The 444341-nt window shown below is 57.8% G+C and carries 431 protein-coding genes, 2 tRNA genes, 1 other RNA gene and 2 riboswitches; of the genes, 176 read left to right on the top strand and 258 right to left on the bottom strand.

The features are described 5' to 3' along the window. Window positions 1-212: 212 nt before the first annotated feature. Entirely contained in the window at window positions 213-1112 is a 900-nt protein-coding gene (locus tag GOV87_RS07270; protein ID WP_170464538.1) for a sterol desaturase family protein, read from the bottom strand. A 482-nt stretch (window positions 1113-1594) separates the two neighbouring features. Here GOV87_RS07270 and GOV87_RS07265 point away from each other — a divergent pair, with 482 nt between their 5' ends. The 3 genes from GOV87_RS07265 to GOV87_RS07255 are packed head-to-tail and all read left to right on the top strand — an operon-like array spanning window position 1595 to window position 6815. Beyond that, window positions 1595-5179, top strand: a complete 3585-nt coding sequence (locus tag GOV87_RS07265; RefSeq protein WP_171211307.1) for a PAS-domain containing protein — start codon at window positions 1595-1597, stop codon at window positions 5177-5179. Beyond that, window positions 5176-5562: a response regulator gene (locus tag GOV87_RS07260; protein ID WP_170385089.1), complete on the top strand. Its 387-nt coding sequence runs from the start codon at window positions 5176-5178 to the stop codon at window positions 5560-5562. Before GOV87_RS07265 ends, GOV87_RS07260 begins: the two co-directional genes overlap by 4 nt. Beyond that, window positions 5559-6815, top strand: coding sequence for a response regulator (locus GOV87_RS07255; RefSeq protein WP_171211306.1), 1257 nt, complete (start codon window positions 5559-5561; stop codon window positions 6813-6815). Before GOV87_RS07260 ends, GOV87_RS07255 begins: the two co-directional genes overlap by 4 nt. A gap of 423 nt (window positions 6816-7238) precedes the next feature. Here GOV87_RS07255 and GOV87_RS07250 read toward each other — a convergent pair whose 3' ends face one another. From GOV87_RS07250 to GOV87_RS07220, 7 genes are all read right to left on the bottom strand, one after another. Further along, window positions 7239-8798 carry an acetolactate synthase large subunit gene (locus GOV87_RS07250; protein ID WP_171211305.1) on the bottom strand — a complete coding sequence of 520 codons (1560 nt, stop codon included), beginning with the start codon at window positions 8796-8798 and terminating at the stop codon, window positions 7239-7241. Between the two features lie 778 nt (window positions 8799-9576). Further along, on the bottom strand, window positions 9577-11343 hold the full coding sequence (locus GOV87_RS07245) for an adenylate/guanylate cyclase domain-containing protein (RefSeq protein ID WP_171211304.1): 1767 nt from the start codon (window positions 11341-11343) through the stop codon (window positions 9577-9579). A gap of 386 nt (window positions 11344-11729) precedes the next feature. After that, window positions 11730-13343: a recombinase family protein gene (locus tag GOV87_RS07240; RefSeq protein WP_171211303.1), complete on the bottom strand. Its 1614-nt coding sequence runs from the start codon at window positions 13341-13343 to the stop codon at window positions 11730-11732. A gap of 274 nt (window positions 13344-13617) precedes the next feature. After that, entirely contained in the window at window positions 13618-14052 is a 435-nt protein-coding gene (locus tag GOV87_RS07235; RefSeq protein WP_170620594.1) for a hypothetical protein, read from the bottom strand. Then, entirely contained in the window at window positions 14045-14584 is a 540-nt protein-coding gene (locus tag GOV87_RS07230; RefSeq protein WP_171211302.1) for a hypothetical protein, read from the bottom strand. Before GOV87_RS07230 ends, GOV87_RS07235 begins: the two co-directional genes overlap by 8 nt. A gap of 165 nt (window positions 14585-14749) precedes the next feature. Continuing rightward, a complete protein-coding gene (locus tag GOV87_RS07225; RefSeq protein ID WP_170620592.1) occupies window positions 14750-16198 on the bottom strand; it encodes a hypothetical protein in 1449 nt (482 codons plus the stop codon). Between the two features lie 157 nt (window positions 16199-16355). Further along, window positions 16356-17579, bottom strand: a complete 1224-nt coding sequence (locus GOV87_RS07220; protein WP_171211301.1) for a MobA/MobL family protein — start codon at window positions 17577-17579, stop codon at window positions 16356-16358. Window positions 17580-17794: 215 nt separating this feature from the next. Here GOV87_RS07220 and GOV87_RS07215 point away from each other — a divergent pair, with 215 nt between their 5' ends. Then, on the top strand, window positions 17795-18022 hold the full coding sequence (locus tag GOV87_RS07215) for a hypothetical protein (RefSeq protein WP_170558884.1): 228 nt from the start codon (window positions 17795-17797) through the stop codon (window positions 18020-18022). Window positions 18023-18125: 103 nt separating this feature from the next. On the opposite strand, the gene GOV87_RS07210 is transcribed toward GOV87_RS07215, so the two are convergent. The 13 genes from GOV87_RS07210 to GOV87_RS07150 form a co-directional block, all read right to left on the bottom strand. Further along, window positions 18126-19907 carry a thiamine pyrophosphate-binding protein gene (locus GOV87_RS07210; RefSeq protein ID WP_170602883.1) on the bottom strand — a complete coding sequence of 594 codons (1782 nt, stop codon included), beginning with the start codon at window positions 19905-19907 and terminating at the stop codon, window positions 18126-18128. Further along, the gene (locus GOV87_RS07205; protein ID WP_170602882.1) at window positions 19907-21316 is read right to left on the bottom strand and encodes an aldehyde dehydrogenase family protein; all 1410 of its coding nucleotides are present in this window, start codon (window positions 21314-21316) and stop codon (window positions 19907-19909) included. The genes GOV87_RS07210 and GOV87_RS07205 overlap by 1 nt, the downstream gene beginning before the upstream one ends. Continuing rightward, entirely contained in the window at window positions 21297-22211 is a 915-nt protein-coding gene (locus GOV87_RS07200; protein ID WP_171211300.1) for a sugar phosphate isomerase/epimerase, read from the bottom strand. The genes GOV87_RS07205 and GOV87_RS07200 overlap by 20 nt, the downstream gene beginning before the upstream one ends. A 154-nt stretch (window positions 22212-22365) precedes the next feature. After that, window positions 22366-23556 (bottom strand): Gfo/Idh/MocA family protein, encoded by a 1191-nt coding sequence (locus GOV87_RS07195; protein WP_170602881.1) that lies wholly within the window; start codon window positions 23554-23556, stop codon window positions 22366-22368. Beyond that, the gene (locus GOV87_RS07190; protein WP_171211299.1) at window positions 23549-24223 is read right to left on the bottom strand and encodes a hypothetical protein; all 675 of its coding nucleotides are present in this window, start codon (window positions 24221-24223) and stop codon (window positions 23549-23551) included. The genes GOV87_RS07195 and GOV87_RS07190 overlap by 8 nt, the downstream gene beginning before the upstream one ends. Then, window positions 24213-25400 (bottom strand): Gfo/Idh/MocA family protein, encoded by a 1188-nt coding sequence (locus tag GOV87_RS07185; protein WP_254447327.1) that lies wholly within the window; start codon window positions 25398-25400, stop codon window positions 24213-24215. Before GOV87_RS07185 ends, GOV87_RS07190 begins: the two co-directional genes overlap by 11 nt. Next, window positions 25390-26205 carry a citryl-CoA lyase gene (locus GOV87_RS07180; RefSeq protein ID WP_170620591.1) on the bottom strand — a complete coding sequence of 272 codons (816 nt, stop codon included), beginning with the start codon at window positions 26203-26205 and terminating at the stop codon, window positions 25390-25392. Before GOV87_RS07180 ends, GOV87_RS07185 begins: the two co-directional genes overlap by 11 nt. Continuing rightward, entirely contained in the window at window positions 26202-27074 is an 873-nt protein-coding gene (locus tag GOV87_RS07175) for a shikimate dehydrogenase (protein WP_171211298.1), read from the bottom strand. Before GOV87_RS07175 ends, GOV87_RS07180 begins: the two co-directional genes overlap by 4 nt. A 1-nt stretch (window position 27075) precedes the next feature. Further along, window positions 27076-28962, bottom strand: a complete 1887-nt coding sequence (locus GOV87_RS07170; RefSeq protein WP_171211297.1) for a bifunctional sugar phosphate isomerase/epimerase/4-hydroxyphenylpyruvate dioxygenase family protein — start codon at window positions 28960-28962, stop codon at window positions 27076-27078. Beyond that, window positions 28962-30257, bottom strand: coding sequence for a TRAP transporter large permease (locus GOV87_RS07165; RefSeq protein ID WP_171211296.1), 1296 nt, complete (start codon window positions 30255-30257; stop codon window positions 28962-28964). The genes GOV87_RS07170 and GOV87_RS07165 overlap by 1 nt, the downstream gene beginning before the upstream one ends. After that, on the bottom strand, window positions 30254-30829 hold the full coding sequence (locus tag GOV87_RS07160) for a TRAP transporter small permease (protein WP_170429693.1): 576 nt from the start codon (window positions 30827-30829) through the stop codon (window positions 30254-30256). Before GOV87_RS07160 ends, GOV87_RS07165 begins: the two co-directional genes overlap by 4 nt. A gap of 30 nt (window positions 30830-30859) precedes the next feature. Then, window positions 30860-31870: a TRAP transporter substrate-binding protein DctP gene (gene dctP / locus GOV87_RS07155; RefSeq protein WP_170429695.1), complete on the bottom strand. Its 1011-nt coding sequence runs from the start codon at window positions 31868-31870 to the stop codon at window positions 30860-30862. Window positions 31871-31970: 100 nt separating this feature from the next. Further along, window positions 31971-33263: a Gfo/Idh/MocA family protein gene (locus tag GOV87_RS07150; RefSeq protein WP_254447326.1), complete on the bottom strand. Its 1293-nt coding sequence runs from the start codon at window positions 33261-33263 to the stop codon at window positions 31971-31973. Here GOV87_RS07150 and GOV87_RS07145 point away from each other — a divergent pair. Then, window positions 33262-33915, top strand: a complete 654-nt coding sequence (locus GOV87_RS07145) for a GntR family transcriptional regulator (RefSeq protein ID WP_170558863.1) — start codon at window positions 33262-33264, stop codon at window positions 33913-33915. The two genes, GOV87_RS07150 and GOV87_RS07145, sit on opposite strands and share 2 nt — an antisense overlap. Window positions 33916-34297: 382 nt before the next feature. Here the strand turns inward: GOV87_RS07145 and GOV87_RS07140 are convergent, their stop codons facing one another. Next, on the bottom strand, window positions 34298-34705 hold the full coding sequence (locus GOV87_RS07140; RefSeq protein ID WP_171211295.1) for an ectoine synthase: 408 nt from the start codon (window positions 34703-34705) through the stop codon (window positions 34298-34300). Between the two features lie 17 nt (window positions 34706-34722). Further along, the gene (locus GOV87_RS07135) at window positions 34723-35472 is read right to left on the bottom strand and encodes an SDR family oxidoreductase (RefSeq protein WP_171211294.1); all 750 of its coding nucleotides are present in this window, start codon (window positions 35470-35472) and stop codon (window positions 34723-34725) included. 118 nt (window positions 35473-35590) lie between these two features. On the opposite strand from GOV87_RS07135, the gene GOV87_RS07130 reads away from it, so the two are divergent. From GOV87_RS07130 to GOV87_RS07100, 9 genes are all read left to right on the top strand, one after another. Continuing rightward, on the top strand, window positions 35591-36469 hold the full coding sequence (locus tag GOV87_RS07130) for a LysR substrate-binding domain-containing protein (protein WP_171211293.1): 879 nt from the start codon (window positions 35591-35593) through the stop codon (window positions 36467-36469). Window positions 36470-36563: 94 nt separating this feature from the next. Next, window positions 36564-40136 carry an AAA family ATPase gene (locus GOV87_RS07125; protein ID WP_171211292.1) on the top strand — a complete coding sequence of 1191 codons (3573 nt, stop codon included), beginning with the start codon at window positions 36564-36566 and terminating at the stop codon, window positions 40134-40136. Window positions 40137-40163: 27 nt separating this feature from the next. Continuing rightward, complete coding sequence (locus GOV87_RS07120; protein WP_171211291.1) at window positions 40164-40421, top strand: DUF4242 domain-containing protein; 258 nt, start codon at window positions 40164-40166, stop codon at window positions 40419-40421. Window positions 40422-40535: 114 nt separating this feature from the next. Further along, window positions 40536-41951 (top strand): FAD-binding oxidoreductase, encoded by a 1416-nt coding sequence (locus GOV87_RS07115; RefSeq protein ID WP_171123677.1) that lies wholly within the window; start codon window positions 40536-40538, stop codon window positions 41949-41951. 185 nt (window positions 41952-42136) lie between these two features. Further along, window positions 42137-42859: an amidohydrolase family protein gene (locus GOV87_RS20425; RefSeq protein WP_254447325.1), complete on the top strand. Its 723-nt coding sequence runs from the start codon at window positions 42137-42139 to the stop codon at window positions 42857-42859. Window positions 42860-42886: 27 nt separating this feature from the next. Next, entirely contained in the window at window positions 42887-43516 is a 630-nt protein-coding gene (locus GOV87_RS20420; RefSeq protein WP_254447324.1) for a hypothetical protein, read from the top strand. A 3-nt stretch (window positions 43517-43519) separates the two neighbouring features. After that, the gene (locus tag GOV87_RS20415) at window positions 43520-43993 is read left to right on the top strand and encodes a hypothetical protein (RefSeq protein ID WP_254447323.1); all 474 of its coding nucleotides are present in this window, start codon (window positions 43520-43522) and stop codon (window positions 43991-43993) included. Between the two features lie 65 nt (window positions 43994-44058). Continuing rightward, the gene (locus tag GOV87_RS20645; RefSeq protein WP_371813473.1) at window positions 44059-44730 is read left to right on the top strand and encodes a carbohydrate porin; all 672 of its coding nucleotides are present in this window, start codon (window positions 44059-44061) and stop codon (window positions 44728-44730) included. A 28-nt stretch (window positions 44731-44758) separates the two neighbouring features. Beyond that, a complete protein-coding gene (locus GOV87_RS07100) occupies window positions 44759-46000 on the top strand; it encodes a dipeptidase (protein WP_171211290.1) in 1242 nt (413 codons plus the stop codon). Between the two features lie 8 nt (window positions 46001-46008). On the opposite strand, the gene GOV87_RS07095 is transcribed toward GOV87_RS07100, so the two are convergent. Then, window positions 46009-46554 (bottom strand): DUF2796 domain-containing protein, encoded by a 546-nt coding sequence (locus GOV87_RS07095; RefSeq protein ID WP_171211289.1) that lies wholly within the window; start codon window positions 46552-46554, stop codon window positions 46009-46011. 234 nt (window positions 46555-46788) lie between these two features. Between GOV87_RS07095 and GOV87_RS07090 the strand changes: the two genes are divergently transcribed. The 10 genes from GOV87_RS07090 to speB all read left to right on the top strand — a co-directional run bounded on the left by GOV87_RS07090 (window position 46789) and on the right by speB (window position 57827). Next, window positions 46789-48060, top strand: a complete 1272-nt coding sequence (locus GOV87_RS07090) for an imelysin family protein (protein WP_171211288.1) — start codon at window positions 46789-46791, stop codon at window positions 48058-48060. Between the two features lie 133 nt (window positions 48061-48193). Continuing rightward, window positions 48194-48487 (top strand): bacterioferritin-associated ferredoxin, encoded by a 294-nt coding sequence (locus tag GOV87_RS07085; protein ID WP_171126224.1) that lies wholly within the window; start codon window positions 48194-48196, stop codon window positions 48485-48487. Continuing rightward, window positions 48435-48920: a bacterioferritin gene (gene bfr / locus GOV87_RS07080; RefSeq protein ID WP_171211287.1), complete on the top strand. Its 486-nt coding sequence runs from the start codon at window positions 48435-48437 to the stop codon at window positions 48918-48920. Before GOV87_RS07085 ends, bfr begins: the two co-directional genes overlap by 53 nt. Further along, window positions 48907-50421 (top strand): di-heme oxidoredictase family protein, encoded by a 1515-nt coding sequence (locus tag GOV87_RS07075; protein ID WP_171211318.1) that lies wholly within the window; start codon window positions 48907-48909, stop codon window positions 50419-50421. Before bfr ends, GOV87_RS07075 begins: the two co-directional genes overlap by 14 nt. Continuing rightward, window positions 50421-51431, top strand: a complete 1011-nt coding sequence (locus tag GOV87_RS07070) for an imelysin family protein (protein WP_171211286.1) — start codon at window positions 50421-50423, stop codon at window positions 51429-51431. The genes GOV87_RS07075 and GOV87_RS07070 overlap by 1 nt, the downstream gene beginning before the upstream one ends. Window positions 51432-51434: 3 nt before the next feature. After that, window positions 51435-52517: a DUF1513 domain-containing protein gene (locus tag GOV87_RS07065; RefSeq protein WP_171211285.1), complete on the top strand. Its 1083-nt coding sequence runs from the start codon at window positions 51435-51437 to the stop codon at window positions 52515-52517. Window positions 52518-52619: 102 nt separating this feature from the next. Next, a complete protein-coding gene (gene speA / locus GOV87_RS07060) occupies window positions 52620-54509 on the top strand; it encodes a biosynthetic arginine decarboxylase (protein WP_171211284.1) in 1890 nt (629 codons plus the stop codon). A 14-nt stretch (window positions 54510-54523) separates the two neighbouring features. Beyond that, window positions 54524-55735 carry a saccharopine dehydrogenase family protein gene (locus GOV87_RS07055; RefSeq protein ID WP_171211283.1) on the top strand — a complete coding sequence of 404 codons (1212 nt, stop codon included), beginning with the start codon at window positions 54524-54526 and terminating at the stop codon, window positions 55733-55735. Between the two features lie 83 nt (window positions 55736-55818). Then, a complete protein-coding gene (gene nspC, locus GOV87_RS07050; protein WP_171211282.1) occupies window positions 55819-56988 on the top strand; it encodes a carboxynorspermidine decarboxylase in 1170 nt (389 codons plus the stop codon). Next, window positions 56985-57827, top strand: coding sequence for an agmatinase (speB, locus tag GOV87_RS07045; protein WP_171211281.1), 843 nt, complete (start codon window positions 56985-56987; stop codon window positions 57825-57827). Before nspC ends, speB begins: the two co-directional genes overlap by 4 nt. Here the strand turns inward: speB and GOV87_RS07040 are convergent. After that, window positions 57824-58414, bottom strand: a complete 591-nt coding sequence (locus GOV87_RS07040) for an HD domain-containing protein (RefSeq protein ID WP_171211280.1) — start codon at window positions 58412-58414, stop codon at window positions 57824-57826. The genes speB and GOV87_RS07040 overlap by 4 nt on opposite strands. A 100-nt stretch (window positions 58415-58514) precedes the next feature. Here GOV87_RS07040 and GOV87_RS07035 point away from each other — a divergent pair, with 100 nt between their 5' ends. Continuing rightward, window positions 58515-59345, top strand: a complete 831-nt coding sequence (locus GOV87_RS07035; protein ID WP_171123705.1) for a LysR family transcriptional regulator — start codon at window positions 58515-58517, stop codon at window positions 59343-59345. On the opposite strand, the gene lptF is transcribed toward GOV87_RS07035, so the two are convergent. From lptF to GOV87_RS07020, 3 genes are all read right to left on the bottom strand, one after another. Then, window positions 59342-60481, bottom strand: coding sequence for an LPS export ABC transporter permease LptF (gene lptF, locus GOV87_RS07030; RefSeq protein WP_171123707.1), 1140 nt, complete (start codon window positions 60479-60481; stop codon window positions 59342-59344). The two genes, GOV87_RS07035 and lptF, sit on opposite strands and share 4 nt — an antisense overlap. A 91-nt stretch (window positions 60482-60572) precedes the next feature. Then, the gene (locus GOV87_RS07025) at window positions 60573-61016 is read right to left on the bottom strand and encodes a hypothetical protein (RefSeq protein WP_171211279.1); all 444 of its coding nucleotides are present in this window, start codon (window positions 61014-61016) and stop codon (window positions 60573-60575) included. A 131-nt stretch (window positions 61017-61147) separates the two neighbouring features. Next, window positions 61148-61223 (bottom strand) — tRNA-Trp (locus GOV87_RS07020). A 142-nt stretch (window positions 61224-61365) separates the two neighbouring features. Between GOV87_RS07020 and GOV87_RS07015 the strand changes: the two genes are divergently transcribed. After that, window positions 61366-62070 (top strand): DUF374 domain-containing protein, encoded by a 705-nt coding sequence (locus GOV87_RS07015; protein WP_171211278.1) that lies wholly within the window; start codon window positions 61366-61368, stop codon window positions 62068-62070. Here GOV87_RS07015 and GOV87_RS07010 read toward each other — a convergent pair. The 5 genes from GOV87_RS07010 to GOV87_RS06990 all read right to left on the bottom strand — a co-directional run bounded on the left by GOV87_RS07010 (window position 62067) and on the right by GOV87_RS06990 (window position 69244). Continuing rightward, window positions 62067-62312: a MoaD/ThiS family protein gene (locus GOV87_RS07010; protein WP_170385336.1), complete on the bottom strand. Its 246-nt coding sequence runs from the start codon at window positions 62310-62312 to the stop codon at window positions 62067-62069. The genes GOV87_RS07015 and GOV87_RS07010 overlap by 4 nt on opposite strands. Then, entirely contained in the window at window positions 62305-64560 is a 2256-nt protein-coding gene (locus GOV87_RS07005; RefSeq protein WP_171211277.1) for a xanthine dehydrogenase family protein molybdopterin-binding subunit, read from the bottom strand. Before GOV87_RS07005 ends, GOV87_RS07010 begins: the two co-directional genes overlap by 8 nt. Further along, window positions 64560-65039, bottom strand: a complete 480-nt coding sequence (locus GOV87_RS07000; RefSeq protein ID WP_171126237.1) for a (2Fe-2S)-binding protein — start codon at window positions 65037-65039, stop codon at window positions 64560-64562. The genes GOV87_RS07005 and GOV87_RS07000 overlap by 1 nt, the downstream gene beginning before the upstream one ends. Beyond that, window positions 65036-65902: a xanthine dehydrogenase family protein subunit M gene (locus tag GOV87_RS06995; protein ID WP_171211276.1), complete on the bottom strand. Its 867-nt coding sequence runs from the start codon at window positions 65900-65902 to the stop codon at window positions 65036-65038. The genes GOV87_RS07000 and GOV87_RS06995 overlap by 4 nt, the downstream gene beginning before the upstream one ends. 129 nt (window positions 65903-66031) lie before the next feature. Then, the gene (locus GOV87_RS06990) at window positions 66032-69244 is read right to left on the bottom strand and encodes a 2Fe-2S iron-sulfur cluster-binding protein (RefSeq protein ID WP_171211275.1); all 3213 of its coding nucleotides are present in this window, start codon (window positions 69242-69244) and stop codon (window positions 66032-66034) included. Between the two features lie 76 nt (window positions 69245-69320). Here GOV87_RS06990 and GOV87_RS06985 point away from each other — a divergent pair, with 76 nt between their 5' ends. Further along, window positions 69321-70223, top strand: a complete 903-nt coding sequence (locus tag GOV87_RS06985; RefSeq protein ID WP_171211274.1) for a LysR family transcriptional regulator — start codon at window positions 69321-69323, stop codon at window positions 70221-70223. On the opposite strand, the gene GOV87_RS06980 is transcribed toward GOV87_RS06985, so the two are convergent. Further along, window positions 70214-71065, bottom strand: coding sequence for a LysR substrate-binding domain-containing protein (locus GOV87_RS06980; RefSeq protein WP_171211273.1), 852 nt, complete (start codon window positions 71063-71065; stop codon window positions 70214-70216). The two genes, GOV87_RS06985 and GOV87_RS06980, sit on opposite strands and share 10 nt — an antisense overlap. A 103-nt stretch (window positions 71066-71168) precedes the next feature. Here GOV87_RS06980 and GOV87_RS06975 point away from each other — a divergent pair, with 103 nt between their 5' ends. Further along, complete coding sequence (locus GOV87_RS06975) at window positions 71169-71870, top strand: SDR family oxidoreductase (RefSeq protein WP_171126242.1); 702 nt, start codon at window positions 71169-71171, stop codon at window positions 71868-71870. Between the two features lie 2 nt (window positions 71871-71872). Here the strand turns inward: GOV87_RS06975 and GOV87_RS06970 are convergent, their stop codons facing one another. The 3 genes from GOV87_RS06970 to GOV87_RS06960 are packed head-to-tail and all read right to left on the bottom strand — an operon-like array spanning window position 71873 to window position 76408. After that, window positions 71873-73144 carry an NAD(P)/FAD-dependent oxidoreductase gene (locus GOV87_RS06970; protein WP_371813472.1) on the bottom strand — a complete coding sequence of 424 codons (1272 nt, stop codon included), beginning with the start codon at window positions 73142-73144 and terminating at the stop codon, window positions 71873-71875. A 40-nt stretch (window positions 73145-73184) separates the two neighbouring features. After that, window positions 73185-74219, bottom strand: coding sequence for an ACP S-malonyltransferase (locus tag GOV87_RS06965; protein WP_171211271.1), 1035 nt, complete (start codon window positions 74217-74219; stop codon window positions 73185-73187). Beyond that, the gene (locus GOV87_RS06960; RefSeq protein ID WP_171211270.1) at window positions 74216-76408 is read right to left on the bottom strand and encodes a dehydrogenase E1 component subunit alpha/beta; all 2193 of its coding nucleotides are present in this window, start codon (window positions 76406-76408) and stop codon (window positions 74216-74218) included. The genes GOV87_RS06965 and GOV87_RS06960 overlap by 4 nt, the downstream gene beginning before the upstream one ends. 237 nt (window positions 76409-76645) lie before the next feature. Here GOV87_RS06960 and GOV87_RS06955 point away from each other — a divergent pair, with 237 nt between their 5' ends. Then, entirely contained in the window at window positions 76646-77560 is a 915-nt protein-coding gene (locus GOV87_RS06955; RefSeq protein WP_171126245.1) for a LysR substrate-binding domain-containing protein, read from the top strand. Between the two features lie 105 nt (window positions 77561-77665). On the opposite strand, the gene GOV87_RS06950 is transcribed toward GOV87_RS06955, so the two are convergent. After that, window positions 77666-78823, bottom strand: a complete 1158-nt coding sequence (locus GOV87_RS06950) for an acyl-CoA dehydrogenase family protein (RefSeq protein WP_171211269.1) — start codon at window positions 78821-78823, stop codon at window positions 77666-77668. A 113-nt stretch (window positions 78824-78936) separates the two neighbouring features. Beyond that, window positions 78937-79503: a TetR/AcrR family transcriptional regulator gene (locus GOV87_RS06945; protein ID WP_171211268.1), complete on the bottom strand. Its 567-nt coding sequence runs from the start codon at window positions 79501-79503 to the stop codon at window positions 78937-78939. A gap of 305 nt (window positions 79504-79808) precedes the next feature. On the opposite strand from GOV87_RS06945, the gene GOV87_RS06940 reads away from it, so the two are divergent. The 6 genes from GOV87_RS06940 to GOV87_RS06915 all read left to right on the top strand — a co-directional run bounded on the left by GOV87_RS06940 (window position 79809) and on the right by GOV87_RS06915 (window position 88216). Continuing rightward, complete coding sequence (locus tag GOV87_RS06940) at window positions 79809-80273, top strand: nuclear transport factor 2 family protein (RefSeq protein WP_171211267.1); 465 nt, start codon at window positions 79809-79811, stop codon at window positions 80271-80273. A 12-nt stretch (window positions 80274-80285) separates the two neighbouring features. Continuing rightward, window positions 80286-80906 carry a pyridoxamine 5'-phosphate oxidase family protein gene (locus GOV87_RS06935; protein WP_171211266.1) on the top strand — a complete coding sequence of 207 codons (621 nt, stop codon included), beginning with the start codon at window positions 80286-80288 and terminating at the stop codon, window positions 80904-80906. A 327-nt stretch (window positions 80907-81233) separates the two neighbouring features. Next, complete coding sequence (locus GOV87_RS06930; RefSeq protein WP_171211265.1) at window positions 81234-83708, top strand: heavy metal translocating P-type ATPase; 2475 nt, start codon at window positions 81234-81236, stop codon at window positions 83706-83708. Further along, a complete protein-coding gene (gene cueR, locus GOV87_RS06925) occupies window positions 83705-84094 on the top strand; it encodes a Cu(I)-responsive transcriptional regulator (protein ID WP_171123737.1) in 390 nt (129 codons plus the stop codon). The genes GOV87_RS06930 and cueR overlap by 4 nt, the downstream gene beginning before the upstream one ends. Before the next feature lie 77 nt (window positions 84095-84171). Continuing rightward, on the top strand, window positions 84172-85044 hold the full coding sequence (locus tag GOV87_RS06920; RefSeq protein WP_171211264.1) for an NAD(P)-dependent oxidoreductase: 873 nt from the start codon (window positions 84172-84174) through the stop codon (window positions 85042-85044). A gap of 106 nt (window positions 85045-85150) precedes the next feature. After that, the gene (locus GOV87_RS06915) at window positions 85151-88216 is read left to right on the top strand and encodes an aminotransferase class III-fold pyridoxal phosphate-dependent enzyme (RefSeq protein WP_171211263.1); all 3066 of its coding nucleotides are present in this window, start codon (window positions 85151-85153) and stop codon (window positions 88214-88216) included. A gap of 52 nt (window positions 88217-88268) precedes the next feature. On the opposite strand, the gene GOV87_RS06910 is transcribed toward GOV87_RS06915, so the two are convergent. Together GOV87_RS06910 and hemP are read right to left on the bottom strand one after the other, a co-directional pair. Further along, window positions 88269-88745 carry a hypothetical protein gene (locus tag GOV87_RS06910; RefSeq protein ID WP_171211262.1) on the bottom strand — a complete coding sequence of 159 codons (477 nt, stop codon included), beginning with the start codon at window positions 88743-88745 and terminating at the stop codon, window positions 88269-88271. Beyond that, the gene (gene hemP / locus GOV87_RS06905) at window positions 88742-88909 is read right to left on the bottom strand and encodes a hemin uptake protein HemP (RefSeq protein WP_171126255.1); all 168 of its coding nucleotides are present in this window, start codon (window positions 88907-88909) and stop codon (window positions 88742-88744) included. The genes GOV87_RS06910 and hemP overlap by 4 nt, the downstream gene beginning before the upstream one ends. A gap of 220 nt (window positions 88910-89129) precedes the next feature. Between hemP and gph the strand changes: the two genes are divergently transcribed. After that, window positions 89130-89807: a phosphoglycolate phosphatase gene (gene gph, locus GOV87_RS06900; RefSeq protein WP_171211261.1), complete on the top strand. Its 678-nt coding sequence runs from the start codon at window positions 89130-89132 to the stop codon at window positions 89805-89807. 269 nt (window positions 89808-90076) lie between these two features. Here gph and GOV87_RS06895 read toward each other — a convergent pair whose 3' ends face one another. From GOV87_RS06895 to GOV87_RS06875, 5 genes are all read right to left on the bottom strand, one after another. Continuing rightward, window positions 90077-90832, bottom strand: a complete 756-nt coding sequence (locus GOV87_RS06895) for an ABC transporter ATP-binding protein (RefSeq protein ID WP_171123749.1) — start codon at window positions 90830-90832, stop codon at window positions 90077-90079. A 9-nt stretch (window positions 90833-90841) separates the two neighbouring features. Continuing rightward, entirely contained in the window at window positions 90842-91597 is a 756-nt protein-coding gene (locus GOV87_RS06890; protein ID WP_171123751.1) for an ABC transporter ATP-binding protein, read from the bottom strand. A gap of 12 nt (window positions 91598-91609) precedes the next feature. Next, complete coding sequence (locus GOV87_RS06885) at window positions 91610-92815, bottom strand: branched-chain amino acid ABC transporter permease (protein ID WP_171123753.1); 1206 nt, start codon at window positions 92813-92815, stop codon at window positions 91610-91612. A 3-nt stretch (window positions 92816-92818) separates the two neighbouring features. Beyond that, the gene (locus GOV87_RS06880) at window positions 92819-93850 is read right to left on the bottom strand and encodes a branched-chain amino acid ABC transporter permease (RefSeq protein WP_171123755.1); all 1032 of its coding nucleotides are present in this window, start codon (window positions 93848-93850) and stop codon (window positions 92819-92821) included. A 106-nt stretch (window positions 93851-93956) separates the two neighbouring features. Continuing rightward, window positions 93957-95303: a substrate-binding protein gene (locus GOV87_RS06875; protein ID WP_171123757.1), complete on the bottom strand. Its 1347-nt coding sequence runs from the start codon at window positions 95301-95303 to the stop codon at window positions 93957-93959. A gap of 669 nt (window positions 95304-95972) precedes the next feature. On the opposite strand from GOV87_RS06875, the gene GOV87_RS06870 reads away from it, so the two are divergent. Next, a complete protein-coding gene (locus GOV87_RS06870) occupies window positions 95973-96818 on the top strand; it encodes a LuxR family transcriptional regulator (protein WP_171211260.1) in 846 nt (281 codons plus the stop codon). Further along, window positions 96818-97309 carry a prepilin peptidase gene (locus GOV87_RS06865; RefSeq protein ID WP_171211259.1) on the top strand — a complete coding sequence of 164 codons (492 nt, stop codon included), beginning with the start codon at window positions 96818-96820 and terminating at the stop codon, window positions 97307-97309. The genes GOV87_RS06870 and GOV87_RS06865 overlap by 1 nt, the downstream gene beginning before the upstream one ends. Before the next feature lie 3 nt (window positions 97310-97312). On the opposite strand, the gene GOV87_RS06860 is transcribed toward GOV87_RS06865, so the two are convergent. From GOV87_RS06860 to urtA, 15 genes are all read right to left on the bottom strand, one after another. Further along, on the bottom strand, window positions 97313-98296 hold the full coding sequence (locus tag GOV87_RS06860) for a type II secretion system F family protein (protein ID WP_171211258.1): 984 nt from the start codon (window positions 98294-98296) through the stop codon (window positions 97313-97315). A gap of 12 nt (window positions 98297-98308) precedes the next feature. Further along, the gene (locus GOV87_RS06855; RefSeq protein WP_171211257.1) at window positions 98309-99337 is read right to left on the bottom strand and encodes a type II secretion system F family protein; all 1029 of its coding nucleotides are present in this window, start codon (window positions 99335-99337) and stop codon (window positions 98309-98311) included. An 11-nt stretch (window positions 99338-99348) separates the two neighbouring features. Beyond that, complete coding sequence (locus GOV87_RS06850; RefSeq protein WP_171126260.1) at window positions 99349-100746, bottom strand: CpaF family protein; 1398 nt, start codon at window positions 100744-100746, stop codon at window positions 99349-99351. A gap of 49 nt (window positions 100747-100795) precedes the next feature. Continuing rightward, on the bottom strand, window positions 100796-101998 hold the full coding sequence (locus GOV87_RS06845; protein WP_171123769.1) for an AAA family ATPase: 1203 nt from the start codon (window positions 101996-101998) through the stop codon (window positions 100796-100798). A gap of 11 nt (window positions 101999-102009) precedes the next feature. Beyond that, the gene (locus tag GOV87_RS06840) at window positions 102010-102648 is read right to left on the bottom strand and encodes a TadE/TadG family type IV pilus assembly protein (RefSeq protein WP_171123771.1); all 639 of its coding nucleotides are present in this window, start codon (window positions 102646-102648) and stop codon (window positions 102010-102012) included. Continuing rightward, entirely contained in the window at window positions 102645-103136 is a 492-nt protein-coding gene (locus GOV87_RS06835) for a TadE/TadG family type IV pilus assembly protein (protein ID WP_171211256.1), read from the bottom strand. Before GOV87_RS06835 ends, GOV87_RS06840 begins: the two co-directional genes overlap by 4 nt. After that, window positions 103133-104692, bottom strand: coding sequence for a Tad domain-containing protein (locus GOV87_RS06830; protein WP_171211255.1), 1560 nt, complete (start codon window positions 104690-104692; stop codon window positions 103133-103135). Before GOV87_RS06830 ends, GOV87_RS06835 begins: the two co-directional genes overlap by 4 nt. Before the next feature lie 27 nt (window positions 104693-104719). Then, window positions 104720-105571, bottom strand: coding sequence for a Flp pilus assembly protein CpaB (gene cpaB, locus GOV87_RS06825; RefSeq protein ID WP_171123777.1), 852 nt, complete (start codon window positions 105569-105571; stop codon window positions 104720-104722). Between the two features lie 165 nt (window positions 105572-105736). Further along, window positions 105737-105919, bottom strand: a complete 183-nt coding sequence (locus tag GOV87_RS06820; RefSeq protein ID WP_217360796.1) for a Flp family type IVb pilin — start codon at window positions 105917-105919, stop codon at window positions 105737-105739. Window positions 105920-105973: 54 nt separating this feature from the next. Further along, window positions 105974-106156 (bottom strand): Flp family type IVb pilin, encoded by a 183-nt coding sequence (locus tag GOV87_RS06815; RefSeq protein WP_174825836.1) that lies wholly within the window; start codon window positions 106154-106156, stop codon window positions 105974-105976. 283 nt (window positions 106157-106439) lie between these two features. Next, a complete protein-coding gene (gene urtE / locus GOV87_RS06810; protein WP_171211254.1) occupies window positions 106440-107135 on the bottom strand; it encodes an urea ABC transporter ATP-binding subunit UrtE in 696 nt (231 codons plus the stop codon). 3 nt (window positions 107136-107138) lie between these two features. Beyond that, the gene (gene urtD, locus GOV87_RS06805; protein WP_171123781.1) at window positions 107139-107879 is read right to left on the bottom strand and encodes an urea ABC transporter ATP-binding protein UrtD; all 741 of its coding nucleotides are present in this window, start codon (window positions 107877-107879) and stop codon (window positions 107139-107141) included. Then, complete coding sequence (urtC, locus tag GOV87_RS06800; protein WP_171211253.1) at window positions 107876-109105, bottom strand: urea ABC transporter permease subunit UrtC; 1230 nt, start codon at window positions 109103-109105, stop codon at window positions 107876-107878. The genes urtD and urtC overlap by 4 nt, the downstream gene beginning before the upstream one ends. A gap of 3 nt (window positions 109106-109108) precedes the next feature. Beyond that, the gene (urtB, locus tag GOV87_RS06795; RefSeq protein ID WP_171211252.1) at window positions 109109-111061 is read right to left on the bottom strand and encodes an urea ABC transporter permease subunit UrtB; all 1953 of its coding nucleotides are present in this window, start codon (window positions 111059-111061) and stop codon (window positions 109109-109111) included. A gap of 61 nt (window positions 111062-111122) precedes the next feature. Then, the gene (gene urtA, locus GOV87_RS06790; RefSeq protein WP_171211251.1) at window positions 111123-112403 is read right to left on the bottom strand and encodes an urea ABC transporter substrate-binding protein; all 1281 of its coding nucleotides are present in this window, start codon (window positions 112401-112403) and stop codon (window positions 111123-111125) included. A 416-nt stretch (window positions 112404-112819) separates the two neighbouring features. Here urtA and GOV87_RS06785 point away from each other — a divergent pair, with 416 nt between their 5' ends. The 9 genes from GOV87_RS06785 to ureG all read left to right on the top strand — a co-directional run bounded on the left by GOV87_RS06785 (window position 112820) and on the right by ureG (window position 118259). Continuing rightward, window positions 112820-113617 carry an urease accessory protein UreD gene (locus GOV87_RS06785; RefSeq protein WP_171211250.1) on the top strand — a complete coding sequence of 266 codons (798 nt, stop codon included), beginning with the start codon at window positions 112820-112822 and terminating at the stop codon, window positions 113615-113617. Window position 113618: 1 nt separating this feature from the next. Continuing rightward, a complete protein-coding gene (locus tag GOV87_RS06780; protein ID WP_152460019.1) occupies window positions 113619-113921 on the top strand; it encodes an urease subunit gamma in 303 nt (100 codons plus the stop codon). A gap of 15 nt (window positions 113922-113936) precedes the next feature. Continuing rightward, window positions 113937-114098 (top strand): peptidase M23, encoded by a 162-nt coding sequence (locus GOV87_RS06775; RefSeq protein ID WP_171211249.1) that lies wholly within the window; start codon window positions 113937-113939, stop codon window positions 114096-114098. Continuing rightward, window positions 114095-114400, top strand: coding sequence for an urease subunit beta (locus GOV87_RS06770; RefSeq protein ID WP_171123794.1), 306 nt, complete (start codon window positions 114095-114097; stop codon window positions 114398-114400). The genes GOV87_RS06775 and GOV87_RS06770 overlap by 4 nt, the downstream gene beginning before the upstream one ends. Beyond that, window positions 114400-116160, top strand: coding sequence for an urease subunit alpha (gene ureC / locus GOV87_RS06765; protein WP_171211248.1), 1761 nt, complete (start codon window positions 114400-114402; stop codon window positions 116158-116160). Before GOV87_RS06770 ends, ureC begins: the two co-directional genes overlap by 1 nt. Window positions 116161-116275: 115 nt before the next feature. Beyond that, a complete protein-coding gene (locus GOV87_RS06760) occupies window positions 116276-116500 on the top strand; it encodes a hypothetical protein (RefSeq protein ID WP_171123798.1) in 225 nt (74 codons plus the stop codon). A gap of 28 nt (window positions 116501-116528) precedes the next feature. Beyond that, complete coding sequence (locus GOV87_RS06755) at window positions 116529-116981, top strand: urease accessory protein UreE (RefSeq protein ID WP_171123801.1); 453 nt, start codon at window positions 116529-116531, stop codon at window positions 116979-116981. Beyond that, the gene (locus tag GOV87_RS06750) at window positions 116947-117618 is read left to right on the top strand and encodes an urease accessory protein UreF (protein WP_254447321.1); all 672 of its coding nucleotides are present in this window, start codon (window positions 116947-116949) and stop codon (window positions 117616-117618) included. Before GOV87_RS06755 ends, GOV87_RS06750 begins: the two co-directional genes overlap by 35 nt. Beyond that, window positions 117615-118259, top strand: a complete 645-nt coding sequence (ureG, locus tag GOV87_RS06745) for an urease accessory protein UreG (RefSeq protein WP_171211247.1) — start codon at window positions 117615-117617, stop codon at window positions 118257-118259. The genes GOV87_RS06750 and ureG overlap by 4 nt, the downstream gene beginning before the upstream one ends. Before the next feature lie 74 nt (window positions 118260-118333). Here the strand turns inward: ureG and GOV87_RS06740 are convergent, their stop codons facing one another. The 7 genes from GOV87_RS06740 to GOV87_RS06710 all read right to left on the bottom strand — a co-directional run bounded on the left by GOV87_RS06740 (window position 118334) and on the right by GOV87_RS06710 (window position 123898). Continuing rightward, window positions 118334-119347: an iron ABC transporter permease gene (locus GOV87_RS06740; RefSeq protein ID WP_171211246.1), complete on the bottom strand. Its 1014-nt coding sequence runs from the start codon at window positions 119345-119347 to the stop codon at window positions 118334-118336. Between the two features lies 1 nt (window position 119348). Further along, entirely contained in the window at window positions 119349-120296 is a 948-nt protein-coding gene (locus GOV87_RS06735; protein ID WP_171211245.1) for an ABC transporter substrate-binding protein, read from the bottom strand. A gap of 12 nt (window positions 120297-120308) precedes the next feature. Continuing rightward, the gene (locus tag GOV87_RS06730) at window positions 120309-121100 is read right to left on the bottom strand and encodes an ABC transporter ATP-binding protein (protein WP_171211244.1); all 792 of its coding nucleotides are present in this window, start codon (window positions 121098-121100) and stop codon (window positions 120309-120311) included. After that, window positions 121097-121453 (bottom strand): DUF1636 family protein, encoded by a 357-nt coding sequence (locus tag GOV87_RS06725; RefSeq protein WP_171211243.1) that lies wholly within the window; start codon window positions 121451-121453, stop codon window positions 121097-121099. The genes GOV87_RS06730 and GOV87_RS06725 overlap by 4 nt, the downstream gene beginning before the upstream one ends. Window positions 121454-121553: 100 nt before the next feature. Beyond that, window positions 121554-121760, bottom strand: a riboswitch (cobalamin riboswitch). A gap of 94 nt (window positions 121761-121854) precedes the next feature. Further along, the gene (locus GOV87_RS06720) at window positions 121855-122652 is read right to left on the bottom strand and encodes an iron chelate uptake ABC transporter family permease subunit (protein ID WP_171123813.1); all 798 of its coding nucleotides are present in this window, start codon (window positions 122650-122652) and stop codon (window positions 121855-121857) included. After that, window positions 122652-123383 (bottom strand): metal ABC transporter ATP-binding protein, encoded by a 732-nt coding sequence (locus tag GOV87_RS06715; RefSeq protein WP_171211242.1) that lies wholly within the window; start codon window positions 123381-123383, stop codon window positions 122652-122654. The genes GOV87_RS06720 and GOV87_RS06715 overlap by 1 nt, the downstream gene beginning before the upstream one ends. Window positions 123384-123385: 2 nt before the next feature. Beyond that, window positions 123386-123898, bottom strand: coding sequence for a Fur family transcriptional regulator (locus GOV87_RS06710; protein ID WP_171211241.1), 513 nt, complete (start codon window positions 123896-123898; stop codon window positions 123386-123388). Between the two features lie 56 nt (window positions 123899-123954). Between GOV87_RS06710 and GOV87_RS06705 the strand changes: the two genes are divergently transcribed. From GOV87_RS06705 to GOV87_RS06685, 5 genes are all read left to right on the top strand, one after another. Further along, on the top strand, window positions 123955-124962 hold the full coding sequence (locus GOV87_RS06705) for a zinc ABC transporter substrate-binding protein (RefSeq protein ID WP_171211240.1): 1008 nt from the start codon (window positions 123955-123957) through the stop codon (window positions 124960-124962). Window positions 124963-125264: 302 nt separating this feature from the next. Continuing rightward, complete coding sequence (locus GOV87_RS06700; protein WP_171211239.1) at window positions 125265-126479, top strand: GTP-binding protein; 1215 nt, start codon at window positions 125265-125267, stop codon at window positions 126477-126479. After that, entirely contained in the window at window positions 126476-127111 is a 636-nt protein-coding gene (locus tag GOV87_RS06695; RefSeq protein WP_171211238.1) for a DUF1826 domain-containing protein, read from the top strand. The genes GOV87_RS06700 and GOV87_RS06695 overlap by 4 nt, the downstream gene beginning before the upstream one ends. Next, window positions 127111-127368 (top strand): DUF6525 family protein, encoded by a 258-nt coding sequence (locus tag GOV87_RS06690; RefSeq protein WP_171211237.1) that lies wholly within the window; start codon window positions 127111-127113, stop codon window positions 127366-127368. Before GOV87_RS06695 ends, GOV87_RS06690 begins: the two co-directional genes overlap by 1 nt. Window positions 127369-127572: 204 nt before the next feature. Then, a complete protein-coding gene (locus GOV87_RS06685) occupies window positions 127573-128421 on the top strand; it encodes a 1-acyl-sn-glycerol-3-phosphate acyltransferase (protein ID WP_171126279.1) in 849 nt (282 codons plus the stop codon). A 22-nt stretch (window positions 128422-128443) separates the two neighbouring features. Here GOV87_RS06685 and GOV87_RS06680 read toward each other — a convergent pair whose 3' ends face one another. After that, a complete protein-coding gene (locus tag GOV87_RS06680) occupies window positions 128444-129124 on the bottom strand; it encodes a GntR family transcriptional regulator (RefSeq protein WP_171211236.1) in 681 nt (226 codons plus the stop codon). Between the two features lie 110 nt (window positions 129125-129234). Between GOV87_RS06680 and GOV87_RS06675 the strand changes: the two genes are divergently transcribed. From GOV87_RS06675 to GOV87_RS06655, 5 genes are all read left to right on the top strand, one after another. Next, the gene (locus GOV87_RS06675; protein WP_171211316.1) at window positions 129235-130272 is read left to right on the top strand and encodes an AbrB family transcriptional regulator; all 1038 of its coding nucleotides are present in this window, start codon (window positions 129235-129237) and stop codon (window positions 130270-130272) included. Between the two features lie 211 nt (window positions 130273-130483). Continuing rightward, on the top strand, window positions 130484-131884 hold the full coding sequence (locus GOV87_RS06670; RefSeq protein WP_171211235.1) for a selenium-binding protein SBP56-related protein: 1401 nt from the start codon (window positions 130484-130486) through the stop codon (window positions 131882-131884). A gap of 3 nt (window positions 131885-131887) precedes the next feature. Further along, window positions 131888-132547 carry a hypothetical protein gene (locus GOV87_RS06665; RefSeq protein WP_171211234.1) on the top strand — a complete coding sequence of 220 codons (660 nt, stop codon included), beginning with the start codon at window positions 131888-131890 and terminating at the stop codon, window positions 132545-132547. 324 nt (window positions 132548-132871) lie between these two features. Next, entirely contained in the window at window positions 132872-133177 is a 306-nt protein-coding gene (locus GOV87_RS06660; RefSeq protein ID WP_171211233.1) for a hypothetical protein, read from the top strand. A 359-nt stretch (window positions 133178-133536) separates the two neighbouring features. Beyond that, window positions 133537-133710 (top strand): hypothetical protein, encoded by a 174-nt coding sequence (locus GOV87_RS06655; RefSeq protein WP_171127132.1) that lies wholly within the window; start codon window positions 133537-133539, stop codon window positions 133708-133710. Window positions 133711-133767: 57 nt separating this feature from the next. On the opposite strand, the gene GOV87_RS06650 is transcribed toward GOV87_RS06655, so the two are convergent. The 6 genes from GOV87_RS06650 to GOV87_RS06625 form a co-directional block, all read right to left on the bottom strand. Further along, window positions 133768-135075 carry a TRAP transporter large permease gene (locus GOV87_RS06650; RefSeq protein WP_171211232.1) on the bottom strand — a complete coding sequence of 436 codons (1308 nt, stop codon included), beginning with the start codon at window positions 135073-135075 and terminating at the stop codon, window positions 133768-133770. Beyond that, window positions 135075-135572: a TRAP transporter small permease gene (locus GOV87_RS06645; RefSeq protein ID WP_371808254.1), complete on the bottom strand. Its 498-nt coding sequence runs from the start codon at window positions 135570-135572 to the stop codon at window positions 135075-135077. The genes GOV87_RS06650 and GOV87_RS06645 overlap by 1 nt, the downstream gene beginning before the upstream one ends. Window positions 135573-135638: 66 nt before the next feature. Continuing rightward, on the bottom strand, window positions 135639-136646 hold the full coding sequence (dctP, locus tag GOV87_RS06640; RefSeq protein ID WP_171127138.1) for a TRAP transporter substrate-binding protein DctP: 1008 nt from the start codon (window positions 136644-136646) through the stop codon (window positions 135639-135641). Between the two features lie 98 nt (window positions 136647-136744). Beyond that, complete coding sequence (leuD, locus tag GOV87_RS06635) at window positions 136745-137356, bottom strand: 3-isopropylmalate dehydratase small subunit (protein WP_171211230.1); 612 nt, start codon at window positions 137354-137356, stop codon at window positions 136745-136747. Then, window positions 137356-138762: a 3-isopropylmalate dehydratase large subunit gene (leuC, locus tag GOV87_RS06630; protein WP_171211229.1), complete on the bottom strand. Its 1407-nt coding sequence runs from the start codon at window positions 138760-138762 to the stop codon at window positions 137356-137358. The genes leuD and leuC overlap by 1 nt, the downstream gene beginning before the upstream one ends. After that, a complete protein-coding gene (locus GOV87_RS06625; protein WP_171123847.1) occupies window positions 138759-139562 on the bottom strand; it encodes a GntR family transcriptional regulator in 804 nt (267 codons plus the stop codon). Before GOV87_RS06625 ends, leuC begins: the two co-directional genes overlap by 4 nt. 146 nt (window positions 139563-139708) lie before the next feature. Between GOV87_RS06625 and GOV87_RS06620 the strand changes: the two genes are divergently transcribed. The 12 genes from GOV87_RS06620 to GOV87_RS06565 all read left to right on the top strand — a co-directional run bounded on the left by GOV87_RS06620 (window position 139709) and on the right by GOV87_RS06565 (window position 154093). After that, window positions 139709-140275 carry a tautomerase family protein gene (locus tag GOV87_RS06620; RefSeq protein WP_171211228.1) on the top strand — a complete coding sequence of 189 codons (567 nt, stop codon included), beginning with the start codon at window positions 139709-139711 and terminating at the stop codon, window positions 140273-140275. Continuing rightward, window positions 140272-141966: a hydantoinase B/oxoprolinase family protein gene (locus tag GOV87_RS06615; RefSeq protein WP_171211227.1), complete on the top strand. Its 1695-nt coding sequence runs from the start codon at window positions 140272-140274 to the stop codon at window positions 141964-141966. The genes GOV87_RS06620 and GOV87_RS06615 overlap by 4 nt, the downstream gene beginning before the upstream one ends. Further along, window positions 141963-144023 (top strand): hydantoinase/oxoprolinase family protein, encoded by a 2061-nt coding sequence (locus GOV87_RS06610; protein ID WP_171211226.1) that lies wholly within the window; start codon window positions 141963-141965, stop codon window positions 144021-144023. Before GOV87_RS06615 ends, GOV87_RS06610 begins: the two co-directional genes overlap by 4 nt. Then, window positions 144024-144644 carry a cysteine hydrolase family protein gene (locus GOV87_RS06605; protein WP_171211225.1) on the top strand — a complete coding sequence of 207 codons (621 nt, stop codon included), beginning with the start codon at window positions 144024-144026 and terminating at the stop codon, window positions 144642-144644. Continuing rightward, complete coding sequence (locus GOV87_RS06600) at window positions 144641-145507, top strand: oxaloacetate decarboxylase (RefSeq protein ID WP_171211224.1); 867 nt, start codon at window positions 144641-144643, stop codon at window positions 145505-145507. The genes GOV87_RS06605 and GOV87_RS06600 overlap by 4 nt, the downstream gene beginning before the upstream one ends. Next, window positions 145488-146858 carry an FAD-dependent oxidoreductase gene (locus GOV87_RS06595; protein ID WP_171211223.1) on the top strand — a complete coding sequence of 457 codons (1371 nt, stop codon included), beginning with the start codon at window positions 145488-145490 and terminating at the stop codon, window positions 146856-146858. Before GOV87_RS06600 ends, GOV87_RS06595 begins: the two co-directional genes overlap by 20 nt. Before the next feature lie 292 nt (window positions 146859-147150). Further along, window positions 147151-148851 carry an aspartate-alanine antiporter gene (gene aspT, locus GOV87_RS06590; protein ID WP_171211222.1) on the top strand — a complete coding sequence of 567 codons (1701 nt, stop codon included), beginning with the start codon at window positions 147151-147153 and terminating at the stop codon, window positions 148849-148851. Between the two features lie 463 nt (window positions 148852-149314). Next, the gene (locus GOV87_RS06585) at window positions 149315-150673 is read left to right on the top strand and encodes a site-specific integrase (RefSeq protein ID WP_171211221.1); all 1359 of its coding nucleotides are present in this window, start codon (window positions 149315-149317) and stop codon (window positions 150671-150673) included. Then, window positions 150670-151341 (top strand): hypothetical protein, encoded by a 672-nt coding sequence (locus GOV87_RS06580; protein ID WP_171211220.1) that lies wholly within the window; start codon window positions 150670-150672, stop codon window positions 151339-151341. Before GOV87_RS06585 ends, GOV87_RS06580 begins: the two co-directional genes overlap by 4 nt. 123 nt (window positions 151342-151464) lie before the next feature. After that, the gene (locus GOV87_RS06575; protein WP_171211219.1) at window positions 151465-151677 is read left to right on the top strand and encodes an AlpA family transcriptional regulator; all 213 of its coding nucleotides are present in this window, start codon (window positions 151465-151467) and stop codon (window positions 151675-151677) included. Between the two features lie 334 nt (window positions 151678-152011). Then, window positions 152012-153064, top strand: a complete 1053-nt coding sequence (locus tag GOV87_RS06570) for a hypothetical protein (RefSeq protein ID WP_171211218.1) — start codon at window positions 152012-152014, stop codon at window positions 153062-153064. Between the two features lie 108 nt (window positions 153065-153172). Further along, the gene (locus GOV87_RS06565) at window positions 153173-154093 is read left to right on the top strand and encodes a VapE domain-containing protein (protein WP_371813475.1); all 921 of its coding nucleotides are present in this window, start codon (window positions 153173-153175) and stop codon (window positions 154091-154093) included. Between the two features lie 490 nt (window positions 154094-154583). Here GOV87_RS06565 and GOV87_RS06560 read toward each other — a convergent pair whose 3' ends face one another. From GOV87_RS06560 to iadA, 6 genes are all read right to left on the bottom strand, one after another. After that, window positions 154584-154760: a hypothetical protein gene (locus GOV87_RS06560; protein ID WP_170586705.1), complete on the bottom strand. Its 177-nt coding sequence runs from the start codon at window positions 154758-154760 to the stop codon at window positions 154584-154586. Between the two features lie 237 nt (window positions 154761-154997). Next, the gene (locus tag GOV87_RS06555; protein ID WP_170623321.1) at window positions 154998-155819 is read right to left on the bottom strand and encodes an ankyrin repeat domain-containing protein; all 822 of its coding nucleotides are present in this window, start codon (window positions 155817-155819) and stop codon (window positions 154998-155000) included. 486 nt (window positions 155820-156305) lie between these two features. After that, window positions 156306-158042 (bottom strand): Mur ligase family protein, encoded by a 1737-nt coding sequence (locus tag GOV87_RS06550; RefSeq protein WP_171211216.1) that lies wholly within the window; start codon window positions 158040-158042, stop codon window positions 156306-156308. A gap of 14 nt (window positions 158043-158056) precedes the next feature. After that, window positions 158057-160858: a cyanophycin synthetase gene (gene cphA / locus GOV87_RS06545; protein ID WP_171211215.1), complete on the bottom strand. Its 2802-nt coding sequence runs from the start codon at window positions 160856-160858 to the stop codon at window positions 158057-158059. Window positions 160859-160878: 20 nt separating this feature from the next. Beyond that, complete coding sequence (locus GOV87_RS06540; RefSeq protein WP_170387166.1) at window positions 160879-161769, bottom strand: cyanophycinase; 891 nt, start codon at window positions 161767-161769, stop codon at window positions 160879-160881. A 55-nt stretch (window positions 161770-161824) separates the two neighbouring features. After that, window positions 161825-162991 carry a beta-aspartyl-peptidase gene (gene iadA / locus GOV87_RS06535; RefSeq protein ID WP_170387164.1) on the bottom strand — a complete coding sequence of 389 codons (1167 nt, stop codon included), beginning with the start codon at window positions 162989-162991 and terminating at the stop codon, window positions 161825-161827. A 520-nt stretch (window positions 162992-163511) separates the two neighbouring features. On the opposite strand from iadA, the gene GOV87_RS06530 reads away from it, so the two are divergent. Beyond that, window positions 163512-164063, top strand: a complete 552-nt coding sequence (locus tag GOV87_RS06530) for a 2OG-Fe(II) oxygenase (protein WP_170387162.1) — start codon at window positions 163512-163514, stop codon at window positions 164061-164063. A gap of 205 nt (window positions 164064-164268) precedes the next feature. On the opposite strand, the gene GOV87_RS06525 is transcribed toward GOV87_RS06530, so the two are convergent. From GOV87_RS06525 to GOV87_RS06490, 8 genes are all read right to left on the bottom strand, one after another. Then, the gene (locus tag GOV87_RS06525; protein WP_170387160.1) at window positions 164269-165579 is read right to left on the bottom strand and encodes an MFS transporter; all 1311 of its coding nucleotides are present in this window, start codon (window positions 165577-165579) and stop codon (window positions 164269-164271) included. A 400-nt stretch (window positions 165580-165979) separates the two neighbouring features. Continuing rightward, the gene (locus tag GOV87_RS06520) at window positions 165980-167365 is read right to left on the bottom strand and encodes a M20 family metallopeptidase (RefSeq protein WP_170555235.1); all 1386 of its coding nucleotides are present in this window, start codon (window positions 167363-167365) and stop codon (window positions 165980-165982) included. 12 nt (window positions 167366-167377) lie between these two features. Then, on the bottom strand, window positions 167378-168784 hold the full coding sequence (locus GOV87_RS06515) for an amidohydrolase (protein ID WP_170387156.1): 1407 nt from the start codon (window positions 168782-168784) through the stop codon (window positions 167378-167380). 20 nt (window positions 168785-168804) lie between these two features. Beyond that, entirely contained in the window at window positions 168805-169809 is a 1005-nt protein-coding gene (locus GOV87_RS06510; RefSeq protein WP_170387154.1) for an ABC transporter ATP-binding protein, read from the bottom strand. Then, window positions 169806-170783: an ABC transporter ATP-binding protein gene (locus GOV87_RS06505; RefSeq protein WP_170387152.1), complete on the bottom strand. Its 978-nt coding sequence runs from the start codon at window positions 170781-170783 to the stop codon at window positions 169806-169808. Before GOV87_RS06505 ends, GOV87_RS06510 begins: the two co-directional genes overlap by 4 nt. Continuing rightward, window positions 170780-171703: an ABC transporter permease gene (locus GOV87_RS06500; RefSeq protein WP_171211214.1), complete on the bottom strand. Its 924-nt coding sequence runs from the start codon at window positions 171701-171703 to the stop codon at window positions 170780-170782. The genes GOV87_RS06505 and GOV87_RS06500 overlap by 4 nt, the downstream gene beginning before the upstream one ends. Then, window positions 171700-172677, bottom strand: a complete 978-nt coding sequence (locus GOV87_RS06495; RefSeq protein ID WP_170482633.1) for an ABC transporter permease — start codon at window positions 172675-172677, stop codon at window positions 171700-171702. Before GOV87_RS06495 ends, GOV87_RS06500 begins: the two co-directional genes overlap by 4 nt. 60 nt (window positions 172678-172737) lie before the next feature. After that, window positions 172738-174318 (bottom strand): ABC transporter substrate-binding protein, encoded by a 1581-nt coding sequence (locus tag GOV87_RS06490; RefSeq protein ID WP_171211213.1) that lies wholly within the window; start codon window positions 174316-174318, stop codon window positions 172738-172740. Window positions 174319-174499: 181 nt separating this feature from the next. Between GOV87_RS06490 and GOV87_RS06485 the strand changes: the two genes are divergently transcribed. Further along, window positions 174500-175411: a LysR family transcriptional regulator gene (locus tag GOV87_RS06485; RefSeq protein WP_170387145.1), complete on the top strand. Its 912-nt coding sequence runs from the start codon at window positions 174500-174502 to the stop codon at window positions 175409-175411. Here GOV87_RS06485 and GOV87_RS06480 read toward each other — a convergent pair. Continuing rightward, entirely contained in the window at window positions 175408-176949 is a 1542-nt protein-coding gene (locus tag GOV87_RS06480; RefSeq protein ID WP_170387143.1) for a M81 family metallopeptidase, read from the bottom strand. The genes GOV87_RS06485 and GOV87_RS06480 overlap by 4 nt on opposite strands. Window positions 176950-177016: 67 nt before the next feature. Between GOV87_RS06480 and GOV87_RS06475 the strand changes: the two genes are divergently transcribed. Together GOV87_RS06475 and GOV87_RS06470 are read left to right on the top strand one after the other, a co-directional pair. Continuing rightward, window positions 177017-177601: an RES family NAD+ phosphorylase gene (locus tag GOV87_RS06475; protein ID WP_170387141.1), complete on the top strand. Its 585-nt coding sequence runs from the start codon at window positions 177017-177019 to the stop codon at window positions 177599-177601. Window positions 177602-178036: 435 nt separating this feature from the next. Further along, window positions 178037-178414, top strand: a complete 378-nt coding sequence (locus tag GOV87_RS06470; protein ID WP_174828516.1) for a hypothetical protein — start codon at window positions 178037-178039, stop codon at window positions 178412-178414. Window positions 178415-178460: 46 nt separating this feature from the next. Here GOV87_RS06470 and GOV87_RS06465 read toward each other — a convergent pair. The 4 genes from GOV87_RS06465 to GOV87_RS06450 all read right to left on the bottom strand — a co-directional run bounded on the left by GOV87_RS06465 (window position 178461) and on the right by GOV87_RS06450 (window position 182157). Then, window positions 178461-178537 (bottom strand) — tRNA-Arg (locus GOV87_RS06465). Between the two features lie 64 nt (window positions 178538-178601). Then, the gene (locus GOV87_RS06460) at window positions 178602-179984 is read right to left on the bottom strand and encodes a HAMP domain-containing sensor histidine kinase (protein ID WP_254428856.1); all 1383 of its coding nucleotides are present in this window, start codon (window positions 179982-179984) and stop codon (window positions 178602-178604) included. 18 nt (window positions 179985-180002) lie between these two features. Further along, a complete protein-coding gene (locus GOV87_RS06455; RefSeq protein ID WP_171211212.1) occupies window positions 180003-181421 on the bottom strand; it encodes an NAD(P)/FAD-dependent oxidoreductase in 1419 nt (472 codons plus the stop codon). A 4-nt stretch (window positions 181422-181425) separates the two neighbouring features. Continuing rightward, entirely contained in the window at window positions 181426-182157 is a 732-nt protein-coding gene (locus tag GOV87_RS06450) for a TVP38/TMEM64 family protein (RefSeq protein ID WP_171211211.1), read from the bottom strand. 297 nt (window positions 182158-182454) lie between these two features. On the opposite strand from GOV87_RS06450, the gene rpmH reads away from it, so the two are divergent. From rpmH to GOV87_RS06390, 12 genes are all read left to right on the top strand, one after another. Beyond that, window positions 182455-182589, top strand: a complete 135-nt coding sequence (rpmH, locus tag GOV87_RS06445) for a 50S ribosomal protein L34 (protein WP_005980833.1) — start codon at window positions 182455-182457, stop codon at window positions 182587-182589. A 25-nt stretch (window positions 182590-182614) separates the two neighbouring features. Next, on the top strand, window positions 182615-183040 hold the full coding sequence (rnpA, locus tag GOV87_RS06440) for a ribonuclease P protein component (RefSeq protein ID WP_171126074.1): 426 nt from the start codon (window positions 182615-182617) through the stop codon (window positions 183038-183040). Next, window positions 183037-183294 (top strand): membrane protein insertion efficiency factor YidD, encoded by a 258-nt coding sequence (yidD, locus tag GOV87_RS06435; RefSeq protein ID WP_371808580.1) that lies wholly within the window; start codon window positions 183037-183039, stop codon window positions 183292-183294. The genes rnpA and yidD overlap by 4 nt, the downstream gene beginning before the upstream one ends. 56 nt (window positions 183295-183350) lie before the next feature. Further along, complete coding sequence (locus GOV87_RS06430; RefSeq protein WP_171211210.1) at window positions 183351-184967, top strand: acyl-CoA dehydrogenase family protein; 1617 nt, start codon at window positions 183351-183353, stop codon at window positions 184965-184967. Window positions 184968-185011: 44 nt separating this feature from the next. Next, window positions 185012-185905: a tRNA 2-thiocytidine(32) synthetase TtcA gene (gene ttcA / locus GOV87_RS06425; RefSeq protein WP_171127085.1), complete on the top strand. Its 894-nt coding sequence runs from the start codon at window positions 185012-185014 to the stop codon at window positions 185903-185905. 70 nt (window positions 185906-185975) lie between these two features. Further along, window positions 185976-187520 carry a bifunctional diguanylate cyclase/phosphodiesterase gene (locus GOV87_RS06420; protein WP_171211315.1) on the top strand — a complete coding sequence of 515 codons (1545 nt, stop codon included), beginning with the start codon at window positions 185976-185978 and terminating at the stop codon, window positions 187518-187520. 123 nt (window positions 187521-187643) lie between these two features. Then, window positions 187644-189473, top strand: coding sequence for a membrane protein insertase YidC (yidC, locus tag GOV87_RS06415; protein WP_171211209.1), 1830 nt, complete (start codon window positions 187644-187646; stop codon window positions 189471-189473). Next, complete coding sequence (locus tag GOV87_RS06410) at window positions 189470-190207, top strand: MOSC domain-containing protein (protein WP_171211208.1); 738 nt, start codon at window positions 189470-189472, stop codon at window positions 190205-190207. Before yidC ends, GOV87_RS06410 begins: the two co-directional genes overlap by 4 nt. Continuing rightward, entirely contained in the window at window positions 190204-190857 is a 654-nt protein-coding gene (gene yihA, locus GOV87_RS06405) for a ribosome biogenesis GTP-binding protein YihA/YsxC (protein ID WP_171211207.1), read from the top strand. Before GOV87_RS06410 ends, yihA begins: the two co-directional genes overlap by 4 nt. Window positions 190858-191158: 301 nt before the next feature. Continuing rightward, window positions 191159-192022, top strand: a complete 864-nt coding sequence (argB, locus tag GOV87_RS06400; RefSeq protein ID WP_171126063.1) for an acetylglutamate kinase — start codon at window positions 191159-191161, stop codon at window positions 192020-192022. A gap of 18 nt (window positions 192023-192040) precedes the next feature. Beyond that, on the top strand, window positions 192041-192727 hold the full coding sequence (locus GOV87_RS06395) for a ferredoxin (protein WP_171211206.1): 687 nt from the start codon (window positions 192041-192043) through the stop codon (window positions 192725-192727). Continuing rightward, window positions 192724-193221 (top strand): histidine phosphatase family protein, encoded by a 498-nt coding sequence (locus tag GOV87_RS06390; protein WP_171211205.1) that lies wholly within the window; start codon window positions 192724-192726, stop codon window positions 193219-193221. The genes GOV87_RS06395 and GOV87_RS06390 overlap by 4 nt, the downstream gene beginning before the upstream one ends. A 46-nt stretch (window positions 193222-193267) precedes the next feature. Here GOV87_RS06390 and GOV87_RS06385 read toward each other — a convergent pair whose 3' ends face one another. The 20 genes from GOV87_RS06385 to GOV87_RS06290 form a co-directional block, all read right to left on the bottom strand. Next, a complete protein-coding gene (locus GOV87_RS06385) occupies window positions 193268-194059 on the bottom strand; it encodes an amino acid ABC transporter ATP-binding protein (protein ID WP_269149813.1) in 792 nt (263 codons plus the stop codon). A gap of 12 nt (window positions 194060-194071) precedes the next feature. Next, window positions 194072-195370: an amino acid ABC transporter permease gene (locus tag GOV87_RS06380; RefSeq protein WP_171126058.1), complete on the bottom strand. Its 1299-nt coding sequence runs from the start codon at window positions 195368-195370 to the stop codon at window positions 194072-194074. A gap of 3 nt (window positions 195371-195373) precedes the next feature. Further along, on the bottom strand, window positions 195374-196606 hold the full coding sequence (locus GOV87_RS06375) for an amino acid ABC transporter permease (RefSeq protein ID WP_171126056.1): 1233 nt from the start codon (window positions 196604-196606) through the stop codon (window positions 195374-195376). Window positions 196607-196731: 125 nt separating this feature from the next. Beyond that, window positions 196732-197748: an amino acid ABC transporter substrate-binding protein gene (locus GOV87_RS06370; RefSeq protein ID WP_171126054.1), complete on the bottom strand. Its 1017-nt coding sequence runs from the start codon at window positions 197746-197748 to the stop codon at window positions 196732-196734. A 207-nt stretch (window positions 197749-197955) separates the two neighbouring features. Further along, complete coding sequence (locus GOV87_RS06365) at window positions 197956-198663, bottom strand: ATP12 family chaperone protein (protein ID WP_171211204.1); 708 nt, start codon at window positions 198661-198663, stop codon at window positions 197956-197958. A 4-nt stretch (window positions 198664-198667) separates the two neighbouring features. Beyond that, window positions 198668-199339, bottom strand: coding sequence for an HAD-IA family hydrolase (locus tag GOV87_RS06360; protein ID WP_171211203.1), 672 nt, complete (start codon window positions 199337-199339; stop codon window positions 198668-198670). Beyond that, window positions 199336-200379 carry an RluA family pseudouridine synthase gene (locus GOV87_RS06355; protein ID WP_171126048.1) on the bottom strand — a complete coding sequence of 348 codons (1044 nt, stop codon included), beginning with the start codon at window positions 200377-200379 and terminating at the stop codon, window positions 199336-199338. Before GOV87_RS06355 ends, GOV87_RS06360 begins: the two co-directional genes overlap by 4 nt. Before the next feature lie 109 nt (window positions 200380-200488). After that, the gene (locus tag GOV87_RS06350; protein WP_171211202.1) at window positions 200489-201802 is read right to left on the bottom strand and encodes a replication-associated recombination protein A; all 1314 of its coding nucleotides are present in this window, start codon (window positions 201800-201802) and stop codon (window positions 200489-200491) included. A 4-nt stretch (window positions 201803-201806) separates the two neighbouring features. Beyond that, window positions 201807-203192, bottom strand: a complete 1386-nt coding sequence (locus GOV87_RS06345; protein WP_171211201.1) for a trypsin-like peptidase domain-containing protein — start codon at window positions 203190-203192, stop codon at window positions 201807-201809. Window positions 203193-203329: 137 nt separating this feature from the next. Continuing rightward, window positions 203330-204220: a DUF2950 family protein gene (locus GOV87_RS06340; protein WP_171211200.1), complete on the bottom strand. Its 891-nt coding sequence runs from the start codon at window positions 204218-204220 to the stop codon at window positions 203330-203332. Window position 204221: 1 nt separating this feature from the next. Next, window positions 204222-205535: a DUF3300 domain-containing protein gene (locus GOV87_RS06335; protein WP_171211199.1), complete on the bottom strand. Its 1314-nt coding sequence runs from the start codon at window positions 205533-205535 to the stop codon at window positions 204222-204224. 132 nt (window positions 205536-205667) lie between these two features. Then, window positions 205668-206090, bottom strand: coding sequence for a 50S ribosomal protein L17 (rplQ, locus tag GOV87_RS06330; RefSeq protein WP_039538314.1), 423 nt, complete (start codon window positions 206088-206090; stop codon window positions 205668-205670). Window positions 206091-206207: 117 nt separating this feature from the next. Then, a complete protein-coding gene (locus GOV87_RS06325) occupies window positions 206208-207224 on the bottom strand; it encodes a DNA-directed RNA polymerase subunit alpha (protein ID WP_058276312.1) in 1017 nt (338 codons plus the stop codon). A gap of 115 nt (window positions 207225-207339) precedes the next feature. Further along, entirely contained in the window at window positions 207340-207729 is a 390-nt protein-coding gene (gene rpsK / locus GOV87_RS06320) for a 30S ribosomal protein S11 (RefSeq protein WP_008757289.1), read from the bottom strand. A 15-nt stretch (window positions 207730-207744) separates the two neighbouring features. Then, window positions 207745-208113 carry a 30S ribosomal protein S13 gene (gene rpsM / locus GOV87_RS06315; RefSeq protein ID WP_171126038.1) on the bottom strand — a complete coding sequence of 123 codons (369 nt, stop codon included), beginning with the start codon at window positions 208111-208113 and terminating at the stop codon, window positions 207745-207747. Window positions 208114-208321: 208 nt separating this feature from the next. Further along, window positions 208322-209335: a DUF1214 domain-containing protein gene (locus GOV87_RS06310; protein WP_217360795.1), complete on the bottom strand. Its 1014-nt coding sequence runs from the start codon at window positions 209333-209335 to the stop codon at window positions 208322-208324. 81 nt (window positions 209336-209416) lie between these two features. After that, a complete protein-coding gene (locus GOV87_RS06305) occupies window positions 209417-210061 on the bottom strand; it encodes an adenylate kinase (RefSeq protein WP_171126036.1) in 645 nt (214 codons plus the stop codon). Beyond that, window positions 210058-211422, bottom strand: a complete 1365-nt coding sequence (gene secY / locus GOV87_RS06300; RefSeq protein ID WP_171126034.1) for a preprotein translocase subunit SecY — start codon at window positions 211420-211422, stop codon at window positions 210058-210060. The genes GOV87_RS06305 and secY overlap by 4 nt, the downstream gene beginning before the upstream one ends. Before the next feature lie 109 nt (window positions 211423-211531). After that, complete coding sequence (gene rplO / locus GOV87_RS06295; protein WP_171211198.1) at window positions 211532-212005, bottom strand: 50S ribosomal protein L15; 474 nt, start codon at window positions 212003-212005, stop codon at window positions 211532-211534. Between the two features lie 240 nt (window positions 212006-212245). Then, window positions 212246-212458, bottom strand: a complete 213-nt coding sequence (locus GOV87_RS06290) for a DUF1127 domain-containing protein (RefSeq protein ID WP_171126031.1) — start codon at window positions 212456-212458, stop codon at window positions 212246-212248. A 445-nt stretch (window positions 212459-212903) separates the two neighbouring features. Between GOV87_RS06290 and GOV87_RS06285 the strand changes: the two genes are divergently transcribed. Beyond that, window positions 212904-214178 (top strand): adenylate/guanylate cyclase domain-containing protein, encoded by a 1275-nt coding sequence (locus tag GOV87_RS06285; protein ID WP_171211197.1) that lies wholly within the window; start codon window positions 212904-212906, stop codon window positions 214176-214178. Between the two features lie 157 nt (window positions 214179-214335). On the opposite strand, the gene rpmD is transcribed toward GOV87_RS06285, so the two are convergent. From rpmD to rpsL, 29 genes are all read right to left on the bottom strand, one after another. Beyond that, window positions 214336-214524 (bottom strand): 50S ribosomal protein L30, encoded by a 189-nt coding sequence (gene rpmD / locus GOV87_RS06280; RefSeq protein WP_074736195.1) that lies wholly within the window; start codon window positions 214522-214524, stop codon window positions 214336-214338. A 13-nt stretch (window positions 214525-214537) separates the two neighbouring features. Next, on the bottom strand, window positions 214538-215101 hold the full coding sequence (gene rpsE, locus GOV87_RS06275; protein ID WP_170356677.1) for a 30S ribosomal protein S5: 564 nt from the start codon (window positions 215099-215101) through the stop codon (window positions 214538-214540). A 172-nt stretch (window positions 215102-215273) separates the two neighbouring features. After that, window positions 215274-215633, bottom strand: a complete 360-nt coding sequence (gene rplR / locus GOV87_RS06270) for a 50S ribosomal protein L18 (protein WP_170356678.1) — start codon at window positions 215631-215633, stop codon at window positions 215274-215276. Window positions 215634-215644: 11 nt separating this feature from the next. Then, complete coding sequence (rplF, locus tag GOV87_RS06265) at window positions 215645-216178, bottom strand: 50S ribosomal protein L6 (protein WP_170373361.1); 534 nt, start codon at window positions 216176-216178, stop codon at window positions 215645-215647. A gap of 11 nt (window positions 216179-216189) precedes the next feature. Next, window positions 216190-216582, bottom strand: a complete 393-nt coding sequence (gene rpsH / locus GOV87_RS06260) for a 30S ribosomal protein S8 (RefSeq protein ID WP_155148687.1) — start codon at window positions 216580-216582, stop codon at window positions 216190-216192. A gap of 13 nt (window positions 216583-216595) precedes the next feature. Further along, window positions 216596-216901: a 30S ribosomal protein S14 gene (gene rpsN / locus GOV87_RS06255; RefSeq protein ID WP_010437098.1), complete on the bottom strand. Its 306-nt coding sequence runs from the start codon at window positions 216899-216901 to the stop codon at window positions 216596-216598. 19 nt (window positions 216902-216920) lie between these two features. Further along, on the bottom strand, window positions 216921-217481 hold the full coding sequence (rplE, locus tag GOV87_RS06250) for a 50S ribosomal protein L5 (protein ID WP_171126026.1): 561 nt from the start codon (window positions 217479-217481) through the stop codon (window positions 216921-216923). Next, window positions 217474-217785, bottom strand: a complete 312-nt coding sequence (rplX, locus tag GOV87_RS06245; RefSeq protein ID WP_170356681.1) for a 50S ribosomal protein L24 — start codon at window positions 217783-217785, stop codon at window positions 217474-217476. The genes rplE and rplX overlap by 8 nt, the downstream gene beginning before the upstream one ends. 2 nt (window positions 217786-217787) lie before the next feature. Next, window positions 217788-218156 carry a 50S ribosomal protein L14 gene (rplN, locus tag GOV87_RS06240; RefSeq protein ID WP_008757934.1) on the bottom strand — a complete coding sequence of 123 codons (369 nt, stop codon included), beginning with the start codon at window positions 218154-218156 and terminating at the stop codon, window positions 217788-217790. 76 nt (window positions 218157-218232) lie between these two features. Next, window positions 218233-218463, bottom strand: coding sequence for a 30S ribosomal protein S17 (gene rpsQ / locus GOV87_RS06235; protein WP_068340771.1), 231 nt, complete (start codon window positions 218461-218463; stop codon window positions 218233-218235). Between the two features lie 4 nt (window positions 218464-218467). Beyond that, window positions 218468-218674, bottom strand: a complete 207-nt coding sequence (rpmC, locus tag GOV87_RS06230; protein WP_010437082.1) for a 50S ribosomal protein L29 — start codon at window positions 218672-218674, stop codon at window positions 218468-218470. A gap of 428 nt (window positions 218675-219102) precedes the next feature. Continuing rightward, window positions 219103-219723 (bottom strand): 2OG-Fe(II) oxygenase family protein, encoded by a 621-nt coding sequence (locus tag GOV87_RS06225; protein WP_171126024.1) that lies wholly within the window; start codon window positions 219721-219723, stop codon window positions 219103-219105. Window positions 219724-219794: 71 nt separating this feature from the next. Beyond that, window positions 219795-221162, bottom strand: coding sequence for a sodium:proton antiporter (locus tag GOV87_RS06220; protein ID WP_217360794.1), 1368 nt, complete (start codon window positions 221160-221162; stop codon window positions 219795-219797). Between the two features lie 23 nt (window positions 221163-221185). Further along, window positions 221186-221650: an HPP family protein gene (locus GOV87_RS06215; RefSeq protein WP_171211196.1), complete on the bottom strand. Its 465-nt coding sequence runs from the start codon at window positions 221648-221650 to the stop codon at window positions 221186-221188. A 304-nt stretch (window positions 221651-221954) separates the two neighbouring features. Beyond that, complete coding sequence (gene rplP, locus GOV87_RS06210; protein ID WP_058283513.1) at window positions 221955-222368, bottom strand: 50S ribosomal protein L16; 414 nt, start codon at window positions 222366-222368, stop codon at window positions 221955-221957. Window positions 222369-222380: 12 nt separating this feature from the next. After that, window positions 222381-223091, bottom strand: coding sequence for a 30S ribosomal protein S3 (gene rpsC / locus GOV87_RS06205; protein WP_171211195.1), 711 nt, complete (start codon window positions 223089-223091; stop codon window positions 222381-222383). After that, window positions 223091-223471 (bottom strand): 50S ribosomal protein L22, encoded by a 381-nt coding sequence (rplV, locus tag GOV87_RS06200; protein ID WP_039538267.1) that lies wholly within the window; start codon window positions 223469-223471, stop codon window positions 223091-223093. Before rplV ends, rpsC begins: the two co-directional genes overlap by 1 nt. 3 nt (window positions 223472-223474) lie before the next feature. Beyond that, entirely contained in the window at window positions 223475-223753 is a 279-nt protein-coding gene (gene rpsS / locus GOV87_RS06195) for a 30S ribosomal protein S19 (protein ID WP_005980699.1), read from the bottom strand. Between the two features lie 3 nt (window positions 223754-223756). Further along, entirely contained in the window at window positions 223757-224599 is an 843-nt protein-coding gene (gene rplB / locus GOV87_RS06190) for a 50S ribosomal protein L2 (protein WP_171211194.1), read from the bottom strand. Between the two features lie 213 nt (window positions 224600-224812). After that, entirely contained in the window at window positions 224813-225901 is a 1089-nt protein-coding gene (locus GOV87_RS06185; RefSeq protein ID WP_171211193.1) for a hypothetical protein, read from the bottom strand. A 117-nt stretch (window positions 225902-226018) separates the two neighbouring features. Continuing rightward, entirely contained in the window at window positions 226019-226315 is a 297-nt protein-coding gene (locus GOV87_RS06180) for a 50S ribosomal protein L23 (RefSeq protein WP_008757532.1), read from the bottom strand. Beyond that, window positions 226312-226929 carry a 50S ribosomal protein L4 gene (gene rplD, locus GOV87_RS06175; RefSeq protein ID WP_170694153.1) on the bottom strand — a complete coding sequence of 206 codons (618 nt, stop codon included), beginning with the start codon at window positions 226927-226929 and terminating at the stop codon, window positions 226312-226314. Before rplD ends, GOV87_RS06180 begins: the two co-directional genes overlap by 4 nt. Beyond that, window positions 226926-227651 (bottom strand): 50S ribosomal protein L3, encoded by a 726-nt coding sequence (gene rplC, locus GOV87_RS06170; RefSeq protein WP_171126011.1) that lies wholly within the window; start codon window positions 227649-227651, stop codon window positions 226926-226928. Before rplC ends, rplD begins: the two co-directional genes overlap by 4 nt. A gap of 18 nt (window positions 227652-227669) precedes the next feature. Next, window positions 227670-227984 (bottom strand): 30S ribosomal protein S10, encoded by a 315-nt coding sequence (rpsJ, locus tag GOV87_RS06165; protein WP_008756422.1) that lies wholly within the window; start codon window positions 227982-227984, stop codon window positions 227670-227672. 174 nt (window positions 227985-228158) lie between these two features. Further along, a complete protein-coding gene (locus tag GOV87_RS06160; RefSeq protein ID WP_371813467.1) occupies window positions 228159-229886 on the bottom strand; it encodes an amidohydrolase in 1728 nt (575 codons plus the stop codon). A 259-nt stretch (window positions 229887-230145) separates the two neighbouring features. After that, window positions 230146-231321, bottom strand: coding sequence for an elongation factor Tu (gene tuf / locus GOV87_RS06155; RefSeq protein WP_170337277.1), 1176 nt, complete (start codon window positions 231319-231321; stop codon window positions 230146-230148). An 84-nt stretch (window positions 231322-231405) separates the two neighbouring features. Then, on the bottom strand, window positions 231406-233523 hold the full coding sequence (gene fusA, locus GOV87_RS06150) for an elongation factor G (protein WP_171124295.1): 2118 nt from the start codon (window positions 233521-233523) through the stop codon (window positions 231406-231408). Window positions 233524-233541: 18 nt separating this feature from the next. Beyond that, complete coding sequence (rpsG, locus tag GOV87_RS06145; protein WP_010441203.1) at window positions 233542-234012, bottom strand: 30S ribosomal protein S7; 471 nt, start codon at window positions 234010-234012, stop codon at window positions 233542-233544. A 15-nt stretch (window positions 234013-234027) separates the two neighbouring features. Then, on the bottom strand, window positions 234028-234399 hold the full coding sequence (gene rpsL / locus GOV87_RS06140) for a 30S ribosomal protein S12 (protein WP_005621086.1): 372 nt from the start codon (window positions 234397-234399) through the stop codon (window positions 234028-234030). Between the two features lie 398 nt (window positions 234400-234797). Between rpsL and GOV87_RS06135 the strand changes: the two genes are divergently transcribed. Beyond that, window positions 234798-235604, top strand: a complete 807-nt coding sequence (locus tag GOV87_RS06135; protein ID WP_171211191.1) for a putative rhamnosyl transferase — start codon at window positions 234798-234800, stop codon at window positions 235602-235604. Here GOV87_RS06135 and GOV87_RS06130 read toward each other — a convergent pair. The 5 genes from GOV87_RS06130 to rplJ form a co-directional block, all read right to left on the bottom strand. Continuing rightward, entirely contained in the window at window positions 235546-236433 is an 888-nt protein-coding gene (locus GOV87_RS06130; RefSeq protein WP_171211190.1) for a DMT family transporter, read from the bottom strand. The two genes, GOV87_RS06135 and GOV87_RS06130, sit on opposite strands and share 59 nt — an antisense overlap. 358 nt (window positions 236434-236791) lie before the next feature. Further along, a complete protein-coding gene (gene rpoC / locus GOV87_RS06125) occupies window positions 236792-241033 on the bottom strand; it encodes a DNA-directed RNA polymerase subunit beta' (protein ID WP_171211189.1) in 4242 nt (1413 codons plus the stop codon). Between the two features lie 50 nt (window positions 241034-241083). After that, complete coding sequence (gene rpoB / locus GOV87_RS06120) at window positions 241084-245220, bottom strand: DNA-directed RNA polymerase subunit beta (RefSeq protein ID WP_171211188.1); 4137 nt, start codon at window positions 245218-245220, stop codon at window positions 241084-241086. Window positions 245221-245468: 248 nt separating this feature from the next. Further along, a complete protein-coding gene (rplL, locus tag GOV87_RS06115) occupies window positions 245469-245846 on the bottom strand; it encodes a 50S ribosomal protein L7/L12 (RefSeq protein ID WP_170485701.1) in 378 nt (125 codons plus the stop codon). A gap of 80 nt (window positions 245847-245926) precedes the next feature. Next, window positions 245927-246445, bottom strand: coding sequence for a 50S ribosomal protein L10 (gene rplJ, locus GOV87_RS06110; protein WP_170355300.1), 519 nt, complete (start codon window positions 246443-246445; stop codon window positions 245927-245929). Between the two features lie 452 nt (window positions 246446-246897). Here rplJ and GOV87_RS06105 point away from each other — a divergent pair, with 452 nt between their 5' ends. After that, window positions 246898-247875, top strand: a complete 978-nt coding sequence (locus GOV87_RS06105; protein ID WP_171211187.1) for a phosphotransferase — start codon at window positions 246898-246900, stop codon at window positions 247873-247875. 69 nt (window positions 247876-247944) lie between these two features. Here the strand turns inward: GOV87_RS06105 and rplA are convergent, their stop codons facing one another. Then, window positions 247945-248643 carry a 50S ribosomal protein L1 gene (gene rplA, locus GOV87_RS06100; RefSeq protein ID WP_171124308.1) on the bottom strand — a complete coding sequence of 233 codons (699 nt, stop codon included), beginning with the start codon at window positions 248641-248643 and terminating at the stop codon, window positions 247945-247947. A 1-nt stretch (window position 248644) separates the two neighbouring features. Further along, on the bottom strand, window positions 248645-249094 hold the full coding sequence (gene rplK / locus GOV87_RS06095) for a 50S ribosomal protein L11 (protein WP_113791694.1): 450 nt from the start codon (window positions 249092-249094) through the stop codon (window positions 248645-248647). 333 nt (window positions 249095-249427) lie between these two features. On the opposite strand from rplK, the gene gntH reads away from it, so the two are divergent. Next, window positions 249428-250684, top strand: coding sequence for a guanitoxin biosynthesis MBL fold metallo-hydrolase GntH (gene gntH / locus GOV87_RS06090; RefSeq protein ID WP_171126300.1), 1257 nt, complete (start codon window positions 249428-249430; stop codon window positions 250682-250684). 128 nt (window positions 250685-250812) lie between these two features. On the opposite strand, the gene nusG is transcribed toward gntH, so the two are convergent. The 11 genes from nusG to ccoN all read right to left on the bottom strand — a co-directional run bounded on the left by nusG (window position 250813) and on the right by ccoN (window position 260839). Continuing rightward, the gene (gene nusG, locus GOV87_RS06085; RefSeq protein ID WP_171124312.1) at window positions 250813-251346 is read right to left on the bottom strand and encodes a transcription termination/antitermination protein NusG; all 534 of its coding nucleotides are present in this window, start codon (window positions 251344-251346) and stop codon (window positions 250813-250815) included. 199 nt (window positions 251347-251545) lie between these two features. Beyond that, a complete protein-coding gene (gene secE / locus GOV87_RS06080; protein WP_171211186.1) occupies window positions 251546-251743 on the bottom strand; it encodes a preprotein translocase subunit SecE in 198 nt (65 codons plus the stop codon). A gap of 68 nt (window positions 251744-251811) precedes the next feature. Next, window positions 251812-251970: a cbb3-type cytochrome oxidase assembly protein CcoS gene (ccoS, locus tag GOV87_RS06075; RefSeq protein WP_171124316.1), complete on the bottom strand. Its 159-nt coding sequence runs from the start codon at window positions 251968-251970 to the stop codon at window positions 251812-251814. A 4-nt stretch (window positions 251971-251974) separates the two neighbouring features. Further along, a complete protein-coding gene (locus GOV87_RS06070) occupies window positions 251975-254152 on the bottom strand; it encodes a heavy metal translocating P-type ATPase (RefSeq protein ID WP_171211185.1) in 2178 nt (725 codons plus the stop codon). A gap of 3 nt (window positions 254153-254155) precedes the next feature. Next, window positions 254156-254614 (bottom strand): FixH family protein, encoded by a 459-nt coding sequence (locus GOV87_RS06065; protein WP_171124320.1) that lies wholly within the window; start codon window positions 254612-254614, stop codon window positions 254156-254158. Window positions 254615-254616: 2 nt separating this feature from the next. Beyond that, on the bottom strand, window positions 254617-256044 hold the full coding sequence (gene ccoG / locus GOV87_RS06060) for a cytochrome c oxidase accessory protein CcoG (protein WP_171211184.1): 1428 nt from the start codon (window positions 256042-256044) through the stop codon (window positions 254617-254619). A 101-nt stretch (window positions 256045-256145) separates the two neighbouring features. Next, window positions 256146-257021, bottom strand: a complete 876-nt coding sequence (locus tag GOV87_RS06055; protein WP_171211183.1) for a LysR family transcriptional regulator — start codon at window positions 257019-257021, stop codon at window positions 256146-256148. A 383-nt stretch (window positions 257022-257404) separates the two neighbouring features. Beyond that, on the bottom strand, window positions 257405-258268 hold the full coding sequence (gene ccoP / locus GOV87_RS06050; RefSeq protein ID WP_171124325.1) for a cytochrome-c oxidase, cbb3-type subunit III: 864 nt from the start codon (window positions 258266-258268) through the stop codon (window positions 257405-257407). After that, entirely contained in the window at window positions 258265-258477 is a 213-nt protein-coding gene (locus GOV87_RS06045) for a cbb3-type cytochrome c oxidase subunit 3 (RefSeq protein WP_171124326.1), read from the bottom strand. Before GOV87_RS06045 ends, ccoP begins: the two co-directional genes overlap by 4 nt. Window positions 258478-258488: 11 nt before the next feature. After that, entirely contained in the window at window positions 258489-259217 is a 729-nt protein-coding gene (ccoO, locus tag GOV87_RS06040) for a cytochrome-c oxidase, cbb3-type subunit II (RefSeq protein WP_171124328.1), read from the bottom strand. 14 nt (window positions 259218-259231) lie between these two features. After that, the gene (ccoN, locus tag GOV87_RS06035) at window positions 259232-260839 is read right to left on the bottom strand and encodes a cytochrome-c oxidase, cbb3-type subunit I (protein ID WP_171124330.1); all 1608 of its coding nucleotides are present in this window, start codon (window positions 260837-260839) and stop codon (window positions 259232-259234) included. A 196-nt stretch (window positions 260840-261035) separates the two neighbouring features. Between ccoN and GOV87_RS06030 the strand changes: the two genes are divergently transcribed. Beyond that, window positions 261036-261875: a universal stress protein gene (locus GOV87_RS06030; protein ID WP_171211182.1), complete on the top strand. Its 840-nt coding sequence runs from the start codon at window positions 261036-261038 to the stop codon at window positions 261873-261875. A gap of 42 nt (window positions 261876-261917) precedes the next feature. On the opposite strand, the gene GOV87_RS06025 is transcribed toward GOV87_RS06030, so the two are convergent. Further along, entirely contained in the window at window positions 261918-262172 is a 255-nt protein-coding gene (locus GOV87_RS06025; protein WP_171124335.1) for a GlsB/YeaQ/YmgE family stress response membrane protein, read from the bottom strand. A 61-nt stretch (window positions 262173-262233) separates the two neighbouring features. Continuing rightward, complete coding sequence (gene fnrL / locus GOV87_RS06020; protein ID WP_171126306.1) at window positions 262234-262977, bottom strand: transcriptional regulator FnrL; 744 nt, start codon at window positions 262975-262977, stop codon at window positions 262234-262236. A gap of 61 nt (window positions 262978-263038) precedes the next feature. Here fnrL and hemN point away from each other — a divergent pair, with 61 nt between their 5' ends. Both hemN and GOV87_RS06010 read left to right on the top strand, forming a co-directional pair. Further along, window positions 263039-264394 (top strand): oxygen-independent coproporphyrinogen III oxidase, encoded by a 1356-nt coding sequence (gene hemN, locus GOV87_RS06015; RefSeq protein ID WP_171211181.1) that lies wholly within the window; start codon window positions 263039-263041, stop codon window positions 264392-264394. 205 nt (window positions 264395-264599) lie between these two features. Continuing rightward, on the top strand, window positions 264600-266528 hold the full coding sequence (locus GOV87_RS06010; RefSeq protein WP_171211180.1) for an elongation factor G: 1929 nt from the start codon (window positions 264600-264602) through the stop codon (window positions 266526-266528). 19 nt (window positions 266529-266547) lie between these two features. On the opposite strand, the gene GOV87_RS06005 is transcribed toward GOV87_RS06010, so the two are convergent. The 5 genes from GOV87_RS06005 to GOV87_RS05985 form a co-directional block, all read right to left on the bottom strand. Further along, complete coding sequence (locus tag GOV87_RS06005) at window positions 266548-268125, bottom strand: ABC transporter ATP-binding protein (protein WP_171211179.1); 1578 nt, start codon at window positions 268123-268125, stop codon at window positions 266548-266550. Beyond that, a complete protein-coding gene (locus GOV87_RS06000; RefSeq protein WP_170386007.1) occupies window positions 268122-269228 on the bottom strand; it encodes an ABC transporter permease in 1107 nt (368 codons plus the stop codon). The genes GOV87_RS06005 and GOV87_RS06000 overlap by 4 nt, the downstream gene beginning before the upstream one ends. Next, a complete protein-coding gene (locus GOV87_RS05995) occupies window positions 269229-270323 on the bottom strand; it encodes a microcin C ABC transporter permease YejB (protein WP_170386010.1) in 1095 nt (364 codons plus the stop codon). Window position 270324: 1 nt separating this feature from the next. Then, window positions 270325-272235, bottom strand: coding sequence for an extracellular solute-binding protein (locus GOV87_RS05990; protein ID WP_171126311.1), 1911 nt, complete (start codon window positions 272233-272235; stop codon window positions 270325-270327). A 173-nt stretch (window positions 272236-272408) separates the two neighbouring features. Next, window positions 272409-272918, bottom strand: a complete 510-nt coding sequence (locus tag GOV87_RS05985; protein ID WP_171126447.1) for a cytochrome c family protein — start codon at window positions 272916-272918, stop codon at window positions 272409-272411. 119 nt (window positions 272919-273037) lie between these two features. On the opposite strand from GOV87_RS05985, the gene GOV87_RS05980 reads away from it, so the two are divergent. Next, window positions 273038-273871 (top strand): prephenate dehydratase, encoded by an 834-nt coding sequence (locus GOV87_RS05980; protein WP_171211178.1) that lies wholly within the window; start codon window positions 273038-273040, stop codon window positions 273869-273871. Here GOV87_RS05980 and GOV87_RS05975 read toward each other — a convergent pair. Beyond that, window positions 273868-274371: an SRPBCC family protein gene (locus GOV87_RS05975; protein ID WP_171211177.1), complete on the bottom strand. Its 504-nt coding sequence runs from the start codon at window positions 274369-274371 to the stop codon at window positions 273868-273870. The two genes, GOV87_RS05980 and GOV87_RS05975, sit on opposite strands and share 4 nt — an antisense overlap. Window positions 274372-274411: 40 nt before the next feature. Beyond that, window positions 274412-275392 (bottom strand): NAD(+) diphosphatase, encoded by a 981-nt coding sequence (gene nudC, locus GOV87_RS05970; RefSeq protein ID WP_171211176.1) that lies wholly within the window; start codon window positions 275390-275392, stop codon window positions 274412-274414. A gap of 242 nt (window positions 275393-275634) precedes the next feature. Between nudC and GOV87_RS20640 the strand changes: the two genes are divergently transcribed. The 4 genes from GOV87_RS20640 (at window position 275635) to GOV87_RS05955 (ending at window position 278409) form a co-directional block, all read left to right on the top strand. Further along, on the top strand, window positions 275635-276891 hold the full coding sequence (locus GOV87_RS20640; RefSeq protein ID WP_371813466.1) for a hypothetical protein: 1257 nt from the start codon (window positions 275635-275637) through the stop codon (window positions 276889-276891). After that, window positions 276812-277438, top strand: a complete 627-nt coding sequence (locus GOV87_RS20400; RefSeq protein ID WP_371813474.1) for a 5'-nucleotidase C-terminal domain-containing protein — start codon at window positions 276812-276814, stop codon at window positions 277436-277438. The genes GOV87_RS20640 and GOV87_RS20400 overlap by 80 nt, the downstream gene beginning before the upstream one ends. A 39-nt stretch (window positions 277439-277477) precedes the next feature. Next, an RNA gene (gene ffs, locus GOV87_RS05960) (signal recognition particle sRNA small type) lies at window positions 277478-277576 on the top strand. A 119-nt stretch (window positions 277577-277695) separates the two neighbouring features. After that, window positions 277696-277919: riboswitch (cobalamin riboswitch) on the top strand. 175 nt (window positions 277920-278094) lie between these two features. Continuing rightward, window positions 278095-278409, top strand: coding sequence for a hypothetical protein (locus GOV87_RS05955; protein WP_254447319.1), 315 nt, complete (start codon window positions 278095-278097; stop codon window positions 278407-278409). 2 nt (window positions 278410-278411) lie between these two features. Here the strand turns inward: GOV87_RS05955 and GOV87_RS05950 are convergent, their stop codons facing one another. Next, entirely contained in the window at window positions 278412-278909 is a 498-nt protein-coding gene (locus GOV87_RS05950; RefSeq protein WP_254447318.1) for a dual specificity protein phosphatase family protein, read from the bottom strand. A gap of 169 nt (window positions 278910-279078) precedes the next feature. Here GOV87_RS05950 and GOV87_RS05945 point away from each other — a divergent pair, with 169 nt between their 5' ends. From GOV87_RS05945 to recR, 3 genes are all read left to right on the top strand, one after another. After that, entirely contained in the window at window positions 279079-280839 is a 1761-nt protein-coding gene (locus GOV87_RS05945) for a DNA polymerase III subunit gamma/tau (RefSeq protein WP_171126315.1), read from the top strand. A gap of 233 nt (window positions 280840-281072) precedes the next feature. After that, on the top strand, window positions 281073-281417 hold the full coding sequence (locus GOV87_RS05940; protein ID WP_170386032.1) for a YbaB/EbfC family nucleoid-associated protein: 345 nt from the start codon (window positions 281073-281075) through the stop codon (window positions 281415-281417). Window positions 281418-281481: 64 nt separating this feature from the next. Further along, complete coding sequence (gene recR, locus GOV87_RS05935) at window positions 281482-282075, top strand: recombination mediator RecR (RefSeq protein WP_171211174.1); 594 nt, start codon at window positions 281482-281484, stop codon at window positions 282073-282075. A gap of 34 nt (window positions 282076-282109) precedes the next feature. Here the strand turns inward: recR and GOV87_RS05930 are convergent, their stop codons facing one another. Further along, window positions 282110-282583, bottom strand: coding sequence for a hypothetical protein (locus tag GOV87_RS05930; RefSeq protein WP_171211173.1), 474 nt, complete (start codon window positions 282581-282583; stop codon window positions 282110-282112). Window positions 282584-282731: 148 nt separating this feature from the next. Between GOV87_RS05930 and GOV87_RS05925 the strand changes: the two genes are divergently transcribed. Next, window positions 282732-283220: a hypothetical protein gene (locus GOV87_RS05925; protein WP_171124367.1), complete on the top strand. Its 489-nt coding sequence runs from the start codon at window positions 282732-282734 to the stop codon at window positions 283218-283220. Here the strand turns inward: GOV87_RS05925 and GOV87_RS05920 are convergent. Continuing rightward, complete coding sequence (locus GOV87_RS05920; RefSeq protein ID WP_171126318.1) at window positions 283217-283858, bottom strand: ribonuclease T2; 642 nt, start codon at window positions 283856-283858, stop codon at window positions 283217-283219. The genes GOV87_RS05925 and GOV87_RS05920 overlap by 4 nt on opposite strands. A 130-nt stretch (window positions 283859-283988) precedes the next feature. Between GOV87_RS05920 and GOV87_RS05915 the strand changes: the two genes are divergently transcribed. Both GOV87_RS05915 and GOV87_RS05910 read left to right on the top strand, forming a co-directional pair. Further along, window positions 283989-284750, top strand: coding sequence for a DUF1013 domain-containing protein (locus tag GOV87_RS05915; RefSeq protein ID WP_171211172.1), 762 nt, complete (start codon window positions 283989-283991; stop codon window positions 284748-284750). Between the two features lie 52 nt (window positions 284751-284802). Then, entirely contained in the window at window positions 284803-285192 is a 390-nt protein-coding gene (locus tag GOV87_RS05910) for a hypothetical protein (RefSeq protein WP_171126319.1), read from the top strand. Window positions 285193-285274: 82 nt separating this feature from the next. On the opposite strand, the gene GOV87_RS05905 is transcribed toward GOV87_RS05910, so the two are convergent. Continuing rightward, window positions 285275-286306: a permease gene (locus GOV87_RS05905; protein ID WP_171211171.1), complete on the bottom strand. Its 1032-nt coding sequence runs from the start codon at window positions 286304-286306 to the stop codon at window positions 285275-285277. Next, entirely contained in the window at window positions 286299-286607 is a 309-nt protein-coding gene (locus GOV87_RS05900; RefSeq protein WP_171126321.1) for a helix-turn-helix transcriptional regulator, read from the bottom strand. The genes GOV87_RS05905 and GOV87_RS05900 overlap by 8 nt, the downstream gene beginning before the upstream one ends. 124 nt (window positions 286608-286731) lie before the next feature. Here GOV87_RS05900 and GOV87_RS05895 point away from each other — a divergent pair, with 124 nt between their 5' ends. The 6 genes from GOV87_RS05895 to GOV87_RS05870 all read left to right on the top strand — a co-directional run bounded on the left by GOV87_RS05895 (window position 286732) and on the right by GOV87_RS05870 (window position 295731). Next, complete coding sequence (locus GOV87_RS05895; protein ID WP_171211170.1) at window positions 286732-288192, top strand: PLP-dependent aminotransferase family protein; 1461 nt, start codon at window positions 286732-286734, stop codon at window positions 288190-288192. Between the two features lie 125 nt (window positions 288193-288317). Continuing rightward, entirely contained in the window at window positions 288318-290096 is a 1779-nt protein-coding gene (gene xsc, locus GOV87_RS05890; RefSeq protein ID WP_171211169.1) for a sulfoacetaldehyde acetyltransferase, read from the top strand. A 5-nt stretch (window positions 290097-290101) separates the two neighbouring features. After that, entirely contained in the window at window positions 290102-291115 is a 1014-nt protein-coding gene (gene pta, locus GOV87_RS05885; RefSeq protein WP_171211168.1) for a phosphate acetyltransferase, read from the top strand. A gap of 50 nt (window positions 291116-291165) precedes the next feature. Continuing rightward, window positions 291166-294018 carry a molybdopterin oxidoreductase family protein gene (locus tag GOV87_RS05880; protein ID WP_171211167.1) on the top strand — a complete coding sequence of 951 codons (2853 nt, stop codon included), beginning with the start codon at window positions 291166-291168 and terminating at the stop codon, window positions 294016-294018. 91 nt (window positions 294019-294109) lie between these two features. After that, entirely contained in the window at window positions 294110-294859 is a 750-nt protein-coding gene (locus GOV87_RS05875) for a 4Fe-4S dicluster domain-containing protein (RefSeq protein WP_171211166.1), read from the top strand. After that, entirely contained in the window at window positions 294859-295731 is an 873-nt protein-coding gene (locus GOV87_RS05870) for a DmsC/YnfH family molybdoenzyme membrane anchor subunit (protein ID WP_171211165.1), read from the top strand. Before GOV87_RS05875 ends, GOV87_RS05870 begins: the two co-directional genes overlap by 1 nt. A 98-nt stretch (window positions 295732-295829) precedes the next feature. Here the strand turns inward: GOV87_RS05870 and dapA are convergent, their stop codons facing one another. Next, window positions 295830-296702: a 4-hydroxy-tetrahydrodipicolinate synthase gene (dapA, locus tag GOV87_RS05865; RefSeq protein ID WP_171211164.1), complete on the bottom strand. Its 873-nt coding sequence runs from the start codon at window positions 296700-296702 to the stop codon at window positions 295830-295832. A gap of 133 nt (window positions 296703-296835) precedes the next feature. On the opposite strand from dapA, the gene GOV87_RS05860 reads away from it, so the two are divergent. Continuing rightward, window positions 296836-298800 (top strand): lytic transglycosylase domain-containing protein, encoded by a 1965-nt coding sequence (locus GOV87_RS05860; protein WP_171211163.1) that lies wholly within the window; start codon window positions 296836-296838, stop codon window positions 298798-298800. Here GOV87_RS05860 and GOV87_RS05855 read toward each other — a convergent pair. Beyond that, window positions 298774-299643 (bottom strand): DMT family transporter, encoded by an 870-nt coding sequence (locus GOV87_RS05855; RefSeq protein ID WP_171211162.1) that lies wholly within the window; start codon window positions 299641-299643, stop codon window positions 298774-298776. The two genes, GOV87_RS05860 and GOV87_RS05855, sit on opposite strands and share 27 nt — an antisense overlap. Next, window positions 299640-300305: a tRNA (5-methylaminomethyl-2-thiouridine)(34)-methyltransferase MnmD gene (mnmD, locus tag GOV87_RS05850; protein WP_171126331.1), complete on the bottom strand. Its 666-nt coding sequence runs from the start codon at window positions 300303-300305 to the stop codon at window positions 299640-299642. The genes GOV87_RS05855 and mnmD overlap by 4 nt, the downstream gene beginning before the upstream one ends. A gap of 55 nt (window positions 300306-300360) precedes the next feature. Here mnmD and GOV87_RS05845 point away from each other — a divergent pair, with 55 nt between their 5' ends. Further along, the gene (locus GOV87_RS05845; protein ID WP_171211161.1) at window positions 300361-301395 is read left to right on the top strand and encodes an FAD-binding oxidoreductase; all 1035 of its coding nucleotides are present in this window, start codon (window positions 300361-300363) and stop codon (window positions 301393-301395) included. Here GOV87_RS05845 and GOV87_RS05840 read toward each other — a convergent pair. The 4 genes from GOV87_RS05840 to GOV87_RS05825 all read right to left on the bottom strand — a co-directional run bounded on the left by GOV87_RS05840 (window position 301387) and on the right by GOV87_RS05825 (window position 304378). Next, window positions 301387-302187, bottom strand: coding sequence for an acyl dehydratase (locus GOV87_RS05840; RefSeq protein WP_171211160.1), 801 nt, complete (start codon window positions 302185-302187; stop codon window positions 301387-301389). The genes GOV87_RS05845 and GOV87_RS05840 overlap by 9 nt on opposite strands. Before the next feature lie 46 nt (window positions 302188-302233). Continuing rightward, entirely contained in the window at window positions 302234-302779 is a 546-nt protein-coding gene (locus tag GOV87_RS05835) for an NADPH-dependent FMN reductase (protein WP_171126334.1), read from the bottom strand. A gap of 119 nt (window positions 302780-302898) precedes the next feature. Then, the gene (locus tag GOV87_RS05830; RefSeq protein WP_171211159.1) at window positions 302899-303570 is read right to left on the bottom strand and encodes an OmpA family protein; all 672 of its coding nucleotides are present in this window, start codon (window positions 303568-303570) and stop codon (window positions 302899-302901) included. A gap of 118 nt (window positions 303571-303688) precedes the next feature. Beyond that, window positions 303689-304378, bottom strand: coding sequence for a YafY family protein (locus GOV87_RS05825; RefSeq protein ID WP_171211158.1), 690 nt, complete (start codon window positions 304376-304378; stop codon window positions 303689-303691). 103 nt (window positions 304379-304481) lie between these two features. Between GOV87_RS05825 and GOV87_RS05820 the strand changes: the two genes are divergently transcribed. After that, the gene (locus tag GOV87_RS05820) at window positions 304482-304667 is read left to right on the top strand and encodes a hypothetical protein (RefSeq protein ID WP_171211157.1); all 186 of its coding nucleotides are present in this window, start codon (window positions 304482-304484) and stop codon (window positions 304665-304667) included. A gap of 2 nt (window positions 304668-304669) precedes the next feature. Here GOV87_RS05820 and GOV87_RS05815 read toward each other — a convergent pair whose 3' ends face one another. After that, window positions 304670-305317: an RluA family pseudouridine synthase gene (locus tag GOV87_RS05815; RefSeq protein ID WP_171211156.1), complete on the bottom strand. Its 648-nt coding sequence runs from the start codon at window positions 305315-305317 to the stop codon at window positions 304670-304672. 96 nt (window positions 305318-305413) lie between these two features. On the opposite strand from GOV87_RS05815, the gene GOV87_RS05810 reads away from it, so the two are divergent. Both GOV87_RS05810 and GOV87_RS05805 read left to right on the top strand, forming a co-directional pair. After that, the gene (locus GOV87_RS05810) at window positions 305414-305824 is read left to right on the top strand and encodes a nuclear transport factor 2 family protein (RefSeq protein ID WP_171124409.1); all 411 of its coding nucleotides are present in this window, start codon (window positions 305414-305416) and stop codon (window positions 305822-305824) included. Continuing rightward, window positions 305824-306531, top strand: a complete 708-nt coding sequence (locus GOV87_RS05805) for an SGNH/GDSL hydrolase family protein (protein ID WP_254447317.1) — start codon at window positions 305824-305826, stop codon at window positions 306529-306531. The genes GOV87_RS05810 and GOV87_RS05805 overlap by 1 nt, the downstream gene beginning before the upstream one ends. Here the strand turns inward: GOV87_RS05805 and rarD are convergent. From rarD to GOV87_RS05760, 9 genes are all read right to left on the bottom strand, one after another. Beyond that, window positions 306522-307427 carry an EamA family transporter RarD gene (rarD, locus tag GOV87_RS05800; protein ID WP_171211155.1) on the bottom strand — a complete coding sequence of 302 codons (906 nt, stop codon included), beginning with the start codon at window positions 307425-307427 and terminating at the stop codon, window positions 306522-306524. The genes GOV87_RS05805 and rarD overlap by 10 nt on opposite strands. 253 nt (window positions 307428-307680) lie before the next feature. Next, window positions 307681-310134, bottom strand: a complete 2454-nt coding sequence (locus GOV87_RS05795) for an FAD-dependent oxidoreductase (protein ID WP_171211154.1) — start codon at window positions 310132-310134, stop codon at window positions 307681-307683. A gap of 89 nt (window positions 310135-310223) precedes the next feature. Further along, complete coding sequence (locus GOV87_RS05790) at window positions 310224-311168, bottom strand: GlxA family transcriptional regulator (RefSeq protein ID WP_171124414.1); 945 nt, start codon at window positions 311166-311168, stop codon at window positions 310224-310226. Between the two features lie 4 nt (window positions 311169-311172). Next, window positions 311173-312066, bottom strand: a complete 894-nt coding sequence (locus GOV87_RS05785) for a homocysteine S-methyltransferase family protein (RefSeq protein WP_171211153.1) — start codon at window positions 312064-312066, stop codon at window positions 311173-311175. A 14-nt stretch (window positions 312067-312080) separates the two neighbouring features. After that, window positions 312081-313133, bottom strand: coding sequence for a zinc-binding dehydrogenase (locus tag GOV87_RS05780; protein WP_171211310.1), 1053 nt, complete (start codon window positions 313131-313133; stop codon window positions 312081-312083). Then, entirely contained in the window at window positions 313133-315580 is a 2448-nt protein-coding gene (locus GOV87_RS05775; protein WP_171211152.1) for an FAD-dependent oxidoreductase, read from the bottom strand. Before GOV87_RS05775 ends, GOV87_RS05780 begins: the two co-directional genes overlap by 1 nt. 15 nt (window positions 315581-315595) lie before the next feature. Further along, window positions 315596-315976, bottom strand: coding sequence for a GFA family protein (locus GOV87_RS05770; RefSeq protein ID WP_171211151.1), 381 nt, complete (start codon window positions 315974-315976; stop codon window positions 315596-315598). Window positions 315977-315980: 4 nt separating this feature from the next. Next, window positions 315981-316604, bottom strand: coding sequence for a LysE family translocator (locus GOV87_RS05765; protein ID WP_171124422.1), 624 nt, complete (start codon window positions 316602-316604; stop codon window positions 315981-315983). After that, complete coding sequence (locus GOV87_RS05760; protein ID WP_171211150.1) at window positions 316605-317174, bottom strand: XRE family transcriptional regulator; 570 nt, start codon at window positions 317172-317174, stop codon at window positions 316605-316607. 57 nt (window positions 317175-317231) lie between these two features. Here GOV87_RS05760 and GOV87_RS05755 point away from each other — a divergent pair, with 57 nt between their 5' ends. Both GOV87_RS05755 and GOV87_RS05750 read left to right on the top strand, forming a co-directional pair. Continuing rightward, window positions 317232-317564, top strand: a complete 333-nt coding sequence (locus GOV87_RS05755; RefSeq protein WP_371813465.1) for a DUF1294 domain-containing protein — start codon at window positions 317232-317234, stop codon at window positions 317562-317564. 116 nt (window positions 317565-317680) lie between these two features. Then, on the top strand, window positions 317681-318070 hold the full coding sequence (locus tag GOV87_RS05750) for an SHOCT domain-containing protein (RefSeq protein ID WP_171124683.1): 390 nt from the start codon (window positions 317681-317683) through the stop codon (window positions 318068-318070). A 36-nt stretch (window positions 318071-318106) separates the two neighbouring features. Here GOV87_RS05750 and GOV87_RS05745 read toward each other — a convergent pair whose 3' ends face one another. Then, window positions 318107-318559 carry a GAF domain-containing protein gene (locus GOV87_RS05745; protein WP_171211149.1) on the bottom strand — a complete coding sequence of 151 codons (453 nt, stop codon included), beginning with the start codon at window positions 318557-318559 and terminating at the stop codon, window positions 318107-318109. Window positions 318560-318618: 59 nt separating this feature from the next. Continuing rightward, the gene (locus tag GOV87_RS05740) at window positions 318619-319791 is read right to left on the bottom strand and encodes an acetyl-CoA C-acyltransferase (RefSeq protein ID WP_171211148.1); all 1173 of its coding nucleotides are present in this window, start codon (window positions 319789-319791) and stop codon (window positions 318619-318621) included. A 102-nt stretch (window positions 319792-319893) separates the two neighbouring features. Between GOV87_RS05740 and GOV87_RS05735 the strand changes: the two genes are divergently transcribed. The 3 genes from GOV87_RS05735 (at window position 319894) to ggt (ending at window position 322480) form a co-directional block, all read left to right on the top strand. Continuing rightward, on the top strand, window positions 319894-320232 hold the full coding sequence (locus GOV87_RS05735; RefSeq protein WP_171126348.1) for an STAS domain-containing protein: 339 nt from the start codon (window positions 319894-319896) through the stop codon (window positions 320230-320232). A gap of 31 nt (window positions 320233-320263) precedes the next feature. Next, window positions 320264-320704 carry an ATP-binding protein gene (locus tag GOV87_RS05730; protein ID WP_171211147.1) on the top strand — a complete coding sequence of 147 codons (441 nt, stop codon included), beginning with the start codon at window positions 320264-320266 and terminating at the stop codon, window positions 320702-320704. A gap of 198 nt (window positions 320705-320902) precedes the next feature. Then, on the top strand, window positions 320903-322480 hold the full coding sequence (gene ggt, locus GOV87_RS05725; protein ID WP_171211146.1) for a gamma-glutamyltransferase: 1578 nt from the start codon (window positions 320903-320905) through the stop codon (window positions 322478-322480). A gap of 24 nt (window positions 322481-322504) precedes the next feature. On the opposite strand, the gene hspQ is transcribed toward ggt, so the two are convergent. Continuing rightward, entirely contained in the window at window positions 322505-322831 is a 327-nt protein-coding gene (gene hspQ, locus GOV87_RS05720) for a heat shock protein HspQ (RefSeq protein ID WP_171124435.1), read from the bottom strand. Window positions 322832-322911: 80 nt separating this feature from the next. Here hspQ and GOV87_RS05715 point away from each other — a divergent pair, with 80 nt between their 5' ends. Then, the gene (locus GOV87_RS05715; RefSeq protein ID WP_171211145.1) at window positions 322912-323793 is read left to right on the top strand and encodes an AEC family transporter; all 882 of its coding nucleotides are present in this window, start codon (window positions 322912-322914) and stop codon (window positions 323791-323793) included. Between the two features lie 60 nt (window positions 323794-323853). Continuing rightward, window positions 323854-324435 (top strand): lytic transglycosylase, encoded by a 582-nt coding sequence (locus GOV87_RS05710; RefSeq protein WP_171124439.1) that lies wholly within the window; start codon window positions 323854-323856, stop codon window positions 324433-324435. 14 nt (window positions 324436-324449) lie between these two features. Here GOV87_RS05710 and GOV87_RS05705 read toward each other — a convergent pair whose 3' ends face one another. The 4 genes from GOV87_RS05705 to GOV87_RS05690 form a co-directional block, all read right to left on the bottom strand. Further along, a complete protein-coding gene (locus GOV87_RS05705) occupies window positions 324450-325046 on the bottom strand; it encodes an outer membrane lipoprotein carrier protein LolA (protein ID WP_171211144.1) in 597 nt (198 codons plus the stop codon). A 139-nt stretch (window positions 325047-325185) separates the two neighbouring features. After that, a complete protein-coding gene (locus GOV87_RS05700) occupies window positions 325186-328080 on the bottom strand; it encodes a DNA translocase FtsK (RefSeq protein WP_171211143.1) in 2895 nt (964 codons plus the stop codon). 14 nt (window positions 328081-328094) lie between these two features. Further along, complete coding sequence (locus tag GOV87_RS05695; protein WP_171211142.1) at window positions 328095-329276, bottom strand: aminotransferase class I/II-fold pyridoxal phosphate-dependent enzyme; 1182 nt, start codon at window positions 329274-329276, stop codon at window positions 328095-328097. 108 nt (window positions 329277-329384) lie between these two features. Next, on the bottom strand, window positions 329385-330713 hold the full coding sequence (locus tag GOV87_RS05690; protein ID WP_171211141.1) for an amidase: 1329 nt from the start codon (window positions 330711-330713) through the stop codon (window positions 329385-329387). Between the two features lie 53 nt (window positions 330714-330766). Here GOV87_RS05690 and GOV87_RS05685 point away from each other — a divergent pair, with 53 nt between their 5' ends. After that, window positions 330767-332029 (top strand): FAD-dependent monooxygenase, encoded by a 1263-nt coding sequence (locus GOV87_RS05685; protein WP_254428818.1) that lies wholly within the window; start codon window positions 330767-330769, stop codon window positions 332027-332029. Here the strand turns inward: GOV87_RS05685 and GOV87_RS05680 are convergent. The 4 genes from GOV87_RS05680 to GOV87_RS05665 all read right to left on the bottom strand — a co-directional run bounded on the left by GOV87_RS05680 (window position 332026) and on the right by GOV87_RS05665 (window position 334659). Continuing rightward, window positions 332026-332211, bottom strand: a complete 186-nt coding sequence (locus tag GOV87_RS05680; RefSeq protein ID WP_171124448.1) for a Trm112 family protein — start codon at window positions 332209-332211, stop codon at window positions 332026-332028. The two genes, GOV87_RS05685 and GOV87_RS05680, sit on opposite strands and share 4 nt — an antisense overlap. Further along, window positions 332208-332849: an LON peptidase substrate-binding domain-containing protein gene (locus GOV87_RS05675; RefSeq protein ID WP_171211140.1), complete on the bottom strand. Its 642-nt coding sequence runs from the start codon at window positions 332847-332849 to the stop codon at window positions 332208-332210. The genes GOV87_RS05680 and GOV87_RS05675 overlap by 4 nt, the downstream gene beginning before the upstream one ends. A 27-nt stretch (window positions 332850-332876) precedes the next feature. Then, window positions 332877-333794: a co-chaperone YbbN gene (locus GOV87_RS05670; protein ID WP_171211139.1), complete on the bottom strand. Its 918-nt coding sequence runs from the start codon at window positions 333792-333794 to the stop codon at window positions 332877-332879. Window positions 333795-333870: 76 nt separating this feature from the next. After that, on the bottom strand, window positions 333871-334659 hold the full coding sequence (locus GOV87_RS05665) for an exodeoxyribonuclease III (protein ID WP_171211138.1): 789 nt from the start codon (window positions 334657-334659) through the stop codon (window positions 333871-333873). A gap of 940 nt (window positions 334660-335599) precedes the next feature. Here GOV87_RS05665 and GOV87_RS05660 point away from each other — a divergent pair. Then, a complete protein-coding gene (locus GOV87_RS05660; RefSeq protein WP_171124455.1) occupies window positions 335600-335857 on the top strand; it encodes a hypothetical protein in 258 nt (85 codons plus the stop codon). Between the two features lie 279 nt (window positions 335858-336136). Here GOV87_RS05660 and GOV87_RS05655 read toward each other — a convergent pair whose 3' ends face one another. Next, complete coding sequence (locus GOV87_RS05655) at window positions 336137-336823, bottom strand: response regulator transcription factor (RefSeq protein WP_170415695.1); 687 nt, start codon at window positions 336821-336823, stop codon at window positions 336137-336139. A 161-nt stretch (window positions 336824-336984) separates the two neighbouring features. Here GOV87_RS05655 and ribA point away from each other — a divergent pair, with 161 nt between their 5' ends. Next, a complete protein-coding gene (gene ribA, locus GOV87_RS05650; RefSeq protein WP_171124457.1) occupies window positions 336985-338079 on the top strand; it encodes a GTP cyclohydrolase II in 1095 nt (364 codons plus the stop codon). Next, window positions 338076-338576 (top strand): L,D-transpeptidase, encoded by a 501-nt coding sequence (locus GOV87_RS05645; protein ID WP_171211137.1) that lies wholly within the window; start codon window positions 338076-338078, stop codon window positions 338574-338576. The genes ribA and GOV87_RS05645 overlap by 4 nt, the downstream gene beginning before the upstream one ends. Here the strand turns inward: GOV87_RS05645 and GOV87_RS05640 are convergent. Then, a complete protein-coding gene (locus tag GOV87_RS05640) occupies window positions 338560-339219 on the bottom strand; it encodes a YggS family pyridoxal phosphate-dependent enzyme (protein ID WP_171211136.1) in 660 nt (219 codons plus the stop codon). The genes GOV87_RS05645 and GOV87_RS05640 overlap by 17 nt on opposite strands. 100 nt (window positions 339220-339319) lie before the next feature. Then, a complete protein-coding gene (locus GOV87_RS05635; RefSeq protein ID WP_171211135.1) occupies window positions 339320-340366 on the bottom strand; it encodes a porin in 1047 nt (348 codons plus the stop codon). Between the two features lie 282 nt (window positions 340367-340648). Here GOV87_RS05635 and GOV87_RS05630 point away from each other — a divergent pair, with 282 nt between their 5' ends. From GOV87_RS05630 to holA, 4 genes are all read left to right on the top strand, one after another. After that, on the top strand, window positions 340649-341137 hold the full coding sequence (locus GOV87_RS05630) for a DUF3576 domain-containing protein (RefSeq protein ID WP_171124687.1): 489 nt from the start codon (window positions 340649-340651) through the stop codon (window positions 341135-341137). Between the two features lie 72 nt (window positions 341138-341209). Then, the gene (leuS, locus tag GOV87_RS05625; RefSeq protein ID WP_171124464.1) at window positions 341210-343744 is read left to right on the top strand and encodes a leucine--tRNA ligase; all 2535 of its coding nucleotides are present in this window, start codon (window positions 341210-341212) and stop codon (window positions 343742-343744) included. Further along, complete coding sequence (gene lptE, locus GOV87_RS05620; protein ID WP_171126363.1) at window positions 343731-344222, top strand: LPS assembly lipoprotein LptE; 492 nt, start codon at window positions 343731-343733, stop codon at window positions 344220-344222. Before leuS ends, lptE begins: the two co-directional genes overlap by 14 nt. Next, the gene (gene holA / locus GOV87_RS05615) at window positions 344219-345247 is read left to right on the top strand and encodes a DNA polymerase III subunit delta (protein WP_171211134.1); all 1029 of its coding nucleotides are present in this window, start codon (window positions 344219-344221) and stop codon (window positions 345245-345247) included. Before lptE ends, holA begins: the two co-directional genes overlap by 4 nt. Here the strand turns inward: holA and GOV87_RS05610 are convergent. Continuing rightward, complete coding sequence (locus tag GOV87_RS05610; RefSeq protein WP_171211133.1) at window positions 345244-346428, bottom strand: TIGR03862 family flavoprotein; 1185 nt, start codon at window positions 346426-346428, stop codon at window positions 345244-345246. The two genes, holA and GOV87_RS05610, sit on opposite strands and share 4 nt — an antisense overlap. Window positions 346429-346476: 48 nt before the next feature. Between GOV87_RS05610 and GOV87_RS20395 the strand changes: the two genes are divergently transcribed. Further along, the gene (locus GOV87_RS20395; protein ID WP_254428817.1) at window positions 346477-346773 is read left to right on the top strand and encodes an HNH endonuclease; all 297 of its coding nucleotides are present in this window, start codon (window positions 346477-346479) and stop codon (window positions 346771-346773) included. Here GOV87_RS20395 and GOV87_RS05605 read toward each other — a convergent pair whose 3' ends face one another. The 3 genes from GOV87_RS05605 to GOV87_RS05595 are packed head-to-tail and all read right to left on the bottom strand — an operon-like array spanning window position 346774 to window position 348856. Continuing rightward, complete coding sequence (locus GOV87_RS05605; RefSeq protein ID WP_171211132.1) at window positions 346774-347511, bottom strand: VOC family protein; 738 nt, start codon at window positions 347509-347511, stop codon at window positions 346774-346776. Next, entirely contained in the window at window positions 347508-348116 is a 609-nt protein-coding gene (locus GOV87_RS05600; protein WP_171211131.1) for an enoyl-CoA hydratase/isomerase family protein, read from the bottom strand. The genes GOV87_RS05605 and GOV87_RS05600 overlap by 4 nt, the downstream gene beginning before the upstream one ends. Beyond that, entirely contained in the window at window positions 348113-348856 is a 744-nt protein-coding gene (locus GOV87_RS05595; RefSeq protein WP_171211130.1) for an SDR family oxidoreductase, read from the bottom strand. Before GOV87_RS05595 ends, GOV87_RS05600 begins: the two co-directional genes overlap by 4 nt. Before the next feature lie 132 nt (window positions 348857-348988). Here GOV87_RS05595 and GOV87_RS05590 point away from each other — a divergent pair, with 132 nt between their 5' ends. The 5 genes from GOV87_RS05590 to lpxK all read left to right on the top strand — a co-directional run bounded on the left by GOV87_RS05590 (window position 348989) and on the right by lpxK (window position 355138). Then, on the top strand, window positions 348989-350512 hold the full coding sequence (locus tag GOV87_RS05590; protein WP_171211129.1) for a DUF2125 domain-containing protein: 1524 nt from the start codon (window positions 348989-348991) through the stop codon (window positions 350510-350512). Between the two features lie 275 nt (window positions 350513-350787). Continuing rightward, window positions 350788-352134 (top strand): TldD/PmbA family protein, encoded by a 1347-nt coding sequence (locus GOV87_RS05585; protein WP_171211128.1) that lies wholly within the window; start codon window positions 350788-350790, stop codon window positions 352132-352134. Next, window positions 352121-352921: a 3'(2'),5'-bisphosphate nucleotidase CysQ gene (locus GOV87_RS05580; RefSeq protein ID WP_171211127.1), complete on the top strand. Its 801-nt coding sequence runs from the start codon at window positions 352121-352123 to the stop codon at window positions 352919-352921. Before GOV87_RS05585 ends, GOV87_RS05580 begins: the two co-directional genes overlap by 14 nt. Beyond that, entirely contained in the window at window positions 352918-354135 is a 1218-nt protein-coding gene (locus GOV87_RS05575) for a 3-deoxy-D-manno-octulosonic acid transferase (protein ID WP_171211126.1), read from the top strand. Before GOV87_RS05580 ends, GOV87_RS05575 begins: the two co-directional genes overlap by 4 nt. A 4-nt stretch (window positions 354136-354139) precedes the next feature. Further along, the gene (gene lpxK / locus GOV87_RS05570) at window positions 354140-355138 is read left to right on the top strand and encodes a tetraacyldisaccharide 4'-kinase (RefSeq protein WP_171211125.1); all 999 of its coding nucleotides are present in this window, start codon (window positions 354140-354142) and stop codon (window positions 355136-355138) included. A gap of 35 nt (window positions 355139-355173) precedes the next feature. Here lpxK and GOV87_RS05565 read toward each other — a convergent pair whose 3' ends face one another. Both GOV87_RS05565 and GOV87_RS05560 read right to left on the bottom strand, forming a co-directional pair. Continuing rightward, window positions 355174-355836 (bottom strand): DsbA family protein, encoded by a 663-nt coding sequence (locus GOV87_RS05565; RefSeq protein WP_171124488.1) that lies wholly within the window; start codon window positions 355834-355836, stop codon window positions 355174-355176. 14 nt (window positions 355837-355850) lie between these two features. Then, window positions 355851-356357, bottom strand: coding sequence for a DUF721 domain-containing protein (locus GOV87_RS05560; RefSeq protein ID WP_171211124.1), 507 nt, complete (start codon window positions 356355-356357; stop codon window positions 355851-355853). A gap of 81 nt (window positions 356358-356438) precedes the next feature. Between GOV87_RS05560 and mutY the strand changes: the two genes are divergently transcribed. Together mutY and GOV87_RS05550 are read left to right on the top strand one after the other, a co-directional pair. Further along, entirely contained in the window at window positions 356439-357494 is a 1056-nt protein-coding gene (gene mutY, locus GOV87_RS05555; RefSeq protein ID WP_171211123.1) for an A/G-specific adenine glycosylase, read from the top strand. A 59-nt stretch (window positions 357495-357553) separates the two neighbouring features. Next, on the top strand, window positions 357554-358690 hold the full coding sequence (locus tag GOV87_RS05550; protein ID WP_171211122.1) for an alkane 1-monooxygenase: 1137 nt from the start codon (window positions 357554-357556) through the stop codon (window positions 358688-358690). Window positions 358691-358772: 82 nt separating this feature from the next. On the opposite strand, the gene GOV87_RS05545 is transcribed toward GOV87_RS05550, so the two are convergent. The 4 genes from GOV87_RS05545 to GOV87_RS05530 all read right to left on the bottom strand — a co-directional run bounded on the left by GOV87_RS05545 (window position 358773) and on the right by GOV87_RS05530 (window position 362706). After that, window positions 358773-360155: an adenylate/guanylate cyclase domain-containing protein gene (locus GOV87_RS05545; protein ID WP_171211121.1), complete on the bottom strand. Its 1383-nt coding sequence runs from the start codon at window positions 360153-360155 to the stop codon at window positions 358773-358775. Between the two features lie 143 nt (window positions 360156-360298). Next, entirely contained in the window at window positions 360299-361402 is a 1104-nt protein-coding gene (locus GOV87_RS05540; protein ID WP_171124496.1) for a site-specific DNA-methyltransferase, read from the bottom strand. Window positions 361403-361509: 107 nt separating this feature from the next. Continuing rightward, window positions 361510-362127, bottom strand: coding sequence for a ribonuclease HII (locus GOV87_RS05535; RefSeq protein WP_171211120.1), 618 nt, complete (start codon window positions 362125-362127; stop codon window positions 361510-361512). 111 nt (window positions 362128-362238) lie between these two features. After that, window positions 362239-362706, bottom strand: a complete 468-nt coding sequence (locus GOV87_RS05530; RefSeq protein ID WP_171211119.1) for a hypothetical protein — start codon at window positions 362704-362706, stop codon at window positions 362239-362241. Between the two features lie 177 nt (window positions 362707-362883). Here GOV87_RS05530 and GOV87_RS05525 point away from each other — a divergent pair, with 177 nt between their 5' ends. From GOV87_RS05525 to GOV87_RS05515, 3 genes are all read left to right on the top strand, one after another. Beyond that, entirely contained in the window at window positions 362884-363171 is a 288-nt protein-coding gene (locus GOV87_RS05525; RefSeq protein WP_171126380.1) for a hypothetical protein, read from the top strand. Next, on the top strand, window positions 363143-363844 hold the full coding sequence (locus GOV87_RS05520; RefSeq protein WP_171126381.1) for a helix-turn-helix domain-containing protein: 702 nt from the start codon (window positions 363143-363145) through the stop codon (window positions 363842-363844). Before GOV87_RS05525 ends, GOV87_RS05520 begins: the two co-directional genes overlap by 29 nt. 105 nt (window positions 363845-363949) lie before the next feature. Next, window positions 363950-365521, top strand: coding sequence for a DUF427 domain-containing protein (locus tag GOV87_RS05515; protein WP_171211118.1), 1572 nt, complete (start codon window positions 363950-363952; stop codon window positions 365519-365521). 88 nt (window positions 365522-365609) lie between these two features. On the opposite strand, the gene GOV87_RS05510 is transcribed toward GOV87_RS05515, so the two are convergent. The 6 genes from GOV87_RS05510 to GOV87_RS05485 all read right to left on the bottom strand — a co-directional run bounded on the left by GOV87_RS05510 (window position 365610) and on the right by GOV87_RS05485 (window position 369294). After that, a complete protein-coding gene (locus tag GOV87_RS05510; protein ID WP_171211117.1) occupies window positions 365610-366401 on the bottom strand; it encodes a DUF1217 domain-containing protein in 792 nt (263 codons plus the stop codon). Further along, the gene (gene flbT / locus GOV87_RS05505) at window positions 366398-366799 is read right to left on the bottom strand and encodes a flagellar biosynthesis repressor FlbT (protein ID WP_171211116.1); all 402 of its coding nucleotides are present in this window, start codon (window positions 366797-366799) and stop codon (window positions 366398-366400) included. Before flbT ends, GOV87_RS05510 begins: the two co-directional genes overlap by 4 nt. Beyond that, window positions 366799-367173: a flagellar biosynthesis regulator FlaF gene (gene flaF / locus GOV87_RS05500; protein WP_171124508.1), complete on the bottom strand. Its 375-nt coding sequence runs from the start codon at window positions 367171-367173 to the stop codon at window positions 366799-366801. Before flaF ends, flbT begins: the two co-directional genes overlap by 1 nt. A 78-nt stretch (window positions 367174-367251) precedes the next feature. After that, complete coding sequence (locus GOV87_RS05495) at window positions 367252-368460, bottom strand: flagellin (RefSeq protein ID WP_171211115.1); 1209 nt, start codon at window positions 368458-368460, stop codon at window positions 367252-367254. 209 nt (window positions 368461-368669) lie between these two features. After that, on the bottom strand, window positions 368670-369029 hold the full coding sequence (locus GOV87_RS05490) for a flagellar export chaperone FlgN (protein ID WP_171124510.1): 360 nt from the start codon (window positions 369027-369029) through the stop codon (window positions 368670-368672). Further along, window positions 369019-369294 carry a rod-binding protein gene (locus GOV87_RS05485; RefSeq protein ID WP_254447316.1) on the bottom strand — a complete coding sequence of 92 codons (276 nt, stop codon included), beginning with the start codon at window positions 369292-369294 and terminating at the stop codon, window positions 369019-369021. The genes GOV87_RS05490 and GOV87_RS05485 overlap by 11 nt, the downstream gene beginning before the upstream one ends. 111 nt (window positions 369295-369405) lie before the next feature. On the opposite strand from GOV87_RS05485, the gene GOV87_RS05480 reads away from it, so the two are divergent. Genes GOV87_RS05480 through GOV87_RS05470 form a run of 3 tightly spaced genes read left to right on the top strand, consistent with a single transcriptional unit; the run spans window position 369406 to window position 372200 of the window. Then, on the top strand, window positions 369406-370611 hold the full coding sequence (locus GOV87_RS05480) for a flagellar hook-length control protein FliK (protein WP_171211113.1): 1206 nt from the start codon (window positions 369406-369408) through the stop codon (window positions 370609-370611). A gap of 1 nt (window position 370612) precedes the next feature. Continuing rightward, on the top strand, window positions 370613-371275 hold the full coding sequence (locus tag GOV87_RS05475) for a flagellar hook capping FlgD N-terminal domain-containing protein (RefSeq protein ID WP_171211112.1): 663 nt from the start codon (window positions 370613-370615) through the stop codon (window positions 371273-371275). Further along, window positions 371253-372200 (top strand): phosphotransferase family protein, encoded by a 948-nt coding sequence (locus GOV87_RS05470; RefSeq protein ID WP_371813464.1) that lies wholly within the window; start codon window positions 371253-371255, stop codon window positions 372198-372200. The genes GOV87_RS05475 and GOV87_RS05470 overlap by 23 nt, the downstream gene beginning before the upstream one ends. Before the next feature lie 2 nt (window positions 372201-372202). Here GOV87_RS05470 and GOV87_RS05465 read toward each other — a convergent pair whose 3' ends face one another. The 5 genes from GOV87_RS05465 to GOV87_RS05445 all read right to left on the bottom strand — a co-directional run bounded on the left by GOV87_RS05465 (window position 372203) and on the right by GOV87_RS05445 (window position 377487). After that, complete coding sequence (locus GOV87_RS05465; protein ID WP_171211111.1) at window positions 372203-373504, bottom strand: FAD-binding oxidoreductase; 1302 nt, start codon at window positions 373502-373504, stop codon at window positions 372203-372205. Beyond that, complete coding sequence (locus tag GOV87_RS05460) at window positions 373501-374319, bottom strand: ABC transporter permease (protein ID WP_171124520.1); 819 nt, start codon at window positions 374317-374319, stop codon at window positions 373501-373503. The genes GOV87_RS05465 and GOV87_RS05460 overlap by 4 nt, the downstream gene beginning before the upstream one ends. Next, complete coding sequence (locus tag GOV87_RS05455; protein ID WP_171124522.1) at window positions 374316-375206, bottom strand: ABC transporter permease subunit; 891 nt, start codon at window positions 375204-375206, stop codon at window positions 374316-374318. The genes GOV87_RS05460 and GOV87_RS05455 overlap by 4 nt, the downstream gene beginning before the upstream one ends. After that, on the bottom strand, window positions 375206-376333 hold the full coding sequence (locus GOV87_RS05450) for an ABC transporter ATP-binding protein (RefSeq protein ID WP_171211110.1): 1128 nt from the start codon (window positions 376331-376333) through the stop codon (window positions 375206-375208). Before GOV87_RS05450 ends, GOV87_RS05455 begins: the two co-directional genes overlap by 1 nt. A 68-nt stretch (window positions 376334-376401) precedes the next feature. Then, complete coding sequence (locus tag GOV87_RS05445) at window positions 376402-377487, bottom strand: polyamine ABC transporter substrate-binding protein (protein WP_171124526.1); 1086 nt, start codon at window positions 377485-377487, stop codon at window positions 376402-376404. A gap of 140 nt (window positions 377488-377627) precedes the next feature. On the opposite strand from GOV87_RS05445, the gene GOV87_RS05440 reads away from it, so the two are divergent. Both GOV87_RS05440 and GOV87_RS05435 read left to right on the top strand, forming a co-directional pair. After that, window positions 377628-378311 carry a GntR family transcriptional regulator gene (locus GOV87_RS05440; protein ID WP_171124528.1) on the top strand — a complete coding sequence of 228 codons (684 nt, stop codon included), beginning with the start codon at window positions 377628-377630 and terminating at the stop codon, window positions 378309-378311. A 75-nt stretch (window positions 378312-378386) separates the two neighbouring features. Then, the gene (locus GOV87_RS05435; protein WP_171211109.1) at window positions 378387-379784 is read left to right on the top strand and encodes an aspartate aminotransferase family protein; all 1398 of its coding nucleotides are present in this window, start codon (window positions 378387-378389) and stop codon (window positions 379782-379784) included. 57 nt (window positions 379785-379841) lie between these two features. Here the strand turns inward: GOV87_RS05435 and GOV87_RS05430 are convergent, their stop codons facing one another. Together GOV87_RS05430 and GOV87_RS05425 are read right to left on the bottom strand one after the other, a co-directional pair. Then, on the bottom strand, window positions 379842-381116 hold the full coding sequence (locus tag GOV87_RS05430) for a lytic murein transglycosylase (RefSeq protein WP_171211108.1): 1275 nt from the start codon (window positions 381114-381116) through the stop codon (window positions 379842-379844). An 87-nt stretch (window positions 381117-381203) separates the two neighbouring features. Next, window positions 381204-381917 (bottom strand): YafY family protein, encoded by a 714-nt coding sequence (locus GOV87_RS05425; RefSeq protein WP_171211107.1) that lies wholly within the window; start codon window positions 381915-381917, stop codon window positions 381204-381206. 82 nt (window positions 381918-381999) lie between these two features. On the opposite strand from GOV87_RS05425, the gene GOV87_RS05420 reads away from it, so the two are divergent. Together GOV87_RS05420 and GOV87_RS05415 are read left to right on the top strand one after the other, a co-directional pair. Further along, a complete protein-coding gene (locus tag GOV87_RS05420; protein WP_171211106.1) occupies window positions 382000-382695 on the top strand; it encodes a glutathione S-transferase family protein in 696 nt (231 codons plus the stop codon). Next, on the top strand, window positions 382692-383093 hold the full coding sequence (locus GOV87_RS05415) for a DUF1801 domain-containing protein (RefSeq protein WP_171126395.1): 402 nt from the start codon (window positions 382692-382694) through the stop codon (window positions 383091-383093). The genes GOV87_RS05420 and GOV87_RS05415 overlap by 4 nt, the downstream gene beginning before the upstream one ends. 77 nt (window positions 383094-383170) lie before the next feature. Here GOV87_RS05415 and rnr read toward each other — a convergent pair whose 3' ends face one another. From rnr to dapE, 3 genes are read right to left on the bottom strand one after another with little or no spacing between them, the layout of a single operon-like run. Continuing rightward, window positions 383171-385429 (bottom strand): ribonuclease R, encoded by a 2259-nt coding sequence (gene rnr / locus GOV87_RS05410; RefSeq protein ID WP_171211105.1) that lies wholly within the window; start codon window positions 385427-385429, stop codon window positions 383171-383173. Window positions 385430-385477: 48 nt separating this feature from the next. Further along, complete coding sequence (locus GOV87_RS05405) at window positions 385478-386053, bottom strand: TIGR04282 family arsenosugar biosynthesis glycosyltransferase (protein WP_171211104.1); 576 nt, start codon at window positions 386051-386053, stop codon at window positions 385478-385480. A 1-nt stretch (window position 386054) separates the two neighbouring features. Further along, entirely contained in the window at window positions 386055-387194 is a 1140-nt protein-coding gene (dapE, locus tag GOV87_RS05400) for a succinyl-diaminopimelate desuccinylase (RefSeq protein ID WP_171211103.1), read from the bottom strand. Window positions 387195-387402: 208 nt separating this feature from the next. Here dapE and GOV87_RS05395 point away from each other — a divergent pair, with 208 nt between their 5' ends. After that, a complete protein-coding gene (locus GOV87_RS05395; protein ID WP_171211102.1) occupies window positions 387403-388461 on the top strand; it encodes a transporter substrate-binding domain-containing protein in 1059 nt (352 codons plus the stop codon). Window positions 388462-388467: 6 nt separating this feature from the next. On the opposite strand, the gene GOV87_RS05390 is transcribed toward GOV87_RS05395, so the two are convergent. Next, a complete protein-coding gene (locus GOV87_RS05390; RefSeq protein ID WP_170388822.1) occupies window positions 388468-388812 on the bottom strand; it encodes a hypothetical protein in 345 nt (114 codons plus the stop codon). 97 nt (window positions 388813-388909) lie between these two features. Here GOV87_RS05390 and GOV87_RS05385 point away from each other — a divergent pair, with 97 nt between their 5' ends. Then, on the top strand, window positions 388910-389245 hold the full coding sequence (locus GOV87_RS05385; protein WP_171211101.1) for a cupin domain-containing protein: 336 nt from the start codon (window positions 388910-388912) through the stop codon (window positions 389243-389245). A gap of 50 nt (window positions 389246-389295) precedes the next feature. Here GOV87_RS05385 and dapD read toward each other — a convergent pair whose 3' ends face one another. Next, complete coding sequence (gene dapD / locus GOV87_RS05380; protein ID WP_171211100.1) at window positions 389296-390123, bottom strand: 2,3,4,5-tetrahydropyridine-2,6-dicarboxylate N-succinyltransferase; 828 nt, start codon at window positions 390121-390123, stop codon at window positions 389296-389298. Between the two features lie 107 nt (window positions 390124-390230). Next, entirely contained in the window at window positions 390231-391148 is a 918-nt protein-coding gene (locus tag GOV87_RS05375) for a threonine/serine dehydratase (RefSeq protein WP_171211099.1), read from the bottom strand. Window positions 391149-391227: 79 nt separating this feature from the next. On the opposite strand from GOV87_RS05375, the gene GOV87_RS05370 reads away from it, so the two are divergent. Together GOV87_RS05370 and GOV87_RS05365 are read left to right on the top strand one after the other, a co-directional pair. Beyond that, window positions 391228-392070 carry a TIGR00730 family Rossman fold protein gene (locus tag GOV87_RS05370; protein ID WP_171124554.1) on the top strand — a complete coding sequence of 281 codons (843 nt, stop codon included), beginning with the start codon at window positions 391228-391230 and terminating at the stop codon, window positions 392068-392070. Between the two features lie 3 nt (window positions 392071-392073). After that, the gene (locus GOV87_RS05365; RefSeq protein ID WP_171211098.1) at window positions 392074-393171 is read left to right on the top strand and encodes a cystathionine gamma-lyase; all 1098 of its coding nucleotides are present in this window, start codon (window positions 392074-392076) and stop codon (window positions 393169-393171) included. Here the strand turns inward: GOV87_RS05365 and GOV87_RS05360 are convergent, their stop codons facing one another. After that, window positions 393172-393558, bottom strand: a complete 387-nt coding sequence (locus tag GOV87_RS05360; RefSeq protein WP_171124558.1) for a hypothetical protein — start codon at window positions 393556-393558, stop codon at window positions 393172-393174. It lies immediately after the preceding gene. 154 nt (window positions 393559-393712) lie between these two features. Between GOV87_RS05360 and GOV87_RS05355 the strand changes: the two genes are divergently transcribed. Both GOV87_RS05355 and GOV87_RS05350 read left to right on the top strand, forming a co-directional pair. After that, entirely contained in the window at window positions 393713-394630 is a 918-nt protein-coding gene (locus tag GOV87_RS05355) for a DnaJ C-terminal domain-containing protein (protein WP_171211097.1), read from the top strand. Further along, on the top strand, window positions 394627-394971 hold the full coding sequence (locus GOV87_RS05350) for a hypothetical protein (protein ID WP_171211096.1): 345 nt from the start codon (window positions 394627-394629) through the stop codon (window positions 394969-394971). Before GOV87_RS05355 ends, GOV87_RS05350 begins: the two co-directional genes overlap by 4 nt. 4 nt (window positions 394972-394975) lie before the next feature. Here the strand turns inward: GOV87_RS05350 and GOV87_RS05345 are convergent, their stop codons facing one another. The 5 genes from GOV87_RS05345 to GOV87_RS05325 form a co-directional block, all read right to left on the bottom strand. After that, on the bottom strand, window positions 394976-395602 hold the full coding sequence (locus GOV87_RS05345) for a cytochrome P460 family protein (RefSeq protein ID WP_171126404.1): 627 nt from the start codon (window positions 395600-395602) through the stop codon (window positions 394976-394978). Between the two features lie 228 nt (window positions 395603-395830). Further along, window positions 395831-397021 carry a 23S rRNA (adenine(2503)-C(2))-methyltransferase RlmN gene (rlmN, locus tag GOV87_RS05340; RefSeq protein WP_171211095.1) on the bottom strand — a complete coding sequence of 397 codons (1191 nt, stop codon included), beginning with the start codon at window positions 397019-397021 and terminating at the stop codon, window positions 395831-395833. 78 nt (window positions 397022-397099) lie between these two features. Then, window positions 397100-397477, bottom strand: a complete 378-nt coding sequence (locus GOV87_RS05335; protein ID WP_171126406.1) for a lysozyme inhibitor LprI family protein — start codon at window positions 397475-397477, stop codon at window positions 397100-397102. A gap of 148 nt (window positions 397478-397625) precedes the next feature. Then, complete coding sequence (locus GOV87_RS05330) at window positions 397626-397793, bottom strand: hypothetical protein (RefSeq protein ID WP_171124569.1); 168 nt, start codon at window positions 397791-397793, stop codon at window positions 397626-397628. A gap of 135 nt (window positions 397794-397928) precedes the next feature. Continuing rightward, the gene (locus GOV87_RS05325) at window positions 397929-398465 is read right to left on the bottom strand and encodes an invasion associated locus B family protein (RefSeq protein WP_171124571.1); all 537 of its coding nucleotides are present in this window, start codon (window positions 398463-398465) and stop codon (window positions 397929-397931) included. Between the two features lie 178 nt (window positions 398466-398643). Here GOV87_RS05325 and GOV87_RS05320 point away from each other — a divergent pair, with 178 nt between their 5' ends. Further along, window positions 398644-399642 (top strand): asparaginase, encoded by a 999-nt coding sequence (locus tag GOV87_RS05320; protein ID WP_171211094.1) that lies wholly within the window; start codon window positions 398644-398646, stop codon window positions 399640-399642. 3 nt (window positions 399643-399645) lie between these two features. Here the strand turns inward: GOV87_RS05320 and GOV87_RS05315 are convergent, their stop codons facing one another. The 8 genes from GOV87_RS05315 to hutI form a co-directional block, all read right to left on the bottom strand. After that, window positions 399646-399966, bottom strand: coding sequence for a YciI family protein (locus GOV87_RS05315; protein ID WP_170388837.1), 321 nt, complete (start codon window positions 399964-399966; stop codon window positions 399646-399648). 20 nt (window positions 399967-399986) lie between these two features. Then, on the bottom strand, window positions 399987-400415 hold the full coding sequence (locus tag GOV87_RS05310; RefSeq protein WP_171211093.1) for an SRPBCC domain-containing protein: 429 nt from the start codon (window positions 400413-400415) through the stop codon (window positions 399987-399989). Further along, on the bottom strand, window positions 400403-400732 hold the full coding sequence (locus tag GOV87_RS05305) for a helix-turn-helix transcriptional regulator (RefSeq protein ID WP_170388839.1): 330 nt from the start codon (window positions 400730-400732) through the stop codon (window positions 400403-400405). The genes GOV87_RS05310 and GOV87_RS05305 overlap by 13 nt, the downstream gene beginning before the upstream one ends. A 44-nt stretch (window positions 400733-400776) precedes the next feature. Further along, window positions 400777-401655 carry a phosphoserine phosphatase SerB gene (gene serB, locus GOV87_RS05300; protein ID WP_171211092.1) on the bottom strand — a complete coding sequence of 293 codons (879 nt, stop codon included), beginning with the start codon at window positions 401653-401655 and terminating at the stop codon, window positions 400777-400779. A 72-nt stretch (window positions 401656-401727) separates the two neighbouring features. Continuing rightward, window positions 401728-403410, bottom strand: a complete 1683-nt coding sequence (gene hutU / locus GOV87_RS05295; RefSeq protein ID WP_171211091.1) for a urocanate hydratase — start codon at window positions 403408-403410, stop codon at window positions 401728-401730. After that, entirely contained in the window at window positions 403407-404225 is an 819-nt protein-coding gene (hutG, locus tag GOV87_RS05290) for an N-formylglutamate deformylase (RefSeq protein WP_171211090.1), read from the bottom strand. Before hutG ends, hutU begins: the two co-directional genes overlap by 4 nt. Beyond that, the gene (gene hutH, locus GOV87_RS05285) at window positions 404225-405754 is read right to left on the bottom strand and encodes a histidine ammonia-lyase (RefSeq protein WP_171211089.1); all 1530 of its coding nucleotides are present in this window, start codon (window positions 405752-405754) and stop codon (window positions 404225-404227) included. The genes hutG and hutH overlap by 1 nt, the downstream gene beginning before the upstream one ends. Beyond that, window positions 405751-406959, bottom strand: a complete 1209-nt coding sequence (gene hutI / locus GOV87_RS05280) for an imidazolonepropionase (protein WP_171211088.1) — start codon at window positions 406957-406959, stop codon at window positions 405751-405753. The genes hutH and hutI overlap by 4 nt, the downstream gene beginning before the upstream one ends. An 81-nt stretch (window positions 406960-407040) precedes the next feature. Here hutI and GOV87_RS05275 point away from each other — a divergent pair, with 81 nt between their 5' ends. From GOV87_RS05275 to GOV87_RS05265, 3 genes are all read left to right on the top strand, one after another. Next, complete coding sequence (locus GOV87_RS05275) at window positions 407041-408396, top strand: formimidoylglutamate deiminase (RefSeq protein WP_171211087.1); 1356 nt, start codon at window positions 407041-407043, stop codon at window positions 408394-408396. Window positions 408397-408421: 25 nt separating this feature from the next. After that, window positions 408422-409126 (top strand): GntR family transcriptional regulator, encoded by a 705-nt coding sequence (locus tag GOV87_RS05270; RefSeq protein WP_171211086.1) that lies wholly within the window; start codon window positions 408422-408424, stop codon window positions 409124-409126. Window positions 409127-409217: 91 nt separating this feature from the next. After that, on the top strand, window positions 409218-410735 hold the full coding sequence (locus tag GOV87_RS05265; RefSeq protein ID WP_171211085.1) for a malonyl-CoA synthase: 1518 nt from the start codon (window positions 409218-409220) through the stop codon (window positions 410733-410735). On the opposite strand, the gene GOV87_RS05260 is transcribed toward GOV87_RS05265, so the two are convergent. From GOV87_RS05260 to GOV87_RS05250, 3 genes are all read right to left on the bottom strand, one after another. Further along, a complete protein-coding gene (locus tag GOV87_RS05260; RefSeq protein ID WP_171211084.1) occupies window positions 410722-411453 on the bottom strand; it encodes a metallophosphoesterase family protein in 732 nt (243 codons plus the stop codon). The genes GOV87_RS05265 and GOV87_RS05260 overlap by 14 nt on opposite strands. A gap of 110 nt (window positions 411454-411563) precedes the next feature. Further along, window positions 411564-413159, bottom strand: coding sequence for a phosphoglycerate dehydrogenase (serA, locus tag GOV87_RS05255; protein WP_171126419.1), 1596 nt, complete (start codon window positions 413157-413159; stop codon window positions 411564-411566). Between the two features lie 97 nt (window positions 413160-413256). Further along, window positions 413257-414411: a phosphoserine transaminase gene (locus GOV87_RS05250; protein WP_171211083.1), complete on the bottom strand. Its 1155-nt coding sequence runs from the start codon at window positions 414409-414411 to the stop codon at window positions 413257-413259. Window positions 414412-414696: 285 nt separating this feature from the next. Here GOV87_RS05250 and GOV87_RS05245 point away from each other — a divergent pair, with 285 nt between their 5' ends. The 8 genes from GOV87_RS05245 to GOV87_RS05210 all read left to right on the top strand — a co-directional run bounded on the left by GOV87_RS05245 (window position 414697) and on the right by GOV87_RS05210 (window position 426351). Next, on the top strand, window positions 414697-415281 hold the full coding sequence (locus GOV87_RS05245; RefSeq protein ID WP_171124599.1) for an ANTAR domain-containing response regulator: 585 nt from the start codon (window positions 414697-414699) through the stop codon (window positions 415279-415281). Continuing rightward, window positions 415278-416450 carry an ABC transporter substrate-binding protein gene (locus tag GOV87_RS05240; RefSeq protein ID WP_171211082.1) on the top strand — a complete coding sequence of 391 codons (1173 nt, stop codon included), beginning with the start codon at window positions 415278-415280 and terminating at the stop codon, window positions 416448-416450. Before GOV87_RS05245 ends, GOV87_RS05240 begins: the two co-directional genes overlap by 4 nt. 272 nt (window positions 416451-416722) lie before the next feature. After that, window positions 416723-418090 carry a CmpA/NrtA family ABC transporter substrate-binding protein gene (locus tag GOV87_RS05235; protein ID WP_171124603.1) on the top strand — a complete coding sequence of 456 codons (1368 nt, stop codon included), beginning with the start codon at window positions 416723-416725 and terminating at the stop codon, window positions 418088-418090. Between the two features lie 96 nt (window positions 418091-418186). Beyond that, complete coding sequence (locus tag GOV87_RS05230; RefSeq protein WP_171211081.1) at window positions 418187-419272, top strand: ABC transporter permease; 1086 nt, start codon at window positions 418187-418189, stop codon at window positions 419270-419272. A 5-nt stretch (window positions 419273-419277) separates the two neighbouring features. Continuing rightward, window positions 419278-420963, top strand: coding sequence for an ABC transporter ATP-binding protein (locus GOV87_RS05225; protein WP_171211080.1), 1686 nt, complete (start codon window positions 419278-419280; stop codon window positions 420961-420963). Between the two features lie 5 nt (window positions 420964-420968). Then, window positions 420969-423401 (top strand): nitrite reductase large subunit NirB, encoded by a 2433-nt coding sequence (gene nirB / locus GOV87_RS05220; RefSeq protein ID WP_171211079.1) that lies wholly within the window; start codon window positions 420969-420971, stop codon window positions 423399-423401. After that, window positions 423398-423730: a nitrite reductase small subunit NirD gene (gene nirD, locus GOV87_RS05215; protein ID WP_171211078.1), complete on the top strand. Its 333-nt coding sequence runs from the start codon at window positions 423398-423400 to the stop codon at window positions 423728-423730. Before nirB ends, nirD begins: the two co-directional genes overlap by 4 nt. Further along, window positions 423727-426351: a nitrate reductase gene (locus tag GOV87_RS05210; RefSeq protein WP_171211077.1), complete on the top strand. Its 2625-nt coding sequence runs from the start codon at window positions 423727-423729 to the stop codon at window positions 426349-426351. Before nirD ends, GOV87_RS05210 begins: the two co-directional genes overlap by 4 nt. Before the next feature lie 2 nt (window positions 426352-426353). On the opposite strand, the gene GOV87_RS05205 is transcribed toward GOV87_RS05210, so the two are convergent. Next, entirely contained in the window at window positions 426354-427445 is a 1092-nt protein-coding gene (locus GOV87_RS05205) for a Gfo/Idh/MocA family protein (protein WP_171211076.1), read from the bottom strand. A gap of 12 nt (window positions 427446-427457) precedes the next feature. Next, window positions 427458-428168, bottom strand: a complete 711-nt coding sequence (locus tag GOV87_RS05200; RefSeq protein ID WP_171124618.1) for a GntR family transcriptional regulator — start codon at window positions 428166-428168, stop codon at window positions 427458-427460. 107 nt (window positions 428169-428275) lie between these two features. Between GOV87_RS05200 and GOV87_RS05195 the strand changes: the two genes are divergently transcribed. The 6 genes from GOV87_RS05195 to dctP (GOV87_RS05170) are packed head-to-tail and all read left to right on the top strand — an operon-like array spanning window position 428276 to window position 433853. Further along, complete coding sequence (locus tag GOV87_RS05195) at window positions 428276-429430, top strand: LLM class flavin-dependent oxidoreductase (RefSeq protein ID WP_171124620.1); 1155 nt, start codon at window positions 428276-428278, stop codon at window positions 429428-429430. Continuing rightward, window positions 429430-430320, top strand: a complete 891-nt coding sequence (locus tag GOV87_RS05190; protein ID WP_171211075.1) for an aldo/keto reductase family oxidoreductase — start codon at window positions 429430-429432, stop codon at window positions 430318-430320. The genes GOV87_RS05195 and GOV87_RS05190 overlap by 1 nt, the downstream gene beginning before the upstream one ends. Further along, entirely contained in the window at window positions 430320-430835 is a 516-nt protein-coding gene (locus tag GOV87_RS05185) for a flavin reductase family protein (protein WP_171126455.1), read from the top strand. The genes GOV87_RS05190 and GOV87_RS05185 overlap by 1 nt, the downstream gene beginning before the upstream one ends. 53 nt (window positions 430836-430888) lie before the next feature. Next, a complete protein-coding gene (locus GOV87_RS05180) occupies window positions 430889-431476 on the top strand; it encodes a TRAP transporter small permease (RefSeq protein WP_171124624.1) in 588 nt (195 codons plus the stop codon). Further along, the gene (locus tag GOV87_RS05175; protein ID WP_171124626.1) at window positions 431477-432766 is read left to right on the top strand and encodes a TRAP transporter large permease; all 1290 of its coding nucleotides are present in this window, start codon (window positions 431477-431479) and stop codon (window positions 432764-432766) included. It abuts the gene before it with no gap. A gap of 25 nt (window positions 432767-432791) precedes the next feature. Beyond that, window positions 432792-433853, top strand: coding sequence for a TRAP transporter substrate-binding protein DctP (dctP, locus tag GOV87_RS05170; protein ID WP_171211074.1), 1062 nt, complete (start codon window positions 432792-432794; stop codon window positions 433851-433853). A 31-nt stretch (window positions 433854-433884) separates the two neighbouring features. On the opposite strand, the gene GOV87_RS05165 is transcribed toward dctP (GOV87_RS05170), so the two are convergent. Beyond that, entirely contained in the window at window positions 433885-434355 is a 471-nt protein-coding gene (locus tag GOV87_RS05165; protein ID WP_170485844.1) for a tetratricopeptide repeat protein, read from the bottom strand. 42 nt (window positions 434356-434397) lie between these two features. On the opposite strand from GOV87_RS05165, the gene GOV87_RS05160 reads away from it, so the two are divergent. Next, window positions 434398-435639: a cytochrome-c peroxidase gene (locus GOV87_RS05160; protein WP_171211073.1), complete on the top strand. Its 1242-nt coding sequence runs from the start codon at window positions 434398-434400 to the stop codon at window positions 435637-435639. A 29-nt stretch (window positions 435640-435668) separates the two neighbouring features. Here GOV87_RS05160 and gcvP read toward each other — a convergent pair whose 3' ends face one another. From gcvP to gcvT, 3 genes are all read right to left on the bottom strand, one after another. Beyond that, the gene (gcvP, locus tag GOV87_RS05155; RefSeq protein ID WP_171211072.1) at window positions 435669-438524 is read right to left on the bottom strand and encodes an aminomethyl-transferring glycine dehydrogenase; all 2856 of its coding nucleotides are present in this window, start codon (window positions 438522-438524) and stop codon (window positions 435669-435671) included. A 110-nt stretch (window positions 438525-438634) separates the two neighbouring features. Further along, on the bottom strand, window positions 438635-439000 hold the full coding sequence (gene gcvH, locus GOV87_RS05150) for a glycine cleavage system protein GcvH (RefSeq protein ID WP_171124633.1): 366 nt from the start codon (window positions 438998-439000) through the stop codon (window positions 438635-438637). An 18-nt stretch (window positions 439001-439018) separates the two neighbouring features. Beyond that, the gene (gene gcvT, locus GOV87_RS05145; RefSeq protein ID WP_171211071.1) at window positions 439019-440116 is read right to left on the bottom strand and encodes a glycine cleavage system aminomethyltransferase GcvT; all 1098 of its coding nucleotides are present in this window, start codon (window positions 440114-440116) and stop codon (window positions 439019-439021) included. 269 nt (window positions 440117-440385) lie between these two features. Between gcvT and GOV87_RS05140 the strand changes: the two genes are divergently transcribed. From GOV87_RS05140 to GOV87_RS05125, 4 genes are read left to right on the top strand one after another with little or no spacing between them, the layout of a single operon-like run. Beyond that, window positions 440386-441036 carry a histidine phosphatase family protein gene (locus tag GOV87_RS05140; RefSeq protein WP_171211070.1) on the top strand — a complete coding sequence of 217 codons (651 nt, stop codon included), beginning with the start codon at window positions 440386-440388 and terminating at the stop codon, window positions 441034-441036. A 12-nt stretch (window positions 441037-441048) separates the two neighbouring features. Continuing rightward, window positions 441049-441663 carry a glutathione S-transferase family protein gene (locus GOV87_RS05135; RefSeq protein ID WP_171124639.1) on the top strand — a complete coding sequence of 205 codons (615 nt, stop codon included), beginning with the start codon at window positions 441049-441051 and terminating at the stop codon, window positions 441661-441663. Window positions 441664-441677: 14 nt separating this feature from the next. After that, window positions 441678-442730 carry a saccharopine dehydrogenase gene (locus GOV87_RS05130; RefSeq protein ID WP_171211069.1) on the top strand — a complete coding sequence of 351 codons (1053 nt, stop codon included), beginning with the start codon at window positions 441678-441680 and terminating at the stop codon, window positions 442728-442730. Window positions 442731-442733: 3 nt separating this feature from the next. Beyond that, window positions 442734-443888 carry a saccharopine dehydrogenase family protein gene (locus tag GOV87_RS05125; RefSeq protein ID WP_171211068.1) on the top strand — a complete coding sequence of 385 codons (1155 nt, stop codon included), beginning with the start codon at window positions 442734-442736 and terminating at the stop codon, window positions 443886-443888. Window positions 443889-444341 lie beyond the last annotated feature (453 nt).

Genomic DNA, 444341 nt, shown 5'->3' with positions numbered 1-444341 from the left:
TTGAATCAGCAGTTCATGCGTCGATCAAGGAAGAGTTTTTCAACAAAATAAGCCCATTGAGGAGGATGCTGCGCCAAGAAGCAAGGTCCAGTTGGGCTCGAAGCAGTCATTCGCTGCAATTAAGTCGAACGACTGCCATGCGGACTTTTCTGCCGATGCTGAACGCCTTGCGAAGGACACTCAAGCGCGGCAAAGCAGTCTTTGGTTCAACGCTATTGGTCTATTTGGTCAGTGCCAAGCTTGGTTCGCCCGGACGAGACAGATGAAGATCGCCTCCGTTGGCTCGGGGCGTCGAGGGCACCTCCGCTCGCCGGGCCGCGCAGCGGCTGAAGCAGCATTCGGTCGAGCCAGAGGTCTCGGCGTGTGCGAAACTGCTCGATGCCGATTTCCATGCCTTTATGCCCCTTCTCGGGTTGCGCAATGTAAGTACCTAGAAGGCGGTCCCACCACGGTAGGTTAAAGCCAAAGTTCGAGTTGGTCTCGCTTGGATCGACGGAGTGGTGGACTCGGTGCATGTCTGGAGTGACAACGAGCCATCTGAGAATTCGATCCACCGGACGCGGCAAATCGATGTTTGCGTGATTGAAAAGCGCGGTAGCGTTCAGGATCACCTCGAACAGGAGTACGGCGACAGCGGGCGGCCCTAAGGCTGCTACAACCGACAGCTTGATCCCCATCGAGATCAGGATTTCTACCGGATGGAAACGCAAGCCAGTGGTCGCGTCAAAATCGAGGTCGGCGTGATGCATCCGGTGTAGACGCCAAAGCCCAGGTACGGCGTGGAACATCACATGCTGAAGGTAGATTGCGAGATCGAGAAGCAGCATGGAGACCAAGATGGCAACCCAAACCGGCGCCTCGATGTTGTTGAAGAGCCCCCATCCGCGATCCTCGGCCATGGCTGCGAGACCGACTGCGAGGATTGGAAAGGTCAGCCGCAGAATGGCGGTGTCGAGCACCACGAGCGCAAGGTTGTTTGTCCATCGGATAACGCGCGGAATATCCCGTCTTCGCCGGGGTGCGGCCACTTCCCAAAGTGCCATCGCGGCCAGGACGGAAAGGAAGGCAATAAGGCGGATAGTTGGTTCAGCAACAAGGATTGTGTCGGACATGGACTTCCACCATTCGGGTTTCCGTCGCGATAGAATTGCAAGCTGTTCTAGGCGACGACCGCTCCAATGTAACGCAGACATGCAAGCGATACCATCTGAGAGCGGCTTGGTCCGCTTAGCGGAACTTCCAATGGTTTTCGGGAATGACCGTTTTCGGCAGAAGCAGACATTTAAGTCGAAAAAACGAGTCGATATTGCGCGATATCTGCTTTCACCGAGACCGGGCATTCAGCAAATTAGGCTTTATGTCCGAGTTGCGGACCAAGCGGACCTTACGGGGATGCCGTAACTAACGCACGTGACCTAAAGGCTGGTGGAACGGGTTGGTCGGCTTGGTAAGCTCTGGAGCGGCAAGCTACGTCACCCTTTGAATTGCAAGAACTTTCTACAATAGCTCGTGTTCTCTAAAACCAAGCTTCTACGGTTGATTTTTTGACTCAACTCTTTGACTCAGTCATTCTTCTCCAGGGGGGGAACGCGATATGAATGGCGCTGACCAGAAAAGCCAAGCAGACAGGTACGAAGAAGGTATAGCGCTTCTGGATGTTGGTGTCGGCATATTCGATGACGCACTCCGACTGGTTTACTGCAACCCCGCATTTCGCGAGATGCGACGCTACCCACAAGAGCTCTGCCGCCGTGGTGTTAGTCTAGAAGATTTGCTGCATTTCAACGCCGAACGCGGAGATTTTGGCGCGGGCAAAACTGATCGGCTAGTGGCCGATCGAATGAATGAGATTGGTGCCTCTGGTGAGCGCGCGCTCGAGCATGAGATGGCAGACGGGCAGATTCTAGCGATCAGCTATCGCAGAACGGCCTCTGGAGGAACGATGGTCACCTATCAGGACCGCACCGCCGAACGAAAAGCAGAAAGAGCATTGCGAGAAAGTGAGGAGCGCTACGCGCTTGTTTCAGACGCTGCGGAAGAGGCAATCTACGATTGGCACATTACCGACGACCAGTTTTATGCGTCCCCACGACTTGAGACTTTCCTAGGGCTTGAGACCGGTCCTAAGGGAGAGAGAACGTGGGTATGGCAAGACATTATTCATCCCGACGATTTGCCCTCTTACTTGTCAGCGTTGGAGGCGCATATATCCGGCAAGAAGAAACGATGGGAATGTGAGTACCGACTCAAAGTAGCCAGCGGAAAGTGGCGCTGGGTATCGGATCACGGCACCTCGATTCGCGATACTAACGGCTACGCGACGCGTATGGTGGCCGCAATTCGGGACATTACACCCAAGATTGAACGGGATGCAGCCCTTGCCGCAAGTGAGGAAAGATACCAGTTGGTCACTCAAGCTACCAGCGATGGAATTTATGATTGGGACGTGACCAATGATGTTCTGTTTGTCTCTGCTGACCTGAACGATCTACTCAGTTTGGACGAGGCCAATTCGTCTTCGACACGATGGGCCGAGCAGATCCACCCGGATGATTACGACGCTTATGTCAAGGCAATCGTTAACCATTTCAAGGGCGGAACTGATGCCGTTGAATGTGACTACCGGCAGAGGGCGCGTGATGGCGGTTACCGTTGGGTTCACGACCGAGGCGTTGGTGTGCGAAACGCCGAAGGCCGGGTCGTTCGACTTGTCGGTGCCGTGCGCGACATAACTGAAATCCGGGATGCACGGGAACGAATTGCCCGAATTGAAGGTCGGCTACTCGGAGCAATTGAAACGATCGCCGATGGTTTGCTTTTGGTGGGACCTGAAAATCGCGTCGAGTTATTCAACGACCGCTACGTCCAGATCTTCAGCGACGCCGCTGGCGGCGCCGATTTGAGCAACCTAATTTATGAGGGCCGCGAATTCTTCGACATGATCCGCAACGGCTATGAGCTTGGGATGTTTACCGAACATCCAGACGGCGTTGACGGTTGGATCGCTGCCCGCCGCGTCGCTTGGGAGAAGCCAAAGGCGAACTGGGAACTAGAGTTGGGCAACGGTGTGTGGATCATGCTCAACGAACGTCGCCTGCCTGATGGTGGCCGCATCATGGTTTACAACGACATAACCGAATTCAAACGCAGGGAGGCAGATGCGCAGGCCGCACGGCAGCGGTTTGAAGACGCAATTGAAGCGATTTCGTCTGGTTTTGCATTGTGGGATGCCGAGGATCGGCTGGTTGTATGTAATGAGCGCTACCGCACCTACATGAGCGAACTCGCCGACAAGGTCGTACCCGGCGTGAAATTCGAAGAGATCATCGGTGCCGGCATCAAGCGCGGCCTATTTCCACTTTCCGAAGGAGAAGTAGAAGGGTATCTTGAGAGAATTGCCGAAAAACGCAAGAAAGCCTCGGGCGAACCACGCGAACAGCTAGTCGCCGGGTACTGGCTGCAGATTACGGATCACCGCACTTCGGATGGTGGCATCGTCTCGATCTATACCGACATTACCGAACTGAAGACCAAACAGCTGGAGATCGAACAACAATCAGCGATCCTCGAGTTAACAATGGAGAACATGGGCCAGGGGATTACGCTGGTGGATAAAGAGCTGCGCACAATTGCGTTGAATTCGAAATTCCTCGACCTCATGGAGTTTCCTCGCGAACGCTTTCGCCCCGGATTCACAATGGAAGAGGCATTTCGGTTCAATGCTGAACGAGGGGAATATGGGCCGGGCGACATTGATACCCAAGTGCGCGAGCGGGTGGAACTGGCCGCAAAATTCTTACCGCACAAATTTGAGCGTATTCGTCCTGATGGTACGGTGATTGAGATTATCGGCAACCCTATCCAAGGTGGCGGCCTAGTTGCAACTTACACTGACATTACGGACCGCAAACTCGCTGACGAAGCACTGAAAGCGGCACTGGCAGAATTTAACGCGGTCATCGATCACGTCGACTATGGAATTCTGTTCATGGGACCGGATTTACGTGCGCGTATAATAAATCGGGCATTTGCGCGAATTTGGAACATCGATCAGAAATTCATCGACCAGCGCCCAACAATGCAGGAACTGATAGAGTACAACAAGGGCACAGGAGTCTATGATGTTGCGCCGAAGGACTGGGATGACTGGCTGTCCATGCGGGTCGAGGCAATACGGGCAGGAAACATGCCACCGGGCGAGTTGTGTCGGGCTGATGGCATGACGTTGAGTTTCCAATGTGTGGACCTGCCGGATGGCGGTCGCATGCTGACCTATTTCGATATCACCGAACTAAAACGGCGTGAAGCAGAGATTTCCAACGCGCGTGATGCGGCTGAACAAGCCCTCAACGATCTGCGGCAAGCCCAAGAACGGCTCATCCAGTCCGAGAAGATGGCCAGCCTAGGTCAACTTACTGCCGGCATTGCCCACGAGATCAAGAACCCGCTGAATTTCGTCAACAACTTTGCCAAATTGTCTGGCGAGTTGTTGGAAGAGTTGCACGAGATATTAGAAGACCCGATCGCGGCTCTGGAGGAAGAGGATCGCGAGGAAGCTAAGGACCTATGGCAGACAGTACGCGGCAACTTAGGCAAGATAAACCAACACGGTCAACGTGCTGACAGCATCGTTAAAAACATGCTTCTGCATTCCCGTGAGGGGCCAAGCGAGTTGCAACGTGTTGCACTAAACCCAATCGCAGAAGAAGCGCTGAACCTTGCCTATCACGGTGCTCGGGCGGAGGATTCCAGTTTCAATGTCGAAATACGAGCCGACATTGATCCCGACGTTGGCCAAATCGATTGCTATCCGCAGGATTTGATGCGTGTTTTTCTTAACCTCATCAGCAACGGCATGTATGCGGCCAACAAACGTAAAGACGCGGAAGAAAGTGACTTTTCACCGACGATCTGGCTATCGACGCGAGCCAATGGTGACCGCGTCAACGTCACTATTCGCGATAATGGTACGGGCATTCCAGAAGAAATGAGGGAGAAAATTTTTCTACCATTTTACACCACAAAACCCGCGGGTGAAGGCACAGGACTCGGCCTTTCGTTGAGCTATGATACCATCGTCAAGCAGCATGGTGGAACTTTGACTGTGGACAGTAAGCCAGGGGATTACACAATTTTTGTCGTTTCGGTCCCGGTCCATTCTCAGGGGGACCTAGCATGACAGGACAAATTCTGATGGTAGATGACGAACCCGACGCACAGGACCTGATTCGACAAAATTTTCGGCGGGAGATACGAAAAGGAGTCTACAGTTTTGGGTTTGCCGGGTCTGGCGAGTCCGCCTTGGACGCAATAAGTCATTCGAAAGAAGAAGTAATGTTGGTGCTTTCGGACATCAACATGCCCGGCATGTCAGGAATCGAGCTTTTGCAGGAACTGCGCGCTCGCTGGCCTGAATTACCGGTTATGATGATCACCGCCTATGGTGATGCAGCGACCGAGGCGAAAGTCCGGGAACTAGGAGCGGAACAGTTCCTGACCAAGCCCGTCGATTTTGTTGAACTGAAAGAGCGGCTCTCACGATTTGTCGGAGATGCAACGTGACGCCGCCATGCATTCTTGTTGTCGATGACGAGCCCGACCTTGAAGCGTTGATTTCGCAAAAGTTTCGGCGTCGCGTACGCGAAGGGGAACTCGATCTATTGTTTGCTCATGACGGCAAACACGCCCTCGAAGTTCTCGAAGAGAACCCTAAAATAGATATCGTCCTTTCGGACATAAACATGCCCAGGATGGATGGTCTCACTTTGCTTGAGCGGTTGAGCGAGATGGAAACTGATCTGCAAACTGTTATGGTTTCGGCCTACGGCGACATGAACAATATTCGCGCGGCTATGAACCGCGGGGCTTTCGATTTCGTGACCAAACCGATCGAGTTCGAAGATCTCGACCGGACCATTGCCAAGACGCTGGAACACCTTGAGTTGCTCCGCCAATTGCGCACGGCCCGTGATAAAGCCGAGCAAGCGAGATTGACGCTGTCACGGTATTTCTCTCCTACGGTGGTTGAGACGTTGTCGCGTGATCCAGAGGCAATAGAGGCCAAGGGCGAGCGCCGCGTAGCAACCTTTTTATTTACTGATCTGGCTGATTTCACTCAGCTGGTAGAAAGCTCGGATTCCGATCTGATCGTCGAAATTCTCAACGAATACCTAGATGGCATGACCCGAACAATCTTTTCGCACGGCGGAACAGTCATGAAAATCATAGGCGACGCCATCCAAGTGATATTCGGTGCGCCAGTTGACGACCCGGAACATGCCGCGCACGCGGTGGCCTGCGCCTTGGCGCTCGACGAATTTGCGCAAGGTTTTCAGAAGAAACTACTGGATCGCGGCATCGCGTTGGGAGACACGCGCATAGGTGTGAACAGCGGCGGTGCGATCATTGGCAATTTCGGCGGCAAGAGCTATTTCGACTATACAGCGTATGGCGATGCTGTGAACACTGCGGCAAGGCTGGAACAGGCCAACAAGACGATAGGGACGCGCATCTGCACTTCGGAAAGTGTTGCCAAGGGCATCGACAATTTCTCTGGACGCCCAATTGGAAGACTCTTGCTGAAAGGCAAAGCGCAAGCGGTGACCTGCTATGAACCCTTGTCAGAGGCGCTTGTCCACAGCGATCAAGTGAGAGGTTACAAGGCGGCGTATGAGCTGCTAGAGGCGAGTGACCCCAAAGCGCGCCAATCCTTTGCGGCGCTTTTGGCCGAGTGCGAAGACGACCCCTTGATCTTGTTTCACCTTAGTCGATTGCTGGCCGGCGAAACTGGCGCAGAAATTGAAGCAGTGGGTTGATCGCCAGACCTGTCCCAACGTCATTGCCGCTAAACAACCATGATAAGGCTGCCCAACACTCGCCGCGAGCCGGTCGACCCCGACCCAACAATAACAAAAGGGTTGCCTATATCGGCGTCAAGAACTGCGATTATGCGACGTTTCATAGACGAGCAATACCACACAGCTTACTAAACAGCGCATGTCCACTTCGCGCTCTTAACAGTCTTTCGCTGCGGAGCTTCACGCACAATTCTAATTAACGACCACTTTGGGCTCGTTCCAGTCGTTCGCAGTGCGGTGTGTGAATGCCTGCTTTGTGTACAAAGCGGCAATTCGGCCGCCGTTTGGTCCATCGCAAAGTCATTTCACAGTATCAAACAAAATTGATCCGCAATTTGTACCCCTAGTCTCATCTGCTTTTCAGGTTCCGTGTCACAATACTCATGCGGGCGGTGGACACACAACTTCGATCAGCGATGGCCCTTCGCTGGAGAGACCGGCGGAGAGCGCCTTTGCGAAGCTGTCCATGTCATCTGCGCGTGTACCCGCAACACCATGGCCTTTCGCCAGAGAAACCCAGTCCAACGTCGGGTTCACCACGTCAAACATAGCCTGAGCATTCTGACCATAGCTCGCCACGCCGACGTTTGTGAGTTCATCGCGCAGGATTTGATAACCGCGGTTCGCAAACACAACGATTGTCACGTCCAGATTTTCGCGGGCCATGGTCCACAATGATTGAAGAGTATACATGGCGGACCCGTCGCCGGTTAGGGCGATGACTTTTCGATCCGGGCAGGCGGTAGCCGCACCTGTTGCGCAAGGCAAACACAGCCCAATCGCGCCGCCAGTGCCAGCGAGTAGGTCATGCGGGCGAGCAGTGGCCGTCGGTGGAATGACGTGAAACCCTGATGTCACGGATTCATTGCAGATGATAGCGTTTTCCGGGATCAGCGCGGCCAACGTCAAACCAACTTTTTCGAGGGTCAACTGTCCGATGGGAATGTCTGGCAGGTCGTGCGGATGGGTTTCTGCCAACGTTTTGCTTGTGACCCCGACCGCGTCGGCGAGCGCTTGCAGCGTCCACTCGATATCATCTGTGGGCTTGCACAAGTCCGAAATGGGGCAATGCGGAGGTTCGGGCACGCTCGGTTTCCCGGGATAAGCAAAAAAGGCGACTGGCCTATCTGCGCCAAGCAGAGTGATCGAAGAGGTTGCTTCAAGCTGAGCGATCTTGGGCGATATCGGATAGACTAGTTGGTCTAGCCTTGCTGTTCCTGCGCCTTTGGAAATGCGCGGTATCAGAGTATCAGCCAACAAACGGCACCCCGTCGCGGCAGCGATCTTTCCAGCCAATTCACGCTGGGGTCCAAACAGAGCTGATCCTCCAATCATCAGCGCGGCGTTCGGCGTCACAAGACGGGCTGCTGCGGCCTCTATGTCGCCTATTGAAGGTCGATGGAGGCTTTCGCTGATTTCCAAACGGTTTGTCGCTGCGTTCGCTTCGTTCCAAGCTGTGTCGGCAGGCAGGACCAGCGTTGCGATCTGACCGTTGCGCGCGCGGGCCGCCTGAACCGCAGCCGCTCCGTCCGTAGCTACGTCGGTGGCATTGGACGACACACGTGTCCAATGACTGACCGCCTGGCTGATACCGAGGATGTCTCCTTTCAAAGGGCTTTCATAACGGAGGTGATGCGTTGCGTGATCGCCCACTACATTCACGATTCCGGAGCCCGCTTTTCGGGCATTGTGCAGATTGGCAAAGGCGTTGCCAAAGCCGGGTGCAAGATGCAGGAGCGTGCCCGCAACATCTCGTTTCATGCGAAAATACCCGTCTGCAGCACCGGTCGTGCCGCCTTCGAACAGGCAAAGACAGCAATTCATCTCCGGGTGCTCATCCAAGGCAGCGACAAAGTGCATTTCCGAGGTGCCGGGATTTGCGAAGACCGTATCCACACCATTGTTCAAAAGGGTTTTTACGAGTGATTGAGCGCCGTTCATTTTATTCCTAGCCTGATTTCAAGCGATCGTTTGATGACAATGCTCGCACGAAAAGGCCTTCTTTCTAAACATATTTTCCTCCCGACACGATCACTTGCGACGCATGGTACCGCAACCGCTCGCGACGTGGAGCAGTCACCGGACTTAAGACCGTACCTTTTGGCGGGGCCAGAACTTGGAGCGAAAGCATTCATACACTTGGTGAGATAGACACCGCGCGAGCACGCCCGCTTTGGGCTCAATGCAGTCATTCGCTGCGATGTATATCAATTTCCGTTTACCAGCAGATCAGGTGCAAAAGCGCTTTTCAAGACCACAGGATCTTTCGTTTCACATTCCCAGATTTCTAAAACTGCCCCGCCTCAACCCAAGTTCTTCTGGCAAGATCGAAAAAGCTTCTGGCAGAATATAGCAAGCTGTTTTGAAGTGCGCCCTCCATATCCAAGCGTTAGATTGGAATGGAGATAGACGGATGCCGAATATCGAAAGACTAATTCAAGAACCAACTTTGGACCTGCTGAACAAAACCGTGACCAAGTTGGAAACAAAGGGTTGGAAGGCCATCGGTCCACCTGAAAAATCCAATACGGGCTTTTCGCAACTCATCCAGAGAAACTGTTGTTTATGTTGATAGCGCGGCCGCAGAAGACCAAACCCATAGCATCGTTGGCAGGCTAAGGGTTCATTGAAAAATGATCCAACCATCGACCTACAAAGCTGAGGAATGTTATGAAGTTAGGTTCCTAGCTGCTACAATCCTATCAGCACCAAAGGTTCGTCACACGACCGCGCGCAATAGACCTTCGTTCATATACCCTAGTACCTGGGACATCTCTTCGCGGAGTTGTTCATTGCGCCGACTGTCCTGGAAGCGCTCAATAGAAAGGAACCCTTCTAAATCGAATTCTGGATCTATCGTGGCCAGTCTTCGAATAGCCCGGTTCAACCGCTCTGGATCATCCAAATGCAAAGCGGCGGCGGCTCTGTACGCGGCGGCGCGACGGGTAAGTCGCGGGAATGCCGTTGCCGCCTGGAAACAAGCTTCCCAATCTCTTAGTGTGTAATGTGCAATTACTCCAACTTCTCGGCAGTACTCCGGAAGGTACGGATCAAGTGCTTCGGCACGCCTTTGAAAAACAAGCCCCTTTTCCCCGTCGCCTAAGTAGTTGTGAACATTTCCCGCGTGGGCGACGATATATGCATGGTTTGGCGTTATTTCGAGCGCGCGCGAGTAATGATAAAGCGCATTGTCAAAGTCTTCCTTGTACAGAGACAGTGACCCCATGATCCTGTGGACTTCAGCATCATTGCTATCTAACTCTAACGCCCGACGCCCCATTTCCCAGTAAAGATCGTCATCTTTTATCCCAAGCCATTCGTCCCGAGTTGCGACGGCGCAAGCCAGCCAAGCTTGAGCTCTGCCGAACGTCGGGTCCTTTTCCAATGCCTTTTTCAACCACTTCATTGCGGTTTCAGCATTCTCGCGCGTGACACCGCCAATGCGGTGATGATGAAGCCCACGTTTCAAGCAATCGTAAGCGGCCATGTCACTGGTCGGTTTTTCCCTGGCAGATTTTTCTGCTTGTTGTTCGACACGTCCTGCGACGGCGGCTGAGATTTTGGCAACCATATCGTCCTGAACATCAAACAGTTCGTCCACTTCGCAGTCATAATTCTCAGACCAAACTTGAGCACCGCTAAACCCATCAAAAAGACGCGCTGAGACCCTGACGCGTTCGCCCAAAACACGTACGCCACCCTCGACGGCGTAACGAACTCCCGTTTCTCCGCAAATCGTATCGGGCGAACAATCGCGCTCTTCCAAAGAGAAGCTAGCGTTTCGTGAAATCACGAATAACTCGGTGAATCGCGAGAGCTCTGTGATCACATCTTCTGTGAAACCTTCCGCAAAGTATTGTTGCTCTGGATCTGTACTGCGGTTTTGGAACGGAAGAACGATTACACCATTGTCGCGTTGCTGAGGTTTAGTAGCCTGTGTTTGAGGCAACCCCTTTGTGAGCATACAACTATGCAATCCGAGATCGCCCTCGACTGCATAAAGCTCGACTGCTTCGTCGATGTTTTTGAAACGCCGGTGACCAATTGGCTTGAATCGAACTTGCGCGCCGCGTTTAGCCTGTTCGAAAACGGCGTGCGAGACCAAAACCCCGCCCGGCTCAGCCTCTGCTTCGATTCGCGCAGCAATGTTCACGCCGTCTCCAAGCAGATCTTTTCCATCAACAATCACGTCGGCAAGATGTATGCCGATCCGCAATTGGAGACCGATTTCCTGAGCATTATGCGGGGCGGAAAGCTCGCGCTGCAATTCAAATGCGCCTCGTACCGCTGAAACCGGGCTGGCGAACTCTGCCAATGCTCCATCACCGGCCCAACTAATGACCCGAGCACCATGACGTTCTGCTAGTTCGCTGACTATATTCCGCAACCGTTTTAGTCGTGAAATTGTATCTGCTTCAGAGCGTTGCATCAAAGCGGAGTATCCGACAACGTCTGTCGCAAGCACCGTGGCAAGACGTCGTTCCATGCTGGTCTCCCGGTTAACAAACTATAACAGTATAGCAGTTCGGAGCACTTTAATCGATTGCGCGAAATTGAGAGCGGACAGTAAGGCTGAAAGCAAGCCCACAGAATATAGGACCTGAATTAAAGCATTCCAGAAATATTCTGCAAACGCCCGTTTGGTATCGCACACAGGCACGAGCAAGATATACGCCGCGGATTGCATAAACGTCCTCACAGGTTGGAGACAATGCGCTTGGGTAGCGTATGGGTGACACATACCTCTGTGGTTGAATGTGGCGGCGTGTGGTCCGATGTGGCGGCCTGCACACCTTAATCCTAACAAAGCCAAATAGTTAATGTGGTTGGCTGGGGCAGCTTGTGGCGTGGTGTGGGGCAAGCCGGACTGAATCATAATCCGCGTGTCGGGGGTTCAAGTCCCTCCTCCGCTACCACCAAACCCCCCACCTTTTTGGAACGGTTTGAAACCAAGGCGCTAAGGCGGCCCTTCACCTCGACAGGCACGCCGTCTTCCTCGGTCGGAGACACAACGATCTCCGAAATCAAGCCGCGCACCGCATCACGTGCTTTTGGATTCGGATTGCCGTTATGCGCCTGCATAGAAGAGATCATTTCATCCAGTGCCGTGACATACTTGGAAGCTGTCGCTGGATTGAACTCGAACGCCCGCTCCTTCTCGTCAAAGCTGGCCAACACATCCATGGCAACCGAAGCGCGTTCTTTGGCCTCAGTCAACTTTGCCTCTCCTTCGACTCCTTCAAGAATACCCATCTCGAAAAGTTCGATACGACGCGATAGCAGCTTGTTGGCTTCTGCTACCTTGCGTTCAAGTTTCTTCCTGTCTGGTTTGCCGGCTGCGTTGAGTTCGCGACGTTCTTCATTGTAGGCACGGATGAATTCATTGATGTAGGTTGGCGTCGACAGCTCTTTTCTTAGTTCGGCCAGCAGGGCGCTTTCGATCTTGTCGAGGCGAACCTTCCCATTATTGTTGCATGAGCCACTCTCTTTAGCCGCAGAGCAACGAATCCGGATAGCACTGCCCTTTCGGTCATGAATAGACATGCCACCACCGCAGCAACCGCACCTAAGCAGGCCCGAGAAATGACGCAAGGGTTTGCGAGTCGACTTTCCGGAGCGCTTATTTTCGGACTGCTTGGCCAACCGTTTCTGAACCGCATCCCACAGTTCCTCATCGATTAAACGTAGATGCGGAACCTCTGCATACTTCCAGTCTTCGGCCGGCTTTTCGCGGCTGACTCTTTTTCCCGTTGTCGGATCGCGCACCATCTTGACGCGATCCCAGACGAGGATGCCCGCGTAGAGTGAGTTGCGTAGGATTCCATAAGCGCGCTTCTTATTGCCGTTCAGCGTGGAAGCGTTCCACTTTGGCCCACGTGGCGGCAACTCACCCTGAGCGTTGAGATCATGAGCAATATCTCGCGGGGAGGCTCCTTTAGAGTAGGCCAAAAAAATTCGGCGTATAACTTTCGCTTCGTGTGCTTCGATCTGAAGCTCACCGGGTTTCCCCGATATGGGTGAGTAGCCATAAGCCTTGCCGCCGGCACTCAAACCCTTGGCAATGTTGCCTGACATTCCGCGATGAACTTTTTCACGGAGGTCCTTAAGGAACATCGTACCATAAAGGCCGCGGAAACCGATTTGAAGCTCGGACTGAACCCCTTCACTGGCAGAGATGATATCGACGCCTGCGAAGCTAAGCTGCTTTTGCACATACTGAAGATCTCCGATATCTCGGCTAATTCGGTCGACGCATTCGACAACCAATGCATCAATTTCGCCAGCTCTCGCTGCTTCGAGAAGATTGGCAAGGCCAACTCGCCCGACCAGGGTCGCGGATGACATGGCCTTGTCTTCAAAAACTTGGACTAATCGGTATTTCTCGCGTCTCAGGTAGCTTCGGCAAAGCTCCACCTGATCTTCAATGGAGCGCTCCGATTGGAGCGTGGTCGAATAGCGGGCGTAGATCGCAGCGCGGCGTTGCATTCTCTCGAGTTCCTCGCGTCTTGTTGTGCTGCCGCCCGGGCCAATTCCCGGACGAGCTCAAGCAAACCAACATCTGGCGTCGGGTTTTGCTTTGCTGCTGGGGACTTGGTGATCTCTTCACAAATCGAAAAATCGGTTTGGATCGGTTTTTGAACTGTCATGGTGCTCGCTTTATGTTTCAACGAGCGTGAGATCGGTCTCCTTTGGAAAATTTAGAAACGCAGTTTAATCCGAACGGTTCGGAGAGCGAGAAACGCTCTCCGAAGGCTGCAGGCTAAGTCTGCGTTTCAGCGATCACTCGACGTGTTATTCGGTCGGCTCGACGCAGGTTCTGGATGAGTTGAAGACATCTTTGAAGCGCCACCAAAGGTTCAACGCTCCGGTTCAATTCGGCTGCTCGATTTGTCAGCCGCTTGTTGATCCAAGCACCGCCCGGGCAATGCTCGTCCGCAATCACCTCGCTCACCCATCCGGCTTCTATCTCAGCCAAGACAGGTTGGAGCAGGGATTCGAGATCATTGAGATCGCGATCACCGAACATTTCACCCGCACGGAGGCGTGAGCCAAAACGATAAGCAATGCGCGCGCCACTGGGCGCCAGATTGTCGATTAGCGTGTCGAGTGCCTTCGACGCTGAGGGCACCATGTTGAGCGCATCGAGGATCGCTGCCTCGATGGGCAAAAGCTGCTGTGCGATGCTATCATACATAGCGCACCTCCCGCGTATCCGGCCGTCCCTTGCGCCGCGTTTCAACCGTGACGGCGCGTATCTTTCGACCCGAGCCTCTGCTGCCGAACCTACGGGAGCGCCGGATATCGCGTTCTGCATGTATTCGAGCGCGAACGCGATGAAGTCGATCCAGCGCTGCGTCGGCGAGTTCACCCAATACGGGCGTTCCATCGGAGTTTCTGTCGAAGCCGCTGTTGTTGACAGATACGGAAACACGTGGAGCCGCATTGAAGCGTGTTGGCGCCCTCAAAGAAGCCTGTTCCCGCTCCTCTTCCGAACGCACATCGACGCAATAGGCCTGCTTGCGTGGACAGGGGTTCGTTGTGCCGTAAGCCAGAACCGCAAAGCGCTCACCGGCCATTTCCTCGACATCAATAACCAGCGACGGCCGAACTTTGGGATCATCCTCTCCCATCGTTTCATGGGGGAAGCGAAACGCGACAACATCGCCAACTTTCAAACGGGATTTCCAGTTCTCGGAGGGCAGCGCGATTTCAGTTTGAAGTGTCATGAGACATCCTTCATCGAAGTTGAAAAGAGCCGCGTCTTCCACCGTGTTTGGGCTGGTTCCCACTTTCGGCTGCGCGACATCCGGACTGCGCAGTCGAAGGTGGGCGACCTGCCTTTTCCGCTGTTTCGGTTCTCGTCCGTGCGCTGTTGTCTGGTCTGTTGCAGCTTACCGATCTGTCGCCAGAGTGTTCGAAGTGTTTCCAATGGGTCGGTTGACGGGTGTTTCCGACTGCTGTGCCTCTGTTGGAGGGCCACAGAGTTCTCTGTGTCCAGAATGGTTCCCCTGTAGTGGACATGGACCTGTCCGGTCCGGAGCAACTGATAGCTCGGGGAGTGTTCCTGCCTTCTTGCGCGCGTAATACTGGGACCTACCAAGACCATAGTTCCGCCAGGGCTTGTTTCTCGATGCGCTGTTTTCGAGCAGGTATTGATCTCGCGAGGTACTCCCCTGAACAGCACGCCGTGCTCGTTCCCGTTCAGCTTTTCTGCGGTGGCGCTCTTCCGCTGGCATCACCTGACGCATGCTCAACTGACGCGCCATATCGGCTGATACGTCGAGACGCTCCGCAACAGTCGAGCCGCGGTAACAATATCTCTCGCTCTCGCTTGCATTGTCGCAAGCTTGCAGCTTTGACTTCGCAAGAGCCTGCTTGATGATTGCGTTTGTTTCGACCTGGCATAGCCCGGGCGTTGCCGTGTCTGCCGCTCGTTGAATGTGACCTTCGATGGCCTGGGTATCTGACTGATGGGTCAGGCAGGTGGCATAGAAATGCAGCCATGTGTTTCGGTACCCCACCGGGATCACCCCACCATGGTGAATCCGGTAAGCCTCAAGATCTTTGCGTATCTGTTCAAAACGCTCAGCTTGCGTCAAACCTCTGGGCATTGTCGGGGCGCCCGATGCCCGTTCCTGACGCTGCTTGCGGCGCTCTGCGAGTTCGGAACGAGTGGGCCGCCCGACGGCGGCAAAAATCTGATCGGCAAGGACATCGAAATCCTGGCGTTGGCAATTCCCACCAGACACCTGAACGACCCGGCCCGATTTCTCGTTTCGAGTGCCGGGAATGCGAAAGACGCGAGCTGGGTCATTGCAAGAACGATCCGAACCAAAGGGAGCAAGCAGATCCATCAATGCCCTGATTGCCGCCTGCCAGCGGGATAGCGCAGCAGGTGGCATCGAATGGATCAACCAGATTGCGGCCAGTCCTCGTCCCGTTCGCAAATAGAATGATGGCTCAGAGACACCGCGCATCAGAAGATGGCCCGCGACGGCTGCCTGAACGTCTTCTTCACCCTCAGCGCGCCAGCCGGGATCATTGTGATAGTCCAGATCGACATATAGCGAATTCAGGCTGACCAATCCTGAATTGCAGCGTGTGCCCTTAAACCGGTTCAGCGAGATAAACGATGTCCGATCCAGCAGCGCATGAAGACACGCTACAATCCCATCCGGAGAGCGTGTGAATTGTTGGCTTGGCTTCTCGGAATTCTTAATCAGAACGGCAGGATTCCCAATCACTCCTTGCGGATGGAGGAGTTGAACGTATTCCTCTGGTGAAACGGTGTGGGTGTCATCTGAATGCGGGGCAAAGTCGCGCGGATCGGTGTGCTTCATCCGCGGGAATTGGCTCTGCGGTCTTCGACACAGAAAAATCCAAGCAAACAAAGGTGTGGCCCGGGTGACGCCCTATTCCTGTCAACCGATCAACGGCACGAGTCCAAATAATGTAGATCGCATCCAGTGTTGTGCCCTGCAAAAACTGGCTTCGGTGTCATCGCGTACGCTGACGCGGCTTGCGTGTTCTTACACGCCGTATGTTGGAATCCCGATCATTCTGCTGGAGCTGAGGTGGGCGATACGCCTCAAGGTCGACGTCAGAGGAGAATTCCTCATCGAGGATGTCTAATGGATCGATGTTTATGCCTTCTGTCGCCCATCGAACCGCTTTCTGGTATGCTGTCTCAGTTCTTAGACATTCTATTTGCGACGAAGCTTCCAGCGCTGCTTTCACTTCGCGCTCGGATCTCGCCTCCAACATTCGACGTTTCTCATCGCTGACCGTTTTCTTGCGGGCAGCCTCTCTCACCCGCGCGATACGCTCCGCTTCGAGGTCGTCTCTCTGACGCTCCAGGGCGCGCAGCTGCAACCAAGAGTGCCAGAGTGTTGAATTGTGTTCTTGGACAGCCTGACGCCGCACTCCGGCAACTGTGTCGTCGCTTCCGCTTTCTTGCAGTCTGCGGCGCGACCTTGCAGATCTGCGTGGCCCGACATGATCTTGTCTTGCCATGCCATGCGGTGCATCGCCCGTCTTGGCCATTTCGGCATACGAACGAAGATCAACCCGCGCTGGAGAGCCAATCCTGCGCAGGGCCGCGTTGGTCCGCTTTTCCCATTCTCCACGGATAAGCTTGATTTCTCTTGGGCCTGAGGTTCTGTCGTCAAGAACACGCGTTTTCTCACCAAAATCGCCCGTGATCCTATCAACCTTCCGCGTCGTCATCAGGATGTGGGCGTGGAAATTCAGGTTGGTCTTCGATGGATTGAAGAGCCTCTGCTCGTAGTCTTCTCGCGTCAGTTCGAGTTTGCCCGCACTGTGTTGTTTCTCTTCCTCAGGGCACAGGAAACGCGGCGCGTGAATGTCGGCTTGAACGGCAACGCCGTATTCATCGCGAAGCCAGAGGCAGAAGCCGCGGACAAGACGGACCTGCTCGGGAAGCGGTAGCTCGCGTGGCAGGGATGGGCGCAGTTCGCGGATGACTCTTGCATTCTTTCGGCGTTCAGAACGCTCGGCTGCGTTCCAGAGCTCCTCGGCGTTTCCTGTCCAGTTGATCAATTCATGCGACAGGAGGCCACCCTTTCTGCCCGGCGAAAACCGTCGTCCAACCCGCGCATCCCGGAATGTGGTGCGCGCGGTGTAGGCGGCGGATTTGACGGCGGAGCGACCGTCGGCACGAGAATGCAGGATGACTTCGAGTCTGCTGGCGGGGTGTATCATGTAAAGGACATCGGGCTCCAACCCGAACTCTGCACAAAAAAGCCCGCGGCAGGCGCGCAGGCAAACCCCAAGTTTGCGTAACTGCGCGCATTGCCCAACGGGCATGCGGACGGCCGCTCACAAGGCGGCCTGGCGGAGTCACGTTTTCACGCAGGGGGAGCGAAGCCGGGATCCAGGCCGCATTTCCTGTTCGACCACTGAAAAGGGAGAACGAAATGGCGGACCTGGATCAACAAATCGAACAGGCGCGCGAGAGACTCAAGGACCTTCAGGCCAGGGCGAGCAAACAACGACGACGTAATGAAACGCGCAAAAAGGTTATCTATGGCGCTGCTGTTTTGAAGCTTCTCGAGGAAATTGAGAGAGACAAAGCTGATCGGTTGCTCAAGCTTCTGCACGAACGAATCTCACGCGACTCAGATCGAGAGCTGTTAGGGCTATAAACCCAGTTAGATCTTCTTGGGGCACTATAGGCTCTCAGAAGGGTTGGCTGACTTGGGCCTATTGAAAGTAAAAGACTGGCGCGGCTTACCGCGCTCAGTATCGTCAGGTCGCGACGTGAGAAACATCTTTGTCCGGCGAATAAATGTCCAGGATGTTCCAATGACCGGTCGTTGGTGTCGGGTTGTTGATCATTGGCACATCCAGCACGGTTGGCTTGCCACTGGCGATTGCCGCTTCCAATGCGGGCAACAGTTCGTCGGCAGCGCTAAGTCTGTGCCCTTCTGCGCCGTAGGCTCGCGCTATGTCGGCATAGCCCGGTCCGTTTGCGGGTGCGGCGGCTGATCCGGGGAACGTGGTTCCATAGGTCAATCCGTAATGCGCCTTTTGAAGGCCCGCGATAGTGCCGAAGGCGTTGTTGTTCATAACCAGCCAGATGATGCCCAGATCAAGCTCGACCGCGGTTGCCAGCATCGACGGATTCTGACCGAACCCCCCATCGCCAACAAGACTTATCACCACACGGTCAGGGGTTGCCAGTTTTGCGCCGATCGCTCCCGGAGGGCCAAAGCCCATCGTCGCGAACCCGCCCGGAGTCAGGATCGAACCAGGTGTCAGGATATCGAACTGTTGCCCAACACCGTTCTTGTTCCAGCCAACGTCCGTGGTGATGATGGCATCCTCAGGCAGTGCCTTGCGGGTATCCGCCAGAATACGCTCGGGCATCATCGGAAAGGCCGATGAGGTCGCCATTTCCTCGTTGCGCGCTTTGAAGTCCGTCCGGAAGCCAGCGATCTTCTGCTCCAGCGTGGGGCGCTTGAAGCCGTCCGGATACATCTCGCGGGCGACCCGGTTGAGGACACGCAATGCGGCCTTGGCGTCAGCAACGGCTCCGATCTCAGTGGGATAGTTCCGACCGATCTCCTGCGGCTCAATGTCGATATGAATGACCTTCGATCCGGGAATATTGAACGTGTAGCCAGGGTACCAACTTGAACAATCAGCCTCTTTGAACCGAGTGCCCACGGCAAAGATGTAGTCCGCATTCAAGCAGGACTGGTTGACCAACTCCGTGCCCCAAAACCCGGTCATTCCCAGCACAAGCGGGTGGTCGTCTCGCAACGCGCCTTTACCCATCAGGGAATGCGCGACGGGCAGGCCCATATGCTCAACAAATTCTCGCAACTCCTCGCTGGCCTGTGCCAGAAGAATACCGCCTCCGACATAAGCGACTGGGCTTTCGGCTTTAGCCAACGCTTCGACAATCTCGCCCGCTGTCTCGTCGTCAATCGACGGTTTCTTGAGAGCGCGCGTGTTGTCGCGAATACGGTCGAAACTGTCCGAGGGGATCACCTCTGAAAAGATGTCCATGGGAACATTGACCAGTACCGGCCCGGGCTGGCCGCTTTCAGCCAGATGGAACGCCTTTTCAAGAATCTCGGCCATTAAATCTGCACGGTCGACCCGCCAAGCGCGCTTCACGAAGGGTCGGTAAATCTCCCATTGGGCTGCGTCTGCATGCAGGTTCACTTCCTGATGCGGATGTTTACCGTAGTAATGCGTGGGAATGTCACCCGCGATCACGACCATCGGGATACAGTCCAGTGCGGCGTTGGCGACCCCGGTGGCGCAATTGGTCAGCCCTGGGGAGAGATGGGACAGCACCACCGAGGCCTTGCCCGTCACGCGGGCATAAGCGTCCGCCGCGTGGCTGGCTATTTGTTCGTGCCGTACGGTGACGAAATCGATGGGGCTTTCCGCCAGCGCGGCCAGAACCGCTATATTCGTGTGACCGCATAGACCGAACACATGTTTGACCTCACGACGCTCAAGGAAATCGACGATGTGCTCAGCAACGGTTTTGCCTTCCAATTTAGCCCCGTCCATCACGCGACCTCCTGTCCGTAGAACTCACCGAACAAGTCCGGCTCCGAGGGGCGATCCTCGGGGATGGGACGACTGACCCAAGTGTAGTTCATCATGTGTTTCATGGTGACGTTTTCGTTGGTGATGTTGCCCCCCCAAATGCCGCAGCCCAGGCTGCTGGTCATAGGCATGCCATTTGTCCAGGCACCCGCATTGGCCTTGGATTGAGGCTGTCGCACCATCATACGGCTGACCGGAGCCAGACGCGCCAACCGGTCGATGTGATCGTCATTGTGGCTGTAGATGCCGCAGGAATGGCCCTTGCCCCCGGTGTTGTAGATCTGGCTGACCGTTTCCAGCGCGTCATCGAACGTTTCGAAGTGATAAAGCGCCATCAGAGTGGTCAGCTTTTCCTTGGAGAACTTGTGCTGCGGGCCGATTTGCCCCTGGTTTTCAACCATCAGAAACTTTCGATCTTCGGGGATGCTAAAACCGGCGACCTTGGCCGTTTGCTGAGGCGGACAGGCGATGGTCGGAAACGTACGGCTTCCCTTTTCATCCCACATTGCCGCTTCGAGCATGGCCTTCTCTTCGTCCGAACACAGGTACCCGCCTTCGGCCTCCAGCGCCTTGATCATCTCGTCATAAACCGAGCGCTGGATGATGATGTTACCGTCGGCCGAGCAGCCCGACCCAAAGTCGGAGGTCTTTGAAATGCGAGTGTTCTGCGCGGCGATGTCCAGATCGGCGGTTTCATCAATGACAATGGATGAATTGCCTGCGCCAACACCATAGGCTGGACGCCCTGAACTGTACGCCGCTTTGACCATGGGTTTGCCGCCCGTCGCCAAAGTCAAGTCGCAGATCTCCATCAGATGTTGCGTCAATGGGATCGAGGGTTTGCGAATGGATTGAAACAAGTCCTCGGGGGCACCGGCGGCACGGCAGGCTGCGCGCATGACCTCGACCATCTCAAAGGTGGTGTGGGCGGTTCGCGGGTGCGGGCTGAAGATCACCGCATTCCGGGCGTTGGCGGCGGATACGCCGGTCACCGGTGGCGTCATCGCAGGGTTGGTCATTGGGATCAGGGATGCAATGACGCCAGCAGGTTTGGCATATTTCACAAGACCTTTTTCCTCATCAACCTCGACGATGCCGGTCGAGGGTGTGCGCAAGACATCTCGCAGCACCATGTGAATCTTGAAGCGCTTCGCTGGGCGGCCTTCGCGATCTCCGATACCGCTCTCGTCCACGCCTTGCTGGGCCAGCCGGGTGAAAGTTTTCTCGTTCCCTGCGTACCACGCAATGGCCTGAGACAGGCGGTCCAGCCTGTCCTGATCCCAATCCTCGATCTCGGCCATGGCAGCGCGGGCGCGTGCCAGCATATCTGCCGCCATGTTGCGGTCGTTTTCAGTGAGCTCTTTGCCCATGATGATCCTCTTGGTGTTTTGGAATTGCAGCATCAGGCGTGCGGCGCTGTGACCGCGCCTCGCCAAATGTTCGCTTGGCGTGGCTGAGACAGCGACGCGCGTGTTCTTCATATCCCAACTCGGCAACGCGGCTTTGGTTGGGCAGTTCGATGGAATAGTCGACGGGCGGCATCCGTTCGATGATGCCGGTGAAGTCAATCCAGCCTTCGCCGGGATAGAGCCGCGCATCGCGCGCCAGCTGGATCATGCCCTCGCGCGTATCGGCGATGCCGGGCAGGCAATCAGAGATATGCAGGAAGTGAAACAGGTCCGAGGGGACGTGTAGCAACTCTCCCAGATCAACGCGACTGAGGTGCAGATAAAGCGTATCGACCAGAATACCGCCATTCGGTTGATCAGAGGCGCGGACAATATCCAGGGCCTCATCCAGAGTGCGCAAGCGAGAGAAGCTTGGGAACTCCAGGTCCACTGTTAGCCCGTAGGGCGCCGCCAGTTCGCAGGTTTCAGAATAGACGTCGATCAGGAAGTCACGATCATCGCGGGTATTGGTCCAAGCGCTCATGATCATGCGTTTAGCGCCCAATTCCCCACCGATCTCAAGAGAAGGTTCAAAACTGCGCGGATCGACGTCTTCCGTGATGCGCGCAAGTTCGACATCGAGGACTTTCAAGCCAGTGGTAGAGAGAGCAGTTTTGGTGGCCTGCACCTGTGCCCTGTCGATTGGGGATTGAGTGAATTCACCGGGCACATGCATCGGAATGAATCGGGGGCTGACGGCATCGTAACCGGCCCGTGCGGCGATATAGACCAGCTCGGGCGGCGTACAGCCAATCAGCGTCAGATGCGCCAAGGAATAGAGAGAGGGGCTTGTGCCAGCCTCTTCGGGTTTCGCCATGAATGACAGCTCCGGGTGTCTGCGAATCTTATTTTCATCACACGTAGTAAAAAATATCTGATATTTTTTAAAATATCAACTTTTAATACTGAGCGGAAAATAGAAACGCCCGAGCAATAGCCCGGGCGTGTTTAACCTTTATGCTGGCAGAGCCTTAGAGAGTGACCCAGTCACCTCCGGACTGGTGAGAGCGCACGGAGGCATCAATAAACCGGACGCCATCTGCACCTTGTTCGACACTGGGATAAGTAAGCCAATCGGCCGGAACGGTGACGCCATCCCGGCGCGCGGCTACGGCCATGGCAAATTCCATATAGAGGTTGGCCCAGGCTTCGATAATCCCCTCAGGGAAGCCGCGCGCGGTACGGATAAGACGTTCTGCGCCGGGGCCGATGCCATGCCCGTGACCTCGGCTTATGATATTATCCGGTTCACCAAACCGATTGAACTTCAGCTGCTCCGAATTCTCTAAATCCCACTCGAGGCCGCCTTCGCTCCCAAATATCCGCAACCTCAACCCACCCCGATTTCCCGGGGCAAGTCGTGTTGCCATCAAGGTTCCCGGAATTTCATTTTGGTAGCGGGTGAACATGAACACCGTGTCTTCTAAAGGCTTTGGCGCGCCGCAAACATGGAACTCGGCCCTCAGGTCGGTCAAGGGCAGACCCGAGACAAAGCTGGCGAGATGCGCGGCATGGGTGCCGATATCGCCGACACAGCTGGTTGGACCAGAAATCTTTGGGTCCAGCCGCCATTTGACGTGGGGCGCATCAGCAACATCATCGGGCGTCATCCAGTCTTGCATGAACTCGACGTGGATTTGGTTGATTTTACCGATGCCGCCTTCCGCCACGATTTGTTTGGCCTGACGGATTACTGGAAAACACGACATCGCATAGCCGACAGCAAAGATGTGTCCCGTGCGCGCGGTAATCTCCTCAAGCCCCTCGGCCTCGTCGACTTCGTTGGTCAGCGGCTTGTCGCACAGCACGTCAATACCCGCCTCCAGAAACGCTTTGGCCGCTTCGAAATGAACGTGGTTCGGGGTAGTGATCATTACGGCATCCACGCCATCCAGGCGCGCCGCCTCGGCCTTTGCCATCTCGGCGAATGACGCATAGCACCGGTCGGCCGACAGAAACCACTCGACCCCACGCGCCTTGCTGCGCGCAGCGTCAGAACTGAGCGCGCCAGCGACGACCTCCCACAGGTCGGTCATCCGCGCAGCCGTTGCTTGCGTGACGGAGATCCGTCCTCCGCCAACAACACCCAGCCGCAAACGGCGAGACAACCGAGGGAAAGGGCCGTCGAAGTTCAGGTCTTGGGGTAAAAGTCTCTCAGCCATTCTGAATCTCCATTTCCGAGACCCGTACGCCTTTCGGCAGCATTTCCACCGCCATGAAAATGCTGGGGGTAATCGTCTCGTATTGATGCCAAGGATAGTTGCCTTCGGCGTCATACATCGGTTTGTGCGTCGTGCCAGGGGCCATGAATTCTTCGAGGTAAAGGGTTTCAACATCCCGCTCACGGCATTGCTGCATTTTGCCAAAGCCTACGATTTGCGTATGCACTTCGCGAAACCCCGGTACCGGGCAGAACGGATGATCCTTGTGCAATCCGACATTCAATGGGACCGAACCTGAATGGTACATGGTCAGTCCAACGTTACCCACGAAGACCTTTGGCGACATGTAGTGGCTGACACCGCGCAGACGCTCCTCTTGGCGAACATCAAATGCAGATGGCCATGTATCTTTCACCCATGCGAACAACTCGCTCTCATCGGCATGGGCGTCGAACCCGTGGACAATTACTGCGCGTTCCACACCTTTGAGTGAGCTATCTTGCACGATAACAGACGAAAGCGGTGCAACGGCCTGATCCTCGACAGAGAGATTTCGCCGCCCAAGGTTAAGGACGATGGCGCGACCCTCGACAGAAATTCTGTCTTCACTGGTGATGTGCTGGACGCGAAAGAATGGCTGGGCAAAGTCGAGTGTCTCAATCGGCATGAACCAACTCCTTCCTCTCATTCAATAGGAAATCGACCGGCAGAGGCTCCGGAGCCGCGCAACGGCTTTCTATGGTCTGATAGGCACCAAATTTCGGCGCCCGCTCGATCGCGTCCATGACCTCGAAAACGTGGTAGGCAAGCGCTCCACTTGCACGGGGTTGGCGTCCTTCTTGCGCCGCCAGGGCCAGATCCATAAGGCCGAGACCACGGCTGTCCTCATTGAACCCATGTTTGTTGTCGACCACCTGCCAGCCTTCGCGACCGGTTGGGCGCGGCTGATGAGACCAGCGCGAGGTCTCCCGCGTTTTCAGCCAGACATCCCCTTGAAAGATATTGGCACCATGAACCGGGTCAGGGTCTGGGATGCTAATGGTGCCGTTTTCACCGTAGATCTCGAACCGCGGCGTTTCGCTGTCCCAGACGTCGAAGCTCATGGTCATCGACCCTATAGCTCCGGAAGAGAACTGCAGCAGGCTTAGGGAATGCGTGTCGACCTCGACATCCATCCATTCTCCGTTGCGAGGGCCATTTTCGATCATCCTTTTGTCGAACGTGCGCCGAGCCATTCCGGCGACGCGGTCAATTTGCCCAAGGCAAAAAATCATGGCGGTCAGGTAGTACGGCCCAAGGTCCAGCAATGGCCCACCACCCGCCTTATAGTAGAAATCCGGATTGGGATGGTGGCGCTCCGTCCCGTGGGTCCCGACATGGGCAAAAACCCCTGTCGGCTTGCCAATGGCACCCTCGTCGATCAAGCGCCGAACGGTCTGCCAGCGACCGCCCAGAAATGTGTCGGGGGCGCAACCGACCAGTAACCCCTTTTCAGAGGCCATGTGCAGGATCGCCTTTCCATCCGTTCGATCCATAACCAGCGGCTTTTCTGAATAGACGTGTTTGCCCGCCTCCAGAGCGCGCAGGCTGATTTCGGCATGGGCCGCCGGAATTGTCAGATTCAAAACGCAGTCAATTGTCGGATCGTAAAACACTTCATCTGGTGTGTAAGCCTTGGCGATGCCGTATTTATCCGCCTTCGCGCGGCTTTCCAAAGGATCGAGGCTTGCGCAAGCCACGACCTCTATGTTCGAGAATTTGGATAGTGTTTTTAGATAGATATCGCTGATACGACCACAGCCAATAAGGCCGACCCGGAAGGATTTCGATGTCTCACGTGTCATCATTCCTGTCTTCGTAGAGGGGCAAGTAATTTGGGGGCATCGGCCCTTTATTTCGGCCACCCTGGTTCATCTGTTCCCAAGCGTGGGCGAGTATTCCGACCGAGCGGGACAGGCAGAACAGCCCTCGCGACAAGGGCGCAGGAAAGCCAAGTTCGCAGAAGATCACGGCCGTCGCTCCGTCAATATTCATGGCAATTGGCCGACCGCCTCGTTGACGACCGAGTTCGGCTTGAACCTCTTCTCCGATATCGGCAAACCGGCCAGAAACTGTGCCTTCTGCCGCCGCATCACGAACAAGTTGCATCAAACGTGGTGCGCGTGGGTCGACAGGCTTGTGAAACCTGTGACCAAAGCCCGATACGATCTTGCCGTAGGTCTCGCGCCAACTGTCCAAGCCATCCCGAACAGCGTCATTCAGCGAACCTCCTGCATCCATGCGGGCGGCGATATCATAATACAGCTCAGCACATTGCTCTCCTGCACCTCCATGCACGTCGCCCAGCATGTTCACCGCAGTCGCCATCGCATTATTGAGACCTACCCCGCAGGTGGCAGCCATACGCGCAGCCGCGATCGAGGGGGCCTGCGGACCGTGATCCACGCCTGCGACCAAAGCAGCCTCGAACAGGCGCGCCTGTGCGTCGCTCGGCAGATCGCCCCGCACCATTAGCCAGATCATCTGCGGGAAAGATACGTTCCCGATCAGGTCCTCTATGGCGTTGCCACGAAAAGCGATCTGACCGGGCTTCATGTCGATGATGGAGGTACGCCACCATTGGCGGATAGCTTGCTCGTCGTTTGTCATACCGTTGCACCTCTAAACTCGCGCATGCGCTGCTGACGAAGTGAATCGAAAACGCTTTGAAGACGACTGATTGAGGCGGTGCAGCCGGTGAAGATCTCAAAAGACGCTGCAGCCTGATGAACTGCCATTCCAGCACCATTCATCACTTTTAACCCGGTTGTGCGGGCGCTGTTCAGAAGGTGTGTCTCGAGCGGGCAATATACTATATCTGCCACCCAAGCATCCGGCCGCAACAATGATGGATCAATTACCGACCCTGGGTACTTATCCATCCCGAGCGGTGTCGCGTTGACCACTCCGTCCACAAATTTGACCCGATCCAACGAAATCGAGGGGGAACCCTGAAGCTTTGCATAAGGGCGCAAGACCTTTAGTCGACTGACCAGCGCTTGCGCTCGGTGGAAGTCAGGATCGATAATCTCCAGATCTCGAACACCTGAATCAAGCAAAGCCAAAGAGACTGCACTGCCGGCGCCACCAGCACCAAACATGAGAACCGTTTCAGTCTTCGATGATCCCAAAAAATCTCCGAAGGCACTGTAGAAACCTATGTAGTCGGTGTTGTGGCCAACCATTCGGTCGTCACGAAAAACCACCGCGTTGACAGCTTGAAGCTCCTCGGCAGTCTTGGAAAGCTCATCAAGATGATCAATCACCGACGCTTTGTAGGGGTGTGTCACGTTGACCGCCGCACAGCCTAATTCAACGGAATAATGCAGTAAATCAGCGACCGACATTCCACGAAATGGCTCTTTTGCCGTGTCGATCCTACCGTAGCTCAGATCGATACCCTGCGCCCGGCCCTCCGCCTCGTGCATCTCAGGCGTCATGGAGCCAGAAATCCCTTGCCCGATTAGTGCGGCCTTCATTTTAGGTTGTTCCTTCCGCCATGTGGTTTCGCGTTTGCGCCGCTAATCGAAACGCAGCATTACGCGCGCCATAGCCGGCGTAGCCAGTTCGGCGCTCAACAATTTCAAAGAAAAAGCCGTTAAAGATGGGGCGACTGAAGATCTGAAAATACTCGGCACCCCCCGCCTGGTCGTAGAGTATGTTATCCCTGCGCATTTGGGCGATCAGGTCTTCACTTAACCCGAATGTCGCTTGCAGATCAGCGTAGTAGTTTTCTGGGATGGACAGACTGGGAAAGCCGGACTTCCGCAATTGGGCCGAGGTTTCAAATATGTCGTCCGACTGGAAGGCGATGTGCTGAACACCGGCGCCAAAACCGTCTTCAACGAATGAAGCCGCCAGTGTTCGACGCCCAACTGCTCCATTCAGGTTTAATCGCACTTCGCCCTCGGGGCTTTCGATGGCTTGGCTTTGCACAACACCCGACGGGTCGGCAACGTTCACGATCGGGGATTTTGCCATCTCAAAAGTCGAAATGTAATAGAGCAGCCAGCTTTGCATCTCATCGTTACGCATCGTCTGCGCCAGATGGTCAATGCGGCGCAGACCGGCGGGCTGGATCGCTTTGGTCTTGGCGACTGGCTCGAACTCGATGTCCCAAACCCGATGCAGATCGGATTTCTCATCTATGAAATGGACAACATTGCCACCAACACCTCGGATGGCCGGGATGTCCAGTTCCCCGGTCCCTACCGGCTGTGAGAAATTCGGCGCGCCCAACGCGGTCGCTCGCTGAACCGTCTGATCCGCATCTTTGACACGCAACCCCATATCACAAACGGACGGGCCGTGACCCAGAAACGCCGAATGGGCAAATCCTTCCTTTTCGGTATTCACGACGATGTTTATCGCGCCCTGCCGCCATAGCTCGACGGACTTGCTTACGTGTTTTCGCTCCATTCGAAAACACATTGCTGACAGCATTTCTGCCAGCTGCGCACCGCTTGTTTCGTCGGCTGTGAATTCGACGAATTCGAAGCCTGACGCATAGACGCGTTCCGGCAGGTCCGGGGTGCCGAAATCGGTTCCCGGCTCGGTCCGTGATACCTCATCCAAGAGGTTCACCAGCGACCTGTAGCTGTCTCGGGCCAGTGTTCGGCCACCGGGTTGAGGAGCTGCTTCGTTGACGCGCGCAATGGACCAAGGCCCCTTGTACCCGGCGCGGGACAACACGCGTACAAAGCCCGCAAGGTTCAGCGACCCAAGCCCCGGCAAAAGCCCAAAGTGCCGTTTGAGCCGACGTATATCCATCTCGAACCGGGGTGCATCGGACAGTTGTACATGGAACAGCCGATCGCCGGGAATGTCCCGAAGGCGGGCTGGTTTGGACCCGTCGGCAAGCGAGAAGAAGGAATTCATGGCCAACCCAAAATGAGGGCTGTCAATTGCTTCGACGACGCGTAACGCCTGCTCATCCGAGTGAATAAGATCCGACCATGGCAAGCCCATATAGGCCAGACGCATCCCCATTTCTTTAGCGATTTGGGCCGCCTCGCCAAGATCTGCGATTACCTGTTCTTCGGTCGCGGCGACATCGACCTCGAAGGCAGATCCGATAAGCAGCAATTCCGTTCCCAACTCGCTCATCAGGTCGAGTTTGCGCTTCAGTCGATCAAAGGCGCGCTCACGTCCGGCATCGGGCTGGCCTTCAAGGTTATGGAAGGGTTGTAGCAGGCAAATCTTCAGGCCGAAGTCCGATGCAATTTCGCGGACTTGCGATGGCGATCCGTCAAAAGCGGTCAAATCCGGTTCGTGTAATTCGACACCCCCGAATCCCGCGTCAGCGATAGCACTCAGCTTTTCAGCCAGATCACCGGGGATCGACGTTGTCGAAACCGAGAGGCACATTATCCCTGATATCCAAACACACGCGGCAACCACAGGACCAGATCCGGCATCAGCATCATGATCACCAAGGCGAAGATGAGAACCGCGAGGAAGGCCCAGATTTCCGAGATGATTTCGCGCAGCGGAATGTCCGTCACAGCGTTGATCACAAAGAGTAGAATGCCATAGGGAGGCGTGATCAGACCGATCATCGAGTTCACGACGACCAGAACTCCGAAATGCACAAGATCAATCCCGAGCGCTTCGCAGGTCGGAATGAAAAGGGGAACAATCACCAGGATTATCGTTGTTGCGTCTAAAACGCATCCCAGCGCGAGGATCAGCAGGTTTACGAGGATCAGGAACACAATCGGGCTGACATCAGAACCCTCCAGCAGCGCCGAGATAGACTGCGGTATTTGCTCCTGAATAACGATGAAGTTCAGAATGAACGCGCCCCCAATGACCACCCCGACGGCTGCGGAAGAGCGCGCGCTGTCGACGAACACTTGATAAAGGCCACGGAAGGTCAGCGCGCGGTAGAACAACGCTGCCAGAAGCAGGGCGTAGAATGCAGCCACTGCTGCGGCCTCAGTTGGAGTGGTGACGCCGCCATATATGCCGTATAGCAGGATTGCGGGCATCAGCAGTGCCGGAAACGCGTTTGCGGTTTTAGCCGGCAATTCGCGCAGTGGAACAGGTTCTTCCAATGCAAAGTTCCGCTTTCCGGCCAGATAATAGTTCATCGCCATGAGGACGACGCCCATGATCAGGCCCGGAAGAATACCGGCCAGGAACAGCGACCCGATAGAGGCCTTGGAAACGAGCGCGTACAAAACCATCGGGATCGAGGGCGGAATGATCGGTCCAATCGTCGCCGACGCCGCCGTGATCGCGGCTGCGTAACCTCGGCTGTAGCGGCCATCTTTAGTCATCATTTCAATGATAATCTTGCCGATCCCCGCGGCATCCGCGACAGCCGAGCCGGACATACCGGAAAAGATCAGAGACGCTACCACGTTTACGTGCCCGAGGCCGCCCTTGAAACGACCGACAGCTGCAACGCAGAAGTTCAGCAGACGGTCCGTGATCGAACCAGCGTTCATGATATTCGCGGCGACGATGAACAAAGGCACGGCAAGCAGGATCGTGCTTTTGTAGAAGCCTTGCAGGATCTTCTCGCCTGCGAGTGCTACGTCCAGTCCGGCTGTGCCCAGATACACCAATGAGGCCAAGAGGATGGAATAGCCGATAGGTGTCCCGATGCCTGCCAGAAGAAAGAGAGTGAGCAGGCAGGAAAGAAGTTCAAAACTCATTTCTTAACTTCCTCGTCCTCTTCGACGTCGACACGGGGATGGTCGTCAACCACGTTGTATCCAACAACCAGTTCCAACTCTGTCTTTGGGGGGCCATTGCGCATGACGTCGAAGAATAGCCACGCGTAGCGCGCTGCGACGACCAGCATGAATACCGCGTAAATCGAGAATACTGTGCGCAAAGGTATCTTCTCGCCGGAAAACGGATTGCGGACAGTCGATGTCTTGCGGATTTTCATCCAATCGATGTAGTCCCACGTCGGAAGGAAGCTGTAGAGCATACCGACCACGATCGCTGCAGCCGCCAGCATCGCAAAGACCTGCCGCACGCGCATCGGTACGGAAAGGTAGATGATGTCGAACTTCACGTGATCCCGTTCTCGCACTATGAAAGCGCAACTGAAGAAGATCACCCAGACCCACAGAATGCCGATGAGTTCAAGCGTCCATCCGGCGGGGGTAAAGAAGTAGCGCAAGAGTATTTGCAATAGGAAGATCAGGAAGATTGCCGCCAGCATCCCGCCGGCAATCGCTTCGGTCAGTCGGGAGAACCCCTTCATAAAGGCTTTCATTATGGTTCTCCCTCCCTTGTCTTGCTGGGCTCAGTTGCCCAGAGCGTTTATCTGATCCAGAACGCCTTCGGGCCATGAACCTGCGAACTCGCTGTCCAGATACATAGACTGTACCTGATCGCGGAACGCCGCGAGATCGGGTTCATAGATCTCCATGCCTTGCTCTTTCAGGAAGCTGACAAGATCTTCTTCTTTCTGAAGCTGCTTCTGACGGCCTGATTCAGCTGCTGCGTCCGCAGCTTCCTGAACCTTGGCTTGCTGTTCCGGTGTCAGCCCGTCCCAAACCTCTTTGCCGATAGCGATATAGTTCAAGTCGACCAAGTGCGATGTCAGTATGATCTGATTGGTCACTTCGTAGAATTTGGCATCAACAACGGTTGGCAATGGGTTGTCCTGACCGTCAACGGCACCGGTCGACAGAGCTGTGTAAACCTCTGAGAACGCCATTGGTGTCGGGGCAGCACCCAGCGCTTTGCCAAGGAACTGCCACGCATCTGTGCCCGGCATCCGCAGGTTCACACCCTCCAGATCAGCCGGGGTGCTGACGGTCAGTTCATCCTTGGGTTGGCGCAGGTTCACCTGACGACGGCCCAGATACATGACCGACAGCAGTTTGACGCCCAGTTCTTCTTCGGCCTTTTGCTTAAAGGCATCCATCAAGGGATCGTTGAAGACAGCCACCTGATGCGCGGCGTCCTGGTGGACATAGCCTGCTGTAAAGATCGAAAACTCGGGGAAGAACTGTGCCAGTTCCTGCGCCGAGGTGATCGACATTTCCAGGTTACCCCGACTGATGGCGTCCAATTCGGTGCCTTGAGCGAAGATGGTTCCGTTATAGCTGGGCTCGTAGCTTGCGAAATCAGCGACCATGGGTGCGAAAACCTCGGCCATGGCGACCGAGCGCTGATCGGTCTCCGATCCTGATGTTGCGAGGCGAAGTTGCACTTTGTCTTCCGCCAGCGCACCACTTGTTGCGCTAAACAGAACACCGGTTGCGACCAGGGCCGATACAGCAGCCCGGCGGGTAAGTTTGGTAATCACTTTGCTCCTCCCTGAGACATCATGATGCTTCTTTTTTGCGATTCAGAGTTTTGACCTATTTTGGACATTTTGCAAGATTTTTTACAAAATATCTGATATTTTAGACTGCCGTCATACCTACCATTGGTGTTTTTTGTAAGTTTTTGATCCTGACCGTATCACCTGTTCTGCAGGAATTCTGAATAGCTTCAATAACTTGAAGTGTTCTGAAACCTTCCCATCCAGACACAATCGGTTCTGCTTCGTGCCGAGCTACTTCAACAAAGTGCCTAAGCTGATTGACCAGTGGGTCAGACGCACCCTTCTTCAGCGCGGTTGATGAGATTGGCGTCCACCAGTCCCTTTGCTCACCCTGGTAACTCCACAATCGAAGATCGGGAACGGACAACGAACCATGAGAGCCACCTATCATGTAGCTACTCTCAGTGGTCGACGGATAGATTGGATATTCCTGAGACGTCATCTCCCAGCTCCATGGAGCAACGATGCTGTCGGACACACTTATGGTCCCGATCGCCCCGCTTTCAAACGTCAACAGCGCGCCGGCGACATCTTCGTTGTCGTAACCCCGCTGCGATGAAGCCGACTGAGCCTGAACGGTCACGACTTCTCCGGCCAGGTACCGCAGCAGATCCACATCGTGGACAAGATTGACCGAGATGGGCCCTGCACCGGGTTTCTTTCTCCAGGGCGCAGCATCAAAATACTCGTCTGGCTTATAGAACCAGCAATTCGCATGGACAGCGCGCACATCTCCAATCTTCCCATCGACAATGGCTTCCTTAGCCGACCGGATCAGAGGATTGTGCCGACGATGATGTCCCACCATCAGTGGCACATTAGCCTTCTCCGCTGCTTGAACAAGCGCAAGCGCAGCAGTGGCTTCCACGGCGATCGGTTTTTCGACGAGAACGGGACAACCATGTCGAATACACGTGAGGCCTTGCTCAACATGAAGCGTGGTCGGGGTCGCAAGAACAGCTCCGTCCGGCGTCTGATTTGCAAACACTTCTTTAAGGGTCTCGTAGCATGCGACCCCGTGCTCAACGGCGTAAGCACGACCTTCATCGCTGGGGTCGACCACCGCGACGAGATCAACATGGCGCAACGCTCGGATCGCGTCCGCGTGGCGGCGTCCAACAAGACCAATGCCGACAATGGCAATGCGAAAATTCTTAGACACTTTGCTTCCTTCCGGAGGGTCTGGAAAATCCCGAAACCGATGATTGCGATCGGGCTGCTTTGCCCAACTTGGCCACGACCGTATTGGGGTTTTCGCGATTCCGCAATAATGTATGATATTTTTATTTTTACCATACATCAGTTTGGATTGCTGATGTCTCTGAAAAATGCTAATTGAACGAGGAAACTGATAATATCGGGTGAAACGCATGGCGAAACAGCCGTCTACGATAGGTGCAAGCACCTATCAGCGCATCAAGCGGGACATCATCTTCGGGGAGCTGCAGCCCGGCTCCAAACTGAAGCTGGACGCCTTGAAGGAACGCTACTCGGCAAGCCTTTCGACACTTCGTGAAACGCTGAACAGGCTCGCCAGCGACGGATTTGTCGAAGCCCCAGAGCAACGGGGTTTCCTGGTCACGCCAGTTTCACGAGAAGACCTGACCGAGATATCAGAGCTGCGTGTCCTGTTGGAATGCCACGCGTTGGAGTTATCCATCGAGAATGGTGACACGGATTGGGAGGGGAACCTCGTCGCCGCGCATCATAAGCTGCATTTGATGGAGCAACGGCTTCTCAAAGGAGATGACTCTGAGAAAGAAACCTGGAAGAGGTACGACTCGGAGTTTCATCAAGCAATGATAGCAGCCTGCAACTCCAAGAATCTTCTATCCCTTCACTCAATCATCTATGACAAATATCTTCGTTACCAGATGCTCGTACTGACCTATCGAGGTGAGGTAGCAGCCAAAGAACACAAACACATGTTCGATGCCGCATTGGCCAGAGACGCGAATATGGCCAAGAAGTTGTTGGAAGATCACATCCGAAATGGCCTCGCCCACACGTTGGAGGCTATGTAGGCCATTCCGCCGTGCCGCAATTGCGGCGGCCTCCAACTCGGAGCAACGCGGTGAAGTCCAATATCTTTTGATCGAATTCGCCAGTCAGGTTACCGCTACGACAATTGACCTTTCAGCTTACCCCTCGAAGGTCGCGGCACACGTATTTTACAGAGTGTTAATGTGTGGGGTTTGTGTCCAAGACGGACCTCCGCTACCATTATCCCCCTCATTTTCCGTTAGGTACGTGAACTTCTCGCCGTTGGTTTTGCGTGGAATGTGCACTGGGTGACAATCCGGATAACAGCAGATGAAAATTCACCTGCGAAAGGTGTTGGGATTCGCTGCACGGGCGTTGCATGAGTTGAAACTGCGCCGCACATCGCATTCTTAGTTGGGCTGTTCAGACCTCGCCGCCATCATCGTGATCCAAGGGCGCATAGCTTCCATCCTTGCGATGCACTTCCCGTCCACTTAGCGGCGGATTGAAAACGCAGACTAGCCGCAGGTCCGTGTCTGTCGCACGCACCACATGCCGGTCGTGTAGATCCAGCGCATACAGGGTGAATGGCTCAAGGGTGTGCCATGTGTCATCGTCAAACGCCTTGATCTGCCCTTTACCTTCGATACAATAGCACGCCTCGAAATGATGTTTATATTCAAGCTCAAGCACAGCGCCCTTTTTGATGATCGTGTCCGTCAGCGAAAACCCCAATCCGTCAGAGGCAAGCAGCAACCTTCGGCTGCTCCACCCCGGACCAGAGACGTCCCGATCTGTCTCAAGGATATCTGCAAGTGCTGTAACAATCATCTTTCTCCGCCTTTTTGCTATCGCACCGCCCGGTTCATTCCACCGTCGGACAGTATACTCTGACCATTGATATACCGCGCGGCGTCGCTGGCAAGAAACACGCAGGCCTGCCCGATTTCCTCAAAGGTAGCGGGCCGTTGGGCGGGGATTTCCCGACGGGCCCGATCGGACAGGTTCACATTCTCGCAGAATCCGGGCAGCAGGTTGTTCATGCGAATGTTGTGCCGGGCGTAACGATCACCATACAGCTTCGAGAAACTGTGCAAGGCACCGCGCAGCATGCTCATGGGGTAAGGCGCACGCGGCTCTACAGCGTTCATGGATGAGATATTGACGAATGCACCGCCGCCCTGCTCGATCAATATGGGCGTGAGGATGCGGGCAATTTTGACAACGTTCAGCACGTACATGTCCAAACTTTCGTGCCAAAGCGCGTCGCTGAGCTCCAGCAGCGGCCCGTCAAAATCCGGATCGAATCCGACGGTTTTGATGGCTTCGGGCACCGTCCCACCGTGGCCCATGTTGCTGACGATCGCATCAATCCGTCCGTACTTGCTTATGGTGTCGCCGATCATTGCTTGCAGATCATCGACATCCAGCACGGACCCCCTGCGTCCAATACCGCCAAGTTCCTCTGCCAGTTCAACCGAACGGTTAGATGGGGACATCAGCGAGACCTTGTAGCCGGCTTTCGCCATTTCCATGGCGCATCCCCGGCCGATACCTTGTCCGGTTCCCGTCATCAGGGCGACCTTAAGTTCGGGCATGATCTTTCCTTTCTTCAGGCAGACTACTTATGAGATTTACTCAATCGAAATCAGCCTAATTGCTATAAATGAAAGAGAGCTATCGAGTTTTTGACATCCTAATGTTAGATTTTCTCACATGTTGGAAAATCTCAGACACCTACGGGCCCTCCAAGCGTTTGATGAAACGGCGACCCATTCCAGCCTGACAAAGGCAGCGGATGTGCTGAACGTCACCCACGGGGCGATCAGCCGTCAAATCAAGCTACTGGAACTGCATCTTGGCGTGGTGCTTTTTCATCGTCGTCCCAATGGAGTCGAACTGACCAAGGCCGGGGAACGCCTATACCAATCGACACGCGGGGCGTTTTCCGCATTGCAACTAGGCGTGTCAGAGGTAAAGCGGATTCGTCATCGCCAGTCGATTACAGTGTCGTTGTCCACATCTCTGGCGCTCAAATGGCTTGTCCCATTGCTCAGTTCGTTTCAACAGGAGCATCCGGGTATCGCCCTGCTGCTGGACACAAATGACGCCTATGCGGACTTCGACAGGTCCGAGGTCGACATAGCCCTGCGTTTCGGCAAGCCCAGCTGGGGCGAGCTGTATCATGAGCAAATAAAGCAAGAAGAGTTGATTGTCGTCGCCGCGCCATCGCTTGTTGAAAAACAACGACGACCAATGCACGCCGAGGAGGTTGCTGACCTCCCGCTCTTGCACGACGCCTTCAATGTTGGATGGGAAAGTTGGGCTGCGCAGGTTGGGCTAAGCCCCGAGCAGATCAAGTCACAGAGTGTCAAATACGTGGACAGCGCCGTTTTGTTGGAGGCCGCTATTGACGGACAGGGCGTGGCATTGGCAAGAAACCTGCTGGCCGCCAGAGACTTGGAACTTGGCCGACTAATCCGCCTGGATGACAGCAGCGTCCCACTGGACCGTGGGCTGTATTTCGTCTGTCGCCCCGGCGATCAGGAGCGGGTCACGGTGAGAATTTTCAAGAAATGGCTCATGTCGATTTGAGGATTTGCCTGTTGTACCGAAGTCAGCATCACCACCTATGGGGTTCAGACTCGACGTTCTTGATTAGTATTCAACAACTCAGCATGATCCAAAGATGGGAGTTGGGATCGAAAATTGGCTGAACGGTCTTGGTCTGGACCAGTATGTTGACGCTTTTGTCCAGAATGACGTTGACGCGCGGGTCTTGCCACTTTTGACCGCGGAAGACCTGAAGGAATTAGGCGTCAGCCTCGGTCATCGCAAAATTTTGTTGGCGGCGATCTCTGATCTGACACCCGATGACGCCCCCGCGCCCAAGGCTGTGGACACGGACCCCATCGACCGGCCCACCCGACCACCCCCCGTGCCAGAAACATCGGACAGCGCAAGCCCAGTCGCCGAGCGACGCCACCTGACGGTTATGTTCGCTGACCTTGTTGGGTCGACCGAATTGACGAACCGGCTGGACCCAGAGGACATGCGGATCTTATTGCTGAACTATCAGGACGCAGTCGCAGGGGCCGTCAGTCGATATGGCGGGTACGTGGCGAAATATCTGGGCGACGGGCTTCTTGTATTCTTCGGCTGGCCGCGCGCCTACGAAGATCACGCCATTCGCGCGGTCAAGGCCGGGTTGGATGCGATCAACCGCGTCAGAGAGCTTAGAACACCTGATGGGGACCAACTGTCGGCACGGCTGGGCATCGCAAGCGGCGATGTCGTGGTCGGGGACACCGTCACCGAAAACACTTATGAGGAAGGCGCCATGACCGGCCCGATCCTCAATCTGGCGGCACGGATTCAGGAACATGCAAAACCAAATACGGTTGTCGTTCCCGAAGAAGAAACCGAAGCTGCCCTGCATCGTATCTTTGAGTTTGAAACGCTCGGGGAAGTGGATCTGAAAGGGTTCAAAGACCCCCGAACCTTGTTAGAGGTGGTGGCCGAACGCAGTGCCGAAAGCCGGTTCAAGGCCTCCCACGGGGACGAAAGCACCAGCGCCCTTATTGGGCGGGATTACGAAAAGGGCATCCTTCTACAATCGTGGCAAAGGGCCCGTAACGGACAGGGCGAGGTGGTTCTTCTTTCGGGCGAACCGGGCATTGGCAAATCCCGTCTGACAGAAGAGTTCCTGGCTGACTGCACGACGGATGATCAGGCAGACGTTATCCGGCTGAACTGTTCTCCATACCTGACCAGCAGTCCCTTCCATCCGGTCACGGAACGAATTTCCCAAGACGCAGGTGTCGAGCCCGATTTCGACGACAATCAAATTTTGGAACATGTGCGCGACATGCTCAGTTCGCGCCCCGGGCTGAATCTGGAAAAGGTTCTGCCGGTTTTCGCCGCTCTGGTTGCCCCGCGCAGTGCGCTGGCCCGACAGATTCTTGAATTGTCACCACAAGAACAACGCGACCTTACGATCCAAACTCTGATCAAGACGGTCAAGATACGGTCGAACGCACGACCCGTGATCCTGTGCGTGGAAGATGCGCATTGGATCGACCCGTCGACTCAGGCCCTGTTAGAGCGGTTCAAAACGATCTGTGCCGACCTACGCCTGATGATCCTGATTACCCACAGACCAGAATGGGAGTTGGGCAAGAGCGAAGGCGAAGCGCATGTTCAAACACTGAAATTGCGGCGCTTCGATTCCGCTCACGTCGCAAATTTAATCCGCAATATCTCGGGGGCAGAGCCTGATCAGAAGATGATCAATCTGATCATCGAAAAAACCGACGGCGTGCCGCTGTTTGTCGAGGAACTGACGCGCGCAATCCTAGAGGCCGGAGGTCAGGACAACGTCGCCATTCCCTCCTCGCTCAAGGGTGCTTTGATGGCCCGTCTGGACGCCGTTTCTCAAACCGCAAAGCGGGTTGCGCTGACGGGGTCGGTCATTGGCCGTGAATTCGACCCGGTCTTGCTGGGCGCTGCCATGGGAGAAGACAAGTCAAGCGTTCAGACAAGTCTGGATGAGTTGTCCCGTACTGGCCTGATTTTCGAAAGCGGGCATAACCGTGGGCATTTTGTCTTTCGCCATGCCCTGATCCGCGACACGGCCTATCAATCCATGCTTGGCTCTACACGGCGGCAGCAACATGCGGATGTCGCACAGGCCCTGAAAACGCTACGATCCGCCGAAATTGCACGCCGGCCCGAACTGGTCGCCCGCCATTTATCCGAGGCCGAGGACTGGACCGCTGCTTTCGACAAGTGGTGCACAGCAACCGAAATGGCCCTTGCCCGGTCCGCCAGCCAAGAGGCAATGTCCAATGCGCGCGAGGCGCTTATGGCGGCCCACAATATGGGCGCTGGGGTTAGCGTGGAAACGATTGTCGGGCAGATTCTTGTTGGCAGAAGCTATGACAGCCTTGGCGAGTTGCCGGAAGGGATTGCGGTTCTCAAAAAGGCGTCAGACGCCGCCTGTCAGATTGGCGATATCGGATTGGCGGCGGATGCCGCCAACCATTTTGCGGATTCCTGCATGATGTCCAGCGAACGACACGCCGAAGCCATAGAGCTTTGCAGAGACGCTCTGGACGCCCTGCCGGAAGAAGATGAAACCCGCCGCTGCCGCCTGATAAGCCAGCTTGCACGGGCCTATATCTTTGTCGGCCAATTAGCCGAGGGTTCCCGATATGGACAGCTTGCCATGGAGCTTTCAGCGAAACTTGGGGATCACAAGTCCCAGTTTTCGGTCATGATGATGCATTATGGCGCGCCCTTTGTCGCCAGAAAGGAAAGCGAAGCACGTAACTGGCGCGAGAACCTAGAAGCAATGCACAAAGTTGCCGAAAAGCTTGGCAGCATTGATCAGGGTCGCGACAGAACCCTAAGCCTGTTTGTGGGTGCGGAAATGGCAGATCGCCAGCTCATGGAGCACTCGCTTGAGTTGTTGACCGAAATATCCAGAAAGGACAATCACCTACAGCTTTACTGGGTGCAAAAACATGCGCGCGCAATGGTTGCCATAATGGATGGAGACTTTGAGGCGGCGGAGAAACACGCGACAGAAGCCGTCAAAATTGGCCGAAAGACGCATGGTGAGCATGTCGAAGGCGTCTATGGCGTTCAGATGTTCACGATCCGTCGCGAACAGAACCGATTGCACGAAGTGGCGCCAGTCATCAAGAAGCTGATGTCGGAAAGCCCCGGCGATGTCGCTTGGAAACCGGGGTTCGGGCTGATCGCAGCCGAGCTTGGGTACAAGGAACCGGCCGAACGTATTCTTAACGAAATGGCTGAAAACAATTTCGTTTTGCCGCCCGACGCGATGTATACGACGACCTTGTCCTACCTTTCTGACATCAGCGTCGCCGTCGAACACAAGCGGCACGCGGAAGCGCTTTTTGAAATTCTCAAACCCTACGAAGAGCTGACGATTACAGCAGGCGCAACCACGGTGTGTGCCGGTGCCGCAGCGCGGCGTCTGGGCAGCCTTGCCGCTTTGCTGGCGGATTGGGAGGCGGCCGAGCGCCTTTTCGAAAAGGCAATCGAGATCGACACGCGGATGGCCTCGGTCCCCTGGATTGCGCATAGCAAGGCGGCTTTTGCCTCGGCGCTGCGGCGTCGAGGGCGCGCGACCGACATACGCCGGGCATTTCAACTGGAAGCGGAAGCGTTGGCAACGGCACAAAAATTAAGTATGGTTTCCCTTAGGTCAAAGCTTGAAGGAACTGCCGTTTGACCCCTTAAAAATGCTTGGGGGAGCATGATGCCAAGATACATTATCGAAAGAAATTTTGCAGAACAGCTTGATGTAACAAACGACGACAAGATCAAGATTAAAGAAATCAACGACGAAGAAGGGATCGAGTGGATTTTCTCGTTCCTCAGCGCGGATAAGCGAAAAACCTACTGCCTGTACGAAGCCCCGGACGAAGAAAGTTTGCGCAAGGCGGCCAAAAGGCTGAATATCCCAGCCGACGTCATTACGCCGGTCGACCGGATCGACCCCGGAATTTTTGCCTGAAGCCCAACCGTTCTCCTACGGATCAAAAATCACATCAATACCGGGAACAGGTGGATCTTCGATTACTGGGGCAGTAGCGCAAGAAACCTTTTATGCAAATGAAAGGTTATCCCAATGTTTGATTTGAAGTCGCTGCACGGCGATATGGTAACGGTTGATCAAGACGCGCTCGATGCCCTTAGCGCATCGCTCAGGGGGGGCGTTTATCTTCGCGGCAGCCCCGAATACGACGAAGCCAGAACAACCTGGAACAGTATGGTCGAGCGATACCCCGGTTTCGTGATCCGGGCCTTGGGCGCCAGCGATGTTCAGAAGGCGGTCAATTTCGTGAGAGATGCCGGGTTGGTGATGTCTGTCAGATCTGGCGGCCACCAGATTGCAGGTCACGCGGTTGCGGACGAAACAGTCATGCTGGACCTGTCGCATATGCGATCCGTCCACGTTGACCCGATTGCAAAATCTGCGCGGGTCGCTCCGGGTGCCCTGCTTGGCGATGTGGACCGCGAGACACAGGCCCACGGTCTTGTCGTTCCGACCGGTATCAACTCGACCACAGGGATAGCCGGACTTACGCTTGGCGGTGGCTTCGGCTGGACCACGCGGAAGTTCGGCATGACAATCGACAATCTGGTATCGGCTGAGGTTGTTACGGCAGAGGGCGAAATTGTCACCGCATCCGCCAGCAGTCACCCCGAGCTGTTCTGGGCGATCCGTGGGGGCGGCGGAAACTTTGGCGTCGTGACGTCCTTTGAGTTTCAATTGCATGACTTGGGGCCAGAGGTCCTGTCAGGCTTGATTGTGCATCCCATTGAAAACGCCCCTGCGCTGTTGGCAGAATATGCCAAAATCGCGGACACATCACCGGACGAGCTGACCGTCTGGAGCGTCATGCGAAAGGCCCCGCCATTACCCTTCCTGCCGGAAGAATGGCACGGACGAGAAATCCTGATCTTTGCCGCCTGCTATGCCGGTGCAATGGAGGATGGCGAAAAGGCCGTCGCCGGGTTGCGCGCGTTGGGTGATCCGATTGTCGATGTTATCTCGCCGCATTCCTTCGTGGATTGGCAGGCTGCTTTCGATGCTCTTCTGACACCCGGCGCTCGAAATTATTGGAAAAGCCACGATTTCGAAACGTTGTCTTCGGATGCGATAACGGGATTGCTGGACGGCATTGCCACGCTTCCGGATCCGGCGTGCGAGGTGTTCATTGCCCATGTCGGGGGTGCGATGGCACGGGTTGGAGCAGATTCAACGGCCTATCCACAACGGTCGGCGCATTTCATCATGAATGTGCACACACGTTGGGAAGATCCCGCCAAGGACGCCGAATGCATCGACTGGGCGCGTACTCTGTATGACAGAATGCAGCCGCACGCGACCGGCAGCGCCTATGTGAACTTCATGCCCGAGGATGAGGCCGACCATATGGCTGGAGCCTACGGCGCGAACGGCAGCAAGCTGTCCAAAATCAAGGGTAAGTACGACCCCGGCAACCTGTTTAGGGTCAATCATAATATCCTGCCGACCTGAACGGCACAGGGTTATGCCATCCGACGGCGGCCCAAACACGGGTCGCCGTTAAGGGTGATCGAACCGTGACGCTCATTGTTCGACATACGCGAATGCGCCCTTTTCAAATCGTTGACACCGCGCGGGCATCCCCGTCATATTCAAAAATATGATAGTTTAAGAACCAACTTGATCAGGAGGGATGGATGCGGCTTTCCAAGATTAACCTGCTCATAGCACTCGTTTTTTCGGGCGCTGCTTTTGCGCAGGACGCCACGCCCAAGCAAGCGCTTTTCACCAACGTGCATGTCTTCGACGGCGTGAATGAACAACGGGTCGAAAACGCAAACGTTCTGGTCGAAGGGAACCTGATCAAAGCTGTCTCGACCTCACAGATAGACGCGCCCAATGCCACTGTGATCGACGGTGAAGGCCGCACCCTGACGCCGGGGTTTATCGAAACGCACGCGCATCTGATGCTGATGGGGCCAAGCATTCCCGCGATGGAAGCCAATGCCACGTGGGAGGATTTCGGCATCCACGGCACGCGTATGGCCGAGATGTACCTGATGCAGGGCTTTACAACGGTACGGGATGCCGGAGGCGCGAATGGAGGGCTGCGCCGGGCCATTGATTCAGGGCAAATACTTGGTCCGCGTTACTATCCTTCAGGTGCGTTTCTCGGCACGCGGGGCGGACATGCGGATTTCGCTAGCTTTACCTCTCCACCCGGCGCGTCGACGAATTTCAGCCGCCTGAACATGGCACAGGAAGTTGACAGCGTTGCAGACGTTCAGAAATTTGGCCGGAACAACTTTCGGATGGGCGCGACGCAGTTGAAATATATGCAGTCGGGCGGCGTGGTGTCTGCCTTTGACCCGTGGCAACTGCTGGCCGGATCCCCCGAAGAAATTGAGGCCGCCGTGTAGGTTGCCAGTGAATACGGCAGTTACGTCATGGCACATTCCTACCGGAAAGAGGCCATCATGAATGCGCTCAACGCGGGCGTCAAAAGCATCGAACACGGGTTTTCCTTTGATTGCGAAATCGCCGCTCTGATGAACGACAAAGGTGCCTACATCACGACCAACCTGACCGCATTCGACCCCGGCCTGTTGGAAATTCCCGCCGTTGCCAGCGTGCCGTCCAGCCTCGCCAAGGCCAAGTCTGCGTCCGAGACCTTTGCTGGCTATATCGACAACATGAAGGAATGTCCTGTCAAACGCGGGTTTCAGACCGACTGCGTCGGCTCGGTCGAAGCCTGTAATATCCAGATTGCCTACGAGAAGAAGCTCAACAACGATTTCTTCGGCCCCTTCGTGTCCATGACAACGCTGACCTCGACAGGTGGTGAGATCGTTGCCCTGTCCGGCGATTTCATGAACCCCTACCCTGCGGGCAAATTGGGTGTGATCGAAGAAGGCGCCTATGCCGACATCCTGCTGATCGACGGCAACCCGCTCGAGGATTTTTCCGTCGTTGGCACCGGTGATCAGTGGTTCGGCGCTGATCCGCGTCCCGATAGCCCCGAGACCATTCGCCTGATCATGAAAGACGGGGTGATCTACAAGAATACGCTGGAGTAACGCTTGCCTATTCACTGGCCCGAGGGGTTCGGGACGATCAAAATGCTCGGCGCGTCACTGGCGTTCATGTCTTGCGGCACTGCAGCTCTGGCGCAGGGTTTGTCCGGGCCATCATCTGTCGGCGCAGAGCTTGAGCCCGGTGACGGGTTGACCGACCCGCAATACCGATCAGACTTTCCCCGCAATATCGCGCCGAACTGGTTTGCGTGGAAAGATCGCCTTGCCGAGAATGGCTTTCGGTTCAACATCGACTATCTCGCACTTGGACAGACAACGAATGCTGATCTGGGCGAAGCCGAAGCCGCCGGAGGTATCGCGCGGTTCTATGGGAACTGGCAAGCAAGCGACCTTGGCTCGCTGACCTTCAAGATCGAAGATCGCCGCAGCTATACCGATGTCGCGCCGCAGTTTCTGGGACTAGACGGGGGGCGCTGTCGATCACCGGCACCGCATTCAACGATAGCGGGCTTCTGCTGACCAATCTGTTCTGGACCCAGCGCGCCCAGAACGGTGCATGGACCCTGCAGGTCGGGCAAATCGACGTGACGGATTTCGTTGATATCTACGGGCTGGTCAGCCCCTATGGCGGCTTTCAAAACCTCGCCTTCAACACAAACCCCACGATCAACACCCCCAATCAGGGGCTGGGGATCGCCGGGGGGCTTAAACTCAACAACAACCTATACGCGGTGGCCAGCATCGCCGACGCCAACGCGGATCCGTCCGACGCGAATTTCAACGTGTTCAGCGACGGCAACCTCTTTAAGTCGTTAGAACTGGGCTATACCTCTTCCTTTGATCGTATCTACTTCGACAATGTCCACCTGACCCTTTGGCATGCAGACGCCGCAGAAGACGGCAGCCGCGCCGAAGACTACGGTGCCGCCTTTTCCGCAGCGTGGTTCGTTGGCAACACGTGGATGCCGTTCCTTCGCGCAGGTGCCTCTAAGGGAACGGCAGCTTTGTACGACCGATCCGTCTCGACCGGTATCGGGTATTATGGGCGCAATACGGACCTTGCCGGTCTGGGCCTGAACTGGGCCGAGGCGCGCGGCGTGGACGGGGATCAGATCACGCTCGAAGCGTTTTATCGGTTGTCGATTGCGCCGGGGCTGCAGATCACGCCGTCTGCCCAATTCATTTCCAACCCGCTGCTTAATCCCGATCAGGACAGCATCGCTTTGTTCAGCCTTCGCACGCGCATCGTCTTCTAACATCCGCCTATCCCAAAGGAGTATCCTTATGAACAAATTGATCGCCGCCAGTATTTTGGCTCTGTCTTTGGGTACCCCGATCCTTGCCAGCGAGGAAAGCAAAACCTGGGACGCCTCTGATGAGGCCAAGCAATTTGTTCAGGACACGATTGTTCTGGGTATGCTGGCCAGTCCCTATGGCACAGGTTGGACGGAATACGACCAGCTTCACACCTATTTCGAACGCGCCCGAGACAACGGTATAACCGGGCACGAAATGACGCTTGCGGCGGCGGGCATGTCTTTTGAAGCGCTGCTTGAACAGCACTATCACTTTCGGGCGGCGATGGCCCAGCAGCCAGAGAACTACCTGATCGTGAACGAAACACGCGACATCGAAGCAGCCCATGCCCAAGGTAAGACGGCTGTGATCTGGAACAGTCAGACAGCCACGGTTCTGGACGGCGACCTGACGAAAATGGCGCTACTCAAGGACATGGGGATCAAAAGCATGATCCTTGCCTATAACGACATTTTCAGAACCGGTTCGGGGCAACTGGCGGCGTATAGCGGGCGTGACATTGGCCTGACGCCGTGGGGCAAGTCCGTCATCGACGAAATGGTGCGGTTTGGGATCTTACTGGACCTTAGCCATACCGGGTCAAAAACCGCCAATGATGCTATGGATTACATGGACGAGACCTATCCCGGCGTCCCGTATGTCTATACCCATTCGGTTCCTGCCGGGCTGTACAAAAACGCGCCAGAAGCCACCGCGCGCGGGTGCTATCGCGCGATCCCCGACGATGAAGCCCTGCGTGCCGCCAAGTCGGGCGGCTATGTCTCGCTCACATTTACGGAATGGATGATGGACGGCATCTGGCCCGAGGATATCTCACCCCAGCAAGCTGCGGACATGATCGACTATTACGTGCAACTGGTGGGCGTTGATCACGTGGGGATCGCAACGGACGACATGTTCTCACTCGAACTTGTGGTGCAATTCGCGACGGCCAATGCCAGCATGTATGACGACGGTGGTTACATGATTGACGCCTTCAACAAAGGCGCAACCGGCAACGGAGAGCTTGCCAAGATTTTGGCCGCCGTTACAGACGACCTGTGGGCGCGCGGTTACAGCAACGAGGACTTGGCGAAGATTTACGGCGGCAACAAGATGCGGGTCTATGCGCAGGTTTGGGAAGGCAAACCTCCGCAACAGTTCCTGCAGGAATACCCCGAACGCCTGCGCATGCGGCAGGAATTTCGGGATCTTTTCCATTCTCGCTGAACCGAAAGTCAGCGCGCGGGGGCTACGCTTAAAACCGGCGTTGTGCGGGTTACCTGCTGTGTGCTGATTCCTTCGGCTTCGGTGATTTTCACCGCCAATGTCTTGGCGCTTGGGAAACGATCAAAATACCGGAACTCGATTTCCCTTAACGCGTCCATGTTCTGACACCTGATCTCATAATCGGCGTGAAACTCAGAATTTTTGACCTGATCTCTTTCTCCGCCCTTGTCGGAAATCACGCCGAAGCGTTTTCCCGGCAATGTGACATTGGCCGAGGTTGCAAAGCACCTTGCACTGTCAGCCATGCGAAACAATTCCAGCGGGTCAGACAGGCGCGAGACTGCAATCGCCACACGTGTTTGGCTGTCTTGTTCGACACCCAATTGATCCATGATTTCCGAACCGGTGGTAGACAATGACAAAGTGATCTGCCCATCCGAAATTGCGATATTCAGGCGGCCTGACCCGACCTGCCCATACGCTTTGGACTGCGTGGATGGCACGGAGATTGTGGTAATCAAGGCCAAAACTAAAACAAAAAACTTCTTTAACACGGCAACACCCAACCTGAGCTCTGCGCCTCAAAAATAAATCTGTATTACACCCGGTACAACCACAACACGAGCCCCCAAGACCCCACCAAATATGGGGAGTGCGCGGGCTTCGACGAGGAAAGTATCCGACAATCAAAGTCAGGTTGACATTGTTGACTGTTTCACTCAGTTACCAATTAGCAAGCGTCGTGATGCCCGCCAAATACCGTTTCAGCAATGGAAGACCCTACCCCGATGATAAAGTTATTTGCCGCCACCAGCGTCCTGACCCTTACCGCAGCAACCGCGTTTGCCGCGGGCGATACTCATTCGAAATCCGATGTCCTGACCACTTATGCCGACATTGCCGAGGCGAAATACGAAGACAGCCTGATTGCGGCAAAGTCCCTGCAGAAGGCCGTGAACGCGCTGATCGCACAACCGTCAGATGCAACACTGAACGCTGCCCGGGCTGCATGGATCGCAGCGCGCGTGCCGTATCAGCAGACCGAAGTTTATCGCTTTGGAAATGCCATTGTCGACGATTGGGAAGGCAAGGTTAACGCGTGGCCGCTGGACGAAGGGCTGATCGACTATGTCGATGCCTCCTATGGTGGCCCGAGCGACGAAAACGAATTCGCAACTCTGAACGTGATCGCCAATCCCAGCTTCGACCTTTCAGGCGAAACAATTGACGCCACCGAGATCACCCCAGCCCTTCTAAGTGATACTCTGCATGAAGCGGATGGGATCGAGGCCAATGTCGCGACCGGCTATCACGCCATTGAATTCCTGCTATGGGGTCAGGACCTTAACGGCCACGGTTCTGGCGCAGGAAACCGTCCTTTCACGGACTACGTGCAGGGCAATGCATGCACAGGCGGCAATTGCGACCGCCGCGCGCTGTACCTGAGTGCGGCCACCGACCTGCTGGTCAGCGATCTGGCTTGGATGGCCGATCAATGGAAAGAAGGCGGCGAAGCGCGGGCCGCTCTGGCCGTGGACGAAACCGCCGGTGTGTCTGCCATTCTGACCGGAATGGGTTCGCTGTCTTACGGTGAACAGGCAGGTGAGCGGATGCGCCTTGGCCTGATGCTGAACGACCCCGAGGAAGAGCATGATTGCTTTTCTGACAACACGCACAACAGCCATTACTATGACGGGCTTGGTATCCAGAATGTCTATCTGGGCAGCTACACCCGCATAGACGGCACCCCGGTCAGCGGTTCATCTCTGTCTGATCTGGTGTCGTCAAGCAATCCGGAACTGGACGCCGAGATGAAGATCAAGCTGGCAAACACAATGCAGGCACTGGGGCGCTTGAAATCCACGGCTGAGGCCGGGTTTGCTTATGACCAGATGCTCGAGCGTGGCAACGAAGGCGGTGAACAACTGATCATGGGCGGCGTTAACAGTCTGGTCGATCAGACGAAGACGATCGAGCGGATCGTCACAGCTCTGGAACTGGACCAGATCGAGTTTGAAGGCTCGGACAGTCTGGACAACCCAAACGCTGTTTTCCAGTAACTCATGCATTGCCGGAGGCGCGTCTTTTGCCACGCCTTCGGCATCCTTGATCCCGCAGACCCACCAGTTGACTCTGGACCAAGGTCAAATAACTTACTAATTAAGTAAGAAATATATCGAGCACCGAGTCGGTATGATCGTATGCCACTGCACAAATATAACGGATCACGACATCCAAACCGCGATTGACTGGATGCGCTCGGCTGATCCCTTTGCGGTCATCACGCCCGGAAAGATCTACCATGCCCTTGGAAAGTCTGCGGATTGTGGCGGTTGCATGCCGCTTTTCTTAGACACGATGCGGTCCAGCGACAAACTGGAAGTCCCAATGCAGCTTCGTGCGTTGCGCACCGATGCATCACAGGAGAATACGAATGAAGGGCGACCCAAAGGTCATAGAATATCTAAACAAGTCTCTGCGGCATGAGTTGACGGCCGTCAGCCGGTACTGGCTTCACTATCGTCTGCAGGAAGACTGGGGTCTTGGTCACATGGCCAAGAAAAGCCGCGAGGAAAGCATCGAAGAGATGGGGCACGCGGACAAGCTGGTCGAGCGGATCATCTTTCTTGGCGGCCATCCAAACCTTCAGAAACTGGACCCTTTACGCATCGGGCAAACCCCAAAGGAAACACTCGAATGCGACCTGGCGGCAGAGATCGACGCCAGGGCCCTCTACAAGGAAGCGCGCGAATGTTGTCAGAGCGCCGGAGACTACGTCACCATGTCTCTGTTTGAAGGATTACTGGCCGATGAAGAAGGGCATATTGATTTTCTTGAAACGCAGCTTGATCTGTTTGAAAGGATCGGCGAGGCCAATTATGCAGACCTCAACGCATCGAAAATGGATGAAGGCGAGTAAACTTTCGTTTGCGGTGGCGGCCGTTTGTGCGACGACCCCATGCCTGTCGGCCGAATTACAGGACCTGCACTTAAACGTCATCCCCAGAACCGAAGACGAAAAATCCCGGATTGCGGCTGTCACGGCTACTCCGTTGGATTTCGACGCCCCACAACGGTTTGAAGAACTACCTGCGGGTGCAGCAACCGTGCGCCTGCGCACCGACGCGGATGCGTTTTCCCAACCGTCCGGCAATCTGGAATTCGCCCAGGAACTTGACTTCAAAGTCGGCAATGGGCTGTTCAAGAAAATCTGGGTCTCATCGCCGTCCTCCACTCTGGCTTCGGACGGGTTGGGGCCGCTATACAACGCGCGCTCGTGTCAACGCTGCCACCTCAAGGACGGTCGGGGGCACACGCCGAATGGGCCGGATGACAACGCCATTTCGATGTTTCTGCGTGTGTCGATTCCCGGCGGGGATTCGATACAGGAGATCAAAGACTACATCGCCACACAGCCCGAGCCGAACTACGGCGGACAGATGCAGGACCTGTCCCTACCCGGTCACCCGGCGGAATACAGGTTGGACATCACTTACGAGGACGTGCCCATAAAGCTTTCGGGCGATGAAACTGTCGTCTTGCGCAAACCAACTTATAAGGCCGCTGATCTGGGCTATGGCCCTCTGCACCCCGATGCGATGCTCAGCCCGCGTGTCGCACCGCAGATGATCGGGTTGGGACTGCTTGAGGCGATCCCCGTCGATGACTTGCTCGCCAAGGCTGACGCCGACGATGCAGATGGCGATGGTATTTCGGGCCGACCAAATATCGTCTGGTCGATCGAATATGGCGCGCCGATGATGGGCCGCTTTGGGCATAAGGCTGGTATGCCGACGATTGCGCAGCAATCCGCTGCGGCCTTTGCCGGGGACATCGGAATTTCAAGTCCCCTGTACCCGGCAGCGTATGGGGACTGCACTGAATTGCAGGCAGAGTGTGTAAGCGCCCCGCACGGAGACGGTGACGATCGCACGTTTGAAATAGACCAGCAGGGCATGGATCTGGTCGTTTTCTACAGCCGCAATCTGGGTGTGCCAGAGCGTCGTGACGTGGACGATGCCGAAGTTTTGCGCGGCAAGCGCGTGTTTCACGACAGCGGGTGCGCCGCGTGCCACACGCCATCACACGTCACGCACCGGCTGGAAGATCGGCCCGAGCATAGTTTCCAATTGATCTGGCCCTATACCGACCTGTTACTGCACGACATGGGCGAGGGTCTTGCCGACAACCGTCCCGAGTCCCGCGCGACAGGCCGCGAGTGGCGTACACCGCCGTTGTGGGGAATTGGCCTGACGGAGCAGGTTTCGGGGCATACCCAGTTCCTGCACGACGGTCGCGCGCAATCGCTGCTGGAAGCTATCCTGTGGCATGGCGGCGAAGCTCAGGTGGCACGCGACAAGGTTGTCACGCTGCCCAAGGCGGACCGTGCGGCCCTCATCCGGTTTTTGGAGAGCCTGTAGTGCGTGCCGTTCTGCTCGCTTTCGCTCTGATGACTCCTTTGCCCGCAACAGCTCAGGACCGGGGGCCGATCCTGACGGACGTGGTCGAAGGGCACATCCTGCCCGGCTATGCGCGTTTGTCCAAGGCAACCGGCGCACTTAGCAGCGTGGCGCAAGGGGATTGCGCAGCCACATCCCCCGAATTTCGCGCGGCCTATCATGCTGCTTTTGATCGCTGGATTACAGTAAGTCATTTGCGGTTCGGTCCCTCCGAGACCGACAACCGGGCATTTGCGCTGGCGTTCTGGCCCGATACCAAAGGGTTCACACCCAAGGCGCTGTCAGGTCTGATCGCAGTTCGGGATTCCGCCGTCGAAACGCCCGAAGGATTTGCCGAGACGTCAGTCGCCGGGCGCGGTTTCTTTGCGCTGGAGATGATGCTGTACGACCCCGCCTTCATGGAAACCGAAGACGAGCCGTACCGATGCGCCCTTGTTCAAGCAATCGCAGTCGACATCAATCACAACGCCAATTCGATTGATGCGGATTGGGTGTCATACGCAATTCAAATCACCAAACCCGGAGGCCAAAGCGCATTCCGCTCGGACAGTGAAGCCGTGCAAGAGCTGTACAAGGCGCTTGTCACGGGGTTGGAATTCACGGCCAACACCCGCCTCGGGCGGCCATTAGGAGCGTTAGACCGCCCCCGGCCCAAGCGTGCCGAGGCGCGGCGATCTGAACGCTCGTTGCGCCATGTCGAACTGTCCCTGATCGCATTGCGGGATCTTGCGGCGCGATTGTCGGCAGATCACCCCGAGATTGACACCGATCTGGCCAAAGCGTTCGAAAAGGCCATCGACCGCACGCAGCGTTTGGATGATCCGGGGCTTGCGGGCATCGCGACACCTCAGGGGCGATTGCGGGTTGAAGCTCTGCAACAGTCGATCAACGACATCCGGTCGGTTGCCACTACTGAGCTTGGCCCGACATTGGGTATCAACGCCGGGTTCAACGCATTAGATGGGGATTAAGGTATGACCAGCCGCCGCCGATTTCTGGCAGGACTGGCTGCGGCTAGCCTTGCCCCCACCCAAGGATGGGCGGCCGTCGGTGCGCCCGACTATCTGGCCGCCGCCCTGTTTCCTGATGGATCACACCGTTTGGTCGGTTTGTTGGCGGATGGAAGTATTCTGTTCTCACTGATCTTGCCCGCCCGAGGCCACGCCGCCGCCGCGCACCCCCATCGCCCGCAAGCTGTTGCCTTCGCGCGGCGACCGGGGACCTTTGCCGTGATCATCGACTGCACAACAGGTGCGCAAACCGCGGCGTTAAACGCGCCTGACGGCAGACACTTCTACGGTCACGGCGCATTTTCACAGGATGGCACCCGACTATTCACAACAGAAAATGACTACGAAGCCGGAGAAGGCGTGATCGGTGTCTGGGAGACTGCACAATATACTCGGTTGGGCGAGTTTCCGTCAGGGGGAACCGGCCCTCATGACATTCGCCTTATGGCCGATGGGAAAACACTGGTCATCGCCAACGGAGGAATTGAAACGCACCCCGACACCGGCCGCACCAAGCTGAACCTGCCGGTCATGCAACCGAAGCTCACCTATCTGGACCTCGACGGCTCCATGCTTGAACAGGCCGAATTGCCGCCGGGGCTGCGCCAGAACTCGATCCGTCATCTGGCGGTCCGGCCTGACGGGCTGATTGGGTTTGCGACCCAATGGCAGGGTCAAACCATTGAACACCCGCCGCTGCTTGGCCTGCACAGACCGGGCGACGAAATCCGCTTATTATCCGCCCCGAATGCGTATCAAAGCAGGTTGCAAGGCTATGCCGGCAGCATCGCTTTTTCCGGCGATGGTGCATCGGTCGCGATCACCTGTCCCCGCGGAAACGCTTTGCACCAGTTTCGTGTCGAAGACGGTCAATTGATAGGTGTTTTCAAACTGGATGACGTCTGCGGACTTGCCTCCAGCGCAGACAGGCTTGTTTACACCACAGGCACCGGCGCGGTTGGAACGCTGGGAACAACAGTCAAAACGTCGGCCCGGCAGGACTGCCAATGGGACAACCACCTGATCCCCGTGGGACGTCCCGCGTAATTTGGGCAAACACCCCCCCTTAGATTACACTTGGAAGAATCAAGCAGCTACCGTATTGGCGGGCGAAACACCGGCTCCCCTCTGAGTTAAGGACTGACTCGATTGAAACAGACGCCCGACGCACCACATTCCATCTACGGGGTTGATAAATGGGGCAAAGACCTGATCGAGGTGACGAAGCGGGGTGAAATCGGTCTGCGCAATCCGCTTGCGCCCGACGCTGCCGCGATCAGCCTGCCCGGAATTCTGGCCGATCTGGATGACCGGGGGATCAAGGCGCCAATGCTGCTGCGGGTTTCCTCTTATCTGGAACATGAAATTGCGCATCTGAACGAAAGCTTCCGCGACGCCATTGCGCGCGTAGGCTACAAAGGCTCCTATCGCGGCGTCTTTCCGATCAAGGTGAACCAGCAAGCGCAAGTTGTCGACCGCATCGTCGAGTTCGGTAAGAAATACAACTACGGGCTTGAGGCCGGATCAAAACCCGAACTTGTCGTGGCGCTGGCGCATCGCCTTGCGCCCGAGGCGCTGATCGTCTGCAACGGCGTCAAAGATGCCGAGTTCATCCAACTGGCCATCCTTAGCCGCAAGATCGGCTTTAATACCGTGATCGTTCTGGAAAGCCCGAAAGAGGCCGACACAGTGATCAAGGTCTACAACGAACTGGGTATCGAACCCCTGATCGGCGTGCGGGTGAAGCTGACCAACCAGATCAGCGGCAAATGGGAAGAAAGCTCGGGCGACCGCTCGGCCTTTGGCATGAACACTGACCAACTTGTCGCAGCGGTGGACAAACTGCGCGACGCGGGGCTGTTGCATTGCTTGAAACTGCAACACTCGCATCTGGGCAGTCAGGTACAGGACGTCAACGACGTGCGCCGTGCTGTGGGCGAAGCGTGTCGCTACTACACCGAACTCACGCGCGAAGGCGTGCCGATGACCCATCTGGACCTCGGCGGCGGCATGGGCGTGGATTACACGGGCGAGAAGAAAGCCGCCGAGAACTCGATCAACTACACGGTCGAGGAATACTGCGCCAACGTGGTCGAAACCGTGGCTTATGCCATGGATGAGGCCGAGATCGCCCACCCAACGCTTGTCACCGAAAGCGGGCGGGCCGTGGTGGCTACATCCTCGATGCTGGTGTTCAATGTGTTGGAAAGCACGCTCTACGACGCCCCAACCGGCCCCGAGGTTGAACCCGACGATCATCACATGGTCGCTGACCTTGCAGCCGTTCACGGATACCTCAGCAAAACCCGCCTACAGGAATGCTGGAACGACGCCACATTCTATCGCAACGAACTGCGCGCGCTGTTCAGACGCGGCTATGTCGACCTGCGCCAGATGGCCCGCGCCGAGCGTATCTACCTATCCCTGATGGCCCGCCTCAAGGCGCTGGCGGCCAGTGATGATCTGGAAACAGATGTGGATGACCAGCTTGAGAAAGTGGCCGATATCTACCACTGCAACTTCTCTCTGTTCCAATCCCTGCCCGATGTCTGGGCCATTGACCAACTGCACCCGATCGTCCCACTGCAAGGTCTGAACGAAACCCCCGACCGGCGCGCCGTCCTGTCCGACATCACCTGCGACAGCGATGGCAAGATCGACCAGTTCATTCTGGCCGACGGTGTCTCACCCAGCCTGCCGGTGCATTCGCTGCCGGATGAGGGCGAGTACTTCATGGGCGTCTTTTTCGTCGGCGCCTATCAGGAAACGCTTGGCGATCTGCACAACCTCTTTGGCGACACCAACGTCGTCACCATCGACCTGCGCGCCGATGGCGGCTTCGACCTGCTGCATGAACAAGAGGGCGACACGATCAGCCAGGTCCTGTCCTATGTCGAATTCGACCCGCAAGACTGCGTCGCCGCTTTCCGCAAAATGGTGGACGAGGCGATCTCGACCGGTACTCTGCAAGCCAAGGACCGCAAAACCCTGATGAGCGCCTATCGCGACTCGATTAACGGCTACACCTATTACGAATAAGAAGGAGACAGACCATGGGCAAAACACTGGTTGTCGGCGCCGGCGGCGTATCCCACGCAGCCGTGCACAAAATGGCGATGAATTCAGATATATTCACCGAAATCACGCTGGCCAGCCGCACGAAATCGAAATGCGATGCCATCGCAGCGGCCGTCAAGGATCGCGTTGGCGTGGATATCAAGACCGCCGAACTGGACGCCTACAAGGTCGAAGATACGGTCAAACTGATCAAGGAAACCGGTGCTGAAATCCTTGTGAACCTCGCCCTGCCCTATCAGGATCTGGTGCTGATGGATGCGTGCCTCGAGGCCGGAATCCACTATCTCGATACCGCGAACTACGAGCCCGAGGATGAGGCCAAGTTCGAATACCACTGGCAATGGGCCTATCAGGAGCGGTTCAAAGCGGCGGGCCTGACCGCCATCCTCGGCTCGGGCTTTGATCCGGGCGTGACATCCGTGTTCGCCAAATGGCTGAAGAAACACAAGCTGGAGACAATCCGCCAGATCGACGTTCTGGATGCCAATGGCGGCAGCAACGATCAGGAATTCGCCACCAACTTCAACCCCGAAATCAACCTGCGCGAAGTGCTGGCCGAGGTCCGCCACTGGGAAGGTGGCGCGTGGCAACACTCCCCCGCCATGACCCACAAGGTCGAGTTCGACTTCCCCGCCATCGGCCCCAAAAACATGTACCTGATGTATCACGAGGAACTGGAGTCACTCAGCACCCACTTCCCCGAAATCGAGCGCGCCCGATTCTGGATGACCTTCGGCGACGCCTATATCATGCACGCCAAGGTACTGGAAAATGTCGGCATGACCCGCATCGACCCGGTGATGCATGACGGCAAGGAAATCATACCTATCCAGTTCCTGAAAACCCTTCTGCCCGATCCCGGCGATCTGGGCGCGGAAACCAAGGGCAAAGCCTGCATCGGCGACATCGCCACAGGTCAGGCCAAGGATGGCTCGGGCGAGAAGACCTTTTACATCTACAACATCTGCGACCATGAGGAATGCTACGCTGAGGTCGGCTCCCAGGCCGTCAGCTACACCACTGGCGTCCCCGCCATGATCGGCGCGGCACAAGTGCTGAAAGGCAACTGGCGCGAACCCGGCGTGTGGAACATGGAACAACTCGACCCGGATGACTTCATGGACATGCTGAACAATCACGGCCTCCCGTGGCAAGTCCACGAACTCGACGGCCCAGTCGAGTTCTAGATCCGGAACTTCATCTGGCCAAAAATATCCCGGGGGGTCCGGGGGGCTGGCCCCCGGCCTCTCCACAATCGGAGACGCCCGATATGTCTGACATGATGACCACCCAAGCCGGCGACGCCGGTGCCTTCCGTAATTTCGATCTTAACCGCGTCCCCACCCCTTGCTTCGTGGTCGACGAAAAAGCCGTCGAACGAAACCTGACCATCCTCTCAGACATCGGCACCCGGTCAGGCGCGCATGTTCTCAGCGCGCTCAAGGCGTTTTCGATGTTCTCTCTGGCCCCGCTGGTGCGCCAGCACCTTGGTGGCACCTGCGCCAGCGGCATCTACGAAGCGCGTCTGGGCCGCGAGGAATATGGTGGCGAGGTCGCAACCTTCTGCGCCGGGTACAAGGACGCGGATATCGACGAGATCCTGTCGCTGTCGGACCACATCATCTTCAACTCTCCAGCGCAAAAGGATCGGTTTCTGAGCAAGGCCGAAAGCGCCAAAGTTCAGGTCGGCCTGCGCATCAACCCAGAACATTCCGAAGGCGAGATACCCAAATACGACCCCTGCGCGCCCTGCTCGCGCCTTGGCACACCGGTCAGTCAACTGACCGCCGAAACCTTGAACGGGGTTGATGGCCTGCACATGCACACGCTCTGCGAACAGGGGTTCGAACCGCTGCAACGCACGTGGGCGGCAATCGAACATAAGCTCAAACCCTTCCTCAGCCAACTCAAATGGCTGAACTTCGGCGGCGGGCACCATATTACCCGCAACGATTACGACCGCGGCGGGCTGGTGGGTTTCATCAAAGCCATCCGCACCGAATACAATATCGACATCTACCTCGAGCCCGGCGAGGCCGTCGCCTTGGACGCGGGTATTCTGGTCGGAGAGATCCTCGACCTGCCGACCAATGGCATGAGTCTTGCGATCACCGATATCTCCGCCACCTGTCACATGCCCGACGTGATCGAGGCCCCCTATCGCCCCGCCCTGATGGACGAGGCCGCAACAGGCCATACCTACCGTCTGGGTGGCCCCTCATGCCTCGCGGGCGACGTGATCGGCGACTACACGTGGGACAAGCCGCTGGAAATCGGCCAGCGTTTTGCCTTCCTCGATCAAGCGCATTATTCGATGGTCAAGACCAACACGTTCAACGGCGTTCCCCTGCCCACCATCGCCCTGTGGAATAGCGATACGGACGACCTGAAAATCATCCGGCAGTTCGGCTATGACGACTTCAAAGAGAGACTCTCATGAGCATCTTCCTCGACAGCGAACTTACCGCCGTGGAACGCAGCGAATCCGCCCGCTTTCGCGTGATCCCCGTGCCGCTCGAACGCACCGTGTCTTATGGCGCGGGCACGGCCAAGGGCCCCGGTGCCATCATCGAAGCCAGCAATGAGTTGGAGCGCATTACCGGCCATGCCGAACCCTGCGTCGAGGGGATCTTTACCGAACCCCCGCTGGACTGCGACGGCCCGCTGCCCGAGGTGATGGAACGGCTGGCCCAACGCACCGAGGCCGCCATTCGCGCAGGCAAGGTGCCGGTCACGCTGGGCGGAGAGCATTCGCTCAGTTACGGCGCGGTAATGGGCGTGGCACGGGCGCTTAACCAACCCATAGGGATCGTGCAGATCGACGCCCACGCCGATTTGCGCAACGCGTATCAGGGCGAGAAACACTCTCACGCGTCGGTTATGCACCTGCTGGCCGAGCAAGGCGTCAAACTGGCCCAATTCGGCGTCCGCGCCTTTTCCACCGAAGAAGCCCAAAGCCGTCTGAAAAACCACGTCTTCCACGTGGATGCCGAGGAGTTGGTCACCGGCAATATCCACGCGGTCGACCTGCCCGAGGATTTTCCCGAACTGGTCTATGTCAGCTTTGACGTGGACGGTTTGGACCCATCGCTGATGCCCGCCACCGGCACCCCGGTTCCGGGCGGGCTTGGATATTACCAAGCCCTGCGCCTGGTCGAACACGCCCTGAAGGGCCGCAAATGCGTAGGCTTCGACGTGGTCGAGCTGGCCCCCGACGGCAATGCAGCGTGGGACTTTACCGCGGCACAAATCGTCTATCGACTGATGGCAGCCTGTTAACCCTCGGACGTTTCATTCAGTTCCATGTGCCCTTCACCCTTGCTCAGGACGCGGCGCAACATAGGCTCAAAGAACTCCAACGGTTTGGTCGGATAGTCCGGGTCAAACGCCTTCTGATCGTATTCGTGGCAGAAATAGCGGCAGTCCTCCCAGTACGGGCTGTCGCGGTACTTGTCGCGGGCATTACGATCTCCGCCCCAATGATGATTGTAGTAATACCCTTGAAAGACACAGTGATGTTTCAAAATCCAATAGGTCTTTTCGCTGACATAAGGCTTCATCATTGCGGCTGATAACTCACCATGATTGTAGGGGGACAGAATATCGCCAGTGTCATGGATCAAGGCCGCTACGACCAATTCCTCATCCGCGCCATCCTCATAGGCGCGGGTCGCGGCCTGAAGACTGTGCTGGTAGCGATTCACCGGATAAGGCGTCCAATCTTCGTCCAGCGAGCGGATCGCATCCAGAATTCGCTCGGGCAGAGCGGCGTTATAGGCCTCTTCATATTCGATGACGGCATCCCAGTCGGCTTTGGTCGCCTCCTCGAAACTGGTCCAGGTGGGTTTGTTGCTTTTGTCCAGCATCGCGCGGTCCTTTGGCTGATTTGTTCAGCGAGGATAGCGCAAACTGCTTGCCCAAAAAAATGAATTGATTTTATCACATCAATCAAAAAATACTTTCAATATGCAAACCAAAGCCCTTGAGACCTTTCTATGCGTTGCCGAGTCAGGAGGCTTTCACGCGGCGGCCCGCAAGCTGAACATCACCCAGACGGCTGTCAGCGCCCGTATCCGATTGATCGAAGAAGAAACCGGAAAGCCCCTATTCACACGCGGTGCCGGGGGTACAAGGCTGACAGAATTCGGACGCCAATTCCGACCCTATGCGGAACAGATGCTGTCGCTTTGGTCCTTTGCATCCCGCGATCTGCCTGCACAAACACAGAACCGGATCGCTTTGCGGTTAGGTGCGCAACTCAGCATTTGGGACCCCTTGCTGGTCGACCTCGCGGTGCGCTTTGAACAGCGTCTTGGGCAAATTCTGCTGACGCTGAATTATGATCACGATCTGAACATGGTCGACGCCGTGGCGACCCATGTACTTGACGCTGCGCTGACACATGAAAAACCAACAGATGCGCGGGTTGAGTGTAAGGAACTTGTCCCAGAACGGTTGATATTGGTTCAGGCAACAACCAACCTGCACGATCCCGTCTTCGTTAATCTGGAATTGGGCGAGGTCTATCAGGATCACATTCGGTCAATCGCGCGACAGGCGTCGACTCAATCGGTCTTTCTGGGAAACTGCATGATGGCCCTGCGCTATATCCTCAAGAGGGGCGGAACCGGCTATTTCCCCGAATATCTCGTTGCTGAGTATTTACACGCTGGCGATCTATGCCGCGTGATCGGTTCGCGCGACCTTTTGCTGCCTGTTTACCTGATCGCCCGGAAGAACAGCCCAGCCCTGGAAAGTGTTCTGGGGTGCGTGACAGACCTTAGAGGAGCAAGCTAGGCCGCAGTCGGCATTGGTGTCGCATTTCGTCGTCTGGTCCGCAAAAGCGGGCGTCCTGCGATCAACAGAAACACGCACGAAATCAAGATGCCCAAAATCGCTGGTAGATAAAGCAATATCCACAGATCCGGATCGTCGATCACGACAGGTGACACAAATCCCCGAACGCCCTCGAGCAGAACCAGAATCGTAAACGCCCCGAAAATCTGCGGCCACAGCCCAAACCTTGAGAAACTTCCCAACATCAAAGTGGCATATCCGGCCATCGCGACTGCCACGCATATGGCAATCCACGAAAACCTCTGATGCAGTTCGTCGATCAACTCACCTTCGCTGAACTCCCCTGCCGCGATAATCTTGTCCCGGCTTTGCAAAAGCTCGAGGGTGGGAATGGCTTCGAGACTGCGATTATTTATCCGGTTGGTGTTTGTCATCCCAGAGATGTCATAAGACGCGTCCTCAAACAGTGTCGAAGACAGCGTTCGCCCATCTTTGGTCAACCGCAAAGCGACCCCGTCCACCATCACAAGGTGTATCCCCTCGCCACTATTGACCAGATAGGCGGTTTTACTTGAGTAGCTGACCGGATTATCCTCATCCCGACGGTCAGAGACGAACACCTCGTACAGCGTCCCGTCCAGGTCAATCCGCCCGATATAAACCGTCACACCAACCGCGGGGTGCATAAACTCACCCTCATTCAATAGCTGGGCGGTGACATCGCCTGCGACCTCGGCCTGACGTCGTTCAAGCTGATCAACGGACGCGGGGCGCAGGAACACACTGATCGCAGCCATCATCAGCCCGGTTATCAGCCCAAACAGAAACACGGCGCGCGCCAACCGCCACGGGCTGGACCCGGTGGCCAACATGACCGTAAGTTCGCTTTCCCGGCTCAGACGATTGGTGGCATAGACGGCGGCGGCGAACACCGCCATCGGCATCACGGTTCGTATCAGGGTGGGAAGGGTCAGGGCGGTGAACTCCAGAAACACCATAGCCGACTGCCCGCCGCTGATCACACGGTCAAACAGGCTGACCGAGCGGGTGATCCAGAAAACACCCACCAGAACCAGGGTGAAAAAGCCGAACAGAATCAGCAGTTGCCGCAGGAAATAGCCATCGAAGCGCGACATGAGACTCCATCCGTCTGATCAAGTTCCCGCCGACAGTATTGTATTCGGAAAGCCGTGGAAACCGCGTTTGGACACTCGGCTGAATTTTACCTCAATCCGGCAGCAGGTGAATTGTCAGATAGCACAAAAGCTGAAAACCACCCTGAACCATATGGTTTTCTTCCAGATCGAATTTCATGACCGTCTGATCAGACAGAAAGAACGCAAGCCACAGGCCAATTGACACAACAAAGGCCGTATCCACGCGTTTGATCCAAAGCTTCCTGTTCTGATAAGGCGTTGCAACTGCTATCAAAAACAGCAAGGCCGCAATCAAAGCCCAAGCGATGATACCGATAAACAAGGCGATATCCACGGCCGGAGTCGCTCCGAACTGCTCAAGTGTTTTTTGCAGGAACGGATAGTTGTGCCCATCGAACCACGGCGTAGACGTGTACCCAAGCAGCTCCAGACCACCGACAAAGTCGGTGAGGAACGCAAAGGCCCACCATACGAACCAGAACGCAACAAGGCTTTGTTTAAAGAAAATACGCATGGATTGCCCCCAAGACAGCAAAAACTCATCAAGAACGCGACCAACACTACTTGATTTGCTGAAAATTTAGAAATTCCGGTCAGAATGCTACGGTGCCGACGGCACAGGCTCGCCTGAGATTTTGAGGGAAATGGCAGGGGCAGCAGGGTTCGAACCCGCGACCTACGGTTTTGGAGACCGTCGCTCTACCAACTGAGCTATACCCCTAAGGTGCGCCTCAGATATGCCAGCCGCGCGGCGGACTCAAGAGGCTTTTTGAGATTCAGCCACAGTTATGTATTTCACAAACAAGTTGCGCGCGGCGTTGAGTTCTATAAGACACATTTTCGCCAACAGAAGGACGCCTGACGTGAACCTCCGCAAGAAAATTGCCGACAGCGAAGCCGTTCTGAACTGGGCGGCCCGGCGGATCGCAAGCTATATCCGGATGGTCAACCGCAATACCAAGTGGCAACGTATCGGGTACGAAGAACTTGACCAACTGGCCGATCAAGGCGAACCGGTCATCGTTGTTCTGTGGCATCAGCGACTGGCGCAGTCGCCCTATTTCTTTCCATTGGACAAGGGTCGCATCTGTTCGATCACCTCGTCGGCACGTGCAGGCAGCATGGTAGGCCGGGTGCAGAAACTGTTCGGCATGGACACGATTGCCATGTCCAGCCACAAGCGCCACGTCGCCTTGTCGCGCGAGGTTCTTGGAAAGATGAAACAGGGTATCTCGATCGGGATCGCCGCCGATGGTCCGCGTGGGCCTGAACGCGTATCTTCAACCGTGCCCCTGATCTGGGCGCGCACGTCGGGCAAACGGGTCTTTGGCATCACATTCTCAGCCAAATACGGAAGCGAGGCTGGAACCTGGGATCGCCTACTGATGCCGCGCCCGTGGCGGAACGAAGGCGTCTTTTTGTGCCGCGAATGGACGGATCCCGTTCCGCGCAAAGCGACCGAAGACCAGATCGAAGCGCTGCGCCTCAGCCTTGAAAAACATATGAACGACATCACCGCCGAGGCTGACCGGATGGTTGGGCGCGAGCCGTGGTCGCCGAAGGGCTAACCGCCCCTCAGCCTTTGCATCAGATAGATTTCGCTGCCTTCAGGGATCGGCTCGGTCAGACCGCTGGCTACAACGCGCCCGTCAATCGCGATGGACACGCCGGCATCTATCGGCCCTTGAAGCTGAGGATGTAGCCGCACCAGTTCCTGTAGCAGCTCACCCGTGGTCTTGGCATCGACCTCCACCACCTGCTGGCCCCCGGTCAAAGACCGAAGACCAGACCAGAGGTGAACCTCAACCATTGTCCCTAAGCGCGGCCAGAATGCGCGGCGGGGACATGGGCAGTTGCTTCATTCGAACGCCCGCCGCTTGCGATACCGCATTTGCGATAGCGGCCAGAGGCGGCACGATTCCTGTTTCGCCCACTCCGCGCACGCCGAACGGGTGGCCGGGGTTGGGGACTTCGACAATCACCGTGTCGATCATGGGCAGGTCGCTGGCGACGGGGATGCGATAGTCAAGGAAGATCGAGTTTTGCAGCCGACCATCCTCGCCATAGATATATTCCTCGTTCAGCGCCCAACCGATTCCTTGTGCAGCGCCGCCCTGGTACTGGCCTTCCACATAGGTCGGGTGGATGGCCTTGCCCGCGTCCTGAATGACCGTATAGCGCGTGATGCTGGTCTTACCCGTTTCCGGATCAACTTCGGCATCCACAATATGCGTACCAAAGGACACACCTGCACCTTCGGGCGTCGCCTCGAAATGGCCCGAGATCGGCCCCCCGGTGCTGCCCATATTGGCCGTGATATCAGCCAGTGGCATCGGATCGAAATCTCCGGCATTGGGGCCAGACGGGACAGCGCAACCGTTTTCCCATTTTACCGCGTCCACGGGGATGCCCCACTTGGCCGCCGCGCGTTCGCTCAGTTTCTCAACCGCATGGCGCGCCGCTTTGATGGTCGCCAGACCGCTGGCATAGGTCACGCGTGAACCGTGGCTGACATCGTTATAGCCCAGCGTCGCCGTATCCGCGATTGTCACACGGATGTTTTCATAAGGGATACCAAGCACTTCGGCCGCCATCAGCGCCATCGACGCGCGCGAGCCGCCAATATCCGGCGTCCCCACCATCAACTGCGCCGAGCCGTCCTCGGACAGGGCCAGCGACACGCTTGTCTCGCCGCCGTGGTTGAACCAGAACCCGCAGGAAATCCCGCGCCCCTGCCCTGGCTTCAGTGGGGCCGAATAATGCGGATGCGCCTTGGCCGCTTCCAGCGTTTCAACCAGACCGATCCGCTGATAGCGCGGGCCATAGCTGGCCTTGGTCCCTTCATGGGCCGCGTTTTTCAGGCGTACATCGACCGGGTCCAGACCCAGTTTCTTGCACAGCTCGTCAATCACCGACTCGACGGCAAACGCGCCCATTGGCGCACCCGGCGCACGGTAGGCGGCCTGTTTCGGACGGTTGGCCATGACGTCATAGCCGATCTGCTTGACGTTAGTCAGGTTATAAGGCGCAAAAGCGCACATGGCGGTCATGTCGCCAGGCGCGCCCGGGAATGCCCCACCCTGCAAGCGGAATACACCCTGCGCGGCGGAAATAGTTCCGTCCTTCTTCATCCCGATTTTGATATCCATCGACGCCGAAGCTGTCGGACCGGTCGCCCGGAACACCTCGGGTCGAGTCATCACAACTTTAACGGGCCGGTTGGCCTTGCGGCTGAGTGCCAGCGCGACAGGTTCGATGAATACCGTTGTCTTGCCACCGAAACCGCCTCCGATCTCGGAGGCGGTGACGCGCAATTGCGAGGTTTCGATGCCCAAAAGCGCCGCACAGGTTTTTTGCGCGATCCAGTGGCCTTGAGTGGTACACCACAGCTCACCCTTGCCGTCAGTGCCCAGCATCCCCAGACAGGCATGCGGTTCGATATAGCCCTGATGGGTGGCTTCGGTGACGAAACTGTCTTCGATCACCAGATCTGCCTCGGCGAACCCGGCCTCGACATCGCCATGGCCGCTTTCGTGATAACGCACAACGTTGGGATGCATCCCCTCGGGCACGGAATAATCCGCAGCCCCTTCGCGGATGACCGGCGCATCCGGGGCCATCGCCTTGTCCACGTCAGTGACGTGGGGCAGAACCTCGTACTCGACCTCGATCAGTTTCAGCGCGTCGCGCGCGGCCAGAGCCGATGTCGCCGCAACGGCCGCAACTGCGTGCCCGTCATACAGCGCCTTTTCCCCCGCCATGACGTTTTCCAGCACATTCCAGAACTCACCTTCCAGGCCGGGCATGAACGGCACTTCGGCGAAATCGGCGCGGGTGACGACGGCTTTGACGTCCTTCAACGCCTCAGCTTTGGACGCGTCGATCTTCACAATCCGCGCATGGGCATGGGGCGAGCGCAGGATCGCACCGTGCAGCATCCCCGGGGCTGACATGTCCGCGCCAAACTTGGCCCGGCCCGTGACCTTGTCCAACCCGTCTGGGCGGTTCGGGCGAGTGCCGACAAAGGTAAATTCTGTCTTACGATCGTCCAGAGCCATTACGACGCCTCCCGCAATTCTTCTGCCGTTTCCATCACGGCGCGAATGATCTTGTCATAACCGGTGCAGCGGCAAAGGTTGCCTGCAAGCCAGTACCTGGTTTCTTCCTCGGTCGGGTTGGGGTTCTTTTCCAGCAGCGACTTGGCCGCCACCAGAATGCCCGGTGTGCAGATGCCACATTGCAGGGCGGCATGGTCGATGAACTTCTGCTGTAACGGGTGCAGCACGTCACCATCCGCGATACCTTCGACGGTTTCGATCTGCTTACCCTCGGCCTCGGCACCCAACATCAGGCACGAACAGACCAAACGGCCATCGACGGTGACGGAACACGCGCCGCAGTCGCCGGTTCCGCAGCCCTCTTTCGCGCCGGTCAGGTTCAGCTTGTCGCGCAGACAGTCCAACAAGGTTTCACGGGGGTCGCACAGAAAATCGACCTCATCCCCGTTCACGGTGGTGGATACGTGGAGCTTACTCATGCTTTTTCTCCCTTCGCGCGGGCATAGGCGATTTTCGCGGCACGTTTGGCCAGAACGCCAGCGACCTCGGTGCGGAATGCGATCGTGCCGCGTTTATCGTCAATCGGGTTGCAGGCTGCAGAGGCCGCTGCCGCCAGCGCATCCAGCGCCGCGTCGTCCAGCGTGCTGCCGATGATGGCTTTGGCGCAATCTTCAACCAACAGCACTGTTGGCGCGACCGCGCCCAGCGACACACGCGCCTCGACCACAGTATCGCCATCCAGACGCAGGCTGACACCTACGCCGACCACGGCGATATCCATCTCGGTGCGCGGAATGAACCGCAGATAGGCGTCGCCCGCGTTGTCCCCGCGCACAGGGATATTCACGGCTGAGACAACCTCGCCCTTGGCCAGCGACGTTTTGCCGGGGCCGGTGGGGATGTCTTCGACCGCCACCTCGCGCTCACCTTTGGGGCCGGTGACCGTCACAGTCACGCCTGCCGCGACCATCGCAGGCACCGAATCCGCCGCCGGAGAACCATTGCACAAGTTGCCGGTCAGCGTTGCGCGGCCCTGCACCTGCGTGGATCCGATCAAATCCATCGCCTCAACCACGCCGGGCCAGTCGCGGCCAAGCTCGGGGTGTTCGCTCATCTCGGCGCCGGTGGCGGCAACGCCCAGCGTCCAGCTTCCATCAGCGTTGCGGGTTATGTCGCTGACACCGTCGATTTTCTTGATGTCGATCAGTGTGTCGGGCGTGACCAATTCCGAGCGCAACTGCACTAGAACATCCGTTCCGCCAGCCAGAAAGCGGGTGACGCCCGTTGCGTTTGCAGCCAGAGCCGACGCCTCGGCGAAACTGGCGGGGCTGTGATAATCCATGAAAATACCTCGCACCTGTTGATCAGGATTCACTGGGGTTCGCAGGGGACGTTAGTGCAGCACCGCCCCGGCGTCCATGGCTGGAACGACCAAATTTTGCGATTCAAAATGTCGTTTCTAAACTTCCGATCAGAGGTCGATCTCGATCACGCCATCTTTTTGCGCAGCTCGGCTTTGGCAAAGGATGATCGCCCCCTCGCGCTGCTTGTTGGACAAAACGAAATCACGGTGTTCGACCTCACCCGAGACCACGCCGCATTTACAGACCCCGCAGATGCCGTCAGCGCATTTCACATCCACATGTATACCCGCCTCATTCAACACCTGCGCGGCGTCCTTGTCTGCGGGCACGGTCAGATCGCGGCCCGACTTGGCCAGCCGCAAGGTGAATTCGTGATTCTCGTATTCGGGTTGTTCGGGGACCGAGAAATACTCCAGATGCCGCGCCTCATCGGGAAAGTCCTGACGCTCAGCCGCCTGCATCACCCCGTCCATGAACCGATCCGGTCCGCAGGTATAGACATGCCAACCGTCCTGATAGCCTTTCAAGATCACATCCAGGTCGGCGCGCGTGCCTTCGTCCGATAAATGATAATGCACATGATCCGCCCAAGGCATCCCCGCCAAGTCTTCCAGATACCCGGCCCCGGCGCGGGTGCTGGCGGAATAATGCAGTTCGAACGGTTTGCCCAAGGCGTGCAACCGATGGGCGAAGGCTATCATCGGCGTTATTCCGATCCCGCCGCCCATCAGAAAACTCTTGGTCGCGCCTTCGTCCAGTTCAAAATGGTTGATGGGTTTCGAGATGAAGACCTTGCGCCCCTCGTTGAAAATCCGGTGCAGCAGGGCCGAGCCGCCGCGCCCGTCATCCTCGCGCAGCACACCGATCTGATAGGTCATGCGGTCGGACGGGTCGCCGGACATAGAATACTGCCGCAGGAATTCCGGCGCGACCAGAACGTCCAGATGCGCGCCAGCGGTCCATTCCGGCAAAGGCGAGCCGTCCAGAGTAGAGAATTCGTACTTGGTCACATCTGCCGTCATCTTACCGACCTTCGTCAGTTCAACCCGCATCACCGGAGCATCGCCAGCAATCGCGTAGCGGTGAATCACGGACATATCACCCGCAGCTTTGCGGGCCTTGTATTCATCTGCGGTCACCATTGCCTGATACGCGGCGATCCCGGCCTCGCGGTCCATTCCAAAAGGATAGGGCCAGGGATGCGGCGCAAGATAGGCGGGGTAGACCGCAAGCGTCTGGTCTTCGTATTTCAGATCAAGATCGGTTTGCAGGTCTCGTCGGTTCAACGGATGCTCGGTCGGGCGGTAAGCGCCGTCCGATTGCACTTCGATGTCCCACCACCATTTCTTGATGTCGTTCAGGCCGCCATTGCCGACAGTGTCATCCAGTTTCGCCAACGCTGGCGCGGCCTGAGGGATGTTCATCGCGGCCCATCGGAACGGACGCTCTTTGAAAATCCCCTCAAGGTTCCACGGGCAGGTCTTCATGCACCGCCCGCACATTGCACCGCCCGGCGTGGTCACGCGGTAGGTGGCGCATTTCTGGCTGTCGGATTTCCAGATTTCATAGCCGTTGAACATCAGCTTTGGCCCGGCGGTGATCGCGCCCGAGGGACATTCGCGGGCGCATTTGTTGCAAGACTCGCAAAAGGTTTGGAGGCCGAAATCAATCGGCTTGTCATGGGCTATCGGCATATCCGTGGTCACCGCACCGGACTTCAGGCGCGGCCCGAGGTAGGGATTCAAGATCACCTCTCCGATCCGGCTGACCTCACCCAACCCGGACAACAACAGGAGGGGCGGTTGCAGCACCTCACCATCCATTACCGTATGCGCGCGGGCCTTGCACCCGAGGTTACGGATCTGCTGCGCGATCACCCCACCCAGAAGCGAGAACCGCAGATAGGCGCGCATCGACTGCGCGACGCTGATCCAGTCATCGCCGCTGGCGCCCTCCATCGTTTCATAGCCTTGGTCGATGATCATGCTGATGGCTTGGTCGTGGGGAGGTGTAATCTCTTCCCCCGTCGCATCATGAGAATACCATGCCCATTCGGGACACCGGCTGAGGCCCACCGCATCAACTCCCAGAAAATACGTGGCCGCCTTGATATTCGCGGCATTGCGTGCGGTATCGGTTGGTGGAGGCGTGTCCGCGCTTTCTCCATCCTGCAACAACACAAATGCGCCCAGCGCGCGGCGTTGCGCGAAACTGGGGGCCGCTTTGCGAACGTAATAACCGCCTTTCGCCGCGTCCTGCAGGTTTTTCCCCATGTCGCCGAATTGTGCCCGCGCGAACATGTCAGCGCGCTTGGGGACGCGGGCGACGTTTTCTTCGTCAATATACGTGGTGGGCGCGTCGACCCGCTTGAGTTTTTCAAACGGATGCGCCCCATCCACATAGCGCCGTTTGGCATAAGCGTCGCGATTCAGCGCGTTCTTGGCAAACCCCGTACCCAGCCACCAAGCGGGGCCTTGGGTGTGAAACCACGGCTGCCGGGCCATCGGCGCCAATGGCAGATCATGCGCGATCTCCATCTCGGTCGTCACGGCAGCCAGCCCGAACCGTTTGCCCAGCCATGGGGCAACTACCTCTCCGTCCTCGACCGAACACAGGCCCGCCGCGACGGCGAGCTTTCCCAGATCAACCTCGGACGACATGACCGTGTGCGCCCGCGCGTCAAACCCCAGAATGCGGATGTAATTGGCGATGACCACCGCGTTCTCGGTGGCCAGCAGACATGCGCGGTGGTCCTGCGCGTTCATGATCCAGTCGGACCCGGGTTCTTCCGGATTTGGGTCGCGGTTGTATTCGTACAGAAAGACAATCGCATGACGATGACGGTCCATGGGGCGCGGCTCGGCCTCCATGCTTTCCTTCAAATCGGCCATGATCAGGTCGATGCCGGACGCCAGCGTCTTGGTCTGGCGCGTCTTCAACGCATGGGCCAGACGGTCAATATCGGGGTTGCGGCGGGGTTCGGACAGCAATGCCTCAGCGGGAAGCGGACCGCAGCCCATCATGGATGCATCGTTGAAATATCCAAACGCCTTCAGGTGGTTGGCACGCTCTGTCGGATCTGTGGGTATCTCGGACGGCACCGGGTTCACGAACCCGTCGCGGATCGCATCCATCATCGCCTGAAACTCACCCATCGCATTCACGATACTTTCGGGCTGATTAGGGCGCTGGAAACTGAGAACCGGCATTTGACGGGCCCCAGACATATCTGGCATCGCGGTCTGCCGAGCCAGCCGTTCCAAAGGGTACGACCCCATATGTACCGGCCTGTTCCTGTCCGAGAAAAAGCGGATCCCCATCGCGTGCCTCCTGTTTGCTCAAAGTCATCTAAATCGTCATGGACCGCCAATCCATTCATGAATTATCATAGACGGCATGAGCAAAATTGATTTCACTGACCTTGATGGCAAAGTTCTGCGCGTCTTTTTGACGATACTCGAGGAGAACTCGGTCTCAAAGGCTGCGGACCGAATGGGCGTTACGCAATCGGCGATCAGCCATACGCTGGCCAAGCTGAGGCAGGTTCTGGGAGACCCTTTGTTTGTTCGTTCAGGTCAAGGCCTGATACCGACCGAACGCGCCCTGTCCCTGAAAGAACCGGTGCAAGGCGTGCTTGATGGATTGCGGGCGCTGACCGACGATCGCCCGTTCGATCCGCTATCCGAGGAATTGCACGTTCAAATCGCCACAAACGACATGCCGCGAGAGTTGATCTTCCCCAAACTGCTCCGCTTGGTCCGTTCCGAAGGTATCAGACTGCGGCTTGGCTTTATTCCCTCGGGCGTACCGGATCCGGACCTGCTGCGCAGCGACCGGTGTCAGTTGATGCTGTCCCCATTGCCACCGGATGGGCCAGACATCTTTCAAAAGCGTGTCCTCAGCAGCCCGCTGATGATCTATTACGACGGAACCCGCCGCCAGCCGCCAACCGATTGGAAAACATATTGCGAAACCGAACATGTCGAGGTGCGGTTCACGGACGGGCGCAGTTCGCGCGCGGTCATGCGGGGTGTGGACCAAAACCAGATCAGGCCCGCCACGGTCACCTTACCCCATTTCAACGCCATCCCATCCTTTGTGAAAGGAAGCGACCTGATTTCAACCGACACGGCCCTGATGAGGCACGGTCCCCTCGCCGCGTTGGATTGCGCACCGTTACCGTTTCACTGTGAACCGGTCTCGATCTACATGGTCTGGCATCAGAGGTTTGCCAATGACCCCGCGCATCGCTGGTTGCGGGGACGAATAGAAAACATAGCGGCCACGCTTCACGATTGAGACAGCAGCCAGTTCTTCATCAACGCAACCAATTCGGGCTGCCGCGGTTTTGCCGGGCTGACAACATGGAACCCAAGGTCTTCGATCAGAACATCCGACAAGGGCCGTTCAAGCCGTCCCGATGCAAGTTCCGTCGCGACCAGAGGTTCATGTGCCAGTGCAATCCCCTGCCCCGAGGCAGCGGCGTCAATGGTCAGACTCGTCTGGCTGAAACTCATAACCCGAGGCTTGCCAACCAGCCCAAGGCGTTCAAGGAACAGCGGCCACAACCCATGCGTATCGTTCAGAAGAACGTGGTCCAAAAGGTCCGCTGGTCGCGTGATCTCCCCTGCCAATTCGGGGCTGCAGACCGGAACGAACGCATTTGAAAACAAAGGGGTTGATGTCAGGCCCGCCCCAAACGGCGCTCGTCCCTGCCGCACGGCGATGTCCACGCCGTCACCCTTGAAATCCGCCAGCCGTTCCCGCGCATCAATTTTCACCGAGATGTCGGGATGCTTGTCTGTCAGATCTGGCAAACGCGGCACCAGCCACTTCGAAGCGAAGCTTGGTGTCACTGAAACAACAACCTGCTGATCGCTGGACAATTCATCCACGGCGTCTTCAATCAACCTGAACGCCCGGCGCAGTGGCGCATGAAAACGACGACCCGCCTCGGTCAGCGCCAAACCGTGCGGCAGACGTTCAAACAGCTTTTCCGCCAGTCGCGCCTCAAGCCCACGGACCTGCTGCGCCACGGCACCCTGAGTGACGCCAAGCTCCTCTGCAGCAAGCCGGAAATTCAAATGCCGGGCCGCAACTTCAAAGGCGCGGAGCGCGTTCAATGGGGGCAAGGCTGCCATCTGCCTATCCTGTAGTTTTTCTACAGCATAAAGACAGAAGAACTGATTGGTCAAACCGCCAGTCAGAGCGCATCCTTAGGGCACCAGACATCGGAGGCTTGAGATGACGAAAGTAGCGCTAATTACAGCAGGCGGCAGCGGCATGGGGGCAGATTCTGCCCGCCGCTTGGCCGCCGACGGGTTCAAGGTGGGCATCCTGTCCTCGTCGGGCAAAGGCGAGGCATTGGCGCATGAACTGGGCGGGGTCGGCGTGACCGGGTCGAACCAGTCGACAGACGACCTGCAAAAACTGGTCGATGCAGCGATGGCCCATTGGGGACGCATAGATGTGCTTGTGAATTCCGCGGGGCACGGGCCGCGCGCGCCCATTCTGGATCTGACCGATGAAGACTGGCACACGGGAATGGATGTGTATTTCATGAACGCCGTCCGGCCAACGCGGCTGGTGACGCCGATCATGCAGGCGCAAGGCGGTGGCTCGATCATCAACATATCGACTTTTGCTGCGTTCGAGCCTGACCCCGTGTTTCCAACCTCGGGCGTGTTCCGCGCTGGCCTTGCCGCCTTCACCAAGCTGTATTCAGACAAATACGCCGCTGACAATATCCGCATGAACAACGTCCTGCCCGGCTTTATCGACAGCCTGCCCGAGAACGAGGATTTCCGCGCCCGCATTCCTATGGGCCGATATGGGCGCAGCTATGATGAGATCGCCTCGGTCGTTGCATTGCTTGCGTCAGAAGGCGGGGGTTACATCACGGGCCAAAACATACGCGTTGACGGCGGCATTACCCGGTCGGTCTGAATTCAGAACCGCGCTTTGACAAAATGAGTCAACGCCGCGCCGGCCTCAAAATAGGCGCGGCGCAGGCCGGTCCAGCTTTCGCAGTATTCCGACACCATCGGGACGGGCAAGAGATCGGGATCTTCGCGCAACAGGCTTTCGGCCACCAACCGGCCAAACACGGTTCCCGGCCCGATGCCTCGCCCGGAATACCCATGGACAGAAAGCGCGTTTGGGCCAATCTCGGTGATCTTCGGGATATGATCCGAGGTCATCGCGATCCGCCCATGCCAGCCCTCAGTCAACGGCTGGTCGGACAGTTGCGGGAACAGTTCGGACAATTTGCGCCGAATCCAACGCCTGTGCGCTCCACTCCCCGCGTGTGAAAGATCGCCCATCGCACCGATAATGAACCGACCATCCTGATCGACGCGGAATGAGGTCATGATCAACCCAGTATCCCAACACCCTTCTCCGCCCGGCAAAATGCTGGCCCGCAGGTTGTCCGACAAGGGGGCGGTGGAAAACTGGAAATAGTAGACGGGGACATAAGCCGGTGCCGACGCCGCAAGGCTTTGATGATAGGCGTTTGTGGCCTGAATCACGGCTTTGGCTCGCACTGAGCCTCGTTCCGTTTCAAGCACCCAGATATCCCCGCTACGGGTCAACGATTGAACCGGGCTGCGCGTGAAAAACTGCGCCCCGGCCTCGGACGCAGCCCGTGCAAGCCCGCGCACATAGCCCAGCGGTTGAATGGTTCCGGCCCGCGGGTCAAACAGTGATCCGTGGAAAGCCGCGCTGCCTGTGCGTTGGCGCGTCTGATCGGTGGATAACAACTCAACCGGCGCACCCACTGCGCGTTGCTGCGCGTAGCGGTTTTGCAGATCTTTCAAACCCGCACCGGAATGGGCGCAATGCAGGGTTCCGTTGCGCACAGGTTCGCAATCAATCGTGTGCCGCTCGATCAGTTCAAAGACGTCGGCAGGTGCGACAGCAAGCAGGTTGATCAGGCGATCCCCTGACGCTGCCCCCAGATGTGCCCGGATATCCTCGGGTGGCAGCCACAATCCGGCATTTGCAAGACCCACATTGCGGCCTGACCCGCCATGCCCGATCTCTTGCGCCTCAAGCAAACAAACCGACGCCCCGGCACGCGCAGCGGTCAACGCCGCCGCGCAGCCGGTATACCCCCCGCCGATCACCGCAAGATCGACGGTCAGAGTATTTGTCAGCACAGTGCTTTCGACCCGTTCGCGGCAGGTCTGTTGCCAAAGGGACTGGTCGTGGTCGCGCACGGGCTGCTCCTTGAAAATTGTTCGGATCATCCGGCTTGCATCAGCCGGTTGCAAGGGCCCTTTGATCCTCGCGCCCCATGGCAAGAAGAATTGGCTGCGTGTCCTGCTGTTCCTGAAAAGCGGCCTTGTCCTGCATCCCACGCCAATTCGCCTGCACCAGTGATTGCGCAACAGCACCGCTCAGCGTTGCGCCGGGACCGGTGACTATGAAAAGGTCAGGTGCGAATTCGCGGGCCGCCGTCTGTACGGAACGGGTGAAGTCGTAGGCCTCCGTCACCTGATGCCCCAGCGTATAATCCCAAAGTTCCTGCGTATCCGTAGCGCCCGGCCACCAAACCTTGCCCCGCCCGTCGATAAGGGGCCGGGTCGGTTGGCTGAAAAGTTCAACCCCTAGGCGCGCCCGCCCCTCAGCGGCGACTGGCGCTTGCAGGGGTGTATGGAATGCGGCGTGGTTCGCCAGTCGCATTGGGAACTGATTTTGGACAACAGGCTGAGAGGTTTCAAAGGCCTTCAGCCCCACCTCATTGCCCGCCAGCACGAGCATACCCCCCAAGTCGATCGACAATGCCAGATTATGACCGTCGATCGCATTGATCCGCGCGACATCGGCCAGCAACTCCGCCTTGCGGACCGGATCGTTTTTCCATGTCTCATCCGTAAAGGGATAGACAAGCTGCCCGCCGATCAGGTGATCCTGCATCAGCGTCCCCATGGTGTTCACGACGCGGAACCCGTTCTCGGGCGAGAACGCGCCCGCCACGGCCAGGGCGATATACCACCCCATCGAGTTCCCGGTGACAGCGACCACCTCGATATCTTCAGCCAGATCCCAGGCATCCGATAAGGATGCCGCATAGATCAAAGGCGAGGCGACATCCCCCCGCGAATATTTGCTGACCGAAAAGCGCCCCGCGCCGTCCAGATCAGTTACCCGCTCTTGTCCGGCTTCAGCGCGAAGATCGTCAAACCGGCGGAGCATGTCCATGCGGTCTGCGTGGTGGCGATGCAAATATCCCAGCTCAGGCTTATTATAAGTGCCCCGCCCGGGGCAGATGACAACAGCGGTGCGGGTCATGATCGGCCTCCGGTCAGCTTGAGCGCAGCTTCAACAATGCTTTCTTCTGACGGTAAAGGCGCGGCATAGGCGGGGCCGGTCGCGATAAAGCAGTCCTCAGCCACGACCCGTGCGACAGGGGTATCGGCGCTGTTTTCGGCAAAAAAGGCCATCAACGCCTCGGACTGGCTTCCGGTCCGGCGGCATTCATCCATGATCAGGATATGTTTGCATCCCTTGGTCGCCGCGCGCAGCGCTTCTGCCGGTAGTGGCGCAAGCCAGCGCATATCAATGACACGAGGCTTTAGCCCAGCCGCCCGCAAAGCAGGCAGCGCCTTTTGCGACAGGTAGTGCCCGTTGCCATAGGTGACGATCGCCAGATCGGTCCCGTCACCGTGCACCCCGACCTCTCCTATCGCGATGCGTTGATCCGGCGAGGGATAGGTCGTCATCCACCCGGCATCCTGAGCTTCGTGCAGATCGCGCATGGGATACAGCGCGATAGGTTCCAGAAACACCACAACACGTTGTTCTTCCCGCGCCAGCCGCACGCATTCACGCAGCATCTGCGCAGCGTCCGATCCTGTCGAAGGGCAGGCGATAATCACCCCGGGAATATCGCGCAATACGGCCAGAGAGTTGTCGTTGTGGAAATGCCCCCCGAACCCTTTCTGATACCCCAGACCCGCAATCCGCAGAACCATCGGGTTCGAGAACTGGCCGTTCGAGAAAAACGGTAGGGTTGCCGCCTCGCCCCTGATCTGGTCTTCGGCATTGTGAAGATAGGCGAGGAACTGGATTTCGGGGATCGGGATGAACCCGTTATGCCCCATGCCGATTGCCAGCCCCAGAATTGATTGCTCGTCCAACAGCGTATCAATAACCCGATCCGGCCCGAACCGTTGTTGCAGCTTTTGCGTCACGCCATAGACGCCGCCCTTGCGACCGACATCTTCGCCCATACAGACAATCTCGCCATGCTCCAGCATCAAATCGGTCAGTGCCCAGTTAATCAGTCGGCTCATGGGTTGGGGATCGTCCATCGCGCGTAGATCGCTTCCAAACGCGCGCGTGCGTGCCTCGGCGCTTGGGCCATTGGCGGGCTTGCAGGCACGTGTTGGGGGAATCAGGCTTGCCATGACCTCAGCCGCGTCGGCCAGGTGCGGGCGCGAAGCGGCCTCGGCTGCGATACGCGCAGTTCGGGCGCAGGTGTCATTGTAAATCTTCAGCGCCTGATCGGGCGTCAGCGCGCCTGCCTGACCCAACAGTCGCACCGAATGCAGTAGAGGATCATTCGCCTCATCCGCTTCAACTTCGGACTTTGTCAAATAGGTCGTGGGCACGTCCGCCCCGGCATGACCATAAAGGCGCACAGTGCGCAGATGCAGAAACACTGGCTTGCGCCGGGTTCGGACGTAGTCAGCAGCTTCTTTAGCCACGGCAAAAGTTTCAAAAATGTCCAAACCGTTGGCTTGGAAGTACTTTATCCCCGGTCGGTGCTGCATGGACGCCTGAATCCAACCTGTGGGCGTCTTCACCGAAATGCCGATCCCGTTATCCTCGCACACAAACAAAAGAGGCAACGGCGTTGACTGAACACTGGTCCAACCCGCCGTATTGATCGCGCCCTGAGCTGTCGAATGGTTGGCCGACGCATCACCAAAGGAACACATCGCTATTCCATCTTCAGGCAGTTCCCGGTGTTCGGGATCGTGACGCCGTGCCGCGCCCAATGAATAGGCCGCGCCAACCGCCTTGGGCAGGTGGCTGGCAATCGTAGACGTCTGCGGCGGGATCATCAGCGCCTTGGACCCCAAGACCTTATGCCGCCCTCCCGATGTCGGCTCTTCTTTCGAGCAGGCAAAGCTTAGCAACATGTCCCACGCTATCTGCTGACCCGGCACTTGCTCGGACCGCGCAATTTGAAACGCCGCATCGCGGTAATGCAGGAACGCGATATCGGTCGGGCGCAATGCATGAGCCACCGCAGCCATCCCTTCGTGCCCCGAGGAGCCGATGGTATAGAACCCCTGCCCCGCCTTCTGCATCGCACGGCTGGTCCGGTCCAACGCCCGACTAAGCACTTGCGACCGAAACAGGGAAACCGCGTCTGTCTTGTTCAACCCCGGGCAAGGCAATGGGCCGTCTGGCAGATCCCCCTGTGCGACCCGGGTCAGAAAATTGTCGTGAACGATCTGAGCGCGATCCATCAGCGGCCTCATTCAAAAACTGTTTCGCAGCAGCATCCACGATGGGATACTCTCTTTGTCACAGGCTTCACACGGTTTTGGCAACGGAAAGTCGCCGTTGCACCTTGCACCGCCAACACATCCCATCCGGCCCGGCCCCAAGGCACCTTCGCCACAAGTGAACCCAGATCTCTGTATCGGACTGGCGCACACGAAAGGCCAGTGATATTCCATTCAAAAGGTATGAGGAAATATCATATGATTGCGCCTCGTCGGTTTCTGCCCTCGATCCCCTCGCTGCTGGCGCTTGAGGCCGTGGATCGTTTGGGAAGCGCCTCGGCCGCTGCCGAAGAACTGTCCCTGACCCAAAGCGCAATCAGTCGGCAGCTCAAGACTTTGGAAGAACAGTTGGGCGTCGACCTCATCCAACGCAGTCATATGCGGCTTCACTTGACGCCTGCGGCACAGGAATATGTTCAGGTGGCCCGCGCGACCTTGCATCAGTTGGCGCAGGCTTCGTTGAAACTAAAGGCCAACCCGACCGGCGGATCCCTGAACCTTTCGATACTGCCCGCGTTCGGAATGCACTGGTTGGCGCCACGCCTTCAGGACTTTGCCCGCAAGCACCCCGAGGTCACGGTGAACCTGAATACACGCCTGCGCCCCTTTGATTTTGACAGGGAACGCTTTGACGCCGCAATCCATTTCGGCCGCAAAGACTGGACCGGCGTCAACTACCTTCCCATCATGCGAGAAGACGTCCTGCCGGTCTGCGCGCCCGCGCTGCTACCCGACCAGAACGGCAACATCGAGTGGTTGCTGAAAGCGCCCCTTCTGCAATTGGAAACGCGCCCCGACGCGTGGGAGAAATGGTTCGCCGTTCAAGGGCACGAGGTTTCGGGCATTCAGGGAATGCTGTTTGACCAGTTCTCGACAATGTGCCAGGCAACCATTCATGGGCTGGGCGTTGCATTGCTGCCCAGCTATTTGGTTGATGATGACCTAAAGTCTGGACGACTGGCCCTTGCCTGGGACGGTCCGGGTTTCAGTCTGGGCGATTTCTACCTTGTTTGGCCGCAATCCAGAGCAGAGCCTGAGCCGCTCAAGTCATTCCGGCTCTGGCTGCAAGATCAGGTTGCGGCTTCAGATACCGACAGCTCTGACGCGGACTAAGCCAGCGCCGCCTTCAACTTAACTGCCAGTTGGCACCTGCCATGCCCAACGGGAGGAGGTGTTTCGACAGAAACATCGACGACGGGCGGGAGAGCCTCTTTCGATCTAGGTATCCAGCGAACGGGCGATCAATTCCTTCATAATCTCGTTGGTGCCACCGTAAATCATCTGAACCCGCGCGTCCGTGTAAAGGCGGGCAATGGGATACTCCATCATGAACCCGTAACCACCGAAAAGCTGAAGGCATTCATGCATGACTTCGTTTTGCGCCTCGGACCCCCAATATTTGGCCATGGACGCCGTCGCAGCGTCCAAAGTTCCTGCCTCCAGCTTGGCAATACAATCGCTCACAAAGCTGCGCAGAATTTCGGCCTTGGTCTTGCACTCGGCTAGCTTGAAGCGGGTGTTCTGGAAATCCATGACACGCTGCCCAAAGGCTTTGCGTTCCTGCGTGTATTTCACCGTTTCGGCGATTGCGTAATCAATAGACCCCAGCGCGATGATAGCGATCGTCAGGCGTTCCCACGGCAGTTGTTTCATCATCTGGTAGAAACCCTGCCCTTCTTCGGGCCCGATCAGGTTCGTCATCGGAACCTTCACGTCTTCAAAGAACAGCTCGGCCGTATCGTTGCCTTTCATACCCAGTTTTTTCAGGTTGCGCCCTTTGCGAAACCCTTCGGCGCCGTCTGTTTCGACGGCGACCAGTGAAACTCCCTTGGAGCCCTCGGACTTGTCGGTTTTCGCCGCAACCAGAATAAGGTCGGCAGATTGCCCATTGGTGATGAAAATCTTAGAGCCATTCAGGCGATAGCAGTTCCCGTCCTTTTCTGCGATCGTACGGATGGACTGAACGTCAGATCCCGTCCCCGGTTCGGTCATCGCCAATGCGCCAACCATTTCGCCAGAGGCCAGCTTGGGCAGCCACTTTTGTTTCTGCTCATCGCTTCCGTAGGCAGTAACATAGTGGGTCACGATGGACTGAATTCCATACCCCCAACCTGCGTCCCCATGTGAGGTTTGCGCATACATCGTGATCGCGTCAAACCCAATGTCGCCGCCAACGCCGCCGTATTCCTCGGGGATGGCACCCGCCATCAGCCCCATATCCCCCGCCTTGCGCCAGAATTCCCGGTCAACAACACCGTTGTCGTTCCACCGTTCGATATTCGGCACCAGTTCATCTGCCATAAATCGGCTCGCCATTTCAGCGAACATCTTGTGTTCTTCTGTCGCCCAAGCGGATGTAGCAGAAAACAGAGACATAGAGCGTCCTCCCAAAAACAAATTTTGCGCACCGTAATCTGCACCGACAGCCGATCCAATGCGCGCAAAGACCCGCAACGCAACGTCATTTCAGGAATTCGAACGGGCCGAACCTAATTCAGCAACGCCGCTTCCAAAAGAATCTTTGCGGCGGCCTTGGCTTCGCGGGCCGGGTCGCAGGATTTGAGCAGAACCGCCGTTACGATGGCCCCTTCTTTCAGCAATAGAATCTGACAGGCAAGTGCCTCAGGGGCAGACGCGCCTGCCCTGCGTGCAAGATCGGTGAAATACTCCAACAGCAGGCGTTTATGTTCGGCCGCCTGAACATGGATCGGATGCGTCTTGTCCTGAAACTCTGCACCAGCCTTGATGAACATGCAGCCGCGAAATCCATCCTCTTCGAACCATTCACCCAAGGCGTCGAAACTGGCGATCAACTGATCAGCCGGCGTGTCGGCAAGTTCTTCTATGCGACGCAGAAACCAGTTTCTAAAGTTCTCGTCCCGCAAACGCAGCGCAGCAAGGATCAATTCCTCTTTGGTTCGGAAATGCTTGTACATCGAGGTCTTGGACACACCAGTTTCCACCACCAGCTTATCCATACCCGTGGCGTGAAATCCGTCTTGGTAAAAGACCTGCAGGGCCTTGCGGACCAGTTCATCTCGTTTGTTTGGGCGCATTTAGTAGCTCAATCCTTGACTGATCTGTACATATTATTTTGATCTGAAAACTACAACCTCTTTCCAAATCTGCGGGGAATATCTCAAGTAACACAAGCACCTTACAATACAGCCCCGAGAAAAATATCGACGTGACACTTGACAAACATTACCGATCTGTACACTTTCAATCACAACATGTACCGATCAGTAAACCTTTGGAGCTTCCAGATGAGACGCCGTGCCAGCCCCTTCTCACCTCAGTATGTCCCCATTCTTCTGACCATCGCATTGCTTGCGGCCTCATTGACCTGAAAGGAACCAGAATGACACGCCCCCCTCTTCCCCCGTTCACGCAGGAAACCGCCATTCAAAAGATTCGGATGGCTGAAAACGGCTGGAACAGCCGCGATCCGGATGTCGTCACACCCGCCTACACCGAAGACAGTCAATGGCGTAATCGCGCCGAGTTCATTACCGGCCATGCAGAAATCCACGCCTTTCTGACGCGAAAGTGGCGGAAGGAACTGGATTACCGATTGATCAAAGAACTTTGGGCACATTCAGACAACCGGATTGCCGTGCGCTATGCGTATGAATGGCACGATGACAGCGGTCAGTGGTTCCGCTCATACGGGAACGAGAACTGGGAATTTGCTACTGATGGCCGGATGGCTAAACGTCATGCGTCATTGAATGATGTGCCGATTTCGGAAGAAGACCGGCTGTTTCACTGGCCCAGCGGCCCCCGGCCTGATGATCACCCCGGCCTGTCAGATCTCGGCCTGTAGAAAGGACAGCCCATGCCCCGTGCATTTTCAGAACTGATGTTCACGCCTGCCGTTCGCGCCCATCAGGAACGTATGGGTTCTGCCAAGACCTATGCCAAGTTCCTTGAGGGCGGCCCCCAGCAAGGTCATGAGATTGGCCCCGCAGAAAAAGCGTTTATCGAAGCCCGGGATGGGTTCTATCAATCCACGGTGTCCGAGACCGGCTGGCCTTATGTTCAGTATCGCGGTGGGCCTGCCGGATTTCTGAAAGTGCTTGGCCCGACAACGATTGGATACGCCGACTTTTCCGGCAACAAGCAGTATATTTCTCGTGGGAATCTGGACGGCAACGACCGGGTGGCCATGATCCTGATGGATTATGCAAACCAGCGCCGATTGAAGATTCTGGGGCGGGTCGTGTTCACCGAAGGCGAAGCCGCCGCAGCCAGCCTGTTTCCCGATGAAGCCGATGCTGTGGCGGAACGCGCCGTCATTGTTCGGGTCGAGGGGCTGGATTGGAATTGCGCGCGCCACATCACACCACGTTTTACCGAGGCGGAACTGCGCCCCCACCTGAACACGCTTGGTCAACAACTGGCGCAGCTTCAGGCCGAAAACGAGAAACTGAAACAGCAACTGGCAAGCCGATCCTGAAACGGCTTGCCGGAAGTCCTGATTATGTTCTGTAAGCAAGGAAGCAGTTCATGCCGCGTTCCACGTTGAATTTCGCTTTTATTTGCCTGATTGGCTGTACCCTGTCGACCGGAGTTCTGATGCTAGGCTTTTTTGCATCTCCCGAAGCGGTGCGTTCTTCTCCTCCGGCTACCTACAACTCTTTGTTGCTGGAGCATCTCGCGAAGCGATAAGGCAGATGGGGCTTAATTCTTCTTCAAAATACACATATATCCACTCGCACCCCCTTGACCTTCCCGTGACTGGAACCCTCATTTAGAGGGTGAAAAGCACTTCGGGATGAGCCGGATGACTACACCGCAGAAAATTCAATTGAAAATCACCGGAATGGGGTGTGCGTCCTGCGTTGGTCGCGTTGAGGCTGCTCTGGATGACGTTCCGGGCGTTACATCGGCCGCGGTCAATTTTGCTACCGAAACCGCACAGGTCTCATTTTCCGGGCCAGTTGAGTCGCTGACACACGCGCTGGATCAGGCGGGCTATCCCACTGCTATTGCTCATACGACGCTGAATGTTTCCGGCATGAGCTGCGCCTCATGCGTGCGCAAGATCGAAGGGCTTTTGTCAGGTGATCCAGCCGTCGTTGAAGCGCAGGTCAATCTTGCGACTGAAACTGCGACGGTGACGTATGTGGACGGGGCAACCACCGCACAGGCGCTGGCGGACCTCTGTACCAAAGCGGGTTATCCAGCCCGTGTCGCGCAAGAGGACGGTGAAGCAGACCACAGCAAGGCGCAGGAAGCCAATTCGCTGACTCGCGCCACACTGTTTGCCGCAATGCTGGCGCTGCCCGTTTTTGTGCTGGAAATGGGCGGGCACATGATCCCAGCCTTTCATCATTGGGTTCACGCCACGATTGGAACTCAGACAAGCCACCTTATTCAGTTTGGCCTGACCACTCTTCTTCTGCTTGGACCGGGTCGGGTCTTTTACGCGAAAGGCATCCCTTCTTTGCTGCGCAGGTCCCCGGACATGAACGCGCTGGTCGCCATGGGAACCGGGGCGGCCTATTTGTATTCGGTGGTCGCGACTTTTGCGCCGGGTGCCTTGCCGGAAGGCAGCGCCAATGTCTATTTCGAAGCGGCATCCGTCATCGTCGTCCTGATCCTTCTGGGGCGCGCGATGGAGGCACGCGCAAAGGGGCGCACTGGTGCTGCGATCCAGAAGCTGATCGGCCTGCAACCCAAATCGGCCAGGGTGGAACGGGACGGCACAATGATCGACCGCCCGATCTCAGAGATTGTGGTGGGCGATATCCTTCAGATCAGACCAGGTGAGCGTGTTCCGGTGGACGCCGAAGTTCTGGAAGGCACGTCCTTCGTGGATGAAAGCATGATTACGGGTGAGCCGATCCCTGTTGGAAAATCCAAGGCGGATCAGGTCGTGGCTGGCACCATCAACGGCACTGGGGCGCTGCGGGTAAGGGCAGCGCGCGTTGGTGCCGATACTGTTCTAGCACAAGTCATTCGGATGGTTGAACAGGCGCAAGGTGCAAAATTACCTATACAGGGGCTGGTCGACCGTATCACCGCGTGGTTCGTGCCAGCGGTTATCGGTGTTGCAGCACTAACGATTGCGGCTTGGTTGCTGTTTGGGCCTGCGCCCGCCTTGCCGATGGCCTTGGTCGCAGGAGTTTCGGTTCTGATCATTGCGTGCCCCTGCGCCATGGGGCTGGCAACACCGACGTCGATCATGGTGGGCACGGGCCGCGCAGCCGAATTGGGGGTTCTCTTTCGCAAAGGCGACGCCCTGCAACAGCTTCAGCAAGCCAAGGTCGTGGCGCTGGACAAGACCGGGACACTGACACAGGGACGTCCTGAACTTGAAACTATCGTGACGGCCAACGGGTTCGACAACGATCAAGCCCTACGGCTTGCGGCATCGGTTGAATCCCGATCCGAACACCCGATTGCAACTGCGATCACGCGCGCAGGGCCTGCGGTGCCGCCCGATGCGTCGGACTTCCAGTCACTGACAGGCTTGGGAGCTCGGGCCTTGGTTGACGGGCAAGAGATTATCATCGGGTCGCTCAGGCTAATGCGGCAGTACAACGTGGATGTGTCAGAGTTGAAACAGGACGCCGACCAGCGCGCGGCCGAGGGCGCAACCCCCTTGTTCCTGGCTGTCGATAGCAAGGCCGCCGCAATGATTGCAGTTTCAGACCCGCTCAAACCCGGCACTGCCGAGGCCCTTGGCAGGCTACATGCGATGGGGCTGACTCTGGCGATGGTCACCGGGGACAATAGCGGCACGGCGCAGTCGCTTGCCCGGAAACTTGGTATTGATCACGTGACGTCCGAGGTATTGCCGGACGGCAAACTGGCCGCGATCAATGACCTGCGCGACCAGTTTGGATCGCTGGCTTTTGTCGGGGATGGCATCAATGACGCCCCGGCGCTTGCAGCAGCGGATATTGGTATTGCGATTGGTACTGGAACCGACGTGGCCATTGAAACGGCGGATGTGGTGCTCATGTCAGGTGATCTGCGCGGTGTGGCGAGCGCGATGGATATCAGCCGCCGCACCATGCGGAACATCCGGCAGAACCTGGGCTGGGCGTTTGGATATAACGTCTTGCTGATACCGGTTGCGGCAGGCGTGCTTTTTCCCTTTGGCGGGCCATTGCTGTCCCCAGCCTTGGCCGCCGGAGCAATGGCGCTTTCCAGTGTTTTCGTAGTCACAAATGCGCTGCGCCTACGCCGGGTCCGGGCCACTTTGCCTGAAAGAGAGCACACAGAAACTCAGCAAACGGTGGCACCATGAATATCGGTGATGTTTCGACCCAGACCGGGTTACCCGCAAAGACGATCCGCTATTACGAAGACATCGGACTGGTCAAACCCCTGCGCGATGACAACGGGTACCGCCGGTTCCGCAGTCAGGACATACACAAGCTGAATTTTCTGGGCCGCGCCCGTGCATTGGGCTTTACGATCGAAGACTGCCGCACATTGATGGCCCTATACGAAGACGACACCCGCGCCAGTTCCGACGTCAAGAAGGTCGCGCGCGCGCATCTGGCCCAGGTCGAGGCCAAGATCGCTGACCTGAACGCCATGCGCGATACGTTGGGACACCTGATTGACGCATGTGCGGGTGATGATCGGCCCGACTGTCCAATCCTGCAAGATTTGGGAGGCAAAGCATAACACGGGGTTGCCCTTTGCACGCAGCTTTGGTTTGTCTCTGCTGAACGACCCAACCGGGCATGAGAAAGGATCACCAAATGGCAAAAGTCGCATTCCTTGGATTGGGTGTCATGGGCTACCCAATGGCCGGCCATCTGCAGGCCGCAGGTCACGACGTCACCGTCTACAACCGAACGCAAGCCAAGGCCGAAGCATGGGTTGCCCAGCATGGCGGCGCAATGGCCGCGACACCGCGTGAGGCAGCCGAAGGTGCCGAGTTCGTCATGTCCTGCGTCGGAAATGATGACGACTTGCGCATGGTGTGCACCGGCGAAGATGGCGCGTTTCACGGGATGTCTGACGGCGCGATTTTTGTCGATCACACAACTGTTTCTGCCAAGGTGACGCGCGAGTTGTACGAGGCGGGTAGAACCCGTGGGATCGCCTTTGTCGATGCCCCGATCTCGGGCGGACAGGCGGGGGCCGAAAACGGGGTCCTGTCAATCATGTGCGGCGGCGACCAGCCGGCCTATGACACGGCAGAGCCGGTCATGCTGGTCTATTCCAAAATCTGCCGCCGGATCGGCGACAGCGGCGCGGGGCAGATGACGAAGATGTGCAACCAAATCGCCATCGCTGGTTTGGTTCAGGGCCTTAGTGAAGCGTTGCATTTTGCCGAAAAAGCCGGGCTGGACGGCCGGTCGGTGGTTGAGGTGATCAGCCAGGGCGCGGCAGGAAGCTGGCAGATGGCGAACAGGTACGAGACCATGCTGGACGACCATTTCGATCACGGCTTCGCCGTTGACTGGATGCGCAAGGATTTGGGCATCTGCCTGAGCACCGCAGATGAAACAGGTGCGTCCCTGCCTGTGACGGCTCTGGTTGATCAGTTCTACAAAGATGTGCAGAAACTGGGCGGTGGTCGCTGGGACACCTCGTCCCTGATTAAGCGTTTGCGCGCGTTGGGATGAAGCAAGGGGGCTGTCTGCCCCCTCTTGGGCCGCTGGCCCAATTCACCCCCGAGGATATTTAGGGCCAGATGAAAAGGATCCCGCTGAACGCGGGGCAGGAATTCGAATGAGCGACTTGATTGGTTTCTGGACAGGCGCTTTGCGCCAGCATTGGGGTCTGGATGCGCGACTGACCCGTTTGGATGGCGAATACGACCTGAATTTTCTGGTGCAGGCGACGAATGGCCAGGACTATGTGCTCAAGGTCATGCGGGCCGGGTGCGAGCAGGAATTCGTGGACCTTCAGGTTAAGGCTTTGGATCACATTGCGCGCGCAGCGCCGGGCTTGCCCTTTCCGAAGGTGATACAAGATCTTGAAGGTGTGGTACTGCCACAAATTGAAGATCAGGAAGGTGCGCCGCGTCTGGCGTGGCTGCCGGAACGCCTTCCGGGGCAGTGTTACGCCAAGGCCGCGCCTAAATCCGAAGACCTGATACTCAGGCTGGGGCGCGTATTGGGGGCAACAGATCGCGCATTGGAAGGGTTTTCGCATAGCGGGTTGAACCGGGCCGACTTCAAATGGGACCTGACGCAGGCCGACTGGATCTTGGAAAAGTTGGACGCGATTACGGACACCGCGCAGCGGGTGCTTTTGACAGAGATTTGCGCCGAATTTACAGCGACCTCAGCTGTGCTTGCCACGTTGCCGAAACAGGCGATCCACAACGACGCCAATGATTACAACATTCTGGTCGAAGGCGATCTGGGTCAGCGCCAAAGCGTATCCGGGCTGATAGATTTGGGCGACATGTGTGCCGCCCCCCGCGTGTGCGATCTGGCGATTGCCGGGGCGTATATCGTTCTGGATCACCCCAGACCAGAACATGCGCTGGCCGCTTTGGTGCGCGGGTATCACGCGGCCAATCGTTTGCGTCCGGAAGAGGTTGACCTGATCTGGCCTTTGTTACGGATGCGGCTGGCGGTATCGGTTGTGAACTCGACCTTGATGGCGGCTGAAAACCCTGATGATCCGTATGTTACGATCAGTCAGGCCCCGGCGTGGCGGTTCCTGGAGAACAAGGCGGTGAATGGTGGCCTGATGTCTGCGCGGTTGCGTGTGGCCTGCGGGCTGCCTGTCACCGACGGCGCCGAGCATGTCCTTACCTATCTGCATGAGCATCGCGGACAGTTTGCCCCAATGTTCAGGCAAGACTTGACCGATGTGCCGATGGGGTCTTTGTCGGTGGAAAACTGTGTCTGGCCGCAGAATCCTTTCGACATGCCTTTGGCCGAGGCCGCGCGCGTGGGCGAGGAGTATGGTGAGGGCCCGTGGCTGGGTTACTACAACGAACCGCGCCTGATCTATGCCGAGCCGGGGTTCCGCAAGGGGCCGTGGAAAGCGTCAGATCGGCGGACGGTACATCTGGCCGTGGATGTGTTTGCCCCGGTGGGCACCTTGCTACACGCACCGTTAAGCGGACGTGTTGAGGCGGTCGAGAACCGTGACGCCCATCTGGACTATGGCGGTGTGGTGATCCTGCATCATGAAACGCCCGAGGGGGATGCGTTCTATACGCTCTATGGTCATCTGGACCCCGAGGTGTGCGAGCGACTGAAACCTGGTGATCCCGTAGCTCAGGGCGCGGCATTCGCGCGTCTGGGGGATGCCAGCCAGAACGGAGGCTGGGCCCCACATGTGCATTTCCAACTGGCGATGACCACGGACGGAATGCAGAATGATTGGCCAGGTGTTGGTGATCCCGATGAGATGGAGCTGTGGCACGCGGTTTGCCCGAACCCCGCAGCCCTGTTGAACCTGCCCGATGACAAGGTGTTCTATCGCCCGACAGACAAACAGGCGATCCTGAAGGGGCGGCACGAGCACTTTGGCGGCAATCTCAGCCTGACGTATGACGACCCGGTGATGCTGGTGCGCGGGTGGAAACACCACCTGTTCGATGAATGGGGGCGCCCTTACCTGGACGCCTATAACAACGTCCCCCATGTGGGCCACGCACATCCGCGAATTCAGGCGGTGGCGGCGGATCAGTTGCGGAGGATGAACTCGAACACCCGCTATCTGCACCCGGCACAGACCGCTTTTGCAGACAAGGTGCTGTCGAAACTGCCCGATCACTTTGAGGTCTGTTTTTTCGTCAATTCCGGCACCGAGGCCAATGAACTGGCCCTGCGGCTGGCGCGCGCGCATACCGGGGCCAAGGGGATCGTGACGCCGGATCACGGTTATCACGGCAATACGAATGCGGCGGTTGCGATCTCGGCCTACAAGTTCAACAAGCCCGGCGGCGTGGGTCAGGCGGATTGGGTCGAACTGGTCGAAGTGGCCGACGATTATCGCGGATCATTCAAGCGCGACGATCCCGACCGCGCCACAAAATTCGCGAATTTTGTAGACCCTGCGATTGCCGCTTTGCAGGACAAAGGGCACGGCGTCGCAGGTTTCATCGCCGAGACTTTCCCCTCGGTCGGAGGTCAGATCATCCCGCCCAAGGGTTATCTGCCCGCAGTCTATGAAAAAATCCGCGCCGCCGGAGGGGTGTGTATCGCCGATGAGGTGCAGACTGGGCTGGGCCGTCTGGGTGAGTATTACTTTGGCTTCGAGCATCAGGGCGCGCTGCCCGATATCGTGGTCATGGGCAAACCCATCGGCAACGGGCACCCTCTGGGTGTGTTGGTCACGACCAGGGAAATCGCGCAAAGCTTTGACAACGGGATCGAGTTCTTCTCGACCTTCGGTGGATCAACCTTGTCCTGCCGGATCGGGAAAGAGGTGTTGGACATCGTCGATGACGAGGGGTTGCAGGAAAATGCCCGCGTGATGGGCGCGCGCCTGATGGACGGGCTGCGCGGGATTGAGGGTGATTTCGCCTGTGTTGGCGACGTGCGGGGCATGGGCCTGTTTCTGGGGGTCGAGTTGATCAACCCCGACGGATCCGAGGGCACCGAGATTTGCAAATACGTCAAGAACCGGATGCGTGATCACCGCATCCTGATCGGCAGCGAAGGGCCCAAGGACAATATCCTGAAAATCCGCCCGCCCCTGACGATCGAGGCGGATGACGTCGACATGATCCTGTGGGCGCTGCACGATGTGCTGACCGAGGTCGGCGACTATGCCCCTGCCCCAGCCTGCGATCATGATCACCATCACGCTGGTTGCGGCTGCTGCTGAAACAGAAAAACCCCGGCGCGAGGAGCGTGCCGGGGTCTAACGCGCCCGCTGCTTAATGCAACACGGCAGCTGGGGTTTGGTGGCCAGTCGTCGGCATGGGGACCGCTGACGTCATACGTCGCAGCGCCAGCCCCAGTTCTTCGGATAGCGAAGCCAAAGCCGGGGCAAAATCCGCCCGCACAATTAGCGATGCCATCATCATGGCGTCCTCGCGCGCCCCTTCGGAGGCCGAGGCGATCATCTGGGCAAAACAGTTTTCATCCGCACCCAGGCACGAGCATCCCAACCCATGCCGGATCAGGGGCTGACGTCCATGATGGGCGCATAGGGAACACAACCTGTCCAATGTCATCATGGCCGCGTGTCCCACATCCGCGCCCAACGCGATCTGAAAATCACTGGCCGCATCCGCACGTGACTGGCCGCCATCGCTCCATAAACGCAGGTACATTACGGCACCGGCCTCGATCGGGCTTAAATCCGACAGGCGACCGACGGGTGCCCCGCCGCGCGACGTTTGACTGCTCATTTTGTCAGGATCAACTTACCGGCGCGAGTGATGCGCAACGTATAGAGCTGATCACCCAGCTCGATATGCGCAAGATTGCCACCCTTGGTCAGGTCTTCGGCCTTGTGCGAAGGCAACATGGACACAGCGTAGGACTGAGCGGGGTTTGGGGTCTGCATATTCATTAGGGCAACTCCAGAATATCTTGGCGCTTGGCCGATTGTGTTCGCAATTCAAGTTTCTGGCTGGCCCGGTTCCGGGTTTGCTGACTGACTTGCCGATAATCTGATAAATTTACTCAGGTATGTCAAGAGGCATAATCGGATGCTTAATCGACCTTCCTCAATTGCAAGGCGCTCTGGTTGGAGATAGGTGTCTCGCGACGATCAAATGGGGGATTTTTCGATGACCGCAACAATCATGTTCGACCTTGACGGCACGCTTGTCGACAGCATCCCCGACATCGCTGCCGCGGCGAACAAGATGCTGCAGGACACCGACACAGCGCCCTTGCCACAGGACACGATCAAACAGTTTGTCGGTAACGGCCTTCCGAAACTGGTCGAACGGGTGATCCTGCACTGCGGTCTTCCCTTAGCGCACCACGCGGACCTGACGCAAAAAACGCTGGCATACTACAATGCGGCCTCCAGCGACCGGACCGTTCCTTATCCCGGCGTTGCCGAAGCCCTGGCAGAACTGCAAGAAATGGGGTGCGTCCTTGGCATATGCACCAACAAACCCGAGGCCCCTGCCCGACACATTCTAAGCGCACTTAAGCTGGATCATCATTTTGACACCGTGTTCGGAGGAGATACGCTGCTGGTCCGCAAGCCGGACCCTGCCCATTTGAACGCAAGCTTTGATGCTGTTACATCCGCTGGCCCGCGCCTCTATGTCGGCGACAGTGAAGTTGACGCCGAAACAGCGCAGCGGGCAAAGGTGCCGTTCCTGTTGTTTACGGAAGGGTATCGAAAAACACCAATTTCGGAAATTCCACATTCGCGCGCCTACGACCACGCCAGTGAATTGGCCGCGCTTGTAGTTGACGTGCTGGACGAGATGGGCCAACCGACCTCGTGAAAGCGAGGGGCCAGCATAGGGGGTAAGTCGCCAGCCCCTCAGGGGAAAAGTGGTAATGTCCGCGGTTATTCCTTGGATAAGCCCGTGTTAACCACTTACGCTGGGGCAAGATATAGGGGGTTTCCCGTAGTCCCCTTTAACCTCCTGTTAGTTCAAAGCTTTTAAACGAAAATTTCGTAGGAAGCAGCCGTTTCGCCAAAAGAAAAATGGCGGAATGGAAAACCCATCCCGCCATAACAGAACTGAACAATTTTGCCGTTCGGCCTGTGTCAGATGGCCAGATACTCTTCGCGCAGTTGGGAGTTCTCAAGCACCTCGCTGGCGGTGCCGTCAAAAACGATGCTGCCCGTATCCAGAATGATAGCTCGATCCGCCAGTTCCAACGCTCGCACGGCGTTCTGTTCGACGATGATCGTTGTCATGCCTTGCTGTTTGACGTGGACCAGCGTCTTTTCGATCTCATCCACGATCACCGGAGCCAATCCCTCGTAAGGCTCGTCCAGCAACAGTACCTTGATGTCGCGGGCCAGGGCCCGCGCGATCGACAGCATCTGCTGCTCACCACCCGACAGGGTCACGCCCTCTTGCTTGCGGCGCTCACCCAGACGGGGGAACAACTCGTAAAGCCGCTCTAGTGACCATCCGATCGGAGGCGCGATCTGGGCCAATTGCAGATTTTCCTCGACCGTGAGGCCGGGGATGATCCGCCGGTCCTCGGGCACCAGACCCAGCCCCGCGGCCGCCGCTTCGTAGCTGGTCATGTTGTGCAGCGGTTGATGATCCAGCCAGATTTCGCCATGGCGCACGTCAGGCTCACCCACCCGCGCAATCGAGCGCAGGGTCGAGGTCTTGCCCGCCCCGTTCCGGCCGAGCAGAGCCAAAATCTCGCCCTCATGCACGTTAAAGCTGACACCTTGCACGATGTAGCTTTCGCCATAGTAGGAATGCATGTCCCACACCGACAGGAAGGCAGGCGCGGTGGTGGCCATATTCGCGTTTTTTGAAAAGTCAGGTTTCTCGTTCATAGCTTTTCCTTACGCAGCCTCGCCCAGATAGGCTTCGCGGACCTTGGGGTTACCGCGAATATTCTCCGGAGTGTCCTCGACCAGTGGCGTCCCCTGCGCCAGAACGGTGATCCGCTCGGCCAGACTGAAGACCACATGCATATCGTGTTCGATGATGGCGATGGTGATATCGCGTTCATCCTTGATCTGTTTCAGCAGGTCGATCGTGTTGTTCGTATCGGCCCGCGCCATGCCCGCCGTGGGTTCATCCAGCAGCAGCAGACGCGGGTTCTGGCTGAGGCACATGCCGATCTCAAGCCGCCGTTTATCTCCGCGTGACAAGGATGCGGCGTGCATCTCGCGTTTGTCGGCCATGTTCATCTCTTCCAGCATGGCTTCGGCCTGTTCGACGATGTCCTTCTCATTGGCAATCGTTTCATAGGCGTGCATCCGAAACGCACCATCCCGCATGGCAAAGATCGGGATCAGCATGTTCTCCATCACCGTCAATTCGCCAAAGATCTCGGGCGTCTGGAAAACGCGACTGATACCCATCTGATTGATCTGGTACGGTTCAAGCCCCAGAACCGAGTTGTTGTCGAACAGAACCGACCCGGTATCCGGCATCAGCTTGCCCACCAGACAGTTCAGCAGCGTCGACTTGCCCGCACCGTTTGGCCCGATGATGGCGTGAACCGAGTTTTCCTCGACGTTCAGGTTCACATCCGTCAGCGCCTTGAGGCCACCAAAGCGTTTACTGACGTCTTTTACTCGCAGAATTGCCATGATCGCCCTCCTTTATTCCGCCGGCTCAGTCTTGCCCGACGGTGCATCGTCGGTGCCTGATTTTTTGCGCTTAAACCATTTCATCAGGCGCTGCCCACCTTCTACAAGGCCACCCGGCAGATAGATAACGACAAGCATGAACAGGATACCCAGGGTCAGGTGCCAGCCTTTTCCGATGAACGGGTGGATTAGGAACACAACGGCGTCTTCCAGACCGTCAGGCAGGAAAGCGAACCAACTGTGCAAGACGTTGTCGTTGATCTTCGAGAAGATGTTCTCGAAATACTTGATGAAGCCCGCGCCCAGAACCGGGCCGATCAGCGTACCGGTACCACCAAGGATGGTCATCAGAACAACCTCGCCCGAGGCTGTCCACTGCATCCGTTCCGCCCCGGCCAGCGGGTCCATCGCAGCCATCAGACCACCGGCCAGACCAGCATACATGCCCGAGATCACAAAGGCCGCCAATGTATATGGCTTGGAGTTCAGACCGGTATAGTTCATCCGCTGCTGGTTTGACTTTACCGCCCGCAGCATCATGCCAAAGGGCGAACGGAAGATGCGGATTGCCAGATAGAACACCACCATCATGACAATTGCACACAGGTAGTAACCTGCGTTGAAGTCAAAGCTCCAGGCGCCCACATCCAGCGTATAGGTCGCCCGCATGGGCAGGCCGAACAAATGCGGCAGGTCCGGCGCATTGGCGCCCTGCAGAATTTGCGGATCATCCGCATAGACCTGAAGGCCGGTTTCACCATTGGTCAGGTTGAACTTGGGGTTCGACAGCACCGAATAGGCCAGAGCAAAGCTCATCTGTGCAAAGGCCAACGTCAGGATCGAGAAGTAGATACCCGAACGCCGCAGGCTGACAAAGCCAATCAGAAGCGAGAACAACCCGGCGACGACGACACTCAGCGCGATGGCCGGAATGACATTATAGCTGAGCAGTTTGAACATCCAAACGGCCGAATAGGATCCCACGCCCAGAAAGGCCGCGTGGCCAAAGGACAGATACCCGGTCAGGCCAAACAGGATGTTGAAGCCAATGGCAAAAATGCCAAAGATCACAAAACGCTGCATCAGGTCAGGGTAGCCCGCGTTGAACTGCGCCATGGCGCTGTCCGACGGGAATGGGTTCAGGATGAAGGGGGCCAGCAGCGTCAGGATGCCGACGATGATCAGCAGGCTGGTGTCTTTTTTGTTCAGTCCCAACATTGATTATTCCTCCATCACGCCTTTGCGCCCCATCAGACCGCGCGGTCGCGTCAGCAGCACGATAATGGCGACAAGGTAGATGATGATCTGGTTGATGCCCGGTATCGTGGTCGTGGCCCAAGTAGTCGAGGCAAAGCTTTCAAGAATGCCCAACAGGAACCCGGCCAGCACCGCTCCGGGCAGCGATCCCATGCCGCCCACAACAACCACAACGAAGCTGAGCACAAGGAAATCCATACCCATGTGATAATTCGGCGGGTTAAGCGGCCCGTACATCACACCAGCCAACCCTGCCACCGCGGCGGCGATGCCGAACATGATGGTAAAGCGACGGTCAATATTGATGCCCAGCAAACCCACGGTTTCGCGATCCGCCATGCCCGCCCGAACGACCATACCAAAGGTCGTGAATTGCAGGAATGAGAACACAGCGCCAATGATGGCTACGGCAAATCCGAAATAGACCAGACGCCAGATCGGGTAGATGATCGCGTTCGGATCGAAGCCGATCATGGTGCCCAGATCAACCGAACCGCTCAGCGCGTCAGGTGGCGGGGTCTGGATCGGGTTGGCACCGAAGAAATACTTGACGATCTCTTGCAGAACGATGGCAAGGCCAAAGGTCACCAGGATCTGGTCTGCATGAGGGCGCTTGTAGAAATGTTTGATCAGACCACGCTCCATCACGTATCCGACCAACAGCATGATCGGGATCGCAAACAGGATCGCCAGGGGAACGGACCAGTCGATGATGGTCGCTCCGACCTCGGGCCCGAACCACGCCTGAACATAGGGGGTTTCCACTTTCAGCGGATTACCCAGAAAATCGGTCTGGGTTTCGTCAAGGGTTACGAAGCTCAGGTTCATGAGCTTTTGCAGGGTAACGGCGCAGAAAGCCCCGATCATGAACAGCGCCCCGTGCGCAAAGTTCACAACCCCTAGCGTTCCGAAAATCAGCGTCAGCCCCAGCGCGATAAGCGCATAGGCCGACCCTTTGTCCAGACCGTTCAGAATTTGCAATAGGATGGCGTCCATTGGCCCCACCTCGAGATTGGTCAGCGTAGATTGAGTGGCTTAGCAGGCCATCATGCCTGCCGAAAATGTCTGGCCGCCGTCAGGCAGCCAGACCATTACCTCAGGTTTATGCGCCCGGGTTGCACTGACCCAGTTCGCCACCGGCGAACATTGGGTGCTCGGGATCGTATTCGACCTGCGCACGCGGCGTGATCTCAACGATTTCCAGCGTGTCATACGCGTTGGTCGGGTTTTCGTTACCCCGCACAACCAGCACGTCCTTGAAGCACTGGTGGTCGGCACCGCGATACCAGGTCGGGCCGTTGCCCAAGCCGTCGAACTCGAAATCTTCCAGAGCTTCGACAACACCGCAGGGATTGAAGGTCCCCGCACGCTCACAGGCATCCGCATAAAGCAGGGTCTGCGCATAGCAAGTCTGGGCCGAGTTTGATGGCGGTTTGCCATACTTCTCGCCAAAGGACTTCACGAAGGCCTTGGTGCCTTCATCCTGCAACTGCCAGTTCCAGTTCATCGAACCCAGAACGCCCTTGATGTTCTCGCCCGCACCGGCGGCCATCAGTTCGGAATACAGCGGCACGACGATCTTGAAGTCCTTGCCGTTGGCAACCTTGTCGAGCAGGCCGAACTGGATCGCGTTGGTCAGCGAGTTCACCATGTTGCCGCCGTAGTGGTTCAGAACCAGCACGTCCGCGCCCGAGTTCAGAACCGGAGCGATATAGGACGAGAAGTCTGTCGACGCGAGTGGTGTTTTCACCGTGTTGACCGTTTCCCATCCCAGAGCTTCGGTCGAAGCGACGATCGACTCTTCCTGGGTCCAGCCCCAGTTGTAGTCAGCCGTCAGGTGATAGGCGCGGCGCTCGTTGCCCATCTCAGCCGCCAGCACCGGTGCAAGGGCTGCACCTGACATATAGGCGTTGAAGAAGTGGCGGAAGCCGTTGGCCTTCTTGTCCTTGCCGGTGGTGTCATTGGCATGGGTCAGACCCGCCATAAAGATCACGCCCGCTTCTTGGCACAAGCCCTGAACCGCAACGGCCACGCCCGAGGACGAACCGCCATTGATCATCACCGCGCCGTCTTTTTCGATCATCGACTTGGCCGATGCGCGTGCGGCGTCCGACTTGGTCTGCGTATCGCCGGTGACGAACTCGACCTTCTTGCCAAGGATACCGTTCCCCTTCAGGGCCTTGGACGAAAACGTGTTCAGACAGCCTCCGTCGCCTTCGCCGTTCAGATGCTCAACCGCCAGTTGCTGCGCGAGCAACTCGTCATTGCCTTCTTCGGCGTAAGGACCTGTTTGTGGGACGTTGAATCCCAAAGTGACAGAGGACCCTGTCGGTTCGTTGGTGTAGGCAGCAGCCGACGAAGCGGTAAAGATCGTAGGCAGGGCCAGACCGGTTCCCGCAACGGCACCGGACTTCAGCACGCCGCGGCGTGTGACAGATTTATTGGTCATTAATTCCTCCCATTTCCCATTTTCCGCCCTCTGGCTCCTCTTCCATCGGACGAAATCGCATTTCTGCGTGCAGTAAGTATGGAGGCGCTTCTGAAAAATTCACAACAACCCATTAATTTCGAAGGAATCTTATGTAAACAAATACACAGAAACGAGAATGTTTTGTAACTGTTTTGACACCAGAGATCGTTAGGCTCTATTTTCATTCAATTAAATAGTAAAAATGCTCACCCTCGACATTCAGGCCCATCCCGATATTTCTGCAAACCATGAGTCCATACTTACTGTAATACCCCTCCACGAAGTACCAGTTTGAAACTTACAGGCGGAATGCCTCGCATAAACCCACACGCGTAACATCGCTCTGATATGGCAGTCGACGGCCATCAACCCGACTCAAAGACTCTTCTGACACCAGCACAAAACGGCTGGAATTGCCTCTGCTTTCCGGCCCAATCCCAGACACAGTGAAAGTTGAAACGACGCATTGTCGTCGCAACGGCGACTAATTAGTCACAACTTCCAAGCGATACCTTCGAATTAGTTAAAAATTAATTTTCGGTTCATTTTCAAGTGATATTTCTGGTGGGCCGAGTAGAATCGGTAAAAGTGAAAAGACTTTATAAATCATTAACCTGTAATTTTTTACGAGTAACGGAACGGTGTGACATGAATGGGGGGAATGCTCATCGCGGAGTGTGGCTGCCTAACACGCTTCACGCAAGAGCCATCATAAATTTCATTCACTGGAGCCAGGGTGGTCTGGTATTGGACGCCGCGCTGAAAGGCATTGTTGAAGCCTTCGGTGCAGATTGCGGCGTGATTAGCCGGCTCTGGCTCAACAAGGGGGCGCATCGCGTTGCCGCCCGTGCGGACACGCGTGATCCGGCCGTCAGCCGCCCGCTGTTCTTGTCCTTTGCCAACGATGCATTGGGCCCTTTCCGCAACATGCCGAAACGGGCATCTGTTTTCAGCTTGCGTGAGGATGGTGAAGATCCCAGCGATTTGTCACCCGTCCTTGTCGATTGGGTAACTCATCGCAAGATTAAGGACATTCTGTTTGTCTGCCTGGATCACCAAGGGGGCGAGATCGACTTTCTGGAGCTGCATTTCGGGCAAACCCCCGAACCCGGTTTCAAGGAAGCCATTGAACAGATCGCTCCGCAGCTTTCAGAAACCTACCAAAGCCGTCGACCGGGTTTGGTCACCGAAGCTTTGTCGCGCCAAACAGTGTCGACAATTCGGAAAAGCACAACGGACACTCCAATCCTAAGCACAGGAAACCCGGCTGGGTTGACCCGCGCTGAATGGCGCGTATGCGCGCTGGTTTCGCGCGGCATTTCTCCGCAAGGGATCGGCACAGAACTTGGAATTGGGCCAGCAACTGTTAGAACGCATCTGAAGCATATCTATTCGAAAACAGGTCTGGATAACTTTCACATGCTGGCAAGACGTTTGGTTTCAGTCGAAGAACGCGAAGCACTGCACGGAAAGCAGCATCAGGCAAGGGCTTGATGCCAGACACCGACTGGCAAAATTGGCTGGCATTGTGGCTGTTCGCACCGCTGTTCGTCGCAATGGCCTGGACGGATTTTACCCAGCTCAGAATTCCAAATACCTACTGCATTGTGGGCCTGATCCTGTTTGTGGCTGCCGCACCCTTTCTGGCATGGAACGAGCTTCTTTTGCGCTTGCTGATCGCGGGGGCGTGCTTTGTGATCTGTTTCGGTCTGTTTGCCATCAACTGGCTTGGCGGGGGGGACGCCAAGATGCTACCCATCGTCTTTCTTGCTGTTCCTTCGACCCAGATACCGAACTACCTGTTCTTGTTTGCGGCCGCGATGGCGGTCGGTCTGGTTGGTATGGCCTTGTTCCGCCGTCTTGCGCGCGATACTTCCCCTCGTTTCAAGTCGACCGCCCAATCACGTGAGTTTCCAATGGGCATCGCAATCGGCTCGGCAGGATTGGTCCTGATCGCCATATCAGTCGCGGAACTGACCGGTTAACGATCAGTTCCCGAACGTTTCAGCATAGCGGATAAAGATCGGCGTCAGGATTAGACCAGCGATTGCTGGCAGCATCAGGAAGGCCATCACACCCGACATTTTCACCGGCAGTTTGTTCGCCATTTCCTGCGCCCGCAATTCGCGCAACTCGCGCATCTCTTCGGCGTATGTGTTCAGTGCTGCCGCAAGCGGCACACCGAATCTTGTCGACTGAAGGACAACGCTTACGAAGGAACTCATCTCTTCGATACCGGTGCGACGGGCCATGCGCATGAGGGCTGTGTCACGGTCGCGACCGGCCTGAATTTCACTGAGCGCAATCAGGATTTCTTCGGACATTTCGGGCGAAACCAGCTGCATTTCCACAGCGACCTTCAGAAGGGCCTGATCAAAGCCCATTCCTGCTTCGACGCCGATCTGAAGAAGATCCAGCATGTTGGGAAAGGCATTTTCCATGAGCCGCTTACGCTCTTTTATGCGCGCGTTCATCCAGTACTGGGGGCCAAAGAAACCAATCGCGCACAAAATGGCGACATTACGGATGATTTCCAACAGGTCCAAGCTGGACATGTATTTGCCGATGGAATTGCCGATACTGTTGGCGGGCTGCCAGTTCAGCAACAGGATGAACAGCAAAGGCAGAGACGTGGCCAACATCAACCGCAAGAAGTAATATCCCGCAATCGCATTCTTTCCGCGAAAGCCCGATTTCGCCAGAACCTGCCCAACTTCGAAGCGTTCACTGGCATCGCTTGGGATCAAGGCCGCGCTCAACCCTACCGGGGCCTCGTCTTCGAGGTCATTGGTTATTGTACGGGTCAGGTTTTGGCGCTGACGGCTCGGCATCATGCGCTCGGCCGCTGTAGAGCGTTCGCTTAGCGATGACGAAATTCCCAGAAAAGCAATAATAGCACCAACAGCAACAAGGCCAAGGATCAAGGCCTGAGTACCCCAGCCACCATCCAAAAGTGAACTAATAAATTCCATCGTAAATGCTCCTTATATCCGGAAATTCACGAGCTTGAACATCACGAAGGCATTGAGAACGACTGCCACCGCAATAACGCTCATTGCCGGCCAAAATGCCGGAGCGTCCATTACATCGCCATAATATGAGGGCGTAATAATCGTCATGAATACCGCGATCAGAACCGGAATGGACGAAAGGATATAGGCGGTCATCCGTCCTTCGGCCGAAATCGCCTTGATCTTGCGGCGCAGAGACATGCGCGCGCGGATCACACGGGACAATGTCCTAAGAATACCCGCAAGATCACCGCCCGTGCCGTGCTGCATCATCAGCGCAACGGCGAGGTATTGAACGTCTTCTTCGTCAACACGGTCCGCCATAGCCTTCATAGCTGTCGTCAATTCTTCACCAAAGGCTACTTGGTCAACGACAAGGCCAAATTCTGTTCCGATGGGATCCGGCATTTCTTCGGCGACGCTTTGCAAGGTTGCGTTCAGAGGGTGACCCACTTTCAAACCGCGCGACATCAGGTCCAGCGCATCGGGCAGTTGCTTGATCAATGCGGCTTTACGCTGACGAAGCGTAGCACCCAAGGCGAGAAGCGGTCCGATCAGAAAGACCAGAGCTGAGATTGAGACCACCTGCAGAGGGTTAGCCACCATCGACCCGCCGATCGCACAAATCAGGAACGCTGCGACGCAGGCCATCAGAAAAACTTCCGGAACCATGTTCAAACCAGACGCCTTGAGCGCGGCAGGCAAATCGCCGACAAAAGGAAACTTCCGCAGCAGCGGTCTGGCTTCCTGCGGTTTCAGCAGGTTCAGAACGTCTTCTCCGGTTGAACCCTGGTTCAACATCTGAACGCGACGATTGATCGCCTCTTCGCGGTTTTCACCGCGCTTCAGAAACTGCCGTATTCCTTCAAAGGCAATAAGCGCACCCAGGAAAATGGCCAGTGCCATAACCAACTGGGCGTCAAACCCGGCCACTTCCAACTCTGGGCCTAAAATGGCGTTGATGTCGATGTCTGCAAAGAAAGCCCGAATTTGCTCAAACATAGCCGACCTCCTTAGTTGAATTGGACCGAAGACAAGTCCACGCCGGCCGCGGCCAAAACATCGCTGGATTTGGGGCGAATGCCGGTTGCAACGAACTTACCCAGTACCTTGCCGTTTTCGTCCTTGCCTTGACGCTTGAAGACAAAGATGTCCTGCATGGTCACGACGTCTGCTTCCATACCGGTAACTTCGGCAATGGACGTTACACGACGGGTGCCGTCAGACATACGGTTCAGCTGCAGCACAAAGTTGATGGCCGACGCGATGGTTGACCGGATCGCCGTGTGCGGCAGCTCCATCCCACCCATCTGAACCATCTGCTCGACCCGCGCCAAAGCGTCTCGGGGCGTGTTGGCGTGAACTGTGGTCATCGAGCCGTCGTGACCTGTGTTCATCGCTTGCAGCATGTCAAAGGCTTCCGAGCCGCGAACCTCGCCCACCACGATACGGTCGGGACGCATCCGAAGCGCGTTGCGAACCAGATCACGCTGCGCCACCGCACCAGTTCCGTCCAGACCTGCCGGGCGAGTTTCCATGCGCAGGACGTGTTCCTGCTGCAGTTGCAGTTCCGCGGCGTCTTCGATCGTTACAATACGTTCACGGGCACCAATATAAGATGACAGAGCGTTCAGCATGGTTGTCTTACCCGAACCGGTACCGCCCGAGATCAAGACGTTCATCTTGGCTTCGACCAGCCCGCGCAACAGGGCCGCAGCACTGTCATTCAGGGCTTCGTTCTGAACAAGACGCTGCATCGTCAGCGGAACGCGTGCAAACTTCCGAATTGACAGCGCCGGGCCGTCCAGCGCACAGGGGCGGATGATCGCATTGACCCGGCTGCCATCCTCCAGACGCGCGTCCACCCAGGGCTGGCGTTCGTCAATACGGCGACCCACGCGGCTGACGATTTTGTCGATAATTCTAAGCAGGTGACGTTCATCACGGAACCGGGCCGACGTTTTTTCAAGAATACCGGCACGTTCCACGAAAATCTGTTCATGCCCGTTGACCAGGATATCGTTGATCGTCGGATCGGCCAGCAGCGGTTCAAGAGGACCAAGCCCCAGAACCTCATGCATCAGTTCCTCGACCAGTTGCTTGACCTCTTCGCTGCGCATCGCGCGACCTTCGGCACGAAGAAGTTCCGTTGCGTGTTTCCCAATCTCGCCGCGAAGCGTTTCTTCTTCGACCTTGTCGATGACGGCCAGATTCAGCTTATCCAGCAACGAGTTGTGCATCCGCGCCTTCAGATCAATGCGCTCCAGCTCCATTGCTTGCTGGTTCGCTTTTTTCTCGGCATCAAATGCTGCAATATCGGACAGGTTGTCGGCAACCTGCTTCGTGTCCAAAGCCACAATCTTGGCTGCGCCAGAAGATGTGCGACCTGTTCTGTCAAATTCACGAAACATATTCCAAACCCTTATTACTTGTTAATTCACGTCTACAGATGGCGACCGATCACTTACCGACACGAGGCGGCATTGCGATACGGGTTTCATCTGCCAGCTTCTTGATGGCGCGCGTCGCAGGTGCCCGGTTTGAGACCTCCTGCAGCGGGATGCCGCGATCAACGGATTCACGCACTGTGCGATCGTCCTTGGGCACCCAATAGGCAAAGTCTTTTTCCAGCAATTTCGACGCTGCCCGATGGTGCGCGGCGGGGAACAGCGGCTTTTTCTCAAGGCTGGCGACAAGCTGAATATCAATCGCCGGATTTTCGGCTTGATAGAAGTCCATCAGTTTACGGGCGGACCGAACCGATGGAACCGCGACGTCCGTGACCAGGTACAACCGGTCTGCCTGAGCAAGAACAGGTGTGATCCACTCGACCAGAGCACGAGGCAAATCCACGACGACGTAGTCATGAGTGCGCCGCAGGCTATCAAGAATGGCCGAGATTTGCTCTTCCTTGATCGCAGACAACGGCCCATAGCGCGACGGCGCGGCCAGAACGTCTACGCCGCAGGGTGCTTTCACCATGGCCTGTTCCAGAAACGCATTGTCAGGGATGCTTTCTTCCATGGCCATCCGCCACATCGCGTCACTTTCTTCGACGTCCATCAGGGCTGCGATGGACCCGAACTGGAAATCAAGATCGACGACGGCGACGTCGTTCGCGGCCTTTTTCTTGAAAAAACCTTCCTTGCATTGCAGTTCGTTGGCCATATTCGCGGCAACAAGCGAAGACCCTACCCCGCCTCGGGACTTCGCTACGGCAATGACCTTGCCAAGAGTCGCCTGACCGCCCCAAACAGCGGGCAACTGAGCCTGGCGGCGGGCACGGATTGCGTCTACCTGAGGAACGATTTCTTCGTTAATCGCCTTACGGGGCAGAACATCATCTACGCCCAGCTTCGTGAGCTGACGCGCCTTTTCAAGCGGCAGGTCTTCAGGAGCCAGAGCGATAATGATTGCGTTCGGCATCCGGGCATCGCAGATGGATTGCGCGGTCTCAAGCATGGCGTCCGAATTCTCGTCCACGTCGAAAAGCACAACATCATGCAGCGCGGTCAGCGAGACGGCCGATCCGTTGGCACCCTCGACCGTGTCCTTCTGACCGGTGAACGTGCAGTTATCCTGACTGGCCAGGGACCCTTCGATCGCCGAATAGATTTGTTCGTCAGGCGAAATCAACAATACTGAAATCTGCTTAGCACTCATTATCTTTCTCCTTACTCTACCGCCCCGACAGCCAGGTCTTCGGCAGGTACCGAAGTGCTCATGGCGGGAAGGGAAATACTGTTTGGGGTATTGGACGTGACCGCAGGGCCTCCACCTGCCAAGGCAGCCAGTCCTGCCAGTGGCATCACGAAATTGAAGTCGACATTAATGAGATCTGCTGTGACAACCGGCGTATAGGGTCCACCGAGGAATCCAAGCCGAGAGTCATGCGAATAAGTGAACTGAACATTGGCTGCCGTCGTTCCAGGCGGAAGCAACGGGCCGATCTCGTCCCAGATACGCGCGCCATAGGCCGTCGACGTGTCCAACGTGCACGGAGCCGGAAGGTTGGGGACCGCACAGATATTCCCGCTGCGGCACAGCGCGCCAAATCGTGTGTCACCCGGCGCAGTTCCAGACAGGTCATGCGACGCAGGCAGCGCGCCACATTGAGGCGGACCAACGGTTGCCAGTCTCGCGGCGGTATGCATCGCTTTCTGCGCAGCCGTTGTTGACCAATACAGGCGACCGTAGTCGATGACGCCAAAAATCAGGAACAGGAATATTGGAATGACGATGGCCAATTCGACCAATGCCGCGCCACGGTCCTGACGGCCAAGCAACCTTGCGATATGGGCTAGTTGTCTCATACGCCGTACACCCTGCTTTGATCCGAAATCACGGTGGTAATGGATGTCAGCGAGTTGCCGAACCAGCCAAATATTCCACCAAAGATAAAGTCAATCTCAACCTCGGCCGTAACTTCAACGATAGACGCCGGGTTGACCCGATAGGTTCCCACACGGGGGATACAGGTCGGGGTGACATCCACGACAGTCGTCCCACCCGGCATGATCGACGAGCCACCCAACTGGTTGGTGACGATAGTGGTCGCAAGCGAGTCATAGGTCCCGACGGTTCCGGCATTACACAAGTCAAGCGGGGCAATGCGGGCAATCATGCGGGACGCATCCCGTACACCACCTGCCGTCGCCTGATGGATCCAGGTGATCCGGCCGCCTTCGATAATAACTGCGATGAACAGCAGCAGAACGGGAAGGATGATGGCAAATTCGACCATAGGCGCGCCTGACTCACAGCGCTTGAGCCGCGTGATATGAGCAAACAGACGTTTCACCGGTACAACCTCACGACGTCGCGGAAGATTCCGTCGTCTTCGTTACCGCCCAGACCGTCACCACCGACCTGGCTGACTACTTCCAGGAAGATGTCAAAGTCTGTACCGTTGGTGTTCGCCAATGGCTGGATCAGGAAGCCTTTTACGTATTCTTTCACCGTGACGTCTTCTGCACGTCCCTGTACGTTGTTTGCGGCGCAGTCGACGGCAGCAAGAATAAAGGTCCGGCGGTCGGGATCAGTTGACGTGGCAGGCGCGTTACATTGGGGGCGGCCGTTCTCTTGGCGTTGTTCCAAGATATCGCCGCTGCCGAACTGGTCAATTTCCTCCAGATACATCTGGTAGCGCGTGGTCGATGCAGGCATTGCGTTCAGCGCGTCAACTTTCAGGCCTTGAGAATGCGCTGGCAGAGGGTTCGCGGGGTCCAGGCCGACGCCATAGTTCTGGGTCAGGTAATCCGATCGGCCATCACTCCAATCCCCGTCACCAAATCGACCGCCACCGCCGGGGAAACTACAGGAGTCGTCCACGAAACAATCATCTGGCGGCAAAGGAAGCGTATCCAGCGAAACTTCTGGCTGGCCGTTTATGCAATTCGGGCCAGTGCCGTTGCCGTTGCTATTGCCCGAGCGGTTCCAACCCGAGATTACATTCGGCGCTGGTGCATAGTCGGGGTTGTTCTTCAGATTATTCATCGTGCCCGAGAAATAATCGAAGCGGGAGTTATAGATCGCGCTGCCAATCCCGTTTCTTTGACCGGGTTCGGTGTCAACACCGCGCTGCGCAACGCAACGCCCTATGTTGCCCTCTGCCGCGATCAGGCAAATGTAAAGATTGGCCCCGGTCAGCCCGTTGCAGGGCCCCAGCGGGTTGATTCCATAATCCGTCGGATCAAGGAAACCAAAGTTACCGGGACCCCAAGCTGAATTGTTCCCACCGGTACGCAGTTTGATCGTCGTCCCCACAATCGCAGGGTCGCTGGCCGACCAGTTAGGCGGGATGCAGAACATCAGCGGTGTCACGTCACAAGCGTAAGAAGTGTACCCTGCAATCGCCTGGGCACCGACCTGTTCATTGGGGGTCGCTGCACCGACCAAAGATGCCAGCGCACGAGCAAACGGGATGAATACAGTTCTTGGGGTCGCTGTCACTTCAACCATGACAGCCAAAGCCGGGTCGGTCGTGACAAAGCTGTCTACGGCATCATCGTCGTCAGGATCCGCTGCCGGGGTGGGCAAACCCGTCAGGAAACGGAGCGAGAAATCCGCTGCCGAATCCAGGGTTTTGTCACCGTCGGCGAAGAACTGTTTATCCACGATCATCGCACCCGCCGCATTTGTGGCACGAGTGATTGAGTCGGGGTTTCCGTCCAGCTCTCCGGCGGCGGCCAAGGCGACGTGGTCGGCATAGGCCTGAAGGTCAGTTTGCGTCGACGCCATACGTCCAAGGTCAAAGGTCAGAGCGGCAAATCCGATGATCATGGCCAGACATAGGGCCGCAAAGACCAGGATGGTTCCGTCTTCTTCTTTCTTGAAAGTACGTAACGAGAACATCATTAACCCTCCGAACAAACTCGACGCGCCTTAGTTCACGGTGCTGGACGTATCAGTGACAGGTGTCTCTTCTTCTGTAGTGTTATTTACGACCGGAACTTCTTGGACGTCGGTAATGCCGCGGCGTACCTTGACCACAGGCTGCGGCGTGCCGTCATCAACCGGTGACTTTTCAAGCAGGATGTCGCTCAGGCGCACGGTTTCCAGCGGCTTGTCGTCAAGCTCATCCAGCGACCGCAGGGACAGGCTCAACTGACCGGCTTTCTGCGCCAGCGCCAGGCGTTGGCTTTCATCCGGTGTCACCTCCACCGTTACGGTGCGGGCAATTCCTGGCTGGTCCAGTTCCTCATCGGTTTTCTGGTCAACACCAATAACCCGGATGTTTTGCAGGATGGTCAGCGCACGCAGGGTATCATCGCTGCCACGGGTCAGAACGATGTCGACAAAATCGCCGGGGGTGACGAAGCCACCAACGCCGGTCTGCGCGTTGACGTTGATCGCCATCGCGCGGTTGCCTTCACCAATTGTCTGAACAATCGTGACTTTTTCACCAAATCCCGAGACTTTGGATGCCAGCAGAAGCTCTCCCTGCGCCAGGGCACGTTTCGCGCGACGCGGCTCTCCACCCTGAGCGGGTACGACATCGTCGAAATTTGTGAACACGCCCGGCGGAACAGAGTCGGCCGGCCATTCAATCGTTGTAAGCTTGTATCTTTCGATCGGGCTACCGAAGGCAATGTTATCTGCCACGGCAACTACGCGAACGATGGTGTTATCGACAGCGGCTGCCTGATTTCTTTCAAGCTGGTCTTGGGCCCAGAATACCGCGCCCCCCGCCAGGGCGACCCCGAAGACTGTCATCAAAAATGATTTAACTCGCATTTTGCCCTCCAATTTCCGAAGTCGGCTTTGGCAGTCAGATTTGGGCGAATTGCTGTGTAACTTTACAAAACGGTAATCAAACTGACGCTACTGATTAAGTTGGGTGCTACCCCCCACAAAGAGCTTGCGGGGAGTTAGCTATTCAAAGAACTCATGCGCCCTGAATCAGCGCGTCGCAGCGGCTGTTGTGGCGTCAGTGTAGTTAGAGTTCGTTTCGCTCGCCAAACTGGTTAGGAATGTACCACCAGCGATAATTGCAACCAGCAGAGCGACTCCGTATTCCACCAAAGTAGCCCCACGCTCGTCTTTACGGAGTTTCAGGAAAATCTTGCGAATAGATCCCGACATGATTTTTTCTCCAGATTATTGTTAGAGTGCGATAGACGCACAAACCAACGCGACTTAGCGAGTTTGGATCGACGAAGTAGCGTCGCTAAAGTTCGAGTTCGTTTGGGTCGCCAGGGACGTAAGGAATGTACCACCGGCGATAATCGCAACCAGCAGTGCAACACCGTATTCGACCAAGGTCGCGCCGCGCTCGTCTTTGCGCAGTTTCAGGAAAATTTTGCGAATGGAATTCGACATAACTTTTACTCCAGACTGTTTTAACAACGTGCGAAATCCGCACTCACGAGGCAGACATCCCCGTTAACAAATGGTTACCAAGCGGAAAGCTGCCAAACCTCCCCACAAACGCAAAAGTTTTCCCGTATAACGGGAATTTTTTGTCGTTTGGGGCAGATTTGTGTCCTAAATTCGGCCTCAGTCAGAAGAGTCGCGCCATGATTCTTAAGAATTCTTTAATGCGATCACAAAAAATCCCGCCTCACATAAGCAAGGCGGGACAGAAAAATAAAATCTATTTAGTTTAGACAGTTACACCCTGAAGGACTTGCTCGCGCGACAGATCCTGCCTGCTGCCCTTCATCAGGATTTCACCACGCCTCAGCACGACAAAGCGGTCAGCAAGGTCATAAGCAAAGTCAAAATACTGTTCGACCAACACAATTGCCATTTCACCTTTGGAGCGAAGGTGGCGAATGACTCCTCCAATCTGTTGGATGATATTTGGCTGAATGCCTTCGGTCGGCTCATCCAGCAGCAGCAGCTTTGGTTTGGTGATCAAAGCGCGTGCGATTGCCAGTTGCTGCTGTTGCCCACCGGACAGATCACCCCCCCGGCGATTCTGCATCTGTCTGAGCACTGGGAACAGCTCGAAAATTTCATCGGGAATGTGATGTTCGGTTTTTGGAAGGCAGGCGAATCCGGTCTCCAGGTTCTCACGCACGGTCAGCAATGGGAAAATCTCTCGGCCTTGCGGGACATACGCCACACCTTTCCATGCCATGCGATGCGCAGGCAGGATGCCCAGCTCCTCTCCGTTCAGCACCATTTGCCCGCCGGATCGTGGGTGCGTCCCCGAGATCGCCTTGATCAGGCTGGTCTTGCCAACACCATTGGTGCCCATCACGCAGGTCACCTCGCCTTGTGCAGCCTGCATCGAGATGCCGTTCAAAATTTGCGAATGCCCGTAATGCAGGGTCAGATCGTTAAGTGTCAGCATCGCCTAGCGCCCCAGATAGACGTCGATGACGTCCTGATTTGATGTCACGTGGTCCAAAGACCCCTCGGCCAGAACCGCGCCTTCGTGCAGGACCGTGACCTTGCAGTTCAAACGGCGCACAAATTCCATATCGTGTTCCACCACCACCACGGCACGGGTTTTCGCGGCCTGCACCAGCAAGTCGGTAGTATGCTCACGTTCCTGCGGCGTCATCCCGGCGGCGGGCTCATCGACCAGCAGCAGGCGCGGTTCCTGCGCCAGAAGCATGCCGATCTCAAGCCATTGCTTCTGTCCGTGGCTGAGTTCGCCGGATTTGCGGGTCAGTTCATCTTTCAAGCCGATCTCGGCGGCCAGTTCTTCGACCTTGTCCAGATCAACCGTTGAAGGGCGATAGAACAGCACGCCCAACCACCCGCGTTTGTTCTTCAACGCCATCAGCAGGTTTTCCTGCACCGTCTGATCTTCGAACACGGTGGGTTTCTGGAACTTCCGCCCGATCCCCGCCTGCGCGATTTTTGCCTCGCTCATGCGCAGCAGGGACACGGATTTCTCGCCCCAGATCACGCGGCCCTCGTCAGGGCGGGTCTTGCCGGTGACGATATCCATGAAGGTGGTTTTGCCCGCCCCGTTTGGACCGATCACGGCACGCAGTTCCGCGTTGCCGATCTGAAAGGACAGGTTGTTGATGGCACGGAACCCGTCGAAAGTGACAGAAACGCCGCTGACCTCTAGCAGAGTGCTCATTCCGTGGCCTCCTTTTCGCGCAATGCGCTTTCATCAGGCCCAAGGGCCGCGCCGTGGCGCTGTGGCGCGCGACGGTTGGTCCAGAGGTCGAACAACCCCCCGATCCCTTGCGGGGCGAACAGCGTGACCAGCACAAAGGACACGCCCAGCAGCACCTGCCACCAGTCGACCCATTTGATCGTGTAGAACCCCAGCGGTATGTCGGGGGCTTGTCCGCCCGTGAACCATGTACTGAGCAAGCTGACAAACGCCGCACCGATGACCGCGCCATACAGACGTCCGCGCCCGCCGATGGCGACCCAGACAGCCAGATAGATCGAGGCGATGGGGGCCATTTCCTCGGGGTTGATGATGCCCGCTTGCGGGTAATAAAGCGCGCCCGCAATGGCTGCGATGCAGGCGGTCAGGGTGAAGACGGCCAGTTTGTAAACCTCGACCGAATAGCCAAGGAACCGCACCCGCGCCTCGTTATCCCGGATGCCGCGGATGACCGAGCCGAACTTGCCCGATACGACCCATGCCGCCAGCATATAGCCCAGCCCAAGCGCCAGCGCCGAGGCCCAGAGGAACCAAATCGACACCACGTCTTGCGAGGCAGTGACGCCGGGCAGGTTCTGAAGACCCGACAGGCCGTTGTTGCCACGCAACCCGCTGTCGTTCTGGAACAGGTATAGCGCCAGTGCCAAAGTCATGGCTTGAGTCAGGATCGACAGGTAGACTCCCGTCACCCGGCTGCGAAACGCCAGCCAGCCAAAGATCAGCGCCAGCAGGCCCGGCACCAGCACGACCAGTGCCAGTTGCAGAAACAGGCTATCTGAGAAGGCCCAGATCAGCGGGAATTCAGACGATCCGACGACGCCGAAGATTTGCGTACCGATGGCGTCCACGACTTCAGTGGAAGTCGGAGGGATATCGGCCTGCGACAGAGACTCGACCACGATCAGGCGGGTGCGTTCGTACATCAGCCACATGCCGATCATGTAACCGCCCAGTCCGAAAAAGGCGAAATGGCCCAGTGAAAGGATCCCGGTAAAGCCCCAGACCAGATCCATCGCCACGGCGATCAGGCACAGGCACAGGGTCTTGCCTAGTGTCTTGACGAAACTGGTCGAAATCACGCCGATCCCGAACCCTTCGGACAGGACGGTGACGCCCAAAGTGAACAGGGACAGGATAGCTAGAAAGACCAGCACCGAGGGATTCTTTGCGACAAAGCTGCGTTCCATGGCTCAATCCCCCGCCGCGCGGCCTTTGAGGGCGATGATGCCCCTTGGCCGGAACTGAATGAAAATGATGATGAAGATGATCATGTAGGTCTGCGCGGCGAGGGTGTTCGACGGGTTCATCCACTCGATCCCTTTTTGCAGGAAGCCGATCATGCCAGCGCCCGCCAGTGCGCCCCAAATGTTGCCGACACCGCCAACGACCACGGTCATGAAGCTCTGCACGATATAGTCGCTGCCCAGATCGGACGTGACTTTGGCGAACAACCCAATCGCAACGCCCGCAATCCCGGCGATGCCCGAGCCCAAGCCGAAGGTCAGCATATTCACCCGCCCCGGATTGATCCCCATCGACCCGGCCATACGCGGATTCTGCGTCACCGCGCGCATCTCAAGCCCCAGGCGGGTACGCTTCATGATGTAAAGGAACAGCCCCAAAAAGATCATCGCCAGCACAAAGATCGCGATACGGATATAGCTGATCGAGACCACATCGTTCAGCACCCATGCTCCGTCCAGCCAGCCGGGCGCGGTCAGCGGGCGCGCCTGCGTGCCAAAGATGTTCTTGGCCAATTGCTGTAGCGCGATCGAGATGCCGAAGGTTGCCAGCAGCGTTTCCAGCGGACGGGAATAGAGCCAGCGGATCACCAACCGCTCCATCGCCACACCCATGGCGAAGGTGACGGCAAAAGCCATCGGGATCGCCACGATGATCGACAACGTGTGGTCTGGAATGAACTGCTGTACGACGTAACCGGTATAGGCACCCATCATGATGAACTCACCATGGGCCATGTTGATCACGCCCATCACGCCGAAGGTGATGGCCAGACCAATGGCCGCGAGGAAATAGATCGACGCCAGCGAGATCGCGTCCAGCGTCAGGTCCAGCGTCTGGTTCAGGCCGACCTTCAGCTCGATCTGCTCCAGCGCCTGTGCGGCGGCGGAGGTCACTTCGGGCGACGGCTCTGCGTAGGTTTCAAAGAACACATGTGCGCCCAGCGCGGCGTCGATGTCGACCTCAGTGACCAGTGCAGGAACAAGTCCGGTTTCTGCCAGTGCCGCATAAGCCTGTGTGCGGGTGGCGTCTGTATTCAGTTGCGCGACAGGGACGTCGCCGACGCGGCCACCGTCGATATGCGCGGCCAGTGCAGAGCGGATATCGTCCGGTGAAATGCGCGGGGCGGCCAGATCGCTGGCAACCAGCAGGTCATAGGCCGCATCTCGTGAAAGTACGTCTGATCCGGGCTCCAGCACGGTCGCTATATTCTCATCCGAGGGCAATTCCGCGGCCGTCTGCAATCTGGTCACGACCAGAGGATTCAGCGCTGCGCGGACATCCACGCCCAGATCGCCGGACATGTCCTCAATCGCGGCCACCCGCGCTGCATTGTCTTCGTCGTAACCAATGGTCAGCAACCGCTCCAGCCGCTGTTTCTGCGCCTTCAACGCCTCGTCGGGTTCATCCTCAATCGACGCGCGCAGGGGGGCCAGCAAGGCCCCTTCAGGATCACGTTGTATAGATTGCAACGCGGCCGCGCGTTTCGCACGGTCCGGGTCGGTCAGTTGGAATTGCACCAAGGCCGTCCCGATCATTGCGCGGATACCGCTATTGGGCTTCAATTGTTTCAGGTCAGATTTCTCGTACGTGCCAACAACTTCGCCGGTGTCGAAATCGGTCAGCTCATAAGACCGTCCCTCACCCTTTTTACCGGCAAAGAACAGACCATCCGACTTGCGCATCCACACATTCTTGGCGGCCCAAGTCTCAAGCATCACCTGCGCCTGAGGCAAACCACTGCTGACAATCGCGTCAATCGCAGGTCCGATCGTCTTGCGTGAGCTTTTGGCGATGATCTCCTGATGCTCTTGCAGGATCGGTTGCAGACCGCCCTCTTGCGCGTTGGCAGTCAGGCAGGCGCACAGAATTGCGAGGCCCGCAAGGAATAGTCGTAACATGTAGAGAAACCCGAGGTGTCTTATGGGCAAGGCGGGCGATCACACCCGCCTTGCATCTGGTTTAGTAGTTCGACAGCGTCTGAACGCAGGTCTTGGTCTCGGTGTTGTACATACCGCAGCCCAGCTCTTTCCAATCCGAGATCAGAACCGCCGATTCTGGCAGGAAGTCTGTCCAGGCATCACCCGGCACAACCTCGGTTTCGCTGATGATGTCGAACTGACCGTCTTCCTGAATCTCACCGATCAGAACCGGTTTCGCCAAGTGGTGGTTCGGCAGCATAACCGCCGTGCCGCCAGTCAGGTTCGGGAATTCCTGCCCGTACATCGCGGCGCGTACGTCGTCGACCTCGGTCGAGCCAGCCTCAGTTGCGGCGTTCACCCACATGTTGAAGCCGATATAGTGCGCCTCCATCGGGTCATTGGTCACACGCTCGTCACCCATGGTGGCTTTCCATGTTTCAACGAATTCAGCGTTGGCTTCGGTATCGGCCGACTGGAAATAGTTCCACGCGGCCATGTGACCGACCAGGTTCGCGGTATCCAGACCCGACAGTTCTTCTTCACCGACCGAGAAGGCCACGACCGGAATATCATCCGCCGAAACGCCCGCAGCCGCCAGCTCTTTGTAGAAGCCGATATTCGCGTCACCGTTGATGGTCGAGATCACGCCGACTTTCTTGCCATCCGCGCCCAGCGCGACAACGTCCGCCACGATCTTGGACCAGTCGGAATGACCGAACGGGGTGTAGTTGACGAAGATATCCTCGTCCGCGATGCCTTTACCCTTCAGGTAGCTTTCCAGAATGTTGTTGGTGGTACGCGGGTACACATAGTCGGTGCCCAGCAGCGCGAATTTCTCGACGCCCAGCTCATCCAGGAAATAGTCAGTCGCAGGGATCGCCTGCTGGTTCGGCGCGGCGCCGGTATAGAAGACGTTTTTCGAGGATTCCTCGCCCTCATATTGAACAGGGTAGAACAGCAGGCCGTTCAGCTCTTCGATCACCGGCAGAACCGACTTACGGCTGACCGACGTCCAGTTGCCAAAGATCACATCCACCTCATGTACGGTCAGCAGCTCGCGCGCTTTTTCCGCGAACAGCGGCCAGTCGGATGCGGGATCAACGACCACGGCCTCAAGCTGTTTGCCCAGCAGGCCACCCTTGGCGTTTTGCTGGTCGATCAGCATCAGCATGGTGTCTTTCAGCGTGGTTTCCGAAATCGCCATGGTGCCCGACAGCGAGTGCAATACACCGACTTTGATCGTGTCTTCAGCAGACAGTGCAGCGGTCGCCATGGCGGCAAAGACAAGTGATCCGGCGAGCGTGGATTTGAGAGATGTCATATGATTCTCCTGGGCGGGGCCGGGAGAGAGGGCTTGCGCAGACGCGCACTCTTCTTCTACCTGATCCCCGCAACTGTTGTTGCGTTCCGTGTGGCGGTTGTGTCCGAGGTCCAATTCGCGCAGCCGTCACACACCCCCGGGTCGTCTCCTCGGCGGGCACCCATACGGTTTCTGCATCGCCGAGAATTTAGCAAATGCAGGGCCCATCATTTTTCACAATCCGCCGTACCTGCCTGTTTTTTGACCAGCCGCCTGAGGTCGCGCCCAAAAATTAATCACATACTGCGGAAAACCGACGAAAACCGACGTCGAAGAATAGAGTTCCGGCGCGCAAACGTTGAAACCAACAGCATAACTTCTGGTTCCGCAGGTGCGTCATTACTCAACATGCCTCCATATTGCCCAAGCAAGACGCGATGCCGCCGCGCGCGAAGGGCGCGATTCGGCTAAGTGCAAAGCAATTGGGCGAAAAGTCGGTATTGGACGGTTTTCGCCAATCGGGGTCATTTAAGTGCCTGTTTCCCCGAACCGACGGGAACGCGCTGGACGCGGTGCTGCTGAACACTGCTGGTGGTATCACGGGCGGGGACGCATTCCGCTTTAGCGGCCACGCGGGCGATGGCACGACCCTGACCCTGACCACCCAAGCCTGCGAGCGCGCGTACAAGGCCAAACCCGGCCCCTCGGGCCAGATCGTGAACCACCTGAGTGTCGCTCCGGGCGCGCGGCTGAACTGGCTACCGCAGGAAACCATTCTGTTCGACGGCAGCGCGCTGGATCGCCGGTTGCAGATCGACCTTGCCCCGGATGCCACCGCCCTGATGGTCGAACCCCTGATCTTTGGTCGCATGGCGATGGGCGAGACCCTGACCAATATCCGCCTGCGAGACCGAATTGAGATCGCGCGCGATGGCGCACCTCTGTTTATGGACGCGATGCAGTTCGACGGTGATCTGCACGCCCACCTGGCCAAGACACATATCGCGGGCGGTGCGGGGGCGATGGCGCTGGTCGCCTTTGCCTCACCCACTGCCGAGGGTCAGATCGGCCCTATCCGCGCGATGCTACCCTCCACCGCCGGAGCCTCGCTGATCCAAAGCGATCTGCTGGTCATCCGGGTGCTTGCCGAAGACAGCTTTACCCTCCGTCGAACACTGATGCCGGTGCTGCGGCGGCTGAACAATGACACGCTTCCCCGATGCTGGATGATCTGACATGAACCTGACCCCCCGTGAAAAAGACAAACTGCTGGTCGCCATGGCCGCCGAGGTCGCCCGCAAGCGATTGGCCCGAGGCGTCAAGCTGAACCACCCCGAGGCGATCGCGCTGATCACCGACGCGGTGGTCGAAGGCGCGCGCGATGGGCGCTCGGTTGCCGATATGATGCAGGCCGGAGCCGAAGTGATCACCCGCGCGCAATGCATGGAGGGCGTGCCCGAAATGATCCACGAGGTTCAGGTCGAAGCCACCTTTCCAGACGGCACCAAGCTGGTGACTGTCCACAATCCCATCCGCTAAAAAAGGAACACTGATATGACCCGTATGCTTTTCCCCGCCCTGATCCTTGCTGGCCCTGCGGCAGCCCATAACGGAACACATATCCATGCGCATGGCTCGGATTATGCCACTCTGGGCGTTGGGCTGGCCGTTGTTGCACTAGCCGCCCTCGCGTTGATGGTAAAGCTGAACAAATGATCCCAGGTGAGTTGTTCCCGGCCAAGGGCGAGATCACCCTTAACGCAAGTGCCTCAGCCATCACCCTGATGGTCGCCAATACTGGTGACCGCCCGGTTCAGGTCGGCTCGCACTATCATTTCGCCGAAACCAACCCAGCGCTGGATTTCGACCGCGCCGCCGCACACGGGCTGCGTCTGGACATCGCCCCCGGCACCGCCGTCCGGTTCGAGCCCGGTCAGGCGCGCGAGGTCTCGCTGATACCCATCGGGGGGGCGCGTAAGATCTATGGGTTCAATCAAAAGGTCATGGGGTCGCTCTGATGCCAGCAACAATCAAACGCTCTGACTATGCCGCCATGTTCGGCCCCACCACCGGCGACAGGCTGCGGTTGGCTGATACCGATCTAGTGATCGAGGTTGAACGCGACCTGACCGCCGAACGCGCGGGTGCCGCTGCTACCGGGGGCGCCGGCGACAACGCGCTGCTTTACGGCGAAGAGGTCAAGTTCGGCGGTGGCAAGGTGATCCGCGACGGGATGGGGCAGTCTCAGGCCACGCGGGCCGAAGGGGCCGTGGACACGGTCATCACCAATGCGCTGATCGTGGATCACTCGGGCATCTACAAGGCGGATGTGGGCCTGAAAGACGGGCGCATCGCCAAGATCGGCAAGGCCGGGAACCCCGACACGCAACCCGGCGTCGATATCATCATCGGCCCCGGCACCGAGGCTATTGCGGGCGAAGGGCGTATCCTGACCGCCGGGGGTTTCGACAGCCATATCCATTTTATCTGCCCACAACAGATCGAGGATGCGCTGCATTCCGGCCTGACCACCATGCTGGGCGGCGGCACTGGCCCTGCGCATGGGACGCTGGCCACCACCTGCACGCCGGGACCGTGGCATATCGGGCGGATGTTGCAGGCCGCCGACGCGTTTCCGATGAACCTGGCCTTTGCGGGCAAGGGCAACGCCTCGCTGCCCGCCGCGCTGGAGGAACAGATCAACGCAGGCGCCTGCGCCCTGAAACTACACGAGGATTGGGGCACCACCCCTGCCGCTATCGACTGCTGCCTGACGGTGGCCGACGCGATGGACGTGCAGGTCATGATCCACACCGACACGCTGAACGAATCCGGTTTTGTCGAGAACACCGTGGGGGCCATGAAAGGCCGGACGATTCACGCTTTCCACACCGAAGGCGCAGGCGGTGGTCACGCCCCCGATATCATCAAGATCTGCGGCGAGAACCACGTTCTGCCGTCTTCGACCAACCCGACGCGCCCCTTCACCGTGAACACGGTCGAAGAGCATCTGGATATGCTGATGGTGTGCCACCACCTCGACAAATCCATCCCCGAGGACGTGGCCTTTGCCGAAAGCCGCATCCGGCGCGAGACGATCGCGGCCGAGGACATCCTCCACGACATGGGCGCGTTCAGCATCATCGCCTCGGACAGTCAGGCTATGGGCCGGGTCGGAGAGGTGCTGATCCGAACATGGCAGACCGCCGACAAGATGAAGAAACAGCGCGGCCGCCTGCCCGAGGAAACCGGCGAGAACGACAATATGCGCGTGCGCCGGTATATCGCCAAATACACCATCAACCCGGCAATTGCCCACGGGCTGAGCCATGAGATTGGCAGTATCGAAGAAGGCAAGCGCGCCGATCTGGTGCTGTGGAACCCGGCCTTTTTCGGGGTCAAGCCCGAGATGGTCTTGCTGGGCGGCACGATTGCCTGTGCGCAGATGGGCGACCCCAATGCCTCGATCCCGACACCGCAGCCGGTCTATAGCCGTCCGATGTTCGGGGCCTATGGGCGTTCGGTCGAACATTCGGCGATCACATTTGTCTCGGGCGCGGCGCAGGCTGCGGGAATTGGTGATACACTGGGGTTGGCAAAGCAAACCGTTGCGGTGCAAAACACCCGCAATATCGGCAAAAGCGACCTATTGCTGAACCACGCCACGCCGCAGGTCGAGGTTGACCCCGAAACCTATGAGGTCCGCGCCGATGGCGAGTTGCTGACCTGCCAACCCGCCGAGGTTCTGCCCATGGCGCAACGCTATTTCATGTTCTGAGACATGCTGCGTTGCAGCATACGCAACGCAGCCATGACCAAACATCTACTACTAAATGAGGCCGACATGACACATCATGAAGACCAAGGGAGGACCAACAAGTTTGAAGGTCCACATGGCACATTCAGCACCGCAAACCACCCCGCGCGTTTCGCTACCCGGACTGATCGCATCCTTCGGGACGTCGATCTATTCGTTTCTTATCCGGATGGCAGACGCACAAACGCGCGTTCAGCAGATCAGATTTCTTCAATCCCTCAGCGACGAAGACTTGCGCAAGCTCGGGTTGACACGCGACCGGATCCCACACCGCGTCTTCGCGGATTCAATCTGGCTTTGACACGGCTTTTGGCAGGGGGGGCAACCGCATGACCGCCCTTCTCTGCACGGCACGGCAGTATTCCGACCATACGCATGGTGACCCCGCCGACCACCTGTCACTGACTTATGAAGATCGCTTTCTGCGCCGCAAGGTGCTGACCTGTGAAAGCGGTGAGCAGATTCTGATTGATCTGTCACAAACAACCTCGCTAGATCATGGCGGTGCCCTGATCCTTGACGACGGGCGCGAGGTCGAAATCCAGGCCGCGCCAGAAGCGTTGCTGGAAGTCACGGCCCCCGACCTGACCCGCATCGCGTGGCATATCGGCAACCGCCACACACCCTGTCAGGTCGAAGCGGACCGCCTGCTGATCCAAATCGACCACGTCATCCGCGACATGTTGCTGAAAATCGGCGCAACGGTGCGTGAGGTTCAGGAACCCTTTACCCCCGAAGGTGGTGCTTATGGCCACGGCAGGACCCATGGCCACGCCCACTGACACAGATATCCTGACGCTGACCCAATGGCTCTCGCCTGCTTATCCGGTGGGAGGGTTCGCGTATTCACACGGTCTGGAATGGGCGATCGAGTGCGGCAGCGTTGCCAACGCCGCCGACACAAAGGAGTGGGTTGCCGATGTGATCGAATACGGCTCTGGCCGGAATGATTGCATATTTCTTTCAGCCGCGTATTCGGCACAGACCACCACCTCCTTGTCCGAGGTGGATCAGGCTGCGCGCGCATTCTGCGCCTCGTCCGAGCGGTTGATGGAAACTCGACTGCTGGGAGAGGCGTTTTGCGGCATAACCGCAGATGTCTGGGCGGTGGAGCTGGGCACCCTGACCTACCCGGTCGCCGTGGGATACGCTGCACAGCGACAGGGCTTGCCGCTCGCCCTGACGGCCCAGATGTACCTGCAGGCCTTCATGTCCAATCTGGTCGCGTGTGCGACGCGTTTGGTACCGTTGGGTCAAACCGAAGGGCAGCGGATGATCCGCGATCTAACGCCTTTGTGTCAGCATGTGGCGACGGGCGCTGTGACCTTGGGGCTGGATGATCTGGGGTCGACGGTGTTTCTGACAGATGTCGCGTCGATGAAACACGAAACTCAATATTCAAGGATGTTCCGAACATGAGCAAAATGAACGGCCCCCTGCGCGTGGGCATCGGTGGTCCTGTTGGCGCAGGCAAGACAACTCTGACCGCCGCCCTGTCCGAAGCGCTGCGCGACAAGGTATCCGTTGGCGTGATCACCAACGACATCTATACCCGCGAAGATGCCGAGGCGCTGATGCGGATGCAAATTCTGCCGCAGGACCGGATCATCGGCGTCGAAACCGGCGGCTGCCCGCATACGGCCATTCGCGAGGATGCTTCGATCAACCTTGCGGCCGTTGCCGAGATGCAGGCGCGTCACCCCGACGTCGAGGTCGTTCTGATCGAAAGCGGTGGCGACAACTTGTCTGCCACATTCAGCCCGGAACTGGCGGACGTTACGCTCTATGTGATCGACGTGGCCGCGGGTGAAGAGATTCCGCGCAAAGGCGGTCCTGCGATCACCAAATCGGACGTCCTGATCATCAACAAGACCGATCTGGCCCCGCATGTTGGCGCGTCGCTAGAGGTGATGGACCGAGACGCAACAAAGATGCGCAACGGTCGCCCATTCGTGTTCACTTCGCTGCGGCATCGCAAGGGCGTGGATCAGGTCGTTGACCTGCTGGCGCAAATCGGGGGGCTGAATATTCCCGTCGCCGTGACCGAGGGGGCCGCCTAGCGCAGCCCCCCTGGCAATGGAATCTCATCTCGAGATTGCAGGCAAACTTTTCGACCTAGACAAAAGTGCCTTCGTCACTTCGTGTCCCTTGCTGTTTTAAACAACAAAAGAAAAACAAAAACCGACCCTATCGAGGTGGTAACAATACCCACTGGCAGTTCCTGAGGCGCAAGCAACAAGCGGCTGAGGATATCTGAACCGGTCAGCAAAGCCGCCCCGACGATGGCGGCGGCGGGCACAAGACGGGTGTGCAAAGGTCCAGCGATCCCACGTGCGATATGGGGCACCATGAGCCCCACAAAACCGATGACCCCCGCAACCGAAACAAAAACGGCGGTCGCTAGTGCCGCTACAAAAAACATGCGGAACCTCAATGCCTGTACCGGAACGCCCAGCGTCGCTGCCGTCAAGTCGCCGGTCAAAAGCGCATCCAGCCAGCGACTGCGCCACAGGGCATACATCAAGATCAGAAACATCCCGGCGCAGACCAGCGGAAATGTCTCCCATCGGGCCAGACCCAGACCGCCCAGCATCCAGAAGATGACCGAGTGCGCGGCGCGACTGTCGCCCGCAAATATCAGATAGTTCGTGATCGCCGAAAACAGAAACGAAACTGCCAACCCCGCAAGGATAAGCTTTTCCGGCGCACTGGTGCGCAATCCGTGAACCAGTGCCAGCACAATTCCCGACGCGACAAGCCCGCCACAAAATGCAGCCAGCGGCAGCGTCCAGAATCCCAGGATGTCGCCGGTCACCGTAATGACGATAACCGCACCCGCCGCCGCACCCGACGAAAGGCCGAACAGGAAGGGATCAGCCAAGTCGTTGCGTGTTGTGGTCTGAAGCACTACGCCGACAACGCCCAGCCCTGCACCGATCACGGCCGCAAACAATGCACGCGGCAAGCGAAGGTCAAAGACAATGCGGTGCAGCGGCGACACCTCGCCATCCGCCATGCCGGTGCCCAGCATCACCGCATCCAACGCAACCGCGGCTGGAATTTGCGTCGTGCCGTAAATGGTCGAAACCAGCAAAAGGGCGGTCACAACAACCGCCCCCAGCAAGAGTGTCAGGCCAAAACGGCCCATATTAGTTCAGGCCCGGGTGCATCGCGTCGGCCATTTTCGAAATCGCCGCGATATTTGCGGGTCCGGGAGTCAGTTCTTCGTAACGTAGGCCAATCCAGCGCTCGTTCCTGACCGCGTCGGTCTGCGACATCACGGGGTGTTCCTGCAGAAACTTGAACGTGTCTTCCGCGCCGTTGCCGGTCTGATAATCCAGCAGCACCAGAAATTCGGGGTTCGAAGCTGCCACAGCCTCCCACGAGGTGCGGCCCCAGCTTGTGTCCATGTCATGAGTGACATTCGCACCACCAGCTGCAGCGATCATCGCGTCAGGGATGGCGAATTTACCCGCGGTAAAGGGCGCGTCGGCTGGCCCATCCAGCAGGAAAACACGGGGTTTTGGCAGGTCCGCAGTCTGCGCCTGGATCGCTGCCAGTTCCTCTTTCCAGCCGGAAACCAGAGCCTCGGCCTTGTCTTCAACATGCATGACCTCGCCCAGACGAAGCACATCATCAAACAACAGGTCCATGCTGGCCTCGGGACGGTCCTTGTCCAGATGCACACAGCTTTCCGTTAGGATCATTGTCTTGATGCCAAAGGGTTCCAGCGTGTCGGGCGTCACGTCGCCCCCCGGCTTCATCCCATAGTACCAACCCGCGAAGAACAGGTCAGGCTCTACCGCCACAAGGTTCTCAACAGTTGGGTATTTCGGCGCAAGCTCGGGGATGTCACCGCGCAGCGTGTCAAACTCGGGGCTGGTCTTGTACCAGCCGGTGATGCCGGTCAGACCCACGATCTTGTCCTGCAGACCCAACGCAAAGGCCATGTCGGTCATGTTCATATCATGCACAACCAGACGCTCGGGCTGGGTGTCGAACACCAGCGGCGCACCGCAATTATCAACTGTGACTTCGTGCGCGACGGCACCACCTGCCAAAACGGTGGTCAACGCCACAGACAAGATCTGTTTCATTCAGAAATATTCCTATTCATAAGTTGTTATCGAGGTTTTTCGGATATCCAGCGCCCGGATCACGCGCCCTTCGTGGTGAAAGCACAGGTAATCGACGCCAAACGTGTCACTAACCCTGTCCGGGGTCAGCACATCGGCGACCAGCCCAAAACCGGTCAGCCGTGTATCTTTCATCAATGCCACATGAGTGGCAAATTCTGGGATCATCACCAGATCATGCAGGATCATCACCACAGTGATACCCAGTTCAGCGACCAGCGAAAGCATCCGCCCCTTCGTGTCTGGATCCAGATGGTTGGTGGGTTCGTCCAGAAACAAAAGCGTAGGATTCTGGGCCAAAGCACGGGCGATATGCGCGCGCTGGCGTTCCCCCCCGGACAGAAAGGCCATCTTTTTTTCGGCCAAAGCACTAAGCCCGGTAAGGCTCAGGATTCTGACCAGATCCGCGGCGTGTTCCTCGGCAGAGCGGTCTGCACGGATCGGAATCTGGCCCAGCGCCACATAATCCCGCAACAGCAACCTGCCATCCGGGAACTCCTGCTGACTGACCACGGCGATCGTCCGCGCCCGATCCCGTGCGGACATCTGTTTCAGGCTGCGTCCGTTGACCAGAACATCACCCTGATTCACCTCGTGCGCGCCGCATAACAGATTCAAAAGCGTCGTCTTGCCTGCCCCGTTGGGCCCGGCAATTGCAAGGATTGCGCCTTCGCATAATGTGAATGAGACCCCCTGCAGCAGTATATCGCCACTAAGAACCTGATGGGTCAGATCACGCGCAACCAAAATAGCTGGGTTGGTCATGGACACACCCCTTTTTGAATTTGGGGCATGCGGGACAGTGTCTTTGTGAACAGTTTTTCCGGACGCTCGGTCGCATTGGTCCAGCCATCTGCGCTGTTTTGGTATTGGTGGGCAAACTCAGTCAGTGCCTGGATATCCTGCGTATCAAGAATGTCACCAAAAAGGTACTGCGCTTTATCGACTGCCTGAAATCCGACAGTCACAGGCCGCGCGCATCCGGCCATGCAATCGACCATGCGGATGGAAAAACCATTTGGCAAACGATCGAACAGCGCGTCGGACAAGCCCTGCGCGTGTACCTCACCCTGACATGTTTTGCAGATGAGAAGAAAATGGTCAGGCGCTGACGGCATGGGTTCCTCCGCCTGCTTCAAAGCGCGGGCAGACAGTGCCGGAAATGTAAACACGATGTGCTCGTGTCATCAAAGCCTCCTTCCAGGACGCCCCGCCCCGGGTTGGTTAACATTTGATGGCAGGTCTCCTGACTTGCGGGTCGATGCTCGGCCATCCTTCCCGGCACTTGGGCCAGTGGGTTGTTGGCGTCGCTCACCGCTTACAGTTGCGGGGGCAGTCACGGACTTGGCGCCAAATGGCGGCCTCACCGTATTCCCTTTTCATCCCTTGGGCGCACCATCGGGAACCATCATCCGAACGAGTGCCCGAGATCACATGTCAGGTCAACGACAATATTGTGGCAGCCAATCAATTTTTGGCAGACGCAAAACCCCATTGACCAATCCAAAGTATAATTGTCCTACACCCCGCTTCGCGACCGCCATCCCGTGAGGCTGAAACCGGCAAACAAAACCGCGGCCACGCAGACGATTGAGGGACCCGCCGGTGTGTCAAACACATAAGCTGAGCGAAGTCCTGCTACGGCCGAGAAAGCCCCGATTGCCGCGGCAATCAATGCCATCGTTTCCGGAGATCGCGCCAGGCTGCGCGCGGCCGCCGCCGGAATGATCAGCATCGCGGCAATGAGCAACACGCCTACAACTTTGATCGCGACAGCAACCGTAACCGCCAGTGACAAAGTTAGGATCAACTGCTCGCGCTTGGGGTCGAACCCGGTGGCGTAGGCCAATTCTTCGTTCAGCGTAGCGGTCAGCAGTTGCGACCATCGCCATACGATCAACGCGACGACCAGCGCGGCCCCGCCCCAGATCACGACAAGATCGGTGCGCGAAACTGACAGTATGTCACCAAAAAGATAGGCCATCAGGTCGATGCGAATGCCCGACAAAAACGACACCGCGACAAGGCCAAAGGCAAGCGACGAATGCGCCATAACTCCAAGAAGGGTATCCATGGCATAACCGCGACCGGACAGCAATGTGACGGCCAACGCCATGATAAGCGCGACAACCAATGCGCCCAGAAAGACCGACATCTGGAAAGCCAGCGACAGCGCAACACCCAGGATCGCAGCATGAGCGGTGGCATCGCCAAAGTAAGCCATACGCCGCCAGACCACAAAACACCCAAGGGGGGCGGCTGCAATTGCCACGCCAATACCGGCGAGCGTTGCCCGCGTCATAAAATCATCAAGCATTATTCTGCCGCTTCGTGAGAGTGGTCGTGGTTGTGATCATGTTCGTGGCGATACAGGGCAAGCGCGCCACCGGTGCCTGTTCCAAACAGGGCGCGGTATTCTGGTGCCGAAGCAACCACGGCAGGCGACCCCTCGCAGCAGACATGACCATTGAGGCAGATCACCCTGTCCGAAGCACTCATCACAACGTGCAGCTCGTGGCTGATCATCAGGATGGCGCAACCGGTTTCCTGTCTCACCGCCTCGATCTGCTGGTAAAAACTGGCCGAGCCTCGCTGGTCGAGGCCTTGCGTGGCTTCATCCAGCAAAAGGATGTCGGGACGATTGATCAAAGCCCGCGCCAGCAATACGCGCTGAAACTGGCCCCCGGACAGTTGGGACATCTGGCGCTTCAAAAGATCCGGCACACCCGCCGCCGCCAGCGCCGCAGCGCAGTCATCTTTTGAAACACGGTGCGTCAGACGCATGAACCTTGCAACCGAGATCGGCAATGTCGGGTCAACATGCAGTTTTTGCGGCACATAGCCGATTTTCAGCCCAGGCTCCCGGGAAACATGGCCAGCAGAAGGATTTGTCGCACCGATGATGGCCCTAAGCAGACTGGTTTTGCCCGATCCGTTCGGGCCAACGATGGTGACGATCTCACCTGCCTCAATCGCCATATCCACATTTTGCAGAACGGTGTTCGCACCGTACCTTACGCTGAGTTTTTCAACGGTGATCAGGGTCATTTCTACGCCTTTTCGGTGCAGTCGGGGCAAAGCCCTTCGGCTTCTACAACCGTTCGTTCAATTTCGAAACCCGCCGCGCGTGCTGCAGCCCCCAAAACACCTTTGGCCGGAGTGGATTGCGCCTCGGCCACGGCTTCGCATTTTCGGCAGATCATGAAGGCCGGCGAATGAGAGGCCCCCGGGTGAGAACAGGCAACAAAGGCGTTCAGTCGCTCAATCTTATGCACGAACCCATTCTGAGCAAGAAAGTCGAGCGCACGATAGGCCACCGGAGGCTGTGACCCAAAGCCTTCCTCGCGCAATCGGTCGAGTATCGCGTACGCGCCCAGCGCGCGATGCTCTTGCAACAGCATTTCCAGAACCCTGCGACGGACTGGCGTCAGACGCAGTCCTTCTTCCTTGCACCGGTTTTCCGCTGCGGACAGCCCGGCCGCAACGCAAGTCTTGTGGTCATGCTTTTGGAACCCAACCGGAGCCGTATCTCCGGTTATTTCGGGTTGCGTATCACTTGTCATGTTATTCCATATCATGTATGTCGCTCGCAATGTTATAAAATCACACAGAGGGTCTGATGTCCAGAAAGCTTCTCCCACTATCTATCACCGCTGCATTCATGGGCGGAACGGCCTTGGCGGATGTACCCAATGTCGCGGTCGACATCGCGCCAGTTCACTCGCTTGTGGCACGGGTTATGGAAGGTGTCGGAACGCCCGACCTGATCATCTCACAGGGTGCCTCGCCGCACGAATACAATCTGCGCCCCTCAGAAGCTGCTGCGCTGCAAGACGCCAACTTGGTTTTTTGGATGGGTGAAGACCTGACACCGTGGATGGAAGGGGCCGTCGAGACCCTTGCTGACGGCGCAACCGTCACGACCCTGTTGGAAACGGATGGAACAATTCTTCTGGATTTCCGTGAGAACGCCCTGTTTGAAGCCCACGATCATGACGATCACGCCAAACATGACGGCCATGACGACCATGCTGAAACCAAAGGCCATGACGATGAACATGCCCATGATGATCATGACCACGAAGGGCATGACGACCACGATGGTCACGCGCATGGGGACCATGACCCGCACGCCTGGTTGTCGCCAGAGAACGCAAATACGTGGCTGAATGTGATCGCCGCTCAACTATCTGCGGCTGATCCGGACAACGCCGGTACGTATTTCGCAAATGCTGCGGCGGCGCGCGAAGAAATGGCGGCCCTGTCTTCTGAGATCGCCGAAACGCTCGAGCCGGTCCGAGGAGGCAGCTTTGTCGTCTTCCACGATGCCTACCATTATTTTGAAAATGCGTTTGATTTTCCCGCCTCTGGCGCAATTTCGATCGGTGATGCATCCGACCCAAGCCCGGCCCGCATTGCTGAAATTCAGGCGCGCATCAAGGACGAAGGCGTGAAATGCGTTCTGGCCGAACCGCAGTTCAATCCTGGGATCGTCGAGGTTGTGATGGATGGTGCCGACGCTAATACCGCGGTGATCGACCCGCTCGGCTCTGATCTTGAACCCGGAGCGGCGCTTTACCCCCAAGTCATTCGCAACATGGCGCAAACACTGGCCGATTGCCTTTGATCCCCTGCCCGGCCGAAGTTCAAAATTCGGCCGGGCTGAACGTCAGCGGCATCGCAAGTGAGTGTTTGCCCAAGTTCCGAGTGATCGCGATCCGCCGACGTTTTCAAATTCGCCCTAAAACCGAACGAAAGACCGACGGCCTTAGCCCCAATCCGCAAACATCCACGAGGCGGTTGTGGTTTACATTTTCATATCGTTACGTTATTACATATCATTATCTAAATTACGACCTCCCACCCCACGCCAACATGTTGCGAACCCGTCGCCCATACCCACCACGAAAGAAGAAGTGTTTTTAAGCTATGACTGATACCCGCCTTCCCGTTACTGTCCTGTCCGGTTTTCTTGGAGCTGGCAAAACAACCCTGCTGAACCGGGTTCTCAATAATCGTGAAGGCCGGCGTGTCGCCGTCATCGTTAATGACATGTCCGAAGTGAACATCGACGCCGATTTGATCCGGGCCGAAACGGAGCTCCGCCGTACCGGTGAATCTCTGGTTGAAATGTCAAATGGCTGTATCTGCTGCACCCAGCGCGATGATCTGCTGGCCGAGGTCCGGCGACTGGCTGCGGAAGGTCGGTTTGACTATCTCCTGATTGAATCCACTGGTATCTCAGAACCCCTGCCCGTCGCGGCGACTTTTGATTTTCGCGATGAAGACGGTGAAAGCCTGTCTGACGTGGCCCGCCTTGACACGATGGTCACCGTTGTTGACGCGGTGAACCTGCTTAACGACTACTCCAGCCACGACTTCCTTCACCACCGTGGCGAGACCCTTGGCGACGAGGACGATCGCACTCTGGTGCATCTACTGACCGACCAGATCGAATTTGCCGACGTTGTCATCCTGAACAAGGTTGCTGATGCCGGGCCCGAACGCACCGATGCAGCGCGCAAGATCATCCGTAGCCTCAATGCGGATGCAAAAATCATCGAAACGAACCAATCCGAGGTTTCCAGTGATGCCATTCTGGACACTGGCCTTTTCGATTTCGAAAAGGCGCATCAGCACCCCATGTGGGTCAAGGAGCTTTATGGTTTTGCCGACCACGTGCCGGAAACCGAAGAGTATGGCGTTTCGTCCTATGTTTTTCGCGCCGGACAACCCTTTGAGCCCGAGAAAATCCTGGTGCTGCTGAATGGCAATTTGCCCGGTGCGATCCGGGCGAAAGGTCATTTCTGGATTGCAACCCGTCCCGATTGGGTGGCTGAGTTTTCCCTTGCTGGCGCTCTGTCCAGCGTGAAGCCAATCGGAACTTGGTGGGCGTCCGTGCCCGATACCAGATGGCCTGATCACCCGTCAGTGCTTGACTACATCAAACAACACTGGGTCGAGCCTTGGGGCGATCGGCGGCAAGATATTGTGTTTATCGGTGCAGGCATCGACTGGCCATCCCTCAAATCCCGTCTTGAATCCTGCCTGCTATCTCAGGCCGCTGCACCCGGGCCGGATGCCCTTCCATCTGACTTGCCTGACCCGTTTCCGCTGTGGCGCCGAGTGGAGGATGCCGCATGACCTATCATCGCACCGACCTGAACGGCGCAGCCGTCGGAGTGGGCGTATCGGATAAGCCGGACGGATTGGCCAAAATCGAAATGCCGGGGTGCGCGGCGACTATCTGGCGCCGTCAACTTGCGCCGGAATTTCAGGCATGGATCAACACCCTGGACCCATCGCATCTGCCCAAAGCGCTGCTAGTCCTACGCCCTCAGGCCGTTCCGGACGCCCTGAGTCACTTGTGCAACATGGCGGGGATGGACGAAGGTGCAGAACGCACTTGGTTAGAGGATGACATCTCAGACCTCGCCACGCGGTTTGCCGAGATGATGCGCGCACCCTATCTTCGACTTCGCCTAGACGCGATCAAAACCAATGCCTGCAGGAAATTCCACATAGATGCCTTATACGCGCGCCTGATCTGCACCTATCGCGGGACAGGCACGCAATACGGTGTTTCAAGGGATGGCCTTGACCCAGACCGCGTGTTTACCGTGGCAACCGGTGCCCCCATAGTTATGCGCGGCACGCTTTGGCCGCAAAACACTCCGTCGGAGTTACGACATCGCTCGCCACCAATCGCGGGAACGGGTGAGACCCGTCTTGTTCTGGTGCTCGATCCCATTTTTGACTTCGAAGAAGACGTCTGATGCCGCGAAATCTTGGCCAGACGAAACTCAGAAAGCGACGCCGCGCCGAAAATCCGATGCGCGAGTTTGACCGCCTGCCTCCGGTCTTGCGTGCGTGGGTATCTCAAGCCGCGTTGCCTTGGCGTCCACGATCAGTCCTTCGTGCCTATCAGAAAGCGCTGGCCCATACAGGTGATCATGGCCGTGCCCTAGAGGAACTGGGCCGCCTTGAAGCCTTGCAACTTGCCAAAGATAGCAAAGGCGCAGCATTAGCATGATATGTTTGGACCTCACCGAAAACGATCTGAAAGGGCGACTTCCTCGCCCGTCAAACCAGCCCCCATAATCTCACGGTGTCCGGAGTTGAACAGCCTGTAGACTTTCGCAAGGTTGTGCAGTTGAACCGAATACGTGTAAGCGTCGTGATCACGACACTACAATGATTTGGGCGCGTCTTGGGCAACGACAATAATGATAATCCGGTGGATGACTTACTGCGCGCCCGTCTGCGCATTCCAGTTGGAGCAGACTTTAGGTTAAGGGTCTTGCGGTACCTGATGGAGGGCGTTGACTGGATCAACCGCACCACGACTGGTCAGGCTTTCTTTGCCCTGAAAGAAACCGAAGAGATATTGTCGGAGCTTGGTGAACGCACCGGGCCAGAGTTGGTGCGCGCGGTTTTGCAGATGAACCACGGAACCACGATACGCGCGCACGGGCTTGAGAATATTCCGACCCAAGGCCCGGTCGTCATCGCCTCGACCCATCCGATCGGGACCTTCGATTTTCTTGCCCATGCGGGGGCATTGCAGGACCATCGCGCGGACCTGAAGGTTGTCGCCGGGCGCGAAGCTGAAAGGTTTTTGGGCCGCGATCTGATCGTCCCGGTGGATCTGGATCAAAAGGACAGGGTTTTGACGGCCCGACAGACCCGTGCCGGAATGTTGCAACACCTTAAGAAAGACGGCGCCCTGCTCGTGTTCGGCTCTGGCCGGGTTCCGTATTTGAAAGGTGACCGTCTGGTCGAACCTCCCTGGAGGACCGGGGTAACCCGTGTTTCAGCAGAGGCCGGGGCGCCAATCGTTCCCGCATCGGCAAACATGCGCAACTCTCGGCACTACTACCGGACGCGCCGTCTGGCTGGGGTCCTGAGTGGGGGCAACGACGAGTTTGGGCGCAAAGTCGCGTCTCTGCGATACGTGTCAGAGTTGATTGCTAAGCTTGGCGGCTCATATGATGTCTATTACGGCCCGGTTCAGCAAGCAGGCACCGCACCCGACATTCTGAAAAGACTGTCCGAAGGGTTGGTTCCCGACCTCTATGACCAATAGTGGCGCTTAGCTTTTCCCGGCCTTATAAATCCCGGTCCTTTGCCCGGTCGCGCTCCTGCAGCGCGCGGATACGCATTCGTTGCGCCGCCTGGATATGAGCGCGCATTTCAGATTCTGCCGCAGCACCGTCGCGCGCTTTCAACGCGACCATGATGCGCCGGTGTTCCGCCACGGCTGACGCGGCCCGTTCACTGTCCAAAAGCTGTGAGGGTCCCAGAATCAACAACGCCTTTTGCAAGGACAATGTGGATTTCGTCAGAAATCTGTTCTTTGCCGCATCCAACAACGTGGCGTGGAAAATCTTGTTGATCCGCACGGCATCCGGCCCTGTGCCTGCCTCGGCCAGCCGGTCATTGAGAACGTCCAGCTCATCCAACTCAATGTCAGAGGCAGCCCGCGCAGCAAGTCGCGCCGCAGTCCCTTCAAGCACTGCGCGCATCTCATACAGCTCCATCACTTCGGCATAGTCGAGGCTGCGGACCGTCGCGCCCAGACGCGGAACATGCGTAACCAGCCCATCCGCCTCTAGCTGTCGGATCGCTTCCCGCACAGGGGTGCGGCTAACGCCCAGCCGTTCCGACAACTCTATCTCGCGCAGACGATCACCCGGCAGCAAAGCCCCTGCGCGAATTTCATCCAGCAGGGATTGATAGGCAGAGCTGCCCTGCGGTCCGGGCTTAATCTGATCGTCCTGAATGCTCATAACGCCTGTACTTGCATGCTGCGTCCAATTGTATACATATGGATACAAAATGAGTCAATGCCGATGGAACACGAGAGTTGGCCAATCAAGACATTTTTCATTCTCTGCTGATGAAGCGATTCGTGACCGCTGGCCTTGCGGTTCTTGGCACAGGGGTCTTTTGGGTTTTGGGCCTGCCGCTGCCGTTTTTGTTCGGCCCGATGACAGCTTGCCTGATGGCTGCTCTGGCCCATGCGCCGATGGAAGGCTTCGGACAGGTTTCTGTTGCGGCGCGGACAATTCTGGGTGTTGCAGTCGGCGCGTCGATTACCCCCAGCCTGTTTGCCGAACTGCCCAAAATGGCGGCCTCGATCATGCTGATCCCGTTGTTCATCCTCCTGATCGCCCTGATTGGTGTGCCGTTCTTTCGCAAGCTATGGGGGTTTGACACCACAACCGCATTCTATGCCGCCATGCCCGGTGGCCTTCAGGACATGATCATTTTCGGAACCGAAGCCGGGGCCAACCCGCGTACCTTGTCCCTGATCCACGGTACGCGCGTTCTGATCATCGTGACGTTGGCCCCTATTTTCCTGGCAGTTTTCTACGATGCGGACCTGACAAACCCCATTGGGCAACCCGCCAGCGAGCTACCCATTCACGAGGTTCTGCTAATGGTTCTGGCCGCGGTTGTAGGCTGGAAAGGGGGTGAGAGGATTGGGTTGTTCGGCGCGTCCATTCTGGGCCCCATGATTTTGACAGCCGCGTTGTCGCTGGGCGATTTCATACACTCGCGCCCCCCACGCGAGGCTATCTTGGCGGCGCAGTTCTTTATCGGCTGCACCATCGGGGTGAAATTCGTTGGCGTCACTTGGCGAGAGCTTCAGCGCGTTGTCGCCGCCGGTTTCGCCTATGTCGTAGTGCTTGCGGTCTTGGCGGCAGGGTTCACAGCCATCGTTACCACTTTGGGATTGGGGCGTCCGGTCGAAGCATTCCTTGCTTTCGCACCCGGCGGACAGGCGGAAATGACGGTGCTGGCGATTGTATCAGGCGCGGATCTGGGGTTTGTCATCACGCACCACCTGACGCGAATTGTGCTGGTCATCATTGGCGCGCCGATTGCCGCAAACCTAATCCTGCGATTGTCCAAACCGAAGGACTACCCCTGATTTGTAATCGTTTCGCCTTGGGTCAGCACTTGGTTCAGTGGGCCCGCCGGATGACGAGGTTTTCAGGCTTAAACAACAAGCCAACTTGCGGGGTCGGGCATTGGCCGCCGCCACAGATTTAACGAATCTCGATTATGTGGCATTCTCTGGATTGGGCGCTAATAGGCCAACCCATTTTGGTCAGGCGCCCACGCTTTGGGAGGAGCCAGATATGAACTTGAGACCTGATCCCACTTTTCACGCAACCCCTAAACTTGCAATGGAGGCTCCGGCGGAAACGCTGGCCTTTACTTTGATGCTCAGTCCGGACGGTTCGAAACCGGATGGGTTAGCAGTTATCGACGTTGATCCGAATTCCAAAACCTACAGCAAGATTGTTCACAAACTCATTATGCCCAACAAAGGTGATGAGTTTCATCACTTCGGGTGGAACGCTTGCTCGTCTGCGCTGTCCCCTCTGACCGGGCACGCCTTTCTTGAGCGCAGGTACCTGATCATTCCCGGCATTCGATCCTCACGCATCTACGTGATCGACGTCAAAGAGCCGCTCAAGGCGAAAATCCACAAGATCATTGAACCCGAAGAGGTGTTTGCCAAGACAGGATACTCGCGCCCGCATACAATCCATTGCGGCCCCGAAGGTATCTATGTCTCGACGCTTGGGGGTGGTGGCAAAGACGGCACAGACGGACCACCCGGCATTTTCATCATGGATTGTGAAAGCTTCGAAATCCTCGGCCGATACGAGATGGACCGGGGTGAGCAAACCAAGCACTACGACTTCTGGTGGAACCTTCCGCGCGATTACATGGTGAGCTCGGAATGGGGCCTGCCCCCGCAATTCGAAAACGGGATCGTGGCCGAGGATTTACTGTCCAACAAATACGGTCACAAAATTCACTTCTGGAACCTGCGCGAACGCCGCAACGTCCAGACCATCGACCTTGGCGAAAACCACCAGATGGCGCTGGAAATCCGGCCTGCGCATGATCCGGCAAAAGATTATGGGTTCTGCGGGGTCGTTGTGGATACGACCAACCTGCAGGGTTCGATTTTCACGTGGTGGCAGAAGGACGATGGCACGTTCGAGGCGAAGAAAACGATCACGATCGACCCCCGGCCAGAAAAGGCCGAAAACCTTCCACCCCTGTTGCAGGGGTTCGAGGCCGTGCCGCCATTGGTAACCGACATCGACCTGAGCCTGGATGACAAGTACCTTTACGTCGCATGTTGGGGTCAGGGTGAAATGCACCAATATGATGTATCCGACCCAATGAAACCCAAACTGACTGGCAAGGTCGAGCTGGGCGGGATTGCGCGTGGGACGAAACACCCCAACGGCAAGGCTTTTGCCTATGGTCCACAGATGGTCGAAATCAGTCGTGACGGCAAGCGGGTCTACTGGACCAATTCGTTGTATTCGACATGGGACGACCAGTTCTACCCCGATGACGAGGGCGGCCAGATGGTGATGGCCAATGCCGGTGAAAATGGCGGTTTGGAGCTGGACAAGGACTTCTATGTCACTTTTCCAAAGGGGTATCGCAGCCACCAAATCCGTCTGGAAGGCGGCGATTGTTCAACCGACAGTTTCTGCTACCCGTCTGTCTGACACGTGGACGGATTAGATACGGCAGCAGCTCTTTGGTGGGCTGTTGTCGCTTCGGGCATATATCACGGGATCAACCCCGGTATGGGTTGGCCTCTGGCGGTGTCTGCGGCACTGATGGACAAAAGCGGCAACAGTCTGCTCAAGGCGCTGCTCGCCTTGGCAACCGGGCATCTTCTGGCGATGGCGGCCATCCTGTTTCCTTTTACAGCATTGCTGTTTCTGGCCGAGTGGCAGCGGGAAATCCAGATTGCCGCGTCGTGCCTTGTGATTGGCCTGGGCCTTTACCTGCTTTTCAATCGCCGCCACCCGCGCTTCCTTGCGCGCGTGCCTCCGACAAGGCTTGTGCTGTGGTCATTTCTGGCTGCGATAGCGCACGGAGCGGGCCTGATGCTGGTTCCGATCTACCTGGGTATTTGCCGCACCGTCGCCACAAACGCAGGTCACGCAGCCGCGTCTGACCTGATGACCGGAAATGCCGGAATTGCGGTTGCTGTTGCCCTTGCCCACACCTTAGCCATGACTATTTCCGGCGGCCTGCTTGCCTTTGGCGTCTATCATTGGCTAGGCCTCAGGTTTCTGTCGAAAAGCTGGTTCAATCTGGATCTGGTTTGGGCACTAAGCCTGATCCTAGTGGGGACATTGTCGCTGATATTCACCCACTAAGCTGCCCAACCTTTGGCAATTCGACGATCGGAACTTGGTATGGTTCGCTGCGGAGATGAGCGAATGCCTTGCCATCCCGATGATCAAAAACGGATTTATGGCGTTTCAACGCGCGTCGCCTGAAAACACCGGGCGCAGTTTCTACTTTGTCGGTTCAACAGATTAACGGCTGAATTCGTGGTTGGCTGGGTTTTGGAAACAAGCCTAAATTAACGGCTTTGGACAAAGCGCATCCTGAGGTAAGTTATGGCCAGTTGTAAGATTTTCAGATTTCGCGTTTTTTGGCCGTGCGCGTAACGCCTTGAGACAGAAAGGATTTTTCGTTTGAAGCACAAATTCAAGATACTGACAGGATTGGCGGTGCTGTCTTTCGGCTGCGCCTTTTTGTTTCAATTGCATCGCGCCTTTACAGACCCAGAGCTGGCCCTGGGTACAAGATGCAAAATCATGTGGCACGACGCAGGGTATCGAGTTCCGTTTCGCAGAACCGAAGAACGTCACATCAGCCACGAAGGATTCCTGATCAGCATCGGGTTACAAGACCCTTCGGGAACTGAATTGGACCCCGGTTTTTGCGCATATGATCCGTTTTCGGACACCCCGAAACTGGTTGAGATGCGCAATGGCTAAGTTCCACGAGCGAACATCGTAGGCTGCATCCGTTTTGGTTGACTAAGGGGGGGCACCGCAACGGCTGTGAGTGCGTGGTACGTTAGCTGCGGGCCGCACCCCCTTATCCTACCGAACTCCCCTCAGCGGACGATCTCGCCACGCTATCCGGCAGGATTGCCGAATATGTGGCTGAAGCCCGGCGATATGGCTTGCGCCCCGCCGCCAAATTTATACGCAGTTTTGCCAACACCGGTACGCATGGGCGCGGCGTGATTGGACGGGAACTCATAAAATTTTGGCGCAACCTCGCAAGCCTCAGGCGACCGGACGAACCACTTAACAATAAGTGAAGTCGCAAGCGCAAAGAGGGGTTCGAGATGAACAAAAGACCGTCGCTATCATTGCTTATTGTCTTGGCTGTAACCGGCATCGCGTCAGCCATAGGAGGCCCCTTTGTCGGAGTTTCAGCATTTTTTGGCATCGTCCTGATAAGCGCCATCATCGTCGGTGGACGCTCAGAGAAACGCAGCCTTGCGGCCCAACGCGCCTGACGACCCGTGCAGAACCATACATCGTACGTTTGTGGCGGCTTACTGGTCGTGGCAGCCTCATAAGCTAGGCAGAAACAATGCCAAGCCGGGGAACGCGATCAGTAGAACCACCAACAAGATCGAGCAAAAAATAAACGGGAAAGCTGATGTATAGATTTCGCGCATTGTGGTACCCGGCGGCGCGACGCCTTTCATAACAAACAGCAACAACCCGAATGGCGGGGTGGTGAAGCTGATTTCAAGCGAAAGCAACATGATCAGGCCGAACCAGATGGGATCGAACCCAAGCGTCTGCGCCAGCGGAAAGAAGATTGGCACGGTCAGCAACATGATCGAGATCTGCTCCATGAACATGCCAAGCAGCAGCAAGACAGCGAACATCACGGTCAGCATGGCCAACGGGGCAAGTTCAAATGCGATGGCCCAGTTCACCAATCCTCGTGACGCTCCGGAAAATGCCAAAAGCTGACTGAACGTGGCCGAGCCAAAGACAATCAGATAGGCCATCAGCGTAACCTTGAGGGCACCGATGACCGACTTTTTGATCGCCTCCCACGAGAGGCAGCGGAATATGGCAGCCAGGATCAACACGCCCAATGCGCCAAATGCTGCGGCCTCGGACGGGGTGACAAAGCCTTTAATCATCAAGATGATGATCACGACCATGACGCCAACCATCGGCACGACCTCGGTCATGAGCAGTTTCAGGCGGTATGCCAAAGACATAGGCTCCACGTCGTAGGCCGGAGCCGCGTTTGGGTCCAACCGTGTTTGGAGCCAGATCGTACCAATGTAAAAGAAGGCGAGTATCAGGCCCGGAATGACGCCCGCGATCAGCAAGGCCGCCACGTCTATCTGTGCCAGCGTGGCCAGAAGAACGGCAAGCGCCGAGGGCGGTATGATGATCGCCAAGCCACCCGTTCCCAATATTGGTCCAATGCTCATATACGACTTGTAACCGCGGCGGTTCATTTCAGGCACCATCAGCGACCCCAAAAGCGCGGTTGAGCCCATTGACGACCCCGACAAAGTGGAAAACGCGGTGCCGCCCAGAACCGTTACGTAGCTCAGCCGCCCCGGCAGGCGGCCCAACAGCTTATCTATCGCGCTGAACATGCGCCCACCTAACCCGGTGTGAAAGAAGATCTCTCCCATCAACAGAAACAGCGGGATTGGCATCAGCGCATATTTGGTCAACGCGCCCAGCCCGTTGTTGAGCAGTTGCGTAACCCCCCGTTCACCCCCCATGAAAATCCAGGCGCCCAGAATGTTGGCCGCAAGAAACGCCAGCGCAACAGGCATTCCAATGGCCATCAGGAACACTATTGACCCAAGCAGCAGGGCAAGCGCTTCGTACCATTCCATTATTCGTGTATCCCTGCTTCTCCGCTGTGCATCAGCTCGGGTCCGAAGACAAAGCGCGAAAATTCAACCGCCATCATTCCAAACGAAAGCGGAAAGGCGATCGTCAGCATCCATCGGGGGAAATAGTAAGCGCGGGTGTCATAGTCCCCGCGTTCGATATTCGTCAGGACCAGGTCGGCCCCTTGCCAGGCAAGGATGAGGCAGACCAGAACACAGGCGGCAGCCACCGAACGGCTGACAATCCGGCGCAAACCAATCGGCAGCGCCGCTGTCACCAGTTCGATGTGGACATGGCCCTTTTCCCGTACCAGCCAAGGCGCGCCCAGCATGGTCATGTACAACAGCCCGTATTCTGCAGACGTAAACAGCCAAGCAAAGGGTTGCAGCCCGGCATTTCGCATCAGAACTGACGTGATGACGGATAGCATCAGCCAAACCAGCAAAAGACCAGCGATTATGGCCATGCCAAACAGCACTGCATCATAGATCCTTTTCATCATCCCGCCTGCTTTGCCCCAGAAATGTTATAGGCCCGTCCAACCAGAACGGGCCTGTCTTTGGACTTAGTTTGCAGCGTCGAGATCGTAGAACAGCTCGATCAGGCGATCATAGTTATCAGTGCCGCCGGGCTGTTCGGCCATCAGACCTTTCATACGCTCCCACGTCTTTTCGCGGGCCGCTGCAAGGTAGTTTGCCTTTGCTTCCCCTTCCAGACTGACAACTGTCATTCCCGCTGCATCAAGGGCCGCAAAGTCTTCGTCGCGTTTGCTGCGAAGGGCTTCAACACTGTCTTTTTCGTGTTGGATCGCGACGTCTTGCAGGATCGTGCGCGCTTCTTCAGACAACGAGTTCCAACGGTCGAGGTTCACGATGACACCAAGATCGGTCGAGAAGAAGCATGGCTCGATACGAAAGTTCAGGAACTCGTTCCATTTCAGGTCAATCAGGCCAATCTGGGTCCAGCCCGTCGCATCAACAACACCACGTTGCAGCGCCGAGTAAACCTCGCCAGTCGGCAGGTCGATCACCTGTGCGCCAAGGTAGTTTGTGAAAAAGGCGTTGTAGACGTTGTTGCCGCGCAGCTTCAGCCCTTCGACTTCCAGATTGCCGTCGGCATCAAAGCTGGGCTCGTTACGAGTCCAAAGGTTGTAGCAGACGCCGCTGTCGAACCAGCCAAGGTACTTCAGGCCCATTTTGTCCTGATGAATTTGGTCGATCAGTTCTGTTCCGCCATTTTCGCGGGTTTCAATAGCGGTCAGGTTCGAGGCGACCATCGCGTCTTTTTCGGGCAGCGCGCCACCATAGAACGAGCCTGGGGTATAAACCATGTCGACGACACCGTCGCGAACCGCATCGGGTTGTTGGAACATGCCAATGGCTTCCGGACCGCCGCGCACGTCTATCTGGATGACTCCTTTGCCCGCTTCGTTAACTTTGTCGACAAAGTCCAGAAAGCTCTGGGTGTAAATCAGCGTTTCGGGAAAGGCGTGAACGGCCGAGATGGTTTCTTCGGCTCTGGCCGTTCCGGCGACGATTACGGCCCCTGCCAACAGGGCAGCCAATGAGTTCATTTTCATAAGTCTTCCTCCACTTGTTGAAGGGGCATTTTTTGGTCTCACCCCATTTCAGGCCGCTTGGCCTGTATTACGCCGTCTTCACGCGACGTGTCCTAATTCGGTTTATTCGGCCACGCCCAAGGGGCGGCCTTGTTGCGGTTTTTCCTATGCGCGCCGATTGCCTGCATATGCTGCCGGGTCAGGTCGATGTCGTCCCAGCCGTTGATCAGTTTCACACGCCATCCTTCGTCCAGCTCAAAGGTCACCTTTAGGTCACCAAGGGTCAGTCGGCTTGCGGGCAAATCAATCGAAACCTGGGCCGGGGCATCCTTCAACGCGTGCTGTAGCTGCATCACCTTCTGGGCATCGACCTGCGCAGGCAGCAGGCCGTTGTTGATCGCATTGTTGGCAAAGATGTCACCGAAACTGGGCGCGATGACCGCGCGAATGCCCGCATCGACCAGCGCATAAACCGCAGCCTCACGCGACGACCCGCTTCCAAAGTTATGCCCGGCGACCAGAATACTGATCCCTTCGTGACGGTTCAGCGGAAAATCTGCGGACAGTTGTTCGTCATCGCCCCGCCGCATGTCGTGCAGCAGATACTGGCCATATCCCTCGCTGCGTGGGGCCGACATGAAACGCGCCGGGATCAATTGATCCGTGTCGATATTGTCGATCGCCAGCGCCAAGGCGTGCCCCTTTTGTGTGCTCCAACCAGCCATTATGCCGCCCTGCCCTGAATAAGCGGCCTGACATCTGTGATTGTGCCCGTTACGGCCGCTGCGGCAACCATCGCCGGGGACATCAGATGCGTTCGCGCACCGCGTCCCTGACGCCCACGGAAATTGCGGTTGGTCGAGGATGCGCAGCGCTTACCCTCGGCCACAACGTCGCCATTCATGCCGACGCACATTGAACAACCCGACGCGGCCCACTCCAACCCGGCATCTTGGAAAATCCTGTCCAACCCTTCGGCTTCGGCCTGTGCCTTGACACGTTCCGATCCGGGCACAACAAGCCCCGGTACGCGCGCCCGGCGCCCTGACAAAACCAAAGCAGCCTCGCGAAGGTCTTCAATGCGCCCATTCGTACACGAGCCGATAAAAACCTGATCTACAGGAATACCGTCCAAGGGTTGCCCTGGTGCCAATCCCATGTAATCCAATGCTTCACGCGCCAAGTTTGACGTGGCTGGATCGCTGGGGTCCTGAGCGGGAATATTGGCCGTTATAGGCAGGGCCTGCTCTGGGCTGGTGCCCCAAGTGACAGTTGGCGAAATGTCAGCCGCGCCCAGGGTGATATCGCGGTCAAAAACAGCCTTTTTGTCCGTGACCAGACCGCGCCACACCTGTCGCGCGCTTTGCAGGTCTGCCCCCGAAGGGGCGTACTCGCGCCCTTCGAGATAGGCAAACGTGACCTCGTCAGGTGCGACCATGCCAAACCGCGCCCCACCTTCGATTGAGAGGTTGCACAGAGTCATTCGCCCCTCCATCGACAGATCCCGTATCGTTTGCCCCGCGTATTCAATCGCATGACCCTGCGCACCGCCGCTGCCCAGTTGCGCGATCCAGTTCAGGGCAATGTCCTTGGCCGTTACACCAAACCCTAAACGACCTTCGACGTTGATGCGCATCGCCTTGGGTTTGCGCTGCCAGACCGTCTGCGTCGCCAGCACATGCGCAACCTCGGTCGCCCCGATCCCGAACGCCAGCGCACCAAATGCTCCGTGAGTGGATGTGTGGCTGTCCCCGCAATTGATAAGCAGTCCGGGCAAAGTCAGGCCCAACTCGGGCCCAATCACGTGAACGATGCCCTGCGAAGGGTCGCTCAGATCGAAAATCCTGAGGTTGTGAGCCGACGCATTGTTTCGCAGGGTTTCGATCATCCGGGCAATCTTTGGATCGGCAATCCGTTCCCGGCTTCGTGTGGGCGCGTAATGATCTGCCACCGCAAAGGTGAGGGCTGGTTCAGCCACAGGCAGGCCGCGCTCGGCCAGCTTGGCAAAGGCATGATGCGACCCTTCATGTACAAAGTGTCGATCCACCCAAAGCAGCGACACACCATCCTCGCGCCTCAGAACCTCATGCGAGGCCCAGAGTTTGTCGAGCATGGTGCGCGGTGCGTTCACTTCCCGACCTCCTCGCTGCGTCCGATCGCAGGTTCCCAGTGCCGGGCCGAGCCGGTTCCCACGCGCGCCAAGGGCATCTCGAGCCGAAACATGTCAGAGCGATAGAGGCCGGAAAGATATTCGACCCCATTGCCTTCGACGTCCCGAACGATCCGCTTGAGCGACAACAGAGCCGAGCCGACAGCGATGCCCAATGCGTCGGCCACATCAGGCCCCGCCAAGGTCGCCGAAACGGTTTGATGCGCTTCCTCGATCTGCACGCCGCTGCGCTCCAGCAGTTTGAAAAGCGGTGTCGTTGCGAGGTCACTTTCCGAATAGTTCTGCGCAATCGAAGCAGGTACGTAGGTCGTCAGATGTGAAAACGGAACATCATCAGTCAGGCGCACGCGCGTAGCGATCTGCACCTGCTGGTCACTCGGCAGCCCCATGGCCGATGCCACCACCTCCGGCGCCTTGCCGTATGAAAAGGACAAAAGCCGCGCGGTGGTGCTGTGCCCCATTTCAACCAGTTGCGGCATCAGCGTGTTGAAGTCCATCGCAGCAGGTGCCCCAAGGGTGGATTGGCCCGAAACCCGGGTGCCGCTACCTGCCTGACGTTCTATCAGACCATTTCGAGAAAGCGCGTCCAGCGCCCGCCGAATTGTGACACGCGAGACCCCGAATTTTTCAGCCAACCGCTGTTCACCGGGCAAAGTTTCCCCTGACGCAAGCTGCCCTTCGGTGATCTGATCATGCAGATGCAGATAGACGCGCTGCGCCTTGGTCCCGTCCGGAAGATTGGCCGCGTTGATCTTGTTCACCCGATGATTCCCCTTTCACAGCGCCTCCAATCGTAGAACCGGAACTCTAAAAAGCAAGCTTTAGTATTATTACAACTCGAAAAATAGTCTTACAATTATTTTCAAACCTGTATTACAGATAATACAACAACCGGAGGAGCTTTTGCATGCCGATTGTCGAATTGCATGTGATCAAGGGCTATAGCGCACAAGAAAAACAACGACTTGGCGTGGCGCTGACCAATGCAGTGCGATTCGTAGTGCCTGCCGCGCCAGAGCTTGTGACCGTCGTGATCCACGACATATCCGATCAAAACTACTATCGTGGCGGCAAGGTTCGGCAGCCCGCCCGGGCGAAAGACGACCCCGAACATATCGTGCGTGCGTTTCTATCCGATATGGGCGAAGGCGCGGTTGAAAGCGCGCGCAAAAGGCTAAGCCCGGACTTCGTGATGCAATTTCCCGGAACCGCGCCCATGCGTGATCTGGGGGATCTCGGAAACTGGGCAGCCACCCGGTATCGCCGCATCGCAAAAACCTACGACGGGTTCGACGCGATGCAAGGCGATGGCGACGCTGCGATCGTTTATTGCAGGGGTACGTTATCCGGTGAATGGACTGATGGTTCACCATTCGAAGGCATCCGCTTTATTGACCGGTTCGAGATACAGAACGATTTGATCACACGCCAGGATGTCTGGAACGATATCGCAGAAACAAGGGCGCAGGCATGAGCGAAATTGACCCTATCACCCTTTCTGTTCTTGCAGGCCGCATGGAGCAGATCGCCGACGAAATGGACGCTACCCTGTTTCGGGCGGCTTTCAACCCGATCATTGCCGAAGCGCATGACGCCAGTCATGGGCTTTATTCTGCGACGACAGGCGACACTCTGGTTCAGGGCAAATCCGGTTTGCCGATCTTTGTGGGGGTGATGTCCTTTGCGGTGAAAGCAGTGATCGAAAAGGCAGCCTCGGACGGGGATCTGGAAGACGGCGACATCTATATCTTCAACGATGCGCATATCGGCGGCACGCATTTGTCCGACATGCGTCTGGTGCGTCCCTATTTCCGCGATGGCACGTTGTTCTGCTATCTCGCGTCGGTTGGGCATTGGCATGATGTGGGCGGCGCTGTGCCTGGAAACTATAACCCTGCTGCGACCGAAGTTTTCCAGGAAGCCTTCGTTCTGCCGCCAGTAAAGCTGGCGCGCAAGGGCGAGATAAATCAGGACATTATCGACATTCTTCTACGGAATTCCCGCCTGCCTCAATCGGCGATGGGTGATTTGAACGGGCAACTGGGCGCTTTGGATCTTGGGGTCCGGAGAATGGACGAGCTGCTGGATGAATACGAGGCTGACACGGTTTCAACCGCACTTGCGGCGCTCAGCGATCGGGCCGAAGCTCTGATGCGATCCGAGTTGCAGGAACTGCCGGACGGCCGGTGGGAGACCGAGGATTTCCTCGATAATGACGGGATCACAGATGAGCCGCTTCGCATCAAACTGGCGCTTGAGATCAAGGACGATCAAATGGTGCTGGATTTCACGGGCTCATCCCCGCAATGCGCCGGGCCTGTAAACATTGCCCTGCCGACGACCGTTGCGACCGCCTATGTGGCAATCAAACACGTCTTCCCGGCGCTGCCTGCCAACGCCGGGGTAATGCGCCCCATCGACGTCATCGTGCCCGAAGACAGCCTGTTGTCGGCCAAGTTCCCTGCCCCGACAGGTGGATACACGGAAACTATTCTACGGATGATCGACGTGGTCTTCTCGGCCTTTGCCAACGCCGCACCTAATCGGGTTGTCGCCAATGCCTATGGGACAATCAATGCGCTTTCCATTGCTGGGAAACGCTCAAACGGACAGCCATGGGTGATGTTCAGCTTTTACGGAGGGGGACACGGCGGCTCGGTCGAAAGCGATGGGTTGAACCACGGCAACGCTCCGATCTCAACGGCGACGATCCCGCCGATGGAAATTCTAGAAGCCGCCTATCCGGTCATGTTCCGTCAATGGGCTTTGCGCCCTGAAAGTGCAGGTCCGGGCACCCATAGGGGCGGGCTTGGGGCCATCTATGAGATTGAAGTACTTGAAGAAAATGGCGCTCAGGCTTTTTTGTTTGGCGAACGCGGCAAGTTCGCCCCGAAGGGGATCGCCCAAGGCGGCGACGGGGCGATGAATGTCTTCACCTATGAACAGGACGATGGGTGGAAGGCACCGCCCCTGGTTTCAAAAATGAGAGGGATCGAATTGAAGCAAGGACAAGCGGTGCGCCTAGAGACACCCGGCGGCGGGGGTTATGGCGCTGCGGGTCGCCGTTCACCTGAAGCGATCGCTCGGGACGTGGCACGCGGGCATGTAAGCGCCGAACAGGCGGATCAGGACTATGGCCCCGCATGGCGCGAGGTGGCTCCATGAGCAGGCGTATGATCGGAGTGGACGTTGGCGGCACGTTCACGGATGTCTTTGTTCTGAACGAATCGGACGGCAGCGCAACCGTCGCCAAAGTTCCCACCACACGCCCGGATCAGTCGGGCGGGTTTCTCGATGGGATCGGGCGCGAGGTGGAAGACCTATCCGAGATCTCTGTTGTCGTACATGGCACCACAGCGGGCACGAATGCTCTGCTGGAACGCAAAGGGGCCAGAACGGGCGTTATCTGCACCGAGGGCTTGCGGGACGTGTTGGAGATGCGCCGCAGGGATCGGCCGCGCACTTGGGGGCTGCGCGGTGATTTCGAACCCGTTGTGGATCGTCGCGACCGTCTGGAGGTGCCGGAACGCACGCTTGCGGACGGCACCATTCGCACGCCAGTTGACTTGGACGCCGTGCGCAAAGCGGCAAAGCAATTGCTTGAACAAGGGTGCGAAGCTGTCGCGATCCTGTTCGCCAATGCCTATGCCAACCCAGATAACGAAGCCGCTGCTGTCGCGGCCACACGCGAAATCTGGCCAAATCCACATGTGTCGGCCTCGTCTGAAATCCTGCCGGAAATCCGTGAATTCGAACGATTTTCAACCACGGCGCTGAACGCCTATCTGCAACCCGAGGTTTCGGGCTATTTGACCCGCTTGGAAAACGCCCTGCGATCCGGCGGGTTCGATGGTGAGTTCATGATTGTGCAATCCAATGGTGGCGTCATGGGGGTCAACACCGCGTCCCGCCTTCCAGTGCGCACGGCGCTGTCTGGTCCCGCAGCCGGTGTGATTGCGTCAGGCTACATCGCGCAATCGGCGGGCTTTGACAACGTCATCACCGGGGACATGGGCGGCACCAGCTTTGATGTTTCGTTGATCTCACAAGGGCAGACGATGCTGTCGGCCCAGACCTCCATTGATTTCGGGATGGTTGTGCGCAACCCGATGATCGAAATAACGACCATCGGCGCGGGAGGCGGGTCGATAGCGTGGGTCGACAAGGGCGGATTACTGAACATCGGCCCTGAAAGCGCAGGATCAAATCCCGGCCCGGTCGCCTACGGCCTTGGTAATGATCGCCCGACGGTAACGGATGCCAATGTCGTGCTGGGTCGTATCGACCCGGACAACCCGATTGGTGGCAAACTGGAGAGGCTGGACGTAGAGGCCGCTGGCAAAGCCATTGATATCCACGTCGGCGAACCTTTGGGTTTGACGAGGCTTGAGGCGGCCGAGGCCATTTTGCGTGTTGCCAATTCACGTATGGCTGGGGCGATCCGGCTTGTAAGCATCGAGCGCGGCTTTGACCCCAAGCGTTTTGCCTTCATGCCGTTCGGCGGTGGCGGCGCGTTGCACGCCGGGGCAATGCTAGCCGAAGTGGGGATCGCCCGCGCCATCGTTCCGCGTTATCCCGGCGTCACTTCGGCACTGGGCTGCGTAATCGCGGATATGCGGCAAGACTTCGTGCAGACCATCAACACATTGGTCACGCAGTTGGATCAGGCTGCTTTGGGCGCTTTCATGCAAGAACACGTGGATCAGGGAATGGCGCTTCTTGATGCCTCACGGACGACGTTCGACAGGCGTGAGATTTCATTCGAGCTGGACATGGCCTATGTGGGTCAAACGCATACCGTACCGGTTCCGCTGACTGTGAAGATGACAGACGGCAAGGTGACTGCGCCCGGCAAAGCCGATGTCGAACAAGCCTTTGATACGGCTTATCACGCCACCTATGGAAGACTGCTGAAAAACGGTGTGCGACGCATCCTGAACCTGCGCAGCGCGGTTACGGGCAAGCGGCCGAAATTCGATCTTTCGTCCCTTGCACCGGCAACGGAAGGCAGCATTGCGCCCTCGTCGACGCGCAAAGTTCATTTTGGCAACGCCTGGCATGACACGGCCATTTATGATCGCTTGTCTTTACCGGTTGGCGCTGTAATCAAAGGGCCAGCCATTTTGACCCAACCGGATACGACCGTTCTGATCGAACCGGATTTTCAAGGACGCGTAGACTCCTTTGGCAACACGATCATCGAACCACTGGGGGAGGACTGAATGAGCGAACCAGAAACCTGGGACCCGCGCAAAACGGCGCTGCTGACCATCGACCTTCAGAACGACTTTATCCATCCTGAAGGTGCCTATGGCCGGGCAGGCCAGTCAGCACAAGAAATCGCGGCACTTCCCGAACGCATCGCCCCCTTGGCGCGAAAACTGCAAGCCGCTGGCGGGCGCTATTTTTCAGCGCAATTTACACTTGTGCCGGACCGCAACGGCGAGCCGTTGATTGCACCGCATCTGAAGAAGTTGCGCCCGTTCCTGACCAAAGGCGACTTTGCGCCGGGCGGATTTGGTCACAGTCTGGTCGATACCCTGCAACCTTGCGATTTCGTAATCGAAAAGGTTGCCTACTCGGCCTTCTACCAGACGCGGCTGGAATATCTGATGCGCGCTTTGGGCATCGAAAACCTGATCGTCGGGGGCATCGTGACCAATGGCGGCGTGGCCTCTACTCTTCGAGATGCCCATTTGCGGGATATCGACACCGTTATGCTGACAGATGGGTGCGCCGCATTTCGGCAAGAGGTTCACGATGCAACGCTCCTGTCGTTGGGCACTGTTACACACCAGCGAAGTTGCGATCACATGATGAACTGGCTGGAGGGAGCCAAATGAGCCTTAAGTCCCGCCTGAAAAACAAAGAAATTCTTGTCGCCCCCGGCGTGTATGACGGCTTGACCGCATCTCTGGCTGAAAAAGCTGGTTTCGAGGCGCTGTATCTAAGCGGTGCAGCCGTTGCCTACACGCGGTTGGGCCGCCCCGATATCGGACTGTCCACCGCGTCCGAGATGGCAGACACCATGACCCTGATCGCAGATCGGGTCTCTTTACCTGTTATCATCGACGCTGACACCGGCTTTGGTAACGCGCTGAATGCCCAGCGAACCATGCGCCTGTATGAACGCGCCGGCGCATCTGCCCTTCAAATCGAAGACCAGACCTATCCAAAACGCTGTGGGCATCTATCGGACAAGTCGCTTATCCCTGCGCAGGAAATGGCTGGAAAAATCGCAGCGATGGCCGACGCGCGCGCCAATAGTGACACCCTGATCATTGCCCGAACAGATGCCATCGCCGTCGAGGGATATCAGGCCGCCACCGACCGCGCGGAAATCTATCTGGAGGCTGGTGCAGATGTTCTGTTCCTCGAGGCCCCTCAAAGCCGCGAACAACTTACATCCATCGCCGATCAATTTGCCCCGCGCGTCCCCCTTTTGGCGAACATGGTCGAAGGCGGCGCGACCCCGATACTTGGCGCCAACGATCTTGAGGCACAGGGATATTCCATCGTCATTTTCCCCGGAGGGATTGTCCGAGCTTTGGCCAAAACCGCTCAGGCATACTATCAAAGTCTGGCTGTCAACGGCTCAAACAAGCCCTTTGCCCTGAACATGTTCGACTTCGGCGGTCTGAACGAAGTCATCGGAACTGCTGAGATGCTGGAAGCTGGGGCCCGCTATGATGACACCCAAGGTTGAGAGCGTTCCGCCGGACCGGTTCGATCTGACGACCGGCACGCTGATCATCGGCGCGGGGGCTTGTGGTCTGGTCGCCGCCCTGTCGGCATCGGAGACTGGACAGGACGTGCTGGTCATTGAGGCCGATCCAGTTCCAAGCGGTTCAACCGCGTTGTCCGCCGGGTTGATCCCGGCTGCGGGCACAAAGCTTCAACGGGCTGCAGGGATCACGGATGATGCCGGACTTTTTGCGCGTGATATCCAGACAAAGGCACATGGCGAAAACGAGCAGGCTCTGGTCGATCTGTTGGCCAGCAACGCCGCCGAAGTCATCGACTGGCTGTCTGAACGCCACGCCCTGCCCTTTTCGGTTGTCGCGGATTTCGACTATCCCGGTCACTCGCGCCGCCGGATGCACGGGCTGCCGTCACGGTCGGGCCAAGAACTGATCGACGCCCTGCGCAGCACTTGCGAGCGTGAAGGTTTAGACATCATATGCAATCGACGGGCGGTAACGCTGTATCGGGATCAAGACCGGATCTTGGGTGTTGCCGTGACTGGCCCGGACGAAACCGTTGAAACCATTGCATGTGATCGGCTTATTCTTGCCTGCAACGGTTTCGGTGGCAATCGCGCCTTAGTGTCCGCGCATATGCCCCAGATCGAAGAGGCGCTCTGGTTCGGGCACGGCGGCAACCGGGGCGAGGCTATCGTTTGGGGGGAAGGGCTTGGTGCAGGGCTTCTGAACTTAAGCGCCTATCAGGGTCACGGAAATGTCGCTCACCCTCATGGGATATTGATTACGTGGGCGGTGATCACCGAAGGCGGTGTACAGGTGAACCGCAATGGCCGCCGTTTCTGGAACGAAGCGCAGGGCTATTCGGAAGCCGCCCGTGCGGTTCTGGCGCAGCCCGGCGCAGAGGCTTTCGCCATTTTCGACGACCGTATCGCAGCGATTGCGCGCCAGTTCGAGGATTTCAAGCGCGCAGAAGATTCAGGGGCAATTCAATCCGCTGAATCCATCGAAGACCTGTCAAAAGCACTGGGTTTGCCGTCTGCGGCTTTGGAGCAAACCATTCACGACATTCCTGCCGGTCACACGGATGAATTTGGCAGGCCCTTTAACCAGCCGCCTTTAGCACCGCCTTACAAAGGCGTTCGCGTCACTGGCGCTTTGTTTCACACCCAAGGTGGATTGCGGGTCGATTCCTATGCACGTGTTCTCAAAGCTGACGGTACTAGATTCGCCAACCTCTACGCAGGCGGCGGCGCGGCTGTTGGCGTGTCTGGCAAAGGGGACAGCGGGTATCTTTCCGGAAATGGTTTGTTGGGTGCCGTTGTGCTAGGTCGAATTGCGGGCCGGATCGCTTAATATCAGGCTTTGCACCTGAATATTCCGATCATTTCTACCTGTAGGCAGGAATGCAGCCTCGTCGTGTTTCGGATTTGGAGGCAAAACTAAAACGCCAATTTGAATGACAGGCGAATTTACCTTTCAAAATAAGACGTTTCCGTTTCTTCCGTTTTCATCTGTTCTTGATGCAAGCTCATTCTAGGTGTTTTATCCACATGACGCTGGTCGTCATAATTTGCCAGTCGTCATAATAGTTACGCTATGTATCTTGAGCAAAACGGACCATTTGAACGACCCAGGAGATTTCAAAATGGAATTGATTACTGAACAGCTACGGGCATTTCCGATCATGGCGCTGTTTCTTTGTCTGGGTCTTGGATACGGTCTTGGAAAGTTTCGGGTTGGCAAATTCGAACTGGGTGGCATCGCCGGAACCCTTCTGGTGGCAGTTTTTGTGGGCCAGATCGGTGGCATCAACCTAAGTACCGACGTTCAGAACGTTTTCTTTTCGCTCTTTATTTTTATGGTTGGCTACAATGGCGGGCCTCAGTTTTTTGCGGCTCTGAACCGAACCGCCCTCACGAAACTTCTGGCCGCGTTTATGATGACGCTTTGGGGGCTGTTCTTTGTCATCGTCGTCGCCCGATTGGCTGGGTTGGACAAAGGCTTGGCCGCCGGGTTGGCCGCCGGGGGGCTGACCCAATCCGCAATCATTGGCACCGCAGGAAACGCGATAGACCTATTAGGGTTGGCCGCGGACGAGGCTGAAAAGCTGAAAACCAACATCGCCGTCGGGTATTCGGTGACTTACATCTTTGGCTCGATCGGCCCAATTTTGGCGGTAAGCGTTATTCCAATCATAATGCGCGTCAACCTGAGGCAAGAGGCAATCAAGCTTGCTCAGAAACTCAGCGGCGGGGGCCGCAAACTAGAAGAAGGCGAGTTTCTTCCGATGAACCGCTTCGATGCCCGCGCTTATCGAGTAAATGCGGATGCCTCGGTTTCCGGCCAATCGGTCAAGGCGATCGAAGGCGCCTATAACGGTGATCTGATCGTCGAAAAGCTGCTGCACGATGGGGTCCCGGTGGACCCGACCCCTGAAATAGTTGTGTCGGCAGGCGACGTTATTGTCGTATCTGGCCTGGTCACAACCCTGACCCAGTTCGAGGGCACCGCAAGCGGTGAGATTGGCGAATACCCGCCCGAACTAACCGTTGTCGAAGAACGCCGCAATGTCGTTGTCACCAATCGCAAGTTGGCGGGCAAGACTCTGACCGAAATCCGCGAAGCCCTAACCGTGGATCAACGCCGCGGTGTTCATATCTCAAAGATCACGCGGGTTGGTCACGACGTACCGGTTCTGCAAAACACCGTGATTCAAGCAGGCGACGAAATCAGCATTGTCGGCCACAAGGACGACCTTAACAGAGTGGCTAAAGAGGCTGGATATGTTCCCCCTTCGGCTTCGGCCACCAATTTCATCGCGTTGGGGATCGGTGTGGCGGTCGGCTATTTGATCGGTGAGATCAGTTTTGTCATTGCAGGGACAAAAGTCGCGCTTGGCTCGGGCCTCGGCTGTCTCGTGACCGGGCTGATCATCGGATATCTGCGTGTTCGACAACCCAAGATTGGCGGTATCAACCAAGGGGCTGCGAATTTTCTGCAGAGCTTTGGTTTGGCAGTTTTCGTCGGGGTCGTTGGTCTGAACGCTGGAAAACCCGCTTTGGAAGCGATTCAACAATATGGCGTCATACTGCTGTTGTTGGGTGTTGTCGTCACTCTGATGCCCATGATCGTTCAGTTCCCGATCAATTATTACTTCCTGCGGATCAAAAACCCGATCGAGGCCTGCGCTGTCGTGACAGGATCACGCTCGGGCAACCCCGGTTTTGCCACGCTGTTAGAAAAGGCCGGGAACTCGACCCCTACACCAGCATTCACCATGACCTATGCGGTTGCGAACATTTTCCTGACGCTATGGGGGCCGCTGGTCGTCGCGTTTGTGCCGTAGGTTACAAAGGCAGGATCACGATGTTTGACCCCCACAGGACCGGCATCGCCCTCGGACCATTACATCTCGGACTCATCTGGGGTTGGGTATGAAGACAAAACTCTAAACTGCAACGTCTTGGGCCATGCAATTACCACTCAACAGGGACAAACTGGGATAGTCGTGAAAATCCAACAAGCCCCGCTCGCGCGGCAAAAGCCGTAAATCACACAGTCTAAAAGAACTCTGTGCAGATCATCGCAGTTTGAGGAAATCACCAAGTGGCGGACCGAGGAGGATTCGAACCCCAGACCCCTTGATTCGTAGTCAGGCTTTGGGGCTTACATTGGGCTTCACAACGTTGCACAAAGTATCATTAAGCCTCTGAATTAACTTATATATTGTTTCATCCAGATGGACTACGTATCCTTGTCTTTGAGGCCACGGTGGCGACTCGGTGGCGACACATTCTGAGGTACCCCAAATGCCGACTGTGCGACTGACCCGCAAGACCATTGCCACTTTGCAAACAGCGGAAAAGCGCGTGGTGTTCTATGACGAAACGCTGAAGGGCTTTGGTCTGGCAGTGCGCCCCACTGGCTCGCGCAAGTGGATTGTAGAGTACCGGCCTGGCAATGGTGGACGCGGTGTTGCAAAGAGACGCTTAACGCTGGGTGATCCCGAGATGCTTACACCGGAAGCGGCACGCACGATGGCGAAGGACATTCTGGCGAAGGCACGGCTTGGTCAGGATGTGGCGGCCGAACGCTCGAACGAACGTGCGGCCGACACGGTGGCTGAAATAGCCAAAAAATGGATGGCAAACCATGTGGAAGCCAAGCGCAAGCCTAGTACGGTTGCACTGTATCGTGGAGTTCTCGACTGTCATATCCTCCCCGCCTTGGGGTCCAGAAAGGCCGTTTCGCTGACACGGCAGGACGTCTCCAAGATGCACCAACGCATTGCTGCAAAGGTTAAGGTCAAGGCCAAACCCCGAGCACGGCGTGGGGCGGCAATCAAGACTCGCGGCGGTCCCTACATTGCAAACCGTTGCTTAGCCGTCTTGAAGGCAATGTATTCATGGGCACTTGATATGGGACTGCTGCCGGAAGGTACCGCCAATCCTGCCAAACAGGTCGAGGCATTCAAAGAAAAAGGGCGCGAACGGTATCTTTCTGAAGCCGAAATGGGCAGGCTCGGCAAAGCATTGCGTCAGGCAGAAACCAGTGGCCTCGCATGGAAGGCGGACGAAACCAATCCCAACTCAAAACACCTACCCAAACCAGAGAACCGCTTCACGCGCTTCGACGTTTTTTCGGTTGCCGCAATTCGGCTGCTGCTTCTGACCGGTGCACGTTTGCGCGAGATTCTGCACCTCGAATGGCGGCACGTAGACTGGGAGCGTAGCCTCCTCCGACTCGAAGATTCCAAATCCGGAGCAAAACCAATTTTCTTGGGTAGTGCAGCTATGTCGGTTCTTGAAAGCTTGCCTCGGCGCGGGCGCTACGTAATAGCGTCCAGTTCGGCTGGTACGCCAGACGAAAAGCCCCGTGCAGACATAAACCGGTGCTGGTACGCGGTGCGTGCCGTTGCTGGGCTGTCGGACGTTCGGCTTCACGACCTGCGCCACAACGCGGCAGCCGTAGGCGCAGGTGCCGGTCTGTCCCTTCATCAAATTGGCGGACTCCTGGGGCACTCGCAGTCCAGCACCACACAACGGTACGCGCATTTGGCGTCCGATCCGATGCGCCGGGCCGCAGATCAAATCGGAAATACCATTGCATCAGCCCTTGGGCTCTGTGACGATAATTTGGTGTCCTATGATCATGAAAACTGCACATGAACAACGAAAAAACTGAACACCCTTTAGATGCAAACGATTCTGAGATTGAAACGCTCGAAGTCGAACTACCGCACTTAACAAGACACGAACGACTAGGAGTGTTTCAGCTTCGAGACTGGCTTCAGCGGCCGAATTGGTCGGCAACTGAAACCATGTTTCTGCTGGCGGGCATAGATCCGGAAGTGTCGATAAGTTTGGAACCGGGCGGTTGGTGGTTCCTTCCGGGCACACCGAGCCACGTCAATGAAATGGAGTTGAATGACCGCTTTGAACGACTGCGAGGGGTGGCGGTGCTCAGCGGAACAATTAAACCCAAAAATGCAGTCCGAGCGGCCGTTGAAGCCGGTATTGTGGTACCTTGGCTTGATATTGCTCTAGCGGACGAGATTTGCCGCCGGTTCTTTCCAACGGACTCAGCATACGGTGACACTAGGTCTGTACAAGCCCCTTTGATGGCCTCTGAAGTCGCCTCAATGGGTGGGAAAGCCAAATGGGATAGGAAACCAAATCCGGACCGAGAACTGTTTTACCCTCTCTTGCAGGAGGGCCTCAGTGCCGGAAAAACGGTGGCGGCAATCATAAAAGAGTTCGCGCATGAGTTCGATTATACCCCGCCTGATAGCACGATTTTCAATTGGGCGAAGAAAATTAAGTCCGAGGCTTCCTAGGTTAAACGGAACTGCATTTTGGTTTCCACCTACTTGCGCTTGGAATCTAATTACTTGCGTTTATTATGATAAATTCAAATTCTATGCATTTTGGTCCGAACTGATCAAAGTCCGGAGGCTAATATGCAAACCCAAAATATCCCTCTCTATATTGACACCGTGACGGCGGCGAAGGTCCTTGGATTGTCCCGTTCATTGCTCGAAAAGTTCCGTTTTCACAAGGACCCAGATGGCCCACCCTACGTGATCTTTGGGCGCTCAGCTGTTCGGTATCACGTTCCCAGCCTTTTAAAATGGGCAGAGGCCCGAACTGTAAACGCCGCGACGCAGGGTTGACGTAGATTCGGACTGCACAGCAGTACGTTCTACGCTCTCAGCCAAAGCCCCGTTCTAGCGAAAACTGACAACAATATTCGACGATGAACCCCTCGCCGCGACCATCGGCAAGGGGTCTTCGATTGCACCAAACGGAAGAAAGGTACGGTAAATTAATACCCCAAACAGCAATATTGAACAAGGCAACAATCTGCGACCTGCACTGGATAACCCGCTTGCGATCACGTTTTTCGCAAATCGCTATGCGCAACAGTCTGAAGAGGAAGAGGCAACACTGCGGCAGCTGGCGAAGCGCGTGTCCAGCGGCGAGTTTTGCGCTTCCAGCAAGAGCGCAATGGCCCATATCAAGCTCGGCCGCTTTTCTGGCGAGCGCACCGAGAAAAACGCGCTGCAAAGTAACGCGGCTCACATCGCTATCTCGGGCATCGAAGTCGACTACGATGCGGGCTTGATGAGCCTTGATGAAACCGAAAAGCTACTACGTAAGGTAAACGTTGCCGCCTTTCTATACACGTCGCCTTCGCATGACCCATTGAACAGAAAACACCGCTGGCGCGCCTTGTGCCCTTGCTCAAAGGAGTTGTCACCCTCCGGCCGCGCACAGCTGGTGGCCAGACTGAATGGGGCGTTGGGCGGTGTGCTTGCTAACGAGTCTTTTACCGCATCTCAATCTTTCACCTTTGGCTATGTATTCGGCAAAACCACACCGGACGTCCGGCTAATAGACGGCCGTTTTGTCGACCAGTGCGACGACCTCGATGCCAATGCCATAGGAAAGCGCGAGAAGAACTTGTCCGAGCCGATGGCAGCGGTAGACCTTTCCAACGACACCGGTCGTGTGAAGGCCGCAGCGGCGATGCTGCGGCAATCCGCTAAGCGACTGGCGGCCACAATCCAAGGGGAAAACCGCAACGGCGCGCTTGCCCGCGAGGCGTTTCTATTGAGAGGTCTGATCGCCAATAACCTGGTACAGCCAGACGACGTATTTGATGCCTTCCTACCCGCTTTGGAATCCAACGGCTACCTTGCCGCCTACGGCGGCGAAAAGGACGCCACGCGAATAATCACGACACAGCTGAAGCACGGGGCGCTGCGGCCGGTAGACCCTCTGCCCGATCTATCGCACATGCTGACCTTGGAGGACGTGCCCGAGGCGACAACAACGGGGCCCAAGAAAAGTAGTATGATTGATCCCGACGATTGGGACGATCTAATCGGCCTGGCTCCCCCGCCGGGAATGGTCGCACCAGATTGGGGCAGCCCGATCACCTTAGGAAACGGACAGCTGGTGAACAATTTAAGTAACACCATCCATATCTTGGGGCGGCATATAGATTCGATTGTGCCCGGGCTGCGCTTCAACAAACTGAATCACGAAATGGAATAGGAAGGCGGGAAGGTCGACGATGCCACATTGTCCCTAGCGCAAGTCGGGATCGAAACGGCCGGGCTGAACAAGGCAACGAAACAGAATGTCACAGATGCTTTAGGGGTAGTGGCTAGACGCTTCGCCTACCACCCAATTTTGGACTACCTTAACGGGCTTGAATGGGACGGCGGGCCTCGGATTGATGATTGGCTAATTCGGACCGTGGGAACCTCAGATACCCCCTACGCCCGGGCAGTTGGCCGCAAGATGTTGATTGCAATGGTTGCGAGGATGATAGAACCGGGCTGTAAGTTCGATCACATGGTGGTCTTCCATGGGGCACAGGACCAAGGAAAAAGCACGCTTGGCGAAATCCTCGCTGGGGAGGGCTATTTCAGCGATACACTGCCTTCGATCCATAACAAGGAGGAAGCGATGCGTCATCTGGTCGGGCTGTGGCTGGTTGAGATGGCGGAGTTGGCCCCAAGCCGCAAAACGGATCAAGAAGACCAAAAAGCGTTCCTGTCGGGCAAGATCGACCGTGTGCGCTTCCCATGGAGCAAATTCTATACAAACGTTCCACGCACGTGCATCTTTATCGGGACGTCCAATGATGATGAGTTCCTGCGCGACCCCACAGGGGGCCGGCGCTTCTGGCCAATTAAGGTTCCAGGGTTGATCGATATTCCGCAGCTGCGAACTGAGCGCGATCAGCTTTTTGCCGAAGCTGTGGCCGCCTTCAAGGGCGGCGAACCATGGTGGATGGATCGGGAGTTCGAGGTCGCACACGCCCGCCCGGTGCAGGACGTAGCCCGAGAGATCGACCCTTGGGTAGAAAAGATCCAGCGGTACGTAGATGATGACCGCGTCGACCGCTGCGTGATCCGCATGGGGGAAGTTTTCAGCGATGCTTTGGAGCTGAAGCCGGTAAACCAAACCATGGCAAATTCCAAGCGGGTTGGGGTCATCTTAAAATCAATGGGCTTCGAAAAGATCCACACGCGGAGCGGGAAAGTCTGGATGCGAGGGGCAAATGAACTGTTGTGACCCCTGCCGCGCCCCTCATACACCGCTGGAGGAGTCACGCAATCCTATTTTATATCATGCTGTTACACTATTGTGACCCTTGTGACCCCTAATATTAGGAAGGTTGATTGGGAGTGATCCCGAGAGGGTCTGAAAAGGTTGTTGAGAGTACCACGGAGAGATTTGCGATCTACGGGTCACAGGGTCACGAAGGCTACACTCCCCGGGTTGTCGATTCCCGTGGCCCCTCCTGCAGGGGAGGCTCCCCCATGTGGGTGGCAAGCAGTGGCGATGTAGGCGGGAAAGGTGCTTATGGGGGGGCTATGACCTAAGGAGAAACCTCGCTTGGGTCCCTCCGAGAAGAAAGCCGCCCCTTGGGGGGGGTGCGCGGAGCCCCGGCTTTCCGTAGTTTTTGGGGCATCCAGCGATAACAGACCTATTTCGATCTTCGTAGATTGTTCCAGCAACTCGTGCCAGCTAGCAATCAAAGATCCAACCCTAGGATTGCTTCCTAGGCTCTGGACTCATAGTCGGATGGAGCGTCCCACCAACGCAAGCCATTGCGAATTACATGGATGACGCCGCTGAGAAGCTTTCGGTCGTCTCCACGAGCAACCCCCCGTGGCTTTAGGAACATATGCTTGATGCGGTTGAGAAGCTCTTGGTCCGGCCAGAATAGATGCGACATGGACTATCCTCCTGACACCCTTGAAACACGAAGTTGTCGCCTTTGGAATCAACGCAGTGATGTCCGCAGTCCGGGGTAAAGCCGTCATCCGACTAAAACCGTCAGATGACGACACTGAGCCCAATGTGACCGATGCTTCATGGCAAACAATTTTCGGAGTGGGTGAAATGCAGACGTTCGCTACACTTTGTCATCTCCCAGCAAAGCGGGACAAACTGGTCGCCATCCGAATTCAGCTCAATCTTTCAATGTTGCGAGATATGCAATGATATCCACGCGATCTTTTTCATTTTCAATTCCGAGCATCACTTTGGTCGTCCCGGGTACAAACTGATATGGGCTAGCGAGATAGCTATTCAGTGTATCTGCATCCCACACCAAACCTAATTCGCGCAAATAACTTGAATAAGAAAACTCGGGATCGGACGCAGTGGGTCGTTCGAATACTCCCCAAAAGTTGGGCCCATTATCACCTGTTATCCCCGTCGACGAAGGTTTGCCGTGGCAGACTTCGCACCCCTTGGCTAGAAACTCTCCATTTGAAACATTGGCACCTTGCAACTTATCGGCAATCGGTTGGCTCTCTACTCGCTGTGGCGCTCCCGCTTCGATGAGCACCTCGGCGATTTCTATGTGCCCCGCTCTCAGCGCCTGATGCAAAGGAGTTGAGATATATGGTTCATAGCTGGCTGGATCCGCCCCAGCCTCAATGAGCACTTTTACTACTTCGATATGACCATACCCGGCCGCATGGTGGAGAGCGGTTCCAACCGTATAAATATCATTTCCCTGATAGAAAAAAATTGTGGGATCGGCACCTCGCTCAAGAAGAAGTTCAACCAACTCAGTATGGCCGAATTTTGCCGCAACAAAAAGCGGTGTAACGCCCGGTGCACTTGTCATGTTCGTACTGCGAAGTTCGAGCGGCACACCCTTTTCTAGCTCCGCGAGAACGCCCTCAATATTTCCACGTTTGGCGTGAAGATGGATGATTTCCGCCAATGCCTTCTCAAACGGAAAGATGAACAGCGACAGAGTGACTATAATTAGTCGAAACATATGCGCCTCCGAATTCAACGGCTTAAGCCAATCATAAGCAGATTGAGTCGTTGTACCAAATTCTACGGAAGAAATGGGTTCCTGTGCGACGTTCGCGCCAGTTCGTCAGCTTTGTGGTCGCTCGCAAAAGAAGTATTACCACCATCGCAACGCATGATGGCTAAGCGGGCTGCATCCGCAGCAATTGAGTCAATTTATGGATGTCGGCTCGGAGTCAATTTCGAGGGCCTGCTGCTTCGCACAGAACGACAGCATTTTCCGCACTGCGGTCGTTGAGTGGAATTCACTCAAAGTCTCCACTGAGCCCAAAGTACCGGATACTGCGCAACGATCACTTGGCGGGTTCTGCACCGTAGTCCGCCTCCGATCGGTCTCAGGTCGAAGGTGCAACATTTTTGGTGCATACTTCCCTGCCTGTTTGCATTTGCGCGCGCTTACATCGCCGTGTGCTAGCTACAACTGCGTGACACCGGCACCCGGCTCTGTTTATCCGTCGAGCATCGCGAGCACGGCGTCGCGTTCGGACAGAACCAACAGCAAGGCAAGATCACCCGGTTCCAGCTTTTCCAATATCATCGAGGCAGCTAGAGAGGGCGAAGATGCTCTCAGGACTTGTTGCGCGTCATATCCCTGTTCTAAGGCGGATTTTTTGATCAGGTCCGGGATTTCTCCCAATTCGCGACCTCTTAAATACCCTTCCAGTTCGGCTGCGACGACCACGTCGGGCTGGAAATTTAACGCCGTCGCGGTAACGTCCCGAATATCCTGATCCGACCGATCGCCAGCATGGCTGAGCATAATGTAACGCCGTTTCGCCGGTAGGCTTGACAGCGCATCGCAAACGGCCGAAATCGAATGCGGGTTATGCGCAAAATCCACAAAAACACGCGCATTATTGTAACTAAACTCGTTGCAGCGTCCGGGGTTGTCCTTGGCGTCGGGTTTGAACCCGGCCAACCCATCCCGAGCCCCCTGAACGGGCAAGTCCAGTGCCAAGGCAAGGCACAGGGCCGCCAGCGCGTTCAGGATATTGTATTTCGCAGCGCCGCCCATGGTCAGGGGAACATCGGAAACTGCAATGACTACCTGTTCGACCGCACCGTCGAAAAAGACGATATCTCCCTCCTGCACATAGGCGCAGCACTTGCCCGCATCACGCGCCTGACGGACAAGGTTGTTCTGCGCATCCAGCGAGAACCACCAGATATTTGCGGATGTATTTTCCGCTTCTGCGCGGACATACAAGTCATCGGCATTCAGTGCCAGCACGCCACCCTCGGCCAGCGTGCGATGCACGGCGAATTTGGCCTGAGCCAGTTCCGGCACCGTGTTGACCCCGTATTGCCCCAGATGGTCGTTTGCCACATTGGTGACCGCCGCTGCCGTTGCCGCGCGGGTCGGCAGCCCCCGGCGCAGGATTCCTCCGCGCGCGACTTCCAGACAGGCGACCTCCAGCCTTTTGTCACGCAACAGCATTCGCCCGCCGCCGGGGCCGGAATAATCGCCACGGTCGAGAATGTCGTCTCCCACCCGCACAAATTCGGTCGAGGTCAGCCCGGCAACCTTGCCCGAAGCGCGCGCGACCGCCTCAAGTAAACGGGTTGTGGTTGTTTTGCCGTTGGTTCCGGTTATGAAGGCCACCGGGATATTGTGCAGAGCCGACCAGTCCAAGTCATCGGGGGTAGGCAGCGCATCGACCGGCCAGGTCTGACTGCCAGTACCGTGCCCGATCGACACTTCGTCATCATCGCACAGGATATCCACACCATGCGCTTCTGCTGCCGCAATCAGGGCGATCAGCGCGGGATTGGCTTCTTTCTCCATAACGCTTTTGACATCCGCAACCATCTGATCGAAATCGCCGGGCTCGGATGCCAACAGTTCGGCAGCACAGAAATGCCAGACGGTTTGCACCGCGAAGATAGCGGAATAGAGCTGATCCATCGGTGCTGAAATCGCCAGATTGACGCCACCGGTGAAACTGCGGTGGGTTACGTCCTGATCCTGCCAGCCAAGTGCGTCCAGCACGCGGCGCGCGTGTTTTTCCCACAAAGCAGTGACCTGCGCGGTGCCGGTATCGGTGAAAAACACATCCATCACCGCGCCGGGGCGGTTCCACAACAGTCCCGGCCCAGTCAAGCGTCGGGCATCGTCTACCCGGACATGATCGGCGTACGCGCTTTCAATTGTCAGCGCGTTTTCAAGCTCTTCTATCCGGTCCATTCCGGTACCCCCGCTTAATCCGCGTCTTCGCTGATGTCGCGGGCCAGGCGCACGCCGCGCGCATCCCGGATCAGGTTCTGGTCGCTTTCGAACATGTCCTCGAACGAGGTGTCGATGGGGCTTGCCACCGGCGCAGCCTCTGTGACCGGCGCTTCGCTATCGGAGTTGAAATAGATGATCTGCTTCCAGCAGCGCGTTGTGTCATCACCGAAAATCACCAGCAGATCGCCCGGTGCGGCCCGTTCCAACGCTGCAGTCACCGCTTCGACCTCATCCGGGATGATCGTGATCGCGGTATCATCGACGCCGTTGTCGATCAGGGCCTGCCGCATCATTTGCGGTACTTCGTCGTGTCCACGGCCCCGGCGGCGGTCATCTGCCTTGCAGATGAAATGATCAAAATGCCCGGCCAATGCGGCGGCCCCGTCGATGATATCCTCATCGCGCCGGTCGCCGGGCATCGCAACAACGCACAGCCTTCGGCCCTTGACCTCCAACTGATCGGCCAGAGCCGCCATCGCCTTGAGCGCGGCAGGGTTGTGGCCATAGTCGAGGATCACCTTGAAGGGATGCTCGTCATAGACATTCATCCGCCCGGGTGCCTGGAAATAGCTGGTGTCGAAGGTGCGCAGCCCATGGCGGATATTGTCCAGATCCACTCCGAAACTATAGGCCATCGCGGCGGCGAACATCGCGTTCTGGACGTTGAAAATGGCCTTGCCTTCCAATGCCGCCGGGATCAGATGCGACCACAGCACCGGGATATGAAGACCGTTGTCATAAATGGTCAGCATGTCACCATTCATGCCCTTTTCAAGCACAATTGCCTTGCCGCCTGCCTTGATATGTTCCTTTACCAGGCTGTGCCCCGGATTGGTGGTGACATAAAAGATCTGATCTGCACCGGCATAGTCGGCCATTTTCAAACAGTTGATGTCATCGGCATTCAGAACTGCCGTGTCGGTGGCGCTTTCCACCACGACGCGTTTGACAACGGCCAGTTCCTCAACCGTGTTGATGCCGCCAAGACCCAGATGATCTGCCGAGACGTTCAGGCAGGCCGCTACGTTCGAGCGCTGATAGCCCAGACCCGAGCGCACAAGTCCGCCGCGTGCGGTTTCCATCACCGCAAAATCGACAGCCGGGTCGCGCAGAACGATCTGTGCCGACTTAGGTCCCGTCATGTCGCCCTTCACGCTCAGCTTGCCGTCAACATAAACGCCATCGGTCGAGGTCATGCCAACGGTCTTGCCGCTGGTTTTCATGATGTGCCCCAGCATCCTTGAAGTGGTCGTCTTGCCGTTGGTTCCGGTGATTGCCGCGATGGGAATGCGGGTTTCCTCGGTGGCCGGAAACAGCATGTCGATCACTTTGCCCGCCACGTCGCGCGGCTGACCTTCGGACGGTGCCACGTGCATCCGGAAACCAGGGGCGGCGTTCACCTCGACAATCGCGCCGCCGATATCCTTGTAGGATTTGGTGATGTCGTCGATCAGGAAATCGACGCCGCCCACATCCAGCCCGACGGCCATGATGGCACGCTCGGCCATGTCACGGTTGTCAGGGTGCACCACATCCGTCAGATCTATGGCCGTGCCGCCAGTCGACAGGTTCGCGGTTGATCGCAGATAGAAGACCTCGCCGTCAGGCAGCACAGTTTCTTCCGTCACGCCCGCATTTTCCATCAGGCGGTTGGCCTGATTGTCGATCTCCAGCATGGTCAGCACTTTTTCATGCCCGATGCCACGGCGCGGATCCTCGTTCACGATATCGACCAGTTCGGCAATCGTGTGCGTGCCATCGCCCACCACATGGCCCGGCACGCGCTTGGCTACAGCGACCAGCTTGTTGTTCACCACCAGCATCCGGTGATCGAACCCGGTGATGAAGCTTTCCACCAGAATGGCGCGGCTGCGGGAATGTTCCTTGGCTTCGGCAAAGCCTGCCTCGACCTCTTCATCCGAGTTCAGGTTGATCGAAACACCACGCCCATGATTGGCATCGAGCGGTTTGACCACCACCGGGTGCCCGATCCGCGCGGCGGCGCGCACGGCTTCACGCGCGGAATAGATCATGCGTTGCTGCGGCACAGGCAGGCCCAGATCGTTCAGCAGATTGTGGGTGTCTTCCTTGTCGCAGGAAATCTCGACCGAGATATGCTTGGTCTCAGAGGTTATGGTTGCCTGAATGCGTTTCTGGTATTTACCGTGCCCGAACTGAACCAGTGACCCAGAATTCAGCCTGATCCAAGGGATGTCACGCTCTTGCGCGGCCTTAACCAATGAGCCGGTTGAGGGACCAAACTCCTTGCGCTGCGCCCGCAGCACAAAGCTACGCAACTCGTCATCCCAGTTGAATTCCGGGTCGAAGTCGTAGTCCACCTGTTCCTTGAGGGATTGCGGCAATAGATGCATCAGCAGCCGCATTGCAAGCTTGCCTGCGTCCAGACCAACATCGCGCTGGCGGTATTCGTAAACCATGTTGTATTGGCCGGGTTCGCCTGTGCCGCGCGTGCGGCCAAAGGTTACATCCGAACCGGCCACGTTCTGCACTTCGATGGCACAATGTTCCAAAACATGACCAAGCCAAGTGCCTTCATCTTCGCGCAATCGGCGGATGAAACCACCGGGTTCGCGGTAGGAACAGCCATGTTCCGCCAGACCGGGAAGGGCCTGGGTCAATGCATCAATAAACTCGGAACCAATTTTGGCCGAAGGCCAATCTTCCAGAACGCCCAGATCAATGACGTGGCGAATGACCGGAAAACTTGCCCAGACATTCGGGCCGACAAAGATATTGGTCGAGATTATTTTCATGAGGCTCCCCGTTGGTTAGCTTATTGTTTCCCCCCGTTGGCGGCCTCATCCTCGGACAGATCCGGCAATGTGCAGAACGCCATATGCTCATCTGGCGGAAAAGCCTGGCGAGCCGTCAGATCATAACGGCACCCTTCACCCAGAACGTCAAGCCGAAGTCCAAGAAGGCTGAGTGCTTCGCCGCGACGGGCATCCCACATCGAAGAATGGGTCAAATGGCTGGCATCCACCACGGTAACCGTTCCGCTGCCGATTACTTCAAAGACGTTATCGGGCCCAATGAAGGCCGCCGTGTCTTCGTCAACGCCCAATCCGATTAGAAAAGGGTTAAAAGATGAAGCGGTTAGCAATCGACCCAGGCGGTTGCGTTGGGTGAAGTGCTGATCAATGATGACGGCGTTGGTCAGACCCATACCGGGAGCCAGCGTGATGTTACCTTCGGCTGGACCAGAGTTGCTGCTGCCACCTGCTACCATATGCTCGGACATGATCGAAGCACCGGCCGATGTTCCTGCAACCGGCACCCCTGCCGCGTTTCGGCGCCGGATTTTCTGGGCGACCAGCGTGCCTCCAAGAATCGCTGACAGGCGCAACTGGTTCCCACCGGTCATAAAAATTCCGGTAGCACGATCCAGCATCCCCGCGTAATCCGGGTTGTCGCAATCGGCGCGGCGCGAGATAGGCAGGAATTCAACCTTGCCTGCACCAAGCTCGGAAAAGATGCGGTTATAGTCCGGTCCGGTTTCTTCCAGCATCGAGGCTGTCGGGATTACGACGATATCAGCGTCGGCACCGCCGGACAGTTCTACGAACTTTCGGTGAATCTGCATTTCCTTTACGCGGTCTTCACCGCCGCCGATCGGAATGATGAACCCGCGCGGGGTTTCTGCATCAACGGGTGCAGGGCACATATCTTAACTACCTTCCGGTGCTATAGCGGGCAGCCACCGGGGACCGCGCGGACGCTCAAACCTGTTCATACATGCCGCGTCGGGCTATCTGGCCGTCGCGTACATGCCATTCCCCCCGGGCCATCACATGCCGCACGGCAGTGTTTTCGTCAAGAACGACCAAATCAGCGTCCATACCCACGTTCAGACGACCTTTTTGGTGCAGCTTCAGCAGGTCGGCGACATTTGAGGTCAGCGGAGCCAGCGCTTCGGGCATTGGTACTCCTCTGTTGGTGAGTTCGCGCAGCGTGTCCGGCAAAGTGTCCGACAAACCCACACCAAACCGTGTCAGATTGCCTTCATGGTCAAAGGCGGGCAGGCAGCCACCACCGTCAGAGCTGATGGTGAACCGGTCGGCGTGACCGCCCAAATCGCGAAACTGAATGTAGGCCTCAGTAGCAGAGATGCCCGGCTCGACATGTCCGCAGGGGAATGCGGTAGCGTCGATGTAACATCCGTGCCGTGCTAGCGCCACGGCCTGTTCGAAGAGTGGTTTGTTGCGATTGACATGGGTTGGATTGAAGACGCGTGCGGGGATTTCGCAGGTCGCGATAGCTTGTTCCAACATTGACAGCCCTCGCTCGCCATCTCCCATATGGCAATGCACAATCCCCGCCTTGCCAGTCATCAGGCCTGCGACATGCGCTTCGCTTGCGATCCGCAGAAACTCGTCCAATGTCGGTTGGCTCGACCGGTGATCACTGATCGCCAGTTCCCCAACACCGATGACCGGATCAAGGAACACAATGTCTCCACGGGCTGAACCGGTGAGGGTGGTCAGTGGGACGTGATAGCCACCGGTGTGACACCAGGCTGAAAGTCCTTCTTCGCGCAACCCATAGGCCTGTTGCACCAGCGTCTGCGTGTTGCGGGTCAGATCGTCCGTGCCCAATACTCCAACGACTGAAGTGACACCGGCACGCGTGAAAGAGGACAGGACAAGCGGCGGCACCCGACTGGCTGGTCCGGTTTCACCGCCACCGCCAGTTATATGCGCATGCCCATCAATAAAACCCGGAACAACCGCTGCGCCTTCGACGTCAATGATCTCTGCCTGAAGCTGGACAGGCAATTCGGGTTTATTGCTGCCGAGGTAAATGATGCGTTCACCCGCAGTGAGAATATGGCCCAAACCAACAGGTTCAGGTGAATAGAGGCGCGCATTCTTGATGAGCTTCAACACGTTGCAAATCCGTCAGTAGGAGCGAAGACGTCCTTCTTTGCACCAAATGGCAGCAGAAGAACCATCCCCTTTTTCGGGGAAAGCGTAGATGTCGGTCGTACGCCACTAGCAGACAATGAGAAAAATGAAGCGGATGGCAAGGTTGTCCGCGAAGTAGTCGTGTTTAAGGGTTGCGGCGAACGGTTGCTCCGAGCCCAATCTGTCTTATGCTGCGGAACAGCCGAATGTCCGCTTTTCTCCCGGGCGACCATCACGGTACGCGCCATCGCAATGACCTTAAGCCAGCGTGGAATAAACCTCGGCAACTCGCTGAAAGGTCCAATAGCAGGCGATAGCCGCACATCGTATACCGTTTGGGATCCGAGAACGTCTAGGGTGAATTCCAAATCCGGATTCCTGGACCCAAAACAATTGAGATTGTAGAAAAATTACGTCGCTTTCAGCCTCTTAGGTCGAAAACAGCGTAGCGCCATCTGTGCGTTTTGGCAAAATCCAGTTCCAATCAAAAATGGTGTACAGAATGCTGGAAGTTCATTCGATTCCCGGTGCATTTACCGCGCGGGAATGTGAGCAGATTGTTGCTGCATCACAAAAAGCCCCGGCGAACGAGGCTCTGCTTGTCGGGCAAAACAAGGATCATAATCTGCGCAGAGCGGATGTGACCTGGCTGGACGACGTCGAAGGCTCTGATTGGGTGATGTCACGCCTGATCAATGTTGTCCGTCGCTCCAACACCGACAAGTTTGGCTTTGATCTGAGCGAGTTCGCCGAAAGTCCGCAGATTGCCTGCTATAAAGCATCAGATGGTGGTCATTTTGCGTGGCATTCCGATATCGGCGACGGGCCTGTTGCCCGAAAAAGAAAGCTGTCGCTGGTGGTTCAACTCAGCAAACCCGGAATGTACGACGGCGGAGACTTGGAGATAATGCCGGGCGCTTATGCTGTAACGGCCAGCCGACATCAGGGCAGCGCGACCATCTTTCCCAGCTTCTTGTTGCATCAGGTGACACCGGTTGAGAATGGTGATCGGTATTCGTTGACGGTCTGGGCGCATGGCCCGACGTTTCGGTGATGATTTCCGTACTCGTTTGATTAAGAGTCCGAGACTACAAGGCTAACGGTTCCTTTCGTGTAGGAAACAGAGTCGAAAGAGTTAAGCTTGCCTTTAACACATTCGCTGAAATGGCATTTCTTGTAGTCCAACGTCTCTGCTAAATCCTAGAAGCTGCACGGTACTGACGCCTGAGTTGCTTTGGTCACTCAATGGCTGGCTTCTATTATGTATCAGTCGGTAAGCGACTGGCGACTGATTTCTCATGGACTAAGTTTGGCAGGCTAACCATATCAGAAGCAACTTTGCCAGCTTCCTTTGAAGTACTTTCGATAGATATGCGTGTCTGGCCCAACCGGGGGTGCAGCTTACGAGCCAGAACCCACGTCCAAAGCAAACCTGCGCCACCCGCAGCGAACACGCCAGAGAGCGGTGCAGCGAGAAGAACCAGCCAGGCGGCACCAGGTGTAATAATACCCGAAACGTCGCGAAAGCTCGCGTATATTGCTGACATCTCAGTTCGTTCGGAAGGTTTGACTGCGAGAAGGAACGGCAAACCAGCGGAAACATCGAGCAAGATCAGGAAAATTGAGCCCATCATTAAGAATGCGATTGTGACTTCAGGGATTCCGAATGGAACTCCAGCAAAAAGAAACAGCAGCCCGGACATGAGGAATCCGGTTCTGACTGCTGCGCGTACCGAACTGCGCTGCATGAAACGAAGCATCAGTGGGGTGCAAAACAGGGCGGCATTGGAAATCGATAAAGCAATCCCTCCAAGCTGGCTGCCCAGCCCGTTCTGAACCGCATAGATGGGCAGGTATACGACATAAATCCACCACCCACAGGAACGAACGACCGCGAATACCCATCCGGCAACCAATCGCGGTTGCGCAAAAAACCTCCCGAAATAGGCGAACGGATTTGCGGGAGCGCTTTGGCTTCTGGTGATGAGCCTGCCGTTTCCGAGGCGCATAACAAGAAAGATGAGCAGCATGACAATCGCCGCACCGGCTGCAATCAGGAACGGCGCAGGTCGCCACCATTCGTACAATATCGCGCCAAGTGCAGGCCCAGCCGTCCAACCCAGCGCACTGTAAAAAAGCCGCGATGTCTCAAAACGTCCCAGTTCAATCCTGGCAACATGGTCGAGTACATAGGCGTTGAAGCACACAAATGTCGTCACAACGGCGAAAGTCGTGAGTGCGAGCCCCGCAATAACGGCAGCAGGGGTCGCAACGGTCGTCACAACCGCACCCGCGACGTACGAAAGAGTGCCGAACACATAGACCCATCTCCGTGGGACAAACCGGATCAGGTAGGGAACCAGAAGACCGATCAAGAGTGATACCGCGCCAATGGCGAAATAAATTTCGGATACAAATCGCGCATCCTTCAGCGCGTTGTACATCGCTACCGGAAAGACAGAGATCAAAATACCCCTGGCAATCGCCTCCGTTCCCGCCAGAATGGCGAATCCCCGCACGCTGGGTGCTGGCGCATGGCGAAGCCATTCTGGTATTCGACGTTCGTGCATGAGAAGTGCTCAATGGACTGGGAACTAGTCAAACCTGTTTCCTCATTTTATCTTTCCTGCCAGCGACCCGATGTCGTTTTTGCTAATCGTGCAAGTTAAAAAAATTCAAAAACGGAATTTCGTTTTCTCTTTTTGGGAGCCCGCTTCGCTGGCGTTCAATTTTCAACGCTGATTACACCGAAAGGATAGCTTGAACTCGGGCTGGATTGGCCCAGTAGAATGGCCGCAAACCGGAAATCATTGCTCGACCGAAAAATCTACCGCTGCGGATGCAAGCACTTTCAGTATGAGCAATAGTCGTGGCTACAAAAGTCGGTTTTGTCCGCAAAGCGGTCTGTTAAAGTCGGGAGTGCGATACCCGCCCGATCCAGGTATGGATGAAAGCCTTTGTGGCGCGCGGTCAGAGTGGCCTGGCAAGGTCACCAATATCCCAGAAAAGACCGGCCATTGCCCGCAATGCATCACGCGACACCGACTTCAACACGTGTTCGTTTGGCGCGTGCTGTGAACAGCCACGATAGGAATGAGGCACCCAAATCGTTGGGAGGCCGAGCACATCGGAAAAGACCTCATTGGGCAGGGAACCGGCGAGATTTGGCAGAATATGTGGCCGCTTTCCAGACGTTTCTTCCAGCGAACGCGCGACAAACGACACCCAAGGATGCTCCGGCGATGTCCGCGTCGCATCGAAAAATCCGCGGTCGTGAGGTTTGATTTTAACGATCTGAAATCCTCTTGCATCAAGGTGGCGACGAAGGGCCGACAGGATACCGGCTTGATCGGTGCCAACAACGAAGCGGAGCTGACAGGCGGCCTTGGCATATCCCGAGATCGCGTTAACCGGCTCTTCGGGGACACCGCTTTTCATTGCGAGGATCGCAAAGCTGTTCCAGCCAAAGACCCGTTCGGCCGGTGTCAGACTTTCTTCGCCCCAGTCTTCGTCAATCTTCGGACCGCCATCTCCGCCTACCGGCAAATTGCGCAGGGTATGCCGGATGTCTTCGGTTAGGCTGGTCGGCCGCCACTCTGGTATTTGGATTTGGCCCCTCACATCGGTGATCGTCGAGAGGGCTTGCGCAAGGATCATCGCGGGGTCGGCAAGCAAACCGCCCCAGTTACCGGAATGATGTGCGCCGTCTCGAAGGTCAACGATGAGGTCGAACGAATTGCCGCCCCGTGCACCCATGAACATCGTCGGCGTGTCTGACTGAAGGCGTGGTCCGTCCGATGCGATCAGGACATCCGCGGCAAGGTTTTCTTTGTGCGTGGCGCAAAACTCCGACAGCCCCGGCGACCCCATCTCCTCACCCATTTCAATAAGGATTCGAATGTTGAAGCCGAGTGATCCACGAGCGTCGATGACGGAGCTCAACGCAGCCAAGTTGATGAGGTGTTGTCCCTTGTTGTCAGCGGTACCGCGTCCGAAGAGGCAATCGCCCTCATCCACAAGACGAAACGGGTAAAGCCCGTTGCGCCACTGATCGGTTTGGGCGCGGATCACGTCGCCATGCCCATAGGACAGGATCGTTGGGCCTGTGTCGTCCTCGATGCGTTCAGCGACAAGGATAGGACCTGCATCTGGCACAGGGTTCGGGTGTATTGCACAGGAGAACCCAAGACTGTGCAGGCGCGGAACGAGGGCTTCTTCAAGATAGCGCGGAAGTTCCGCCGCTTTCTCTGGTGTCTGGCTCTCCGTCTCATGGGCAACCAGTTCGCTAAGATCGGTTGCAAATCGACCGCTGTCAAAATATTCGGCGACGTTGTCTATGGCAGCAGCGCGGGTCATGTTCACTTTCCCTCAGACAGGTGGGCGCACGTCTGCAGGGATCGGACATGTGTACGGCGTTTCGCCCAGATGGTCTTGATGCGTCGCGCGCGCAGCATCGATGCGTGACGGGTCCTCAACCAGTCGACAGGCTGTCGCGGCCATTGCCTTTGCGGCGTAGATCATGCCTTTGTGCGCTGCGGGTGCCTTGCCTTGTGCAACTGTTTGCCAGGTATGAAATGGCGTTCCAATTGCGCAGGTCGCGACCCGAGCCTGAACCGTCGGAACAGCCCAACTCACATCCCCGACATCTGTTGAGCCTTCGCCACCATCGCTGTGGCGATCAAGAGGTGCGATGAAGTCGCAGAGTGCGAGATCCTTTCTGGGCTTAGCTCCGATCCGCTTGAAGGTCGTGTTGATGTCAGCCGTGGTCAATGTAGTCTGAATCTCACGGGCAAAGCTGAGGTCTGACTCGTCAAAGGCGACGGGTCCGAGTTTCTCTAGCTCGTGCTGCATGGTTTCTTCCAAAGGACGGTTTCCAAGCAGGTTTGAAACGCCGGAAAAGACCTGACTTGTGACCTGCGTTCCGGTCATCAGCGCCGCACCATCTGCAATCTTTCTGACACGCGTAACCAGATCGGCGAGGTCGGGTAGCGAACTGGCGCGGACGAGCTGGCGCACCGTGGCCTTGGCCTGCACCACGTTCGGCGCAACACCACCTGCATCGAGATAGGCGTAGTGCACCCGGGCGCTGTCGGGCATGTGCTCGCGCAGGTAATTTACACCGATGTTCATCAGTTCAACCGCATCAAGCGCCGACCTACCCAATTCCGGTGCACCCGCCGCATGGGCAGCTTTTCCATGAAAAGTGAAATCGATCCGGGTGTTTGCGAGCGATCTGGCCTCATTCACGCCTGTGAAGGTCGCTGGATGCCACGAGATGGCTGCGTCGACATCATCGAACAGTCCTTCACGCACCATGTATGTCTTGGCCGCGCCCCCTTCTTCAGCGGGGCAGCCATAGTATCGCACACGGCCCTTGATGCCGTTTTCGGCCAGCCAGTCTTTCACCGCCGTCGCGGCCAAGAGTGCGGCGGCCCCTAACAGATTGTGACCACACCCATGCCCGTTGCCGCCCTCTTCAAGCGGCTGATGTTCAGCCACACCCGGCGCCTGGCTCAGATATGGCAGCGCATCGAACTCACCGAGGATGGCAATCACCGGACCCTCGTCTCCTGCTTCGCCAATCACGGCCGTAGGAATGCCAGCTGCGTTCTCTGTTATCTTGAACCCCTGAGCGCGTAACATCTGCACATGTTCGGCGACGGACTTGTACTCGGCATAAAGCGTCTCGGGCGTGTCAAAGACTCGATCTGACAAGGCGATAAAATCATCACGATGGCGGTCGACGTGGTCCCAGATCGGATCGGCGTTTTTCAAGGGGCTCTCCAGCTTCTCGTTCAAACGGTTTCGGCGTGTTCCAGCAGGCAAGCCGTTTCGCGCCCGCCGCGCCCCGCTTTCAGTTCAGGAACAGTGGTGCGGCACTCAGCGGTCGCCACGGGGCAACGCGGGTGGAAGGTACATCCAGATGGCGGATCTAGCGGCGACGGAATTTCCCCCTCAATCGGGGCAAAATCACGCCGGCGCTGATCAAGGCGCGGAGCCTCTGCAAGCAGCGCTTTCGTGTAGGGATGGCGCGGGTCCGAAAAAATTTCCTCAGTCGATGCGCTCTCGACAATGCGGCCCAGATACATGATCGCCACGCGGTCGGCGATGTGTTCGACGACGCTCAGGTCATGGCTGATGAACAGATAGGTCAGGCCCAGCTCTTCGCGCAGATCCATGAACAAGTTGATAACCTGCGCCTGGATCGACACGTCCAGCGCAGCGATGGCTTCGTCGCAGACAAGGAACTTCGGCTTCACGGCGAGCGCACGTGCAATTCCAATCCGTTGCCTCTGACCGCCGGAAAACTGATGCGCGTAACGCCGCTTGAGCGACGGGTCGAGGCCGACCTTGCGCATCACGTCGTCCACGTATTCCGCACTCTCTGCTTTGCTGACGATCCCATGCATACGCGGTGCTTCGCCGATGATATCTTCGACGCGCATTCGCGGATTTAGGCTGGCAAAGGGGTCCTGGAAGATCATCTGAATTGCGAGGGTCGCCGCGCGTTTGTCGGTGCCGTTCAACGTCGCAACATCTTTGCCTCCGTAGAACATCTGTCCGTCACTTGCAGGGTGAATGCCGGCAACAACACGTCCCAAAGTGGACTTGCCGCAGCCGGATTCGCCGACCAATCCCAGAACCTCACCCTTTTGAATCGACAGGTTCACGTTATCGACAGCATGGACCGTTTCTTCCCGGATGTTTGCGCCAAGTCGCTGTGCGATTTTCCCCGCGACGTCCAAACGTTTGGTGAAGCGCTTCGAAACGCCTCGGATTTCAACGAGCGGCTCAGTCAAAGCGTCGTCTCCTTGGTGCGTTGCGGATTGAAACAGCGAAGGCTGCGGCCATCCACGTCCTTAATCGGGGGGCGCTTGGAACACGCTGCCGTTAGGGCCTGACAACGCGGTCCAAAGGCGCATCCTTCAGGCAGGGCGAGCATGTTTGGCGTCATCCCTTCGATCTGGAACAAACGCTGCCCACGCCGGTTCGCCGTCGGAACCGATCCGAGAAGCCCGACCGTATAGGGATGCAACGGACGGTCGATAACATCGTCGATACCGCCTTGCTCAACGATCCGTCCTGCGTACATCACCGAAATCCGGTCCGCGAGCCCTGCCACAACGGCAAGGTCATGCGTGATCCAGATCATCGCAGTTCCCGTGCGTTTCGTCAGCTTCTGTGCCTCGTGGATGATCTGCGCCTGAATTGTCACGTCGAGCGCTGTCGTCGGCTCGTCGGCAATAATGAGGTCCGGCTGGTTCAAGAAGGCTGTCGCAATCGCCACGCGCTGCCGCATCCCACCGGAAAGCTGATGCGGATAGGCTTGCAATCGCTCTTCCGGCGATGGGATGCCAACCAAACCAAGCGCATCACGGCTTCTTTCCCAGGCGGTTTGGCGGCTTACGTTTTCATGGGCGAGAATGGCCTCGATCATCTGCGTATCGACGCGCAGGACCGGGTTGAGCGTCATCATCGGATCCTGAAAGATCATCGAGATTCGGTTGCCACGCAAGGTCTTGAGTCGCTCTTCCGGTGCGTTCGCGATCTCGTCACCATTAAAACGGATTGACCCATCGACGATGCGCCCGGGAGGTTCGATCAGCCCAAGGATGGAAAACCCGGTGATCGACTTGCCCGACCCGGACTCACCCACCAGACCCATTACCTCGCCCTTGGAGACGGTGAAATCCACACCATCTACGGCCTTGACCACACCCGCGTGCGTGAAGAAGTGGGTCTTCAGCCCGCTGACTTCGAGTACTTCAGTCATCTCTTCAACCTCGGGTTCAGAACATCGCGCAAATGGTCGCCAACAAGGTTGATGGACACCACCGTCATTAACAGCGCGACGCCGGGAAAAACGGAAATCCAGTAGCGTCCTGAAAGCATGTATTCGAATCCATTTGCGATCAGCACCCCGATCGACGGCTCAGTCTGTGGAAGTCCTACGCCAAGGAACGAAAGCGTCGCTTCCAATGAGATCGCACTGGCGGTTTGTACCGTGCCAACGACAATCAGAGGCGCCATGCAATTCGGGAGAATATGCCGAAAGACGATCCGCGAACGCGAAATGCCGAGACATTGTGCGGCTTCAACATATTCCTTTCCGCGCTCGACAAGCGCGGTCGCGCGCACCGTGCGGGCGTAGTAGGCCCATTGCGCAATTACGAGGGCAAGAATGATCTTGTCGACACCCTTACCAAGTGCCGCAACCATCATCAGCGCAACCAGCGATGCCGGGAACGAAAGTTGAAGATCCACGATGCGCATAATGAACGCTTCGGTCCGGCCACCAGCGTAGGCCGCGACCAGACCGATCGCCATACCGATCAGAAGGGCAATCACTCCAGATGCAAGCCCAACGGTCAGAGAGATACGCAAACCATAGAGAATTGCCGAGTAGAGATCGCGCCCAGACCCGTCCGAGCCGAGCCACATTGTATATCCGTCGAAGGCTTCGGAACCTGGCGGCAAGCGCCCATCCATGACGCTGACCTGACCAAGATCGTAGGGGTTCTGCGGTGTGATCCAGGGTGCCAGGATGGCCAAAAGAACGATGATCAGGAATATGCCGAGCGCCGCTGTCGCGATCCTGCTTTCGAAGAACTCGGCCCGAAATCGCTGGAACGGCGTCTCGGCCTTAGGGGATTTGGCGGTGGTCAGCGAATGATCTGTGACGGTGTCGGTCATGCGCCCTGATCCTGCAAACGAACCCTCGGATCGAGGATCGAGTAAAGTATGTCGACGATCAGATTGATCAGCACGAAGAACAGTACGATGATCATCAGATAGGCGACGACGACAGGCCGATCCAATTGCAGTATTGCGTCGATCAGCAGTTTGCCCATTCCCGGCCACGCGAAGATTGATTCAGTCACCACCGAGAACCCGATCAAACTGCCGAATTCGAGGCCCATGACGGTCACTACCGGGATCATAATGTTCTTCATTACATGCACCAGAATGATGCGTCGGGTCGAAAGCCCTTTGGCCCGGGCATATTTAACGTAATCCTGTCCCATCGCTTCCCTGACACCCGCTCGGGTGAGACGGATTGCCAGCGAAATCTTAAGAAGTGCCAGGTTGAGAGCAGGCAGGAAGATGTGGCTCAACCCATCGAGCGTAAAAAGGCTGCTGTGAATCCCAAGAAACGAGCCGATGTCGCCACGACCTGTCGCAGGGACCCATCTAAGTTCTACGGCAAACAGCATGATGAGCATTAGTCCGACCCAGAAGGTCGGCAGCGAGAAACCGAGAATCGAGCCAGCCATAACGCCTTTGGAAAGCGGGCTGTCGGGATAGAGCCCGGCATAAAGCCCCAATGGAATTCCGATCACGATGGCAAGAAAGAGTGCACTGAAGGCCAGTTCCATCGTGGCAGGCATATGGTGCAGGATCAGTTTGAGCGCGGGCTCACCGAAGACGAAGCTATCGCCGAGGTCACCCTGTGCCGCACCTTTGAGGAACAACCAGTACTGTTCCCAAATAGGCCGATCCAATCCAAGCCGTCGAATGGCCGCTTCGATGTCAGCCTGATCCGCGTCGGGGCTTACCAGCATGTAGACCGGGTCACCAACGATGTTGACGCCAAAAAAGACAATCACCGACATCAGGAAGACAACAAGCATTGCTTGCAGCAATCGGCGAATGACAAAAACGGTCATGAGGACATTCCCTGGGCAAAGGCTGCGGGCCGCTGCGAAGGCGGCCCGGATGCATTGCGGTTACTCTTTCACGACGCCTGTCGCGAGAGTGTATTCGTCGGTCCGAGGGATGTAGCTCAGACCTTTTTTGGCCGCCCAGGTGTTGACCTGGAAGTGCGTCGGAATGATCGCCACGTTCTCGATCGCGCGCTCTGTTGCCGCGGCGAGCAGTTCCTGCCGCTTTGCGTCATCGACTGTTCGCAGGGCTTCTTCGATCAACGCGTCGGTTTCAGCATCCGAGTGTCGGCCACGGTTTGATGATCCAAAGCCCGCATCCTTGTCATGGGTGTGGATCAGCGATTTGAGAGGCGAGGACGCTTCGCCGGACCCCGCGCCCCATCCGACGAGGATAAAGCTGAACTCCGGCAGACCCTCTGGGCTGCCTTTGGAAGCGCGCCCAAAGTATACCGAACGCGGCATGGTTTCGACGGCTGTCTTGATGCCAACACGGGTCAACATTTGCGCAATTGCCTCGGCAATTTTGGCGTCGTTGATGTAACGGTCATTCGGCCCATGGATTGTCATTTCAAATCCATCGGGATAACCGGCTTCAGCCAGAAGCGCTTTAGCACCGTCTGGATCATAGGCCACGACGTCCAAATTGTCAGACACGCCAAAGAACCCCTCGGGCAGAAGCTGACCGGCGGGCAGGGCAACCCCTTCCATGACACGCTCAACGATTGCATCGCGGTTGATCGCCATGCTGATCGCCTTACGGACGCGGACGTCCATGAGGGGGTTCTTGATATCGCCGCCACCGTTGGCCTTCACAAAGGGTGAATCCTCGCGGAATTGGTCCATGTGAAGATAGATCACTCGGTTGGACACGCCCTGGCTCAACTGAATACCGTCATTGCCCTGAAGTGTTGTGATATCGGTCGTTGGTACGCCCGATATCATGTCCACATCACCGGCAAGAAGCGATGCAACACGGCTCGGACCGGACGTGATTGGGCGGAATTCCACCTCGGACCAGATCGGTGCATCACCCCAGTAGTCGTCGTTCCGTACCAGCACGATGCTTTCACCCGGCGTGTAACTTTGGAACTTGAACGGCCCTGTGCCGATGTTGGCCGTACCCGCGTTGAAGTCTTCCGTCGTTGCTTCGCAGCCCACTTCTGAGATCACAGGGATCGTGGAAATGTCGTTGCCCATTAACGGATAAGGTGCGGCCGTTTTGAAATGCACCGTATAGTCATCGATTTTGACGACTTCCTTACCCTTGAGATAGGTGCCGTATCCCGATGGAGAGTTCGGTACGTCCGGCGCGCGCGCCATGGTGCAGACTACATCGTCTGCCGTAAAGTCACTTCCGTCGTGAAACTTTACGCCCTCACGCAGCTTGAACTCCCAAGTCAATTCATCAATCGGCTCCCATGACACGGCAAGACCCGGCGATAGGCGCTGCTTCTCATCCTGCGCGATCAGCCGGTCAAAGATGTGCACGGACATCGCGTTGTTCGGACCCAGGTTGTGAAAATGCGGATCGAGTGACGTCGGCTCCGAAGCGAGGCCGATCGTTAGTTTTTCGGCCGAAACAGCACTGGCGCCGAAAGCCAAAATGCTGACAGCGACGGCTGTCGCAGATGTGAGTTTCCTCATCAAAAAGACTCCCTGTTTGTTTGGCGCTTGTGAATGGGCGAATCTTTGGCCGATCCCGCGCCCTATTAAAAAAGGCTAGCTACCGCAAAAATCATTGCCAATACTTATTGCTATGCGTCTTTGCATAGACCAATCCAAGAGTTTGGATGTTCAGCCGCTCGTACCGGGGGAGTAATGTAGCATGACAGAACACAGACACAGACTGCGCGAGTTCGAGTCGCTAAGAGCCGTGATCACGACTGGGACAACCATCGGCGCCGCGCGGCGTCTCGGGATTTCGCAGTCTGCCGTGAGCCGGTCCTTATCACAACTCGAGGCCCGTGTTGGGCGATCGCTCTTTCTCCGGCGATCCGGACGTATCGACCCAACAGACGAAGCCTTGCGTCTCAACGAAAAACTGGACCCAATTTTCGAGACGCTGGCGGACATTGAGGGCGCAGAATGGGCTACTCCGGATAACGAGCCGTTACGCCTGATCGTGCCGCCGACTCTGGCACATCACTTTGTCATCTCCAGGGTGGCCAGTTTTCTCAAGAAGAATGAAGGAAAGCAGCTTCAATTGGATATTCAGGCCACGGACGTGCTGGTCGCCGGCATTCTCGACCTCCGCTATGATCTTGGTTTGACGAGTGCGATGATCCAAAGAACTGGTGTTCATCTCATGCCTTGGCGCCGCAGTCAGGTGGTCTGCGCCATGCCGAGCAACCATCCGCTATCGGAAAAACGAGTGGTGACGCCGCACGACCTTGAAGGCGTCGCGCTGATCGAGTTTCTGCGAAGGCTGGGGACGCGAGCGATCACAGAAAAGATCTTTGCGCGCGCTGGAATTCGGCCGAAACAAGTCGCAGAAACGGCAACGAACATGGCCGCACTGGAGCTCGTCCGCGAGGGTTTGGGCGTGACGCTGATCAATCCCTTCCCGCTGTTGTCGTCAGGGATGGAAGGTGTCGTCGTCAGGCCATTTGACGCCGCCATTTTTTATGACACGAGCTTTGTACTTCCATCAGGCAGGCCACCTTCTCAGCTTGCCCGCCAGTTCATGCAATTTGTCAAGTTGACGACGCCGCAGGACAAATACTCAGAGCCCGTCTAGCGCAGCATCTTAGCCGACCACGAGGTGTCGACGTCCATCGGAAAGTTCGGTCGTGGCAAATTCGCAAACGGCCAGCGGTCGTGAACTGGCGACGTAAGCCCGCCCGTGTCGACCTCAAATACCTGGTTTGGCCCAAACCAGTTGGAAAACCCGGCCCGAAAGTGGCCTCTGGATTTCACAACAACAGTCCGGGCAGACGCAATATCCAGCCCGAACATATGAAAGAACACGGGGTCGGCAGTCTGTGTGCGATCGGTGATCACCACCACGGTGATACCACCAATACGAAGCGCAGCGGATGGCCCTAGGGCCAATCTCCGACCTGCCGTCATGCCCAGTTCACCTACCACATCTCCATTATGGAGACCCAAGACCTCTGCATCCGCCTCAAAAGGCACATCCCATTGCGCCCAGAAAGCGCTGGAATCGGAAGACCGGTTGAATCGTGCCCTGAATTTGCCGCCGACACCGATGCCATGGGCTTCGTTCGCAAGTTCCGGATCACAAAAGGAACCGAATAGGCATACTTCGACTTTTGCCGCATGAAGAGCGGCTAACAGTTCCGTCGTCCTGCCACTGCCGCCGCCACCAGGATTGTCACCGGCATCGGAGAAAATCACAGGCGTGCGCGCTTGGTCAGCGGAAATTGAGATCGCTTCCGTCACGGATGTCAGTTTCCGAACGAAATCCTTCCTCAATGACCAGGCCATGTCTGCCAATTCTTCCGCCAGTGCATTGGCCGCCTTCTGGTCCTCACGCGCGGTGACAACGATGCTCAGACCGTTGTCGGGCGTGTCGGAGAAAAGGAAATTACCGAAGATCGATACGTTTAGAATCTCACCTCGACCTTCGGCTTGTCGTCGCTGACCATGGTCGATCAGCGTGCCATACGGGTGCTCGGCACTTAGCAGGGTCACGGATGCCGGAACAAGAGGCAGTTTGACATGCGCGGTTTGGGGCCGGACGCCCGACGCCAAAACCCGGCGCAGCGAAAAGGCGGCTTCCTCGCCACGTTCTATCTGATCGACGTGAGGATTGGTCCGATAGCCGACGATCAGGTCACAGGCATCGACCATCCGTTGTGAGATATTTGCATGCAGATCGAGTGTCGCAATGACAGGTATGTCCGGTCCTACAACTCCCCGAATGTGTGACATCAACAAACCGTCAGGGTCGTGGTCGTGCTCGGCAACCATCGCGCCGTGGTTGCAGATGTAGACTGCGTCAACAGGGCCAGCTGAGCGCAGCATGTCTTCCGAAGTCGCTATGACCTCTTCGATTACAGATTTTCGTACTGGACCCGCCGGGTGGCTGGCTGCCAAGATACAGGGTACCGGCGTCCAGTCGCCCGTAGCATCCATCGCCCTGACAAAGGCTGCAAATTCTATTGCCAGCTTTGGTGTCGCGGATCTCGCTTCAGACATCAAAGCATCGCCTGAAAGCCATGTCAGAGACTTAAAGTCCGACAAATCAGCCGGCGGTGCAAAACGATTTGACTCGAGAATAGCGCCAAGGAGGGCGATCTTTGGAACCTTCATGCGAGAGGCCTTTGGAAAGGCAACACAATGCGAGGAAACATGAGTAGGTGATTTCAATCAAGGTATCATGCGTCTTCTCTTTTCTAGGAAAACCCCTGCCGCCCTGCGTCTTTCCTATAACGCGACGCGCAAACGATCAGTGCCACCCGTTATGCTGACAGAAGTTTCCGGAGAATTCGTAAAGATTGTTTGGGCCGATGACCCAGACGTTCACCTCATGCGCGGCGCACCGGATCGCCCACCCGCCCGGTTCAATCGCCGGGGGCAGGACGCTTTGTATCTGAGCCCTGATGTCGAAAGCGCAAAAGTCGCTATTGGTCAGGACGTCAGGAAGGATGATCGCCCGCGGGTTGTGTTGACTTTCGAGGTGGAACGATGCGCGTTGTTCGATTTGCGCAGCCCCGAAGCCGCAGATATCTATGCGCTTGCCAGTCAACCCTGGCGCAAACTCGTAGCTGCCGGTAGGGATCCGTCCTCATGGTTCGCTGCTGATCGGATTAGAGCAGACGGGCATATCGGATTGATTGATCCCTCACGAAGGCGCCCGGGCCTTTGGCACATCACTCTTTTTCGATGGAACGAGGCGAGCGCACCTGGCGTATTTCGGCGTAGTGAAGTGAAACCGGTTACCGTCCTGCTGGACTATCGATGACTTTTCGCTTTGCTTTTTCCTGTCGCAGCGAATGGCGGCTTTGCGGATTACGACCGCAGTAATGCTAAAGGCTGCTGATAATCCGTTAAGGGCCTATTTTGTTGAAAAACTCCTGTTTTGCGCAGTTCCGAGTGAAAAATTGCCCGTACAGGCCCGGAAGAATTTTTCAGCTGAGGGGTCGGCCAACATCTGATGCTGGCGGCCAGCGGCCGTCTCAAAGCCCGCCAATGATGGTGGCAGTGGACTTTCTCGATTGGTCGCCGTTTCGCGAAAATCGCCGCTTTCTGTATTTTGGAGTTTTTCAACAGTATCGGCCGTTTGTTGACGTTGAGGCTTGCGACCCGACTGTCTTGTTCGTCCGCAACTCGGTCATAGCCGCATTTTTCGCCAATGTTTGCTCTGGGTCAAAGCTGCCGTTGAGACCGGTATCAGATCGTGAAGGCAGCAGTTGAGGCCGAGGGTTACCAGCGCAAACGTGCTGATGACTTTTGGGTCAACCACAATGTCATTCAAGACATCCCAGAGCTAATTTGCACTTCTTCAGTCGCAATTTGCGATTTGTCGGACAAGAATCCGAACGTGTTTTATGAGGCTGGTATTGCCCACACGTTGGGCAAAGAGGTTATTCTAATTACGCAATCCATGAACGATGTCCCGTTTGACCTTCGCTCACTGAGGTGCATCACCTTCCTGAACAACCAAGAGGGATTCGACAAACTTGCATCTGATTTGTTGGCCAGACTCCATTTTTTTGGCCTGATACACAAATCCATGGTGGCGACTTGGTGGCGATTCACACGCACAAAACACTAGATTTCTCAGACGCCCAAGGGCAATCACTTGAAATATTTAAGAAAAGTGGCGGACCGAGGAGGATTCGAACCCCCGACCCCTTGATTCGTAGTCAAGTACTCTATCCAGCTGAGCTATCGGTCCGCGTTGGTGAGGCGCTATGTAGACCCGGTATTCGGGACGTGCAAGTCGATTCTGCAAAAATAATTCAAAAAGTACCACCGCCCCGTGGAAGCCTTATTTCGAACCTTGTTCCGTCAGGGCCGGTTTCGGCAAGAACCAGATCGCCGCCGTGCCCACGCACCAGTTCCTGCGAGATCGCAAGCCCAAGACCAGAGCCACCTTTACGCACCCCTCCCTGAAACGGGGTAAACAGGTTTTCGCGCGCCTTCGGCGGCAAACCGGGGCCTGTGTCCTTCACCTCAAGGTACCAATTGGCCTCATCCTCATAGCCGGAAATCGTGATATTCCCGGGTTTCGCCGACGCGACCAGCGCCTGACGCGCGTTGCGAACCAGATTCATGATGACGCGGAACATCTGTTCGGGATCAGCGCGCGCCACAAGATCCTCTGGAACCTCGTTAAGGATTTGCACACAGCCCCCAGTAACGGACAGCAATTCGCTGGAGACAACGTCATCTGCCACGTCATGCAACGGCACCATCGTCAGCGTAGGTGCCGGCTCTTCGGCACGACCAAAGGCCAATGTGCTTTCGCACAGGGAAACCGCGCGAGTGATCGAATTCACCAGTTTAGGCGCCATACGCCGCACCAACGGGTCATCGCTTGCTTCGATCCGGTCTGTAAAAAGCTGCGCCGACGTGAGGATGTTGCGAAGATCGTGGCTGACCTTGGCCACCGCTCCGCCCAGTTGCGCAAGACGCTCGCGTTGCTTCAGGGCTTGGGTCAGTTCCTTCTGCAACTGTTCCAGCGCTTCTTCTGCCTCGCGCAGTTCGGTCACTTTCGAGTTGGGCGAGATGATTCCCCGCGCATCCTCGGGCGCGCCAGCATAGCGCTGCATGTAACCTACGACGCTTTTGATTGGCTTCACCAGAACCACGCGCACAGCCAGAAACAGAAAAAACGCCGTGATAATCGAAATTACGAAAGACAGCCCCAGAATACGCAGCCCGTAATCTGTCATCGCCATGCGCAGCGGTTCGCTGTCTGTTGTGACTTCGATCAGCAAGCCCGCGTCTTTCACTGGCTCACCTATCACGCGGATCACCTCGTTTTCAGGGGTGAACAGCCGGGCCACAGCGTCACGGATCAAAATCCACGGGGTCGCGTCGCGCAGGTCGTAGGTGTTGGTGATCCGATCAGGAATGGGAGAAGACAGCATCAACTGCCGCACCTCATCGCGGCGCAGCACCACGTTATAGACACCCGCATTGGCCAGCAATTCTGCCTCAAGATCATCAGCCAGCATGTCGTCGGCCAACAGCGCCAGGGATGCGATCTGGGCGCGTTCAAGACGGTTTAGCAGGAAATCCTCGCGGAAACGCGCGATCGAGGGGACAAAGATCAAAATCTCGGCCAACATGACGAAGACCGTGGTCAGGATCAGAAATCGGCCTGACAGAGAATTCAATCTGCTCTCCCTTCCCGGTCAGGGCAGCCAGCGCTGGACGAACCTGACCACTCGTTTAACCGTCTGATTCTCAAACAGCCTTGGCGAGAAATAGGCACCCGCCACCCGTTTGTTAAGTTCTCCGATCGTCGGATAGGGCGAAACCATCGCGGCGATCTGTCCCATCTTGAGGTTATTGGCCAATGCCAGAGACCACAAGTTGATCAACTCTCCCGCCTGATGCCCAACGATTGTCGCACCGACCGGGCGGCCTTTTACGACCATGACCTTAATGAAACCTTTAGTTTTGCATTCGGAAATGGCGCGGTCGTTATGGTGATAGTCAAAGCGCGCGATTTCCACCTTGTCGCCATGCTGCGCGCGGGCCTGAGCCTCGGTCAGGCCGACCTGAGCCAGTTCAGGATCGGTATAGGTGGCCCAGGGGATATGCGCCGTTTGCGCCTTGGAGGGCAGGCCAAAGAGGGCCGAGCGGATGATGATTCCCGCGTGATAGCCCGCCACATGGGTAAACTGCAGCCCACCCGCCACATCACCAATGGCGTAGACCTTTTTGTTGGTTGTGCGCAGCGCGTCATCCACCTTGATACCGGTGCGCGTGGGTTCGATCCCAGCCGCCTCAAGGTTCAGCCGGTCGGTATTGGCTTTGCGCCCCGCGGCCAGCAACAGATGTGAGCCCGCGTAGATCTGTCCGGTTTCGGTTACAACTTCGACCTTCCCGTCTGAGCCGCGAATCTGCGCGACCATGGCCTGCTCGTGGATCTCGACACCCTCAGCACGCAATGTGTCCAGCACGATCGCCGCAGCCTCGGGGTCGTCCTTGCCCAGCGCCTGCATCCCTTCGATCACAGTGACCTTGCAGCCCAGACGAATATGGGCCTGCGCCATCTCCATCCCGATGGGGCCGCCGCCGATGATCAGCAGATGCTCGGGCTTGTCGCGCAGGTCAAAGATCGTCTCGTTAGTATAATACGGCACCTGATCCAAGCCAGGGATCGGCGGCACCAACGGCGACGAGCCGGTGGCGATCACCACCCGCCGCGCGGTGATCAGATGGTCCCCCGCCTGTACCTGCGTGGGCGAGATGAACTGACCATATTCGCGGATTATCTTGACGCCAAAGCCTTCGAAGCGTTCCTGACTGTCCATCGGCTCAATCTGCGCGATCACATCATGCACGTGATCCTTGGCGGCGGCATAGTCCACCTGCGGCACAACATCAGCCACGCCCAGCGCAGATGAATGCGCCTGCCCATAGGCCGCCTTACCGCTGGCGATCAGCGCTTTGGACGGCACGCAGCCAAAGTTCAGGCAGTCGCCGCCCATCTTGTGACCTTCCAGCAAGATGACGTCCGCACCCATCTGGCTGGCACCGGCGGCCACAGACAAGCCACCCGACCCGGCGCCAATCACCAGGATATCTGTCTTCAGCTCTTGCATGGGGTCAGGCGTCCTTTTTACCACGTATCGCTTTGATAACTATCGGCAAAGCCGCTAGTACACACAAGCCGATGATCGGGCCAATCACGAAAGGCTCCCACAGCAGCGACACATCCGGCGTCTCGCCCCGATCAAACACGCCGCCCAGACCGACACCAATCCAAGTATATACGATGCCGCCGGGAATGATGCCCAGCGCAGTGGTGATCAGGAAGTTGCGGAATTTGACGCCCACCAGCGCGGGCACCAGATTGGCCACGAAAAACGGTACCACCGGCACAAGGCGCAGCAGGAACAAGACCGAGACTTCATTCTCGCGCAGCCCATCCTTCAGCTTTTTTACAGTACCTTCCGATGATTCCAGACGTGCGGTCAGGGTTTCCCCAAGCCCCCAGCGTGCTGCCAAAAAGATTGCGCAAGCGCCGATGGTCGCGGCAAAGACGTTGAAGACCGTGCCTGCAAGCAGGCCGAACAAGAACCCTCCTGTCATCGAAGCCACCGCCGCTCCGGGCAACGAAAATGCAACGATCACGATATAGATCGCGACAAACGCACCGGCCATGGCCCAAAAATGGCTGTCACGCCATTCCAGCAACGCCTCGCGGTTGTCACGCAACGTTTCAAAGGTCAGGTAATCGCCCAGTGTGAAAAACCCCACTGTGGCCACAGCAAGAATCACCAGCAAAGGAATATGCCGCGTAAGCCCAGCGCGGGGGGCCTGCGTTGTGTCGCTCATGAGGCTGTCCGATTTTGTACGTTTCATCCTGCCCCCAACATGCGACGTCTGGCAGTTCGACAACAGGGACCTCACGCTGCGTTGATGTTTACGGTAAGGAATGTGAGGGTTTGAGGCAGTAAAACCCCCAAATTGAAACCTTTCGGCTTGCGCGGCTACAGAATTGTTGCAAAAGGCATGAAAACCCCCACCTAGGGGTTTGACTTACCCCCCGCTACCCAGTAGAGGACGGGCTTCGAACACTAGGGCCAGGCGAATCCGCGCCGCACCCGACCGCTATAGATTGGAGACGGAGCGATGAAACGCACCTATCAGCCTTCGAACCTGGTTCGCAAACGCCGCCACGGTTTCCGCGCGCGCATGGCCACCAAGGCCGGCCGCAAGATCCTGAATGCACGTCGCGCACGCGGCCGCAAATCGCTGAGCGCATAAACCGCTCACCGATCAGGTTATGAACATGACGCCGCCGGAGGCCCCTGAGGATGGTAACAACCAACCGAGGGTGAAGCCCCCGGCGGCGTCCGTTTGCGCGCCTGAAACTCTCATCATCCTCAAAAAACGGTCCGATTTCCTGAAAGCCGCCCGAGCGCGCAGGCAGGGGACACCGTCGATGATGGTTCAGGCCCGAAAGCGCGCCGATGACGAAGCGGACGGTATTCGCGTCGGCTTTACCTGCTCCAAGAAAGTTGGCAATGCCGTGGCACGCAATCGCGCCAAGCGAAGACTGCGCGAGGCGGCACGTGCGGTCCTGCCGGACAATGGGGAAAGCGGTTGGGACTATGTCCTTATAGGTCGCGCCGAGGTCACTGCAGGACGCCCCTATGACGCGCTTCTGGGCGATTTGCGATACGCGCTGCGCAAAATTCACAGCGCGAAGACGTGACGCTGCTTTCCCATATCCTCGCCCTGCCCATCCGGATCTATCGTTTGGTCTTCAGCCCTTGGGTCGGTTTTAACTGCCGGTATCAACCAACCTGTTCGGCCTATGCCCTTGAAGCGTTGGAAAAGCACGGGCCGGTCAAGGGAACTTGGCTGACCATCCGGCGCATCGGGCGCTGCCACCCTTGGGGCGGGGATGGTTATGATCCCGTACCGAGCTGTTCGGACTGTGAACGCTCTTCCCACGACCCGCAGTAACACTTGACCCGTTCCGATCCGCGCTGAACAGTTGCCCTATTCAGCCGGAGGCCCAAATGACATCCCAGGCGCGTCACACTCTGCCCACGCATGACGTCGTGAACCAACCTCCTTTGCGCGGTGATAGCGACCTTTGGGTGGCTGATCCTGTTCTCCAAAATCTTCTCCACAACTTCGGTGGGCGTGCCGACCCGGTATTGACCTATGGTGACATACTGGGCCGCGCCGAAACGCGCGAGTTGGGGCTCGAGGCCAATCGGCACCCGCCAGAACTAATGCTGTTCGATCAAGGCGGCCGTCGCATCGACGAAGTCAGGTTCCATCCCGCGTATCACCAGATGATGCAGATCAGCCAAGCCGCTGGCTATGCAGCGTTGGCCTGGGACGGACAGCCCGGTGGCCACACCACCCATGCGGCAATGGTATATATGGCCAGTCAGGTCGAGCCCGGACATTGCTGCCCTCTGACAATGACCTATGCCGCAATTCCTGCGATCGAAGCTGACGCACACTTGGCTTCGATCTGGCGCCCAAAACTGTCCGCCTTCGACTACGACGGGACGATCAACCCCATTTCCGACAAAAGCAGCGCCACGCTGGGCATGGCAATGACCGAGAAACAGGGCGGCTCGGATGTGCGGGCCAACACAACAACCGCTACAAGGGACGGCGATCACTGGCGATTGCGCGGGCATAAGTGGTTCTGCTCGGCCCCAATGTCGGACGGATTCCTGACCTTGGCGCAGGCTTCGGGCGGCTTGACCTGTTTCCTTGTTCCCCGCTGGTTAGAAGGCCAGCGCAATGCGATTCATCTGATGCGCCTGAAAGACAAGCTGGGGAACAAGGCGAACGCTTCTTCCGAAATCGAATACCAAGACGCGCTCGCTTATCAGCTTGGTGACGAAGGGTCCGGAATACGCACGATTCTGGAAATGGTACATCACACCCGGCTGGACACCGCCATCGCCCCGGCCGGATTGATGCGCGCCGCGTTGACCGAAGCCCACCACTGGGTCTCAAATCGTAGTGCTTTTCAGCGTCGGCTGATCGACCAACCGTTGATGCGCGCCGTCCTTGCCGATATGGTGCTGGACTGGGAGGGCGCATTGACGCTGGGATTGCGTGTCGCCCAAGCGTTTGATGGCACCTCTGCCGAGGACCGCGCCTTTGCCCGCATCGGCGTCGCACTAGCCAAATTCCTGAACAACAAACGCTGTCCCGTCGTCGCTGTTGAAGCTATGGAGATTCTGGGCGGTATGGGATACGTCGAAGACACCCCCCTGCCGTTGATCTACCGCGAAGCCCCCCTGAACGGGATCTGGGAAGGGTCGGGGAACGTGATCTGCCTCGACATACTCCGAACTTTGACGCAAGAGCCGCTGGCCGCCGAGGTTCTGCAAGCGGAACTGAACGCCGCAACGGGTGCGGATCGGGAATACGACGCCGCGCTAAAGGCACATCGCGACCGCTGGCCGGGCATCCCCTCCGAAACCGAGGCGCGCTGGTTCGCCGAACGCACAGCGCTTTTGCTGACCGCGTCCCAGTTGCTGAGACACGCGCCCGGTCCCGTGGCCGATGGTTTTGTCGCCACCAGAATCGCCGAACACAGCGGTCGGATCGCGGGATCGGTCGCAGGTCTGGACACAAACGCGCTGCTGGGGCGCTTGGGATGACCCGGCCACTTGCCGGGTTCCGTCAACTATTGTAGGGGCTGCGCATGTTTGACGAAGCTGACGATATCCACCCGCTCTTTGCCGGTGCGCCCTCGACCACCGAGTTCAAGAAGCTGCGCAAGCGCATCGTGCGCCAGACCCGCGAGGCGATCGAGCAGTACGGGATGATAAGTCCGTCAGCCCATGACAAAGATGGCAAACCCCCTCGTTGGCTGGTCTGCCTGTCGGGCGGCAAGGACAGCTATACGCTTCTGGCGGTGCTGTATGAGTTGAAGTGGCGTGGCCTGCTGCCGGTTGATCTGCTGGCGTGCAATCTGGATCAGGGTCAGCCGGGCTTTCCCGCCACTGTTCTTCCTGAATTTCTGGAACGGATGGGTGTTCCCCACCGGATCGAATATCAGGACACATACTCTGTCGTGATGGACAAAGTTCCGCAGGGCCGGACGTATTGCGCACTATGTTCACGCCTGCGCCGGGGCAACCTGTATCGTATCGCGCGCGAAGAGGGGTGCTCGGCCGTTGTTCTGGGCCATCACCGCGACGATATCCTTGAGACGTTCTTTATGAACTTGTTCCACGGCGGACGTTTGGCGACGATGCCGCCTAAACTGGTGAATGAAGAAGGCGATCTGTTTGTCTTCCGCCCTCTGGCACATGTGGCCGAGGCCGATTGCGAGAAATTCGCCAATGCAATGAACTATCCCATCATCCCCTGTGACCTGTGCGGCAGTCAGGACGGGCTGCAACGCCAGCAGGTAAAACAGATTCTGGACCAATGGGAAAAGAACAGCCCCGGACGCAGACAGGTGATGTTCCGCGCGCTGACCAATGCAAGGCCCTCGCACCTGCTGGACCCAAAGCTGTTCGATTTCGAAGGTCTGAGCCTGAACTCTGACAAAAATGACGAAATTGAGGGCAAAATTCCTCAGTTGCGTTAACGACTGACTCAGATAGGTTTTCTACGGTTACCCTGAGCGTGCGATGCCCAAGGGAAAGGCCGGAAACCTGATGTGGAAACATTTCTCTGTTAACAGAGCTCTCGATTTTCTAGCCACCGTGTTCAGCGGACCATCCGTTCTGGCATTTGCGCCGGCGATCTGCCTTGCTGCGTTTTGGATAGGCGGAGAGCGTACGCTTGTTCTCGTGGCCCTCATTCTGCCTGTGGTGATTGCTGCAATCATGGCGCTTGTCCGCAAGGTCCAACCCGATTCCAGCGATTTGAACGCAGCCAGCGGCCTGATGGCCATTGATATGTTCGCCGCAGAGATGGAAGGCTTTTTTGAGGCCAGCCGAAACATGCAGGAGGACTCTGCCTGCATGATCGTTGCGCTGGACGGGTTTTCCGACATTTCAGACCAGCATGGTCAGGCGGCGGCAAGTCATCTGGCGGAACATTTCTGTGAGCGTGTCCTGTCGTCGATTCGCACGCATGACATCACGACAAGACTGGATCAGAACTCGGTCGCAATCGGCTTGCGCCCGTCCAGTCATCTGGATCTTGAAGCGTGCATTCAAATGTCTGGCCGCATTCAGGCCGCCATAGAGAAACCGATCAGCGTAAACGGTGCCAGCATTTATGTTTCCTGTTCCATTGGCTTCTGCCTTTTGTCCAGCGTGAAGGAAGACGGGTTCGACTACTGGATCGACGCAACGAACGCAGCCTTGAGCGAGGCGCAGCGAAACGGACCATCAACGATCCGTGCCTATTCCAGCGAAACCCGCCGCAGGTCGCGCACCCGTGCAAACCTGCGCAAAGAATTCGAGGCCGCGCTGGACAGCGGTGAAATCCGCCCATGGTTTCAACCTCAGATATCCACAGACACCGGCAAGGTAACTGGGTTCGAGGCCCTTGCCCGATGGGAGCATCCGAAGAAAGGCGTTATCGGCCCACAGGTGTTTCTTCCCTTTGCCGAGCAAGCCGAATTGATGGAACGATTTGGCCAAGCGATGCGCCACCACGCATTCACGGCGATGCAGAAATGGGATCACGCCGGGATCGGTGTGCCTCGGATCGGCATCAATTTCTCGTCCGACGAACTGCGCGACCCTGCCCTGATGGATCGTCTGAAATGGGAACTGGATCAGCATGACCTTACCCCTGACAGGCTGGCGGTAGAAATTCTTGAGACAGTGTTTTCCCGGCACCCCGAAGACGTGATTACCCGAAATGTGACCAGTCTATCCAGCTTGGGCTGCTGCATTGATCTGGATGATTTCGGCACCGGCCATGCGTCGATCGCGTCTATCAAACGCTTTGACGTGTCCCGGATCAAAATCGACCGCTCATTCGTGGCCAAAGCCGACAAGGATGCCAGCCAGCAGCAAATGGTCAGCGCGATTCTGACGATGGCGGAAAGGTTGAACGTGGAAACTCTGGCAGAAGGTGTGGAAACCCCCGGGGAACATGCATTGATGGCACAATTGGGCTGCAATCACGTTCAGGGGTTCGGTATAGGCAAGCCGATGCCGTTTGAAAAAACTCTGGATTGGATGACTGCGCACCGGAACAAGGTTGGGGGTGTACCCAGGATCGGGCGTCAGGCGGGATCATAAACGCGAAATTACGCCACAAAAGCCTTATACGCGACTATAGCAGGGGCGATTCCGCTTGACCTTTGGGGCTGCACTCTGTTGAACCCACCGGGTGTGTTTCACTGCTTAAGGTGGCTGTCCCAGATGGACGATCAGAATAAGAATCTCATCCTCGCAACCGCGCTCAGTTTCCTCGTGATCCTCGTTTGGTTCGTGCTTTTCCCGCCGCCCGAGCAGGCCACGTCACCGGAACAGGCCGAAATCAGCGCGACCGAGGCCAATGAGGTTCAAACCCCCAGCGCCACAGGAACCGGCACTGTAGGCGAAGCAACCACTGCGGCCGAAGAAACACTGCCCGATGCACAGGCCCCGCGGGTTCAGATCGACACGCCCCGTTTGGAGGGCAGCCTGTCCCTGTCGGGTGGGCGCATCGACGAGCTGTATCTGAAGGACTACAAGGTCTCGATCGAAGAAGGCGCGCCGATTGTCGAGCTTCTGTCACCGGTCGGATCTGATTCCGCCTATTACGCCCTTTATGGCTGGGCACCGGGTGCCGGTGTCGCTGGCACGGATGTACCCGGTCCGAACACAGAGTGGTCCCTGGAACAAGGTGAAATTCTTGGCGTAGACTCTCCTGTCACGCTGAAGTGGGACAATGGAAACGGCCTGACCTTCCGCCGCACAATTGCGGTGGACGAGAACTATATGTTCGAGGTCACCCAGTCCGTTGAAAACAACACCCAAGCCGAAGTCGGCATGGCCCCTTACGGTATTCTGGCCCGTCACGGTATCGGCGAGGATGGTGATCTACCCGGTCTCAAAAACTTCTTCATCCTGCATGAAGGCGTGATGGTCATGGCCGACGGAGTTCTGGACGAGATCGACTATGGCGATGTCCGTGATTTCGACATTGACCCCAACGAACGCGCGCAGGCCGAGGTGTTTCAGGTCAAAGAAGGCGGCTGGGTTGGCTTCACCGATCACTATTGGATGACCACCCTGATCCCCGAGGAAGGCTCGGCCTTCAAGGCCGCCGCGAAATACGACGCGCGTCGCAAAATCTATCAGACCGAGACGGTTCTGCCGACACTTACAGTGGCTCCCGGCGCAACCGAACAGGTAACCACGCAGCTTTTTGCTGGTGCAAAGGAATGGGAAACCATTCGGGAATATCAGGCTGACGGCGTTCAGAAGTTCATCGACAGCATCGACTGGGGCTGGTTCTACTTCCTGACCAAGCCGATCTTCTGGCTGCTGCACAACATCAACGCGCTGATCGGCAACATGGGTTGGTCCATTATCGGCCTGACCCTGATCATCAAGGCAATCCTGTTCCCGCTGGCGTTCAAATCTTACGTCTCGATGGCGAAGATGAAGGAACTGCAGCCGCAGATGGAGGCCCTGAAAGAAGCCGCTGGCGACGACCGCCAGAAAATGCAGCAAGGCATGATGGAGCTCTACAAGAAGGAAAAGGTGAACCCTGCCGCGGGTTGTCTGCCGATCCTGATGCAGATCCCGATCTTCTTCTCGCTGTATAAGGTAATCTTCGTCACGATCGAATTGCGTCAGGCCCCGTGGTTTGGCCCCTTCCAGGACCTGAGCGCACCTGACCCAACCTCGATCATGAACCTGTTTGGCCTGCTGCCTTGGGGTGGCCCGCAGCCAGACACGCTGATGGCGCTGATCTTCATCGGTATCCTGCCGCTGTTGCTGGGTATCTCGATGTGGCTGCAGCAAAAGTTGAATCCAGCGCCAACCGATCCGACGCAAGCAATGATCTTTGCCTGGATGCCATGGGTGTTCATGTTCATGCTGGGCAGCTTTGCCAGCGGGCTGGTGGTCTACTGGATCGCGAACAACACGATCACCTTCACCCAGCAATACCTGATCATGAGAAGCCAGGGTTATAAGCCCGACGTATTCGGCAATATCAAATCCAGCTTCAAGCGCGCACCAAAGACGGATGACAAATGAGCGCAGAAGTAACCAGCCTCTGGCGGCATCCGATCAAAAGCCACGGCCATGAAGCTGTGGAAACCGTAACACTGAGCCCCGGGCAGACCATGCCCGGGGATCGTGTTTGGGCAATCGCCCATGAGGCGTCCAAAGCGGACGGTTCGGAATGGGCGCCCTGCGCGAATTTCAGTCGTGGTGCCAAGGCCCCTCAATTGATGGCAATCACAGCGAAACTGTCAGGTGATACGGTGGCACTCAGCCACCCACAGCGCCCAGACCTGAGTTTCCAGCCGGACGCAGAACAAGATGTGTTCCTTGATTGGGTAAAACCATTGATGCCCGCTGACCGCGCCGCGTCTGCACGTATTGTTCGCGTACCCGGGCGGGGAATGACCGACAGTGACTTCCCATCCGTCAGCCTGTGCAACATGGCCTCGCACAGAGCGGTCGAGCAGAAACTGGGCAAAGACCTGTCGATCAGGCGCTGGCGCGGCAATATCTGGTTCAACGGCCTGCCCCTGTGGGAAGAGTTCGAATGGTTGGGTCGCGAGGTTCAGATCGGACAGGCCGTGTTCCACGTGCGTGAGCGAATCACACGCTGTCTGGCCACAACCGCAAACCCGGATACCGGTGAACGCGACGCGGACACTTTAGGCGCGTTGAACCGTTGGAACCACCAGGATTTCGGCGTTTACGCCGAGGTGATCCGAGGTGGAGAGGTCAAAACCGGCGACACGGTGCAGGTGCTATGACAACGCTTCCCTTCCCCCTTGCCGAGACACCCGACGAATTCGCGCTGGAGCGCGGGCGCAAGCTGTTTGCCGGGCCCTCGGAATTCGTCAAAGGCGTTGTGGCGATGAATGGCCTGCCTGCCCCGGATCGGCTGGAGGTCTGCTTTGCTGGCCGTTCCAATGTCGGCAAGTCCAGCCTGATCAACGCGCTGACCGGGACCAAGGGTCTGGCCCGCGCCTCGAACACGCCGGGCCGGACACAAGAGATCAACTTTTTCACCCAAGGCCCCGAGCTGTATCTGGTTGATTTGCCCGGCTATGGCTATGCCAACGCGCCGCTCAAGGTGGTGGAAAAGTGGCAGCGGCTTCTGAAACAGTACCTAAGCGGCCGTCAGACCCTGCGCCGGGCTTTTGTTCTTATTGATTCCCGCCATGGGGTAAAACCCGTCGACGCCGAGATCATGAAGTTGCTGGACACCAGCGCCGTGACGTTTCAATGCGTGCTGACCAAAACTGACAAGGTCAAAGCCAAGGATCGCGAAAAGGTCTTGGATCAAGTGCGCAGTGCATTGTCCAAACATCCCGCCGCCTTCCCGGAAATCGTGTTGACCTCATCCGAAAAGGGCGACGGGATCGAAACGCTGCGCGCGATTATTGCCGGGCTGGAGTAGCGACGCAGAATAGCGCAGCGCCTAATCGGCAGTTCATACAGGTATTGCAGCCCGCTTCCCATTTATCCCACGTACCAACTAAACCCGGCGCGAAGAAATTCACGCCGGAACTCTTCCCTTTTGCCGTGAGGTTGGACGCCAGACTTCTCGCACCCACCTCTTGGGGCTTGCTGGCAACGCTGCGGTGAACGCCGCGTTTTGCCGGGCGTCGGATTTGCAGGCCGGTCAACCTATGGCACCCACAACAGCGATCTTGGCTTACGCGTCCAAAACGCCTAACACGAGGGGAAGAGGACAAGACATGAAGACAAGAGATATGAACCGGGACTGGATCGCTACTGCTGCAACTCTGAACAGCGCATTGCCATATCTGCAGCGCTATGACGGCGCGGTCGTCGTTATCAAACTTGGCGGTCACGCCATGGGCAGCGATGAGGCCATGGAAAGCTTTGCCCGCGACGTCGTGCTGATGCGTCAGGTCGGTGTGAACCCTGTGATCGTCCATGGCGGTGGACCGATGATCAACGCAATGCTGAAACAGTTGGATATCCAGTCCGAGTTTGTGGGCGGCAAACGCGTGACGGACAAGGCCACCGTAGAAGTGGTCGAAATGGTTCTGTCAGGGCTGGTCAACAAACGCATCGTTCAGGCCATCAACGGTCAGGGCGGCACAGCCGTTGGCCTGTCGGGCAAGGACGCCAATCTGATTGTCTGTGACCAAGCCGATCCCGCGTTGGGATTTGTCGGCGCTCCGGCGCAGATGAACCCTAAAATACTCCACGATTTGTTCGCACATGATGTGATTCCCGTAATTGCCCCCTTGGGCGCGGGTCGCGAAGGTGAAACTTTTAACATCAATGGTGACACGGCAGCGGGAGCGATTGCCTCGGCCCTGAAGGCGGATCGCCTTTTGCTGTTGACCGATGTGTCCGGCGTCAAGAACGCAGCCGGCGAGGTGGTGACAGAACTCAAGGCCGGCCAAATCCGCGAGATGACGATGGATGGCACGATTGCGGGCGGCATGATCCCCAAGACAGAAACCGCGCTGGATGCGTTGCACAGCGGCGTCAGGGCGGTGGTCATTCTGGATGGACGCGCGCCGAATGCAGTATTGCTGGAACTGTTTACCGAGCACGGCGCGGGGTCGCTGATCCGGCCCGACTAATCCCAATGCGGAGGTCCCATGACCGGGCAGTCCACCCCCCTCACTTACGCTCCGGCCATTAGTTATGGCTGGGTCGGGCGTGTTGCGCATCAAGCTGGCCTGATTGTCATGGGCGCGACCCATCCTCGTAAAAGCGGTGCCAAGGGACTGGACGGGGGTACACTGGTTCTATTGGGCGCGGGTTCGGCCTTTTGGACGGTGCTGAAAACCTCACCCGAGTGGCAAGGCCCTGATCCAGTGGATCGCTGGTCTGCGCGTGTCATTGGCCAAATGGCGCAGGAATTGGGCGGGCAAGCCCATTTTCCCTTTGGCGGACCGCCTTACGCCCCGTTCATAGACTGGGCGCTGAAGTCACAACGCACCTTCAGCAGCCCGGTTGGGGCGTTGGTTCATGACACGGTTGGCATGATGATTTCGTACCGTGGCGCGCTGCATTTCCCGCAGGAGTTCAACATCCCCGAAGTCACAACCGCTTCGCCCTGCGTCGAATGCCCGGCACCCTGCACGACGACCTGTCCGGTCGGTGCGCTGAATAGTCAGGATTTCTATGATGTTGCCGCGTGCCATGCCCATCTATCAACCGAAGAAGGCCTGACCTGCATGACGGGCGGTTGTCTCGCGCGCCTGTCCTGCCCGATCAGCGTCGGGGCCGACCGGGACCCCGAGCAATCCGCCCATCACATGAGGGCGTTTCACCCCTCATGACCTTGACCCTGATCCTGACACGACACGCGAAGTCCAGTTGGGGCAACCCGATGCTTGACGATCACGCCCGTCCTTTGAACAAGCGCGGACGTAAATCCGCCCCTGCTATCGCCACATGGCTGCGCGACAATGGGTGGCTTCCCGACGAAGTGCTCAGCTCAACCTCGGCCCGCACGCGTGAGACATGGGATCGGATGGGTTTGCAGGCAGACAAGGTTTGCTTTCATCGGCGTCTTTATCATGCTGCACCCGAAGACATGTTGACCCAACTTGCTGGTGCAACAGAACCCACGGTCCTGATGCTGGGTCACAATCCGGGCATTGGCGATTTTGCCCAGCGGATCGTTGGCAAAGCACCAAACCACCCCCGGTTTCAGGATTATCCCACCTGTGCCACGGCTGTGATTCAATTCAACATCTCAGACTGGGCCAATATCAAATGGCAGAGCGGGGTTGTTCTGGATTTCACCACACCGCGCGAGCTGTTGGAATAGAAAAAGGCGAGGCCAAAGCCCCGCCCTTTCCCTGATTTCAACCGGATCAGTGCCCCAGGATTTGGCTGAGGAACAGCTTGGTCCGTTCGCTTTGCGGGTTGTTGAAGAACTCTTCCGGTTCATTCTGTTCCACGATCTGGCCGGCATCCATGAAGATCACGCGATTGGCGACCTGACGGGCAAAGCCCATCTCGTGCGTGACGCACAGCATGGTCATGCCTTCCTCGGCCAGTTCGATCATAGTGTCGAGCACCTCTTTGATCATCTCGGGGTCCAGCGCCGATGTCGGTTCATCGAACAACATAATCCGAGGCATCATGCAGAGCGAGCGGGCAATCGCCACACGCTGCTGCTGACCACCCGAAAGCTGGCCGGGATATTTCAGCGCCTGATCGGGGATTTTCACCTTTTCCAGGAAATGCATCGCGCGCTCTTCGGCCTCTTTCTTGGGCGTCTTGCGCACCCAGATCGGGGCCAGCGTGCAGTTCTCCAGGATGGTCAGATGCGGGAACAGGTTGAAGTGCTGGAACACCATGCCAACCTCGGACCGGATTTTGTCGATGTTCTTCAGGTCATTCGACAGTTCGGTCCCGTCTACGACGATCGTGCCCTGCTGGTGTTCTTCCAGCGCGTTCAAGCAGCGGATCAAGGTGGACTTACCCGACCCCGACGGTCCCGCGATCACGATCCGCTCGCCCTGATTGACGGTCAGATTGATGTCGCGCAGCACGTGGAAGGACCCGTACCACTTGTTCATGCCGTTGATTTCGATGGCGACCTCGTCGCTCACCTGCATCTTCGAGCGGTCGATTTCGCGTTCTACTGCAAGTTCAGACATGTGTTGAACTCCTTAGTGATGATCCGTGGCAAGGCGACGCTCGAGCCACTGGGAATATTGAGAGATGCCGTAACAGACGACGAAGAACAGAAGCGCGGCAAAGCCCAGAAGCTCCCAATAGACGCCGTTCCATTCGGTTGACGCCAGGATGGGGCCCCGGATCATGCCCACCAGATCGAACATCGAGATGACCGAAACCAGTGTGGTGTCCTTGAACAGGCCAACGGCCACGTTCACGATACCGGGGATCGAGATCTTCAGAGCCTGTGGCAGGATGATCAGCCGCATCGCCTGCGGGTAATCCAAGCCAAGACTGTCTGCTGCCTCGTACTGTCCGCGCGGAAGTGCTGCCAGACCGCCGCGGATCACCTCGGCGATATAGGCGGCCGAGAACATGGTGATCATGATCACAACGCGCAGGAACAGGTCGACCGTGCTGTCAGGCGGGAAGAAATAGGCCAGCATCACCGAAGCCACGAACAGCAGCGTGATCAGTGGCACGCCGCGGATGAATTCGATGAAGATGACACAGACCCACTTGATCAGCGGCATATCGGACTGACGGCCCAGAGCCAATGCAATGCCCAAAGGCAGGGACAGCGACACACAGGTCACGCCCAGCATCAGGTTCAGCATAAAGCCACCCAGATCACGGCTGGGAACAGCCGAAAGCAGCGCGCCCTCGTTGGCATCATCGGGGATCAGCGCCCCGCCGATATTCCACACGACCAGCGCCACAACGATGCCCCCAAAGAACCCGGCTGCAAAACTGTTCTTGCCGAATTTCTGAAACACCACGGCGGCTGCGACACAGCCCAGCAGTGCCACGATGGGGACCATGATGGTTCCGCCCCAGATCAGCCAGAACGCAACGAACGGGTACACCGCAGTAAACAGCAGCAACTTGCGCGGCAGGTCGAAGAAAAGCACGGGTGCCACCGCGACCAGCATCAGCAAGAAGGCCAGGTTCGGGCGCCAATAGGCATCGTCAGGGTATTTGAACCCATAGATCAACTGGTGCCAGCGCTCGGTCAGAACCGCGAAACAGGCTCCGGTCTTGCCGTCCAGAATCTCACGGCATTGCGCCAATGAATCCGCGTTCCATACACCATTCAAAATCCACGGAAGCGTGTTCTTGAGCAGCACATAGATCAACAGGATCGACAAAACCGTCAGGATGGTATTCGCCACGCCCGAGAAGAGATTCTCGCGCAGCCACTTGATGATACCGGTCTGGTTTGCTGGCGGAGGCGATGGCGGGATTGTGCCATCAGCGACAAAGGCGATCGGGTTTGTTGTTTGATCAGCCATAACTCAGCGCTCCTTCAACTTGACGGATGCGTTGTAGATGTTCATCGCCATCGAAATCAGCAGCGAGGCCGTCAGATAGAACAGCATCAGCAGCAGGACGCATTCGATCGCGCGGCCGGTCTGGTTCAGCGTGATACCGCCCAGTGTGGCCGTGATATCCGCATAGCCCACAGCAATCGCCAGTGACGAGTTCTTGGTGATGTTCAGATATTGCGAGATCAACGGCGGGATGATGACCCGCAGCGCCTGCGGCAAGATCACAAGGTTCATGATCCGTCCTGGGCGCAGGCCCAGCGCAGCCGCAGCTTCGGTCTGACCTTTCGAAATCGCCTGAATACCGGCACGCACGTTTTCTGCGATGAAGGCACCCGTGTAGATGGACAGGGCAAACCACAGCGCGATCAGCGGACCGCCTACCTTGATACCCCCGCTGAAGTTAAAGCCCTTGAGCGCGGGAACTTCCCATGTAAGGCCCATCAAAACCATCAGCAGCGCAAACGGCACCAGCCATACGGCCAGTTTCACAAGACCGGTTTTTGGACGCTCACCCGTCTGTTCCTGCTTCAGCGTGGCGCGCTTTTCGATTTCACGAGTTGCAAACCATGAGCCCACCAGCACTGCAATGACCAACAGCCAATTCAGGAACGTCGCGCCAAACAGACCATTCGCAAACTCGGGGCGCGGAATGTAAACGCCTCGGTTGGTAAATGCGAACAGATCAAACAACATGCTGGATGTCGGGTTATCCCCGCGAAATTCCCGCGGACCCGGCAAAACCGCCGTCATGATCGTGAAGATGATGATGATCCAGATCAGAACCGGAATATTCCGGAAAATCTCGACGTAAACCGCCATCAGCTTGGACACCAGCCAGTTATTGGACAGGCGCAAAACCCCGGCGATCACACCAAACACAGTCGCTGTGATACAGGCCAGAAACGCGACCAAAAGCGTGTTGAGAATACCGACAACAGCCGCACGTCCGTGCGAGGACTGGCTGTCATATTCGATCAAACGCTGGTTGATGTCGTACCCGGACGGGTCGCCCAGGAAAGAATACGAGATGTTGAGGCCTGCGGCCCTGAGGTTCTGGATCAGGTTGTTGCCCAGATACCAGATACTTAGCGCAATAACGATCGCCGCGATCACCTGGAACGTCAATGATCTGTAGCGGGTATCGTTTATGAGCATCGACAACCGAAAATCTGCTTTCGGCGGGTCAGTCATAGTCGACATATTTTGGGATCCCCGTGCTTTTCGGGTGCTTCCTTCCCGGCGAGGTTTTCCCCGCTCCTGAGCAGCCCGTAGCATTCTGTTATGGAAAAAGGGCGCAGGTTAACCCGCGCCCTTTTCTGTGGATTTTAGCGGAACGGCGGCGAGTACAGCAGACCGCCGTCGGTCCATTGTGCGTTCAAGCCACGTGCCAGACCGATCGGAGTTTCCTCACCGATGTTCTTGGCAAAGACTTCGCCATAGTTACCACCGGATTTGATCGCCTTCATAGCCCAGTCAGCGTCCAGACCCAGCATCTCGCCCAGCGTACCTTCGGTACCCAGCAGGCGGTTGACTTCAGGGTTGTCGGTGCCAGCGGCCATTTCGTCGATATTTGCCGAGGTCACGCCCAGTTCTTCAGCCGAGACCAGTGCGTTCAGAGTCCAACGGACAACGTCGCCCCACTCGTGATCGCCGTGACGGACCAGCGGGCCCAGCGGCTCTTTCGAGATGATTTCGGGCAGCAGGACGTGGTCACCGGGGTTTTCGAACGTGGCGCGGGTTGCGGCCAGGCCCGATGCGTCGGTGGTGTAAACGTCACACGCACCAGCCAGGTACTGCTGCTGCGCTTCAGCGTTGGTTTCGATCGGAACCGGCTCGTAGCTGATGTTGTTCGAGCGGAAGAAGTCCGCCAGGTTCAGCTCGGTGGTGGTGCCGGTCTGGATGCAGACGGTCGCGCCGTCCAGTTCTTTGGCCGAGCTTACGCCCAGTGCCTTGGGAACCATGAAGCCTTGACCATCGTAGTAGTTCACGCCCACGAATTCGAACTTCAGGTCGACGTCGCGGCTGAAGGTCCAGGTGGTGTTACGGGCCAGCATGTCGATCTCGCCTGAAGCCAGCGCGGTAAAGCGTGTCTTACCGGTGGTCGGAACGAATTCAACGGCGCTTGCGTCGCCCAGAACGGCTGCAGCAACTGCGCGGCACAGCGAGACGTCAAAGCCCTGCCATTCGCCATTCGCGTCGGGTGCGGCAAAGCCAACCAGACCGGTGGTCACACCGCAGTTCAGCTTACCGCGCGCTTTGACATCATCGACAGTCCCCGCTGCCGCTGCGCCTGCAGCAAGGCCGGCAACGGTTGCCACGCCCAAGATTACGGATTTTTTCATTTTTACCTCTTCCTGATTTTCCGCCCCGACTCTGGGACGGTTCTGTCCGGCACCTTTGGTACCAGAAAGGTTTCCCCAAAGGTGTCTCCCCTTTAGTGGGCTTGAGTTTGGGCGCATTCATAAACAAACGTCAAGGGTCGGATCAGCGAAAACGATGGTTCATCTTACAGATGTTCGGCACAGCGGCGGATTTTCAGGCGTAAGAGCTCAAACCGAGAGGTCGAAGAACCTTTTGGCGTGTAGAAATGCAGCCCTTTTGACTTCGGAGGCGGCGTGGGCCTCGTCGTCATGACCCCATTGTTCGATTTGCCACAACTCGTCCAACCTTGAGATTTGCCAGATGTCCTCGGCAGAGCGCCAGTCCGCAGCTGCTGCAAACCCCAGCACCAGCGACCCGGACAGGCTGACCAAGTCGTGGAAAGCGGCAAGCTGGAAGTTATTGAAATCATGGACACGTTGGCGCAATTCGTGCAAAGCCGATGCGTCCTGGGGCTGATGCAAAACACCGGCGACCGGCAGCAAACGCGCCGCGAGCGCCTCGGCCGCCCAATCCAATGCCGGGTCCCACTGTTCGGCCTGCCGTTGCTGCAACTCCTGCGGGTGCGTGGCGCGATAGCATAACAGGTCCGAATCGCCGTAATCGGCCAGCATGTCTGCAACCTCGGCGTGCTGATGCTGGACCTTGTCGATGGCTGCGTTCGCCGAACGAGTAAACGGCATCGTGGTCGGGTCTACTTCTTTTTCCTGCGCGTCCCACTCGGCAGCGATTTCCTGCGCCATGGCTTGAGTGGGCACGATCAACCCTACCTTGGCCGGCGTTTTGACGCGCCGACCATCCAATTCCACCGTAAACCCGCCTTCTGCGTCAACAACCGCGCTTTCGGTCCAGAATCGTTTCGGTTTCCAGTCGCTCATGATTTCAGGTCCAGATTTGATCCAGCGCGCCCGGCAACTGGTCGAAGGTTTCGATTATGGTCGTGGCGGCATCAAGTGCAGGGCGCGTATGATATCCCCATGTCACGCCAATGGCAGGGACACCGGCAGCAGCGGCCATATCCATGTCAAACCGGGTATCGCCGATCATGACCGTATTCACCGCCTCAACGCCCGTTTCGGCCCGGGCCGTGTCAATCATCGACGGATGCGGTTTCGAAGGGTGGTGATCGGCGACCTGCCGCGTAACAAAATAACCTTGCAACTCGTGCCCTTCGATCAGCGCATCCAAGCCGCGCTGAGATTTCCCGGTTGCAACGCCCAGCAAGACCTCGGGGATGGCGTGCAGCGCTTCGATTGCCTCTCGCGCACCAGGATAAAGCGGCGACCCTGCCATGCCCTGTTCCAGCCGATGCGCATGATAGGCTTGCTTATACCCTTCGACCAACCGCGCCTGATCCGCATCAGACTGAAGCGGCGCAAGCTGTGCGATGGCTTTGGGCAACGACAGGCCAACGATGGACAAAATCGCCTTGCGATCAGGCACCGGCAGGGACAGCGCGTCAAAACTGGCGGTCATCGCGCCGACGATACTGCCCTGACTGTCGACAAGGGTGCCGTCCACGTCGAACAGCACCAAACGCAAGGGTGCGCTCATTGCAGTTCCTCGAACGGGTCGTCGGCGGCCAGATCCTCGGTCCAGCCGAAGGTATCCCAGCTGTGTTTCATGTGGTCCGGCAAGGGGGCTTTCACGGTGATCGTCTTGCGTGTCACCGGGTGCTGAAACGACGCTTGCCGCGCATGCAGGTGCAGCTTTTTGCTGATGATCCCGCCCAATTGTGCGCCCCAACCGTCACCGAGGTTTTCCTGACCCGAACCGCCATATTTACCGTCACCGATAATCGGATGACCGATCGCGGCCATATGTGCCCGCAACTGATGCGTTCGACCGGTAATCGGCTCCATGGCCACCCACGCGGCGCGCCCTGCCACCCGGTAAAGAGTGGCATAGAGCGTATGCGCGCGTTTCGCACCCGGTGTATCGTTGACCTCATTCAGGTGAACGGCGACCATCTTTTCGCCTTCGCCCTGCTTTCCATGGCCCGACGCCTTGACCAGACCAGTCTTGATTTCGCCCAGATACGGCGTCGGCACCCCGGCCACCAACGCCCAATAAATCTTACGCGTGTCGCGGTGGCGGAAGGCTGCGGTCAGGCCCTTGGCGGCTTCGCGTGTGCGTGCCATCAGTAGAACGCCGGAGGTGTCCTTATCCAACCGATGAACCAAACGCGGATTTTCGTCATAGCCAAACCTCAGTGCTTCGGACAGGCTGTCCACATGGCGGGTTTGGCCGCTGCCGCCCTGCACAGGCAAGCCATGGGGTTTGTTCAACGCCAGCACGTGATCGTCGCGGTAAATCACGCAGGATTGGATCATCTTGGCGTCCGCGTCGGAAACCCGGCGTTTGACTTCGGCCGGTTTGTGATCAACGTCGGGCAGAGGGGGGACACGCACAACTTGTCCAGCCTCAAGCCGGGTCGAGGCTTTGACCCGGCCACCTTCCACACGCAATTCACCCTTGCGGCACATCTTCTCGATACGGCCCTGACTGACATGTGGGAACAGACGGCGCAGCCAGCGATCCAACCGCTGGTCTCCGTCACCTTCTGCCACGGTGATCATCTGTACGCCGCTCATGCCAATATCCCCTGCGCCGCGCGGTGATCCCGCGCGAAATGCGTATCATTCAGTGCCATAGAAAACATGCGCGTCTGTGGCGTGCCCAACCGCAAGAGTCAAGCGGGCGTTAGCCGTTGCGTTGCGCGCGAAGCTTGGCGAAATATTCCAGTCGCTTTTTCAACTCGCGCTCGAAGCCGCGTTCGACAGGTTGATAGAGATCAGGCCGCTGCATGCCGTCCGGAAAATAATTCTGACCGGAAAACCCGTCTTCGGCATCGTGGTCATAAGCATAGCCCGCGCCATAGCCCTGATCCTTCATCAGGGATGTTGGGGCATTCAGAATGTGCTTGGGCGGGGGCTCGCTGCCGGATTGTTTGGCCAACCGCATGGCGGCCTTGTACCCTACACAAGCGCCGTTCGATTTGGGCGCCAAGGCCAGATAGACCAGCGCCTGTGCCAAGGCCAATTCCCCCTCCGGGCTGCCAAGACGTTCATAGGTTTCCCATGATTGCAGGCATATCGCCTGAGCCTGCGGGTCAGCCAACCCGATATCTTCAACCGCCATCCGGGTGATACGGCGCGCCAGATATCGAGGATCCTCGCCCCCCGTCAGCATCCGCGCAAACCAGTACAAAGCCGCGTCGGGGTCGGACCCCCGCACGGATTTGTGCAGCGCCGAGATCAGGTTGTAGTGCTCATCACCGGACTTGTCGTATTTTGCGGCCCGACGCATCAGCCTTGTGGACAAGGCACCCGGGTCCAGCGGCGCATCAACCTGCCATGCCGCAACCTGTTCGATCAGATTCAACAAAGCCCGACCATCGCCATCCGCCATTTCCTGAAGCGCTTCACGGGCAGTACCCGTCAGAGGCAATGCCCGGTCCAATTCTTTTTCGGCACGTTGGGTCAGATGCTCCAGATCAGACAGGCTCAGACGCTCAAGCACCAGAACCTGCGATCGGCTCAGAAGGGCCGCGTTCAGTTCGAAAGAGGGATTTTCGGTCGTGGCCCCGACCAACAGGATCGTTCCGTCCTCCATATGCGGAAGAAACCCATCCTGCTGCGCCTTGTTGAACCGATGAATCTCATCCACGAACAAAAGCGTGCCCTGCCCGTTCTGACGCCGTATCTTCGCGGCCTCGAACACTTTTTTCAGATCCGGAACGCCGGTAAATATTGCGCTGATCTGAACAAAATGCAGGTCCGTTTCCTGCGCAAGCAACCGCGCGATTGTGGTTTTTCCAACACCCGGCGGCCCCCAGAATATCAGGCTCGACAAACTACCTGACGCCAGCATGACGCCCAACGGCGCGTCCGGGCCCAGAACCTGCTGCTGCCCAATCACCTCAGACAGTGCTTGCGGCCGCAGGCGATCCGCAAGTGGCCGGTGGGGGCTTGTTGTGGGCTGCTGAGTGGCCCCGGTATCGAACAGATCGCTCATTGCGTCACAACCGGAACCGCAAAGACACGGTGCGTCCACCGCGCAGGATGTCGAGCTGCAGCCTGCGGCCCGGATCAGTCAGCGCGTCGACCAGATCGTTGGGATGCTGAATGTCCTGACCGTTGACGCTGTTGACCACATCGCCCGCACGCAGACCGGACCGCCCGCCATAAGGGCCGGCATCAACCACGACGACCCCGGTCTGTGACAACAGCAAACCCATCCGTGAAATCACTGCCGGATTGATGCGCGACACCTCTAAACCGGGCATGACCGTTTGATCATCCAGCGTAGTTTCGTCGGCTGATGGTGTTTCCGGGGCTTTGATCAGCGCGATCTCAATCTCTTCGCTGCTGTCGCCGCGCAACAGGGTAAGAACCGATGTTCCGCCAACACCCGCGACAGACATCCGAAACTTCATCTCGGCGGGTGAGTTCACCTCATCCCCGTCAACATGGGTCACGACGTCACCAACACGCAATCCAGCCTCGGCCAAAGGACTCAGTCCGTGCAGGTCCGAGATCACGACGCCCTGCGGGATGACAAGCCCCAGAGACTCGGCGATATCGGCGCTCATATGCTGCCCGGCCATCCCTGCCCATGGGCTTACAAAGCTGTCATTGCCGGACTGCGCTTGCCGCAGAAACTCGGCCACCAGATTAGCAGGGATGGCAAAGCCGATGCCGTTCGACCCGCCGGATCGCGTCAGGATAGACGTATTGATCCCGATAAGGTTCCCGTTCACGTCGATCAATGCGCCGCCCGAGTTGCCGGGATTGATCGCAGCATCCGTCTGAATGAAGTAGCCCCGCGCATTGCCCGTCGCAGTACCCGTGCGCGCCAGCCCTGAAATAATCCCCGACGAAACGGTCTGCCCTACCCCAAACGGGTTTCCGATGGCCAAAGCCAGCTCTCCGACCTCGACCTGATCGGAATCGCGCATCTGAAGGTATGGCAGGTCCGTCGCATCCTCCAGCCGCAGAATGGCGATGTCACTTTCCTTGTCACCTAATACAACCTGCGCCGAGTATTCGCGGCGGTCTGTTGTCACGACACGAATCTCGGTTGCCATTCCGACGACATGGTAATTCGACACCACATAGCCATCGTCTGACAGGATCACACCGGACCCCAATGAGTTCTGGACCCGTTGACGAGGCTCCGAGAATCCGCGGCCGAAAAAGTCCTGAAAGAACGGGTCAGAAAACAGGGTGTTCGCGCGCCCCTGACGGATGATCTTGGCATAGATATTCACGACAGCCGGCGACGCCTGCTTCACGACCGGCGCAAATCCCAATGAGATTTCGGCCTGTGACTTGGGAACACGGGTTTCTGCCGCAGCAAAAGACGCGCACGCTATGAAAAGTGCGAAAAGGGACGGGCGGAGCATTGTTTCCTCGACCTGCAAATCTCAGATGGATATGCGGCTCCGTGCGCCGTAATGCAAGCGCCGACGCACGAAGATGGCGGCTTCGGTGCCTGGGCTGAACGTTAGAAAAGGACGCCTCGGCGTTCACTGGTGGCGCGTCATTCTATCGGTGACCAATCTGGGCCGGGATCATAGGCTTCGATATCTGCGCTTAGGTCCAGCGTTTCGGGGCCCAGGTCAGCCTCGTAAACGATACCGTTCTCGCCCACGATGAACGAGTGAATGCCCGTCTCGCCATAATCCGCCGGAACCGCGAGCATCGCGTGACCGGCCACGAACCTGTCGCCGACCATATAAGAATAAGCGCCACCGGGGGCACTTGGCCCCTGCCCCTGCAAGATCGTGTAATAGTAGCCAAGAAACGGCTCGGCGTCGTAATCCGCTTCGCCGTCGCTCCATCCGGATGCCGCGGCCCTTGCAAGGGCTGCACCGACAAAACTGTCCTCATCCGGCCAGAATAGCCCGTTGCGCGCGCCCGGATCGGCAATGATGTTGCGTGCAAATTCCATGACACCGTCGCCGTCGTGATCGACCAGCCGGAACGCCGCCTGCAGATCAACATAGGCTTCGAGCAGGTCGATCACTTCCAGCTCGTTCAGGCCAATCTCGCGCGCGGCGACTTCTTCAGCGCCCGCTTCGATGTCGAATTGCCAAGCCTCTGCGCTGCGCAGGATCGGGATAGGGAAAGGCCAGCTATCCTCGCCCAAGAGGATCACAACCCCGTCGTTTTCAGGCTGAAAGCGATAGCCCTCGGCGTACATGGCCAGCACCTCACGCCGCCTTTGCTTGTCCTCAGCAGGATCGCCAGAGCCAATCAGATCTTCGGCTTCAGGCCCAAAAATGTCCAGAAGGGCATTGTGATCATCCGATCTGAGAGCATCCACAAACGCGTCCAGCGCCGACTGAGGCGTGTCAAATCGCGCGCCCTCGGACATTGCCAGACCAGCAGATGCGAGAAGAAAGAATACAGAAACAACCGCTTTGCGCATATTACCTTCTCCGTGCTCCCTTGGCCGCGTGTCCACGTTTCGACGCGCTTTTGGCCCTGTTACCAGAGGATTTCTTTTTCATGGCCGCGCCCTTGGCAGCAGATGGCTTCCGCTGAGTCGTCGCCGGTTTCTTGGCCTGAGGTTTCTTGACGCTTTGTGGCTTCTGCTTGACCGGTTTCTTGGCAGCGTCCGGCCTTTGCTTAGTGCGGTCAATGGCCTGCTGCTTGGCGGCGGCCCTGTCCCCGTCCACGTTGCCACGGTTCACCTTCGGCAGTTGCTTGTCGCCGCCACGGTTGGCCAAAGCACTTCCGGCGACGGCTCCGGCACCAGCGCCGGCAGCAACGGCAGCGGCGCGATCACGACTGATATCCGCCGCACCGGATTCCCGGCTTAGCTTGGCTCGCAGTTCATCCGTCCGCCCGTCCGGTCGGTTGACAGGTAAATCGCCGCGCCCGCCTTCAGGCCTTTTGTGATCCGATATCTTGTCGCGCGCCTGTTCTTTCCGCTCGGGGTCCGGAGTCCAACCGATATCCGTCCGGTCGCCCCGGCCAATCTCATTACCGATATTGATATTACCATCCACATCAATGTCGATGTCGGGGTTTCTGACGATGGGTTGACCGTTCCATCCACCACAATTCCGGCAGCCCCAGTAGTCATTCCAATCGTCATCGTCGTCAAAGATTTCGTCAATCAGGGCAACGGCCCCAAATGTCAGCAGCGCGGTTCCGATCACGTCCCCGGTCGAGGGACCGGTGTAGACGGTCTGCGGATCATATTGCGGGACATAAACCGTTTCCGTGTTCGTCGGCGTGATCACTACCGTTTCGTCTTCGGTCACCTCGACGGTTTGTTCCGGCCCCGAGACCAGCGCGCCACTGTCAATCGCCTGATCCCGCATGACCTGTACGGCGTCCAGCACATCATCGGACTGAGCCAGCATTGCCGTCCCCATAGTCTCGGTCCAGTCGATATGCGTAGCCATCTGCCCTACAACTTCGGGGAAGGCCGTTGCCAGTACGCTGACGGAAGGATCCCATCCCATGGCGTCGATCTCTGACTCCAGCTCTGTTGGATCGCGATCGGCGTTGTCCAGCAGGAACCGCTCGGCCTTAACGATCTCCAACGGTTGGGTGGCCGCCACGAAAATCTGGATGAGTAACGTGTCGGGATACAGCGCAACCGGCGCGACCAGCGTTTGCAGTTCGGCGTCGGTCAACAGGGTATCGTCGGTCTGCGCGTCCTGAGATGCCTCCTGCGCAAACACGGAAACCGGTGCGCAAAACCCGAGTAATAGGACAAGATATCTAAACATATTGCGATCCTTCAATTGAACCAAGGATCGCCCAAGTTAATGATTCTGGCAACAAATCCGCTTTTCGGCCGCCAAAACGAAAAAACCCCCACGCCTGTAGCGCAGGGGTTTCGTTCAGAAAGACGGGCTTTATTATTCTTCGTCTGCGGCTTCTTCAGCAGCAACGCGGGCTTTGTCAGCCGCACCTTTGGCGTCGACGTCACGATCAACGAATTCGATGATCGCCATCGGTGCCATGTCGCCATAGCGGAAGCCAGCTTTCAGGATGCGGACATAACCGCCCTGACGCTCGGCATAGCGGGGGCCCAGAACTTCGAACAGCTTTGCGACGTCCTTGTCTTCTTTCAGCTGTGCTGCGGCCTGACGGCGGGCGTGCAGGTCGCCGCGCTTGCCCAGAGTGACCAGCTTTTCGATGATCGGGCGCAGTTCTTTCGCCTTGGGCAGAGTTGTTTTGATTTGCTCATGCTCGATGAGCGAGCCAGCCATGTTCGCAAACAGAGCCTTACGGTGCTCATGAGTACGGTTCAGGCGGCGGTAACCACGTGCGTGACGCATTTTTCAATTCCTATCTTGCGTTTTGCTTTGTCTGGCCGGCGATGCGTGTCACCGGCTCTCCTTGGGGCGGAAGTGCCCATTTTGTCCCCGGCAGCCCGGGCATTGGGGAAGACGCGCTTAAAACGCGTCTTCGAATTTCTTCGCCAGATCTTCGATATTGTCGGGCGGCCAGTCCTCGACATCCATGCCGAGGTGCAGACCCATGCCGGACAGCACTTCTTTGATCTCGTTCAGCGACTTGCGGCCGAAGTTCGGGGTGCGCAGCATCTCGGCTTCGGTCTTTTGAATCAGGTCGCCGATATAGACGATGTTGTCGTTCTTCAGGCAGTTTGCCGAACGGACCGACAGTTCCAGCTCGTCTACTTTCTTCAGCAGCAGCGGGTTGAACTCCAGACCATCGTCCTCGTCCTGGCGGCCAGCCGATTCCGGCTCGTCGAAGTTGACGAAGATCGACAGTTGATCCTGCAGGATACGAGCGGCAAAGGCCAACGCATCTTCCGGCGTGATCGAACCGTCGGTTTCGATCTTCAGGGTCAGCTTGTCATAGTCCAGAACCTGACCTTCACGGGTCGGCTGAACGTCGTAGGCGACCTTCTTGACCGGCGAATAGATCGCGTCGATTGGGATCAGACCGATAGGCGCGTCTTCCGGCTTGTTCTTCTCAGCCGAGACATAGCCCTTACCGGTGTTGACGGTCAGTTCCATGAACAGGTCGGCGCCATCGTCCAGGTGGCAGATGACGTGATCGCGGTTCAGAACCTCGATGCCGGCGCTTTCGCTGATGTCGCCAGCGGTGACAACGGCTGGGCCTTTAGCATTGATCGACAGGCGCTTGGGGCCTTCGACTTCCATGCGCAGGGCAACCTGCTTGAGGTTCAGGATGATGTCGGTGACGTCTTCGCGGACACCTGCGACCGACGAAAACTCATGCAGAACGTTGTCGATCTGAACGCTGGTGATGGCCGCACCTTGCAGGCTGCTCATCAGAACGCGGCGCAGCGCGTTGCCCAGAGTCAGACCAAAGCCACGCTCCAGCGGTTCAGCGACCAGAGTCGCCTGACGCGCGGGGTCGTTGCCCGGTTTGCCTTCCAGTTGGGTCGGCTTGATCAATTCTGCCCAATTCTTGTGGATCATGTAATCCCTCCATTCCTGTCCGCGCCCCATGACCAACAAGGTGCAGACGCCCGAGGTTCAAAATGACGTGCTGGGGCCGTGCAAAAACACTGGCCCCAGCTCAATTCAAAATCGCTTAGACGCGGCGACGCTTCGGCGGGCGGCAGCCGTTGTGAGCAATCGGAGTCACGTCGCGGATCGACGTGATGTTGAAGCCCACAGCAGCCAGCGCACGCAGAGCCGATTCACGACCCGAACCGGGGCCCTGAACTTCGACTTCCAGCGTCTTGACGCCATGTTCCTGCGCCTTCTTGCCTGCATCTTCTGCAGCCATCTGAGCGGCGTAAGGTGTCGATTTCCGCGAGCCTTTGAAGCCCATGGTACCGGCAGACGACCACGAAATGGCGTTGCCCTGTACGTCCGAGATCAGGATCTTGGTGTTGTTGAAGGTCGAGTTCACATGGGCAACGCCCGATGCGATGTTCTTACGCTCTTTGCGCTTAACGCGAGTCTTGTCACGTGCCATCAGTCAGACCCTCCCTTATTTCTTCTTACCAGCAATGGCCTTTGCGGGGCCTTTGCGAGTACGAGCATTGGTGTGGGTACGCTGACCGCGAACCGGCAGGTTGCGGCGGTGACGCAGACCGCGATAGCAGCCCAGGTCCATCAGGCGCTTGACGTTCATCTGAACTTCGCGGCGCAGATCGCCTTCGACGGTGAAGTTTTCGTCGATGAATTCGCGAATTTTCAGAACTTCGGCATCGGACAGTTCATTGACGCGACGGGTCGCTTCAATGCCCACAGCGTCGCAGATCGCTTTGGCCGAGGTGTTGCCGATTCCGGTGATATATGTGAGGGCGATAGGTACCCGCTTTGCAGTCGGGATGTTTACGCCGGCAATACGTGCCACGTGTCACTTTCCTTTTCGTTGCGGTTCCGTAGCTCCAGAACCTTTTTTCACAACGCCTAACCGTGGCAGTGTCGCCAGAGGGCTCAGCATTTTATGATATGATCATGTGAACGGATTGCCCGCACACAATTCGATTCTCTTCCGAGATAGCGTCCAATAGTGTTGCGCGACCCGCGCGTCAAGCGCAGATCGCATATTGACCCCGAATTCATTCCGCAGGCTCGATTTCGGGGAAGGTCCAGGTCCCGTCAATCACTTCTGGCGCTGGTTGGTACAGGCGCACAGCATAGTTCCAGCCCTCCATGATCGGCAAGCAGTTCACACGGCCGTCTTCGCATTCACCGAAGTGCACGGTCAACGATCCATCCGGGTTGCGGTCGCCCGTCACCGAGTTGATCACATAGACACCTAGATCGTTCTCTTCAAAGAATCCGGCCGAGTTATACAGACTGACGGACCAGAATGCGCCAACCGGAACCTTGGCCGGAACGTCCAGCTTATAAGCCCCCAACGCCAGACCCGGATCGACGTTCAGATAAAAGGCCTGTGCCTCTGGCAAGCCACCCCAGCCAAACCCTGTTCCCAGCAGGTGCCGCACAGGGTCAACCTCGTCTTTCGCGCCGAATGTGCCAGTGCTGTCGGGAGAAAACCGCGCCAGTTCCAGCACCGCGCTCAACACCTTGTCAAAAGCATCTTTATCGTAATGCGCTTCGTCAAAAGGTCGCGCGGAATTGGCCTGAAGCGTTACCCCGTCCTGCAACGCGATCACTTCGGCAACATCCTCGGGATCCTCCGAGTTGACAAGATACCGAAACAGGAGTGCCACATAAGGCGTATCGAACTGATCAACAGTCAGCTCATAAGTACCGCCGCCCAGAAACACATCATTGACGTAGTGATCCTGATTGACTACCTGAACCGACACGTACCGATCACCGGATTCCGGCACAGTCAACACCGCCCCGTCCGAGATATCCACCACCGCCATACTATACAGCGTATCGCGGTTCATGCGGATAGTCGGTTGCATATCCAAGGGCGTCGGCTCGCGCACATGAAACAAAGCATTCACAGCGCCCGAATTTTCAAGATATTTGCGAAACTCGATATCTGTTGCAGCGCGGACAAAATTGTCGACGTTGACCGGCGTTGTATCCGCCAACGCGCCAAGGGCCAAACTGGTCAAACCCGATGCGACCGAGAGCATTCTGAGCAATTTCATCAAATCCATCTCCCAAAAAAAATGCGCGCGTTGGCAAAGGTGATACCTCGGCAAACACACGCATTCAATTAATTAGAGATGTTACCTTAGGACACCTGCGATCGCGCCCTGAACCTCATCAATTTCGCCCAAACCATCGACCCAGGACAGGTTGCCCTTGGCATGGTAATAGCCGATCAGCATCGAGGTCTTCTTGTAGTATTCCATCAGACGGGTCTTGAGGCTTTCCTCATTGTCGTCCGCGCGGCGTTTAAAGTCATTTTGCTTGCCGCAGTTGGTGCATTTCCCATCTGCCGGGATCGGTTTGGTGATGTCGTTATAGACCTCACCGCAACCAGCACAGGTCGACCGGGCCGTGATCCGCGCGACCAGAGCGTCATCGTTGACCTCCATCGCGATGACAGCATCCAGAGACTCACCCGTGCTGTCCAGCAACTCACCCAGCGCGTCAGCCTGGGCCAACGTGCGCGGGAAACCGTCAAAGATGAAACCACCTTTGGCACCCTGCTCCAGTTTTTCGCGGATCAGACCAATCACGATCTCATCCGTGACCAACTCACCCTTGGCCATCACTTCGGCCACGCGGTTGCCCATCTCGGTGCCGCTGTCCTTGGCCTCGCGCAGCATGTCGCCGGTGCTCAGCTGGACCATGCCGCGTGTTTCCACCAAGTGGCGCGCCTGCGTCCCTTTACCTGCCCCCGGGGGGCCCAACAAAATAATGTTCATCGACGAGCGGGTCCCTTCCTGCCGCGTTTCTTACCTTTACCGCGCAACTGGGACTTTTCAATAAGCCCTTCGTACTGGTGCGCCAGCAGGTGGCTCTGGACCTGTTGGATCGTGTCCATGGTCACAGAGACGATAATCAGAACCGAGGTGCCGCCGAAATAGAACGGGATGGCGAACTGGTTCCGCAGAATTTCAGGCAGCAAACACACCGCCGCCAGATACGCCGAACCCAGAACCAGAACGCGGTTGACCACATATTCCAAATATTCAGCGGTTTTCTTGCCCGGACGGATACCCGGAACAAAGCCATTCTGCTTTTTCAGGTTATCCGCCACATCGTCCGGTTTGAACGAAACGTTGAACGTATAGAAATAGGCAAAGAACACGATCATCGAAGCGAAGAACAACAGGTACAAAGGTTGTCCGGGGCCAAAGTTGGCCAGCAGCCATGACATGATCGGCCCGTTGGTTGCACCTGACGAAAAGGTCGAGATGGTCACCGGCAGAAGCAACAACGAGCTGGCAAAGATCGCCGGGATCACGCCTGCCGGGTTTACCTTGACCGGAAGGTGGCTGGAGCCGCCCTCATAGATCTTCATACCGGCCTGACGGCGCGGGTATTGAATGTGGATCTTACGCAAGGCGCGCTCCATGAATACCACAAAGGTAATCACGGCAATCACCATCACGATCACACCGATGATCACTGCAGGGCTGATCGCGCCCGAGCGGCCCGAGGCAAAGAACTGCGCCAGAGCAGCCGGAACTTCGGCAATGATGCCCACGAAGATGATCAGAGAGATACCGTTGCCGATGCCGCGTGCGGTGATCTGTTCACCCAGCCACATCAGGAACATCGTACCACCGACCAGCGTGATCATGGTCGACAGACGGAAGAACAGGCCCGGATCGGTTGCCAGATCGCCCGATTCCAGTGAAACGGCCAGACCATAAGCCTGTACGGTGGCCAGTGCCACGGTGCCGAAACGGGTATATTGGTTGATCTTCTTGCGCCCCTGCTCGCCCTCTTTCTTGAGCTGTTCGAGCGCGGGAACCATAGATGTCAGCAGCTGCACGATGATCGAGGCTGAAATGTAGGGCATAATGCCAAGGGCAAAGATACCCATCCGCCCAAGCGCCCCGCCGGTGAACATCGAAACCATGCCGCCGATGCCCTGCCCCGCTTGCTCCATGAACTCGCGCAATGCTTGGCCGTCGATGCCCGGAACCGGAATGAAGGTGCCCAGACGATAGACGATCAGCAATGCAAGCGTGAACAAGATGCGGTTGCGCAGATCGGTGGCTTTACCAAGGGCAGACCAGCTTGTGTTGGCTGCCATTTGTTCTGCTGCTGATACCATAAATCGGTCTCTCTTATGAAAACACCGCCCGGAACCGTTTTCCGGCTCGGGCGGCGTCTTGGAAAACTCTGAGGTCTATGTAAGCGGGTCTTGGCCCGCTCACAAGCGCTTACTCTGCCGCAGCGGCTTTTGTGACCTTAAGTGAGCCGCCCGCTTTCTCAACTGCTTCAACAGCAGACTTCGAAGCACCGGTGACTTCCAGGTTCACTTTGGCGCTGATTTCACCTTTGGCCAGAACGCGGACACCGTCCAGCTTTCGACGAACCAGACCGGATTCAACCAGTACATCTTCGGTGATCGCAGCTTTAGCGTCCAGTTTGCCGGCATCGACGAATTTCTGGATCAGGCCCAGGTTGATAACGGCGAATTCCTTACGGTTCGGCTTGTTGAAGCCACGCTTGGGCAGGCGTTGGTACAGCGGCATCTGGCCACCTTCGTAGCCATTGATGGCCACACCCGAACGGGATTTCTGGCCTTTGATACCACGGCCACCCATTTTACCCTTGCCAGAACCGGGACCACGGCCAACGCGGGTCCGTTTCGGTGCAGCGCCGGGATTATCGCGCAATTCGTGCAGTTTCATATCGCTTCTCCTTAGCCGGATGTGACCCCCGAAGCGTGATGGGCCAAACACGGCATTTCTTGGTTTTGATTCTCGTGGACGCAATGCCACCGGGGCGGGTTACAGCGTCGCGTTGCAGGATGCAAGTTTTGTTGTCCCCAATGTTCAAGATTTCGGGAAAAACAAACAAGCTCGCCCCCTAAAACCCAAAAGAGACGCCAAATGGCGCCTCTGGGTCAGGTCAACGGTCTGATCAGTTTATCAGCAGTAGACATGCTTTTGAGCGATATCGCGGATATCGCACCGACGCACACCGATATCGTTTAACTCACGATCCGACAGGCTTTGCAGCTCTGAATAGGTGCGGTTGTACTCGGCACGCAGGGTATAAGCCTCTTTGATGCGAGCGACGAGCGTTGCGATGCGGGCGTTCAGGCCAAAGCCTTCGCGGGTGTATGTTGCAGTATTTGCCATAGTTCATTTCCTTTCTAAGCCCGAAGCGAATTCCCCGGGATACTGATTGCGTTCCTGTTTGGGACACGGCTCAGATAAGGAGGGCGGGTATCGCTAACAACGGATGTTTCGGTCTATCCGCTATGCGTTGGGGGAATGGCGAAACAGGAGTATGTACACCGCGCTTAACGCGATGAATGTCCACTTGGCGGAAGGAAGCGGCCGTTAGTTGCACAGCTGCACAGGACATTGGAAGGAGTACTTTAGAGTTGAATAGTAACGTTTCTCTATCGACTGTTTCGCCTGGCACATTTTCGTAGCTCGAAAAATTGACGGGCTTTGGCCAATATTGTGAGCGAACGCGCGTGAAAATTTGCAAACCCATCGCTGAAGAATTGAGTGCTCGAAGACAAACCGAATGACACGAGCCTTCGGCTGTAACAAGATGACGGTGGAGGTGTAAGTTATGGCGGATGTTTTCGACCGCATTGCAGATTGGCTGCAAAAGCTGGCCTTTTTTGATGCTGATCTTGGTGGACTAGTCGAGCAGTTAAGTATCAGGCTGATCGATGGTGGCGTGCCGGTCACGCGTGTTTCCTTGGGCCGTCTGATGATGCACCCTGTAATTGGATTACTCGATGCAACGTGGGATGCATCGAACCATCGTATTGAATGGACCGTTCTTCCACGCAGCTCTGTAACGGCTGATCTTTTCGACAAAGCACCCTTCGGAGAGAATTCGAAATTGGCCAATGAGATTGCGAAACAGCACTTTAATGAGGAAGTTTGGGACTTGGCGGACGGACTTGCCAACGGCACAATCAAGTTTCCTTTCATGCGTGCAAATCTGACTGACCAAACGACCCGTGACAAATTTCCGCTATTCCGAAAACTCGCTGAAGCAGGTGTCACAGACTATGTCGTATGCAGTGCACCATTCGGCAATCGTACCGTGGTCTTTGACGGAAAGATGGAGTGGGCTTTGGGCGCGTCAGTGTCTTTTGCTACAAAGCGTCGTTCTGGCTTCACAGATCGTGAGGTAGATGGTCTGTCGCGGCTATCTTTACCTTTGCTTGGTGCAGCGCGTGTACTGTCAGAGCAGTTCTTGGCAGCTGAGTTGATGGAGGTCTATCTGGGCAAGTTGTCCGGGCGATCCGTACTGAACGGTCAAATAGCCCGGGGAGATGTCAGCATAATTGACTGTGCTCTATTGTTCAGCGATATGCGCGGCTCTACGGCTTTGAGCCAGCGCTTGTCTTCGGAAAAATATGTCGCGACGGTTAACCAATTCTTCGATTGTGTCGGTGGGGCGGTACACGATCACGGCGGAGAGGTTCTTAAATTCGTTGGCGATGGGTTGCTTGCGATCTTTCCTTTTGATGGTCAACGAAGACTACCCGAAGACATGTGCGAAGCAGCCCTGTCCGCGGCACGTGAAGCGTTCCAAAGGAATGAAGAACTTGATCCATCAGACCGTGCTGAATTTGGGGTTGGATTGCACACTGGGGCGGCTGTCTACGGGAATGTTGGCACTGAAAAGCGTTTGGATTTTACGGTAACTGGCCCATCAGTCGCGATAGCCAGCAGGTTAGAGGGCCTGACGCGAAAATTGGAGGCGCGGCTTTTAGCAACGGGTGATTTTGTGAACTTGGTATCTGAAGAGCCGAAAAAATTGGGGCGGCATTCTTTGCGGGGTTTTGAGGAAGACTTAGAAGTCTTTTCTTACGAAATTTTCACATAACGCTGAATTGCGTTAGGCGAATGGCAATCATTCGTTTAGGCGCGGGTACTGGAATGAAACCGGTCAGCTTTGACCTCAAAGCGGGCAAACATGATCGTAAGCATGAAATAAGCCCCCGCAAACAGCGGGGGCCTTTCAATTCTAAAAGAGGCTGCGCTTAGCCGCGCTCTTCGATGATCTCAACCAGATGCGGGATCTTGTTGACCATGCCGCGAACCGAAGGCGTATCCTCCAGCTCACGGGTGCGGTGCATCTTGTTCAGGCCCAGACCGATCAGGGTTGCGCGCTGTTCGGCGGGGCGGCGGATCGGGGAGCCGATCTGCTTGACGACAATGGTTTTTGCCATGGTACGCTACTCCTTACGCTTCGGCTTCAGCCGGTGCTTCGTCCCGCTTGGGCAGGATGTCGGCAACTTTTTTACCACGACGTGCGGCAACCGAACGCGGGCTCTGCTCTTTCTGCAGGCCGTTGATGGTGGCGCGGATCATGTTGTACGGGTTCTGCGAGCCCAGCGACTTGGACACAACGTCCTTCACGCCCAGCATTTCGAACACAGCACGCATCGGACCACCGGCGATGATACCAGTACCTTCTGGTGCGGTGCGCATAACCACTTTACCAGCGCCGTGACGGCCCTCGATGTCGTGGTGCAGAGTACGACCTTCGCGCAGCTGCACACGGATCATCTGACGCTTGGCTTGTTCAGTCGCCTTGCGGATGGCCTCAGGTACTTCTTTCGCTTTACCTTTGCCAAAGCCCACGCGGCCTTTCTGATCGCCGACAACCACCAGAGCGGCGAAGCCAAAGCGCTTACCACCTTTTACGGTTTTCGACACGCGGTTGATTGCGACCAAACGATCTGCAAATTCCGGTGCTTCTTCACGGTCGCGGCCACGGCCCCGACGGTTTTCACGTTCTGCCATTTGGCATCCCTTTTCTCATATGGCGTTTGTGACGCCGTTTTCTTCAATCGAAGTGAGCGTGAACGCCCCCCGATCATCGAGGCGAGATAACCCGCCTTCAGGTGCCGAAGCCGGGCTGAAGCCCGGCCTACAGCGATGTCGTAGGCAGGCCGGGCCTCAGCCCGGCGCACCATCAGATCTTCAAACCACCTTCACGCGCGGCGTCGGCAACTGCCTTCACCTTGCCGTGGAACAGGAAGCCACCACGATCGAAATAAGCCTCTTCGACGCCTGCCTTCTTGGCACGCTCGGCGATGGCCGCGCCCACTTTGGTGGCCGCTTCGACGTTGTTCTTGCCAACAACACCCAGATCTTTTTCCAGGGTCGAGGCTGCGGCCAGGGTCACGCCACGAACGTCGTCGATCAGCTGAACGCTGATGTTCTTGTTCGAACGGTGAACCGACAGGCGTACGCGGCCCGCGTTGACTTTGCGAAGTTTGTTCCGAACGCGCAGGCGGCGCTTCAGAAACAGGGTTCTTTTGCTGTTTGCCATTGTCTGCGTCCTTACTTCTTCTTGCCTTCCTTGCGGAAGATGAACTCGCCCTTGTAGCGGATGCCCTTGCCTTTGTACGGCTCGGGACGGCGCCATTCGCGAATTTTGGCCGCGACTTCGCCCACCTGCTGCTGGTCGATACCTTCCACAACGATTTCGGTCTGCTTCGGCGCGGTGATGGTCACACCTTCCGGAGCAGTGAAATCAACATCGTGGCTATAGCCCAGGTTCAGCTTCAGGGTGTTGCCCTGCATCTGAGCCCGGTAACCAACACCCTGGATCTCCAGCTCTTTTTTGAAGCCTTCGGTCACACCGGTTACCAGGTTGGCAACCATGGTGCGGCTCATGCCCCACTGCTGGCGGGCACGCTTGGACATGCCACGGGGGTCGATTTTGACCACGTTGTCTTCAACCGACAGCGTCACGTCGTCGGTGGCGGTGAAGCTACGGGTGCCTTTCGGACCTTTGACTTCGATGGTCTGACCCGACACAGAGGCAGTAACGCCGCTGGGCAGCTCGACCGGTTTTTTACCAATACGAGACATTGCAGACCTCCTTAGAAGACGGTGCAGAGCACTTCGCCGCCAACATTGTTGGAGCGAGCGTTTGCGTCCGACATCACACCTTTCGGAGTGCTGACAATCGACACGCCCAGACCCTGACGGACCTGCGGGATGTCATTGACGCCCATGTAGACGCGACGGCCAGGTTTCGAAACCCGCTTCAGTTCGCGAATGACAGGGGTGCCTTCGTAGTATTTCAGGCTGATTTCGATGGCCGGATGACCGTTTTCACCGGTCGTGTTTTCGTAGCCACGGATGTAACCTTCGTCCGCCAGCACGTCCAGAACCCAACCGCGCAGTTTGGATGCGGGTGTGGAAACGGTGGACTTGCCGCGCATTTGCGCGTTGCGGATACGGGTGAGCATATCGCCGATAGGATCATTCATATCTATGTCTCCCTTACCAGCTCGATTTCACCATGCCGGGGATCTGACCAGCAGAACCCAGCTCGCGCAGCGCGATACGGCTGACCTTCAGCTTACGGTAGTAAGCGTGGGGACGACCGGTCAGCTGACAACGGTTGTGCAGACGGGTAGCCGAGCTGTTGCGCGGCAGTTTCGCCAGTTTCAGACGCGCCTTGAAACGCTCTTCCATCGGCTTGCTCTCGTCATTCGCGATTTCTTTCAGCTCGGCACGCTTTGCGGCATATTTGGCCACCAGGCGTTCGCGCTTCTTCTCGCGTTCGATCATTGCTTTCTTAGCCATGTCTCAATCCTCCCGGCGCTTACGCGTTGAACGGCATGTTGAACGCTTTCAACAATGCCTTTGCTTCAGCGTCGGTTTTCGCTGTGGTGGCAATTACGATATCCAGGCCCCAGACCTCGTCGACCTTGTCGAAATCGATTTCCGGGAACACGATGTGCTCTTTCATGCCCATGGCAAAGTTGCCCTGACCATCGAAAGACGGCTTAACACCGCGGAAGTCACGAATACGCGGCATCGCGATTGTGATCAGACGATCCAGGAATTCGTACATCCGGTCACCGCGCAGGGTCACTTTCGCGCCCAGCGGCATGTCTTCACGGACGCGGAAACCCGCGATCGACTTCTTCGCCTTGGTTGCAACAGCCTGTTGGCCAGCAATTGCAGTCAGATCTTCGACAGCAGCTTTCGCTTTCTTCGAGTCCTTGACCGCCTCAGCACCACAACCGATGTTCAGAACGATTTTGTCCAGCTTGGGCAGCTGCATGTCGTTCTTGTAACCAAACTCTTCTTTCAGAGCGGCACGGATGGTCTCAACGTACTGAGCTTTCAGACGCGGGGTGTAGGTTGCGGAATCAAGCATCGATCACGTCCCCTGTGGTCTTGGCGAAGCGGACCTTCTTGTCACCTTCCATGCGGAAGCCAACGCGGGTTGCTTTGCCGTTCTTGTCCAGCAGCGCCAGATTCGACAGTTGGATCGGGTTTGCCTGGGGCAGACGACCACCTTGCGAAGTTTGCGACTGACGGGTGTGACGGATGGCAATGTTGATGCCTTCGACAACAGCTTTACCGGCTTTGGGATCAACCGAGGAAATGGTTCCCTCTTTGCCCTTGTCCTTGCCGGCCAGCACGACGACCTTGTCGCCTTTGCGGAGTTTAGCAGCCATGATTACAGCACCTCCGGAGCCAGCGAGATGATTTTCATGAAGTTCTTGCCGCGCAGTTCACGAACAACGGGGCCAAAGATACGTGTACCGACTGGCTCGTTGTTGTTGTTCAGGATGACGGCGGCGTTGCGATCGAAACGGATCGCGGTGCCGTCTTCGCGACGGACTTCCTTGGCGGTGCGCACGACGACGGCCTTACGGACGTCACCTTTCTTTACGCGGCCGCGCGGGATGGCTTCCTTCACCGAGACGACAATGATGTCGCCGACGGAGGCGTATTTACGCTTGGAACCACCCAGGACCTTGATGCACTGAACTCGGCGTGCGCCGGAGTTGTCAGCGACATCCAGATTGGTCTGCATCTGGATCATGTGGTTTCTCCCGACCTGTGGGGGCTGGTCTAGTTAGATCCCCCAGGGTTTCGACAAATGGGAAAATCCCGGAAACTTACGCTTCCAGAACTTCCCAACGTTTCGTCTTCGATTTCGGCGCGCATTCGATGATGCGGACTGTGTCGCCGACCTTGAAGGCGTTCTTTTCATCGTGAGCCCGGTATTTCTTGGACTTACGGATGGTTTTCTTCAGAACCGGATGCGTAAAGCGGCGCTCGACGGATACGGTTACGGTCTGTTCGTTGGCGTCGCTGGTCACGGTGCCTTGCAGGATACGCTTGGGCATCTGATTACTCCTCGGATGCCGCTGCAGCGGCCTTTTCGTTCAGAATGGTTTTGACACGGGCAGCATTGCGGCGAGCCGCTTTGATACCAGCAGTGTTTTCCAGCTGACCGGTTGCCTGTTGAAAGCGCAGGTTAAAGCTTTCTTTCTTCAGGTTGGCCAGTTCCTCGCGGAGCTGGTCCGGGGTCTTGTCACGCAGTTCTTGGGCGTTCATCGCCTTTTTCCTTTGCTCAAAACACCAGAAGGCCCCCTGACAGGGTCACCTTGGACCTGGTGGATGAATGATAGACATACGAATCGCCCGACAACGCCGGGAGATCGCAGGATGCCGCCGTATAAGGGTTTGGGGGGTGCGTGGCAAGAGGAAGTTTGGCGGAGCTGCGTTAAGTTATCACGATCTAAATTGATCAGCCCGCGCGCGCCTTAAAGGCCGCCCACGAGACATAGAGTGCCACAGTCAATATCATCACCCATAAACCAACTTCAAATCTTGGCAAAAGATGCAGATGCGACCGCCACAAGGCTGCCAAAAGGCTCTCTTTGAATTTCCATCCAGAGCGGCGCAAAGTGATCAAGTAAAGAACGAGAAACCCACCCCAGAAAAACGGCGAACCAGCACTCACGGCCTCGCCGATGCAGGAGTCACTCCCACTTGTAGTTAAAGCTGACACTGATCCGCTCTTCCTCGGCCATGTTCATCGGCACCTCGTGGCGCAACCAGCTTTCCCACAGCAACACGTCCCCGACTTGCGGCTTCATGTAAATGAACGGCTGCAAATCCCGCCGACCACCTTTGATCCGCGTCGGCGCAGCCATCATGCGACCCGAACGCGGGTCTTCCAGTTTCAGCGCGCTCGCCCCTTCGGGCATCGCCACATAGGTTGTGCCCGAGATGACGCTGTGCGGGTGCAAATGGCTGGAGTGCATGCCGCCCTCAGGAAGGATGTTGATCCACAGGTCTTCCAGCTTTAGCTCACCCTCGCCCAGATCAAACTCTAGATCCTTGGCAAAGGACGCCACGTGCTGATCCAATGCGGCGACCAGATCGGCAAAGATCGGGAACCGCCATGGTAGGTCGGTAAGCGAGGCGTAACTTGTATAGCCGGGATAGCCGTTTTCCTCGCACCATTCCTGCCCGGCCTCATCATCCTCGGCGATGACAATGCACGAGCTTTCCAACTCCTCCGCGTCGATCTTGGGATCGAACTCGGACAAGGTTGCGCGATAGAGACGGGTAACGAAGAGTGATTCAATCTGTGCCATGTCCCGGCTATAGCCCAGCCGGGACGCAAGCGCGAGACCAGCCGCCCCAGAAAAGCGGCTGGTCGGGTGCCTTAAAAAAAGTAGCGCAGCCAGATATAGACGTTGGCGATCATCAGGGTCAGGATCATGATTGGAAAGGCCATGATCGCGAATTTGACAAAACCGATCGGCTGTTTGGCTTTCTCGGCAAAGGCCGCAACGGTCAGGTTCGCGCTGGCGCCCAACAGGGTCCCGTTGCCACCCAAACAGGCACCCAGAGCAAGCGACCACCACAGCGGCTCGATCGCATCCGGGCCGCCGAATGTGTCAGCGGTGGATTCAATCAGCGGGATCATCGTGGCAACAAAAGGGATATTGTCCAGAATGGCCGACAGAATGCCCGACGCCCAGAAGATGAAGAACGCGGTCCACATCATGTCACCTTCGGTCAGTTCCAGCACCTTCTGGCCGAAGAACTCCAGCAGCCCCACATGCTCGACACCTGCGACAATCACGAACAAGCCACCGAAGAAGAAAATCGTGATCCATTCGACCTCACCAAAAATATGGTGCACGGACTCGGATTGTTCTTCACCGCTTTGGTGACCGTAGGCTAACAACATCAACAACCCAGCCCCAGCCAGCGCGGAAGTCCCCGGTTGGATGCCGTAACCATGGCCAAGCGTAAAGCCCAGAAGAACCAGCGCCAGAACAGACAGGGATTTGATCATCAGGCGAACGTCCGTGATCGCCTCGTCTTCGTTGAACCGCATGATCTTTTCGCTGGCCGACTTGGGAATGGCGGCCAGAGTACGCCGGTTCATCAGGTAAATGATCCCGGTCAGCACAACCAGACAGATGGCTGATATCGGCGCCAGGTTCACCACGAATTCATTGAAACTGAGCCCGGCGGCCGAGCCGATGATGATGTTGGGCGGGTCACCGATCAAGGTCGCCGTCCCTCCAACATTCGACGCCAGAATTTCGGCGAAGAAAAACGGAAATACAGGCGTATCCAGCGCGTCCGTGATCAGCAAGGTTATCGGGGCAATCAGCAGAACGGTCGTCACGTTGTCCAGCAGAGCAGAGAAGACCGCGGTAATCAGGGTCAGCATGATCAGGATACCCGTAGGGTTGGCCTTGACCACCTTGGCCGCCTTGATTGCGACGTACTGAAACAAGCCGCTCTTACTGGTGATACCCACAATCACCATCATGCCGATCAACAGGGCCAGGGTGTTGGCGTCCACCCCTGCCACGGCCTGTTCCTGATTAATGATGCCAAAAAGCACCATCAATGACGCCCCCAGCATGGCCAAAATTGCGCGATTAACTTTTTCGGTAATCAGGACAGCATAAACAGCAATCAGAATACCGGTGGCGATCCAAAGGGGATCAATTCCCAACAGTTGAGGGACAGAGAACGCGTGTTCTCCGTGCGAAACGGAATGGTTGGTCAAGGGTCTGATCCGGTATTTAGGGGTTAACTTAGCGCGTGTTCAATCAGCGAATTGGGGCTGACTGTGCCCACAAAACGATTGGTATCGGGCTCAACAAGGAAGACGTGGCGCTTGAATTTGTGGATCAGGAAAATGCCTTCCATGACCGGAGTATCGGGCGCGGTCACTGGAATATTTGCGGGTTCAGACATGTGATCCCCGACCCGTTCTTCGTTCAGACGCTTAATCTGCTCTCCGAAGTCCTCTTTGGTCAGGTCCATGAAGCTGAGATTTGCGATCGGCACACGGGCCGTTTCAGAGCTGACGCCAATCCGTGCGGCTTGAGGCAAGATCATCTTGATGAGCGTTGGAGCGGTAAACACGCCCTGAAAGCTTCCGTCGTCGGAAACCACAGGCAGGAACCGGGCCCGGCTGTCGCGAATGATCTCGAACGCCTTTGCGACGGTATCATCGGGATGGATTGTCTTCTGAATTTCTGGGGGGACCATGACGTCCCTGCAAGTAAGGCCCATTCGTGCTCTCGGTCTTTCAACGGGGTGGCAAAGCCAGGATATCATACGCGCTCAAACCAAGTTAAGGGATTGAACTGCCCAAGCTTTGATCGGGAATAAGTGTGGGGGCTTCTTTTCACCAGATCAGGGGATTTTGCACCCCTGAGCTGCATGATTTTTGCAATGCCGGTATTGAATTTCGGAAACAACACACTGGTCGCTCATCGCAAACAGCTAAAACGAAAAAGGCCCCCGCCGAGCGTTCGGCAGGGGCCATGTTCTTTGGGTTTCCCCAGACTGTTTACCAGTCTTCGCGAACCACGACGCGGGTCTTGATCGGCAGCTTCATCGCGGCCAGGCGCAGGGCCTCGCGGGCGATGTCGTCATTGACGCCATCGATCTCGAACATCACGCGGCCAGGCTTGACTTTGCAGGCCCAGCGGTCGACCGAACCTTTACCTTTACCCATACGAACTTCGATCGGCTTGGCCGTGACCGGAGTGTCGGGGAAGATGCGGATCCAAACACGACCCTGACGCTTCATGTGGCGCGTCATGGCACGACGTGCAGCTTCGATCTGGCGTGCGGTTACACGCTCAGGCTCAAGAGCCTTCAGGCCGTAGGTGCCAAAGTTCAGATCAGAGCCGCCTTTGGCGAGACCCTTGATCCGGCCTTTGTGCATCTTGCGGAATTTAGTACGCTTTGGTTGAAGCATATCTTTCCCTCCTTAGCGACGACCGCCACCAGCACCACGAGGTGCAGGGCCGTCCTGGAGTTCCTGTGCTTTACGGTCACGTGCCTGCGGATCGTGCTCCATGATCTCACCTTTGAAGATCCAGACCTTGATCCCGATGATCCCGTAGGGGGTCAGCGCTTCGGCATGTGCGTAATCGATGTCGGCACGCAGGGTGTGCAGAGGCACGCGGCCTTCGCGGTACCACTCGGTCCGTGCGATTTCGGCGCCGCCCAGACGACCAGCGACGTTCACCCGGATACCCAGGGCGCCCATGCGCATGGCGTTCTGAACCGAGCGCTTCATGGCGCGACGGAACGAAACACGACGTTCCAGCTGCTGAGCGATGGACTCGGCAACCAGCTGCGCGTCAAGCTCGGGCTTGCGCACTTCGACGATGTTCAGGTGCAGTTCGCTGTCGGTCATACGAGCAAGCTTTTTGCGCAGAACTTCGATGTCCGCACCTTTCTTGCCGATGATGACACCGGGACGTGCGGTGTGGATCGTAACGCGGCACTTCTTGTGCGGACGTTCGATGATCACACGGGCAACACCGGCCTGCTTGCACTCTTTGTTAATGAACTCACGGATTTTGAGGTCTTCCAGCAGAAGATCACCGTAGTCCTTGGTGTCGGCGTACCAGCGGCTATCCCAGGTGCGGTTGACCTGTAGGCGCATGCCGATCGGATTTACTTTATGACCCATTAGGCTTGCTCCTCAACTTGACGCACCTTGATGGTGATCTCCGAGAACGGCTTCATGATCTTGCCGAAACGACCACGGGCACGCGGACGACCGCGCTTCATGACCAGGTTCTTGCCAACCCATGCTTCGGCGACGATCAGCTCGTCAACGTCCAGGTTGTGGTTGTTTTCAGCATTCGCGATTGCGGACTGCAGGCACTTCTTGACGTCCTGCGCGACACGCTTGTTGCTGAAAGTCAGGTCGGTCAGAGCCTTCTCAACTTTCTTGCCGCGGATCATTTGCGCAACCAGGTTCAGTTTCTGCGGGCTGGTGCGAAGCATACGGGTTTTCGCCATTGCTTCGTTTTCAGCCACGCGGCGGGGGTTCTTTTCCTTGCCCATGACTTACTTCCGCTTCGCTTTTTTGTCTGCGGCGTGGCCATAATAGGTACGGGTCGGCGAGTATTCACCGAACTTCTGACCGATCATGTCTTCCGAGACGTTGACGGGAATGTGCTTCTGGCCGTTGTACACACCAAAGGTCAGACCCACGAACTGGGGCAGAATGGTGGAACGACGCGACCAGATTTTGATGACTTCGTTGCGGCCCGACTCGCGCGCTGCTTCGGCTTTTTTCAGCACGTAAGCATCGACGAAAGGACCCTTCCAAACAGAGCGAGACATAGATTAACGTCCCTTCTTCTTGGCGTGCCGCGAGCGGATGATCAGCTTCTGGGACGCTTTGTTCTTGTTGCGGGTACGCTTACCCTTGGTGTCCTTACCCCACGGAGTAACCGGCGTACGGCCACCCGAGGTACGACCTTCACCACCACCGTGCGGGTGATCGATCGGGTTCATTGCAACACCACGAACCGACGGACGAACGCCCTTGTGGCGCATACGACCGGCTTTACCGAGGTTTTGGTTGCTGTTGTCGGGGTTGGACACGGCACCAACGGTGGCCATGCATTCCTGACGGACAAGACGCAGTTCGCCCGAGCTCAGACGGATCTGAGCGTAGCCACCATCGCGGCCAACGAATTGCGCGTAAGTACCGGCCGCACGTGCGATCTGACCGCCTTTGCCAGGCTTCATCTCGATGTTGTGGACGATGGTACCGATCGGCATGCCCGAGAACGGCATTGCGTTGCCCGGCTTGATGTCGGCTTTTGCCGACGAGATGACTTTGTCACCAACAGCCAGACGCTGCGGAGCCAGGATATATGCCTGCTCGCCGTCTTCGTATTTTACCAGTGCGATGAATGCGGTCCGGTTCGGGTCATATTCGATCCGCTCGACGGTTGCCGCGACATCAAATTTGTTCCGTTTGAAGTCAACGATCCGGTAGAGACGCTTTGCGCCACCGCCGCGGCGGCGTGAAGTGATCCGTCCGGTGTTGTTCCGGCCGCCCGATTTGGTCAAACCCTCAGTGAGAGACTTGACCGGACGTCCTTTCCAAAGCTCCGAACGGTCGATCAGCACCAGCCCGCGCTGGCCCGGCGTCGTCGGCTTGTACGACTTGAGTGCCATGCTTTCTGTCTTCCGTTTAGCAAGTGCAGGGGGTTTCCCTGCTATGTGATAGGCCCCCGTAGGTGCCAAGGGTATAGGGCCCCGAAGGTCCCCGGTTACAAACATCAGAGGCCCCGGAACGAATCCGAGGCCGCAAGATTGGGAGCGTGTAACAGGGTTGGGCGTGGGTGTCTATAGGGGTTGTGAGCAAACCCGAACAAGATAGACGTCTGCTCAATCAACACCGAACAAGCTAAAATCATATTGGGAAATTTCTCCAAAAATCTCACTTACAATATAGGGATTGCTCTCACAAACACCGCCCTCTGAAAGAAGGACCCTTACCAATACCCTGCCATCCATGAGAATTTCGACACTCGTTCCTTCTATATGTTCCCGACCAACGAATCTCTCGGTTTTTCGTCGTACATACGAGCCGGTTTTCCGCCCGTCTGCGCCCCCAGACTCAATCCACTTCGCTTCACGAATGGTCCTTTCTCCAGCAGATAAGACAACCAGAACTTTGCAGCCTTTAATATCTAGCGTCGTGCGCGCCGACGGGCTGGCCCCTAACTCAATTGCCAACGGGAACATTTGCCAAGGTATATAATCAGATGGCGTTAGCCGAACGTGACCTGCCGCATTCATTTCCTGCGACGGGATAACAGCTGCAAGCGCTTCGGATTGCGCTTTCAGCAGCGCAACGAGTCTCTGCGTGGCGCTTTGATGCTGCGCGTAAGTTTCGGAATTGATGAGATCATCAATCGTCATTCCAAGTATTGCTTGGCCGTACTCGTCAATGAGATCGAACCCCGCGTCTATGGAGCTTTGGCTGCGGGAGCCGTTCACCGAAAACGCAAGGACATTATGAGAACACCCGCGTAAATCCACCGAAGCACGCATCAAACTCCAAGAGTCGGTCTCAAAAAATCGAAAAAGGTCCGGCTTAACGCGCCCATCGGATATCCCCGTTTTCTTCAAGTCGACAGAATTGCAGAGTAACTCAGCATGTGCAGTTTCAAGAATGAAGTTCACTGAAAGAACCTGATGGTTCTTGCTACACGTCAGAAAAACAGCAGGTACAGCGCGAAGCAATGGGGCATCAAACTCTTCATTTTGAGAACTCCTTTCACACGTCCAACCCTCGGCATATGGAAGGCCAATAAATAGCTGCTCTTCCAAAATTGACGCTAGAGCAGCAGCCTCATTTGCCGCAGTCGAAACCTCGCCTCTAAAAGCAAATCCCGCTTGGCCTTCCTGCGCCATCGCGCTGTTGACCAAGCCAGATATCAAGATCAGAAACACCAAAAAAACGGACTTCAATACACTTCTCCGCACTTTGCCTGTAATCTCACGAACACAGGCTTCCTAGCAGAACCCCGCAACAAAAAAACCCCCGCTTTCGCGGGGGCCTTTATCTCTCTCCAAAGACCGTTCCGATCAGAGACCGGTACTCACGTCGATGGTGTTCCCCTCTTCCAGGGTCACATATGCTTTTTTGACGTCTTTCCGACGGCCCAGCTGGCCGCGGAACCGCTTGACCTTGCCTTTGGTCACGGTGGTGTTCACCGCTTTGACCTTCACACCAAACAGCGCCTCAACGGCCTCTTTGATCTGCGGCTTGTTGCTGTCGATCGCCACTTCAAAGACAACCGCGCCATTCTCGGATGCCATGGTCGACTTCTCAGTGATGATCGGCTTGCGGATCACGTCGTAATGTTCTGCCTTCGCGCTCATTTCAGACGAGCCTCCAGTGCTTCGACAGCCGCTTTGGTGAGCACCAGGGTGTCACGCTTGAGGATGTCATAGACGTTTGCGCCCATCGACGGCAGGATATCCAGACCTTCGATGTTCTTCGACGCTTTCAGGAACCCTTCGTTCACGGTCGCGCCGTCGATGACCAGAGCGCGTTTCCAGCCCAGGTTTGCAACCTGTTTGGCCAGAGCGGCGGTCTTGCCTTCGGCTTCGGCGTTCTCGATCACAACCAGCTCACCTGCTTTGGCTTTGGCCGACAGAGCGTGGCGCAGGCCAAGCTTGCGGAACTTCTTCGGCAGGTCGTGGCCGTGCGAACGCGGGGTCGGGCCTTTGTAGATACCACCCTTGCGGAAGATCGGCGCGTTACGATCACCATGGCGTGCGCCACCGGTGCCTTTCTGGCGATAGATCTTCTTGGTCGAATAGCTGGTTTCCGAGCGGGTCTTGACCTTGTGGGTGCCAGCCTGCGCGTTGTTGCGCTGCCAACGGACCACACGGTGCAGGATGTCCGCGCGCGGCTCGAGGCCGAACAGGTCAGCATCCAGCTCGATGTTGCCGGCTTTGCCGCCGTCCAGTTTGATTACATCAAGTTTCATGCTTCACCACCTTCCGCGGGAGCTTCTTCCGCAGGTGCTTCAGTTGCGGCACCTTTTACGGCTGCCGGGAAAGGCAGGCCTTCGGGTGCTTTCTTCTTGACGGCGTCCTTGACGGTGACCCAGCCCGATTTCGGTCCGGGAACGGCGCCTTTGATGAAGACCAGGTTCCGGTCGGCGTCGGTTTTGACGACTTCCAGGTTCTGGGTGGTTACACGGGCAGCACCCATGTGACCGGCCATCTTCTTGCCTTTGAAAACCTTGCCCGGATCCTGACACTGACCGGTCGAACCGTGCGAACGGTGGCTGATCGAAACACCGTGCGAAGCGCGCAGACCACCGAAGTTGTGGCGCTTCATCGCACCGGCAAAGCCTTTACCGATCGAGGTGCCCGAAACGTCAACTTTCTGACCTTCCAGGAAGTGTTCTGCCGAAATCTCGGCGCCCACTTCGATCAGGCCGTCTTCGGAGACGCGGAACTCGGCCAGCTTACGCTTGGGCTCAACCTTGGCAGCGGCATAGTGACCGCGCATGGCTTTCGAGGTGCGTTTTGCCTTGGCAGCACCGGCGCCCAGCTGAACGGCGGTGTAGCCGTCTTTGTCAGCGGTACGCTGTGCAACGACCTGCAGGTTGTCCAGGTGAAGAACGGTCACAGGGATCTGCTTGCCGTCTTCCATGAACAGGCGGGTCATGCCAACTTTTTTTGCGATAATACCAGAGCGCATAATCTATACCCTCCGATCTTACGACTGCAGCTTGATCTCGACGTCCACACCAGCAGCGAGGTCGAGCTTCATCAGCGCGTCAACGGTCTGGGGGGTCGGATCAACGATGTCGAGCAGACGCTTGTGCGTACGGATCTCGAACTGGTCGCGGGATTTCTTGTCAACGTGAGGGCCACGGAGAACCGTGAACTTCTCAATCTTGTTCGGCAGCGGGATCGGGCCGCGCACGTTCGCGCCGGTCCGCTTGGCAGTGTTGACGATCTCTTGCGTGCTGGCATCCAGAACGCGATAGTCAAATGCCTTCAGCCGAATACGGATGTTTTGGCTTTGCATATTAACAGCCTTTTTTAGGCGTTGAGGTTGAGAGGAGGACAGACGCGCATCGCCAACCCTCTTCGAACCCAAAAGGCGGGAATCACCCCGCCTTGACGTTCTCATTGAGAACTCGCGCGTATTAGTGGGGTTGGTGCGGTTTGGCAAGAGGCAAACGCCATAAAGACTACCCTCTTATTGATCGTCAGACATGCGGTTGCTTAACCATGGATCTTCAACCTTCATGCCTTGATAAACTGCGTGCAGGAAAAGATGAGCAATCACAGGGTCATTCGAAAACGGCGAGAACTGCAGGTTACCTTCTTTGACTTCCTCTACGGCTTCATAGACGACCTCGTCGCCCTTTACCGTCAAGAGCACTTTGAGTTCGGCCAATGTCTCTGGGTCAATCGCCGTGGGATCGTCTGACAAGATTACAAAATCTGCTACTTTCCCCATTTCAATCGAGCCTTTTTCGTTCTCCTCGAAATGCTGCCAGGCGGGCCAGATTGTCATGGCTTTCAAGGCGGTCATGACATCAACCCTTTGATGCGGGCCCAAAATGTCGCCGGACCGAGTGCGCCGGGTGACGGTTGCGGCCAGGACCCGCATACTGTCCGGAAAGGCCACCGGGGCATCATGATGCGTGCCAAACATCATGTCACGCTCGCGCAGCCACCCGGTCGGCGAGATGTTGTCCGCATTCACCGGCCCAACCGTGTGGTCCCGGTGCCAGTCGCCCCAATAGAATGTGTGCATCGGGAACAGGGATGGGAAAACACCCAACCGTTTAAAGCTTGCGACCTGATCCTCCCTTAGAAACTGCCCGTGAATAAGAACTGGGCGGTTACCGGGATCGCCATACTTGATCTGCGCTTCTTCTAAGGCCGCAATAAGCATGTCAGATGCGCCTTCGCCATTGGAATGAACGAGAATTTGGAAACCGTTCTCAAAACACCAGTTCACCGCGTCTTGGAATTGCTCCATCGTGATGGCGGCGTATCCCGCATACCCTGGAACATAGTTCCCTACCGGATCGTAATAGGGTCGATCCCTCAATGCTGTGAACCCCTGAGGCGAGCCGTCAATCGTAAGCTTGCAGCCCCCGACCCGGACACGGTTTTCATAGTTCCTAGACGTGTTCGCGCCGATGAAATCCCGCGCCTCAAGAACATCCGGAAACGCGACTACGTCAATGGGAAGCCCGTCTTCGGCGGCAACCTTCCTCAGAACCTCGACAATTTCGCCAGATGAGCGACCTTCTTGTCCGGTCGTATACCCAAATTTGGCCCAAAGCTGTGTGCCCGCTTTGGCAAATTCTGCCAGACCATCTTCACCCAGATTTCCCAACATGGGTACAAGGACCGAAAAGAATGCGTACTCTTCCAGCACACCGTTCGGCTCACCAGTCTCGTCACGTTGAATTACACCGCCCGGAGGAGCCTCGGAAGCGGCAGTGATGCCAGCCAGTTCCAAGGCTTTTGAATTCGCGACACCCAAGTGCCCGGATTGATGAACGATTATGACAGGAAATTCCTCAGAAACCTGGTCCAGCTCTTGCCGTGTTGGGTGGCGAAGCTCCTTTAGCTGGGCATTGTCGTAGCCGAAGCCAATGATCATTTTAACCTGTTCGACAGCCTGCGCATTCTCGTCGGCCCAATTTGAAAGCGTGGATTGCAGACTTGCGATATCAACCACCTCTCCATCCGGCGGCGCGAGAAGGTTCGCAGACAAAGCCTGCAAGCCCCCCATGACGACATGCCCATGGCTGTCGACGAAACCCGGAAGCATCGCCCGCCCTTCCAAGTCGAAGGTTTCGGTTGCGCTCCCTTGATGGGCCGACACATCAGAAAGCGCTCCCACCGCAAGAATGCGCCCATCTTTGACAGCGACAGCTTCGGCTGACTGAGCCGCGTCGTTCATCGTAACGATTGGTCCCCCGAGATAAATCCTATCCGCGGTTTCTTGCGAGGATGCCGAGGTAGATAAGCAAGCAACAGCCGCGACAAGACAAACTGAACGAGCCGAGAAAAGCATCTTATGACCTCTTTTTAATTGCAATTTGTTAATAAGAATGAAGCTAGCACCTCAGGTAGCTTAGGCAAAAAAGAAAAAGGCCGCCCTGTTTGGAGCGGCCTTCTTTAGTTTTATCGATGCGCCGGGCTGAAGCCCGTCCGACCGATTATTCGATGATTTTCGACACAACGCCGGCGCCAACGGTACGGCCGCCTTCACGGATGGCGAAGCGCAGGCCGTCTTCCATCGCGATCGGTGCGATCAGCTCGACGGTGAAGCCGACGTTGTCGCCGGGCATAACCATCTCGGTGCCAGCCGCCAGGGTCACGGTGCCGGTCACGTCAGTCGTACGGAAGTAGAACTGCGGACGGTAGTTCGCGAAGAACGGCGTGTGACGGCCGCCTTCTTCCTTGGTCAGGATATAGGCTTCGGCTTCGAACTTGGTGTGCGGTGTAACCGAACCCGGCTTACACAGAACCTGGCCACGCTCAACGCCGTCACGGTCGATACCGCGCAGCAGGGCGCCGATGTTGTCGCCCGCTTCACCGCGATCCAGCAGCTTGCGGAACATTTCAACACCGGTACAGGTGGTTTTCTGAGTGTCGCGGATGCCGACGATTTCGATCTCGTCGCCAACGTTGATCACGCCACGCTCGACACGACCGGTCACAACGGTACCACGACCCGAGATCGAGAACACGTCTTCAACAGGCATCAGGAACGGCTTGTCAACTTCACGCTCAGGGGTGTCGATGTAGTCGTCAACAGCCGCCATCAGCTCTTTGATCTTCTCTTCGCCGATTTCCGGGTTGTTGCCTTCCATCGCCGCCAGAGCCGAACCTGCGATGATCGGAACATCGTCGCCGGGGTAGTCGTAGCTGGACAGCAGTTCGCGAACTTCCATCTCAACCAGTTCCAGCAGCTCTTCGTCGTCAACCTGGTCAACTTTGTTCATGAACACGACCATTTTCGGGATGCCAACCTGGCGGCCCAGCAGGATGTGCTCGCGCGTTTGCGGCATCGGGCCGTCTGCGGCGTTCACAACCAGGATCGCGCCGTCCATCTGGGCAGCACCGGTGATCATGTTCTTGACGTAGTCGGCGTGGCCGGGGCAGTCAACGTGCGCATAGTGGCGGTTGTCAGTCTCGTATTCCACGTGGGCGGTCGAGATGGTGATGCCGCGCGCTTTTTCTTCCGGCGCTCCGTCAATCTGGTCATACGCTTTGAAGTCACCGAAATACTTGGTGATTGCTGCGGTCAGCGTCGTTTTACCATGGTCAACGTGGCCAATCGTGCCGATGTTGACGTGCGGTTTTGTACGCTCAAACTTTTCCTTTGCCATGATGGCCTCCTTAATTTGCGGGTGCCGGGCTAAAGCCCGGCCTACGGGTATTTGGTAGGCCGGGCCTTAGCCCGGCGCACCGTCTTATGCGTATTTCGCCTGAATCTCGTCCGAGATGTTCTGCGGAACCGGATCGTAGTGGTCGAACTGCATGGTGAACTGGGCACGGCCCGACGACATCGAACGCAGGGTGTTGATGTAGCCGAACATGTTCGCCAGCGGAACGAACGCGTCGATCGCGATCGCGTTGCCGCGCGGTTCCTGACCAGACACCTGGCCGCGACGCGAGGTCAGGTCGCCGATGATACCGCCGGTATATTCTTCCGGTGTGATCACTTCGACCTTCATGATCGGTTCCAGCAGTTTCGCGCCAGCTTTGCGCATGCCTTCACGCATACACATACGGGCCGCAATTTCGAACGCCAGAACGCTCGAGTCAACGTCGTGGAACTTACCGTCCAGCAAGGCAACCTTGAAGTCGATCACGGGGAAGCCAGCCAGCGGGCCGCTGTCCATGACCGAGTTGATGCCTTTTTCAACGCCCGGAATGTATTCCTTCGGAACGGCACCACCAACGATGCGGCTTTCGAACGAATAACCTTCGCCCGGTTCGGTCGGCTGGATTTCCAGTTTAACTTCACCGAACTGACCCGAACCACCCGACTGTTTCTTGTGGGTGTAGGTGTGCTCGACCGGCATCGAGATGGTCTCACGATAGGCCACCTGCGGCGCACCAATGTTCGCTTCAACCTTGAACTCGCGCTTCAGACGGTCAACCAGGATGTCCAGGTGAAGTTCGCCCATACCCTTCATGATGGTCTGACCCGATTCCAGATCAGTTTCCACACGGAAGGACGGGTCTTCGGCGGCCAGACGGGCCAGACCCTGAGACATCTTCTCTTGGTCGCCCTTGGTTTTGGGCTCGACCGCGATTTCGATCACCGGATCGGGGAAGGTCATGGTTTCCAGTACCACCGGCTCTTTCGCGTCACACAGTGTGTCACCGGTGGTGGTGTCTTTCAGACCCGCCAGCGCGATGATGTCGCCTGCAAACGCTTCTTCGATCTCTTCCCGGTTGTTCGAGTGCATCATCATCATACGACCGATGCGCTCTTTCTTACCTTTGGTCGAGTTCAGGATCGAGTCACCCTTGTTCATGGTGCCCGAGTAAATCCGGGTGAAGGTCAGCGAGCCAACGAAGGGGTCGTTCATGATTTTGAACGCCAGACCCGAGAACGCCATGTCGTCGTCTGCACGACGTGCGATGTTACGCTCTTCGTTTTCGTCGCCGGGGGCGAAGCCCATGTAATCAACAACGTCCAGCGGGCTGGGCAGATAGTCGATCACAGCGTTCAGCAGCGGCTGAACACCTTTGTTCTTGAACGCCGAACCACCCAGAACCGGAACAAACGCGATGTCCAGGGTCCCTTTACGCAGCAGGGCGCGCAGGGTCTCAACGTCGGGCTCATTGCCTTCCAGGTATTCCATCATCGCGTCGTCGTCCATTTCGACGGCCGCTTCGATCATCTTGCCGCGCCATTCGTCAGCCATGTCTTTCAGGCTGTCGCGGATCGGAGCTTTGATCCAGCTTGCGCCCAGATCTTCACCTTGCCACAGCCATTCTTCCATGGTGACCAGGTCGATCAGACCTTCCAGCTCGGACTCGGCGCCGATCGGAATGCCAACCGGAACAGCACGTGCACCGGTGCGGTCTTCGATCATGCGAACGCAGTTGAAGAAGTCTGCGCCGATCTTGTCCATCTTGTTGACGAAAACCATACGCGGAACCTTATAGCGGTCAGCCTGACGCCACACGGTTTCGGTCTGGGGCTCAACACCGGCGTTTGCGTCCAGAACGCAGACGGCACCGTCGAGAACCGCCAGCGAACGCTCAACTTCGATGGTGAAGTCAACGTGGCCGGGGGTGTCGATGATGTTCAGGCGGTGCTTGGGGGTATCGGCGGTTTTACCGTCTTCGGTGCGCTCCCAGAAAGTGGTAGTCGCAGCCGAAGTGATGGTGATGCCGCGTTCCTGCTCCTGCTCCATCCAGTCCATGGTGGCTGCACCATCGTGCACCTCACCGATGTTGTGGGATTTACCAGTGTAATACAGGATACGCTCCGAGCAGGTGGTCTTACCTGCGTCGATGTGCGCCATGATACCGAAGTTACGGTATAGTTCGAGCGGATATTCGCGTGCCATTTTTGATAAGCCTCTGGATTACCAACGGTAGTGGCTGAAGGCTTTGTTCGCCTCGGCCATCTTGTGGGTGTCTTCGCGCTTCTTCACGGCGGTACCGCGGGACTGTACAGCGTCCAGCAGCTCGCCGGCGAGGCGTTCTTCCATGGTGTTTTCGTTGCGACCGCGCGCAGCGGTGATCAGCCAACGGATGGCCAGTGCTTCGCGGCGTTCGGGGCGGACTTCGACCGGAACCTGATAGGTTGCACCACCAACCCGGCGCGAGCGAACCTCGACCGACGGTTTGATGTTGTCGAGCGCTTCGTGGAACACTTCGACCGGTGCGCGCTTTACCTTGTTCTCGACGCGGTCAAACGCGTTGTAAACGATGCGCTCTGCGACCGACTTCTTGCCGTCGATCATCAGGTTGTTCATGAATTTGGTCAGAACCTTGTCGCCAAATTTGGCGTCAGGCAGGACTTCGCGTTTTTCGGCGGCGTGACGACGTGACATATCAGCCTCTCCTTCTTACTTGGGACGCTTCGCGCCGTATTTCGAACGACGTTGCTTACGATCTTTGACGCCCTGAGTATCCAGAACACCGCGTAGGATGTGGTAACGCACACCGGGAAGGTCTTTCACACGGCCGCCACGGATCAGAACAACCGAGTGTTCCTGCAGGTTGTGGCTTTCACCGGGGATGTACGAGATGACCTCGAACCCGTTGGTCAGGCGCACCTTGGCAACCTTACGCATAGCCGAGTTCGGCTTTTTCGGTGTGGTGGTATACACACGTGTGCAGACGCCGCGTTTCTGCGGGCATTGCTCCAGGTGCATGGACTTCGAGCGTTTTACTTTGGGCTGCCGCGGCTTGCGGATCAGCTGTTGAATAGTTGGCATTCCGGTTTCTTCCCCGTTTTGCAACACACATGACATGCACGCGCATTGCGTGCGGTTAAACTTTGCTGCACTCATGCGTCCACAAGCGCAAAACCCGCGAGCGTTCCCATTCCGAGGTGAACGTCGCGGTTGGTTATCAGAGGGCGCGAACGGCAAAATTGTCCGGACCTTGACCAGTTCATTACTGAAATCGGTTATGGGGCGGCCCCCGGTACCGAGATGACGCGCGTAATAGGGGGAGTCGGCCCAAGTGTCAACAGCACACCTGATCTGGTGCCCGACTGACGGCTTCGCCTTGAATTATCGCAGTTTGCCCAGCACTTCCAGCACATCAGGCGTTGCGAGTTTCGGGTCGTGTGGGCATAGTCCCCGGCAACGCCCCGCCTCATGGATGAAACATGCAAGTTATCGGCTTGTGCCGCTTTTCTTACCCTGCTTATGGCGGCTTTCAGATCGAACATGAAACGATCGAAGAGCGCCGCGCCTATCTCTATAACCCCGCTCGTCTGGAAGAGCGGTTTCGCCTGTTCGAAACAACCACCCTGCCCTGTTTCAAAGAACAGACCGACGAGGATTTTCAACTGCTGGTCGTGATAGGTGATTGCCTGCCCAAGCCCGCCTTTGACCGGCTTCACGATTTGACGACGGGTATGAAGCAAATCAGGATCATCGCCCGAGAGCCCAAGCGACAGCGCCTCGTCATGAAAGAAGTTCTGAACGCCGCACGTGAAAACCCCGATGCGCCTTGTCTGCAATTCCGTCATGACGACGACGATGCAGTATCCGTTGATTTCGTCGAACGGCTGCGAATTGCCCTGCAGGACGGCAAAGGGCTGATTGAAAAGAATAAAACTGTCGCAATCGACTACAACAGCGGATTTCTTGCACGGTTCGGTCCCAATGGGATTTTGGCAGCGCCGAAGTTTCAGCCTTTGCTCGGTGTGGGTTTGGGCATGTATGTGCGCGGCGGGTGTGACCTGACGATCATGAATTTCTCTCATTACCGGATGGGGAATTTCATGCCGGTGATCAGCTATCCCGATGCGCCAATGTGGGTACGCACACTGAACCAGTTCAACGACTCACCCCACGCCCGCAAAAACAGCGCCGAGTTACTGCCCCTTACCCCGGAACAGGAAGGCGAGTTTATCGCGCGTTTCGCGATTGAACAGGACGCTGTCCGGCGCGTTCACGGAACAGCGTAAACAGACCCGCGCCAACGACAAGCACTGCGCCCAGCATTGTAATTGCGTCCGGCCAGTCACCGAACACCACCCAACCCAGCCCCAGTGCCCAGATCAGGCTGGAATAGCGGAAAGGTGCGATAAAACCCACATCCCCTTCGCGCATCACCATAACGCTGAACAGGTATCCCATCAGAACAAACACGGCGGCGGAGGCGACCAATATACCCGCCTCGGTCGGCACGGGCTGCCATCCCGTTACAAACGTGGCGACACTTGCAGCCAACGTAATCGTCACAGTCGTTGCGAGTGTCACAACAAGCGAAGGCACATGGCTGGACATCCGTCGTGTGATCAAGTCCCGTGCAGTCACCGAAGCCACCGCAATCAGCGCATAAATTGAGAAAACGCTAAAACCCTCGGGGCCGGGCCGCACGATCAACAACATGCCGACAAAGCCCATCCCGATCGCAACGACCCGTCGCCAACCGATATATTCGCGGAAAAAAAGCGCAGCCCCCAGTGTTACAGTCAGCGGCAAGGCCTGAAGGACTGCCGTCACATTCGCCAGCGGCATGTGCAGAAGCGCCGTCAAAAAGAAGAATGTGGCCGACAGTTCGGCCAGGCATCGCGCGGCGACAAGCCATTTGTCATGGCGCGGAAAATTCAGATGCAGGGCCCCAAAATGGCGAACCAGCAGGAAAACAAGTACCGTCGCCAGAACACCCCGCATTGCCACCATCTGAAACAAAGGAACCTCGGCCCCTGCAACCTTTACCAAGGTATCGTTGATGGTAAACGCAGCCATGCTGCCCATCATCAACAGGGCGCCTTTCATGTTTGGGGTCATTGAAACAAAACTCGAATATCGTCCTGCACATTCGCGCGGACGAAGCATGACAAGTCAATACTCGACCCCGAAACGCAAAATTGTCATTTTGTATAAAATACTGAAATTAAAAATTATTTTTGAGATTACTATTTTTTCCGAGACTATTTTCGAGAAAGACCCTCAACGTTTCAGGCAATAACCGCATCACCACCAATCCATAGCGTATCGGCAAAAGGTGCGTTTAATGTATTCGCGCTCGATTTTCTGGTCTTAACCCTCAGCGCTTGGCACCCATCATCCGGCGAAGGCGACGGCTTTGACCAAAAGAAAAGGCCCCACGTTTCCGCAGGGCCTGTTCATTGTTCTAAAGGTTCGCTTATTCGCGGCTTTCCGGAGTGTCGACCACCACGTCCAGCTCATCACCAACCATGTCGTCGTCAATGACCGGAGCGGCAAGGGCAGCGGCGGCTTCGGCCTCTTCCCGGCGGGCTTCGATGACCACGTTGTCACGCGATTGCGCAACCTGACGCACGGCCTGGGTCGCACCACCGGTACCGGCGGGGATCAGACGACCGACGATGACGTTTTCTTTCAGGCCAACCAGTTTGTCTTTCTTACCCTGAACCGACGCTTCGGTCAGCACACGGGTGGTTTCCTGGAACGACGCCGCCGAGATGAACGAACGCGTTTGCAGCGAGGCTTTGGTGATCCCCAGAAGGATCGGCTCGCCCTGTGCCGGACGACCACCGCGCGCGATGGTCTTCTCGTTGGCTGCGTCGAACTCTTGCTTGTCGACATGTTCGCCTTTCAGCAGGGTGGTATCGCCTGAATCCAGGATCTCCCACTTCTGCAGCATCTGGCGCACGATAACTTCGATGTGCTTGTCGTTGATCTTCACGCCCTGCAAGCGATAGACGTCCTGCACCTCGTCGATCATGTAATCCGCCAGCGCTTCGACACCCATGATGGACAGGATGTCATGCGGAGCCGGATTACCGTCCATCAGGTATTCACCCTTCTGGATGAAATCCCCTTCGGCGACCGGGATGTGCTTGCCCTTGGGTACCATGTATTCGATGGTCTCCATGGACTCGTCAGCCGGTTCGATGCTGATGCGGCGCTTGTTCTTGTAGTCGCGGCCAAAGCGTACGTAACCATCGGCTTCTGCGATGATCGCGTGATCTTTCGGACGGCGGGCTTCGAACAGTTCGGCCACACGCGGCAGACCACCGGTGATGTCCTTGGTCTTGGCACCTTCACGCGGGATACGCGCGACAACGTCACCAGCTTCGATTTGCTGACCGTCTTCAACTGACAGGATCGCATCCACCGACATCGGATAGTGAACCGGGTTGCCCGCGTCGTTGCGGACCGGCTCGCCATCTTCACCGACCAGAATGATCTCGGGCTTGAGATCGCTGCCTTTAGGGGCAGCGCGCCAGTCGATCACGATCTTCTGGGTCATACCGGTTGCTTCGTCGGTCTCGTCGCGGACAGCAAGGCCCGAAACAAGGTCAACGTATTTCGCAGTACCGGCTTTCTCGGCGATGATCGGCAGGGTGTAGGGATCCCACTCGAACAGCTTGTCGCCACGGGCAACGGTTGCGCCATCCTTGACGAACAGCTTGGAGCCATAGCCCAGCTTGAAGCTGGCACGCTCTTCGCCGTGTTCGTCGTTGATCACCAGCTTCATGTTCCGGCCCATGACCAGGCTTTCGCCTGCGGCATTGACCAGAATCTGCGGGTTTTCGAACGCGACAACGCCTTCCTGGTTGGCTTCCTGGAACGACTGCTGACCACCTTGCGCAACACCACCGATGTGGAAGGTCCGCATGGTCAGCTGTGTACCGGGTTCACCGATCGACTGCGCGGCGATGATGCCAACAGCTTCACCCGTGTTCACCATGGTACCGCGAGCCAGGTCACGACCGTAGCAGGTTGCACAAACGCCTTCCTCGGACTCACAGGTCAGAGGCGAGCGGATGCGCATCGAGGCAACGCCAGCTTCGTCAATGGTGTCAGCCATACGTTCGTCGATCAGCTGCCCGGCTGCCACGATCACCTCATCGGTGCCCGGACGCAGAACATCGTCTGCGGCCACACGGCCCAGCACGCGTTCGGCCAGCGAGGCGACAACCTCACCATCGTTCACGGCTGCTTCGGCAGTGATCGCACGCTCGGTGCCACAGTCGATCTCACGAACGATACAGTCTTGCGCCACGTCCACCAGACGACGGGTCAGGTAACCCGAGTTCGCCGTCTTCAGAGCGGTATCCGACAGACCTTTACGGGCACCGTGGGTCGAGTTGAAGTACTCGAGAACGGTCAGACCTTCTTTAAAGTTCGAGATGATCGGCGTTTCGATGATGTCGCCGTTGGGCTTGGCCATCAGGCCGCGCATACCACCCAGCTGTTTCATCTGAGTGACCGAGCCACGCGCACCCGAGTGTGCCATCATGTAGACCGAGTTCGGTTCCTGTTCAGACCCATCCTCTGCCCGATCCGAGGATGAGATTGTGCTCATCATCGCGTCGGTCACCCGGTCGTTACACTTCGACCAGGCATCGACAACTTTGTTGTACTTTTCGCCCTGAGTGATCAGGCCGTCCATGTACTGCTGTTCAAAGTCTTTCACCTGATCGCGGGTGTCATCGACGATGCCCCACTTATCGCCCGGAATGACCATGTCGTCCTTACCGAACGAGATGCCCGCCTTGAACGCTTCTTTGAAGCCCATCGACATGATCTGGTCACAGAAGATAACCGACTCTTTCTGACCGCAGTAACGGTAGACGGTGTCGATCACCTGCTGCACTTCTTTCTTCCGCAGCAGGCGGTTGACCAGCTCGAACGGCGCTTTGTTGTTCATCGGCAGCAACGCACCCAGACGCAGACGGCCCGGAGTGGTCTCGTAACGCTTCTGAACTTCGTTGCCTTCGTCGTCGATCTGCGTGATCCGCGCGGTGATCTTGGTGTGCAGGTGCACTTCACCGGCGTCCAGCGCGTGCTGAACTTCTTCGATCGAACCAAAGACCTTGCCTTCACCCGGCATGCCTTCGCGTTCCAGGGTCACATAGTAGAGACCCAGGATCATATCCTGCGACGGAACGATGATCGGCGCGCCGTTTGCAGGCGACAGAACGTTGTTCGTTGACATCATCAGAACACGGGCTTCCAACTGCGCCTCAAGGCTCAGAGGCACGTGAACCGCCATCTGGTCACCATCGAAGTCGGCGTTAAAGGCCGAACAGACCAGCGGGTGCAACTGGATGGCTTTGCCTTCGATCAGAACCGGTTCGAACGCCTGAATGCCAAGACGGTGCAGCGTAGGCGCACGGTTCAGCATGACAGGGTGTTCGCGGATCACTTCGTCGAGGATATCCCACACTTCGGGACGCTCTTTCTCAACCAGTTTCTTCGCCTGTTTCACGGTCGAAGACAGACCCTTGGCTTCGAGGCGCGAATAGATAAATGGCTTGAACAGCTCCAGCGCCATCTTCTTGGGCAGACCACACTGGTGCAACTTCAGCTCGGGACCGGTCACGATGACCGAACGACCCGAGAAGTCGACGCGCTTACCCAGAAGGTTCTGACGGAAGCGACCCTGCTTACCTTTCAGCATGTCCGACAGCGATTTCAGCGGACGCTTGTTGGCGCCGGTGATCACGCGGCCGCGACGGCCGTTGTCGAACAGAGCATCTACGGATTCCTGCAGCATCCGCTTTTCGTTGCGGACGATGATGTCAGGTGCACGCAGTTCGATCAGACGCTTCAGACGGTTGTTCCGGTTGATGACGCGGCGATACAGATCGTTCAGATCCGAAGTCGCGAAACGGCCACCATCCAGCGGAACCAGCGGACGCAGTTCCGGCGGAATGACCGGGATCACGGTCATCACCATCCATTCGGGCCGGTTGCCCGACTCGAGGAAGGATTCAACAACCTTCAAACGCTTGATGATCTTCTTGGGCTTCAGCTCGCCGGTAGCTTCTGCCAGATCAGCGCGCAACTGCTCGGCTTCGGCTTCCAGATCGATCTGCGCCAGCATCTCACGGATAGCTTCGGCACCGATATTCGCGGTGAACGCGTCCATGCCATAGGCATCCTGCGCGTCCATGTACTCTTCTTCGGTCAGCATCTGGCCGTAGGTCAGGTCAGTCAAACCGGGCTCGATGACGACGTAGTTTTCAAAGTACAGAACGCGTTCCAGATCGCGCAGCGTCATGTCCAGCATCAGACCGATGCGGGACGGCAGCGATTTCAGGAACCAGATATGTGCAACGGGCGCAGCCAGTTCGATATGGCCCATACGCTCGCGGCGGACTTTCTGCAGGGTGACTTCCACACCGCATTTCTCGCAGACAACGCCGCGATACTTCATCCGCTTATATTTGCCGCACAGACATTCGTAGTCTTTGATCGGGCCAAAGATCCGCGCGCAGAACAGGCCGTCACGTTCAGGCTTGAACGTCCGGTAGTTGATGGTTTCGGGCTTCTTGATCTCGCCATAGGACCAAGACAGGATCCGCTCGGGCGACGCCAGTGAGACCTTGATCTCGTCAAAGACCTTCGGGGGCGTCAGCGGGTTGAACGGGTTGTTGGTGATTTCCTGGTTCATTTGTTACCTCAAATCTTGCGGAAGGGGGGACGGGAGAAAGGGCAGCGCCCTTACTCCTCAACCTCCGCATCCAGGAGTTCCATATTCAGGCCGAGGCCACGGACTTCTTTAACCAGAACGTTGAATGATTCCGGTACGCCCGCTTCAAAGTTATCCTCGCCCTTGACGATCGACTCATAGACCTTGGTCCGGCCGGCGACGTCATCCGATTTCACGGTGAGCATCTCCTGCAGGGTGTAGGCGGCGCCGTAAGCTTCAAGAGCCCAGACCTCCATCTCACCAAAGCGCTGACCACCGAACTGCGCCTTACCACCCAGCGGCTGCTGAGTAACCAGGCTGTAGGGCCCGGTCGAACGCGCGTGGATCTTGTCGTCCACAAGGTGGTGCAGTTTCAGCAAGTACTTGATGCCCACGGTCACCGGACGTGCGAATTGCTCACCGGTACGACCGTCGAACAGAACCGACTGACCGCTTTCCGAGAAGCCCGCACGCACCAGCGCGTCGTTGACGTCTGCTTCCTTGGCACCGTCAAAGACCGGGGTTGCGATCGGAACACCACGGGTCACGTTACCCGCAGCCTCGATCAGGCCATCCTCGTCCAGACCGGTGATGCCTTCTTCGTAGACATTCTCGCCATAGGCCAGCTTCATCGCTTCGCGCACCGGGGTCAGGTCGCCGGACCGGCGGTACTCACCCAGAGCGTCGTCGATGTTCAAACCCAGACCGCGCGCGGCCCAACCCATGTGGGTTTCAAGGATCTGACCTACGTTCATACGCGAAGGCACACCCAGCGGGTTCAGACAGAAGTCAACCGGGGTACCATCGGCCAGGAACGGCATGTCTTCCATCGGAACAACCTTGGAGATCACACCTTTGTTCCCGTGACGACCGGCCATCTTGTCGCCCGGCTGCAGCTTGCGCTTCACGGCGATGAAGACTTTGACCATCTTCATCACACCCGGGGGCAGGTCGTCGCCACGGCGGACTTTCTCGACCTTGTCCTCGAAACGGGCGTCAAGAGCACGTTTTTGCACTTCGTACTGCTCGTTCAGGGCCTCGACGATCTGTGCGTCCTGCTCGCCTTCCAGCGCCAGCTGCCACCACTGACCACGGGTCAGGGTTTCCAGCAGATCCTCGGTGATCACCGACCCTGCCTTGACGCCTTTCGGGCCTTTGACAGCGGTTTTACCAAGGATCAGACCTTGCAGACGCGCATAGATGTTGCGGTCAAGGATCGCCAGCTCGTCGTCCCGGTCACGGGCCAGACGTTCGACTTCCTCGCGCTCGATCTGCAACGCACGCTCGTCTTTCTCGACGCCGTGACGGTTGAAGACGCGGACCTCAACGACCGTACCGTAATCGCCCGGCTTCACGCGCAGCGAGGTGTCGCGCACGTCAGATGCTTTCTCACCAAAGATGGCGCGCAGCAGCTTTTCTTCCGGGGTCATCGGGCTTTCGCCCTTCGGAGTGATCTTGCCGACCAGAATATCGCCCGGCTCAACATCCGCGCCGATGTAAACGATGCCCGCCTCGTCGAGGTTACGCAGCGCTTCTTCACCGACGTTCGGGATGTCGCGGGTGATCTCTTCCGGGCCCAGCTTGGTGTCACGGGCGGCGACTTCAAATTCCTCGATATGGACCGAGGTGAAGACGTCATCACGCGCGATACGTTCCGAGATCAGGATCGAGTCTTCATAGTTGTAACCGTTCCACGGCATGAACGCGACGACCACGTTCTTACCAAGGGCCAGTTCACCCATATCGGTCGACGGACCATCGGCAATGACCTCGCCCTTCTGGACGGTGTCACCCACCTTGATCAGCGGACGCTGGTTGATGCAGGTGTTCTGGTTCGAACGCTGGAACTTGCGCAGACGATAGATGTCTACGCCAGCGTCGCCCAGTTCCAGATCTTCGGTGGCGCGGATAACGATACGCTGGGCATCGACCTGGTCGATGATACCGGCGCGTTTCGCCTGAATTGCAGCGCCCGAGTCGATCGCAACCTTTTCCTCGATGCCGGTACCGACCAGCGGCGCTTCGGCGCGCAGCAGCGGAACCGCCTGACGTTGCATGTTCGAGCCCATCAGAGCGCGGTTGGCGTCGTCATTTTCAAGGAACGGGATCAGCGATGCAGCGACCGAGACCAGCTGTTTCGGCGACACGTCGATCAGGTCAACATTCTCACGCGGGGCAAGAGTGTAGTCACCCGCCTGACGGGTCGAGACCAGATCGTTGATGAACTTGCCATCAGCATCCAGCGTCGCGTTCGCCTGCGCCACAGTGTGACGCATTTCCTCGGTCGCGGACATGTAGTGAACCTCATCGGTCACCTCGGCGTCTTTGACGACGCGATACGGTGTTTCGATGAAGCCATACTTGTTCACGCGGGCGAAGGTGGCCAGCGAGTTGATCAGACCGATGTTCGGACCTTCAGGCGTTTCAATCGGGCACATCCGGCCGTAGTGGGTCGGGTGTACGTCACGCACCTCAAAGCCCGCACGCTCACGCGTCAGACCACCGGGGCCAAGCGCCGAGAGGCGGCGTTTGTGGGTGACTTCCGACAGCGGGTTGGTCTGGTCCATGAACTGCGACAGCTGCGACGAGCCGAAGAATTCGCGGACGGCAGCCGCAGCCGGTTTCGCGTTGATCAAGTCTTGCGGCATGACGGTGTCAATCTCGACCGACGACATACGCTCTTTGATCGCGCGCTCCATGCGCAGCAGGCCAACGCGGTACTGGTTTTCCATCAGTTCGCCGACCGAACGCACACGACGGTTGCCGAGGTGGTCGATATCGTCCACGTCGCCTTTGCCGTCGCGCAGTTCAACCAGCGCCTTGATGCAGGCCACGATGTCTTCGCGGCGCAGGGTGCGCAGGGTGTCCGGCGCGTCTAGGGCCAGACGCATGTTCATCTTAACGCGACCAACGGCAGACAGGTCATAACGCTCGCTGTCGAAGAACAACGTGTCGAACAGGGCCGAGGCCGCTTCGACGGTGGGCGGCTCACCCGGGCGCATGACGCGGTAGATGTCCATCAGAGCACTTTCACGGTTCAGGTTCTTGTCCTGAGCCATGGTGTTACGCATGTAGGGGCCAACGTTGACGTTGTCGATGTCCAGAACCGGAATATCGGTGATGCCCGCATCCATCAATTCTTTGACAGAACCACCAATAAGATCGCCGTCCTTGTCATATTCCAGGGTCAGCTCATCACCGGCCTCTACATAGATCGCCCCGTTTTCTTCGTTGATGATGTCCTTGGCGACAAACTTGCCGACGATGTGGTCAAACGGAACCAACAGGTCGGTGACAGTGCCTTCGTCGATCAGTTTCTTGACCGCACGCGGGGTGACTTTCTTGCCCGCTTCGGCAATCACTTCGCCGGATTTCGCGTCGATCAGATCATATGTCGGACGGGTACCACGCACGCGCTCGGGGAAGAACGGTGTGACCCATCCCTTCTTCTTGTCCAGCTTGTAGGACACGGTCTCGTAATACGCGTCCATGATGGCTTCCTGGTCCAGACCCAGCGCATAGAGCAGGGTTGTCACAGGCAGTTTGCGGCGACGGTCGATACGGGCGAACACGATGTCCTTGGCGTCGAACTCAAAGTCCAGCCAGCTGCCGCGATACGGGATGATGCGGCAGGCAAACAACAGCTTGCCCGAGGAATGGGTCTTGCCCTTGTCGTGGTCAAAGAAAACACCGGGCGAACGGTGCATCTGGCTGACGATCACACGCTCGGTGCCGTTCACGATGAACGTACCGTTCGGCGTCATCAGAGGCATGTCGCCCATGAACACGTCCTGTTCCTTGATGTCCTTGACCGATTTCGCGCCGGTGTCCTCATCGACATCAAACACGATCAGACGCAGAGTCACCTTCAGCGGCGCGCTGTAGGTCATGTCGCGCTGCATGCACTCTTCGACGTCATATTTGGGTTTTTCCAGATCGTATTTCACGAACTCCAGAACAGAGGTTTCGTTGAAATCCTTGATCGGGAAAACCGACTGGAACACGCCTTTGATGCCTTCGCCGTCAGTGGGCTGCTCTGCATCGCCGGAGCGCAGGAAAAGATCATAAGAAGATTTCTGGACCTCAATGAGGTTCGGCATTTCCAAAACTTCACGGATTTTGCCGTAATATTTACGAAGACGTTTCTGGCCAAGGAACGTTTGAGCCATGTCAGATGTCACCTTTCGATGTTCTCAGCGGGCAAAGACACCGTCGGGCCCCGGCATCTTGCACATTCGAGACGACACGTCCGGATCAATTCATGGCCACCGTCCCGAAGGCAGCCTCCCGATCCAAGAACCGCGTCTTAGAAAACGCCCCAAAGTTGAGGCCCTTTCTAAGACAGGTTCGGCTGGACCCGGATTTCTCCGGACCCAGCCAAATTTTCGACGCATCAGCGATGCGCCATTGGACTGACTTAGGCCAGTTCGACCTCGGCGCCAGCTGCTTCCAGCTTGCCTTTGATCTCTTCGGCTTCTGCTTTGTCGACGCCTTCTTTGATCTTGCCGCCAGCTTCGACCAGTTCCTTGGCTTCTTTCAGGCCCAGACCGGTGATGCCGCGAACTTCTTTGATCACGTTGATTTTCGAAGCGCCGGCGTTCTTCAGAACGACGTCGAATTCGGTTTTTTCCTCAGCAGCTGCACCGCCGGCGTCGCCAGCTGCACCTGCGACCATTACGGCGCCGCCAGCTGCGGGCTCGATGCCGTACTCGTCTTTGAGGATGGTTTTCAGTTCTTGTGCTTCCAGCAGGGTCAGACCCACGATGCTTTCTGCCAGTGCTTTCAGATCAGCCATTGTATTAGCTCTTTCCGTTTTACAGTGTGTGTTCCAACGTCAGGGTATTCACCCCACGCAGATCATTCAGTGCCAACCGCTTACGCAGCTTCCGCCTTCTCTTCGATGGTGGAAAGGATGCTTGCGATGTTGCTTGCAGGTGCGCCAATTGCACCGGCGATGTTCGAAGCAGGCGCGCCAAGCATACCAGCGATCGTAGCAATAAGCTCTTCACGCGACGGCATTTTCGACACGGCTGTAACACCAGCCCGGTCCAGAGCGTTCTCGCCCATTGCACCGCCAAGAATTTCGAACTTTTGGTTCTCTTTGGCGAAGTCCTCGGCCACCTTGGCTGCTGCCACGGGGTCCTCGGAATAGGTCAGAACGGTCATACCCGTCAGCAGGTCACCAATGCTTTCACATGGCTTTCCGTCGAGGGCGATTTTGGCAAGCCTGTTCTTGGCAACACGCACGGCACCACCCGCGTCACGAGCACGTGCGCGAAGGTCCTGCATCTCGGCAACTGTCAGACCGGCGTAATGGGCTACCACTACGACGCCAGAGCTTTCGAAGATTTGGCCGAGTTCCTCGACCACTTTCTCTTTCTGGGCTCTATCCACAGTTCTCTCCAAGTTTGGGATGTTGGACATCCCGGCTCATATTTGCCGAGGGTGAAACCCCGGCGTTCAGGTCCGTTGTTACGGGATTGGCCAAAATGCGCCCGAGGATCGCGACCCTCAGAATTCTTTGGTCTTACCCGTCTCAGGCAGGAGATTAAGGGGCCGAATGGCACCACCCACCGTCTTGGACGAAACGAAATAAAGCGCACGACGAATCGCACGCTTTACTCCGCAAGTCTTATTAGGGCAGTTGGATGGGGTTTCCAAGGGGTAAATTGCGAATTTGGCCACGCCATTTTGCACCCCAGTTCGAACCCACCAGAACCCATCCAACTGTACGGATTTCATAGCGTTTTCCGCCAACCGGCAACAAAACCTATTTCTTGCCGTTGACACGCAAATCCCGCTGCGTTCCAGTCCGGTGAAAGGCACATCACCAAGGACATGGCCCGTTGGCTACTTCTCTTCCGCTCTCGGATCAAGAACATGACCGGGTCACCGCATTTATTGACGAGTTTTCCAATGCGGTCCTGCACGCCCCAGTGACACAGTATGACTGTATCTACCGGTCGCACGCCTTCGCAGAGTCTCGGGCCGTTCTGGTTCTGCGCTCGACAGCGGGATCCTTCGCCCTCAAGATCGACACCGAGTCTCCGGCTACCGGTCGGCTGAAAGACGAATTCGAGTTATTGGTTGACCTGTCCCGATACTTTGAACGCACAGACTCGTCCCGTGTCGTGCAGCCTGTCTACCTATCGCCCGGAGGGGCCTTTCTGGTCACAGAGTTCATCGACAGGCCCACTGCCGTTGATCTGATTTATAACAGCAAGGACGATAACCAAGTGGCGCAGGTCTATCGTCGGGCGGGGTCCTGGCTCAGTGATTTTCACAGCCGCCTGGCGCCTGTCAACTATGGGTTCCGCCCAAAATGGATGATTGACAGCATTTGCGATCTTGCAGCGATGGTCCCGGATGACATCGCGCAGAAAAGCCGGAAAATGATTGATGCCATGGTGACCGACGGCGAACGCCTTAAGGGGATCGAGGACCTGAGGGTCTTTTCACACGGTGATTTTCACGGGCAGAACCTGATTATCGGACAAGGCAAAACTCACGGTCTGGACTTTACTGAGGTATGCGAAAAACTGGCCGTCTACGACATCGTCGACTTTCTCAAGGCTGATATCTTTCGGGATGGTCCAGCCAGCGAGGTGGACCAAAGCGGTATTCTGCGGCGAAACAAGCAAATGTTCCTGCGCCGCTACCGCCTGCCGATTGACACCGATATCCTCGATTTCTGCATTCGTGGTCGATTGCTCAAAGACTGGCTAGACTATTGGTGCACTGACTTTACCTGCAGCGCGTTCGAAGAGTTTCGGCGCACGCGTCTGGAAATGCGACTGGATATCGCCTTTGACGCCGCAAACTAGACTGTGGAACGAAAAAGCCCGAACAGTTTGCACTGCCCGGGCTTAATACTTTTTGCTTCTCGTTAAGGCTTATTCGCCCGCAGCAGCCGCCACATCCAGAGTCACACCCGGGCCCATGGTCGAGCTCAGCGCGATTTTCTTCATGTAGGTGCCTTTGGCGCCCGACGGCTTGGCCTTGGCGACAGCCGAGACAAAGGCACGGACGTTTTCAACCAGCTTGGCTTCGTCGAACGACGCTTTGCCAACGCCAGCGTGCACAACGCCGCCTTTTTCCGCCTTGAACTGAACTTCACCGCCCTTGGCTGCTTCCACGGCCGCTTTCACGTCCATGGTCACAGTGCCAACTTTGGGGTTCGGCATCAAGTTGCGGGGGCCCAGAACCTTACCCAGACGGCCAACGATCGGCATCATGTCCGGGGTGGCAATGCAACGATCAAATTCGATGGTGCCGCCCTGAATGGTTTCCATCAGGTCTTCTGCGCCAACGATATCCGCGCCTGCTTCTTTCGCTTCGTCCGCCTTCGGGCCACGAGCGAATACAGCGACGCGCATCGCTTTGCCGGTGCCGTTGGGCAGGCCGACAACGCCACGAACCATCTGGTCTGCGTGACGGGTGTCAACGCCCAGGTTCAGAGCGATTTCGATGGTCTCGTCGAATTTCGAGGTCGCGTTGCCTTTTACCAGAGCAACAGCTTCTTCGATCGACAGGTTTTCCTTGCCAGCGACAGCTTCGCGCGCAGCGCGGGTACGTTTACCAAGTTTTGCCATCTTACTTCACCTCGATGCCCATAGAGCGGGCCGAGCCCAGGATGATCTGCATTGCGCCTTCGACGTCGTTGGCGTTCAGATCTTTCATTTTGGCTTCGGCGATTTCGCGAACCTGCTTGGTGGTCACGGTTGCCACGGTCTCACGACCTGGGTTTTCCGCGCCACGGGGGCGGTTACGCTTGCCAACCGGCTTCAGACCAGCTGCTTTTTTCAGGTAATAAGACGCGGGCGGCGTCTTGATGTCCATGGTGAAGGACTTGTCCTGATAATAGGTAATCACGGTCGGGCAAGGGGCGCCTTGCTCCATGTCTGCGGTCTTGGCGTTGAACGCCTTGCAGAATTCCATGATGTTGATGCCGCGCTGACCCAGCGCCGGACCAACTGGCGGCGACGGGTTTGCCTGACCTGCAGGAACCTGCAGTTTCATTGTACCAGCAAGCTTCTTGGCCATTTGGTTTTCCTTTCAACTCGGGCGAAACGCGTTTCACCCAGATTATGTTGCGTGGTCCGATCCGGGATCGCGATCCCAGCAACCTCCCACGAGAGAATCTCGCCCGAAGACGATAGAGGCGGCGTTTACAGCGGAATGTGGGGGTTGGCAAGGGGTGCAAACCCACCAACAGATAAGCTTTCGCCCTAGTAAGCTAACCCCGATCACAACTCGTGCAACTGCTCCGATCTGCCAAAGATTAAGCAACCTTGCCAGACGCATTCAAAAATTGCGAACCTTGTATGGGGCGAATCTTTGCGCTGTTTCGGCGAAATCGTTGAGGGAGGACTTTTTATGACGCTTTCCAGACTTATTGCACCTGCAATTGTGCTGGGCGCTGGGCTTGTTGCAGCCACTGCGATGACTGCCGTTGCGCAGAACAAAGAACCTTCGGAGTGGTCCAGAACTGAACCTTACCCGAACCAGACCGTCTATTATCCCGGAACGGAAACTCTGGGTCCTGACGAAATGCGCGTCATCGCGTGTGGAACCGGAATGCCCCAGCCACGCCTCAAGCAGGCTGCGGCGTGTTTTCTTGTTGAGCTGGGCAACGGCGAAAAGTTCATCTTTGACATGGGCGAAGGCTCGTATGAGCGTATCATGGCGCTTGGGATACCGTTGGATCAGCTAGACAAAGTGTTTCTGGGCCACTTGCACCTTGATCACGCAGGCGATTTTCCGGCCTTCTACTTTACTGGTCCCGTAAACAACCGTCTGACGCCCGTTCGCCTTTGGGGGCCTGAGGGGATCAAGCCCGAATGGGGAACAAAAGCCTGGGCTGACCATATGATGAAGATGTGGGCCTGGGAAGAAGCAACCAGGGGCGCGGCAGTTGATCCGCGTGGGTTGCAGTTAGAGGTAAATGAATTCGACTGGAAAGCTGTAAACAACGTCATCTTTGATGAAAACGGTGTTCAAGTTAGGACTCTGCCCGCGATTCATGGTGAACAATCGGTTAGTTTTCTGTTGGAATGGAATGGCCTCAGATTTGCGTTTTCGTCCGATACGCTGCCAACGCGCTGGTGGAGAGAACATGCCGCCGGTGTGGATCTTGCCATCCACGAGTGTTTCACCCCACCAGAATTCATGATCGAAAAATACGGCTTTGAACCATCGGAAGCCATATTTGTCGGCTCTCAGGGACACACCGCCGCGCAAGCGTTCGGTAAGATCATGTCGGAAACCGAACCTCGGCTGGCCGTTTGCTATCACTTCCAAAACGATCACGACATTGCGTTGGCCGTCTATTCAGCAATCCGGGAAACCTATGATGGCCCCTTGGATTTGGCAGCCGACTTTATGACTTGGAATGTAACAAAGGATAGCATTCGAACACGCCAAGGTGTGCCCAACGAAGAGTCTTTCCCTGCGCCCGTTCAGATGGCAAAGCAACCACCTGACTCTGCTGCAGAGTTCCCGTTCTCTGAATTTGATCTTGAAAGCATCGACCTCGGCGCGGCCGAAGCCACAAATGACATGATCAATGATTTCAACGAACGCACAGGAAACGACGAAGTCGGCGCCTATACCAGCCTTCCCTTCAAAAACTAATAGGCTGAGCGGGCCTGTTTGGGGCCCGCCTTTGCTTTGCTGGCGTTTCGACACCAAGGCGCAAGAGAATACGAAAACACCGCACCGTCTGAGACGGCGCGGTGTTAAAATACTCGCAAAGCGCTAATTTAAGCCTGCTTGGTCACCTGCGTGAAGTCCAGCTCGACCGGGGTCTCGCGGCCAAAGATCGAAACCGAAACTTTCAGCTTCTGGTTCTCGTCGTCCACGCCTTCGACCATGCCGTCGAAATCCTCGAACGGGCCGTCGTTGACTTTGACCTTTTCGCCGACCTCGAAGCTTATCATCAGTTTCGGCGCTTCTTCACCTTCCTGAACGCGGTTGAGGATCTGGTTCACCTCAGCGTCGCGCATCGGCATCGGGCGGCCTTGCGGGCCCAGAAAGCCGGTCACGCGGTTGATCGAGTTCACAAGGTGATAGCCCTGATCCGACATCTCCATATGCACCAGTACGTAACCGGGCATAAAGCGGCGTTCGGTCGTGACTTTCTTGCCCCGGCGCACTTCGATCACCTCTTCGGTGGGCACCAGTACTTCGTCGATGTCGTCCTCAAGGCCCTGTTCAGCCACCGACGTGCGGATCTGCTCTGCGATCTTCTTTTCGAAATTCGAAAGAACGCTGACCGAGTACCACCGTTTCGCCATGAACCTGTCGTCCTTGTTTACTTTCGGCGCATCCAGTCAATCAGACGCAGCCGTCATTGAATTTCCATCACGTGACCCGGAATAAAAAGCGGCGCGCAGCCCGAATCGCCGCACGCCCATTCCGAATAGTCCCGCGTCACTACTCTGACATCGCGCGCGGTGCAAGGGGCAAGCCGCGTTTCCGCGCGCCTTAACCGGTTTACTCGAACGCGCCCAAGATCAGTTGCAGACCGCCGCGAATACCAAGATCGACCAGCGCAAAGAACACGGCGGTCAAGGCCGCCATGATGAACACCATGACCGTGGTCAGCAGAACCTCACGGCGCGTCGGCCAGACGACCTTTGCAACCTCGGCGCGGACTTGCTGAATAAACTGGATCGGGTTTGTGGTGGCCATTTGGCTTGGATCTCTCTGCTAGCGGATAGGCCGGACATAACCGGGCATTGCGGCGATTTCAAGGGCTGTCAGGGCTTGGGCTTGTCGTCCCATTCATCGTTGAGGATACGACGGGCGTCGCCTTCGGGATCGTCATATTGGTTTGATCGCACCGTGTAGACAAATGCCACCAGCCCAACCCCGCCCAGAAACAGGGAAATCGGTATCAGATAGGCCAGAACTTCCATCGCTTTATCGTACCCGTAGCGCATTCAAAGATACGGTGATCGACGAGGTCGACATCGCCAGCGCCGCAATCAGGGGCGTGGCCAGGCCGGCCACTGCCAGCGGCACCGCGATAATATTATAGACAGTGGCAATGCGAAAGTTTTCGCGAATCCGTTTCGTCGCCTTGACCGCCGTATCACAGGCGTCAGAGATCGGCGACAGGTCATTGCCCAGCAGCACGATGTCCGAGGCCACCCGCGCCGCATCCAAAGCCGAGGCCGGGGAAATCGACACATGCGCCGCCCCGAGTGCTGCCGTGTCGTTCAGACCGTCGCCCACCATCAGCACGTGGTGACCCTGATCGCGCAGCGCCTCGACATGCTTGGCCTTGTCCTGCGGCAGAGCCTGCGCGATCCAGTTCTGGATGCCCAGCTTATCCGCCAGCGCCTGAACCGCGCCCTGCGTATCGCCCGAAATCAGGATGACCTCTTTACCCGCGTCGCGGAACGCTTGCACCGCCTCGGCAGCACCGGTTCGCAGGCTGTCCGAGAACAGGAAGGCCTCAGGTGCCTGCCCTTCAACAGAGAGCCACGCGGCGGTCTGGTCGCCCTCTTCCGCGCCGACCCACACAGCCCGCCCAAGGCGGACACGCTGGCCTTGGGAAGTGCCTTCGGTGCCGAATCCGGGAACCTCGGTGATGTCGTCCAGGGTGGCGGGTTTGATCCCGGCCTCGCGCGCGGCCTGTGTCAAAGCAACTGACAAAGGGTGCGAGGATGCCTCGGCCAGCGCCAGCGCAATCTCAAGATCAGCGCGGGAATGATCGCCCAGATTGGTCAACTCGGGCGTACCTGAAGTCAGCGTACCGGTCTTATCGAAAACGACCGTATCTACCTCGGCCAGACGTTCCAGCGCGGTGGCGTGTTTGATCAGCATCCCCTTGCGGAACAACCGCCCCGAGGCCGCAGTGGTCACCGCTGGCACGGCCAGACCCAGCGCGCAAGGGCAGGTGATGATCAGCACGGCGGCGGCGATATTCAGCGCTGTTCGCACGTCGCCGGAATAGATATACCACCCCAGAAAGCTGAGCGCCGACAGGATATGCACACCGGGCGCATAAAGCTTGGCCGCCTTGTCGGCCAGCGAGGTATAGCGCGAGCGCCCCGATTCCGCGATGGCCACCAGATCGGCCATACGATGTAACGAGGTGTCTTCACCCACTGCCGTCGCGCGGATGGTCAGGGGGCCGGTCAGGTTCACCTCACCGGCGCTGACCGTCACTCCCGCCTCGGCGAACACCGGCAGGGTTTCTCCGGTCAGCAAGGACCGGTCGAGTTCCGACTGGCCCGAGACAATCTCTCCATCCACCGGCATTCGTCCACCGGGGCGGACAAGGATCAGATCGCCGACGTTCAGCGTGGCAACAGCAACCTCTTCTTCGGCCCCATCCACCAAGCGGATAGCCCGGGGGACTTCGAGCGCGGTCAGCTCTTCTGCCGCGGATCGGGCAGCAGCACGCGTGCGATAGTCCAGGTAGCGACCAGCCAGCAGAAAGAAGGTCAGCGTAAGGGCGGCGTCGAAATAGGCATGCTTGCCGCTGAGCGCGGTTTCCCAAAGCGACGTAACCAGCGCCAAAAGGATAGCCAGCACGATCGGCACATCCATGTTCAGGCGGCGAACCCGCAAAGCCGACCACGCATTCGAAAAGAAGGGCTGCGCCGCGAAGCCAATCGCAGGCAGCGCGATCGCGGCCGAAATCCAGTGGAACATGTCCCGCGTCGCGTCTGTGGCGCCAGCCCAGACCGAAACCGACAAGAGCATCACGTTCATTGAGGCAAATCCGGCCACCGCTAGACGCATCAACAGGTCGCGCCCCGCCTTGTCGGACTGTGTGGCGGATAGGGCACCGGGATCAAGCTCATGCGCCTCATAGCCCACGCGCTCCAGTACCGAAATCAGGTCAGCAGCGCGCAATTCTGGCGCGGCTTTGATCATTGCTCGTTTCAGAGTCAGGTTGACCCGCGCGTCTTCCACGCCGGGATGGGCGTTAAGCTCCCGCTCGACGGTGGCGATACAGGCCGAGCAATGGATGCCCGGCAGTGACAGCGCAATCTGCACATCTTCTGGGATTGGGCGCGCGGGCTCCGCCGGGCTTGCAATGCAGCCCGGGCAGGCGGCCGTGCCTGATGTAAGCTGCGCCGTCATTCCCTATCCCTTTACGTACAGCGGCACGCGCTGAGCGAACTCTGCCCCGCTATGATCCTTTGCGATCAAACGGATATTCCAGTTTCCCTTGCCCAGTGACGCGGGCGTGGCGTAAGCGGTACCATCAAAAATGAAATCCGGTGTGAAATCTTCTTTGACATGCGTGGCCCGTCCAACGACAGCCTGCAACTCGGCCACTTCGACAGGGGTGCCGGTCTGGTCTGTAATATGCAGAATCAACAGCCCCCCAGACAATTCAGCACGGATATCCCATCCCAACGCCTGTTGTTCCTGCAAACGCTCGTTGAACTCTTGGCTGGCGACGTAAGAGTTTTTGACCTCGAGCCCCGGAAAAGTTTTCACCGCGCTGTAGGCCAGCACAAGATTTACCGCGATGATCACACCAAATGCGGCCACGAAGACGGCCAGTGCATGTTTGCCGGTGAATTTGCGTTCGGCCATGTTCACTTCCCTTGCCCGTTAAAGGTGGTGTCCTTGTAGGCACGCTCTCCGCTTTGCAGGTCTTCGACCCAGATGCGCACCGGAGTAACGTCAGTTGACGCCGGGCCGGTGCCACCGGAGGCCACGATATAGACGCGCGTCAATTGTGCCGTATCCGCAGCGACAATGACAGTGTCACCGTCATTGCCTTCGATCTGTACCTGCATGGCCGAATCCCCCGCAAGCGTCAGCTTGAACGGCCGTTCCTCACCGTGTTTGTTGCGCAGGCGCACGTCATAGGTGTTGCGGATCGTGCCATCGGACAGGGTCACGAAAGTCGGGTTCCGAACGGGTGCCACGGTCAGATCAATATCGGATCGGATGAACAGCGCAAACAACAACGCAAAGCCAACCGCAGCCCACATCCCTGTATACATGATCGTCCGGGGACGCAGAATGTGTTTCCAGACGTTCCGAGGCGGCTCACCCGCACGCTCGCGCGTTTCATCGCTCAGCGCCATATAGTCGATCAGACCGCGCGGCTTGCCGATCTTGGCCATCATGTCATCGCAGGCGTCGATGCACAGCGCGCATGTGATGCATTCAAGTTGTTGCCCGTCGCGGATGTCGATCCCGACGGGGCAGACATTCACGCAGGCCATACAGTCGATGCAATCCCCCAATTCGGAATCTGCAGTACGCTTGCCTTTGCCGCGCGGCTCACCCCGCCATTCGCGGTAGCCAACGACCAGAGTATCCTCGTCCATCATCGCCGCCTGAATACGTGGCCAAGGGCAGGCATAGATACAGATTTGTTCGCGCGCGAACCCACCGAACAGGAAAGTCGTGCCGGTCAGGATCAACATCGTGGTATAGGCCACGGGGTGGGCGTTGCCCGTCACCAGATCACGCAAAAGCGTCGGCGCGTCGGCAAAGTAAAACACCCACGCCCCACCAGTGGCCAGACCGATCAGCAACCAGACGGTCCACTTCGTCACGCGCAACCGCGCCTTGCGGAAATCCAGCTTTTCCTGCCGATGCAGGCGCAAGCGCGCGTTTCGGTCGCCCTCAATCCAGCGTTCAACCAGAATATACAGATCCGTCCACACGGTCTGCGGGCAGGCATAACCACACCAGACGCGACCCAATGCCGAAGTGAACAGGAACAACCCCAACCCGGCCATGATCAATAGACCTGCGACAAAGTAGAACTCATGCGGCCAAATCTCGATCCAAAAGAAATAGAAACGACGATTCGCCAAATCCAACAGCACCGCCTGATCCGGCAGGCTGGGCCCGCGGTCCCATCTGATCCATGGCGTCACGTAATAAATGCCCAGCGTGACAGCCATAATGATCCATTTCAGGTTACGAAATGGCCCGGATACGCGCCGGGGAAAGATAGGCTCCCTTGCGGCGTAAAGGCTGGGGGCGGGGTCGGAATCGCTCACGGGATGGCTCCAGATGTAGCTATGTTTTTCGCGTCTTGTTCCAGATCACAAAGGTAGTCTCTTTGACATGGGTCAAAAGAGCATCGTACAGACACCTTTTGTCACAGCGCCCCGGACTGCGACCGAAGCCAACGGACAAAGATCTTGGTAGCAGGGCGAAGTGGAAAATCACCCGTTACAATATGATACCCGCTATTTTGTGGCTCGCAAAACAGTTCGACAAGCTGCCCCAACGCAATGTCGGCTTCGACAAAATGCCGCGCCGTGACGGTTACGCCCTGCCCGGCGCGCAACGCGTCCAGCAAGAGGTTTCCAGGCAAGGCGATCCGACCCGCGCGTGGACCGTGTTCGACGCCGTGCCGCGCCAGCCATGTTGTGGCTTCGGTCGTCCCCAACTCTTCCAGCCACGGGAGCTGGCTCAATTCCTGCGGCGTCCAATCGGACCGACCGCCCAAAAGGGTCCGCGCCGCGACAATCACGATGGGGCTGCTCAACAACAGGTCCGAGGCGATGCCAGACCAATCACCGCCGCCATAGCGGATCGCAACATCCACACCTCCGGGGCTCGGGTTGACCAGTTTCGGCGTCGGGTCCAAAGCCAAGGGAATATCTGGGAATTCTGCTTGAAAGGCAGGCAAGCGCGGCATCAGCCAGGACGCTGCGAACGAGGGGGTCAGAGAGACGTGGACAGGGCGGTCCTGATCCGTTTGCATCAGGGCTGCGACCGCGGCCCCGATTGTGCCAAATCCCAGATGAGTTGCGCGCGCCAGCTTTTCCCCCTCGGGGGTCAGGGTCATGGATTTCCCTGATCGGTCCAACAGCGATACGCCCAGGTGCTTTTCCAAAACCCGCAATTGCTGACTGATGGCTGCGTGACTGACGTTCAACGCCGCACCTGCCTGCACAATATTCTCGGCCTCGGCGAAGGCAGAAAATGCCCGAAGCGAGGCCAGAGGTGGCATTTTCATCCAATCCATTTGTAAGCCTTACTTACACAAGAGAATTGGAATTGAGTCGCATTTTTCAGTCAGAAGTTCAATCTTTTCTGCATTCTCAGTTTAAAGAATGGAGAGGCAAAATGCTCTCAATCCTTGCAAAAAGCTTCATGATCGCCACTCACACCAGAGATCGCGATGAACGTACCGGCAAGCCCCGCCTGGGGTCGCGGCCAAAACACTGGCCAGCACATGATCATTGGAAAGGAAAAGGTCCAGCGCACGAAAAGGTGCATCTGGACCTCATCATTCGGGATCAGTAATCTGTGAAATTAGCACCGGCTGTTCAGGAAACGCGCGAACAGATGGAACAGCCGGTGCCTCAACCTTCGGGCGGCGAACCGTCCGAAGGTATTCTTCAAACCTTACTGACCACCACCCAACTGGTGGACATAGGCAGTCACAGCGCGGATTTGCGCCTCAGTCAGGCGGTTTTCCCAAGCGGGCATCACGCCGAAGCGACTGTAAGTGACTGTCTGGGTCAGAGCTTCTTCGCTGCCACCATAGAGCCAGATCGCATCGGTCAGGTTCGGCGCACCCTGGAACACATCGCCCGTGCCGTCTTCGCCATGACAAGCGGCACAGTTGTCTTCGAAAACAACCTTGCCCGCTTGCGCTGCGGCGTCATCGGTCTGCGCGTTGGTCAGGGACATGACGTACTGAACGACCTGCGTGATCTCTTCTTTCTCAAGAAGCTCTCCAAAGGCCGGCATCTCGGAATAGCGCGCGTCGTCGCTTTCTTCGTTCCGAATACCGTGGGCAATGGTGAACTCGATATCTTCGAGCGTTCCGCCCCACAGCCACGCATCATCCAGCAGGTTCGGGAAGCCGGGTGCACCCTGCGCGCCTGAACCGTGGCACTGCGCACACCAGGTACGGAATACCGCGCCGCCCGAGTTTACCGCGAATTGCTGCAGCTCAGGGTCTTTCGAGATGTCCTCAAGAGACGTTTCCACCAGCTTGGCATTCCAAGGTGCGTTGGCCTCCTGGAAGGCAACCATCTCTTCCTGCACCAGCTCACGAGACGACCAGCCAAGAACACCAGCGGTCGCTGACTGAACCAACGGCCACGCCGGATACATGATCGTGTAGATCACGCCCCAGATAATCGTGACGTAGAAGGTCCACAGCCACCAGCGGGGCATCGGGTTGTCAAACTCTTCGATACCGTCCCAGCTGTGACCCGTGGTGTTCGGATCACCCGGCAGTTTATCAGATGTCTTGCTCATGGCCGCGCCTCCTTGGGTGTGGCGGGTTTATCGTCGCCCTGCAGGGGCGCTGGTGCGTCTGCATGCCGGAAGGGGATATTGGCGGTGTCCTTGTATTCCTTGCTGGCACCGGGGCGGAAAACCCAGATCACGATGCCAACGAAGAATGCGAACAACAGCAACAACATCCAGCTATCCGCGAACTGCCTGAGGAGTGTATACTCTTCCATCACACCCTCCTTTAGCGGCTTGGGTCCGGGGTGAAGGTCGAGAAGTCGACCAGCGTTCCCAGCATCTGAAGATAAGCCACCATCGCGTCCGCTTCGGTCAGCTCGGGCTGACCGTCGAAGTTGCGCACGCTGACCTTGTCGCCATAGCGCTCCAGCAGCCCGTCATAGTCGCTGTCGGGATCAGCCTGCGCACGGAAGTCGGCCTCGGCATTGGCCAGCATTTCTTCGGTGTAGGGCGTGCCGACAAGGGCGTTCGCCTTCATGATGTCACCGATATACTTGCCGTCCAACTTGCGATGCTCGAGGAAACCGTATTTCGGCATCACCGATTCCGGCACAACCGACTGCGGATCACGCAGGTGGTCCACATGCCACTGGTCCGAGTAACGGCCACCCACACGGGCCAAATCAGGCCCGGTGCGTTTCGACCCCCACTGGAACGGGTGGTCATACATCGACTCGGCCGCCAGCGAATAGTGCCCGTACCGTTCGACCTCGTCCCGCATGGGGCGGATCATCTGGCTGTGGCAGACATAGCAGCCTTCGCGGATGTAGATTTCACGCCCTGCCATTTCGAGGGGGGTGTAGGGGCGCATCCCCTCCACCTTCTCGATGGTGTTCTCAAGATAGAACAGCGGGGTGATCTGCACGATGCCACCGATGGTCACGACCAGAAAGCTGAACACCAGCAGGAGGGTCGCGTTGGTCTCGAGGATCTTATGTTTGTCGAGAATTGCCATTGCTCCGGCCCTCCTTATTCAGCCGGGACCGCGACGGACAGGCTGGCCTCTTTGGCCGGCGCTTTCCGCACAGTCATCCACAGGTTGTAGCACATGATCACGGCACCAGCGACGAACATCACGCCACCCAAGGCACGCACCACATACATGGGGAACTTGGCAGCCACGGTGTCAGCGAACGAGTTCACCAAAAAGCCGTTGGCATCCACTTCGCGCCACATCAGGCCCTCCATGATACCGGTGACCCACATCGACGCGGCATAGAGAACGATGCCGATCGTAGCGAGCCAGAAGTGCCAGCTAACCATTTGCAGCGAGTACAAACGCTCACGCTTCCACAGGACAGGCACCAAGTAGTACAGCGCGCCAAAGGTGATCATACCGTTCCAGCCCAACGCGCCCGAGTGTACGTGACCAATGGTCCAGTCAGTATAGTGAGACAGGCTGTTCACGGCACGAATCGACATCATCGGACCTTCGAAGGTGGACATGCCATAGAAACCGACCGAGATGACCATCATGCGAATGATCGGGTCAGTGCGCAGTTTGTCCCATGCGCCCGAAAGGGTCATCAGACCGTTGATCATACCACCCCACGAAGGCATCCACAGCACGACCGAGAACACCATACCCAGCGTCGAAGCCCAGTCAGGCAGCGCGGTATAGTGCAGGTGGTGCGGACCGGCCCAGATATACAGGAAGATCAGGGCCCAGAAGTGGATGATCGACAGCTTGTACGAGAATACCGGACGTTCCGCCTGTTTCGGGATGAAGTAATACATCATGCCCAGGAAACCCGCAGTCAGGAAGAAGCCCACGGCGTTGTGGCCGTACCACCACTGGATCATAGCGTCTTGCACGCCCGACCAGACGATGACGGATTTAGACCCCCAGATGCTGACCGGGATGGTCAGGTTGTTGACCACGTGCAGCATCGCAACGGTGACGATAAAGGCTAGGTAAAACCAGTTGGCCACATAGATATGCGGCTCTTTCCGTTTAATGACTGTGCCCAGGAAAACGGCCAGATACGCGACCCAGACGATAGTCAACCACAGGTCAACATACCATTCGGGTTCGGCATATTCCTTGGATTGCGTGCCACCCAAAACATAGCCGGTCGCCGCCAGCACGATGAACAGCTGATAACCCCAGAACACGAACCACGCCAAATTGCCGCCCCAAAGACGCGCAGCGCTGGTGCGCTGTACCACGTAGAACGAGGTCGCAATCAACGCGTTGCCGCCAAAGGCGAAAATCACCGCAGATGTATGCAGTGGACGCAACCGACCAAAGTTCAGATAGCCCTGCGCCCATTCAAAGTTCAGCGCGGGAAAGGCCAATTGAAAGGCGATGAATGTTCCGGCGATGAACCCGATCACGCCCCAGAAGGCAGTCGCGATAACGCCATAGCGGATCACGCCGTCCATATACTCGGCCGAGTGGTCCACGAGGATATCTGGCTCATCGGTGTTTCTAAGCGTCCAGATGAACAATCCGCCGGCGATCAGCATCACCAGAATTGCATGCACCTGATACGCCAAATCGCGTGCATAATTTGTCCCGATCGCGGCAAAAACCACGATCAGACCAAGCACGATCAGCTTGATGTAATTTGACATATTGCGTCCCTTTGCCATGCTCTGCGCGATTCTCTTATATCGCAGAACCTTTTTGACTGGCTGTTCTTTTTTCGGACAGCCGCTTTAACTGCTTTGATCTGTGTCAAGACAGGACGCTGAATACTATGACAATCCTAAAGAAACGACTGGGCTGGAAAGTCGCAGCTTACAACGGTTCGAAGGTAAGAGGTCAAAAATGGCTTACAAATCTCTTCTCACTGTGATGACAGATTCCACGCAATCGAATGCGGCCCTTGCGCAGATGGCGGCACTTGCTTTGGCACAGGATGCCCATGCCGAGGCGCTGTGTCTGGGCGTGGATCGTAGTCAGACAGGGTATTACTATGCCGGCGCAAATGCGTTGATCCTGCAGGAAACACTAAGCCGCGCCAACGCCGAAGCAGAAGAAGTGCTGGAATATGCCAACGCGTTTCTGGGGAAATCCGGTGTTCGGTGGTCTGCCGAAAGTGGCGTGGCTCAGATCGCCGATATTGGACGTCATGTCGCCCATCGCGCGCGGTTTTCGGATCTGGTTGTTCTGCCCCAGCCCTATGGCGAAGATCGGGGCGCAGAATGCGAACCCATAGTCGAAGCCGCGATGTTCGAGGGACACGCGCCCGTGCTTATCACCCCGGAGAACGCAAAGCCGTTCGAACGACCGGGGACGATTCTGATCGGCTGGAACGAAAGCGTTGAGGCCATGCGCGCCATACGCCGCGCCCTGCCCTTCCTGCAACAGGCCGAACTTGTGCGGATCGTCGTGATCGACCCACCCCGCCACGGGCCGGATCGGTCCGACCCAGGGGGGATGCTGTCGCAAATGCTGGCACGGCACGGAGTAAAGTGCGAAATCGACGTTCTCAGCAAAACGATGACACGCGTGTCAGACATCCTGAATCGCCACGCCTCGGACACTGAAGCTGACATGATTGTCATGGGCGCCTACGGGCATTCGAGATTCCGCGAAGCCATTCTGGGCGGCGCCACTCGGAACATGCTGGAACAATCCCCGGTTCCCGTATTTCTGGCGCATTAAAGCCGGTAAGTTAGTAAAACCGCCCCTAATAAGGGCGGTTTTTTACCCTCGTCTTACAAGGCCGATCAGGAACAGCAGAATGACTGCGCCGATCGTGGCAAAGAATATTGACGAGAACAGGCCGCCCCCGACCGAAAAGCCAAGCGCCGGAAAGACCGTCCCCGCCAGAAACGCGCCAACGACTCCGACAATAATGTTTCCAAACAGACCGAAGCCCCGGCCTTCCATGATCTTGCCGGAAAGCCAACCGGCAATGGCGCCAATGAAGATCATGGCGAGAAGGCTACTGAATTCCATGGTTTGCTCCTGAATTGACTGCACTCAGGCCACTAAACCACGACTACTGCGTCAGGTCACGTCAGACCAGAAAACCACCGTCTGAATCGTCACCAGCTTCTTCCATCAGACGTCCCATATCGGGGATGGTCACGTGACGCTTGCCCTCAAGGGTAATGACGCCGTCCCGTTTCAGCGCCGAAATCTGGCGGCTGACCGTCTCCAAAGTCAAACCAAGGTAGTCCGCCATCGCCTCGCGGGTCAGAGGCAAATCAAAGACGATCGGGCCGGCGTTCCCCTCGTGGCTGATCGAAGCATCCCGACGGGCGATGATGGACAACAGGCTGGCAATCTTTTCACGGGCGGTCTTACGCCCTAGCACCAACATCCATTCACGTGCTGCATCCAGTTCATCCAACGTCATCTGCAGCAGGCGATGAGCGATATGCGGGGTTTCGTTCATCATCTCTTCGAAGGGCTTCTTGCGAAAGCAGCACATCACCAGATCTGTCGTAGCCTGCACGTCGTAGGGCGCCGACTCGCGACCGGGGCGCCCCACAAAATCGCTGGGCAGCAATAGACCGACCATCTGAGTACGGCCGTCTTCCATCGTTTGCGTCAAAGACGCGATGCCCGACACGACCGAACCCACGAAATTCATCTGATCCCCAGACCACAGGATTGTCTGACCAGCCTCGAAACTGCGGTAATACTTAATGCCTTCAAGCTTTTCCAACTCATTGGCATCGCAATGCGCGCACACCGCCCGATGTCGAATGGGGCAGTCGGCACAATTGGTATGGTCGATCTTGAACATCGGTGTCATGCGGGTTTCCACTTGATCTCTATCAAGGTTTATTTGCGAGCCGTCCTCTAACGGTATCGCCATGATTGTTAAACCACAACTGGCACAGCTTGGACTATTTGACGCGAAAGTACCGCGTTACACAAGCTATCCAACCGCCCCCCACTTCAACAATGGCGTGGGGGAAAATCGTTATGGCGACTGGATTTCCAAGATTAAGCCCGGCAGCGCCATCTCTTTGTACATCCATGTTCCGTTCTGCCGCAGGCTTTGCTGGTTCTGTGCCTGCCGCACGCAAGGAACCCAGACCGACAATCCGGTCATTGCCTATGTGGACGTGTTGAAGGCCGAGCTGGATCTGCTGGCCGAACGCCTGCCCCAAGGGGTGACACTGTCGCGCCTGCATTGGGGCGGCGGTACGCCCACCTTGCTGAACCCGGATCTGATGAGAAATCTCGCGGCTCATATTCTGGATGTGGTTCCCTTGGGTGCTGACGCGGAATTCTCGGTCGAGATCGACCCGAACGAAATTGACGCAGATCGGCTGGATGCATTGGCCGAGGCGGGTATGAACCGGGCCTCGATCGGGGTTCAGGACTTCGACGATGAAATCCAGAAAACCATTGGCCGGATTCAAAGCTATGACACCACGCGCAACGCGGTCGATATGATCCGCGCCCGTGGGATTTCCAGCTTGAATGCAGACATCCTGTATGGCTTGCCGCATCAGACCAAAACACGAATGACCGAAAGCGTGCAGAAGCTTCTGTCTCTTAACCCGGACCGGGTGGCGCTTTATGGATACGCCCATGTGCCATGGATGGCCAAGCGACAGCAGCTGATCCCGTCAGATGCCCTGCCCACGCCGGAACAGCGGCTGGATCTTTTCGACACGGCTCGCCGCCTTTTCATGTGGGACAACTACGCGGAAATCGGAATCGACCACTTCGCCACGCAGGATGACGGTCTGACCCATGCCTTGAAAGCAGGGCGGCTCAAGCGAAATTTCCAGGGATATACTGACGATCAGGCCGAAGTGTTGATCGGAGTCGGGGCCAGTTCGATCTCACGCTTTCCACAAGGCTATGCCCAGAACGCACCCGCGACGTCGGCCCACACAAAAGCAATCCGCGAAGGGCGTTTCTCGACGTCTCGCGGGCATATGTTCAAAGGGCAGGATGTTCTGCGAGCGCGTTTGATCGAAGCGCTGATGTGCGACTTTCAGATCAATTCGGCGGAGATCCTGCGCGATCACGAAGTATCGGCCACTGAACTGAATCAGATGTTCCAAACGGCCAATGCCGCGTTCGACAACCTGTTGCGCGTCACCGACGAAGGGCTGTTTATTCCGCCCGAGGCCCGCGCCCTGACCCGGATGATTGCTCGCAGTTTCGACGCCTATGACCTGAGCAAAGCTGGCCACAGCTCGGCGATCTGACGTCTTGCATTTGGGCAGGCTCTGCGGCCTGTCACCGTGACATTCGTGCAGGGGCTTGACGCAGGTATCCGATTTTCTCCACACTTGGGGGGTGCGATCCGCACCCTGAGGCAGGTGAATTCGCAGACAGTTCTTGCCGACGCATCCGCGTGGGACGACCCTGTTCGTGCAGGTATTACTGCAACCTGAAAGAGGGACAGCACTCATGCGCGTTTTCACCGTCCTCGGCCCCAGTCAGTCGGGCAAGACAACCCTGGTCGAGGCCATCAGCCGCCTCGACGGTCGACCCACCACATTCGACGTGTCCGGAACCGTGCATTTGCACGGTTTTTCTTATTTGGGCGAGCAATGGTGCGCCGTTGACGTGGATGGCGGCGGGGATAACCTGGGCTATGTCGGCCCGGCGATGGCCATTTCCGACGCGGCTGTTGTGGTTGTGCCCCCGGACCCGGACGCAGCCGTTCTGTGCGCCCCTTATCTGAGGTTGGTGGAAGAGGCCGGGATTCCCTGCTTCCTTTTCATCAACCGGATGGACAGCCCGAATGGACGCATTAGGGATATCATCGCGGCACTACAGACCTATTGCGTTCATCACATCGCGTTGCGGCAAGTGCCCATCCGTGACGGAGACTCCATCGTTGGCGCGGTCGATCTGATTTCGGAACGGGCCTGGAAATACCAGGAGGGGAAACCTTCCAACCTGATCGAGTTGCCCCAATCTGTGGAAGACCGTGAACAAGAAGCCCGAACCGAACTTTTGGAAACTCTGTCCGACTTTGATGACAACCTGCTCGAGCAACTGATCGAAGACAAACAGCCCCCCAGCGCCGAGATTTATGACCTTGCCGCGCAGGTGCTGCAGAACCATCAGCTTATCCCGGCCTGTCTGGGGTCCGCCAGCCATGGAAACGGCCTGACACGCCTGATGAAAGCCCTGCGGCATGAAGCGCCCGAGTTTGACATCGCAGCCGGACGCGACGAAGCCGCCGAAAACGCCCGCGCGATCGCCGGGTTTGCCGATGTGAAAAAACATATCGGCAAGATCATTGTCCTACGCGGACTGGGCGACGGCGTAAAAGCCCATGAGCCGCTGGGAGGTGAAACCGTTGGCAATCTGACGGGACTGGATGCAAAAACCCAGATCGACAAGCTGGGCGCGGGTCAAATCGGGTTGGCGGTCAAATCTGATCACCTGAACCCCGGCAATCTCTATGACAGCAAAGAGGCCACGCCGTTGCCCGAGTGGGCCTTATCCCATCCGGCGGCTCACCGTCAGGTGGTCTCACCCGCGCATGAACGCGACGATGTGCGTTTGTCCAATGCCCTGACCCGGCTGGTTGAGATTGACCCGGGCCTACACATGGAACAGGACGAACTTAGCGGTCATTCAGTTCTGGGATCGCAGGGTCCGCAGCATATGCGCCGTGTCAGCGCGAAACTGGCCGAAGACTTCGGGATCGAGATCGTCGCCGATCCGGTTGAAACCGCGTATCGGGAAACCATTCGCACACCGATTGAACATCGCCATCGCCATCGCAAACAGTCCGGCGGGGCCGGGCAATTCGCCGATGTCGTCATCTCGGTTGCGCCCATGCCACGCGGATCGGGGTTCCAGTTCGAAGAGGTGGTCAAGGGCGGCGCAGTGCCGCGCAACTATATCCCCTCGGTCGAACATGGGGCCAAAGACGCGCTTGAACAGGGTCCCGAGGGGTTCCCGGTTGTCGATGTGAAAATCACGCTGAGCGACGGCAAGCATCACAATGTGGACAGCTCGGATTATGCCTTCCGCACCGCCGGAAAAAACGCCGTGCGAGAAGCGCTGCCACAGGCCAAGCCCGTGGTGCTGCAGCCGATCCTAAATGCCGAGATTCACCTGCCTTCGGATTTCGTGGGCGACCTTGTTCCCACGATCAGCTCGCTTCAGGGTCAGGTTCTGGGCTTTGAGGGCAATCCCAACGCCTCAGGCTGGGAGATTTTCAACGCGCAGCTACCGGCAGTAGCCGAGGATGAACTGCACCGCAGTCTGGCCAGCGCGACACGCGGCACCGGCTGGGTCAAGCTGAGCTTTGATCACTATGAAGAACTGCGCGGCCCGGTGCCAAAACCGGTGGCTAAGGAAAAAGCCAGCGCCTGAGCAAATTGTAGGGCGGGCTTCAGCCTGCCGCTGCGATCAATTCACGGGTGTAGTCTGTCTGGGCGTTCTCAAACAAATCCTCGGCGGTGCCCATTTCAACCACATCACCGTTTCGCATAACGATAACGTTATGGGACATGGCGCGCACGACCTTCAGATCGTGGCTAATGAACAGGTAGGCCAAACCGTATTTCTTCTGCAGGTCACGCAGCAAGTCGACGATTTGAACCTGCACCGTCATGTCCAGCGCACTGGTCGGTTCATCCAGAACCAGCAACTTGGGCCGCAACACCATCGCACGCGCGATGGCGATCCGCTGACGCTGACCGCCTGAAAACTCGTGCGGGTACCGGTCCATTGCAGCCGGATCCAGCCCCACTTCCGTCATCACCTCAGTCACCAGTTCACGCGGGGCGCGGTGCGGGTCGACTTTGTGAATTGCCAAACCTTCGGCAATGATCTGCTGGCACGTCATACGCGGGCTCAGGCTACCGAACGGGTCCTGAAACACGATCTGCATGTCCTTGCGCAGGCGCCGCAGTTCTCGCGTGGACCAACGCCGGACATCCTGATCGCGGAAGGTGATGCCACCCTCGGACGCAATCAGGCGCATGATCGCCAAAGCCAGCGTTGTCTTGCCCGAACCACTTTCGCCCACAATTCCCAACGTCTCACCCGCCCGCACGCTAAGCGTGGCGTCGTTGACCGCCTTGACGTGTCCCACCGTCCGCTTCAGGAACCCGCGCTGGATTGGAAACCAGACCTTAAGGTGATCTGTTCGCGCGACCTCTTCTGCGTCTGCGGCCACCGCTTGCGGGTGACCGGACGGCTCGGCCGCCAGCAGCTTGCGCGTATAAGGGTGTTGTGGGTTGTCGAAAATCGCGACTGTCGGGCCGGTTTCGACGATTTCACCATCCTTCATCACGCACACACGGTCCGCAATCCGGCGTACAATGCCAAGGTCATGGGTAATGAACAGCATTCCCATATTTTCGGATTTCTGCAACTCGGCCAGCAGTTCCAGGATCTGTGCCTGAATAGTGACGTCCAGCGCCGTTGTCGGTTCATCCGCGATCAGAATGTCGGGCTTGTTGGCCAGCGCCATCGCGATCATCACGCGTTGGCGCTGCCCGCCCGACAACTGGTGCGGATAGCTGTCCAGTCGATCCTGCGGGTCGCGAATACCAACCTTTGTCAGCAGCTCGACAATTCGGTCACGCGCCGCATCACCGGTCAAGCCCTGATGCAGGGCCAGAGACTCAGCCATCTGTTTCTGGATCGTGTGCAGCGGGTTGAGCGAGGTCATCGGCTCTTGGAAGATAAAGCTGATGTCGTTGCCGCGCACATCCATCAACCTGTCCTCGGACGCGCCGATCATCTCATTCCCGTCATAGCGAACCGAGCCTTCGACGATCGCGCTGTCGCCCAGCAGCGACACTGTCGACAAGGCCGTAACGGATTTTCCCGACCCGGACTCACCTACCAGAGCTACCGTTTCACCACGATCGACGGTGAACGACACCCCTTTCACCGCCGCGCTGACCTGCCCGTCCTGTTTGAACGAGACCTTGAGGTTGTTCACATCCAAAAGGCTCATGAGAAGGTCTTTCTGGGATCAAACGCATCGCGCACGCCTTCAAAAATGAAGACCAGCAACGACAGCATGATGGCAAAGGTGAAAAAGGCAGTGAAGGCCAGCCACGGTGCCTGCAGGTTCTGTTTCGCCTGCAAGGTCAGTTCACCCAGCGAGGGGGCCGAGGATGGCAGGCCAAAGCCAAGGAAATCCAATGAAGCCAGACCGCCAATGGTTCCCGTGACGATAAACGGCATGAAGGTCAGCGTCGCGACCATCGCATTCGGCAGCATGTGCCGGAACATGATGGTCATGTTGCCCACGCCCAGCGCCCGCGCCGCGCGCACATATTCAAGGTTCCGGGCCCGCAGGAATTCGGCCCGGACAACCCCAACCAGCCCTGTCCAGCTAAACAGGATCATCAACGCAACCAGCAACCAGAAACTTCGGCCCAGAATGGCAAACATGATGATGATCACGTAAAGCGAGGGGGTCGCGGACCATATCTCGATGATCCGCTGGAAGATCAGGTCCAGCCATCCGCCAAAGAACCCCTGAATGGCTCCGGCGAAAATCCCGATCAGGCTGGCAACGCCGGTAACCATCAGGGTGAACAGGATCGACAGCCGGAATCCGTAAATCACCCGCGCCAGCACATCGCGCTTGGTGTCGTCCGTGCCCAGAAGGTTCTGGCCATTTGGCGGCAGCGGCGCGGCACCCGGCCGGTCAACGCTGGTGTTGAAGGAATAGGGGATCAGGGGCCAGATGGCCCATCCGCGCTCGAACCCTTCGGCTTGGAACGTACCGGCGTCGATCTGCTCGATAATGCCCTCGGGGTCGTCAAAACATTGCTCCAACCCGCCGCTGTCGATCAGGCAGCGCACCTCAGGATCGCGATAGATCGCTTCGGTCTGGAAATCGCCCCCAAATTCGGTTTCGGCATAGAAGTTGAAAACGGGCGTGTAAAACTCGCCCCGGTATTTCACGAGGATCGGTTTGTCATTGGCGATGAATTCGGCAAAGAGCGACAGGCCGAACAGGATCGAAAAAATGATCAGCGACCAGAATGCGCGGCCATTGCGCCGAAAATTGCGCCAGCGACGTTGGTTCAGCGGAGAAAGCGCCATCTACCCCTCCCGCTTTTCGAAATCGATGCGCGGGTCGACCAGCACATACATCAGATCACTGATGATGCCGACAACCAGACCCATCAGGCCAAAGATAAACAGCGTGCCAAAGATCACCGGGTAATCGCGAGCAACGGCGGCCTCGAACCCCAATCGGCCCAACCCATCCAGCGAGAAGATAGTTTCGATAATGATCGACCCGCCAAAGAACACGCCGATGAACACAGCAGGGAACCCGGCGATCACGATCAGCATGGCGTTGCGAAACACGTGACCGTACAGCACCTTGCCTTCGCTCAAACCTTTGGCGCGGGCTGTCATCACGTACTGTTTCTTAATCTCGTCCAGGAACGAGTTCTTGGTCAGCAGCGTCAGGGTCGCAAAGGCCGAGATGGTCAGCGCGATAATCGGCAAAGTGATGTGCCAGAAATAGTCCGCAATTTTTCCCATCAGGCTAAGGCTGTCCCAATTGTCCGATGTCAGCCCCCGCAACGGGAAAATCTGCCAATATGACCCACCAGCAAACAGCACCAGCAACAGGATTGCGAACAGGAAACCGGGAATGGCATAAGCCACGATGATCGTGCCGCTTGTCCAGGTGTCAAAGGTCGAACCATCCTTGATCGCCTTGCGAATGCCCAGCGGGATCGACACCAGATAAGCAATCAGCGTCGACCACAGACCCAGCGAGATCGAGACAGGCATTTTTTCGAGGACCAGATCAATAACGCTGATCGACCGGAAATAGCTCTCGCCAAAGTCCAGTGTCAGGTAGTTGCCCATCATGGACAGGAACCGTTCCAGCGGCGGCTTGTCGAACCCGAACTCTTTTTCCAGCTCTGCAATGAATTCCGGCGGCAATCCTCGGGCGCCGACGTATTTGTCGTCAAACGAGCCTCCGGCGGGTTCGGCGGCGGCACCGGCATCTCCGGCACCGGCGAAGCCCGCAAAAACGTCGCCTTGGCCTTCGATCTGCGCGATAATCTGTTCGATCGGTCCACCCGGTACAAACTGAACCAGTGTGAAGTTGACGATCATAATGCCCAGAAGCGTGGGAATAACCAGCAACAGACGTCTTAGTATATATGCGCCCATGTTACCGCAGCGCGCCCTTCGCCTTTAATGCAGCCTCTTTCTCGGGGTTGACCCACCAAAGATCGAGATAGCCAAGCGTAAATGGCGGCAGGTTTTCGGGGTACTCATACATGTCGTAATAGGCCGTCCAGTAGTCCGCCACATATCCATCGGGGATGATGAAGAACTCGTACCGCAACACACGATCCAGCGCCATAAGCGCCGCGTCCTGTTCCGCCTGATTTGTGGTGTCAAAAGAGGCTTCGATCACGGCATCCACCAGCGGGCTGGCAAGTCCGGCGGGGTTGAACAGGCTGAACGCTGCCTCTTCCGAACCATACATCTGGCTCAAACCGCCACCGGTCGACAGGAATGATCCATACCGATTGGAATACACCATATCGTAATCCCGCTCGCGCCTGCGCAAGGTGAACTGAGACGGGTCCACCTTTTCCGCCGAAGCGTCAACGCCGATCGACTGCAGGTTCTGCACAAAGGTTTCGATCATCGTCGCGGTCGAGGTTGGAATACTGGACGCATAGGGAATGTTCACCTTCAGGGTTTCACCTGCCGCATTGCGACGCAGATTTCCATCGCCCACCGGCCACCCGGCCTCATCCAGAAGTTTCGACGCCTTGCGCAGGTTGCGGCGATCGTTCAACCGCGCCGGGTTGGACTCGTGCGTCAACAGGGCCGGTTCGCTCAGAACATCTGCTGGGACCACATCACCCAGCGACTCCAGAAACGCCAGTTCAGCACCTTCCGGCGCGCCGGTGGCTTCTAGATGCGTGCCCTGAACAAAAGAGTTCCGGGGAGTATTTAACCCGAACATCAGTGATTCATTGGCCCATTCGAAATTGAACGCCAGCGCCAAAGCCTTGCGCACGTTTTTATCCGCGAATTGGGGCTTGCCGAGGTTGAAGACAAAGCCCGATGGTGTCGGTGGGCTGCCATCGGTGATTTCATCCCGCACGACCGAGCCTGCGCTTAGTTTTGGAAAGTCGTAGCTAGAGGCCCAGAGTTTTGGGTCACTTTCGATACGCATGGTATACTCACCCGCCTTGAACCCTTCGAAGGCGGCGGTCTGGTCGGCGAAATACTCGACCCGTATGGTGCCATAATTGTTGCGGCCCACATTGATCGGCAGATCTTTCGCCCAATAATCGTCCCGAAGCTTGTAAACGATGCGGCGATTGATGTCGTAGCTGTCAAGTTTGTACGGCCCCGAGCCCACCGCCACCTCAAGCCGGGGTTCATCCAGACGCCTGCTCTCGTCCGCTTCGAACCACGCTTTTGAGAAAACTGGCGTTGATCCGACAGTTTCAATCAACCCCCGTCTTGTCACGTCGGGGCTGAAGGTGAACTTGACTGTGTGGTCATCCAGCGCCTCAGCCCCGGTAACCATCCGCCCAACCGCCTGCGCATAGGATGGCAGACCCTGTTCGATAAACAGGCGATGGCTATAGACCACATCCTCGGCCGTGACCGGCGTTCCGTCCCAAAACGTCGCCTCGGGGCGCATGTGGAAAATCACATAATTGCGGCCTTCGTCGTATTCCATGCTTTCCGCGAGCAAACCGTAATATTGCCCGACGCTGTCCGAAGTACTGTCGATCAACGAGTCGTATTGCAGCGTCGTAAGCGCCCCGGCCCGGCCTTTGCGCGAGTACGGGTTCAGAGAATCGAATGTACCTGATCCAGCAAGCGACAACTCTCCGCCCTTTGGGGCATCGGGGTTCACATAGTTCAGGTGCGGATAGTCAGCGGGATAGTCGAGGTTTCCAAAGTAGGAATAGCCGTGGCTGCGGGTGACGTTTTCCTCGGCGGCAACAGCTTTGTCACCAACCCCAAGCATGAGCGCCGCGGCAATTCCCATAAAGGCTGCCCAAGGCCGAACAGTCGTTACGCGCGGTGCAGGCGGCAGGGGTTTCATATGCTCATCCTCTGGTTCGTTGACTTCTTTAACCTTGTAAGCGCCAGCTAAAAGACCAGCGCTGTCATATGCAAGTTTAGAATGCGTGAACGCTTTGTGAAGTTCTTCTTAAACAAAAATAAAGCCGCTGCGGGAAGCAGCGGCTTTGAAAATCGGGAAAACCGAGTATCGGATCAGTTGCCGATTGTCTGCAGATAAGCAATCAGGTCGGCGCGCTCTTGCGGCTTTTTCAGGCCGGCAAAGCTCATGGAAGTGCCCGAGATATACGCGCTTGGGCGCTCCAGGAAGGCATCCAGCGCTTCGGGTGTCCAGTTTCCGCCATGGGCCTGCATGGCAGCTGAGTAGCCTGTGAAACCGTTTGCCGAGGCGACCGGGCGGTCAACTACACCGTACAGGTAGGGGCCGGTGCCGTTCGCGCCGTCTTCCAGCTTGTGACATGCGGTGCACTTGCGGAAAACTCTGGCGCCTTTTTCGGGGTCAGCGGCGGCCAGCATATCTTCGAAAACCACCTCTTCGCCGTCAGCGCTTTCACCCGCGCTTTCGGTTTCGATGATATATGCGGCTGTCTCGCCATGCCCATCGGCGTGGTAAAGAGCTTCGGCACCCCATTTGGCCAGAAGCAGCACCAGAAAGGTGCCAAACAGGCCTGCGGCGGCCTTGGTAACTGTCATCGTGTCGAACATTGATCGCGAGTCCATTTCAGCTGTCTGCGGGGTGTCTAAGGCTTCCCCTAGCAAGAGGCAAGGTATAGACACCGCGACTAAACGCCCAATTCAAGAACTTGTTGCACGGAATCGACCAAATGACCAAACGTATCGCATTTCAGGGAGAACCCGGCGCCTATAGTCACGAGGCCTGCCGCAATGCCCGCCCCGACATGGAGGCCCTGCCCTGCCGCACATTCGAGGATGTGATCGAATCGGTCCGATCGGGTGAAGCTGATCTGGCGATGCTGCCGGTGGAAAACACGACCTATGGCCGCGTCGCCGACATACACCGTCTACTGCCCCATAGCGGCCTGCACATCATTGACGAGGCATTTGTCCGGGTTCACATCAATCTACTGACCGTTCCGGGCGCCAAGCTTGAAGATATTACCGAGGCGCACTCTCATCTGGTTTTGCTGCCGCAATGTGCAGAGTTCCTGAAGAAGCACGGAATCAAAGGCCGTGTCAGCCCGGACAATGCCCGCGCCGCCCGCGAAGTTTCAGAGCAGGGCGATCTGCATTCGGCGGCGCTGGCCAGTGAACTGGCTGGCGAAATTTACGGCCTGAACGTCATGGCCCGACACATTGAAGATCGCGACAACAACACCACCCGGTTTCTGGTCATGTCGCATCAGGCGGATATGTCCCGGCGTGGCGAACACGGCATGATCACCAGCTTTGTCTTTCAGGTGCGCAATATTCCTGCGGCGCTGTACAAGGCGATGGGCGGATTCGCGACCAATGGCATCAACATGACCAAGCTGGAAAGTTACATGGTGGATGGATCATTCACCGCCACGCAATTCTACGCGGACATCGTCGGACACCCGGAAGACCGGAATGTAAAACTGGCGATGGAAGAGCTGGAGCACTTTACCACCAACGTCGAGATTCTGGGCGTCTACCCGGCTGCCCAGCCGCGCGGCTAGCAGCTTTTTCCTGCGGCGCCTGCCAAATCCGGTCCGATGCCATGATGATGTCGTTCTTCCATCTCTCTGGCGAATTCGCTTAGGCGCGCCTGAAACCGACGCCGGAACCGGTTTTGACCCAGCCGGAGGGATTGCAGGAAAAGCCGGGCAGGCAGCGACTTGGCCGCGAGTGACATGTCCACTTCCAGGCGAGTGCGGCGCTGCGACAAGGCCATAAACTCGACGGTCGTCGTGCCGTTCAGTCCTTTTCCCGTCGCCTCGAACCGCATCTGTGATGGCGGATCGCATTCGGCCATCACGATCTCGACCTGCCGCGGTTTGCCACGCAGCCTGAATTCCGTTGTCCAGGTTGTTCCGGGGACCACGCCCATATGGCCGGTCAGGCGCCGCACTTCGATTCCCCGGCGCATCGCCATTCGTTCAAAACGCTCAAAATCAGTGACCATCTCGAACACGGCGTTGATCGGGGCTTGGATATCTTCACGCGCAGTGAATTGCATTTCAGTTCGCGGCTCTCTTACTTGTCAGCCCAGTATTTTGTCAGTCCAGCGTGTCCGCAAGCCAGTTTTGCAAAAGGAAATGTGCAATGGCACCTTTACGCGCAGGCAGAAGGTTTGGGTGTTCGCCCGCGAAGGCCTGCATCATCTCTGACTTGCTGACCCACATCGCGTCTTCAATCTCAACCGGATCAATTTTGATCTCTTTGGACAGCGCCTCACCCGCGCAGCCAAACATCAGCGAAGCGGGAAAGGGCCAAGGCTGGCTGGACAGGTAAGAGACCCGGCCAACAGGCACGCCCGCCTCTTCCATGACTTCGCGCCTGACGGCGGCTTCCAGTGTCTCACCCGGTTCGACAAACCCGGCAAGCAGCGAATACATCCCCTCGGGCCAGCCCGGTGATCGACCGACCAGAACCGTTTCTCCGTGTGTGATCAGCATGATGACAACCGGATCTGTGCGTGGAAAATGGTGCCCACCGCAACTGGGGCAGCTACGCTGCCATCCGGCCTGCGTCATTTCGCTGGCCGCACCGCACCGGGCACAAAACCGATGCGTTTCGTGCCAGCCAATCACAGCCTTGGCCGAGGCCGCCAATTCTGCGTCACGCGGGGACAGGCGGGTCATAATGCGGCGCAGTTCGGCAAAGACGAACCCATTGGGCAGACCGGGATGCTGCTGCTCGGACCTGTCAAAGAAACCGCCGACCTGCGAGATATCCAGATCATAGGCGGCCCAGTTCGAAATATCGACGGCAAACACGGGCGCGTCGTCGGACAAGCCCAAAAATATCGGCTCCTCCGTGATACCGCCGGGTCCGTTGTTCACCAGTTGATGCGTCATTGGGATGAAACCCAGCCGATCCAGCGCCTCCCCCTGAACCAACAGCTTGCCACGCCACAGCAAAATGCACCGTGCCTCGGGATTCGCGCGCGCCAGCGCGATCTCATCTGCGTCTGCGCGAATATGCGCTGCACGATCCAGGCCAGAGCCACCAAACGTCACATGTTCCGCGTTTTTCATTGCAGTTCCTTCGGATTTTCCGCACAGGGCTGCCATGGCAGCCACGACGTTGCAATGGCTTTTCAGCTTCTTATGAAAAAGTTCCAGTGCCGCTGAAAAGCCTTAGCCTGACCTTGAAATTTGCACCTGATACGCTTTTTGTTGAAATTGATTAATAAAAAACTGCCAAAAGTAGAGTAGTGAAACCTCCCTCTTCCTTAATGACAGCGCAGATCCGGATATTGGCGACAACCGATCTGCACATGAATTTGACCGGATTCGACTATTATGCGGACACTACTGACCCTTCGATCGGCCTGAGCAGAACCGCAAGTCTGATCAAAGCGGCCCGAACGCAGGCCCAGTCTCAAGGGCGCCTTGTCTTGCTGTTCGACAATGGTGACGCCCTTCAAGGTGCGCCCATTGGTGAATGGGCCGTGGCGCAGACCGACAGCCGTCACATCCTGATGCAAGCCTTTGATGACCTTGGTTATGACGCCGTTGGATTGGGAAACCATGACTTTGGGTTCGGGCTTGAGGTACTGGACCGCATAGTCGCCCAAGCCACGTGCCCGGTCATTTGCAGCAATACCACCAGAGCCGACCGCCCGGCAAGCTGGCAGGCGCATACGATTCTTGACCGGAACATCAAAATGCAGGGGCAAGATCTGGTTTTGAAAATCGGTGTGTTCTCTGTCCTCCCACCGCAGACGGCCAAGTGGGAAGCGCACCGCCTGAAAGGTGCCGTTTCGGTAGAGGACATCCTGACGTGCGCCCATCGAAAAACGCGGGAATTGCGATCCGGGGGATGCGATCTGATTGTGGCACTTGCCCATACAGGGCTTGGCGCCGCTGCACCCGCGCCCAACCTTGAGAATGCGGCTATCCCCCTGGCAGCGGTGCCCGGAATTGATGCGATTATTGCTGGGCATTCCCACTTGACCCTGCCCGGCTCTGCTCATCAGGGTCTGAAGCATGTAGACCCACAACACGGTCTTGTTCACGGAAAACCGGTTGTGATGCCGGGCGCGGCCGGTTCGCATCTGGGCATCATTGACCTGACGTTGCACCAAAAAGACGCGGGCGGGTGGTCGATTGGGAACCAACATGTGGAACTGCATTCTGTTTCACCAGCGACGCCCGCGGCCCCGACGGAAGAGGACACTGATCTGAAGCGTCTGTTCGCACAAGCACATAAAGAGACACGGTTGCACTCGGCCAAGCCTGTCGGCGAAACGCGTCAGAATTTGCACAGTTATTTCAGCTTCTGTGCGCCGGACAGGGGGGCTTGCGCTGGTCGCGGCAGCGCAAGCCGCCGCGTTGCGCCCCTTCCTAAAAGGAACAACGCACGAGGGCCTACCGGTTCTGTCAGCCGTATCGCCTTCGAAATTCGGAGGGCGCGCAGGGCCACGATCCTTTACCGACGTTCCGGCGGGTCAAATCCGGCTTCGCCATGTCAACGACCTGAACATCTTTCCAAACGAAATGCAGGCCGTCGTGGTTTCGGGCGCGCAGATTAGAGACTGGCTTGAGATGTCGGCTGGCGTGCTCAATCAAATGCACGCAGGTCAACAAATCGAACTGCGGAATTCCGCTCGCGCCGGTTACAATTTTGATATCCTGCACGGCCTTAGCCACCAGATCGACCTTGGTATGCCCGCGCGGTTCGACGCGGGCGGCAATTTGACGAATTCATCGCATAACCGCGTCAAGAATATTCGCCTTGCCGAGCACCCTATCGACGATCAGCAATCCTTTGTTGTTGCCCTCAACAACTACCGGGCCAGCGGAGGTGGGCATTTCCCCTTCGTAGACACCGCAAGGCAGATTCCGTTACCAGTTTTGTCGATCCAATGCATTGTTCGGGATTATGTCGCGGGCCGCCTTCCCGCGGATCCGTTGGCGGATGCGCCGCGGCCATTCACACTCAGACCGCTATCCGGGGCGTTTGCGATTCTCAGAACCAGTCCCAAGGCGCAGCACCATTTAGCTGAATTGCAGACGTATAACCCGTCAGTCATTGGGCGCGATGACGATGGTTTTTTACTAATCCGGCTTACGCTGTGACGGGTTGTCATCCGCAAACGAAATGCATATATCCACCCCTGAGAGGTTGGCGCGGGCGAGCGCCTCGCCAACCTGGTCAGGTCCGGAAGGAAGCAGCCACAACGAGCCCCGCTTGGGTCGATGTCCAACCTCTCACTTCCCCCCACATGCTTAAGGCTATTCCGCGATCCGGCATGAACAAGCCCGCCGCCCTATCGGGAAGACAACCCTGCGTCTAAAGCGGTGACAAAGCCCGCTTGACTCGGACCGATTTCACCGGATAGCGATGACTTGATGGTTCTCGACCCGGCTTACCGGGAAGGGATGAAAAGGGAACACGGTGCGGTCCTACCCCGGCGATGCCGAAACGGACCAATGCCGCGACTGCCCCCGCAACTGTAAGCGGTGAGCAATGCCGAGACACCACTGGCCCAACGGCTGGGAAGGTCGGCAAAGCGATGACCCGCAAGTCAGGAGACCTGCCATCTGACTGAAACCGAAACTCGGGCGGGGTGTCCGGGCAGGTCAAAGCCGCACAAAGCGACCTGACCCACGCCCCCCGTCCATCGCGCGGAGGGCGTACAATGATCTGGAAGACAAAAACGCACGAGTTTTCTGCAACAATTTGTCAGAAAACCGGCAAACCGTGTCCGGCCTTGGCAAGGATGGCACGTGCCATGGCGGACGCGATAGCAACAGCGCAGCCTGTCACAACCAAAGAGTTCGAGGTCGAAGGCAGCGGAGAGCTTTCGCATTGCGCAGAAGGGTGCACAGCACGGTTTCGCGCCCATTCAGATCTGATCAGGGTATATTGTGGAACGGCCCTGGAAACCCCGACAACAAAGTTGGACGATTACGCCGACATGATGTTCGGGACCAGCCTGTCGGCCATGCCAACCGGAACGCTGTCCGATATGCCCTGCGCAATGCTCGAGGTTACAACCTTGGGACTGCGTCCCGCGGCTGGTGACCCACAACCAGCCATGGCGTGACGTCAAAGCCCGGTTGATGCCGGTGCCGTGGCCCAAGCCATCTGCGCGTCGGTTTCGACGGCGCACGGCCGGACAGCGCGCAACCGGCGCAGCGCCTTATCCGGGGCTTCACCGCCTTCGACCAGCAAGCGCAACACAATCATGCCGGACCGCCCGCATCCGCCCCGGCAATGAACCAAGACCCGTCCACCCGCAGACAGGACGCGGTGTGCATCGGTGCTGGCGTTTGGCCAATCACACCTTACGTTCGATGACGGTGCGCCAAAATCCTGCACCGGAAGATGAACCCAAGTGATTGCGCGGCTCTGCAGGTCGCGCCAGAGGTTGTGCGCTCCTGCGGCTTCCAACTCACCGGAGGTTGTCATCGAAATCACCATGACTGGGCGCCATTGCATGATCCGCTCAAGATCCCCGGCAAAGTCGCCGAGCCGACCTGGCATTTGCGCCAAGCCCAACAGACCGGACCGAACCGGCATTGAGTAAATTTCAAACCTGTCCAAGGTGCGCACTCTGCCCGAAGGAAATGGCTGGGCAAGCCGATACACGCCCACCCGAACCTGTATCCAATGCGCCGCAGTAATCCAAATCGAATTTCATCGCTCCCTGCGGTGGACGTGAGCGGCAGGGGTCACTACGCTGCAAAGCTGATACGAATCCGACAGAGCAGACATGACCGAAACACCAAGCCCCGCCTATCAGGTGCTCGCCCGCAAATACCGTCCTGAAACTTTTGCCGACCTCGTGGGCCAGGACGCCATGGTACGCACCCTGAAAAACGCGTTCGAGGCCGACCGGATAGCGCAGGCCTTTGTCATGACCGGCATTCGCGGTACCGGCAAAACCACCACCGCGCGGATCATTGCCAAGGGCATGAACTGCATCGGACCAGACGGTGAAGGCAAAGCGACAATCGAACCCTGCGGCCAGTGCGAACACTGCGTGGCCATCATGGAGGGCCGCCATGTCGACGTAATGGAGATGGACGCCGCAAGCCGCACCGGTGTGAACGACATTCGCGAGATCATCGAAAGCGTCCGCTATCGTGCCGCCAGTGCGCGCTACAAGATATACATCATCGACGAAGTTCACATGCTGTCGAACAGCGCGTTCAACGCTTTGCTCAAAACCCTTGAAGAACCGCCAGAGCATGTGAAGTTCATCTTTGCCACAACCGAAATCCGCAAGGTTCCGGTGACGGTCCTGTCGCGGTGTCAACGCTTCGACCTGCGCCGGATCGAACCCGAAGACATGATCGGCCTGCTGAAAAAAATCGCAACTGCCGAGAACGCTCAGATTGCCGAGGACGCCTTGGCGCTGATCACTCGTGCGGCGGAAGGTTCGGCCCGGGATGCGACCTCGCTGCTGGATCAAGCCATTTCGCATGGTGCCGGGGAAACCAGCGCGGATCAGGTGCGGGCCATGCTGGGGTTGGCTGATCGCGGGCGGGTGCTGGACCTGATGGACATGATCCTGCGCGGCGATACCGCCGGAGCGTTGACGGAGCTTGGCGGTCAATATGCCGAAGGTGCCGACCCGCTGGCCGTACTGCGCGATCTGGCCGAGATCACGCATTGGGTCTCGGTGGTCAAGATTACGCCGGACGCAGCCGAAGATCCGACAGTCTCGCCTGACGAACGCGCCCGGGGCGTCCAGATGGCCGAGGCCCTTCCCATGCGCATTCTGACCCGGATGTGGCAGATGTTGCTGAAAGCACTCGAAGAAGTTTCGGCAGCGCCCAATGCCATGATGTCCGCAGAAATGGCTATCATCCGGCTGACCCATGTCGCCGACCTGCCCACCCCGGAAGAGCTGATCAGACGTCTTCAGGACGCCCCGCCCCCTGCCCCGAACGGCGGGCCCGGCGGTGGAATGTCAGCGCCGACACAGGGCACCGTTCAGGCACATGCGCCAGCGGCACAATCCTACGCGGCGCCAGCGGGTGGTGGCGCGGGCGCACCCAGCGCGGCTTTGGCGCGGGACACACAGACCGCTCTGGCCCGGTATCCGACATTCGAACATGTGGTTGAACTGATCCGCACAAACCGGGATGTGAAACTGCTGGTCGAGGTTGAAAACGGCGTGCGTCTGGTTTCGTACCAGCCGGGGCGGATCGAATTTACTCCGGCCGACAACGCTCCGACGGATTTGGCGCAACGACTGGGGTCAGCGTTGCAACGCTGGACCGGAAATCGTTGGGCGGTATCGGTCGTATCGGACGGCGACATGGCGACAATTGCCGAAGTCAGGGACGCGGCAGACCTCGCCCTGCGCGCTGAGGCCGAGCAGCATCCGCTGGTTCAGGCGGTGCTGAAACAATTCCCCAAGGCTCGGATCAAAAGGATCGAAACGCCCGAGGAACGCGCCGCAAAGGTCGAAACCGAAGCCTTGCCCGAAGTCGAAGACGAATGGGACCCGTTCGAAGAGGACTGAACCCTTCGCGAAAAACACCCGAAATACTCCCGCACCCGCCACGGACCATCGGCTGACGCCGACGGCCCTGAGCGGACTTGGGCCCGGCAGCGCGGGCAAGGCCCGCGCTGCCGGGCCCAACGGGAGAAAAGGTCTTGCCAAAGACCTTGACGTCAGGCGGGAGACCTACGGCCCTTGTGCCCCGCGGGTGCCGCCCGTATTTAGGCTTCAAACGGACTTACAGGAGAAACACGATGCTCAAAGGACTCGGCGGTCTGGGCGACATGGCCAAGATGATGAAATCCGCACAGGATTTGCAGACCAAGATGACCGACATGCAGGAAGAACTGAACACCATCATGGTTGTCGGCGAATCTGGTGCCGGGCTGGTCAAGGCCACCGCAACTGCAAAAGGCGAGCTGAAAGGTCTGGACATCGACCCGTCGATCTTCAATGGCGACGACAAGGAAGTGGTCGAGGACCTGATCCTTGCTGCCATCAAGGACGCACAGACCAAAGCCGCAGAGCGGTCGCAGGAAGAAATGGCAAAGCTCACCGAAAGCATGGGCCTGCCCGCAGACATCAAGCTGCCGTTCTGATAGACACTCCTGACGAAACACAGGCCGGGCGCGCATGCCCGGCCCATTTGCAGGAGCGCGCGCAGTGAGTTCGAACAGCGACATCGACAACCTGATCGACCTGTTGGCCAAGCTGCCGGGTCTGGGTCCGCGCTCGGCCCGCCGCGCAGTGCTGCACCTGATCCGCAAGCGTGCCCTGCTGCTGACGCCCCTGTCAGACGCCATGCAACAGGTCGCTATCACCGCCCGCGAATGCCTGAACTGTGGCAACGTCGGCACCACCGATATCTGCGATATCTGCGACAGCGAGGCCCGCGCGACTGGTGAGCTTTGCGTGGTCGAAGACGTTGCCGACCTTTGGGCGATGGAGCGCGCGGGCGTGTTCAAAGGCCGCTATCACGTGCTGGGCGGCACATTGTCGGCACTGGACGGCGTCGGCCCGGACGAGCTGCGCATTCCGCGCCTCAAGGACCGGGTGGTCGCCGAAGGAGTTTCCGAGGTCATCCTCGCCCTGAACGCCACAGTCGATGGCCAGACCACAGCGCATTACATCGCCGATCAGCTAGAGGGGCAGGTCCGCCTGACCTCTCTGGCGCAGGGCGTGCCGATTGGCGGAGAGCTGGATTATCTGGATGACGGGACGATTACAGCGGCGCTGAGGGCGCGGAAAGAACTTTGATCTTATCAAAAGTTCCGGGTGACAAATGCTCCGGCTAGTCTCTTGTGATTCCACATTGTACCACCCATTCGTGCGGCAAAACATTGACTGCGATGTTGTTTGGCAGTTGGTAAAACGACATGGTTCGGTAGCTCCAAGCATAAGGAACGCAGTCCTTAAGCGCAGCCGCATGCAAATAGAACTGAAACTCTCTTGGCGCATTTCGAAGCGTCTGAAAGAATGAGTTTCTGAACTCCGCATCCGCATCAAAAACGTTGATCGATCTAGCGCGCAGGACGCTTGCATAAGATCCGACAAAGACGCTTGATAGGCTCATGGCCAAGACAATGAATACTGGCAGGGTTATATGAGATTTGAATTTTAGCCTGCTTAAGAACGCACTGAACAACAAACCAAAAAATCCGCCAAAAAACACGAAAACCGGCCAAAAAGGGGCGCCCAATCGACCGCTCCAAAACGTAACAAATGCAATTGGCTGAAGAATATTTCCGAACAGGATAAGCGCCATTGCGGTGTATGCAAAAACACTGCAAAAAATAGTTAGCAGCAGTTTCAATGAACCAAATTACCCAATTCCATACAGAGAAATTATGCCTTTGTAGTTCAACAAAAAGTCACTAACGTCAACAGTACCAAATTAGCTATAGAGTTGTTTAGTGACCCGCCTTCTCGCCCTCACCCTCGCCGCCTTCACAGCAACCGTCGCCTGGTCGCAGGAACTCGTCGACAAAGGCTTTGCCGAGGGTTGGAACATCATGATGGACCCTGCGCTTGGCAACGGGTGCTTGATCCAGACGGTGTATGAGGACCTCTCGGTGGTTAGGATCGGTTACGACGCGCTGAACAATCGCGGGTATTTTACGGTTTTCAACAAAGCGTGGGGCGACATCGAACAGGGCCAAAGCTATCCCATCCGGTTCGAACTGGATGGCAAAAGTTTTGATGCCACGGCCACGGGGTTCAAATTGGACCGCGTGCCGGGTGCGACCGTGTTTTTCACCGACCGGAACTTTGTGAATGCGATCGCTCAGAACCGCACGATGACCGTTTACAATCCGGCAGGGGAAACTGTCATGGCCATAGACCTGAAGGGCACGGCCAAGGCGCTGGAATACGCGCGCGACTGTCAGAACAAGAAACTCTAGCGAATCGGATCGAACAGAGCATCCTTGGCTGCACAATCGCGGATCACGTCCCGGCCGCAAGGAACGGGTTTAAGATCGCGCGACAGGCACAAACGGGCTTCTTCAATGTAGCCTTGTTTGCAGGTGATGGTGATCATATCCGGTTTTAGTCCCGGATTAGCTTTCAGAAACGCCTCCTCAACCACCGAAGCCGGCAGTTTGACGGCCTCTTCCAGCTTGCGAAAGACCTCGGGCCGCGCGACTTGCTGATATGCTTGGCGCGACAGCGCGAAATAGTCCGGCGCGGACAGGCCCGAGCAGGTTCCGTGTTTCTTCCACTGGTGCCACGCCAAACCGGACGTGCCCTGAATATCCGCCATTTCCCGCGTCATACGACGGGTGGGTGGCGCCACGGCGGTTCGGCAATAGGACGGCCAGCCCTGATGAAACTGAGGCCACAACCCGTGCAGGATCCAACCATGATCGTGACGCGCATCGCATTGATCCGAGCTACGCGCATCCCCTTCGCGCGCGCACCAGTTGGGCGACCAGCTTAGGGACAGAACATAATAGTCGAACTCCCCAGCCTTTTCGCCCTCGGCCAGCGCCGTCGCCGCACTCAGAACGCATAATAACAGCCCCAGAATCCCTTGGCGCATTCGCCTCTTCCCTTCTTGACCTTGCGCGACTATATACGGGCCAAGTTCCCCGACAACGGAAACCTGCCCCAAGACCACGGGGCCGCCGAATTCCGGCGACGGGACAGATGTATTTAAAGGAGACGGGCTGATGGCAAAACCGCTTATGGCCAAGGCAACAGCCGTATGGCTGGTGGACAACACCACGATCAGCTTCAAGCAGATCGCGGATTTCGTAGGTATGCACGAGCTTGAGGTGCAGGGCATCGCCGACGGCGACGTGGCCGCTGGCGTCAAAGGCTTTGACCCCATCGCCAATAACCAACTAACCCAGGACGAGATCGACGTCGCGCAGAACAACCCGCTGCACAAGCTCAAGCTTAAGTTCAACGCTGCTGCGGCAGGCGAGGAAAAGCGCCGTGGCCCGCGTTACACCCCGCTGTCCAAGCGTCAGGACCGTCCGAACTCGATCCTGTGGCTGGTCAAGTTCCACCCTGAACTGAGCGACGGCCAGATCGCCAAGCTGGTCGGCACCACTAAGCCCACCATCCAGTCGATCCGCGAGCGCACCCACTGGAACATCGCCAACATGCAACCCATCGACCCGGTTGCCCTGGGCCTGTGCAAACAGTCCGAACTGGATGCGATCGTGCAGAAGGCGGCCGCCAAGAAAGCCGCCGAAGGTGGCGTCATGAGCGATGACGAACGCCGCAAGCTGGTTTCGACCGAGCAGTCGCTGGAAATGGACGCCGCGCCAAAAATCCCGACCGCCATCGAGGGCCTCGAGACATTCTCGCTGTCTGACGAGCCGGTCGAAGAAAAAGACGATGAGCCGGTCATCGACGCGGATAGCTTCTTCAACCTGCCCAAGGGCGGGGCCGAGGATGAAGACGAAGACGATCTGCGCCCCTAATCTACAGTCAGCCCCAGCCTGAACAGGCCGGGGCTTTTTTGACGGTGCCCCCATGCTGAATGTATTGTCTGCCGTATTTGGTCCACACCGTGCCGTGTCGATCTATGCTTTTATGAAGACCAAGGGCCTGGCTGTGCTCGGAGGTGTCGGAGTCGTTGCCGTTGCAGCGGCCCTCTTGCTTCTCAACGATGACGGGCGCCACGAACACGAAGCATTCATGACGGTTCCGGTCCTGTCTGCCACGCCGATCAACGGAGATCTCAAGAATGGGGTCATTGCCTCGGTACGGTTGCCGGACGGGTCTGCAACGTCGATCTCGTCGACAGAAGCACCGATTTCCCAGACCGTTGGCGACAGCGCCTGCATAGAAAAACGCGTATATGTCGAAAGTGGTGAACCGCGATACCGCTTCAAGCTGCCACGCTACTGCGACGCAAGCTGATCACGCAAAACCGTCCGGTGAGAAAACACCGGGCGGTTTTTCCTTTTACGCGTCTGGGGTTCAGCTTGGCACCCAAATCGCACTAAACCATCTGAAAGATGATCCCTGCGATAATGGCGCCGGTTATGCCCAGCCCCAGATAGGTCGCAAACACCTTCGGCTTGACCAGCGACCAGACGGCTGCCATGGCCGGGATCGAACTGACCGCACCTGCAACCATGAAGGACATAGCTGCACCGACGCTCATCCCTTGTTCAGTCAGACCGGCCAGCAGCGGCGGTGCGACGTATGAGTTCAGGTAGGCCGGCATTCCAACCAGGGCTGCGATAACGATGGGCACGACACCCTCACCACCAACCACGCGGGCAATCAGATCGGCGGGCACATAGCTGACCAGCAGCGCCTCAAGGACATAGGCAAGGGCCAGCCATTTCAGCAGGAACAGACCGTTGTGAACAAACTCGGTGCGAAAGCGCTGACGACGCTCGGGCTGCTGCCAGAACCGCCAGACGGGTTTGTCGTCTTGCTTTGGGCCGCACCCGCAGCATCCAGCGGGTTTGTATTCCCGTAACGGCTGCGCGAATGCGCCGCTGCGCATCAGACCGCGCACGACAAAACCACCGAACAATCCCAAGGCAACGGCGGCTACGGCTTTACCGATCGCGAACGGCCAGCCCAACGCACCTGCGGTGATCAGCAATGTGGGCGGGTCGATCAAAGGCGAACTGAGCCAGAATGCCATCACCGCCGACAAGGGCGCACCCAGCGCCAGCAGACCGGCGATAAACGGGATCACCTCGCAGGAACAAAATGGTGCCAACCCACCAAACAGAGCGGCGAGGAAAATCATCCGTGTCTCGCGCCCTTCAAACGCGCGCGCAACCATGACCTCGGCCCCGGTCGCCTTGAGGTAAGACAATAGCAGAACAGCAAACAGGATATATTGACCGGTGTGGGCAAGGGCCTTGCCTGCGAAAGTGACAACCTCTGCCCAGTTTCCGGGGTCTAGAACCGCCACGGCAATCAAGATCGCAACGATCACAGCCCAAGGCGTTTTTATCACGTCCAGCGCGGCTTTTCCCGAAATCTTCGGGTTCTGTGTCAGTTCAGCCATCGTTCGCGGCCTTTCCTACTTCGTCCGCGCAGCACTCGGACAGGATGAACTGCGCCAGGTTTCGCAACTCGTCATAGCTGGCGCGGTTGATCGTGGTGCGCCCGATCTTTTCCTGCTGCACCACGCCTCCGGCTGCCAGAAACCGCAGGTGATGGGCCAGCGTAGAAGGCGCGATACCCGTGCGTTCCTGTATTTCCCCAACGGTCAGCCCGGCTTCACCTGCACGGACCAGAGTTTTCAGAACCTTCAACCGGGCCTCGGAACCCATGGCCGAAAATCCCGCAGCGGCGGTTTCCCACATTTCGTGCGCTCCATTAAACTATATTTCTAGTTATTTAGGCGAGTCGATTTCTGGTGTCAATGAAAATGGTCAAAAACCAGTAAGTCCAGATTGCTCACCCCATAAGTCCACCCTATAAAGCCCTATGGGCATTTCGGTCGACACTTTCTTTCTGGAACTCAACGGTCAGGGCACGCTGCAGGCACAGATCCAGCAGATGATTGCCGAGGGTATCCTGTCGGGCCGTTTCCACGTGAGTGAGAAACTGCCGTCATCCCGCAAACTGGCCGCACATCTGGGGGTCAGCCGGATCACGGTAACGCTGGCCTATACGGAGTTGCTGGCCAATGACTACCTCACCTCCAAAGGGCGGTCGGGGTATTATGTGTCGGAAAATGCGCCGGTGCCGCCGAAATACACGCCCACCCCCCGTGGGAATGAAACGGTCGATTGGAACACGGCGCTGGCCCGGCGTTTTTCGGACGGGGATACCCTGACCAAACCCGCAGATTGGCGCGATTACCGCTATCCGTTCATCTATGGTCAGGCCGACCGGTCGCTGTTTGACCACGCCAACTGGCGGCTTTGCGCAGTCAGGGCGCTGGGACATAAGGATTTCGATTCCCTGACCGGGGATTACGTGGATCAGGACGACCCCCTGCTGGTCGAGTTCATCGCCCGCCACACCCTGCCCCGCCGCGGCATCGCAGCCCGACCCGAAGAGATTCTGATTACAATGGGCGCGCAAAACGCGCTTTGGCTGGCCTCGCGCATTCTGTTGAACCGCAACCGGACGGCGGTGATCGAAGACCCGTGCTACTATGCCCTTCGCGACCTGCTGAACCATTCCGATTGCAAAGTGGCCCCGGTCGCCGTGGACCGCGACGGCTTGCCACCCGAGGCATTGCCCGACCAGACCGATGTGATTTTTACCACCCCCAGCCACCAAAGCCCGACCACCGCGACCATGCCTGTGGACAGGCGTACCGCTCTGCTGGCCCATGCCCGCGAATTGGACGCGATGGTGGTCGAGGATGACTATGAATTCGAGATGGCCTTTCTGGGTGCGCCCTCGCCCGCGCTCAAGTCGATGGACCGGGACGGGCGGGTTATCTATGTGGGCAGCTTCTCGAAATCGCTCTTTCCCGGCTTGCGCCTTGGCTACATGGTAGGGTCCGAGCCTTTTATCCGCGAGGCCCGCGCCCTGCGATCACTGGTCTTGCGCCACCCGCCAGGACATATCCAGCGCACGGCCGCTTATTTCCTGTCGCTTGGCCACTATGACGCGCAGATCAGGCGGATGTCCAAGGCGCTGGCCCAACGGCGCACGGCGCTAGATCAGGCCGTCGAACAGAATGGCCTGACTGTCGCCGGGCGCGGCGTTCTGGGCGGTTCATCAATCTGGATGTCGGCACCGGATCATGTGGACACAACCCGGCTGGCTAAGGCCCTGCAAGGCCAAAGCGTCCACATCGAACCCGGCGCGCCCTTCTTTTCCGAACCCGACCGGCCCCAGAATTTCTACCGTCTGGGATATTCCTCAATCGCGCCGGATCGCATCGCACCGGGCGTAAAACGCATCGCCGAGGCGATCCGCGACTATTAGCGGAATACTGGACCTATTCCGCTGCGCATTCTGGCCCTAACGTCACTCTTCCCCATCCGTCAAAACCATATCTAAAGGCGGGGCGAAAGACCCAGCCATTCCACATATGCGCGGAGATCATTCAGATGAAAATGACCACGGAAGAGGCCTTTGTTAAGGTTCTGCAAATGCACGGAATCGAACATGCGTTCGGGATTATCGGCTCGGCCATGATGCCAATCTCGGACCTGTTCCCTAAGGCGGGGATCATGTTCTGGGACTGCGCGCATGAAGGCAGCGCCGGAATGATGGCCGACGGCTATACCCGCGCCACCGGCAAGATGTCGATGATGATCGCGCAGAACGGCCCCGGCATCACCAACTTTGTCACCGCTGTTAAAACCGCCTATTGGAACCACACCCCGCTGCTGCTGGTCACCCCGCAGGCCGCGAACAAGACCATCGGTCAGGGTGGTTTTCAGGAAGTCGAGCAGATGAAACTGTTCGAAGACATGGTCGCCTATCAGGAAGAGGTCCGCGACCCGTCCCGCGTGTGCGAGGTTCTGAACCGCGTGATCATGCAGGCCAAACGCGCCAGTGCACCTGCGCAGTTGAACATCCCGCGTGACATGTGGACTCAGGTCATCGACGTGGACCTACCCGCAGTTGTTGAGTTCGAGCGCCCTTCGGGCGGCGAAAGCGCCGTGGCGCAGGCGGCCGATCTGCTGTCGAATGCCAAGAACCCGGTGATCCTGAACGGCGCGGGCGTGGTTCTGTCCGAAGGCGGGATCGAGGCGTCTAAAGATCTGGCCGAGCGTCTGGATGCGCCGGTATGTGTCGGCTATCAACACAACGATGCCTTCCCCGGTTCGCACCCGCTGTTTGCCGGTCCGCTGGGCTATAACGGTTCAAAAGCAGGGATGGAGCTGATCAGCGAGGCTGATGTGGTTTTGTGCCTCGGCACCCGCCTGAACCCGTTCTCGACCCTGCCCGGCTATGGCATGGAATACTGGCCGACGGACGCCAAGATCATTCAGGTCGACATCAACCCCGACCGGATCGGCCTGACCAAGACGGTTTCGGTGGGCATCATCGGTGACGCGGCCAAGGTGGCCAAGGGTATTCTAGCACAGCTAAGCGATACCGCAGGCGATGCAGGCCGGATTGAGCGCAAGTCGCGCATCGCCCAGAAAAAATCCGCATGGGCGCAGCAACTCTCCAGCATGGATCACGAAGATGACGATCCGGGCACCACATGGAACCAGCGCGCCCGCGCCGCCAAGCCTGACTGGATGAGCCCCCGCATGGCGTGGCGCGCGATCCAGTCCGCCCTACCCAAAGAGGCGATCATCTCGTCCGATATCGGCAACAACTGCGCCATCGGCAATGCCTACCCATCTTTCGAGGATGGTCGCAAGTATCTGGCGCCCGGCCTGTTCGGCCCGTGTGGCTATGGCCTGCCGTCGGTTGTGGGCGCCAAGATCGGCAACCCGGACGTGCCGGTTGTCGGGTTCTCGGGCGACGGAGCCTTTGGTATCGCGGTCAACGAACTGACCGCTATCGGGCGCGAGGAATGGCCCGCGATCACCCAGATCGTCTTCCGCAACTATCAGTGGGGGGCCGAAAAGCGAAACTCGACCCTGTGGTTTGACGACAATTTCGTTGGCACCGAGTTGGACACCAAAGTGTCTTACGCCGGAATTGCACAAGCTTGCGGTCTGAAAGGCGTCGTGGCGCGCACGATGGACGAGCTGACGGCCGCCCTGAATCAGGCCATCGAAGACCAGAAGAACGGCATCACCACCCTGATCGAAGCCATGATCAATCAGGAACTGGGCGAACCCTTCCGCCGCGACGCGATGAAAAAGCCGGTGGCGGTTGCGGGCATCAGCGCCGATGACATGGCCCCACAGGCCGGGGCGTAACCCCCGTGAAGCCTCTGCGCGCCATTCTCGGGACGGCAAGCGCGTCGGACAAAATCATCGCCCTGTCCGAGGGCGACGATCCCCGCGTTGTCGAAGGCGCGGTGAAAGCCGTAAAAGAGAATGTCGCGCGGATCATCCTGATCGGAGACAGGGCCGAAGTTTCGGCCCTGCTTGAAACCCATGACGGGTATGATTCAGACCGGATCGACATCCACGATCCGGCCACGTCGGACCTGACGCCCGGCCTTGCGCAAGCGCTATACGAACGGCGCAAGCACAAGGGCATGACGTTGGAAAACGCGCGCCAGCAGATCACCAGCCGTCTGATCTATGCCGCAATGCTGGTGCGACAGGACATCGCCGACGGCACGGTCGGCGGCGCGGTCGAGACAACCTCTGACACTGTACGCGCCGCGTTACAGATCATCGGCACCGCGCCCGAAGCCGCGATGGTATCCAGCTTTTTCCTGATGTTGTTCTGCCAGGACCATCACGAGGTCAAAGGCGCACGTATCTTCGCCGATTGCGGGCTGATTGTGGACCCCGACGCACAAGAGATGGCAGAGATCGCCCGCGCCTCGGCTGACTCCTACACGACCCTGACCGGCGAGGTTGCGCGGGTGGCGATGCTATCCTTTTCCACCTCGGGCAGCGCAGAACACCCTAAGGTTTCGAAAGTGGTCGAAGCGACGCAGATCGCCCGCGCCAAAGACCCAAGCCTGCTGATCGACGGAGAGCTACAGTTCGACGCCGCCTTCGTGCCTGAAATCGCCGCCACCAAGGCCACGGACTCACCACTCAAAGGTGAAGCAAATGTCTTTGTCTTCCCCAGCCTGAACGCGGGCAATCTGGGTTATAAAATCGCGCAGCGCATCGGCGGGGTCGAGGCGATCGGCCCCGTGTTGCAAGGATTGGCGAAACCCGCCAACGACCTGTCACGCGGCTGTTCATCCGAGGACATCCTGCACATGATCGCCGTCACCGCCGTTCAGGCGCAACACAACGATTCCGGGACGTAAGTCGTCCTCACAAGAAAAAACGAAAACATTATTCCGATTTACCTCATTTTATGAGAAAGGTCGGATCGCAGTCTTTAAGGGGGGCGCTTTTGAACCAGCCAGTGATCGACACCTCGCCCAAGGTTTCAGACGAGGTCCGCAAGACCACCTGCTACATGTGCGCCTGCCGCTGCGGTATCAATGTCCACATGAAGGACGGCAAAGTTGCCTATATCGAGGGCAACCGCGACCACCCCGTGAACAAGGGCGTTCTGTGCGCCAAGGGCAGCGCCGGGATCATGCAGGTCAACGCACCCTCGCGCCTTTGTAAACCGCTGCGCCGGGTCGGCCCGCGTGGCTCGGGCGAATTCCGCGAAATCGAATGGGACGAGGCGATCAGCACCGCTGTCGGCTGGCTGAACGAACTGCACGAAACCGCCCCACAGAAACTGGCCTTCTTCACCGGGCGCGACCAAAGCCAGAGCTTTACCAGTTTCTGGGCGCAGCATTTCGGCACGCCAAACTATGCGGCCCATGGCGGATTCTGCTCGGTCAACATGGCGGCGGGTGGGATCTACACCATGGGCGGCGCGTTCTGGGAATTCGGCCAACCCGACTGGGAGCACACCAAGCTGTTTATGCTATTCGGTGTGGCCGAGGATCATGACAGCAACCCGATCAAGATGGGGATCGGCAAGATCAAGGCACGCGGCGCGCGGGTGATCGGTGTGAACCCGATCCGCTCGGGCTATAACGCCGTCGCTGACGATTGGGTCGGGATCACGCCCGGCACCGATGGACTGTTTATCCTGTCGCTGATCCATGTACTGATGAAGGCAGGAAAGATCGACCTCAACTACCTCAGCCGCTACACCAATGCGCCGGTTCTGGTGAACGCTGCCGAGGGCCCGGAAAAGGGCCTGTTCCTGCGCGACGCCGAAGGTAAACCACTGGTGATCGACCGCGTGACAGGCGAGCCCACCGCCTTTGACAAACCCGGCGTCCGCCCGGACCTGTCGGCCACATACGACAAGGACGGCGTCACGCACCGCCCGGTTTTTCACCTGATGGCCGAGAAATACCTGTCCGACGACCACGCGCCCGAGGCCGTGGCCGAACGCTGCGGCATACCGGCCAAGCGCATCCGCGCCATCGCTGCGGAAATCGCCCGCGTCGCCTTTGACGAAGCGATCGAGCTGGACCACGAATGGACCGACTTCCGAGGCGAGAAGCACTCGAAAATGACGGGCCGCCCGGTCAGCTTCCATGCCATGCGCGGGATTTCGGCCCATGCCAACGGCTTCCAAACCTGCCGCGCGCTGCATGTGCTGCAAATCCTGCTGGGCACAGTCGAGGTCCCCGGCGGCTTCCGCTTCAAACCGCCCTACCCCAAACCGGTCGAGGCCCACCCCACCCCGCACGGCGACCGCCGCCCGGGTCGCCCGCTGGAAGGCCCCCATCTTGGCTTCCCGCGCGGCCCCGAAGACCTGCTGCTGGACGAAAACGGAAATGCCCAGCGCATCGACAAGGCGTTCACATGGGAAAACCCAATGTCGGCGCATGGGCTGATGCATATGGTGATCTCGAACGCCGCCGCCGGTGATCCTTACAAGATCGACACGCTGTTCATGTATATGGCGAACATGTCGTGGAACTCCTCCATGAACACCAAGGGCGTGATGGAGATGCTGTCGGCCAAGACCGAAGACGGCAAATACGTCATCCCCAAGATTATCTACTCGGATGCCTATTCCTCGGAAATGGTCGCCTATGCCGACCTGATCCTGCCCGACACCACCTATCTGGAGCGACACGACTGCATCTCACTTCTGGACCGCCCAATCTGCGAGGCCGACGCCGCCGCCGACGCGATCCGCTGGCCCGTGATCGAACCCGACCGCGACGTGCGCGGGTTCCAGTCGGTGCTCATTGAACTGGCCAACCGCATGAGCCTGCCGGGCTTCACAAACGAAGACGGCACACCAAAATGGAAGGATTACGCTGACTATATCGTCAACCACGAACGCAAACCGGGCGTCGGCCCGCTTGCCGGGTTCCGGGGTGAGGACGGCGACAAGGAAGGGCGTGGTGAGGTCAACCCGGACCAGTTAAACCGGTACATCGAAAACGGCGGCTTCTACGTGGCCCACATCCCCGAAGGCGCGGATTACTACAAACCGTGGAACACCGCCTATCAGGATTGGGCCGTTGACATGGGCCTCTATGACAGCCCGCAACCCTACTTGTTCCAGCTCTATTCCGAACCGATGCGCAAATTCCAACTGGCCGCCGAAGGGCATGGTGACCGCCAGCCCCCCGAGCACCTGCGCCAGCGCCTCAAAGACACGATGGACCCGCTGCCCATCTGGTACGAAACCGACCAGCAGGGCAACGAAGGCTTCACCGTCAACGCCCTAACCCAACGCCCCATGGCGATGTATCACAGCTGGGGCACCCAAAACGCATGGCTCCGCCAATTGCACGGGCGCAACCCGCTTTACGTGCCCACAAAGCTGATGCGCAGACACGATCTGCAAGACGGTGACTGGGCCAAAGTCAGTTCACCGCATGGGGAAATCACAGTCCCAGTCATGGAAATGGCTGCACTGAACGAAAATACCGTGTGGACATGGAACGCCATTGGTAAGCGCAAAGGTGCCTGGGCCCTGCAAGAAGACGCCCCCGAAGCCACCAAAGGCTTCCTGCTGAACCACCTGATCCACGAACTCCTCCCACACAAAGGCGATGGAATGCGCTGGACCAATTCCGACCCGGTTACCGGACAGGCCGCGTGGTTCGACCTGAGGGTCAAAATCGAAAAGGCCGCGCCGCCTGAGGATGCGGAAAGCCAACCGGAATTTAGCCCGATCAAGTCGCCTGTGGGGACCGGGCCCAAAGACCTCGCTTGGAAGGTTGGCAAATGACCCGATCCGCTCTTCATCTGGCCCAAAATATCCCGGGGTCTGGGGCAGAGCCCCAGCCCGCCGTCACCCCAAACGCAGAGGCAAGGCAACCATGACCCAGCTCCCACAATCCACCGAGCGTAAAATGGGGCTGGTGATCGATCTTGACACCTGTGTCGGGTGCCATGCCTGCGTAATATCGTGCAAAGGTTGGAACACGGAAAACTATGGCGCTCCCCTTTCGGATCAGGATGCCTATGGCAGCAACCCCTCAGGCACGTTCCTGAACCGAGTTCATTCCTACGAAGTGCAACCCAATCAAGGCCCGGCCCAACTGATCCACTTTCCAAAGTCCTGCCTGCATTGCGAGGACGCCCCATGCGTCACCGTTTGCCCAACCGGGGCCAGTTACAAACGGGTCGAGGATGGCATCGTGCTGGTCAATGAAAGTGACTGCATCGGATGTGGGCTCTGCGCGTGGTCCTGCCCTTACGGCGCGCGTGAGATGGATGTTGCGGAAGGTGTAATGAAGAAATGCACATTGTGCGTTGACCGTATCTACAATGAAAACCTGCCCGAGGTGGACCGAGTTCCATCCTGTGTTCGCACCTGCCCCGCAGGGGCACGGCATTTCGGTGATCTGGGAGACCCCGAAAGCGATGTCAGTAAATTGGTGGCCGAACGCGAAGGAATGGACCTGATGCCCGAGATGGGCACAAAACCCGTGAACAAGTACCTGCCACCGCGCCTCAAAGATCAGGTGGAAGACCAGATTGATATTCTCGCGCCCCTGCTGGCTCCGGTCGCCGAAGAACCCAAGGGCTTTATCGGCTGGCTCGACAAAGCTCTGGAGAAGCTCTGATGCATCCAGCGCCTTCCGTCATCATCTTCACCACCCTGTCCGGTCTGGGTTTCGGTCTTCTCTTCTTTCTGGGTCTGGGGATGCCGGACGTCACCGGCTGGGTTGCGTTCGTCTTCTTTATTATCGCCTATGGCCTGTCTGTTGGCGGACTTATGGCGTCGACCTTCCACCTTGGGCACCCTGAACGCGCCTGGAAGGCCTTCACACAATGGAGGTCCAGTTGGCTTAGTCGTGAAGGTTGGTGCGCTGTCATCGCGCTGACCGTCATGGGCTTTTACGCGATTGGAGCGGTCTTTCTGGGACAAAAGTGGAGCGTGCTTGGGGTCATCGGGTCAGTGTTTTCGTTGGCGACTGTTTTCACGACGTCCATGATCTATACCCAACTCAAGACCATCCCTCGCTGGAACATGAAGCTGACACCGGCTCTGTTTCTGAGTTTCGGTCTGGCTGGTGGGGCTCTGCTTGCAGGTCAAACCCGGCTTGCCGTACCTTTGTTACTTATCGCCGCGACCATTCAAGCCCTTTATTGGTGGCAGGGCGACAAAGCGTTCGCCAAATCTGGAACCAACCTAGGCACGGCAACGGGTCTGGGGTCGCGCGGGGCAGTTCGGGCGTTTGAACCTCCGCATACCGGGACAAACTATCTGCTGCGCGAGTTCGTGCATGTCGTGGGACGCAAACATGCCGAGAAGCTGCGGATCATTTCGTTTCTGTTGGCTTTCTTCGTACCAGTCGTTCTGCTGTTTTTGCCGTTCAACCACTTTTTTGCGCTGATCGCGGTGGTCTCGCATCTGGCGGGTGTCGCCGTGTCACGCTGGTTGTTTTTCGCGCAGGCCGAGCACGTGGTCGGATTGTATTACGGAAGGAGATAAAGAAGGGGGCCAGCCCCCTTCTTGGTCTTTCAGACCAATTCATCCCCCGGGATATTTTCAGCCAGATGAAGGACGGATCCCGCAGAGTGTCAGCCGGGCTATAGGAGACCGGCGTGGACCAATGCCGCATCAATCGCAGATTTGGTACCTTCTTCCAGTTCAGTCAGAGGCGAACGGACTTCGGTGCTGCAGAGGCCGAGTTTACTGAGGGCGTATTTCGCGCCCACAAGACCCGGTTCAATAAAGATCGCCTCGTGCAAAGGCATCAGCCGGTCCTGATATTCCAACGCCTTGGCGTAATCACCCTGAAGCGTCGCTTGCTGGAACTCGGCGCAGAGTTTCGGCGCCACGTTTGCTGTTACCGAAATGCAGCCCACGCCCCCATGCGCATTGAAGCCAAGTGCAGTTGCGTCTTCGCCTGACAATTGACAGAAATCTGCGCCGCAGGTGGCGCGCTGCTGGCTGACACGCGCCAGATCGCCGGTGGCATCCTTAACGCCCACAATGCGCGGCAGTTCCGCCAACTCTCCCATCGTTTCAGGCGTCATGTCGACGACCGAGCGGCCTGGTATATTGTAGATGATGATCGGAATATCTGCGCAGTCGTGCAGCGCCCGGAAATGTGCGACCAGTCCTTTTTGCGTCGGCTTGTTGTAATACGGGGTCACAACCAGCGCGGCGTCAGCGCCAACCTTCTGAGCGAATCGCACAAAACGGATAGCTTCGACCGTATTGTTCGATCCCGCACCCGCGATCACTGGTACACGCCCGGCCGACGCCTTCACAACCTCTGCTACGACGGTTTCGTGTTCATCATGGCTGAGGGTGGGGCTTTCGCCGGTGGTGCCAACGGGAACCAGACCGGTTGACCCTTCCTGAATCTGCCATTCGACCAACCGTTTGAGCATATCCAGGTCCAACTCGCCGTTAGTGAACGGGGTGACCAGGGCTGGCATCGAGCCTTTGAACATGACACGCTCCTCAGAGTGCAGTTGGCAATTATTGTGACGCCAGCGATCACAATCTGAGTGATGTGAGTTGATCCCGGCGGCGCAAGGTTTATCCTGAATGGCTCTATCCTTGGTTGGTTAGGAAATGCAAGGCATGACACGCGTTCTGACGCTATTGATGGCAATGATTCTGGGATCATTCGGGCAGGCGCATGCCGACGCAGCAAGCGATCTGCGCGCCGGGCTGGATGAAATGCGCAAAGGCGACTGGAATGCCGCTTTGCGTGAGGCAGGCGCGCGGGGATCGGTATCACGCGACATAATCGTCTGGCATTGGCTTCGCGAAGGTTTTGGCAGCTCTGGTGACGTACTGGTCTTTTTGGACCGTCGCCCTGATTGGCCGGGCCTGACATGGCTGCGCCGCAAAAGCGAACCGGCGTTTACCGGGGCAGATCCTGACCGTGTATTGAAGTTCTATGCCGATGTACCGCCGCAAACGGCAGAGGGCGCATTGAACTATGCGGTGGCGCTCAAGGCCAAGGGGCGCCCAGGGGATGCCGAGGCAGATATCGTTGCGGCGTGGCGGACCATGCCGATGGGTAAAGGCCTGCAGAAGGATTACCTTGAAAACTTCGGGAAGCTCCTCAAGCCCCACCATGAGGCCCGGCTGGATCGGATGCTGTGGGATAACCACCTTGTCAGCGCTGGACAGATGCTGCCTTTGGTCGGGTCTGATCATCGTAAGCTGGCCGAAGCCCGGATCGCGCTGCAAAAGCGCCTGCCTGGTGTGGATGGTAAAGTTGCTGCCGTTCCCAAATCGTTGGCAGAGGCCCCGGGGCTGGCGTTTGACCGGTTTGTCTGGCGGGACAAAAAGGAACTGGACGACAGCGCCATTGACCTGATGCTGGCGCGGTCCACCGGCCCCGAGGCTTTGGGCGAGCCGGACAAATGGGCAGAAGGCCGACGCCGCCTGGCGCGGCTGGAGATGCGCGGCGGCGATATCAATCGCGCCTATGACATCGCGGCCAACCATCACATGACGCCTGAAATGGGCTATGGGTATGCCGATCTTGAATGGCTGTCAGGGTTCCTTGCCCTGCGCAAACTGAACGACCCGGCAACAGCCGTGCGTCATTTCCAGAATTTCTCGGACGCCGTTCAGTCGCCTATCTCGAAAGGGCGGGCCGGATATTGGCTTGGGCGGGCTTACGCGGCACAGGGCAATGCGGACAAGGCCTACGAAGCCTATGCCATGGGAGCGGACCATCAGACCTCGTTCTACGGATTGCTGGCGGCTGAGCAGATTGGCCGCCCGTTCGATGGTGAATTGGCAAACCCCAGACGCGCGCCACATTGGAAACAGGCCGAATTCGCCGAGTCCAGCGTGCTGGAGGCGGGGTTGTTGCTGCTGCAAGCTGGCGAAGCAAACCTGTCGGAACGGTTCCTGACACATCTGGTGGAGGACCTGGACTCGGTCGAGGCAACCCAACTGGGTGATATGGTTATCGAATTGAAAGAGCCTCATCTGGCCGTAATGATTGCCAAGCGCGCGGCCAAAACCGGTGTTGTCCTGCCTGCTGCCTATTACCCGGTGCATCCGGTGGCCGATCTGGGCCTGCCGATGGCCAAGGAGATGACGTTGGCCATTGCGCGCCGCGAAAGTGAGTTCGACCCCATTGTCGTCAGTGGGGCAGGTGCCCGAGGTTTGATGCAGGTCATGCCTGCGACCGCGCAACTGGTTGCCAAAAACATGGGCATCCTCAGTGGTCATAAGACGGGCAAGCTGACGTCTGACTGGAAATACAATGCCAAGCTAGGTGCGAATTACCTGTCTGGGCTGGCGGCGGATTTCAACGGCAACGTAGTGATGATGGCCGCCGGATATAATGCCGGGCCGCGCAGACCGATCTCTTGGATGGGTCGGTATGGTGACCCGCGCGCAGGTGAGATTGACGTTGTCGACTGGATTGAGACGATCCCGTTCAGCGAGACCCGCAACTACGTGATGCGCGTCGCCGAAAGCCTGCCGGTCTACCGCGCCCGTCTGGGTCAACCGGCCCTGCCGATCCCGTTTTCGCAAGAGCTGATTGGCTCAACTCTGGCGGCGTTCGCGCCATAAGGTGAACAGGCCAGCGGCGATGACCAGTCCGGCGCCGATGACAACCGCGGGCCGCAGGGTTTCGCCAAAAACCGAGATTCCCAGAATCGCGCTCCACATCAGGTGGAAATAGGCAAAGGGCTGAACGGCGCTGGCTTCGGCCATTTCATAGCATTTGATCAGCAGCCAATGTCCCAGCACCCCGCTGAGACACAGCAACCCCATCCAGAACCAATCGCGGCTTTCCATAGGTTCCCAGAACCACATGCCGACCGCAGTCATGGCGACCGCTCCGGCGATACCGGTCCAGAAAAAGCTGGTTGCAGTGCTGTCCTGTCGGGCGACATACCGGGTCAGCAACCCATAGACCGCGAACATCAGAGCCGAGATCAGGGGGATCACTGCCAGCGGGTTGAACACACCCATACCGGGTTGAAGGATAATCAGCACGCCCATGCAGCCGACGCCAATTGCCGTCCATCGCCGCCAGCCCACCTTTTCCCCCAATACCGGACCGCTAAGCGCCGCCACCAATAGCGGATAGCAGATGAACACGGCCTGACTTTCAATCAGACCCAGTACGGTAAAGGCATAAACGGCCACGCAAATCTCGCCGGCAAGCAGTACACCGCGCAATATCTGCCATCCCAATTGGCTAGTCCGCGCCGTCACTCCGATGCCACCCGGGGCGCGAAGGGCCAGGGCCAGAACGAACGCAGCAAAGAACCAATACCGGATCATAACGACCATGTAGGTGTTGTAGGTTCCGGCAAGGTGGCGGGACATGCCGTCCTGCAACGCGAACACAACGGTTGCCGCGATCATCAGGGCAATCCCTGCGCGTGTATTGTTTTGCTGCGTCATGATCTGACCGCCCGCGTCATATGGCGTTTGCGGCCATATCCGGGGACGCGAGTGACAGAAAAGCCCGCATCCTCCAATCCGCGGCGAACGAAACCTGCAGCTGTGTAGGTCGCGGCAGTACCGCCGGGGGTCGTATGGTCAGCCACATGCTGCATCAACTCAGCCCCCCACATTTCCTGGTTCTTGGCCGGAGAGAACCCATCCAGAAACCACGCATCCGCGGATGCGGCCCATTTGGGCAGCGTTTCGCGCGCATCCCCTTCGATAACCTCAAGCCGCAGCGTACCCAGATCGCACGACCCTCCGCGCCAGTGCTGCAGAAAACGCGTGCTCCAGGGGGTGATTTCGGGAAAAGCCTCCAATGCGCGGGACATATCCGCAGGGTCCATTGGGTAGGCTTCGAAACTGGTAAAGCTCAAAGGTGTTGTTTGTCCGGACTTCTCCCACTCTGACCACGCGGTCAGCATGTTCAGGCCAGTGCCAAACCCAAGTTCAGCAATACGAAATCCCGGCGCGAAGCGCGCGGGCAGGTCGTTGCCGTCAAGAAAGACATGACGCGTCTCAGCCAGCCCGTTTTGCAACGAGTAATACGGGTCGTCGAACCGGTCTGAAACGGGTATTTGATCGTCGGTCCAAGTCAGTTCGGCACGCTGGTCTGCCATCGGGGAATCCTGTAGCTAAGCGGCGCGACACTGAACAAGGAAAAGGGGTTTGGCAATGGTCGATGTGACGGTACGCGGCGCGGGTATCTTTGGCCTGTCCATCGCCTGGACCTGTGCCCGACGCGGTGCAAAAGTTCAGGTCGTTGATCCTTTTGGCGCAGGTTCAGGATCAAGTGGCGGATTGGTTGGTGCCCTTGCCCCCCATGTCCCCGAGAACTGGAACGCTAAGAAAGCCTTTCAGTTCGACAGCCTGATCATGGCCGAACCATTTTGGAAAGGCGTTGAGGAAATCGGCGGGGTTTCAGCGGGTTACGCAAGGCTGGGGCGGCTTCAACCTGTACCTGACCCCAGAACCTTGGAACTGGCTCACGCCCGCGCGGACACGGCGGCTGAACTGTGGCAGGGCAAGGCCGAATGGCGTGTCGTTGAAACCGAACAACTGGGATCGTGGTGCCCACCCAGTCCAACTGGATACGCAATCCACGACACGCTCAGCGCCCGGATGCACCCGCGGCGCGCCTGTGCCGCGCTGGTATCAGCGTTGGCCGTCATGGGTGTTGATGTCGTGGCTGAGGCACCGGACAGGGGGCAAGTCGTTCACGCCACCGGGTTGGCTGGACTTCAGGAACTCAACGACGCATTGGGGAAAGTTGTCGGCAATGGCGTCAAAGGACAGGCCGCATTGTTGCGGTTTGACGCCGGTGAGGTTCCCCAGCTTTTTGCCGATACGGTCCATATTGTCCCGCATGCGGATGGCACGCTGGCCATCGGCTCAACCTCCGAGCGGGAGTATGACGATCCGACCAGCACAGATGCCGCGCTTGAGGAGGTGCTGGAGCGTGCCACGCGCGCAGTCCCTGTTCTGCACGGGGCCGAGGTGATCGAACGCTGGGCCGGGGTTCGTCCCCGCAGCAAAAGCCGTGCCCCTATGCTGGGCGCGCATCCCTTGCACAAGGGACAGTTCATCGCCAATGGCGGGTTCAAGATCGGCTTTGGAATGGCCCCGAAGGTGGCCGCAGTCATGGCCGATCTGATACTGGACGACCGCGATACGATCCCAGACGATTTCCGGCCCCAAGCGTCACTGTGACCGCGCGGCGGCATCGGCAATCATGCATTGCCGCCCGTCGGGGCCGCGCACCCACATGCTCTGACCGTCCCGGCACAGGGTCGCAGTTTCGGTATGCATCAACGGCGAAGTCGCGCGGAACGAAAACCGTGCAAGCGGACCCATCACATCCTCGGCAAACAACATCAACAACTGGGCCAGCAACGGCCCATGCACGACCAGACCATCATACCCTTCGACCTGACGCGCATAGTCCAGGTCATAATGGATACGGTGACCGTTGAACGTCAGCGCCGAGTATCGAAACAACAAAGTCGAGTCGAAAGTTACCTCGCGCCGAGCGGTCTCGTCGGTCCGTGCGACCGGCGGCACAGGGCGTGGTTCATCGCCAGATGGATCGTTGCGGTAAACGAGGTCCTGCCACTCGGTCAGGCAATGCGTTTCATCCTGCCATATCTCGTGGCGCAGCGTGACAAAGGCCAGCGGCCCGGTTCGCCCTGTTTTGCGCAGAAGACTTTCCCGAATCGAGCGCCGTTCGGCTACCCTGCCCGCAAAAAGGGACGCATGAAACTCTAGCCGACCGCCTGCCCACATCCGGCGAGGCAAACCCAAATCGGGGATCAGGCCACTTCCAACCTTTGGGTGACCGTCCCGGCCAAGGCCGTCGGGTGGCTGCGGTGTCCAGAAATAAAGCTGGTGGAAAAAGGCAGGCAAGGGTGTGCCTGCCCTAATGGTCCCGCCCTGCCCCAACGCGATCTGAAGCGCGGCGGCGCGGGCCGGGTCCAGAACATCTGTCCGTGTCTCTACCTTCATGGCAAAACACTAGACAGCGGAACCGGCACCGACAAGCGACCTGTGGTTATTGGAAACCAGCCTCGGCGCGCAGCTTCTGCATCAAAGTTTGCAGAGCGCTTTCGTATCTTTCGCTGGTCAGCTTCCCTTGCTCATCGAATTCACTGGAACTGCTGGCCAGATGAATTTCCGGCCCCTGCAAAATACGTGGCTGGAACGGCACCATATAGCCGCGCAGCACCATTTGGGCCCGCTCTCCGCCTGCGCGACCCGCGGCGGCGGACATCACCGCAACGGGTTTGTCGGCCCATGGCTTGCCCTTGGTTCGGCTTACCCAATCCAACGCGTTCTTCAACACTCCGGATGGACCCTTGTTGTATTCAGGGGTCGAGATGATCACGGCGTGCGCCTGTGCGATCTGGTCCGCCAGCAATTGAACCGGCTCGGGGATACCTTCGCCGTCCTCCAGATCACCGTCATAAAGCGGCAGGTTCAGGTCTGCCTCGACATATGTCCCGGGGTCAAACAGCCGCGCGGCTTCGCGCAGCAACTTACGGTTGGTTGCGCTCTGGCGCAGCGATCCGGACAGGCCAAGCAGGATCGGTTCAGACATGGTAGGGCTCCGTGATAGTGTCTTTCACTAATTAGCGCGACACCTCTGCGCGCCATAGCCCCCATGACGCGCAGTCAATGTGCGAAAAAGCCAGAGCACCTAATTATGCCCTGTTAAATTCAGGTGCGCCCGTTTGGAATGATCTCGATATCGACCCGTCGATTAAGGGCTTTACCCTCAGGCGTCAGGTTCGAGGCCGCTGGGCGGTTCTCACCCAGTCCAATCGTGCTGATCCTTGCACTGTTGACGCCATTGGCCTGCAAAATATCGGCGACAGAGCGCGCCCGACGTTCTGACAGGGCCTGATTGTACGACGCCTCACCGTCACTGTCCGTATGGCCAATGACCTGCACGGTTGAGTTGGGGTAATTCACCAGGTTTTGCCCCACCCGCACCAAATCGGACCGCAGCGCCGGGCGCACGGTCGAACTGTCGGTGTCAAAGGTGATGTCGTTCGGCACGGTGACAATCAGCCGGTCACCGGCATTGGTTACGGTAATCCCCTGATTGGCCAATTGCTGGCGCAGTTCTGCGGCCTGCTGGTCCAGTTGGTTACCGATCAGGCCACCGCCGGCCGCACCAATCGCACCACCAGCCAACGCACCAAGAAGCGGATCAGAGCCATTCGCGATCGCTCCGACACCCGCACCAACCAATCCACCCAGAATCGCACCCTGTTTTGTGTTCTGGTTTGGGTCGGCTGGCAAATTCAGCGTACCGGGGTCCGTGCACGCGCCCAAAAACATTGCCGAGCACAGCCCGGCGGAAACAACAAACTTGGAAATGGTCATGAAATCACCTTCTGCTCTGGTACCCGTTTGCCGGGACCATCTTGTTCAGCGCAGTATATCGCGCCGACGCCGAGCAGGCTCAAGCAACAATCCGGTGATATCGGCAGTTACCCGCCAGTCATTGTTGTGTGACAGCGTCCCAGCGATTTTGCTCTTGCCATATCGCGCGAAGCGGCGCGCCCTGACCGCAATAGTGATCATCGATCAGATCACAGGACCAGATGCGGTCGGTCCGAAAATGTCGAAACCCGTTTCTTAACTCGCACCATGCAGCAAGCATCGTGCACTCAATATGATAGACCAACGCAACCGGGCGCACGGTCCGTTCCGTCCGGACACCAGCAGAATTGACATAGGTAATACGGATCTTGCGCTCGGACCGGATCGCCTCACGGTAGTTCACAACCTGAACGCATCCCTTTTCGGGGTCGTCTGCGGGCGCCCCCCACGGGGCCACTTGCAGCCAATCCGCAGGCGCGCGCAGAGCGTCGATTTTGCGACACACCCGATCGGCGGCCTGTTGCAGCGTGCTGTCGCCGGTGCGCGCCAGCATGGACAGACCAACCCACAAGGCTTCGACCTCTTCCGCGTCAAAGTTCAGTGGCGGCAGATCATAACCACGGCGCATCAGATACCCGATGCCCGCCTCACCTTCGATCGGGGTGCGCTGCGCCTGCAACGCGGCAATATCGCGATACACCGTCCGAACGGAAACCTCGAGCTTTTCGGCAAGCATCTCGGCGGTGACGGGCGCGTTTGAGGCGCGCAGAATTTGGATGATCTCAAACAAACGGGTCGAACGGCGCATGAAAATCTCCGGCTGAACTGCTGACACTCTAACACAGCCCCCTGACAAGGTGGTGTCAGCAGTGATCGGCAAGGCTGGACCAACACAAAAAAGGATGCCCTCCATGCCAAGCCGAGACAATCATGTTCTGATGACCCTCAAACTGGGTCAATGGTCCAATAAGCACAACCTGCGCGCCTTTGAAATAGAACGCGAAGTCGCAGCAAACCGTCAACGCTGCACCGCCAGACGCCGCGCAAGGCGGTTTTCTCTGGGCAATCTCAAGCTGCACTGGACCAACGTAATCTAACGTCAGAAATCGGCCGCGGCGCGGAATTTCATTGAAACGCCGCCCTCGGGGTTTTTCAGGCGCAGTTCTTCGGAATGCAGCATAAGGCGCGGATAGTCGCGCGCCGCGCCGTCCGCATAAAACGGGTCGCCCAAAATCGGGTGACCCAAAGCCTGCATGTGGACCCGCAACTGATGGGACCGCCCGGTTTTCGGAAACAGGCGCACACGGGTCGTGTCGCCTTCGTGTTTAACGACCCGCCAATCCGTGACAGCAGGTTTACCAGTCTCATGACACACCTTCTGACGCGGGCGATTGGGCCAATCCACAATCAGCGGCAGATCAATGGTGCCGGTTTTGGGTTCAACCCGACCAAACACACGCGCGACATAGGTTTTGCGCGTCTGGCGCTTCTCGAACTGCATGCTCAGATGTCGTTGGGCGTGCGGGGTCTGCGCGAACACCATCACCCCCGACGTATCCCGATCGAGCCGATGCACCAACAAGGCTTGCGGAAAGGCTGCCTGCACCCGTGTCAGCAGGCAATCGGCAAGATGCTCTCCGCGCCCTGGAACCGACAACAGGCCCGATGGTTTATTCACCACGATCAGTTGCGCATCTTCGTGCAACACGTCCAGAGGTGTTTGGGGTGGATCGTAGGGTTCGCTCATGCGCGTCTGCCTACCGCAGCCCGCTGCCTCCCGCAACGTCGTCCTTGCTTGCGCCGCATAGTTCCGCAACTCTGCCCCTAAAGCGGAGGAAAATTCATGCACCCCACAATCGAGCGCATGCAAGAGGTTGTTGCCAAAGGTGACGAATCCCAGATTCTAGAACTGCTGGCCGAGGATGTGCGGTTTTCACCCCCAACCTATTTCAGCACATGGACAGGGCGCGCCCCGGTCGCGGCGGTACTGGGTCACGTGGGGCAGGTGTTCACGGATTTTCACTATCGCCGGGTCATGGGCGACGGCAAGGATTGGGCGTTGGAATTTCAGTGCAAGGTCGGCGATTTGGATGCGGTCGGCGTCGATCTGATCACGTTGGATGACGATGGTCTGATACAGGAGTTCGAAGTCGTCATGCGCCCCTACAAAACGATTGGCGCCCTGCGCGAGGCGATGATGGCCCGCGTCATGACCGATCCGCGTTTTCTGGAATACAAAAACGCACTGAGCTGATGATTCCAGTAGCCCCAGACCAGTTGTTGCGGGTGCCGCTGCTGCCAGTTCTGGCCGCACAGGGCCTGTCTGTCCGACGGAGCGCGCAACTTTTGCCCGAACCCATAGGCCCCCGCAGCGGCCGAAATGGTCGGGGGCCCCGACTGCGCCTTTTGATCGCCGGAGACAGCTCGGCCGCCGGTGTAGGCGCCGGCACGCAGGCACAGGCGCTTTCAGGGCATCTGGTTCGGGAATTGTCCCGGCACTACACCGTCGAATGGCAGCTTGAAGCCATGACCGGCCACACCACGCAGGATACACTTAACCGCCTGCAGGTTTTGGTCGGCCAATTTGACATGGCAGTCACAGCGCTGGGAGTGAATGATGTCACGCATGGCGTCACACGTAAGAAGTTCGCCGACCGACAGACGCTATTGATGAACCTTCTTGTCCGGCAGTTTGGCGTTCGTCGCATTGTCGCGACAGGCGTCCCCCAAATGGCCCGGTTTCCAGCGCTGCCGCAGCCATTGGCCTGGGTTCTGGGTCAGCAGGCCGCCCGGTTGGATCAGGCTTTGCAAGAAGTCACCGCCGGGTTTTCTCAGGCGCGCCATCTAACGCTCAACTTGCCTGACGATCCCGCATTGGCCGCGCCAGACGGCTATCATCCCAGCCCAAAAACTTATGCCATCTGGGCATCCGAAGCCGCGACACTCCTGCGTCAGGCCTGAGCGCGCATCTGCCGGATCATTGGAATCGAGTACACAACCAACGCAGCCCAAATCAGCGGAAACGCAATCATGCGCCCCCTGTCGATCTGCTCGCCGAAAACAGTGATCGCGGTGATGAAGATCATGGTCGGTGCGATGTACTGCAATATGCCCATCGTCGACAGGCGCACCAGCTTTGCCCCGTTTGCATAAACCAGCAGAGGAACGGCCGTCACCACCCCCGCAGCGGCCAACAACAGGGTATCCGAACCCGTTGCCCCAAAATGCCCAGTCCCTTTGGCACCAAGCCACGTTACGTAAACCAATGCCGGAATCAATAGGATCAGAACCTCAAGCAGGAACCCCTGATTTGGGCCGATAGGCAAAGATCGCTTGAAGAATGCGTAGAACCCCCAACTGACCATCAGGCCCAGGGCCGCCCAAGGCAAACTGCCAGCCTGAAGAACTAAGACCAGTACGCCGGCCGCAGCAAGACCAACGGCAATCAATTGCGTTTTGTTAAGTGGCTCCCGCAGTAGAACCGCGCCCAAAGTTATGCTGAACAGCGGGTTGATATAATACCCAAGCGCGGCATCCAGCGCATTTCCGCTGGCAATGGCCCAGATGTAAATCGCCCAGTTCACAGATATCAGCGCCGCAGTCAAACAGGCCATGCCCAACATTTTGGGGTTTTGCAACGCCGCTTTCAGATCAGCGGTTCGCCCAAGCGCGATCAACAACGCACCTGCCACAGGTACCGACCAAATGACCCGATGCGCCACGATCTCAACCGGGCCGATATGCACCAACGCCTTCATGTAAAGTGGAAGAAACCCCCACAAAACATAGGCCGTGACCGCCAGCGCCAACCCTTTAGGCGTGTCGCCATTGTTCAACGGGACTGGGGTCTCTGCCATGGTGAGTCTCCGATTGATCTTGAAGCTCTGTAAGACAAACTCAGAAAAAAGAAATCCGCAAAATCTGTGACGGACACCATCATGGAATCTGATATGTCTCGCCAATTGCGACGGCTCACTTTGCGAGGCTCTGCCTCGCGCTCCGGGATATTTTTAGCCAGATGAAGAGTGGATCTCCTGCTTCATCTGGCCCCAAATATCCCGGGGGAGTCGCGGCTTGCCGCGGCGGGGGCAGAGCCCCTTTTGCCGCGCATCAGACTTTTACGCGTTCCGATTTTGGGTCATACATCGGTTTCAGCGATGCTTCTGCTGTGACCTTCACCCCGCAGACGTCGATCTCATAGCTTGAGGCCAATACATCGGCAGCCTTTTCACCCGCGCAGGGCACATAGCCCAGACCGATGGCACCACCCAGCGTGTGTCCATAGTTGCCCGAACTCAGATAACCCACATATTCACCGTCCCGCAGGATGGGTTCGTTGTGGAACAGCAGCGGTTCGGGGTCAGTGAGTTTGAACTGAACCAATCGGCTTTGTGGTCCGGTTTCCTTTCGTGCGATCACTGCCTCGCGCCCGATGAAGTCGCAGCCCTTGTCGGTTTTCACAGCAAAGCCCAGCCCGGCATCGACCACGTGATCTTCACAGGTGATGTCGTGGCCGAAATGGCGGAAGCCTTTTTCGATCCGGCACGAGTCCATCATGTGCATCCCACAGAGTTTCAGGTCCATATCCTGCCCGGCCTCAAACAGGGTTTCGAAAACATGGCCTGCCATGTCTGAGGAAACATAAATCTCCCACCCCAGTTCACCCACATAGGTGACGCGATGCGCACGGGCGAGGCCCATGCCGATCTCGATCTCTTGCGCGGTGCCAAACGGATTTGCCGCGTTCGAGAAATCAGCAGGCGAAACCTTTTGCAACAGCGTGCGCGCATTGGGGCCCATGACGGCCAGCACACCTTCGCCTGCGGTGACATCCGTGATGACCACGTTGAACGCACCCGCGTGGCGCTGCATCCATGTCTGATCGGCCAAGCGTGTGGCGGCAGGTGTGACGACCAGATAGGTGGTCTCGGACAGGCGGGTGACGGTCACGTCCGCCTCGATCCCACCTGTGCGATTTAGGAATTGAGTGTAGACGATCTTGCCATTGGGTACCGCGTAGTCGCCGCCGCCGACATAGTTCATGAACGCCTCGGCATCGGGGCCTTCAACGCGGATTTTGCCGAAGGAGGACATATCATACATGCCCACATTCTCGCGCACCGCGCGGTGTTCGGCAGCCGCGTTTTCGAACCAGTTCTGACGTTTCCAGCTGTAGTGGTATTCGCGTTCCTGACCTGCGTTGGCGAACCAGTTGGCCCGTTCCCACCCGGCGAGTTCACCCATGACAGCACCCTGCTCCAGCAGGTGATGGTGGAAGGGCGTGCGCCGTACCCCGCGTGCGGTGGCCTTCTGGCGATAGGGGAAGTGGTCGGCATAGAGCAGGCCCAGCGTTTCCTTGGAGCGTTCAAACAGATACTGTTTGTTGCCCTGAAACGGCTGCATCCGGCCAATATCTACATCGCCCAGGTCAAAGGGTTTTTCTCCGCTGTCCATCCACTCGGCCAGTGCCATACCCGCACCACCGGCGGATTGGATACCGATCGAGTTGAACCCAGCAGCGACCCAAACATTGTCCATCTCGGGCGCGAGACCCAGATGATAGGCGTCGTCGGGCGTGAAAGATTCCGGCCCGTTGAAGAACGTATGAATTCCCGCCTCGGCCAGCATCGGCATCCGGTTTACCGCCGCCTCTAGGATCGGTTCAAAGTGGTCGAAATCCTCGGGCAGTTGGTCAAATTCGAAACTATCGGGGATTCCATTCATCGCCCAGGGCTTTGCGTTAGGTTCAAAGGCCCCCAGCAGGATTTTACCCGCGTCTTCCTTGTAATAGGCGCATTCATCCGGCACGCGCAGTACCGGCAGTTGGGTCAGACCGTCGATGCCTTCGGTGACGATGTAGAAGTGCTCACAGGCGTGCAGCGGCACGTTTACGCCTGCCATGCGGCCGACCTGATGCCCCCACATACCCGCGCAGTTCACGACCATATCGCATTCGATATGGCCTTGCGTCATGCCATCATCGCTGACCCATTCCACAGAATTGACCCGCCTCCCCTGCCGAGAAATGCCGGAAACTCTTACCCGTTCCTGAACAATCGCCCCACGTTGACGCGCACCCTTGGCCAGTGCCAGCGCAATATTGGCGGGATCGGCCTGGCCATCGGTCGGCAACCAGACCCCCCCGGTCACACCATCAAGATTGATATGCCCGTAGCGCTCTTTCACCTCGGTCGGAGACAGCTCTTCGACCGGGACGCCAAAGGCGCGGGCCATTGCGGCGTTCCTGTAAAGCTCTTCCAGACGTTCGTCGGTCAGCGCGACCGAGACCGACCCGACTTGACGCATCCCCGTTGCCACGCCGGTTTCTTCTTCGAGCCCCAGATACAACTCGGCCGAATAGCGCGCCAATTTGGTCATGTTCGACGTTGCGCGCAACTGCCCGATCAGGCCTGCCGCGTGCCATGTTGTGCCGCTGGTCAGTTGCTTGCGCTCCAGCAGGACAACATCGTTCCAGCCCTTTTTGGTCAGGTGATACGCGACCGAGCATCCGATGACGCCGCCGCCGATGATGACCACACGGGCCTTGTTGGGAAGATCAACCATCCTGAAATCTCCGCACTGTCAGGTTTGGGCCAAATTGGCATGGAAGATCGACAATAAATGCGCTAAAAGCGTCACAATATCGGTAATTTTCACCGATGTGCTACGCGCTTTTCGCGGCGCAGAACAAACGGCGTGACGCCGAAAAAGCTTTTGTAGACAGACGAAAATCCGTTCGGAAATCCACAAGCCAGGCCGATTTCGCGCACGCTCATAGTAGTGTTGAGAAGAAGGTTATTGGCCTTGGCCAACCGCATCTCGCGGTAGAATCCGTTTGGGGTGGTGCCGAAGAAAGTCTTGAACTTGCGCTCAAGCGAACGGTTGGACAGGTGCAGTTCTTCGACGATCTGATGGATCGGCAAGGGGTCTTCGATATTGGCCTGCATCAGCTTGATGCACAGGTCCAGCTTGGCATCCCCGGTGGCGGTCAGGCGCGCGCCGGAAAACGGCTGCATCGAGGAAAAATCGCGGATGTTCTCGTGCAACATGATATCAGCCACGGTCATCTTGGCGGGCCCCGAGATGTGACGGCCGATCACCGACAAAGCCACATCGGTCGTCGCCTCCATCCCCGCACACGTCACTACAGCGCCTTGCTGGGTGGCGATGGACAGCTTGGCTTCGAACCGGGCGCCGCGTTCGCGCAGGAACGAAGCGTTCTCCCAATGGGTCGCCATATCCTCGGTTCCGTGTTCGTCGATGTAACGACTGGCGGCTTCGGCCAGCAGAAACACCTGCGCGCCGCGATAGGTATAGTCGGACACCACGCGACCCAACGACAGGTCAGGGTGATCGGGATCGGTATTGCCAATGACAAACAAGTAATCCGCCTTGGGTTGGGCACTGACGGCCTCGGTCTGGATCATCGCGTCGCTGCTGGAATGGATCGGGCCGCCCTTCAGGGATTTATACGCATAGGTAAAAGGCGGATGTGGACAGACACGGTTGGCCAGACGCAGCACCTCGACCAGCGACGCCAGTTCCAGCAGCACATAGCCGGGGGCGACGAGGATATCGAAATGCTGCTGTGTCGCCATCGCCCTACACGATCCTGTGTCGGGCGGCGTGCAGCGCGTGGGCCAATGCCTCGATATGATCGGGGCCGACCTCGCAGCAGCCGCCGACAATGGTGGCCCCGTGCTCGACCCAAGACATTGCGAAATCGGCATAGGCTTCGGGGGTCAGGTCATGACGTTCTTCCAGCGCATCAACGGTGGGGGCGTCCTCCAGAAATTCTTGCGTGATGCCGGTGAAGCCATTGGCATAGGCCCCATACGGGCGGCCCATCGTTTCAAGGATCGTCAGCGCGGGCATCACTGATTCCGGGCGGGTGCAGTTGATCAGCACCGCTTGCGGCTTACAGCGATCCACCAGCGGCGCGACCTGCGCCAGATGCTCGCCCGAGCGCAGGCGGGTGCCGTCAGTGTCCATCACCGACAGCGCCAGCCAGACGGGTTTAGTCGCGCTTTCCGTGCCGCGCAGCGCGCCTTCGGCCTCTTGCAGCGAAGACACGGTTTCGTGCAGGAACAGGTCCACCCGATCGTTCATCAGACCGACCAGCTCGGCATATTTCAGCGCCGCCTCTTCAACATCGGGTTTCAGGTCGGGCCGGTACGAGGCCAGCAGAGGCCCCAGCGCCCCGGCGATCCGCCCACGCGACGCAGGTCGCGCGCCTTCCGCCTGCGTCAACGCCGTGTCGATCAGGGCGGGCAGTTGATCCTCGATCCCTTCGCGTACCAGACGCGAGCGGTGGATAGCGTAGGTGTTCGTAGTCGCCACGGTCGCGCCGCGTCGAAAGTAATCTGCATGGACCTGCCCCACTAATTCGGGCTGATCCATCATCACCCGCGTCGACCACAAAGGTGTAGGCTTTTCGCCGCCACGTTTGACCAACTCCTGCCCAATCGAGCCGTCCAACAGAGTGATATCCGCCATGTCCTTACCTTTCCTCAGGGAATGAGAACCAGTTTTCCCGCAAACGCCTTGGACTGAAAGTCCGCTTGCGCTTTGGCAATGTCTCTTAGCGGATAGGTTTTCGAGATCAATGGTTTTACCCGGCCGGCGTTCATCAGTTCGACCAATCGGCCGAAAACCTCGAACGCCTGATGGGTGCAGCCGTGAATGGCGATGTCGCGCAAATAGATATCGCGCAGGTCGGCCTGAACGATAGGTCCGGCGATAGCTCCCGAGACGGCATACTGCCCGCCGGGCTTCAGTGACAGGATCAGATCGGGCCATGCGGGACCGCCGACCACGTCAATCACCACATCGAACATGTCTTTCGGCAAAGGCGCGCCTCGGTCGAACGTATCAATCGCGCCTTGATCCCTCACCACCTCGGCCTTGGGAGGACTGGTGACGCCCCACACGGTCGCCCCGCGCAGCCGGGCCAGTTGTACGGCGGCCAGACCAACCCCGCCCGAGGCTCCGGTGATCAGAACCTTGTGCCCGGCAGTCACACCTGCGCGGGTCAGCAGGTTTTCCGCCGTGCCAAAAGCACAGGGGACGGCAGCGATTTCGACATCTGACAGGGGTGAGGCCGACACATCGTACAGATCAAACGCCTCGACCAGACAATATTGCGCGAAGGCCCCGTCAATCTCGGACCCCAAAGCGATGAAGCCAGTCGGGTTGCCGGGGCGTGGGCGCGGTAGGTTGATCGGGCAGGTTACGCGCTGGCCTTTGGTGAAACCCGTGCCCGGCGCGGCCTGTTCAACTATGCCGCACAGATCGCCGCCCTGAATGCGTGGGAAGTGCAGCGCGCCTCCCCAGCCGCCCGCGTCGACCTCCTGATCCACCGCATCTGTCGCACCGGTCACATCCGAGGAATACCAACCGACGCGCGTGTTGATATCGGTGTTGTTCACTCCGGCGGCGGCAACCCGAACCAGCACTTGACCGGGTCCGGGTTGTGGCACCGGGATATCCGCGCGCCATTCGAGCGCCTCTGGTCCACCATGGTGGGTCAGATAGACGCCTTGCATGACGTTTGGCACAGCCATCAGGCCCGAAGCCGTTCGTTGGCTGGATCCCAAAGCGGTTGGTCCTCTTGTACCACGGCGGGGTATTTTCGACCGTAGATTTCAACCTCCAGCGCCGTGCCCGGATTTGCCAGTTCCGACTTGATCATGCCCAGTGCGATAGACTTGCCCACGCGGTAACCCCATGCGCCGGACGTTGTCTCACCCACGATCTGATCGCCTTGCCAGATGCAGGACATGTAGGGCGCGTCGCAGTCACCGGCCTCGACCGTCAGAGTCACAAATGACTTCTTCACCCCCTGCTGCTTTTCGTTCAGGATCGCGGCCTTGCCGGGGAAATCCTGCGGCTTGTCCAGTTTGACGAAGCGCCCCAACCCGCCTTCCAGCAGCGAGTAATCGGTCGACAGATCGCCCTTCCATGCGCGGTAGCCTTTTTCGATCCGCAGCGAGTTCAGCGCATACATGCCAAACGGCGTCGCTCCAGCCTCAAGGATCGCATCATAGATCGCGGGCATGTCGTCGTTCAGGGCGTGAATCTCCCACCCCAGTTCGCCCGCGAAGGATACGCGGATCAGATAGGCAGGTTTTCCGGCCACCGTGGCAGCCTGATGGGTCAACCAGCCCAGCGACAGGTCAGCATCGGTCAGACCCGACAGTATGTCCCGCGATTTCGGCCCGGTGACGATCAGCGTGTCGCGTGTCGTGGTGACATCCTCGACACTGATACCAGAGGGCATCGCATTCACCAGAATGTCCCGGTCATGCCATTGCGCGGTGGCGGCTGTGATCATGACGAACTCATCTTCACCCAAGCGCAAGCAGGACATCTCGGTCAGGATACGCCCCCGGTCGTCGGCGATATAGACCAAATTAATCCGGCCCACCTTAGGCAGACCACCCGTTACCAGCCCGCGCAGCGCCTCGGCCGCGCCTTCGCCTTTGACCATGAAGCGCGAGAAACCCGGCAAGTCCAGCACGCCGCAATGGTCGCGGACGGCCTCGCATTCTTCTTTGATCCGCTGCTCCCACGGGCCGGATCGGCCCCATGTATGCGTCGCGTCCAGCGAGGTGTCGTCGCCCGGCTTGGCGAACCAATTGGCGCGTTCCCAGCCGTTATAGGCACCCATAACCCCGCCCAGTTCCTTGATCTTGTCATGAACCGGAGACAGCTTCTTGTCGCGCGCCGCAGGCCATTCGTGATGCGGGAAATGCATGGCGTATTCGTTGCCGTAGACCTCCATACCCTTCTGGTTGCAGTAGTCCTGATCGGTGTAGTCGGTGTAACGACGCGGATCGACGGCCCACATATCCCATTCGGTCGCGCCATCGACGATCCATTCGGCCAGCACCTTGCCAGCGCCACCACCCTGCGCGATACCGAAGGTGAATGTGTGCGCCTCGAACGCATTTCGAACACCGGGCATCGGCCCGATCAGCGGCAGCCCGTCGGGCGCATAGGGGATCGGGCCGTTGATCACGCGACCCACGCCCGAGGTCGCCATCAACGGCACCCGCTCCATCGCGTCGGTGACGATGTCCTCGATCCGGTCTAGGTCGTCGTTCCACAGCTGAAAACTGAAATCCTCGGGCATCGGATCGTCTTCGGTCATCCAGTGGCCCTTGCAGTTCGGCTCATAGGGGCCAAGGTTGAAGCCGTTCTTTTCCTGCCGCAGATAGTACGAGATATCCACGTCGCGCAGCAGCGGCAGCTTGCCGCCGTTTTCCTTCGACCACGCCTCGATTTCCGGGATTTCGTCGGTCAGCAGGTACTGATGGCTCATGACCATGGCAGGCACGGTGCGCCCGCCAAAGGGTTTGAACCATTCGCCCACGCGCTGCGCATAGTATCCGGCGGCATTGACCACGTAATCACAGGCAATATCGCCCTTGTCGGTGTGAACGGTCCACGTGCCGTCGTCGTGCTGAGTCACGCCAGTCGCTGGACAGAAGCGGATGATCTTTTGTCCCAAATCCCGCGCGCCTTTAGCCAGCGCCTGCGTCAGCTGCGCCGGGTCGATGTCGCCGTCGGTGGGGTCGTACAGCACACCCTCAAGATCATGGGTTTCAAGGAAAGGATAGCGCTCTTTGGCCTCTTCCGCGGTCCACATCTCCATCGGGATGCCCTGATAGCGACCCATGGACATGGCACGCTCGAACTCCTGCATCCGTTCTTTGCTATGCGCCAGACGGATTGAGCCCGAGACGTGGTAGTTCATTGGATAGTCGACCTCGTCCGCCAGCCGCGAATACAGCTCGGTCGAATAGCGCTGCATGTTCATGATCGCCCACGAGGTTGAAAAGGTCGGCACGTTCCCCGCCGCGTGCCAAGTCGAGCCCGCCGTCAGCTCATTCTTTTCCAGCAGAACGCAGTCGGTCCAGCCCTTCTTGGCCAGATGATACAGCGCCGAACAGCCGACAACGCCACCGCCGATAACGACCACACGGGCCTTGGTTGGAAAATCACTCATGGTCTTGATCCTCTGTCAGTGTGCCCGCTGGGGCAGATCGTCTTGGATGTCGTAATAATCGCCCTTGTCAGCGACAAAGATGTGCCGAACGAGTTTCAAGCCAGTGGGCTCGTCCAGAGACCCCATTGAAACCGCAATCGTATCCTCGTCATTGTGCTGCCAGAACAGGAACGAGCCACAGGCGCTGCAAAAGCCGCGCTTGGCGATATCGGAGGCGCGATACCAACCCAGTGTATCGCTGGCGGTAAAGCTGAGGTTGTCCTGATGCGTGACGGTTGAGGCCCAAAGATGCCCCGACTGCCTGCGGCATTGACCGCAGTGGCAGGCATTTGGCGGCGTGAGATCTCCGACAATTTTGAACGCAACCTTGCCGCAAAGGCAGGAACCGGTGTGCATGTCTTTACCCCCTTGGTGCTGGCGTTGAGCTGGTGCCCAGCAGCACGCCGTAAATGATGAAACAGGTCGCCATTACGCGGCGGACCCAGATGTTGAACACAGCCCCCAAGGCCGCTTTGCCCATCAGCGCACCCAACAGGGTGAACCCGGTATAGCTGAGTGTTGTGATGATCAGTGCGGTCGGCATGATCACCCCCATCTGCTGCCAGACTGGCACGTCCGGCTGCACGAACTGAGAAAACGCTGCCAGATACCCGGCCACGCTTTTGGGGTTGATCGTCGCCACCGCCAACGCATGCAGATAGACATGGCGCGCTGGCCGCTCGGACGCAGGCGCGGGTTTGCTGGCATTGATCCAACCGCGGATGCCCATCCAGATCAGGAACCCCGCGCCGATCAGCTTGGCGATGAAAAACCCTGTGGGAGAGGCCGCAATCAGCGCCGTTATGCCCAGCGCCGAAAGGATCAGAAACGCGCTGGCCTGCGTCAGGATCGCCAACACCCCCAGCATTGCCTTGGGAAACGGCAGGCTCATCCCGTTCGAGATACAATTCACCGCGTTTGGCCCCGGAGTAGTCACGAACACCACCCAAAACAGCGCGAATATGGTCCAGGCTTCGAAGCTCATTCAATACACCGGTGGCGCGATGACCCAGACGGTCACGGCGGGCTCATCATAAGGGTTGGCCCATTGATAGGGCTCATGTTTGATGCGGAAACTGTCCCCCGGCCCGACCGAGAACTGCCGTCCTCCGATCGTCAGGTCCAAACGGCCGGACACCATATAGCCGACCTCTTGCGTGGGACGATCAGCGGGGGTCTGCATTTGTGATCGGGGTTCGAACGTGGAATGCACCATTTCGAAATCATCGGTCAGATCAGGTGACAGCAATTCCTCGATCAAACCTTCCTCACCCGATCCCATAGGACGGCGTGAACCAGCGCGCACAATATACCCCTGTTCGTCCGCCGGTGCGGCTGAATGTGCGAACAACATGGACATCGGCACACCAAGACACTCGGCGATCTGGCGCAGGTCCGAGATCGACGGCTCGGACTTGTCCCTTTCGACCTGGCTGAGCCATCCAACCGAACGCTCCAGACGCGCCGCGATCTCGGTCAGGGTCAGACCCCGCGCTTTGCGCAATGCCCGGATATCCGCGCCAAGAGTCGACCTGTTTGGGGCTTGGCTGTTCACGTGGTGCTCCGGTTGTTCGTGAAAATTTTAGTGACTTTTTCACGATGACCTGAGTCGGTGAAATTTCCAAGCATTTTTTCACTTGGGTGTCTGACGGGGATTGTTTATTCGTCGGATATGTGGATTGCAGTTGCGTATCTTTGGGTCATTAACCTGCTGACCCTGCTGACATTTGGATGGGACAAACTGCGCGCCAAACGTCGCAAAACCCGCGTGCCCGAGGCCAAACTGCGATGGCTCGCCGTGATCGGCGGGGCACCGGGCGCGGTTTTGGGACGCTGGATTTTCCAACACAAAACCCGCAAGCGACGGTTTTCGATTTACCTCTATCTGGTGCTCGGTCTGCAGGGTGCTGTTCTGTACTTTCTGGCCACCCACTTCCCACCCTGACACACGCGAACTTTCAATCGAAAATTATCCGCAGCCAAAGAGGAAACTGTCTGCTACACTGACGTAGTTACTGAATTCCTGAAATAATCTTATATTGGCAAAGGGTTGGAAGAGACATGGAAAATGGCATCGGGTTTTTCGACATAGTGTGGTCGATTTTCTGGCTATTCCTGATGGTAGCCTGGTTCTGGGTAATGATTTCGGTGGTGGCCGATGTGTTCCGCTCAAAAGACCTGAGCGGTTTCGGCAAGGCCGCATGGATCGCGTTTGTTATCCTTGTTCCCTGGCTTGGGGTTCTGTCCTATCTGATCGCACGAGGCGAAAAGATGCATGAACACAATGTCGAGGCGATGAATAAAATCGAAGAAGCACAGAAGGATTATATCCGATCCGTCGCGACGGTATCCACAGCGGACGAGTTGGAGCGTCTTGCCGCCTTAAAGGAAAAGGGCGTTCTGACAGACGAAGAATTCGCAGCCCAAAAAGCCAAGATCCTCAGCGCGTAACAAATAATGCTCCGGCCAGTGCCGCACTTGCCGGAGTTAATTCGCGAAAACGGCAGTCAGAATTGCACCAAGCGCGTCCGCGTCCTGCTGCGTGAATGCGTCCGGTTGATCGCTGTCGATGTCAAACACGGCAATGATGTCACCTGACGCGTTTCGCACCGGCAAGACCAGTTCTGACCGCGTGGTCGATGCACAGGCGATATGGCCGGGAAAAGCATCCACGTCGGGCACAAGCTGCACCTCGCCCGTTCGCGCAGCAGCGCCACAGACACCACGCTCGAACGGGATAACCAGGCATCCGTGACCGCCCTGATACGGGCCGATCTTCAACACATCCGGTTCTGTCACGCGGTAAAACCCGGTCCAGTCGAACCGGTCGTCGGAATGATGCACCTCGCACGCGACGGTTGCCATAAGCGCGACCGCGTCAGTTTCCCCTTCGGTCAGGGCTGAGATGGTTTTCGCCAGCAGGTCGTAATCAACGGTCATCTTGGATTGTCCGGCATAGGTCGTCTTGCCACGCCACCTATGCCGAAACCGCCCATGGGTCAAACACGTTCGATCGCGATCGCGGTGCCTTCTCCGCCACCGATGCAGATCGCCGCGACACCCCGTTTTAGGTTGCGCTTTTCCAACGCATTCAAAAGCGTCACCATAATGCGCGCGCCCGAAGCGCCGATCGGGTGCCCCAATGCACAGGCCCCGCCATTTACGTTCACTTTGTCACGCGGCAAGCCCATTTCATGCATGAATGCCATCGGCACAACAGCAAAGGCTTCGTTCACCTCCCACAGATCGACGTCATCCTTGGACCATCCGATCCTAGACAGCAATTTCTGGGCGGCGGGGACAGGTGCGGTTGTGAACAACCCCGGCGCCTGAGCATGGCTGGCATGGCCCAGAATTCGCGCACGTACGGTCAGCCCCTGATCTTTGGCCGCATCCTCGGACGCCAGCACAAGCGCAGCCGCGCCATCCGAGATCGAGGATGAGTTGGCTGCCGTCACGGTCCCATCTTTGCGGAATGCAGGTTTCAGTGTGGGTATCTTCTCGGGTCGGGCAGATTGCGGCTGTTCGTCCGCGGCGTACTGCACCTCACCCTTGCGGGTCGGGACAACGACCGGGGTGATCTCGTCCGAAAACGCCCCGCTTTCCTGTGCAGCCAGAGCATTGGACAGGGACTGCAGCGCATATTCATCCTGCGCTTCGCGGGTGAACTGGTAGGCTTCCGCACAATCCTCGGCAAAGGTGCCCATCAGCCGACCCTTGTCGTAGGCATCCTCCAATCCATCAAGGAACATGTGGTCAACCACCTGCCCGTGCCCGATCCGGGCCCCGCCGCGCATTTTCGGCAACAGATAAGGGGCGTTGGTCATGCTCTCCATCCCACCCGCGACCATCGTGTCCGCGTGTCCCAGCGCGATCTGGTCGAACGCCATCATCGCGGCCTTCATGCCAGAGCCGCACATCTTGTTCAGCGTTGTGGCTGGGACGTCTTCGCCCAGACCCGCCGCAAACCCGGCCTGCCGCGCCGGTGCCTGCCCCTGACCAGCGGGCAGAACGCAACCCATCAGAACCTCGTCTACCGTCTGGGTTCCGGCCCCTTGCAACGCAGCGCGAATGGCAGTGCCCCCCAAATCAGCCGCTGGCACACCGTCAAACACACCTTGAAATCCGCCCATAGGTGTCCGGGCCGCGCCTGCAATAACAACATGATTCATCGGGGTGCTCCTCCTGTTTTCCGGAATGATGGATACCGAATGGTAAGAATTGCCGTCTAGCGTATTTCTACGATTGAATTTCAGTTTAAAGGATCATCGCGCATGAGCCTGACCAGCGAAACAACAGGCGGCACACAGATCATCACGGTTCATTCAGACCGGATAGATGCAGCCATGGCCATCCAGTTCAAGGAAGACATGAGGAACGAAGCTCAAGGTGACAATGCGCGGGTCATTCTGAATCTGACCCATGTAGAGTTCATTGATTCCAGCGGTCTTGGCGCCATCGTCGCCGCGATGAAGCAGCTCGGCAATGGTCGCAGGCTGGATTTGGCCGGACTGCATCCCTTTGTCGAAAAGGTATTTCGGCTGACGCGCATGGATACGGTTTTCAAGCTGTTTGCGTCGCTGGACGACGCGCTGTCCGCCCCCACAGACTAACCAGCCGCTCAACGGAATTGGCACGACACCAATGAGTAACTGTAACTGCCTGGATTTGAGTTTTGTCGCGACTGAAGCAGAAGCCAGCCTTGGCATCGCCAGGCTGAGCTTGTGCCTAGAAGAAAAGGGCCTGCCCGGTCACAAGGCCGGTGACGTGAAAATCGCGCTGGCAGAGGCTATCAACAACGTGGTCGAACATGCGTATGCCGGGATAACCCCGGCTCGGGTGCAGGTACATTGCCGCTTTCACCAGAACTGGCTCGACATCCTGATTTCCGACACCGGCATGCCTCTGCCAGGGTTTTGTATTCCCGAAGGCATTCCTGCAGCATTGGGCGAAACGATTGATGAATTGCCCGAGGGTGGGTTTGGCTGGTTCCTGATCCATGAATTGACCGGCGACATCCGATATGAGCGCAAAGGGGGCTGCAACAGGCTGTCGCTTCGGTTCGATTTTCCAGACTCCGGCTGACCCAAAATCGCCACAATCAAACCATGGTCACGCCGCAAACAAAGGGCATAGTGATTCTCGTAGCTCAGATAGCTTCCCTCGGCGTCCAGTGTCACAGCCCCCACCCAGTGAACGGCGCCGAGGAACTTCCCATTGATTTGACTGGACAATACCTGCCTGCGCGATACCTTCGGCGCGTTCAATCAGGGAAACAAAGCTATGCGGGATTTTCACACTCCGGGCAGATCCGAAGTTCTGGCGACAGAAGGCATGTGTGCCACATCGCACCCTTTGGCAGCTCAAGTCGCAGTGGACATTCTGCAAAAAGGCGGCAACGCAATGGATGCGGCGATCGCCGGGGCCGCCCTTCTGGGTATTTGCGAACCGCAGATGACTGGGCTGGGCGGCGATTGCTTTGTGCTTTTCAACCGGGCCGGAGAAAATGAAATCCGCGCGCTGAATGGTTCGGGGCGAGCACCTTCGGCGGCGGACCCCCAGAAACTGCGCAATGCCGGTCTGACGACTGTGCCGCTGAATACAACGGAGTCAGTCACCATACCCGGTGCGGTGGACGCTATATGCCATCTGGCCGAAACCGAAGGTAAACTGGGCCTCGACGCGATCCTTCAGCCTGCGATTCACTACGCCGACACCGGTGTGCCGGTGGCACCAAGGGTCGCGTTCGACTGGCAAACAGGCGAGGCAACACTGCAGGGTCCCGCGCGCGGTCATTACCTGATCGACGGTAAAGTGCCGAAGGTCGGGCAGGTCTTCCGCGCGCCTGGTCAAGCCGAAGTTCTGCGCCAGATCGCCAAGCGGGGGCGCGACGCCTTCTATTCTGGCGATATCGCGCAAGACATGGTCGATGCACTGACGCAAATGGGCGGGGGACATTCGCTTGCTGATTTTCAGGCAACCAAATGCACCGAAGCCCAGCCCGTAGTTGGCAATTATCAGGGTGTTGACCTTGTCGAACACCCACCAAACGGTCAGGGTGCGACCGCGATCCTGCTTTTGAACATTCTGAAAAGCTTCGATCTGGCCAGCATGGATCCCTTCGGGACCGAGCGCATACATATCGAGGCCGAAGCCTCGAAACTGGCATATGATGCGCGGAACCGGTTCATTGCAGACCCTGATCACACTGCGCGGGCCGAGTTATTCTGCGATCAGGTCTTGGCCGACAGGCTGGCAGCCCTGATCGACCCCAAACGCGCGATGCCTGCGGCGCCCCCCCTGACCGAGGCAATCCACAAAGACACCGTTTACATTACGGTCGTTGACCGCGACTTGATGGCCGTTTCCCTGATCTATTCGATCTTCCACAGCTTTGGCTCGGGCATCGCGTCCGAGAAATACGGGATACTGCTGCAAAACAGAGGGGCCGGATTCACGCTTGAACCCGGGCACCCCAATGAAATGGGCCCCGGCAAACGCCCGATGCACACGATCATCCCGGGTATGCTCTGCGAAAATGGGCGCGTCACCATGCCATTCGGCGTTATGGGCGGCGCTTTTCAACCAACCGGGCACGCCCGGCTTTTGTCCAACCTGACAGATCACGGGCTGGGACTGCAGCAAAGTATTGACGCCCCGCGTGCCTTTGCAGATGCAGGCGTTCTTAAGCTAGAGCGCGGAATTCCGCCCAAGGTCGCTCAACAATTGGCCGGCATGGGTCACAATGTCCAAACTCCAGAAACACCTCTTGGCGGCGCCCAGGCAATCAGGATCCGTGAAGATGGCGTTTTGGAAGGCGGAAGCGATCCCAGGAAAGACGGTTGTGCGCTGGGATATTGATCCAAGCGCAGAACCCAGACCCTATCAGTTCAAATGAAAGTGCAGCGGATATGCCCCGTTTTCGAACGGGCCGAACATGTCGGGGATATCAGGATGTTCCACAGGTTCGCCCGACTGATCGGCAATCAGGTTTTGTTCAGAAACATAAGCAACATAGAAGGATTGATCATTCTCTGCCAACAAATGATAGAACGGCTGATCCTTGATCGGGCGGCTGTCTTCCGGAATGGCCTGATACCATTCTTCGGTATTGGAAAACTCTGGATCCACGTCGAAAATCACCCCCCGAAAGGGATGTTTTTTGTGGCGGACCACCTGGCCCAAACGGTACTTGGCGTTTGTCTTAAGCATTTTCACAGCCCCCAAGGGTCTTACTACCTCTTTCCGCGCGAGAATGCCAATCATTGATCTGAAATTTAGGGAAACAGTCTGTGAACCTCTTACTGACAGTCTTTGAAATCGTGGCCCCTGTCTTTCTTTTGGCGGGTATCGGCTTTGTCTGGGTCAAACTGGGGTTTGAATACAGGCTGCAGTTTGTAACCCGCCTTGCGGTTACCCTTGCGGTGCCCAGCCTTATCTTTGTTGCGCTGATGCAGACCGAGATCCCGGCCGGTGAACTGACGCGTTTCACTGTGGCGGCCATTGCGGGTCACGTCGTGCTTGCAGTTGCCTTTGAGGTATTCGTGCGGCTTGGCGGATTGGATCGACGGACGTATCTGGCGCCGTTGATCTTTGGGAACACCGGAAATCTTGGATTGCCCTTGTGCCTGTTTGCCTTCGGTCAGGCGGGTCTGGGGTTTGCGGTCGTGTTTCTGGCCGTTACCGCGTTGCTTTCGTTCACTTACGGCATCTATCTGGTCGCGGGCAAAGGCGCGTTTGGCAAAGTTGCCCGCGAACCGATGGTATGGGCCACATTGCTCGGCGCGCTGTTCCTGTGGCGCGGATGGGAGCCCCCGGTCTTTCTGACCAATACACTGGACTTGCTGGGACAAATGGCGATTCCCATGATGTTGATCACAGTGGGCGTCGCCATCGCGCGCCTGACCACCCGCAAGTTGGGTCAGGCCATCTGGCTTTCATTGCTCAAACTCGCGGTTTGCTTTGTTTTAGGGTGGGGGATCGCGGTGGCGTTTGACCTTGATGCCGTCGCATTTGGGGTGCTGCTTGTGCAAATGTGCACGCCGGTTGCGGTGACTTCATACCTGCTGGCCGAGCGGTTTGACGCAGATTCAGACGCCGTCGCCGGGCTGGTCATGGTCTCAACTGTTCTGTCTGTTGCCGCTTTGCCTATTATTCTAGCTATCGTTCTATAGCGATTGTGATTTCCTCGGAGCGCAATCTGCGCTAGAATAAAGAAAAAAGGCACGAGGCACATGAGCAGAATTCTTATCGTACTCTTCGGGGTGCTGCTTTTGGCATCCTGTGGGGGCGGGTCAAAGCAACCGCCCAGCAAGCTAAATGACGCGTGCAGCATTGCGCGCGAACGGCCGGATTATATTAAGGCATTCAAAAGCACCGAGCGCAAATGGGGCGTCCCGGTTCACGTCCAGATGGCGACTATCTATCAGGAAAGCCGCTATCGCCATGACGCAAGGACACCGCATCAATACGTGTTGGGCGTCATCCCGATGGGCCGTCAAAGCAGCGCCTATGGGTTCAGTCAGGCACTGGACGGAACCTGGGATGAATACCAGAAAGAGACCGGCAAACGCCGTGCCAAGCGCGACCGTATCCGGGACGCTTCGGATTTCATCGGCTGGTACATGAACAAAAGCTATGAGCGGAACGGGATTCATCCCAGCGACACGCGCAACCAGTATCTCGCCTATCACGAAGGTCATACGGGATATGCACGTGGTAGCCACTACAGCAAGACTTGGCTGTTGAACGTCGCAAATGACGTGGATGCGCGCGCCAAGCTGTATCAGGCACAGTTGGCCGGCTGTCGGTACTAAGAGAACTCAGCGGGTCAGCGATTGCCTGACCCGCTTCGCGCGCGGTTGGAAAACAGGCTTTGATCCAACCTGTTATCCGTATCCAATTGGCCCAGCAGAACAGTAGTCTGGCTACCGGCATTGTCGTGGATGACCCATTTGCGCAGCTCTATCGGATCGCCCGTGAACATCAACTCAATCCGACCCGACTCGGGATTTTTCGGGTCCTGAGCGGTAACGACCGTGGCTGTTCCGTCAAACTCATGCCCGACGACCATATTGGCCTGCCCCAGATTAACGTTGCGCGCCAGTACCAGCGACAACGGTGTGCGCTTCAGCGGGTATTGCTCGGGTGGTTGGTTGGATTTCGGGTCGAATATCTGAACCGTTCCTGCACGCGCCAGAACAACCGCGCTGTTTGGTGGATCATATTCAAACCGCATCTTGCCCGGCCGTTCCATCCACAGTTTACCAGTGCTCAATGAACCGTCATCATTGACCTGCGTAAACGTGGTCTCAACGGTTTTCAGACCGTTGAGATAGTTGGAGATCTGCGACAAAGGCAGTTTTTCAGCGGCCCACGCAGCCGGCGCAGCCAGCGTCAGGGCCAGGGCAAAAGCAATCTGTTTCATGATCTACCAGATATGCGTTTCGCCGCTGTTATTAAATATCCAAATCCGATTTCAGGGGTGCCTAAAACAGCAGACGCGCTGAAACCCATAATTTCAGCGCGTCACTTGATTTTGATACGGCGGTATTCCGCAAAGCCACTTATTGCTCGGGCACAAGGATTTCGCGTTTTCCGACATGGTTTGCCGAGGAAACAACGCCTTCATCCTCCATCTGCTCGACCAGTCGCGCGGCTTTGTTGTATCCGATGGCGAGTTTTCGCTGAATATACGAGGTCGAACATTTTCGATCCTTGATCACGATCGCCACGGCCTGATCGTACAAAGCGTCCTCACCGTTCGTGTTGCCACCAGTGTTCAGGCCCAGCACGGCGTCAATATTGTCGGCTTTTTCCTCGGCCGGGCCATCCACGACGCCGCTCATGTAATCTGGCGGGCCGAACTGTTTCAGGTGGCTGACGATTTCCTCGACCTCTTCATCCGAGACAAACGGACCATGGCAGCGCGTGATCTTGGCACCACCCGCCATATAGAGCATGTCCCCCTGCCCCAGCAGTTGTTCGGCACCCATCTCGCCCAGAATGGTGCGGCTGTCGACCTTGGACGTCACCTGAAACGAAATCCGGGTGGGGAAGTTCGCCTTGATCGTACCGGTAATCACATCGACCGAAGGACGCTGCGTGGCCATGATCAGGTGAATGCCCGAAGCCCGCGCCATCTGAGCCAGACGTTGAATGCAGGCTTCGATCTCTTTACCGGCGACCATCATCAGGTCGGCCATCTCGTCGACGATGACCACGATATAGGGCATCGCTTCGGGTGCGAATTCTTCGGTCTCAAACACCGGTTCGCCCGTCTCATCATCGAATCCGGTCTGGACCGTGCGGCTGAACATTTCACCCTTGGCCAGCGCGTCTTTCACACGGCCGTTGTAGCCTGCGATGTTGCGCACGCCCATTTTGGACATCTTGCGATAACGATCCTCCATCTCACCCACGACCCATTTCAGGGCAACCACAGCCTTTTTCGGGTCGGTCACAACAGGGGACAGCAGATGCGGGATGCCGTCGTAAACCGAAAGTTCCAGCATCTTGGGGTCGATCATGATCAGGCGGCATTCATCCGGCGTCAGCTTGTACAGCAGCGACAGGATCATCGTGTTGATTGCCACCGACTTACCGGAACCCGTAGTCCCCGCGATCAGCAGGTGAGGCATTTTCGCAAGGTTCGCCACAACGGATTCACCGCCGATATCCTTACCCAAGGCCAGAGGCAGCGCGTGGTTGCCATCGCCAAAATCGCGGCTTGCAAGGATTTCACGCAGCACTACCATTTCGCGATTGTCGTTGGGCAGTTCGATCCCGATTACCGAGCGGCCCGGCAATGTCGAAACCCGCGCCGACAGCGCCGACATGGACCGAGCAATGTCATCGGCCAGACCGATCACCCGGCTTGCTTTCAGGCCCGGTGCGGGCTCAAGCTCGTACATGGTGACAACGGGGCCGGGGCGGACGCTGACGATCTCACCCTTCACGCCGTAGTCGTCCAGCACGTTTTCCAGCATCCGCGCGTTTTCCTCCAGCGCCTCATCGCTCAGGTGGTGGCGCTGAATGCTGGAGGGGTTCGACAGCAGCCCCAAAGGCGGCAGTTCGAAATCCGAATGCCTTTCCTCAAAGGACAGCGCTGGCTGTGCCTCGGCCTGCGCACGGCGCGACGGTTGCGGTGCGCGGCGCACAGGCTGTGCAACCACTGGTTTGCGGGGTTCGGCAACCGGGATTTTTACAGCCGGGCGCTGTTGCGGAGCCGGTTCTGCCACATCTTCAAACACGGCCCCCTCTTCGTAATCCGCGCCGAGCGTATCCTCTTGCACGACAGACTCTTGCCAATCGTCTGTCAGAGGTGCCGACATCATCGGTTCCACCGGCAGACTCGCCGACGTCATCGGCGGTTCAGGCGGCAACTCACCCACCCCACCCGCATTCAGGATAAGCGGATCGGGGCCCCGGCCGCGCCCCTTGGTCAACGGCAGGTTCGGATTCGGCTCAGGCGTCATCTCGCCGGTTGCGACTTTGCGGTTGCGCACGGCGGCGGAAATTTTTGACCGAATGCGGTCTTCACCCGGCATCTCATCAAACCCAGCAACAGGCTCACGATCCAGCAGTTCAGGCTCGGGCATCGGCTCTGGGCGGCGGATCAAGGAAGGCATCCGCGCAAGAAGGCCTGTTTTCACAGACTCCGGCGACTCGAGTGGGGGTTCGTCGAATACGGGGTTGGCATAGGCCAGTTCATCTTCAAAAACAGCTTCGGCGGCTTCTGCCCTTGCCGATTTGCGGTCGTCCCATTGCGCGCGACGATCACGTGCGGCCTGCGCTGTCGCTGCGGCGCCCCGGCCCAGCAGGTTCATCAACCCATCGTATGACATGACCAGACCCAACAGGAATGCACGGAACCCTTTGCGCACATCATTCTTGGTGAACCCCAGAACAAACACGCCAAGCGACAACATTCCGACCGCCATAGCCAAAGACATCACCTTGACCATGAAATGCGATGAGATCGGCAACAGCGTCAGCAAAGCGCCCATAACCGTGTCGCCAAAAAGACCACCCAGCCCAAAGCTGTGCGTGGTACGCCACGCCTCGCCTGGGACAAGCGTTGCCGCGTATACGGACACAATCGCTATCCAGATCGGAGCAAAGATTAGCCGGGCAATCGCACGTTCTTCGCCAAAATGACCTGCAAATCGCACGCCCCATCCGATCAGAACCAGCGCAATGCTCCAACTGCCCCAGCCGACAATCATGAACAGGGGCGCGGCAATCGACGCACCGATCCGGCCCATCCAATTCTGCACCGGCGCATCGGTCGACACCATCCAGTTGGGATCGTCCGGCGTGTAAGACCAGATCATCGCGGCTGCGGCCAGGCCCAGCAGAATCAAGGCAATGCCGATCAGCTCTTTGCTGCGCCGCTCAATGGCGGCTTGCGTCGTACTGTCCAGCAAAGGATCGCGATTGCGCGCGTTATATGATGCCATTTTGCCCTCGTACCTCACGAATAGATGCAATCGCGGAGCTTGATCAGCCCTTGCTGCAACTCTGTTTTTGGGGCCACCAAAGCAGCCCGGATAAATTGTTCGCCCGGGTTTTGCCCCGGATCGCCTTGAGAAAGATATGCGCCCGGCAGTACCCGGACCCCGGTTTCCTGCCACAGCTTCAATGCGGTTTCTTCGCCATTATCGACCGGCAACCAAAGGAAAAACCCGGCCTGCGGTGCCATATACCCCTGAATGCCAGCGAATACCTGATCCGCAATGGCGTATTTTGCCTGATAGAGCGCGCGGTTCTCGGCCACATGCGCCTCATCCGCCCACAGCTTTGCCGCAGCCGCCTGCAAAGGCAGCGGCAAGGGTGCGCCCGCGTAGTTGCGCAGTTGTTTGACCCGTTTGATCGTCTCGGGGCCACCTGCGATCAGGCCGGAACGCAAGCCGGCGACGTTTGACCGCTTGGATAGCGAATTGAACAATGTGATCCGCTCAGGATCTGCGCCCAGTTCCTGCGCGACGGTCAAAACGCCGGTCGGGACCTCATCGCGGTAGATCTCGGAATAGCATTCATCCGCGAAGATGCGGAAATCGTATTTTTCGGCCAGCCGGATCAGTTCGGCCCAGTAGTCGCGCGACGCCACCGCGCCCTGCGGATTGGCCGGGGAACAGATATAGGCCGCAACCGTGCGGTTGAGAACATCCTCGGGCAGACCTGTGTAGTCTGGCAGATGGCCGGTTGCAGCGGTGGCAGGCACAAATACCGGCTCGGCCCCGATCGAGATCGAGGCTACCATATAGACCTGATAAAAGGGGTTGGGGCATAGGATGACCGGTTTATGACCGTTCTTTTCCTCGGGGCACAATGCCATTGCCGCGTTGTACAGCCCCTCGCGCGTACCGTTCAGGGCCATGACATTGGCGTCTGGGTCCATCGTCACACCATAGCGGCGTTTGATCCAATCGGTGATTGCGCCACGCAGCGCAGGAGAGCCCTCATTTGGGGGGTATCCCTGAAATCCGGCCGCGTTTTCCATGATTACATCTGTCACCCATGCGGGGAAATCGTGCATGGGCGCGCCGATGGTCATGTGAATGACATCACCGCCCGGCTGGTGATGATCCAACAGGGTGCGCAGACGCGGGAAAGCATATTCCGGTAGGTTCGAGAACCGCTCGGGAAAATTCATAACTACTGCCTCAATGCCGGGATCGTTTTCGCCCCGTTTTTTGGCAGATTACAGGTCGGATTCCGCTTCGTCCAGACAAAGCGACGCCGAATCAGGGGATTGTGGCATTCACGCCAGAGCGGTTTCGACCGCCGCACCCACCCGCAAAAGCGCTTCTTCCGATCCCGGATACCCCATCATCATCAACCCGCACCCCGCCGTTCCCGTTGGAACGGTCAACGCGGCCAATCCCATCAGATTGCCGATCCGGGTGTTGCGCAATGCCAGCAGGTTCTCGGTGACATAGTAGTCATGATCCGTCATCAACCGCTCAAGATTCGGGGGGAGGATCGGCGCGGTTGGGGCCAGCACAGCGTCAAAACCAGCCGTCGCTGCATCCCATGCGGTCCGGCAGGCTTTCAACCGGGACCAGGCCGCAATGTAATCCGGCCCTGACACGTTCTTGCCCGCGCGGAACCGCTCCAGAATCTCTGGGTACATTGCATCGGGGTTGGCCTCGATCACGTCGCGCCACAGACCGTAGGCTTCGGTCGTATAGAGGACACCGGACAGGCTCATGGCGTCGTTCAGTTCGGGCACCTCTAGCGGGACAATCTCGGCTCCGGCCCCTCGCAAACGGTCCAGTGCGGATTCGTAAGCCGCGCCCGGGCCATCCCGCAGATCATCCTTGGCCACATTCTGCAAATCGGCGAAACGGCGGCCCTGCAGCGTTGCACCCCGCAGGTCAGCGGGCGTGCCGCCTTCCAGCAGCGCCAACAGATGGGCGGCGTCCTCGACAGAACGCGCCAATGGGCCAATCGTATCAAACCGCAAACACAAGGGCACAGTCCCCTCAAGCGTTACGCGCCCTGCAGTGGTCTTCAACCCGACAAGGTTGTTCCAAGCCGAAGGAATACGGACCGACCCACCTGTATCCGACCCAATACCGCCCGCGGCCAGCCCCCACGCGACCGATGCTGCAGCACCCGAGGAAGACCCGCCCGGCACCGCGTCGACATCGTCGATACAGGGCGGCGTTCCGGTGATCGGGTTCAGACCCAGCCCGGAAAAGGCCAGTTCGCTCATATGGGTCTTGCCCAGACAAACCGCCCCCATCGCCGTTGCATTTCTGACAACAACCGCATCCCGGTCAGGGACGCGCCCTTTTAAAAGGGCTGTTCCGGCCTCGGTCTCGGTTCCAGCGGTATCGAACAAGTCTTTCCAACTGATCGGCACACCATCTAGCAGGGACCGGCGCAAGCCCAGTTTGACCCGCACGCGCGCAGCTTCGGCCTCGGCGCGGGCGCGTGTGTCGGTAACGCGGGCATAAATGCGGTCCCGGTGGGGGTGCGCGGTAATGGCGGACAGGTAGGTTTCGGTCAATTCGACGGGGTCGATCTGGCCCATTCCAATGCCTCGGCCCAGATCACACGCGGTCATGGTCAACCAATCCTGCATTCCTACCCCCTTGGAAAAATTCGCTTTGGGCGACGGTAGCGACAGGACCGCATATGGACAATCCCGAAAGGGCGCGCATATTGCACGGCATGGAACACAAGCCCGATATCCTGATCGTTGGTGGCGGTCTGAACGGTCCCGCCTTGGCGCTGGCATTAGCTCAGACAGGACACACAGTCACCATCATCGACGCCCTGGCCGAGAAAGTTCGGAAAAACGCCGCGTTCGACGGGCGAGCCTATGCGCTTGCGTTGGCCTCTCAACGCTTGCTGCAAACAATTGGTGTGTGGGAACGGGTCGCCGACCACGCCCAGCCGATGCTTGAGATCAAGGTCACGGACGGGCACGCAGGGACCGGGCCATCACCCTTCTTCATGCATTTCGATCACGCCGAGATCGAAGAAGGCCCGATGGGATACATGGTCGAGGATCGCCATCTGCGCCGAGCCTTTTTGGATGCGATGGACGCGGACAGCAACATCACGCAGATCAGTGGCCGAACAGTCATTGCGCAGGATCACGACGCAACGGGCGTCACCCTAACTCTGAATGACGGCTCGACCCTGACGGGCTGCCTGCTTGTGGGGTGCGATGGTCGCCGCAGCGGTACGGCTGCGCGTGCAGGCATCAAGCGCAGCGGATGGGATTACGGACAGACTGCTCTGGTCTGCGCCATCGAACATGACCTGCCCCATCACGGTATCGCGCATCAGTTTTTCATGCCGCCGGGTCCGCTTGCGATCCTGCCATTAACCGGCAACCGCAGCTCGATTGTCTGGAGCGAACGGACCGACGCTGCAAAACGCATCAATGCCCTGCCCGAAGCGGATTATCTGCAGGTCCTGCGCCCTCGCTTTGGTGATTTCCTTGGTGATATCAAGCTGGCCGGGGATCGGTTCACTTATCCTTTGAACCTGACGATAGCGAACGCATTCATTGGCGAACGAATGGCCCTAGTCGGAGATGCCGCACACGGTATGCACCCTATCGCCGGTCAGGGGCTTAATGCCGGGTTGCGGGACGTGGGTGCGCTGGCCGAGGTGCTGACCCTGGCCGGACGGCGCGGCGAGGATATCGGATCGGTTCTGGTGCTGGAGCGCTATCAGGAGTGGCGGCGCTTTGACACGGCGTCGCTGGCGATGGCGACAGACGTGTTCAACAAACTGTTTTCAAATGACAACCCTCTGTTACGCGTTGGGCGCGACATCGGGATGGGGATCGTCGGGTCACTTCCGGGCCTGCGCCGGGGCTTCGTGCGCGAGGCCGCCGGGCTGACCGGGGACCTGCCGAAACTGCTTCAGGGGCGTCCGATTTAATCCAGTTGCCGCGCCTCGTCGACCAGCATCACCGGAATGCCGTTGCGGATCGGAAAAGCCAGCCCCGCAGCCTTTGAAACCAGTTCCTGCTTTTCCGCATCATAGTGCAGGGTTGTCTGCGTCTGCGGGCAAATCAACGCCTCAAGCATACGGCGGTCAAAGGCATGTTCAGGTGTGGTCATTGCAGCTTTTCCTCGCTCGATCCGCCGCGCATGGCGAATTCGATCAGTGTTACCAAAGTTTCGCGACGGGTACGCAGGCAGGGCGCTTCTAGCAAGGCCTGTTTTTCCTCGGGGTCAAAATCCAGCAGCATGGACAGCGAGTTGACCAGCAGTTCATCATCCGCGTCCTTCAACGAATCCCAGTCGGTCGATAGCTGCTGGGACGAAAAAAACCGCTCTAGCAGCGTCAGAAAGTTTGTGCGGTTGAACCCGTCATCCTGTTCGGCCCGGCCCAAGTCACGGTCAAACCCATCCCAGGACACCTGGCAGCGACGATAAGGGGTAAAGGCGTCCAACTCGGACTTGACGCGAAAGCGCGAAATCCCGGTCAGCGTAATCAGGTAACGGCCATCTTCGGTTTCCGAAAACTGCGTCACCCGCCCCGCGCAGCCGATCTGGTGCAGCTTGTCGTCGTCGCTTTGGCAGGGGTTCGGCTGCACCATCCCGATCAAACGCTCGGGCGTTTTCAGGGCGTCGTCCAACATCTGCAGATAGCGCGGCTCGAAAATGTGCAGCGGCAGGCGCGAGCGGGGCAACAGCAGCGCCCCGGGCAAAGGAAAGACGGAAACCGTTTCCGGCAGATCAGCGGGATGCATCATGTACCCCAGTGTAGCTCTGATCAGAGATTAGGCAAATATCATCGAGCTGAGTTTGCGCCGCCCATTCAGAACAATCGGGTCGTTTGGCTTGAGCGCGTCGAAGATCGTGAACAACTGCGCCTTGGCTGCGCCGTCGTTCCATTCGCGATCCCGACGGAACAGTTCAAGCAACTGGCTTACGGCCTGTTCCAGATCACCATTGGCATGCAACGCCTGCGCTAGGTCGAAACGGGCCTGATAGTTGTTCGCGTCAGCCTGAACCGCCGCAGTCAGTTCGGCCACAGGGCCCGCATCTGCGGCTTGTTTGGCCAATTCCAGTTGCGCATGCGCCGCCTCCACTTCGGCAGAGGTGGAAATTTCGGCAGGGGCACCGTTCAAAATGGCCTCGGCCTGTTCCAGATCACCGGCTGCGATATGGGCGCGCACCAAACCGCCATAAGCCGCCGCATGGTTCGGATCCTCGCCCAGAATGGCGGCAAAGGTCTGCGCCGCGTCCGCAGCGGCGCCTTCCGACAGCATTTCTTCGGCCGCTTGAACAGCGTCATCCAATTGCCCGCCCGGGCTTTCGCCCCCTGCCGCTTCGATAACACGATCGACAAATGCCTTGATCTCGGACCCCGGCAACGCGCCTTGAAACCCGTCAACCGGCTGACCCTTGAAAAACGCATAGACGGTCGGAATAGACTGAATACGCATTTGCGAGGCGATCATCTGCGCCTCGTCCACGTTGATCTTGACCATCTTCACTGCGCCCTTGGCGGCGGTCACAGCGTCTTCCAGCAGAGGTCCCAGAGTTTTGCACGGCCCGCACCATGGTGCCCAGAAATCCACGATGATCGGAGTTTCCTGCGAAGCCTCGACGACGTCGGCCATAAACGTGGCCTCGGACCCGTCCTTGATCAGATCCGCTGTATCGGGGCTGGCTGCGCTGTTCAAAAGGTCCATGACACTCACTCTTTCGTTCGAACTTGCGCCCTATATGCAACCGCATAAGGCAGAAACCAAGGGTTGAATTGCAGAATTAAAGGTCGAAAGTGGCAAAGACCGGAGCGTGGTCGCTGGGCTTTTCCCATCCGCGCGCATCGCGCAACACGCGGCTGGAATGCCCCGCGTTCGAGATATCAGGCGTGGCCCAGACGTGATCCAGCCGCCGTCCCTTATCGGCCGCATCCCAATCGCGCGCACGGTACGACCACCAGCTGTAAAGCTGCCCCTCGGGGATATCCTGGCGGGTGACATCGACCCATCCGCCTGCATCCTGCGTCTCGGCCAGCGCTTCAACCTCGATCGGCGTGTGCGAAACGACCTTGAGCAGTTGCTTGTGCGACCAAACATCATCCTCGCGCGGGGCGATGTTCAGATCACCCACCAGAATGGACTTTTCGGGCTTTTCAGCATGGAACCAGTCGCGCATGTCGGTGAGGTAATCCAGCTTCTGCCCAAACTTCTCATTCACCTCACGATCCGGCACATCGCCACCTGCGGGGACATAGAAGTTCTGGATGGTCACGCCGTTTTCCAGCCGTGCCGCGATGTGGCGGGCATGGCCAAGACTAGCGAAATCCTTGTCACCCACTTCCTCCATCGGGATACGCGACAGGATCGCAACGCCATTATATCCCTTCTGCCCACGCGCAACCATGTGGGTATAGCCCAGTTCCGCAAAGCCTTCGGTCGGGATCTTCTCGACCGGCGATTTACACTCTTGCAGACACAGCACATCGGGGGCTTCGTCGCGCAGCAATTTCAGCACGATAGGCTCGCGCAGACGGACCGAGTTGATGTTCCAGGTGGCAAGAGTGAAGGGCATGGGGGAATCCTCTGTCGTGGGTTGCGCGGAGGTTAGCGTGGGTTGGGATGGGGTGCCATGGGGAAAGAGACTGCAAGTCTGTTCTGCGGACAATACAGTCGCTCATAGATGGCGCAATACTTGGGCTTTCAGCACGATCGGTATCCATTTGTTCAAGTCGTTTGGTTTTTCCGCAGCTCTCTAATGTTGCTTTGGGCGATAGGAAGTCTCGGTTAAGAATTTAAATCGCAAGCAACATAGCGCGGAGGTACATTGAATGCCCAAAGGCATCTCGAAGCGGTTTATCTTAGGCGGTTTGGGTGCCGTGGTTGCGCTTATTACCTTAGCTTTCACGTGGTTCTTACTTTACGGACCAGGTGTTTGGACCGATAACATATCCAATCGCGACCTCTCTGATACGACCGTAGATGCTGGCCTGCCAAGAGAGGCGAACGGTCAATCCGCTGAACTCCTTTCAGCCTTTCACGGGCTCGATGCACTGCCTCGCGTCTCGAATGTGATTTGCAGAGGTTCTGAGGGTAATACCGGAATGCCTGTGATCTTCTCGACTGAAATAGACATTTCGACGATGCAGGCGGGGGATTTTCGGGTCACGACCCAATCAGGAGCAATTGGGACAATGCACTGCGCGTCAGTCCTGCCAGCCACAGACCCTGGTGAGTTGCGCACGGTTCTTTTGATAGGACAATTGGGACCCGCAGACAGCGACCCGCCTGTCAGAGTTGACATCATCGGCCATTTGCATTCCATCGATGGGACCGTGGATTATCGGGGAGCTAGTGTGCCGGTGATACCCCTCGAAGACGGTCCATCAATAACCCTGGCTGAAGTCGTGGAAGATTGGACACAAGTCGGTACGCTGGGGCCTCGCCGTGTCAGAGGCAGTCTTTGTCCGACAAAAGGAATCGTACAGGCAGTCCGTGTCACGTGGGAGGGCGGCGTGACATTGGAAGACGGCACCGAACCCGGCGAGGCAGAGCGCGACCTTTACACGATCACCGTCGCCGCAGCCGACGGTACCCGACGCGACATAAAGCCAGCTGCGCTGGCCAACTTGGGTGACGGAGACAACAATCACATGCTCTGCGTGGACACGAGTGACATGCCCGTCTCGGTGTCTTTTCCCGCAAGCGTTCTGACTGACCCGAATGGCGATCTGAACCCGGCGACAAGGGCTGACGTTTCACCGCTGCGATGACCACTAATAGACCGCGATTTGGGTTTTGTGGCCTGCAGCTTTGGGGTTCATAAAAGCGAATACTGGATATGACTCGTATGATCATTTCTGCCGGCAGGAGGAAGAAACCGCTTTGGGCTCAAAGCAGACACCCATCCCCAACCTCCCACAAAAAAAGCCGGGCCATCAGGCCCGGCAGTCCAACAGGGAGGTACATGTCATTACCCGGACATGCACGGGTTGGGAGTAACCTAAATATATCTCCAGAGTATCACTTTGATCTGCATCATTCCATCAAAGTTACGACACAAGACGATATCCGCCCGACTCTGTGACCAAAAGGCGCGCGTTCGACGGATCGGGCTCGATCTTCTGGCGCAGGCGGTAGATGTGGGTTTCCAGCGTATGCGTGGTGACACCGGCATTGTATCCCCAAACCTCGTGCAGCAGCACATCACGCGCAACCACACCGTCGGCCGAGCGGTAGAGGAACTTGAGGATATTTGTCTCTTTCTCGGTCAGCCTGATTTTCCGGTCATCTTCGGTGATGAGCATCTTCATCGCAGGCTTGAAGGTATACGGCCCAAGAACAAAGACCGCGTCCTCGGACTGTTCGTGCTGGCGCAGTTGGGCACGGATACGGGCCAGAAGAACCGGGAATTTGAAAGGCTTGGGTACGTAATCATTGGCACCGGCATCAAGGCCCAGAATGGTGTCGGCGTCGCTATCGTGCCCCGTCAGCATCAGGATCGGACTTTTGACACCCTGCTTGCGCATCAGGCGGCACAGTTCGCGACCATCGGTATCTGGAAGGCCGACATCCAGAATAACCAGATCATAGATCGCTTCGCGGGCGCGCTCCATGGCGGACTGCCCGTCGGACGCTTCGAACACGTCAAAGTCTTCGGTCATCACAAGCTGCTCACTCAGAGCTTCGCGAAGATCTTCGTCGTCGTCCACCAGCAGGATTTTCTTAAGCTGTGCCATATCTGGTCCTCCTAAGCCTTTTCCACCACTTGCGCGTCAAAGATGCAATCAACAAGGTTTGCTGCAATCGTCTCACGCCCTCGTGTCTGATGATGAGGAAATGTTTCACATTTCCGTCCGATCAGGCTACAGGAAGGGCTAATCGTTACAGGGTAACATAAATGAGTCTCATCCCGGATATCTCGGAACTGCTGGCACGCGCGCGTGCGGACCTGCGTATGGGTGTGCCTGTCATCCTGACAGATGACAGCGGCTTCAGCGTTCTTGCAATCGCGTCAGAAACACTAAGCGCCCAACGGCTTGCGGATTTGCGCGGGCTGGGCGGTGAACCGGTCGTCGCCATTACCGTGCGCCGGGCAGAAACGCTCAGGGCGCGAGCCTATGATGGGGATTTGGCACGGGTGATTATTCCAGCCGATGCGGATATCGGTTGGGTTCAAGCGGTCGCCGACCCGTCCGATGATCTGAACGCACCGATGAAAGGCCCCCTGATGACGCAACGTCAGGGCAGCTCCAGCCTGCATCGTATCGCCATTGCCCTGACCAAATCCGCGCGCTTGCTTCCCGCAGCCGTTGTTGTCCCAATTGATGACGGGCGCGCCTTTGCCAGCGCACATGGCCTCACCTGCATTGATCACACCCGGGCAGCACCGCATCTGGCAGATCGCAGCATCCTGAACGAAGTGGTGGCAGCCCGCCTGCCCATGGAGGTGTCCGAGGCAGGGCGGCTTCATGTCTTTCGTCCGGAAGATGGCGGCGAGGAACATTACGCCATCGAAATCGGACGTCCCGACCGTAGTAAACCCGTATTGGCCCGTTTGCACTCGGCCTGCTTTACGGGCGATCTCATGGGCAGCCTGAAATGCGATTGCGGCCCTCAGCTTCGGGGTGCGCTTGCCCAGATGGGAACCGAAGGGGCCGGGGTGCTGTTGTATCTGAACCAGGAAGGGCGCGGTATCGGGCTGGCCAATAAGATGCGGGCCTATTTCCTTCAGGATCAGGGCTTCGACACGGTCGAGGCCAACCATCGGCTGGGATTCGAGGATGACGAACGGGATTTTCGTTTGGGTTCGGATATCTTGAAATCTCTGGGGTTCAGTGCTGTCCGATTGCTGACCAACAATCCGGCCAAGATCGCGATGATGGAAAAAACGGGAATCGCCGTCACGGAACGCGTTCCGCTGAAGGTCGGAGAAACAGCCCATAATCGCGGGTATCTGGCGACCAAGGCTGAAAAATCGGGCCATCTGCTTTGACCCCCTCTGACCTTGTGCTCACACCGCGGGGCGTCCGGTTTGCCGGGCGCACGTTTCCCTGTTCGATCGGCAAGGGTGGGCTCAGCAACACCAAGCGTGAGGGCGACAGCGCAACCCCGACCGGTGTTCACCGTATCTTCGGTATGCTTTACCGCCCTGACCGGATCGCGGCGCCAACTCCATGGGCCATCCCGATTGGGCCGTGGGATCTGTGGTCGGATGACAGCGGCGATGATCGCTATAACCAACTGGTCAGCGCGCCCTACCCGTTCAGCCATGAAAAACTGCGCCGGGCCGATCCCTTATACGACTTGGTTCTGCTGACCGATTGGAACTGGCCTAATGCGGTACCGGGAAAAGGTTCGGCAATCTTTCTGCATCAATGGAGAAGGCCCGGCTATCCCACCGAAGGTTGCGTTGCGTTTCGAAGGGAACACCTTCATTGGATCGCCGGAAGGATAACACCCGATACGCGGCTGATTATTCCTGCGGTTTGACACGCTCGCCAAAGATCGCCGATCCGACACGCACATGGGTTGCGCCCGATGCGATGGCCTTTTCAAAATCACCGCTCATGCCCATGGACAGCCCCGTTAGCCCGTTCCGGTCTGCGATTTTGGCAAGCAGCGCAAAATGCAGCGCGGGCTCTTCCTCGACCGGAGGGATACACATCAATCCGGCCAATGGCAGGTCCAGATCACGGCATTCAGCGACGAATGCATCTGCCTCGGCAGGCATGACACCGGCCTTCTGATCCTCTTCCCCGGTATTCACTTGTATGAACAAGTCGGGACAGGCTCCGATCTCTTGCGCAAGACGCGCCAGCGTTCTGGCGAGCTTGGGGCGATCGACAGAGTGTATCGCGCTGAACAACTCCATGGCCTGACGCGCCTTGTTCGTCTGGAGCGGTCCGATCAGATGCAGATCAATATCAGAATAGTCCCGCATGAAGTCGGGCCATTTCCCCATGGCCTCTTGCACCCTGTTTTCCCCAAAACAGCGGTGCCCCTCATCCAGAACACCGCGAACGCGTTCGTTCGGCTGTACCTTGGACACGGCAATCAGCTTAACAGACCCGTTTGGCCGCCCGGCAACGGTTTCAGCTTTTTGGATACGAGTGGCGATATCATGCAGCGACATGGGGATCCTCAATTGGTTTGAGGCAGCAAAACACCATGTCAGCCCAAAAGAAAAGGGCAGGTCCGAAGACCTGCCCTTAAACCTTGCGGTTCAGATCAACTTAGAAGTTGAATTGAGCACCGAAGTCAGCACGGATGGTGCTGTCTGCGCTGCCGACTTTGGTGTCGCCGATACCACCGCGCAGCGATGCACCGCCACCCAGGTCGTAGATTGCGCCGATACCATACTGACGGGTGTCACCGTCTGCCGAACCGTCACCGTAAGCGGCGGTCAGGGTCAGAGCCGAACCAACGTTGTAAGCTGCCGACAGACCGTAGAAGGTGTCGTCGGTTGCTTCACCAGCCGAGTTCACAGGTGTGTCGCCTTCGTCACCAACAAACAGGGTGCCCGAGAAGTCGCCCCATTCACCACCCAGGGTGAAGACCAGCAGGTCAGGGTCATCGCCGAACGAACCCGCGTCGGTCTGACCATAGGCCAGAGCTGCGGTGATGTTGTTGAAGGTGTAGGTCGCGCTGATGTCCCAGCGGTCTGCATCTTCAGGAACGCCGCCCAGAGCAACGGTTGCCTGGTCGTACGATGCGCCGAATGCGAAGTCGCCAACTGCGTACTGGAAGAACACAGCGTTCGAACCCGAACCGGTCGACGAGTAACCCAGGAAGCTGTAGTTAACGCCCGAGTACTGGCCGATGAAGTTTTCCAGGCCCGGCTCGTTACCGTAGTAGTTTGCCAAGTTGTCGAAGGCACCTGCAACGTTGCCCGCGTCAACACGCAGACCACCGTAGATGACCGAGAAGCGTGCGCCGTTCAGGCCGGCTGCGTTTGCTTCACCGTTGCCGGCGTTTTCGTCAGCCTGCAGACGAACACGAGCCGAGAACTCAACGCCGCCATCGGTTTCAACGACGCCGTCGATGTTCAGACGGAAGCGCGAGATCAGGATGGTGTTGTCGGTGTCGACAGTCGCGTTGGCGTTGGTGCCGGTTCCGCGAACAATGTCACCGCTTGCGGTGGTGGTGAAGTTCGCAACCGAACCGGTGCGGTCTTCTTGGTATCCAATACCAAAGCGGCCGTAACCGCTAAAGCGTACGTCGGCCGCTGCAACACTTGCGGTTGCGATCAGAGCGGTCGATGCGAAGAGAACTTTTTTCATCTTGTTTCCCTCGGTTTCAAAGTTTTTCTACTCGACACATGCCTCAGCACATGTCTCAGCACGGGAACCGTTTCGCTCTTTTTGCCCCCTTCGCGCAAGCACGGCATAATTGGACAGCATGCATTGGCAACAGATTGGTGCAAGGATGCCACAGTCCGTTTTGAGCCTTAAAGCATCAGCAATACCGCTTATTTGTTACAATAAGAGGGTTGTTGCCGCACTGGACCTTGTCTAGGAGTATCACTGAACGAACGAGACCAAGTGAAACAGGACCAGTCGACGATGCGCCTGCAGACGATTATCGGTTTGATCATAGTGGCTGCCGCAGTGTCGGCCTGCGGACAGAATCGAGGGGCCGCGCCGAACCCTGATCTGCTTAATACAGACAGCGGACGATCAAGCGAACGCGAACTGAACGATCCCAACCGTTCGACCATCTGGGATGTATTCGACACCAGAAACGCAGAGCAGGTTACAAATGTGAACCGCTATCTGTGGGCGGCGTCGCTGGATGTATTGAATTTCCTGCCCGTACAAGAGGTCGACCCATTTACTGGCATAATTGTAACGGGTTACGGGACACCCCCGGGTGGCGGACGCTCGTATCGGGCGACGGTTCATATCAGCGACCCGGCTCTGGCGGCGCGCTCTTTGTCGGTGGCATTGCAATCCAGCGGCGGCGCACCGGTCAGCGCCGCAACTACGCGCGCGGTCGAGGATGCCATCCTGTCCCGCGCCCGTCAGTTGCGTATTGCGGACAACAAGCTCTAGCAACCCGCCGAAAATCACAATATTACCACGCCGGGTTCATTCCCGGCGTTTTCATTCATGAAGGACCGCACGATGTCGCGCTACTCGGCCAACGAAATCGAAGCTAAATGGCAAGAGGCCTGGGACAAGGCCGGGATCTTCACCGCCAACCACAAGGCGGATAAGCCGAAATATTACGTGCTTGAGATGTTCCCCTACCCGTCTGGCCGAATCCATATGGGCCATGTGCGCAATTACACGATGGGCGACGTGATCGCGCGGCACAAACTGGCAACCGGCCACAATGTGCTGCACCCGATGGGCTGGGACGCGTTTGGGATGCCTGCGGAAAACGCGGCGATGGCCATTGGCGGCCACCCCAAAGACTGGACCTATGGCAATATCGCCGACATGCGCGGGCAGATGAAGCCGCTGGGCCTGTCGATCGACTGGTCGCGCGAATTTGCGACCTGTGATCCCGAATATTACGGCCAGCAACAGGCGCTGTTTCTGGATATGCTCGAAGCCGGTCTGGTTTACCGCAAGAACGCCGTGGTGAACTGGGATCCCGTCGATATGACCGTTCTGGCCAATGAACAGGTTGAAAACGGCCGCGGCTGGCGCTCGGGTGCGCTGGTCGAGCGCCGGGAACTGACGCAGTGGTTCTTCAAGATTTCCGACTATTCCGAGGAATTGCTGGACGCGCTGGATACGCTGGACAACTGGCCTGCCAAAGTCCGCCTGATGCAGGAAAACTGGATCGGCAAGTCGCGCGGCTTGCAGTTCGGCTTTGAACGCACTGATGGCGGCGAACCGATCACCGTCTACACGACCCGCCCTGATACGCTGATGGGGGCGTCTTTCGTCGGTATTTCACCCGACCATCCGATCGCCAAACAGCTTGAGGCGGAAAACCCAGAAGTTGCTGAATTTGTTGCGGAATGCCGCAAGGGTGGCACCACCGAAGAAGCGATCGAGACCGCCGAGAAGCTGGGCTATGACACCGGCATCAAAGTAAAACACCCGCTGGACCCGAATTGGGAACTGCCGGTCTGGATCGCGAACTTCATCCTGATGGATTACGGCACCGGCGCGATCTTTGCCTGCCCCGCACATGACCAGCGCGATCTGGATTTCTGCCGCAAATACGGCCTGCCCGTGGTCGATACGTTCTTTGCGCTGGATGACGACTCTCCGGTCGACAAGCTCGCATTCGTTCCGCCGAAAACCGAAAAAGTCCGCTGGGTGAACCACTTCGCTGGCCTGACCGAGGCAACAGGCGACGAGGCCATCAACACCACCGTCGATTTCGCTGAAAAGGCCGGATGGGGCCAAGGTGTCACCAAGTACCGTCTGCGCGATTGGGGGCTAAGCCGCCAACGCTATTGGGGCTGCCCGATTCCCGTAGTGCATTGTGATACCTGCGGCGTGGTGCCCGAGAAGAAAGAAAACCTGCCGGTCCGCCTGCCCGACGATGTGACCTTTGACAAACCCGGCAACCCGCTGGACCGTCACCCGACCTGGCGCGACTGCGTTTGCCCGTCCTGTGGAGCACCGGCCAAGCGTGAAACCGACACGATGGACACGTTCGTCGATTCGTCGTGGTATTTCGCCCGGTTCACCGCTCCGCGCGCCGAAACACCCACCGATCTGGCCGAAGCCGAATACTGGATGAATGTCGACCAGTATATCGGCGGGATCGAGCACGCGATTCTGCACCTGCTTTATTCCCGCTTTTTTGCGCGGGCGATGCAGATCACCGGCCACCTGCCAAAAAAGGCGATTGAACCGTTCGATGCGCTGTTCACGCAAGGCATGGTCACGCATGAGATCTACCAGACCCGCGACGCCAATGGCCGCCCGGTTTATCACCTGCCCGAGGATGTGACCGACGGCAAGCTGGCCGACGGCACCGAGGTTGAGATCATCCCCTCGGCCAAGATGTCGAAATCCAAGAAGAACGTGGTGGATCCGGTCAGCATCATCTCGGCCTTTGGCGCAGATACCGCCCGCTGGTTCGTTCTGTCCGATTCGCCGCCAGAGCGTGACGTGGAATGGACCGCATCGGGGGCCGAGGCCGCGTTCAAGCACCTGAGCCGCGTGCATCGCATCGCGTCGGAAATCGCGGAATCGGACGCTCCGGCCAATGCCGAAGACGAAACCCTGCTGCGTGAAATGCACAAGGCCATCCACGATGTATCGGGCGGGGTCGAATCCTTTGGCTTCAACGCGTCCATCGCCAAGCTTTATGCCTTTACCAACACGCTGGCCAAGTCCAAGGCGGGCTCTGACGCCAAACGTCAGGCCGCCAAGACGCTGGCGCAACTTATGTCCCCGATGACACCACACCTGTCAGAGGAACTGTGGCAGTTACTGGGCGGCGAGGGGCTGGTTGCCACCGCCCCCTGGCCCGTCGCGGATGAGGCGATGCTGGTTGACGATACCGTCACCCTGCCGATCCAGATCAACGGCAAACGCCGCGCGGAAATCAGCGTTCCCAAGGATATGGACAAGGCAGAGGTTGAAAAAATCGCGCTCAGCACCGAAGCTGTGCAAAAGGCGCTGGATGGCAATGCGCCGAAGAAAGTGATTGTTGTCCCAGGCCGGATCGTGAATGTCGTTGTTTGACCGCAGAACCCTGTTAATGCTGCCGCTGGCGCTTGCCGCCTGCGGTTTTGAGCCTGTTTACGCCCCCGGCGGATCAGGCGATGCCCTGAACGGCAAAGTTCAGGTTTCCGCACCAAATGATGTTGAAAGCTATTTGCTGGTTCAAAATCTGGAACAACGGCTGGGTCGCAGTTCCGGGTCAGTCAAGGATTATCAACTGGATGTAAACTTGGTCACCCAGACGCGGCGGGCGGCCATCCGAACAACCAACGAAACCGACCGGTATACGATCGAGGGCCGTGCCAGATTCGCCCTTAAGTCGAATGAAACAGGTCAGGTTATGACTTCTGGAACAGTTTCGGACTTTGTCGGGTATTCGGCAGCGGGTTCGACAGTGTCGACCCTTGCGGATGAGCGCGACGCCACTGACAGGTTGATGGTCATTCTCTCTGATCAGATCGTCAGCCGCCTTTACGCGGCACCGGGCCTGACTCAATGAAACTCAGCCCGCGCGAGGCCGAGGGCTATTTCGCTAAACCGGACGCGGACAAGACCGGTCTGCTGATCTACGGGGCCGACGCCATGCGCGTGGCGCTGAAGCGCCAGCAGGTTCTTGCGGCGCTGTTGGGCCCAAATGCCGAAGAAGAGATGCGCCTGACCCGTCTGCCAGGGTCCGACTTGCGCGCGGACCCCGCTGCGCTTTTGGATGCGGTAAAGGCAGTTGGCTTCTTTCCCGGCCCCCGCGCTGTTCTGGTCGAAGACGCAACAGATGCAGCAGCGCCAGCGATTCTGGCGGCGCTGGAGGATTGGCGCCCCGGCGATGCGCAGATTGTCGTTACGGCTGGGCAACTCAAGGCCAGTTCAAAAATGCGCAAGGCATTCGAGGCAAATCCTGCAGCGTTTGCGACCGGAATTTACGATGATCCGCCTTCGCGCAACGAGATTGAGCGGGTTCTGACACAAGCCGGTTTGAAGAATATCCCTCGGGATTCAATGTCGGCCCTGACCGAGTTGGCTGCCGGCATCAGCCCCGGCGATTTCTCTCAGACCATTGAAAAGCTGTCGCTTTACAAGTCCGGCGACGCAACTGAACTGACGATCGAAGATATCGAAGCTTGCGCCCCGCGCTCGACCGAGGCAGCATTGGATGATGTTCTCAACGTCGTTGCCGAGGGTCGCGCCGGAGAGATTGGTCCGCTGATCCGAAGGTTGCAATCGCAGGGCACCGATGCGGTCGCGTTGTGTATCGGGGCCACTCGGCATTTCCGCACGTTATATGCATGTGCCTCAGACCCCGGTGGTGCGGCACAGGGGATCAGCAAGATGCGCCCGCCAATCTATGGAAAGCGCCGGGATCGGATTGTAAGGCAAGCGCAAGGCTGGGGTGCAGCGAAACTTCAGACTGCCCTGACCGTACTGACAGATACGGATCTTACGTTGCGATCCGCAGGCCAGACGGCCCCGGCAATGGCACTTGTTGAACGGGCGATGATCCGTCTGGCGATGCTGGCACGGCCGCGTTAGCGCCCGGTTTCCAGCCACTCGCAAGCCCTGCGGCCAGCCCAACGCCCCGTTGCCAGACACGCCGTCAGCAGATACCCCCCGGTTGGGGCCTCCCAATCCAGCATTTCGCCCGCACAAAACACCCCCGGCAAAGACGTGAGCATAAGCCTGTCATCCACGGCGGCTTTGGCAACGCCTCCGGCTGTCGAGATCGCCTCATCCATGGGGCGTATACCGGCGTGATGAATAGGTAAACGCTTGATAGCATAAATCAATTTCTCTGATTCAAGAACCTCACTCTTTGTCATTTCGTGGAACAGAGCAACTTTTTGAGGGGACAGTCGCAGCGATTTCTTCAGCCACTGCGACACGGTTGTCTTGGGTTTTTTGGCTGAAAGGCGTTCTGTCAGGACCGACGTGTTCAAGTCAGGCGTCAGATCGACAAACAACGAAGCACCTTGGCGCAGGGCGGGGGTCAGTGAATACAATCCTCCGCCCTCTAGCCCATTGGCGGAAATCGTGGCCTCTCCCCGACTGGTGGCGTCCCCGGCCACCCATTGAATCGACTTCAGGGCCGCACCGAAATGAGGGCGCATGTGATGGCTCCAATCCACCGAAAGGGCCGAATTCGACGGTTCAAACGGGGCAAGTGGAATCCCTTTGGCCGCCAGAATTGGGGCCCACTGCCCGTCAGAGCCCAACCGCGCCCAACTTGCACCGCCCAGTGCCAAAATCGTTGCATCCGAGTTTACGCTTTGTTTGCCGTCGGGGGTTTCGAATACCAGAGCCCCGTCCTCCCATCCGATCCACCTCCAGCGCGTTTTGATCTCAACGCCAGCCGACCCGAGCCGACCCAGCCATGCGCGCAGCAAGGGGGAGGCTTTCATCGCAGTTGGAAATACGCGCCCAGTGGACCCGGTAAACACTTCCTGCCCCAGATCACGGGCCCAGTCCTGAACATGGGTTGCGTCAAATTCGGCCACGATAGGACGCAGCCACCGGGCAGCAGGACCATAGAATTGCATCAGGTCCTCGAATGGCTCATCCTTGGTCAGGTTCAAGCCAGACTTCCCGGCCATCAGGAACTTGCGTGCGACCGATGGCTTGGCCTCGGCCACTAATACGTCATGACCAGCCGCTGCAAGCTCTTGCGCAGCCATCAGGCCAGCGGGCCCTGCCCCGATCACCACTGCCTGTGCCATTCCTGTCCTATTGCCTTCTGCCGAATCCGACGCAACTCTTGCCAAGTTATGTCAGAAATTGATCCAATCTGCCCACTTTGCGACCGTCCGATACCAGATGGGCACGGCAGCCTGCACCATCTGATCCCAAAACTCAAAGGGGGCAAGGGCGGGCCCACCGTTTTACTGCACGTGATCTGCCACAAAGAAATCCACGCAACCCTGACCGAGGGCCAGTTGGCGCGGGAATTCAATACAGTAGAGGCTTTGCGCGCTCATCCAAGGTTGGAAAAATTCCTGACTTGGGTTCGCAAGCGCCCGCCCAGTTTTCGCTCGAAAGTGCCGGGGCGCAGGCGTGCGCGATAGTTATTCGGGCCAAACTTGATCCCCAAACGCGTCCCGTACCGGGGACGAAAGCCCGCTGACCTCAAGCCCGCGATAGTCCGGGGAAGGCGCGAACGTTCCACCGGCAACATGCTGAAACTCCAGCGTGGTATACGGCCTTTTCCACAGCCATTCCCGGTTTTCGACAGCCCATAAATCCGCATTTGGGGGCGTTTCATCCGTGAACGCATAGAAATGCAGGTCAAACCCGTATTGGGCAACATCCTGCATAGACAACAAGCGCATCCCCTGCACGCGGCAAAATGCATCCTCGGCAGCGATATCGCCCGTGCGCAGCGTGATCTGACCAAGACGCGCTTCTGTAAAGGGGTGTGACGAAGTGGCCGCATTTTCAGGCCGATTACCTTCAAAATCCCACTGCAAGAATTCGATCACGAAGCCCTCGGGGTCTTTGAGATGGCACATGTAACCGATATCCAGAAATTGCTTCGGCTCCGAAACGTCCACCCCCTTTTCACGCAGGAAGGTCGCCGCCAGATCCACATCCGGCAGGGTTATTCCGATCTTCCAATATCGTTGCCCCTGATCGTGGCTGTATTTGCCGCCACCTGGCATCATGACCACGTCGGCGTCAGGGCCGCCGTAGCCGACACGTTGGCACACCCCTTGGCCTTGGACAGTCATGCCAAGAATGTCCCGGTAAAATGCCGACAATCGTTCCGGATCAGACACGCGCAACCGAAGGGCGGATAACCTCATTCGCACAGCCTTGCGATACCCTGCGCGATTCTGGGATCGGCCTGCACACTGTCGGCAACCAGCTCATGCGCCGTTTGCATCAGCAGGTCAGGTTCTACAACGCGATCCACCAGACCAAAGGAATACGCCTCATCCGCAGTTATCTTTTGTCCCGCCATCAAAATCATCTTGGTGCGTGCCGGGCCGATCAATGCTGCCATACGCTTTGGGTCCGAAGGTTGTGGCAGAAAACCAAGCTTCATCACCGGGTAAAAGAACTTGGCCGATGGCACCGCAATGCGCAGATCGCAAGCCAGAACCATACCATTGGCACCACCGGCCAAAGTGCCGTTCAGCGCAGCGACCGTCAGGCATGGCAAGGCGGCGATGGCACCTGACAAACGCTCCCACAGGTCCGAGGTCGCAAGGCCCGCGCGGGCTTCGTCCAGATCGGCACCGGCGCTGAAAACCTTTCCTGCACCGGTCAGGATCAGGGCGCGAGCCTCAGTCGCATTTTCTGCGATTTCACACAGTTCGGCTAGCATCGCCCCGGTCAATGCATTGGCCTTGCCCGGGTTGTTCAGAGTGACAGTCCACAACCCGTCAGTCTTGGTCAGTTGGATCACGTCAGCCCCACCCTTTGCCGAATGTCTTCGCGCCTAAGCGAAATTTCAGTGCCCAGAAACTCATCCGCATCCTCGGAACACATCCAAAGCAACGCACGGGCAGGCCAATCAGCCGGGATATGATCGCTCCAATCAAGTTGGCTTACCGCGTTGATGCCGCTGGCCTTGATGACGCGCTGCATATCGGTGGCGACGGTTCCGGGCGACAACCCCATCGCGCGGATGCCGTGAATAGCTTCTTCAAGATGCAAGCACTCAGTCAGCATCTTCGCCCCCGCTTTCGAGGCGCAATAATGGCTCCACGCCTCGATAGGGTTTGATGCCGCGCCTGAGGATACGGTCAGCACAGTGCCGCCACCGGCCGCACGCATCACGGGCAGTGCCGCGCGCATTCCGTAAAAGACCCCCTTCAGGTTGATGTCGATCGCATTGCTCCACGCCGCGACATCGGCGCTGGACATGTGAAAGATCGGGTCAATAACACCTGCATTCCCGATTAAAACGTCCAATCCACCAAACCTGTCCACGCAATCGGCAACGGCTTGTTCCACCTGAGCAAAATCGCTCACGTCGCATTGCAGTGCCAGTGCGTTTTCGCCCAGCGCGTCGGCCAAAGTTGCAATTTCATCGCGGCTGCGCGCGACCAGAGCGACGTTTGCCCCGGCTGCGGCAAAAACACGCCCAGCCTCAGCCCCGATGCCGCGGCTTGCCCCTGTGATCAGTACGGTTTTTCCTTGCATATGAACCCTGTACCTCCGTTGTTTTTAAATTGTGTGAACCTCTACCGTGCGAAGGGGGAAAGGGTCCACCCCTTGACGCCCGCCGCCACAGACACGACGATGCGCGCAAGATTTATCAAGAAGGGTTCTGTAATGTCCGTTTTTCTTCGCCGTAGCTGCGGCGCAGTATTTGCCTATGCCATTGTGACTCAGGGCGCGCTGGCCGATTTGACTGCGCAGGATGTCTGGAACGACTGGCAGTCCTATCTTACCCAGATGGGATATACCGTGTCCGGCGAACAATCCGTCGACGGAAACGTGACAAGCGTCAGCGACATGAGCATCGCGATGGCTCTGCCAGAGGAAGACGCCACATTCCAGATGCTGGTTCCGCAGATGACCCTTACCGAAAACGGGGACGGGACTGTGAGCGTCGGTTTCCCCGAAAGCTTCCCCATGACCGTTTCAGGCGAGGGTGAGGGCGAGACTTTCTCGGCCAATATTCTCTACACCCATAGCGGTCTTGAAATGGTTGTATCCGGCGCGCCCGAAGATATGATCTATGACTATTCCGCGGCGTCGCTTGGCATCAAACTGGATGGTGTAGAGGTGAACGGCGAAGAAATGCCAGGCGATATCCTTGGCGCCAATATGGAAATGAACGACCTGACCGGCAGTTCGCGGATGAAGGTTGGCGAAAACCGTAGTGTTGATCAGACGTTCAAGGCCGCTGGACTGACCTATGGTCTGGTATTCGAAGATCCCGAAAGCGACGAAACCGCAAAGATCGACGGCAACCTCAGCCAGCTTGATTTTGAAGGCACCAGCGTGATCCCGTCCGATTTTGACATGTCGGACCCGCAAGCCTTTTACGACGCCGGGTTCGAGTTTTCGGGCCTGTTCACATACGGCTCTGGCACGACCGCGATGGCGGGCACCAGCGATGGCGAGGCGTTCTCGATGGGCAGCGAGTCCGAGGGCGGCCGCTTTGCCGCCAGCTTTGACGCACAGCGGCTGGCCTATGACGTTGAGCAAAACAGCGCAAAACTGGCTGTGACAACCGCCGATCTTCCTTTCCCGATCGAAATAGCAATGGCCAATGCCGGGCTGAAGTTCGAGTTTCCCATTCAGCAGTCCGAAGAAATCCAGCCCTTTGGATTTGCCATCAACATGACCGATTTCACCATGTCCGACGTCCTGTGGAGCATGTTTGATCCGGCGGGCGCACTTCCGCGCGATCCGGCCACAATTTCGATTGATACTTCGGGCACAGCCAAGGTCCTGACCAACTTCTTCGATCCCGAAGCCGTAGAATCGCTGGAATTCGCCGAAGACGCGCCGGGCGAACTGCACTCTCTCAAGATCAACGAATTGCTGATCTCGCTTATCGGGGCAAAGTTAACGGGTACCGGTGACTTTACCTTCGACAACAGCAACACCGAAGAACTAGGCGGATTGCCTAACCCGACAGGGGCTGCAAACCTGACGCTGACTGGCGCGAATACACTGATCGACAAACTGATCGGCATGGGCCTGATTTCGGACAGCGACGCACTGGGCGCGAGGATGATGATGGGTTTGATGGCTGTTCCCGGCGAAGAACCCGATACGCTGAACTCGAAAATCGAGTTTACCGAAGACGGGCATATCGTGGCCAACGGTCAACGCCTCAAGTAACCATTTGTGAGAGAAGGCCAACTGGCCTTCTCTCGACGCTGCTGCCGGGCTGTCAGATCAGATTGACGGACGAAGGCACAGGCCCGATCCGGCAGGCTGATTTCCATAGTTTCAGGCAATGTGCCGTGATCAGCGACCCTTGGAGCTTCGTCGAAAACCTCACCAGGGTCCAATTTGCACCATAGTTTGAATTCCGGATTCGCCCTTGCCCGGCTTCAGGTCTTGCGAGCGGCGCGGTGCAACGCTAGGTCCAATGTATACAGACCGGAGACCTCATGACCCGAACACCTGAAGACATCAGCCAAGTCCTGTTGGAAACGGCCATAAAAGCCGGAGCCGAAGCAGCAGATACCATCGTGCTTGACGGATCATCGGTCTCGGTCGAGGTCCGTGGCGGGGCGCTGGAACATGCGGAACGGTCGGAAGGTACCGATTTGGGGCTGCGCGTTTTTCTCGGGAAACGCCAAGCTATTGTTTCCAGCTCGGACAGCCGCCCGGAAACCCTGAAGGCTATGGCCGAACGCGCTGTTGCCATGGCGCGTGAAGCACCCGAAGACCCCTATACAGGCCTTGCCCAATCTGACCAGCTTGCAACGGATTGGGACATTGAGGCACTGGAACTCTTTGACCCCACAGCTGAACCTTCTGCCGAAGATCTGATGCAGGACGCGCTGGCGGCCGAGGCAGCGGCGCTTTCCGTTCAGGGCGTTACTCAAGTTTCTGACGCGGCCGCCTCATACGGGACGCATCGCGTCCATCTGGCAGCCACGAACGGGTTTTCCGGCGGCTATGTGCGCAGCAGCCGATCCACATCCTGCGTTGCGATCTCGGGTGAAGGCACCGGGATGGAGCGTGATTACGACGGCGACAGCCGCACGTTCCAGTCAGACCTGCGCAGCCCGACTGATATCGGCCAAAGTGCCGGAGAACGCGCCGTGCAACAGGTCGGCTCCCGCCAACCCGCAACAGGGACGTATCCGGTTCTGTTTGATGAGCGTATTTCGTCATCGCTGATTGGTCATCTTCTGGGGGCCAGCAACGGCGCGGCCATCGCGCGTGGCGCATCCTGGCTGTCCGATCGTCTGGGTGAACAGGTTCTGCCTGACCACCTGTCGCTGATCGAAGACCCGCACCGCCCGCGTATTTCGGGTTCGCGCCCCTTCGATGCCGAAGGTCTGCCCACCCGACGCAGGGCCATCGTTGAAGGCGGCACCCTGACCGGCTGGACCCTTGACCTGTCCAGTGCGCGCAAGCTTGATATGGCATCAACCGGGAACGCCGCGCGGGGCGTGTCCGGCCCACCATCGCCCAGCAACTGGAACCTGAGCCTGACACAAGGGGATCAAAGCCGAGCGGAATTGCTGCGCGACATGGGCACAGGGTTGCTTGTAACTTCAATGATCGGATCGACGATCAACCCGAACACGGGCGACTATTCGCGCGGTGCATCCGGTTTCTGGGTCGAAAACGGCGAGATTGCCTATCCGGTCAACGAATGCACCATCGCAGGCAACTTACGCGATATGCTCAAACGGATCATTCCGGCAAACGACGCGCGGACATACCTGTCCCGTGTGGTTCCGTCCTTGCTGATCGAAGGAATGACACTTGCCGGCAACTGACCTGCCTCTGCTGATTGATGCCGCTCTGGAGGCCGGAAAGATCGCCACGCGCTACACGGGCAGTTCTGCGCGGCGCTGGGACAAACCGGATGGCGCAGGACCGGTCACCGAGGCTGATCTGGCCGTCAACGCGATGCTTGAACGGGATCTTCCCGCCGCCCGGCCCGGTTACGGTTGGCTCAGCGAAGAGACCGAGGATTCGCAGGACCGGTTGAGCAAATCCCGCGTGTTCATCATCGACCCGATTGATGGCACACGCAGTTTTGCCGAAGGGTCACGCACATGGGCGCATTCTCTGGCCATTGCCGAAGATGGCGAGGTGACGGCGGCGGTGATCTACCTGCCGCGTCGCGATTTGCTGTATGCGGCCGCCAAGGGACAAGGCGCGACGCTGAACGGCGCGCCGATCCGGGTATCTGGCGTCACTGATTTGAAGTCCGCCGAAGTACTGGCTGCAAAACCCAATCTGGACGCACGCCATTGGCTGCACGGTCACCCGCCCGAGTTCCTTCGCAATTATCGACCTTCACTGGCCTATCGTCTGGCGCTTGTGGCTCAGGGCCGGTTCGACGGAATGCTGACGCTTCGCCCCAGTTGGGAATGGGATATCGCCGCCGGGGACCTGATCATTCGTGAGGCGGGCGGGGTATGCTCGGACCGTGCTGGACAGCCGTTGCGGTTCAACAACCCCCATCCCCGACTGACCGGAGTTATTGCGGCTGGCACTGCCGTTCACGATCTGCTTTTCGAACAGCTTGACCCGCGGGGCTCGGGGATTATCCCATGAGCAAGCCGCGCTCACTCAGCCTTGCAGCGTATCGCATCCTGTCCTGGGGCGTGCCCAACGCGACAGACGATCCCTATATTCCCAGACCTGATGGTGAGGTGATCTGGATCCACGTCGGAGCACAGGACCGGCAACGCGCGGCCGTCGACTTTTGCCAGCGGTTGCGGCAATCCCGCCCTACACTTTCGATCATCATGTCTGCACCGCCCGAGGCGGATCTTTCCAGATGGGATGCCTGCCCGCATCCGTTGGTTAATCTGCCTGCGGAACAAACCGGTGCGGCCCGCGCTTTTCTGGACCATTGGCGCCCGGATATCGGGCTTTGGATCGGCGGCGGGCTTATGCCCAACCTGATCACCCGCGCATCCGAGCGGGATATTCCCCTGATCCTGATCGAGGCTAAAGTCGACATCAAAGTCGCACGCGGTGGGCGCTGGCTGCCGGACATTACCCGATATACGTTTGACTGTTTCCACACGATCCTTGCGACCACGCCGGACGTCGTGCGCCATATTCGCCGGTTGGGTGTCTCCTCGTCCAAGGCCGAGGTCTCTCCGCCCCTGCATGTCAGCCCCAACCCGCGCCCCTGGCCGGAAGACGAGTTGATCGAGATGACGCATGCCTTTTCGGGCCGACCGGTCTGGCTGGCGGCATGGGTTCAGGACAAAGAGTTCATCTCGGTCCTCAGCGCGCATCGTCAGGCCATGCGGATGCTGCCCCGACTGGCGCTTGTCCTTCACGTCGCCGACATTTCCGAAGCCGGTCCGTTGCACAGACGCCTGGGATCCATGGACCTGCGCTGTATTAACTGGGACGATGGCGGAACCATCGAAGACAACACTCAGGTCATCCTGTCGGCAGAGCCTGAAGATCTGGGTCTTTGGCAACGTGTCTCACCTGTGACCTTCATGGCCAGTTCTCTGGAACGCGGCGCGGGCGGACAGGATCCACTGATCGCGACCGCGCTTGGCTCTGCGGTCATTCACGGCCCATTTGTGCATCGCCATCAGCAACTGTACGATCAATTGGACCGGGCAAATGCGGCACGAACCGTAAAATCCGCGACTGAGCTTGGTGATGCCGTTGTCTCTCTTCTGGCCCCGGATTGCGCAGCGGACATGGCCTTGGCCGGATGGCAGATCGTGACCGAGGGCGCACCCCAGGCAGATCACCTGATCGACATCGTGCAGGATTGTCTGGATCAGCGGAGTTGAGTTGATGCGAGCACCTGACTTCTGGAACACCACTCCCGACAGATTGACCTTGCAAGCGCGGGTCCTGTCACCGTTGGGGCGTATTTACGCAACCGCCACCGCGCGCCGGGTAGCCTCGGGGCCGGGTCTGAACCCCGGTGTGCCCGTCATTTGCGTCGGTAACCTGAACGCGGGTGGAACGGGCAAAACCCCAACCGTGATCTGGATCATCGAACAGTTGCGCGACGCATGGCACACAACGCATGTGGTTACTCGTGGACATGGGGGGTCGCTGGAAGGCCCTGTTCGGGTTGATCCCGCCAAACATTCCGCCGCCGAAGTTGGTGACGAACCGCTGCTCCTTGCAGCATTTGCAGATGTTTGGGTCGCCAAGGACCGCGCGGCAGGTGCGCGCGCTGCCGCAGCCGAAGGCGCCACGGTCATCGTCCTTGATGACGGGTTTCAAAACCCGTCTGTTGCCAAAGATTTCTCGATCATCGTTGTGGACGCGGAGCGGGGTTTTGGAAACGGCCTGTGTCTTCCTGCTGGCCCCCTTCGGGAACCCGTCGACATTGGCCTGAAACGCGCCGATCTTGTGCTTTCGTTGGGACAGCAAAACGCGCAGAACCAGTTCGCGGATACTTGGGGAAACGCCCTGACCGTACCCCATGCGACCGGCGCGGTTGCCCCTTTGCAAACAGGAATGGACTGGGCCGATACGCCTGTGCTGGCCTTTGCTGGTATTGGCCATCCCGAGAAATTCTTTGCAACCCTTCGCCAGCAGGGTGCCACCCTCTTGCGTGCCGAGGGGTTGGACGATCACCAGCCCTTGACGCCCGCACTAATGACGCGGCTCGAGACTGAGGCGCGCGCGCTTGGGGCGCAGATGGTCACGACAGAGAAGGATGCCGTGCGCCTGCCTGCCGCGTTTCGCAGCAAGGTCATAACCCTGCCGGTGCGCCTGAACGTGAACGAGGGCGACAAAGTCAAGCAATTGCTTCTGCAGGCCGCCCCTTCACCTTGATCTGTGGCCGGTCCAAAGACCGGCCATCCCAAGACTTAACTTCCCAGCTCGTCTTCGATCAGCTTTTTGAAGTCATCGTAAGACTGGTTGTCGACCTTCTTGCCATTCACAAGGAACGACGGGGTTGCCTGGATGCCATCGCGTTCGGCATTTTCCTGATACCAGGCCACCAGCGTCTGCGCGCGTGTTCCGTCCTGAAGGCAGGCTTCCAACTGGTCATTGTCTATACCGGCCAGACGACCGATCTTGCGCAGCTCATCCACGATTTCAGCCGGGCCGCCAGCGCGGGTCCATTCGGGCTGGCCATCATAAATCAGATCGGAAATGGCAAAGAACTTCTCGGGCCCGCCGCAGCGCGCCACCATTGAAGCCCAGAGGCCGTAGCGGTCAAAATACACTTCGCGGTAGATGAACTTGACCTTACCGGTGTCGATAAAGTCCTTCTTCAGTTGCTTGTACGGCCCAGCATGAAAATTTGCACAATGCGGGCAGGTGTAGGATGCGTATTCTATGATCTCGACCGGGGCATCCTCGGCACCCAGTGTCATTTCCACGATGGTCGATGTGTCCAGATCAGCCTCTTGCGCTTCGGCGCTGCTGATCAGCGGATAGGCAGAGTTTGAATTGGACAGCGACAGCCAATAGCCGCCAGCGGCTATGGCGACAGCCGCGCAGATTCCGGTTGCAATACGGCTCATGTCTGGGCCCTTTCTCAGCGTTTTTGTTTGGTTAATACGTTACGGCCCAGACGTTCAAGGGCTGCGCGCAGATCACCGTCGTGAACATCCCGCGCGGCGCGGTCCGCCTCGGCCGCAATATCTGGTTCGATCTTGGGTTTTGGCGCTTTCGGCTTGTGGTCGAAACTGGCCTGCCCCTCGGCAAATCCGGTCGGAGCTGTCTGCGTGATACGTACCCGACTGATCGCGTTATAGCCGTAGACAGCGTTCACTTTACCGCGCAATTGTTCCTTTTGCATTTCCAGCATCGGAGCCTGCGGCCCGGTGGTCAGCACAGTCAACGTGGCCCCCATCCCGCCTTTTCCATAGCCAACCTTCACAGGTCGCGCGATCGCGGCCATGTCCTGACCCACAATTTCGGCCCAATGAGTCAAAAGGCGTGTTACGGCGAACCCCCGGCTTTCACCGGCGTGCCTGATCTGGTCGTTCAGCAATGTCGCGGTGCGTTTGAACCCGCGGGTCGAAGAACGTCTGCGCTGCATCTGGTTTCCAACTCCTGCGCCGCTATTGTAAAGGGCAAGACACTGGGCGCCAGCGAAACCCGACACGGAGATACATAAAACTTGCGTGACTCTGCCGATTTGAACGTAAGCAAGGAATTGCTGGCCTGGTATGACCGCCATGCGCGGGAAATGCCGTGGCGGGTCGGGCCCGCGGACAGGGCTGCGGGGGTGCAGCCCGATCCCTATCGCGTCTGGCTGTCCGAAGTGATGTTGCAGCAAACCACGGTTGCTGCCGTGCAGGACTATTTCCTGCGCTTCACGACCCGCTGGCCATCCGTTCAGGCTCTGGCATCAGCGCCCGACGATCAAGTCATGGCAGAGTGGGCCGGGCTGGGCTATTACGCCCGCGCCCGCAACCTGCTCAAATGCGCGCGTGTGGTGACAGATGATTACGATGGAACGTTCCCCAACACCTATGACGCCCTGCTGAAACTGCCCGGTATTGGCCCATACACGGCCGCCGCAATCTCGGCGATTGCGTTCGACCGGCCCGAAACTGTGCTCGACGGGAATGTCGAACGCGTCATGTCCCGCCTTTACGATATTCACGATCCCCTGCCGGGTTCAAAACCGGTATTGAAGGAACATGCCACCGTGTTGACGCCCGACAGCAGACCCGGCGACTATGCGCAGGCGGTGATGGATCTGGGGGCAACAATCTGCACGCCAAAGTCCCCGGCTTGCGGCATCTGCCCTTTGCGCGACCCCTGCCAGGCGCGCAGCGCCGGAACTCAGGCTGACCTGCCTCGGAAGATCCCCAAGAAACCGAAACCAACGCGATTCGGGCATATCTATATTGCTCAGGCCGAAAATGGCGACATGCTGATGGAACGGCGTCCGGACAAAGGCCTGTTAGGTGGCATGTTGGGCTGGCCGGGCTCGGACTGGTCCGACGCGCCCGAGAATTCCCCTCCGTTTCCAGCAGAATGGCAGCGGCTTTCGGGTGAGGTGCGCCACACGTTCACCCATTTCCACCTGATCCTGCAAATTTGGACCACCCAGCTTCCCCGAGGTTTGCGTCCCGAAGACCTGATTGTCGTGGAAAAACATAGGTTTCAACCCAGCGATCTGCCGACCGTCATGCGCAAAGCGCATGACCTTTGGCGCGCACGGTAACCCATTGTGCGGAATACCAGACTAGGACTAATCTTGGCGCAATCGTTCGGAGCCACTCGATGATCGCAGCAGAAACCCTCAGTCGCTGGCAATCTGCCCTCCCGTTCTGGGTATCTTTCCTGCTGATCCCGCTGATCTGGATCACCGCATTTGCGGGCGGATGGTGGGTCTTGCTGGTGCCGCTGTCGACCTGGTGGGCCTTTGCACTATTGGACCGGCTGACGGGGCTTGAGCTGGGGAACGCAGATCCCGACACCTCTGACGCAACCTTGCGATGGTATATCCTGTTGACCAAAGCGTGGGTTCCGGCGCAGTTTCTGACTCTCTATGGCCTGATCTGGTACGCATCGCATACGGATCACCTGTCATCACTGTCGAAAATCGGCCTGTTTTTTGGAATGGGTGTTCTTTCAGGCACGATCGGCATCAACTACAGCCACGAATTGATGCACCAAAAGGGCCGATTGGAACGCTGGCTGGGCGACATCCTTTTGGCGATGGTCCTGTATTCTCATTTCCGGTCCGAACACCTGCTGGTCCATCACCGTTATGTCGGCACCCCGCGGGACCCCGTAACCGCGCGCTATAACGAGGGGTTTCACCGGTTCTACCCCCGCGTTTTGCGCCAATGCCTGATGTCGGCGTTTCGCGCCGAAAAGGACAAGCTGGCGCGCAAGAGCCGCCCCTGGACCGACCTCGCCAACCCCTTCTGGCGGTATTGGGCATTACAAGGCGGGATGCTGTTGCTGGCATTTCTGATTGGTGGCTGGTCGGGATTGGCCCTATTCCTGCTTCAGGCAGGCGTCGCTATCTGGCAGCTTGAGCTGGTCAACTATGTCGAACACTATGGCCTGACGCGCAAACACCTGGGTGATGGAAAATACGAACACGTTCTGCCGCGCCATTCGTGGAACGCATCGCAAAAGGCGTCCAACTGGCTGCTGATCAACCTGCAAAGGCACTCGGATCACCATTACAAACCCAACCGCCGGTTTCCGCTGTTGCAACATCACTCGGAAGACACTGCGCCGCAACTTCCATTTGGCTATCCGGTGATGACGGTCGCCGCGATGGTCCCACCACTTTGGCGCCGGGTCATGAACCCGCGTGTTCGGGCCTGGCGACGGCAATATTATCCAGAAATCACCGATTGGGCGCCCTACAACGCGTCGCGAAATCCTTTGCCAAGGGCCTGACCGCAGCGCGCATCAGCGCGCTGCCCGGCCCAACGAATTTGTTCGCACCTTTGATGCACATGAAATCGGCGGGAGACCGCCCCTATAGCACCCAGACGTCCATCCGCTCCTCGACACCGCGTACTGTCTGGTTTTCGTACTTGGCAAAACCTTCCATCACTTCCGGTAGGTTTTGGCCTTCTTGTTGCAATTGCACGTTTATTGCATCACTCAGAACGGCACGCGCGCCGAACTCGCGGGTCAATGCCTCCAGCTTGGCGGCAACGTTGACCGCATCGCCAATGACGGCGAACTCCAGCCTGTTTGCCCCGATGTCACCCAGAACGACCGAACCATAGTGGACACCAATGCCCACTTGAATTTCGGGCTCACCCTGACGATTTCGTTCGACGTTCCAACGGTCGACTACACGCACCATGTCGCGGGCGCAGGCCACAGCGTTCGTGGCATCCAGCGGGGTTGGGACCGGAGTTCCAAACGTGGCCATCAACCCGTCGCCCAGATACTTGTCCAATGTCCCATGATGCCGAAAGACCTCGGTCTCCATGCGGGCGTGAAAACCGCGTAGAACCTCGATCACCTCATAAGGGTCGCGCCCGGCGGCGTATTTGGTAAATCCGACAATATCAATGAACAGAACCGCAATATTTTCCTTACGCACCTGTTTGAGGGGTTCGTCATTCTGGCTTAACTGATCGACGACATTTGGCGAGAAATACCGGGACAGGTTTGCACGCTCTCGCTCCAGACCGGCATTGGTCAACAGCAGTTGATTGAGACGCCGCATCGAGATGCCAAGCGTTACAGCAACCATCATAAACACGATCACCTGCTGAACCCGCTGCGACGGCATAAAGCTGTTGGGGTCAAGCAGTTCAGCCACATCCGGGTAACCTGACAAAGCCTGCGCGACACGTTCACTAATGCCCGGTATCGGGGTCGAGACCCACCACGCAATCAGCCAGCCCGCTGTCCACATCAACGCAGTCCACGACCCGATTGCAACAACCGTGCGCCATGAATAGGCCAGCGTACCTGCGGCCAGAATAATGAAGAAATACTGAAAGTTGTCGAACCGGTACTGCATGGCCAATGGCCGCACGTCATCGCTGAACGGGTTGGGCACGATCATGCCCAAGGTCATGATCACAAGGTCCACGAAGATCAGCAGAAGTTCGGTGCGCGATTGCCCAACCTGACCAGCCCTGCGGATCAACCAGCCGTTTGCGCAAATCAATAGCAGAATGAAATGATACCACATCACTTCCCAATGCGGGTTCAGGAAGATCAACAATATTCCCGTCAGACCCATGGCGATCCAACGCGCCCTGACCGCCAGCTCCAGCCCTTCGCGCTTGTGCCGTTCTAACGCGGCTTCGGTATATTTGTTATCCAGATCGTACTGATCCGGGCGCGTCACAAAAAATCGACTGAACCGAGTTTCGTTTGCTGCGGTGTCCGACATGACTGAAGCTCCTTCGGTGCATTGCACATCCTAGAAGTCTCACATCGAAAGGGGAATGCGAAAAACAAAAGACCCCGCCGAGATCGGCGGGGCAAGGCTTAGTGCCTTGTGTCAGGCCACAGGCACCGGCGGTATTCGTGAAATCAGTTATGCATCTCTGATCGGATCTGCTGACGCAGCACGTCGATCGGTACGGTCTTTCCGTCGCGCTTGAAGCACCAATAGGTCCAGCCGTTGCAGGACGGCGCATTTTCCAGATGCGCCCCAACCTGATGGATCGAGCCTTTGACGTTGTCGCCCACCAACGTGCCATCGGCGCGGACCTTGGCCTTGTGGCGCTGGTTCATAGAGTACAATTCCTCACCCGGGCGTAGCATCCCGCGTTCGACCAACTGGCCGAACGGTACGCGCGGCTCGGCGCGTTTGCTGGTGCTGACCTCCAACGCCTCGCGGTCAAATTTACGGACCTTGGCGATGCGTTTCTCGGCCACCTTGCGATAGCTTTCCTCGCGTTCGATGCCGATAAACTCACGCCCCAACATCTTGGCGACGGCACCCGTTGTCCCCGTGCCGAAGAACGGATCCAGCACCACATCACCGGGATTGGTCGAGCCAATCAGTACCCGATGCAACAGCGATTCCGGCTTTTGCGTCGGATGTGCCTTGTCGCCGTTTTCATCTTTCAGACGTTCATGCCCTGTGCAGATCGGCAGCACCCAGTCGCTGCGCATCTGCACACCTTCATTCAGGGCCTTCAGCGCCTCATAATTGAACGTGTATTTCGCGCCCTCGCGCTTGGACGCCCAGATCATCGTCTCATGCGCGTTGGTGAACCGCTTGCCACGGAAATTCGGCATCGGGTTCGACTTGCGCCACACCACGTCGTTCAAAATCCAGTATCCCGCGTCCTGCAGGGCCGAGCCCACACGGAAGATGTTGTGATACGAGCCGATCACCCAGATTGCGCCGTTAGGCTTTAGCAGCCGATGCGCTGCCTTCAGCCAATCGCGCGTGAATTGGTCATAGACCGCAAAGCTGGAAAACTGATCCCAGTGGTCATCAACCGCATCCACCTGACTGTTATCAGGCCGGTGTAACTGACCTTTCAACTGCAAATTATAGGGTGGGTCCGCAAAGATCAGGTCAACCGATGCCTCGGGCAGACTGTTCATCACGTCGATGCAGTCACCGGATAGAATCGTGTTTAAAGGGAGCGCTTTTGCGCCCTTTTTGGTGGTTGTCGTCATTATACTGCCTCAAGTATCCACGGCGCTTTTGCGCTCATTTGGTTGATACAAGGATGAGTCAAAGACGATTCGCCGTCAATTTCTTTTTTGAATCAGCGACTTACGATTTACTCTTGATACAATATATTGTGTACAGGTTTAAACGAACGTCTATGGTGTGGGGTCACACCAAGATTTTGCAGCGCCTCCCTGTGTTGTTTTGACGGGTAACCGGCGTTTGTCTCCCATCCATAGCCGGGATGCTGTTGCGCCAAATCCACCATCACCTGATCGCGCCAGTTTTTTGCAATGATAGATGCGGCTGCAATCGACACCGAGTGCGCATCGCCTTTAACCACGGCCTGAGAAGGGATCGTCAGCCCGTGCGGAATCAGGTTTCCATCAATCAAAAGATAGTCTGGCGGCGGGTCCAGCGCGGCCACAGCCCGTTCCATCGCAAGATGCGAGGCACGCAAGATGTTGTGTTCGTCGATCTCAGCAACACTTGCTTCGGCTATTGCGAACTCAGCCCGCGCGCGTATTTCGGCATCCAGACCGGCACGGCGCTTGGCAGTCAGCTTCTTTGAATCGTTCAGCCCCTCGGGTATGTCATCGGCGTTCAGGATCACCGCCGCAGCAACCACCGGGCCTGCCAACGGACCACGGCCAACCTCATCCACACCCGCGATCCGTTCATAGCCCTGCGCAATGGCCGCTTTTTCCAATTCATAATCAGGTTTCGTCATGCCTTGGAAAGACCGTGTTTCAAGACCGATCGCAAGCAAAAAGGAAGGGGCAGACTGCGCTGCCCCCCTTCCCCGCGGCGCTTCTGTGACGCCGCTCCTGCTCGAACGCGATTACTGGTAAACCACGCGGTATCCTTTTTGGCGTAGGCAGGCAGGCTCATAAGCGCGCTTGACCTTTTTGCCGTTCCAGAAACCGACCTTGCACTCTTGCGGCAGGCTTTTGACATGCTTGTAATGCTTCTTCAGACACCCAGGCCCCAGCAGCGGACGCTTTGCCGAATATCTATCGAATGTGCGCAGGCATTTTTGTGGCAAGTCATATTTGGCAACACGGCCCGGTAGCGGACGCATAGGATAATAAGAGGGGTCGGGCTTGGCCTTGTAGACAGGTGCCCGGTTTCGGCTGGCGCGCTCTTTTTCTTTCTCTTTGTTGTAGTAGTGGACACCAGCGCTGATCAGCGCGATGGCGGCCAACCCTCCGAGTATATCCCTGGCATCTGCGGCCCGCGCCTGAGACACAGAAACGCCGGTGATGGCAATTGCCGTGGCCACGATCAGAGCAATGAATTTCCGGTGCATGGTATTTGTCCTTTTCCAAGTGCTAGGGCGATCCGGCGCGGTGGCCGTTTTCCTTACCTCAACACTGGTCGCAGCCCTGAAAGACACGCAATAACGGGCGGGTGTTATCAAATATCAGCGCCCCGAAACCCCTTGAGTTATTGAATATCGCGCCGAGCCATGCGCAGGATGCAGCCTATGAAACAGATCTTCTCTTCTCTGGCTGTCTGCGCCCTGATATCGGTCGGTACTGCCGCATCCGCGGCGGGATGCTATGCCGATTACAAGGCCAAACAGGACAATCCTTTGCGCCTGCACTACGGCGTCATGCAGGTATCCGCCTGCGACAAGGGCAAGGCAAAAAAAGAGATCTCGCAACGCCTGCGCGGCTCAGGATGGACCTTGCTGAACGTGATGTCGGTGTTTGGGCCGGATGGGTTGGACAAAAGGAAGGCCAATGCCGGAAAATTCTATCTCCGTTACTGAAGCGCGGCGATCCGGGACACGGCTGGTCGGCGTCGGCATTGCGGCGATCGTTCTGATTCTGATAACCGCCGCCATTTTTCTGTTCTGGACCTTGCCAGACGCCAACGCCTTTAACGCGCGCGTTGAGCGGCTGTTTGTCGAAAGCGACCTGACCTCGCCGGCCGAGATCCGCCTGCTGGAAATTCTCGCACAATCGGGAACAGCCTTTGCGGATACTCTGTCCAGCTACAGGATGGTCATTTTTGTTCTTTTGGTCTTCGCCAGCACCATGCTCGTCACGGCGCTGGTGTTTCTGGTGATGCTCGTGCTGCTGAACCGACGGATGGCGCAGATCGAAAGGACGGGCATTCAGGTGACCTCGTTGCTGATCAGCCGCGAAGAAAACACGGTTTATCTGAACAATATGGACTTCAAACTGACACCTGCCGCGATGGAAACGCTGGCGGTTCTGGCCGAGTCCAGACTGGACGACGAAATGCTGTCCGGCGCCCAGATTGAGGCCGTCATTTCCGGCAAAGACGCCTCGGATTGCGAAGAAGCCGCTGGTGCGACGCGGATCAAGCGGCTGCGTGATGCCTTAGGAAACCAGATGGTCAGTGAGTTGCTGGTCAAGAATATCGCTAAGAAAGGCTATATGTTGTCGATCGACAAAGATGTAATTCAGATGGTCTGACCAAACGGTTCCGCACACTGGTTATCCGGGAAACCGTCATCTCTGCCCCTTGGAAATTCGGGAAAAATGCCCATCATTAGGGAACCCGCGCCTCGGAGGTTGATCATGAACGTCCACGCCACACCGCAATCCACAGGGTATCGAATTTCGGTCGAATCGTTGAACGGATCGGTCGCGATCTACCGCGGCGATGTGCTTTTGGCCAAAAGCGATAATGCCAAGGTCATGTATGAAACCCGGCTGTCCCCAACAATCTACATCCCCCGCGAGGACGTATGTGCGGATCTTGGCGAAGAGACCGAGTTGCAGACCTTTTGCCCATTCAAAGGAACCGCGACCTATCACGACGTCGTTTTGAACGGTCAACGCCTGCAAAACAGTGTCTGGGCCTATGAAGAAGCTTTGCCGGAAAGCGAAGCGATTCAGGGTCATATCGGTTTCCTGTCGTCAGCCTATGACCGGATCGACCTAGGCGAAAATCGGCTTCGGGAACCCGATGATGGCAGTATCAGCGGTCCTTTGATTGACTGGCTGATGCGCGGCGCGTCCGAGCTTACGACCTCTGGAGACTTCACCAAGGCGCTGGCCGAGAAGATGCTGGAACACGGGATAGCGATTCAGCGCCTCAGCATTCTGGTCTGGTCGCTACACCCCCTGATCGCAGGTAAACACTATATCTGGGAAAAGGGTGAAGCCGAAATCTCAACCAACGTGCCCACATACGAAATTCACGATCACCCGGCCTATATCAACAGCCCGCTTCGGCATGTTTCGAACGGGCTGGGTGGTGTGCGCCAAAGGCTGAATGACGACAACCCTCACAATAGCTTTCCAATCATGGAGGATTTGCGCGCCAAGGGGGCAACCGACTATGTCGCAATGCCGCTTCCCTTTTCGGACGGCCGCACCAATGTACTGACGTTGACCTGCGATCATTCCGATGGCTTCACCACGGAAAATCTGGGGTTGGTGTTTGAATGCTCATCGGTCATTGCACGGTTCTACGAAGTCTTCATGCAGCGTGAAAACGCGCAGGTTCTGCTAGAGACCTATGTTGGCAAGCGATCGGGCGCACGCGTTCTGGGGGGCGAAATCCGGCGTGGCGATGGTGACGAAATCGACGCGGCCATCATGTTTTGTGATCTTCGCAACTCGACCATCCTGGAAGAGCGGCTTGGGCGAACGGACTATATTGTCCTGCTGAATGACTTTTTCGACACTGTGTCGGATATTGTGCACGATAATGGCGGCGAGGTTCTGAAATTCATCGGCGACGCGGTTTTGGCCGTTTTTCCGGAAGGTGACGATGCGATGACCGCCCGCAGCAACGCGCAGCGTACGGCCGTTGAAATCGTCGAGAAGCTGGGCGATCTGCGTCAGGCGGGCTCTGACCTGCATTGTGACTGTTCTATTGGCGTTGCCTATGGGCGTGTGACATACGGCAATGTCGGCTCACGCGAACGGCTGGACTTTACGGTTATTGGGCAGGCCGCAAACATCGCGGCGCGGTTAGGTGAATACGGCAAGACGGTGGATCACCGGATCGTCGTGTCGGCTGACATAGCACCCGCCTGCGCCGACGCCGTGCCATTGGGGGACGTTAAGCTTCACAATGTTTCACGGCCTGTGTCGTCCTTCGCGCTCAGAACTTCGGCGGATGCTGTGCTGAATTCCTGAGCCAGTCGCAGTCCTGCAGCATGTTGGTGTCTGGCCAAAGCGGAAACAACTGAACGGCCCGGCCCTTAAGACGAGCGCGTTGATGAATTCAGCCCCCAAGAAGAATTAACGCAGTTTGTGAGGGTGATATCGTGCTTTGGAGCTGTGCGACCTGGCTTCGCGCCAGAAATTGGTCCGTCAGCCGATTGATCGCCGCCTTATCCGAAAACTGCGCCAGATCATCTGAACCAGTGAGACCTTTTAACCTGTTCTTGAACTCAACAAGCTGTTTGTCGATATCCAACTGAGCAAAGCTTGAAGGAAGGCCAAGCGCTGTTTCCATCATGTTGCGCAATGGCGGCAGGCCCATCAAGTCGAACCATTTGGTGTCAGCCCCACTTTCCTGAACTGCCAATTCCGCCAGAGCATGTTGCGCATACAGTGATATGCGCATTGTCTCATCACGCTCACCCACGGCGACCTCAAACCGTGAGACCAAGTTGTCCTGCGCGATATCTTCCATAAAACTCTGAAGACCGGTTCGGCGAATTTCACCCGGACCCAGACCGAAAGCCTCGGAAAATTCGCGATATCGTTTGTCCGACAACCGATTGGACAGCGCGTCCTCGGCGGATGTGCCGTCAGACAGCACTTTTTGAATGAAAAAACGGTTATTCAGATCACCTTCCAAACCGAAAGCGCCCAGCGCCACCTGCAGCAACCGGCGATCCGAGACCAGATCTTCGGCTGTCAGAACCTTCCCGATGTTTTCCAGAAAATACCGGGTTTCTCGTTCATTCGCCTCCGACGCGGAAAAACTCTCTAGCTGTGCGTCATAACTACGCTGAAGAAAGCGCCACCCCACGATGCCCCCGACCGGTACAACAGGTTGAAACGTCATTGCCGGTAAGCCATCAACCGCTCTTCCCTCGGCAGCAGCGCGCGAAGAGACTTAAGGCACTTGTAATACTGCTCTGCCAGCAGCGCATCGGTGGCTTCCGAAAGGACCTTGCGGCTGTTTGCATCCGTGAACACCTGGCTCAACTCTTCAACGCGGCGCAATAATTGCTGTCTTGCGTCCTCAGGCTCCATGTCTCCTGACAAAACTAGCTGCGCGGCATAGCACACGCGGCGCACAGGCGTATTGACCTCGTCCGGGTGAATAGCATCGCGCAGGCGCAAGACATTCGCTTGCGGCGTCATAATTGAAAACCGACTGCGCCGATCCCCGTTTTCCAAGACGACTCCGTTGATCAACACCCGCTCTTTTGGGGCGAGTTTCAAAACCAGCCCGCCCATTAAGTTGCCCTCATCTGTCGCAAACCGCGCAGGACGGCCATGTTGATTTCAAGCAACGGATCGACACTTGCCTTCTTTCCCAACACCTGACTGCTGTGCTGCTCGGTGAACTCGGCCAGATAGAAAATCCGCGCGCGCAGTTCGTTCGGAAGAGCATTTTCTGAATCCGCAACGCCGCTAGCCAGAACTGACCACAAACGACGATTTTCATGCAATGCCTGAACAAATCCGCCAAAGTCGGATTTCTGTCGGGCGGCAGCGGCTTTGAGGCGATGTGTGATTTTCGAAATGGCCTCGTATTCGGTATCCCGTGGCGTACGTGTCGGAGCCGCGGTTTGGGCATAGGCGCGGTGTGCCATGGTTTGCGGTGTCACTTGAAATCCTTCCAATAGTCCGTCTTTTGGCAATCAGAGTCGGGGCGCCTTTCTTACGCCCCGACCAGGGTTTTAAGATTAACGGAACAACGACAGGACTGACTGCGGAGCCTGGTTCGCGATCGACAGAGACTGTGTGGCCAACTGCTGTTGAACCTGCAAGGCCTGTAGACGGGCCGAGGTCTCTTCCATGTCGGCGTCCACCAGCGAGCCGATACCGGACTTAAATGAATCTGCCAGATTCGAGATGAACTCTTTCTGGGTTTCAATCCGGCCCTGCGACGAGCCAAAGGCCGCCGAGGCGTCAATGGCGGTGTCGATCAGACCTTCGATGGTGCCCAGAGCAGCGGTTGCGCCCGCTGCGGTGGATACATCGATGCCAGCCAGCGCACCCAGACCGCCGGAACCGGCATTGGCAAACTGGCCACTGACAGTCAGGTCATTGCCACCAGCGTTAGTGAAATCAAGGGTGCCCGGCGTGCCGCTGTCATAGTCCACGGTCAAACCGGTGATGCCCAGATCATCAATCTTGCCTTTCAGGGCAACGGCAACGATATCAGCCGTGGTTGTTGCCGCCGCATCGTCTGCAGTCACGGTGTAAGACACAGTCTGATCGCCAACGGTCAGGCTGACACTGTCCCCGGCAGCAAAGGCCGTGGCGTTTTCTGCAATTTCAATCTGCTCGTTGCCGCCACCATTATCCAGCGCGATAGCTACGGTATCACCGTTTGCAGACGCCCCCGCCGAACTGCCCGAGAAGATGTCATTGGCTGTGTAACCACCAACCGACAGATCCTGTCCAGCTACGGTGATCGACGAGTCGGTCACGGCACCAGTCGAATCGCGGTCCAGCGAGGACAAGATCGAGGCCGAGGCCGCCGATCCGTTGACAAGGTTGAGCCCGTTGAACTGGGCTGCCCCAACAACGGCAGTGATCTGATCGCGCAGGGCGGTCACGTCCGCATTGATTTTGCCGCGATCCACGTTGTCTTCCTGCGCCGCGACGATCTTGCCCTTCATCTGGTTCAGAAGGTCGGTCACAGTTTCCGAGGCATTCCGCGCCACCGCAACGGTCGATTCACCCAGCGCCAGACTGTCCTTGATCGCGTTAAAACCCTTCACATCGGATTCCATGACTTTCGAGATGGCCCAGACTGCCGAATTGTCCTTGGCCGTCGCCACATCTTTACCGGTCGAGATCGCGTTCTGGGTCGTGGCCAGGTTCTTGTTGACCGATTTCAGGGTTTGCAGCGCAACCATAGCGCCGTTGTTGGTCAGAATGGACATAACGTCTTCCTTTTTTCGTATGGGCCCTTTGTGCCCGTGCCAACCCCGCACCACCTGCGGGCTTTAACGTCTTTCTGATCACTGCGATCGGCCGTCCGGCTGTTCGCGCCACCTGCCATTTCAGGTGCGTCGCCACCATTGCCGCCGATCCCCTAACGGAGTGCTAAGACCCGCAATCCGGAAAATTCGGATTTGAATCAAACCCGACGCTAGGCGCGTTTCTCCAACGTGGCGTTGCTGCGAACCGCAAAGCCTTTGCGTTGTCCGTCGGCGCTGTAGGTGCTGAGCTCGTTTCGAACACGGCGAAGTTCGGCCATACGATCGGCAACGGCCCGAATCCCGTCGGCCGCACTGTTAAGAAGCGCCTGATTCCTTTCGACCTTCCTCTGAAGCCGAACAAGTTCATCACTTTCCCGAACCGGAAACTGGTTGAGCGCGCCAATCAACTTTTCCTTTTCGGGCATCATTTGACCCAACCGATCCAGATCGCCCTGCACAAGCGCGTTCCGCTCAAGGTCCAGAACCTCTTCAAGTGACGTGATCACGTCAGACTCGGATTTACTCGGCATCGGCCTTCTCCATCAGGGACTGGAACAGAACGTCTTGCAGGCCGACCCCACCGGCCTTGGCCAACTGATGCGCCTGCTGCTGAACCAATAAAGTCGAAAACTGGTCCTCACCGGCCCCACCGCCAAAAGACTGGCGACCTTTGCCCAACCCTGCGGATTTCAGCATCTCGGCCAGAAAAGTTGCCTCAAGCTCAACCGCTGCGGTTTTTAGTCTTTCGACCGAGGACGGGGGCATTGGTTGGGAAACGGGGACAGATACTTTCATCACTTTCTCCGAAATTTGCATCGAACTTTGTCGAACAAAGATGAAAGCGGTTAAAATAAACGTAACTTCCTGCGGTCAGATTTCGGTTCACACAACCGGAGTCGGAGCAAAATGCCCAACCCTCTTTTGACAGCGATCGCCCCGTCCAACGCCAATGCCAAAGCTGGCGGATCGTCCACTGATATGCCTGAGCAAAAGGCGGAAAGATCGTTTGAAGCCGTTCTGGAAGAACAGATCATACAACAGGCTGAAGACGCCCATCCTACTGAAGATCCGGTTCCGGAAACCGGGGGGGACCCGTCGGAAACGGTCGAAGACGGCGAGCCGATGGACGCAACACCAAACATCGTGGCCATTCCAGGTGTCGCGTCGCGACAGGTTTCATTGTCCGAACCAAAGGGCGAGGTTCAGGGCAAAAGCCTTGCCGTTTGGGCGTCCAGCGACCATTCAAACGATTCTGTTTCGGACCAACAAAACGGGGTAGAAATCGCGTCAGGCGGCTTTTTCAAAGGCCACCCTGACGTTTCTGCAGATGATCCTGTGACAGAGGTTCAGCCTGTCCGAACGGAAAGCCTAGCGCGTAACGCTCCAGCGTCTGCTGAGGGTAGACTCTTGCACAGCGCAAGGTTTGGTATGCAGCCCGCCCCGGACCAAGCCAGGCCCGCACCCGCTGAGTTGCCGAAAACGGATGCTGTTCCCAGCCCTGAGGCAGCGGACGGCACACCGCAGGTAAAGGCCCCTTCCGCGCCGGACAAGGCGCAGCAATTCGTCCAAATGCAATTGATGGCAAAGCAGGACACCCAAGCTGAGGCTGAGGTTCCGGACATGGAGGCACCTCAACAGCTAAGGGACAATTCCCCTTTGCAGACTACTCGGGAACCCACCTCAGCCGTGCATGCACTTGGGGCAAACGTTCGCGCTGAAGTGGCGCGCGCCATTGCCGGGCAGATGGCCGCCGTCATACATACGCGACCTCAGGCCGGGGCGATAGAAATAGCATTGAACCCCGAAGAGCTGGGGCGCGTTTCTATCGTACTGAATGGCCGCGACGATGGCGTCCACCTGACAATCGCGGCCGAGCGCCCGGAAACGCTGGACATCATGCGCCGCCATATTTCCGTTCTTGAGGCAGAGTTCAGGGCCCTTGGTTTCGGCGATCTGTCTTTCGACTTGGGATATTCATCTGATGCCCAACAGAATGGTCAGGACGACATGGCCCAATCGCCATTTGAACCAGAGCGGGAGGCCCCCTCCCCTTCAAATACACAGGTCCCATCGCGCGTTGGTGCGTCTGGGCGCATCGACATAAGGCTTTGACATGATCAATCCGACCACCTCCACCATGCAACCCGGCGCTCAGACACCGGCCTCTCAGCCTCAGACAACGGGGTTAGAATCAGATTTTGAGACATTCCTTTTGATGCTGACCGCTCAGGCGAAAAACCAGGACCCACTGGAGCCTTTGGATTCATCGGAATACGCGTCGCAACTGGCACAATTTTCAATGGTCGAGCAGCAGGCACAAACCAACGCGTTGCTGTCCGGCCTGTCCGTGTCGATGGGCAATGTCGGGTTGGAACAACTTGCGGGCTGGGTTGGAATGGATGTGCGATCGGCCTCGGCCTTTCAATTTGACGGTGCGCCGGTCAAACTGTTCGCGCAACCCGACGTCGCCGCAAGCTCAGCATCTATCGTGGTTCGGGACGCCAATGGAACGGTCGTCGACCGCGTCCCGGCATCCCCCAGCTATTCCGAGTTCGTGTGGACCGGGACAGACAGCGCTGACAATTCAGTTCCTGCAGGGACCTATTCCGCCACGTTGGAAAGCTATGATGGAGAGGATCTGCTGTCCGACCAGACAGCATCAGCGTATAACCGCGTCGTAGAAGCACAGGCCGTGGATGACGCGCTGTTGCTAACGCTGGAAAGCGGGCAAGTTATACCCGTCAGCATGGTAAGTGCCGTACGATCTGGAACTTGATCTGACGGCCAAGGCAGGCCAAAGCTTTGCCAGATTCGACTCGCTTACAGAACTGGTGAACCTTCTGCCCGACCAAACCGCCCCACCACGTGATCTTGTTGACCACCTCCGCAGCACGGGTATTGTCGACGCCAGTGCCCGGTTTCAGACATTGTATGGGGGCCGCACCAATCAGGTCTGGAAGGTTCTGGGCGGTGACGGGGACAAAGTGCTGAAACTCTATCGGTCCAAGCTGCGCAATCCGCTGTTTCGCAACGACGCCGAACTGGAAGCCCGATGCCTGAATGCGCTGGAACCGATGGGCTTTGCGCCACGCCTGCGGGCAACGGGCAAACACGACAACGGCCTTTGGGTGTTTTATGATCACGCGCCCGGGTCACCATGGCAGTCAGAAACAACCTGCGTTGCCGCTTTGCTGCGCAAACTGCACATGCTGAACATCTCGATAGACGTGCCCTCAGGGCGCAACGGCAGCGCCGATCTTGCGCATCAGACGCAACAAATTCTGGACATGTGCCGTTCGGATCAAAAGGCACAACTTGCGCGATTGCGCCCTGTCAGCCCGGTGCCTGCAACAAACCACACCTGTTTGGTTCACGGTGACCCGGTTGCCGGAAACATACTGGTGGATGCAACGGGGCTGACGCTCATTGATTGGCAGTGCCCGGCCCGTGGCGATCCCTGCGAGGATATCGCACTGTTCCTGTCGCCCGCGATGCAACAGCTTTATCGCGGTGCCCCGTTGCGCGCAGCCGAAGAGGCGCAGTTCCTGTCTGCCTATGACCAACCTGAGATAACGCACAGATACCGCGAACTACAAAAGTGGTTTGCGTGGCGGATGGCGGCATATTGTCTGTGGCGCATAGAAAATGGTGCGACCGATTACTCAGCCGCATTGGATTTGGAAATCGCAGCCCTTGGGTAATATCAAAGATCGGCAAGCGACATCATTGCATATGCCGGTGGAAGCAAAGCACGCCGCCAGAACCCAAGCGGGAAACGGCCGGGAATTTGGCCAATCACCTCTGGCAGCCCCGCATCCTGCCCCAAGACCAATCGGGACAGGGCACGCCCGCAATAGGTGCCCATCGCGACACCATTTCCGTGATACGCAAACCCGGCAAATAACCCTGATTGCCCCGGCACCGCCCCGGCAAACGGAGTCAGATCGCGGGACAAACACACCATGCCGGACCACATATGCGTGACGTCGACATGCGCCCATTCGGGGAACATCTTCCGAAAGTCCGATTGAACCTTTTGACGAATTGCAGCTTCGGCCCTGGCCGATGACCGCAAACCACCGCGCATACCGAACAGGAACCTCCGGTCCGGCATAAGACGGAAGTAATGCAACAGGTTGCGCGTATCGTATGACATCTGATCCGTGGTCCAGCCCTGAGCTTGCAACTCACCCTCGGACATTGGGCGCGTCACAAGAACCGTTGACTGGGTGGGCATGTAGCGGCCTGCCATCCAGTTTGGGATATCTTCGCTTGAATATCCGTTGGTGCAGATCAGAACATTTTCAGCGCGCACCCGGCCTGCCGCTGTACGAAGGTCAAAACCGCGCGCGGATTTCTGTAGGGCGTGCACACCAGTTTTCTGAAACAGCTTCGCACCGGACTTAGCTGCCGCTTTCGCAAGTCCGAACAGGTATTTTCTGGGGTTCAGGCCGAAACCGACCGGATTGGTGTATCCGCCATGAAACGCCCCCCCGATGCCAAGCCCGGGAAGGTCCTGAGCCTCGTGCAGCACTCCGGATGCGTCTGCGTTTCGGCGAAGTTTTTCCATTGCACGCGCGGTGTGGGCCAGTTGGGTTTCCCCTTTTGAATGGGTTTCCGCGTTGATCCCGTGGGCGTCCAACAACTCGGCAACAAGGTGAACCGCCTCTGCTTCTGCCGCGTCATAGCGTTCAGCAGCCGGGGCACCGTAAATCCGCGCCATCGCTTTGTGGCTGAGTTTCGAGCCACCGAGACAGCAAAACCCACCATTCCGGCCCGACGCGCCCCAACCGGGTGTTTCAGCCTCGAGCACGGCAACAGAAACCCCGGCGTTAGCCAGATGCAGGGCCGCAGACAGACCCGTGAACCCTGCCCCGACGATGGCTACATCAACACTCAGATCGCCCTGCAGGTCCGGCCAATCCGGAGCGGCGATTGTCTCGTCCCACCAACAGCCCTCACGCGGGCCGGAGCCATAGGTGTAATCCGGGAACAGCCGTTTCATTCGGTACGGGCCGCCGCCATCTCATCCTGTTTCTGCCGCATCATGGCGCGTTTTGTGACCAAAGACGCGGTGATGACGCCCACGGTCACAACAGCAATCATCAACGTCGACAGCGCGTTGATCTCGGGGCTGACCCCCAGACGCACGGCCGAGAATATCTTGATCGGCAAGGTTGTCGCCGACGGCCCCGAGGTGAAGGACGCAATCACCAGATCGTCCAGCGACAGGGTAAAGGCCAGCAACCAGCCCGAGATCACGGCAGGCGCAATGATCGGCAACGTCACCAGGCGAAACGCTTGCGCGGGCGAACAACCAAGGTCCAGAGCGGCCTCTTCAAGCGACTGATCGAACGTCACCAAACGCGACGAGACAACGACCGAGACGAAACACATCGAAAAGGTCGTATGCGCCAGCACGATGGTTAGGATACCGCGATCAAGTCCGATGCCGATGAACAACAGCAACAGCGATAGGCCCGTGATCACCTCGGGCATGACCAGCGGGGCGTAAATCATGCCGGAAAACAGCGTGCGCCCAAAGAACCGCCCGCCACGCACCAGCACATAGGCCGCGGCGGTACCCAAAACAGTCGCCAGCGTTGACGAAAAGACGGCCACCCGGATCGTGACCCAGGCGGCATCCAGAAATGCCTCGTTCTGGACCAGCTCACCATACCATTTGGTCGAGAATCCGGCCCAGACGGTGACCAGTTTGCTTTCGTTGAAGGAAAAGATGATCAGGATGATCATCGGGATGTAGAGGAACGCAAATCCCAGTGTCAGCGAGACCGCGTTGAACCAGCTTAGCCTGTTCATTGCTCGGCCTCCGTCTGTTTCTGCTGGTTGCGCTGGAACAGCACGATCGGGATCACGAGGATCAGCAACAGCACAACGGCCACGGCGCTGGCAACGGGCCAGTCGCGGTTCGAGAAGAACTCCTCCCACAGCACCTTACCGATCATCAGCGTACCCGAACCGCCCAGAAGCGAGGGGATCACGAACTCGCCGATCACCGGGATCATGACCAGGAAACAGCCCGCGATGATACCGGGGCGCGACAGTGGGATCGTCACCAGCCAGAATGCCTGCACGCGCGAACAGCCCAAATCTTCGGCGGCCTCGATCAGAGATTCATCCATCCGCTCCAGCGCCGAATAGATCGGCAGGATCATAAACGGCAGATAGGTGTAGACGATCCCGATATAGACCGCAGTCTGCGTGTTCAAAATGGTCAGCGGGGTCGAAATGATGCCCGTCCAAAGCAGAAGCTGGTTCAAGTAACCTTCATTCGACAGGATGCCCATCCACGCGTAAACGCGGATCAGGAATGAGGTCCAGAAGGGCAGGATCACCAGCATCATCAGCGTCGGTCGCCATTCGACCGGCGCGCGGGCCATGCCATAGGCGATGGGATAGCCCACCAGCAGCGTGAAAAACGTGGAAATCACAGCGATCTTGACGCTGGACAGGTACGCCTTCCAATACAGGTCGTCCTCGGTCAGCCAGATGAAGTTCTCAAAGTCCAACTGGCTGAAGAAATCCTTTATCCCCGCCCAGCCCTGCGAAAAGTCCAGAGTCGGTGTATAAGGCGGAATCGCCAACGCGATATCCGACAGCGAGATTTTCAGGACGATGAAGAACGGCACCAGAAACAGCGCCAGCAGCCAGACATAGGGAATGGCGATCAGGAACGCGCGGCGCATCAGTCGGCCAGCAGAACCGCAGCCGTTGCTGTCCAGGACAGCCAGACCGGGTCTTCCCAAGTGAATGAACGGCGTGAGATGCGGCGGGTATTGGCCGTCTGCGCCTTGATGATCGTGCCGTTGGGCAGCTCAACGTGATAGGTGGACAGGTTGCCCAGATAGGCGATGTCATGCACCTTGCCCTGCACAGCGTTGATCGCATCTGCCGGACGGTCGGCGGAAATCGTTACCTTTTCGGGTCGGATCGCCAGGTGGCAAGCCTGCCCCTGCGAAAGCCCGTTGGCCGAGGTCGCTGTCAGCGGGGCCTGCCCTTCGGCCCAGTCGATCTGATAGGTATCCTCGCCATTGGCGGAGGCACGGCCCTCGATGATATTCACGTCTCCGATAAAGTCGGCGACATAGACCGAGGTCGGGTTCTCATAAATCCGATCCGGGGTAGCGACCTGCATCAGTTTGCCCTGATCCATAACGGCCACGCGGCTGGCCACGGTCATGGCCTCTTCCTGGTCGTGGGTCACGATGACAAAGGTGGTGCCGGTCTTTTCCTGAATATCCATCAGTTCAAACTGCGTGTCCTGCCGCAGTTTCTTGTCCAACGCACCCAGCGGTTCGTCCAACAGCAGCAGCTTGGGCGCCTTGGCCAGAGACCGGGCCAGCGCCACCCGCTGCCGCTGCCCGCCCGAGATCTGGTGCGGTTTGCGGCGCGCAAATTGCGTTAGCCGGGTCAGGCGCAGCATTTCCTCGACCCGATCTTCAAGATCGTGCTTGGGCATGTTGTCCCGGCGCAGGCCGAAAGCGATGTTTTCCCAGATGCTGAGGTGTGGAAACAGCGCATAGGACTGGAACATCATGTTCACCGCCCGTTTGTTCGGCGGGATCGGGTCGATATCCTGACCACCCAGCATGATGTGGCCTTCGGTGGGCGTTTCGAACCCCGCCAGCATCCGCATCATCGTGGTCTTGCCGCAGCCTGACGGCCCCAGCAGAGCGAAGAATTCTTTCTCGAAAATATCCAGAGACAGGTTGTCGATCGCCGTAAAGTCGCCAAATCGTTTGGTGACATTCTGGAACTGGATCAAGGGTTTCGCCTGCGGGTCCTCCCACGGCGCAAATACATCAGAGTTCACTACGGCCCCCGTTCGGCAATCTGGAAAAAGGGCAAGGCGGACATGCCGCCCTGCCTTGGTAAATCGGATCAGGTGCCCGATTTGATCTTGGTCCACAGACGGGTCACGACCCGCTGCGTTTTCGCCGGATAAGGCGTGGTGATGTAGAGGTTCTGCATCGTCGCATCATCCGGATAGATCGCCGGATCACCGATCACGTCTTCCTCAAGGAACTCTTGCGACGCCTGGTTGCCGTTGGCGTAGTACACATAGTTCGACGCCGCAGCCATGTTGTTGGCATCCAGAATAAAGTTCAGGAACTTGTGTGCGCCCTCAGGGTTCGGAGCATCCGCCGGAATCGCCATCTGGTCGAACCACATCAGCGAGCCTTCGGCAAACGGGTGGTATTCGATCTCGACCCCGTTATCGGCCTCGGCCGCACGGTCACGCGCCTGCAGAATGTCACCAGACCAACCCACGGCCACGCAGATATCGCCATTCGCCAACGCATTGATGTATTCCGAGCTGTGGAACTTTTGGATATGCGGGCGGACACTGGTCAGAACTTCTTCGACCTTTTTGATGACGTCCGGATCATGGCTGTCCGGGTCTTCACCCAGATACTGCAAGGTCATCGGGATCATTTCCGCTGGTGCGTCCAGGAAATGCACACCGCACGCAGCCAGCTTTTCCATGTTTTCTGGCTTCAGCACCAGATCCATGCTGTTCAGGGCAACATCGTCGCCCAGCGCCTCTTTGACCTTGGCGACATTCACACCGATACCGGTGGTGCCCCACATGTAGTTGATCGAATAGGCGTTGTTCGGGTCGTATCCGGCGGTGCGTTCCTGAATGACGTCCCAAAGATTGCCCGAGTTGGACAGTTGTGACGCGTCCAGTTCCTGAAACGCTCCGGCCTGAATCTGACGCTGAAGGAACGTGCCGGACGGGACAACCACGTCGTACCCCGAACCTCCAGCCAGCATCTTGGTTTCAAGAACCTCGTTGCTGTCAAACACGTCGTAGATGAGGGTCAGACCGGTTTCTTCCTCGAACTTCGTCAGAAGCTCTTCGTCGATATAGTCGGACCAGTTGTAGACACGCACTTCTTCGGCGAAGGCTGCCGAAGTCCCCAGTGCGATGGCCGCTGTCATGGTCAGCGTTTTGATTGACATTTTATTCTCCCTGCAAGTGTCCGGGTATTTTCCCGTTTTTTTGGATTTGATCAAGTTTTGCGTTTTCCCCCGATCCCGCGTATGGTTTCACGAGGTCAGGCACCTGGCAAGTCAGCATCATTGGAAACAGGGCAAACCAATTGGATTTGATCAAAAATAAGGCGGTCGGGTCGTCCGGCAGTGGGCCAAAGCGGCCTGCACACGAACAGGTTTATCATTCACTCAGATCGCAGATCATGTATGGCGATCTGGTTCCCGGGCAGCCCGTCACCATTCAGGGGCTGACTGATTCGCTAAACGCCGGAATGACCCCCGTGCGTGAGGCTATCCGGCGGTTGATTTCCGACGGAGCACTGGTGTTCCAAGGAAATCGACGGGTCAGCGTGCCTATGTTGTCAACGCGTGACGTCAAGCAGATGATATATGCAAGAATATCAATAGAATCAGAGCTTTCACGGCAGGCAACGGCCAATCTAACACCTGCGGACGTCGATCATTTGGAACGCATTGATCAACAGTTGGATCAAACAATCGCCGATGGGGATGTCAGCGGCTACCTGCGTTTGAATCATCTGTTTCACGAAACGCTCTATGCTCATGCCGACGCGCCGATTCTCAATGATCTGGCGGAACGCCTGTGGCTCCGGTTCGGGCCGTCCCTGCGTGTGGTCTGTGGCCGATTCGGAACCCAGAGCCTTCCTGACCGCCACAAGGATATTATCCGGGCGCTTCGTGATCAAAACGCCGATCTTGTTGCAAAAGCAACCGCTCAGGACATCGAACAGGGGATGGAGCTCATGGCGGACTCACTTGCGAACGTCTAGATCAGCGCGATTCGATTGACAGGGAAAAATTTGATCATATTGTGATCACCAACCGCTCTTGCAGGAGATTCCCTGATGTCGACCATCACCAATCACATGCCAACCGCCGAATTGCAGGCGCTTGACGCAGCCCATCACATGCATCCGTTTTCAGCCAATGGCGCGCTGGGGAAAGAAGGCGCGCGCGTCATCACCCGTGCCAAGGGCGTCTATCTGACTGACAGTGAAGGCGAAGAAATTCTGGACGCCATGGCGGGCCTGTGGTGCGTGAATATCGGCTATGGCCGCGACGAACTGGCCGAGGTCGCCGCCCGCCAGATGCGAGAGCTGCCCTATTACAACACCTTCTTCAAAACCACACATGTTCCCGCCATTGCGCTGGCCAATAAGCTGGCCGAACTTGCGCCCGGCGACCTGAACCATGTCTTCTTCGCCGCTGGCGGGTCCGAGGCCAACGACACCAATATCCGTCTGGTGCGCACCTATTGGGCCGAAAAAGGCCAACCCGACAAGAACATCATCATCAGCCGCCACAACGCCTATCATGGTTCGTCCGTCGGTTCGGCCTCGCTTGGGGGCATGGCCGGAATGCACGCGCAGGGCGGCATTCCGATCCCGAACATCCACCACATCAACCAGCCGAACTGGTGGGCCGAAGGCGGTGACATGTCGCCCGAAAACTTTGGCCTGGCCCGCGCGCGTGAGTTGGAAGAGGCGATTCTGGAACTGGGTGAAAACCGCGTCGCGGCCTTCATCGCCGAACCCGTGCAGGGCGCGGGCGGTGTAATCGTGGCACCTGACACCTACTGGCCCGAAATCCAGCGTATCTGCGACAAGTACGACATCTTGCTGATCGCGGATGAGGTCATCTGCGGGTTCGGCCGCACCGGCAACTGGTTCGGGTCACAAACCGTGGGTATCCGCCCGCATATCATGACCATCGCCAAGGGCCTCAGTTCGGGCTACGCGCCCATCGGTGGCTCAATCGTCAACGATGAGATTGCCGAAGTCATCGGCGGAACCGAGTTCAATCACGGCTACACCTATTCCGGCCATCCGGTTGCGGCTGCCGTTGCGCTGGAGAACCTGCGTATCCTTGAAGAGGAAAAGATCGTCGAGCACGTCCGCGACGTCGCCGCGCCATACCTCAAGGAAAAGTGGGAGGCGTTGACCGATCATCCGCTGGTGGGTGAGGCAAAGATCGTTGGCATGATGGCCTCGATTGCCCTGACCCCGGACAAGGCCAGCCGCGCCAAGTTCGCCTCGGCCCCCGGCACAGTAGGCTATATCTGCCGCGATCGTTGTTTTGCCAACAATCTGATCATGCGCCACGTTGGCGACCGTATGATCATTTCGCCGCCGCTGATCCTGACCCCGTCAGAGATTGACGAGATGTTCGTGCGTATCCACAAATCGCTGGATGAGGCACAAACCGACATCATCGAACAGGGTTTGATGAAAGCCGCATCATAAGCGGCATTTGACCTTGTTTGGGAACTGAAACGGGCGGCTCTTTGGAGCCGCCCTTTTTTAACGCATACGTTCCAGAAGTGTCAGGCTGGGATACCCATCGGGCAAAAGCCCTTGTGCCAGTTGATAGGCGCGAACGGCGTTGATCGTATTCGGTCCCGTCCGCCCGTCGATGCCTTGTGTATCGAAACCTGCTTGGGTCAGCCGCGTCTGCAGTTCCTTTTTTTCGGTAAAACTCAGCACGCGGTCGCCGCGCGGCCAACCGGCCTGAAACGGGGCACGTCCGGACAGGCGGTCTGAAAGATGACCGATACCAATCACATATGCATCTGCCCCGTTATACGCCTCGATCACGCTGAAATTATCGAAAATCATAAGCGCAACGCCCTGTCCGCCCGCAGGTAGCAGGATCGCGGCCTGCCCATGATCCGCCACGGCTTCGCCATTCATCGCAGTCACACCCCGCGCCGCCCATTCAGATGGCAACAGAGTGTAATCTCGCTTGGCAGTAGAAAAATCGAAATCACCGGGCAGGCGCACCTCAACGCCCCACGGCTGCCCTTTCGTCCAACCATGGCGCGCCAGATAAGACGCGGCAGAGGCCAGCGCATCCGTCGGGTCATCCGACCAGATGTCGCGTCGGCCATCCCTGTCAAAATCCACGGCATGATCCAGATACGAGGTCGGCATGAACTGCGTATGCCCCATCGCCCCGGCCCAGCTTCCGACCATGTTGTGCGGGCTGACATCCCCGGCCTCAATGATCTGCAACGCGGCAATCAACTGGGTTTCAAAGAACCGCGCGCGACGCGCATCAAACGCAAGCGTGGCCAAAGATCGGATGGTGTGGTCACTTCCCCTGAAGGATCCAAAGGATGTCTCAAGCCCCCAGATCGCGGTCACAACCTCTTTTTCAACGCCGTACTGCGCCTCAATCCGGGTCAGCGTATCGCTGTGGCGCTGCAATCCTGCGCGGCCATCCGAAACGCGCCGATCCGAGACCGCCGCGTCCAGATATTCCCAAATGGGCTTTGAGAATTCCGCCTGATTGCGGTCCCGTTTGATGACGTCCTTGTCATATGTCAGACCCTCCAGAGACCGGTCCAACGTCGCAGCGGAAATGCCCTGTTCAAGGGCGCGCTCACGAAAGGCACCCAGCCACGCCTGAAACCGCGCGTTTCCTTCGGTAGACACCCGATACTCCTTGGCTGGTGGTCGAACGACCGGTCGGATCGAGACCGTTACATCAGCCGAAGCCAACTGCAAGATCTGCAACCCATCTGACTTTTCCCGCGATTCCGCCTGCACTATGGATGCCCATAATGCAGCGGTCATGACGCCGCCTATGCATTTACGCATTCCGATTTTTCCTGATTACTGCTCATCCACAGAATAGCGCAAAACCGCGCTTCGACAAAGCGGTCATGTGTTCTGTTCGCGATCTTTTGCTTCCCGCTCGGCCCGTATCTGGGCCAGCGCCTTCCGCAACATAGGAACGCGATTTGGTCGAAAGCTATCGTCTGTTACGAACATTTCGCGCATACGATCCAAACGGAAGACCCTGAAATCCTGTCTCAGATGGCACCACGACAGCAGAACGCTGGCGCGATCCATATAGACAATACTAAGCGGGTCCACCCTTCGGCGCGTTTCCTCGCCTTTGCCGTCCGTATAGGCAAAATCAATGGTGCGCTCGTCCCATGTGGCCCGCCGCAGATCGGCCACTTCGATTGTCGGCTTGGCCGGGCGTGCAAACCGGGCGGCGGCGAGTACTGCGTGACTTAACCGGTGGGATTGGCGCGGCGGCAAACGGCCCTGCAGTTTTCGAAGCGCGTCACCGGCGGCTTCGGCCAACCCCGGATCACCGATCGACTGCACCTCGCGCAGGCCAAGAACCAAGGCTTCCAGCTCATCATCGGTAAAGCCCAATGGCGGTAAGGTCGCGTCTTCGATCAGGGTAAACCCGAACCCCGCCTCTCCGTCAATCACAGCGCCCAAACCACGCAGCGCGCCTATGTCACGATGAACGGTACGGGCTGAAACACCCAAATCCTGCGCCAATTGCACCGATGTTTTCGGCGTTGGGCCAGAGCGTAAGGCTTGCATCAACTGGAACAGACGGGCGGTGCGGGACATAGCGCAAGTTACCGTAGTCCTAATGACAGTTTTTGTCATCAGCTCAACGTAACCAAGTGGCGTCCAACCAAGGGAGTTACCAATGTTGACCTTACTGACCTTTCCAGCCGCTTTTGGGTCTTTCAGCGCCAGCCCATTCTGCGTCAAGACGGCCCTGATGCTGCAATACTCAGGCCAACGCTGGCAGCGATTCGACCTGCTGAACCCCAGCAAAATGCCCCACCAAAAGCTGCCCGTCCTGCGCACACCGGACCGTCTTTTGCCCGACAGCGACCTGATCCGGGATTGGCTGGAATCGCAGGGCACCGAATTCGACAAGGGGCTGACTGACGCGCAAAAGGCGCAGTCCCGCGCCCTGATTCGTATGGCCGAAGAGCATATCTATCACCACATTGTACTGGATCGTTGGGGCAACGATGAGGCATGGCCGATTCTGCGCGACACGTTCTTTACCGAAATCCCAGCGTTGATCCGCAAGCCTGTGACCAACGCAATTCGCCGGTCGGTGCTCAGGCGTCTGGACGGGGTTGGTGTATCGAGATTCTCAGAGTCCGAACGCCGTGGACGTCTGGAACGCGATCTCGAGTCGATTTCCGCGTTGCTTTGGCAATCTCCCTTCCTGATGGGAGACACCCCCACGGCAGCAGATATGAGCGTAGGCCCAATTCTGGCAGCGATGCGCGCAACACCGGTAGAAACGCCGCTGACCCGGCGAATCAAACAAGATACGCTGCTCAGCAGCTATATCGACCGCATAGAACAGGCGATTCCCGTATGATGCCCTTCAAAGACCCTGCCGTCGAAGCCGTATTCGACGCCTTCCCCCAGAGCACCCGCAAAGGTGCGCTGGCGCTGCGGGATCTGATCTTTGAAACCGCCCAGACGCTGCCCGACACGCACCCCATGCAAGAGGCTCTGCGTTGGGGTCAACCAGCCTATCTTGCGCCCAAAGGGTCAACACTCAGGCTGGGAGGGCACAAGTCTGCCAATTTCGCTTTATTTGTGCATTGCCAGACACGGCTGATCGGCGACTATAACTCGGTCTTTCCCGGCGAAGACCGGCTGGACGGCAATCGCGCGGTCCTGTTCAATCACCCCGGGCAGATCGACGCAAACCGCCATGGCTGGCTGATTGCCAGGGCGCTGACTTATCACGTAACAGAGAAAACCAGATGAATTTGGATCGCTTTTCGCATTCAGGACAAAGCCAAGAGGCAACTAAAAACGACACGACATATTTCTGAAACGCGTTTTCACCTCTGACGGCGTTTGCGTTCGACCTTGCGCTTGATCTTGTCTTTTTTGCGCTTGTTGCTGGCTGCCTTACGGCGAGTACCACGTTTCGCAAGGCCCCGACCACGCGGCAGGGCCTGATCGTCGATTGAGAGCAGTTCCAACTCAAGCCCGCCCGTGACCGGTGTCGCCGCCGTCAACCGCACCGTGACGCGCTGACCGATGGCGATGATCAGGCCTGTGTCTGATCCCATCAGCGTCCCGGCCTCGCGGTCGAAATGGAAAAACTCACGCCCAAGCGAGCGCACGGGCACCAGCCCATCCGCGCCGGTTTCGTCCATTTTCACAAAAGCCCCGAACCGCGCGATGCCGCTGATGCGGCCGGTGAACTCATTGCCCACCCGCTCGCTCAGATAGGCGGCCAGATAGCGGTCGGTGGTGTCGCGCTCGGCCATCATCGAACGCCGCTCGGTGTCCGAGATATGGGTTGCGGTCTCATCCAGCCGCGCGATTTCATCCTCGGTCAAACCATCGTTGCCCCAACCATGGGCCGAGATCAGCGCCCGATGCACGATCAGGTCCGCATAGCGGCGAATGGGCGAGGTGAAATGCGCATAATTCCGCAGCGCCAGCCCGAAATGGCCGAAATTCTCGGGGTTGTAATAGGCTTGCGCCATCGACCGCAGGGTGGTCAGGTTAATCAGTTCTGCATCCTCAGTGCCCGCAGCAGCGTTCAGTAGCGCATTCAGGTGACGGGTTTGCAGCACCTGCCCTTTGGCAAGGTTCAACCCGGCGGCCTGCGCAGTTTCTCGCAGGCTTTCCAGTTTTTCCGGCGCGGGTTCTTCGTGGACACGAAACAGCAGCGGGCGGCGCTTGGCGATCAGGGTTTCCGCAGCGGCCACGTTGGCGAGGATCATGAATTCCTCGATCAGCTTATGGGCATCCAGCCGGTCGCGGAAGGCCACGCTGGTCACTTCGCCCGCATCGCTGAGCACGATCTTGCGCTCGGGCAGATCCAGCTCCAGCGGTTGCCGTTCCGCCCGCGCGGTTTTCAGCGCGGCATAAGCGGCATAGAGCGGTTTCAAAACCGTATCCAGCAAAGGCCCTGTACGGTCATTGGGGGTGCCGTCGATGGCCTCTTGCACCTCGGCATAGTGCAGCGACGCGGCCGAGCGCATCAGCCCCCGCACAAACCGGTGGCCGATCTTGTTGCCTTCGGCGTCGATCTGCATCCGCACCGCGATACAGGCGCGCGGGACGCCTTCGTGCAGCGAGCACAGGTCGCCCGACAGCCGGTCCGGCAACATCGGCACCACGCGGTCTGGGAAATAGCTGGAATTGCCGCGCTTGCGTGCCTCGCGGTCCAGCGCGGTGCCGGGCTGCACATAGGCGGCGACATCAGCGATGGCGACCCAGATTACATGACCGCCGGGGTTCTTAGGGTCATCGTCCGCATGCGCATAGCACGCGTCGTCATGATCCCGCGCATCCGAGGGGTCGATGGTCAGCAGCGGCATATCCCGCAGGTCTTCGCGGCCCTTCAGGCCAACGGGCTTGGCCTTGTCCGCCTCGGCGATCACCTTGTCGGGGAAGTCGTCCGGGATGCCGTGCTGGTGGATTGCGATCAGCGACACCGCCTTGGGCGCGGTTGGGTCGCCCAGCCGTTCGACAATGCGCGCACGGGGCAGACCCATGCGGTTCTTGGGGCCGGCCTGTTCCGCCTCGACCAGTTCGCCATCTTTGGCACCCAGCACTGCCCCTTCGGGCACTAGCCATTCGTTTTGGCCGGCTTTGTCGATGGGCACGATCCGCCCGCCTTCGGCCCCTTTGCGGAAAATGCCGACGATCTTGCGTGGATTGGTGCCGATGCGACGGATCAGGCGGGCCTCGTAGTTGTGGTCTTCCTCATGCACCACGGTCAGGCGGGCCAAAATCCGGTCGCCCTCGCCCAATGCAGGGTCGCTGGCGCGGGTGATCAGCAAGACGATGGGCTCGACCCCCTCGCCATGCCATTCCAGCGGACGAGCGAATAGATCGCCATCGGCGTTCGGAGCCTTCACCTGTAAAACGCTGACAGGCGGCAGACGATCCGGGTCGCCATAGCTGCGTTTGCGTTTTTCCAAATGGCCCTCGGCCTCAAGCTCGCGCAGGATGCGTTTTAAGTCGATCCGCGCCGCGCCCTTGATCCCAAAGGCTTTGGCGATATCGCGTTTCGAGGTCAGGGTGGGGTTCGCCGAGATCCAGTCAAGGACCTCCTGCTTGGTGGGGATACGACTCATGTATTTGGCGTAACACGGGCGTGCGACGGCGTCATGACCAAAAACGGATCAGGGTTTCAGATCGGCCACCGTGTCAACGTCTCGCAACGGGTTCAGCAGCGCCACGCGCTGACCGGGGACAGAGGACAGCGTGTCCGCCAGTGCATATTCGGTGGACCAGCGCACATTGCGGAACAGGCCGCTGGGCAGCGCGCCGTATCGCTGCGCGCCCACCAGCCAATAGCCACCGTCGTGCGCAGGGCCAAATGCCATCTGCGCCGACCCCAGCGCCTTGAAGGCCCCTGCAATATGAGTACGCGTAATGCCCGGAATATCTGCGCCGATCAGGCAGACCGGCCCCGGCGGCATCCCGCGCAGCATCCGGCCCATCCGATCGCCCAGATCTCCGCGCCCCTGCGCGGCGCGTGGTAGATCAGCAGGCCAGATACGGCTGATCAGCCCCTCGCGGTCGGGCGCGACTGCCAGCACGATCTGCCAACGCGGGTCGCGCAGGCGTCGGATCAGCGAACGGGTCTGATGGCGAAACCACCACGCTGCCCCGACCATGCCGATATCGCGGCCCAGCCTGGTTTTTACCCGCCCCGGGCGCGGCTCTTTCACCATGATGACCAAACTACGCTGCATGTCAGGCGAAATAGTCCCGCAGGATGCGCGTATAGATCGCCTTGAGCTGTTCGATCTGCGCTACCTCAACGCATTCGTCCACCTGATGCATCGTGCGCCCGACCAGACCGAATTCCACCACCGGGCAGTGGTTCTTCACAAATCGCGCGTCCGAGGTGCCACCAGTGGTCGACAACTCAGGTTTCACGCCCGTTTCCGCCTCAACCGACTTGGCAACCAGATCAGACAAAGGGCCGGGGGGTGTCAGGAAGCTTTCGCCTGAAATCTTGATCCGCAGGTCGATCTCAACCCCGAATGCCTCCGCCACCGCAGCGGCCTCGGCCCACAGCCAATCGCTGAGGCTGGCCCCGGAATGCAGGTCGTTGAACCGGATATTCACCGCGCCGGTACATTGCGCGGGGATCACGTTGGTTGCCGGATTACCCGTGTCAATCGTGACCACGGCCAGCGTCGAGGCGTCGAAGTGATCCGTCCCCTGATCCAGTTTGTGACTGGACAGACGATCCATCAACCGCGCCATTGCGGGCATCGGATTCTTGGCCCGGTGCGGATAGGCCGCGTGCCCCTGCACGCCAGTCACGGTGAACCAGATATTCATGGACCCACGGCGGCCGATCTTCATCATCTCGCCCATCGTATTGGGACAGGTCGGTTCACCCACCAGACAAACCGACATCTTCTCGTCCGCGCGGTCCATATAGTCCAGCAACGCGGTCGTCCCGTCCACGGCGTCACCTTCTTCGTCGCCCGTAATCGTCAGGATCACCGCCCCGTCCGGAGGTGTGTCCCGGACGAAATCAACGGCAGCCGCGGCAAAGGCCGCAACACCGGACTTCATGTCCGTCGTTCCGCGGCCATACATGACACCATCTTTGATTTCGGCCCCGAAGGGCGGCATAGTCCATGCGGCCTCATCCCCAACCGGAACAACGTCGGTGTGACCGTTAAACCCAAAGCTGCGCGCATGTCCTTTCGCGCCCCAACGGGCAAACAGATTGCTGACGCCGCCCCGGTCCACGCGCGTGCACTCGAACCCGGCGTCGGACAGGGTGCGCTCAAGCAAGACAAGGGCACCGCCTTCTTCGGGTGTGACCGAAGGGCAACGGATCAGGTCTGCCGTGAGTTCTACCGGATCTGTCATTTCTCGCCCTTTCTGATTGTGGCTTCGCAGGATCGCGCACAGATTCAACGAATTGGGTGAATTGCCAACCCCTACACCCCCATTTCCCGCGGCTTTTTTGCATAGGCCTCAGTTTGATATCTCAATAAAACATGCCCGTTTACCCCAAGACCATCTTGCCGCCTTGTTCAAAACTGAGTTACAGGGCGGCGAAACAGGTAAATTGACGATGAAACGAGTCCTTTTCGCTTTGATCTGCCTGACTTTCGCCGTTCTCGCACAGCAAAGCCAGGCCCAGACGCTGTCGGTCGCAACCGTGACCCGTACCCCATTTTCCTATGTAGAGGATGGGGCACAGACCGGTTTTTCGATGGATCTGCTTGCGGCGCTGTCCGAGTCCCTGAACTGGGACTACGAGATCAACCGAGTCGAGGCTTTTGGCGAAATGCTGGGGTCTGTTCAGGACGGGTCTGCTGATCTGGCCATCGCAAATATTTCGATCACCGCCTCACGCGAAACCCAGATGGATTTCAGCCAACCCATTTTCGAGGCGGGTTTGCAGATCATGGTCCCGTCTGACGCTGTGCGGCGACCGTCACTGCTGCAGGCATTGCTATCGGTCGAGTTGTTTATCGCCATCGGGCTTGCCTTTGCGATCCTTCTGGGTGGCGGCATGCTGATGTGGGTATTCGAACGCCGCTCGCAACCCTATTTCGACCGCAAGTTGGACGAAGCATGGTTCCCGTCCTTCTGGTGGGCGCTGAACCTTGTGGTCAATGGCGGGTTCGAGGAACGGATGCCGCGCACCCCGTTTGGTCGGCTGTTGGGTGTTGTTCTGGTCGTATCTTCGCTGTTTATCGTATCCGTCTTCACCGCGCGGATTACCTCTGTGATGACCGTCGACGCCATCAGCGGCAATGTGAATTCGGTCAATGATCTGTACGGAAAGCAGGTTGGCACGATTTCCAATTCAACCGCAGCCAATTTCCTGAACAGGCGCGAGATCGAGTTTGTCGGCTACGACGGGTTGGACACATTGCTTGACGCCTTCAAGAATGAAGAGCTCGATGCGGTCGTGTTCGATGCCCCGATCCTGGCCTACTTTGCCTCACATGAAGGGCGGCGGATCGCATCGGTCACCGGTGGTGTTTTCCTGCGCGAAAATTACGGGATCGCTTTCCCGACGGGCTCGCCTTTGGTCGAGGACGTCAATCAGGCGCTGCTGTCTCTGCGTGAGGACGGCACCTATGACGAGATTTATCGCAAGTGGTTCGGGGTGCGGAACTAAGGCGGCCTAAGCCGGTTCCTCATCTCCGAAAAACGGTGTCATCTGCGCGACGATAACCGCGTTCTCGTCCAGCGCGCGCTGCATCAGGGCCCGCTCATCAGGATCAATGTCGTGGCCTTGCGCCTCACGCTCGGCCAGAGTGCCATAGCCGGTCACATCCAGAGGCGCCGTGTCCGCCTGCTTCAGGATCGCCACGGTCTCGCGCACCGCCTCGGCCTCATCCACACCACTGGCGAAACACATCAACGCCGCCCCGGTCGCGCCTTCGGGCAGGCCGTCGCCATCCTTGCGACCGATCTGCACAAGCAGGGTGTAAACTTGCTGACGGGACGGTTTCTTTTGCTTTTCCATGCGGGGGCCATAGCCCCGTGCACCGTTCCGGTCAAGCGATTGCACTGGCGCATGCGCGTCGTCATAGTGGCCCCGCCGTTAGTCAAAAAGGTGCTTCATGACATATCCAGAATTCATCACCGATTTTCCCAGCCTCGACGTGCCCTTCCCCGAGGACGTCGTGCAAACCGCCGTGATCCGGTCCGATGCCGGACTGGTGGCGTTTTTCACTTTCCTGAAGGATTTTGAACTGCCCCCGCATTCGCACAAGGCCCAATGGGGAACGGTAATCGAAGGTGAGGTTGAACTGACCATCGGGGATGAAACGCGAACCTACCGCCCTGGCGACAGCTATACGATCCCCACGGGCGTCGAACATGGCGGCAAAATCAAAGCCGGGTCTCGGGTGATCGACGTGTTCGAAGAACCCGACCGCTATCCGGTGAAAGGCTAACAAAAAGGCCGCAGCGCGATGCTGCGGCCCTTTTCCGGCTGGAGCGAGTTTTAATCGCGCAGCAATTCGTTGATCCCTGTTTTCGAGCGGGTCTTTTCATCCACCCGCTTCACGATCACCGCGCAGTACAGGCTGACATTGTTCTTGGACGGCATCGAACCGGCGACAACTACCGAATAGGGCGGCACTTCGCCATACATGACCTCACCGGTTTCGCGGTCAACGATCTTGGTCGACTTGCCGATGAACACGCCCATGCCCAGAACCGAGCCTTCGCGAACGATGCAGCCCTCGACCACTTCCGACCGTGCACCGATAAAGCAGTTGTCTTCGATGATGGTTGGGCCGGCCTGCATCGGTTCCAGCACGCCGCCGATACCCACACCGCCCGATAGATGGACGTTCTTGCCGATCTGCGCGCAGGAACCCACTGTGGCCCAGGTATCAACCATGGTGCCCTCGTCCACATAAGCGCCCAGATTCACGAAAGACGGCATCAGCACCACGCCCGGCGCGACATAGGCCGACTTGCGGACGACACAGTTCGGAACGGCGCGGAACCCAGCATCCTTCCACTGGTCCTCGCCCCAACCGGCGAACTTGCTGTCCACCTTGTCCCACCAGCCGCCGTCCTGAGGGCCGCCGGTCTGGATTTCCATATCCTTGATGCGGAAGCCCAGCAAAACCGCTTTCTTGGCCCACTGGTTCACATGCCAATCACCGCTCTCCAGCTTTTCCGCCACGCGCAATGCGCCGCTGTCCAGTGCGTTCAGCGTATCCTCAATCGCCTCACGCTGCTCGCCCGTGGTGGCGGGGGTAATTGAGTCGCGCGCATCCCAGGCGGCTTCGATGGCGGCTTCGAGTTGAGCGTTGGACATGGAGGGCTCCCTGCAGAATCTATTCACGTTGGTCTTGCCTATACGCAAGCAAAGGACTGGCCGCAATGCGACGCAGCAGGCACAGTTTGCGTCCGGTCGGGTCGGTTTCAGCCGCCTAGCGGGTCAGGAGAGATGTTGCCACCGCAGATAAGCACCGCCACCCGCTCTTGCGGATCGGGTTTGTAAGCTCCCGACAGCAGCGCGGCCAAAGCTGTTGCGCCCGCAGGTTCGACAAGAATCCGATGGGCGCGCCACAACACCCTCTGCGCTTCGGCGATAGCCTCGTCCGACACCAGAACCGATGTCATGCCCTGCGCCAGTCCGAAGCAGATCGACCCGATCCGCCGCGCGCCCAGCGCATTGGCCGCTATCCCCGAAACGGTGACATCCACAGGTTCCCCGGCCCTTAACGCGGCATTCAGCGCGCAGGATGTCTCGGGCTCGACCGCCACAACCTTGCGCGCCCCTTGTAGCCATGCCAGCGCACCGGCGATCAGACCGCCGCCTCCGACCGCGACCAGAACAGTGTCCGCCTGCAACCCCTGCGCGTCCCATTCGGCGAAACAGGTGCCCTGACCAGCCACCGTCGTAGGCGAGTCATAAGCATGTATCTGCATCGCGCCGGTCGCGTCCTCATGCGCCTGAGCCGCCGTCAACGCGTTGGCGTATTCGCCCGACACCACGCTCAAATCCGCGCCCGTTTGCCGGATCAACGCGATCTTGGACGGTCCGGCCAGTTCGGGCACGAAAATCTTGGCCGGATACCCCAATGTCTGAGCCGCATAAGCCGCCGCTGCCCCGTGATTTCCACCCGACGCGGCCACAACACCGGCCTCGGGGACATCCATGCTGAGCAGCGTGTTGAACGCCCCCCGCGCCTTGAAGCTGCCGGTGTGCTGCATATGCTCCAGCTTCATCTCAACCGGACAGTCCAACCCTAGCGCACGGCTTTCCATCACCGGCGTGACCTGTGCGTATCCGGCAATCCGGTCGGCGGCTGCCGAAATTTCGCTCTTCCAATTCATTCTTGTTCTTCCGTGACTGGCACTCTGACCGCGAACCCTATAGCTGTTTTGGAAACACGCAAGCAGGGAAACTTCACCTATGAGAGAAGACCGCCACAGCCCGTTCCGCGACGCGCAGACCGACCGCTCGACCGCGAGCGAGGTGCCGGATACGCCGCAGACCCGCTCGCCCGCCTATCGCCTTGCCTTTGCCGATGATGAATTCCTGTGCCGCGATGAACTGCGCCCGGTTCGCCTGCAACTGGAACTGCTCAAGCCCGAGATGATCATGTCCGAACGCCAGATCACCTCAACCATCGTCATGTTCGGCGGTGCGCGCATTCCGGAACCATCGCAGAAACACACCGCGCGCACCGAAACGCTGGCCGGTCTGTCGCAATACTATGACGAGGCACGCGAGTTTGCCCGGCTGATGACCGAGAAATCGAACCAGACCGGTTGCCGCGAGAATGTGATCGTCACCGGCGGCGGCCCCGGTGTGATGGAGGCTGGCAATCGCGGCGCGCTGGATGCGGGCGGCTGTTCAATAGGTCTGAACATCGTACTGCCGCACGAACAGGCGCCGAATGAATACGTGACACCCGAACTCAGCTTCAACTTCCACTATTTCGCCATCCGTAAAATGCACTTCCTGATGCGCGCCCGCGCCATCACGATCTTTCCCGGCGGGTTCGGCACAATGGATGAGCTGTTTGAATCCCTGACCCTGATTCAAACCGGCCGGATGGATCGCGTGCCCTTCCTGCTGTTTGGCCGTGAATTCTGGGAAAAGGTCATCAACTGGGAGGCGCTGGCCGATGCAGGCACCATATCGGACGAAGATCTTGACCTGTTCCGCTTTGTCGACACCGCGCAAGAGGCGGTCGAGATCATCGAGAACTGGGAACCCGCCCCGCCCCGTGACGACATTCCGGGGCGCTGAGAGATGACCCCAAAACCCGGAGAGATGCTGCACCTCCGCGGCAATGCCCTGAACGCAGGCGACCCTGTGGCGCTGCCCCTCACGCAAAGCAGCATGTACCACCTGCCCGGCGCGCCGGATGGTCTGCCCACCTATGGGCGGGTCGATAACCCAACTTGGGTGCATCTGGAACATGTTCTGGCCCATCTGGAGGACGCGCCGTGCCTTGTGTTCCCATCAGGCATGGCCGCGATCTCGGCGGCGTTCTTTGCCACCATCAAGGCCGGGTCGCGCATCCTGATCCCGTCCGACGGCTATTACGTCACCCGCGTGTTGGCGGATCGGTTCCTGTCGGGTCTGGGCGTGTCGGTCACCGAACGCCCCACGACCGGTTTCACTGAGGGCGGGTTTGACGGGTTCGATGTAGTTTTTGTCGAAAGCCCCTCGAACCCTGGTCTGGATATGATGGACCTGCCCGCGATTGCCCAAGCCGTACGCGCAGCCGGAGGGATCACGATTGCCGACAACACCACCATGACCCCTCTGGGTCAGCGGCCGTTGGATCTGGGCGTGGATGTGGTTGTCGCGTCGGACACCAAAGCGATGGGTGGGCATTCCGACCTGTTGATGGGCCATGTCGCCAGCCGCAACGCGCAGATCATGGAGCGGGTTGAGGAGTGGCGCAAAGTTTCAGGCGCAATCCCCGGCCCGCATGAGGCATGGCTGCTGAATCGCGGGTTGGAAACGCTGGATGTGCGGTTCGACCGGATGTGTGCCTCGGCGCAGGTGCTGGCAGAACGGTTGGCGGATCACCCGGCGGTAAAGTCCATTCGTTATCCCGGCCTGCCCTCTGATCCTGCGCACGCGCTGGCCAAGGCGCAAGTGGCGCGGTTTGGATTCCTGCTGTCGATCACGCTGGACAGCGAAGACAAGGCCGAAACCTTTATCAACGCCTGCCCGATGCTGCGTCCCGCCACATCCTTTGGCGGCGTCCACAGTTCAGCCGAACGCCGCGCGCGGTGGGGCGACGATGTGGACCCGGCCTTCATCCGCCTTTCAGTTGGTTGCGAACCCGTCGAAGAACTTTGGCAGGCGATCAATAGCAGCCTGACTGCGCTGTGATTACTTTTTCTTCTGCTCGCGCAGCTCAGTGAACACATAGATCGGCAGCACGATGCTGGCGATCAACGCCCCCAGCCAGACCAGCAAGGTCGCCGCCAGCAGGTTCGAAATTCCGCCAACGGTCAGACCGTTGGTAATCAGGTCGGTCAGCAACAGCCCCACGAATGTCACGATCAGTGCGATACCACCCTTAATCGCGGGGGCGCGCTTTTCACCCAGCTTCAGGATCAGCGGCTCCGCGATCCACTGAACCAGCGTAAAGACGATCACCACAACGATGAACGAAATCGGCCGGATCGCGAATTCGGGCAGCAAAATCGCGGCAAGCAACAACCCGATGGCGTTACCGACCAGCAGGGCCAGAATGGACTTGAGTCTGCGCGTCATTGAGGTCTCCGTCAGCAATCAATTAGAAACATGAAGATATTAGCAGGATTAAGCAATTTAGCGAGGCGTTTCAAAAGCCCCTTCCTTTTGGCCTGTTGAAATCGCATGATAAAACGGAACTATCAAGATCAGACCCCCACCGATGAGAGGTGAGATGAGCGACGATCCTTACTCCGTCCTTGGTGTTGCGAAAGACGCCACCGCTGCCGAAATCAAGAAAGCCTATCGGCGTATCGCCAAGGAATGTCACCCAGACCTGAAACCCGGCGACGCCGAGGCAGAGGCCAAGTTCAAAGCTGCCGCTGCTGCCTATGACCTGCTGAAAGATCCCGACACACGCGCGCGATACGACCATGGCGAGATTGACGCCTCGGGTCAGGAACGCGCCCAGCAGCAATATTACCGCGACTATGCCGAGGCCGCTGGAAACCCCTATCGCGGGCGGGCTGCGGACCCGGACGATATGTCCGACATCTTTGCCGAGTTCATGCGGGGGCGCGGCGGCTTTGGCCAGCGCAGTCAGGACTTTCACGCGCCCGGCCACAATCGCGGCTACAGCCTGCAAATCAGTTTTCTGGATGCTGTGTTCGGGGCAAGTCAGAAGTTGACGCTGCCCGATGGCGACCGGATCGAGGTCAAAATTCCGGCGGGCATCACCGATGGCCAGACAATCCGTCTGCGGGGCAAAGGCGATCCCGGCTTTGGAGAAGGGCCGCCGGGTGATGCTCTGGTCACGGTTTCGGTCGCGCCGCATCCGGTCTTTGACCGTCAAGGGGATGATATCCACATCACTCTGCCCGTCTCGATTGATGAGGCCATATTGGGCGGCAAAGTCCCTGCACCAACGATTGATGGTGGCGTCAATGTCAGCGTCCCTGCAGGAACCAGCAGCGGCAAGACGCTGCGGTTGCGTGGCAAGGGGGTCAAGAAACGCGGGTCTTCGGAACGGGGCGACCAATTGATCGAACTGACTGTTGCCCTGCCAGACAAGATTGATGCAGACCTGAAAGCTTTCTTCGAAACATGGCGCGAAGCCCACAGCTATGACCCGCGCAAAGGAATGCCGTCATGACACGCGCCCTGACCGAAGAGGAACTGATCACAACCGTTGCCCGGCTGACGTCGACCCGGCTGTCCGAATATCTCGCCGCCGAAATCGTCATCCCGGAGCAGACAAACCGGGGATTGGTATATCACACGCTGGATGTGGCGCGGCTGGAGCTGGCCTGTGAATTGCACGAGCAATACGACATGGAGGCTGACGCGCTGGCCATGATGATCTCGTTGATTGACCAGATGCACGGGTTGCGTGCTGAACTGCGCGAGGTTCTGAGCGCGGTCCAAGCCCAGCCCGACCCCGTGCGGCAAACCCTGATCGAAGTAATCGGCGCGGCGCGGTTCGGCCCCAGGTAACTGGTCAGTTACCGACCACGTATTCCTCGGGCACGAAAAAGGTATAGTCACGATCCGCGACGGCCTCATGACAATCGTGGCAATAGGCGACGTTGTCCGCGCGATCCCCCATGGTGTCGCCAAACAGGGACCCGTCCGGCATGACCATGATATAGCGCCAGTCAGCCGTTTCCGGACTGGTGCCTTCGGCCAGTTTTTCCATGACGAACAACGCACCGGGATGGGTGTTTCCTTCGTCCGTCACGGTCATGCTGTCCTTGGCCAGCACCGACCCGATCGGCAGTTTTTCACCTTCCTGCAAAGTCCCGTAATTGTGCGCCATACGGTTTGCATAACTGTTCACGAACCGCTGCCCATGCGTCGCTGATATATAGGGCGCGTCATTGAACAGAGGCCAGTTCTGGTAATTTCTCAACTGTTCAAACTGCGCTGCCGCATATCCTTGCGCCATTCGCCTTTGCAATGATGTGTAGATTTGCAGCGCTTCTTCCTTTGACAACTCTGCCGGGTTTTCAATCGCCAGATGCGCATCCTCCCCCCCGGACTGAGCCAGCGCCTGACCCGCATCAACAATTGCAAGTGAAAGTGCGGAAATTAAACAAAGTCTTAGTGCTATCAAACGAGAAAACATACTGATCGCCCAAATGGTCAATTCGTTCAGTTGAAAGCCGCGTGCCGTGCAAGAGCAACAATAGCGCTCTTGAACAATCGCGCCATGTCCGGGTGCATACCTTCACCGCTTTGTGTGCTTGAGTGAAGGCAAATGCCGAGTCTAGATCAGACAAATATATCAAACTACGCATGCAATAGACAGCGTTTGACGCAGAAAATCTGGCAGAGGATGGCATAAATTTAGGGCTTAGTTCCCGTCCAGGCCCGCTTCTGCTGCGATCTGCTTGCGGGATTTTCTGGCGCGTTCGGTGGCCGATTTCAACTGGCCGCAGGCCGCCATGATGTCTTCACCGCGCGTTTTCCGTATCGGCGACGCGTATCCCGCCTGATAGATGATGTTCGCAAAGGCCCGGATGCGGTTGTTCGAGCTGCGTTTGTAGGGCGCACCGGGCCATTCGTTAAAGGGGATCAGATTGATCTTGGCCGGGATTTTGTGGCGCTTGATATGGTTGATCAGACGATGCGCGTCCTCGTCACTGTCATTGACGCCATCCAGCATCACGTATTCAAAGGTGATCCGCTCGGAATTCGACGCTTTGGGATAGTTGGCCAGCGCTTGCAGCAGCTCGTCGATATTCCAGCGCTTGTTGATGGGCACCAGTACGTCGCGCGTCTCGTCCGTGGTGGCGTGGAACGAGATCGCCAGCAGGCATCCGATTTCTTCGGCAGTGCGCGCAATCTCAGGCACAACGCCCGAGGTCGACAATGTGATCCGGCGACGTGACAGAGAAATGCCTTCGGGGTCCATGGCGATCTTCATCGCGTCGCGGACATTTTCGAAATTGTAGAGCGGTTCACCCATGCCCATCAGAACGATGTTCGACAGCAGGCGTGTTTCATCCTTGGGCGCGCCGGGGGTGGGCCATTCGTCCAGATCGTCGCGCGCCATCATCACCTGACCGACGATTTCCGCAGCGGTCAGGTTGCGCACCAGTTTCTGCGTGCCAGTGTGGCAGAAGGAACAGGTCAGCGTGCATCCGACCTGAGATGAGATACACAGCGTGCCGCGATCTTCCTCGGGGATATAGACAACCTCGACCTCATGCCCACCGGCGATGCGGCACAGGTATTTGCGGGTGCAGTCTTCGGACACCTGACGGGTCACGACCTCGGGGATTTCGATGACGAAATGCTCGGCCAGTTGGGCGCGATACGCTTTGGCAAGGTTTGTCATCTCGGCGAAATCGCGCTTGCCCCACTGGTAAATCCACTGCCAGATCTGACCGGTGCGCATCTTGGCCTGCTTTTCCGGCGTGCCATGGTCGATCAGCGCCGCGCGCAACTGGTCACGGGTCAGCCCGACAAGGTTCACTTTCCCCTCGGGCAATTTGCGGGGGATCGTCATGACGTCTTGAGTGATCGGCGCTTTGGGCGACATGGGCTATCTCGGCAGATTCTGGCTTGGGATGCGCCTCTATATAGGACCCAGCGCAAAGATCAAAAGGAATCGTACAGATCAATTTGCAAGACGCAGCAGTTCGTCCACGCGCACCCGGCCAAGCTCAACACGGCAAGAGGTGATGCCGATGCCTGTCCCCGACCCGCCCCCATACGATGCACCCACTGCTTCGCACTGCGCGTCCCTGTATCTTATCCACGCATCTTGCGACGCTTCCAAGGCAGGCTGGACGACAACGCGTTGCGTCACGTCGTCCAGTTCTTTCGCGGACTGCATCGCAATCGCATAACTTGTCTCCAGTGCCAGTTCGACGCGCTGTTCCATGTCGCCGACACATGTTCCGATTTCGACCTGGGAACTAGCGTCCCCACACTCCAAAGCAGGATCCGCCGCTGCGGAGGACGAAAGCAACAAGACGAAAAAAGCAAAACGCATGACCAACCCCCTGAAATCACTGGTGCGGCAATTGCTATAATAGCACGCAATCGGCAGCGACCCCAAACGCGTGTTGGCCGCATCAGCAGGGCTTATGCGGCCGATGCCCTAAGGTTTGTTCGGACTGAGTTGTGCCGCCGAAAGACGCTCAGACCCCGGCAGGCAGGATATCACAGTCCGAGGCGTCCAATGTTTTCACCGGATCATCTGGGCCGCATTGGTCCCCGGTTACTGGGTAGGTATCTGCTTCTTTTTCACACGCACCAAGAAACACGGTGGCTGCCATCAACAACGCAGAAAGGGATTTGTTCAGCATCTGCAGGTTCCTTCATCATTACTGAACCGATGAGTTCAGAAAATGAGGCCCCTCGCTTTGATACGAATCAAATTGACGGTCAACACCCGGCAAAAGAGAACCCAGCTAAATGACGGGGCGATCTGGCGAACAAACCTATTGGTTGGTGCAGCGCTTTTCTGCGTCTTCGATCGCAGCCGTGAACCCCAGCAACGAGAACGTGTCCTTGGTCTGCGTGCCACGCTCGGACCGGGCCGTCAGGACAGCTTCGGTACCGCGCTTCATAGCTGCAACCACTTTGAGGTCTTCGCCTTCAGTTGCGGGCCATGCCCATTCGCCTTCGGTGATCAGCTCGAACTTGGTGCCGTCAACGTCCAGGTTAACAGTTGAACCGGCTGCAAAGGGATAGCCGCCGGTGAACGTGACTTGACCCTTCACTTCGGCGTTGGGGCGGTAAAAGACGAACAACAGGATGTCGCTGCGTCGGACCGACACAACACGCCCACCGCGTGTGTTTACCGTTTCTTTCGGGGCGGATACGCTCCAGCATTCCGTGGGATCATCCTCGACGAACACGCTCCAGTCAGTTTTGGCTGCAACGCGATTTGTGCTGGTCGCCTGCTGAGCGGTTGCTGTTGTAGCCATCCCTGCCACGCAAAGACCCGCGATCACGCGGACAAGCTTTGATCCCATTGTCCAGCCTCCTAGCTCGACCTAATACCTCACACCCACCGAACATGCCTGCGAACCCTGCCTGGTTCGTCTGTGAGTTGCGTAATCCGGTGATTGCCGACATACACACACTAACGCAGGTTTCGCCACAGGCGAAAGGGCGATTGGCAGAATTTTGCGCATGTTACGGAGGGTCCAGATGACGCAGCCGGTACCAATGACAGAACTGTGGCGCGGCCCCTTGCTGGAGAGCCTGCATCTGGGCCATGCGGTGATCTGCGATGACAGCGGCCAGATCGTGCAAAGCTGGGGCGATCCTGACGCGGTGATCTATCCGAGATCCTCGGCCAAGATGATCCAGGGGCTTCCGCTGATTACATCCGGGGCGGCGGCGAAATACGGGCTGAATTCGGAACATCTGGCACTGGCCTGCGCGTCCCACAGCGGCGCGCACATCCACACGGATCGGGTGTCGGCCTGGCTGGATCATCTGGGCCTGACCGAACACGATCTGCGCTGCGGCCCGCAAGAACCGCAAGACATGGCGGCACGCGACGGCTTGATACTGGCGGATGACACACCCTGCCAGATTCACAACAATTGCTCTGGCAAGCATTGCGGGTTCCTTACCGTGGCCCAGCATATGGGGGCCGGGCCAGAATACCTTGAGATCGACCACCCCGTGCAACAAGCCTGCCTGTCAGCCATCGAAGAAACAACCGGCGAGACCAGCCCGGCCTATGGGATCGACGGTTGCTCGGCCCCCAACTTTGCAACCTCGCTGGCTGGGTTGGCGCGGTCGATGGCATGGTTTGCCAGCGCCGCGGAGCGGTCCGATCGCGCCAGCGATGCGGCGGCGCAACTGACGGCTGCGATGATCAAACATCCTGAACTGGTTGCCGGGGAAAGCCGCGCCTGCACCGAATTAATGCGCGCCATGGGTGGCCGTGCAGCTATCAAAACCGGGGCTGAGGCCGTTTTTGTTGCAATACTCCCGGAGAAACGCATGGGGGTCGCGCTGAAGATCACCGACGGCACCACGCGGGCAAGCGAATGTGCCATTGCCGCCATTCTGGTCAGCCTTGGTGTGCTGGAGGCCGATCACCCGGCCACCCGTAAGTTCATGAACGCCATACAATACAGCCGTCGTGGTCTGGAATGCGGGCTAATACGCCCAGCGCCGGGTTTCCCCGGCTAGGCGTTACATCTCGATCTCGTGTACCTCGGCCACCTCGACCGAGCCTGAACCGTTCACCACCATCGGGCAGCCCTTGGCCATCTCGGTTGCGGCATCCATGCTATCGGCCTTGATGACAGTAAAGCCCGAGGCCGGGTTTGCGCCGCCATTGTCAACCACACCACTGGAGCTGACCGTATAGGACTGACCAACCGGGTTTCCGGGGATTTCAAGCGCCGCGCCCATATTCTGGAACCAAGCGCCCCAGGCGGCCATGGTCGCTTCGATCTCGGCCGGGTCGGTCGGAGTATGACCACCGTGATAAACAAAAAGAAATTGCGGCATTCTTTCCTCCCTACTGAAATCTAATTCAACTGCGCAGCAAGCTTGTTGAGCGTCGAGGTCCAGCCTTTTTCATGGTTGGCTGCGTTATCGTCGTCACCCAGTTCGCGGTGATCAATGATCAAGCGTGCGCCTTGGCCAGCGGCTTCAACGAATAGCGTCACGTGACTTTCCGCGCCGCGCCGATCCTGATCGTCATGCCAGCCCCACGTAAACCCAACGGATTTGGGCGGATCAACGTGTGTGACCTGCCCCGATACCTTGAACCGCTGGCCCTCTGCGTTCCGCATCACCGAATACCACGGGCCAAGGCGTGAAAAATCCAGATTGTGTTCGGGCACATGCACGCCTTCCGGCCCCCACCACAGCAACAGCTTTTCTGCATTGCTGATCCAGGCAAACAGGTCCTTGGGGTCTATCGGGAACTCTCGCTCCAGTTTCAGGTCGGCCATGACTGCTCCTTTTCGATAGCGTCGCCCAGACGATCAAGGCTGCTTTCCCAGAATTGCCGTTTCGAGATGGTCCATTCAGCAACAGCCCGCAGCCCTTCGGCCCGGATGGAATACATGCGCTGCGTCCCATGCACACGCTGCTGAACCAGACCCGCCTCACGCAGCACCTTCAAATGCCGCGAGATCGCAGCACCGGACATGCCGCGCCCTTCGATCAGGTCACCGGCAGGCAGTTCTCCGTCTTGCATTAACTGTTCGACGATCGAAAACCGGGTGGCATCGGACAATGCGGAAAAAGCGGTCAGAAGTGTGTTCATAACCGATTATTAACATTTTTGTTAAATTTAGAAAAGCCCAGATATCACGCACAGACAAAATCGGACCGAGCGTATCCTTGCACGTATAGCAGAGCAGTCAAATCACCGTGGTTGACCCGAACATCGCATTTCTCGGCGACTGAGGGCTTGGCATGCAGCGCGACACCCGTTCCAGCGCGGCCCAGCATCCCAAGATCATTTGCACCGTCGCCCACGGCAATCACGTCCTCCTCAGACAAACCCAGCCGCGCCGTGATCTGCTCCAGGGCGTCTACCTTGGCCTGCCGTCCCAGAATTGGATGCTGAACGTCGCCTGTCAGTTTGCCGTTCTCGGCCAGCAGGGTGTTGGCCCGGTTTTCATCGAAGCCCAAAACCTCTCCGACTTTTGCTGTGAAGGCCGTAAACCCGCCTGAAACAAGCGCTGCGTATCCGCCGGTTGCACGCATGGTCGCGACCAGTTCCTGACCGCCGGGCATCAGGGTAATCCGTTCGGCCAGCACTTTGGCGATCACGGCCTCGTCCAGACCTTTCAAAAGACCGACGCGTTCGGTCAGCGCGCCCTCGAAATCCAGATCACCGTTCATCGCGCGGGCGGTGATATCCTTGACACGGTCGCCGACGCCCGCTTCGTCCGCCAATTCGTCGATACACTCCTGCTGGATCATGGTGCTGTCCATATCGGCCAGCAGCATCTTTTTTCGCCGTCCTTCGGTGGGCTGCACGATCAGATCAACACCCATCTTCTGCAAATCCGCCCAGACGTCCCATTGATTGTCGGGGACTTGAGATACCGAAAACTCGGCCGCCTCGTCCGGGCTGAGCCAAACGATGTCGCCCCCGCCCCACGCATTGCGCAACGAGTCCACCAGTGGCTGGTTCAGCGTCGGCGCGTCGGGGTTGGTGATCAGTGTGGCAACGTACATCTTCGGTCTCCTGCAAGCTGCCCTGCGCATATCGCAGGTGCAGCATTTTCGCCAGAGACAGATTGATGCGGCCTAGCCCAGAATTCCCGGCAACCGCAAACCATGGTCGCGTGCGCAATCCTTTGCGATGTCATAGCCCGCATCCGCATGTCGCCACACACCCGAGGCCGGGTCGTTCCACAACACACGCTCCAACCGTCGTGCTGCATCCTCGGTTCCGTCGGCGCAGATCACCACGCCAGCGTGCTGACTGAAGCCCATGCCAACACCGCCGCCATGGTGCAGCGATACCCATGTCGCGCCACTGGCCGTGTTGATCAACGCATTCAGCAAAGGCCAGTCACTTACCGCGTCGGATCCATCCAGCATCGCTTCGGTTTCGCGGTTGGGACTGGCGACCGAGCCGCTGTCCAGGTGGTCGCGTCCGATCACGACCGGGGCTTTCAACTCACCATTGGCCACCATCTCGTTGAAAGCCAAACCCGCGCGGTGCCGGTCCCCCAGCCCGATCCAACAGATACGGGCAGGCAACCCTTGAAATGCGATCCGATCTCGGGCCATGTCCAGCCAACGATGGAGGTGCTCATTCTCGGGGAACAGTTCCTTCATCTTGGCGTCGGTCTTGTAGATATCCTCGGGGTCACCGGACAGCGCGCACCAGCGGAACGGACCGATCCCTTTGCAGAACAGCGGTCGGATATAGGCAGGAACGAAACCGGGAAAGGCAAAGGCATTCTCCAGCCCTTCATCCTGCGCCACCTGTCGGATGTTGTTACCATAATCCAGAGTCGGCACGCCTGCGTTCCAGAAGTCCACCATCGCCGCAACGTGCTGCTTCATTGATGCGCACGCGGCCTTTTCGACCGATTTAGGGTCTGTTTCACGCTTATCGCGCCATTCGGCCATCGACCATCCCAAGGGCAGATAGCCGTTGATCGGGTCATGTGCACTGGTCTGGTCAGTAACGATGTCTGGGCGCATCCCACCGTCGGCCATACGGCGGTAAATCTCGGGGAAAACCTCGGCAGCATTGCCCAGCAAACCAACCGATTTCGCCTCACCCGCTTTAGTCCAGCGGTCGATCATCGCCAATGCCTCGTCCAGAGTGTCGGCCTTTTCGTCCAGATATTTTGTCCGCAGGCGAAAGTCGATGCTGTCTGGGTTGCATTCGACCGCCAGACAACAGGCCCCGGCGAAAACAGCCGCCAAAGGCTGCGCGCCGCCCATGCCGCCCAGACCGCCGGTCAGAATCCATCGGCCCGTCAGGTCGCCGCCATAGTGCTGGCGTCCAGCTTCGGCAAAGGTTTCATAGGTGCCCTGAACGATGCCTTGCGTGCCGATATAGATCCACGACCCCGCAGTCATCTGGCCGTACATCATCAAGCCTTTCTTATCGAGCTCGTTGAAATGGTCCCATGTCGCCCAATGCGGCACGATGTTGGAATTGGCGATCAAGACGCGCGGCGCATCCTTGTGCGTGCGGATAATGGCCACAGGCTTGCCGGACTGGACGATCAGGGTCTCGTCCACCTCCAGATCCTTTAGACCAGCCACGATCCTGTCGAAATCCTTCCACGTGCGCGCCGCGCGTCCGATACCGCCATAAACCACCAACTCATGCGGGTTTTCGGCCACGTCCGGGTGCAGGTTGTTCATCAACATCCGCAGCGGAGCCTCGGTCACCCAGCTTTTGGCATTCAACTCGGGGCCGGTCGGCGGATAGACATCGCGGGTGTTTTTGCGCGGATCGCTCATGTGTGGGCTCCTGTGTTGGTGAGTTCGCCTGAAAGCGCCAGTTCGTTTAAACGGGACAGCATATTGCGCAGATGAGGTCGCAGGGCTGCGGCGCGGTCATCCCGCCACGTCCACGGGGGTATTTCGTCCATATAGGCCCGCTGTGCGATTTCCATCTGGATCGCGTGGATACCCTCGGACGGGCGGCCGTAATGGCGCGTCGTCCATCCCCCCCGGAAGCGACCGTTCAGAACGGATGAAAACCCGTCCGCCTCAATCGCGACGTGATGCACAGCCTGCTCAACAGCGGGATGACAACTCTGGCCGACATTTGTGCCTGTATTGAACACCGGCAATTCGCCTTCAAACAGATAAGGGATCACCGACCGGATCGAGTGGCAATCGAACAGGATTGCAACACCGTGGCGATCGCGGACCCGTTTCAACTCTTGCCGCAAAGCATCGTGATAGGGTGCGTGAAACGCCAGCCGCCGGCTTTCCGTTTCCTCCGCCGAAGGAGTCTGACCCTCGGCCCAGATCGGGTGCCCGTCAAAATCTGTCAACGGGACAAGCGTCGTCGTGTTTTGCCCGGGATACAGCGACGCCCCATCCGGTGCGCGATTGGCATCAACGACGTAGCGATGGATGTTGGATTGAACGACGGAAACCCCGTCAAAAAGGCCATCATAGAGCCTGTTTATGTGCCAGTCGGTATCGCTAAGCCCACGGCCGGTATCATTCAGGCGCGCCGCGATATCGGCGGGTACAAATGTCCCGCCATGAGGTTGCCCCAGCACGATCGGCCCGTCGCCCTTTAGGACGTTGACCACTTGCATCAGTTCAGCCCCGGCATTGGGGTGCCTACCGCGCGCAGGATATCCCCACCTGCAACCAGCTTTTTCGCAGCTTCAAGGTCCGGGGCAAGATAGCGATCATCCTTTAGCGGGTCGATGTCCGCGCGCAGACGCTTGATGACCTGCTGCAACGGCACGCTGGTCCTCAGCGGAGCGCGAAATTCCACACCCTGAGCAGCGCACAGCAATTCAACCCCCAGAATATAGCTTAGGTTGTCCACCATCCGCATCAGACGCCGCGCCCCGTGTGCAGCCATCGAGACGTGGTCTTCTTGGTTGGCAGATGTTGGCGTGCTGTCTGTCACGCAAGGGTTCGCCAGATGCTTGTTTTCGCTCATCAACGCGGCTGTGGTGACTTCGGCGATCATAAGGCCCGAGTTCAATCCCGGCTCGGGCGTCAGGAAGGGCGGCAGGTCAAAGCTGAGCGCAGGGTCAACCATCAAAGCAATACGGCGCTGCGCAATCGCGCCGATTTCTGACAGGGCCAGTGCGATCATATCCGCCGCAAATCCCACGGGTTCGGCATGGAAATTCCCACCTGACAGAATTGCGTCCTCAAGCACCAACGGATTATCCGTGGCGGCGTTGGCCTCAATCCCCAGCGTGGTCGCCGCCTGACGCATGACATCCATCGCCGCGCCCGTGACCTGTGGCTGGCACCGGATGCAATACGGGTCCTGCACGCGGGTGTCCCCGTCACGATGGCTCTCACGGATTTCGGACCCGGCGAGAATGGATCGCATGGCACCTGCGGCTTCGGTTTGCCCACGATGACCGCGCAGGGCGTGAATCTCGGGCCGCAGAGGGGCGGTAGATCCCATTATCGCGTCCGTCGAAAGCGCTGAAATGGTCAGAGCGTTCTGGGCTGCACGCCAGGCTTCGAACAATCCGGCCAGCGCGTATGCGGTTGAGAATTGGGTGCCGTTAATAAAGGCCAACCCTTCTTTCGGTCCAAGCTCAACTGGCTCTAACCCGACCGAATTCAGCGCTTCGCGCCCGAGTAATTGGCTACCGTCTACGTCGGCCTCTCCCTCTCCGATCAACACGGCCGTCATATGCGCCAGCGGTGCAAGATCGCCAGAAGCGCCTACAGACCCCTGCGCAGGCACAACCGGAGTAACCCCGCGCTCTAGCATATTTTGCAACAGCTCGATCAAGTCCCAACGCACACCCGACGCTCCGCGCCCGAACGAGATCAGTTTAAGCGTCATCATAAGCCGGGTAATGCGGCGGGGCACAGCAGACCCGACGCCACAGCAATGGCTGAGGATCAGGTTACGCTGCAGCTTGGCGGTGTCATCCGCCTTGATCTTATGGCTGGCCAGCTTGCCAAAGCCGGTATTGACGCCATAAACGGCGGCTTCTCCTGCGGCGGCCTCACGAACACGTGCCGCTGCCGCATCGACTGCTGGCCTGCACCCGTCTTCCAGAAAAGCCGAAGCCTGCGTCCAATAGACCTCCGCAAGATCAGACAGCGAAACCTGTCCCGGCACCAAAGCGTAGCGCGTCATGCCTGACCTCCGAATATGCGCGTATGCAGGGGGTTGAATCCAATCCGGTACGGCAACTCTGCCGGATGCTGAACATCCCACACTGTCAGATCAGCGCGCTGACCAACAGCGATCGTGCCGGTATCCCGAAGCCCAAGCGCTCGGGCCGCATTCCGGGTGACCCCGGCCCATGCTTCTTCGGGGGTCAGGCGGAACAGGGTGCAGGCCATGTTCATCGTCAGCAAAATGGACGCCAACGGTGACGACCCCGGATTGCAATCCGTCGCCAGCGCGATAGGCACATGACTGTCTCTTAGCATCTGCACCGGAGGAGCCTGCGTTTCCCGCAAGGTGTAGAACGCCCCCGGCAAAAGCACCGCTACGGTGCCCGCTTCCGCGATTGCCGATACGCCATCTGCGTCCAGATACTCGATATGATCAGCGGACAAAGCCCCGTATCTGGCCGCCAGTTTTGCGCCGCCAAGATTTGAAAGCTGTTCGGCATGCAGTTTAACGGGCAACCCAAGGTGCTTGGCTTCATCAAAAACAACGGTGATCTGGTCTGGCGAAAAGGCTATTCCTTCACAAAAGCCGTCTACCGCATCCACCAACCCCTCGGCATGAGCCGCGCGCAGGGTTGGAAGGCAAACGTCATACAGATAGTCATCTGGCCGGCCCGCATAGTCAGGTGGCACAGCATGTGCGCCCAAAAAGCTTGTTCTGACCCGAACCCGGCGAGCCTGCCCGATCTGACGCGCCACGCGCAGCATTTTCAGTTCGGTTTCAGTATCCAACCCATAACCGGATTTGATTTCGATGCAGGCGACACCTTCGGCCATCAATGCATCCACGCGCGTCAGGGCGTCGGCCAAAAGCTCTGCTTCGCTGGCCTGTCGTGTCGCCGTGACCGTCGACAGGATTCCGCCCCCCGCGCGCGCAATCTGTTCGTATGAGGCACCGTTTAGCCGCATCTCGAACTCTGCTGCCCGGTTGCCCCCGAATACAATATGCGTGTGGGCGTCAATCAGGGCCGGTGTCATCAATCTGTCCCCAAAATCCGTGCTTGGCCACGCCTTATAATGCTGGGGCAAGGCTAACTTGGGGCCGAACCACGCAATTCTCTCACCTTCGACCGCAACCGCCATGTCCCGGCCCAAACCGTATGGCTCAGACCCCGGCATCATCGAGGCCACCTGAGAACAGAAAAGGACCGATTGTGCCGCCATGACGATTCCTTGGGGTTCCCGTTGCAATTTGCTATTTCGTATATGTATAAATATTTAAAGTCTACACAAATTGGAATGCCTATGTCGGTCCTTGCCAAAACTGCCTTATTAGGCTCTGATTGGGTCCACGACCTTTGGGTCAAGGTCGAGAATGGCCGGATAACGCAGCTACAAACCGGGGTCGCGGCCAAACCGGATGACGTGCGCGTCGATGTTCTGTTGCCAGCCTTAGCAAACCTGCACAGCCACGCCTTCCAAAGGGCCATGGCAGGCATGACCGAAGTGCGCGCAGCCGGACGCGAAAGCTTTTGGACGTGGCGCACCCTGATGTACCGCTTTCTGGACAGGCTAACCCCGGAACAGATTCAAGCCATTGCAGCATTGGTCTACATGGAGATGCAGGAGGCCGGATACGCGTCGGTGGGTGAGTTTCACTATGTCCACAACCAACCCGGTGGGCAGCCTTACGACTCGCCTTCCGAACTCAGTCAGCGCATCTTTGCCGCCGCAAGTCAGACCGGCATCGGGTTGACACATCTGCCGGTGCTCTACACCTATGGTGGCGTGCGGCAGGAGCCTTTGACCGGCGGGCAATTGCGATTTGGCAACTCGACCAATAAGTTTCTGAAACTGGTTGAAGACTGCCAAAAGGCCCTACCCCATGCGGATTCTGTAATCGGGGTCGCACCCCACTCACTACGTGCAACCACAGTGCAGGACATTCGGGCCGTACTCGACGAGCGGCCAACCGGTCCTGTTCACATGCACATCGCCGAGCAGGTGCAGGAAGTCTCCGCCGTCGAAGCCGCCCTTGGTGACCGTCCAGTAAGCTGGCTGTTCAGCAACTTTGACGTGGATAGCCGCTGGTGCCTGATCCATGCCACGCACATGACCGACGAGGAAACACAGCGGCTGGCACGATCCGAGGCCGTGGCAGGGCTGTGCCCAATCACCGAAGCCAACCTTGGGGACGGTATCTTCAACGGGGCGGAGTACATCAGCAATCGTGGGCGGTTCGGGATCGGATCAGACTCGAACATCCGAATCTCACTGTCCGAAGAGCTTCGGATGCTGGAGTATTCGCAACGCCTCCGTGACCGGGCGCGCACCATAATGGTTTCGCCAGAAGGGTCGGTTGGCCACGCCCTTTACACAGGTGCGGCCTGCGGTGGCGCTCAGGCGCTGGCACGTGAGGGAGGGGAAATTGCCGTAGGCAAGTTAGCGGACCTGGTTGCAATAGACCGAACGCACCCGACGCTGTGTGCCTTGCGCGACGATCAAGTGCTGGACGGCCTGTGTTTTGCTGCCCCCGATGGGCTGGTGACAGATCTGTGGTCGGCAGGGCGCCATATGGTGCGGCAAGGGCGGCACATTCATCGCGATCAGATCATCCCTGCGTACCGGGAAGCGATTGCTGAACTGCTGAGTGAACTCTAAGACAAGGTACCAAACCCGAGGCCACATGACCCAATCCACCGAAAACACCAGCTACAAAGACATCAAGAAAACCGTTCTGGCACGTATTCGGTCCGGTGATTGGCAGCCGGACTCGCTGCTGCCGAATGAATCGGAACTTGCCACCGAGTTTTCGTGCACCCGTACCACCGTCAACCGGGCGCTGAGGGAACTGGCGGAGGAAGGATATCTGGAACGTCGCCGCAAGGCCGGAACGCGGGTCTTGAGCGCACCGCAACGACAGGCGCGTTTCACCATCCCTATGGTGCGGGACGAGGTTGAGGCGTTGGGCGGAACCTATCGCTATGCGCTTGTATCCTGCGATCAGAAAACAGCACCCGACTGGTTGACCGCGCGGCTTGCCCTATCACCGGGTCATGAGGTCATGCATGTGCGGTGCATGCACTATTCGGGCAACACCCCATTTCAGTACGAGGACCGCTGGATCGTTACCGACAGCGTACCGCAAGTGAAGCAGGCGAATTTTTCGGAGATCGGCCCGAATGAATGGCTGATCCAGACCGTGCCTTTCACCAATGTGGAACTGACCTTTCTGGCCAGTCGCGCCGATGCAGCACTGGCTGATTTTCTGGATGTCGCAGAAGGTGAGCCGGTTTTTACAGGTGAACGCATCACGTGGCTTGAGGGGCGGCCGGTTACCTTCGCCAAGATGTATTTTGCAGCCGGGTACCGCATGACCACTCAGTTCTGAGAGGATCAGGGTTTTCGCAATTTTGACTTTACCGCCCCTTCAATCCAAGCCAGATTCAGAACCGGATATTGCGGCATAAGGGACTGATGGCATGGGCAACCCGCTCTATGATCGCTTGTTTGGCATTCACGCGGGCAAAGACACCCCGTTCCTGCAATTGCCGGATGGCCAGACACTGACCCATGCCGCGTTTCTGGACATGGCGGCACGGATCGCGAACGCACTGACCGGATATGGCCTGGAGCCCGGAGACCGGGTTGCCGTTCAGGTGGAAAAGTCGCCCGAAGCCTTGGCCGTCTATGCGGCCTGTGCGCAAACCGGATTGGTCTTTCTGCCGCTCAACACGGGGTACACGGTTGGCGAGCTGACCTATTTTATCGAAAACAGCAGCGCGTCGCTGGTCCTGTGCGATCCCCGAAACGAGGCAGACCTTGCGCCAATCGCCCAAGCACAAAATGCGCGGCTTGAAACTCTGAGTTCTGACGGCACAGGCAGCCTTATGCGGCGTGCGCTTGGCATGTTGCCCGCCTTTGAGCCGGTTCGACGGACCGAGGATGACTTGGCGGCTTTCCTTTATACTTCGGGCACGACCGGACGATCCAAGGGGGCGATGCTGTCACAAGCCAACCTGCTGTCCAACGCAGACACTTTGGTGCAGGAATGGCGGTTCACCCGCGACGATGTGCTTTTGCACGCGCTGCCGATCTTTCACACACATGGGCTGTTTGTGGCGACGAACGTGGCGCTGGCATCAGGTGGGTCGATGATATTTCTGCCGAAATTCGATCTGGACGACGTGCTGCGCCTGATGCCGCAGGCCACCTCCGTGATGGGCGTCCCGACCTTTTACACACGCCTGCTGGCCGATGACCGATTTACCGGCGATTTGGCGCAGCACATGCGGCTGTTCATTTCAGGATCGGCCCCCCTGCTTGCAGAAACGCACGAGCGGTTTGAGGCACGCACTGGTCACCGCATTCTTGAACGTTATGGCATGACCGAAACCAACATGAACACGTCCAACCCCTATGACGGGGAACGCCGTGCCGGAACAGTTGGCTTTCCCTTACCGGATGTCGAGCTCAAGGTCACCGATCCGGACACCGGCGACGCGATGCCTCAGGGTGAAATTGGAATGATCGAGGTGCGCGGCCCCAATGTTTTTCAGGGCTATTGGGGCATGCCGGAAAAGACAGCCGCCGAATTGCGCGACGATGGGTTCTTTATCACGGGCGATCTCGGGCACGTGGACGCGGACGGGTATGTTCATATCGTCGGGCGCGGCAAAGACCTGATAATCTCGGGCGGATATAACGTTTACCCAAAAGAGGTAGAGCTGGTGCTGGATGATCAACCCGGCGTGCTGGAAAGCGCCGTGATCGGCGTACCGCACCCGGATTTTGGCGAAACCGTTCTGGGTATTCTGGTGGTGGAACCGGGCCAAACACCGGATATCGCGTTGATTCAGGCAAATGTGCAAAAAGAACTGGCCCGTTTCAAACATCCGCGCAAGCTTATCGTGCTGGACGAACTGCCCCGCAATACGATGGGCAAAGTGCAGAAGAACATCCTGCGGGACAGGTATAAGGACCTGTTCACACAGGCATAAGCGGCATCCGTCCGCGATCCGTCAAAAGCCAGCACTGCCGCCCTTGGAATACGGCTGACGACAGTGGACGACCGTAACCAGCGCCCGTGTCCAGATTGACCCGATTGCCGCAATGTTCAGCCTGATCCACCGGCGTATGCCCATGCACGATCAGCCATGGATGCGTATTCGTGTCCCTAAGGAATTCGTGCCGAATCCAAACCAGATCATTCTCCGACTGCTGATCCAAGGGTGCCCCGGGGCGAATACCGGCATGCACAAACAACAGATCATCTTCCGTGTGGTAAGTCGGCAAGGCATTGATGAAATCAAGATGCGCTTGCGGCACTGCATCACGCGCGCGTTCACAAGCCTGATAGATACGGTCTGTATCGTCGATCATAACCCCGTAAGAGGCCAGGGTCTCGCGCCCACCCAGACGCGGGTGCAACCAGTTGAGCGTGATCGGAAGGTGCGTGTCGGCGATCTCGGCGTCTTGGACGAACCGCGCCATCATCCTGTCGTGGTTTCCTTTGACCATCACCCAGTTCCGCCCTGCGCGCCGACCTTCGATCAATAGGTCAAGCACGCCGCGACTGTTCGGCCCCCGGTCCACGTAATCCCCCAGAAACACGACACGCGCATCGGGACCGCCATCTTTCTCGATCCGCGACAGCGCATCCTGCAACATATCCAGCTGCCCATGGATATCCCCGACGGCGTAGATAGGTGTCGTCACTGCAATGCCCTTTCTTAGCGCGCCGCGTGTGCGGCCTGTGATGGTCAGCAAAAGACAATGCCCGCACTAACTAAGCGCGGGCATTGAATTTGTTGTCCGTTTAAAGATGCTTATGCAACATCGAATTTCAGCGGCTTGATCTGTGTGAACAGACCGGTTTCCGCCAATTGCGCTCGCGCCTCGGCCGGAACAGGCTCATCCACGTACAGCAAGGCGATGGCCTCGCCCCCGGCCTCGGACCGGCCCAGAGTAAAGTTCGCGATGTTGACGTCGTGGTCGCCCATGGTCCGACCCAGTGCACCGATGATGCCGGGCACGTCCTCGTTGGTGGTGTAGAGCATGTGAGAACCCACCTCGGCGTCGATATTAATGCCTTTGATCTGGATAAAACGCGGCTTGCCGTCGCTGAAAACGGTACCACCGATAGACCGCTCGCGCTTTTCTGTCACGACGGTCACTTTGATGTACCCTTCGAAGGCGCCCGATTTGTCCTGATTGGTGGTCGAGATCTTGATCCCCCGTTCTTTGGCTACAACCGGCGCTGAAACCATGTTCACCTCGGGATTGAATTTCTTCATGATCCCGGCCACGACCGAACAGTTCAGAGCCGCCAGGTTCATCTCAGCCGCGACACCGTCATACAGGATGTTGATCGCCTTGATCGGCTCATCCGTCATCTGGCCAATGAAGCTCCCCAGATGCCCGGCCAGTTTGATCCACGGCCCCATGATCTTGGCTTCTTCAGCCGTCACACTGGGCATGTTCAGCGCGTTTTCCACGGCACCGGTCAGCAGATAGTTCGAGATCTGCTCGGCAACCTGCAGCGCGACGTTCTCCTGCGCCTCGGTCGTTGCTGCGCCCAGATGCGGTGTGCAGACCACGTTGGGCAGATTGAACAGCGCGTTTTCCTTGGCTGGTTCTTCGCTGAACACATCAAAGGCCGCGCCCGCAACGTGGCCCGATTGCAGCAGGTCAGCCAGCGCGTCCTCGTCGACCAGACCGCCACGCGCACAGTTCACGATGCGCACGCCCTTCTTGGTCTTGGCGAGGTTCTCACGGCTGAGGATGTTGCGGGTCTGATCCGTCAAAGGCACGTGCAGGGTGATGAAATCGGCCCGCGCCAGCAACTCATCCAGCTCGACCTTTTCGACACCCATCTTTGCGGCTTGCTCTTCGCCCAGATAAGGGTCATAGGCGACCACTTTCATCTTAAGACCCAGCGCGCGTTCACAGACGATCCCGCCAATGTTGCCTGCACCGATGACGCCAAGCGTCTTGTTGGTCAACTCGATCCCCATGAATTTCGACTTTTCCCACTTGCCCGCATGGGTCGAGGTGCTGGCCTCGGGGATTTGCCGCGCCACGGCGAACATCATCGCAATTGCGTGTTCGGCGGTGGTGATCATGTTGCCAAAGGGCGTGTTCATCACGATCACGCCCTTCTTAGACGCCGCTTCCTTGTCGACATTGTCGGTGCCGATCCCGGCACGACCGATGACTTTCAGATTGTCGGCTTTTTCCAGCAGGGTCGGCGTGACCTTGGTGGCCGAACGGATGGCAAGGCCGTCATATTGGCCGATCACCTCGGCCAGCTTGTCCTTGTCCTTGCCCAGATCGGGCATGAAATCCACGTCGATACCGCGATCGCGGAAGATCTGCACGGCCGTTTCGCTGAGCTTGTCAGATACGAGTACTTTGGGGGCCATATTCTCTGGTCCTTTAAAGAGTTTTGCGGGTGGCCGGCTAAAGCCCGACCTACGTTGAGAGGGTGTTTAGGCCGGGCTTCAGCCCGGCACTTGCGGTTCAGGCAGCCTCAGACTGTGCCGCGATCTCGGCTTCAAAGGCCCAGGCCAGCCACGGCAGCATCGCTTCGATATCCGAGGTCTCGACAGTACCGCCGCACCAAATCCGCAGGCCCGCAGGCGCGTCGCGATAGGCACCGATGTCCAAGGCGATATTCTCGGCCTCAAGCCGCTTGGCTACGGCTTTCGCAAAAGCTGCACCGTCCTGAATACGCCCATCTGTGAATTTCAGGCAGACCGAGGTGTTCGACTGCGTCGCCACGTCTTCGGCCAGATTGGCGATCCAATCGTTCTGGTCGCAGAAGGCGTGCACCGCACCGGCATTGGCATCGGCACGTGCGATCAGCCCCTGCAACCCACCAACCGAGCGCGCCCAGTCCAGCGCAAACAGGTAATCCTCGACCGCCAGCATCGAAGGCGTGTTGATCGTAGCTCCGGTAAAGATACCCTCGATCAGCTTGCCACCTTTGGTCAGGCGGAAAATCTTCGGCAGAGGCCATGCGGGGGTGTAGCTTTCAAGCCGTTCTACCGCGCGCGGGCTGAGGATCAGCATCCCGTGCGCAGCCTCGCCACCCAGCACCTTTTGCCAGCTAAAGGTAGTCACATCCAGCTTGTCCCACGGCAGGTCCATCGCAAAGGCAGCCGAGGTTGCATCACAGATCGTCAGACCTTGACGATCATCCGCGATCCAGTCGCCATTGGGCACCCGCACGCCCGAGGTCGTGCCATTCCACGTAAACACCACGTCATTGGCGAAATCGACCGAAGTCAGATCAACGATCTGTCCATAGTCGGCGGTTTTCACCTCGGCGTCGATCTTCAGTTGCTTAACCACGTCGGTAACCCAACCGGCGCCAAAGCTTTCCCACGCCAGCATTTCGACCTTGCGTTCACCCAAAAGCGACCACAGCGCCATCTCGACCGCGCCTGTGTCGGATGCGGGTACGATGCCGATCTTGTAATCCGCCGGAATGCCCAGCACCTCGCGCGTGCCTTCGATGGCCGCCTTCAGCTTATCCTTGCCCACGGCGGCACGGTGCGACCGGCCCAGCGCGGCATCGGCCAGTTTAGTCAGATCAAATGTCGGAGGTTTGGCGCAGGGGCCCGAGGAAAAACGCGGATTGGCCGGCCGCGTGACCGGTTGTTCAATGCTCATGTGTATTACCCTTCCAGATACACGCCCCTCGTTGGGGAGGGGTGTCCCGCCGCCACACCTAGAAAGCCCGCCGCGCTGCAGCAAGCGGAAAAGACGCTTCAAAGTCGGAAAACGACATTCAATTTCGCCCGATCCGCAGTCATGAGTTTCCGATAGGCGAAAGATTTGCAGTCCGTTAACGCGACTCGGTGAGCTTTTGACTAATTTTTAGGCAGCTCCCCTCGGACCGCAACGGAAAGGGCCCGGAACACTTGTGATCATTCTGAAGCACAGTGAAAAGGTCCCATGCCCGATACCCTGACCATTGTCGTTGTTGAAGAAGACCGCGAGCGTGCGATTGCCATCGTCGACGCGCTCAAGTCGTCCGGGGCTTATGATGTGCATGTGATCGGCAATGTCTCCAGCCTTGCGCGCAAGATAGCCGCGCTGGTGCCCGATGTGGTGCTGATCGACATCGACAACCCGACCCGTGACATGCTTGAGGAGCTGACGCTGGCATCCGGCCCGCTGGAACGACCCGTGGCCATGTTCGTGTCGGGCGCTGCCGGTGATCTGGCCTCGACCGCGATCGAGGCTGGGTTGTCAGCCTATGTGGTCGACGGGATGCAGCCGGACCGCTTGAAGCCCGTGCTGGACGCCGCCATCGCGCGGTTCCAGATCGTGCGCCAGATGCGCCGTGAACTGGCCGAGACCAAGCGCGCGCTGGAAGAACGCAAAGTAATCGATCGCGCCAAGGGCCTGCTGATGAAGGCGCGCGGGGTTGAAGAAGAAGAGGCTTATGCCCTGCTGCGCAAGGCCGCGATGGATCAGGGCCGCCGCGTCGCCGATGTGGCCGAGGCGCTGGTCACAGCCTCGGGGCTATTGTCATGAACGCCGTGACCCTGCCCGTTGCTTATGTTCCACTGGTGGACGCCGCCCCCCTGATCGTGGCGCATGAAATGGGCTTGGCTCGCGCCGAAGGGGTCGAGCTGGACCTGATCGCAGCGCCTTCGTGGTCATCCGTGCGCGACATGCTGGCCTTTGGGCGGGTGGATGCCGCGCACCTGCTGTCGCCGGTTCCCGTTGCGATGGCATTGGGGCTGGGCGGGGTGACGCAGCCTTTGTCCGCTGTGTCGGTCCTGTCGGTAAATGGAGATGTCATCGGCGTCAGCCGCGCATTGGAGACCCGCCTGCGCGACACCGGATACGGGTTCGATTTCCGCGATCCGTTCAAGGCGGCCGCAGCGCTGGCCTCGGTCGCGGACGGGCCATTGGTTTTTGGCGTGCCCTTCCCGTTTTCGCTGCATGTGGAACTGCTGCATTGCTGGCTTGAGGCCACCGAACTGTCAAAAATCGGGGTCGAAGTGCGTACTATCCCGCCACCACTGATGGCGCAGGCCTTAGCCGAAGGCGATGTAGATGCGTTCTGCGTGGGGGAACCCTGGGGCTCGGTCGCCGTGGAATCGCAGGCAGGCGCATTACTGCTGCCCGGACAGGCAATCTGGGCCTTTGCGCCGGAAAAGGTGCTGGCCGTGCGCACCGACTGGGCAGATACCGAGCCGCACCTGCTGGGCAAGCTGATGCGGGCCGTCTGGCGCGCCGGGCGCTGGTTGGGCCAGCCGGGCAGCCAGACCGCCGCAGCCGAGATACTGGCACGCGACACCTATCTGAACCTCCCCTCGGAACTGATCGACCGGGCGCTGTCGGGGCGCTTTACCATCACCGGCCACGCCGAACAGCGCGAGGTGCCGGGATTTGTCGAGTTCCACGACGGGGCCGCGAATTTCCCGTGGCGCAGTCAGGCCAAGTGGATCGCGCATCGTCTGGCTCAGAGATACGGTCTGGATCCCCATCTGGCGCTGGCGCAGGCAGGCAGCGTGTTCCGCAGCGATATCTACCGCGATCAGATGGTCGGGCTGGGCGCCGATCTGCCCGGTGCGTCGGAAAAGCTGGAAGGCGCGATTCGCGGCACCACGCCCGTTGCATCCCATAACGGACAGCTATCGCTGAAACGGGATGCGTTTCTGGACGGGCGCATTTTTGACCCTCAGGATATCTGACGCCCAAGAATTAGGCAGAACCGCGCCCCATAGTGCGCAATCGCAGCATTTAACGCCGCGTCGCAGCAAAATCACTTGAACGGCACCGGCGCATTTACCACTGTGAACCCATCGGTACACAAAGGAGTGTGCCGCAAGAATTCCTCCCAAAGATTGGGAACGACTGAGCAAAGCCGCTCACACTCTGGCCACTCCTCCCGGTCAGAGCGTGCAGCGGCTTTTTGTTTTTCACCCCTCCCGGATGGCCGGGACCAAAAAAGGGACAGACCCACATGAAGAAATTGCTTGCAGGCCTTGTCGCCACCACCGCCCTGCTTAGCCCGGCGCTGGCTGAAACGCTGGAGCTGGAAAAGGACGAACTGACCTTTGGCTTTATCAAACTGACCGACATGGCCCCGCTGGCTGTGGCTTATGAGAACGGGTACTTTCTGGATGAGGGCCTGTTCGTCACGCTGGAAGCGCAGGCCAACTGGAAAGTGCTGCTGGACGGTGTGATTGACGGGCAGCTGGACGGCGCGCATATGCTGGCCGGTCAACCGCTGGCCGCAACCATCGGTTATGGCACCGAGGCGCATATCATCACCCCCTTCTCGATGGACTTGAACGGCAACGGCATCACCGTTTCGAACGAGGTCTGGGAAGAGATGAAGCCCAATATCCCGAAAATGGACGATGGCCGCCCGCAGCACCCGATTTCGGCCGAGGCTCTGGCCCCGGTGGTCGAGAAATACAAATCCGAAGGCAAGCCCTTTAACATGGGCATGGTTTTCCCGGTATCGACCCACAACTACGAACTGCGCTACTGGTTGGCGGCAGGTGGTCTGCACCCCGGTTACTACAGCCCTGAAAACGTGACCGGTCAGATCGGCGCGGATGTATTCCTGTCGGTGACGCCTCCGCCGCAGATGCCCGCCACTTTGGAGGCAGGCACCATCTATGGCTATTGCGTGGGTGAGCCGTGGAACCAGCAGGCCGTGTTCAAAGGCATCGGTGTGCCCGTCATCACCGATTACGAGCTGTGGAAGAACAACCCCGAAAAGGTTTTCGGCATTAATGCCGAATTCGCCGAGCAGTACCCCAACACCACCCGCGCTGTTACCAAAGCTCTGATCCGCGCTGCAATGTGGCTGGATGAAAACGATAACGCCAACCGCCCCGCTGCGGTCGAGATGTTGAGCCAGCCGGAATATGTGGGTGCCGATTACGATGTGATCGCGAACTCGATGACGGGCACGTTTGAATACGAGAAGGGTGACAAACGTGAAGTGCCCGATTTCAACGTGTTCTTCCGCTATAACGCGACCTACCCGTTTTATTCGGACGCCATCTGGTACCTGACCCAGATGCGCCGCTGGGGCCAGATCGCCGAGCCGCAGACCGATGCGTGGTATGACGAGGTCGCCAAGTCCGTCTATCGCCCCGACATCTATCTGGACGCTGCGAAAATGCTGGTCGACGAAGGTCTGGCGAATGAGGCCGACTTCCCTTGGGACAGCGATGGCTACAAAGCCCCCACGCCTGCCGAGGATATCATCGACGGCATTCCCTATGACGCCCGCCAGCCCAACGCCTATCTGCAAAGCCTGCCGATCGGCCTGAAGGGTGAGCAGGTCGTCATCGGCACCGAAGTTCAGGGTTAACGCCCCCTCGCCCCGGCCCGTTTGGCCGGGGCTTCCCCTTCCAAACAGAATTCCACCCCCGCCTGGCGTTGATCGACCGGGCCAGGAGACCGCAAGATGACAGCCATCGACCACGATACGCTATCCGCTGATGCTGAACGCGAGGCCCGCCGCGCCCGCCTGTTCACCCGGATCAACGCCGCCGATAAATGGTTTCAGGTTCTGGGCCTGGCCTGGATCACCCCGATCCTCAAGGCTGGCGCAGGCGACAACCCGCGCGCCCAGATGGGCGAGATTTGGCGCCTGCTGGTCGTACCGCTGCTGGCCATCTTCGCCTTCCTGCTGATGTGGGGCACGCTGGCGCCCAAGGTGCAGACCTCGCTGGGGGCCGTCCCCGGCCCGGCGCAGGTCTGGTCCGAAGCCGTCAGCCTGCATCAGGACGCGCAGGCCAAGGCCGCCAAAAAGGCCAAGTTCGAGGCGATGGTCGAAAAGCGTAACCAGAAGTTCATAGACGCAGGCCAGCCTGAAAAGGTCAAAGAGGTCGCCTATACCGGCGCGCCCAGCTATTACACACAGATCTGGACCTCGATCAAAACCGTGTTCTTCGGCTTTCTGATCGCCACCATCGTCGCTGTTCCTCTGGGCATCGCTGCGGGCCTGTCGCCCACCGCAAATGCGGCGCTGAACCCGCTGATCCAGATTTTCAAACCCGTCTCGCCGCTGGCCTGGCTGCCGATTGTGACCATGATCGTCTCGGCCGTTTATGTCACCAATGACGGCTGGTTCGCAAAATCCTTCCTGATCTCGGCCATCACCGTGACGCTGTGTTCGCTCTGGCCCACGCTGATCAACACCTCGCTGGGTGTGGCGTCAATCGACAAGGACTTGGTCAACGTCTCAAAAGTTCTGAAAATGAACACCTATACCAAGATCACCAAGCTGGTGCTGCCCTCGGCCCTTCCACTGATCTTCACCGGCCTGCGTCTGAGCTTGGGCGTTGGCTGGATGGTCCTGATCGCGGCCGAGATGCTGGCGCAGAACCCCGGTCTGGGCAAGTTTGTCTGGGATGAGTTCCAGAACGGCTCCTCTAGCTCACTGGCCAAGATCATGGTTGCCGTCTTTACCATCGGCATCATCGGCTTCCTGCTGGATCGCGTGATGTATGCGTTACAGTCGCTGTTTACCTTCTCGAACAACCGGTGACCGATATGGCTGTGATCGACTTCAAGAATGTCAGCAAATCTTTCGGTACCGGCACCGCTGCGACGGATGTGCTGAAAGACATCAACCTCTCGGTTCAGGAAGGTGAGTTCGTGGTGCTGCTGGGCTTTTCCGGCACCGGCAAAACCACACTGATCAACCTGATGGCGGGGATCGAATTCCCCACCAAGGGCAGCGTCACCTTCCGCGACAAAGCCATCACCGGCCCCGCGCCGGAACGGGGGGTGATCTTCCAGAACTACTCGCTGATGCCGTGGCTGACCGTGACGGGCAATGTGCGGCTGGCCGTGGATGCGGTTTTTACCAAGATGCCCAAACCTGAAAAAGAGGAAAAGGTAGCCCATTACATCCGCATGGTCGGCCTTAGCCACGCCGCCACCCGTCGCCCCGCCGAACTGTCGGGCGGGATGCGTCAGCGGGTGAACGTGGCCCGCGCGCTGGCGATGGACCCCGAGGTTCTGCTGCTGGACGAGCCCCTGTCGGCGCTGGATGCATTGACCCGTGGCAATCTGGCGGAAGAGATCGAAAAGATCTGGGAGGCCGACCGCAAGACCTGTGTCCTGATCACCAATGACGTGGACGAAGCGATCCTACTGGCCGACCGCATCATCCCGCTGAACCCCGATGGCACGCTGGGGACCGAATTCAAGGTCTCGATCCCGCGCCCGCGCGACCGGTCCGACATGAACCATGACGAGACGTTCAAGGCGCTGCGCGGTGAGGTCACGAAATACCTGATGGATGTGGGGATCGAGGCCAAGGTCGAGGGCACCAAGACCCTGCCCGACGTCACCCCGATCCACGGTGTCCCGGCAGCGGTGAAAGAGGCGCAGTCGGGTCTGATCGAAGATCGCTATCTGGATTTCAGCCAGCTACACAAGGTCTACCCCACGCCCAAAGGCCCGCTGACCGTGGTCGAGGATTTCAACCTCAAACTCAACCGGGGCGAGTTCATCTCGCTGATCGGTCACTCGGGCTGCGGCAAGTCCACGGTGCTGACCATGGCCGCCGGTCTGAACGAAATCTCGAAAGGTGCGATCAAGCTGGATGGCCGCCACGTCGAAGGCGCGGACCCGGAACGCGCCGTGGTGTTCCAGTCGCCCTCGCTTTTCCCGTGGCTGACTGCAAAGGAAAACGTCTCGGTTGGTGTGGACCGTGTGTACCCGCGCGCCAGTCAGGCCGAGCGGCAGGATGTGGTGGAATACTATCTGGAACGGGTCGGTCTGGCCGACGCGATGGACAAATCCGCCGCCGATATGTCGAACGGGATGCGCCAGCGTGTTGGCATTGCACGCGCCTTTGCCCTGTCGCCGAAACTGCTGCTGCTGGATGAGCCCTTCGGGATGCTCGACAGCCTCACCCGGTGGGAATTGCAAGAGGTTCTGATGGAGGTCTGGTCGCGCACCAAAGTCACCACCATCTGCGTCACCCATGATGTGGATGAGGCGATCCTGCTGGCCGATCGCGTGGTGATGATGACCAACGGCCCACAGGCCACCATCGGCAAGATCACCAATGTCGACTTGCCGCGCCCGCGTACCCGCAAGGCGCTGCTGGCCCATCCTGATTACTATGAATACCGGCAAGAGGTGTTGGATTTCCTTGAGGAATACGAACACGGGGCCAAACCCAAGCCAAAATCCCCTGCCCCCAAAGCCATCGCTGCGGAGTGAACGCCATGAAACAGAAACTAGTAGTCATCGGAGCCGGCATGGCCTCGGGCCGGGTGCTGGAGCACCTGACTGACGCCGCCCCCGATGCGTTCGACATCACCCTTTTCAACGCCGAACCGCGCGGAAACTACAACCGCATCATGCTGAGCCCGGTTCTGGCGGGTGATCAGACCTATGAAGAGATCGTCACACATGACGACGCCTGGTATGCCGAACGCGGGATCACCTGCCGGTTTGGCGAGAAAGTGGTCAAGATCGACCGTGATCTGAAGGTGGTCGAAGGCGAGAAGGGTCATGTGCCGTACGATAAGCTGACCTTCGGCACCGGATCGAACCCTTTCATGATCCCAATGCCGGGGCATGATCTGGACGGTGTGATCGCCTATCGCGATCTGGAAGACACCGAACAGATGATGGGCATGGGCGCGGGCAACAAGGTCGTCGTGATCGGCGGCGGTCTGCTGGGGCTTGAGGCCGCCGCAGGCATGGCCGCACGCGGGGCCGATGTGACCGTCGTGCATATCATGGGCCACCTGATGGAGCGTCAGTTGGACCCCGCCGCAGGCTACCTGCTGAAGAAATCGCTGGAAGAAAAGGGCATCACCGTTCTGCTGAATGCCAAATCGACCGAGATCGCGGGCAAGGATGGCAAGGCCCGCGCGCTGCTGTTGGAGGACGGCACCGAGCTGCCCTGTGACCTGCTGGTGATGGCGGTAGGCATCCGCCCGAACACCGGGCTGGCGCAGGAAACGGGCCTTGCCGTGGGGCGCGGTATTCATGTGGACGATCAGATGATTACCTCGGACGCCGATATCTATGCGGTCGGTGAATGCGTCGAACATCAGGGCGAGGTCTTTGGCCTTGTCGCGCCGCTCTACGACCAAGCCAAAGTGCTGGCACAGACCCTGCTGGGCGAAGAGGCCGCGTTCAAACAGCGCTCACTCTCGACCAAGCTGAAGGTTACCGGCTGCGATCTGTTCAGCGCAGGCGACTTTGCCGAAGGTGAAAGCCGCGAGGACATCGTGTTCCGCGATCCCGCGCGCGGCGTTTACAAACGGCTGGTGCTGGAAGGCGACAAGCTGGTCGGCGCGGTGATGTATGGCGACACCGGCGACAGCAACTGGTTCTTCGGTCTGATCCGCGACGCTGAGGACGTGTCCGAGATGCGCGAGACGCTGATCTTTGGCCCGGCCTATCAGGGGGGCGGCTCTGCGGACCCTCTCTCAGCCGTTGCAGCATTGCCGCCTGAGGCGGAAATCTGCGGCTGCAACGGCGTTTGCAAATCTGAAATCACCGCAGCCATTGTAGCTGGCGCAACCGATCTGGGCGCAATCCGCGCGACCACCAAGGCCAGTGCCTCTTGCGGGACATGCACCGGACTGGTCGAACAGTTGCTACAGGTCACACTGGGCGATGACTTCCAGATGCCCACCGCCCAACCGATCTGCGGTTGCTGCGACCTGACCCACGAAGACATCCGCCGCCTGATCAAATCGCAAGAGTTGAAAAGTCAGGAAGCCGTCTGGCAGGAGCTGGGCTGGAAAACGCTGAACGGTTGCCATGTCTGCCGCCCGGCGGTGAACTACTACCTGCTGGCCGACTGGCCAGTGGAATATCAGGACGACCCGCAAAGCCGTTTCGTCAACGAACGCAAACACGCCAACATTCAAAAGGACGGCACATTCAGCGTCGTGCCCCGTATGTGGGGTGGCATCACCAACCCGGCAGAACTGCGTGCCATCGCAGATGCGGCCGAGAAGTACGATGTTCCCACGGTCAAAGTCACCGGCGGGCAGCGTATCGACCTGCTGGGCGTGAAAGGCACGGACCTGCCCTATATCTGGTCCGATCTGAACATGGCCGGGCTGGTCTCGGGCCACGCGTACTCCAAGGGTCTGCGCACGGTGAAAACCTGTGTCGGCACCGATCACTGCCGGTTCGGGACACAGGACAGCACTGGGCTGGGCGTGAAGCTAGAGAAGATCCTCTGGGGCTCTTGGACGCCGCACAAGCTGAAGCTAGCGGTTTCGGGTTGCCCGCGTAACTGTGCCGAGGCGACGTGCAAGGATATCGGCGTGGTCTGTGTCGACAGTGGCTATCAGATCAGCATTGGCGGTGCCGCTGGCATGGACGTCAAGGAAACCGAGCTGCTGGTTCAGGTGCCCACTGAGGATGAGGCGATCGAGGTCGTCATGGCCGTCACCCAGGCCTATCGCGAGGGCGGCAAGTATCTGGACCGCCTGTATAAATGGATGGCGAAGGTCGGCCTCGACTGGATCAAGGAAACCGTGGTGGATGACCTCGACAACCGCCGCGCATTGGTCGAGCGGTTTGAACTCAGCCAATCCATCTATCGCAAAGACCCATGGGCCGAGCAGGCCAAAGAGGCCCCGCGCTTTGCGCCCATGGCCGATCTGACATTGGAGGCCGCAGAATGAGCTGGATCGACATCGGACATATCAACGACATCCCCCTGCGCGGCGCACGCGTGGTGAAAACGCCCGTTGGCTGCGTTGCCCTGTTCCGCACGGCTGAGGACGAAGTCTTTGCCGCTTCGGACACCTGCCCGCACAAGGGCGGCCCCCTGTCCGAGGGCATCGTACATGGGCAATCCGTCACTTGCCCGCTGCACAATTGGGTGTTCGACCTGAACTCAGGGCAGGCGCAGGGCGCGGATGAAGGCCAGATCGCCACTTATTCGGTACAGTTGGACGGCGAACGCATCCTGCTGGACAGCACCTCATTGGGGCAAAGGAGCGCCGCGTGAAAGACCTGAGTGCCTGCGCTACGCGCTCAACCTGCCCCTATTGCGGGGTGGGTTGCGGTGTTCTGCTGCAACCGGATGGCGCGGGTGGCCTGACCGTCACCGGCGACCCGGATCACCCGGCCAATCAGGGGCGGCTGTGTTCCAAGGGTTCGGCCTTGGCCGAAACGGTGGGCCTGTCGCAACGGCTGCTGTCGCCCGTGGTTGCGGGCAGAGAGACTGGCTGGGACGACGCGCTGCAACTGGTTGCCGACCGGTTCCGCGACACGATCGCCGAACACGGGCCGGAGTCGGTGGCCTTTTATGTCTCGGGCCAATTGCTGACCGAGGATTACTATGTCGCCAACAAGCTGATGAAAGGCTTCATCGGCTCGGCCAATATCGACACGAATTCGCGGCTGTGCATGGCATCGACCGTTGCGGGCCACAAACGCGCCTTTGGCACCGACACTGTACCCGGCACATATGAAGATCTGGATGAGTCCGATCTGGTCGTGCTGGTCGGGTCCAATCTGGCCTGGTGCCAACCGGTTCTGTATCAGCGCCTGATGGCGGCGCGGCAGGCGCGCGGGACCAGGATCATCGTGATCGACCCGCGCCGCACGGCGTCCTGTGACAGTGCCGATCTGCACCTGCCACTTGCTGTGGGCAGCGATGTGGCGCTGTTCAATCACCTGCTGACGCAGATCGATGCCGCTGGGCTGGTGGATACGGATTTCCTGACCCACACCATCGGCTTTCAGGCGGCGCTGGACAGCGCGCAGGCCGATGACGTCTCAGTCACAGAATTGAACCCCGACGATATCGCGCAGTTCTGTCAGATGTGGATGGGCACCGAAAAGGTCGTGACGATCTTCAGTCAGGGCGTGAACCAATCCAGCGCGGGCAGCGACAAGGTCAACGCAATCCTGAACTGCCATCTGGCCACGGGGCGCATCGGCAAGCCCGGCTGTGGTCCGCTGTCAGTCACCGGTCAGCCCAACGCCATGGGCGGGCGCGAAGTCGGCGGGCTGGCCAATATGCTCGCCTGTCATCTGGATATCGAAAACGCCGATCACCGCGCCGCCGTGCGTGATTTTTGGTCGGCCCCGACCATGCCCGAGGCTCCGGGCCTCAAAGCCGTCGACCTGTTCCGCGCCGTGGGCGACGGCCGCATCAAGGCGCTGTGGGTGATCCATACAAACCCCGTGGTGTCGATGCCCGAGGCCAACGCAGTGCGCGACGCCATCGCCGCCTGTCCGTTCACCGTGGTCTCGGACATCACGGCGCGTACCGATACGGCGCGGCTGGCCGATGTGCTGCTGCCCGCCGCCGCATGGGCCGAGAAGGACGGAACTGTCACCAATTCCGACCGCACAATCAGCCGCCAACGCGCGATCCTGCCCGCGCCGGGACAGGCCCGCGCGGATTGGGACATTTTGGCCGAGGTCGGGCGGCGGATGGGTTGGCTCTCGGCCTTCGACTATCAAACGCCCGGAGAGATTTTCCGCGAATACGCCACGCTGTCTGGCGTGGCCGCCAAGTTCGGGCGCGATTTCGATATCTCGGGCCTCAGCGATCTTGACGCGGCCGGGTATGACGCTCTGGAGCCGACGCGCTGGCCCATTACCGCCAACCGGCAGGGCGGGCGGTTTTTTGCGGATGGGCAGTTCTATCATCCTGACGGCAAAGCCAGGCTGCTGCCGGTCACATGGCGCGCGCCTGCGGCCAAGACCGAACCACGCTATCCGTTCTGGCTGAATACCGGGCGGCTGCGCGATCAGTGGCACACGATGACCCGCACTGGCCTGTCCGCGCGCCTGTCCGCGCACCTGCCCGAACCGTTTCTGGACATCCACCCCGACGATGCGCGCGACAAGGGCATTTGCTCTGCCGATCTTGTTACGGTCGCCAGCCCACATGGAACATCCATCCTGCGTGCGCGGATCACAAGCGATGTCACCCGAGGCCAGGTGTTTGCGCCAATCCATTGGACCGGAGAAACCGCGCCCTCCGCCCGTATCGACGCGGTGGTTGCCGCAGCGACGGACCCTGTTTCGGGGCAACCTGAAAGCAAGGCGTCCGTGGTCAGCGTCACCCAGTTCAATGCCAAATGGTACGGGTTTGCGGTCTCGGACCGAGAGATGACGCCCCATTGCGACTACTGGGCGCAAACACCCACAAAATCCGGCTACCGCGCGGAATTGGCAGGGTCCGAGAGCGTCAGCGATTGGCAAACTGCCGCGCGCAACCTGTTTGGGCTGCCTGACGCCGACGTCACACTGCTTGAGGACCCGGCACGCAGTTTGGCGAGGCTTGCGTTTCACGAAAACGGGCGTCTGGTAGCGGCCTTGTTCATCGCGCCCGAACCGGTGGCCGTGATGCGCGACTATCTGGCGACGCTGCCGCAGGTCCCCGACCTGTTGTCTGGTCGTGCACCTGCGGACCGGCCCGACCCCGGTCCGGTTCTGTGTTCCTGTTTCGACGTAGGCGTGAACACCATCCTCACCGCCGTCGAAACCAAAGGTCTGATGACCGTCGAAGCCATTGGCGACGCGTTGCAGGCCGGAACCAATTGCGGATCATGCCGCCCGGAACTGGCAAGCCTGCTGGCGTCAGCGCACCAGAAAGAGGCCGCCCAGTAACCCTAGAACCGCACAGACTCGCCAGTCTCCAACGCCTGCTGCGCGGCCAGGCCCATACGCACAGCCCACATCCCGTCCTGCAAGGTTACCTCGGGGGCGGGCTTTTCACCGCGCAGGACGGCCAGAAAGCCTTGATGCTGGTAAAAGGTGGATCCGTTATGATCACCCGCCGCCAGAAGGCGCGGATCGACGGGGATGTCCTTGGCGACCGGCCCCTTGGGCGCGCGCGGGCTGACAATCAGTTGCGGCACCGGCGCATCGCCCAGATGGTCGGGCCAGAAACGGCCCGGCCCGGGCACCAACGCCTCGATCTTGGCATCCGGACCAACCGCTGAGATTTCTTCCTGATACCGCGCGCCTTCAGCGAACATACACAGTTCCAGCATGGCACGCGCGCCCGAGGCGAAGTCGACCATGACGAAGCCGTGGTCCAGAATGTCGGGTGTTTCGCCGTCGTAAGCCTCGTCCAGATGATTAACGGCTTGCCCACCGCTGGCCGTTACACGCACCGGGTCGGATTGCAGGATCAGACGCATAAGGTCGAAGAAGTGGCAGCATTTTTCGACAAACGTGCCGCCCGTATTGCGGTTGAAGCGGTTCCAGTTGCCGACCTTTTCCAGAAATGGAAAGCGGTGTTCCCTGATGGTCAGCATTTTGACCCCGCCGGTCACCTGCGCCTCGTCAATCAGGGCAGCGATGGGCGGCATATAACGATACTCCATCGCCACCCAGATCGGATGGGGGTAATCGCGCTGGATGGCCTCTAATCGCGCCTTATCCGACGGGTCCGCGAACAGGGGTTTTTCCACCAGCAAGGGCAAAGGCCGCGCCCGCGCGATCTGTTCGATCTGATCCACGTGCAAGTGATTTGGGCTGGCGATAACAATGCAATCCAGATCCTCCACGGCAAGCAGGTCTTCGACCGACGCCACCATCTGCGCACTGGGCGCAATCGCTTGCGCCGTTTTGGCCATCTCGGCGTCGGGTTCGAAAATCGCCGATACCTGCGTGCCCTCTAGCAACGCGATATTGTGCAGGTGTTCCTGCCCCATCATGCCGCATCCGATCAGCCCGTAATGGATGGTCCGGGTCATGCACGTTTCCTTCTACTTCAGACGTTGGACATAGGTGGCCCGATCCGGGTCGAACCACGTTTTTGAAAACTCGACCGGCTCCGGTCCCTCGGACCAGCTGAACCGCTCAATATAACCCGCCGTTTCGCCAGCGGGTTTGGTAAAGGAATCTGGTGTCCACTTGGGCAGCGCGCGGACCGAAACGCGATCCTCGGCCCGCGTGATCCAGAAACCAAGCTGCTGCTGATAATAACGATAGAGCGAATCCGACAGCAGCGCCTGATCGACTTTTCCGGCGGAATCATCCAGCCAGATTTCCTCGACCGCGATGATTGTGTCATTCAAATAGCGCATCCGCCGCACCCGCGAGCCTTTGGCCGAGGTGCCGAATTCCGGCAGATCGGCGGGCTTTTCAAGATGATCCACCGACAGGATATCGGCGCGCGGCAGGCCACCGCCTTGGGGCAGTTCCAGCCGGAACATCGCATAAACACTGTTCTGCGTCCCAGTCTCGCGGATGTAATTGCCCGAGCCCTGAATACGCTCCAACATCCCTTTTTTCTCAAGCTCAGCCAGCGATTTTCGCAGCGTCCCGACCGAGACATTCAGGTTCGCCGCCATCTCGCGCTCGGGCGGCAACCGTTCACCATCAATCAAGCGACCCGCAGCGACATCGCGGATCAAAAGCTCGGCGATCTGAACATAGATCGGCAGCGCGTTGGGGTTGCGGCTGTTGGCAGTCATTTCGGGGTGGTTCACCGAGTCGCGGAAAAAATTGATACACTATTGATCTACATCAATGTGATTGCTACGCAAGAGGAAAGTCAAAAGATGCACGGAGAACGAATCAAATGACCATCGTCCCCATCACATCCCCCGATCTGGATGCGGCCGAAGTTTCTTGGTTTGCGGCGCTGTGTTCGGATGACTATCAGTTCTTGGGCGTGCCGGACGGCGACCTGCGGTCGAGTTGGGAGCATTGTTCCGGCATCGTGCGCGAGGCCGAGGCGCAGGGCTTTCGTAACATTCTGTGCCCGTCTTCCTATCAGGTCGGTCAGGACACGCTGAGTTTCGTGGCAGGCTGCGCGCCAATCACCGAAAAGATCAACCTGCTGGCCGCCGTGCGCTGTGGCGAGATGCAGCCCATCATGCTGGCCCGTACCATTGCGACGCTGGATCACATGCTGCAGGGGCGGCTAACGGTGAACATCATATCATCCGATTTCCCCGGTGAGAAAGCCGACAGCGCGTTCCGCTATCAACGCTCGCGCGAGGTAGTCGAGATTCTCAAGCAAGCGTGGACACAGGATGAAATCAACCACGCGGGTGAGGTCTATAACTTCTCGGGCCTGACCACTGATCCGGCCAAGCCTTACCAAACCGGCGGACCGCTTCTGTATTTCGGAGGGTACTCTCCTTCCGCGTTGGACCTGTGTGGCGAGCATTGCGATGTCTATTTGATGTGGCCCGAAACCAAGGATCAACTGGCCGAAAGAATGAAGGCCGTACACGCGGTTGCAGAAAACTACGACCGCACACTGGATTACGGCCTGCGCGTGCACATGATCGTCCGCGATACCGAGGCCGAAGCGCAGGAATATGCGGATTACATCGTCTCGAAACTGGATGATGAATATGGTCGTGCGATCCGGGAACGGGCGCTGGACGCGACGTCTTTGGGCGTAGCGCATCAGGCTAAGAACCGCGATCTGGCGGATGAATATGGCTATGTCGAACCCGGTCTGTGGACAGGCGTCGGCCGCGCGCGCTCGGGCTGCGGCGCAGCTTTGGTCGGGTCAACCGATCAGGTCATGTCCAAGATCGAGGAATATCAGAAGATGGGTATCCGCGCTTTCATCTTCTCGGGCTACCCGCACATGGATGAGGCAAAGCACTTTGGTGCCCGTGTCATGCCCAACCTGAAAACCTGTTCGCTGCCCGAAGCCTATGGGCGCGTACCCGCAACCACCCCGGCCACCCCGCTGGGCAACGGAGTTCGTCGCTGATGCAACGTGTAAAACTATCCAACACGCTGGAAATGAGCCGCCTTGTCTATGGCATGTGGCGGCTGGGCGATGACAGCGATACCTCGGCGTCTCATGTCGAGGCCAAGATTCAAGCCTGCCTAGATCAGGGCATTACCAGTTTCGATCAGGCGGATATCTATGGCGATTACGGGGCCGAGGCTGTATTGGGCAATGCCCTGCGCGCCAATCCTGCGCTGCGCGCGAAGATGGAGATCGTCACCAAGTGCGATATCGTGGCACCGATCGGGCGATATTCGGACGCGAAGGTCAAATACTATGACACCTCGCGCGCGCATATTCTGAATTCGGTTGAGACTTCTCTGACCGAAATGGCCATCGACCATATCGACCTGCTGCTGATCCACCGCCCTGATCCGTTCATGAATCACCATGAAACCGGCGCCGCGCTGGACGAAATGGTTGCCAGCGGCAAGGTCCGTGCGGTTGGTGTGTCAAATTTCCGACCTTGGGACTGGACCCTGCTGCAGTCAGCGATGAATACACCGCTGGTCACCAATCAGATCGAAATTTCTCTGGGCGAGATCAGCCCATTTACCAATGGCGATCTGGCCTTTCACCAGCAGCATGGTCAGCCCGTGATGGCGTGGTCGCCGCTGGGAGGCGGGATGTTGATGGCCAGAAACCCACCTGTCGGGGTAGTCGCGGATGAAATCGCTGCTGAATTCGGTGTGGACCGCGCGGCGGTGGCTGTTGCGTTCCTACTGGCTCACCCAGCAGGTATCCTTCCGGTTATGGGCACCAACAACCTGTCCCGGATCAAGACCATCTCGGACGCATTGAAAGTTAATCTGGATCGCGAAAGCTGGTTCCGCCTGTACGAGGCGGCGCTGGGGCATGAGGTACCATGATGAATGCAATCTCAAAGGACATGACCCACACATTCGTCCCGCACAAGGACGACACCCGCACGTTGCGGGACGCCTTTGGACGGTTCGCCACAGGTGTCACGATCGTCACCTGCAACAGCGATGACGGCCCAGTCTGTATCACGGCGAACAGCTTTTCGTCCCTGTCGTTGGACCCGCCGCTGATCATGTGGGCCGGTGACCGCAACTCGCGTCGGTTCCCCTATTTCCACAAGGCACGCCATTTCAGTGTGCACGTGCTATCGTCGGAACAGGCCGAACTATGTTTTGGATGCTCGAAAGACGCGTTTGCGCTGCGGGAAATTGACCATGACCGGTGCGGGAACGGAACACCGCTGCTGCCGGATTGCCTGGCGCGGTTCGAATGCGAACAGCACGCCTATCACGACGCAGGCGACCACGTGATCGTCGTGGGCAAAGTTCTCAAGGTCAGCATGGCGGATGGAGACGCGCTGACCTTTTACGCCGGGAAACTCGGCCAATTCGCGCAGAACTAAGCGCGATCTGACGACCGCAGGACAAACCTGCGGCTGAACAAGGGAGGATCCGCATGGGCGGACTGGCGTCGGTGCTTGCGCCGATTGCATTCGTGAACGAAACCGTGCTGCGTTTTGGCCGCGCGGTTGGCATTGTTGCGATTGCATTAATGGTGATCGCAATCCTGATTCAGGTGTTCTTCCGATACGTTTTGGGCAACGCCCTGCCCTGGCCGGATGAGGCCGCGCGGTTCTGTATGTTGTGGATGACCGGGTTGATGGCGCCTACCGCGTTCCGGCGTGGCGGGTTCGTTGCAATCGACATGGTGCCCATGATGCTGCCGCGTGTGCTGGGGCAGTTGCTGACCTTGTTTTTGCTGATCGTTTCACTTGCCGTTCTGTTGGTGGCGGTCAATATCGGCTGGTCCGAAGTGACCGGCTTTGGCGGCAAGTTTGCGACGGCTGCGCTGTATATCCCCACCTCCTTCGGGTTCGACGAGTGGTACCGCGTCCCACGTAGCTGGATGATGGCTTCGTTGCTGGTTGGGGTGATCCTACTGATCGCGGTGAATATCGAGCTGATCCTGCGGGCCATCCTGACTTTGTTGGGGGGCGGAGACCTGTTGCCCAAAATCGCAGACGCACCGGTGGGGGCTGAATAGATGCTGATCTGGTTCCTGCCCACCTTTCTGATTTTCCTGATGATCGGCCTGCCGGTCTTTTTCGCCCTTCTGGCCGCGCCCGGCATTCTGTTGTGGCTGAACGGCCAGACCAACGACATCACGTTGCTGTATCGGAACGTCTATAACGGCATGGACAGCTTTCCCCTGATGGCGATCCCGTTCTTCATGCTGGCCGGAGAGTTGATGAACCGCGGCGGCATCACGATCCGTCTGGTCGAGTTCTCTCAGGCGTTGATGGGTCACTTCCGAGGCGGTCTGGCCCATGTGAACGTCCTGAGTTCAATCCTGTTCGCTGGCCTCTCGGGGTCGGCGGTGGCCGATACCTCGGCACTGGGGTCGATGCTGATTCCGGCGATGGAGAAACAGGGTTATACCCGCCGCTTCGCTGCCGCAATCACAGCGGCCAGTTCGGTGATCGGGCCAATCATTCCCCCCTCGGGGATCATGATCATTTACGCCTACGTCATGGGTGAAAGCGTGGCGGCCCTGTTCCTTGCGGGCATCGTGCCCGGCGTGATGGTCGGCGTCGGTCTGATGCTGATGATCAAGGTGATGGCCGACAAGTACGACTTCCCTGTCGCCAGCCGCAAATACACATGGCCCGAGCGTCGTCAGGCCAGCCTCAAAGCGTTCTTTCCGCTGCTGACACCCGTCATCATTCTGGGCGGCATCCTCGGCGGCATCTTCACCCCGACAGAGGCCGCTGCGGTCGCTGTAGGCTATGCATTCATCATCGGGTTCTTCGTCCTGCGCACGCTGACCCTGAAAGAAGTGCCCGAGATCCTGAGCAACGCGGGTCTGACCTCGGCGGTCGTCTTGCTGCTGGTCGGTGCCGCGATGGCGTTCAAGACGGTTGTCAGCCTCAGCCATGCGCCGGAACAACTGGCGGCGCTGATCCTTGGCCTGTCGGAAAACCCACTTATCCTGCTGTTCCTGATCAACCTACTGCTGTTTGTCGTCGGCATGTTTCTGGACGCTGGCCCGGCGATCATCATCCTTGGCCCCATCCTTGCGCCCATCTTCACCAGCCTTGGTGTGGACCCGATCCACTTTGCCATTATCATGAGCGTCAACCTGACCGTCGGCCTTGCCACGCCACCCATGGGGCTGGTGCTATTCGTGGCCGCTGCCGTGTCGCGCGAAAAGGTCGAGACCATCGCCAAGGCGATTCTGCCGTTTCTGGCTGTCGAAATCATAGTGATCTTCTTGATCACCTATGTCCCCGCACTATCCATGACGATCCCGAGGATAACGGGATTTGCAAACTAAACTGAGTATCACAGGGAGGAAACGAATGCTCAGAAGATTTATCAAAACCGCAGCGGTGGCCACCTCGGTGCTGGCCGCATCCGCACTTGCCGCCACCGCCGCAGACTACACCCTGCGCGCCACCGCGAACTCGAACGAAAACGACGAAGACTATGACGGTCTGATCGTTTTCAAGAACTATGTCGAGGCCGCATCGAACGGCGCGATTGAAGTCGAGTTGTTCATTGGCACCCAGCTTTGCTCGAACGGGGCTGAATGTCTGCAGGGCGTGGCAGATGGCACCATCGACATCTACATCTCAACCTCGGGCGGCGCGTCGGGCATCTTCCCCTATGTTCAGGTACTGGACCTGCCCTACCTGATGGCGGATGATCGCGTGGCCGAGCACGTGCTGTCCGGCGATTTCACTCGCAAGATGCGCGAAATGGCTCTTGAGGATTCCGGTGGCGCGATCCGTCTGATGACCATCGGCAACACCGGAGGCTGGCGCAACTTTGCCAACACGCAGCGTCGGATTGCTGAACCAGCCGATATGGAAGGTCTGAAAATCCGCACGGTGGTCGCGGACCTGCCGCAGGAACTGGTTAAGGCGTTGGGTGCGTCGCCCACACCGATCCCGTGGCCAGAACTGTTCACCAGCTTTCAGACCGGTGTGGTTGAAGGGTCGAAAAACGGCATCACCGACATCATGGGGATGAAATTCCCGGATGCGGGTCTGCAATACGTCACACTGGACGGCCACGCCTATATGGGCGCGCTGTGGTGGATGAACAACGCCAAGTTCCAAGAGATGCCCGAGGACATGCGCCGTGTCGTGGTCGACGGATTCTACGCGCTGCAACAGGCGACCTTTGCCTCGCCCAAGCGCAAGTCGATCCAGGCTTATGAAGATTTCGTCGCCGGTGGTGGAGATCTCTATGTCCCGACGCCCGAACAGAAGGCTGCCTTCAAAGAGGCCGCAACCCCTGTCTATGAGTGGTTCCAGACCAATGTGGACCGTGGGGATGAGGTGTTCAACGCGCTGACCGAGGCCGTCGCCGAGGCGGAGGCCGACATCAACGCCTCACGCGATGCGGACCTGAACTAAGCGAACAGGGCCGGGCGATGGCGTCCGGCCCTTACCGAAACGGGTACATCCACCCTTTGTAGTCATTTACCAAAACATGCGCCCTTTCGATCTGCTCCGGCGACATTTTCTTGACCACTTCCTCAAGGCTGATCGCCGCGTCGGGATCGCCGCCAATGGCGCTGAGCGTGTACCACATATAGGCCCTAACCAGATCGGGTGCGGGCATTCCCAGACCCAGTTCATAGTACCAGCCGATACCCGATTGCGCCCCCGGGTGCCCCTTCATCGAGGCGCGCAGATACCATTCAAACGCGCGTTCGTAATCCTGTTCGACCCCCAGCCCAAGACCGTACATGACGCCGATCAACTCCTCGGCCTCGGCATTGCCGGACCGTGCCGCTGGCAGCAGTTCTTCGCGCGCGGCTTCAAATTCACCGGCTTCCATCATGTCGCGGGCCTGTTCCAGTTCGGCCAGCGCCGGGGATGCAAAAAGACAAAGGGCAAATACAAGCTGGCGCATGGGGTTTTCTTCCTGTTCGTCGGCGTCGCTGCGGCACAGGACTTGCCGCGCCCGCTGACCGATGATGACTTTATCCTCTTTGATAGGGAACAGGCCGCCATCGGTCATCAACTGTTTTACGATCCCATCCTGTCGGGCAATCAGAACATCGCCTGCGCCCATTGCCACCACCCGGATTTCGGCACCTCCGACGGGTTGTCGCTTGGGATTGGGGAAGGCGGACAGGGGCTGGGGCCCGAGCGCACACCGGGTGTCGGTGCGAATAAAATCCGCAAGCGCATTCCACGCAATTCGCCCGGTCTCTGGAACCTTGGGGCTAAGGACATTCACACCGTCTTCCACGATGGCCGTCTAAGTATCTCGGACGTTTACGGCAACGGTTTCAACTCACCCGCGCAGGAATGGATACCTGAAGGGTTGAACTCATTACTGGCTGCGCAAGCGCTATTTCCGCTAACCTCGCAATTCGAAATGGCCGGAAATGTCGGCGAAAACCAGGTGACCGGGGCGGTTGCTGATCGGATTGATCTGGGTTGGCCGATCCTTGCCAAACGCGTGCGCATCGATCCGCGCTATGGCCCTGCGATGGTCGCCGCCTTTGATGAGGTCATCACGACCGAGGACATCACGATTACCCAGATCGCGAACGCGCTGGCCGCGTTCATGGCCGTTGAGTGGCGCAGCACGGACAGCCCGTTCGATCAATATCTTGCAGGCGACGCCAACGCCCTGACACCTGCCCAAAAGGACGGGATGGCCTTGTTTTTCGGTAAGGCCCAGTGTTCCACCTGCCATTCCGGTCCGTTGATGTCAGATCAGAAATTCCACGCGCTGGCCTTGCCGCCCTTTGGTCCGGGCCGTACCCGGCAATGGGACCCCTACGTGCGCGACGTCGGTCGCATGGGGGAAAGCGACCGGCTAGAAGATGCTTATCGCTTTCGCACGCCGATGCTGCGCAACGTGGCTCTGACCGCGCCATATGGACATAACGGCGCGTTTCCCGATCTCGAAAGCATGATCCGCCATCACCTGAACCCGGAACGCAGCCTGTCACAATGGACCCACGACATGGCGGCTTTGCCCAAGGTACCCTGGCTGCACAAAGCCGATTTCTTGGTCTGGGATGACAGGTTGGAAATGGACCGGCAGCGCAGCAAGATTGACATCACTCCGCTGCAACTGTCGGACGCCGAAATCACAAAGCTCGTGGCGTTTCTGAACGCACTGACCGGGACGAGCGTGGACACGCCACCATTCGGCGTGCCCGACAATTTCCAACCCTAAGAAAAACCCCGCACGTGGCGGGGTTCTCGTTACTCTGCGGCTTCCTCATATTCTGACATGGGCGGGCATGTGCAGACGAGGTTCCGATCCCCATACGCATTATCGACGCGGTTGACCGGCGACCAATACTTGTCGACACCCATGGAACCCGGAGGGAAACACGCCTGTTCCCGGGTATAGGGGCGATCCCAGTCGCCGACCAGATCGCGCACCGTGTGGGGGGCGTTTTTCAGCGGGTTGTTTTCCGCGTCGATCTTGCCGTCGATGATGTCCTGCGCCTCGGCCCGGATCGACAACATCGCGTCGCAGAAGCGGTCCAACTCAGCCATCGGTTCGGATTCGGTGGGTTCGACCATAAGGGTTCCAGCCACCGGCCAGCTCATCGTAGGCGCGTGGAAGCCTGAATCGACCAGACGTTTGGCAATGTCATCCACGCTGACATGGGCTGCCTCGTCCAAGGGCCGGGTGTCGAGGATGCATTCATGCGCCACACGACCCGACTCGGACGTGTAGAGGATCGGATAGGCCTCCTGAAGACGCGCCGCGATGTAGTTGGCGTTCAGGATCGCCACTTTGGTCGCCTGCGTCAGACCCGCGCCACCCATCAGCAGCACATAGGCCCAGCTGACCGGCAGGATCGACGGCGAGCCGAAGGGTGCCGCCGAGACCGGACCGACGGCGGTGCCGTATTCCGGGTGGCCGGGCAGGTGTTCCTCAAGATGCGCCTTAACGCCGATCGGACCCATGCCGGGGCCGCCGCCGCCATGCGGGATGCAGAAGGTTTTGTGCAGGTTCAGGTGGCTGACGTCGCCGCCGATATCCCCCGGACGCGACAGACCCACCATGGCGTTCATGTTGGCCCCGTCGATATAGACCTGACCGCCGTGATCATGGGTGATCTGGCAGACCTCTTGCACGGTGGTCTCGAACACACCATGGGTCGAGGGGTAGGTGATCATGCACCCGGCCAGATGATCAGAATGCTTCTCGGCCTTGGCGCGGAAATCGTTCAGGTCGATATTGCCGTTCTCATCCGATTGCACCGGCACCACCTGCCAGCCCACCATCTGCGCCGAGGCCGGGTTGGTGCCATGGGCCGAGGTCGGGATCAGGCAGACATTGCGGTGCCCTTCGCCGCGAGCGAAGTGATAGTTGCGGATGGTCAGCAGGCCTGCGTATTCGCCCTGCGCGCCCGAGTTGGGCTGCTGGCTGATCGCGTCATAGCCGGTGATCTGGCACAGCTTGTCGTTCAGATCGGCAATCATCTCATGATAGCCCTGCGCCTGATCTTCGGGGCAGAACGGGTGCAGATTGCCGAATTCGGGCCATGTGACCGGGATCATCTCGATCGTGGCGTTCAGCTTCATGGTGCAGGACCCCAGCGGGATCATCGCCCGGTCCAGCGCCAGATCGCGGTCGGCCAGACGGCGCATATAGCGGGTCATTTCGGCCTCGGCCCGGTTCTTGTGGAAGATCGGGTGGGTCAGATAAGGCGTCTCGCGCAGCGCGTAATCCGGCAGGCGATAGGCAACGTTGGAACTGTCGTCTTGACGGTCGATGCCGAAGGCACCCCAGACGGCCTCAATGGTTTCGGCGCGGGTCTGTTCGTCCAGGCTGATGCCCACTTTCGTCTCGCCGACCTTGCGAAGGTTGACGCCACGGGCCACGGCGGCCTCCATGACGGTCTTTTGCAGATGGCCAACCTCGACCGTGATGGTGTCAAAGAACACTTCTGGTTCGACGGCAAAGCCCGCATCCTCCAGCCCGACGGCCAGACGCGAGGTTTTCCGATGTACCGATTGTGCAATCGCCTTGATGCCATCTGGGCCGTGATAGACCGCATACATCGAGGCAATCACCGCCAGAAGCGCCTGCGCGGTGCAGACGTTCGAGTTCGCCTTTTCACGCCGGATATGCTGCTCGCGGGTCTGCAGCGCCAGGCGGTAGGCTTTGTTGCCACGGCTGTCGATGCTGACACCGATGATACGGCCAGGCATCGCGCGCTTCAGCTTGTCGGTGGTCGCCATATAGGCCGCGTGGGGCCCGCCATAGCCCATCGGCACGCCGAACCGTTGGGTCGAGCCGATTGCAATATCCGCGCCCATCTCACCGGGGGATTTCAGCAGCGCCAGCGACAGGATGTCGGCGGCGACGATGGCGATGGCTTTATGTTCGTGCAGGGCCGCGATTTCCGATGTGAAGTCGCGCACATGGCCGTGGGTGCCGGGATACTGGAAGATCGCGCCAAAGACGGCACCAGCCTCCAGTTGGTCAGGATCGCCCACCTGCACGTCGATGCCCAAAGGTTCGGCGCGTGTTTTGATCACGGCGATGGTCTGCGGGTGGCAGTTGCGGTCGACAAAGAAAGCCGCGTTGTTGGCCTTGGACCGGCCACCGCGTTTGGCCATCGCCATAGCTTCGGCTGCGGCGGTGGCTTCGTCCAGCAACGAAGCATTCGCCACGTCCAGCCCGGTCAAGTCGCTGACCATGGTTTGGAAGTTCAACAGCGCCTCAAGACGGCCCTGGCTGATCTCGGGCTGATAAGGCGTATAGGCGGTGTACCAGGCCGGGTTTTCCAGAATGTTGCGTAGGATCGGAGCGGGCGTGGTGGTGCCGTAATATCCCTGCCCGATCAACGAGGTCAGAACCTTGTTCTTGCTCGCCACCTCTTTCATGTGGAACAGCGCGTCCCGTTCCGTCATCGCCGGACCCCAGTCCAAGGGTTCCTTCTGCCGGATCGCAGCCGGGACGGTGGCGTCGATCAGTTGGTCCAGCGTCTTGAAGCCGATCACCTTGAGCATATCGCGCATCTCGGTCGGGCTGGGTCCGATATGGCGACGGTTGGCAAAGTCATAGGCTTCGTAGTCAGTCAGTTTGAAAGCCATGTGGTGCGCTCCTGTCGGGTAGGTCAGGCCCGGCGGCGACTGCGGGAGCCTCCGGCGGGGATATTTTTAGCCAGATGAAGGGCGGATCCGTGCAAAGATCCGCCGAGGGTTTAGCCGATGAAGTCCTTGTAACCGGCCTCGTCCATCAGATCTTCGAGCTGCGATGCGTCGGTGATCTTTATCTTGTAGATCCATGCCTCACCCTCGGGGTCTTCGTTCAGCGCGCCGGGATTGTCGGCAAGCGTTTCGTTGACCTCGACGATCTCACCATCCACCGGAGCGTAGAGTTCCGAGGCCGCCTTGACGGATTCGATTACGCCGATCTCGCCGTCTTTTGCGAATTCGTCCCCAACTTCCTGCTGTTCCACAAAGACCACATCGCCCAACTGTTCGGCCGCGTGTTTGGTAATGCCCAGCGTTGCAGTGTCGCCGTCAACGTCGATCCACTCGTGCTCTTCGGAATAATAGGTTGCCATCTTGTCTCTCTCCTGACTTCAACGCTTGTAATTCTGGGTAACGAAGGGCAGCGCCACGATCTGTGCGGGTTGCGGTTTGTCCCGGATGATCAGATTGACGGTCTCGCCGGGTGCGGCATGGCCCACGGACACATAGCCCATCGCAACCGGGCCACCCACAGTGGGGCCAAACCCGCCGGATGTGATCTGACCGATTGTGTTGCCTTCGGTACATTGGATTTCAACGCCCTGACGGGCAGGCGCGCGGCCCTCGGGCTTGATGCCCACCAGCCTGCGTGCGGGGCCATCGGCCAATTCCCTTTGAATGCGGTCAGCGCCGGGGAAGCCGCCCTCTTCCTTGCGGCGCTTCTGGATGGCCCATCCTAGCGACGCTTCAATGGGTGAGGTCATCTGGTCGATGTCGTTGCCATAGAGACACAGCCCGGCCTCCAGCCGCAGGCTGTCGCGCGCGCCCAAACCGGCAGCTTCGCAATTGTCATGTGAAAGAAAGGCACGGGTGATCTCGATCGCCTTGTCCTCGGGGATCGAGATTTCATACCCGTCCTCGCCAGTGTAGCCCAGCCGCGAAATACGGCACTCGGTGCCCATGATGTCCGCCACGGTGGTTTCCATGAATTTCAGATCGCGGGCGGCGGGGCAGAGGTCACCCACCATATCCTCGGCCTTGGGGCCTTGAACGGCCACCAGCGCGCGGTCGAAGATCTCGATTACTTCGACACCGTCCAGATTGGCCTGCATATGTGGAATGTCCTGATGACGCAGCGCGGCGTTCACGACGACAAAATAATGATCGCCCGCATTCGACACGATCAGGTCATCCATAATCCCGCCTTCGGCATTCGTGAAAAACCCATAACGCGCCTTGCCCTCTTTCAGGGTCGCATAGGCTTGGGGGCACAGCGTTTCCAGTTTCTCGCCCACACTCTCGCCACGCAGGATAACCTGCCCCATGTGGCTGACATCAAACACAGCCGCCTTTTCGCGGCACTGCTTATGCTCGCCCATAATCCCCAGCGGGTATTGAACCGGCATCTCCCAACCGGCGAAATCGACCATCTTACCGCCAAGCTCGACGTGAAGATCATATAGCGGAGTACGCTTCGGTGCGTCAGTCATATCCGTGACCTTTCCAATCCCGTTGTCAGTCAATGCTGTGCAAAAAGCAATGGTCACCCGACCATTCGGCATACAGGGGCATACAGCAGATTTGTAGCGTATAGGAAACTTTTTTCCGTTACGCAACACCCGCCACGCACGAAATGTATCACGACCGGTTCAGCATTGGGCAAGGCATTCTGACAAATAGAATTATTTTCAAACACTGGCCCAACGGCTCTGGTCCCGACCGGTAACCTGCCCTAAGACTCCGCCCAAGAGGGACGGCCATGTCACATATTACACTGGTGCGTCACGGCCAGGCGAATACAGCAGCACGTGACGAGGCAAACTACGACAAACTCAGCGATCTGGGTCATCAGCAGGCACGCTGGCTGGGTGCTCATTTACAAAGTACACGCGCACATCATCCGCGGGTATTTTGTGGAACGCTCACGCGGCACGTGGAAACCGCCGCCAGCATGGGCTTGCCGGAACCAACGCAGGACGCCCGGTTGAATGAGTTAGAGTATTTCACCATTGCCAAACTGTTCGAGGAACAGCACGGCATTGCAGTTCCGACCGACCGCGAGGAGTTTGTTGAGCATCTGCCGCGCACGTTTGACGCATGGGCCAAGGGGCAAATCACAGGTGCGCCAGAAACCTTCGAGGACTTTGAAGACCGCGTATCTGGTGCGCTGCGTGATATCGGCACGGAAGGCGGGCCTGCGATTGTGGTGACCTCGGGGGGGTTGATCTCGATGGTGGTGCGGCAGGCAATGGGGCTGGATATACCTTCCATGGCACGCGTGGCTCTTGCCATCATGAACACGTCGATGCATCGTCTGCACCCGATCGGTGCACAGCTTGCCCCGGTGCTGTTCAACGCAGTTCCACACCTGGAAGCCCCAGACCGGCAATTCGCCCAGACCCACCTGTAACCGGAGGCTCAGATGCAGCTTTATTACGCCCCCCGCACGATCTCGATCGCTGTTGCCATAGCTCTGGAAGAGGCCGGGCTAGAGTATGAGGCGATCAAGTTGGATTTCCCAAACGGCGAACAGACCAAACCCGCCTACAAGCAGATCAATCCCAAGGGCCGCGTGCCCGCGCTGGTCGTTGACGGGGGCATCCTGACCGAAACCGGTGCGCTGCTGGATTACATCGCCACTGTGGCTCCGCAGGACGGGTTGATTCCGTCTGACCCGATTATGGCCGCGCGGATGCGCGAGGTGATGTATTACCTTGCCTCGACCATGCATGTGAACCACGCCCACAAGGTACGAGGTGAACGGTGGGCCGACAAGGAATCCAGTTGGAAAGATATGCAGGGCAAGGTCACACAAACGATGACGGCCTCTTGCGAATACATTTGCTCGAACGGGCTGCGTGGGCCGTTTGTACTGGGGGATGAGGTCTCGCTTGCGGATATCTACCTTTATGTGGTGTGTAGTTGGCTGGAGGGCGACGGTGTTGATGTGTCGGCCTTTCCCAAGATCATCGCATTTCGCAAGGCGATGGAGGCGCGGCCTTCCGTGCAGGCGGTACGCACTGCCGGAATGCTTTGACTAAAGGAACTGATATGACACTTCTCTGGGTCCGGGCGGAACAGCGCCCGAACGAGGAACGGGTCGGACTAACCCCCGAGGGTGCCGCCGCCCTGATCGCCGCAGGTATCCGCGTGACGGTCGAGGAAAGCCATGTCCGCGCCATCCCATTGCAGGGCTACAAGGATGCAGGCTGCGAGATCGCGACTGAGAATTCATGGCCGGACGCCCCGCTGGATGCGATCATCTTCGGCCTCAAGGAACTGCCCGAAGACGGCACGCCCCTGCCCCACCGCCACATCATGTTCGGCCATGCCTATAAGGGGCAACATTCGGGCCGGGCGCTGCTCCAGCGATTCAAGGCCGGGGGCGGCACGCTGTATGATCTGGAATATCTGGTCGACGAAGACAGCCGCCGGGTTGCCGCCTTTGGCTATTGGGCGGGGTATGCGGGCGCGGCAGTCACGCTGAAGACATGGGCCGCGCAACAACGGGGGCAGGAATGCCCTCCGGTCGGAGTGTATCCGAACAAGGACGCTCTGAACGCCGAGCTGCTTGCCGAGCTGGACGCCACGGGCACCCGCCCCCGTGCTATTGTCATAGGCGCGTTGGGCCGCGTCGGCACGGGTGCTGCGGATATGTGCGAGGCGATGGGCGTTGCCGTCACCAAATGGGACATGGCCGAAACCGCCAGCGGTGGGCCATTCCCTGAAATCCTTGACCATGACCTGTTCCTGAACTGCATCTTCGCGCGCCCCGGCACGCCGGTCTTTGTCCCGCGTGACGCGATGAGCGCACCGCGCAACCTGACCGCCATTGGCGACGTGGCGTGTGACCCCGACAGCGATTACAACCCGGTGCCGGTCTATGACCGCGCAACCACATGGGAAGCACCCGCCCTGCGCGTGGCGACCGATCCAGTGATGGACGTTATGGCCATTGACAACCTGCCGTCGATGCTGCCCGTCGAAAGCTCGGAAGACTACGCCGCACAACTGTTGCCCTCGCTACTGACCCTGACCGATCTGGACAAAGGTGTCTGGGGCAGGGCCGAAACAACCTACAAAACTCATATGAGAGGGATCTGAGCGATGACGATTCACTGGTGTGGCACCGGCCTGTCGGCCATCCCCGGCCTGCGCCGCCTGATCGAGGGCGGCCACAAAGTCACCGTCTGGAACCGGACCATCGACAAGGCCCTCGCCGAGGTCGGAGACCTGACCGACGACATCCGCGCCTTTGACATCGACGCGCTTGGCGTAATGCTGGGAAAAGGCGACGTGATCGTATCCATGCTGCCTGGCGACTGGCACGTTCCTCTGGCCGAGCTGGCGATTGCGAAGGGCGCGAATTTCGTCTCGTCTTCTTACATCGCACCCGAAATGCGCGCGTTGGACGAAAAGGCGCGCGAAGCCGGTGTCGCCCTGATCAACGAAGTGGGTCTGGACCCCGGCATTGATCACCTGATGGCGCACGCGCTGGTCGCCGATTACCGCGCCTCGGATGCGTTTGATCCGCAAAACCACCTGAGTTTCATTTCCTATTGCGGCGGCATCCCAAAGAACCCCAACCCGTTCCGCTACAAGTTTAGCTGGTCGCCTCTGGGGGTGTTAAAAGCCCTACGGTCGCCGTCAAAATCAGTCCGTGACTACGCACCACTGGACGTCGCCCGCCCGTGGGACGCAATCACCAGCTACATCGCGCCTCTGCCAACCCCGGAAAGCTTCGAGGTCTACCCCAACCGCGACTCGCTGCCCTTCATGGCCGAATACCAGTTCGAGGATCACTGGCCGATCAAGGAATTCGTCCGCGGCACCTTGCGCCTGAATGGCTGGGCCGATGCCTGGTCGGACGTGTTCACCGAAATCGAAACCCTGTCCGGCCCTGAAGGCGACGCGCGCCTGAAAGAAATGTCGGATCAGTTCTGGGACGAAAACGCCTATGACGAAGGCGAGCCTGACCGCGTGGTTCTGTGCGTGGGCCTGAAGGCCGAAAAAGACGGCTCCGAGGTCTGGCACAAGACCTATGTTATGGATGCCTGGGGTGACGAACGCGGAACCGCAATGGCGCGACTGGTGTCTATCCCCGTGTCTCTGGCTGTTGAGTCTGTGTTGAATCGCGAAATTCCTGCCGGCGTTCATGCCGCCCCCAGCGATCCTAAGCTTGTGCAAAGCTGGATGTCGGAAGTCGACAAACTGGCTCAGCACTTGCAAGTAGTGACACATTCGACGGACGCCGTGTTCTGAGGGCGCGTGTTCGGGCAAGTAGCACTACAGGGAATTTTTGCGCTGGGCGCCTCTTCCTCCTATTCCCGGGGGGAACCATCACATAGTAATAGCTGCAGAAGTGGCTATTACTGAGCTGATTTGGCAGGATTTGGCGTATAGAACTGGAGGCCACTTGGAAGTGATTGAGTTCGTTGCGTGAGACGAAACACAAGCGGTTTTAACCTCTTCAGCCTATTGTCGCCCTCCCGGACGAAGCAATTACTCAGCAGTCAGATCGGTTCGCATCAATCTAGTAAGGGGGCCGTGGCCCCGGTGGGGCCGCGTAAGCTCCGATTAACGACGCGGTGAAGGCATTAAGCGATTGATCTGGTGGCTCAATTGTAGTCTGAACGGGCTGTGTTGTGGTTTTCTGACGTTGGTTGCGGGAGTAGGATTTGAACCTGCGACCTTCAGGTTATGAGCCTGACGAGG

The organism is Ruegeria sp. HKCCA5426, from assembly GCF_013034585.1.
Classification (GTDB): Bacteria; Pseudomonadota; Alphaproteobacteria; order Rhodobacterales; family Rhodobacteraceae; genus Ruegeria.
This window is presented reverse-complemented; position numbering and strand designations above follow the sequence as displayed.

Excerpts from the sequence above, each read along its gene's own strand:
- GOV87_RS07270 (WP_170464538.1), bottom strand. The coding sequence starts at position 1,112 with ATGTCCGACACAATCCTTGTTGCTGAACCAACTATCCGCCTTATTGCC.
- GOV87_RS07265 (WP_171211307.1), top strand. The coding sequence starts at position 1,595 with ATGAATGGCGCTGACCAGAAAAGCCAAGCAGACAGGTACGAAGAAGGT.
- GOV87_RS07260 (WP_170385089.1), top strand. The coding sequence starts at position 5,176 with ATGACAGGACAAATTCTGATGGTAGATGACGAACCCGACGCACAGGAC.
- GOV87_RS07250 (WP_171211305.1), bottom strand. The coding sequence starts at position 8,798 with ATGAACGGCGCTCAATCACTCGTAAAAACCCTTTTGAACAATGGTGTG.
- GOV87_RS07245 (WP_171211304.1), bottom strand. The coding sequence starts at position 11,343 with ATGGAACGACGTCTTGCCACGGTGCTTGCGACAGACGTTGTCGGATAC.
- GOV87_RS07240 (WP_171211303.1), bottom strand. The coding sequence starts at position 13,343 with ATGCAACGCCGCGCTGCGATCTACGCCCGCTATTCGACCACGCTCCAA.
- GOV87_RS07235 (WP_170620594.1), bottom strand. The coding sequence starts at position 14,052 with ATGTATGATAGCATCGCACAGCAGCTTTTGCCCATCGAGGCAGCGATC.
- GOV87_RS07230 (WP_171211302.1), bottom strand. The coding sequence starts at position 14,584 with ATGACACTTCAAACTGAAATCGCGCTGCCCTCCGAGAACTGGAAATCC.
- GOV87_RS07225 (WP_170620592.1), bottom strand. The coding sequence starts at position 16,198 with ATGAAGCACACCGATCCGCGCGACTTTGCCCCGCATTCAGATGACACC.
- GOV87_RS07220 (WP_171211301.1), bottom strand. The coding sequence starts at position 17,579 with ATGATACACCCCGCCAGCAGACTCGAAGTCATCCTGCATTCTCGTGCC.
- GOV87_RS07215 (WP_170558884.1), top strand. The coding sequence starts at position 17,795 with ATGGCGGACCTGGATCAACAAATCGAACAGGCGCGCGAGAGACTCAAG.
- GOV87_RS07210 (WP_170602883.1), bottom strand. The coding sequence starts at position 19,907 with ATGGACGGGGCTAAATTGGAAGGCAAAACCGTTGCTGAGCACATCGTC.
- GOV87_RS07205 (WP_170602882.1), bottom strand. The coding sequence starts at position 21,316 with ATGGGCAAAGAGCTCACTGAAAACGACCGCAACATGGCGGCAGATATG.
- GOV87_RS07200 (WP_171211300.1), bottom strand. The coding sequence starts at position 22,211 with ATGGCGAAACCCGAAGAGGCTGGCACAAGCCCCTCTCTCTATTCCTTG.
- GOV87_RS07195 (WP_170602881.1), bottom strand. The coding sequence starts at position 23,556 with ATGGCTGAGAGACTTTTACCCCAAGACCTGAACTTCGACGGCCCTTTC.
- GOV87_RS07190 (WP_171211299.1), bottom strand. The coding sequence starts at position 24,223 with ATGCCGATTGAGACACTCGACTTTGCCCAGCCATTCTTTCGCGTCCAG.
- GOV87_RS07185 (WP_254447327.1), bottom strand. The coding sequence starts at position 25,400 with ATGACACGTGAGACATCGAAATCCTTCCGGGTCGGCCTTATTGGCTGT.
- GOV87_RS07180 (WP_170620591.1), bottom strand. The coding sequence starts at position 26,205 with ATGACAAACGACGAGCAAGCTATCCGCCAATGGTGGCGTACCTCCATC.
- GOV87_RS07175 (WP_171211298.1), bottom strand. The coding sequence starts at position 27,074 with ATGAAGGCCGCACTAATCGGGCAAGGGATTTCTGGCTCCATGACGCCT.
- GOV87_RS07170 (WP_171211297.1), bottom strand. The coding sequence starts at position 28,962 with ATGTGCCTCTCGGTTTCGACAACGTCGATCCCCGGTGATCTGGCTGAA.
- GOV87_RS07165 (WP_171211296.1), bottom strand. The coding sequence starts at position 30,257 with ATGAGTTTTGAACTTCTTTCCTGCCTGCTCACTCTCTTTCTTCTGGCA.
- GOV87_RS07160 (WP_170429693.1), bottom strand. The coding sequence starts at position 30,829 with ATGAAAGCCTTTATGAAGGGGTTCTCCCGACTGACCGAAGCGATTGCC.
- GOV87_RS07145 (WP_170558863.1), top strand. The coding sequence starts at position 33,262 with ATGGCGAAACAGCCGTCTACGATAGGTGCAAGCACCTATCAGCGCATC.
- GOV87_RS07150 (WP_254447326.1), bottom strand. The coding sequence starts at position 33,263 with ATGCGTTTCACCCGATATTATCAGTTTCCTCGTTCAATTAGCATTTTT.
- GOV87_RS07140 (WP_171211295.1), bottom strand. The coding sequence starts at position 34,705 with ATGATTGTTACAGCACTTGCAGATATCCTTGAGACAGATCGGGACGTC.
- GOV87_RS07135 (WP_171211294.1), bottom strand. The coding sequence starts at position 35,472 with ATGCCCGAACTTAAGGTCGCCCTGATGACGGGAACCGGACAAGGTATC.
- GOV87_RS07130 (WP_171211293.1), top strand. The coding sequence starts at position 35,591 with ATGTTGGAAAATCTCAGACACCTACGGGCCCTCCAAGCGTTTGATGAA.
- GOV87_RS07125 (WP_171211292.1), top strand. The coding sequence starts at position 36,564 with ATGGGAGTTGGGATCGAAAATTGGCTGAACGGTCTTGGTCTGGACCAG.
- GOV87_RS07120 (WP_171211291.1), top strand. The coding sequence starts at position 40,164 with ATGCCAAGATACATTATCGAAAGAAATTTTGCAGAACAGCTTGATGTA.
- GOV87_RS07115 (WP_171123677.1), top strand. The coding sequence starts at position 40,536 with ATGTTTGATTTGAAGTCGCTGCACGGCGATATGGTAACGGTTGATCAA.
- GOV87_RS20425 (WP_254447325.1), top strand. The coding sequence starts at position 42,137 with ATGCGGCTTTCCAAGATTAACCTGCTCATAGCACTCGTTTTTTCGGGC.
- GOV87_RS20420 (WP_254447324.1), top strand. The coding sequence starts at position 42,887 with ATGGCACATTCCTACCGGAAAGAGGCCATCATGAATGCGCTCAACGCG.
- GOV87_RS07100 (WP_171211290.1), top strand. The coding sequence starts at position 44,759 with ATGAACAAATTGATCGCCGCCAGTATTTTGGCTCTGTCTTTGGGTACC.
- GOV87_RS07090 (WP_171211288.1), top strand. The coding sequence starts at position 46,789 with ATGATAAAGTTATTTGCCGCCACCAGCGTCCTGACCCTTACCGCAGCA.
- GOV87_RS07085 (WP_171126224.1), top strand. The coding sequence starts at position 48,194 with ATGATCGTATGCCACTGCACAAATATAACGGATCACGACATCCAAACC.
- bfr (WP_171211287.1), top strand. The coding sequence starts at position 48,435 with ATGAAGGGCGACCCAAAGGTCATAGAATATCTAAACAAGTCTCTGCGG.
- GOV87_RS07075 (WP_171211318.1), top strand. The coding sequence starts at position 48,907 with ATGAAGGCGAGTAAACTTTCGTTTGCGGTGGCGGCCGTTTGTGCGACG.
- GOV87_RS07065 (WP_171211285.1), top strand. The coding sequence starts at position 51,435 with ATGACCAGCCGCCGCCGATTTCTGGCAGGACTGGCTGCGGCTAGCCTT.
- GOV87_RS07055 (WP_171211283.1), top strand. The coding sequence starts at position 54,524 with ATGGGCAAAACACTGGTTGTCGGCGCCGGCGGCGTATCCCACGCAGCC.
- nspC (WP_171211282.1), top strand. The coding sequence starts at position 55,819 with ATGTCTGACATGATGACCACCCAAGCCGGCGACGCCGGTGCCTTCCGT.
- speB (WP_171211281.1), top strand. The coding sequence starts at position 56,985 with ATGAGCATCTTCCTCGACAGCGAACTTACCGCCGTGGAACGCAGCGAA.
- GOV87_RS07040 (WP_171211280.1), bottom strand. The coding sequence starts at position 58,414 with ATGCTGGACAAAAGCAACAAACCCACCTGGACCAGTTTCGAGGAGGCG.
- GOV87_RS07035 (WP_171123705.1), top strand. The coding sequence starts at position 58,515 with ATGCAAACCAAAGCCCTTGAGACCTTTCTATGCGTTGCCGAGTCAGGA.
- lptF (WP_171123707.1), bottom strand. The coding sequence starts at position 60,481 with ATGTCGCGCTTCGATGGCTATTTCCTGCGGCAACTGCTGATTCTGTTC.
- GOV87_RS07025 (WP_171211279.1), bottom strand. The coding sequence starts at position 61,016 with ATGCGTATTTTCTTTAAACAAAGCCTTGTTGCGTTCTGGTTCGTATGG.
- GOV87_RS07010 (WP_170385336.1), bottom strand. The coding sequence starts at position 62,312 with ATGGTTGAGGTTCACCTCTGGTCTGGTCTTCGGTCTTTGACCGGGGGC.
- GOV87_RS07005 (WP_171211277.1), bottom strand. The coding sequence starts at position 64,560 with ATGGCTCTGGACGATCGTAAGACAGAATTTACCTTTGTCGGCACTCGC.
- GOV87_RS07000 (WP_171126237.1), bottom strand. The coding sequence starts at position 65,039 with ATGAGTAAGCTCCACGTATCCACCACCGTGAACGGGGATGAGGTCGAT.
- GOV87_RS06995 (WP_171211276.1), bottom strand. The coding sequence starts at position 65,902 with ATGGATTATCACAGCCCCGCCAGTTTCGCCGAGGCGTCGGCTCTGGCT.
- GOV87_RS06990 (WP_171211275.1), bottom strand. The coding sequence starts at position 69,244 with ATGGGGATCCGCTTTTTCTCGGACAGGAACAGGCCGGTACATATGGGG.
- GOV87_RS06985 (WP_171211274.1), top strand. The coding sequence starts at position 69,321 with ATGAGCAAAATTGATTTCACTGACCTTGATGGCAAAGTTCTGCGCGTC.
- GOV87_RS06980 (WP_171211273.1), bottom strand. The coding sequence starts at position 71,065 with ATGGCAGCCTTGCCCCCATTGAACGCGCTCCGCGCCTTTGAAGTTGCG.
- GOV87_RS06975 (WP_171126242.1), top strand. The coding sequence starts at position 71,169 with ATGACGAAAGTAGCGCTAATTACAGCAGGCGGCAGCGGCATGGGGGCA.
- GOV87_RS06965 (WP_171211271.1), bottom strand. The coding sequence starts at position 74,219 with ATGACCCGCACCGCTGTTGTCATCTGCCCCGGGCGGGGCACTTATAAT.
- GOV87_RS06960 (WP_171211270.1), bottom strand. The coding sequence starts at position 76,408 with ATGGATCGCGCTCAGATCGTTCACGACAATTTTCTGACCCGGGTCGCA.
- GOV87_RS06955 (WP_171126245.1), top strand. The coding sequence starts at position 76,646 with ATGATTGCGCCTCGTCGGTTTCTGCCCTCGATCCCCTCGCTGCTGGCG.
- GOV87_RS06950 (WP_171211269.1), bottom strand. The coding sequence starts at position 78,823 with ATGTCTCTGTTTTCTGCTACATCCGCTTGGGCGACAGAAGAACACAAG.
- GOV87_RS06945 (WP_171211268.1), bottom strand. The coding sequence starts at position 79,503 with ATGCGCCCAAACAAACGAGATGAACTGGTCCGCAAGGCCCTGCAGGTC.
- GOV87_RS06940 (WP_171211267.1), top strand. The coding sequence starts at position 79,809 with ATGACACGCCCCCCTCTTCCCCCGTTCACGCAGGAAACCGCCATTCAA.
- GOV87_RS06935 (WP_171211266.1), top strand. The coding sequence starts at position 80,286 with ATGCCCCGTGCATTTTCAGAACTGATGTTCACGCCTGCCGTTCGCGCC.
- GOV87_RS06930 (WP_171211265.1), top strand. The coding sequence starts at position 81,234 with ATGACTACACCGCAGAAAATTCAATTGAAAATCACCGGAATGGGGTGT.
- cueR (WP_171123737.1), top strand. The coding sequence starts at position 83,705 with ATGAATATCGGTGATGTTTCGACCCAGACCGGGTTACCCGCAAAGACG.
- GOV87_RS06920 (WP_171211264.1), top strand. The coding sequence starts at position 84,172 with ATGGCAAAAGTCGCATTCCTTGGATTGGGTGTCATGGGCTACCCAATG.
- GOV87_RS06915 (WP_171211263.1), top strand. The coding sequence starts at position 85,151 with ATGAGCGACTTGATTGGTTTCTGGACAGGCGCTTTGCGCCAGCATTGG.
- GOV87_RS06910 (WP_171211262.1), bottom strand. The coding sequence starts at position 88,745 with ATGAGCAGTCAAACGTCGCGCGGCGGGGCACCCGTCGGTCGCCTGTCG.
- hemP (WP_171126255.1), bottom strand. The coding sequence starts at position 88,909 with ATGAATATGCAGACCCCAAACCCCGCTCAGTCCTACGCTGTGTCCATG.
- gph (WP_171211261.1), top strand. The coding sequence starts at position 89,130 with ATGACCGCAACAATCATGTTCGACCTTGACGGCACGCTTGTCGACAGC.
- GOV87_RS06895 (WP_171123749.1), bottom strand. The coding sequence starts at position 90,832 with ATGAACGAGAAACCTGACTTTTCAAAAAACGCGAATATGGCCACCACC.
- GOV87_RS06890 (WP_171123751.1), bottom strand. The coding sequence starts at position 91,597 with ATGGCAATTCTGCGAGTAAAAGACGTCAGTAAACGCTTTGGTGGCCTC.
- GOV87_RS06885 (WP_171123753.1), bottom strand. The coding sequence starts at position 92,815 with ATGTTGGGACTGAACAAAAAAGACACCAGCCTGCTGATCATCGTCGGC.
- GOV87_RS06880 (WP_171123755.1), bottom strand. The coding sequence starts at position 93,850 with ATGGACGCCATCCTATTGCAAATTCTGAACGGTCTGGACAAAGGGTCG.
- GOV87_RS06875 (WP_171123757.1), bottom strand. The coding sequence starts at position 95,303 with ATGACCAATAAATCTGTCACACGCCGCGGCGTGCTGAAGTCCGGTGCC.
- GOV87_RS06870 (WP_171211260.1), top strand. The coding sequence starts at position 95,973 with ATGAATGGGGGGAATGCTCATCGCGGAGTGTGGCTGCCTAACACGCTT.
- GOV87_RS06865 (WP_171211259.1), top strand. The coding sequence starts at position 96,818 with ATGCCAGACACCGACTGGCAAAATTGGCTGGCATTGTGGCTGTTCGCA.
- GOV87_RS06860 (WP_171211258.1), bottom strand. The coding sequence starts at position 98,296 with ATGGAATTTATTAGTTCACTTTTGGATGGTGGCTGGGGTACTCAGGCC.
- GOV87_RS06855 (WP_171211257.1), bottom strand. The coding sequence starts at position 99,337 with ATGTTTGAGCAAATTCGGGCTTTCTTTGCAGACATCGACATCAACGCC.
- GOV87_RS06850 (WP_171126260.1), bottom strand. The coding sequence starts at position 100,746 with ATGTTTCGTGAATTTGACAGAACAGGTCGCACATCTTCTGGCGCAGCC.
- GOV87_RS06845 (WP_171123769.1), bottom strand. The coding sequence starts at position 101,998 with ATGAGTGCTAAGCAGATTTCAGTATTGTTGATTTCGCCTGACGAACAA.
- GOV87_RS06840 (WP_171123771.1), bottom strand. The coding sequence starts at position 102,648 with ATGAGACAACTAGCCCATATCGCAAGGTTGCTTGGCCGTCAGGACCGT.
- GOV87_RS06830 (WP_171211255.1), bottom strand. The coding sequence starts at position 104,692 with ATGATGTTCTCGTTACGTACTTTCAAGAAAGAAGAAGACGGAACCATC.
- cpaB (WP_171123777.1), bottom strand. The coding sequence starts at position 105,571 with ATGCGAGTTAAATCATTTTTGATGACAGTCTTCGGGGTCGCCCTGGCG.
- GOV87_RS06820 (WP_217360796.1), bottom strand. The coding sequence starts at position 105,919 with ATGTCGGGATCTATTCGCAAGATTTTCCTGAAACTCCGTAAAGACGAG.
- GOV87_RS06815 (WP_174825836.1), bottom strand. The coding sequence starts at position 106,156 with ATGTCGAATTCCATTCGCAAAATTTTCCTGAAACTGCGCAAAGACGAG.
- urtE (WP_171211254.1), bottom strand. The coding sequence starts at position 107,135 with ATGCTGACACTTAACGATCTGACCCTGCATTACGGGCATTCGCAAATT.
- urtD (WP_171123781.1), bottom strand. The coding sequence starts at position 107,879 with ATGAGCACTCTGCTAGAGGTCAGCGGCGTTTCTGTCACTTTCGACGGG.
- urtC (WP_171211253.1), bottom strand. The coding sequence starts at position 109,105 with ATGGAACGCAGCTTTGTCGCAAAGAATCCCTCGGTGCTGGTCTTTCTA.
- urtB (WP_171211252.1), bottom strand. The coding sequence starts at position 111,061 with ATGTTACGACTATTCCTTGCGGGCCTCGCAATTCTGTGCGCCTGCCTG.
- urtA (WP_171211251.1), bottom strand. The coding sequence starts at position 112,403 with ATGACATCTCTCAAATCCACGCTCGCCGGATCACTTGTCTTTGCCGCC.
- GOV87_RS06785 (WP_171211250.1), top strand. The coding sequence starts at position 112,820 with ATGCCGCCGCGCGCGAAGGGCGCGATTCGGCTAAGTGCAAAGCAATTG.
- GOV87_RS06780 (WP_152460019.1), top strand. The coding sequence starts at position 113,619 with ATGAACCTGACCCCCCGTGAAAAAGACAAACTGCTGGTCGCCATGGCC.
- GOV87_RS06775 (WP_171211249.1), top strand. The coding sequence starts at position 113,937 with ATGACCCGTATGCTTTTCCCCGCCCTGATCCTTGCTGGCCCTGCGGCA.
- GOV87_RS06770 (WP_171123794.1), top strand. The coding sequence starts at position 114,095 with ATGATCCCAGGTGAGTTGTTCCCGGCCAAGGGCGAGATCACCCTTAAC.
- ureC (WP_171211248.1), top strand. The coding sequence starts at position 114,400 with ATGCCAGCAACAATCAAACGCTCTGACTATGCCGCCATGTTCGGCCCC.
- GOV87_RS06760 (WP_171123798.1), top strand. The coding sequence starts at position 116,276 with ATGGCACATTCAGCACCGCAAACCACCCCGCGCGTTTCGCTACCCGGA.
- GOV87_RS06755 (WP_171123801.1), top strand. The coding sequence starts at position 116,529 with ATGACCGCCCTTCTCTGCACGGCACGGCAGTATTCCGACCATACGCAT.
- GOV87_RS06750 (WP_254447321.1), top strand. The coding sequence starts at position 116,947 with ATGGCCACGGCAGGACCCATGGCCACGCCCACTGACACAGATATCCTG.
- ureG (WP_171211247.1), top strand. The coding sequence starts at position 117,615 with ATGAGCAAAATGAACGGCCCCCTGCGCGTGGGCATCGGTGGTCCTGTT.
- GOV87_RS06740 (WP_171211246.1), bottom strand. The coding sequence starts at position 119,347 with ATGGGCCGTTTTGGCCTGACACTCTTGCTGGGGGCGGTTGTTGTGACC.
- GOV87_RS06735 (WP_171211245.1), bottom strand. The coding sequence starts at position 120,296 with ATGAAACAGATCTTGTCTGTGGCGTTGACCACCGTTTTGGCAGGTGGT.
- GOV87_RS06730 (WP_171211244.1), bottom strand. The coding sequence starts at position 121,100 with ATGACCAACCCAGCTATTTTGGTTGCGCGTGATCTGACCCATCAGGTT.
- GOV87_RS06725 (WP_171211243.1), bottom strand. The coding sequence starts at position 121,453 with ATGCCGTCAGCGCCTGACCATTTTCTTCTCATCTGCAAAACATGTCAG.
- GOV87_RS06720 (WP_171123813.1), bottom strand. The coding sequence starts at position 122,652 with ATGCTTGATGATTTTATGACGCGGGCAACGCTCGCCGGTATTGGCGTG.
- GOV87_RS06715 (WP_171211242.1), bottom strand. The coding sequence starts at position 123,383 with ATGACCCTGATCACCGTTGAAAAACTCAGCGTAAGGTACGGTGCGAAC.
- GOV87_RS06710 (WP_171211241.1), bottom strand. The coding sequence starts at position 123,898 with ATGACAAGTGATACGCAACCCGAAATAACCGGAGATACGGCTCCGGTT.
- GOV87_RS06705 (WP_171211240.1), top strand. The coding sequence starts at position 123,955 with ATGTCCAGAAAGCTTCTCCCACTATCTATCACCGCTGCATTCATGGGC.
- GOV87_RS06700 (WP_171211239.1), top strand. The coding sequence starts at position 125,265 with ATGACTGATACCCGCCTTCCCGTTACTGTCCTGTCCGGTTTTCTTGGA.
- GOV87_RS06695 (WP_171211238.1), top strand. The coding sequence starts at position 126,476 with ATGACCTATCATCGCACCGACCTGAACGGCGCAGCCGTCGGAGTGGGC.
- GOV87_RS06690 (WP_171211237.1), top strand. The coding sequence starts at position 127,111 with ATGCCGCGAAATCTTGGCCAGACGAAACTCAGAAAGCGACGCCGCGCC.
- GOV87_RS06680 (WP_171211236.1), bottom strand. The coding sequence starts at position 129,124 with ATGAGCATTCAGGACGATCAGATTAAGCCCGGACCGCAGGGCAGCTCT.
- GOV87_RS06675 (WP_171211316.1), top strand. The coding sequence starts at position 129,235 with ATGAAGCGATTCGTGACCGCTGGCCTTGCGGTTCTTGGCACAGGGGTC.
- GOV87_RS06670 (WP_171211235.1), top strand. The coding sequence starts at position 130,484 with ATGAACTTGAGACCTGATCCCACTTTTCACGCAACCCCTAAACTTGCA.
- GOV87_RS06655 (WP_171127132.1), top strand. The coding sequence starts at position 133,537 with ATGAACAAAAGACCGTCGCTATCATTGCTTATTGTCTTGGCTGTAACC.
- GOV87_RS06650 (WP_171211232.1), bottom strand. The coding sequence starts at position 135,075 with ATGGAATGGTACGAAGCGCTTGCCCTGCTGCTTGGGTCAATAGTGTTC.
- GOV87_RS06645 (WP_371808254.1), bottom strand. The coding sequence starts at position 135,572 with ATGAAAAGGATCTATGATGCAGTGCTGTTTGGCATGGCCATAATCGCT.
- dctP (WP_171127138.1), bottom strand. The coding sequence starts at position 136,646 with ATGAACTCATTGGCTGCCCTGTTGGCAGGGGCCGTAATCGTCGCCGGA.
- leuD (WP_171211230.1), bottom strand. The coding sequence starts at position 137,356 with ATGGCTGGTTGGAGCACACAAAAGGGGCACGCCTTGGCGCTGGCGATC.
- GOV87_RS06620 (WP_171211228.1), top strand. The coding sequence starts at position 139,709 with ATGCCGATTGTCGAATTGCATGTGATCAAGGGCTATAGCGCACAAGAA.
- GOV87_RS06615 (WP_171211227.1), top strand. The coding sequence starts at position 140,272 with ATGAGCGAAATTGACCCTATCACCCTTTCTGTTCTTGCAGGCCGCATG.
- GOV87_RS06610 (WP_171211226.1), top strand. The coding sequence starts at position 141,963 with ATGAGCAGGCGTATGATCGGAGTGGACGTTGGCGGCACGTTCACGGAT.
- GOV87_RS06605 (WP_171211225.1), top strand. The coding sequence starts at position 144,024 with ATGAGCGAACCAGAAACCTGGGACCCGCGCAAAACGGCGCTGCTGACC.
- GOV87_RS06600 (WP_171211224.1), top strand. The coding sequence starts at position 144,641 with ATGAGCCTTAAGTCCCGCCTGAAAAACAAAGAAATTCTTGTCGCCCCC.
- GOV87_RS06595 (WP_171211223.1), top strand. The coding sequence starts at position 145,488 with ATGATGACACCCAAGGTTGAGAGCGTTCCGCCGGACCGGTTCGATCTG.
- aspT (WP_171211222.1), top strand. The coding sequence starts at position 147,151 with ATGGAATTGATTACTGAACAGCTACGGGCATTTCCGATCATGGCGCTG.
- GOV87_RS06585 (WP_171211221.1), top strand. The coding sequence starts at position 149,315 with ATGCCGACTGTGCGACTGACCCGCAAGACCATTGCCACTTTGCAAACA.
- GOV87_RS06580 (WP_171211220.1), top strand. The coding sequence starts at position 150,670 with ATGAACAACGAAAAAACTGAACACCCTTTAGATGCAAACGATTCTGAG.
- GOV87_RS06575 (WP_171211219.1), top strand. The coding sequence starts at position 151,465 with ATGCAAACCCAAAATATCCCTCTCTATATTGACACCGTGACGGCGGCG.
- GOV87_RS06570 (WP_171211218.1), top strand. The coding sequence starts at position 152,012 with ATGGCCCATATCAAGCTCGGCCGCTTTTCTGGCGAGCGCACCGAGAAA.
- GOV87_RS06560 (WP_170586705.1), bottom strand. The coding sequence starts at position 154,760 with ATGTCGCATCTATTCTGGCCGGACCAAGAGCTTCTCAACCGCATCAAG.
- GOV87_RS06555 (WP_170623321.1), bottom strand. The coding sequence starts at position 155,819 with ATGTTTCGACTAATTATAGTCACTCTGTCGCTGTTCATCTTTCCGTTT.
- GOV87_RS06550 (WP_171211216.1), bottom strand. The coding sequence starts at position 158,042 with ATGGACCGGATAGAAGAGCTTGAAAACGCGCTGACAATTGAAAGCGCG.
- cphA (WP_171211215.1), bottom strand. The coding sequence starts at position 160,858 with ATGAAAATAATCTCGACCAATATCTTTGTCGGCCCGAATGTCTGGGCA.
- GOV87_RS06540 (WP_170387166.1), bottom strand. The coding sequence starts at position 161,769 with ATGTGCCCTGCACCCGTTGATGCAGAAACCCCGCGCGGGTTCATCATT.
- GOV87_RS06530 (WP_170387162.1), top strand. The coding sequence starts at position 163,512 with ATGCTGGAAGTTCATTCGATTCCCGGTGCATTTACCGCGCGGGAATGT.
- GOV87_RS06525 (WP_170387160.1), bottom strand. The coding sequence starts at position 165,579 with ATGCACGAACGTCGAATACCAGAATGGCTTCGCCATGCGCCAGCACCC.
- GOV87_RS06520 (WP_170555235.1), bottom strand. The coding sequence starts at position 167,365 with ATGACCCGCGCTGCTGCCATAGACAACGTCGCCGAATATTTTGACAGC.
- GOV87_RS06505 (WP_170387152.1), bottom strand. The coding sequence starts at position 170,783 with ATGACTGAAGTACTCGAAGTCAGCGGGCTGAAGACCCACTTCTTCACG.
- GOV87_RS06500 (WP_171211214.1), bottom strand. The coding sequence starts at position 171,703 with ATGACCGACACCGTCACAGATCATTCGCTGACCACCGCCAAATCCCCT.
- GOV87_RS06495 (WP_170482633.1), bottom strand. The coding sequence starts at position 172,677 with ATGACCGTTTTTGTCATTCGCCGATTGCTGCAAGCAATGCTTGTTGTC.
- GOV87_RS06490 (WP_171211213.1), bottom strand. The coding sequence starts at position 174,318 with ATGAGGAAACTCACATCTGCGACAGCCGTCGCTGTCAGCATTTTGGCT.
- GOV87_RS06485 (WP_170387145.1), top strand. The coding sequence starts at position 174,500 with ATGACAGAACACAGACACAGACTGCGCGAGTTCGAGTCGCTAAGAGCC.
- GOV87_RS06480 (WP_170387143.1), bottom strand. The coding sequence starts at position 176,949 with ATGAAGGTTCCAAAGATCGCCCTCCTTGGCGCTATTCTCGAGTCAAAT.
- GOV87_RS06475 (WP_170387141.1), top strand. The coding sequence starts at position 177,017 with ATGCGTCTTCTCTTTTCTAGGAAAACCCCTGCCGCCCTGCGTCTTTCC.
- GOV87_RS06455 (WP_171211212.1), bottom strand. The coding sequence starts at position 181,421 with ATGCAAGAGCTGAAGACAGATATCCTGGTGATTGGCGCCGGGTCGGGT.
- GOV87_RS06450 (WP_171211211.1), bottom strand. The coding sequence starts at position 182,157 with ATGAGCGACACAACGCAGGCCCCCCGCGCTGGGCTTACGCGGCATATT.
- rpmH (WP_005980833.1), top strand. The coding sequence starts at position 182,455 with ATGAAACGCACCTATCAGCCTTCGAACCTGGTTCGCAAACGCCGCCAC.
- rnpA (WP_171126074.1), top strand. The coding sequence starts at position 182,615 with ATGACGCCGCCGGAGGCCCCTGAGGATGGTAACAACCAACCGAGGGTG.
- GOV87_RS06430 (WP_171211210.1), top strand. The coding sequence starts at position 183,351 with ATGACATCCCAGGCGCGTCACACTCTGCCCACGCATGACGTCGTGAAC.
- ttcA (WP_171127085.1), top strand. The coding sequence starts at position 185,012 with ATGTTTGACGAAGCTGACGATATCCACCCGCTCTTTGCCGGTGCGCCC.
- GOV87_RS06420 (WP_171211315.1), top strand. The coding sequence starts at position 185,976 with ATGTGGAAACATTTCTCTGTTAACAGAGCTCTCGATTTTCTAGCCACC.
- yidC (WP_171211209.1), top strand. The coding sequence starts at position 187,644 with ATGGACGATCAGAATAAGAATCTCATCCTCGCAACCGCGCTCAGTTTC.
- GOV87_RS06410 (WP_171211208.1), top strand. The coding sequence starts at position 189,470 with ATGAGCGCAGAAGTAACCAGCCTCTGGCGGCATCCGATCAAAAGCCAC.
- yihA (WP_171211207.1), top strand. The coding sequence starts at position 190,204 with ATGACAACGCTTCCCTTCCCCCTTGCCGAGACACCCGACGAATTCGCG.
- argB (WP_171126063.1), top strand. The coding sequence starts at position 191,159 with ATGAAGACAAGAGATATGAACCGGGACTGGATCGCTACTGCTGCAACT.
- GOV87_RS06395 (WP_171211206.1), top strand. The coding sequence starts at position 192,041 with ATGACCGGGCAGTCCACCCCCCTCACTTACGCTCCGGCCATTAGTTAT.
- GOV87_RS06390 (WP_171211205.1), top strand. The coding sequence starts at position 192,724 with ATGACCTTGACCCTGATCCTGACACGACACGCGAAGTCCAGTTGGGGC.
- GOV87_RS06385 (WP_269149813.1), bottom strand. The coding sequence starts at position 194,059 with ATGTCTGAACTTGCAGTAGAACGCGAAATCGACCGCTCGAAGATGCAG.
- GOV87_RS06380 (WP_171126058.1), bottom strand. The coding sequence starts at position 195,370 with ATGGCTGATCAAACAACAAACCCGATCGCCTTTGTCGCTGATGGCACA.
- GOV87_RS06375 (WP_171126056.1), bottom strand. The coding sequence starts at position 196,606 with ATGTCGACTATGACTGACCCGCCGAAAGCAGATTTTCGGTTGTCGATG.
- GOV87_RS06370 (WP_171126054.1), bottom strand. The coding sequence starts at position 197,748 with ATGAAAAAATCCGTAATCTTGGGCGTGGCAACCGTTGCCGGCCTTGCT.
- GOV87_RS06365 (WP_171211204.1), bottom strand. The coding sequence starts at position 198,663 with ATGAGCGACTGGAAACCGAAACGATTCTGGACCGAAAGCGCGGTTGTT.
- GOV87_RS06360 (WP_171211203.1), bottom strand. The coding sequence starts at position 199,339 with ATGAGCGCACCCTTGCGTTTGGTGCTGTTCGACGTGGACGGCACCCTT.
- GOV87_RS06355 (WP_171126048.1), bottom strand. The coding sequence starts at position 200,379 with ATGAGCGGCGTACAGATGATCACCGTGGCAGAAGGTGACGGAGACCAG.
- GOV87_RS06350 (WP_171211202.1), bottom strand. The coding sequence starts at position 201,802 with ATGAGCGATCTGTTCGATACCGGGGCCACTCAGCAGCCCACAACAAGC.
- GOV87_RS06345 (WP_171211201.1), bottom strand. The coding sequence starts at position 203,192 with ATGCTCCGCCCGTCCCTTTTCGCACTTTTCATAGCGTGCGCGTCTTTT.
- GOV87_RS06340 (WP_171211200.1), bottom strand. The coding sequence starts at position 204,220 with ATGCGCAAAGCGGTTGTTTCTGTATTCTTTCTTCTCGCATCTGCTGGT.
- GOV87_RS06335 (WP_171211199.1), bottom strand. The coding sequence starts at position 205,535 with ATGTTTAGATATCTTGTCCTATTACTCGGGTTTTGCGCACCGGTTTCC.
- rplQ (WP_039538314.1), bottom strand. The coding sequence starts at position 206,090 with ATGCGTCACGCACGTGGTTACCGCCGCCTGAACCGTACTCATGAGCAC.
- GOV87_RS06325 (WP_058276312.1), bottom strand. The coding sequence starts at position 207,224 with ATGATCCACAAGAATTGGGCAGAATTGATCAAGCCGACCCAACTGGAA.
- rpsK (WP_008757289.1), bottom strand. The coding sequence starts at position 207,729 with ATGGCACGTGACAAGACTCGCGTTAAGCGCAAAGAGCGTAAGAACATC.
- GOV87_RS06310 (WP_217360795.1), bottom strand. The coding sequence starts at position 209,335 with ATGAAATTGCTCAGAATGCTCTCGGTCGCATCGGGTTTGACCAGTTTG.
- GOV87_RS06305 (WP_171126036.1), bottom strand. The coding sequence starts at position 210,061 with ATGAACATTATTTTGTTGGGCCCCCCGGGGGCAGGTAAAGGGACGCAG.
- secY (WP_171126034.1), bottom strand. The coding sequence starts at position 211,422 with ATGGTATCAGCAGCAGAACAAATGGCAGCCAACACAAGCTGGTCTGCC.
- rplO (WP_171211198.1), bottom strand. The coding sequence starts at position 212,005 with ATGAAACTGCACGAATTGCGCGATAATCCCGGCGCTGCACCGAAACGG.
- GOV87_RS06290 (WP_171126031.1), bottom strand. The coding sequence starts at position 212,458 with ATGGCAAATACTGCAACATACACCCGCGAAGGCTTTGGCCTGAACGCC.
- GOV87_RS06285 (WP_171211197.1), top strand. The coding sequence starts at position 212,904 with ATGGCGGATGTTTTCGACCGCATTGCAGATTGGCTGCAAAAGCTGGCC.
- rpmD (WP_074736195.1), bottom strand. The coding sequence starts at position 214,524 with ATGGCAAAAACCATTGTCGTCAAGCAGATCGGCTCCCCGATCCGCCGC.
- rpsE (WP_170356677.1), bottom strand. The coding sequence starts at position 215,101 with ATGGCAGAACGTGAAAACCGTCGGGGCCGTGGCCGCGACCGTGAAGAA.
- rplR (WP_170356678.1), bottom strand. The coding sequence starts at position 215,633 with ATGGCAAACAGCAAAAGAACCCTGTTTCTGAAGCGCCGCCTGCGCGTT.
- rplF (WP_170373361.1), bottom strand. The coding sequence starts at position 216,178 with ATGTCTCGTATTGGTAAAAAACCGGTCGAGCTGCCCAGCGGCGTTACT.
- rpsH (WP_155148687.1), bottom strand. The coding sequence starts at position 216,582 with ATGAATGATCCTATCGGCGATATGCTCACCCGTATCCGCAACGCGCAA.
- rpsN (WP_010437098.1), bottom strand. The coding sequence starts at position 216,901 with ATGGCTAAGAAAGCAATGATCGAACGCGAGAAGAAGCGCGAACGCCTG.
- rplE (WP_171126026.1), bottom strand. The coding sequence starts at position 217,481 with ATGCTTGATTCCGCAACCTACACCCCGCGTCTGAAAGCTCAGTACGTT.
- rplX (WP_170356681.1), bottom strand. The coding sequence starts at position 217,785 with ATGGCTGCTAAACTCCGCAAAGGCGACAAGGTCGTCGTGCTGGCCGGC.
- rplN (WP_008757934.1), bottom strand. The coding sequence starts at position 218,156 with ATGATCCAGATGCAGACCAATCTGGATGTCGCTGACAACTCCGGCGCA.
- rpsQ (WP_068340771.1), bottom strand. The coding sequence starts at position 218,463 with ATGCCCAAGCGTATCCTGCAAGGCACCGTGACCAGCGACGCCAACGAA.
- rpmC (WP_010437082.1), bottom strand. The coding sequence starts at position 218,674 with ATGAACGCCCAAGAACTGCGTGACAAGACCCCGGACCAGCTCCGCGAG.
- GOV87_RS06225 (WP_171126024.1), bottom strand. The coding sequence starts at position 219,723 with ATGGCACAGATTGAATCACTCTTCGTTACCCGTCTCTATCGCGCAACC.
- GOV87_RS06215 (WP_171211196.1), bottom strand. The coding sequence starts at position 221,650 with ATGGTCCCCCCAGAAATTCAGAAGACAATCCATCCCGATGATACCGTC.
- rplP (WP_058283513.1), bottom strand. The coding sequence starts at position 222,368 with ATGCTTCAACCAAAGCGTACTAAATTCCGCAAGATGCACAAAGGCCGG.
- rpsC (WP_171211195.1), bottom strand. The coding sequence starts at position 223,091 with ATGGGTCATAAAGTAAATCCGATCGGCATGCGCCTACAGGTCAACCGC.
- rplV (WP_039538267.1), bottom strand. The coding sequence starts at position 223,471 with ATGGGCAAGGAAAAGAACCCCCGCCGCGTGGCTGAAAACGAAGCAATG.
- rpsS (WP_005980699.1), bottom strand. The coding sequence starts at position 223,753 with ATGTCTCGCTCTGTTTGGAAGGGTCCTTTCGTCGATGCTTACGTGCTG.
- rplB (WP_171211194.1), bottom strand. The coding sequence starts at position 224,599 with ATGGCACTCAAGTCGTACAAGCCGACGACGCCGGGCCAGCGCGGGCTG.
- GOV87_RS06180 (WP_008757532.1), bottom strand. The coding sequence starts at position 226,315 with ATGAGCGCGAAGGCAGAACATTACGACGTGATCCGCAAGCCGATCATC.
- rplD (WP_170694153.1), bottom strand. The coding sequence starts at position 226,929 with ATGAAACTTGATGTAATCAAACTGGACGGCGGCAAAGCCGGCAACATC.
- rplC (WP_171126011.1), bottom strand. The coding sequence starts at position 227,651 with ATGCGCTCTGGTATTATCGCAAAAAAAGTTGGCATGACCCGCCTGTTC.
- rpsJ (WP_008756422.1), bottom strand. The coding sequence starts at position 227,984 with ATGCAAAGCCAAAACATCCGTATTCGGCTGAAGGCATTTGACTATCGC.
- GOV87_RS06160 (WP_371813467.1), bottom strand. The coding sequence starts at position 229,886 with ATGAACGACGCGGCTCAGTCAGCCGAAGCTGTCGCTGTCAAAGATGGG.
- tuf (WP_170337277.1), bottom strand. The coding sequence starts at position 231,321 with ATGGCAAAGGAAAAGTTTGAGCGTACAAAACCGCACGTCAACATCGGC.
- fusA (WP_171124295.1), bottom strand. The coding sequence starts at position 233,523 with ATGGCACGCGAATATCCGCTCGAACTATACCGTAACTTCGGTATCATG.
- rpsG (WP_010441203.1), bottom strand. The coding sequence starts at position 234,012 with ATGTCACGTCGTCACGCCGCCGAAAAACGCGAAGTCCTGCCTGACGCC.
- rpsL (WP_005621086.1), bottom strand. The coding sequence starts at position 234,399 with ATGCCAACTATTCAACAGCTGATCCGCAAGCCGCGGCAGCCCAAAGTA.
- GOV87_RS06135 (WP_171211191.1), top strand. The coding sequence starts at position 234,798 with ATGCAAGTTATCGGCTTGTGCCGCTTTTCTTACCCTGCTTATGGCGGC.
- GOV87_RS06130 (WP_171211190.1), bottom strand. The coding sequence starts at position 236,433 with ATGACCCCAAACATGAAAGGCGCCCTGTTGATGATGGGCAGCATGGCT.
- rpoC (WP_171211189.1), bottom strand. The coding sequence starts at position 241,033 with ATGAACCAGGAAATCACCAACAACCCGTTCAACCCGCTGACGCCCCCG.
- rpoB (WP_171211188.1), bottom strand. The coding sequence starts at position 245,220 with ATGGCTCAAACGTTCCTTGGCCAGAAACGTCTTCGTAAATATTACGGC.
- rplL (WP_170485701.1), bottom strand. The coding sequence starts at position 245,846 with ATGGCTGATCTGAAAGCACTGGCAGAAAGCATCGTGGGTCTGACCCTG.
- rplA (WP_171124308.1), bottom strand. The coding sequence starts at position 248,643 with ATGGCAAAACTTGGTAAACGTACCCGCGCTGCGCGCGAAGCTGTCGCT.
- rplK (WP_113791694.1), bottom strand. The coding sequence starts at position 249,094 with ATGGCCAAGAAGCTTGCTGGTACAATGAAACTGCAGGTTCCTGCAGGT.
- gntH (WP_171126300.1), top strand. The coding sequence starts at position 249,428 with ATGACGCTTTCCAGACTTATTGCACCTGCAATTGTGCTGGGCGCTGGG.
- nusG (WP_171124312.1), bottom strand. The coding sequence starts at position 251,346 with ATGGCGAAACGGTGGTACTCGGTCAGCGTTCTTTCGAATTTCGAAAAG.
- secE (WP_171211186.1), bottom strand. The coding sequence starts at position 251,743 with ATGGCCACCACAAACCCGATCCAGTTTATTCAGCAAGTCCGCGCCGAG.
- ccoS (WP_171124316.1), bottom strand. The coding sequence starts at position 251,970 with ATGGAAGTTCTGGCCTATCTGATACCGATTTCCCTGTTTCTGGGCGGG.
- GOV87_RS06070 (WP_171211185.1), bottom strand. The coding sequence starts at position 254,152 with ATGACGGCGCAGCTTACATCAGGCACGGCCGCCTGCCCGGGCTGCATT.
- GOV87_RS06065 (WP_171124320.1), bottom strand. The coding sequence starts at position 254,614 with ATGGCCGAACGCAAATTCACCGGCAAACATGCACTGGCCGTCTTCGTG.
- GOV87_RS06055 (WP_171211183.1), bottom strand. The coding sequence starts at position 257,021 with ATGGATTGGATGAAAATGCCACCTCTGGCCTCGCTTCGGGCATTTTCT.
- ccoP (WP_171124325.1), bottom strand. The coding sequence starts at position 258,268 with ATGAGCAAGACATCTGATAAACTGCCGGGTGATCCGAACACCACGGGT.
- GOV87_RS06045 (WP_171124326.1), bottom strand. The coding sequence starts at position 258,477 with ATGGAAGAGTATACACTCCTCAGGCAGTTCGCGGATAGCTGGATGTTG.
- ccoO (WP_171124328.1), bottom strand. The coding sequence starts at position 259,217 with ATGGCAATTCTCGACAAACATAAGATCCTCGAGACCAACGCGACCCTC.
- ccoN (WP_171124330.1), bottom strand. The coding sequence starts at position 260,839 with ATGTCAAATTACATCAAGCTGATCGTGCTTGGTCTGATCGTGGTTTTT.
- GOV87_RS06030 (WP_171211182.1), top strand. The coding sequence starts at position 261,036 with ATGGCTTACAAATCTCTTCTCACTGTGATGACAGATTCCACGCAATCG.
- GOV87_RS06025 (WP_171124335.1), bottom strand. The coding sequence starts at position 262,172 with ATGGAATTCAGTAGCCTTCTCGCCATGATCTTCATTGGCGCCATTGCC.
- fnrL (WP_171126306.1), bottom strand. The coding sequence starts at position 262,977 with ATGACACCGATGTTCAAGATCGACCATACCAATTGTGCCGACTGCCCC.
- hemN (WP_171211181.1), top strand. The coding sequence starts at position 263,039 with ATGATTGTTAAACCACAACTGGCACAGCTTGGACTATTTGACGCGAAA.
- GOV87_RS06010 (WP_171211180.1), top strand. The coding sequence starts at position 264,600 with ATGCGCGTTTTCACCGTCCTCGGCCCCAGTCAGTCGGGCAAGACAACC.
- GOV87_RS06005 (WP_171211179.1), bottom strand. The coding sequence starts at position 268,125 with ATGAGCCTTTTGGATGTGAACAACCTCAAGGTCTCGTTCAAACAGGAC.
- GOV87_RS06000 (WP_170386007.1), bottom strand. The coding sequence starts at position 269,228 with ATGGCGCTTTCTCCGCTGAACCAACGTCGCTGGCGCAATTTTCGGCGC.
- GOV87_RS05995 (WP_170386010.1), bottom strand. The coding sequence starts at position 270,323 with ATGGGCGCATATATACTAAGACGTCTGTTGCTGGTTATTCCCACGCTT.
- GOV87_RS05990 (WP_171126311.1), bottom strand. The coding sequence starts at position 272,235 with ATGAAACCCCTGCCGCCTGCACCGCGCGTAACGACTGTTCGGCCTTGG.
- GOV87_RS05985 (WP_171126447.1), bottom strand. The coding sequence starts at position 272,918 with ATGTTCGACACGATGACAGTTACCAAGGCCGCCGCAGGCCTGTTTGGC.
- GOV87_RS05980 (WP_171211178.1), top strand. The coding sequence starts at position 273,038 with ATGACCAAACGTATCGCATTTCAGGGAGAACCCGGCGCCTATAGTCAC.
- GOV87_RS05975 (WP_171211177.1), bottom strand. The coding sequence starts at position 274,371 with ATGCAATTCACTGCGCGTGAAGATATCCAAGCCCCGATCAACGCCGTG.
- nudC (WP_171211176.1), bottom strand. The coding sequence starts at position 275,392 with ATGAAAAACGCGGAACATGTGACGTTTGGTGGCTCTGGCCTGGATCGT.
- GOV87_RS20640 (WP_371813466.1), top strand. The coding sequence starts at position 275,635 with ATGAATTTGACCGGATTCGACTATTATGCGGACACTACTGACCCTTCG.
- GOV87_RS05955 (WP_254447319.1), top strand. The coding sequence starts at position 278,095 with ATGGCGGACGCGATAGCAACAGCGCAGCCTGTCACAACCAAAGAGTTC.
- GOV87_RS05945 (WP_171126315.1), top strand. The coding sequence starts at position 279,079 with ATGACCGAAACACCAAGCCCCGCCTATCAGGTGCTCGCCCGCAAATAC.
- GOV87_RS05940 (WP_170386032.1), top strand. The coding sequence starts at position 281,073 with ATGCTCAAAGGACTCGGCGGTCTGGGCGACATGGCCAAGATGATGAAA.
- GOV87_RS05930 (WP_171211173.1), bottom strand. The coding sequence starts at position 282,583 with ATGGCGCTTATCCTGTTCGGAAATATTCTTCAGCCAATTGCATTTGTT.
- GOV87_RS05920 (WP_171126318.1), bottom strand. The coding sequence starts at position 283,858 with ATGCGCCAAGGGATTCTGGGGCTGTTATTATGCGTTCTGAGTGCGGCG.
- GOV87_RS05915 (WP_171211172.1), top strand. The coding sequence starts at position 283,989 with ATGGCAAAACCGCTTATGGCCAAGGCAACAGCCGTATGGCTGGTGGAC.
- GOV87_RS05910 (WP_171126319.1), top strand. The coding sequence starts at position 284,803 with ATGCTGAATGTATTGTCTGCCGTATTTGGTCCACACCGTGCCGTGTCG.
- GOV87_RS05905 (WP_171211171.1), bottom strand. The coding sequence starts at position 286,306 with ATGGCTGAACTGACACAGAACCCGAAGATTTCGGGAAAAGCCGCGCTG.
- GOV87_RS05900 (WP_171126321.1), bottom strand. The coding sequence starts at position 286,607 with ATGTGGGAAACCGCCGCTGCGGGATTTTCGGCCATGGGTTCCGAGGCC.
- GOV87_RS05895 (WP_171211170.1), top strand. The coding sequence starts at position 286,732 with ATGGGCATTTCGGTCGACACTTTCTTTCTGGAACTCAACGGTCAGGGC.
- xsc (WP_171211169.1), top strand. The coding sequence starts at position 288,318 with ATGAAAATGACCACGGAAGAGGCCTTTGTTAAGGTTCTGCAAATGCAC.
- GOV87_RS05880 (WP_171211167.1), top strand. The coding sequence starts at position 291,166 with ATGAGAAAGGTCGGATCGCAGTCTTTAAGGGGGGCGCTTTTGAACCAG.
- GOV87_RS05875 (WP_171211166.1), top strand. The coding sequence starts at position 294,110 with ATGACCCAGCTCCCACAATCCACCGAGCGTAAAATGGGGCTGGTGATC.
- GOV87_RS05870 (WP_171211165.1), top strand. The coding sequence starts at position 294,859 with ATGCATCCAGCGCCTTCCGTCATCATCTTCACCACCCTGTCCGGTCTG.
- dapA (WP_171211164.1), bottom strand. The coding sequence starts at position 296,702 with ATGTTCAAAGGCTCGATGCCAGCCCTGGTCACCCCGTTCACTAACGGC.
- GOV87_RS05860 (WP_171211163.1), top strand. The coding sequence starts at position 296,836 with ATGACACGCGTTCTGACGCTATTGATGGCAATGATTCTGGGATCATTC.
- GOV87_RS05855 (WP_171211162.1), bottom strand. The coding sequence starts at position 299,643 with ATGACGCAGCAAAACAATACACGCGCAGGGATTGCCCTGATGATCGCG.
- mnmD (WP_171126331.1), bottom strand. The coding sequence starts at position 300,305 with ATGGCAGACCAGCGTGCCGAACTGACTTGGACCGACGATCAAATACCC.
- GOV87_RS05845 (WP_171211161.1), top strand. The coding sequence starts at position 300,361 with ATGGTCGATGTGACGGTACGCGGCGCGGGTATCTTTGGCCTGTCCATC.
- GOV87_RS05840 (WP_171211160.1), bottom strand. The coding sequence starts at position 302,187 with ATGAAGGTAGAGACACGGACAGATGTTCTGGACCCGGCCCGCGCCGCC.
- GOV87_RS05835 (WP_171126334.1), bottom strand. The coding sequence starts at position 302,779 with ATGTCTGAACCGATCCTGCTTGGCCTGTCCGGATCGCTGCGCCAGAGC.
- GOV87_RS05830 (WP_171211159.1), bottom strand. The coding sequence starts at position 303,570 with ATGACCATTTCCAAGTTTGTTGTTTCCGCCGGGCTGTGCTCGGCAATG.
- GOV87_RS05825 (WP_171211158.1), bottom strand. The coding sequence starts at position 304,378 with ATGCGCCGTTCGACCCGTTTGTTTGAGATCATCCAAATTCTGCGCGCC.
- GOV87_RS05820 (WP_171211157.1), top strand. The coding sequence starts at position 304,482 with ATGCCAAGCCGAGACAATCATGTTCTGATGACCCTCAAACTGGGTCAA.
- GOV87_RS05815 (WP_171211156.1), bottom strand. The coding sequence starts at position 305,317 with ATGAGCGAACCCTACGATCCACCCCAAACACCTCTGGACGTGTTGCAC.
- GOV87_RS05810 (WP_171124409.1), top strand. The coding sequence starts at position 305,414 with ATGCACCCCACAATCGAGCGCATGCAAGAGGTTGTTGCCAAAGGTGAC.
- GOV87_RS05805 (WP_254447317.1), top strand. The coding sequence starts at position 305,824 with ATGATTCCAGTAGCCCCAGACCAGTTGTTGCGGGTGCCGCTGCTGCCA.
- rarD (WP_171211155.1), bottom strand. The coding sequence starts at position 307,427 with ATGGCAGAGACCCCAGTCCCGTTGAACAATGGCGACACGCCTAAAGGG.
- GOV87_RS05795 (WP_171211154.1), bottom strand. The coding sequence starts at position 310,134 with ATGGTTGATCTTCCCAACAAGGCCCGTGTGGTCATCATCGGCGGCGGC.
- GOV87_RS05790 (WP_171124414.1), bottom strand. The coding sequence starts at position 311,168 with ATGGCGACACAGCAGCATTTCGATATCCTCGTCGCCCCCGGCTATGTG.
- GOV87_RS05785 (WP_171211153.1), bottom strand. The coding sequence starts at position 312,066 with ATGGCGGATATCACTCTGTTGGACGGCTCGATTGGGCAGGAGTTGGTC.
- GOV87_RS05780 (WP_171211310.1), bottom strand. The coding sequence starts at position 313,133 with ATGGCTGTGCCAAACGTCATGCAAGGCGTCTATCTGACCCACCATGGT.
- GOV87_RS05775 (WP_171211152.1), bottom strand. The coding sequence starts at position 315,580 with ATGAGTGATTTTCCAACCAAGGCCCGTGTGGTCGTTATCGGCGGTGGC.
- GOV87_RS05770 (WP_171211151.1), bottom strand. The coding sequence starts at position 315,976 with ATGCACACCGGTTCCTGCCTTTGCGGCAAGGTTGCGTTCAAAATTGTC.
- GOV87_RS05765 (WP_171124422.1), bottom strand. The coding sequence starts at position 316,604 with ATGAGCTTCGAAGCCTGGACCATATTCGCGCTGTTTTGGGTGGTGTTC.
- GOV87_RS05750 (WP_171124683.1), top strand. The coding sequence starts at position 317,681 with ATGGAAAATGGCATCGGGTTTTTCGACATAGTGTGGTCGATTTTCTGG.
- GOV87_RS05745 (WP_171211149.1), bottom strand. The coding sequence starts at position 318,559 with ATGACCGTTGATTACGACCTGCTGGCGAAAACCATCTCAGCCCTGACC.
- GOV87_RS05740 (WP_171211148.1), bottom strand. The coding sequence starts at position 319,791 with ATGAATCATGTTGTTATTGCAGGCGCGGCCCGGACACCTATGGGCGGA.
- GOV87_RS05735 (WP_171126348.1), top strand. The coding sequence starts at position 319,894 with ATGAGCCTGACCAGCGAAACAACAGGCGGCACACAGATCATCACGGTT.
- GOV87_RS05730 (WP_171211147.1), top strand. The coding sequence starts at position 320,264 with ATGAGTAACTGTAACTGCCTGGATTTGAGTTTTGTCGCGACTGAAGCA.
- ggt (WP_171211146.1), top strand. The coding sequence starts at position 320,903 with ATGCGGGATTTTCACACTCCGGGCAGATCCGAAGTTCTGGCGACAGAA.
- hspQ (WP_171124435.1), bottom strand. The coding sequence starts at position 322,831 with ATGCTTAAGACAAACGCCAAGTACCGTTTGGGCCAGGTGGTCCGCCAC.
- GOV87_RS05710 (WP_171124439.1), top strand. The coding sequence starts at position 323,854 with ATGAGCAGAATTCTTATCGTACTCTTCGGGGTGCTGCTTTTGGCATCC.
- GOV87_RS05705 (WP_171211144.1), bottom strand. The coding sequence starts at position 325,046 with ATGAAACAGATTGCTTTTGCCCTGGCCCTGACGCTGGCTGCGCCGGCT.
- GOV87_RS05700 (WP_171211143.1), bottom strand. The coding sequence starts at position 328,080 with ATGGCATCATATAACGCGCGCAATCGCGATCCTTTGCTGGACAGTACG.
- GOV87_RS05695 (WP_171211142.1), bottom strand. The coding sequence starts at position 329,276 with ATGAATTTTCCCGAGCGGTTCTCGAACCTACCGGAATATGCTTTCCCG.
- GOV87_RS05690 (WP_171211141.1), bottom strand. The coding sequence starts at position 330,713 with ATGCAGGATTGGTTGACCATGACCGCGTGTGATCTGGGCCGAGGCATT.
- GOV87_RS05685 (WP_254428818.1), top strand. The coding sequence starts at position 330,767 with ATGGACAATCCCGAAAGGGCGCGCATATTGCACGGCATGGAACACAAG.
- GOV87_RS05680 (WP_171124448.1), bottom strand. The coding sequence starts at position 332,211 with ATGACCACACCTGAACATGCCTTTGACCGCCGTATGCTTGAGGCGTTG.
- GOV87_RS05675 (WP_171211140.1), bottom strand. The coding sequence starts at position 332,849 with ATGATGCATCCCGCTGATCTGCCGGAAACGGTTTCCGTCTTTCCTTTG.
- GOV87_RS05670 (WP_171211139.1), bottom strand. The coding sequence starts at position 333,794 with ATGGACCTTTTGAACAGCGCAGCCAGCCCCGATACAGCGGATCTGATC.
- GOV87_RS05665 (WP_171211138.1), bottom strand. The coding sequence starts at position 334,659 with ATGCCCTTCACTCTTGCCACCTGGAACATCAACTCGGTCCGTCTGCGC.
- GOV87_RS05655 (WP_170415695.1), bottom strand. The coding sequence starts at position 336,823 with ATGGCACAGCTTAAGAAAATCCTGCTGGTGGACGACGACGAAGATCTT.
- ribA (WP_171124457.1), top strand. The coding sequence starts at position 336,985 with ATGAGTCTCATCCCGGATATCTCGGAACTGCTGGCACGCGCGCGTGCG.
- GOV87_RS05640 (WP_171211136.1), bottom strand. The coding sequence starts at position 339,219 with ATGTCGCTGCATGATATCGCCACTCGTATCCAAAAAGCTGAAACCGTT.
- GOV87_RS05635 (WP_171211135.1), bottom strand. The coding sequence starts at position 340,366 with ATGAAAAAAGTTCTCTTCGCATCGACCGCTCTGATCGCAACCGCAAGT.
- GOV87_RS05630 (WP_171124687.1), top strand. The coding sequence starts at position 340,649 with ATGCGCCTGCAGACGATTATCGGTTTGATCATAGTGGCTGCCGCAGTG.
- leuS (WP_171124464.1), top strand. The coding sequence starts at position 341,210 with ATGTCGCGCTACTCGGCCAACGAAATCGAAGCTAAATGGCAAGAGGCC.
- lptE (WP_171126363.1), top strand. The coding sequence starts at position 343,731 with ATGTCGTTGTTTGACCGCAGAACCCTGTTAATGCTGCCGCTGGCGCTT.
- holA (WP_171211134.1), top strand. The coding sequence starts at position 344,219 with ATGAAACTCAGCCCGCGCGAGGCCGAGGGCTATTTCGCTAAACCGGAC.
- GOV87_RS05610 (WP_171211133.1), bottom strand. The coding sequence starts at position 346,428 with ATGGCACAGGCAGTGGTGATCGGGGCAGGGCCCGCTGGCCTGATGGCT.
- GOV87_RS20395 (WP_254428817.1), top strand. The coding sequence starts at position 346,477 with ATGTCAGAAATTGATCCAATCTGCCCACTTTGCGACCGTCCGATACCA.
- GOV87_RS05605 (WP_171211132.1), bottom strand. The coding sequence starts at position 347,511 with ATGAGGTTATCCGCCCTTCGGTTGCGCGTGTCTGATCCGGAACGATTG.
- GOV87_RS05595 (WP_171211130.1), bottom strand. The coding sequence starts at position 348,856 with ATGCAAGGAAAAACCGTACTGATCACAGGGGCAAGCCGCGGCATCGGG.
- GOV87_RS05590 (WP_171211129.1), top strand. The coding sequence starts at position 348,989 with ATGTCCGTTTTTCTTCGCCGTAGCTGCGGCGCAGTATTTGCCTATGCC.
- GOV87_RS05585 (WP_171211128.1), top strand. The coding sequence starts at position 350,788 with ATGACCCGAACACCTGAAGACATCAGCCAAGTCCTGTTGGAAACGGCC.
- GOV87_RS05575 (WP_171211126.1), top strand. The coding sequence starts at position 352,918 with ATGAGCAAGCCGCGCTCACTCAGCCTTGCAGCGTATCGCATCCTGTCC.
- lpxK (WP_171211125.1), top strand. The coding sequence starts at position 354,140 with ATGCGAGCACCTGACTTCTGGAACACCACTCCCGACAGATTGACCTTG.
- GOV87_RS05565 (WP_171124488.1), bottom strand. The coding sequence starts at position 355,836 with ATGAGCCGTATTGCAACCGGAATCTGCGCGGCTGTCGCCATAGCCGCT.
- GOV87_RS05560 (WP_171211124.1), bottom strand. The coding sequence starts at position 356,357 with ATGCAGCGCAGACGTTCTTCGACCCGCGGGTTCAAACGCACCGCGACA.
- GOV87_RS05550 (WP_171211122.1), top strand. The coding sequence starts at position 357,554 with ATGATCGCAGCAGAAACCCTCAGTCGCTGGCAATCTGCCCTCCCGTTC.
- GOV87_RS05545 (WP_171211121.1), bottom strand. The coding sequence starts at position 360,155 with ATGTCGGACACCGCAGCAAACGAAACTCGGTTCAGTCGATTTTTTGTG.
- GOV87_RS05540 (WP_171124496.1), bottom strand. The coding sequence starts at position 361,402 with ATGACGACAACCACCAAAAAGGGCGCAAAAGCGCTCCCTTTAAACACG.
- GOV87_RS05535 (WP_171211120.1), bottom strand. The coding sequence starts at position 362,127 with ATGACGAAACCTGATTATGAATTGGAAAAAGCGGCCATTGCGCAGGGC.
- GOV87_RS05530 (WP_171211119.1), bottom strand. The coding sequence starts at position 362,706 with ATGCACCGGAAATTCATTGCTCTGATCGTGGCCACGGCAATTGCCATC.
- GOV87_RS05525 (WP_171126380.1), top strand. The coding sequence starts at position 362,884 with ATGAAACAGATCTTCTCTTCTCTGGCTGTCTGCGCCCTGATATCGGTC.
- GOV87_RS05520 (WP_171126381.1), top strand. The coding sequence starts at position 363,143 with ATGCCGGAAAATTCTATCTCCGTTACTGAAGCGCGGCGATCCGGGACA.
- GOV87_RS05515 (WP_171211118.1), top strand. The coding sequence starts at position 363,950 with ATGAACGTCCACGCCACACCGCAATCCACAGGGTATCGAATTTCGGTC.
- GOV87_RS05510 (WP_171211117.1), bottom strand. The coding sequence starts at position 366,401 with ATGACGTTTCAACCTGTTGTACCGGTCGGGGGCATCGTGGGGTGGCGC.
- flbT (WP_171211116.1), bottom strand. The coding sequence starts at position 366,799 with ATGGGCGGGCTGGTTTTGAAACTCGCCCCAAAAGAGCGGGTGTTGATC.
- GOV87_RS05495 (WP_171211115.1), bottom strand. The coding sequence starts at position 368,460 with ATGTCCATTCTGACCAACAACGGCGCTATGGTTGCGCTGCAAACCCTG.
- GOV87_RS05490 (WP_171124510.1), bottom strand. The coding sequence starts at position 369,029 with ATGCCGAGTAAATCCGAGTCTGACGTGATCACGTCACTTGAAGAGGTT.
- GOV87_RS05485 (WP_254447316.1), bottom strand. The coding sequence starts at position 369,294 with ATGAAAGTATCTGTCCCCGTTTCCCAACCAATGCCCCCGTCCTCGGTC.
- GOV87_RS05480 (WP_171211113.1), top strand. The coding sequence starts at position 369,406 with ATGCCCAACCCTCTTTTGACAGCGATCGCCCCGTCCAACGCCAATGCC.
- GOV87_RS05475 (WP_171211112.1), top strand. The coding sequence starts at position 370,613 with ATGATCAATCCGACCACCTCCACCATGCAACCCGGCGCTCAGACACCG.
- GOV87_RS05465 (WP_171211111.1), bottom strand. The coding sequence starts at position 373,504 with ATGAAACGGCTGTTCCCGGATTACACCTATGGCTCCGGCCCGCGTGAG.
- GOV87_RS05460 (WP_171124520.1), bottom strand. The coding sequence starts at position 374,319 with ATGAACAGGCTAAGCTGGTTCAACGCGGTCTCGCTGACACTGGGATTT.
- GOV87_RS05455 (WP_171124522.1), bottom strand. The coding sequence starts at position 375,206 with ATGCGCCGCGCGTTCCTGATCGCCATTCCCTATGTCTGGCTGCTGGCG.
- GOV87_RS05445 (WP_171124526.1), bottom strand. The coding sequence starts at position 377,487 with ATGTCAATCAAAACGCTGACCATGACAGCGGCCATCGCACTGGGGACT.
- GOV87_RS05435 (WP_171211109.1), top strand. The coding sequence starts at position 378,387 with ATGTCGACCATCACCAATCACATGCCAACCGCCGAATTGCAGGCGCTT.
- GOV87_RS05430 (WP_171211108.1), bottom strand. The coding sequence starts at position 381,116 with ATGACCGCTGCATTATGGGCATCCATAGTGCAGGCGGAATCGCGGGAA.
- GOV87_RS05425 (WP_171211107.1), bottom strand. The coding sequence starts at position 381,917 with ATGTCCCGCACCGCCCGTCTGTTCCAGTTGATGCAAGCCTTACGCTCT.
- GOV87_RS05420 (WP_171211106.1), top strand. The coding sequence starts at position 382,000 with ATGTTGACCTTACTGACCTTTCCAGCCGCTTTTGGGTCTTTCAGCGCC.
- GOV87_RS05415 (WP_171126395.1), top strand. The coding sequence starts at position 382,692 with ATGATGCCCTTCAAAGACCCTGCCGTCGAAGCCGTATTCGACGCCTTC.
- rnr (WP_171211105.1), bottom strand. The coding sequence starts at position 385,429 with ATGAGTCGTATCCCCACCAAGCAGGAGGTCCTTGACTGGATCTCGGCG.
- GOV87_RS05405 (WP_171211104.1), bottom strand. The coding sequence starts at position 386,053 with ATGCAGCGTAGTTTGGTCATCATGGTGAAAGAGCCGCGCCCGGGGCGG.
- dapE (WP_171211103.1), bottom strand. The coding sequence starts at position 387,194 with ATGACAGATCCGGTAGAACTCACGGCAGACCTGATCCGTTGCCCTTCG.
- GOV87_RS05395 (WP_171211102.1), top strand. The coding sequence starts at position 387,403 with ATGAAACGAGTCCTTTTCGCTTTGATCTGCCTGACTTTCGCCGTTCTC.
- GOV87_RS05390 (WP_170388822.1), bottom strand. The coding sequence starts at position 388,812 with ATGGAAAAGCAAAAGAAACCGTCCCGTCAGCAAGTTTACACCCTGCTT.
- GOV87_RS05385 (WP_171211101.1), top strand. The coding sequence starts at position 388,910 with ATGACATATCCAGAATTCATCACCGATTTTCCCAGCCTCGACGTGCCC.
- dapD (WP_171211100.1), bottom strand. The coding sequence starts at position 390,123 with ATGTCCAACGCTCAACTCGAAGCCGCCATCGAAGCCGCCTGGGATGCG.
- GOV87_RS05375 (WP_171211099.1), bottom strand. The coding sequence starts at position 391,148 with ATGAATTGGAAGAGCGAAATTTCGGCAGCCGCCGACCGGATTGCCGGA.
- GOV87_RS05370 (WP_171124554.1), top strand. The coding sequence starts at position 391,228 with ATGAGAGAAGACCGCCACAGCCCGTTCCGCGACGCGCAGACCGACCGC.
- GOV87_RS05365 (WP_171211098.1), top strand. The coding sequence starts at position 392,074 with ATGACCCCAAAACCCGGAGAGATGCTGCACCTCCGCGGCAATGCCCTG.
- GOV87_RS05360 (WP_171124558.1), bottom strand. The coding sequence starts at position 393,558 with ATGACGCGCAGACTCAAGTCCATTCTGGCCCTGCTGGTCGGTAACGCC.
- GOV87_RS05355 (WP_171211097.1), top strand. The coding sequence starts at position 393,713 with ATGAGCGACGATCCTTACTCCGTCCTTGGTGTTGCGAAAGACGCCACC.
- GOV87_RS05350 (WP_171211096.1), top strand. The coding sequence starts at position 394,627 with ATGACACGCGCCCTGACCGAAGAGGAACTGATCACAACCGTTGCCCGG.
- GOV87_RS05345 (WP_171126404.1), bottom strand. The coding sequence starts at position 395,602 with ATGTTTTCTCGTTTGATAGCACTAAGACTTTGTTTAATTTCCGCACTT.
- rlmN (WP_171211095.1), bottom strand. The coding sequence starts at position 397,021 with ATGTCGCCCAAAGCGCCGATCACTCAAGACGTCATGACGATCCCCCGC.
- GOV87_RS05335 (WP_171126406.1), bottom strand. The coding sequence starts at position 397,477 with ATGCGTTTTGCTTTTTTCGTCTTGTTGCTTTCGTCCTCCGCAGCGGCG.
- GOV87_RS05330 (WP_171124569.1), bottom strand. The coding sequence starts at position 397,793 with ATGCTGAACAAATCCCTTTCTGCGTTGTTGATGGCAGCCACCGTGTTT.
- GOV87_RS05325 (WP_171124571.1), bottom strand. The coding sequence starts at position 398,465 with ATGGGATCAAAGCTTGTCCGCGTGATCGCGGGTCTTTGCGTGGCAGGG.
- GOV87_RS05320 (WP_171211094.1), top strand. The coding sequence starts at position 398,644 with ATGACGCAGCCGGTACCAATGACAGAACTGTGGCGCGGCCCCTTGCTG.
- GOV87_RS05315 (WP_170388837.1), bottom strand. The coding sequence starts at position 399,966 with ATGCCGCAATTTCTTTTTGTTTATCACGGTGGTCATACTCCGACCGAC.
- GOV87_RS05310 (WP_171211093.1), bottom strand. The coding sequence starts at position 400,415 with ATGGCCGACCTGAAACTGGAGCGAGAGTTCCCGATAGACCCCAAGGAC.
- GOV87_RS05305 (WP_170388839.1), bottom strand. The coding sequence starts at position 400,732 with ATGAACACACTTCTGACCGCTTTTTCCGCATTGTCCGATGCCACCCGG.
- serB (WP_171211092.1), bottom strand. The coding sequence starts at position 401,655 with ATGTACGTTGCCACACTGATCACCAACCCCGACGCGCCGACGCTGAAC.
- hutU (WP_171211091.1), bottom strand. The coding sequence starts at position 403,410 with ATGAGCGATCCGCGCAAAAACACCCGCGATGTCTATCCGCCGACCGGC.
- hutG (WP_171211090.1), bottom strand. The coding sequence starts at position 404,225 with ATGCAAGTGGTCAACGTCCTAAAGGGCGACGGGCCGATCGTGCTGGGG.
- hutH (WP_171211089.1), bottom strand. The coding sequence starts at position 405,754 with ATGACGCGCTACGCTTTGGTGCCGGGACAGGTTTCGCTGTCTGATCTT.
- hutI (WP_171211088.1), bottom strand. The coding sequence starts at position 406,959 with ATGGCGGCACAATCGGTCCTTTTCTGTTCTCAGGTGGCCTCGATGATG.
- GOV87_RS05275 (WP_171211087.1), top strand. The coding sequence starts at position 407,041 with ATGTCGGTCCTTGCCAAAACTGCCTTATTAGGCTCTGATTGGGTCCAC.
- GOV87_RS05270 (WP_171211086.1), top strand. The coding sequence starts at position 408,422 with ATGACCCAATCCACCGAAAACACCAGCTACAAAGACATCAAGAAAACC.
- GOV87_RS05265 (WP_171211085.1), top strand. The coding sequence starts at position 409,218 with ATGGGCAACCCGCTCTATGATCGCTTGTTTGGCATTCACGCGGGCAAA.
- serA (WP_171126419.1), bottom strand. The coding sequence starts at position 413,159 with ATGGCCCCCAAAGTACTCGTATCTGACAAGCTCAGCGAAACGGCCGTG.
- GOV87_RS05250 (WP_171211083.1), bottom strand. The coding sequence starts at position 414,411 with ATGAGCATTGAACAACCGGTCACGCGGCCGGCCAATCCGCGTTTTTCC.
- GOV87_RS05245 (WP_171124599.1), top strand. The coding sequence starts at position 414,697 with ATGCCCGATACCCTGACCATTGTCGTTGTTGAAGAAGACCGCGAGCGT.
- GOV87_RS05240 (WP_171211082.1), top strand. The coding sequence starts at position 415,278 with ATGAACGCCGTGACCCTGCCCGTTGCTTATGTTCCACTGGTGGACGCC.
- GOV87_RS05235 (WP_171124603.1), top strand. The coding sequence starts at position 416,723 with ATGAAGAAATTGCTTGCAGGCCTTGTCGCCACCACCGCCCTGCTTAGC.
- GOV87_RS05230 (WP_171211081.1), top strand. The coding sequence starts at position 418,187 with ATGACAGCCATCGACCACGATACGCTATCCGCTGATGCTGAACGCGAG.
- GOV87_RS05225 (WP_171211080.1), top strand. The coding sequence starts at position 419,278 with ATGGCTGTGATCGACTTCAAGAATGTCAGCAAATCTTTCGGTACCGGC.
- nirB (WP_171211079.1), top strand. The coding sequence starts at position 420,969 with ATGAAACAGAAACTAGTAGTCATCGGAGCCGGCATGGCCTCGGGCCGG.
- nirD (WP_171211078.1), top strand. The coding sequence starts at position 423,398 with ATGAGCTGGATCGACATCGGACATATCAACGACATCCCCCTGCGCGGC.
- GOV87_RS05205 (WP_171211076.1), bottom strand. The coding sequence starts at position 427,445 with ATGACCCGGACCATCCATTACGGGCTGATCGGATGCGGCATGATGGGG.
- GOV87_RS05200 (WP_171124618.1), bottom strand. The coding sequence starts at position 428,168 with ATGACTGCCAACAGCCGCAACCCCAACGCGCTGCCGATCTATGTTCAG.
- GOV87_RS05195 (WP_171124620.1), top strand. The coding sequence starts at position 428,276 with ATGACCATCGTCCCCATCACATCCCCCGATCTGGATGCGGCCGAAGTT.
- GOV87_RS05190 (WP_171211075.1), top strand. The coding sequence starts at position 429,430 with ATGCAACGTGTAAAACTATCCAACACGCTGGAAATGAGCCGCCTTGTC.
- GOV87_RS05185 (WP_171126455.1), top strand. The coding sequence starts at position 430,320 with ATGAATGCAATCTCAAAGGACATGACCCACACATTCGTCCCGCACAAG.
- GOV87_RS05180 (WP_171124624.1), top strand. The coding sequence starts at position 430,889 with ATGGGCGGACTGGCGTCGGTGCTTGCGCCGATTGCATTCGTGAACGAA.
- GOV87_RS05175 (WP_171124626.1), top strand. The coding sequence starts at position 431,477 with ATGCTGATCTGGTTCCTGCCCACCTTTCTGATTTTCCTGATGATCGGC.
- dctP (WP_171211074.1), top strand. The coding sequence starts at position 432,792 with ATGCTCAGAAGATTTATCAAAACCGCAGCGGTGGCCACCTCGGTGCTG.
- GOV87_RS05165 (WP_170485844.1), bottom strand. The coding sequence starts at position 434,355 with ATGCGCCAGCTTGTATTTGCCCTTTGTCTTTTTGCATCCCCGGCGCTG.
- gcvP (WP_171211072.1), bottom strand. The coding sequence starts at position 438,524 with ATGGCTTTCAAACTGACTGACTACGAAGCCTATGACTTTGCCAACCGT.
- gcvH (WP_171124633.1), bottom strand. The coding sequence starts at position 439,000 with ATGGCAACCTATTATTCCGAAGAGCACGAGTGGATCGACGTTGACGGC.
- gcvT (WP_171211071.1), bottom strand. The coding sequence starts at position 440,116 with ATGACTGACGCACCGAAGCGTACTCCGCTATATGATCTTCACGTCGAG.
- GOV87_RS05140 (WP_171211070.1), top strand. The coding sequence starts at position 440,386 with ATGTCACATATTACACTGGTGCGTCACGGCCAGGCGAATACAGCAGCA.
- GOV87_RS05135 (WP_171124639.1), top strand. The coding sequence starts at position 441,049 with ATGCAGCTTTATTACGCCCCCCGCACGATCTCGATCGCTGTTGCCATA.
- GOV87_RS05130 (WP_171211069.1), top strand. The coding sequence starts at position 441,678 with ATGACACTTCTCTGGGTCCGGGCGGAACAGCGCCCGAACGAGGAACGG.
- GOV87_RS05125 (WP_171211068.1), top strand. The coding sequence starts at position 442,734 with ATGACGATTCACTGGTGTGGCACCGGCCTGTCGGCCATCCCCGGCCTG.